374 protein-coding genes, 3 tRNA genes, 1 other RNA gene, 5 pseudogenes, 4 riboswitches and 1 other annotated feature (1 of these 388 only partly in view) are annotated in these 431,794 nt (G+C 53.9%); of the genes and pseudogenes, 188 read left to right on the top strand and 195 right to left on the bottom strand.

The features are described from left to right. Positions 1-579 carry the 3' portion of a protein-serine/threonine phosphatase gene (gene pphA, locus OGX81_RS19185; RefSeq protein ID WP_047464032.1) on the top strand. Its footprint begins 84 nt before the window's first position, so the window shows 579 of its 663 coding nt (coding positions 85-663); its start codon lies off the left edge, out of view; its stop codon occupies positions 577-579. On the opposite strand, the gene OGX81_RS19190 is transcribed toward pphA, so the two are convergent. The 5 genes from OGX81_RS19190 to yebS all read right to left on the bottom strand — a co-directional run bounded on the left by OGX81_RS19190 (position 580) and on the right by yebS (position 6,628). Next, positions 580-771, bottom strand: coding sequence for a YdfD/YebW family protein (locus tag OGX81_RS19190; RefSeq protein ID WP_012132031.1), 192 nt, complete (start codon positions 769-771; stop codon positions 580-582). A gap of 102 nt (positions 772-873) precedes the next feature. After that, entirely contained in the window at positions 874-1,110 is a 237-nt protein-coding gene (locus OGX81_RS19195) for a YebV family protein (protein WP_024130262.1), read from the bottom strand. A 116-nt stretch (positions 1,111-1,226) separates the two neighbouring features. Continuing rightward, positions 1,227-2,666, bottom strand: a complete 1,440-nt coding sequence (gene rsmF / locus OGX81_RS19200) for a 16S rRNA (cytosine(1407)-C(5))-methyltransferase RsmF (protein ID WP_104868548.1) — start codon at positions 2,664-2,666, stop codon at positions 1,227-1,229. Between the two features lie 76 nt (positions 2,667-2,742). After that, positions 2,743-5,376, bottom strand: a complete 2,634-nt coding sequence (locus OGX81_RS19205; protein ID WP_286487632.1) for a PqiB family protein — start codon at positions 5,374-5,376, stop codon at positions 2,743-2,745. Beyond that, the gene (gene yebS / locus OGX81_RS19210; protein WP_024130263.1) at positions 5,345-6,628 is read right to left on the bottom strand and encodes a membrane integrity lipid transport subunit YebS; all 1,284 of its coding nucleotides are present in this window, start codon (positions 6,626-6,628) and stop codon (positions 5,345-5,347) included. Before yebS ends, OGX81_RS19205 begins: the two co-directional genes overlap by 32 nt. Positions 6,629-6,757: 129 nt before the next feature. Here yebS and msrC point away from each other — a divergent pair, with 129 nt between their 5' ends. From msrC to htpX, 4 genes are all read left to right on the top strand, one after another. Continuing rightward, positions 6,758-7,255 (top strand): free L-methionine (R)-S-oxide reductase MsrC, encoded by a 498-nt coding sequence (gene msrC / locus OGX81_RS19215; protein ID WP_012132036.1) that lies wholly within the window; start codon positions 6,758-6,760, stop codon positions 7,253-7,255. A 97-nt stretch (positions 7,256-7,352) separates the two neighbouring features. Next, positions 7,353-8,039 carry an RNA chaperone ProQ gene (gene proQ, locus OGX81_RS19220; RefSeq protein ID WP_012132037.1) on the top strand — a complete coding sequence of 229 codons (687 nt, stop codon included), beginning with the start codon at positions 7,353-7,355 and terminating at the stop codon, positions 8,037-8,039. A gap of 19 nt (positions 8,040-8,058) precedes the next feature. Beyond that, entirely contained in the window at positions 8,059-10,107 is a 2,049-nt protein-coding gene (gene prc, locus OGX81_RS19225) for a carboxy terminal-processing peptidase (RefSeq protein WP_012132038.1), read from the top strand. Between the two features lie 191 nt (positions 10,108-10,298). Then, a complete protein-coding gene (htpX, locus tag OGX81_RS19230) occupies positions 10,299-11,180 on the top strand; it encodes a protease HtpX (protein WP_104868550.1) in 882 nt (293 codons plus the stop codon). A gap of 50 nt (positions 11,181-11,230) precedes the next feature. Here the strand turns inward: htpX and OGX81_RS19235 are convergent, their stop codons facing one another. After that, positions 11,231-12,604 (bottom strand): MFS transporter, encoded by a 1,374-nt coding sequence (locus OGX81_RS19235; protein WP_047463223.1) that lies wholly within the window; start codon positions 12,602-12,604, stop codon positions 11,231-11,233. A 177-nt stretch (positions 12,605-12,781) separates the two neighbouring features. Here OGX81_RS19235 and kdgR point away from each other — a divergent pair, with 177 nt between their 5' ends. Further along, positions 12,782-13,573 (top strand): DNA-binding transcriptional regulator KdgR, encoded by a 792-nt coding sequence (gene kdgR, locus OGX81_RS19240; protein WP_012132042.1) that lies wholly within the window; start codon positions 12,782-12,784, stop codon positions 13,571-13,573. Between the two features lie 170 nt (positions 13,574-13,743). Here kdgR and OGX81_RS19245 read toward each other — a convergent pair whose 3' ends face one another. Continuing rightward, positions 13,744-13,983, bottom strand: coding sequence for a YobH family protein (locus tag OGX81_RS19245; RefSeq protein WP_024130264.1), 240 nt, complete (start codon positions 13,981-13,983; stop codon positions 13,744-13,746). Between the two features lie 158 nt (positions 13,984-14,141). Between OGX81_RS19245 and mgrB the strand changes: the two genes are divergently transcribed. The 6 genes from mgrB to rlmA all read left to right on the top strand — a co-directional run bounded on the left by mgrB (position 14,142) and on the right by rlmA (position 18,514). Beyond that, positions 14,142-14,285, top strand: a complete 144-nt coding sequence (gene mgrB / locus OGX81_RS19250) for a PhoP/PhoQ regulatory lipoprotein MgrB (RefSeq protein WP_024130265.1) — start codon at positions 14,142-14,144, stop codon at positions 14,283-14,285. 74 nt (positions 14,286-14,359) lie between these two features. Further along, positions 14,360-14,647, top strand: coding sequence for a YebO family protein (locus OGX81_RS19255; protein ID WP_012132046.1), 288 nt, complete (start codon positions 14,360-14,362; stop codon positions 14,645-14,647). Between the two features lie 663 nt (positions 14,648-15,310). Further along, positions 15,311-15,454 (top strand): DUF2627 domain-containing protein, encoded by a 144-nt coding sequence (locus OGX81_RS19260; RefSeq protein ID WP_001537930.1) that lies wholly within the window; start codon positions 15,311-15,313, stop codon positions 15,452-15,454. 12 nt (positions 15,455-15,466) lie between these two features. After that, the gene (gene cspE / locus OGX81_RS19265; RefSeq protein ID WP_001062678.1) at positions 15,467-15,676 is read left to right on the top strand and encodes a transcription antiterminator/RNA stability regulator CspE; all 210 of its coding nucleotides are present in this window, start codon (positions 15,467-15,469) and stop codon (positions 15,674-15,676) included. A gap of 219 nt (positions 15,677-15,895) precedes the next feature. After that, a complete protein-coding gene (gene ftsI2 / locus OGX81_RS19270; RefSeq protein WP_104868551.1) occupies positions 15,896-17,641 on the top strand; it encodes a peptidoglycan DD-transpeptidase FtsI2/PBP3(PARA) in 1,746 nt (581 codons plus the stop codon). A 63-nt stretch (positions 17,642-17,704) separates the two neighbouring features. After that, on the top strand, positions 17,705-18,514 hold the full coding sequence (gene rlmA, locus OGX81_RS19275) for a 23S rRNA (guanine(745)-N(1))-methyltransferase (RefSeq protein ID WP_049010382.1): 810 nt from the start codon (positions 17,705-17,707) through the stop codon (positions 18,512-18,514). Here the strand turns inward: rlmA and mntP are convergent. From mntP to manX, 5 genes are all read right to left on the bottom strand, one after another. Beyond that, positions 18,511-19,077 (bottom strand): manganese efflux pump MntP, encoded by a 567-nt coding sequence (gene mntP / locus OGX81_RS19280; protein WP_012132050.1) that lies wholly within the window; start codon positions 19,075-19,077, stop codon positions 18,511-18,513. The two genes, rlmA and mntP, sit on opposite strands and share 4 nt — an antisense overlap. Before the next feature lie 421 nt (positions 19,078-19,498). Continuing rightward, positions 19,499-19,957, bottom strand: a complete 459-nt coding sequence (locus OGX81_RS19285; RefSeq protein ID WP_012132052.1) for a DUF986 family protein — start codon at positions 19,955-19,957, stop codon at positions 19,499-19,501. Positions 19,958-20,012: 55 nt separating this feature from the next. After that, positions 20,013-20,864: a PTS mannose transporter subunit IID gene (gene manZ, locus OGX81_RS19290; protein ID WP_012132053.1), complete on the bottom strand. Its 852-nt coding sequence runs from the start codon at positions 20,862-20,864 to the stop codon at positions 20,013-20,015. A 12-nt stretch (positions 20,865-20,876) separates the two neighbouring features. After that, positions 20,877-21,677: a PTS mannose transporter subunit IIC gene (gene manY, locus OGX81_RS19295; protein ID WP_012132054.1), complete on the bottom strand. Its 801-nt coding sequence runs from the start codon at positions 21,675-21,677 to the stop codon at positions 20,877-20,879. A 58-nt stretch (positions 21,678-21,735) separates the two neighbouring features. Further along, positions 21,736-22,701, bottom strand: coding sequence for a PTS mannose transporter subunit IIAB (gene manX / locus OGX81_RS19300; RefSeq protein WP_104868552.1), 966 nt, complete (start codon positions 22,699-22,701; stop codon positions 21,736-21,738). A gap of 315 nt (positions 22,702-23,016) precedes the next feature. Between manX and OGX81_RS22165 the strand changes: the two genes are divergently transcribed. Beyond that, positions 23,017-23,157, top strand: a complete 141-nt coding sequence (locus OGX81_RS22165; RefSeq protein WP_371320444.1) for a protein YoaL — start codon at positions 23,017-23,019, stop codon at positions 23,155-23,157. Further along, positions 23,145-24,704 (top strand): CNNM family cation transport protein YoaE, encoded by a 1,560-nt coding sequence (yoaE, locus tag OGX81_RS19305; protein WP_047463233.1) that lies wholly within the window; start codon positions 23,145-23,147, stop codon positions 24,702-24,704. Before OGX81_RS22165 ends, yoaE begins: the two co-directional genes overlap by 13 nt. Positions 24,705-24,730: 26 nt before the next feature. Here yoaE and pdeD read toward each other — a convergent pair whose 3' ends face one another. The 4 genes from pdeD to pabB all read right to left on the bottom strand — a co-directional run bounded on the left by pdeD (position 24,731) and on the right by pabB (position 29,961). Further along, positions 24,731-26,329 carry a cyclic di-3',5'-guanosine monophosphate phosphodiesterase PdeD gene (pdeD, locus tag OGX81_RS19310; RefSeq protein WP_104868553.1) on the bottom strand — a complete coding sequence of 533 codons (1,599 nt, stop codon included), beginning with the start codon at positions 26,327-26,329 and terminating at the stop codon, positions 24,731-24,733. Between the two features lie 139 nt (positions 26,330-26,468). Beyond that, positions 26,469-27,833, bottom strand: coding sequence for an L-serine ammonia-lyase (sdaA, locus tag OGX81_RS19315; RefSeq protein ID WP_104868554.1), 1,365 nt, complete (start codon positions 27,831-27,833; stop codon positions 26,469-26,471). Positions 27,834-28,017: 184 nt separating this feature from the next. Continuing rightward, positions 28,018-28,596, bottom strand: a complete 579-nt coding sequence (locus OGX81_RS19320) for a CoA pyrophosphatase (protein ID WP_047463238.1) — start codon at positions 28,594-28,596, stop codon at positions 28,018-28,020. 3 nt (positions 28,597-28,599) lie between these two features. Further along, on the bottom strand, positions 28,600-29,961 hold the full coding sequence (gene pabB, locus OGX81_RS19325; protein WP_104868555.1) for an aminodeoxychorismate synthase component 1: 1,362 nt from the start codon (positions 29,959-29,961) through the stop codon (positions 28,600-28,602). 72 nt (positions 29,962-30,033) lie between these two features. Between pabB and OGX81_RS19330 the strand changes: the two genes are divergently transcribed. Next, entirely contained in the window at positions 30,034-30,213 is a 180-nt protein-coding gene (locus tag OGX81_RS19330) for a YoaH family protein (RefSeq protein ID WP_012132063.1), read from the top strand. A 7-nt stretch (positions 30,214-30,220) separates the two neighbouring features. Here OGX81_RS19330 and OGX81_RS19335 read toward each other — a convergent pair whose 3' ends face one another. Continuing rightward, the gene (locus OGX81_RS19335) at positions 30,221-30,565 is read right to left on the bottom strand and encodes a RidA family protein (RefSeq protein ID WP_012132064.1); all 345 of its coding nucleotides are present in this window, start codon (positions 30,563-30,565) and stop codon (positions 30,221-30,223) included. A 129-nt stretch (positions 30,566-30,694) separates the two neighbouring features. Here OGX81_RS19335 and yoaA point away from each other — a divergent pair, with 129 nt between their 5' ends. The 5 genes from yoaA to rnd all read left to right on the top strand — a co-directional run bounded on the left by yoaA (position 30,695) and on the right by rnd (position 37,126). Continuing rightward, positions 30,695-32,605 carry a DNA repair helicase YoaA gene (yoaA, locus tag OGX81_RS19340; protein WP_104868556.1) on the top strand — a complete coding sequence of 637 codons (1,911 nt, stop codon included), beginning with the start codon at positions 30,695-30,697 and terminating at the stop codon, positions 32,603-32,605. Positions 32,606-32,662: 57 nt separating this feature from the next. Further along, entirely contained in the window at positions 32,663-33,358 is a 696-nt protein-coding gene (tsaB, locus tag OGX81_RS19345) for a tRNA (adenosine(37)-N6)-threonylcarbamoyltransferase complex dimerization subunit type 1 TsaB (RefSeq protein WP_047463242.1), read from the top strand. Between the two features lie 99 nt (positions 33,359-33,457). Further along, positions 33,458-34,039, top strand: a complete 582-nt coding sequence (locus tag OGX81_RS19350) for a Slp family lipoprotein (RefSeq protein WP_047463245.1) — start codon at positions 33,458-33,460, stop codon at positions 34,037-34,039. A gap of 204 nt (positions 34,040-34,243) precedes the next feature. Next, the gene (gene fadD, locus OGX81_RS19355; RefSeq protein WP_080750364.1) at positions 34,244-35,929 is read left to right on the top strand and encodes a long-chain-fatty-acid--CoA ligase FadD; all 1,686 of its coding nucleotides are present in this window, start codon (positions 34,244-34,246) and stop codon (positions 35,927-35,929) included. 69 nt (positions 35,930-35,998) lie between these two features. Beyond that, complete coding sequence (gene rnd, locus OGX81_RS19360; protein ID WP_104868557.1) at positions 35,999-37,126, top strand: ribonuclease D; 1,128 nt, start codon at positions 35,999-36,001, stop codon at positions 37,124-37,126. A gap of 34 nt (positions 37,127-37,160) precedes the next feature. Here rnd and OGX81_RS19365 read toward each other — a convergent pair whose 3' ends face one another. Next, positions 37,161-38,243 carry a tartrate dehydrogenase gene (locus OGX81_RS19365; protein ID WP_104868558.1) on the bottom strand — a complete coding sequence of 361 codons (1,083 nt, stop codon included), beginning with the start codon at positions 38,241-38,243 and terminating at the stop codon, positions 37,161-37,163. Positions 38,244-38,346: 103 nt separating this feature from the next. Here OGX81_RS19365 and OGX81_RS19370 point away from each other — a divergent pair, with 103 nt between their 5' ends. Next, entirely contained in the window at positions 38,347-39,264 is a 918-nt protein-coding gene (locus OGX81_RS19370; RefSeq protein WP_012132072.1) for a LysR substrate-binding domain-containing protein, read from the top strand. Between the two features lie 88 nt (positions 39,265-39,352). On the opposite strand, the gene minE is transcribed toward OGX81_RS19370, so the two are convergent. From minE to minC, 3 genes are read right to left on the bottom strand one after another with little or no spacing between them, the layout of a single operon-like run. Beyond that, positions 39,353-39,619, bottom strand: coding sequence for a cell division topological specificity factor MinE (gene minE, locus OGX81_RS19375; protein WP_003859937.1), 267 nt, complete (start codon positions 39,617-39,619; stop codon positions 39,353-39,355). Between the two features lie 3 nt (positions 39,620-39,622). Further along, on the bottom strand, positions 39,623-40,435 hold the full coding sequence (gene minD, locus OGX81_RS19380; RefSeq protein ID WP_047463261.1) for a septum site-determining protein MinD: 813 nt from the start codon (positions 40,433-40,435) through the stop codon (positions 39,623-39,625). Positions 40,436-40,458: 23 nt separating this feature from the next. Then, positions 40,459-41,166: a septum site-determining protein MinC gene (minC, locus tag OGX81_RS19385; RefSeq protein WP_104868559.1), complete on the bottom strand. Its 708-nt coding sequence runs from the start codon at positions 41,164-41,166 to the stop codon at positions 40,459-40,461. A gap of 125 nt (positions 41,167-41,291) precedes the next feature. Between minC and OGX81_RS19390 the strand changes: the two genes are divergently transcribed. The 3 genes from OGX81_RS19390 to ycgN all read left to right on the top strand — a co-directional run bounded on the left by OGX81_RS19390 (position 41,292) and on the right by ycgN (position 42,854). Further along, on the top strand, positions 41,292-41,585 hold the full coding sequence (locus OGX81_RS19390) for a YcgL domain-containing protein (protein WP_024130270.1): 294 nt from the start codon (positions 41,292-41,294) through the stop codon (positions 41,583-41,585). Positions 41,586-41,655: 70 nt separating this feature from the next. Beyond that, complete coding sequence (locus OGX81_RS19395; RefSeq protein ID WP_049008376.1) at positions 41,656-42,315, top strand: fumarylacetoacetate hydrolase family protein; 660 nt, start codon at positions 41,656-41,658, stop codon at positions 42,313-42,315. A gap of 92 nt (positions 42,316-42,407) precedes the next feature. Then, positions 42,408-42,854 carry a cysteine cluster protein YcgN gene (ycgN, locus tag OGX81_RS19400; RefSeq protein ID WP_047464034.1) on the top strand — a complete coding sequence of 149 codons (447 nt, stop codon included), beginning with the start codon at positions 42,408-42,410 and terminating at the stop codon, positions 42,852-42,854. 26 nt (positions 42,855-42,880) lie between these two features. On the opposite strand, the gene OGX81_RS19405 is transcribed toward ycgN, so the two are convergent. The 3 genes from OGX81_RS19405 to nhaB all read right to left on the bottom strand — a co-directional run bounded on the left by OGX81_RS19405 (position 42,881) and on the right by nhaB (position 45,548). After that, a complete protein-coding gene (locus tag OGX81_RS19405) occupies positions 42,881-43,222 on the bottom strand; it encodes a TehB family protein (RefSeq protein ID WP_047463267.1) in 342 nt (113 codons plus the stop codon). Positions 43,223-43,331: 109 nt separating this feature from the next. Then, a complete protein-coding gene (gene dsbB, locus OGX81_RS19410) occupies positions 43,332-43,862 on the bottom strand; it encodes a disulfide bond formation protein DsbB (RefSeq protein WP_024130271.1) in 531 nt (176 codons plus the stop codon). Positions 43,863-44,003: 141 nt separating this feature from the next. Further along, the gene (gene nhaB, locus OGX81_RS19415; RefSeq protein ID WP_012132080.1) at positions 44,004-45,548 is read right to left on the bottom strand and encodes a Na(+)/H(+) antiporter NhaB; all 1,545 of its coding nucleotides are present in this window, start codon (positions 45,546-45,548) and stop codon (positions 44,004-44,006) included. A gap of 222 nt (positions 45,549-45,770) precedes the next feature. Here nhaB and fadR point away from each other — a divergent pair, with 222 nt between their 5' ends. Beyond that, a complete protein-coding gene (gene fadR, locus OGX81_RS19420) occupies positions 45,771-46,490 on the top strand; it encodes a fatty acid metabolism transcriptional regulator FadR (RefSeq protein ID WP_047463273.1) in 720 nt (239 codons plus the stop codon). Positions 46,491-46,586: 96 nt separating this feature from the next. On the opposite strand, the gene OGX81_RS19425 is transcribed toward fadR, so the two are convergent. Then, positions 46,587-48,119, bottom strand: a complete 1,533-nt coding sequence (locus OGX81_RS19425) for a SpoVR family protein (protein WP_024130273.1) — start codon at positions 48,117-48,119, stop codon at positions 46,587-46,589. A gap of 322 nt (positions 48,120-48,441) precedes the next feature. On the opposite strand from OGX81_RS19425, the gene OGX81_RS19430 reads away from it, so the two are divergent. The 3 genes and pseudogenes from OGX81_RS19430 to OGX81_RS22170 form a co-directional block, all read left to right on the top strand. Beyond that, the gene (locus OGX81_RS19430) at positions 48,442-49,740 is read left to right on the top strand and encodes a D-amino acid dehydrogenase (protein ID WP_104868560.1); all 1,299 of its coding nucleotides are present in this window, start codon (positions 48,442-48,444) and stop codon (positions 49,738-49,740) included. A 12-nt stretch (positions 49,741-49,752) separates the two neighbouring features. Next, the gene (gene dadX, locus OGX81_RS19435) at positions 49,753-50,823 is read left to right on the top strand and encodes a catabolic alanine racemase DadX (protein WP_104868561.1); all 1,071 of its coding nucleotides are present in this window, start codon (positions 49,753-49,755) and stop codon (positions 50,821-50,823) included. Between the two features lie 27 nt (positions 50,824-50,850). Then, positions 50,851-50,991 (top strand): annotated as a pseudogene (locus OGX81_RS22170) (hypothetical protein); the annotation flags it as partial. Here the strand turns inward: OGX81_RS22170 and OGX81_RS19440 are convergent. Continuing rightward, positions 50,929-52,662: a potassium/proton antiporter gene (locus tag OGX81_RS19440; RefSeq protein WP_104868562.1), complete on the bottom strand. Its 1,734-nt coding sequence runs from the start codon at positions 52,660-52,662 to the stop codon at positions 50,929-50,931. The pseudogene OGX81_RS22170 and the gene OGX81_RS19440 overlap by 63 nt on opposite strands. A 96-nt stretch (positions 52,663-52,758) precedes the next feature. After that, entirely contained in the window at positions 52,759-53,673 is a 915-nt protein-coding gene (gene ldcA / locus OGX81_RS19445; protein ID WP_104868563.1) for a muramoyltetrapeptide carboxypeptidase, read from the bottom strand. A 100-nt stretch (positions 53,674-53,773) separates the two neighbouring features. On the opposite strand from ldcA, the gene emtA reads away from it, so the two are divergent. Beyond that, positions 53,774-54,385 carry a membrane-bound lytic murein transglycosylase EmtA gene (emtA, locus tag OGX81_RS19450; protein WP_012132090.1) on the top strand — a complete coding sequence of 204 codons (612 nt, stop codon included), beginning with the start codon at positions 53,774-53,776 and terminating at the stop codon, positions 54,383-54,385. A 12-nt stretch (positions 54,386-54,397) separates the two neighbouring features. Here emtA and ycgR read toward each other — a convergent pair whose 3' ends face one another. After that, positions 54,398-55,132 carry a flagellar brake protein YcgR gene (gene ycgR / locus OGX81_RS19455; RefSeq protein ID WP_049009576.1) on the bottom strand — a complete coding sequence of 245 codons (735 nt, stop codon included), beginning with the start codon at positions 55,130-55,132 and terminating at the stop codon, positions 54,398-54,400. Positions 55,133-55,335: 203 nt separating this feature from the next. Between ycgR and OGX81_RS19460 the strand changes: the two genes are divergently transcribed. Both OGX81_RS19460 and OGX81_RS19465 read left to right on the top strand, forming a co-directional pair. Continuing rightward, complete coding sequence (locus OGX81_RS19460) at positions 55,336-55,590, top strand: GlsB/YeaQ/YmgE family stress response membrane protein (RefSeq protein WP_012132092.1); 255 nt, start codon at positions 55,336-55,338, stop codon at positions 55,588-55,590. A 276-nt stretch (positions 55,591-55,866) separates the two neighbouring features. Further along, a complete protein-coding gene (locus OGX81_RS19465) occupies positions 55,867-57,981 on the top strand; it encodes a TonB-dependent siderophore receptor (RefSeq protein ID WP_104868565.1) in 2,115 nt (704 codons plus the stop codon). 55 nt (positions 57,982-58,036) lie between these two features. Here OGX81_RS19465 and OGX81_RS19470 read toward each other — a convergent pair whose 3' ends face one another. From OGX81_RS19470 to OGX81_RS19525, 12 genes are all read right to left on the bottom strand, one after another. Beyond that, entirely contained in the window at positions 58,037-60,007 is a 1,971-nt protein-coding gene (locus OGX81_RS19470) for a TonB-dependent receptor plug domain-containing protein (protein WP_104868566.1), read from the bottom strand. Between the two features lie 23 nt (positions 60,008-60,030). After that, positions 60,031-60,888 (bottom strand): ModD protein, encoded by an 858-nt coding sequence (gene modD / locus OGX81_RS19475; protein WP_110123732.1) that lies wholly within the window; start codon positions 60,886-60,888, stop codon positions 60,031-60,033. Beyond that, the gene (locus OGX81_RS19480) at positions 60,885-61,697 is read right to left on the bottom strand and encodes a class I SAM-dependent methyltransferase (RefSeq protein ID WP_104868568.1); all 813 of its coding nucleotides are present in this window, start codon (positions 61,695-61,697) and stop codon (positions 60,885-60,887) included. The genes modD and OGX81_RS19480 overlap by 4 nt, the downstream gene beginning before the upstream one ends. Before the next feature lie 9 nt (positions 61,698-61,706). Beyond that, on the bottom strand, positions 61,707-62,465 hold the full coding sequence (locus OGX81_RS19485) for an ABC transporter ATP-binding protein (protein ID WP_047463303.1): 759 nt from the start codon (positions 62,463-62,465) through the stop codon (positions 61,707-61,709). Continuing rightward, positions 62,462-63,421, bottom strand: coding sequence for a FecCD family ABC transporter permease (locus OGX81_RS19490; protein ID WP_369701201.1), 960 nt, complete (start codon positions 63,419-63,421; stop codon positions 62,462-62,464). The genes OGX81_RS19485 and OGX81_RS19490 overlap by 4 nt, the downstream gene beginning before the upstream one ends. Before the next feature lie 26 nt (positions 63,422-63,447). Further along, entirely contained in the window at positions 63,448-64,470 is a 1,023-nt protein-coding gene (locus tag OGX81_RS19495) for an ABC transporter substrate-binding protein (protein WP_101744130.1), read from the bottom strand. A gap of 203 nt (positions 64,471-64,673) precedes the next feature. After that, on the bottom strand, positions 64,674-66,386 hold the full coding sequence (locus OGX81_RS19500) for an alpha,alpha-trehalase (protein ID WP_104868570.1): 1,713 nt from the start codon (positions 66,384-66,386) through the stop codon (positions 64,674-64,676). A 187-nt stretch (positions 66,387-66,573) separates the two neighbouring features. Further along, positions 66,574-68,007 carry a dihydroxyacetone kinase phosphoryl donor subunit DhaM gene (dhaM, locus tag OGX81_RS19505; protein ID WP_104868571.1) on the bottom strand — a complete coding sequence of 478 codons (1,434 nt, stop codon included), beginning with the start codon at positions 68,005-68,007 and terminating at the stop codon, positions 66,574-66,576. 10 nt (positions 68,008-68,017) lie between these two features. Further along, positions 68,018-68,650 (bottom strand): dihydroxyacetone kinase subunit DhaL, encoded by a 633-nt coding sequence (gene dhaL, locus OGX81_RS19510; protein WP_012132103.1) that lies wholly within the window; start codon positions 68,648-68,650, stop codon positions 68,018-68,020. Positions 68,651-68,661: 11 nt separating this feature from the next. Further along, positions 68,662-69,732 (bottom strand): dihydroxyacetone kinase subunit DhaK, encoded by a 1,071-nt coding sequence (dhaK, locus tag OGX81_RS19515; protein WP_047463312.1) that lies wholly within the window; start codon positions 69,730-69,732, stop codon positions 68,662-68,664. A gap of 241 nt (positions 69,733-69,973) precedes the next feature. After that, positions 69,974-70,606 (bottom strand): winged helix-turn-helix transcriptional regulator, encoded by a 633-nt coding sequence (locus OGX81_RS19520; protein ID WP_012132105.1) that lies wholly within the window; start codon positions 70,604-70,606, stop codon positions 69,974-69,976. Between the two features lie 72 nt (positions 70,607-70,678). Beyond that, entirely contained in the window at positions 70,679-71,341 is a 663-nt protein-coding gene (locus OGX81_RS19525) for a winged helix-turn-helix transcriptional regulator (RefSeq protein WP_024130277.1), read from the bottom strand. 377 nt (positions 71,342-71,718) lie between these two features. Here OGX81_RS19525 and OGX81_RS19530 point away from each other — a divergent pair, with 377 nt between their 5' ends. The 6 genes from OGX81_RS19530 to OGX81_RS19555 are packed head-to-tail and all read left to right on the top strand — an operon-like array spanning position 71,719 to position 77,662. Continuing rightward, positions 71,719-72,249 carry a fimbrial protein gene (locus OGX81_RS19530; protein WP_024130278.1) on the top strand — a complete coding sequence of 177 codons (531 nt, stop codon included), beginning with the start codon at positions 71,719-71,721 and terminating at the stop codon, positions 72,247-72,249. A gap of 51 nt (positions 72,250-72,300) precedes the next feature. After that, on the top strand, positions 72,301-72,978 hold the full coding sequence (locus OGX81_RS19535) for a fimbrial biogenesis chaperone (protein ID WP_012132110.1): 678 nt from the start codon (positions 72,301-72,303) through the stop codon (positions 72,976-72,978). A 25-nt stretch (positions 72,979-73,003) separates the two neighbouring features. Further along, entirely contained in the window at positions 73,004-75,490 is a 2,487-nt protein-coding gene (locus OGX81_RS19540; protein WP_104868573.1) for a fimbria/pilus outer membrane usher protein, read from the top strand. Between the two features lie 29 nt (positions 75,491-75,519). Continuing rightward, positions 75,520-76,452, top strand: a complete 933-nt coding sequence (locus tag OGX81_RS19545) for a fimbrial protein (RefSeq protein WP_104868574.1) — start codon at positions 75,520-75,522, stop codon at positions 76,450-76,452. Between the two features lie 14 nt (positions 76,453-76,466). Continuing rightward, on the top strand, positions 76,467-76,985 hold the full coding sequence (locus OGX81_RS19550; RefSeq protein ID WP_104868575.1) for a fimbrial protein: 519 nt from the start codon (positions 76,467-76,469) through the stop codon (positions 76,983-76,985). Positions 76,986-77,008: 23 nt separating this feature from the next. After that, on the top strand, positions 77,009-77,662 hold the full coding sequence (locus OGX81_RS19555) for a helix-turn-helix transcriptional regulator (RefSeq protein WP_104868576.1): 654 nt from the start codon (positions 77,009-77,011) through the stop codon (positions 77,660-77,662). A 31-nt stretch (positions 77,663-77,693) separates the two neighbouring features. Here OGX81_RS19555 and OGX81_RS19560 read toward each other — a convergent pair whose 3' ends face one another. Together OGX81_RS19560 and OGX81_RS19565 are read right to left on the bottom strand one after the other, a co-directional pair. Next, complete coding sequence (locus OGX81_RS19560) at positions 77,694-78,596, bottom strand: LysR family transcriptional regulator (protein ID WP_024130280.1); 903 nt, start codon at positions 78,594-78,596, stop codon at positions 77,694-77,696. Positions 78,597-78,797: 201 nt separating this feature from the next. After that, entirely contained in the window at positions 78,798-81,086 is a 2,289-nt protein-coding gene (locus tag OGX81_RS19565) for an FdhF/YdeP family oxidoreductase (protein ID WP_012132117.1), read from the bottom strand. Between the two features lie 560 nt (positions 81,087-81,646). On the opposite strand from OGX81_RS19565, the gene OGX81_RS19570 reads away from it, so the two are divergent. From OGX81_RS19570 to moaA, 4 genes are all read left to right on the top strand, one after another. Further along, positions 81,647-83,053 carry a cytochrome ubiquinol oxidase subunit I gene (locus tag OGX81_RS19570; protein ID WP_047463330.1) on the top strand — a complete coding sequence of 469 codons (1,407 nt, stop codon included), beginning with the start codon at positions 81,647-81,649 and terminating at the stop codon, positions 83,051-83,053. Position 83,054: 1 nt separating this feature from the next. Next, positions 83,055-84,065 carry a cytochrome d ubiquinol oxidase subunit II gene (gene cydB, locus OGX81_RS19575; RefSeq protein ID WP_104868577.1) on the top strand — a complete coding sequence of 337 codons (1,011 nt, stop codon included), beginning with the start codon at positions 83,055-83,057 and terminating at the stop codon, positions 84,063-84,065. Further along, entirely contained in the window at positions 84,065-84,238 is a 174-nt protein-coding gene (locus OGX81_RS19580) for a DUF2474 domain-containing protein (protein ID WP_012132122.1), read from the top strand. The genes cydB and OGX81_RS19580 overlap by 1 nt, the downstream gene beginning before the upstream one ends. Before the next feature lie 73 nt (positions 84,239-84,311). Further along, positions 84,312-85,298, top strand: coding sequence for a GTP 3',8-cyclase MoaA (gene moaA, locus OGX81_RS19585; RefSeq protein WP_104868578.1), 987 nt, complete (start codon positions 84,312-84,314; stop codon positions 85,296-85,298). A gap of 12 nt (positions 85,299-85,310) precedes the next feature. On the opposite strand, the gene OGX81_RS19590 is transcribed toward moaA, so the two are convergent. After that, a complete protein-coding gene (locus OGX81_RS19590) occupies positions 85,311-86,228 on the bottom strand; it encodes a bestrophin family protein (RefSeq protein WP_024130281.1) in 918 nt (305 codons plus the stop codon). 325 nt (positions 86,229-86,553) lie between these two features. Here OGX81_RS19590 and OGX81_RS19595 point away from each other — a divergent pair, with 325 nt between their 5' ends. Then, positions 86,554-87,633 carry a saccharopine dehydrogenase family protein gene (locus OGX81_RS19595; protein WP_104868579.1) on the top strand — a complete coding sequence of 360 codons (1,080 nt, stop codon included), beginning with the start codon at positions 86,554-86,556 and terminating at the stop codon, positions 87,631-87,633. Between the two features lie 40 nt (positions 87,634-87,673). Here OGX81_RS19595 and OGX81_RS19600 read toward each other — a convergent pair whose 3' ends face one another. Together OGX81_RS19600 and OGX81_RS19605 are read right to left on the bottom strand one after the other, a co-directional pair. Further along, positions 87,674-88,651: an NAD(P)H-quinone oxidoreductase gene (locus OGX81_RS19600; protein ID WP_104868580.1), complete on the bottom strand. Its 978-nt coding sequence runs from the start codon at positions 88,649-88,651 to the stop codon at positions 87,674-87,676. A gap of 56 nt (positions 88,652-88,707) precedes the next feature. Further along, positions 88,708-89,661, bottom strand: coding sequence for an NAD-dependent epimerase/dehydratase family protein (locus OGX81_RS19605; RefSeq protein ID WP_104868581.1), 954 nt, complete (start codon positions 89,659-89,661; stop codon positions 88,708-88,710). 249 nt (positions 89,662-89,910) lie between these two features. Here OGX81_RS19605 and OGX81_RS19610 point away from each other — a divergent pair, with 249 nt between their 5' ends. The 4 genes from OGX81_RS19610 to OGX81_RS19625 all read left to right on the top strand — a co-directional run bounded on the left by OGX81_RS19610 (position 89,911) and on the right by OGX81_RS19625 (position 93,991). After that, positions 89,911-90,702, top strand: a complete 792-nt coding sequence (locus OGX81_RS19610) for a PhzF family phenazine biosynthesis protein (protein WP_104868582.1) — start codon at positions 89,911-89,913, stop codon at positions 90,700-90,702. A 232-nt stretch (positions 90,703-90,934) separates the two neighbouring features. Further along, on the top strand, positions 90,935-91,969 hold the full coding sequence (locus OGX81_RS19615; protein ID WP_197982111.1) for a LacI family DNA-binding transcriptional regulator: 1,035 nt from the start codon (positions 90,935-90,937) through the stop codon (positions 91,967-91,969). A 98-nt stretch (positions 91,970-92,067) separates the two neighbouring features. Further along, the gene (locus OGX81_RS19620; RefSeq protein WP_104868583.1) at positions 92,068-92,478 is read left to right on the top strand and encodes a GFA family protein; all 411 of its coding nucleotides are present in this window, start codon (positions 92,068-92,070) and stop codon (positions 92,476-92,478) included. Between the two features lie 136 nt (positions 92,479-92,614). Continuing rightward, a complete protein-coding gene (locus tag OGX81_RS19625) occupies positions 92,615-93,991 on the top strand; it encodes an NAD-dependent succinate-semialdehyde dehydrogenase (protein ID WP_104868584.1) in 1,377 nt (458 codons plus the stop codon). A 124-nt stretch (positions 93,992-94,115) separates the two neighbouring features. Here the strand turns inward: OGX81_RS19625 and OGX81_RS19630 are convergent, their stop codons facing one another. The 9 genes from OGX81_RS19630 to ybtA all read right to left on the bottom strand — a co-directional run bounded on the left by OGX81_RS19630 (position 94,116) and on the right by ybtA (position 119,190). Beyond that, the gene (locus OGX81_RS19630) at positions 94,116-95,129 is read right to left on the bottom strand and encodes a zinc-dependent alcohol dehydrogenase family protein (RefSeq protein WP_071258497.1); all 1,014 of its coding nucleotides are present in this window, start codon (positions 95,127-95,129) and stop codon (positions 94,116-94,118) included. A 65-nt stretch (positions 95,130-95,194) separates the two neighbouring features. Further along, positions 95,195-96,310, bottom strand: coding sequence for a zinc-binding dehydrogenase (locus OGX81_RS19635; RefSeq protein WP_104868585.1), 1,116 nt, complete (start codon positions 96,308-96,310; stop codon positions 95,195-95,197). 413 nt (positions 96,311-96,723) lie between these two features. Then, a complete protein-coding gene (gene fyuA / locus OGX81_RS19640; protein ID WP_000784549.1) occupies positions 96,724-98,745 on the bottom strand; it encodes a siderophore yersiniabactin receptor FyuA in 2,022 nt (673 codons plus the stop codon). 130 nt (positions 98,746-98,875) lie between these two features. Next, a complete protein-coding gene (ybtE, locus tag OGX81_RS19645; RefSeq protein ID WP_104868586.1) occupies positions 98,876-100,453 on the bottom strand; it encodes a yersiniabactin biosynthesis salycil-AMP ligase YbtE in 1,578 nt (525 codons plus the stop codon). Between the two features lie 3 nt (positions 100,454-100,456). Further along, positions 100,457-101,260: a yersiniabactin biosynthesis thioesterase YbtT gene (gene ybtT / locus OGX81_RS19650; protein WP_104868587.1), complete on the bottom strand. Its 804-nt coding sequence runs from the start codon at positions 101,258-101,260 to the stop codon at positions 100,457-100,459. Then, positions 101,257-102,357: a yersiniabactin biosynthesis oxidoreductase YbtU gene (ybtU, locus tag OGX81_RS19655; protein ID WP_104868588.1), complete on the bottom strand. Its 1,101-nt coding sequence runs from the start codon at positions 102,355-102,357 to the stop codon at positions 101,257-101,259. The genes ybtT and ybtU overlap by 4 nt, the downstream gene beginning before the upstream one ends. Next, complete coding sequence (gene irp1, locus OGX81_RS19660; protein ID WP_104868589.1) at positions 102,354-111,845, bottom strand: yersiniabactin polyketide synthase HMWP1; 9,492 nt, start codon at positions 111,843-111,845, stop codon at positions 102,354-102,356. Before irp1 ends, ybtU begins: the two co-directional genes overlap by 4 nt. A gap of 87 nt (positions 111,846-111,932) precedes the next feature. Then, the gene (gene irp2 / locus OGX81_RS19665) at positions 111,933-118,040 is read right to left on the bottom strand and encodes a yersiniabactin non-ribosomal peptide synthetase HMWP2 (protein ID WP_104868590.1); all 6,108 of its coding nucleotides are present in this window, start codon (positions 118,038-118,040) and stop codon (positions 111,933-111,935) included. 190 nt (positions 118,041-118,230) lie between these two features. Beyond that, complete coding sequence (gene ybtA, locus OGX81_RS19670; protein ID WP_104868591.1) at positions 118,231-119,190, bottom strand: yersiniabactin transcriptional regulator YbtA; 960 nt, start codon at positions 119,188-119,190, stop codon at positions 118,231-118,233. 256 nt (positions 119,191-119,446) lie between these two features. Between ybtA and ybtP the strand changes: the two genes are divergently transcribed. From ybtP to ybtS, 4 genes are read left to right on the top strand one after another with little or no spacing between them, the layout of a single operon-like run. Next, the gene (ybtP, locus tag OGX81_RS19675; RefSeq protein WP_181397038.1) at positions 119,447-121,159 is read left to right on the top strand and encodes a yersiniabactin ABC transporter ATP-binding/permease protein YbtP; all 1,713 of its coding nucleotides are present in this window, start codon (positions 119,447-119,449) and stop codon (positions 121,157-121,159) included. Next, positions 121,146-122,948: a yersiniabactin ABC transporter ATP-binding/permease protein YbtQ gene (gene ybtQ, locus OGX81_RS19680; protein ID WP_104868593.1), complete on the top strand. Its 1,803-nt coding sequence runs from the start codon at positions 121,146-121,148 to the stop codon at positions 122,946-122,948. Before ybtP ends, ybtQ begins: the two co-directional genes overlap by 14 nt. Then, on the top strand, positions 122,941-124,221 hold the full coding sequence (ybtX, locus tag OGX81_RS19685) for a yersiniabactin-associated zinc MFS transporter YbtX (RefSeq protein ID WP_104868594.1): 1,281 nt from the start codon (positions 122,941-122,943) through the stop codon (positions 124,219-124,221). The genes ybtQ and ybtX overlap by 8 nt, the downstream gene beginning before the upstream one ends. Before the next feature lie 27 nt (positions 124,222-124,248). Further along, positions 124,249-125,565 (top strand): yersiniabactin biosynthesis salicylate synthase Irp9/YbtS, encoded by a 1,317-nt coding sequence (gene ybtS / locus OGX81_RS19690; protein ID WP_104868595.1) that lies wholly within the window; start codon positions 124,249-124,251, stop codon positions 125,563-125,565. Positions 125,566-125,863: 298 nt separating this feature from the next. On the opposite strand, the gene OGX81_RS19695 is transcribed toward ybtS, so the two are convergent. Further along, positions 125,864-126,781 (bottom strand): hypothetical protein, encoded by a 918-nt coding sequence (locus OGX81_RS19695; protein WP_071258468.1) that lies wholly within the window; start codon positions 126,779-126,781, stop codon positions 125,864-125,866. Positions 126,782-127,138: 357 nt separating this feature from the next. Here OGX81_RS19695 and OGX81_RS19700 point away from each other — a divergent pair, with 357 nt between their 5' ends. Next, a complete protein-coding gene (locus tag OGX81_RS19700; protein ID WP_104868596.1) occupies positions 127,139-128,119 on the top strand; it encodes a Shedu immune nuclease family protein in 981 nt (326 codons plus the stop codon). A 259-nt stretch (positions 128,120-128,378) separates the two neighbouring features. Here OGX81_RS19700 and ychF read toward each other — a convergent pair whose 3' ends face one another. Together ychF and pth are read right to left on the bottom strand one after the other, a co-directional pair. Next, on the bottom strand, positions 128,379-129,470 hold the full coding sequence (ychF, locus tag OGX81_RS19705; protein ID WP_012132142.1) for a redox-regulated ATPase YchF: 1,092 nt from the start codon (positions 129,468-129,470) through the stop codon (positions 128,379-128,381). A gap of 116 nt (positions 129,471-129,586) precedes the next feature. Next, complete coding sequence (pth, locus tag OGX81_RS19710) at positions 129,587-130,171, bottom strand: aminoacyl-tRNA hydrolase (protein WP_012132143.1); 585 nt, start codon at positions 130,169-130,171, stop codon at positions 129,587-129,589. Positions 130,172-130,446: 275 nt separating this feature from the next. On the opposite strand from pth, the gene ychH reads away from it, so the two are divergent. Continuing rightward, positions 130,447-130,725 carry a stress-induced protein YchH gene (gene ychH / locus OGX81_RS19715; RefSeq protein ID WP_012132144.1) on the top strand — a complete coding sequence of 93 codons (279 nt, stop codon included), beginning with the start codon at positions 130,447-130,449 and terminating at the stop codon, positions 130,723-130,725. A 51-nt stretch (positions 130,726-130,776) separates the two neighbouring features. Here ychH and OGX81_RS19720 read toward each other — a convergent pair whose 3' ends face one another. The 12 genes from OGX81_RS19720 to lolB all read right to left on the bottom strand — a co-directional run bounded on the left by OGX81_RS19720 (position 130,777) and on the right by lolB (position 142,488). Continuing rightward, complete coding sequence (locus OGX81_RS19720; RefSeq protein ID WP_104868597.1) at positions 130,777-131,595, bottom strand: cytochrome c1; 819 nt, start codon at positions 131,593-131,595, stop codon at positions 130,777-130,779. Between the two features lie 5 nt (positions 131,596-131,600). After that, positions 131,601-132,773, bottom strand: a complete 1,173-nt coding sequence (locus OGX81_RS19725) for a cytochrome b (protein ID WP_104868598.1) — start codon at positions 132,771-132,773, stop codon at positions 131,601-131,603. Position 132,774: 1 nt separating this feature from the next. Beyond that, the gene (gene petA / locus OGX81_RS19730) at positions 132,775-133,326 is read right to left on the bottom strand and encodes a ubiquinol-cytochrome c reductase iron-sulfur subunit (RefSeq protein ID WP_012132147.1); all 552 of its coding nucleotides are present in this window, start codon (positions 133,324-133,326) and stop codon (positions 132,775-132,777) included. A 31-nt stretch (positions 133,327-133,357) separates the two neighbouring features. Continuing rightward, positions 133,358-133,798 (bottom strand): pseudoazurin, encoded by a 441-nt coding sequence (locus tag OGX81_RS19735; RefSeq protein WP_012132148.1) that lies wholly within the window; start codon positions 133,796-133,798, stop codon positions 133,358-133,360. An 18-nt stretch (positions 133,799-133,816) separates the two neighbouring features. Next, a complete protein-coding gene (locus OGX81_RS19740; protein ID WP_012132149.1) occupies positions 133,817-134,638 on the bottom strand; it encodes an ABC transporter ATP-binding protein in 822 nt (273 codons plus the stop codon). Further along, positions 134,635-135,699: a FecCD family ABC transporter permease gene (locus OGX81_RS19745; protein ID WP_024130289.1), complete on the bottom strand. Its 1,065-nt coding sequence runs from the start codon at positions 135,697-135,699 to the stop codon at positions 134,635-134,637. The genes OGX81_RS19740 and OGX81_RS19745 overlap by 4 nt, the downstream gene beginning before the upstream one ends. Positions 135,700-135,765: 66 nt before the next feature. Continuing rightward, the gene (locus tag OGX81_RS19750; RefSeq protein ID WP_024130290.1) at positions 135,766-136,815 is read right to left on the bottom strand and encodes an ABC transporter substrate-binding protein; all 1,050 of its coding nucleotides are present in this window, start codon (positions 136,813-136,815) and stop codon (positions 135,766-135,768) included. 199 nt (positions 136,816-137,014) lie between these two features. Continuing rightward, a riboswitch (cobalamin riboswitch) is annotated at positions 137,015-137,240 on the bottom strand. 200 nt (positions 137,241-137,440) lie between these two features. Further along, entirely contained in the window at positions 137,441-138,001 is a 561-nt protein-coding gene (locus tag OGX81_RS19755) for a GNAT family N-acetyltransferase (RefSeq protein ID WP_012132153.1), read from the bottom strand. A 113-nt stretch (positions 138,002-138,114) separates the two neighbouring features. Beyond that, on the bottom strand, positions 138,115-139,794 hold the full coding sequence (gene dauA, locus OGX81_RS19760) for a C4-dicarboxylic acid transporter DauA (RefSeq protein ID WP_024130291.1): 1,680 nt from the start codon (positions 139,792-139,794) through the stop codon (positions 138,115-138,117). A gap of 124 nt (positions 139,795-139,918) precedes the next feature. Next, positions 139,919-140,866 (bottom strand): ribose-phosphate diphosphokinase, encoded by a 948-nt coding sequence (gene prs / locus OGX81_RS19765; RefSeq protein ID WP_001518537.1) that lies wholly within the window; start codon positions 140,864-140,866, stop codon positions 139,919-139,921. A 150-nt stretch (positions 140,867-141,016) separates the two neighbouring features. Continuing rightward, a complete protein-coding gene (ispE, locus tag OGX81_RS19770; RefSeq protein ID WP_012132155.1) occupies positions 141,017-141,868 on the bottom strand; it encodes a 4-(cytidine 5'-diphospho)-2-C-methyl-D-erythritol kinase in 852 nt (283 codons plus the stop codon). Then, the gene (gene lolB, locus OGX81_RS19775) at positions 141,865-142,488 is read right to left on the bottom strand and encodes a lipoprotein insertase outer membrane protein LolB (RefSeq protein WP_012132156.1); all 624 of its coding nucleotides are present in this window, start codon (positions 142,486-142,488) and stop codon (positions 141,865-141,867) included. Before lolB ends, ispE begins: the two co-directional genes overlap by 4 nt. A 262-nt stretch (positions 142,489-142,750) precedes the next feature. Between lolB and hemA the strand changes: the two genes are divergently transcribed. Genes hemA through kdsA form a run of 6 tightly spaced genes read left to right on the top strand, consistent with a single transcriptional unit; the run spans position 142,751 to position 148,055 of the window. Further along, positions 142,751-144,007, top strand: a complete 1,257-nt coding sequence (hemA, locus tag OGX81_RS19780; RefSeq protein ID WP_012132157.1) for a glutamyl-tRNA reductase — start codon at positions 142,751-142,753, stop codon at positions 144,005-144,007. 40 nt (positions 144,008-144,047) lie between these two features. Next, positions 144,048-145,130 carry a peptide chain release factor 1 gene (gene prfA, locus OGX81_RS19785; protein WP_012132158.1) on the top strand — a complete coding sequence of 361 codons (1,083 nt, stop codon included), beginning with the start codon at positions 144,048-144,050 and terminating at the stop codon, positions 145,128-145,130. After that, positions 145,130-145,963, top strand: coding sequence for a peptide chain release factor N(5)-glutamine methyltransferase (gene prmC, locus OGX81_RS19790; protein ID WP_104868599.1), 834 nt, complete (start codon positions 145,130-145,132; stop codon positions 145,961-145,963). The genes prfA and prmC overlap by 1 nt, the downstream gene beginning before the upstream one ends. Further along, entirely contained in the window at positions 145,960-146,352 is a 393-nt protein-coding gene (sirB2, locus tag OGX81_RS19795) for an invasion regulator SirB2 (protein ID WP_012132160.1), read from the top strand. Before prmC ends, sirB2 begins: the two co-directional genes overlap by 4 nt. Before the next feature lie 3 nt (positions 146,353-146,355). Next, a complete protein-coding gene (gene sirB1, locus OGX81_RS19800) occupies positions 146,356-147,165 on the top strand; it encodes an invasion regulator SirB1 (RefSeq protein ID WP_012132161.1) in 810 nt (269 codons plus the stop codon). A 35-nt stretch (positions 147,166-147,200) separates the two neighbouring features. Continuing rightward, positions 147,201-148,055, top strand: a complete 855-nt coding sequence (kdsA, locus tag OGX81_RS19805; protein ID WP_012132162.1) for a 3-deoxy-8-phosphooctulonate synthase — start codon at positions 147,201-147,203, stop codon at positions 148,053-148,055. Positions 148,056-148,160: 105 nt separating this feature from the next. On the opposite strand, the gene chaA is transcribed toward kdsA, so the two are convergent. Beyond that, positions 148,161-149,261 carry a sodium-potassium/proton antiporter ChaA gene (chaA, locus tag OGX81_RS19810; protein WP_012132163.1) on the bottom strand — a complete coding sequence of 367 codons (1,101 nt, stop codon included), beginning with the start codon at positions 149,259-149,261 and terminating at the stop codon, positions 148,161-148,163. 271 nt (positions 149,262-149,532) lie between these two features. On the opposite strand from chaA, the gene chaB reads away from it, so the two are divergent. Both chaB and OGX81_RS19820 read left to right on the top strand, forming a co-directional pair. After that, the gene (gene chaB / locus OGX81_RS19815; RefSeq protein ID WP_012132165.1) at positions 149,533-149,763 is read left to right on the top strand and encodes a putative cation transport regulator ChaB; all 231 of its coding nucleotides are present in this window, start codon (positions 149,533-149,535) and stop codon (positions 149,761-149,763) included. Between the two features lie 168 nt (positions 149,764-149,931). Beyond that, complete coding sequence (locus OGX81_RS19820; RefSeq protein WP_048902386.1) at positions 149,932-150,627, top strand: gamma-glutamylcyclotransferase; 696 nt, start codon at positions 149,932-149,934, stop codon at positions 150,625-150,627. Positions 150,628-150,657: 30 nt separating this feature from the next. On the opposite strand, the gene OGX81_RS19825 is transcribed toward OGX81_RS19820, so the two are convergent. The 3 genes from OGX81_RS19825 to OGX81_RS19835 all read right to left on the bottom strand — a co-directional run bounded on the left by OGX81_RS19825 (position 150,658) and on the right by OGX81_RS19835 (position 153,412). Further along, complete coding sequence (locus OGX81_RS19825) at positions 150,658-150,903, bottom strand: DUF1883 domain-containing protein (protein ID WP_012132167.1); 246 nt, start codon at positions 150,901-150,903, stop codon at positions 150,658-150,660. A 210-nt stretch (positions 150,904-151,113) separates the two neighbouring features. Next, positions 151,114-152,898, bottom strand: coding sequence for a methyl-accepting chemotaxis protein (locus OGX81_RS19830; protein WP_012132170.1), 1,785 nt, complete (start codon positions 152,896-152,898; stop codon positions 151,114-151,116). 160 nt (positions 152,899-153,058) lie between these two features. Next, positions 153,059-153,412 (bottom strand): DsrE/DsrF/TusD sulfur relay family protein, encoded by a 354-nt coding sequence (locus tag OGX81_RS19835; protein ID WP_012132171.1) that lies wholly within the window; start codon positions 153,410-153,412, stop codon positions 153,059-153,061. Between the two features lie 73 nt (positions 153,413-153,485). On the opposite strand from OGX81_RS19835, the gene nasR reads away from it, so the two are divergent. From nasR to OGX81_RS19870, 7 genes are all read left to right on the top strand, one after another. Next, entirely contained in the window at positions 153,486-154,682 is a 1,197-nt protein-coding gene (gene nasR / locus OGX81_RS19840; RefSeq protein WP_012132172.1) for a nitrate regulatory protein NasR, read from the top strand. Between the two features lie 240 nt (positions 154,683-154,922). Then, the gene (locus OGX81_RS19845) at positions 154,923-156,182 is read left to right on the top strand and encodes a CmpA/NrtA family ABC transporter substrate-binding protein (RefSeq protein WP_104868600.1); all 1,260 of its coding nucleotides are present in this window, start codon (positions 154,923-154,925) and stop codon (positions 156,180-156,182) included. A gap of 1 nt (position 156,183) precedes the next feature. Then, the gene (ntrB, locus tag OGX81_RS19850) at positions 156,184-157,065 is read left to right on the top strand and encodes a nitrate ABC transporter permease (protein ID WP_012132174.1); all 882 of its coding nucleotides are present in this window, start codon (positions 156,184-156,186) and stop codon (positions 157,063-157,065) included. A gap of 10 nt (positions 157,066-157,075) precedes the next feature. Further along, positions 157,076-157,864 (top strand): ABC transporter ATP-binding protein, encoded by a 789-nt coding sequence (locus tag OGX81_RS19855; RefSeq protein WP_012132175.1) that lies wholly within the window; start codon positions 157,076-157,078, stop codon positions 157,862-157,864. A 9-nt stretch (positions 157,865-157,873) separates the two neighbouring features. Further along, positions 157,874-161,941 (top strand): nitrite reductase large subunit NirB, encoded by a 4,068-nt coding sequence (gene nirB / locus OGX81_RS19860; protein ID WP_104868601.1) that lies wholly within the window; start codon positions 157,874-157,876, stop codon positions 161,939-161,941. Beyond that, entirely contained in the window at positions 161,938-164,550 is a 2,613-nt protein-coding gene (locus OGX81_RS19865) for a nitrate reductase (protein ID WP_012132177.1), read from the top strand. The genes nirB and OGX81_RS19865 overlap by 4 nt, the downstream gene beginning before the upstream one ends. 94 nt (positions 164,551-164,644) lie before the next feature. Continuing rightward, complete coding sequence (locus tag OGX81_RS19870; RefSeq protein WP_024130295.1) at positions 164,645-166,051, top strand: YchO/YchP family invasin; 1,407 nt, start codon at positions 164,645-164,647, stop codon at positions 166,049-166,051. Here OGX81_RS19870 and narL read toward each other — a convergent pair whose 3' ends face one another. Continuing rightward, positions 166,052-166,702, bottom strand: coding sequence for a two-component system response regulator NarL (narL, locus tag OGX81_RS19875; RefSeq protein ID WP_104868602.1), 651 nt, complete (start codon positions 166,700-166,702; stop codon positions 166,052-166,054). Then, entirely contained in the window at positions 166,695-168,491 is a 1,797-nt protein-coding gene (gene narX, locus OGX81_RS19880) for a nitrate/nitrite two-component system sensor histidine kinase NarX (RefSeq protein ID WP_049010662.1), read from the bottom strand. Before narX ends, narL begins: the two co-directional genes overlap by 8 nt. A 359-nt stretch (positions 168,492-168,850) precedes the next feature. On the opposite strand from narX, the gene OGX81_RS19885 reads away from it, so the two are divergent. From OGX81_RS19885 to narI (OGX81_RS19905), 5 genes are all read left to right on the top strand, one after another. Next, positions 168,851-170,242: a NarK family nitrate/nitrite MFS transporter gene (locus OGX81_RS19885; RefSeq protein ID WP_024130296.1), complete on the top strand. Its 1,392-nt coding sequence runs from the start codon at positions 168,851-168,853 to the stop codon at positions 170,240-170,242. Between the two features lie 393 nt (positions 170,243-170,635). Further along, positions 170,636-174,379, top strand: a complete 3,744-nt coding sequence (locus OGX81_RS19890; protein WP_012132184.1) for a nitrate reductase subunit alpha — start codon at positions 170,636-170,638, stop codon at positions 174,377-174,379. After that, positions 174,376-175,911 (top strand): nitrate reductase subunit beta, encoded by a 1,536-nt coding sequence (narH, locus tag OGX81_RS19895; protein ID WP_012132185.1) that lies wholly within the window; start codon positions 174,376-174,378, stop codon positions 175,909-175,911. Before OGX81_RS19890 ends, narH (OGX81_RS19895) begins: the two co-directional genes overlap by 4 nt. Continuing rightward, the gene (gene narJ / locus OGX81_RS19900; RefSeq protein WP_286487633.1) at positions 175,908-176,618 is read left to right on the top strand and encodes a nitrate reductase molybdenum cofactor assembly chaperone; all 711 of its coding nucleotides are present in this window, start codon (positions 175,908-175,910) and stop codon (positions 176,616-176,618) included. Before narH (OGX81_RS19895) ends, narJ begins: the two co-directional genes overlap by 4 nt. After that, positions 176,618-177,295 (top strand): respiratory nitrate reductase subunit gamma, encoded by a 678-nt coding sequence (gene narI / locus OGX81_RS19905; protein WP_012132187.1) that lies wholly within the window; start codon positions 176,618-176,620, stop codon positions 177,293-177,295. The genes narJ and narI (OGX81_RS19905) overlap by 1 nt, the downstream gene beginning before the upstream one ends. A gap of 199 nt (positions 177,296-177,494) precedes the next feature. Here the strand turns inward: narI (OGX81_RS19905) and OGX81_RS19910 are convergent. The 5 genes from OGX81_RS19910 to OGX81_RS19930 form a co-directional block, all read right to left on the bottom strand. Continuing rightward, a non-coding RNA gene (locus OGX81_RS19910) (RtT sRNA) lies at positions 177,495-177,626 on the bottom strand. A 46-nt stretch (positions 177,627-177,672) separates the two neighbouring features. Next, positions 177,673-177,757: transfer RNA gene (locus OGX81_RS19915), tRNA-Tyr, on the bottom strand. A 36-nt stretch (positions 177,758-177,793) separates the two neighbouring features. Next, positions 177,794-177,878: transfer RNA gene (locus OGX81_RS19920), tRNA-Tyr, on the bottom strand. Between the two features lie 158 nt (positions 177,879-178,036). Then, on the bottom strand, positions 178,037-178,879 hold the full coding sequence (gene purU / locus OGX81_RS19925) for a formyltetrahydrofolate deformylase (RefSeq protein WP_104868603.1): 843 nt from the start codon (positions 178,877-178,879) through the stop codon (positions 178,037-178,039). A 52-nt stretch (positions 178,880-178,931) separates the two neighbouring features. Next, a complete protein-coding gene (locus tag OGX81_RS19930; protein ID WP_104869127.1) occupies positions 178,932-179,387 on the bottom strand; it encodes a YchJ family protein in 456 nt (151 codons plus the stop codon). A gap of 111 nt (positions 179,388-179,498) precedes the next feature. Between OGX81_RS19930 and rssA the strand changes: the two genes are divergently transcribed. From rssA to galU, 3 genes are all read left to right on the top strand, one after another. After that, the gene (gene rssA, locus OGX81_RS19935) at positions 179,499-180,404 is read left to right on the top strand and encodes a patatin-like phospholipase RssA (protein WP_012132192.1); all 906 of its coding nucleotides are present in this window, start codon (positions 179,499-179,501) and stop codon (positions 180,402-180,404) included. A gap of 90 nt (positions 180,405-180,494) precedes the next feature. Then, positions 180,495-181,508: a two-component system response regulator RssB gene (rssB, locus tag OGX81_RS19940; RefSeq protein ID WP_104868604.1), complete on the top strand. Its 1,014-nt coding sequence runs from the start codon at positions 180,495-180,497 to the stop codon at positions 181,506-181,508. Between the two features lie 201 nt (positions 181,509-181,709). Then, positions 181,710-182,618, top strand: coding sequence for a UTP--glucose-1-phosphate uridylyltransferase GalU (galU, locus tag OGX81_RS19945; protein WP_012132194.1), 909 nt, complete (start codon positions 181,710-181,712; stop codon positions 182,616-182,618). 127 nt (positions 182,619-182,745) lie between these two features. On the opposite strand, the gene hns is transcribed toward galU, so the two are convergent. Then, a complete protein-coding gene (gene hns / locus OGX81_RS19950) occupies positions 182,746-183,159 on the bottom strand; it encodes a histone-like nucleoid-structuring protein H-NS (RefSeq protein ID WP_012132196.1) in 414 nt (137 codons plus the stop codon). Positions 183,160-183,700: 541 nt separating this feature from the next. On the opposite strand from hns, the gene tdk reads away from it, so the two are divergent. After that, positions 183,701-184,318: a thymidine kinase gene (gene tdk / locus OGX81_RS19955; RefSeq protein ID WP_049011365.1), complete on the top strand. Its 618-nt coding sequence runs from the start codon at positions 183,701-183,703 to the stop codon at positions 184,316-184,318. 166 nt (positions 184,319-184,484) lie between these two features. Here tdk and adhE read toward each other — a convergent pair whose 3' ends face one another. Next, positions 184,485-187,160, bottom strand: a complete 2,676-nt coding sequence (gene adhE / locus OGX81_RS19960) for a bifunctional acetaldehyde-CoA/alcohol dehydrogenase (RefSeq protein ID WP_049011363.1) — start codon at positions 187,158-187,160, stop codon at positions 184,485-184,487. A 477-nt stretch (positions 187,161-187,637) separates the two neighbouring features. Here adhE and OGX81_RS19965 point away from each other — a divergent pair, with 477 nt between their 5' ends. The 6 genes and pseudogenes from OGX81_RS19965 to oppF all read left to right on the top strand — a co-directional run bounded on the left by OGX81_RS19965 (position 187,638) and on the right by oppF (position 194,681). After that, positions 187,638-188,285, top strand: coding sequence for a YchE family NAAT transporter (locus OGX81_RS19965; RefSeq protein ID WP_024130298.1), 648 nt, complete (start codon positions 187,638-187,640; stop codon positions 188,283-188,285). Positions 188,286-189,056: 771 nt separating this feature from the next. After that, positions 189,057-190,688: pseudogene (gene oppA / locus OGX81_RS19970) on the top strand (oligopeptide ABC transporter substrate-binding protein OppA). A 123-nt stretch (positions 190,689-190,811) separates the two neighbouring features. Continuing rightward, positions 190,812-191,732, top strand: a complete 921-nt coding sequence (gene oppB, locus OGX81_RS19975; RefSeq protein ID WP_012132201.1) for an oligopeptide ABC transporter permease OppB — start codon at positions 190,812-190,814, stop codon at positions 191,730-191,732. Positions 191,733-191,746: 14 nt separating this feature from the next. Continuing rightward, entirely contained in the window at positions 191,747-192,655 is a 909-nt protein-coding gene (gene oppC / locus OGX81_RS19980; protein ID WP_012132202.1) for an oligopeptide ABC transporter permease OppC, read from the top strand. An 11-nt stretch (positions 192,656-192,666) separates the two neighbouring features. Then, positions 192,667-193,680, top strand: a complete 1,014-nt coding sequence (gene oppD / locus OGX81_RS19985; RefSeq protein ID WP_012132203.1) for a murein tripeptide/oligopeptide ABC transporter ATP-binding protein OppD — start codon at positions 192,667-192,669, stop codon at positions 193,678-193,680. Continuing rightward, positions 193,677-194,681 carry a murein tripeptide/oligopeptide ABC transporter ATP-binding protein OppF gene (oppF, locus tag OGX81_RS19990; protein WP_012132204.1) on the top strand — a complete coding sequence of 335 codons (1,005 nt, stop codon included), beginning with the start codon at positions 193,677-193,679 and terminating at the stop codon, positions 194,679-194,681. The genes oppD and oppF overlap by 4 nt, the downstream gene beginning before the upstream one ends. A 64-nt stretch (positions 194,682-194,745) precedes the next feature. Here oppF and OGX81_RS19995 read toward each other — a convergent pair whose 3' ends face one another. After that, positions 194,746-195,075, bottom strand: coding sequence for an HI1450 family dsDNA-mimic protein (locus OGX81_RS19995; RefSeq protein WP_012132205.1), 330 nt, complete (start codon positions 195,073-195,075; stop codon positions 194,746-194,748). A 34-nt stretch (positions 195,076-195,109) separates the two neighbouring features. Further along, positions 195,110-196,570 (bottom strand): cardiolipin synthase, encoded by a 1,461-nt coding sequence (gene cls / locus OGX81_RS20000; RefSeq protein ID WP_012132206.1) that lies wholly within the window; start codon positions 196,568-196,570, stop codon positions 195,110-195,112. A gap of 142 nt (positions 196,571-196,712) precedes the next feature. Here cls and OGX81_RS20005 point away from each other — a divergent pair, with 142 nt between their 5' ends. Beyond that, positions 196,713-196,886, top strand: coding sequence for a YciY family protein (locus OGX81_RS20005; RefSeq protein ID WP_012132207.1), 174 nt, complete (start codon positions 196,713-196,715; stop codon positions 196,884-196,886). Positions 196,887-196,935: 49 nt separating this feature from the next. Here OGX81_RS20005 and OGX81_RS20010 read toward each other — a convergent pair whose 3' ends face one another. Then, positions 196,936-197,232, bottom strand: coding sequence for a YciI family protein (locus OGX81_RS20010; protein ID WP_012132208.1), 297 nt, complete (start codon positions 197,230-197,232; stop codon positions 196,936-196,938). Positions 197,233-197,456: 224 nt separating this feature from the next. Here OGX81_RS20010 and tonB point away from each other — a divergent pair, with 224 nt between their 5' ends. Next, complete coding sequence (gene tonB / locus OGX81_RS20015; RefSeq protein ID WP_071259038.1) at positions 197,457-198,167, top strand: TonB system transport protein TonB; 711 nt, start codon at positions 197,457-197,459, stop codon at positions 198,165-198,167. A gap of 57 nt (positions 198,168-198,224) precedes the next feature. Here the strand turns inward: tonB and yciA are convergent, their stop codons facing one another. From yciA to OGX81_RS20035, 4 genes and pseudogenes are all read right to left on the bottom strand, one after another. Next, positions 198,225-198,626: an acyl-CoA thioester hydrolase YciA gene (gene yciA, locus OGX81_RS20020; protein WP_012132210.1), complete on the bottom strand. Its 402-nt coding sequence runs from the start codon at positions 198,624-198,626 to the stop codon at positions 198,225-198,227. Positions 198,627-198,756: 130 nt separating this feature from the next. Then, positions 198,757-199,296, bottom strand: a complete 540-nt coding sequence (locus OGX81_RS20025) for a septation protein A (RefSeq protein WP_012132211.1) — start codon at positions 199,294-199,296, stop codon at positions 198,757-198,759. 55 nt (positions 199,297-199,351) lie between these two features. Continuing rightward, entirely contained in the window at positions 199,352-200,095 is a 744-nt protein-coding gene (locus OGX81_RS20030) for a YciC family protein (protein ID WP_012132212.1), read from the bottom strand. A 25-nt stretch (positions 200,096-200,120) separates the two neighbouring features. After that, a pseudogene (locus OGX81_RS20035) lies at positions 200,121-200,210 on the bottom strand (YkgJ family cysteine cluster protein); the annotation flags it as partial. Between the two features lie 250 nt (positions 200,211-200,460). Between OGX81_RS20035 and ompW the strand changes: the two are divergent. The 3 genes from ompW to OGX81_RS20050 all read left to right on the top strand — a co-directional run bounded on the left by ompW (position 200,461) and on the right by OGX81_RS20050 (position 203,044). Continuing rightward, positions 200,461-201,099 carry an outer membrane protein OmpW gene (gene ompW / locus OGX81_RS20040; RefSeq protein WP_012132213.1) on the top strand — a complete coding sequence of 213 codons (639 nt, stop codon included), beginning with the start codon at positions 200,461-200,463 and terminating at the stop codon, positions 201,097-201,099. A gap of 125 nt (positions 201,100-201,224) precedes the next feature. Continuing rightward, positions 201,225-201,500 carry a hypothetical protein gene (locus OGX81_RS20045; protein ID WP_104868605.1) on the top strand — a complete coding sequence of 92 codons (276 nt, stop codon included), beginning with the start codon at positions 201,225-201,227 and terminating at the stop codon, positions 201,498-201,500. 74 nt (positions 201,501-201,574) lie between these two features. Then, positions 201,575-203,044: a GGDEF domain-containing protein gene (locus OGX81_RS20050; RefSeq protein ID WP_104868606.1), complete on the top strand. Its 1,470-nt coding sequence runs from the start codon at positions 201,575-201,577 to the stop codon at positions 203,042-203,044. Between the two features lie 51 nt (positions 203,045-203,095). Here OGX81_RS20050 and trpA read toward each other — a convergent pair whose 3' ends face one another. From trpA to trpL, 6 genes are all read right to left on the bottom strand, one after another. Further along, positions 203,096-203,902 carry a tryptophan synthase subunit alpha gene (gene trpA, locus OGX81_RS20055; RefSeq protein ID WP_049009727.1) on the bottom strand — a complete coding sequence of 269 codons (807 nt, stop codon included), beginning with the start codon at positions 203,900-203,902 and terminating at the stop codon, positions 203,096-203,098. Then, a complete protein-coding gene (trpB, locus tag OGX81_RS20060; RefSeq protein WP_012132217.1) occupies positions 203,902-205,095 on the bottom strand; it encodes a tryptophan synthase subunit beta in 1,194 nt (397 codons plus the stop codon). The genes trpA and trpB overlap by 1 nt, the downstream gene beginning before the upstream one ends. Before the next feature lie 10 nt (positions 205,096-205,105). Further along, positions 205,106-206,464 carry a bifunctional indole-3-glycerol-phosphate synthase TrpC/phosphoribosylanthranilate isomerase TrpF gene (gene trpCF, locus OGX81_RS20065; RefSeq protein ID WP_286487638.1) on the bottom strand — a complete coding sequence of 453 codons (1,359 nt, stop codon included), beginning with the start codon at positions 206,462-206,464 and terminating at the stop codon, positions 205,106-205,108. Positions 206,465-206,467: 3 nt separating this feature from the next. Beyond that, on the bottom strand, positions 206,468-208,063 hold the full coding sequence (trpD, locus tag OGX81_RS20070) for a bifunctional anthranilate synthase glutamate amidotransferase component TrpG/anthranilate phosphoribosyltransferase TrpD (protein ID WP_104868607.1): 1,596 nt from the start codon (positions 208,061-208,063) through the stop codon (positions 206,468-206,470). Next, entirely contained in the window at positions 208,063-209,625 is a 1,563-nt protein-coding gene (locus OGX81_RS20075; protein WP_104868608.1) for an anthranilate synthase component 1, read from the bottom strand. Before OGX81_RS20075 ends, trpD begins: the two co-directional genes overlap by 1 nt. 23 nt (positions 209,626-209,648) lie before the next feature. Continuing rightward, positions 209,649-209,743, bottom strand: a sequence feature (Trp leader region). Next, a complete protein-coding gene (trpL, locus tag OGX81_RS20080; RefSeq protein WP_012905981.1) occupies positions 209,720-209,764 on the bottom strand; it encodes a trp operon leader peptide in 45 nt (14 codons plus the stop codon). It overlaps the preceding feature by 24 nt. 135 nt (positions 209,765-209,899) lie before the next feature. Between trpL and rnm the strand changes: the two are divergent. The 3 genes and pseudogenes from rnm (at position 209,900) to rluB (ending at position 212,373) form a co-directional block, all read left to right on the top strand. Next, positions 209,900-210,780, top strand: a pseudogene (gene rnm, locus OGX81_RS20085) (RNase RNM). Beyond that, entirely contained in the window at positions 210,777-211,397 is a 621-nt protein-coding gene (locus tag OGX81_RS20090) for an L-threonylcarbamoyladenylate synthase (protein ID WP_012132222.1), read from the top strand. Before rnm ends, OGX81_RS20090 begins: the two are co-directional and overlap by 4 nt. A gap of 100 nt (positions 211,398-211,497) precedes the next feature. Beyond that, positions 211,498-212,373 (top strand): 23S rRNA pseudouridine(2605) synthase RluB, encoded by an 876-nt coding sequence (rluB, locus tag OGX81_RS20095; RefSeq protein ID WP_012132223.1) that lies wholly within the window; start codon positions 211,498-211,500, stop codon positions 212,371-212,373. Positions 212,374-212,464: 91 nt separating this feature from the next. On the opposite strand, the gene cobO is transcribed toward rluB, so the two are convergent. Next, positions 212,465-213,055: a cob(I)yrinic acid a,c-diamide adenosyltransferase gene (gene cobO, locus OGX81_RS20100; RefSeq protein ID WP_104868609.1), complete on the bottom strand. Its 591-nt coding sequence runs from the start codon at positions 213,053-213,055 to the stop codon at positions 212,465-212,467. Then, positions 213,052-213,813 carry a YciK family oxidoreductase gene (locus OGX81_RS20105; protein ID WP_047463540.1) on the bottom strand — a complete coding sequence of 254 codons (762 nt, stop codon included), beginning with the start codon at positions 213,811-213,813 and terminating at the stop codon, positions 213,052-213,054. The genes cobO and OGX81_RS20105 overlap by 4 nt, the downstream gene beginning before the upstream one ends. A 237-nt stretch (positions 213,814-214,050) precedes the next feature. On the opposite strand from OGX81_RS20105, the gene sohB reads away from it, so the two are divergent. Further along, entirely contained in the window at positions 214,051-215,097 is a 1,047-nt protein-coding gene (gene sohB / locus OGX81_RS20110; protein ID WP_104868610.1) for a protease SohB, read from the top strand. A gap of 254 nt (positions 215,098-215,351) precedes the next feature. Here sohB and OGX81_RS20115 read toward each other — a convergent pair whose 3' ends face one another. Next, entirely contained in the window at positions 215,352-215,603 is a 252-nt protein-coding gene (locus OGX81_RS20115) for a YciN family protein (protein ID WP_003020616.1), read from the bottom strand. A 400-nt stretch (positions 215,604-216,003) separates the two neighbouring features. Here OGX81_RS20115 and topA point away from each other — a divergent pair, with 400 nt between their 5' ends. From topA to acnA, 6 genes are all read left to right on the top strand, one after another. Further along, the gene (topA, locus tag OGX81_RS20120) at positions 216,004-218,601 is read left to right on the top strand and encodes a type I DNA topoisomerase (RefSeq protein ID WP_071258408.1); all 2,598 of its coding nucleotides are present in this window, start codon (positions 216,004-216,006) and stop codon (positions 218,599-218,601) included. 211 nt (positions 218,602-218,812) lie between these two features. Continuing rightward, positions 218,813-219,787 carry an HTH-type transcriptional regulator CysB gene (gene cysB, locus OGX81_RS20125; RefSeq protein WP_012132231.1) on the top strand — a complete coding sequence of 325 codons (975 nt, stop codon included), beginning with the start codon at positions 218,813-218,815 and terminating at the stop codon, positions 219,785-219,787. 303 nt (positions 219,788-220,090) lie between these two features. Continuing rightward, positions 220,091-220,252, top strand: coding sequence for a YmiA family putative membrane protein (locus OGX81_RS20130; RefSeq protein ID WP_012132233.1), 162 nt, complete (start codon positions 220,091-220,093; stop codon positions 220,250-220,252). A 3-nt stretch (positions 220,253-220,255) separates the two neighbouring features. Then, on the top strand, positions 220,256-220,426 hold the full coding sequence (locus OGX81_RS20135) for a YciX family protein (RefSeq protein WP_096753854.1): 171 nt from the start codon (positions 220,256-220,258) through the stop codon (positions 220,424-220,426). Positions 220,427-220,556: 130 nt separating this feature from the next. Beyond that, positions 220,557-220,652, top strand: a complete 96-nt coding sequence (gene ymiC, locus OGX81_RS20140; RefSeq protein WP_223849120.1) for a small membrane protein YmiC — start codon at positions 220,557-220,559, stop codon at positions 220,650-220,652. Positions 220,653-220,837: 185 nt separating this feature from the next. Next, a complete protein-coding gene (acnA, locus tag OGX81_RS20145; protein WP_104868611.1) occupies positions 220,838-223,513 on the top strand; it encodes an aconitate hydratase AcnA in 2,676 nt (891 codons plus the stop codon). A gap of 54 nt (positions 223,514-223,567) precedes the next feature. On the opposite strand, the gene ribA is transcribed toward acnA, so the two are convergent. Beyond that, complete coding sequence (ribA, locus tag OGX81_RS20150; RefSeq protein ID WP_012132238.1) at positions 223,568-224,158, bottom strand: GTP cyclohydrolase II; 591 nt, start codon at positions 224,156-224,158, stop codon at positions 223,568-223,570. Between the two features lie 187 nt (positions 224,159-224,345). On the opposite strand from ribA, the gene pgpB reads away from it, so the two are divergent. The 5 genes from pgpB to yciH all read left to right on the top strand — a co-directional run bounded on the left by pgpB (position 224,346) and on the right by yciH (position 227,998). Beyond that, positions 224,346-225,110: a phosphatidylglycerophosphatase B gene (gene pgpB, locus OGX81_RS20155; protein WP_012132240.1), complete on the top strand. Its 765-nt coding sequence runs from the start codon at positions 224,346-224,348 to the stop codon at positions 225,108-225,110. Between the two features lie 150 nt (positions 225,111-225,260). Further along, positions 225,261-225,569, top strand: a complete 309-nt coding sequence (gene lapA / locus OGX81_RS20160; RefSeq protein WP_047463550.1) for a lipopolysaccharide assembly protein LapA — start codon at positions 225,261-225,263, stop codon at positions 225,567-225,569. Between the two features lie 6 nt (positions 225,570-225,575). Continuing rightward, positions 225,576-226,745, top strand: a complete 1,170-nt coding sequence (gene lapB, locus OGX81_RS20165) for a lipopolysaccharide assembly protein LapB (protein ID WP_012132243.1) — start codon at positions 225,576-225,578, stop codon at positions 226,743-226,745. Between the two features lie 189 nt (positions 226,746-226,934). Beyond that, on the top strand, positions 226,935-227,672 hold the full coding sequence (gene pyrF / locus OGX81_RS20170; RefSeq protein WP_104869129.1) for an orotidine-5'-phosphate decarboxylase: 738 nt from the start codon (positions 226,935-226,937) through the stop codon (positions 227,670-227,672). Next, on the top strand, positions 227,672-227,998 hold the full coding sequence (yciH, locus tag OGX81_RS20175; protein ID WP_012132245.1) for a stress response translation initiation inhibitor YciH: 327 nt from the start codon (positions 227,672-227,674) through the stop codon (positions 227,996-227,998). Before pyrF ends, yciH begins: the two co-directional genes overlap by 1 nt. A 112-nt stretch (positions 227,999-228,110) precedes the next feature. Here yciH and osmB read toward each other — a convergent pair whose 3' ends face one another. From osmB to fabI, 7 genes are all read right to left on the bottom strand, one after another. Beyond that, positions 228,111-228,329: an osmotically-inducible lipoprotein OsmB gene (osmB, locus tag OGX81_RS20180; RefSeq protein WP_012132246.1), complete on the bottom strand. Its 219-nt coding sequence runs from the start codon at positions 228,327-228,329 to the stop codon at positions 228,111-228,113. A 279-nt stretch (positions 228,330-228,608) separates the two neighbouring features. After that, positions 228,609-229,361: a DNA-binding transcriptional regulator YciT gene (yciT, locus tag OGX81_RS20185; RefSeq protein ID WP_024130303.1), complete on the bottom strand. Its 753-nt coding sequence runs from the start codon at positions 229,359-229,361 to the stop codon at positions 228,609-228,611. Positions 229,362-229,449: 88 nt separating this feature from the next. Next, positions 229,450-229,632, bottom strand: coding sequence for a YciZ family protein (locus OGX81_RS20190; RefSeq protein ID WP_024130304.1), 183 nt, complete (start codon positions 229,630-229,632; stop codon positions 229,450-229,452). A gap of 183 nt (positions 229,633-229,815) precedes the next feature. Next, positions 229,816-231,807, bottom strand: coding sequence for a cyclic di-GMP phosphodiesterase (gene pdeR, locus OGX81_RS20195; RefSeq protein WP_110123692.1), 1,992 nt, complete (start codon positions 231,805-231,807; stop codon positions 229,816-229,818). 248 nt (positions 231,808-232,055) lie between these two features. After that, a complete protein-coding gene (locus tag OGX81_RS20200) occupies positions 232,056-233,990 on the bottom strand; it encodes an exoribonuclease II (RefSeq protein WP_110123691.1) in 1,935 nt (644 codons plus the stop codon). Positions 233,991-234,078: 88 nt separating this feature from the next. Continuing rightward, positions 234,079-235,236, bottom strand: a complete 1,158-nt coding sequence (locus OGX81_RS20205) for a carboxymuconolactone decarboxylase family protein (protein ID WP_104868613.1) — start codon at positions 235,234-235,236, stop codon at positions 234,079-234,081. 243 nt (positions 235,237-235,479) lie between these two features. Continuing rightward, the gene (gene fabI, locus OGX81_RS20210) at positions 235,480-236,268 is read right to left on the bottom strand and encodes an enoyl-ACP reductase FabI (RefSeq protein ID WP_024130306.1); all 789 of its coding nucleotides are present in this window, start codon (positions 236,266-236,268) and stop codon (positions 235,480-235,482) included. A gap of 477 nt (positions 236,269-236,745) precedes the next feature. On the opposite strand from fabI, the gene OGX81_RS20215 reads away from it, so the two are divergent. Beyond that, positions 236,746-236,821: transfer RNA gene (locus OGX81_RS20215), tRNA-Thr, on the top strand. Positions 236,822-236,930: 109 nt separating this feature from the next. Here the strand turns inward: OGX81_RS20215 and OGX81_RS20220 are convergent. The 8 genes from OGX81_RS20220 to pspF all read right to left on the bottom strand — a co-directional run bounded on the left by OGX81_RS20220 (position 236,931) and on the right by pspF (position 244,964). Then, positions 236,931-237,764 carry an SdiA-regulated domain-containing protein gene (locus OGX81_RS20220; protein WP_012132255.1) on the bottom strand — a complete coding sequence of 278 codons (834 nt, stop codon included), beginning with the start codon at positions 237,762-237,764 and terminating at the stop codon, positions 236,931-236,933. 85 nt (positions 237,765-237,849) lie between these two features. Beyond that, positions 237,850-238,656 (bottom strand): peptide ABC transporter ATP-binding protein SapF, encoded by an 807-nt coding sequence (sapF, locus tag OGX81_RS20225; RefSeq protein WP_012132256.1) that lies wholly within the window; start codon positions 238,654-238,656, stop codon positions 237,850-237,852. A 1-nt stretch (position 238,657) separates the two neighbouring features. After that, positions 238,658-239,650, bottom strand: a complete 993-nt coding sequence (gene sapD, locus OGX81_RS20230) for a peptide ABC transporter ATP-binding protein SapD (protein WP_012132257.1) — start codon at positions 239,648-239,650, stop codon at positions 238,658-238,660. After that, the gene (sapC, locus tag OGX81_RS20235) at positions 239,650-240,540 is read right to left on the bottom strand and encodes a peptide ABC transporter permease SapC (protein ID WP_104868614.1); all 891 of its coding nucleotides are present in this window, start codon (positions 240,538-240,540) and stop codon (positions 239,650-239,652) included. The genes sapD and sapC overlap by 1 nt, the downstream gene beginning before the upstream one ends. Continuing rightward, positions 240,527-241,492: a peptide ABC transporter permease SapB gene (gene sapB / locus OGX81_RS20240; RefSeq protein WP_047463560.1), complete on the bottom strand. Its 966-nt coding sequence runs from the start codon at positions 241,490-241,492 to the stop codon at positions 240,527-240,529. Before sapB ends, sapC begins: the two co-directional genes overlap by 14 nt. Beyond that, the gene (gene sapA / locus OGX81_RS20245; protein ID WP_058669216.1) at positions 241,489-243,132 is read right to left on the bottom strand and encodes an ABC transporter substrate-binding protein SapA; all 1,644 of its coding nucleotides are present in this window, start codon (positions 243,130-243,132) and stop codon (positions 241,489-241,491) included. Before sapA ends, sapB begins: the two co-directional genes overlap by 4 nt. Positions 243,133-243,310: 178 nt before the next feature. Then, the gene (locus OGX81_RS20250; protein ID WP_080975402.1) at positions 243,311-243,811 is read right to left on the bottom strand and encodes a DUF3828 domain-containing protein; all 501 of its coding nucleotides are present in this window, start codon (positions 243,809-243,811) and stop codon (positions 243,311-243,313) included. A gap of 178 nt (positions 243,812-243,989) precedes the next feature. Beyond that, positions 243,990-244,964, bottom strand: coding sequence for a phage shock protein operon transcriptional activator (gene pspF, locus OGX81_RS20255; RefSeq protein ID WP_012132264.1), 975 nt, complete (start codon positions 244,962-244,964; stop codon positions 243,990-243,992). A gap of 172 nt (positions 244,965-245,136) precedes the next feature. Between pspF and pspA the strand changes: the two genes are divergently transcribed. The 7 genes from pspA (at position 245,137) to tyrR (ending at position 251,034) form a co-directional block, all read left to right on the top strand. Beyond that, on the top strand, positions 245,137-245,805 hold the full coding sequence (gene pspA / locus OGX81_RS20260) for a phage shock protein PspA (RefSeq protein ID WP_104868615.1): 669 nt from the start codon (positions 245,137-245,139) through the stop codon (positions 245,803-245,805). 54 nt (positions 245,806-245,859) lie between these two features. Then, on the top strand, positions 245,860-246,084 hold the full coding sequence (gene pspB / locus OGX81_RS20265; protein ID WP_012132266.1) for an envelope stress response membrane protein PspB: 225 nt from the start codon (positions 245,860-245,862) through the stop codon (positions 246,082-246,084). Then, complete coding sequence (gene pspC, locus OGX81_RS20270) at positions 246,084-246,443, top strand: envelope stress response membrane protein PspC (protein WP_012132267.1); 360 nt, start codon at positions 246,084-246,086, stop codon at positions 246,441-246,443. The genes pspB and pspC overlap by 1 nt, the downstream gene beginning before the upstream one ends. A 10-nt stretch (positions 246,444-246,453) precedes the next feature. Then, on the top strand, positions 246,454-246,675 hold the full coding sequence (gene pspD / locus OGX81_RS20275) for a phage shock protein PspD (RefSeq protein WP_012132268.1): 222 nt from the start codon (positions 246,454-246,456) through the stop codon (positions 246,673-246,675). Between the two features lie 213 nt (positions 246,676-246,888). Beyond that, a complete protein-coding gene (locus tag OGX81_RS20280) occupies positions 246,889-248,286 on the top strand; it encodes a YcjX family GTP-binding protein (protein WP_058669435.1) in 1,398 nt (465 codons plus the stop codon). Further along, on the top strand, positions 248,283-249,344 hold the full coding sequence (locus tag OGX81_RS20285) for a YcjF family protein (protein ID WP_012132270.1): 1,062 nt from the start codon (positions 248,283-248,285) through the stop codon (positions 249,342-249,344). Before OGX81_RS20280 ends, OGX81_RS20285 begins: the two co-directional genes overlap by 4 nt. A 148-nt stretch (positions 249,345-249,492) precedes the next feature. Beyond that, the gene (gene tyrR / locus OGX81_RS20290) at positions 249,493-251,034 is read left to right on the top strand and encodes a transcriptional regulator TyrR (RefSeq protein WP_104868616.1); all 1,542 of its coding nucleotides are present in this window, start codon (positions 249,493-249,495) and stop codon (positions 251,032-251,034) included. Between the two features lie 58 nt (positions 251,035-251,092). On the opposite strand, the gene tpx is transcribed toward tyrR, so the two are convergent. Beyond that, complete coding sequence (gene tpx / locus OGX81_RS20295; protein ID WP_012132276.1) at positions 251,093-251,599, bottom strand: thiol peroxidase; 507 nt, start codon at positions 251,597-251,599, stop codon at positions 251,093-251,095. 135 nt (positions 251,600-251,734) lie between these two features. On the opposite strand from tpx, the gene ycjG reads away from it, so the two are divergent. Then, a complete protein-coding gene (gene ycjG, locus OGX81_RS20300) occupies positions 251,735-252,700 on the top strand; it encodes an L-Ala-D/L-Glu epimerase (protein WP_104868617.1) in 966 nt (321 codons plus the stop codon). On the opposite strand, the gene mpaA is transcribed toward ycjG, so the two are convergent. Further along, positions 252,675-253,403, bottom strand: a complete 729-nt coding sequence (gene mpaA, locus OGX81_RS20305; RefSeq protein WP_104868618.1) for a murein tripeptide amidase MpaA — start codon at positions 253,401-253,403, stop codon at positions 252,675-252,677. The two genes, ycjG and mpaA, sit on opposite strands and share 26 nt — an antisense overlap. 228 nt (positions 253,404-253,631) lie before the next feature. On the opposite strand from mpaA, the gene OGX81_RS20310 reads away from it, so the two are divergent. After that, positions 253,632-255,251: a peptide ABC transporter substrate-binding protein gene (locus OGX81_RS20310; protein ID WP_012132280.1), complete on the top strand. Its 1,620-nt coding sequence runs from the start codon at positions 253,632-253,634 to the stop codon at positions 255,249-255,251. Between the two features lie 42 nt (positions 255,252-255,293). Here the strand turns inward: OGX81_RS20310 and OGX81_RS20315 are convergent, their stop codons facing one another. Then, positions 255,294-256,325 (bottom strand): mechanosensitive ion channel family protein, encoded by a 1,032-nt coding sequence (locus OGX81_RS20315; RefSeq protein WP_104868619.1) that lies wholly within the window; start codon positions 256,323-256,325, stop codon positions 255,294-255,296. Between the two features lie 236 nt (positions 256,326-256,561). Between OGX81_RS20315 and OGX81_RS20320 the strand changes: the two genes are divergently transcribed. Next, the gene (locus tag OGX81_RS20320; RefSeq protein WP_012132282.1) at positions 256,562-256,822 is read left to right on the top strand and encodes a DUF2534 family protein; all 261 of its coding nucleotides are present in this window, start codon (positions 256,562-256,564) and stop codon (positions 256,820-256,822) included. 56 nt (positions 256,823-256,878) lie between these two features. Here OGX81_RS20320 and uspE read toward each other — a convergent pair whose 3' ends face one another. From uspE to ogt, 4 genes are all read right to left on the bottom strand, one after another. Then, positions 256,879-257,829, bottom strand: coding sequence for a universal stress protein UspE (gene uspE / locus OGX81_RS20325; protein ID WP_012132283.1), 951 nt, complete (start codon positions 257,827-257,829; stop codon positions 256,879-256,881). A gap of 259 nt (positions 257,830-258,088) precedes the next feature. Continuing rightward, positions 258,089-258,292, bottom strand: a complete 204-nt coding sequence (ydfZ, locus tag OGX81_RS20330) for a putative selenium delivery protein YdfZ (protein ID WP_024130312.1) — start codon at positions 258,290-258,292, stop codon at positions 258,089-258,091. A 507-nt stretch (positions 258,293-258,799) separates the two neighbouring features. Further along, positions 258,800-259,552, bottom strand: coding sequence for a fumarate/nitrate reduction transcriptional regulator Fnr (gene fnr, locus OGX81_RS20335; protein ID WP_003020397.1), 753 nt, complete (start codon positions 259,550-259,552; stop codon positions 258,800-258,802). Between the two features lie 194 nt (positions 259,553-259,746). Continuing rightward, a complete protein-coding gene (gene ogt, locus OGX81_RS20340) occupies positions 259,747-260,262 on the bottom strand; it encodes a methylated-DNA--[protein]-cysteine S-methyltransferase (protein WP_012132287.1) in 516 nt (171 codons plus the stop codon). 521 nt (positions 260,263-260,783) lie between these two features. On the opposite strand from ogt, the gene smrA reads away from it, so the two are divergent. Further along, on the top strand, positions 260,784-261,347 hold the full coding sequence (gene smrA, locus OGX81_RS20345; RefSeq protein ID WP_012132289.1) for a DNA endonuclease SmrA: 564 nt from the start codon (positions 260,784-260,786) through the stop codon (positions 261,345-261,347). A 40-nt stretch (positions 261,348-261,387) separates the two neighbouring features. On the opposite strand, the gene OGX81_RS20350 is transcribed toward smrA, so the two are convergent. Beyond that, positions 261,388-262,620: a sensor domain-containing diguanylate cyclase gene (locus OGX81_RS20350; protein WP_104868621.1), complete on the bottom strand. Its 1,233-nt coding sequence runs from the start codon at positions 262,618-262,620 to the stop codon at positions 261,388-261,390. A 537-nt stretch (positions 262,621-263,157) separates the two neighbouring features. On the opposite strand from OGX81_RS20350, the gene zntB reads away from it, so the two are divergent. The 3 genes from zntB to dbpA all read left to right on the top strand — a co-directional run bounded on the left by zntB (position 263,158) and on the right by dbpA (position 266,002). Beyond that, a complete protein-coding gene (gene zntB / locus OGX81_RS20355) occupies positions 263,158-264,141 on the top strand; it encodes a zinc transporter ZntB (protein ID WP_012132292.1) in 984 nt (327 codons plus the stop codon). Between the two features lie 275 nt (positions 264,142-264,416). Further along, positions 264,417-264,599 (top strand): proline-rich small protein YnaL, encoded by a 183-nt coding sequence (ynaL, locus tag OGX81_RS20360; RefSeq protein ID WP_072025335.1) that lies wholly within the window; start codon positions 264,417-264,419, stop codon positions 264,597-264,599. Positions 264,600-264,628: 29 nt separating this feature from the next. Then, complete coding sequence (gene dbpA, locus OGX81_RS20365) at positions 264,629-266,002, top strand: ATP-dependent RNA helicase DbpA (RefSeq protein WP_104868622.1); 1,374 nt, start codon at positions 264,629-264,631, stop codon at positions 266,000-266,002. Between the two features lie 95 nt (positions 266,003-266,097). On the opposite strand, the gene ttcA is transcribed toward dbpA, so the two are convergent. The 5 genes from ttcA to nifJ form a co-directional block, all read right to left on the bottom strand. After that, complete coding sequence (gene ttcA / locus OGX81_RS20370) at positions 266,098-267,033, bottom strand: tRNA 2-thiocytidine(32) synthetase TtcA (protein ID WP_104868623.1); 936 nt, start codon at positions 267,031-267,033, stop codon at positions 266,098-266,100. Between the two features lie 220 nt (positions 267,034-267,253). Beyond that, positions 267,254-267,688 carry a universal stress protein UspF gene (uspF, locus tag OGX81_RS20375; protein ID WP_012132296.1) on the bottom strand — a complete coding sequence of 145 codons (435 nt, stop codon included), beginning with the start codon at positions 267,686-267,688 and terminating at the stop codon, positions 267,254-267,256. A gap of 75 nt (positions 267,689-267,763) precedes the next feature. Further along, positions 267,764-267,982 carry a KTSC domain-containing protein gene (locus tag OGX81_RS20380; RefSeq protein ID WP_012132297.1) on the bottom strand — a complete coding sequence of 73 codons (219 nt, stop codon included), beginning with the start codon at positions 267,980-267,982 and terminating at the stop codon, positions 267,764-267,766. 141 nt (positions 267,983-268,123) lie between these two features. Next, positions 268,124-269,248 (bottom strand): porin OmpC, encoded by a 1,125-nt coding sequence (ompC, locus tag OGX81_RS20385; RefSeq protein ID WP_104868624.1) that lies wholly within the window; start codon positions 269,246-269,248, stop codon positions 268,124-268,126. Between the two features lie 364 nt (positions 269,249-269,612). Then, entirely contained in the window at positions 269,613-273,137 is a 3,525-nt protein-coding gene (gene nifJ, locus OGX81_RS20390) for a pyruvate:ferredoxin (flavodoxin) oxidoreductase (protein WP_104868625.1), read from the bottom strand. Between the two features lie 275 nt (positions 273,138-273,412). Here nifJ and OGX81_RS20395 point away from each other — a divergent pair, with 275 nt between their 5' ends. Continuing rightward, complete coding sequence (locus OGX81_RS20395) at positions 273,413-273,679, top strand: putative hemolysin (RefSeq protein ID WP_012132302.1); 267 nt, start codon at positions 273,413-273,415, stop codon at positions 273,677-273,679. Here the strand turns inward: OGX81_RS20395 and hslJ are convergent. Both hslJ and ldhA read right to left on the bottom strand, forming a co-directional pair. After that, positions 273,676-274,098, bottom strand: coding sequence for a heat shock protein HslJ (gene hslJ / locus OGX81_RS20400; protein WP_012132303.1), 423 nt, complete (start codon positions 274,096-274,098; stop codon positions 273,676-273,678). The genes OGX81_RS20395 and hslJ overlap by 4 nt on opposite strands. Before the next feature lie 113 nt (positions 274,099-274,211). Next, positions 274,212-275,201, bottom strand: coding sequence for a D-lactate dehydrogenase (gene ldhA / locus OGX81_RS20405; protein ID WP_012132304.1), 990 nt, complete (start codon positions 275,199-275,201; stop codon positions 274,212-274,214). A gap of 1,458 nt (positions 275,202-276,659) precedes the next feature. Here ldhA and OGX81_RS20410 point away from each other — a divergent pair. The 7 genes from OGX81_RS20410 (at position 276,660) to OGX81_RS20440 (ending at position 283,254) form a co-directional block, all read left to right on the top strand. After that, positions 276,660-277,772, top strand: a complete 1,113-nt coding sequence (locus OGX81_RS20410) for a YadA-like family protein (RefSeq protein WP_104868626.1) — start codon at positions 276,660-276,662, stop codon at positions 277,770-277,772. Positions 277,773-277,820: 48 nt separating this feature from the next. After that, positions 277,821-278,282, top strand: coding sequence for a helix-turn-helix transcriptional regulator (locus tag OGX81_RS20415; protein ID WP_104868627.1), 462 nt, complete (start codon positions 277,821-277,823; stop codon positions 278,280-278,282). 47 nt (positions 278,283-278,329) lie between these two features. Beyond that, the gene (locus OGX81_RS20420) at positions 278,330-278,773 is read left to right on the top strand and encodes a DUF417 family protein (RefSeq protein ID WP_012132309.1); all 444 of its coding nucleotides are present in this window, start codon (positions 278,330-278,332) and stop codon (positions 278,771-278,773) included. Positions 278,774-279,117: 344 nt separating this feature from the next. Then, positions 279,118-281,757 carry a YdbH family protein gene (locus OGX81_RS20425; RefSeq protein ID WP_104868628.1) on the top strand — a complete coding sequence of 880 codons (2,640 nt, stop codon included), beginning with the start codon at positions 279,118-279,120 and terminating at the stop codon, positions 281,755-281,757. Next, entirely contained in the window at positions 281,754-281,936 is a 183-nt protein-coding gene (locus OGX81_RS20430) for a YnbE family lipoprotein (RefSeq protein ID WP_012132311.1), read from the top strand. Before OGX81_RS20425 ends, OGX81_RS20430 begins: the two co-directional genes overlap by 4 nt. Before the next feature lie 7 nt (positions 281,937-281,943). Then, complete coding sequence (locus tag OGX81_RS20435; RefSeq protein ID WP_024130313.1) at positions 281,944-282,267, top strand: YdbL family probable chaperone protein; 324 nt, start codon at positions 281,944-281,946, stop codon at positions 282,265-282,267. A 117-nt stretch (positions 282,268-282,384) separates the two neighbouring features. Beyond that, the gene (locus OGX81_RS20440) at positions 282,385-283,254 is read left to right on the top strand and encodes an aldo/keto reductase family oxidoreductase (RefSeq protein WP_012132313.1); all 870 of its coding nucleotides are present in this window, start codon (positions 282,385-282,387) and stop codon (positions 283,252-283,254) included. A 72-nt stretch (positions 283,255-283,326) separates the two neighbouring features. Here OGX81_RS20440 and azoR read toward each other — a convergent pair whose 3' ends face one another. Beyond that, positions 283,327-283,932 (bottom strand): FMN-dependent NADH-azoreductase, encoded by a 606-nt coding sequence (gene azoR, locus OGX81_RS20445; RefSeq protein WP_049011899.1) that lies wholly within the window; start codon positions 283,930-283,932, stop codon positions 283,327-283,329. A 201-nt stretch (positions 283,933-284,133) separates the two neighbouring features. On the opposite strand from azoR, the gene hrpA reads away from it, so the two are divergent. Beyond that, the gene (gene hrpA / locus OGX81_RS20450; protein ID WP_047463604.1) at positions 284,134-288,036 is read left to right on the top strand and encodes an ATP-dependent RNA helicase HrpA; all 3,903 of its coding nucleotides are present in this window, start codon (positions 284,134-284,136) and stop codon (positions 288,034-288,036) included. Between the two features lie 8 nt (positions 288,037-288,044). Here the strand turns inward: hrpA and OGX81_RS20455 are convergent, their stop codons facing one another. Beyond that, a complete protein-coding gene (locus OGX81_RS20455) occupies positions 288,045-288,950 on the bottom strand; it encodes a LysR family transcriptional regulator (RefSeq protein ID WP_104868629.1) in 906 nt (301 codons plus the stop codon). Between the two features lie 128 nt (positions 288,951-289,078). On the opposite strand from OGX81_RS20455, the gene OGX81_RS20460 reads away from it, so the two are divergent. Beyond that, the gene (locus OGX81_RS20460) at positions 289,079-289,714 is read left to right on the top strand and encodes a LysE family translocator (RefSeq protein WP_104869131.1); all 636 of its coding nucleotides are present in this window, start codon (positions 289,079-289,081) and stop codon (positions 289,712-289,714) included. A 2-nt stretch (positions 289,715-289,716) separates the two neighbouring features. Here OGX81_RS20460 and OGX81_RS20465 read toward each other — a convergent pair whose 3' ends face one another. From OGX81_RS20465 to OGX81_RS20475, 3 genes are read right to left on the bottom strand one after another with little or no spacing between them, the layout of a single operon-like run. Beyond that, the gene (locus OGX81_RS20465; protein WP_104868630.1) at positions 289,717-291,093 is read right to left on the bottom strand and encodes an efflux transporter outer membrane subunit; all 1,377 of its coding nucleotides are present in this window, start codon (positions 291,091-291,093) and stop codon (positions 289,717-289,719) included. Next, entirely contained in the window at positions 291,090-292,172 is a 1,083-nt protein-coding gene (locus OGX81_RS20470) for an HlyD family secretion protein (protein WP_104868631.1), read from the bottom strand. The genes OGX81_RS20465 and OGX81_RS20470 overlap by 4 nt, the downstream gene beginning before the upstream one ends. A gap of 41 nt (positions 292,173-292,213) precedes the next feature. Next, positions 292,214-293,866: an MFS transporter gene (locus OGX81_RS20475; RefSeq protein ID WP_373561833.1), complete on the bottom strand. Its 1,653-nt coding sequence runs from the start codon at positions 293,864-293,866 to the stop codon at positions 292,214-292,216. A gap of 270 nt (positions 293,867-294,136) precedes the next feature. On the opposite strand from OGX81_RS20475, the gene OGX81_RS20480 reads away from it, so the two are divergent. Both OGX81_RS20480 and aldA read left to right on the top strand, forming a co-directional pair. Next, positions 294,137-294,937: a YdcF family protein gene (locus OGX81_RS20480; RefSeq protein WP_104868632.1), complete on the top strand. Its 801-nt coding sequence runs from the start codon at positions 294,137-294,139 to the stop codon at positions 294,935-294,937. A gap of 204 nt (positions 294,938-295,141) precedes the next feature. Beyond that, positions 295,142-296,581 carry an aldehyde dehydrogenase gene (gene aldA / locus OGX81_RS20485; protein ID WP_104868633.1) on the top strand — a complete coding sequence of 480 codons (1,440 nt, stop codon included), beginning with the start codon at positions 295,142-295,144 and terminating at the stop codon, positions 296,579-296,581. Between the two features lie 39 nt (positions 296,582-296,620). Here the strand turns inward: aldA and OGX81_RS20490 are convergent, their stop codons facing one another. Together OGX81_RS20490 and gap are read right to left on the bottom strand one after the other, a co-directional pair. After that, positions 296,621-297,547: an alpha/beta hydrolase gene (locus OGX81_RS20490; RefSeq protein ID WP_104868634.1), complete on the bottom strand. Its 927-nt coding sequence runs from the start codon at positions 297,545-297,547 to the stop codon at positions 296,621-296,623. Positions 297,548-297,679: 132 nt separating this feature from the next. After that, a complete protein-coding gene (gene gap / locus OGX81_RS20495) occupies positions 297,680-298,681 on the bottom strand; it encodes a type I glyceraldehyde-3-phosphate dehydrogenase (RefSeq protein ID WP_104868635.1) in 1,002 nt (333 codons plus the stop codon). 190 nt (positions 298,682-298,871) lie between these two features. On the opposite strand from gap, the gene cybB reads away from it, so the two are divergent. The 4 genes from cybB to OGX81_RS20515 all read left to right on the top strand — a co-directional run bounded on the left by cybB (position 298,872) and on the right by OGX81_RS20515 (position 302,890). Then, positions 298,872-299,402: a cytochrome b561 gene (gene cybB, locus OGX81_RS20500; RefSeq protein WP_012132327.1), complete on the top strand. Its 531-nt coding sequence runs from the start codon at positions 298,872-298,874 to the stop codon at positions 299,400-299,402. 203 nt (positions 299,403-299,605) lie between these two features. Further along, positions 299,606-299,881 (top strand): metal/formaldehyde-sensitive transcriptional repressor, encoded by a 276-nt coding sequence (locus OGX81_RS20505; RefSeq protein WP_012132328.1) that lies wholly within the window; start codon positions 299,606-299,608, stop codon positions 299,879-299,881. Between the two features lie 32 nt (positions 299,882-299,913). Continuing rightward, positions 299,914-301,032, top strand: coding sequence for an S-(hydroxymethyl)glutathione dehydrogenase/class III alcohol dehydrogenase (locus OGX81_RS20510; protein ID WP_012132329.1), 1,119 nt, complete (start codon positions 299,914-299,916; stop codon positions 301,030-301,032). A 169-nt stretch (positions 301,033-301,201) separates the two neighbouring features. After that, positions 301,202-302,890 (top strand): methyl-accepting chemotaxis protein, encoded by a 1,689-nt coding sequence (locus OGX81_RS20515; protein ID WP_012132330.1) that lies wholly within the window; start codon positions 301,202-301,204, stop codon positions 302,888-302,890. 62 nt (positions 302,891-302,952) lie between these two features. Here the strand turns inward: OGX81_RS20515 and OGX81_RS20520 are convergent, their stop codons facing one another. Next, entirely contained in the window at positions 302,953-303,876 is a 924-nt protein-coding gene (locus OGX81_RS20520; protein WP_012132331.1) for a LysR substrate-binding domain-containing protein, read from the bottom strand. Positions 303,877-304,106: 230 nt separating this feature from the next. Beyond that, positions 304,107-304,179, top strand: a riboswitch (Fluoride riboswitch). Between the two features lie 75 nt (positions 304,180-304,254). Here OGX81_RS20520 and OGX81_RS20525 point away from each other — a divergent pair. The 6 genes from OGX81_RS20525 to rimL all read left to right on the top strand — a co-directional run bounded on the left by OGX81_RS20525 (position 304,255) and on the right by rimL (position 311,122). After that, positions 304,255-305,157, top strand: coding sequence for a DHHA2 domain-containing protein (locus OGX81_RS20525; RefSeq protein WP_012132332.1), 903 nt, complete (start codon positions 304,255-304,257; stop codon positions 305,155-305,157). Positions 305,158-305,238: 81 nt separating this feature from the next. Continuing rightward, complete coding sequence (gene hglS, locus OGX81_RS20530) at positions 305,239-306,582, top strand: 2-oxoadipate dioxygenase/decarboxylase HglS (protein ID WP_104868636.1); 1,344 nt, start codon at positions 305,239-305,241, stop codon at positions 306,580-306,582. A gap of 41 nt (positions 306,583-306,623) precedes the next feature. Next, entirely contained in the window at positions 306,624-308,132 is a 1,509-nt protein-coding gene (locus tag OGX81_RS20535; RefSeq protein WP_047463628.1) for a carboxylesterase/lipase family protein, read from the top strand. Between the two features lie 244 nt (positions 308,133-308,376). Next, the gene (locus OGX81_RS20540) at positions 308,377-310,032 is read left to right on the top strand and encodes a glucan biosynthesis protein D (protein ID WP_104868637.1); all 1,656 of its coding nucleotides are present in this window, start codon (positions 308,377-308,379) and stop codon (positions 310,030-310,032) included. Between the two features lie 178 nt (positions 310,033-310,210). Next, complete coding sequence (locus tag OGX81_RS20545; RefSeq protein WP_012132337.1) at positions 310,211-310,435, top strand: HP1242/YdcH family protein; 225 nt, start codon at positions 310,211-310,213, stop codon at positions 310,433-310,435. Between the two features lie 141 nt (positions 310,436-310,576). Then, positions 310,577-311,122 (top strand): 50S ribosomal protein L7/L12-serine acetyltransferase, encoded by a 546-nt coding sequence (gene rimL, locus OGX81_RS20550; RefSeq protein WP_012132338.1) that lies wholly within the window; start codon positions 310,577-310,579, stop codon positions 311,120-311,122. Here the strand turns inward: rimL and ydcK are convergent. Further along, positions 311,114-312,094 carry a YdcK family protein gene (gene ydcK, locus OGX81_RS20555; protein ID WP_104868638.1) on the bottom strand — a complete coding sequence of 327 codons (981 nt, stop codon included), beginning with the start codon at positions 312,092-312,094 and terminating at the stop codon, positions 311,114-311,116. The two genes, rimL and ydcK, sit on opposite strands and share 9 nt — an antisense overlap. 112 nt (positions 312,095-312,206) lie before the next feature. On the opposite strand from ydcK, the gene tehA reads away from it, so the two are divergent. The 3 genes from tehA (at position 312,207) to OGX81_RS20570 (ending at position 314,624) form a co-directional block, all read left to right on the top strand. Further along, positions 312,207-313,208 (top strand): dicarboxylate transporter/tellurite-resistance protein TehA, encoded by a 1,002-nt coding sequence (gene tehA / locus OGX81_RS20560; protein WP_058669188.1) that lies wholly within the window; start codon positions 312,207-312,209, stop codon positions 313,206-313,208. Beyond that, entirely contained in the window at positions 313,208-313,804 is a 597-nt protein-coding gene (gene tehB, locus OGX81_RS20565; RefSeq protein WP_012132341.1) for a tellurite resistance methyltransferase TehB, read from the top strand. The genes tehA and tehB overlap by 1 nt, the downstream gene beginning before the upstream one ends. Positions 313,805-313,955: 151 nt before the next feature. Next, complete coding sequence (locus OGX81_RS20570) at positions 313,956-314,624, top strand: DUF3313 domain-containing protein (protein ID WP_047463635.1); 669 nt, start codon at positions 313,956-313,958, stop codon at positions 314,622-314,624. A gap of 32 nt (positions 314,625-314,656) precedes the next feature. Here OGX81_RS20570 and OGX81_RS20575 read toward each other — a convergent pair whose 3' ends face one another. Then, on the bottom strand, positions 314,657-315,565 hold the full coding sequence (locus tag OGX81_RS20575; protein ID WP_187305306.1) for a DMT family transporter: 909 nt from the start codon (positions 315,563-315,565) through the stop codon (positions 314,657-314,659). A 193-nt stretch (positions 315,566-315,758) separates the two neighbouring features. On the opposite strand from OGX81_RS20575, the gene OGX81_RS20580 reads away from it, so the two are divergent. Next, complete coding sequence (locus tag OGX81_RS20580; protein WP_012132344.1) at positions 315,759-316,634, top strand: AraC family transcriptional regulator; 876 nt, start codon at positions 315,759-315,761, stop codon at positions 316,632-316,634. Here OGX81_RS20580 and OGX81_RS20585 read toward each other — a convergent pair. Next, entirely contained in the window at positions 316,611-317,777 is a 1,167-nt protein-coding gene (locus OGX81_RS20585; RefSeq protein WP_104868640.1) for a benzoate/H(+) symporter BenE family transporter, read from the bottom strand. The two genes, OGX81_RS20580 and OGX81_RS20585, sit on opposite strands and share 24 nt — an antisense overlap. A gap of 92 nt (positions 317,778-317,869) precedes the next feature. Here OGX81_RS20585 and OGX81_RS20590 point away from each other — a divergent pair, with 92 nt between their 5' ends. The 6 genes from OGX81_RS20590 (at position 317,870) to patD (ending at position 324,512) form a co-directional block, all read left to right on the top strand. Next, a complete protein-coding gene (locus OGX81_RS20590; protein WP_104868641.1) occupies positions 317,870-318,406 on the top strand; it encodes a helix-turn-helix domain-containing protein in 537 nt (178 codons plus the stop codon). 78 nt (positions 318,407-318,484) lie between these two features. Further along, positions 318,485-320,446, top strand: a complete 1,962-nt coding sequence (locus OGX81_RS20595) for a peptidase U32 family protein (protein ID WP_104869133.1) — start codon at positions 318,485-318,487, stop codon at positions 320,444-320,446. Positions 320,447-320,667: 221 nt separating this feature from the next. Beyond that, positions 320,668-320,844: a type II toxin-antitoxin system HicA family toxin gene (locus OGX81_RS20600; protein ID WP_071818852.1), complete on the top strand. Its 177-nt coding sequence runs from the start codon at positions 320,668-320,670 to the stop codon at positions 320,842-320,844. Positions 320,845-320,890: 46 nt separating this feature from the next. After that, positions 320,891-321,307 carry a type II toxin-antitoxin system HicB family antitoxin gene (locus OGX81_RS20605; protein WP_146209171.1) on the top strand — a complete coding sequence of 139 codons (417 nt, stop codon included), beginning with the start codon at positions 320,891-320,893 and terminating at the stop codon, positions 321,305-321,307. 50 nt (positions 321,308-321,357) lie between these two features. After that, positions 321,358-322,767, top strand: a complete 1,410-nt coding sequence (locus OGX81_RS20610; protein ID WP_104868643.1) for an aminotransferase-like domain-containing protein — start codon at positions 321,358-321,360, stop codon at positions 322,765-322,767. Positions 322,768-323,087: 320 nt separating this feature from the next. Beyond that, positions 323,088-324,512 (top strand): aminobutyraldehyde dehydrogenase, encoded by a 1,425-nt coding sequence (patD, locus tag OGX81_RS20615; protein WP_104868644.1) that lies wholly within the window; start codon positions 323,088-323,090, stop codon positions 324,510-324,512. Positions 324,513-324,610: 98 nt separating this feature from the next. On the opposite strand, the gene yncL is transcribed toward patD, so the two are convergent. Further along, a complete protein-coding gene (gene yncL, locus OGX81_RS20620; RefSeq protein WP_071818853.1) occupies positions 324,611-324,706 on the bottom strand; it encodes a stress response membrane protein YncL in 96 nt (31 codons plus the stop codon). Between the two features lie 191 nt (positions 324,707-324,897). Here yncL and OGX81_RS20625 point away from each other — a divergent pair, with 191 nt between their 5' ends. Continuing rightward, entirely contained in the window at positions 324,898-325,071 is a 174-nt protein-coding gene (locus tag OGX81_RS20625) for a GhoT/OrtT family toxin (RefSeq protein WP_047464087.1), read from the top strand. 65 nt (positions 325,072-325,136) lie between these two features. On the opposite strand, the gene OGX81_RS20630 is transcribed toward OGX81_RS20625, so the two are convergent. From OGX81_RS20630 to OGX81_RS20640, 3 genes are read right to left on the bottom strand one after another with little or no spacing between them, the layout of a single operon-like run. After that, positions 325,137-327,305 (bottom strand): virulence factor SrfC family protein, encoded by a 2,169-nt coding sequence (locus tag OGX81_RS20630; protein ID WP_104868645.1) that lies wholly within the window; start codon positions 327,303-327,305, stop codon positions 325,137-325,139. Beyond that, complete coding sequence (locus OGX81_RS20635) at positions 327,302-330,283, bottom strand: virulence factor SrfB (RefSeq protein ID WP_104869134.1); 2,982 nt, start codon at positions 330,281-330,283, stop codon at positions 327,302-327,304. Before OGX81_RS20635 ends, OGX81_RS20630 begins: the two co-directional genes overlap by 4 nt. A 4-nt stretch (positions 330,284-330,287) precedes the next feature. Beyond that, positions 330,288-331,613: an SrfA family protein gene (locus tag OGX81_RS20640; RefSeq protein WP_104868646.1), complete on the bottom strand. Its 1,326-nt coding sequence runs from the start codon at positions 331,611-331,613 to the stop codon at positions 330,288-330,290. A 282-nt stretch (positions 331,614-331,895) separates the two neighbouring features. Between OGX81_RS20640 and OGX81_RS20645 the strand changes: the two genes are divergently transcribed. Next, positions 331,896-333,494, top strand: coding sequence for an ABC transporter substrate-binding protein (locus OGX81_RS20645; protein WP_104868647.1), 1,599 nt, complete (start codon positions 331,896-331,898; stop codon positions 333,492-333,494). A gap of 17 nt (positions 333,495-333,511) precedes the next feature. Continuing rightward, positions 333,512-333,745: a YdcY family protein gene (locus tag OGX81_RS20650; protein WP_104868648.1), complete on the top strand. Its 234-nt coding sequence runs from the start codon at positions 333,512-333,514 to the stop codon at positions 333,743-333,745. Positions 333,746-333,827: 82 nt separating this feature from the next. Here the strand turns inward: OGX81_RS20650 and OGX81_RS20655 are convergent, their stop codons facing one another. Continuing rightward, positions 333,828-334,277 carry a DMT family transporter gene (locus tag OGX81_RS20655; protein ID WP_104868649.1) on the bottom strand — a complete coding sequence of 150 codons (450 nt, stop codon included), beginning with the start codon at positions 334,275-334,277 and terminating at the stop codon, positions 333,828-333,830. Further along, positions 334,274-334,792, bottom strand: a complete 519-nt coding sequence (locus tag OGX81_RS20660) for a GNAT family N-acetyltransferase (protein ID WP_071258341.1) — start codon at positions 334,790-334,792, stop codon at positions 334,274-334,276. Before OGX81_RS20660 ends, OGX81_RS20655 begins: the two co-directional genes overlap by 4 nt. A gap of 37 nt (positions 334,793-334,829) precedes the next feature. Between OGX81_RS20660 and OGX81_RS20665 the strand changes: the two genes are divergently transcribed. Continuing rightward, positions 334,830-335,405, top strand: a complete 576-nt coding sequence (locus tag OGX81_RS20665) for a helix-turn-helix domain-containing protein (RefSeq protein WP_286487634.1) — start codon at positions 334,830-334,832, stop codon at positions 335,403-335,405. 48 nt (positions 335,406-335,453) lie between these two features. After that, positions 335,454-336,491, top strand: coding sequence for an NADPH-dependent curcumin/dihydrocurcumin reductase (gene curA / locus OGX81_RS20670; protein ID WP_104868651.1), 1,038 nt, complete (start codon positions 335,454-335,456; stop codon positions 336,489-336,491). A 75-nt stretch (positions 336,492-336,566) separates the two neighbouring features. Here the strand turns inward: curA and pqqU are convergent, their stop codons facing one another. Further along, entirely contained in the window at positions 336,567-338,690 is a 2,124-nt protein-coding gene (gene pqqU / locus OGX81_RS20675) for a TonB-dependent receptor PqqU (protein ID WP_104868652.1), read from the bottom strand. Positions 338,691-338,955: 265 nt separating this feature from the next. Here pqqU and yncE point away from each other — a divergent pair, with 265 nt between their 5' ends. Beyond that, on the top strand, positions 338,956-340,017 hold the full coding sequence (gene yncE, locus OGX81_RS20680) for a 7-bladed beta-propeller protein YncE (RefSeq protein ID WP_049009875.1): 1,062 nt from the start codon (positions 338,956-338,958) through the stop codon (positions 340,015-340,017). Between the two features lie 104 nt (positions 340,018-340,121). Here the strand turns inward: yncE and ansP are convergent, their stop codons facing one another. After that, positions 340,122-341,621 (bottom strand): L-asparagine permease, encoded by a 1,500-nt coding sequence (gene ansP, locus OGX81_RS20685; RefSeq protein WP_104868653.1) that lies wholly within the window; start codon positions 341,619-341,621, stop codon positions 340,122-340,124. 296 nt (positions 341,622-341,917) lie between these two features. Here ansP and OGX81_RS20690 point away from each other — a divergent pair, with 296 nt between their 5' ends. Further along, complete coding sequence (locus tag OGX81_RS20690) at positions 341,918-342,535, top strand: glutathione S-transferase family protein (protein WP_104868654.1); 618 nt, start codon at positions 341,918-341,920, stop codon at positions 342,533-342,535. A 108-nt stretch (positions 342,536-342,643) separates the two neighbouring features. Beyond that, positions 342,644-342,871, top strand: coding sequence for a tautomerase PptA (pptA, locus tag OGX81_RS20695; protein ID WP_049009881.1), 228 nt, complete (start codon positions 342,644-342,646; stop codon positions 342,869-342,871). A 5-nt stretch (positions 342,872-342,876) separates the two neighbouring features. Here pptA and OGX81_RS20700 read toward each other — a convergent pair whose 3' ends face one another. Together OGX81_RS20700 and OGX81_RS20705 are read right to left on the bottom strand one after the other, a co-directional pair. Beyond that, entirely contained in the window at positions 342,877-343,926 is a 1,050-nt protein-coding gene (locus OGX81_RS20700) for a GGDEF domain-containing protein (protein WP_181397034.1), read from the bottom strand. Positions 343,927-344,033: 107 nt separating this feature from the next. Then, positions 344,034-344,603, bottom strand: coding sequence for a flavin reductase family protein (locus tag OGX81_RS20705; protein WP_104868656.1), 570 nt, complete (start codon positions 344,601-344,603; stop codon positions 344,034-344,036). A gap of 129 nt (positions 344,604-344,732) precedes the next feature. Between OGX81_RS20705 and OGX81_RS20710 the strand changes: the two genes are divergently transcribed. Together OGX81_RS20710 and nhoA are read left to right on the top strand one after the other, a co-directional pair. Beyond that, complete coding sequence (locus tag OGX81_RS20710; RefSeq protein ID WP_130028597.1) at positions 344,733-345,119, top strand: hypothetical protein; 387 nt, start codon at positions 344,733-344,735, stop codon at positions 345,117-345,119. A 104-nt stretch (positions 345,120-345,223) separates the two neighbouring features. Then, positions 345,224-346,069, top strand: coding sequence for an N-hydroxyarylamine O-acetyltransferase (gene nhoA / locus OGX81_RS20715; protein WP_104868658.1), 846 nt, complete (start codon positions 345,224-345,226; stop codon positions 346,067-346,069). A 94-nt stretch (positions 346,070-346,163) separates the two neighbouring features. On the opposite strand, the gene narI (OGX81_RS20720) is transcribed toward nhoA, so the two are convergent. From narI (OGX81_RS20720) to OGX81_RS20745, 6 genes are all read right to left on the bottom strand, one after another. Then, complete coding sequence (gene narI, locus OGX81_RS20720; RefSeq protein WP_012132374.1) at positions 346,164-346,844, bottom strand: respiratory nitrate reductase subunit gamma; 681 nt, start codon at positions 346,842-346,844, stop codon at positions 346,164-346,166. After that, positions 346,841-347,536 (bottom strand): nitrate reductase molybdenum cofactor assembly chaperone, encoded by a 696-nt coding sequence (gene narW / locus OGX81_RS20725; RefSeq protein ID WP_012132375.1) that lies wholly within the window; start codon positions 347,534-347,536, stop codon positions 346,841-346,843. Before narW ends, narI (OGX81_RS20720) begins: the two co-directional genes overlap by 4 nt. Beyond that, positions 347,536-349,080, bottom strand: a complete 1,545-nt coding sequence (gene narH, locus OGX81_RS20730) for a nitrate reductase subunit beta (RefSeq protein ID WP_012132376.1) — start codon at positions 349,078-349,080, stop codon at positions 347,536-347,538. Before narH (OGX81_RS20730) ends, narW begins: the two co-directional genes overlap by 1 nt. Further along, positions 349,077-352,817, bottom strand: coding sequence for a nitrate reductase subunit alpha (locus OGX81_RS20735; protein ID WP_104868659.1), 3,741 nt, complete (start codon positions 352,815-352,817; stop codon positions 349,077-349,079). Before OGX81_RS20735 ends, narH (OGX81_RS20730) begins: the two co-directional genes overlap by 4 nt. A 124-nt stretch (positions 352,818-352,941) precedes the next feature. Then, on the bottom strand, positions 352,942-354,336 hold the full coding sequence (locus OGX81_RS20740) for a NarK family nitrate/nitrite MFS transporter (protein ID WP_104868660.1): 1,395 nt from the start codon (positions 354,334-354,336) through the stop codon (positions 352,942-352,944). Between the two features lie 215 nt (positions 354,337-354,551). Then, on the bottom strand, positions 354,552-355,130 hold the full coding sequence (locus OGX81_RS20745) for a TetR family transcriptional regulator (RefSeq protein WP_058669179.1): 579 nt from the start codon (positions 355,128-355,130) through the stop codon (positions 354,552-354,554). Positions 355,131-355,249: 119 nt separating this feature from the next. On the opposite strand from OGX81_RS20745, the gene OGX81_RS20750 reads away from it, so the two are divergent. After that, a complete protein-coding gene (locus OGX81_RS20750) occupies positions 355,250-356,737 on the top strand; it encodes an MFS transporter (RefSeq protein ID WP_104868661.1) in 1,488 nt (495 codons plus the stop codon). Position 356,738: 1 nt separating this feature from the next. Here OGX81_RS20750 and OGX81_RS20755 read toward each other — a convergent pair whose 3' ends face one another. The 3 genes from OGX81_RS20755 to yddG form a co-directional block, all read right to left on the bottom strand. Continuing rightward, positions 356,739-357,179 (bottom strand): GFA family protein, encoded by a 441-nt coding sequence (locus OGX81_RS20755; protein ID WP_024130326.1) that lies wholly within the window; start codon positions 357,177-357,179, stop codon positions 356,739-356,741. Between the two features lie 80 nt (positions 357,180-357,259). Then, on the bottom strand, positions 357,260-358,360 hold the full coding sequence (gene ompC, locus OGX81_RS20760) for a porin OmpC (RefSeq protein WP_047463657.1): 1,101 nt from the start codon (positions 358,358-358,360) through the stop codon (positions 357,260-357,262). A gap of 568 nt (positions 358,361-358,928) precedes the next feature. Continuing rightward, a complete protein-coding gene (gene yddG / locus OGX81_RS20765) occupies positions 358,929-359,810 on the bottom strand; it encodes an aromatic amino acid efflux DMT transporter YddG (RefSeq protein ID WP_104868662.1) in 882 nt (293 codons plus the stop codon). 234 nt (positions 359,811-360,044) lie between these two features. On the opposite strand from yddG, the gene fdnG reads away from it, so the two are divergent. From fdnG to fdnI, 3 genes are read left to right on the top strand one after another with little or no spacing between them, the layout of a single operon-like run. Beyond that, positions 360,045-363,092, top strand: a complete 3,048-nt coding sequence (gene fdnG, locus OGX81_RS20770; protein WP_158661219.1) for a formate dehydrogenase-N subunit alpha — start codon at positions 360,045-360,047, stop codon at positions 363,090-363,092. Positions 363,093-363,105: 13 nt separating this feature from the next. Then, a complete protein-coding gene (gene fdxH / locus OGX81_RS20775; RefSeq protein ID WP_012132387.1) occupies positions 363,106-363,990 on the top strand; it encodes a formate dehydrogenase subunit beta in 885 nt (294 codons plus the stop codon). Beyond that, positions 363,983-364,639, top strand: a complete 657-nt coding sequence (gene fdnI / locus OGX81_RS20780) for a formate dehydrogenase-N subunit gamma (RefSeq protein WP_012132388.1) — start codon at positions 363,983-363,985, stop codon at positions 364,637-364,639. Before fdxH ends, fdnI begins: the two co-directional genes overlap by 8 nt. A gap of 137 nt (positions 364,640-364,776) precedes the next feature. On the opposite strand, the gene maeA is transcribed toward fdnI, so the two are convergent. Both maeA and sra read right to left on the bottom strand, forming a co-directional pair. Continuing rightward, positions 364,777-366,474, bottom strand: a complete 1,698-nt coding sequence (maeA, locus tag OGX81_RS20785) for a malate dehydrogenase (RefSeq protein ID WP_012132390.1) — start codon at positions 366,472-366,474, stop codon at positions 364,777-364,779. A 173-nt stretch (positions 366,475-366,647) separates the two neighbouring features. Beyond that, on the bottom strand, positions 366,648-366,791 hold the full coding sequence (gene sra / locus OGX81_RS20790) for a stationary-phase-induced ribosome-associated protein (protein WP_024130331.1): 144 nt from the start codon (positions 366,789-366,791) through the stop codon (positions 366,648-366,650). A 169-nt stretch (positions 366,792-366,960) separates the two neighbouring features. On the opposite strand from sra, the gene osmC reads away from it, so the two are divergent. Further along, positions 366,961-367,392 carry a peroxiredoxin OsmC gene (gene osmC / locus OGX81_RS20795; RefSeq protein WP_012132392.1) on the top strand — a complete coding sequence of 144 codons (432 nt, stop codon included), beginning with the start codon at positions 366,961-366,963 and terminating at the stop codon, positions 367,390-367,392. Between the two features lie 102 nt (positions 367,393-367,494). Here osmC and OGX81_RS20800 read toward each other — a convergent pair whose 3' ends face one another. The 7 genes from OGX81_RS20800 to OGX81_RS20830 are packed head-to-tail and all read right to left on the bottom strand — an operon-like array spanning position 367,495 to position 374,428. Beyond that, the gene (locus tag OGX81_RS20800; RefSeq protein WP_104868664.1) at positions 367,495-368,439 is read right to left on the bottom strand and encodes an oligopeptide/dipeptide ABC transporter ATP-binding protein; all 945 of its coding nucleotides are present in this window, start codon (positions 368,437-368,439) and stop codon (positions 367,495-367,497) included. Then, positions 368,432-369,418: an ABC transporter ATP-binding protein gene (locus OGX81_RS20805; protein WP_104868665.1), complete on the bottom strand. Its 987-nt coding sequence runs from the start codon at positions 369,416-369,418 to the stop codon at positions 368,432-368,434. Before OGX81_RS20805 ends, OGX81_RS20800 begins: the two co-directional genes overlap by 8 nt. Continuing rightward, entirely contained in the window at positions 369,415-370,311 is an 897-nt protein-coding gene (ddpC, locus tag OGX81_RS20810) for a D,D-dipeptide ABC transporter permease (protein WP_012132395.1), read from the bottom strand. Before ddpC ends, OGX81_RS20805 begins: the two co-directional genes overlap by 4 nt. Then, complete coding sequence (locus OGX81_RS20815; RefSeq protein WP_012132396.1) at positions 370,308-371,330, bottom strand: ABC transporter permease; 1,023 nt, start codon at positions 371,328-371,330, stop codon at positions 370,308-370,310. The genes ddpC and OGX81_RS20815 overlap by 4 nt, the downstream gene beginning before the upstream one ends. Positions 371,331-371,374: 44 nt before the next feature. Beyond that, a complete protein-coding gene (locus OGX81_RS20820; protein WP_104868666.1) occupies positions 371,375-372,937 on the bottom strand; it encodes an ABC transporter substrate-binding protein in 1,563 nt (520 codons plus the stop codon). A gap of 16 nt (positions 372,938-372,953) precedes the next feature. After that, entirely contained in the window at positions 372,954-373,541 is a 588-nt protein-coding gene (gene ddpX / locus OGX81_RS20825) for a D-alanyl-D-alanine dipeptidase (protein WP_012132398.1), read from the bottom strand. 14 nt (positions 373,542-373,555) lie between these two features. Further along, positions 373,556-374,428: a MurR/RpiR family transcriptional regulator gene (locus OGX81_RS20830; protein ID WP_104868667.1), complete on the bottom strand. Its 873-nt coding sequence runs from the start codon at positions 374,426-374,428 to the stop codon at positions 373,556-373,558. A 726-nt stretch (positions 374,429-375,154) separates the two neighbouring features. On the opposite strand from OGX81_RS20830, the gene OGX81_RS20835 reads away from it, so the two are divergent. The 3 genes from OGX81_RS20835 to OGX81_RS20845 all read left to right on the top strand — a co-directional run bounded on the left by OGX81_RS20835 (position 375,155) and on the right by OGX81_RS20845 (position 378,879). Next, complete coding sequence (locus OGX81_RS20835) at positions 375,155-377,098, top strand: methyl-accepting chemotaxis protein (RefSeq protein WP_104868668.1); 1,944 nt, start codon at positions 375,155-375,157, stop codon at positions 377,096-377,098. 205 nt (positions 377,099-377,303) lie between these two features. Continuing rightward, positions 377,304-377,618, top strand: a complete 315-nt coding sequence (locus OGX81_RS20840) for a helix-turn-helix domain-containing protein (protein WP_047463672.1) — start codon at positions 377,304-377,306, stop codon at positions 377,616-377,618. Then, the gene (locus OGX81_RS20845; RefSeq protein WP_104868669.1) at positions 377,611-378,879 is read left to right on the top strand and encodes a type II toxin-antitoxin system HipA family toxin; all 1,269 of its coding nucleotides are present in this window, start codon (positions 377,611-377,613) and stop codon (positions 378,877-378,879) included. The genes OGX81_RS20840 and OGX81_RS20845 overlap by 8 nt, the downstream gene beginning before the upstream one ends. Before the next feature lie 40 nt (positions 378,880-378,919). Here the strand turns inward: OGX81_RS20845 and OGX81_RS20850 are convergent, their stop codons facing one another. After that, on the bottom strand, positions 378,920-380,242 hold the full coding sequence (locus OGX81_RS20850; RefSeq protein WP_049011696.1) for a glycoside hydrolase family 10-like protein: 1,323 nt from the start codon (positions 380,240-380,242) through the stop codon (positions 378,920-378,922). 75 nt (positions 380,243-380,317) lie between these two features. Next, positions 380,318-380,380: riboswitch (Fluoride riboswitch) on the top strand. A gap of 50 nt (positions 380,381-380,430) precedes the next feature. On the opposite strand from OGX81_RS20850, the gene OGX81_RS20855 reads away from it, so the two are divergent. Beyond that, positions 380,431-381,990, top strand: coding sequence for a MutS-related protein (locus OGX81_RS20855; RefSeq protein WP_104868670.1), 1,560 nt, complete (start codon positions 380,431-380,433; stop codon positions 381,988-381,990). After that, positions 381,987-383,522 carry a MutS-related protein gene (locus tag OGX81_RS20860; RefSeq protein ID WP_104868671.1) on the top strand — a complete coding sequence of 512 codons (1,536 nt, stop codon included), beginning with the start codon at positions 381,987-381,989 and terminating at the stop codon, positions 383,520-383,522. Before OGX81_RS20855 ends, OGX81_RS20860 begins: the two co-directional genes overlap by 4 nt. On the opposite strand, the gene eno is transcribed toward OGX81_RS20860, so the two are convergent. Together eno and OGX81_RS20870 are read right to left on the bottom strand one after the other, a co-directional pair. Beyond that, the gene (gene eno, locus OGX81_RS20865; protein WP_012132408.1) at positions 383,519-384,805 is read right to left on the bottom strand and encodes a phosphopyruvate hydratase; all 1,287 of its coding nucleotides are present in this window, start codon (positions 384,803-384,805) and stop codon (positions 383,519-383,521) included. The genes OGX81_RS20860 and eno overlap by 4 nt on opposite strands. Before the next feature lie 15 nt (positions 384,806-384,820). Then, a complete protein-coding gene (locus tag OGX81_RS20870) occupies positions 384,821-385,249 on the bottom strand; it encodes a universal stress protein (protein WP_012132409.1) in 429 nt (142 codons plus the stop codon). Between the two features lie 236 nt (positions 385,250-385,485). After that, a riboswitch (Fluoride riboswitch) is annotated at positions 385,486-385,560 on the bottom strand. A gap of 202 nt (positions 385,561-385,762) precedes the next feature. Between OGX81_RS20870 and OGX81_RS20875 the strand changes: the two genes are divergently transcribed. After that, positions 385,763-386,542, top strand: a complete 780-nt coding sequence (locus tag OGX81_RS20875; protein WP_104868672.1) for an HAD-IIB family hydrolase — start codon at positions 385,763-385,765, stop codon at positions 386,540-386,542. A gap of 341 nt (positions 386,543-386,883) precedes the next feature. Here the strand turns inward: OGX81_RS20875 and OGX81_RS20880 are convergent, their stop codons facing one another. Next, on the bottom strand, positions 386,884-387,396 hold the full coding sequence (locus tag OGX81_RS20880; RefSeq protein WP_101744396.1) for a GNAT family N-acetyltransferase: 513 nt from the start codon (positions 387,394-387,396) through the stop codon (positions 386,884-386,886). 243 nt (positions 387,397-387,639) lie between these two features. Between OGX81_RS20880 and OGX81_RS20885 the strand changes: the two genes are divergently transcribed. After that, complete coding sequence (locus OGX81_RS20885; RefSeq protein WP_012132412.1) at positions 387,640-388,353, top strand: GNAT family N-acetyltransferase; 714 nt, start codon at positions 387,640-387,642, stop codon at positions 388,351-388,353. 35 nt (positions 388,354-388,388) lie between these two features. Here OGX81_RS20885 and OGX81_RS20890 read toward each other — a convergent pair whose 3' ends face one another. Continuing rightward, positions 388,389-388,910 carry a GNAT family N-acetyltransferase gene (locus OGX81_RS20890; RefSeq protein WP_058669102.1) on the bottom strand — a complete coding sequence of 174 codons (522 nt, stop codon included), beginning with the start codon at positions 388,908-388,910 and terminating at the stop codon, positions 388,389-388,391. A 323-nt stretch (positions 388,911-389,233) separates the two neighbouring features. Here OGX81_RS20890 and OGX81_RS20895 point away from each other — a divergent pair, with 323 nt between their 5' ends. Continuing rightward, complete coding sequence (locus OGX81_RS20895) at positions 389,234-389,560, top strand: GFA family protein (protein WP_024130336.1); 327 nt, start codon at positions 389,234-389,236, stop codon at positions 389,558-389,560. A gap of 160 nt (positions 389,561-389,720) precedes the next feature. On the opposite strand, the gene OGX81_RS20900 is transcribed toward OGX81_RS20895, so the two are convergent. From OGX81_RS20900 to sad, 5 genes are all read right to left on the bottom strand, one after another. Next, positions 389,721-391,172: a tagaturonate reductase gene (locus tag OGX81_RS20900; RefSeq protein ID WP_286487635.1), complete on the bottom strand. Its 1,452-nt coding sequence runs from the start codon at positions 391,170-391,172 to the stop codon at positions 389,721-389,723. Positions 391,173-391,321: 149 nt separating this feature from the next. Continuing rightward, positions 391,322-391,681: a DUF4186 domain-containing protein gene (locus OGX81_RS20905; RefSeq protein WP_049010515.1), complete on the bottom strand. Its 360-nt coding sequence runs from the start codon at positions 391,679-391,681 to the stop codon at positions 391,322-391,324. Further along, complete coding sequence (gene glsB, locus OGX81_RS20910) at positions 391,681-392,607, bottom strand: glutaminase B (protein WP_104868674.1); 927 nt, start codon at positions 392,605-392,607, stop codon at positions 391,681-391,683. The genes OGX81_RS20905 and glsB overlap by 1 nt, the downstream gene beginning before the upstream one ends. A 63-nt stretch (positions 392,608-392,670) precedes the next feature. Beyond that, a complete protein-coding gene (locus OGX81_RS20915) occupies positions 392,671-394,260 on the bottom strand; it encodes a methyl-accepting chemotaxis protein (protein ID WP_047457125.1) in 1,590 nt (529 codons plus the stop codon). Between the two features lie 102 nt (positions 394,261-394,362). Further along, on the bottom strand, positions 394,363-395,751 hold the full coding sequence (gene sad, locus OGX81_RS20920; RefSeq protein WP_104868675.1) for a succinate-semialdehyde dehydrogenase: 1,389 nt from the start codon (positions 395,749-395,751) through the stop codon (positions 394,363-394,365). A gap of 104 nt (positions 395,752-395,855) precedes the next feature. Here sad and ptrR point away from each other — a divergent pair, with 104 nt between their 5' ends. The 3 genes from ptrR to OGX81_RS20935 all read left to right on the top strand — a co-directional run bounded on the left by ptrR (position 395,856) and on the right by OGX81_RS20935 (position 399,106). Beyond that, positions 395,856-396,722, top strand: coding sequence for a putrescine utilization regulator PtrR (ptrR, locus tag OGX81_RS20925; protein ID WP_047457132.1), 867 nt, complete (start codon positions 395,856-395,858; stop codon positions 396,720-396,722). Positions 396,723-396,803: 81 nt separating this feature from the next. After that, entirely contained in the window at positions 396,804-397,748 is a 945-nt protein-coding gene (locus OGX81_RS20930; RefSeq protein WP_104868676.1) for an L-lactate dehydrogenase, read from the top strand. Positions 397,749-397,912: 164 nt separating this feature from the next. Next, entirely contained in the window at positions 397,913-399,106 is a 1,194-nt protein-coding gene (locus OGX81_RS20935; protein ID WP_012132421.1) for a sugar transporter, read from the top strand. A gap of 659 nt (positions 399,107-399,765) precedes the next feature. Here OGX81_RS20935 and OGX81_RS20940 read toward each other — a convergent pair. Beyond that, positions 399,766-400,431, bottom strand: coding sequence for a MarC family NAAT transporter (locus OGX81_RS20940; protein WP_012132423.1), 666 nt, complete (start codon positions 400,429-400,431; stop codon positions 399,766-399,768). A 250-nt stretch (positions 400,432-400,681) separates the two neighbouring features. Here OGX81_RS20940 and marR point away from each other — a divergent pair, with 250 nt between their 5' ends. The 3 genes from marR to marB are packed head-to-tail and all read left to right on the top strand — an operon-like array spanning position 400,682 to position 401,767. Then, entirely contained in the window at positions 400,682-401,116 is a 435-nt protein-coding gene (gene marR, locus OGX81_RS20945) for a multiple antibiotic resistance transcriptional regulator MarR (protein WP_012132424.1), read from the top strand. An 18-nt stretch (positions 401,117-401,134) separates the two neighbouring features. Beyond that, positions 401,135-401,518: an MDR efflux pump AcrAB transcriptional activator MarA gene (gene marA / locus OGX81_RS20950; protein WP_024130339.1), complete on the top strand. Its 384-nt coding sequence runs from the start codon at positions 401,135-401,137 to the stop codon at positions 401,516-401,518. 30 nt (positions 401,519-401,548) lie between these two features. Continuing rightward, the gene (gene marB, locus OGX81_RS20955; RefSeq protein WP_058669098.1) at positions 401,549-401,767 is read left to right on the top strand and encodes a multiple antibiotic resistance protein MarB; all 219 of its coding nucleotides are present in this window, start codon (positions 401,549-401,551) and stop codon (positions 401,765-401,767) included. A gap of 32 nt (positions 401,768-401,799) precedes the next feature. Here marB and eamA read toward each other — a convergent pair whose 3' ends face one another. Continuing rightward, positions 401,800-402,699, bottom strand: coding sequence for an O-acetylserine/cysteine exporter (gene eamA, locus OGX81_RS20960; protein ID WP_104868677.1), 900 nt, complete (start codon positions 402,697-402,699; stop codon positions 401,800-401,802). 195 nt (positions 402,700-402,894) lie between these two features. Between eamA and ydeE the strand changes: the two genes are divergently transcribed. Further along, complete coding sequence (ydeE, locus tag OGX81_RS20965; protein ID WP_104868678.1) at positions 402,895-404,082, top strand: efflux MFS transporter YdeE; 1,188 nt, start codon at positions 402,895-402,897, stop codon at positions 404,080-404,082. Positions 404,083-404,128: 46 nt separating this feature from the next. On the opposite strand, the gene urtE is transcribed toward ydeE, so the two are convergent. From urtE to OGX81_RS20995, 6 genes are all read right to left on the bottom strand, one after another. After that, on the bottom strand, positions 404,129-404,827 hold the full coding sequence (gene urtE / locus OGX81_RS20970) for an urea ABC transporter ATP-binding subunit UrtE (RefSeq protein ID WP_012132431.1): 699 nt from the start codon (positions 404,825-404,827) through the stop codon (positions 404,129-404,131). 9 nt (positions 404,828-404,836) lie between these two features. Next, entirely contained in the window at positions 404,837-405,634 is a 798-nt protein-coding gene (gene urtD / locus OGX81_RS20975; protein ID WP_024130341.1) for an urea ABC transporter ATP-binding protein UrtD, read from the bottom strand. Continuing rightward, positions 405,634-406,707, bottom strand: a complete 1,074-nt coding sequence (gene urtC / locus OGX81_RS20980; RefSeq protein ID WP_104868679.1) for an urea ABC transporter permease subunit UrtC — start codon at positions 406,705-406,707, stop codon at positions 405,634-405,636. The genes urtD and urtC overlap by 1 nt, the downstream gene beginning before the upstream one ends. Beyond that, a complete protein-coding gene (gene urtB, locus OGX81_RS20985) occupies positions 406,707-408,281 on the bottom strand; it encodes an urea ABC transporter permease subunit UrtB (RefSeq protein WP_104868680.1) in 1,575 nt (524 codons plus the stop codon). Before urtB ends, urtC begins: the two co-directional genes overlap by 1 nt. Before the next feature lie 44 nt (positions 408,282-408,325). Continuing rightward, positions 408,326-409,597, bottom strand: a complete 1,272-nt coding sequence (urtA, locus tag OGX81_RS20990; protein WP_104868681.1) for an urea ABC transporter substrate-binding protein — start codon at positions 409,595-409,597, stop codon at positions 408,326-408,328. Between the two features lie 263 nt (positions 409,598-409,860). Beyond that, positions 409,861-410,964 (bottom strand): cobalamin-independent methionine synthase II family protein, encoded by a 1,104-nt coding sequence (locus OGX81_RS20995; RefSeq protein ID WP_104868682.1) that lies wholly within the window; start codon positions 410,962-410,964, stop codon positions 409,861-409,863. Positions 410,965-411,293: 329 nt separating this feature from the next. Between OGX81_RS20995 and mgtS the strand changes: the two genes are divergently transcribed. Further along, positions 411,294-411,389: a protein MgtS gene (gene mgtS / locus OGX81_RS21000; RefSeq protein WP_000901362.1), complete on the top strand. Its 96-nt coding sequence runs from the start codon at positions 411,294-411,296 to the stop codon at positions 411,387-411,389. 332 nt (positions 411,390-411,721) lie between these two features. Here mgtS and OGX81_RS21005 read toward each other — a convergent pair whose 3' ends face one another. From OGX81_RS21005 to dcp, 3 genes are all read right to left on the bottom strand, one after another. Next, complete coding sequence (locus OGX81_RS21005; RefSeq protein ID WP_024130343.1) at positions 411,722-412,612, bottom strand: diguanylate cyclase; 891 nt, start codon at positions 412,610-412,612, stop codon at positions 411,722-411,724. A 182-nt stretch (positions 412,613-412,794) separates the two neighbouring features. Then, on the bottom strand, positions 412,795-413,973 hold the full coding sequence (locus OGX81_RS21010; protein ID WP_012132439.1) for a serine hydrolase domain-containing protein: 1,179 nt from the start codon (positions 413,971-413,973) through the stop codon (positions 412,795-412,797). A 200-nt stretch (positions 413,974-414,173) separates the two neighbouring features. Beyond that, a complete protein-coding gene (dcp, locus tag OGX81_RS21015; protein WP_104868683.1) occupies positions 414,174-416,219 on the bottom strand; it encodes a peptidyl-dipeptidase Dcp in 2,046 nt (681 codons plus the stop codon). A 137-nt stretch (positions 416,220-416,356) separates the two neighbouring features. Between dcp and ydfG the strand changes: the two genes are divergently transcribed. After that, positions 416,357-417,103, top strand: a complete 747-nt coding sequence (ydfG, locus tag OGX81_RS21020; protein WP_024130344.1) for a bifunctional NADP-dependent 3-hydroxy acid dehydrogenase/3-hydroxypropionate dehydrogenase YdfG — start codon at positions 416,357-416,359, stop codon at positions 417,101-417,103. A gap of 87 nt (positions 417,104-417,190) precedes the next feature. After that, positions 417,191-417,877 (top strand): GntR family transcriptional regulator, encoded by a 687-nt coding sequence (locus OGX81_RS21025; protein ID WP_012132443.1) that lies wholly within the window; start codon positions 417,191-417,193, stop codon positions 417,875-417,877. A 107-nt stretch (positions 417,878-417,984) separates the two neighbouring features. Here OGX81_RS21025 and OGX81_RS21030 read toward each other — a convergent pair whose 3' ends face one another. The 5 genes from OGX81_RS21030 to OGX81_RS21050 form a co-directional block, all read right to left on the bottom strand. Then, positions 417,985-419,457, bottom strand: coding sequence for a mannitol dehydrogenase family protein (locus tag OGX81_RS21030; RefSeq protein WP_104868684.1), 1,473 nt, complete (start codon positions 419,455-419,457; stop codon positions 417,985-417,987). A 175-nt stretch (positions 419,458-419,632) separates the two neighbouring features. Beyond that, the gene (locus OGX81_RS21035) at positions 419,633-421,012 is read right to left on the bottom strand and encodes an MFS transporter (protein WP_012132446.1); all 1,380 of its coding nucleotides are present in this window, start codon (positions 421,010-421,012) and stop codon (positions 419,633-419,635) included. Positions 421,013-421,065: 53 nt separating this feature from the next. After that, a complete protein-coding gene (locus tag OGX81_RS21040; protein ID WP_104868685.1) occupies positions 421,066-422,085 on the bottom strand; it encodes a Zn-dependent oxidoreductase in 1,020 nt (339 codons plus the stop codon). 13 nt (positions 422,086-422,098) lie between these two features. Next, positions 422,099-423,313: a starvation-sensing protein RspA gene (rspA, locus tag OGX81_RS21045; protein ID WP_012132448.1), complete on the bottom strand. Its 1,215-nt coding sequence runs from the start codon at positions 423,311-423,313 to the stop codon at positions 422,099-422,101. Between the two features lie 109 nt (positions 423,314-423,422). Next, positions 423,423-423,749 (bottom strand): YnfA family protein, encoded by a 327-nt coding sequence (locus tag OGX81_RS21050; protein WP_024130346.1) that lies wholly within the window; start codon positions 423,747-423,749, stop codon positions 423,423-423,425. A gap of 145 nt (positions 423,750-423,894) precedes the next feature. Between OGX81_RS21050 and OGX81_RS21055 the strand changes: the two genes are divergently transcribed. Both OGX81_RS21055 and speG read left to right on the top strand, forming a co-directional pair. Next, a complete protein-coding gene (locus tag OGX81_RS21055; protein ID WP_012132450.1) occupies positions 423,895-424,236 on the top strand; it encodes a DUF1283 family protein in 342 nt (113 codons plus the stop codon). Positions 424,237-424,270: 34 nt separating this feature from the next. Continuing rightward, the gene (speG, locus tag OGX81_RS21060; RefSeq protein ID WP_049011020.1) at positions 424,271-424,831 is read left to right on the top strand and encodes a spermidine N1-acetyltransferase; all 561 of its coding nucleotides are present in this window, start codon (positions 424,271-424,273) and stop codon (positions 424,829-424,831) included. A gap of 4 nt (positions 424,832-424,835) precedes the next feature. On the opposite strand, the gene OGX81_RS21065 is transcribed toward speG, so the two are convergent. Next, on the bottom strand, positions 424,836-425,570 hold the full coding sequence (locus OGX81_RS21065; protein WP_024130347.1) for a YnfC family lipoprotein: 735 nt from the start codon (positions 425,568-425,570) through the stop codon (positions 424,836-424,838). 103 nt (positions 425,571-425,673) lie between these two features. Between OGX81_RS21065 and OGX81_RS21070 the strand changes: the two genes are divergently transcribed. The 4 genes and pseudogenes from OGX81_RS21070 to OGX81_RS21085 form a co-directional block, all read left to right on the top strand. Further along, positions 425,674-425,982, top strand: coding sequence for a DUF1161 domain-containing protein (locus OGX81_RS21070; protein WP_104868686.1), 309 nt, complete (start codon positions 425,674-425,676; stop codon positions 425,980-425,982). Between the two features lie 171 nt (positions 425,983-426,153). Next, positions 426,154-428,592: pseudogene (gene ynfE / locus OGX81_RS21075) on the top strand (selenate/tellurate reductase subunit YnfE). 142 nt (positions 428,593-428,734) lie between these two features. After that, on the top strand, positions 428,735-431,170 hold the full coding sequence (ynfF, locus tag OGX81_RS21080) for a selenate/tellurate reductase subunit YnfF (RefSeq protein WP_104868688.1): 2,436 nt from the start codon (positions 428,735-428,737) through the stop codon (positions 431,168-431,170). A 10-nt stretch (positions 431,171-431,180) separates the two neighbouring features. Further along, positions 431,181-431,794: dimethylsulfoxide reductase iron-sulfur subunit DmsB (locus tag OGX81_RS21085; protein WP_104868689.1), on the top strand; the 614-nt coding region annotated here is incomplete at its 3' end.

The raw sequence follows: 431,794 nt of genomic DNA on the forward strand, positions 1-431,794 counted from the left end.
TTTTCGCAGTTGATGGAGAAACTACGACAGTGTCGGTTTGATCCGTGGCAGGATCTGCTGGTGTCGGTGGGGGATGTGATCGACCGTGGGCCTGACAGCTTGCGGTGTCTGGAACTTCTGCACAAACGGTGGGTGGTCGCCGTCAGAGGGAATCACGAGCAGATGGCGTTAGACGCGCTGGCCGCCTCGCAGTTGTCGTTATGGTTTATGAACGGCGGCGACTGGTATGCCGCATTGTCGGCAAACCAGCAGCGCCTGGCGAGAAAAGCGCTCGACGACTGTCAGCGTTTACCCTGGATTCTGGAATTACACTGCCAGAACGGCATGCATGTTGTGGCGCATGCTGATTATCCGCATCAGGTCTATGCCTGGCAAAAAGAGGTGGATTTACACCAGGTGCTATGGCGTCGTTCCCGGTTGAGCGAGCGGCATGCGGGTCAGGGAAACGGCATTGCCGGAGCCGATCACTTCTGGTTTGGTCATACGCCGCTGCGTCATCGCGTTGATATCGATAATTTGCACTATATTGATACCGGCGCGGTATTTGGCGGGGAACTAACGTTGGTTCAACTTCAGTAATTAAAAATCACTGTACTGGCGAGCAGGTAGCCAGAAGCCGTCAATAAAGTCTTCGACCGGAAAACAACCGCCGTGACGAATCCGCTGGTCGTCCATCGAATACAGGCACTGCTGCTCAGTATTGTAGATATCCACCACAATGTCCTCACAGCCGCCGTCCAGGTAGCAAACAAAAAGTACCAGTGCGAACATTCCATCCTCAAATTGTCCTGCCGTATCGATAGTGTAGGAGAGGTTGTCGCAAGGGGGAAAGGGCGAAATAAATAACCCGTCTGGCGACGGGTTCTTTTTGAGTCAGGCAAGACGCATGACCCAGGCATCGGACTTACGATCGTAACGGGTGCGGAATAGAACAGAGTGCTCTCCGTTTAAAATGGCGGGAATGCTGGTTTCATCATCCCAGGCATCCAGTTGCATACATAAATCTGGGTCGGATTTACAGGGAATGCTTAACGTTCGGTCCCCCGGCGATTCGCCATGTAACTCGGCATCGTCGATTTCAAAAGCGCCAATGCGCACACTGGTTTTCATCATCGTGCTCTCCGTTAGTTCGCTGATTGTGGTACGACCAGTTTGATCGCCCAAATTTCAGCGTAGCCAACTTCAGCAAAAGCGCCAGTAAAAAAGTGCGCTATTTTTGACCGCTTTCAGTCGCTACCGGTAAAGAGTTTGCCATCGCGAACCAGTTCGCGTGGGTAACTGTTCTTCAACCGGGAACCAATCCGTTTCGCCAGACCAATGGGCTGATGCTGGAACGTGACCAGCACATCATCGGCAGACGGCGCGGTTTGCGGGTAGACATCCCGCCCCCGATACCACTCTTCCGCCTCCTGATGAGACAGCTCGAATGCGTTGGCATGATGTGGATCGGCGAGGGCGATCACCGCTTCATGCTGCCAGCGATAACCTTTATTATGGCTTTCCGCCAGTTTTATGCCCAGGCGGGAAAAGCGGACTTTTCCGATCAGCGCTTCAATCTCTGCCGGGAATAACCACACCTCTTTATCTCGCTGCCAGAGGTGCAGGTTTTCTCCCCACTGAAGTCCACTGGCGTTAGCCGCCTGAGTGATTTGCGTCGCCTCACGCCCCTTCATCGGCGCGAACGGAAACTTGCCGACCTTATAGCCAGGCGCGGGAAGCGGGGGAATGGCTGCGGTTTTACGCAAACGGGCGACAAAGAAACCTTCGCAGTCGTAAATCTGCGGGAAAACGTGTAAAAAACCCTCTGCCGTCAGCGCGCGCTCCGCCTCCGGGAACAGATCGCCTAAAGGCAAAAATTCAACCGCTTCCGGGTAGGTCTCTTTCAGCCACAAGCAGACGGACTCATTCTCCTCGTGATTTAGCGTGCAGGTGGAGTAGACCAGCGTACCGCCAGGGCGCAGCGCGTGAAATGCGCTGTCGATTAGTTCCCGCTGTGTGGCGGCAATATCCAGGTTGCTTTCGACAGACCAGTTTTTAAGCGCGTCGGGATCTTTGCGCACCACGCCTTCACCTGAACAGGGCGCGTCCAGCAAGATAGCGTCGAATGTCTCCGGGAGCGCGGCACCGAAGACGCGGCCATCAAAATGGGTCAGGGTAACATTACTGATCCCACAGCGGCTGATGTTGGCGTGCAGCACTTTGACCCGGCTGGCGGAGAATTCATTCGCCAGAATGGCGCCCTGATTATTCATCCGCGCGGCGATCTGGGTGGTTTTCGAACCCGGCGCGGCAGCAACATCCATAATACGTTCCGGCGTATTCCCTTCAGCAAACAGCGCGGCGACCGGCAACATTGAGCTGGCTTCCTGAATATAAAACAGGCCGCTCAGATGTTCGGCGGTGCTGCCCAGCGGTAACGATTCGTCATCATCGCGTTCGATCCAGAAACCTTCCTCGCACCAGGGAACAGGCGTCAGCGACCAGCCATAGGGTGCCGTCAGGGCAAGAAAGTCGGTCACAGAAATTTTTAGCGTATTCACGCGAATGCTGCGACGTAACGGGCGCTGGCAGGCGGCGAGGAAATCGTCAAAAGAGAGTGTCGAAGGCATTGCTTCGCGCATTTGCGTCAGAAAGGCATCAGGGAAATAAACAGCGTGTTGAGCCACTTGGGTACCACCGGCAATAAAACAGGCGCGCAGTGTAGCATAAATGCTCCGGCGCGAGCACGCCGGAGCGGGGGAGTTAACGTGGCAGAGCGGTGCCCCATTCGCGCCACTCTTTCGGTTCGCTTTCCAGCAGCAGGAAGTGTTTACCCGCCTGTGCTTTCGGCGCCAGCGGCGTCCCTGGCGGGGTTGCAAACGCGATGCCGCCGCGAATGAATTGATTGAAGGTGCCGGTTTTCACCACGCCGCCGGTCAGGCCAAAGTCCAGACTGTAGCCGGAGGCCAGCCAGAAGACGGAGTTATTACGCACCAGATGCTGATAACGCTGGCTGATGCGCATGGCAATCATCACGCGGTCAGACAGCGAACCCAGCGTCATGCCCGTTACCGTGCCCACTTCGATACCTCTGAACAGCACTGGCGTGCCGATGTTCAGCGAACCTGCCTCAGGAGCCTCCACGACGATGCTCAGACCATCGAGATAGCGCGAGTCGGAAATGGTTGCTTCCTGCAATTCGAAATCACGACGCGGATTGCCGCGTCCGGGCTCCACGTTAATGTAGGGCTGCAAAATCGTATCGAGATGCTCAACGCCCGCGGCGGAGATTTGCGGCGTGATCACCGAGAAACGCGTACCGCTTCGGGCAAAGGTCTGGACATACTCCGGGTAGAGCACCGCTTTCGCCTGAACCTCATTGCGCGCGGTAATCAGCTCCAGCGTCTGGATCTGGCCGATGTCGATGCCGAGATAACGAATCGGCATACCCGCCGCGAGTTTACCGGCGTCAAAGGCGTGCAGGGTGATTTGCCCACCCACCGCGCGGGCGGCAGTTTCCGAGGCGTAGAGTATTCGTTTGTCGCCTTTACGCTGGCTGGCGCTTGCGCCGCTCAGGTTATCGAAACTGATAGCGCCTTTCAGCGCACGCGACAGGGGAGAGGCCTGCACGGTCAGGCCGCTGCCGTTAAGCTGTACCTTCGCCCCGCCTTCCGCCCAGAATACGCTGTTGCTGGTTAACAGGTTGCGGTATTCCGGTTTGATATGCAGATCGATATCAAAGGCGTTAGCGCGTGGGCGCACGGTGATCACTTCACCTACCTCAAACTTACGGTACAGCACCACTGACCCCGTTTGTACATCCGGGAGCGTTTCAGCAGTGAGGCTCACCGTGGTCGTGGGGAGGTCGCTGAGGCTGTTTTCCACGGCCTTTTCCAGATTGGCGTACAGCGGGTAGCTGGATTTCATTTCGCCTTTTGTGCCGGGCAAAATACGAATGCCGCCGCTCACCCACTCGCTGGCGCTGGCGCCGAGAAACTCCACGCCGTCGAGACCGACTTTGATATCCACGCGACTGTTGACGACAAATTTGCTGTCACCCTGAATCAGGGCGCGATGTTGCGGATCGATAGCCACCGTGAACGCAACGCCTTTACTGGATAACTTACGTTCAATGACCTGGCCCACCTGCACGCCATGCAGAACCAGCGGTTGACCGGCGTCGATACCGTAGTTTTCCGGGGCGGTCAGGGTTAACGTCAGCGCATTTGGTTCATGGAGCAGGGCTTCTTCGCCAGGCACCACGACGAATTCACTGCGCGGTTCGCCTTCGCCTGGCACCAGTTCAAACGTTTTGCCGGTCAAAAGCGAACTGATACTGGCATCGCTCAGCGACAGCTTTGGACTGCGCAGCTCAATACGCGTCTTATCACGCAGGAGTGTTACCACGCTGGGGTCAACCGTCATTTCGCCCGTGACTTTCCCGCCGGGGTTGAGCGTTAATTTGGTGAGTTCGCCCACTTCAAGCCCCTGATACATCAGCGGCGTGGAGTCGGCTTTCAGGCCGTCGCCGCTGGGAAGTTCAAGTTTGACGATGACGCCGCGTTGGCTATGGGCTAAATCTTCATAGAGGCCAAATGCGTCATCTGCGGTTGCAGGCTGCGAATCGTCGGGCGAGTCAAACGCGATTGCGCCATTTACCAGCGCTGCCAGGCTCTCCAGCTTCACCTTCGCGCCGCTAAGGCTGACATCCGCATTGACGCCGGAGACATTCCAGAAACGGCTGCCTTTTTTCACCAGGCTGGTGAAGCGACGCTCAATCAGTACGTCAATGGTGACGCCCTGTTTGTTGGGATTGATGGCATAGTCATATACCCGACCCACCGGAATTTTGCGGAAATAGACCAGCGACCCGCTGTTAAGAGAGCCAAGGTCAGGCGCGTGAAGATGGATCATCAGGTCGCCGTTGTCCAGACGGTATTTCGGCTGGGTATCAAGCGCGACAAAGTGATCTTTCTCGGCTCCTTTGCCGGGCATCATGCCGATATAGTTCCCGCCGACCAGCGCGTCCAGACCCGAAACGCCCGCCAGCGACGCTTTTGGCGTCACCAGCCAGAACTGGGTCTCCTCGCGCAAGGCATCTTTCATGTTTGACTTAATGCTGACGCGCACTTCTATCTTGCGCAGGTCTTTACTCAGGCTGATGTCCTGCACCGTACCCACTTCAACGCCCTGATAGCGCACAGGCGTCCGCCCCGGAACAATGCCATCCGCCGACATAAAGTCGATCGTCACGGTGTTGCCGCGATCTTCATAACTTCCCCAAATCAGCCAGCCTGCGATCATCAATGCGATAAACGGCAGCAGCCAGAAAGGGGAAATACGACGTTTTGTTTTTATCTGCGCTTCAGTCGGCGAAGCAGGCGTTTCCTGACTCATGTGCATCCCAAAGTAAGCGGCTATCCAGCCATTCCACTGCAAGAATAGTCAATATTACCGCTGCGCCGAAATAAAACGCAGCCGGTCCCATAGTAAAAGCGAGTATCTGATCGCGATTAATCAGCGACATCGTTAACGAAATAACAAAGAGATCCAGCATGGACCAACGGCCGATCCAGGTCACCATCCGCAGCAGCAGGATGCGCGTACGCAGCCCTTGCTCACATTTGAAATGGATGCTGAGCAGCAGTGTAAACATCACAATAACTTTGGTAAATGGCACCAGAATACTGGCGATAAAGACCACGGCCGCCACGGCGATATTGCTGTTCGCCAGCGACATAATGCCCGATAAAATCGTGTCCTCCTGACGCCCGCCATTCACGTAAATAATGGATATCGGCATCAGGTTTGCGGGCAGCAGCAGGACGACAGAGGCCAGCAGCGCCGCCCAGCATTTCTGTATGCTCTGATTTCTGCGCAGGCGTAGCGGGATATGGCAACGGGGGCAACGTCCCCGTGAGTCAGGATAACCGGTGAAGTGGCATCCGAGACAGACGCGAAGTTTTTCGTCCGGGCGTCGGGCGGGGCGTTGTGGGTAAAAGCGCTCCCAGAGTTGCTCCACATTGAGATGCGACAGCGTCAGAATACTGAGGATCACCAGCGCCACAAAGGCGTAAAGCCCCAGGCCGGGTTGCAGGAAGGCGTAATCCTGCACTTTGATCGAGGCGACCCCGATACCGACCAGATAAATGTCGAGCATCACCCACTCTTTGAGCCTCTCCAGCATCAGCAATACCGGACGCAGATTCATGCCGAGAATATTACCGAACCATAGATAAGCGATGGCGGTGACCAGAATTAACGGCGCGCCCGCCACGCAGAAGAGCACCATGGCGGCCGTAAGCGGATCGCCTTGCCTGGTCATCTGCCAGATGCCCTGCATCACATTGGCGTCAATACGCACCCCTAACAGCCAGATACGCAATAGCGGCTCGCCCCAGGCAAAGGGCATCAGCAGCAGCATCGTAACGGCCAGCGCCGCCAGACGCGTCAGTGACCAGTCGCGTCCATCGCGAATTTTGGCCTGGCAACGCGGGCAATATGCGCTCTGGTGCGATTGCATTTTCGGCAGGCTAAACAGCATGTCGCATTGGGGGCAGCGCTGATAATGGGCGCGGGGCAACGCTTCACTGATAGACCAGACCGTTATTCTCTTTGTTGGCGTGAGTCGCGGGGTGTTCAGGGCCATGTATCGTGAATCAAAGTGTTAGATTAATGTAATCTTAACTCATGACGGGAATGATCTTGAGCATTAACGCATTTAATGCTTATTTTAATAGGCTGTAGTTTTAGAGTAAGACAACTAAGTGACTATATAATGAGCAAAACAGAGCTATACGCGGATCTTAACCGCGACTTTCAGGCAGTAATGGCAGGTGAAACCAGTTTTCTCGCTACCCTGGCAAATACCAGCGCGCTGCTGTTTGAGCGCCTTTCGGGCGTCAACTGGGCGGGGTTCTATCTGCTGGAAAACGACACGCTGGTGCTGGGGCCGTTCCAGGGGAAACTCGCCTGTGTGCGGATCCCGGTTGGACGCGGCGTCTGTGGTACGGCGGTCGCGCAGAACCAGGTGCAGCGCATCGAGGACGTTCATGCGTTTGACGGACACATCGCCTGCGATAGCGCCAGCAATGCTGAAATTGTGCTGCCTCTGACGGTAGACAATCAGATAATCGGCGTGCTGGACATTGATAGCACGGTATTTGGCCGCTTTACCGAAGAGGATGAGCAAGGCCTGCGTGAGCTTGTCGCGCGGCTTGAAACCGTGCTTGCAACGACGGATTACAAAAAATTCTTTGCGACCGTTGCAGGATAATCAACGGATAACGTAGCAATTACTGATGGCGTCATTATAATGACGCCTGTTCATGCCTGCGGCTTGTTGGCTACGTCCGTTGTAATCAGGAAATTTCATGGAAAATCAACCTAAGTTGAATAGCAGTAAAGAAGTTATCGCGTTTCTGGCCGAACGTTTTCCACAGTGTTTTAGTGCGGAAGGCGAAGCGCGCCCGCTGAAAATTGGCATTTTTCAGGATCTGGTAGAGCGTGTTGAGGGCGAAATGAACCTCAGCAAGACACAACTTCGTTCCGCTTTACGTCTTTATACTTCAAGCTGGCGTTACCTGTACGGCGTTAAGCCGGGCGCAACGCGTGTCGATCTCGACGGCAACCCTTGCGGTGAGCTGGATGAGCAGCACGTTGAACATGCGCGTAAGCAGCTTGAAGAAGCGAAAGCACGCGTCCAGGCGCAACGTGCGGAACAGCAGGCGAAAAAACGCGAAGCTGCCGCTGCGGCAGGCGAAAAAGAAGACGCTCCGCGCCGTGAGCGTAAACCGCGTCCTGCGCCACGTCGTAAAGAGACGACTCCGCGTACTCCTCGCGCTGAAAAACCGGCGGCTAAAGCACCACGCGCACCACGCGAAGAACAGCATACCCCGGTGTCTGATATTTCAGCGCTGACGGTAGGGCAGTCACTGAAGGTGAAAGCAGGCAACAATGCGATGGATGCCACCGTATTAGAAGTCACCAAAGATGGCGTCCGTGTGCAGCTGAATTCGGGTATGTCTTTGATTGTACGCGCAGAACACCTGGTGTTCTGAAACGGAGGCCAGGCCTGGCATGAACACTTTTTTTAGGCTTACCGCGTTAGCTGGCTTGCTTGCAATAGCAGGCCAGTCCTTCGCCGTCGATGACATTACGCGCGCCGATCAAATTCCCGTTCTGAAGGAAGAAACGCAGCATGCGACCGTGAGTGAGCGCGTGACTTCGCGTTTTACACGTTCCCACTATCGTCAGTTCAATCTGGATCAGGCGTTTTCGGCAAAGATTTTCGATCGCTATCTTAATCTGCTCGACTACAGCCACAATGTGCTGCTGGCGAGTGATGTGGAGCAGTTTGCGAAAAGCAAAACTGTCCTCGGCGATGAGCTGCGTACAGGTAAACTGGATGTCTTCTATGACCTCTATAACCTGGCGCAAAAACGCCGTTTCGAACGTTATCAGTACGCGTTAAGCGTGCTGGAACGCCCGATGGATTTCACCGGTAACGACACGTTTAACCTTGACCGCAGCAAAGCGCCCTGGCCGAAAAATGAGGCTGAGCTGAACGCGTTGTGGGATGGCAAGGTGAAATTCGACGAACTTAGCCTGAAGCTGACGGGCAAGAACGATAAAGAAATTCGCGAAACGCTGACGCGTCGTTACAAATCTGCGATTCGCCGTCTGGCGCAAACCAACAGTGAAGACGTGTTCTCACTGGCGATGACCGCATTTGCGCGCGAAATCGACCCGCATACCAACTACCTTTCTCCGCGAAATACCGAACAGTTCAATACTGAAATGAGCCTGTCTCTGGAAGGTATTGGCGCGGTTCTGCAAATGGACGATGACTACACGGTCATCAACTCGATGGTTGCCGGCGGCCCGGCGGCGAAAAGCAAGGCGATAAGCGTAGGCGATCGCATTGTAGGCGTAGGCCAGACGGGGAAAGGAATGGTTGATGTGATCGGCTGGCGTCTTGATGACGTGGTGGCGCTGATCAAAGGGCCAAAAGGCAGCAAAGTTCGTCTTGAAATTCTGCCTGCCGGTAAGGGCACGAAAACGCGAACCATTACGCTGACGCGCGAACGCATTCGTCTTGAAGACCGCGCTGTTAAAATGACGGTGAAAACGGTCGGTAAAGAGAAAGTCGGCGTGCTGGATATTCCGGGGTTCTATGTGGGGCTGACGGATGACGTCAAAGTCCAGCTACAGAAACTGGAAAAACAGAACGTGAGCAGCATTGTTATCGATCTGCGCACCAACGGCGGCGGCGCGCTGACCGAAGCGGTTTCGCTGTCCGGTCTGTTTATCCCGTCTGGCCCGGTTGTTCAGGTTCGTGACAACAACGGTAAAGTGCGTGAAGACGCCGATACCGATGGCGTGGTGTATTACAAAGGCCCGCTGGTGGTACTGGTCGATCGCTTCAGCGCATCCGCGTCGGAGATTTTTGCCGCGGCGATGCAGGATTACGGGCGCGCATTGATTGTCGGTGAACCGACTTTCGGTAAAGGCACCGTACAGCAGTACCGCTCTCTGAACCGTATTTATGATCAGATGCTGCGTCCTGAATGGCCTGCGCTGGGCTCCGTGCAGTACACCATTCAGAAATTCTACCGTGTTAACGGCGGCAGCACGCAGCGTAAAGGCGTCACGCCGGATATCGTCATGCCGACGGGGAATGAAGAGACGGAAACCGGCGAGAAGTTTGAAGACAACGCCTTGCCGTGGGACAGCATTGATGCGGCAACGTACGTGAAGTCAGATGATTTAACGCCGTTTGGCCCGGAACTGCTGAAAGAGCATAACGCGCGCATCGCGAACGATCCTGAGTTCCAGTACATCCTGAAGGACATTGCCCGTTTTAACGCGATGAAAGATAAGCGCAATATCGCCTCTCTCAATTTCGCCCAGCGCGAAAAAGAGAATAACGAAGACGATGCTCTGCGTCTGGCGCGTATCAACGATCGGTTTAAACGTGAAGGCAAGCCGCTTCTGAAGAAACTGGACGATCTGCCGAAGGATTATAAAGAGCCGGATCCGTATCTGGATGAAACGGTACGGATAGCGCTGGATCTGGCGCATCTTGAGAAAGAGAAGCCCGCGGAGCAACCCGCAACCAGCAAATAGCGTCAAGCAGGCACAAGAAATTGTGCCTGTTTTTTTAACAAGCGCATTAAGCCGTCAGTCTTATGCAACAAAATGTAAAGTTGTGTCTTTCTGGTGACTTACAGCCCGCAGATGCTTGAAAATAGCCACAAGACCCATACGATGTGGGTATCGCATAGTGCGTTTTGTTAAGTTGAGGTTAAAAGAAAATTATGATGCGAATCGCGCTCTTCCTGCTGACGAACCTGGCCGTGATGGTCGTTTTCGGGCTGGTGCTGAGCCTGACAGGGATACAGTCAAGCAGCGTACAAGGCTTGCTGATTATGGCGCTGCTGTTTGGTTTTGGTGGTTCCTTCATTTCGCTGCTGATGTCCAAATGGATGGCGTTAAAGTCCGTGGGTGGGGAAGTCATTGAGCAACCGCGTAATGAAAGAGAACGCTGGCTGATGAACACGGTGTCGACGCAGGCGCGTCAGGCCGGAATCGCTATGCCGCAGGTGGCTATCTATCATGCGCCGGATATCAACGCGTTTGCGACCGGCGCGCGCCGTGATGCGTCGCTGGTTGCGGTGAGCACCGGCTTGCTGCAAAACATGAGCCCGGATGAAGCCGAAGCCGTTATCGCGCATGAGATCAGCCACATCGCTAACGGCGATATGGTCACCATGACGCTGATTCAGGGGGTTGTGAACACCTTTGTGATCTTCATCTCGCGTATTATCGCGCAGATCGCCGCGGGCTTCCTTGGTGGAAACCGTGATGAGGGTGAAAGCAGCAACGGCAACCCAATGATCTATTTCGCGGTGGCGATGGTTCTTGAACTGGTGTTCGGGATACTGGCAAGCATTATCACCATGTGGTTCTCACGTCACCGTGAATTCCATGCGGACGCCGGTTCTGCGAAGCTTGTCGGACGTGAAAAGATGATTGCCGCGTTGCAGCGCCTGAAAACCAGCTATGAGCCGCAGGAAGCCAACAGCATGATGGCGTTCTGCATCAACGGCAAGTCGAAGTCACTGAGCGAGTTGTTCATGACTCACCCGCCGCTGGATAAGCGTATTGAAGCGCTGCGTAGCGGCGAGTACCTGAAGTAAGGCGGTATGCCTAGCATTCTAAAAAAGCGCATCAGATGATGCGCTTTTTTTTACGCTACGGAGCGGGGTTGAGTGATGCGCAAACCGCTGATAATGGCGGCTACGGTCGCCAGGATGCCCGCCGTCATCAGGGAAATATGCGTACCGTTGTCCGCAAACTGATTCAACATGAGCGCAACCAGCGCCGCGCCGGTACTCTGGCCCAGAAGACGCGCCGTGCCCAGCATCCCGCTGGCCCCTCCGCTGCGATCGCGTGGCGCGGAGGTGATAATCGTGTGGTTATTGGGCGACTGGAATAAGCCAAAACCGGCTCCGCAAAGGATCATCGGCCAGATGATACTGATATCTGACGGCGAGGCTGGCAGCAGCATCAGCGCAAAAAGTCCTGTGGCCATAATTATCAGTCCTGACGCGCCCAGCAGCCCGGCATGAACCCGTTCAATTAAATAGCCCGCCAGCGGCGCCATCACCATTGTCGCCAGCGGCCAGGGCGTCAGCAATAACCCGGTCTCGACTTCGCTACGCCCCAATACCGTTTGCAGATAGAAGGGAAGGGAAACCATCGCCAGCATCTGCGCGCAGAAAGAGCAAATACTGGTGCAGATCGACAGAGAAAAGAGCGGAATACGCAGTAAGTCAATCGGTAACAAAGGCACCGGTAGTGAGAGCTGGCGGCGAATGAAGAAGAAACCGACGACAAGCATAACCGCCAGTTCTGCGCCAATCAGCGTTAAAGGTTGCCCCTGTGCGAATCCGCTGAGAGCGGTGATCAGCAAGCCGAAGGTTAAGGCGTTCATCACTGCGCTGGGCAAGTCGAAGCGCGGTTTGGCGCTGCGAGCGCTGTTTGGGGGTAAGAAACGCATAGCCAACAGCAATGCGATAATGCCTAACGGAACGTTAATCAGGAACAGCCATTTCCATGACGCTATCGACAGGATTGCTGCCGCAATGGTCGGCCCCGCAGCCGATGACACCGCGACGATGAAGGAGTTGATGCCCATTCCGCGCCCAAGGTGGCGTTGCGGATAGATAAGTCGGATCAGCGCCGTGTTCACGCTCATCAGCGCGGCGCCGCCAAACCCCTGCGCGACGCGCGCAAGCGTCAGCATTTCCAGGGAGTCCGACAGCGCGCAGAACAGTGACGAAAACAGGAAAATGACCAGGCCGTATTTATAGATGCGTCGATAGCCGAACATGTCTCCCAGAAATGAGAGCGATAAGAGAGAAACCACGATCGCGATTTGGTAGGCGTTAACAACCCAGATCGATCGGGCGGCGGACGCCTGGAGATCGGTTGCAATGGTAGGGAGCGCGACATTCGCGATTGCGCCATCCAGCACGGCCATCGAGATACCAATAATGATGGTTAAAATGGCGCCGTAACGCTGGGGTAATGGCAGGCCATCGGCCTGGATTTTGTCCATAGAGAGTCAATATCTTTCGGGGGATTATGATCAGAGTAATGATTTTAGCATTGATATCGCGGGGTTATGTCGCAGATTTGTAACTAAGTAAGCAAAGATGGATTGCGACCGCCATGACGTGAAATTATAATAAAAACCGGTTCTGATTTTTATAAAACACTCGCAATGAGGTGATAAATGGCTATCGCAGATCTGGATAAACAACCTGATTCTGTTTCTTCTGTGCTGAAGGTTTTTGGCATTCTGCAAGCGCTGGGTGAAGAGCGCGAAATAGGGATCACCGAGCTGTCGCAACGTGTCATGATGTCAAAAAGCACCGTTTATCGCTTTTTACAAACGATGAAAACGCTGGGTTATGTCGCGCAGGAAGGTGAATCTGAAAAATATTCGCTGACCCTGAAATTGTTTGAGCTGGGCGCCCGTGCGTTGCAAAACGTTGATCTGATCCGTAGCGCTGATATTCAGATGCGTGAAATTTCCCGTCTGACCAAAGAGACAATTCACCTCGGTGCGCTGGATGAAGACAGCATTGTCTACATTCATAAAATCGACTCCATGTACAATTTGCGCATGTATTCCCGCATTGGCCGCCGTAACCCGCTGTACAGCACCGCAATCGGTAAAGTGCTGCTGGCATGGCGCGACCGCGATGAAGTCAAACAGATACTGGATGGCGTGGAGTACAAACGTAGCACCGCGCGCACGATTACCAGCACCGAGGCGTTACTGCCGATGCTGGATCAGGTGCGCGAGCAAGGGTACGGCGAAGATAACGAAGAGCAGGAAGAAGGCCTGCGCTGCATTGGCGTGCCGGTGTTCGACCGTTTTGGCGTGGTGATCGCCGGTCTGAGCATTTCGTTCCCGACGCTGCGTTTCTCCGAAGAACGTCTGCATGAGTATGTCGCTATGCTGCACACGGCAGCGCGTAAAATCTCTGAGCAGATGGGTTACAACGACTATCCATTCTGAGGTGAGCGCGCCCTGAGCCGTTCAGAAGCCAGCCGGTAGAAGATACCTGCTGGCTTTTTTATTGCCCTGAAAGGGGGCAGGAGAGTGGTTTCTCCCGCCAGAAAACGCATTAAAAAGGCATAACCACGTTATGCCTGATATTTATGCAGATGAATGGATGTGATGCCAGATTAGCCGTTATCGACCACCACGGCGCTTTTTCTGAATACAGGACAGTCTGACAGACCAATGATGCCACTGTCAGTATGGACATATTGCGCTGTACTGGTGCCGCGAGCGGTCAGATATTGACATTGCAGACCCAGACCGGCGGCGTTCTCCTTGCTGCCAATCAGAACCCCATAGCCACTGAGCAATAAACCAATCCATACCAGAGCAATCAAAACAATCGCGCGAATGATCAAACGCATTACTACCTCTTTTCTTTTTTTGGTTAGAATAAGGGTAGCCTGAACGCCCACTGAAACAAGTGTATCATTCCTAAAAGTATATAATGTCGCTCCAGTTAGTTCCGGTTTAGATAACGCGTGGTAATTTGATGGCATAAGATGTGGATGCGGAGAGCGGAGTGAAAAAGTTTCGGTGGGTAATCCTGATTATTGTTGCGTTGGTATGTCTGCTGCTGTGGGCGCAGGTGTTCAACATAATGTGCGATCAGGATGTACAATTTTTCAACGGAATTTGTGCCATCAATAAATTTATCCCCTGGTGATAGCATTTTTACAACAGTTGATTACCTTCCCGTGTAGCAGTGGTAAAATACGGCGTCTACATTGAGGTGGTAACATGAACGAAGTTCTGAATTCTGGCGTACTGACTTTTACGTCTTTGATTGTATCGGTGGTGGTTCTGATTGTCGGGCTGGTCCTGTGGTTTTTTGTGAACCGGGCAAGTTCAAGAACAAATGAGCAGATTGAGCTGCTTGAAGCGCTGCTGGATCAGCAAAAGCGGCAAAATGCCTTGCTACGCCGTCTGTGCGAAGCTAACGAGCCTGAAAAAGTCGCTGAGGCCGAGTCTGAAGCGAAACCTCAGGAAGAGGATGACGATATCATCCGTCTGGTCGCTGAACGGTAACGACAAGCAGAGACAGGATGCGCGTCTGCCAGCCATTCCTTCAGGCAGGCCCATCCTGTTTTCATTAATGTAACCCTGTGTATACCAGGTCTGTTATTTCATTGATCATTTAATGCTTTAACTTAATCTCTCCTTAAATATATTTATCCATACGCTAATAATGTGATTATGTCGCTTTTGTGATAGCGATCGTTTTTATTAATAGCGAAACGTTTCTCTCACTTTTTTTGTGCGTTGTCATCATTCTTTCATTATTTTGGTGCACAACCAAAGCACGTATTGGCTATCAGTGAAACGGATGAAAAATGGTCGAATACTTCGCATTTTTAAACAATATTGGTTTTTTTGCGTTGTGACAATTTATGCATTACAAAGCATAAAAAGTGATATCTGTTTACCGTATCGATAAGATCAACGCATGACCTGGAACAACCGAAGTTATTGAGCTATGGTAGAAAAGCCGCTGTACGGGCGTAAGCCTGTCGAAAGGCGCCTGGAGAAGCGAGAATATATCGTCGGGAACTGTGCCGCATAACTGTGCAGTTGATCTTTGATATCTCTCTGGATTTGTGCGACTGATCGAGACACGTTTAAAAATGGCTTGCCATAATTAACGTTGTATGTGATAACACGTTTTGGGTTAAACGAGGTACAGTTCTGTTTATGTGTGGCATTTTCAGTAAAGAAGTCCTGAGTAAACACGTTGACGTTGAATACCGCTTCTCTGCCGAACCTTATATTAGTGCCTCAAGCAGTAATGTCTCAGTTTTATCTATGTTATGCCTGCGGGCGAAGAAAACACTCTAAGGAATTTTGCAAATGGCAAAGATTAAAGGTCAAGTTAAGTGGTTCAACGAGTCTAAAGGTTTTGGCTTCATTACTCCGGCTGATGGCAGCAAAGATGTGTTCGTACACTTCTCCGCTATCCAGGGTAACGGCTTCAAAACCCTGGCTGAAGGCCAGAACGTTGAGTTCGAAATTCAGGACGGCCAGAAAGGTCCGGCTGCTGTTAACGTAACAGCTATCTGATCGACACCACTGATTTGAAGCGCCAAGGCGCATCAACCTCAGATATAAAGCCTCGCCAGTGCGGGGCTTTTTAATTCAGGTTCCTTCAAAATATTTCTGAATACACTCCTGTTAGCGCTTTGTTGCAAAGCCGCGATGTTCGTAGCATTGTTTTTCCCGCTTTCCCTCGTCAATTCCCGTTAAATCAATCACCTGAAAAACGACCTTGCTGGAGACCAGGTGAAAAAGAAAAGCGACGGCGCCGTGCGTAATTTTGCTCCCATCCGTTTTGTTCTGCTGTGCGTGGCGATTTTGCTGAGCATGGGGTTATTGCTGGGACGCGTGGCGTGGTTACAGATCATCACGCCGACAAATCTGGTTAAACAAGAGGACAGGCGTTCGTTACGTGAGGTCACCACGGCGTCGCCACGCGGCATGATTACCGACAGAGAAGGGCGTCCGTTAGCCGTTAGCGTGCCGGTCAATGCGGTCTGGGCCGACCCGAAGACGATCGTCAGTAAAGGCGGCGTGGGGTATAACCAACGCTGGCAGGCGCTGGCGCAGACGCTGCATCTTTCACTGACTACGCTGGCTGAGCGGGTAAACAGCAATCCTGCCGGGCGGTTTATCTATCTGGCGCGCCAGATTTCGCCGCAGCAGGCCGAATGGATCGATAAGCTCAATCTTCCTGGCATTAACCTGCGTGAAGAGTCCCGGCGTTTTTATCCGGCAGGGCATGTGGCGGCTAACCTGATTGGCTTTACCAACATTGACGGGCAGGGGATTGAGGGGATTGAGAAAAGTTTTAATGCCCAACTGACGGGGAAACCTGGTTCCCGCCTTGTTCGCAAAGATAAGTTTGGTCATGTCATCGAGAACATAACCGAAACAAATCCTGTGCCGGCGCATGAGCTTCAGCTCAGTATTGATGAACGTCTACAGACTGTGACGGAGGATGCGCTGGATAACGCCGTCACCTGGAACAAAGCGGAGTCCGGCGCGGCGGTACTGGTCAACATCGCGACGGGGGAAATTTTGTCGATGGCGAGCTTCCCGGACTTTAATCCGAATAACCGGGAAGGCGCCGTGCTGGATGATTTTCGCAACCGTGCCATCAGCGATACCTTTGAACCGGGTTCTACGGTCAAGCCGCTGGTGATCATGACGGCGCTTCAGCAGGGCATTGTCCAGCCCGACAGCGTGATTGATACGCATCCGTTTAATCTTGACGGCCACCGGATTCGTGACGTGGGGTATTACCCGGAGCTGAGTTTGACCGGAATCCTGCAAAAATCGAGTGATACCGGCGTGTCGCGTCTCTCGCTCGCTATGCCGGTTCAACGACTGCTGGATACGTATAAAGGCTTTGGCTTTGGGCAGTCTACGGGACTGGGACTCACCGGGGAGAGCAGCGGCTTACTGCCGCAGCGTCGTTACTGGAGCGATCTGGATCGGGCGACGTTTGCCTTCGGGTATGGTCTGATGGTGACGCCGCTCCAGCTGGCGCACGTATATGCCACCATCGGCAGTTTTGGTATCTACCGACCGCTTTCCATTACGCGTATCGATCCGCCCGTTGTGGGGACGCGTGTGATGCCCGCCGAACTGGTGCATCAGGTTGAGCATATGATGGAGAGCGTCGCGCTCCCCGGCGGGGGAGGAACCAAAGCCGCAGTCAGAGATTATCGCGTGGCGGTAAAAACCGGTACGGCGAAGAAAATCGGCGATGACGGTAAGTATGTTGATAAATACGTGGCCTATACGGCGGGCGTGGCTCCGGCCAGCGATCCGCAGTTTGCGCTGGTGGTTGTGATTAACAATCCGCAAAACGGATCTTACTATGGCGGCGCGGTGTCGGCGCCGGTGTTCAGCCAGATTATGGGCGATGTTCTGCGCCTGGAAAACGTTAAACCGGACGGTATGCCCGCCGACTCCGACCACCTGTTAGTGATGCACGGCAACCGCCTGTCGTCCCCCTCGCTGTAAGTTATTTTCCCGGGGCGCAATTCGCGTTACACTTGCGCCCTAAAATTACCGGCCGGAGTTGTCATGTCGTTTTCTTGTCCCCTTTGTCATCAGCCACTTGCGCAGGTGAAAAACAGTTTTATCTGCCCACAACGGCATCAGTTTGATGTGGCGAAAGAGGGATACGTCAACCTGTTGCCCGTGCAGCATAAACGGTCACGGGACCCGGGCGACAGCGCCGAAATGATGCAGGCGCGTCGGGCATTCCTTGATGCCGGGCATTATCAGCCGTTGCGCGATGCCATCGTCAGGATACTTGCCGAACGGCTGGACGAGAATGCAACGTCGATTCTGGATATCGGCTGCGGTGAAGGGTATTACACGCATGCCTTCGCCGAAACGCTGGCGTCAGGCACCACATTTGGTCTGGATGTCGCGAAAGTCGCCATTAAAGCGGCGGCGAAACGTTATCCGCAGGTGACGTTTTGTGTGGCGTCAAGCCATCGTCTGCCTTTCGCCGACGCCTCTATGGATGCGATTGTCAGGATTTATGCACCCTGTAAGGCTGAAGAGTTAGCGCGAGTGGTAAAACCGGGGGGGTGGGTAATTACCGTTACGCCGGGGCCGCGCCATCTGATGGCGCTAAAAGGGCTGATCTATGATGAAGTGCGCTTACATGCCCCGCATACTGAGCAGCTTGAAGGGTTTACGTTGCAGCAAAGCATGGCGTTAGGGTATGAGATGCGGTTGAGTGGTAATGAGGCCGTTGCGTTGCTCCAGATGACGCCTTTCGCCTGGCGTGCAAAACCTGACGTATGGGAGCGGCTGGCGGCTTGCCAGCAGTTTGATTGCCAGACGGATTTCAGCCTTCACATCTGGCAACGCGAGCGTTAACCGTGGAAGTGTGTCCAGAGGATCTGGGCGCCGATACCGATAAGTACAGCCCCGCCAAGAATTTCCGCCCGTTTGCCGAGCAGCGGGCCGATAAAGCGCCCCACCATGATGCCTAGCGTGGACATGATTAACGTGGCACAGCCGATAGCCAGCGCGGTCGCAATAATGTTCACTTGCAAGAACGCCAGACCGACGCCAACGGCCATCGCATCCAGGCTGGTGGCGATAGCGGTAGTGACCAGCAGCCAAAAACTGTGGCGGCGTAACGGCTCGTCATCTTCGTCATTACCGCCACGAACGCCTTCGATAATCATACGAATCCCCAGAAACACCAGCAGGATGAACGCAACCCAGTGATTCCATTCCAGTACGAATTTACTGGCCAGCATACCCAGCCCCCAGCCGATCAGCGGGGTGAGCGTTTCAACCGCGCCGAAAATAAGGCCGGTGCGCAGGGCTTCGGAGAATTTAGGTTTGTGTAGCGTGGCGCCTTTACCAATCGATGCCGCGAAAGCATCCATTGACATGCCGAAAGCGAGAAGAACAGTTGCGGTGATATTCATAACAGCGTCCTGACCGGGGTTCCATAAAACACATCACTGCCCCCAGCGAACATGCATACCTGAACATGGCGTTCATAAGCTATGCATAGCAGTTGATGTGCATATGGTCTCGCCTGACTGAAAATAGAGTGATATCAGTCCGTACGCGCCACGTTTTTCAACGAGTATGTTGACACGTACATTTCCTGAGTCTGGAAATCGGCTACTCCCCAAATGACGGCGCAACATTAACATATTTTGAGAATATAAAACAACAATGGAGAAATATTATTTGACTTCTAATTGAAAACGATTTTCATTTAGGTTTAATTATCAATAAAACGTTAAAATAAATAACAAATCAGGCGGGATGAATATAGCCTTAGCTATGTTTTTTTGTTCGCGAATATACTTAAAATATAGTTCAGGCTATATCTGTAACTCATTGAGATGAAACAAGAAGTTTATATATTCTTTCCAGATCGTCGATATTTCGTACGCGAATAAGCAGGCGCCGTTGTTCTAATTGCATCACCAGTACGCCATCTTCCGATAAATTCATCTCTTTAATACGGTTATATTCTATCCAGACATTGGCGAAGAAAAAACCTTTCTGTTTGAAGATGATCCTGGGGGCGCGAACCCAAAAAATATAAAACCCCATCAGCGCCAGTGCACATAATAACCATGTGGTAATTTGCGCGCCGTGACTGGTAACGTTGTTGTAGATAAGAATGGCGACCAGGCCGACGAAGATAACGCTATCAACACGACCACGACGCAGCAGAGGCACTGCAAGCAGAGTGGGGCCGTTACGGCGGGGCATGATGAACTGATCGTAAATGGCGTAAGCCAGTAACGCGACAATAAAAAGAACCAGCACCAGGTCCGTGACAGTCATTAATCCTCCAGATAAAAAAACCGGGGCCAAAGGGCCCCGGTAGTGTACAACAGAATTACAGACCCAGCAGGCCGCACGCGTAACCGGCGATACCGATGACGAAGAAGCCAACGATGATCCACAGCGGGTTCACTTTCTTACGCAACAGCCACATGCAGGCGAAGGTCAGCAGCAGCGGAACCAGACCCGGCATCAACTGATCGAGAATGGTCTGCACGGTGGTGACGTTTTCTTTACCCGTCTGGTCAGTGATGCGTGATACCACCAGCGGAATATTGACGTGCGTCCACTTGTTAACCAGCGCTCCCATGACAAACAGGCCGAGGATTGACGCCCCCTCAGTCAGTTTTTGCAGGAAGCCGCCGCCCATATCCTTAACGATATCGACGCCTTTACGGTAGCCGTAAGCCACGCCGTAGTAACGGGTCGCCAGACGCACCAGGTTAAACAGAATAAAGAACAGCAACGGCCCCAGCAGGCTGCCGCTCATCGCGATACCCGCGCCCAGCGCGGCGAATACCGGACGAACCGTACCCCAGAAGATCGGGTCGCCCACACCTGCCAGTGGCCCCATCAGACCAACTTTGATACCGTTGATGGCACCATCGTCGATCTCCGCGCCGTTGGCGCGCTGTTCTTCCATCGCCAGCGTAACGCCCAGTACCGGAGCAGCAACGTAAGGATGGGTGTTGAAGAACTCCAGGTGACGTCTGATCGCCTGTTTACGCGCGTCGTTGTTTTCCGGGTACAGGCGTTTGATCGCCGGCACCATGGAGAAGCAGAAGCCCAGCGCCTGCATACGTTCGAAGTTCCATGACCCCTGGAACAGGTTAGAACGGATGAACACGCCACGAATATCACTCGGAGTGAGTTTTTTCTCAGTGGTAGTTTTAGTCATATCAACCATTTCGTTCACCTGTTAGTCCAGTTCGTTATCGAGATCGTTGTTACCAGCAGCCTGAGCTGGCGCACCGGCTACGCGGTTATATTTCGGGCTCAGTTGGATGTAGAGGATGGCCATTACCGCGCCAATTACGCCCAGAGCAACCAGGTTGAAGTTAGTGAATGCCGCAGTGACGAAGCCGAGGTAGAAGAACGGCATCAGATAGCCCGCACGCATCATGTTGATGACCATTGCGTAACCGACAACCACGATCATGCCGCCGGCGATGTTCAGACCGCTGGTCACGACTTCCGGGATCGCATTCAGCATGCCCTGAACTTCGCTGGTGCCGACAGAAATCGCCACGATAACCGCCGGAATCGCGATACGCATTGCCTGTAGGAACAGGGAGGATACGTGGATCCAGGACAGTGCCGTCAGGTTGCCGCTATCGGCCGCTTTATCCGCCGCGTGCTGGAATGCCACGGTGATGGTACGTACGATGATGGTCAGCACCTGACCTGCGGCCGCCAGTGGAATCGCCAGCGCGATACCTGCGCCAATGCCTTGATGACCGGCGATAACCAGCACGGTTGAAATAATGGAAGCCAGCGCGGCATCAGGCGCAACGGCAGCACCGATGTTCATCCAGCCAAGCGCGATCATTTCCAGGGTACCACCGATGATAATACCGGTTTTCATGTCCCCAAGAACGGCACCGATTAGCGTACAGGCCACCAATGGACGGTGGAACTGAAATTCATCAAGTACCGACTCCATACCCGCGATACATGCGACGATGAACACCAGCACAATCTGAAGAGTGGTAATCTCCATTGTACTTCTCCTATTGCTATACAGACTTAAGTGTGAATGCTAATTAAATGCCGGGTGGTTATTTCGCCACTTTGGCAATCAAATCCATCATTTTCAGTTTCTGATCGGTGGAAACTTTACGAACCTCAAGCTCGATACCGCGTTCGTTGAGCTTTTTAAAGGCGTCGATATCGGTCTCGTCGACGGAAACGGCGTTATTAACCTGCGTTTTACCCTGACGGAAAGCCATACCGCCAATGTTTACGGAAGTCACTTTCACGCCGCCTTCAACGATACGTTCCACATCGGTAGGGTTGGTGAACAGCAGCATCACACGTTCGCCTGCGTATTTCGGGTTGTTGTAGACACGAATCATCTTGGCAACGTCTACCACATGCGCCGTTACGCCCGGAGGTGCCACCTGTGTTAACAACGTTTTACGTACGGTGTCCGCCGCCACTTCATCACTCACGACGATGATGCGGGTGACGTTGGTCTCTTTGGTCCAGCGGGTGGCGACCTGGCCGTGAATCAAACGGTCATCGATACGGGCGAGACCGATTACCATGTAATCGTTGGGTCCCATTGGTTTAGCGGGCGCCGCCGCTTTTGGCGCAGCAACCGGCGCCGGAGCGGCTTTTTCAACCGGTTTCGCTTTCAGCGCTTTCACGCCTTCACGACCGGTTTCTACCGCCAGAGCGACTAATTCGTCAAAGCTCGGATTGTCATCGCGGGCCATGAACATTTCCACCAGCATCGGAATATTGACGCCAGCAATGACTTCATAGTGCTCTTTGTCGACGACAATACGGCTGGCAGCATTAAATGGACTGCCTCCCCATGTATCAACGAGAAACAGCACGCCTTTGCTGGTATCGAGTTTTGCCAACTGAGCGTTGTACTTTTCAATCAGCGTTTCGGCATTTTCGCCTGGAACGAAATCGATCCAGCCGACGTTTTCCTGCTCGCCTAACAGCATTTCTGCTGTTTTAAGTAACTGCTCTGCAGCCCAACCATGTGTGCCTATAACAATAGCAATGGTCACTTGCTACCTCCTTTATTATCGTTAACACATCAACGTGACAGATGTATTTTGAATCGCCGTCCGCACTCGAATCGATTCAGATAAGGGTTATAATGAAAAAACAGTTATTTCCGGGAATTATTTTAGATAGCGAAAAAAATATTTTATGTGATGAAGATCCGCAATTTAGCTTTCACATCAGAGAAATTTCGTAGTGTAAAATATCCCTGTAACATCTCATTGCAAAGGAAGGTAAATCTTTGCCAAAAAGACATTGTCTCTGTTATGTTTAGCTTCCGTTTAATTAGTAAGGAGTATAGGGCAGTAGCCCGCCGTATGGATCGTCACCGACGTCATTTCACTTTGAGGCCGTATCAGGCCTGTCTGTCTGGCTCTTTTGGCCGCAACCTTAATTCGCATATTGCTTTCTCGCCTGTTCGCTATTCCTTAAGCAGGAGCTTGTCATGGAATTCTTAATGGACCCCTCAATCTGGGCGGGTTTGCTCACGCTTGTTATCCTCGAAATTGTTCTGGGTATTGATAACCTGGTCTTTATCGCGATTCTGGCTGACAAGCTGCCGCCAAAGCAGCGTGATAAGGCGCGTCTTATCGGTTTGTCGCTGGCGCTGGTGATGCGTCTGGTCCTGCTGTCCATCATTTCGTGGATGGTGACCTTAACGAAACCACTCTTTACCGTCTGGGATCTCACCTTCTCAGGGCGCGATCTGATCATGCTCATCGGGGGTCTCTTCCTCCTGTTTAAGGCCACGACGGAGCTGCATGAGCGCCTGGAAAACCGCGAGCATGACTCGGGGCACGGCAAAGGCTATGCGAGTTTCTGGGTCGTGGTAACGCAGATCGTTATCCTTGATGCCGTCTTCTCCCTTGACGCGGTGATTACCGCCGTGGGTATGGTTAACCATCTGCCAGTGATGATGGCTGCCGTGGTGATTGCGATGGCGGTGATGCTGCTGGCGTCTAAGCCGCTTACCCGTTTCGTCAACCAGCATCCGACGGTTGTAGTGCTCTGTCTGAGCTTCCTGTTGATGATCGGTCTGAGCCTGGTGGCGGAAGGTTTTGGCTTCCATATTCCGAAAGGGTATCTGTACGCTGCTATCGGTTTCTCAATCGTCATCGAATTGTTCAACCAGATTGCGCGTCGTAACTTTATTCGCCATCAGTCAACGTTACCGCTGCGTGCACGCACCGCAGACGCCATCCTGCGACTGATGGGCGGTAAACGTCAGGCGAGCGCGCAGCACGAGTCTGACAGCCCGGCGACGGTGCCTGTACCTGAAGGCGCGTTTGCTGAAGAAGAGCGTTATATGATCAACGGCGTGCTGACCCTGGCGTCCCGTTCGCTACGCGGCATCATGACGCCTCGCGGTGAAATCAGTTGGGTGGATGCTGACCTGAGCGTGGATGAAATCCGCGAACAGTTACTCTCTTCTCCGCACAGCCTGTTCCCGGTGTGTCGCGGCGAACTGGATGAGATTATCGGTATTGTTCGCGCGAAAGAACTGCTGGTGGCGCTGGAAGAGGGCGTGGATGTGGCCGCGATTGCTTCGGAATCACCAGCGATTGTCGTCCCGGAAACGCTGGACCCGATTAATCTGCTGGGCGTCCTGCGTCGCGCTCGCGGCAGCTTCGTCATCGTCACCAACGAGTTTGGCGTCGTGCAGGGGCTGGTTACGCCGCTGGACGTGCTGGAAGCGATTGCCGGTGAGTTCCCGGATGCCGACGAAACGCCTGAGATCATTACCGAAGCGGGCGGCTGGCTGGTGAAGGGGGGAACGGATCTGCATGCCCTGCAACAGGCGCTGGATGTCGATAACCTGGTGAACGACGAGGAAGATATCGCCACCGTCGCAGGATTGGTTATCGCCGTAAACGGTCATATCCCGCAGGTGGGCGATGTTATCGACGTTGCGCCGCTTCATATCACGATTGTCGAAGCGAACGACTACCGTGTTGATTTGGTTCGTATTGTTAAAGAACAACCTGCTCACCACGAAGACGAATAAGCGCCGTTCCCCGGTAAGAGCGGGATCTAACGAAACGGCATAACGGGCGTCATGTGTCCGTTATGCCGGGCGGGCGGCGGTGCGCTACCCGCCAGCCACTGAGGAAAATCGTGAAGCGGCATAGGCCTTGCGAACAGAAATCCCTGTAACGTCTGAACGCCGTGTCCCCGCAAATATTGCGCCTGCTCTCGCGTTTCAACGCCTTCCGCTACCAGTTCAATATTCAGCCTTTGCCCCAGCGCGATGATGATATCGGTCACCGTGGAGTTCACCGCATCAGTACCGATCGCCGCGGTAAATGATTTGTCGATCTTCAGCACGTCCGGGCGCAATTTCTCCAGCCATGACAGCGAGCTGTTGCCGGTGCCAAAGTCATCAATGGCGAGCTTCACCCCTTTGCGGTGAAGTTCACGCATCAGCCGATAATCGACGTCCAGTAAGGCATCCCGTTCCGTCAGCTCAAGCACAAGTTGCTGAACAGGATGGGCGCTGAACCAGTAATGATTGAGATCTTTTAATAGCATGCCATGACGAAAATGGCTGGCCGCAACGTTGATGCCGATATGGAACTGGCTGTTCATCGGGAAGAAATGCCGCTGCCGAATAGTTTCCGCAATGACATAACGGGTAAGGGGGGCGATCAGGTTGTGTTCTTCGGCGATAGGAATAAAAACATCGGGAGAAATCCATCCCTGTCGCGGGTTATTCCAGCGCAGCAGGATCTCAACCCCCACGCATTGCTGCGTACGGGCATTTAACAGCGGCTGGCAAAACAGTTCAAATTCACGGGCGGCAAGGGCGAGATTGATCTCCCATGAAAAACTCATTCTGCTGGCCGTTGCCAGCCAGGCAAGGTATCCCACCAGTAAACTCAGCATCACCGCCAGCGGCAGCTGCGTCGGCAGGTGGCGTAGCGCCAGCTCGCCAGCGCCGGGCCCCGTCACGCTGATGGTGAAGGGGAAGTGCTGGGATGCGCGCTGATAACGTTTTTCACCGTTCAGGGCGGGTAGCGCCTCCACCACCCCCTGACCATAGAGTAAGTGGCGGTTGCCGACCGTCAGGCTTGCGCTGGCGATCTGCGGCTGTTGCGGTTCAAGCAGCATCATCGCCAGAAGATCAATATTGACGATCTCAAAGAGCCCGTTTTTGCCATCAGGCGATGACGGATACCACTGAATCAGAATCGGGCTGTCTTTGAGCAGGGACTGATCGGTAGACAGCAGCAACAGGTTATTCGGCGCGGGCAGATCGGGTTGTAGCTGGTGAATCGGCACGTTGCGTGAGCCAAAGATACTGGAGCAGTAGAGAATACCGTTCTGAACCAGACCAATGGAACGCACGGTTTGCAGTCTGGCGACCTGCTTACGCAGGGGAAAATGCGCGGCCGGGCAGGGTTGTCCTACCAGGGGCAGCAGGAGATCGCGCCCGGCCTGTAGAGGGCGGAGCACTTCATCCAGCGTCTCTACGGCGTGAGCGGCGAATGTTTCGGTGCGATGCTGATTTATATTTCGCTCCGAAATAAATCGGATACTCAATGTGAGGATAAGCGTGATCAGCGCACAGACCGTGCAGACGATGAAACGATTGCGGCGATAATTTTTAATGATCCGTTGTGCTGTTTGCATGCGGGCCGCCTGATAAGCCGTTGGTCACAAAAGCCAATTGCAACACAGCAAGTGTAGTGGGGAAATTTACCGCAGACGAGATTGATGAGAAAAATTCGCCCATCAGTGGGAGATGGGCGAAGTGGCAGGCTATGTTTTGTTAATCACACTGGACTTTAATCGCCAGTCCGCCGCGTGATGTTTCGCGGTACTTCGCGTTCATGTCCTTGCCGGTTTCGTACATGGTCTCAATGACTTTATCTAGCGAGACGCGCGGTGCGCTGGTACGGCGCATTGCCATACGCGCCGCGTTGATCGCTTTTACCGAAGCAATCGCGTTACGCTCGATACACGGCACCTGAACCTGACCGGCAACCGGGTCACAGGTCAGCCCCAGGTTGTGCTCCATGCCGATTTCCGCGGCGACGCACACCTGCTCCGGGCTGGCCCCAAGCAGCTCCGCCAGTCCTGCCGCCGCCATTGAGCAGGCGACGCCGACTTCTCCCTGGCAGCCGACTTCGGCGCCGGAAATCGAGGCGTTCATCTTGTACAGCGCGCCGATAGCGCCAGCGGCCAGGAAGTAACGGGTGTAGATATCCGGGCTGACGGGTTCAATGAAGTGGTCATAGTAAGCCAGCACCGCAGGCACGATCCCGCAAGCGCCGTTGGTCGGCGCCGTAACGACACGCCCGCCCGCGGCGTTTTCTTCGTTCACCGCCAGCGCAAACATATTGACCCAATCAATGACGTTCATCGGGTCGCTGGACAGTTTGTCGCTGGAAACCAGCATGCGACGCAGTGCGGAAGCACGACGCGGAACGCGCAGCGGCCCCGGCAGAACCCCTTCGGTATTCATCCCGCGATCGATACACGCCTGCATGGTCTGCCAGACGTTGGCGAAATACTCTTCGATTTCCTTTTTGCTGTGCAGCGCCAGTTCGTTCTGCATCACCATCCCGGAGAGCGACAGACCGGTGCTGTTGCAATATTCCAGCATTTCGGTCGCCGATTTAAACGGATAAGGGACGCTGACCTCATTGGCGGCGTCCTGACCAAAATGCTCTTCATCGACAATAAAGCCGCCGCCGATGGAATAATACGTTTTGCTATAAATGACGGTTTCGCCATTGTACGCGTGGATCTGCATTCCATTTTCATGCAATGGCAGGTTGCCATTGTGAAAACGCATCCCGTTATCCTGGGGAAAATCCACTTCGTGCTGGCCCTGCGCCAGTAACAGGCGACCGCGCGCTTCAACGTCGCGAATAAAATCAGGGATGCTGTCAATATCCACGGTGGCAGGTTCGTTACCCGCCAGACCCATAATAATGGCGATATCGGTGTGGTGACCTTTACCCGTGAGCGACAGTGAACCATACACGTCGACGGCGACACGGGTAACGCTATCCAGTAATCCTTTTTCGACCAGGTCATCGACGAACTGTTTACCCGCCTTCATAGGCCCTACAGTATGGGAGGATGAGGGACCAATCCCCACCTTAAACATGTCGAATAGACTAATCACGATAATACTCCTGACAGGGTGACCGGGCTTCCCGGTTACGATGTAATAACTGCGCATAGTGTAAGAGGGAACGCGGCGATCGGCTTAACTATTCACATGAATTAAACTAATGGATAACCACGTATTTACTAATGTTGGGACGGGAATCTCAAGTTGTGTTCTGCGCGTGTAAAGATAAGTATAGTCAGGGTCTCACGCCAATTTGCAGCGCCAGCTCACGAATTATTCCGGCGGTCATTCCCCAGACGAAATAATGCTCATACCACGAAAGCCATACGCGATGTGAATCGCCGCGTCGATAAATATCCAGCGGATGATAACGCCCCAGACGCAGGGCTTCTGAAAGCGGCATCTCAAAGACAGAGGCCACCTCATCTTCGCTGGCGTGATAATGCAGATTCGGGGGAATAATGCCGACCACCGGCGTAACCTGAAAACCCGTGACGCTGTCTACGGGCGGCAGCACGCCAATCACTTCGACGGATTCCGGCGGGATTGCCACCTCTTCCTGCGCTTCACGCAGCGCAGCGGCAATCAGCGACGCATCGCTGCTGTCAACGGCGCCGCCGGGGAACGCGACCTGACCGGCGTGTTTGCGCAGGCGTGCTGAACGCTGAGTCAGCAATAGACCCGGCCGGGCGCGGCGAACCACCGGGATCAGCACGGCAGCCTGACGATGGTTTAACGTCTCACCATTCACCTGCGGGCGCAAAAGTTGAAAGCGTGATAAAAAATCATCAAGGGTCAGGCTGCTGTTTTCCACGACTCAGTTCTCCAGTTGCTGCAAAATTCGATTCACTTTATCAAACGTCTCCTGATATTCCGCGTCCTCCTGGCTGTCCGCTACGATGCCGCCGCCCGCAGAGCAATAGAGATGCCCGTCTACAGCGGTAAGCGTGCGGATCGTGATGCTGGTGTCCATGTTGCCGCAAAAACTCAGGTAGCCGATGCTGCCGCACCAGGCGTTGCGCCTGTGCGGCTCCAGCGCGTCAATGATCTCCATCGCCCGGACTTTTGGCGCGCCGGTAATCGAACCGCCAGGAAAAGCGGCGCGCAGCAGATCGGTGGCATGTAAATTATCGGGCAAACGGGCGGTAATGGTACTGACAAGATGATGTACCGCCGGGAAGGGTTCAACCACAAACAGCTCGGGAACCTTGACCGACCCCGGAACGGCAACGCGGCCGACGTCGTTACGCATCAAATCGACAATCATCAGGTTTTCTGCGCGGTCTTTTGCCGACATCGCGAGCGTTAGCGCCTGCTGGCGATCCGCCTGCGGGTCGTCCAGCCGGGGAAGGGTGCCTTTGATTGGGCGAGTCTGAATGTGCCCCTCTTCGGACTGAATAAAGCGCTCGGGAGAAAGGCTCAGAATCGCACCGTCCTCCAGGCGCAAAAACGCGCTGAACGGGGCGCGGTTAGCGTGATTAAGCCGCACGAAGGCCAGCCATTCGTCTCCCTGATAGTCAGCCTGAAAACGCTGGGCGAGGTTAACCTGATAACAGTCGCCGCTGTGCAGCCAGCTCTGCACCTGGCGGAATTTTTCACCGTACTGCGCGCGGGTCATGTTTGATTGCCATGCGGAGGTCAACGCGAAGGGCTTTCGCACCGGCACCTGCTGGCGCGCCAGCCACTCAAGGCGAGCGTGAACATCGGTATGGCTCAGCAGAGAGACGGTCTGTCTGCGATGATCGACGATTAAGGCCCAGTCGTAAATGCCGATCGCCATATCCGGCAGGGTGATATCGCGCTGTGCGAGCGTGGGCAGGGATTCAAAACGGCGGCCAAGGTCGTAACCTAACAGCCCCAGCGCGCCGCCCTGAAACGGCAGATTGGGGTCATATGGCGGCTGGATGCCCGCAGACGCCAGCGCCGCCTGCAACACGGTCATGGGATCGTCAGAGGTCGTGGTCGTGCCATGCTTATCGCGCACGCGGGTCTCTTCGCCGTGTGTCGACAGCGTTGCCACGGGGTCGGCCACCAGAATATCAAAACGATTATGCGGATGTTCAGCATGACCGGAATGCAGCAGCATGGCCCAGGGCTGATGGCTCAGCGGGGCAAAATAGTACTCGGCGGCGTCCGGGCGCCACGGTAAAATAATAACAGCGGGTGATAATGTCTTCATCGGTCCTGGTCTACTGGCTATGTGCCGGGTAGCATGAAATAATTAGCGCAGACAATTTAGCAGGAGTTAACAATGTTTGCAGGTTTACCTTCACTCAGCCACGAGCAGCAACAAAAAGCGGTAGAGCGCATTCAGGAACTGATGTCGCAAGGAATGAGCAGCGGACAGGCAATCGCGCAGGTGGCGGATGAACTGCGCGCCACCCATACCGGCGAGCGGATCGTGGCGCGTTTTGAGGATGAGGACGAATAACGTCGCGTTACACTGCGGCGATAATCTTGATCTCAACTCTGTATTTCGGGTTCATTAGTCCGGCTTGCACCGTGCAACGTACCGGCGCGTGACCGGCAACGACCCACGCGTCCCAGGCTTTGTTCATGGCGGCAAAATCGCTTTTATCGGCCAGGAAAATAGTGGCATCAAGAATACGTGACTTACGGGTGCCCTGTTTTTCCAGCGCCGCATCAATTTGCGCCAGCGTGTTGGCGGTCTGTTCAAACGCATCGGCGTCGAGGTTTTCCGGTACACCGGTGTAATAAAGCGTGTTGTTATGGATTACTACATCAGACCAACGATCTTCGGCATCAATACGTATGATAGTCATAAATCATTCCTCGTTAACTTTCCGTTCGACGCGGCAAGACTGCCATAATGTTGCGTTGCCGTCACCTCTTCAACTGGCGTAAGCGACGGCGTCCTGACATAATCCCTGTTCAAATCAACAGGGGGTAGTGTGACGGACGATTTTGCAGCAGACGGTCAGTTGGCTAAAGCGATACCGGGATTTAAACCGCGCGAACCACAGCGGCAGATGGCCGTTGCCGTCACGCATGCTATTGAAAAATCACAACCGCTTGTTGTCGAAGCCGGGACGGGGACAGGCAAAACCTATGCCTACCTCGCGCCGGCGTTACGCGCCGGAAAAAAAGTGATCATCTCGACGGGATCGAAAGCGTTGCAGGATCAGCTCTACAGTCGCGATCTTCCCACCGTCTCAAACGCCCTCAAATTCACCGGTAAACTGGCGCTGTTGAAAGGACGCTCTAACTATCTTTGTCTGGAACGTCTCGAACAGCAAGCGCTGGCGGGCGGCGATTTGCCGGTACAAATTTTAAGCGATGTGATTTTGCTGCGTTCGTGGTCGAATCAGACCGAAGACGGCGACATCAGTACCTGCGTCAGCGTAGCGGAAGACTCGCAGGCGTGGCCACTGGTCACCAGCACCAATGACAACTGTCTGGGCAGCGACTGCCCGCTGTATAAAGACTGTTTTGTGGTTAAAGCGCGTAAAAAGGCGATGGACGCCGATGTGGTTATCGTCAACCACCATCTTTTCCTCGCGGATATGGTGGTCAAAGAGAGTGGGTTTGGCGAACTGATCCCGGAGGCGGAGGTGATGATCTTCGATGAGGCCCACCAGCTTCCTGATATCGCCAGCCAGTATTTCGGCCAGTCGCTCTCCAGCCGACAGCTTCTCGACCTGGCGAAAGATTTTACCATCGCCTACCGCACGGAATTGAAAGATACCCAGCAGTTGCAGAAATGCGCCGACCGACTGGCGCAGAGTGCGCAGGATTTTCGCCTGCAACTGGGCGAGCCGGGCTATCGCGGAAATTTACGTGAGCTGCTGGCCGACCAACGGGTACAGCGCGCGCTATTGCTGCTCGACGATACGCTTGAGCTTTGCTACGACGTGGCAAAACTGTCTCTGGGGCGTTCCGCATTGCTGGATGCCGCTTTCGAGCGTGCGACCTTGTATCGCGCGCGGCTGAAACGCTTAAAAGAGATCAACCAGCCAGGGTACAGCTACTGGTACGAATGCACGTCGCGCCATTTCACGCTGGCGCTCACTCCGCTTACGGTCGCGGATAAATTCAAAGAGGTGATGGCGCAGAAACCCGGCAGTTGGATTTTTACCTCTGCCACGCTGTCGGTGAACGACGATCTCCATCACTTTACGGCGCGGCTGGGCATTGAACAGGCCGAATCGATGCTGTTGCCCAGTCCGTTCGACTATACCCGCCAGGCGCTGTTGTGCGTGCCGCGTAACCTGCCGCAGACCAACCAGCCGGGCTCTGCCCGACAGCTGGCGGCAATGTTAAGACCGATCATCGAAGCCAACAATGGCCGCTGCTTTATGCTGTGTACGTCGCATGCCATGATGCGCGATCTGGCGGAACAGTTCCGCGCCACCATGACGCTGCCCGTCCTGTTGCAGGGCGAAACCAGCAAAGGTCAACTGCTGCAACAGTTCGTCAGCGCCGGTAATGCGCTACTGGTCGCAACCAGCAGCTTCTGGGAAGGGGTGGATGTGCGCGGCGATACGCTGTCGCTGGTGATTATCGATAAATTACCTTTTACCTCTCCTGACGATCCCTTGCTGAAAGCGCGGATGGAGGATTGTCGTCTGCGCGGCGGCGATCCGTTTGATGAAGTGCAGCTACCCGACGCGGTCATCACGCTGAAACAAGGGGTGGGGCGTCTGATTCGCGATTCTGACGATCGTGGGGTGTTGGTGATTTGTGATAACCGGCTGGTGATGCGACCGTATGGCGCCACCTTCCTGGCGAGCCTGCCGCCCACGCCGCGCACCCGGGACATCGCCCGCGCCGTCAGATTTCTCGCCATACCAACGGCCGAGTAATTTGTTACGGAGTATGGTAAGATGCGCGCCATTTTATTGATTTAAGCACGAAGACCCATGCGAATTCTGGCTATCGATACCGCCACAGAAGCGTGTTCCGTTGCCCTGTGGAATGACGGTAATATCAACGCTCATTTTGAGCTTTGCCCACGAGAACATACCCAACGTATTTTGCCGATGGTGCAGGATATCCTGGCCGCCAACAGCATTACGCTTACCGATATCGACGCGCTGGCGTTTGGTCGCGGCCCCGGCAGTTTTACCGGCGTGCGTATTGGCATTGGCATTGCGCAGGGGCTGGCGCTGGGCGCGAACCTGCCGATGACTGGCGTTTCAACGCTGGCGACAATGGCGCAGGGCGCCTGGCGTAAAAGCGGCGCGACGCGCGTGCTGGCGGCGATTGACGCACGTATGGGCGAAGTCTACTGGGCGGAATACCAGCGTGATGAAAATGGCGTCTGGCACGGGGAAGAGACCGAGGCCGTGTTAAATCCCGGGCTGGTTAGCGAACGGTTGAAGCAGCTTTCCGGGGAGTGGGCTACTGTTGGCACAGGCTGGCCTGCATGGCCTGATCTGGGTAAAGACAGCGGTCTGGCTTTGCGCGATGGCGACGTTCTGCTTCCGGCGGCGGAGGATATGCTGCCTCTCGCCAGTCAGATGCTGGCAGCGGGGAAAACCGTCGCGGTTGAACAGGCCGAACCGGTTTATTTACGTAACAACGTCGCGTGGAAGAAACTTCCGGGCAAAGAATGAATCTCAGTATTATCACCCTGAATAATTTGAACGTAGCTGTTACACACAGGCAGTTTGAAGTATGACGAGAATATGTGCTGAGAAAAAAGGAGTCGCACTATGGCGGTTCAACAACAGGTAATGAAAGGAATTCTGGCGGGAGTGGTCGCGTTAACGCTGAGTGGCTGCGTTACCGTCCCGGATGCCATCAAAGGTTCCAGTCCCACGCCGCAGCAGGATCTGGTGCGGGTTATGAATGCGCCGCAGCTGTACGTCGGCCAGGAAGCGCGTTTTGGCGGTAAAGTGGTGGATGTGCAAAACCAGCAGGGAAAAACGCGGCTGGAAATCGCCAGCGTGCCGCTTGATAACGGCGCGCGTCCGATCCTCGGAGAGGCTTCGCGAGGGCGGATTTATGCCGACGTGAACGGCTTCCTTGACCCGGTAGACTTCCGTGGGCAACTGGTGACGGTCGTCGGGCCGATTACCGGCACGGTGGACGGTAAGGTCGGCAGTACGCCGTATAAGTTTATGCTGATGCAGGCAACGGGCTATAAACGCTGGCACCTTACTCAGCAGATCGTCATGCCGCCGCAGCCGATCGATCCCTGGTTCTACGGTGGACGAGGCTGGCCGTACGGCTATGGCGGTTGGGGATGGTATAACCCAGGCCCCGCACAGGTTCAAACGATCGTAACTGAATAACCCCTTGTTTTATCAGTAAAAGAAACAGCGGCTGGTCCGCTGTTTCTGCATTAATACGGACATAAGAAAAATAAATAGTGACGCGCTTCGCAACCTTTTCGTTGAGTGATTAATAAACTGGTACGCTGAGTTAATATTATGTTAACGACTTGTTTATTAACTGGGGTTGCGATGACGACGAACACTCATTTTAGAGGTGATGCTTTGAAGAAGGTTTGGCTTAACCGATATCCCGCTGATGTCCCGGCGGAGATCAATCCTGACCGTTATCAATCCCTGGTTGAATTATTTGAACATGCCGTCGTGCGTTACGCCGACCAGCCTGCGTTCGTCAATATGGGGGAGGTGATGACCTTCCGCAAACTGGAAGAGCGCAGCCGGGCATTCGCGGCCTATTTGCAGGAAGGGCTGGGCCTCAAAAAAGGCGACCGCGTCGCGCTAATGATGCCGAATCTGCTGCAATACCCGGTCGCGCTGTTTGGTATTTTGCGCGCCGGGATGATCGTCGTGAATGTCAACCCGCTGTATACGCCGCGTGAGCTTGAGCATCAGCTCAATGACAGCGGGGCGGCGGCTATCGTGATCGTCTCTAACTTTGCCCACACGCTGGAAAAAGTGGTCGATAAAACGTCCGTACAGCACGTAATTCTGACGCGCATGGGCGACCAGCTTTCTACTGCGAAAGGTACGCTGGTTAACTTTGTCGTGAAATACATTAAGCGTCTGGTGCCGAAATATCACCTGCCGGACGCGATCTCTTTTCGCCGCGCGCTACACGCAGGTTATCGGATGCAGTACGTGAAGCCTGAGCTGGTCACCGAAGATCTGGCGTTCCTGCAATACACGGGCGGTACAACCGGCGTAGCGAAAGGCGCGATGCTGACGCACCGCAACATGCTGGCAAACTTGGAGCAGGTAAAAGGCACCTACGGGCCGTTGCTGCATGAGGGGAAAGAGCTGGTGGTGACGGCGTTGCCGCTGTATCACATTTTCGCGTTGACCATGAACTGCCTGCTGTTTATTGAATTGGGCGGGCAAAACCTGCTCATCACTAACCCGCGCGACATTCCGGGCATGGTGAAAGAGCTGGCGAAATATCCGTTTACCGCGATGACCGGCGTTAACACCCTGTTTAACGCCTTGCTGAACAACAAAGAATTCCAGCAACTGGACTTCTCTACGCTGCACCTTTCTGCTGGCGGCGGTATGCCGGTACAGCATGCGGTTGCAGAACGCTGGGTGAAACTGACCGGACAATATTTGCTTGAAGGCTACGGTCTGACCGAGTGTGCGCCGTTGGTCAGCGTGAACCCGCATGATATCGATTATCACAGCGGCAGTATCGGGCTGCCCGTTCCCTCTACCGATGTAAAACTGGTGGATGACGAAGGCAACGAGGTGCCGACAGGCGAGCCTGGCGAGCTGTGTGTGAAGGGGCCGCAGGTGATGCTGGGATACTGGCAGCGCCCGGACGCGACGGATGAAATCGTCAAAGACGGCTGGCTTTACACGGGGGATATCGCGGTGATTGATGACGAAGGGTTCTTGCGCATCGTCGATCGCAAAAAAGATATGATTCTGGTTTCCGGCTTTAACGTCTATCCTAATGAAATTGAAGACGTGGTGATGCAGCATCCTGGCGTTCAGGAAGTGGCGGCAGTCGGCGTACCTTCGGGCAGCAGCGGTGAAAGCGTGAAAATCTTTGTCGTGAAGAAAGACCCGGCGTTGACCGATGAGGCATTGATTACCTTCTGTCGTCGCCAGTTGACGGGGTATAAAGTGCCGAAGCTGGTGGAGTTTCGCGACGAACTGCCTAAATCGAACGTCGGAAAAATTTTACGACGAGAATTACGTGACGAAGCGCGTGGCAAAGTAGACAATAAAGCCTGAGCTTTAAGCAAGTCGCCAGACGCCGGTTAAGCCGGCGTTTTTTTTGGCGCAAACTAAAGAGAATATGATTTGAATTACCAAATGATCACTACGGACGACGCGCTGGCGACGTTATGTGAAGCGGTTCGGGCATTTCCGGCGATTGCTCTTGATACGGAGTTTGTCCGTACGCGCACCTATTACCCGCAACTTGGGCTTATCCAGCTGTTTGATGGCGAGCATGTCGCCCTGATTGATCCTCACGGCATTACCGACTGGTCGCCTCTGCGCGCCGTGTTGCGTGATACCGCGATAACCAAATTTTTGCATGCGGGCAGCGAAGATCTGGAGGTTTTTCTCAACACCTTCGGAGAGTTGCCGCAACCGCTGATCGACACGCAGATCCTTGCCGCATTTTGCGGTCGCCCCTTGTCCTGGGGTTTTGCCGCGATGGTCGAGGAGTTTACGGGTGTCGCGCTGGATAAAAGCGAGTCCCGTACCGACTGGCTGGCAAGACCGTTAACCGAACGTCAGTGCGAGTATGCGGCGGCGGACGTCTGGTATTTGTTACCGATCACCAAAAAACTGATGGTCGAAACCGAAGCATCCGGCTGGCTGCCTGCGGCGCTGGATGAGTGCCGTCTGATGCAGCAGCGTCGTCAGGAAATTCTGGCGCCGGAAGAGGCCTGGCGTGACATCACCAATGCGTGGCAGTTGCGTACCCGTCAACTGGCCTGCCTGCAACTGCTGGCTGACTGGCGGCTGCGCAAGGCGCGTGAGCGCGATCTGGCGGTCAACTTTGTGGTGCGCGAAGAGCACCTGTGGGCGGTGGCGCGCTATATGCCGGGGAGTCTGGGCGAACTGGACAGCCTGGGGCTTTCTGGCAGCGAAATTCGTTTTCACGGTAAGACGCTGATCGCGTTAGTGGAGAAGGCGCAGGCGCTGCCGGAAGAGACGCTGCCGGAACCCTTGCTGAACCTGATGGATATGCCAGACTATCGCAAGGCGTTTAAAGCCATCAAAGCGCTGGTGGCAGACGTTAGCGCGGCGCACAACGTCAGTGCGGAATTGCTGGCGTCGCGTCGGCAAATCAACCAGTTGCTTAACTGGCACTGGAAGTTAAAACCGCAGGCCACGCAGCCGGAACTCATCTCCGGCTGGCGTGCGGAACTGATGGCGGAAAAACTGCGGAATCTGTTGCAGGAATATCCGCTGTAATACGGATGATGGCTGCTATCCGGCCGCTCCGTCATTAGCGCAGCGCCTGACAGATAGCCTCCGCCATCTGCCGAGTGGAGGCGGCGCCTTTCAGATCCGGTGTTTTCGGGCCGTCGGCGATAACTTGCTCAATGGCCGCGAGAATACCGTCATGTGCCTCCCGGTAGCGCGTATCGCCATTGCCGAGGAAATCCAGCATCATGGCGCCCGCCCAGATGGTGGCAACAGGGTTGGCGATATTCTTGCCGTATATATCCGGCGCAGAGCCGTGTACCGGTTCAAACAGCGATGGGAATGTGCGTTCCGGGTTCAGGTTTGCGGAAGGCGCAATGCCGATGGTGCCGGTACAGGCCGGGCCAAGATCGGACAGAATATCGCCAAACAGATTTGAGGCGACAACCACGTCAAAGCGCTCCGGCTGCATGACAAAGCGGGCGCACAGAATGTCGATATGCTGCTTATCCCAACGAATCTCCGGGTAGTGCTGCGCCATGGCTTCAACGCGTTCATCCCAGAAAGGCATACTGATGGCCAGGCCGTTGGATTTGGTGGCGGACGTCAGCGTTTTGCGCGGTCGGCTTTGCGCCAGCTCAAAGGCGTAGCGCAGAATGCGATCCACTCCGCGCCGGGTAAATACCGACTCCTGAATCACCACTTCGTGCTCGGTTCCGGCATTAACGCGCCCGCCCAGCGAGGAGTATTCCCCTTCGGTGTTCTCGCGCACGACGTAGAAATCAATATCTCCCGCTTTTTTTCCGGCCAGCGGGCAGGGAACGCCGGGAAACAGACGTACCGGACGCAGGTTAACGTACTGGTCAAATTCGCGACGGAATTTCAGCAGCGATCCCCACAATGAAACATGGTCCGGGACGGTATCCGGCCAGCCGACGGCGCCGAAATAGATCGCATCAAACGATTTTAGCTGCGCATGCCAGTCGTCAGGCATCATCGTACCGTGATGTGCATAATATTCGCAGCTGGCCCACTCAATCGGCTCAAAGCTGAGCGAGAGATCCCAGCGTTCAGCGGCGGTCTGCAATACGCGAATACCTTCAGGCAGGACTTCTTTACCAATACCGTCTCCGGGAATAGCGGCAATACGACAGGTTTTCTTCATACCAGCTCTCACTTATCAGCAGTCAAAATTGACTTACCCCTTATCCTATAATTGACTGATTGAGAGTTAATCCTTCCAACTGGTGAAACATAAAACACAGATCATGAATAATCTGCCTCTCCTGAATGATTTACGCGTCTTTATGCGGGTTGCCCGGCGTGCGGGTTTTAGCGCGGTTGCGGAAGAACTGGGCGTTTCGCCGGCGTTTATCAGCAAACGGGTGGCGTTGCTGGAGCAGACGCTGAACGTGGTGCTGCTCCACCGAACGACCCGGCGGGTGACGATCACGGAAGAGGGCGAGCGTATTTACGAATGGGCGCAGCGCATTTTGCAGGATGTGGATCAGATGATGGATGAGCTGTCTGACGTGCGGCAAGTCCCACAAGGTATGCTGCGTATTATCAGCAGTTTTGGCTTCGGTCGGCGGATTGTTGCGCCAGCGCTGTCGGCGCTGGCGAAGCAGTATCCACAGTTGGAGTTGCGGTTTGACGTTGAGGACCGGCTGGTAGATCTGGTGAATGAAGGGGTCGATCTTGATATTCGTATTGGTGATGAGATTGCCTCTAATTTAATCGCGCATAAGCTTGGAACCAATTACCGTATTTTATGCGCATCACCGGCGTTTCTGGAGCAGCACGGCACGCCGAAGCAGCTCAGCGATCTGGCAGCCTTTCCGTGTCTGGTGATTAAAGAGCGTGACCATCCCTTTGGAATCTGGCAGTTACGCACAAAAGAACGGGAATATTCGATTAAAGTGACAGGGTCACTGTCCTCCAACCACGGTGAGATTGTGCATCAATGGTGTCTGGACGGGCAGGGCATTGCGTTGCGGTCGTGGTGGGATGTCTGCGATAACATTGCCAGCGGCCATCTGGTGCAGGTTCTGCCGGAATATTATCAGCCTGCTAATATCTGGGCGGTCTCCGCTTCCCGTCTTTCCTCGTCGGCAAAAATTCGCATTACGGTTGAATTTCTGCGCCGCTATTTTCAGGAGCGTTACCCGAAGTTCAGCCTGGAATAAGCACCGCCGCGTTACTGTTTATGGCACAGCAGCAAATAAAAGGCAGAATACTCTGCCTTTTTATCGCGTTGCGTTATCCGAAAAGAGATTATCTGGACTCTTCGGCTTCCGGTAATGTCACGTTAAGCTCGAGAATTGAAATATCGCCGTCTTTTTGCTCAAGCTGTACGGTGACCATTTCTGGATCAATTTGCACATACTTGCAGATGACTTCGAGAATATCTTTTCTCAACTGCGGTAAATAATGCGGCTCGGCGTCGCTGCGACGGCGCTCCGCAACAATGATTTGCAGTCGCTCTTTAGCGATGTTGGCTGTACTCTTTTTCCGCGAGAGAAAAAAATCCAGTAATGCCATAACTTATCCTCCGAACAGGCGTTTGAGGAAACCTTTCTTCTCTTCTTCAATGAAGCGGAAAGGACGTTCTTCTCCCAACAGACGTTCTACGGTATCTGCATAGGCTTTACCCGCATCAGCAGTGATGTCGAGAATAACCGGCTCTCCCTGGTTGGATGCGCGCAGGACTGACTGATCTTCCGGGATAACCCCCACGAGTTTGATGCGCAGGATTTCCAGCACGTCTTCCATACTGAGCATATCGCCTCTGTTAACGCGGCCTGGGTTGTAACGCGTCAGCAGCAGATGCTCTTTAATCGGGTCTTCGCCGTTTTCAGCACGACGGGATTTTGACGCCAGAATGCCCAGAATACGGTCAGAGTCACGTACTGAGGAGACTTCCGGGTTCGTAGTGATAATCGCTTCATCGGCAAAATAGAGCGCCATCAGCGCGCCGGTTTCAATGCCCGCCGGAGAGTCGCAGACGATAAAGTCGAAATCCATTGTCTTCAGGTCATCGAGAACTTTTGCTACGCCCTCACGGGTCAGCGCGTCTTTATCGCGGGTTTGCGATGCCGGAAGAATAAAGAGATTCTCAGTGCGCTTATCTTTGATTAACGCCTGGTTTAGCGTCGCATCGCCCTGAATCACGTTCACGAAATCGTAAACGACACGACGCTCACATCCCATGATCAGGTCGAGGTTACGCAGACCGATATCGAAATCGATAACGACAGTTTTCTTTCCCTTCTGGGCCAAACCAGTAGCGATGGCCGCGCTGGAGGTGGTCTTGCCAACGCCCCCTTTACCCGAAGTAACTACAATAATGCGTGCCATAGAAATTCCTTGTTAAAAAGGGATCAATTCAACGGTTGAACTGCCAAAGCGTTATCTGCTAACCGCAGACGCGCCGCTTTGCCATAAAATTCTGCCGGGATTTTATCACTCAGCCAATAAACACCTGCGATAGACACCAGTTCTGCCGTCAGATGGGTACAAAAAATTTGCGCTTCCCGATCGCCGCTGGCGCCTGCCAGCGCACGGCCCCGCATCATGCCATAAACGTGGATATTACCGTCTGCGATTAACTCTGCGCCAGCGCTGACGTGACTTGTAACAATTAGATCACATTGTGGAGCATAAATGCGCTGACCGGAACGAACCGGTACGTCAATTAATCGCGTTTTTGTGATGGGGGTAACATTTTGCGGCGGCGCGCTCGGCGCCGGGACTTCGACCGGGGCGGAACGAGCGACTTTCTCTTTACCTTCAGTCAGTAAAGGAAGACCCATCTCGTCAATTTCCGCTTTTAGCGACGCGTCTTTGCAGCCGCTAACGCCGATAATACGCAGACCGGTAGACGTCACCACCTCTTGCAGCGCAGGCCAGTTTACTGGACTTTCAAGGCCGCTGACGTTAATGACCACGGGAGCATGTTTTAAAAAAGCAGGTGCCTGAGCGATTTTGTCTTCCAACGCCTGACGAATAACCTTGGGTTCAGCTTCGTGCAAATGAACCACTGATAAGGTGAAGCTACTGCCTTTAAGCTCGATTGGCGTGTTTGACATCCTGGCCTTACTCAATTTGCTATTTATCATCCCCAATGCGGGGCGATATTCCGAAGACTAGAAGGCATGTTATAGTCAGTATTATATTGAGGCAAGTCACCATCCCGTTAATTCAGAGTAAAAGTATGTTTTGTGTGATCTATCGAAGTAGCAAACGCGACCAGACCTATTTATACGTCGAAAAAAAAGACGATTTCTCACGGGTTCCTGAAGACCTGATGAAGGGATTCGGGCAGCCAACGCTGGCAATGATTCTGCCGTTGGATGGGCGTAAGAAATTAGTGAATGCCGACCTGGAGAAAGTAAAACAAGCGTTAACCGACCAGGGGTATTATTTACAACTGCCGCCACCGCCGGAAGATTTACTCAAACAACATCTTTCTGCGCCGGGCGAAAATAAACCAGACGCTAAAAGTTAAACTGTATCCGGCAACGCGAATGCCCTGCCGATGCAGTTCCTGAAATCCACGATTACGTTAGGGGAAAATAATGTATCAACATCACAACTGGCAAGGTGCTCTGCTTGATTACCCGGTAAGTAAAGTGGTTTGTGTAGGCAGTAACTACGCAAAGCATATTAAGGAGATGGGTAGCGCAACGCCGGATGAACCCGTTCTTTTTATTAAACCGGAAACGGCGCTGTGCGATCTGCGCCAGCCGCTGGCGATTCCGACGGACATGGGCGCCGTTCACCATGAAGTCGAACTGGCGATATTGATTGGCTCGACTCTGCGCCAGGCGACGGAAGACCATGTCCGCAAGGCGATTGCCGGTTATGGCGTGGCGCTCGATCTGACGCTGCGGGATATTCAGGGCAAAATGAAAAAAGCCGGTCAGCCCTGGGAAAAAGCAAAAGGGTTTGATAATTCCTGCCCGCTGTCAGGTTTTATTCCGGTTTCGGAGTTTCATGGCGATCCGCAAAATACCGCGCTCGGGTTGAAAGTGAACGGCGAAATCCGTCAGCAAGGCTCGACGGCGGAGATGATCCACCACATCGTGCCGCTCGTCGCCTACATGAGCCGTTTCTTCACGCTCAAAGCGGGAGACGTGATCCTGACCGGCACACCGGAAGGCGTTGGCCCGTTGCAAAGCGGCGACGAGCTGGAAGTCAGTTTTAACGGTCAAACGCTGACGACGCGCGTCCTGTAATCTCTGCTTGCCGCCTTTTCGGGCGGCAAAACTTGCATCAGCGTGCCAGACTGGTTATAAGGTGCAGCTTTACAGCAATGGCGGATACCCTGATGAGCGACATACCTTTCTGGCAAAGTAAAACCCTGGATGACATGACCGATGCCGAGTGGGAGTCGTTGTGTGATGGATGCGGCCAGTGTTGCCTGCACAAACTGATGGATGAAGACACCGACGAAATCTATTTCACCAACGTGGCGTGTCGCCAGTTGAATATCAAAACCTGCCAGTGTCGTAACTATGAACGTCGGTTCGAGTACGAGCCAGACTGCATTAAACTCACCCGCGATAATCTGCCTACCTTTGAATGGTTGCCGATGACCTGCGCCTATCGCTTGTTAGCGGAAGGAAAGGGGCTGCCGGGCTGGCATCCGTTGTTGACCGGGTCGAAAGCGGCGATGCACGGCGAGCGTATTTCTGTGCGCCATATTGCGGTGAAAGAATCTGAAGTGCGGGACTGGCAGGATCACATCTTAAACAAACCTTCATGGGCGGACTGAACCGCCCATTGTTCAGCAAGCGTTAATTACGCTTTTTTCGCCTGATACATTTCATCGCCGTGGTTGTCGTCTTCAACCCAGAAATTGATATTGAATTGCGCATCGTCGCTTAATTCGATGCGGTGCCAGTATTGCGGCGGGCTGGTCGCAAACTGACCGGCGTTAATGACCACTTTGAGTTCAGGTTCTTTGGCATCTTCGTTAGCGAAACCGTAGTAAGTGACCGTGCCTTCCATCACGCAGAGTTGCCCAAAGACACCCGCAGCGGTGTTATGGTGGGAGAGCAGTGCGGCTGGCACATTCTCTTTGGTGAAGAAGGGAGTGGAACGTTTAATTTTCCAGTTTGCCGGGATGCGTAAATGGGACATAAGGCGTCTCCTTGTGGGGGCATCTATAAGATGTATTTAATATACATCTTATAGATGCCCGGAAGCAACGCCGTCAGGCGAAAAAAAACGCTCCCGAAGGAGCGTTCTGTTATCGGCTAAAGAGATCGCGTCTTTTCGGCTTAAACGGTTGAGCAATCAACACCAGGATCGCGATCGCCAGATACGCCGCAAAAATCCCCAACAGCCACTGCGGCATCTCCAGGGTTAAAAACGACCACTGACGCTCGGCGCAGTCGCCGGAAGCCAGGAAGACCTGCGGCAGCCATTTATCCAGCGGCAGCCACGTCGGGAAGCGCGCAGCAAAATCACAGGTCATGAACGGCGAAGGATGAAGCTGGATCATCGTGTGTTCATAAGCCAACTGCAACCCGCGCCAGGCGCTGTAAATCCAGATCGCTATCGCCACATAACGCAGCGGCGTTTTAGGGGCGACAGCGCCAACCAGACCCGCGCCCATCACGCCGAATAACGCGCTACGTTCGTAAATACATAGCACGCAAGGTTTGAGCAGCATGACGTGCTGGAACCACAGCGCTACCATTTCGAGCGCAAAGGCAGTTAACGCCATCAGTAACCACGCGCCCCGACCCCGTGAGCACTGGTTTAAAAATCGCAACATAATTATTTCCCTGCAACATGCGTAGACACCGCAGTGTAAACCAATTCAATTTATGCGCCAGTAGTGGGAAATGAAATAAAGTATAATCGGATAATTATCATGCAAAAAGTCAAACCGGGCAGTGATTTGCCCGGTTTGATGTTATGAGAATGTAGCTAACCAGCCAGATTGCGTCATCCACTCCGTGATGGGGGTGAGGGTAAACTCGACGCAGAGTAAACCAACGAGGGTGAGCACCAGCGTGTATGGCAACGCCATCCAGACCATACGGCCATAAGAGAGACGAATCAGCGGCGCCAGCGCAGAGGTGAGCAGGAACAAAAATGCCGCCTGGCCGTTTGGCGTCGCCACGGACGGCAAATTGGTGCCGGTGTTGATCGCTACCGCCAGCAGTTCGTACTGTTTCATGCTGATTGCGCCGCTTTCCATAGCCGCTTTGGCCTCATTGATGTAAATCGTCCCGACGAACACGTTATCGGAAATGGACGACAGCAGGCCATTGAAGAGGTAGAACAGCGTTAACTGCGCATGTTCGGAAGCCTGTAAAACGAACTGGATGATCGGGGCGAAAAGATGCTGATCGATAATGACCGCCACGATGGAGAAGAAAACCGTCAACAGCGCGGTAAACGGCAAGGACTCAGTAAATGCTTTGCCAATCGCGTGTTCATCGGTGACGCCGGTGAGTGACGTGGCCAGAATAATGACCGACAGGCCAATCAAGCCCACTTCCGCCAGATGCAGCGCCAGCGCCGTCACCAGCCAGACGCCGATAATCGCCTGCACAAACAGATTGAGTTTGTCCTGGCGTGTACGACGTTGACGGCTTTGATCGTCGAACTCCTGCAAAATATGACGCACTTTCTCCGGCAGCGTTTCACCATAGCCAAACCAGCGCAGTTTCTCGACCAGCACGCAGGTGAACAGCCCGCAAATTAGCACCGGAACCGTCACCGGCGACATGCGCAGGAAGAAATCGCCGAAATGCCAGCCCGCCGCTTTGGCGATAATCAGGTTCTGCGGTTCGCCAACCATCGTCATGACGCCGCCCAGCGCGGTGCCTACGCCCGCATGCATCATCAGGCTGCGCAAGAAACCGCGAAACTGCTCCAGCACCGCTTTACTGTTCTGGTCGAGGTGATCGTCATCCTGGAGATCGTTCTCTTCGCCGCGCGCAGAGGCGACGCGATGATAAATGCCATAAAAGCCGACCGCGACGCTGATGACCACCGCGACAACGGTCAGGGCATCAAGGAAAGCGGACAGGAAGGCGGCAGCCATACAAAATGCGAGCGACAGCAGCATCTTGGAACGAATGCTAAGCAGCAGGCGGGTAAAAATGAACAGCAGCAACTGCTTCATAAAGTAGATGCCTGCGACCATGAACATCAGCAGCAGCAGCACTTCGAGGTTGGCGGCAACCTCTTCGCGCACATGCGCTGCGCTGGTCATCCCAATGATGACCGCTTCAATCGCCAGTAATCCGCCTGGCAGCAGGGGATAGCACTTCAGCGCCATCGCCAGCGTGAAAATAAATTCAGCGACCAGCAGCCAGCCCGCTACAAACGGATTGATGAAGAAAATCAGTGGATTAGCAATTAAAAAAGCGATTAATGCAAGTTTATACCAGTCAGGCGACTGGCCCAGAAAGTTGCGCCAGAATGCGCGACCCCAGGAGAGCTCCATGGCAGTTTCCCTTACCTGTAAATGTGAGAATCATGTTTTTATGTTTAGGCGCAAAGCTTAGCGGCCAGGGTAAAAGCAGGCAAGTCCTTAACGTGATGGCGCGGCGTTATCCAGAAAATGAAGCCTTGATCCCCTTTTTCTTCATCCTGTCCGCTATCAGCCATGAAACCCGTCTGGTATGATGAGTGTAACTATGTTTTGCTGTGTAATGGAAATCTCACTATGGTCATTAAGGCGCAGAGCCCGGCGGGTTTCGCGGAAGAGTACATCATTGAAAGTATCTGGAATAACCGCTTCCCACCTGGCACTATTTTGCCTGCCGAACGTGAACTCTCCGAACTTATCGGAGTGACGCGCACCACGTTACGCGAAGTATTGCAGCGCCTGGCGCGAGACGGCTGGTTGACGATTCAACACGGCAAACCGACAAAGGTGAACAATTTCTGGGAAACGTCCGGGCTGAATATTCTTGAAACGCTCGCGCGTCTTGATCATGAAAGCGTGCCGCAACTGATTGATAATCTGCTGTCGGTGCGAACCAATATCTCCACGATTTTTATCCGCACCGCGTTTCGTCAACATCCTGATAAGGCGCAGGAGGTACTGGCGACGGCGAATGAAGTGGCCGACCACGCCGATGCGTTCGCGGACTTGGATTACAACATTTTCCGCGGTCTGGCGTTTGCCTCCGGTAATCCGATTTACGGTCTGATCCTGAACGGGATGAAAGGGCTGTATACCCGCATTGGCCGTCACTATTTCGCCAACCCGGAAGCCCGGAGCCTGGCGCTCGGTTTCTACCATAAGCTGTCATCGCTTTGCGAACAGGGCGCGCATGACCAGGTGTACGAAACGGTACGCCGTTACGGTCATGACAGCGGTGAGATTTGGCATCGTATGCAGAAGAATTTGCCCGGCGATTTGGCCATTCAGGGCCGCTAATCGTTATACGCCGGATGGCGCTTTGCTTATCCGGCCTACGGTGGTGTGCTGTTTGTAGGCCGGATAAGGTGTTTACACCGCCATCCGGCAATTAAACTACAGGCTGTTCATTCTCGGCGGGCACCGCTCCAGCAGCTCAACGCTGCCATCCTCATTCTGCTGCTCCAGCATGACATCAAACCCCCACAGGCGATGCACATGTTTCAGCACCTCTTTACGTCCCTTGTCCAGCGGTGCGCGGTTGTGAGGAATATAACGTAGCGTCAAAGAGCGATCGCCGCGTAAATCCACATTCCAGATCTGAATATTCGGCTCCAGATTGCTCAGGTTGTACTGTGACGAAAGCCGATTGCGGATCTCGCGATAACCTTCCTCATTGTGAATGGCCGAAATTTCCAGATAGTTGTGCCGGTCGTCGTCCAGCACGGTAAAGAAACGGAAATCACGCATCACTTTCGGCGACAGGAACTGGCTGATAAAGCTCTCGTCTTTAAAATCACGCATCGCGAAATGCAGGGTTTCCAGCCAGTCTGAACCGGCGATATCCGGGAACCAGTATTTGTCTTCTTCCGTTGGCGACTGGCAAATGCGTTTGATGTCCTGGAACATCGCGAAGCCAAGCGCATAAGGGTTAATTCCGCTATACCACGGGCTGTTGTACGGCGGCTGGAACACCACATTGGTGTGGCTGTGTAAAAACTCCAGCATAAAGCGTTCGGTCACTTTACCTTCATCGTAAAGATGATTCAGGATGGTGTAGTGCCAGAACGTCGCCCAGCCTTCGTTCATCACCTGCGTCTGTTTTTGCGGATAGAAATACTGGCTGACCTTGCGCACGATGCGCAGGATCTCGCGCTGCCATGACTCCAGCAACGGCGCGTTCTTTTCCATAAAGTAGAGCAGGTTTTCCTGCGGTTCAGACGGGTAACGCCGCGTTTCGGCGACGGCTTTCTCTTCCTCTTTCTTCGGCAGAGTACGCCACAGCATATTCACCTGGCTTTGCAGATACTCTTCGCGACTTTTCTGCCGGGCTTTCTCCTCCTGCAACGAAATTTTTTGCGGGCGTTTGTAGCGATCGACGCCATAGTTCATCAGCGCATGGCAGGAATCCAGCAGCTTTTCAACTTCATCCACGCCATAGCGTTCTTCGCATTCGGTAATGTAATTACGGGCAAAGATCAGGTAATCGACAATCGAACTGGCGTCGGTCCAACTGCGGAACAGGTAGTTATTCTTGAAGAAAGAGTTATGCCCATAGCACGCGTGCGCCATCACCAGCGCCTGCATAGTAATGGTGTTCTCTTCCATCAGATAAGCGATACACGGGTTGGAGTTAATGACGATTTCATAGGCCAGCCCTTGCTGACCATGCTTATACAGGCGCTCGGTTTCAATGAATTTTTTGCCAAACGACCAGTGAGGATAGTTGATCGGCATCCCGACGCTGGAATAGGCATCCATCATCTGCTCAGAGGTGATCACCTCGATTTGGTGCGGATAGGTATCCAGTTTGTAGAGTTTCGCGACGCGGTCAATCTCCGCCAGATAGACATCCAGCAGATCAAACGTCCAGTCGGGTCCATCGCTCAAACGTGTGCTGTCCTTGTTCATGGAATCAATCGTAGCCATTCGCGCACCCTCATTGTTGGCGGCACTCTCTGTCTGGAGCACCTCATTTCAAGCATAGAACACCGTGTTAAAAAACGTGCTGATGAAGAAAATTTTTCTTTGCGATTTCGCAGCGCCGGCACGCCAGAAACTGGCATGGCTGCGATATTTTATGCTGGATAAAAATGACGCACAGCAGGAGATGCCAAAGCAGAGAGATCCCTGACAACAGAGGCAGATGTGAGGTGCGTCACCATAAAAAAGCTATATGTTGAATAATATTTTCAACTGAGTTATCAAGATGTAATTAGAAGATTGTTCTTTTACTGTTAACGGAGTGGCTATGCGAGTTGTCATACTGGGAAGTGGCGTCGTTGGCGTAACCAGCGCCTGGTATCTGTGTCAGGCTGGGCATGATGTCACCGTCATCGATCGTGAACCTGGCCCGGCGCTGGAAACCAGCGCGGCGAACGCCGGACAAATTTCTCCGGGCTATGCCGCGCCGTGGGCGGCGCCGGGTGTGCCGCTGAAGGCCATCAAGTGGATGTTCCAGCGCCATGCGCCGCTGGCTGTTCGCCTGGACGGGACGCAGTTTCAGTTGAAGTGGATGTGGCAAATGTTGCGTAACTGCGACACCCGCCATTACATGGAGAACAAAGGGCGCATGGTGCGTCTGGCGGAGTACAGCCGTGATTGCCTGAAAGCGCTGCGCGCCTCAACCGGCATTCAGTATGAAGGGCGTCAGGGCGGAACATTGCAGTTATTCCGTACCGCGCAACAGTATGAGAACGCCACCCGCGATATCGCCGTTCTGGAAGATGCCGGCGTACCGTATCAGCTACTGGAATCCAGCCGCCTGGCGGAGGTTGAACCTGCGCTGGTGGAAGTGGCGCACAAACTGACCGGCGGCCTGCGTTTGCCCAATGATGAAACCGGAGATTGCCAGCTGTTCACTCAGCGCCTGGCGCAGATGGCGGAACAGGCGGGCGTGACGTTTCGCTTCAACACGCCGGTGGAAAAACTGCTGTACGAAGGTGAACAAATTTACGGCGTGAAGTGCGGGGATGACATCATCAAAGCCGATGCTTACGTGATGGCGTTTGGCTCTTACTCGACGGCGATGCTCAAAGGGATCGTCGATATTCCGGTCTATCCGCTTAAAGGTTATTCGCTGACGATTCCGGTCGCACAGGACGATGGCGCGCCAGTTTCGACTATCCTTGATGAAACCTACAAAATTGCCATTACCCGTTTTGATAAGCGTATTCGCGTGGGGGGAATGGCGGAAATTGTTGGCTTTAACACTGAATTATTACAACCGCGTCGTGAAACGCTGGAGATGGTCGTACGCGATCTCTTCCCGCGCGGAGGGCATGTGGAACAAGCCACGTTCTGGACCGGGCTGCGGCCAATGACCCCGGATGGTACGCCGGTGATCGGACGGACGCGCTTCAAAAACCTGTGGCTGAATACCGGGCATGGGACGCTGGGCTGGACAATGGCCTGCGGTTCAGGGCAATTACTGAGCGATATTCTTTCAGGTCGTACACCTGCTATTCCTTATGACGACCTGAGCGTAGCGCGGTACAGCCCTGGCTTTACGCCGTCACGACCCCGGCATCTTCATGGCGCGCATAACTAATAAGGAAGCGAGATGACCCGCCCTATACTGGCCAGCCTTGACCTGCAGGCGATGAAACAAAATCTTGGCATTGTGCGCCAGGCCGCCCCGGACGCTCGCGTCTGGTCGGTGGTGAAAGCCAATGCCTACGGACATGGTATCGAGCGTATCTGGACGGCGTTGGGGGCGACCGACGGCTTTGCCATGCTCAATCTCGAAGAGGCGATTACGCTGCGAGAGCGGGGATGGAAAGGGCCGATCTTAATGCTGGAAGGGTTCTTCCATGCCGACGAGCTGGCCATATATGACACATACCGTCTGACGACCTGCATACACAGCAACTGGCAGCTCAAAGTGTTGCAAAACGCGCGCCTGAACGCGCCGCTGGATGTTTATCTCAAAGTGAATAGCGGCATGAACCGGCTGGGTTTTTTACCCGAGCGGGTACAGACTGTCTGGCAGCAACTGCGGGCGCTGCCGAATGTGGGCGAAATGACGTTAATGTCGCATTTTGCCGATGCTGAGCACCCGGAAGGGATCGACCAGGCGATGACGAAAATCGCCCATGCGACGGAAGGGCTTGAATGCCGTCGCTCGCTGTCGAATTCAGCGGCTACGCTGTGGCATCCTGAAGCCCATTTCGACTGGGTGCGACCCGGAATTATTCTGTATGGCGCATCGCCGTCAGGGCAGTGGCGGGATATCGCCAATACCGGGCTGAAACCGGTTATGACCCTGAGTAGCCAGATTATTGGCGTACAGACGCTGAAAGCGGGCGATCGGGTCGGATATGGCGGACGCTATACCACTACCCAGGAGCAGCGCATCGGGATTGTGGCGGTGGGCTACGCGGATGGTTATCCCCGTCATGCGCCAAACGGCACGCCAGTGCTGGTGGACGGTGTGCGTACCGGAACGGTTGGCACCGTGTCGATGGATATGCTGGCGGTGGATCTGACGCCGTGTCCGCAGGCGGGTATCGGTACGTCTGTGGAACTGTGGGGGAAAGAGATCAAGATTGATGATGTCGCCTCTGCGGCGGGAACGGTGGGGTATGAACTGATGTGCGCGCTGGCGCCGCGTGTTCCGGTTGTGACGGCGTAACTTTTTTGTGGTGCCGTAGGATGGCGCCTGTGCTTATCCGGCCTACAGAGGGCAGAGTGTAGGCCGGATAAGGCGTGTCAACGCCGCCATCCGGCAGCGTCTCCATTATTCCATTTCATCCCCCGCGACGCGAACCCCGACCTTACGCACGGCGTTGTCTTCTTTCTCTGCGACCGTCCAGATCATGCCGGCAAACTCCACCTGGTCGCCCACAACCGGCGCAGCGCCCAGCAACTGCTGCACGATTTCCCCCAGCGTCTGCTGTTTATCGCGATATTCCGTTCCCTCGTCCAGACCGTAAATCAGGGCGACGTCAGCAAATTTCGCATTGGCTTCGAGAATAAAATCGCCGAAAAAACGCTGATCCAGCGCGACCGGCGGCGACTGGCTGAACAGTTTGCCCAGCGCCGGAAGGTCGCGCTCACGTCCGATAACGCACAGAACGTCGCCTTCGCGTAAACGGGTGCTTCCGGTCGGATGGAACAGCACGTTGTCGCGGAACAGGGCGGCGATGCGGGTCTCCTGCGGCATGTGCAGATCGCGCAGTGCGGCGCCGACGCACCACTTATCTTCACTCAACTGGTAGACAAACTGCTCCCAGGGGTTTTCCGGGTGAATATCCAGCCCGATACGCGAAACCGGCCAGCCGACGGGAGGCACCACCACTTTGGCTTTTTTGGCCGCCCAGGTCAGGGACGTTCCCTGGAACAGCAGCGATATCAGCACTACAAAGAATGCGACATTAAAAAACAGTCGGGCATTCTCCAGCCCGGCCATCATCGGGAAAACCGCCAGGATGATAGGCACGGCGCCACGCAGCCCCACCCAACTGATGAAGATCCGCTCACGCAGATTAAAGCCCCGAAACGGCAGCAGGCCCGCGAAAACGGAGAGTGGGCGAGCCACCAGAATCATCCAGACTGACAGCACCAGCGCCGGAATGGCGATAGGCAGCAGATCGGATGGCGTAACGAGCAGTCCCAGCACGAGGAACATGGCGATTTGCGCCAGCCAGGCCAGGCCGTCAAAGTTTTGCAGGATGCCAAACCGGTTGCGGATAGGGCGGTTGCCCAGCAGGAATCCACACAGGTAAACGGCCAGAATGCCGCTGCCTTCCAGCGCGGTGGTTACGGCGAAAACGAGAATTCCCCCGCTCAGCGCCAGCAGCGGATATAACCCGGTGGGCAAGGCAATCCGGTTAATCATTTGCTGAAGCAGATATCCGCCGCCTAGCCCCAGCATGATCCCCAGTCCAAACTGCTGGATGATATCGAGCACGAAAAGCCAGCTCAGGCCGGTTTCATGTTTCTGAATCATCTCTATCAGCGTGATGGTCAGGAAAACCGCCATCGGGTCGTTACTCCCGGATTCGATTTCCAGCGTCGAACCGACGCGTTCGTTAAGCCCTTTACCACCCAGCAGAGAAAAAACGGCAGCCGCATCCGTTGAACCGACAATGGCGCCAATCAGCAACCCTTCGATGAGATTCAAATGAAAGAGCCAGGCGGCCATCATGCCGGTGAGACCGGAGGTAATCAGTACCCCTACCGTCGCGAGCGAGAGCGCCGGGCCCAGGGCGACGCGAAAGGAGCTGGCCTGGGTACGCATCCCGCCATCCAGCAGAATAATTGCCAGCGCGAGGTTACTCACCATGTACGCGAAAGGATAATTGTCAAACGGGATACCGCCAACGCCATCAACACCCGCGAGCATGCCAATCGCGAGAAAGATAACCAGAATAGGGATGCCAAGACGAGATGAGAATGAACTTAATAAGATACTACAGGTTACGAGGACTGAACCCAAAATGAAAAGACTAATAATGGCTGCGGCATCCAACGTTATGTTACTCCTGAATTACGCTGTTTCTAATAATAAACCCTAACATAATAACGACAGAAACAGCGTTTTACTTAGCCCAGGTGACGGCTTTTTTTATGATTTGAGGACAGGATGGCCGGAGAGTGTGAGTTGGCTGCCATTTTCGCCATTTTTTAGCACCGCGTGGGCACCGAGCGGCAGCGTAACGGTGCGTTGCTCATGACCAAAATCCAGACCGGTCACGACGGGGATGGAGAGACGGGAACGCAGAAACGCGTAAACCGCGTCAAGATCGTAACCGGCATCGTAATCATTCGGCGCGCTACCGCTGAAACTGCCCAATATCAGCGCGTTCTGCCGGGCCAGAATCCCCGCGTGATACAGTTGCAGAAGCATTCGCTCAACGCGGAAAGGATGCTCGTTAATATCCTCCAGCACCAGTACGCCATTTTCAATGGCGGGCATCCACGGGGTGCCGATAAGGGAGATCAGCATGGCCAGATTGCCGCCCCACAGCGTGCCTTCCGTTTCACATGTCGGGCCGTTACCTTGCCACTCCACCGTGAACTGCGCGTTGCACAAGGCCCGCCAGAAATGGCGCTCGGTGAAGGTGTTCATCTCCTCCGCGCCGAAATTCGCCGCCAGCATGGGGCCGCTAAACGTTATCACCTTGCCCAGCGCCAGCAGGGCGGACTGAATCACCGTAAAATCGCTGTGGCCGCAGATCAGCAGCGGGTTCGCCTGTTGCCGTGCGATGAGCGCCTGCCAGTCAATGCTCTCCAGCAGACGACTGGCGCCGTAACCGCCGCGAACCGGCATCACAATGGTATCGGGCGTCGTCAGGCGGGCGAGGCCGTTAACATCGACCAGACGCTCGGCGTCTGAACCGGCAAAACGCTGGTCACGGCGGCCAATGACGGCGGCGTTATCCACCTGGTGGCCGGATTCGATAAGCCGTTGTACGCCGCGTAAAGCCGCTTGCTGATTGATGCAGTAACCCGATGGGGCGATTAAGTGAAACAGGGACATGGCAATTCCTTGCTGACATCTAAAACCAAATGTATATCATGCCGATTGAGCATGTCGTTGTCACTCGCAGCGGCGAATTCCGGCTATAAGGATAGATGACGTGAAATTGAGATGGTTTGCTTTTTTGGTTGTATTGCTGGCGGGCTGTAGTTCAAAGCAGGATTACAAGAATCCGCCCTGGAACGCCGAAGTCCCGGTTAAACGGGCAATGCAGTGGATGCCGATAAGTGAAAAAGCCGGGGAAGCCTGGGGCGTCAGCCCGCGTCTGATTACCGCGATCATCGCGATTGAATCGGGCGGTAATCCGACGGTGGTCAGTAAATCCGGGGCGGTTGGGTTAATGCAACTGAAGGCCTCGACGTCCGGGCGCGATGTTTATCGTCATATGGGCTGGAGCGGCGAACCGTCGACCAGCGAACTGAAAAACCCGGAGCGGAATATCTCGATGGGGACGGCGTACCTGAGTATTCTGGAACACGGGTCGCTGGCCGGTATTAACGATCCGCAGGTGATGCAGTACGCGCTGGTGGTCTCTTATGCCAATGGCGCGGGCGCGCTGCTGCGCACGTTCTCTTCCGATCGCAAAAAAGCGATTGAGAAAATCAACGATCTGAGTGCGGATGAGTTTTTCGAGCACGTTGCCAAAAATCATCCTGCGCCACAGGCGCCGCGTTATATCTGGAAACTCCAGCAAGCGCTGGATGCGATGTAACCCACACGGGGGTTATTCACGCACCTTATTGGATTTTTCCCGCGCTTCCCGTTCAAGAGAGAAAATAATCCGCTGTAATTCCCGCTCCACCGCCGGGCTGACGTTGAGAAAACGAAAGCTCAGGCGGGGAGTGGTAATCGTCTCATTTTTACCGTCAATCACTCTGCGTTCGCTGATGGAAATAAGCTGGGCGTCAAAGTGGAAAACGCCCCATTGCCCCATGTTCAGCTCAAGTTGCGAAAAGCGCATGCCTTCGGTTAATCCGGCGGGTTTTGTCGCTTCCAGCAATGCGCCCATGCCGCCCAGCGAGAGATCGAACAAGCGAAAACGTAGCGTGTTGTCGTCCGGCATTTTCGCCTGACAGTAGTAGGGGGGATGCAAAGGCGCGGAAATACGGAAATACTCCCGGCGCTGAACGAACCACAGCTCGGGCGGCAGCGCGGTAATAAATGCCGGAAGCTGCTGGTATTCGCCGCGGGTGAGCTGATCCAGCGTGAACTCCACTTTCGCGCCCTGCGTTTCTGCGGTAATGGTTATCTGTCTGGCGCGCTGAACGGCGATGTTTTCATAGTCCTGGCTGCCGAAATCCATCACCAGTTTTTCCGCGTTAACGTCCAGAATCTTACTGATGAACTGCCCCCCGGCCCAGGAGATGCGTAGCGGCACCTGGCTCTTGTTTAAATCTTTGAGTACGCCTAATACCGCCAACGGGTTTTGCTTCAGGAACTGCTCACTGTAGTGACTCACGCGTAATGACTCCTGGATGCCTGACAGATTATCGTTTGGTTATCGGCATGGCATGACGGAACTTAAGACAAATGGGTGAAATTTTTATCAACGCCAGCGCATAACGTCGCAGGATGAAAAGCATGGCCGGTTGATTTGCCTATACTTAAGGGACTGGCGCAAGAATGTCTTGCGTATGCTTTCACTGGAAAGAGGGCCTGAATATGGGAATTATTGCCTGGATTATTTTTGGTCTGATTGCAGGTGTTATCGCTAAGCTGATTATGCCGGGTCGCGATGGCGGTGGTTTTATACTGACCTGTATTCTCGGTATCGTTGGTGCGGTTGTCGGCGGCTGGCTGGCAACCATGTTTGGTATCGGCGGTAGCATCAGCGGGTTCAATCTTCACAGTTTCCTGGTGGCCGTCGTCGGGGCGATTGTTGTGCTCGGCGTTTTTCGCCTTCTGCGGCGCAATTAAATGAACAGAGCGGATGTGGGGATGAGTGCGTAAATCGGCGACACGCTACCCAGGCGTGTTTTCCGTTCACTTGATGCCCATTATCGCTCTGGCGCATTATCAGTCGTGAACGTGTCAGGGGAGGCGTCTTCCCGGCACGTTTACGGGGATTCAACAGACGTCAGAACAATCTGTATTCCTGAGCAACGCCTGGCCGGATTAACGGCGAAAGCTGGCTTGATTTGTGAATAAAAATGAGAATAATTGTCATTCCATTTTACATATAATAATTTGTTCATGAAAACAACTCATCGTTTCACATTACGCGCGCTCTCTGGATGTATCACCTTAGCCCTGACGGTCCCGTCTTATGCTGAAGAGGCAAAAGAGTCGACCATTGTGGTCACCGCCGCCGGGCAGGAGAGCCTTCTTCCGGCCTGGACCAACAGCGCCACCAAATCCGCCGTGCCGGAAAGCAAAACGCCGCAGGTGATCAACACCATCGACAGGCAGGAGATTGAGCAACGCCACGCCAACTCGGTGAATGAAATTCTGCGCTACGCGCCGGGCGTGTCAACGGAAGTTCGCGGTAATACCTCCTATATGAGTGAATATAAGATTCGCGGTTTTACGGTGGATCAGGAGTATTACAACGGCCTGCAACTGCCGTACAACGTGACCGGGAATACCAAAGCGCGTATTGATCCGCTGCTGATTGAAAGCGTGGATATTCTGAAAGGCCCGGCCTCGGTGCTGTACGGCAATGGATCGCCGGGTGGACTGGTAAACATCCAGAGTAAAAAACCGCAGGCGGAACAGAAAACGGAAGTGGGCTTCAACACCGGCACCCGTAATCTGAAAGAGGGTTATCTGGATTCAACCGGGCAAATCAGCGACAGCGACTGGAACTACCGTTTACTCGGCAAAGCGACGGAAGGGGATGATCAACCGCATACCTCCCGCTATGAAAACTATCTGGTTGCCCCGTCCGTTACCTGGCAACCGGACAACAAAACGCGTCTGACGATTGATGCGCTGGCGCAGAATACACCGTCGCTGTCGCCTTCCAACCCGCTGCCCATTTCTTATCTGCGTTCAGAGTATGCGGGGCGTCGTGATTTTGCCGGAGATGAGTGGAGCGGCTTTAAGCAGCGTCAATGGATGCTGGGTTACAGCTTTGAACACCAGTTTGACAGCGGCTGGGGCTTCAATCAGAAAGCGCGCTACTTTGATGTGGATACCCACCAGCGCAGCGTCTACTCCACCGGAAATACGGGGAATCCGGTCTGGGAGTTGAACCGGTTTGCCTACACGACCGATGAAGATCTGAAAAGTTTTAACATCGACAACCAGGTTACGAAAACGGTAGTGTCAGGCGACTGGCAGCACCATCTGCTGGCAGGCTTCGATTACCAGAAGCTCGACAGCCATTACTTCTACCGCTATGCCAGCAGCACGCCGGGGATCAACATGCGCCACCCGAACTATCGTCAGATTCATACCGACGATTTAGGGCTGAGTACTGCGCAGAATAACCGTCTCTCTTATCAGCAGAATGGTTATTATCTTCAGGATCAGATTGCGTTTGGCGGCCTGAACCTGCTGGCGAGCGTGCGTTACGATGACTATCGTTCCGCCACGACCGACTATCTGCAAAACGGCGATAAAACCTGGATTTCACAGGATCGCGTCACCAAACGTTTCGGTGCGTTATATGCGTTTGAAAATGGGATCTCTCCATTTATCAGCTATTCCGAAGGCTTTAAGCCGATCTCGCCGCAAGGGACTCTGACCTCGAAAGAGGTGAAGCCGACCACCAGCAAGCAGGTTGAGGGCGGGGTGAAATACCTGCTGGCGGAATACGCGACCACCTTTACCGCATCGGTGTTTAATATCCGCCAGAAAAATGTGCTTTCCGCCACGCCGACCTGGGATTACCGCCAGACCGGCGAGATTGAGTCAAAAGGGGCCGAACTGTCGATTGTCAGCCGTCCGGCGGATAACGTCACGCTGATCGCCAACTATGCCTATACCCATGCGATCAACACGGAAGATGAGACGTATGAAGGCAAACGTCCGACTCAGGTGCCGGAAAACGCGTTTAACCTGTGGGGCGATTACACCTTTGATAATACGCCGCTGCGCGGGCTGAACGTTGGCGCGGGCGTCCGTTATACCGGGCCGATGGAGATCTCGCCAGCTAACGACAAAGGCAAACTCGGCGGCACGACGCAGTATGATATGGCCGTCTCTTACCGTCTGGGGGAGGCGATCCCATCGTTGAGCGGGGTGACGCTGAAGGCCAGCGCGCAGAATATTACCAACAAAGAGACGTTTAGCTGTTACGACGACAACAACTGCTGGATTGGCCGCGACCGCACCGTTCAGGTTGGCGCCAGCTACAGCTTCTGATAGCAACCCGGCCTGCAATTGCGCAGGCCGGGTTCGTTTTCATTCGGCGGAACAATCAGAACTTATATTCCACCCCGGCCCAGAAATTACGGCCTTCCTCGATAAACCCTTCGCTGTAGGCATACTTCGTATCGAACAGGTTGTTCACGGACGCGTTGACGCTAAAACCGTAGCCCACCGCATAATCCGCGCGGATATGGGTAATGGCAAATCCGCCCGCTTTCTGTGAACCGTCTGAATTGCTGTAGCTGGAGGAACGCGCCTCTTCTGACAGCGTAATACTCAGCGGTTCCCACGGCTTGAGCGTCATCCATGCGGTGAGCGTCTGCGTTGGCAAATCGGTGATTTCACCGATTTCATCACGCTTGACGTCCGCGTGGATCAGCCCGTAGCTCAGCCCGACATCCAGCATTTCAGACACATTGCCTTTGATTCCGGCATCCAGACCGGTGTAATCCACCCGGCCGCTATTGCGGTTCTGGATCGTATCGGCATCAATATTGTGCGACAGGATTGCGTCGGTCACGCGGTTATAGTACACGCTGACCTCGAATCCCCAGTCGCGGGTCAGCGAACCGTTCCAGGTCAGATCCACGCTACGGGCGCGTTCGGGTTTTAACTGCGGGTTGACGATGGCCACCTGGTTATACGCCGGTTTCGACGTGGTATACCGCTCTTTGAGCGTCGGGAAACGCGTCCGGTCAGAGTAAGAGAGCGCCAGCGTGTCCTCGTTTGCGAAGTGGTATTTGGTCATGATCTGCCAGTTAAACGCCGACTGGTTGTTGTCGTCGTAGTGGGTTACGCTGCCGTCTTTTTCGTGTTTCATCCCTTCCAGACTGTCACGCCAGTCATAGCTAATACCGGCCACGACATCCACGTTATCGGCGGCGGCCCACTGGTATTCGCTGGCTAACGACCAGGTACAGTCTTCATAGCGATCGTATGCCGCATGCGGCGCGCCTTTTTCACGGTGGACGTCATCTTTCCAGTTAACGGCGAACGAGAGCAGATCGTTTTCACGCATTTCGGCGGCGAGTTGTAACCCTGCGCCATCGCTGTAATCAGAATAGTGGCTATAGCTGCCTTTCTTGTTTTTCAGGTCGGCAAGGGAGTTGTACATCATCAGCGTGTTTTCAAAGGTGTCGCGATAAAGCCGGCTTTTCAGCGTGAAGCGATCGCCCAGATGCGTGGTGCCCTGATAGTAATAACTCTCTTTATCGTATTGCGGCCACTGCCAGTAGCGCGACTTCTGGCTGCTGGTGCCTGCGTATGGCGGGTTGTCCTTTTCACCGTCCTGGTTGATATAGGTCAGGGTGTACTCGTCATTTTCGCGCGGCGTGAAGCCCAGCTTAACAATGCCCCGTTTATCATCTGCCGACGAGTTGATCATCTTCCCGTTGCTGCCTGCAATGGCGTTGTCCACCCCGTGCGGCAGACCCAGGAAATCCTGCTTCAACTGGCTACCGCTGACTTGCAGATAACCCAGCTCATTACTGGCGCCAAACGAGGCGTGCATATCGTGGGCATTATCTTTGCTCCGGCTCCATCCCTGGCGATAACCGATGCTCCCTTCGAGAGGTTTTGTCGGTTTTTTGGTGGTGATGTTGATCGCGCCACCCATCTGGTTAGGGCCTTGCAACAGCGATGAGTAGCCTTTGGACACCTCAACGGAGGCAATGTCCGAGGTGAGGAAGCGCCCTAAGTCGAGGTTGCCGTCGTAAGGGATGTAAACCGGCACGCCGTCGAAAAAGATCGGAACCTGGCGGCTGTCAAAACCGCGAACTTTGACCTGCTGTTCGTTGCGGTTGCCTGATTTTTGCAACGCCACGCCGGGGATGACGCTTAATGCCTGCGCCACATTCTGCTTATCCAGATCCTGCATGGTTTGTTGACCAAGCACCGTGGTGGTCGCCGCAGAGGCGGGGCTCGACCAGACGGTCATGGTGTCGCTTTCTTGCCCAGCAAACGCATTATGCGCAAAAGCTACCGATAATGCCGTGTAAAGACAACTCTGAGTGAATTTCATTGTTTTTATACCATTTATCAATGTTATATGTCACTTTCGTCCGGGTTCAGGATGACGTTGATATCCATCGGTGGTGCGTAGTACGGTGCGGATGTAATAAAGAGCCTGATACCACAGTCGAGATAACTCGCCAGAGTGGCGAGGTTGATGCCGCCAGTCAGCGCCAGCGTGCAATGGGGGGCCAGTGAAGGCGCCGCCCGGGCCACCTCCGCCGCCTGATGTGGGGTAAATTTGTCGAGTTGCAAAACGTCGGGGCCTGCGCGGAGCGCTTCAAGGGCTTCCTCTGGGGTGTCTGCTTCGACGACGATCTTTTTTTCCGGGGCATGACGGCGCAACTGCGAAATGGCCCCGGCCCAGTCGTTACCGGGGGCGAGAAAGCGGCGGTGATTTGCAAACAGCAGCACGGTTTCCGCGCACCCGGCGCGGTGAATGATTCCGCCTGCGGCGAGCACCGCCTGTGCGGCTAACAGCCGGGTGCCGGGAATGGCTTTACGCGTGCAGGCTATTTGCCCGTCGGGGTAACGGCTATGCAGGATGTGAAGCATGCTGTCGAGATAGTGTGAAACGCCGCAGCTCCACTCCAGTACGTTTTGTACGGCCTTCCAGCCCTGGTGCAGCGCCGCCGCATTCCCGCTGACGCTGATCAATCGTTGACCGGCTGCGGCGCGCTCACCGTCGTTCATCTGCTCCAGGACGGTCAGCCCCAGCGACTGCAACATTTGTCTGGCCACGGCAATGCCGCTCACGCAGCCGCCCTGGCGATGGCGGAAGGTCATGCGGCCTGGCAGATTGCCGATGCCCAGAGCGCGCGTGGTCAGGTCGCCTCCCTGAATATCCTCCAGCAGCAATGCGTCCGTTTGTGCGTGTGAGAAGTAGATCATTTCAGCGCCTTTTGTGGAATGCTGTCCCACCAGATCAGCGCCCAGTCCCGGCTGGCCGGGGCAAGGGCGCTGGCATCCTGCTGTTGATACCAGCGGTACAGACGCTCACGCTCTTCATCGCTGATGTCGCCCATGCTCCAGCGAACGTTTTCAGCAAAGCGTTCCCAGGTGTTGTTGTCCTGCTGGCAGTTCTGCCCACGGATAAAATCGACATGGGCGCAGATCCCCATCTGGTACAGGACATTGAGGGCATAAATATAGTTAGGCAGCTCGATAACCTCGCGACCCAACGCGCGCTGGATAGTGGGGGAAACAAAAGAGGAACTGACCAGGTGCGTGGTATAGACGCGCAGCCGCGCCTGGTTGTTGAGTTTTGTCATCGCCTGGCGCATATCCGCAACGAGCGTTGAGCGGGAGGCCACGGCGATATCGCAGCGCGGAAGATCGCTCCAGTCCTCTTCCCAGGCGCGTTGCACCCAGTGAACATGGGTTGCCCGTTGCTCTGTCGCACGACGGGCGGCAACGCGCAGCATTCCGGGGCTGTAATCCACGCCGCAGATATGCGGTATTTTGCCCGCTAACGCCAGCGAGACGGTGCCCGGGCCGCAGCCCATATCAAACAGCGAGTTCACGCCCTGCAAATCCATTTTTTCCATCAGCTGTTGCAGGTAGGTGTCCGTCGGCGACGCGCAGTTTTCTGCCATTTTCTCTGCCCGTTTATCCCAATGGTCGGGCGTTTTTTCCGTTCGTTTCGCCTGCAATAGCTGCTGGCGGTAGAGGTCTGCAAAATCAATGTCATCAATGAGCATGGCTGTCCCTTATTGCTGATCGCCAAAAAGATGGCGGTGGATTTGTGTGGGCGAGACCCGATAAAGCGCGGCCAGATTGTCGGCAGCGAGCTGGCGCTCTGGCGCGCCTTGCGATACCTGGCCGTCGGACTCCACGCGTACGACGCTGTCGGCTATCGCCCTGGCATGGAGCGGATGATGGGTTGACATCAGTAGCGCCATCCCCGTTTTTTTCAGTGTCACCAGCGTGTCGAGCAGGCGGATCTGGTGACCAAAGTCGAGGCTGGAGGCGGGTTCATCCAGCAGTAGCAGGCGAGGGCGTTGCGCCAGAGCGCGGGCGATCAGCACCAGTTGACGCTCTCCGCCGCTCAGGGTGTTCCAGCGTCGGTGCGCCAGATGGACGATTTCAAGCGCGGCGAGCTGCTGCTGGGCAATTTCTCGCTCCCTGGCGCCGGGAACGGCGAATGCCGCCATTTTCGGCGTCAGCCCCATCATCACCATATCCAGAGCAGTGAAGGCGAACGCGCCGTCGTGCGCCTGTGGCACCCAGGCAATGGCGCTGGCGCGCTCCCGGTCTGAAAAACGCTGCACCGCCACGCCATCAAGCAGGATGTCGCCGCTGATCAAGGGGAGAACGCCAAGAATGGTGCGCATCAGCGTGGTCTTGCCGCTGCCGTTTGCGCCGAGTAAACAGCAAATTTCTCCCGCCGGTACGGTAAAAGAGACGTCGCGCAAAACCGGGCGTCGGGCGTATCCCAGGTTGGCGTGGTGAACCGTCAGTCGTGTCATTGGCGTCCTCCACGCAGCAGAAGCAGCAAAAAGAAAGGAGCGCCGATAAATGCGGTGAGGATACCCAGTGGAATCTCCGTACTGCTGATTGCGCGCGCGAGCGTGTCGGTCAGCAGCAGTAAAATGGCGCCGGCGCCCATTGAGACAGGAAGCAACTGTTGGTGGTTATTGCCGGTGAGCAACCTGCCGATATGCGGCACGACTAAGCCTATCCAGCCGATAATCCCGGCAATCGCCACCGTGCTGGCGGTGATGAGCGTCGCGCAGACAATCAGCGCGAGCCGAAGGCGGGTAACGTTGATGCCCAGGGAACGGGCTTCATCATCTGAAAGCGTCAGTAAATTCATACGCCAGCGCAGTAGCAGCAAAGGGATGGCGCCGAACAGAATCAGCGGTGCCGAGAAGCAAAGATCATGCAGCGTGATGGTAGAGAGCCCGCCGAGTAACCAGAAGGTTATGGAAGGCAACTGGGTATAGGGATCGGCCAGCGTTTTTATCAGGGAAATTCCCGCGCCGCACAGCGTACCGAGCGCGATACCCACCAGCACAAGGGTTAATACGGGGTCGTGACGCGTCACCCGGCGGGTAATCAGCCAGACGCCAGCAACTACCAGCAGACCGCCGCCGAACGCGTAGAGCTGGATAAACAAAATCGGCAGGCCCAGTAAAATCGCCGTACATGCGCCTAAACCCGCTCCGGCGGCAACGCCGAGAATATCCGGGGAGACCAGCGGGTTGCGAAACATCCCCTGATACGTCGTGCCCGCGCCCGCCAGCGCAGCGCCCAGCAGCAGCGCGGCGAGAATGCGGGGGAGGCGGATCTGCCAGAACACGATTTGATCCTGTGTCGGCACCGTGTCATGGCTGAAGATCATCGCTAGCACCTGCCGGGCATCGAGGTGATAAGCGCCCGATACAGTGGCAAAGGCAATACAGAGAAGGGCAATCCCCAGCATCAGGACTGAAAGGGTGGTCGTTCTCATCAGATGATCGCCCACTGTTGATACTGTTCGTCAGTCAGCGACGTATGCCAGAACAGGCGCGCATAACGCACCATATCGTCTTTAAAATGTTGATTAACGTTCGGGTCCAGCCAGGCATGCAACCGGCGCAGCCCGAGTAAACGGTTAATGCCCGGCGGCGCATCCAGCCAGCCAAACGGCAGACCGCTCAGGAAAAGAATGCGCTTGTCCGCAACCGCCTTAACGCCTTGCCAGACGGGGTCGTGACGCAGGTAGTGCGCCGTGGCGGCATCCTGTACCAGAATGATGTCGGGTTGCCAGGTGAGTAAGTTTTCCATAGAGACCTGGGCCAGTCCGCTTCGTCCGGGGATTCGCGCTACGTTGTGTAATCCCAGCAACTCTGCCGCTTCCGTATGCAGCGATCCCTGTAATCCTGTCTCCAGACCTCGGGCGCCCCGCGCCGCATAAAAACGAATACCGGCAGCAGGCGTGTGGGAAAACGCGAGCGCTTGCGCAATGAAGCGCTGAGCCAGCGCCGACTGAGCGGCAGTACGCGCCTCCATTCCCAGCGCTTGTCCTGCGGCTTGCAGTTGTTCCGGCGTTTGCCGCAGTTCACCGTTAATCAGCAGCCACGGAATCCGGGTCTGAGCGCTGACCTGGCGCGCCTGCGAAAGCCAGGTTTCATCGGCGTTGCCGCAATCCACTACCAGATCGGGATGCAGGGCCAGCAGTCCTTCCAGAGACAACGTGCTGGCGCGCCCCGCCAGCCTGCCCAGTTTGGGCAACGCCCGAATGGACTCGGGGAAGGGAATCGCCGCCTGGCGCGAGAAATCAAAAGAGGAGAAACCCACCAGCTTTTCCGGCGCGACGGCCAGCAGTAACACATCGGCGGGCGCACCGGCGCTCACCACGCGGCGAATAATATTGCCTTCCGGCGGGCGGCCAATAGCAAACGTCAGCGGTGTCTGCGCAATGCCAGGGAGGTGGCGAAACAGCAGCGCAGAGGCCATTGCCTGAGCGAATCTCCGTCTTGTGAGCGGCATTGTTTTCATCCTGAAATGGTTAAAAAATCGCTATATGTTTACATATATAACGTTAAAAAACTTGTTCAGTATCAAATTCTCACCGATGAAAAGGGGCTCTAACCCTTAAGAGCTATGAGGGGCAGAGATGAACGCGCGGCATTGCCAGGAAGAAAAATCCGCGACGGCGCGCGGATTTTTGTCAGCATGATGGTCGGGTTACATTACGGCGTGGTTTCAACCTGTTTTTGCGGCGCAGGCTGGGAAGCGCCTGGCGCTGCGGGGCGAGTGGCCGGTACGCTGTCGCACGGTTTCTCTTTTGGACAGATCAGGTCGAGCATTTTTAACGTCACGCCGTTGGTCCAGCCGAAACCATCCTGAAGAGGGTATTCTCCACCGCCGCCGCCGGTTCCCGTACTGCTGACGTCATATTTCTCAACCAGCTTTTGTTCGCGGTCGTAGGTATGCTGAACGTTGGTGAGGAAGCGCCAGGTGACATCCATCGCGACGTTGTCCTGCCCGTAATTCTGCAACCCCTCGGTCGCCACCCACTGTAACGGCGCCCAGCCATTGGGGGCGTCCCATTGCTGCCCGCTTTTCACCGAGGTGGTGGAAAGTCCGCCAGGCTGCAACAGGTGCGCCTGGGTCGCGGCAGCCACTTTGCTGGCGCGATCTTTCGCCGCCGCGTTGACATACAGCGGGAACAGCGTGGCCGCCGTCAGTTGGTTACGCACCTTTTTGCTCTTCAGATCGTAGTCGGCATACCAGCCTTCCTGATTGTTCCACAGGTGCGTTTCAATGCCTTTCTGACGGGCGCCGGCGAGCGCTTCATACTGGTTCGCGTTGGCGTCATCGCCTGCCGCTTTGCTGGCGCGCGCCAGCATTTTCTCCAGTTTATACAGCAGGGCGTTGAGATCGACAGGGACGATGCTGGTGGTGCGAATGGTGCTCAGCTGATTCGGGTCGTCCATCCAGCGCGAGCTGAAATCCCAGCCCGATGCGGCGGCAGATCGCAGGTCGCGATAAATCTCGGTTGCCGGGCGGTTCGGGTTGCTCTTCGCGGTGGTGATATCTTCCATCCACGACTCCGGTCGCGGCGTGTCCCGGTCATCCCAGTAGCGGTTCAGGACGGTGCCGTCATCCAGTTTCACCACGCGCTTATTCTGCTCGCCGGGCTGGAGATTCTCCACGCCCTCCATCCAGTAGGCATACTCTTTTTGCAGCTGTGGCAGGTATTTTTTCAGGGCGTCGTCGCCCTCATGCTGCGCCAGCAATTCCACCATAAATGCGAAGAAAGGCGGCTGCGAGCGGCTCAGATAGTAGGTACGGTTGCCGTTGGGGATATGCCCCCAGGAGTCCAGTTCATAGCCGAAATTCGCCACCATATCGGCGACCTTATCCCAGTGATCGCTTTCGGCAAGTCCCAGCATGGTAAAATAGCTATCCCAATAATAGACTTCCCGGAAACGTCCGCCAGGCACCACATACGGTTCCGGCAGCGGCAATAACGAATCCCATTTTCCGGCGCTCTCCGTTGTGCGGGTCAACACGGGCCACAGGCCGTCAATATGTTCACGCAGCGACTGCCCTTCCGGCGGAACGTATTTTTCCCCTTCTTTGGGCAGCGTAAAGTTCACATCAACAAAGTGACGCAAATCGAAGCCTGACTGGTTTCGTTGCATCCGGTAATCCGCGAGGATCATCAGCGGATCGCTGTTAGGCACGGCATCGGCGAACGTTTTCTGGTCGGGGAACAGTTTGGCGCTCTGCACGTCATTAAACAGCGGCCCCAGCAGAATATCCGGGGGCTGCGGAGGACTGGCTGGCTGTTCCTCAGCGTGCGCCGAGAGCGACGCGAATGTCAGCAGGGTGCTTGCAACGGTCAGTTTTATGGCGAAAGAGAGCGTGCCGGAATGGCGAAGCGCAGGTGTTATCATCAATATTCTCCTTAACGGCGTGCCGCAGTCAGCGGCATGAACCATGACAAAACCTTAGTCCAGGATTGTCATGTGCGCGTGATCGAACCGCTATTTTGGGAACTGGTAAACATTTCCCGTTATCGCCGGTTGAAGCGTGGGAATGCGACAGCGCGCCCTCAGAAGAGGACGCGCGATGGGAGAGCGGTCAGTCAGAAAAGAGAATGCGCTGTGCCGCGAGATCCAGCGTAATCGACTCGCCGGTGCTCAGGGCATATACCGCTTCCCCTTGCTGACAAAGCCAGCCGATCCCCATTTCACGGGCGATGATTGCCGAATGTGATTCATTGCTGCCTGCGCTCAGGCAGATCCCTTTAACCGTCTGTGGGTCGAACTGCAACACGGTGGACGGGAAGATATTTTCCGCCGCCACGATAGTCGGGCGCGTGAATACCGGCAAGCGCGCGTTTATTCCGCTCAGGTGCCTCAGCGTCCGATGGAGAATATCGTCGATATCGATATAGCGGGCCTGCAAATAGGCGTCGTCGAGCTGTCGGTACTGATCGCGGAGATCGTCCAGCACGCTGCGCCACGCCGTTTCCGCCCGACACGATTTATCACGCATCACCTCACACGCCATCTCGTACAGCTCGGGGTCATCCAGCAGCGTGTGATGCCCGGAAAAAATCGCCGCCAGATCGGCGGAGTATTTCTCTTCCGCCAGCGTGGTCAGCGCGTTGAGATCGTCCAGCGTCTGACGAATCGCCGTTTGCAGGCGCTGCTGCTCTTCCGGCAAATTGACGGTCGTCGGATTTGCGACGTCCGGTGCAGCGGGAGAATAGCAGAACACCACGCCGGAGACCTGCGCGGGGAGCTGACGCGCCGTGCTGCTGGCAGGCGTCTCCTCCACGGACTCGCCAAAGTTTTCCGCCGCCAGCTGTTTGAACGCCGCCAGCGCCTCGTCGGCCTGTTCTCCTTTGGCGATCAGGCGCAGAGTATCGTTGCAGCGCACCTGTAATAACGCTATCTGATTCAGGCTGTCCGGCGTCACGCATTTGCCATTTTTCTCCAGCAGCATGTCGGCCCGAAACCCCGACAACGTGGAGACCAGGCGCGATGCCGGACGAACATGCAGCCCGTTTGGATTTTTCACCACAACAGAAATGGAGTGGGCGTCGTTATCCTGAAATGCTGGTTTTGTGGCGACGCCCCCGGTTTGAGTGGGTGACGGTAAACCCAGTTGTTCACGCTTGGCATCCAGCGCGCTCATGGCGTCATTGATGACTTTATCAATACCGGCGCCCATTGCCGCGCTGACCGTCGCCGCCAGCGTGCCTTCTACCAGCGGCGCCGCGCATAAGCGGACTTTCGTCGCAATCGCCGGGTCGAGCAAATCCAGGGCGGTTTCGGCGCTCAATAATGCGCTGCCCATATCCATCATGACCAGGATATGGTCCGCATCAGCCACGGATTCGATGGCTTCCATCACCTTGAGCGGATCGGTGCCAATCGGATTTTGTGGGTCGTCGATACCGGCTGCAATCGCGAGTTTACAACCATCGCCGATTAACATCTGCCGGGCTAACTGCCCGACGCCTTCACCCAGCAGTGCGCTGTGCGAAACAATGACCAGGTTTACCATCGCGTTATCCTTACTCTTTTGCCGCTGCCGCCAGCATTTGCATCATGAACATCACGGAGGTTGCGCCCGGGTCCTGATGGCCGATGCTGCGCTCGCCAAGATAGCTGGCGCGCCCTTTGCGGGCCTGCATGGTGATGGTGCTCTGCGCCGCCGCTTCGGCCTGGGCGCTGGCGGCATCCAGCGCCGCCTGCACCGACAGGTGCTGTTCGCATGACTGGCGCAGCGACTCCACAACCGGCCCCCAGACGTCACACATGGTTTTATCGCCAGGCTCTGCTTTACCACGGCTGGTCACGCCTTCCGCGCCTTCCCGCATCATCTGGTACAGCTCGTCGAGCGTCAGGCTCTGGTGCGCCTGTGTCACCTGGGCGGCGCGAATGAAGAACGTGCCGAACAGCGGGCCACTGGCGCCGCCGACGCTGGAGAGCAGCACCATCCCTGTGTTCTTCAGGATGAAGCCGATGTCTTTATCCGCAATCGCGGGTAATTTTTCGACGACTTTACTGAAGCCGCGATGCATATTCAGCCCGTGGTCGGCGTCGCCAATCTCTCTGTCCAGACCCGTCAGATAATCACTCTCTTTGGTGAAAATCTCACCGCAGCGATAGAGCCAGTTAACAATGTGTGTTCTGTTGAGTGACATACATAATCTCCTTATTTGCCCCAGTTGAGCGCAGGCGTGTGAACCGGCGCATCCCAGAGCGCGAGCGTTTCATCATCCACTTTTAACAGGGTGATGGAAAAGCCGGTCATATCCAGAGAGGTGCAGTAAGAGCCGATCAGGTTGCGTTCAATGGTAATGCCGGTTTCCTGACAGCGGCTTTCAAGCCGGTTATAGACGCCGAACAGTTCAGACAGCGGCGTGGCGCCGAGGTTGTTGACCAGTGCAATGACGCGATCGCCACGCTGCAACGGCTGTTTGCTCTGCTTATCTTCCTGCCAGCTTCCCTGATGATGATCCCAGTGACGCAGCGTGCGGCTGTATGCGCCGTTTTCCAGCAGCGTGTCAAACATTTCATCGACAGTTTGATCGAGAGAAGAGAAGGGGCGACGGTCAATGCCGGGTTCGCCGTGAATTCCCACGCCAAACTCCATTTCGTTATCCTGCAATGTGAAGGACGGTTTACCCGCCGCAGGCACGGTACAGGCATTGAGCGCGATGCCGATTGAATGCCCCTGATTATTCAGCTTACGGCCAAGCTCCGCGCAGGCTTCCAGCGTGTCACCGCGTTCTGCGGCCGCGCCCACCAGTTTTTCAATTAATACCGTATTGGCGACGCCGCGACGACCGGCGGTATAAAGGCTGTCTTTGACCGCTACATCATCATCCACCACGACGGTGGTGACTTTTACGCCGCTGTCGTGCAGCAGTTCCGTGGCGGTTTCAAAATTCAGGATGTCGCCGGTGTAATTTTTAATGATCAGTAAGACGCCTTCGCCGCCGTCAATGTGCATGGCGCACTCAAACATTTTGTCTGGCGTCGGCGAGGTAAAAATTTCGCCCGGGCAGGCGCCGGAGAGCATGCCTGGCCCAATATAGCCGCAGTGCATGGGCTCATGCCCGCTGCCGCCGCCGGAAAGCAGCGCCACTTTTCCTGCCACTGGCGCATCTGACCGGGTAACGTAGACCGGGTCCTGATGCAGCGTCAGCGTCGGGTACGCTTTTGCCAGACCAGCGAGTTGCTCGTTCAGTACCTCTTCTACACGGTTAATCAGCTTTTTCATTATTTTGCTCCGCATCTTCTGCTGTAGGGGTATCGGTTGTGTACCATGACACGGCTACCACTCACTGCCGATAACCTTATTGTGCAACAGTGAGCGGAAAAGAAAATTCGGCCATAACATGTTTCATCAACGGAACATTTATGCTTAATCATGTTTCATTATGGAACGCAAAGGCGAGGTAATCGTCAGAATTGCGATCCCGACCAACGAATGCCGCCGCTTTAAGCGTAAAAACGGGGGGTTAGAAACGAGAAGGGAGGTGATTAATTGCGATTAATTTGCCCTGTTCCAGTTCGATATAGCCGCCTTTTTTTAGCGCTGACAGCATCTTCATCACGCTGCTGCGCGAAAGGCGGGTACGTTCAAGAATATACTGGTAGGCCGCCATCTGAGAACGGATGCTTTCCGGCTCTTGGCTTAGCGCCTGCAACTGGTAGCACAGCAGATCGTAAGCGGTCGGCGCTGTCGCCATTTCATTCTGGATAAACAATTTATTGGTGACGATGATCATATGCTTTGCCATGATCTCCCACAGGTGCTTGCGCTCAATGGTTTCCATCACGTCATCGAGGGGAATTGTCGCCGCTTCGCACTCTTCGAGCGCGCGAATCAGCAGTTTATCCGACAGGGCGCTGGTGAACCCCAGGGATACCGGGGCAGAAGCTATCCCCAGCAACAGACTATTTTCGATGTTCTCAATGCTTACGACGCCCGTGCGGAAAAACAGGCACTGGTGCTCGCCCCCCTGGACGAAGACAAAGCGACTTCCGCGAGGATACCGTTTGAAATCCTGTTCTGACGTGAGTGCGTTGAGCAGCGCAATTGCGTAGGGCGAAGGCTGCTTCAGTTGATTAAAGGAAGAATCCAGGGGCATGGTAGGTGTTATCCGGTCACTGTCGTTGTCATTCTATTTTAGTGGCTCTGCGTTAATGCGTGTTGAACATAGCTAGTATTTCAGGGGAATATTCTGCTGAATTTGCTTCAGAACACCGCGATCGGTCACGATGTAGCCGCCTTTTTTTAAATCGGCCAGTATCTTCATCACGCTGCTGCGCGACAGGAATGTTCTTGACTGAATATAATTTGCGGCAGTTATATTTTGTCTGAATTCATTAGACTCACGCATTAATTCATACAGCTGAGCGCGAATAATATCATAGGATGTCGGCGCTGAAATGCGCGTACAGTGGTCGTACACCCGACCGGCGGTGTAGATAAGCACCTTCGCCAGACTTTCCCAAAGATTCTCATTTGCTATAACGTCGTTAACTTTCTCCAGCGGAATAAAGGCGATCTCAGAGCACTCCTCACTGCGCATCAGCAAATATTCAGCATCAACCAGTTGATTGCTGAGGCCAAAAATAAAGGGGGCGACTTCTGAGTTAAGCATGAAGCCGTCCCGAGCTCTGAAAACCCCGATGGTTCCCTTCAGCAATAAATAACATTGATGTGGTCTATTATTTTCGTTGTTAATAATTTGTCTGCATTTTGTTTCTCGTGTGTTTGCGTGTGGCTTCAGGTGCGCAATCAGTTTTTCTACATGTTCAATTGGCTTCAGAGGCAGAGCCTTATACATACTTGATTCAATAGCTATTTTGGTTTCAGGCATGATCCGTCCTCCCATATAATAGTCTCTGTAATAGCGTAACGTCTTGCTTGAGCTAATAATTATGGTGACAGACTAAAAATAAGTGAATCCAGAACAAGGTGTAAAATTACACCAAAAAATCACTTGAGCAAATATGTGCATTTATATGAAAATTTAAATTAAGGAGAACTTAATTGACATCGCGCCTTGATTCAGGATTCAAACCGCTGACGTGATGCGGCCCGGAATGCTGAAGGGGAAATCGCATGTTATTTATCTCCTTGTCTTTACGATGATAGCCAAAAATAAGCGTTTCCCGGCAGCCCATTTCCAGAGCAGAAAATGTATGGACATTATGTCGTAACGCGATAAATAAACAGGTGTTAAGGATAGCGATGATGAAAAAAAATATGATAGCGATGGCGCTTTCCGCTGCGGCCATTTTGTCAATATCACATGCGATAGCGTATGACGGCACGGTCAAATTTGTGGGTCAGGTTCTTGATACCGCCTGTACCGTAGATATTGGCGCCAATAATACGATGACCGTTGATATGGGAAGTGTCTATAAAACAGCGTTTACCAACGCAGGGGATGAAGCGTCAACGACCAAATTTACCTTGCGTCTGATTAACTGCCCCTCTTCCGTCACGTCCGCGCGGGTGAAATTTGATGGCGTTAATCATTCGGGTAATACCGATCTGTTGGCGCTGTCCGCCGATCCCGGTTCGGCAAGTGGGGTGGCCATTCGACTGATGACGGCAGACAGAGCGCCTTTAGGCCTTAATCAGATCAATGGCTATTCCTATTCACTATTAGATATGGTTGACAACCAACTGGATTTCTACGCCGCCTATGTCGCCACCAGCGTGCCTGTTGTGCCGGGCGTCGTGAATGCCGTAGCAAACTTCACCGTTAACTATAACTGACGAGCATATGTTGTTTGGGGGGCCGATAACCGGCCCTCTCAGAGGTTTATCATGAAAGTATTACGTGTTTGCGCCACCGCGTTGGCGCTGTTTGTTATCGGCGTTTCCAGTGTGAATGCTGGTGTTTCCATTGGCGGAACAAGGGTTATTTACGATGGCGGTAAAAAAGAAGCGTCATTAAGCGTCAGTAATCCCGATAATATTCCGTATTTAATTCAGTCGTGGATCGAAACGCAAAATGACGGTAAGGGCAAAGCTCCTTTTATTATTACACCGCCGCTTTACCGGCTTGATAACGGGCAGCAAAACGTAATGCGTATTATTCGGGCGGGAAATCTGCCTGAGGATAAAGAGTCCCTGTTTTGGCTGAATATTAAATCGATACCGTCGGCCCAACGTAAAGATAATACGTTACAGATTGCGGTTAAAACACGAATAAAACTGATTTATCGGCCTGCGTTGCTGAGCAAGTCAACGCCTGAAGCGCAGCTCGGAAAGTTAAGCTGGAGCCGGAGCGGGGCGTTTATTCAGGTAAATAACCCCACGCCTTATTACGTTAATTTCAATGAAATTACCGTATCCGGTAAGAAAGTTGACAATGTAACGTTTGTGGCGCCGGGGAGTACCGCCCGTTTTGCACTGCCTTCGGGCGGAAATGGCGGAAGCGTGAAATTCAGGATTATTAATGATTACGGTGGAATCAGCGAGGAGTACAGCGGTTCTGTTTAAGTAGCGACGGGTCGGGATTACGTTAATGATGATAGCCAAATATATAATTAATCCGTATCCGGCCAGGCTTGTATTGTTTATCTCCCTGGGAATATTCAGCGTGCTGAATGAGGTTCTGGGTCGGGATTACTTTAATCCGGCGCTACTGGAGCATATATCATCCGGTAGCGAGAATATCGATCTTTCTGGTTTTGAAATGGGAGGGCAGGCACAGGGCACTTACCATGTCGATATTATCCTCAACGGGCAGTTTCTGGACACGCAGGATATCGCATTCAATAAAACACCAACGCCTTCTGGTGAGGATGTGCTTGAGCCCTGCCTGTCGGGGGAAATGTTGCAACGCTATGGCGTTAACATCGCGCAGTATCCGGGTGTGCAGGGCAAAGGGGATTGCGCCGATTTGTCCGCTATTCCACAGGCTTCAAGTGAGTTCCAGTTTTCGACGCAAAAGCTGTTGTTAAGTATTCCGCAGGCGGCGTTATCTGCCAGAGCGCGGGGGGATGTCGCGCCGGAACTCTGGGATGAAGGCATTACCGCCGCGATGCTTAACTACAGTCTGAGCGGTGATAACAGTAATAGTCAGTACGCTAATTTGCGCCCCGGAATAAATATCGGCCCGTGGCGTTTGCGCAATTACACCACCTGGCGGCGCAGCGGTCAGGGCGATGAGGACTGGGATTCGATTTATACCTATGTCCAGCGCAATATCGTCCCGCTGAAAGCGCAACTGGTGCTGGGAGACAGCGCCTCTCCTGCGGATGTTTTTGACAGCATACCGTTTCGTGGCGGCCAACTTGCGTCGGATGACGATATGCTGCCCGATTCGCTGAAGGGGTATGCGCCCGTGGTGCGCGGTATTGCCCGCACCAATGCGCAGATCGTCATCCGGCAAAATGGCTACCAAATCTACCAAAGTTACGTGGCCCCTGGCGCGTTTGACATTACCGACATGTTCCCCACGGGAGGCGCCGGCGATCTGGAGGTCACGGTTAAAGAGGCGGATGGCAGTGAGCAGCACTTCACCGTCCCGTTCGCATCATTACCGGTGTTACAGCGTGAAGGCCGGTTCAAATATGCGTTAACCGGCGGGCGCTATCGCTCCAGCGACAGTCGTGTGGAACAAACCGATTTCGGCCAGGGAACCGCGATTTATGGTTTGCCGGGCGGTTTCACGCTTTATGGCGGCGTCCAGACTTCCCGTAACTATCGGGCGATAGCGTCCGGCGTCGGTAAAAATCTGGGAACGATTGGCGCGCTTTCTGCCGACGTAATCCAGTCATGGGCGCAACCCGCTGATGGCAGCAAGACTCAGGGGCAATCCTGGCGTGTGCGCTATAGCAAAAATAGCGTCGCGACAGGAACAAACTTTTCGATTGCGGGTTACCGATATTCAACGCGTGGTTACTACGGTATGCAGGACACTTTCGATACGTATGGCGGTAGTTCCGGGCAGATAACGAAACGACGTAACCGTATGGAAGCCAACGTCAACCAGTCCCTGGGCGCAGGCGGCGGATCGTTGGCGTTAAGCGCGGTACAGGAGGATTACTGGCATACCGGAAAACCGATGCAGTCGTGGAGCGTGGGGTATCACAATGCCTGGAACGGCGTGAGCTATAGCATCGCCTGGACGTTGAGTAAAAACGGCAGCGGCGATCGTTATGATAAAGACCAACAGCTGGCGCTGAATATCAGCATTCCGTTGGATCGCTTTATGAGCAATACCTGGGCCAGTTATGGCATGAATGCCAGCAGCGGGAATGGCGCGACTCATAGCGCAGGGCTGAGTGGAACGGCGCTGGCTGGTAACGCGCTGAACTGGAATATTCAGCAAGGTTACGGCACGGATGACGTGGGGTATACCGGTAGTCTGAGCGCGGATTATAAGGGTACTTACGCCGATGTTAGCGGGGGGTATCGTTACGATCGCCACTCGCAGCGCGTGAATTACGCTCTCGCGGGGGGCGTGCTGGCATATGCCGATGGCGTAACGTTCTCTCAGCCTCTGGGGGAAACCAACGTGCTGATTGGCGCGCCTGGCGCATCGGGGGTCGGGATTAAAAATCAGAGCGGCGTACGAACTGATTTTCGTGGCTACACCGTTTCCGCCAATGTTTCACCGTATCGCAAAAATGATATCGGCCTGGATACGGCATCCGTTGCGGACGATGTTGAACTGGCGCTTACCAACAAAACCGTTGTGCCAACCCGTGGCGCGGTCGTGAGGGCAGACTATGTCGCTAATGTTGGGCAGCGCGTGCTGTTGACGTTGACCAGGCCCCACGGTTCGACGGTGCCATTTGGGGCGATGGTGACGTTAAAAGGCGTGCAAGAACAACAATTTATTGTTGGTGACGAGGGGCAGGTCTATTTAAGCGGCATGCCGCCGGAAGGGACGCTGAATGTGGTCTGGGGACGTGACGGCGAGCAGCGCTGCACGGCAAATTATTCATTAACCGCAGCAGAGAACTACAGCGGCGTTAGCGTGACCGGCTCTCTTTGCCGCTAAGTGGGCTTACCTCGCGTGAGAATCTGACAATGAAACGAACTTATCTCTTATTCAGTTTACTGATGCTTTTTTCAGGGCTCAGCGTTGCCGATGACTGTACCGTGAATACGACATTATTTAATACCGTCTCAATGGGGAATATTGTCGTGCAGCGAGATGCGCCGGTAGGGGCAGAAATCGCCCGCGCCAGGGTCTCCGGGTATGCCAAACTGTTGGTCACGGCGCCTGGCGGTGCCGTCTATTGCAACGGCGCTTATGCGATCAATTACCTGTCAGCGACGCCTTCGCCGATAAATCATGTTTACAACACCAATCTGAAGGGGGTGGGAATCAGGCTATCCATTCCCGCAGGGGATTTTGTGCTGCCGTCAAATGGCGCCAGCTATATCTATAACCTCGGTAACTATGACGTGATGCTGATTAAAACAGCAACGATCCAATCGGGATATTTGACGCCGGGAGTGGTTGCACAGGGATGGTTTGGTACGCCGGATCATTCTTTTATGCAGATTTCAATGGGCGCCGATACCCAGGTGACGGCGCTCGCATGTTCGTTTTCCAGCCAGATTCTTAATTTTCAGCTCGGTGATATTAATGCCGCCGAGTTCACCGGCCAGCCCGGAGCCGTGCTGTCGCACAGCGATACGCAAAATCTGGGGCTGAACTGCGATCCGGGGGCGAATATCAATGTTGAACTGGCGGGAACGCAAAACCCTGATGCGCCGGCTGACGCCAGCGTTCTGGCGCTGACCGGGCAGGGTAGCCCCGAAACGGCAGGCGGCGTGGGAGTCCAGATAGTTTATAACGATGTGCCGCTGCAACTGAATAACCGCATCGTATTGAAAAAATCCGCAGGCGGGCAGGAGACATTTCCGCTGGTGGCGCGTTATTACCAGACGAAAAGCCAGGTGAAGCCGGGCAGCGCGAATGCCACCGCCACGTTGAATATTACCTACCAATAACCCAAGGAAAAAGTATGCCTGGAAGAAAACGCTGGCTGCTGGCCCTGATGCTGCTTACTGGTCAGGTATGGGGTCAGGGCGATCCGATCGCATTAAACATCAAAGGGAATGTGAAAGCCGCGCCGTGTCAGGTGAGCAGCGACAGCATTACTAAAACCGTTGATTTAACGGCAGGGAGTCCGGTAACGGCTTCATCAATGTATACCGTAGGGTCAACGACGCCGTGGGTCAGTTTTGATTTCAGCATTGAACATTGCCCGGAAGGCACAACCGGCGTGATGATTCAGTTTAACGGCAACGCTGATGACATGCATCGCGATGATATGTATCGCAATCTGGGTACCGCTACCCCTGTCGCGATACAGTTGCAGGCGGCGGACGGTCGACCGCTGGGCGACGGTCAGGTTCTGACCAGTGAAATTGTCGCACAGCGTTATACCTGGAATTTACGCGCCCGGCTCTACAGTGAACAAGGGCAGGTCTCACCGGGAACCATTGATTCGGTTGTGACGGTTTCATTGAGCTATCAGTAATTATTACCCGGAGCCGCGTATACATGAATATTGTCATCAGATGTCAGGATCGTTTTTATCAATACGGATTGCGCGCGTTATTGTGCGAAATATTTCCACCGAACCTGAATCGGACCACGCTCACCTTTAACGACTATGACTACGCAAACGCCGCCTGTGCCGATATCTTAATTCTGATGCTGCACCCCGGTGAACAGTATATTTGTCATGCTGAAATGCGATTTCGTGCGCCACGCCTGATGATTGGCCTGGTGGATAAAAAACATATTCCCGCGCGAGGAGAAATTCCCTCCTGTATAGAAAACATCGTGTTTATTCCGCTCAATGCAAGCGTCAGTAAGATCAGTAGAGTGATTAAGCAGCATTGGTTTTCTTTACAGCAGGCAAAAACGCCCCATGCCGTACACCACTGCGGGTATTGCCCGCATAAGACGCTTACCGGGCAACAAAACCAGCTCGCTGCCTTTCTTTATGCGGGGATGACGTCAAAGCAGATTGCTTACAAAATGGCGATCGGTCAGAAAACGGTGCTGGCGCATCGAAACGCGTTAATGACGAAATTCCGCTTAAGAACCGATCGTGAATTATTACTGTTTTTAAATGCGGTAAAGGAAAAAAACCGGTACAGAAACGGCATGTGCGAATCCTGCAATGATGACGATGGATGGCTTGTGTAAGCAATCCACGCAAAGGCGCGGATTGCGGGTATTACGAATGCTGTGGGTTGTGGGCGGCGTAGATGTCGCGCGCGTCCGTAAAGCAGCGCAGCGCGAGCGAGGAAACCGGCGCTTGCTTACGCATGATCAGGCCGACAGGGGCTTCAATGTTGGAATTGACGACCGGCGTAATATGGAAATTACTGTTTAAATTCTCCAGCCCATTATTGAGCGGCATAATGGCGCAACATATGCCACGCTGCACGGCCTGAATAATCTGGAATGTCGAATCGCTTTCGAAAATATGCTTAGGCGAGATTCCGGCTGATTTAAAACTCATATCCATGTGCTCTCTGTAATGCATACCTTTGGTCAGAAAACCCAGCGGGAAATTAATGAGATCGTTCCAGGAGAGGCTCTCATTTTCTATTTTGAAATGGCGCGTGTCGTGCAGCAGACCCATCCGGGTTTTCGCTAACGGGATAACATCAAACGGACTGACATCAATGTTATTCAGATAACATATTCCCAGCTCCAGCTGGTTGCTGTTTACGCCTTCGGCAATTTGCTCCGAGGTCATGGAATAGAGACTAAATTGCAGTTCCGGGTATTTGGGGGTTAATTCGCGAATAAACAGCATAGGATCGACGCTGGCGAGCGGCACCATACCCAGACGGAGCACGCCGACAACCTGTCCTTTGCAGAGCGCGGCTTCGGCCTGTAAGCCATCGTGCGCGGCCAGCAGGGATTTTGCCCATGCCAGAATACGTTCGCCTTCCGGGGTAAAGCCTTCAAAGCGTTGCCCGCGAACGATAAGCACCAGACCAAGCTCCTCCTCCAGATTGCGAATGCGCATGGAGAGGGTGGGTTGCGTGATATTACACTGCGATGCGGCCTTACCAAAGTGACGGGTCTGATCCAGCGCGATTAAATATTTGAGTTGTTTTATGTCCATCATTCATCTCTTCGGCAGACGGTCTGTTGGGGGCAAAGAAGAGGCTCCGGCAGCCGTTTGCGCTACGACATGGGTTCACATTATTGCATAAATGTATAAATTTTGTAACCGAATTGCGGCATAACAATACCGTTTCTGCGCGTCAGTGGCTGAAAAATAAATCCCCTTATTCAGCAGAACGCCATGAATAAGGGGCGAATTTTACAGCGCGCGAATTTCTTTTGAACGCAAGGTGATATTTACCGGTACGGATTTATAAGAAGGCGTACCGCTCTCTTTATCAATATAATTGAGCGGAACCAGAACATTGGCCTCGGGATAATAGGCGCCGACAGAACCTGCCGCAATGCTGTAGGCCACGACGGTGATATCTTCCAGGCAGAGATCGCTGTCAGGCAGGGCCGTTCGGATATCGACGCGATCGCCATGTTCAAGCCCTAACTGCTCCATATCGCCTTCGTTCATAAAGATAATGTCACGACGGCCAAATACGCCGCGATAACGATCGTCCATCGCGTAAATGGTGGTGTTGTACTGATCGTGACTTCGCAGGGTAATCAGACGCAGCGTATTTTCACCTTCGCCGGTCACGTTCTCGTTAACGCCGTGGAATACGGAGAACATAGCTTTGCCCGTCGATGTCGGCCAGACGCGTTCGGTCGGCGGCAGCGGCATACGGAAACCGCCAGGCACCCGGATACGATCGTTGTAATTGTCGAAACCGGGAATGGTTTGTTCAATCAGTTCGCGGATGAGATCGTAATCAGCAACCAGCTCCATCCAGCCGATTTTGCTGTTTGTCAGCGTGGCTTTCGCCATTCCGGCAATAATGGCTGGTTCCGAACGCAATAACGGCGACGCCGGTTTCAGTTTGCCGGAGGAGGCATGCACCATCGACATAGAATCTTCTACCGTGATGGATTGTCTGCCGGTGCGCTGAATATCCAGTTCGGTGCGCCCGAGGCAGGGGAAGATGAACGTCTCTTTCCCGACCAGCAGATGCGTTCGGTTCAGTTTGGTGCCGATGTGGACGCTCAAGTCCAGCCCGTGCATTGCCGGGAACCCCTGTTCGTGATCGGGCATTGCCACGGCAAAGTTACCGCCCAGGCAGATCAGCGCCCTGGCGCGCCCGTCGATCATGGCCTGCGTCGCCTGTACGGCGTCGTGTCCGTGTTTCGACGGGGGAACAAACCCGAAAACGTCGCTCAACCGTTCGAGGAATTCTGGCGCCGGTTTCTCGGTAATGCCGACGGTGCGGTTCCCCTGAACGTTGGAGTGTCCGCGAAGCGGGCAAATACCTGCGCCGGGTTTGCCAATATTGCCGCGCATTAACAGCAGGTCGGCAATCAGACGCACGTTCGCCGTCCCTTTGTTATGCTGGGTAATGCCCATGCCGTAGGTGATGATGGTGGCGTTGGACCTGGCGTAGGCTTCCGCGACTTTTTCCAGTTGCTCACGGTTTAAACCTGATTCGCGCTCAATGGATTCCCAGGAGGTTGCGGCAATATCTGCGGCAAAATCGTCAAAGCCCAGCGTATGGGCGGCGATAAACTCGCGATCCAGAACATCGCCACGCTCGGCTTCCAGCTGCAACACATGTTTGGCAATGCCTTTCAGCGCGGCGGCATCACCGCCAGCCCTGACCTGGAAATAGGTTGAGGCAATGTCGGTTGAGCTGTAGGTCGCCATTTCGATGATGCTCTGCGGGTCGGCAAAGCGTTCCAGCGCTCTTTCACGCAGCGGGTTAAAGACGATAATCGGCACGTCGCGGCGTGCAAGCTCGTGCAGCGTCCCCATCATACGGGGATGGTTTGTCCCTGGGTTATGGCCGATAGCGATCACCAGTTCCGTCTTTTCAAAATCATCCAGCGATACGGTTCCTTTACCGATGCCAATTGAGCGCGGCAGACCTACGCTGGTGGCTTCGTGGCACATATTGGAACAGTCGGGAAAATTGTTGCTGCCGTATTCGCGCGCAAAAAGCTGGAACAGATATGCCGCTTCGTTGGAGGCGCGACCGGACGTGTAAAATTCCACCTGTTCAGGGGAGAGACCGCGAAGCACTTCGCCGATGCGGGCAAAGGCCTGTTCCCATTCGACAGGGCGAAATGTGTCGCTTTCTTTGTGATAGGCCAGCGGATGAGTCAGGCGACCATACCCTTCAAGTTCGAAATCTGTTTTCTTCAGCAGCGCGCTGACGGTATTTTTGGCCAGAAACGCCGGTGTGACACGCTTGCTTGTTGCTTCCCACGTGACGGCCTTCGCACCGTTTTCGCAAAACTGAAACGTTGATTTATGTTCTTTATCCGGCCATGCGCATCCTGGGCAGTCAAAGCCGTCTGGCTGATTTGTGCGTAACAGGGTAACGGGTGCTTCAAGCGCGTCCATTTGTGTACGAACGGCAATGGCCGTTGCTTTTAACGCGCCCCAGCCGCCAGCAGGACCGTCATAGTGTCTGACTCCGGGAACTGAACGTCTTTTCTTATTCATATGAACTCCTGACTATTCTGGTCACATTGGCATCCTGAAATAGCTACATAACAGGTAGGGTTATTCCAGTGTATTTAACAATTACGTTTAGCGGCTGCGCGTTATATAAATAAAAGCCAGCCGGACAAATATCCATTTGAAAAGCCATTAACCTTATTTAAAAAATGGGTAATGGTGATGGTTAATAAATACAAACAGTTGTCTCTACCCGGGAGATAACAGCAACATCTTTTATTATTCGTTATATAAAACTTTATATAACAGATGGTGGAACCCAGTTAATTCGCGGGGTTTGCCCGGATTATGTGGCGTCTGCGCTGTCGATTTAAAGAAATTATAACAGGATTTTATCATTATCATAATAAATGTTATCTATCACTTATTAAATTTAACCTATTTGAACTTTTTGAATAATTGTTTGAGACTAATTAAACACGCCGAAAATTATTAGATTCACCTGCTCTGAAATATTCAGAAAATCCTATTAATCAAAGAAAAAGGCTGGAAATGAAAGCGTTGTACAAAATAAATCAGTCAATGTCGACTCCGTGGGGGGAATTATGTTTGGAATAGATGCTTTTCACCTTGCGAGGATACAATTTGCCTTTACCGTATCTTTTCACATTCTTTTTCCCGCAATAACAATTGGCCTGGCAAGTTTTCTCGCCGTCCTTGAAGGGCTATGGCTCAAAACCAAAAATGAAACGTATCGCGACCTTTATCATTTTTGGTCAAAGATCTTTGCCGTCAATTTTGGGATGGGGGTGGTCTCAGGCCTGGTCATGGCTTACCAGTTCGGGACTAACTGGAGCGGCTTTTCACAATTTGCCGGAAGTATCACCGGTCCGTTGCTGACGTATGAAGTTCTGACGGCATTCTTCCTTGAGGCGGGCTTTCTGGGCGTGATGCTGTTCGGCTGGAAGCGCGTCGGGCCGGGGCTACATTTCTTCGCGACCTGTATGGTTGCGCTGGGAACCTTGTTTTCAACGTTCTGGATCCTCTCTTCCAATAGCTGGATGCAAACGCCGCAGGGTTACGCGATTGAGAACGGCGTTGTCGTGCCGGTGGACTGGATGGCCATCGTCTTTAACCCGTCGTTCCCGTACCGTTTATTGCATATGTCCACGGCGGCGTTTCTGGCGAGCGCGTTCTTCGTCGGCGCGTCGGCGGCCTGGCATTTGCTGAAAGGAAACGACACGCCCGCGATCAGAAAGATGTTTTCGATGGCGTTGTGGATGGCGCTGTTTGTCGCACCGGTTCAGGCGGTGATTGGCGATGCGCACGGTCTCAATACGCTGGAACATCAGCCGGCGAAAATTGCGGCGATTGAAGGGCACTGGGAAAACCCGCCAGGCGAAGCCACGCCGTTGGTTCTGTTTGGCGTACCGGATATGGACGCGGAAAAAACGAAGTACAGCCTTGAAATCCCTTATCTGGGAAGCCTGATTCTGACGCACAGCCTCGACAAACAAGTGCCCGCGCTGAAGTCGTTCCCGAAAGAGGATCGCCCGAACTCAACCATCATTTTCTGGTCGTTCAGGATAATGGCGGGGCTGGGGATGCTGATGATCCTGACCGGGGTGGCGAGCGCGTGGCTGCGCTGGCGTGGCCGGTTGTATCAGTGTCGTCCTTTCCTGTGGTTCGTATTCTGCATGGGGCCATCAGGATTAATCGCTATTCTGGCGGGCTGGTTTACCACCGAGATTGGCCGCCAGCCGTGGGTGGTCTACGGTTTGCAGCGCACGCGTGATGCTGTTTCCGCACACGGCGACATGCACATGTCCGTCAGCCTGCTGGCGTTCATCCTCGTCTATTCGTCCGTCTTTGGGGTGGGCTACCTCTACCTGGTGCGGCTGATCAAAAAGGGGCCAGTGCGCGAACATGCGCATGATATCGCTCAGGGGGGTACGCCAGCGCGTCCGTTATCGGCGGTGAGCGAACCCATGAACACACGCAGGGGAGAATAAAATGGGCATCGACCTGTCAATAATCTGGTTCGTCATCATTGTCTTCGCAACGTTGATGTACATCGTGATGGACGGCTTTGATCTGGGGATCGGCATTCTTTTTCCGTTCAATAAGAACGAGAAAGAGCGCGACATGATGATGAATACCGTGGCCCCCGTCTGGGATGGCAATGAAACCTGGATGGTGCTGGGCGGCGCGGCGTTATATGGCGCGTTTCCGTTGGCTTATGCGGTGATTGTCGATGCGCTCAGCGTGCCGTTAACCGCCATGCTGCTGGGGCTGATTTTCCGGGGCGTGGCGTTTGAATTTCGCTTTAAAGCGACGCCGGAACACCGCCCGCTTTGGGATAAAGCCTTTATCGGCGGTTCTGTGCTGGCAACCTTCAGCCAGGGCGTCGCCGTGGGAACGCTGGTTAACGGCTTGCAGGTAACCGGACGGGCGTTCAGCGGCTCGACGATGGACTGGCTGGCGCCTTTCCCGCTGTTCTGCGGCGTGGGGCTGGTGGTGGCCTATGCGTTACTGGGCTGCACCTGGCTTATCATGAAAACGGAAGGCCCGCTGCACCGAAGCATGTCGGAGAAGGCGATTATCCTGACGCTGCTGCTGCTGGCGATCATCGTCATTATCAGCCTGTGGACGCCGTTGACGCATCCGGCGATTGCTCAACGCTGGTTCAGCCTGCCAGAGATCATCTGGTTTGCGCCTGTCCCGCTGTTAGTGCTGGTTTGCTGCTGGGGAATTGTGCGTTCCGCCTATAACCGCAAAGCGAGCTATGGGCCGTTTATGCTGACCCTTGGACTGATTTTCCTGGGATTCAGCGGGCTGGGCATCAGCATCTGGCCCAATATCATTCCGCCGTCGACCTCTATCTGGCAGGCCGCGTCACCGCCGCAAAGCCAGGGCTTTATGCTGGTGGGGGGGCTACTGATTATCCCGGTAATTCTGATGTACACCTGCTGGAGTTACTACGTCTTTCGCGGAAAAATTAATCCTGATGAGGGGTATCATTAATGGCTTCACTATCAGACACAGAGCACGCTAAACCTGCGGATACCGCCCCACGCGTCTGGTGGAAAAGGGTGGGCTGGATGGTCATCATCTGGGCGGCAAGCGTTATGGCGCTGGCCGTCGTCGCATCCGGGTTTAAGCTGCTGATGCTGGCGGCGGGGATGAAAACCCACTAACACGTCTTACTTCCTGTCTCAGGCCACATCAGCGTGATGTGGCCTGCCTGTTCGTTGTCTCCCGAGGTTATCTATGCAACCGCTTATGGACTCATGGCAGCGTAAATTCACCTATTTACGTCTGTCCGTTACCGATGTGTGCAATTTTCGTTGTACCTACTGTCTGCCGGACGGGTACAAACCCGGCGGCGTGAGCAACAAGTCATTCTTGTCGGTGGATGAAGTTCGCCGCGTCACTCGCGCGTTCTCCGCGCTGGGTACGGAAAAAGTCCGTCTTACCGGCGGGGAACCCTCCTTGCGCCGCGACTTTATCGATATTATCGCGGCGGTGCGTGAAAATGCGGCGATTCGCCAGATTGCGATAACGACCAATGGCTATCGCCTGGCGCGTGACGTCGCACGCTGGCGTGAGGCCGGATTAACCGCCATCAACGTCAGCGTGGACAGTCTGGACGCTCGCCAGTTTTATGCCATCACCGGGCAGGATAAATTTCAGGACGTGATGAACGGTATTGATGCGGCGTTTGCCGCCGGTTTTGAAAAGGTCAAGGTGAATACGGTTCTGATGCGCGATGTGAATCATCATCAACTGGACACGTTTCTGGCCTGGATTAAGCCTCGTCGCATTCAGTTGCGCTTTATCGAACTGATGGAAACGGGTGAGGGCAGCGAGCTGTTTCAACGCCATCATATTTCGGGCGTGGTGCTGCGTGATGAACTGCTGCGACGCGGCTGGGTGCGCCAGATTCGCCAGCGCAGCGATGGCCCGGCACAGGTCTTTTGCCACCCGGACTTTGCAGGCGAAATTGGCCTGATCATGCCCTATGAAAAAACGTTCTGCGCCAGTTGCAACCGGCTGCGCGTCTCTTCCATCGGCAAACTGCATTTATGTCTTTTTGGTGATGGCGGGGTCGACTTACGAGACGTGCTGCAAGACGATACGCAGCAGGATGCCCTTAAGATGCGTATTGCCGATGCGCTGACGCATAAAAAACAGACGCATTTTTTACATCAGGGGAACACCGGCATTACGCAAAACCTGTCGTACATTGGTGGGTAGCGGGCAATGGACTCAGGTCAGATTGAAGTAGCGATCGGGCTGATGCGGCTCCGGCAGGGGCTGTTGCCCGGTCATCTCTTTCAGATTGCGCTCAATGGTGTTGCAAATCGCGTTGAGCGGTAAATCGTTAGCCGATGTGCCAAAGGGATCTTCAAGTTCTTCCGCCAGGGAATCCCAGGATAAAAAGGTATAGGAAATAAAAACGGACACGAATGGCGTCATGTAATGCAGGTCGCCAACCAGCGCAAAAGGAAGAAGGGTACAAAAAAGATAAACGGTTCGCTGGAGTATTAATGTATAAGCAAACGGCACCGGGGTATTTGCAATTCGTTCACAGCCGCCAATAACGTGGGCGATTTCATCTATTTTATTATCGATGAGGCCAAATGTAATATCGCTCAGCTTGCCTTGTTCACGCAATGCTGCCATTTCATCGCCGATCAATAATAATATCCGGTTGGTTTTCATCGGGCTGAACATGACCTGGGTAAGAATATGTCGGGGCAGAATTCGGTACATATCATATCCGGCGTCGGTTTTACGTAATTCATGTTTCAGGCTCCAGCAAAGGGCAATCAGATAACCTGAAATTCTTTTATGTAGCTCAACGTCATTCGGCAACAAATTTTTTAACTGACGGATGATGGAACGCTCGGCAATCAGTAAGGTTCCCCACAGTCCCCGTGCCTCAACGAAACGGCTGTAGCTGGCGCTGTTGCGAAAGCCAAGAAAGATAGCGATTGCGATCCCCAGCAGGCTAAAAGGGGCAACGGTTAAGTGGATGCCCAGTTGCTCATACCATTGATAAATGATAATTGCGATAGCTGACATGACAAGGTTTAAAAATAACCGAAATGTTATTTTTGACAATACCGAGCCATGCCAATCAAATAATCGAAAAAACCAATGTTGCTCTGGTCTGATAATCATGACTGACGATTTCTCTGAAGATGTAATGAGAAGGATTCAACGAAGGGTGAATGCGATAGAAACTATTTTAATCGTTATCTTGCCGTCTGACAATCAATGGCGAATAAAAATAAGGCGGAATAAAAGTAATGGTATTGGCTTTATCATTCGCTGGTGAATTTAATCATTACGTTATGCCTCCTGGCTCAGATTTGAACTGTCACCGTTATGGCACAACCAATGTACATGCAACGTGAAGTATGACGGGTATATTGACCTTGAAGTTAACTTTAAGGTTATGCTGTGACGTAAGCCGGGCAATTTATTTATTAAAGGGGTTAATGCAATGAATGAGCAACATTCCCATCCAGAATTTCCGCGCTGGATGATCTATGGCGCGAACGGTTACACCGGAGAAATGATTGCCCGTGAGGCCGTACGGCGAGGATTCAGGCCAGTTCTGGCGGGGCGCAGGCAAGAAACGGTAGACTCTTTGGCTCGCAATCTCGGGCTTGAGGCTCACGCCTTCGCCCTTGATAACCCGGCTGAACTGCTCAGACAGCTTGAAGGGTGTGCTCTGGTATTAAATTGTGCGGGGCCGTTCTCCGCCACTGCGGCGCCTTTGATGGAGGCCTGCCTGCAAACCCGAACTCATTATCTTGATATTACAGGGGAGATAGACGTGTTCGAGGCGGCACAACTGCTGAATACCCGTGCCCGGGATGCCGGTGTTGTATTGTGCCCCGGCGTCGGGTTTGACGTTATTCCTACGGACTGCGTGGCGGCCGCCCTGAAGGAGGCCCTGCCGGATGCGATCCGCCTTAACCTGGGATTCGATTCACGCTCTGTTTTTTCTCCGGGTACGGCGAAAACGGCGATCGAGGGGCTGGCGCAGGGCGGAAAAATTCGGCGAGGAGGGAAGATCATTACCGTGCCGCTTGCTTATGAAGTTCGCCGTATTGACTTCGGCGATGGCGAGAAGGACGCGATGACAATCCCCTGGGGGGACGTGTCCACGGCGTATTACACGACAGGTATTCCAGACATTCAGGTCTTTGTGCCGGGTTCGACGCGCATGATTTCCCAGGCCCGGAGAGCAAACTACATCAGACCATTGCTGCGACTGGCATGGGTGCAGAAGCTCCTCAAGGCTTATATATCCCGAACGGTGAAAGGTCCCGGAGAAATGAAACGTGAACAGACGCCCTCTTTTGTGTGGGGAGAGGCCATCAACGCCCGTGGCGACAAAAAAACTGCCCGTATCCGTACACCGAATGGTTATACCCTGACCATTATGGGGTCGTTAGCGGTGGTTGAGCACCTGATGATGAACCGGATTGCAGGAGGGGCCTACACGCCGGCAACGTTAATGGGCGCAAATCTGATAACCCGGTTACCAGGGGCTGGCCCGCTGAGGATTGTATAATTGTGCAGGGCGGGACAGGGGATGCTCCCGCCCTTTGCGCTTATTCAAGGGTAAGGATAACTTTACCGATATGAGTTCCGGCATCCAGTAATGTATGTGCCTGACGGACATCCTCAAATTTAACTGTCTGGTGAATGACGGGTTTACACTTTCCGGCTTCGATTAAAGGCCATACTTTTTGTATGAGCTGTTGGGCGATTTCTTCCTTTTCAGCAGCGTCCCGGCTCCTCATCGTTGAACCGGTTACCACCGCTCTTTTAAGGATCAGTTCCTGGATATCGAATTCCTTAACCATCCTGCCCCCCATAAATCCAATCAGTACGAGCCGACCATCCTTTTTAAGAAGGCGAAGGTTCTTGTTAAAATAAGCGGCGCCGACAATATCAAGAATAACATCAACGCCTTTTCCGTCGGTTCTGCTGCGGATTTCTTCTTCAAAATCATGGGTTTTGTAGTTAATGATTTCCCCATATTGTTGCAGGAACGGAATTTTATCGTCACTTCCGACGGTGCTGAACGCTTTAATATTCATGGCATTACACAACGCCAGCGCGGTCGTCCCTATGCCGCTTGCGCCACCGTGGATCAAAACAACATCCTCTTTTCTCACTTTTCCCAACGAAAAAAGATTGGCCCATACCGTAAAGAATGTTTCCGGAAGCGCTGCTGCTTCTGTAAAACTTAAATTTTGTGGGACAGGCAATACCTGACCTGCCGGAACGGCGCAAAATTCTGCATATCCCCCGCCATTGGTGAGCGCACAGACGCGATCGCCAACTGAAAAGTGAGCAACGTTTTTCCCGATTGAGTGTACGATACCCGCGACTTCCAGCCCGGGAACCGGCGTAACACCCTCTGGCATGGGATATTTTCCCTCTCTCTGCATAATATCCGGGCGATTCACGCCAGCCGCTTTAACTGAGATCAGGACATCGTTCTCGCCACATTCCGGCATTTTTCCCTGGCTTACCTTCAGAACTTCAGGGCCGCCAGCTTCTGTTATCTCAATGAGTTTCATCTGATTCTACCTGTTTAATGTCAGGGGTTGATTAGCGATACCACCTGCGTGGTTGTTTATTTGTCTTTCTTTACGGTGAGCGACGCTTTCCATTCACGGTAAAGGGTTTCCAGTCCCTGACGGTACGTTGTTATCTGAAAGTCCGGGAATCGCCGCTTAAATTTTGATGAATCAAACAGGTTATCATGTTGATAGCGGGGCAGGAGTTCCCGGAGTTCCCGTGGGCCTTTGGAAAAGATACCGGCGGCGAACAAGGCGAATTTGCTCAGGACAGACCATGACGTTTCTTTCCCGAACACGTTACAGGCCAGAGAAACGAACTGCGCATAGGTGAGCCGTTCATCGCAACAGGGCAGGTGCCACGTCTGACCGAAGGCATCAGGGGTGTTGCCAAGACGCGCTAAAGCCCGACTGGCATCGGGGGTCCATATGAGCGTACGTAACGTGTCGTCACGCAATGGCACGCGTGGTTTTTTCCCTGCTTTAAGTCTGTCTAAAATTAAGGCATTGGTAAAACTCTGGGTTTTTCCCGGCCCATAAAACTCGGGCGCGCGCCCGATAAGCACAGGGATGTCGCCCCGGCGCATCTCCTCCAGCACCCTGTTTGCCATCAGGGCCCGAACCCGTCCTTTGCGCCCTGACGGCAGGAACGGCGTTTCCTCGGTCTGCAATCTGCTGTCCTGTGGGTACATATAAGTATTGTCAAAATAAACAAAACTTGCCCCCACTGTCCGACACGCGTTCAGCGCGTTTTGCAGCATTATCGGAAACTGCTGTTCCCAGAGGTCGGCATCCGGCGGCAGACCCGCCGCAAAATAGACAATGCGGCTTCCTTTAACTGCTTCCAGTGTCTGACGGGCATCCAGTAAATCAGCGGGCATAAGGCTATCGCTGTCATTTACCTTCTGTGGATTACGGCTTACAAGCCTCAGTTCAGCACTGTAAGAATGCGTTAACTCGCGAGCAAGTTCCCGGGCAATCTGTCCGCTTGCCCCCAGAATCGTTTGCATCTCACTTCCTCTTCGACAATTTCAGACGAGTGTCCCGGCCCATTGGCCTTTTTCAAAGTATAAGTTTAAAGTTCACTTGAAGGTCAATGGGGTGTTGCGACGTTGTTTAAATGTCGTCTGGTATTGGGATACACCGCCAGCAACGGAATGGCGCCGAAGCCGAACATCAAGCGATGAAAAATACGAGATTGCGCGTTGTCGAGGCATGGTAGAGTGTGGGGGCTCAAAGAACGATTCGAGGTTTGCGCTATGCAACAAATTGATTTTTACATGGTTGATGCCTTTAGCACGGCTACTTTTGGCGGCAATGCCGCAGCCGTGTGTCCGCTCATCGAGTGGTTGCCCGATGAGACATTATTGAAAATGTCTAAACAGCATAACCAGTCAGAAACGGCTTTTTTTGTCCCAAATGAAAACGGCTTCGAGTTGCGCTGGTTTACCACTCAGGGGGAAATAAATCTGTGTGGGCATGCCACACTTGCTGCTGCGCACGTCATCTTTGAACATCTTGATTACCCGGGCGCGACTATCCATTTTGATACCCGGTTTGTTGGCCCATTGACAGTAGCACGCAGCGGCGAGTGGTTGACGCTTGATTTTCCTGCCTGGGAAACCGAGCCTGTCGTGCCGCCGTCCTTATTGCTGGAAACGTTGGGCATCACAGAATGCAAAGAAGTGCGCGTGGCGCGTGATTACATGGTCGTGCTGGATAATCAACGGCAGGTAGAAGCGCTACGCCCGAACATTAATGCCATGCTCCCTCTGGGGAAAATGGTTTGCATAACCGCGCCCGGCGAAGAGAAATACGATTTTGTCAGCCGTTTCTTTTGCCCGGGAGAAGCCGTGGCGGAAGACCCCGTTACAGGTTCAGCACATAGCATGCTAATTCCGTACTGGGCTGAAAAACTGAAAAAAACACAAATGCTGGCGCACCAGGGCGCCGAACGTGGCGGGGATTTACGCTGCCAGCGAGTGGGGGATCGAGTCCACATCGGCGGACAGGCAACAACTTATCTGCTGGGTAAGGTACTGTTGCGCTAGAACGTCCAGAATGCGGTTCGGAATGGGCTTTCCGGTAAAAAGGTCTGCTGTACGATTATGGCAGACCTGACGGCGCTTTAGACTGACTGCGTTGTACCAGGAGGGGACATTGCTAATGTCCGCACGGTACTAATGATGTGGGGACAGGGCATCCTGATAGTTTTAAAAAAGCCAATCTGTTATATTTAATCGAAATCGTTTTCGATAAATCAATCAATTCTGGTGGCATGGGATGAAGCAAAGGATCAATATCGTAAAACTGGCACAGCACCTCGGGTTGTCCGTCTCTACGGTATCCAAGGCGCTGAATGGCCGGGAGGATGTGAGTAAAGCCACGAAGCAACGCGTGCTTGCCGCCGCGTCTGAACTGGGCTTCTCGCCCGATCCGGCGGGACGGCGTTTGCGCAGCGGAACGTCGGAAACCATCGGGTTTGTGCTTTCGTATCCTCAGGCCCACTTTGCACAACCTTTTTTTCTCGATCTAATGGCCGGAATCGACCAGGAACTGGAAAAAACGCCTTATCAGTTGGTTATTGTCACCGGAAGAAGCATTGAATCGGAGATAGACAGCTTCAGACGCCTGGTTGAACAACAGCGTGTTGATGCGGTGATGTTTGGCAGAACGCGTAAAGAGGATGCCAGAATCCAGTTTTTGCAGGATCGCAGCGTGCCATTTGCCACTCTCGGACGAAGTGAAACGGGCAATCCTTTCCCGTTCGTTGATATTGACCGCACTGTTGCCGGGCGAAACGGCACCGCGCGCTTTATCGGCCTGGGGCACCGCCGCATCGGGCTTCTCAATACTCCAGACTACCTCATGCTCAGCCACCACTTGCGGGCAGGCTACATGGCGGCGCTGGATGCCGCAAATCTGTCTTTTGATCCTGCTCTGATCGTTGACGGGGAGCTGTCCGAAACAGGCGGATTAGCGGGTGCCAGAAAGCTGCTGGCGATGAAAAATCCGCCAACGGCGATCATGTGCGGCCACGATTTGATTGCCAGCGGCGCGATGCAGGCCATTGTGGAAACCGGAAAGCGCCCCGGTACCGATGTGGCAATTATTGGCTGCGACAACCACCCGCTCGGACCTTACCTGAATCCGCCGTTAACCACCTTTTCCGCGCCAACCCAGGAAGCGGGCCAGCGAATGGTCCAGTTGCTTCTGGCGCACATGAACGGTAAACCGGTCGAAACACTACAGGAGGTGTGGTCGCCCGAGCTGATCCTGCGCTCCTCGCACGGTAGTGAATTTTTCCAGAAAGCATAACCTGCCAATTTCCCTGCCTTGACGGCCACACGCGGTCAGGGTATTGTCTATTTAATTATCGAAAACGTTTTCGATAAAATTAACAAAGGAGAAAGAACATGACGTTGGTGGAAGGAGGATGCCTGTGTGGTGCCGTCCGCTACAGAATGAAAACACCGCCCCGCTCGGTGGTGGTTTGTCATTGTACCCATTGTCAGAAAGCGAGCGGAAGTGCATTCTCGGTTAACCTTCTGGTGGAAAAAAGTGATTATGAACAGCAGGGAGTAACGGCATGCTTTACCGATACAGGCGACAGCGGACTGCCGTCACACCGCCACTTTTGCCGGGAATGCGGCTCGCCAGTGGTAACCGAAGCGACAAATATGCCCGGCATGTTACTGGTTAAGGCCGGCACGCTCGATAACCCTGGAGAGTTTTCCCCGCAGGCCGAAATTTATACCCGGTATGCTGTTAAATGGCACGCGCCGATCGCGGGTTGTGTACGGTTCGTTCAGGCCCCTGTTGCCTGAACACGATAACTTTATTTTTAATTCTTTACGAAAACGTTTTCGTTAAATATAAAACGGACAGGGGAAAATGATGTGGTTTGCCCAGGCTTGCCGTTCCCCTATATTTTCTCTTATGCATTTATGATCAGGAGCCTTTATGAGCTTTCAAAGTATTAACCCGGCAACAGGTGAATTACTCAAAACTTTCCCGTTGCAGACCGATGCTGAGGTCTTTTCCGCTCTGGAAAAAGCCGACACGCTTTATCGCGACGACTGGCGTTTACGGTCTGTGGCTGAGCGTGCTGCGATTGTCGGCAAGGCGGCAAAAATCCTGCGTGAGAAACGCGATGAGTATGTGACCTACCCGACGCTTGAAATGGGGAAAGTGATGCGCTTTGGCTATATGGAAATTGATTTAGTCGCGGATATTCTCGACTACTATGCCACCAACGGTGAGCGTCTGCTCGCGGCACAGGCTATTCCAGGCGAGCCAGGCGCGACGTTACTCTCCGAACCTATCGGGGTTATCCTGGCGATCGAACCCTGGAACTTCCCTTATTACCAGCTGGTGCGCGTGGCGGCGCCGCAGCTCATCGCCGGTAATGTCGTTATGCTCAAACACGCGGAAAACGTCCCGCAGTGTGCACTGGCGTTCGCACGGTTGTTTGAGGAAGCGGGCGCGCCGGAAGGGGCGTACACCAACCTGTTTTGCAGTATCGATCAGATTGCCAGCCTGATTGACGACTTCCGGGTGCGCGGGGTCGCGCTGACGGGCAGCGAGCGGGCGGGAACGTCCGTTGGCGAACGTGCCGGGAGAAATCTGAAGAAGGTCATTCTTGAGCTGGGCGGTAGCGATCCGGCGATTATTATGCCTGGCGCGCCGCTGGATCATGCTGTAGAGCAGGTTGTGATGGGGCGTACCTGGAACTCGGGGCAGGGTTGCGTCAATATTAAGCGCGTCATTGTGATTGGCCGTGAGCGTGGCGAACGCATGCTGGAGGCGCTCAAAGAGAAGTTTGCGGCAATCAACGTTGGCGATCCTGAGGATGCGTCGACGCTGCTCGGCCCGCTGGTAAGCGAACGTGCGTTGCAGGGGTTGCTGAAACAGATTGAAGAGGCGAAAGCGGCAGGGGCAAACATTGTTTTTGGTGGCAACAGAGTCGACCGTCCGGGTTTCTATCTTGAACCGACCATTATTACGGATATTACTGAGGCTAACCCACTCTATACTCAGGAAGCCTTTGGACCGGTACTCTCTTTTTATGTTGTCGACAGCGAAGAAGAGGCGATTCGTCTGGCAAACGCGACGCCTTACGGCCTGGGCGGTTACGTCTTTGATGCTGATACGAAAAACGCGCAGCGCATTGCGTCGCATATTGACTCCGGGATGGTTTACATCAACTCCTGTTTTGCTGACTCTCCGGGCCTGCCGTTTGGCGGTGTGAAAAACTCCGGTTTCGGGCGCGAGTTATCGGAAATCGGGATGGGGGAATTCCTGAACCGAAAATTAATCCGGGTAACGGAAATCGAATAATAATAAAGCCACCTGAGATACAGGTGGCTTTATTTGTCTATGGAAATAATTTGGGAATCAGCGTGCCCAAATCAGCAAAGTGCAGATAAGCTGATTCGCAACCTCCTTTTACGAAGGCTCAACCTCAAATCACGACAACAATTTTCCCGATTTGCTGACCTTTTTCCATATAGCGGTGTGCATTGGCGATTTCGGAAAGCGGGAAGGTGCGGTCGATGCGCGGTTTCAGCTGCCCGCTCTCCAGCTTCTCGAAAATGTAGCGTTCCGCGTTTTTGAGCGCGACCGGGTCGCCGGTAATTGAGAACATGGTATAGCCCATCATTTTGAATGGTTTACCCTGCGCTCCCTGACCCCAGGATTCATAAATCGGGAACGGTGTCGGTTCCGGCGCAAGGTTACCGTAAATCATGATCAGGCCATCTTTGGCCGTCGCGCGCGCCAGTTCGGCCAGACCGGAACCAGCTACGCTATCAAAAATGATCCGCGCGCCAGCGCCTTGGGTGATTTCCATAATTCGGGTTGCAACGTCTTCTTCGCTAGTCACGATAACGTGATCCGCCCCGGCAGCAAGCAGTTCATCCCGTTTGTCGGCGCCGCGCGTGGTCGCGATGACAATCCCACCCTCTGCTTTAACAATCTGAATTGCCGCGATCCCAATGGAGCTGGTTGCTGCTGTCAGCACGACGTAATCGCCCTTGGTGACATGGCCGTTATGCACCAGCGCCCCGTAGGTTGTGATGTACTGCATCCAGATACTTGTTCCTTCCTCGAATGATAAGCGCTCAGGATACGCGGCGAGCGCCTCGGCGGGCACGATAGCGACTTCGCCATACACGCCGTATTGATTAAGTGGGAAAGCGGGAACTGTGGAGCGGATTTTCCCGATAAGCCCGGTATCCACGCCCGAGCCAACCGCCTCGACAATCCCGGAGGCTTCATAACCAATGTTTGATGGTAGAGTAGGTTCCAGGAAATATTGCCCTTCGCGGAACATCACCTCGGCGCGGTTCAGCCCAATGGCTTTTACCCGCAGGCGAACTTCACCCGGACCTGGTTCTGGTAGAGTGAGCTCATCGATACGTAAAACATCTGCGCTTCCTTTTTCGTGGAACCGGATAATTTTCACTAAATTTGTCATGCGGATTCTCCATGCCTCATGAGAAGGCTTATTCTGGTTAAAGTGGGTTTTTCGCAGGTGGGCATTCAGCCCACTCGCGGATCAATCAGGAATTTTTCGCCCGTCGCTTTGCGTTCAAGCGCGCGTAAGACATCAGGATCAAGCAGATCGGCCAGGCCGATGGTCCGTGTGTAGTGGCTGGCGAAGGTGGTTGTCAGTTCATCGACGATCCGCTGGCGCAGTTGCTGAAGAACCGCCGGGGAAACCGTGTTGAGATAGTTAAACAGCAGCCATCCCGATATACTCCAGGCATAGCCGAGCCCGCCACGATCGAGGATTGTCGGGGCACTGTCCAGCCCGCCATAGATATACAGTTGCTTAAAGAGAGTGGAACCGTAGCGGCTATAGGCTGCGGTTTTGCGGGCGGCAGCGCGCTCCATAGCATTTATAATTTCAATACCCAGTTTGCCGCCGCCGATGGCATCAAAAACAACGGTCGCGCCGGTCTCTTCAATCGCATCGGTCAACCGGGCAGCAAAATCAGGCTCTTTGCTGTTGAGCACATAAGTCGCACCCAGTTCGCGCAGGATTTTTTCCTGCTCAGTGGTGCGCACGATATTGATTAACGGAATACCATCGGCCAGACAGATGCGCTGTAGCATCTGACCAAGATTCGATGCCGCTGCGGTATGAACAAGCGCTTTATGGCCTTCCCGAAGTGCCGTCTCCACAAAACCGAGTGCGGTGAGTGGATTAATAAAAATAGAGGCGCCATCGGCTGCTTCCACGCCCTCGGGCAGCACAATCAGATTGTGCATATCTGTCCTGCGGTAATCGGCGTACATACCACCACCGGACATCCCGACACGTTTACCGATAAAGGCTTGTGCATTTTTCCCTGCGGCCACGACGGTACCCGCGCCTTCGTTTCCAACAGGCATGGGTTGTCCCAGGCGGCCAGCGATAGCCGCCAGACGTTCTGATGGGACAGTCATCGTGACACGGCTGTCGAATTCCCGAATATCAGATAGATTCGCGGGGCCTAACAGCATGCCGCTGTCGCTGGGGTTAACCGGGGTCGCCTCGATCCTGACGATCACCTCATCGTCGCCCGGTTCGGTCAGTTCGACCTGCTCCAGAGACAGCACAAGTTCACCGCTTTTATCAATCGTCGAGCGTATTGCACGTCCACTCCAGCTCATACTCATCTCCTGCCGTTATTTATCGAAAACGTTTTCGTAAAGAGTGTACACTTAAATTTAAGTACAAGTGTAGTTTTTAGTCACCATAAGCGCACATTTAAGGAAATCGTTTTCGAAACAAGGAAAAGACATTGCCTGGTTTTACTGAGTAATCAGGTTTAGCTTGAATGGGTAAAGATCAATTGTTATTTGCATCGCAAATGAGGGGGCGATAGACGGGATGTTCCAGGGATAACACCTTCCAATACTACCTTTTCAGGCGAAGATTTCTGTACACCCATAGCATCCTCTTAAACGTACATCATAGACAAAGAGGCAGGGGGGATGTGGCAATTGATAACCTGGGCGGAGCTGCCCTGGGCGGGATAAGCGCATCAGGGATGCCGTCAAGGCATCCCTGCTTGTTTAAAGGATCAGAAGAAATCAATTCGCGTATTGATACCGACGGTGCGACCCATATTGACCTGCGCGACGGCGCTGCTGCCGTTCATGTAGCCATAGGTACGGTAACGACGGTCGAACAGGTTATCGACATAGACGGAAATGTTCATCCGTTCAGTCGCCTGCCAGCCCAGGCTGCTGTCCAGGGTGGCATAGGTACCTTGCCGCAACTGGTTGTCGCCATCGAAATAATGCGGCCCGACCAGATTAACCGCCAGTCGGGGCATCAGTGCGCCATAGCGCGTATCAATCACGCCGTTCACGCTGCTTCCCGCGCCATAACGTGGTACGAACGGCACCCGGTTACCGTGATACAACTCACTGTCATTGGTGAATTCGGAACGGATCACGTTGCCATTGATATCCCATGACCAGCCTGGCGCAAACCGCCACTTCGCTTCAAGCTCAACGCCGGTGGCGTCGGCTTTACCCGCATTGCTTAATGTCTGCATCCCGACCGGGCCAGAGTAAAGCTGCATGTCTTTGGTGTGGGTATAAAACGTCGCGGCTTGCAGCGTGACGTCAGCGGTTTCGTAGCGGGTGCCAAGTTCATAGTTGATGGATTTCTCGGCGACGAACGGTTTGGCATCAAGACCCGCAGTAGGCACGATGTTGTACCCGGAAGGTTTATATCCCTGGGCTACACGGGTATACACTCTCCAGTCGTCGGTCAACATATAGCCTGCGGATAGCTGTCCGAGCACCTGATCGTCATTGCTCTTACCCTGGTCGCCAAACGGATTACCGAGCATGCTGCCGTGATATTGTGTACTGGATTTATCATGCGAGAAGCGCACGCCGCCGCCGATATCAAAACGATCGGTTAAATGCCAGGTCAGGTCACTGTATGCGGCCAGCGTTTCAGCGGTGGTATAGCCGGTACTGCTTAAATAAGGCATTGTCGGCATGTCGTAGGCTGAATTTAACTTCTCGCGGGTGTTCTGCCGGTACAGCCCAAACACCATATCAACGGTACGCGCATCGCCCAGGGTTGCGGCGCGCAGCTCCTGCACATCCTGATTCCAGCGCTGAGGCATATTGACGATTAACGAACCGGAAGGGAAGGTGCGCGAATAATGCTGCTGCTGCCAGGCGCTGATCAGGTTGAAAACCCAGTCATCGGTGGTGTATTTCCCACTCAGGGTCTGGCTGTCAGTGCAGCGCCGCATGTACGGGTCTGGTGAACCATCGCTAATCGACAGCTTACGGCCCTTAATATCATTCCATCCCACATAGGCGTCCTGGGTGGCGCGGGTGCATTCGCGTGAGGCGGCAAAGCCCATTTCCCAGGGCTGGTCGTCTGGGGCGAGACGCAGTTTCACATTCCCTATGCTGGCGCGGGTGCCGCCTAAGTCATCGCTTCCCGTCGCGGGGTTAATCATGTCGCCGTCATCAACCTGGCGTAACAGGGTGACGCTGCCGTACAGCAGGCCATCCTGAATGGGGCCGCTCAGGTTGAACTTACTTCGATAACTGTCGCGGCTACTGACGCCGCCTTCAATATAGCCGCGCGGCGTGCTGTCCGGCTGCTGGGTGACGATGTTGATGATCCCGCCCTGAGCGCTTTTGCCATATAACGTTCCCTGTGGGCCTCGCAGCAACTCCACGCTTTGCACATCGGTAAGCGCCTGGATGGTGTTGGTGGAAAGCTGAGGGACGCCATCGACATACAGGGTGACGGCGGGGTTATAGAAGTCCTGCGCCGAAGAGACGCCGCGTAGCGAGATCGTCGAAAAAAGCATGTTTCCGCTATTTTCAATATTAAGCCCGGGCAACACTCTGGGGAGTTTGTCGCTGGCGGTAACGCCGGCGTCGCTTAACTCCGGCGCGCTGACAACGGTAGACGAGACATTGTTGGCTGATGCCGAGCGGGAAGATTGTTTACTGGCGGTAACCACCAGCGTGCTTTCGTCTTGCTGTGAAGTCTGGGCATTAGCAATGGCGGGGAGCAATAATCCCCCCAAGGCCAGAGGATAAAGCCGTGTCATTTTCATTGTTGTGAGTCCCTGTAAGACGGCGAAACGCCAAAAATACCGACAATGGTGAATTGAAAATGATAACTATTTCTAATAGTGGTGCTACCCGAAACGGGTTTATTTCAACCTGTTTCGGGTCGGTTTGCGCTTATTGGGCTGAATGGCGATAACGGTCGACGGCGAGAGCCGTCAGGCGTTTTTTGTCTATCTTGCCGACGGCGGTGAGTGGCCAGTGGTCCAGAAACTCGATTTGGTCAGGAATTTTCCACGCGCTGAGCCCCATACGGGTCAGTTGTTGACGCAACTGTTGATAGTCAGTTGGCACCTGCTGCGCGATGATAAACGCGCAGATCCGCTCGCCAAGCAGCGTGTCCGGCGCGGCGACCACCGCGCAATCTTGCACTTCCGCTAAACGCAGCAGTGCCGATTCCACTTCAGCAGCGGCTATTTTTTCTCCGGCGCGGTTGATCTGCTCTTTTATGCGCCCCTCAACGTGCAGGTTCCCCGCCTCATCCAGCCTGACATTGTCGCCTGTGCGGTAAAACCCTTGCGCGGTAAAGGCCTGCGCGTTGTGAGCAGGGGCGCGGTAATAGCCAGAAATGGTATAAGGGCCGCGCGTTAATAATTGCCCGGTTTCGCCCGGCGCGACGTCGTTCTCGTCTTGATCAACGATGCGGATTTCATCCAGAGGGGACAACGGGCGCCCCTGGCTGTGGAGAATGGTGGTATGCGGATCGTCCAGCCGGGTAAAACAGAGCAGGCCTTCCGCCATACCGAAGACCTGTTGCAGGGTACAGTCAAAGGTGGCGATAACCTGCTCAGCAAGCGTCGGGTCGAGCCGGGCGCCGCCTGCCTGAATGACGCGCAGCGACGAAAGGTCGCTGTCTTCCCACTCCCTGGCCTGCACCCATAATTGCGCCAGCGCCGGAACCAGGGCGACGTGAGTCACGCCTTCCTGCGCGATTAAAGGCATCACCTCATCACAGCTGGCGCTGTCGGTCAGCACCACTTTTCCGCCGCAGGCAAGCGTTCCCAGAATGCCGGGGCAGGCCAGCGGAAAGTTATGCGCCACCGGGAGGACGGCGAGATATACGCTCTGTTGGCTGATGCCGCACAGTTCAGCAGAAGCGCTGAAGTTATAGCTATAGTCGGCATGTCGGCGCGGGATGAGTTTGGACGTGCCGGTTGTGCCGCCTGAGAGCAACAACAACGCGGTGGCGGAAACATCAGGCTGCGGCCACGCCTGCCGCTCACCGTGAAGGGAGAAGAGCGGCGTAAAATCGTCGCTCACGGTCTCTCCTGCGACCAGGACATGACGCAAGCAGGCGTGTTTGTGCGCCATCTGTCGGGCCAGCTCTGCGTGGTTTTCCCCGTGAATAACGTAAGCGACGGGTTGCGCCAGCTCAATCAGCGCGTCGATATCCAGCGCCCGTTGCGAGGGCATCGCCAGCACGGGGATAACGCCCAGTCTTAACAAGGCGAACAGTAGGGTAACAAACGCGTTGTCGTTGGGAAGCTGCACAATCACATGTTCCCCCGAACGCAAACCCAGTGATGACAGACCTGCGGCAAGTTCGTCGACCCGTGCATCAAGCGCGCTGTAGGTTAACGATCCCTTTGCATCAACGACGGCAATTCGCGAGGCATAACGGGCCGCCCAGTGGCGCAACTGTTCGGCAATGGGTAAGGGATACTGCTCAATCAGAGATTCAAAGGAAGAGTTCATGCGTCACCTTTCTGAAGTGCTGGGCTGTTTTTGCAAAGCGGTCATTGCAGAAAATGCGTGGGGAAAATGGCGGACAATCTGCGTAAAAAAGGACCGGGCTTGTTGAATGGGATAGAAATGATCGCCGTCAATCACCACCGGGCCTGTAACGTGGCTCAGCCACTGACGCCAGGCATCGACCTGCTGCCAGGAGGCTTCGCGATCGTGGCTGCCGCACAATAACAGCGCAGGCGTGCGCAGCGGCGGACAGACGTCGGGCGAGTCGTAGTGATAGCTCTCGGTGGCGTAAAAATCAGCGCGCAGAAGAGGAAGAAACAGCGACATTAATTCCTGGTTTTCCCGCAGTTCAGGAGAACATCCGCCAATGTCTATCAGTTCAGCGATAAAGTCGGCATCATCGCGATGGCTGAGCTGGCGTTCAGAATGCAGATGCGGGGCATGGCACCCGGAAATAATCAGTCCTTGCGGCGCATGCCCCCGTTGCTCCAGAAGTCGGCAGGTTTCAAACGCCACCTGCGCTCCCATGCTGTGCCCGGCGAGTAAAAGCGGCGTGTCAGGCGATACGGACGCTTCCAGTTCGTTCGCCAGCAGTGCCGCCAGTTGTGTAATGCTTCTGAGCGGTTCCAGATGGCGAAGGCGATCGCGCCCCGGCCAGGTCACCAGAGAAAGCGCGCTGTTCGCCATTTGATTGTCTCGCCAGTGGCGAAACGCGCTACTGCTGCCGCCAGCGAAAGGGCACATGACCAGATGCGCAGTATTGCCGTTCCGGGCGGGCCATAGCGGGATGCACATTGCAGATTGCGTCACAGCGCCTCCTTATCATCATCGTTGTAGAAACCGGCTAACCGGTCGTGGTGCGGCGGCGTCAGGCGTCTGATCTCCGCATTGCCGGTCTTACGTAAAATCTGCTGCCATAAACGTGATAACGCGATCTGATGTACGCTTTGGCAGGCCGCTGGTGGATGTTCGCCCGCCAGATGGCTGCGCAACTGGTGTAGCAACCAGTTGACGCCCTCCGGCCCGACGGTTTCGCAGCAGTCGCGCCAGCTCAGAGGCGCCGCGCTGCGCGTCAGACCCGGCGGATCGCGCAGGATCTCCGGTCTGCGGTAGAGACTGTGGGCGTTCTCCTGATGGTCTGCGACAAACAGGCTGGATGACCAGATGATGGGGCCGTAGCTCGCCTCCAGCGAAAGATGACCTTCCGGCCAGCCCAGCAGCAGGCGGTGCATAATAAGGCTATGCATATCTGGATCGTCAGGATCGAGATAGCGCTGAAGCAGCAGACAGGCTTCTCCCTCCGGCCAGAAGAGTCTCAGACAGTGAAAATCGCTAAAGCTGCCGACCACGTCGCACTCCACGGCGGCGGCATCAACGCCCAGAGCCAGCAACAACAAATCCAGCGTGGAGTAGAGCAACTGTCGGCTGGTGGTGGCGTGGACTACCAGCGGCGTCTTAGCCAGGCAGCGACGCAGCTGCTGCGCATCGCGAAGCCATGTGCGTCCCGCGCGCGTATGCGGATAAAACGTGTTTACCCAATAGCAGCAGCCCTGTTCCTGCGCCAGCGTTTGTAAGGAACTGATGTCATCCGGGTGGAGGGGATGCTCCTGAATAACGTGTACGCCGCGCGCCAGAAAGTGTCTGGCAAGCTGCGTACCGGTTCCTCCGGCGACGGTCGAACGCACGACAATACAGGCGATATCCGGCATCCTGGTTATCTGTTCCGGCGAGGTATACAGCGGAATGCCAAACGCATGGGCCAGCTCTCTTGAGCGGGCGCTTCCCTGCGCCAGCAGGCCGACCAGTTCCAGCCCCTCCGGGGGCTGCATAAAGGCATTCAGGTACATTTCGCCAAATTTGGCGCCCACAATCAGTACGCGTTGTTTTGGGGAGGCGGACGGCATCATAACGTGTTCTCCGGTTGCGTTGAGGTTGCGCAAAGCCAGCGCGTAATGTGTTGCGCACAAGCCTGAACGTGGGGGGCTTCCATCATGATTTGCCAGTGGCTGGCTTCAATCACAGCGTCGTCGGCGTTGTTTATCCAGCCCTGCCACTCGGTTTCTGCTGGCGTCCAGCGCGCGGGTCTCCCGGCGGCATACACCATGAGACAGGGGACCGGAACGCTTTCGCCCGGCGTATGCTCAGTCAGTAAACGCAGCAGATGCGCGATGTTGTCGAGCCACGTTTCTGCCGCTTGCAGCGTCAGGTTTTGCGACACCATACCGGCCGTTTTAGCGAGGCTGATAAAGTCGGCAAGCTGGCTGTCGGGCGTCTGCTGGTCGAAATGTTCGGGCAGTGCCAGAGGCGTTTGTCCTTCGGCTAACAGGCGCAGCAGGGTCGCCCGGTTTTCGCAACAGAAATCCTGTCGGCACACGGGATCGATTAACACCATCCGAACCTGCTCGCCTTTGGCGTACAGGCGCTGTGCGGCGCCCGCCGCAAGAAACGCGCCATACGACCAACCCGCCAGCACATAAGGGCCGTGAGGCTGCTGACGACGGATGCACCCGACATACTCATCGATCATCTGGTCGAGCGTGGCAAAGCGCTGCGGCGATTTTGCTTGCAGGCCGAAAACGCGCCTGTTCAACGCGCTGGCGAGCGGCAGCCAGGCGCTGATATCGCCGTCTGAAGCGTGGAAGACAAACAGGGTTTCCTCACCGTCGCCCTGGCAAAGGGGTATCGGGTTGTCCTCTCCTGACGTAGCCGCCTGTAGATGGGCGCAGAAGTCGCTCAGCGTCGAATGGCTGAACAGATCCTGAAGGTTAGCCCTGGCAATCCCTCTCCGGTTTAGCTGCGCGACCATCCTTGTCGCCATCAGGCTGTCGCCGCCCAGTTCGAAAAAGTCGTGATGCCTTGCCACGGGGCGAGACAGCAGCGATTGCCAGAGTTCAGCCACCTGTTTTTCCAGCGCCGGATTCCCCCCGGCAACTGGCGTGGATTTGGCTGGCTCAATCAGCGCATCAGACGGGGCATGCAGCGGCGTAAATAACGCTTCTCTTTGCCGGATCTGTAAAACGGGCAGACCGGTGCCAAAGCGCTGCTGTAAATAGCGGCTCACGGCTTCTTTATCCGGGCGATTTACGCCAGGCGAACGCGCCACCAGCAGATGCTGGCGCAGCGGCGACGATTCCTGCGCGGGCCACGCCAGCTCGTTTGCAAACCCGGCCTGAACGAGAACCTCCTGCCATGCGGAGCGGGAGAGCATCGGTTTCTCATCCCGGCGGCGGAAATCGCGGTATCCGCTTAATCCCTCAATAAAGCCCACGCTCGCCAGCTGGAATACGCTGTTTCGCTCCGTCGCTTCAACGATCAGCAAACGTCCGCCGGCTTTCAGCAACAGTTTTAATCTGCGCAACGTCTGGACGACATGGCTGGCGTCGTGGAGCACATTGACGGCAACGATCAGGTCGTAACCCGCCTCCGGGTGGGCGGTGAAATCCAGCGGCTGGTTGATGTCGAACAGGGCATAAGACACCTGCGATTCATCATGGAAACGGGCTCTGGCGTCATTGAGGAACTGCGCGGAGACGTCCGTGAAGTGGTACGACTGCCGCGTGTTCCGCGTGGCCTTCAGCACCGGCGCGGTAGTGGCTGCGGTTCCGGCGCCAACCTCCAGAATCCGTTCTGCGCTGCACAAGGCGGCAATCTGCGCGGTATAGCGATTCAGACAGGCGCTGGCGGGGTTGTCGCGATACAGCGCGTCGGTAACGCGATGCTGCTCGTTGAACAGCAATTCCAGCGGAGAACGCTGCCCGGAGAAGAGGGCGTCGTGCCGGGCGATGCAGGTTTCCAGATACTGCGCCAGCGCCTGGCTCCATTGGCTTTGCGGGCACGCTTCCTGAGGCTCAGGAATCTCGCTGAGCGGAATGCGGCAGCGCCAGCTTTCACCTTCGCGGATTAACCACTCTCTTTCCGTCAGACACTGTAGCCACTGGCGCAGCAGACGCTGGTGAGACGCTTGCGCGGACAGCGCCTGTACTATTGCGCTAAAGCGATGGGCGATCTCCGGCGTGGTAAACAGGCCGTGACGATTTAGCGTGGCCGCGATCCCCTGTAGCGCACGCGCCTCCAGCCAGCGCCAGGTCGCCTCCAGCTCATCAAGCTGCGCCTGCTCAGGCAACGGCAGCGCCAGTTGGGTAAGTTCGTGCTCATCAGGCGTCGCCGCTGATGGCGACGGATCGTCGGCCATCACGATATCCAGCGTCAACGCGCCTTGTTCGGTCATTTCCGCTCTGGTCTGCCGGATGCCGGGGTATTCGAGCGTCGCCTGCTCAATATCTCGCAGGTCGTAGTCCGTCTGTGCGTTCAGCGGCCAGCGTCGGCGGGGAATGTGCCCGGCGATGCCGCTGGCGAGAGTCTTCAGGCTTTCAGGGGCGGCGATGACGGCTTGCAGGATGGCGCAATAGTCATTAAACATCGCCTCGGCAGCGCCGGGTTCCAGCACGTTGTCCATGCAGTACCAGCTAAACATCAACTCGCCGTCGCTCTCCATGACCTGATGATCCAGCCAGACCTGCGGCGTTTGCGTGAACACATAGCAGGGTTCGCCGAACAGATGGCTCATCGCCTGATCGATAGTCATGCCTTCCAGCGTCATCCCCAGCATACTGGTAAACACCACCGGCATTAGCGGTTGACGTTGTGACCCGCGCAGGCGGCCCAGCTCACGGATCACCTCAACACCGTTCATTTCACTGTGCGCCATGTTTTGCCAGAGGCGCTGTTGGGTCTGTTGCATCTGCTCTTGCAACGTCACCGGCGTTGAGAAGTTAAAATCAACCAGCGTGACGGAGGTAAAATCACCAATCAACTGGTTGATTTGCGGATGGATCGGCTGGCGATTGAAGAACGTCAGGTTCAGCGTAAATGCCGTGGTGCGGCTCCAGCGCTCAAGGGTGGCGGCAAACAGCGTGAGCAGTGCGGCAGACGGTGTGACGCCTTGCTGCTGCCAGCGCTGTTTCACGGCCTGCCATTCTGTCTTGCCGATCGTCGATTTGAAGGTGGTGAAGTGTGGCGTTTCCGGGGGTGTCTCAACCACCGGCAGCTCTGGCGCTAAGGGCAGTTGCGGCAGTTTTTCCTGCCAGTAATCCCAGGCATCGTGCCATGCCGATGTCTGTCGGCGCGCCTGTTCAGCCATCACATAATCACGGAAGGTAATAGCGAGCGGCGCCAGCGTTTCACCGCGCCAGACCTGCGCCAGATCGTCCATCATGACTTTAAAACTCTGCACATCGAACTGCAAAAGGTCGAGGTTCATGTGCAGGCGGTAATGGCAATCGTCGATTTCGCTGACCACCAGCTCAAAAAGAGGCCACTGGTCGGCAGGCAAAACGCGATAGCTCAGTTCATGCCGCCGTTTTTCCAGCGCGATGCGCTGTTCTTCCGGGGAAAGCGCGCGCAGATCGTTACGCTGGATGTGATACTCCGGCGTTGTCGCCAGGACTCGCTGCTGCCCGTCGGCATCAACCACCATGCGCAACATATCGTGGCGTGCGATGAGCTGGTTCCATGCGTTCTCCAGTATGGCGAGATCGAACTCATCGTGGCGTTTATCCCACTCAAACAGAACGTGACAGGCGACGCCGCCATAGCCAATGAGGTGGGTTCGCCCCAGCCAGTAGGCGTGCTGAATGGGCGTCAAAGGGAAGGGCGCATAACGCTCGTCGGCGTCGTGCCGCAACACTTCCGGCTGCGAAGCGGCAGGCGCCGCCTCTGGCTTAGAACAGATAAGCTGCGTGAGTCCATGAGGAGACAGATCCTGCCACGCCCGTTCCGCATTGATGCGTACGCCCAGGTAGTGCTGAATATCGCTACTGAGTTCAAGGAAGAGCAGCGAGTCCATGCCGAGTTGCAACAGATCCTGGTTTGGGCACAGTGACGCCGGATCGCTCAGCCTTAGCTGAACCGCAATCCGCTTTTTCAGCCATGCCATCACCGCCGTTTCATCGCTCAGGCTGCCGTTAAAGGCGTTGTCATCAGCAGGAGGAATGACAGGCGTTGCGGCTTTTTCTGTGGCGCTGATGTTAAACAGAGCCTGTTGTAACGGGGGCATTTTGTCGGTAAAAACGCGCATCGCCAGTCGCCACGGAGCAGCGCGCATCACCGCCTGTTCCAGGTGCCAGCAGCCTTCGGCATCGCTTAACGCGCCCATACCACGGCTGGCGAGCGTCGCCAGCATTTCCGGCGTGGCCGCCCGACCGCTTTCTCCCCATGCGCCCCAGGCGACAGAGAGCGTTTTCGGCGCATCAAGGGTGGAAAACTGCTGGGCCAGCCCGTCCAGATAGCCGCAGGCCAGCGCATGGGCGCTCTGACCCGGCGCGCCGAGGGTGGCGGCAGCGGAAGAGTAGAGAATAAGATAGCGTCCGTCGTGGTTGCGCAGGGTTTGCAACAGCTGGCTTGCCGCCTGCGCTTTTACCGCAAAAACGGTGGCCAGCTGGTGGTCGTCAAGCTCCTGCAAGGGCGCGTCAGCCAATACGCCAGCGGCATGAATCGCTCCGGCAATGCCGCCGTTGGCCGCCAGATCGTCAAGAACCGTGGCCAGTTGCCCGGCATCGCCCACATCACAACGGCAGACGCGCGTCTGCCCGCCCTCCACATCGCGTAGCCATGACTCATCCACGCGCGGCGCCAGCAGGGCGATGCGTCGCGCCCCTTTTTCTCTGAGCCAGTTCACGGCAAGGCGGCCTAATCCGCCAAACGCTCCGGTCACCAGATGCCAGCGGTTATCGCCGGTAAATACGTTTGCCGGTAATTCGGCGGCGCATCCCGTATTGAGCGCCAGTGAAGGGAGCCAGAGGGTGTTACCCCGCGCGGCGAGCCAGCGCTGTGATAGTGAGACTGCGCTCAACCCTTGATGCAGCGTTTCCCACGGGGTGTTTTCGGCGAGATCGATGGCGGCAATCAACCGTTCCGGCTGTTCGTTGGCCGCGACGCGAAGCAAGGCCCATAGCGCGTGATGGGACGCAGAGAGTGCTTCATTTTCCTCGACTCGCCACGCGCGGCGAGTAACCACAATCAATCCGGCTGCGCTGGCGGTGAGCGCAGCCATCACTTTCTCCGCTAAGGCCAGCGTATCCTCGCTCTCCTCAACAATCATCAGTCGCGAAGAGGCGTGCGGATCGTGAATGATGCCGCATTGCGCCAGCTCGTCGCTGCGCGCAAGCGTACCGGCGCTGAAGCTGAAGGTAAGCGGATGGTCAACGCTGGCGACGTTGAGGGGCGTCCAGAGCCATTGATAATGCGTCTGCGGCGCAGGAAGAGGCGCGGCGGGCGATAGCGGCAGCCACTCGCCAGCAGGATGACGGGCTTCAACGTGCATCTGACCGCGGGAAAAGGCTTCGTTTTGCCAGCTTAAGCGAACCTCCCCCAGCCACTCCGGGGCGGCGACGAGGGGCGGTTCCACAGGCAGAGCGTCGCCATGACGCTGTGAGAGCAGACGCCAGGCCTCCTGCCAGCGGGCGTTAAACCGTTCGGGCTGACCTGCGCAATCAGACCAGTCGGCGAGATAATCACCGTTATCCGTCAGCGCCTGCCCCAACACGGGTTCTGATGGCGCGGTGAATGTTACGGCGCTAACCGCCTGACCGGGCAGCGTGGCGAGAATGATATGTTCGCTCATCCCGGCGGTCGGGCTGCCATCCTGCGGTAGCCACGCCACTTTGCTGAATCCGGCGTGGCGGCACTGTTGCTGCCACTGAGCGGTGGTGAGGAATAACTCACCTTCGCGGGCGTCGAGATCCTGTAGCGGAAGAACCAGCGGGCCGAAAACGAAGTCAAACAGACGCATTGGCTGGGTGATTTCGCGCATCAGCAGGCGCCCGCCCGGCTTGAGCAGGGGGCGCAGATTATCGAGCGTGCGACCAATATGGCGGGTGGCGTGAATCACGTTCGCCGCCACAATGAGATCGTAAGACTGTGCCTGGAAACCCTGAGACTGCGCCTCTTTTTCGAGATCCAGCTCGCTATACTTCACAAAATCATAGTCGGCGAATTTCTGCTGGGCGCGGCGGGTGAACAGCGCTGAGATATCGGTGAAGTGGTACTCCAGCGCCGGAACGCCGTTGAGTTCCGGCAGCAGCCACGCGGTGGTGCCGCCGGTGCCGCCGCCAACTTCAAGAATACGTAACGGCTGGCGGGGCTGACGCGTCTGGACAATGCCGCGTAATACCCCGGCGGCGATTTGGTTGAAATAGCGGCCAAAGCTGAATTCCTGATACAGCACTTCCACGCCGTCGGAGGCGCTTTGCGGGAAGATAATCGCCACCGGTTCTTCCGCGCCGCTCATCATGTCATATAACCGATCGCCGGCACGGGCGATGGTGTCGGGAATAGCCTGAAAACCTTCACAATAACCGGCAAGTTCCGTCAGCAGTGATTCCCGCTGTTGATGTTCAATGGGGCGGGCGCGAGCGTATCGCCCGTCGGTGCAGCGGTAATCGCCGTCGACCACGCAGTTATTCAGCAGGCGCTGGAGTAGCTGCTGGTAGCGGGGCAGCAGACGTCCACGGCGCATGATGGTCATGGCGTCCACGCCGTTCTCAATGGCATCGCCGGTACAGCGTTGTACCAGTTGATCGACGTAGATGGCGTGCAGGCGCGTGGCGCACTGTTTAAGCGCTTCCAGGCGGGGGAGATCGAGCGCTGTCGCGGCGCGACTCGCCACCTCCAGCCCGGCAGACAGCGCTGCGTCGGCAGGCTCGCAGGCCGGGGAGACGCGCTCTTTCCAGTAACGCTCAGTATCAAACGGATAACATGGCGCAGCGATACGTTGTCCATCGCCCGCCAGCAGGTCGGCCCACGGTAGGGCGACGCCGGCAGCGTAAAGCTGGAGCAGGGCCTGATTGAGGACATCGCCCGCCTCTTTGTTACGCCGGGCGCTGGCTATCCAGTATGCGTTATCGCGGTATTCGCGCTGCCCGGAAGCAACCAACTGGGCATCGGGCCCCATCTCCAGAAAAACGCGGGCGCCGAGCTGATGCGCTATCTGAATACTCTGGATAAAACGCACCGGCTGGCGCATGTGTCGGCGCCAGTAATCCGCCTGGTTGAGCGTTGACTCATCAATGACGTCGGCGGTGAGCGTGGAAATAATCGGTATTTGCCCCGGCTCTGCGTGCAGCCCCGCGCAGGCGTCCTGGAACCGATCGAGTATCGGCTCCAGTAAAGCGGAGTGCGCCGCGCCGGTTACGCTCAGGCGACGATAGTTAATATCATGCTGCGAGAGCGTGGCGCAAAATACCGCGAGACGGGCTTCCGGCCCGGAAAATACCGTATGTTGCGTACCGTTGTTGGCGGCGAGATCCAGCTCAAACTGGCGAGCCAGCGGCATCAGCGTGTCTTCGTCTGCAAATACCGCCACCATCGCGCCGCTTGCGCACTGCTGCATTAGCGCGCCGCGCCGACAAACCAGTGGCATGACCTGTTCAATCGTATAGTGTCCGCAGACGACGGCAGCGGCAAATTCACCGACGGAATGCCCAATGGCGAAGTCTGGCTTCAGTCCTTCAGCGCGCCAGTGCGCCGCCATCGCGATTTCAAACGCGACAATCGCTGGCTGCGCCCAGGCCATATTGTCCAGCTGCGCCGAATCGGGGTTAAACATCGCTTCGCGCAGTGACGGCGTGAGCATTTCGCTACAGGCGGAAAAACAGCGATCCAGCGTGTCGGCAAACGCCGTTGAGTGCTGGTACATCGTTTGACCCATAGTGCGCCAGTGCGAGCCCTGGCCGGTAAACAGCCACACCTGCTTGCCGCTGGCGCCGTGGCCGCTGTAAACCAGCGCCCCCGATTTCTCACCGGCCCAGGCGCTGAGCGCCGCAGCGGTTTCACGGTTTAATGGCGCCGCCAGGCGGAAGGGAAGATCGAGACGGCGCGCGTGCAGGGCCGTGAAGGCCAGATTGCTGGCATCCGTATTCTCCCTCAGCGCCCCGGCATAATCCGTCGCCAGCCGCCGCAACGCGCTGTCGCTGGCGGCGCTGAGTAGCAGCGCGGTACTTTTTCTGCCGCCATCCGTATTGGGGAGGCGCGCGTTGAGCGCGTCGGGCAGCGAGGCGACGATCATATGGCAGTTGGTGCCGCCAATACCAAAGGAGGAGACGCCCGCATAGCGCATTTCGTCCTGCCACGCCTGCGCCGACACCGGTATGGTAAAGGGACTCTCTTCAAGCTTCAGCGCCGGGTTGGGGGTGTGAAAATTCAGTAAGGGGGGGATTTGCCCGCGGCTGACTGCCAGAACGGTTTTCAGCAGTCCGGCAATGCCCGCCGCGGTATCCAGATGCCCCATATTACTTTTCACGGAACCGAGCGCACAGCGCTGATCCTGCGGGCGAGGCGCATAGACGTTGCGTAACGCTTCAATTTCAATCGCGTCGCCCAGCGGTGTGCCGGTGCCGTGGGTTTCAATGTAACCTACCTGCCTGTCGTCGATGGCCGCCAGCATTAACGCCTCTTCGATGACCGCCTGTTGCCCTGCGACGGAAGGGGCGGTATAGCCGACCTTTCTGTTGCCGTCGTTGTTGACCGCGCTGGAGAGGATCACCGAGATAATCGGATCGCCTGACAGCAGCGCGTCTCTCAGGCGACGCAGCACCACGCAGCCGAGACCGTTACCGGCCCAGGTGCCCTCAGCCGAGGCGTCAAAGGGACGACAGTGACCATCAGGAGAGAAAATCATTCCGGGCTGGTAGCGGTAGCCCGCCTGCTGGGGGAAAGAGAGCGCCACGCCGCCGGCAACCGCCATATCGGATTCGCCTGCGCGCAGGCTTTCACAGGCCAGATGCACGGCAACCAGCGAGCTGGAACAGGCGGTCTGTACCGATAACGCCGGGCCGTGCAGGTTGAGTTTGTACGCGGCGCGGGTGGCAATATAGTCTTTATCATTGCCCATCAGAGATTGCAGACCTTTTACCTGCGCGACTTCTGTCACGTTCAATGCTTCGCGACCGGGGTAGGTACTCATCCGGGAAGAGGCGAAAACGCCGGTCTTATGGGGGACGGCGCCGGGGGCATAACCGGCATGTTCCAGCGCATGCCAGACCGCCTGCAAAAACAGGCGCTGCTGCGGGTCCATCGACTCCGCTTCCTGTCGCGAATAGCCAAACAGGGTGGCGTCGAAGCAGTCGGCGTTGTCTAACACCGTACCGATATTGACATAATGAGGATCGTCAATGATGGAGGCATCCAGACCGACGGCCAGAAGCTCTTCGCGTGTAAAGCGCCGGCTGCATTCACGACCTTCCAGCAGGTTTTGCCAGAACGTTTCGCCATCCGGCGATTCAGGAAAATGGCAGGCGTAGCCGATAACCGCGACAGGTTCGCAGTCCGGGTAGTGTTGAGCGATCGATGCATCAATGGAATCTGCTGTCGGCGCAGAAGAGAAGCGCAAGTTATCCATAATCGGTCCCGTTTCCTAAGATTCACAAAGTCAATGGAACGCCAGGCGTCCGCGATGGCGTTCCGGGGAAAATCAGTTTGCTTCGCGCTATATCCGCCGCTGACGACGGCGAACAGGGCGAGGACGTGTTGTTTTCTCCACCGTGGCGACGCCGGCCAGATAATCGGCCAGGGCGGCAGGAGAAGGGTGGGTGAAGAGGTCAAGCAACGTCAGGGTGGAAAATTCGTGACGTTGTAACAAAACGTGCAGTTGCACCAGATTCAGCGACGTTGCGCCCGCCTCAAAGAAGTTTTCTGCGGGTGTGACAGACTCGCCAACCACCTCGCGGAAGGCGTCGCAAATCAGGCTGACGGTGCTCTCGTCCGCCGAAATGTGTGGCTGAGAGTGCTCAGGGCATACGCGCGGTGGGCGCTCTGCGCATTGCCCTGCGTGTTTAACGGGAGGCACCAGCGCGGCGAGCGGCAGTTGCCAGCCGCTTTCATCCTCGGCCATTCGGTTTAGCAATGCGCAATACTGTTCAAACTGGCGCTCCACCTGCCCGGCAGGAAACAGCGCGGCGACAAAATCCCAGTTAAAGCGCAGTTCGCCTTCGGATTCATAAACCTGGTGATCGAGCCAGACCTGCGGCGTCTGGGAGATGCCCCAGACCGGTTTGAGCAGATTACGCCGGGCGAGGAAGTTATCCTGCTCAAAGCCCAGCGCGCTGGTAAAGACGACGGGCATCGGAACGGCAGGCACGTTTTGCCGTTGCGCCAGTTGACGCATCACGCGGATGGCCGACACATCGCGGTGGTTGAGGTTCTGGCTCAGCCGCTGCTGTAGTGACTGCGCGCTGTGCAGCCAGCTTTCGCCGGGATGCCAGCTCAGCAGCATCAGCGAGGTGAAATCGCCCAGAATCTGGTTGATTTGCGGGTGCAGCGGTCGCCTGTCGAAAAGCGTAAGGTTAAGCGTGAACTCAGGCTGCGCACTCCATGCAGAGAGAACCGTTGACCACACCGACAACAGCACGGCCGACGGGGTGAGATGGGCGTCAGCCGCCCGTTTTTTCAGCCGATGCCAGCGCGTGCTGTCCAGCGCGCCGTTCAGGCGGGCGAAGCGAGGTGTTTCAACTTCCTGAGGCAAGCAGCGCAACGGCAACGCAGGCGCCGGAGGAATATCATCAAGCTGCGCCTGCCACCATGCCAGAGAATCTGGATTGGGCGACTGTAGCGAGGGTTGTTGCAGATAATCCCTGAAGGTGACGGGCAGCGGCGGAAGCAACTGTTGCGGGTAGCGGTAGCCGTGCTCCAGCTCCGCCAGCAGGATCTGCATGCTCAGACCGTCAAGCAACAGGTTATCCAGACACAGCCACAGGCGGGCGGGCATCCCGTCCACGTATCCGACCTGGAGATCGAATACCGGCCACACTTCGGGGTTGAGTACCTGATGCGCCAGTTTTTCGCGTACCCGCAACGCCTCTTCAGGCGTATGGAGGGTGTGTGCGGGTATCACCCAGGGGGGCGTCTGTTCGAGCACCTGTTGCTGTCCATCACGCACGACGGCGCGCAGCATATCGTGGCGGGCGATTAATCGGTTCCAGACCGTCTCCAGCCGGGTGAGATCCAGATCGGCAATTTCAAATTCAACAAAGAAATGTGAGCCGACGCCGCCCAGGGCAAAGCCCGGCTGACGCCCCACCAGGTAAGCCTGCTGCACGTCGGTAAGCGCAAAGGGCTGGTAGCGATCTTCAGGGGAGTGGACGAATGGTTGTTCGACCGGGACGTCGGTTTTCCGCAGCGTGGCGGCAAAATCCGCTAGCCGGGGATGATTAAACAGGTCGCTTAATTGCGCTTCATAACCTGCCTGATGAAGTTGCCCGGTCAGACGGGTCGCCAGCAGGCTATCGCCGCCTTGCTGGAAGAAGTCGGTTTCTCTGGTGACATTGCCAGTCGATAAGAGTTGCTGCCAGAGGGCGGCAACCTGTTTTTCAATGTCGCCCTGGGGTAAATCCGCTTCGGCCGGGTTTTCCGCTTCAGGGGTATGACGACGCTTCAGCGCCTGATAGTCAATCTTCCCGTTAGCCGTCAGCGGTAAGGCGTCGAGGAAGACGATCCGTTGCGGCACCATCCACCCCGGCAGACGCCCGGCGAGGGCGGCCTGAAGTTGCCGGGGATCGCGGCGCACCTGCCTGTCAGGACATTGTACGAGGAAACGTTGTAACCCCGCGACCTCATCGCCATGCTGACAGTTGAAGGCGGCTGCGCTAAATAATGCCGCCCAGTCGGCGCTGTTATGCAGCAAGGCCTCCGGCTGCCCATCGGTTAACAGAAGCGTGCTGAGCAATGCGGACGGCGTTAACTGGCGAAACTCCATCACGTAGAGCAGCGCGCCGGGAACGGCAAGCTGTTGTAATGTCGCAAGGAGCCCGGGATCTTCCGGCAGCAGACGATGCAGGGCGTTATTAAGCCAGATAATGTCCGCCGAGTGAGCGTGCGCCGCCAGCGTGTCTGCATTCCAGAGGGACAGACGGGCGCCAGGCCAGGGGGCAAGCCTCTGCCGGGCGCTCAGCAGCATCTCCTGGCTCTGCTCAAGCCCGACATACTCAATCTGTCCGGCGTTGAGCTGTGCTAACAGCGATTCTGCGGCGCGGCCAGTGCGGGTTCCCACCTCAAGCAGGCGTACCGGGCGCTGTAAGCGCTGTGCAAGCTGTTGGCAAATTGTCGCCAGTTCCTGAATATACGGGGCGCTGGCCGGATGGTTGAAGGCCAGGCTTTCCGGCGACCACTGCGCGTCGTTCAGTAACGACAGTTCGTCGCGGGCGCCGCGAAGAATTTGCGATAAGGTTAAGTCATGTCCGCTGAAATGCGGGTGCTCATCCTCGCGTTCTTCACCAGCGCAGACCTGATAACCTTCAGCAGCGGGCTTCAGTCGCCGTTGCGTCACCAGAAATGCTAACCAGCGTTCCACCACGGCCTGCCAGCGCGGCTGGATAGCGAGTGAGTTCATCAGGGGGAGAGGATCGGCGCCAGCGGTGTGACCCGGCTTTAGTTTTAACAGGCGATGCTGAAGGAAATCGGCTACCTGTTCTGCGGAGATCTCTGGCGAGATGGCGCAACAGGGCAACGTTCCCGCAAGCGTGTGCCACGCCTGCGGCAGTGCCGGGTTCCGATGATCGGTAACGCAAAAAGCCTCGCCCTGAGGAACAACGTATGCCGCCAGCGTTTTTTCTTTTTCGCCGATCGCCAGAACGGTTGCTTGTTTCACCCCTGCCAGCTGGCTGAGCGCGCTTTCGATTTCGCCCAGCTCGATGCGATATCCTCCGACTTTGACCTGCTTGTCGCGACGACCGAGGAACTCGATTGTGCCGTCTGGCCAGTAGCAGCCGAGATCGCCGGTGCGATACCAGCGCTCGTCCGGGAGCGTCAAAAATTGCTGCTCGCTGCGCAGGGGGTCGTTGAAATAGCCTTCCGCGACCCCGATGCCGCCAATCCATAATTCGCCCGGCACCCAGTCAGGGCAGTCCCGGCCCCGTTCATCCACCACCCGGTAGCGTTGGTTGGCTAGCGGAAAACCGTAAGGGATGGAGCGCCAGTGGGCAGGGACGTCGTGAATTTCGCAGGCGTTAGACCAGATAGACGCCTCGGTGGCGCCGCCCATCGCGATAAATTGTCCTTGTGGACGGAAGGCCCGATAACGGGCGGGGAGGTCAAGCCCGATCCAGTCGCCGGAAAGCATCACTGCGCGCAGGTTTTCCGGCGTGGCGTCGGCGAAACCTTCACACCAGGTCAGCAGCATATCGAACAGCGCCGGGACGCTGTTCCAGAGCGTGACCTGATGGCGCTGGATCAGCTCACACCATGCGTGAGGATCGCGCCGTTGATTTTCCATCACCATCACCAGCGCGCCGCCCGCACGCAGTACGCCAAAAATGTCGTAAACCGATAAATCAAAATGCAGGGCGGAGAGGGTCAGCACCCTGTCATGCGGGCCAACCTGATAGCGGGTATTGATATCGCAACAGGTGTTAAGCGCTCCCCGGTGAGAAATGACTACCCCTTTCGGCGTACCGGTAGAGCCGGAGGTGTAGATAATGTAGGCCGGTTGCGTGGGGGCGCGTACCACCGGGTTGACGATCGGCTCCGCCTCAATGGCCTGCTGCCAGGCAAGGACGGGAATATCGTCTGACCAGGCGCTGGCGTCGTGCTGGCAAATGAGCACCAGCCGGACGCTGGCGTCAGCGTAGATTTTCTCGCGCCGTGCGGCAGGCTGGTCCAGCGAAACCGGAACGTAAACCGCCCCGGCCAGCAGGACGGCCAGAACCGCAACAAGTTGTCCTGCGCCTTTCGACATCGTGATAGCCACATTATCGCCGGGCTGAACCCCGCACTCGATTAACCTGCCCGCGCAACGGCGGGCATAGTCTGTCAGCTCATGATAATTCCACTGATAACGCATGTCCGTTACCGCCAGCGCCTGCGGCTGTTGCAGAGCGATACGGAAAATGCCTTCATGCAGCAAGCCTTCGGGAATGGGGGCGCCGGTGGCGTTGACCCGTTCGCGTATCGCGCGCTGGCTGGCGGGCATCATATCTGCGAACGGCTTTTGCCAGGCGCTTTCGTCATCGCAGAGTTGGTTAATCAACTGGCAGTAGGCGTCGAACAATGTTTCGACTAACGCCGGAGGGAACAGCGCGTCGTTGCTGTCCCATTGTAGCCAGACCTCGCCGTGATGCTCGAACGCCAGATGATCTATCCAGACCTGCGGCGTTTGCGAGATGCCCCATTCCGGCTCGCCCAACGGCGATTCTGCGCGGCTGCTGTAGAGGGAACGCCCCAGATTGCTGGTAAATACCACCGGGGCGCCGTGGGGGTAGCGCTGCTGGCGTTTGAGTTCACGGAGTAGCTCGACGCCGGACCAGTGGCGATGCTCCCAGTCCTCCGTAAACGTGAGCTGGTTTTTACGCGCCAGGTTGCTGACGGTATCGCCATCGCAGGCGGTATCCAGCAGAAGAATATTGGTGAAGTCGGCAAGCATTGCGCCAACCGCCGGGTGCAGCGGCTGGCGGTCGAATAAGGTGATGTTAAGCAGCAGACGCGTCAGGCCGCCCCAGCGAGCCAGCACGGCAGAAAAACAGGTCGCCAGCGCCATTGTTGGCGTCACGCCATATTCGCCGGCCCGGTTGCTAAAGGCGTGCCAGCGTGTTGCCGGGACAATCATGCGGCGTCGGGTATTACGGACTTCACGTAGCGTGGCGGGTTCGCAGACCAGCGGCAAGACGGGCGCGGGGGGAAGCGTCGATGCTTTCGCCAGCCAGTAAGCGCGCGCGTCGTCTCTCAGTGGTTGATTGATCTTCTGCTGGTGCAGCAAATACGAGCGGAAATCATAGCGGGTGTCGATAGCCGACAGCGATTCTCCGGCCAGCAGGGCGTTAAGCTCATCGAAGAAAAGCGTAAAGCTGGAGGCATCCATAATCAGCAGGTCAATATTGACATGGAGGCGGTGGCGATTGTCCGGCAAGAGCGTCAGCTGAAAATCAAACGTTTCGCCGATTTCCACGCGTAAAAGACGGTGGCTCAGGCGCTGGCGCAGTGCGTCCAGATAGGCTTGGCGGCTTTCAGCGTCGTTATGGCGTAAATCATGAACGGTGACGCCATTCCAGTAAGGTTGCGGTAGCCAGACCTGCTGCCCGTCGGGGCGAAAGGCGATATGCAGCATTGGGTGGCGTTGCAGCAAGGTCGTGATGGCCTGCTCCAGCTGCGACGCCGTCAGACAATGGCCTTCAAACTCCTGATACAGGTGGCAACCCACGCCGCCAAGCGTCTGCCCCGGCATGCGGCCCGTCAGGTAGGCGTGCTGTACCGGCGTCAATGGGAAGGGGGTACTTTCGGTCATGTTCGGCCAGGATGATTCGTCGGGCAGAGTTTCTTCTTCCGCGTTCTCCGGCGACCGGCTGAGCATTAACTGGTTCCATGCCGCCAGCGTGGGGGCGGCATACAGCTCGCGAAGGGTAAGGCGATAGCCATTTTTACGAAACCAGTGTAACCATCTCATCAATCTTATTGAATCCAGGCCGGCCTGGATCAGATTGCTCTCTTCATGTAACTGCTGCGGCGTTAAATTCAGTTCCTGTATGAGCCGCTCGCGTAATTGTTGGTAATCAGCCGCGTGGCGGTTGTCCGGTAACAGCGAATCCTGAGATGGTGCGCCAGAAATCATTCTTCCTCCTGATGGCACGTCTTACCGAAAAGCATTGCTCATATGAGAATAATAATTATTAACAATTGGATGCTACCCGAAACGGGTTTATTTATGCCCGTTTCGGGTTGGTAACAGGCGGAAAGAACAGAGGCCCGGATGGGGTATCCGGGCCTCTGTCAGGGAGGAATTTAGGGGGGCGCGACCCCGGTTACATCACGCGTTTAAAGGTCGAAGGGGTTACGCCAAACTGTTTCTGGAAGGCGGCAGAAAAATGGCTGGCGTTGGCATAGCCCAGATCGGCCGCCACCGTCATGACGGAAGTATTGCCGTTGGCCAGGCGTCTTCTGGCTTCCTGCATTCGTTCAGCCTGAAACAGGCCATAGACGCTGTTGTTGAACAGAACGCGGAAGCCTCGCTTAATTTTGAGAACGCTCAGACCGGACTCTCTGGCCAGCTCCGCGACGCCCGGTGCTTGCGTCAGATCAGCCAGCAGCAGATCCTTCGCCCGCAGCAGTTTCTGACGTTCCATCGGGTTTAAGTGGCAGGAGAGGCAACTGGCGTCTTCGCGATGTTCATCCAGCACCAGACTGAGCATGACCAGACTTTGCCCCTGCAACCATAGCGTCGACGGCTTTTGTTCATGACTGAAGCCGCCGTGCATGCGCATCAGCGCGTGACGCAAGGCCTGAGCCGTTAAGTGGGTTTCAGCATTACAACGCTGCTGCTGGCAACAGCAGTGGGAGTCGATCTTATTCTTAATGACCGCGCTAATATCCGGCACCCACAGCGCGAGGGTTTCAGGGCTGAAGGAGAGGGTAATGCTCTCGAATCGGCCACAATAGGAGGCGCTGCCACGGCAGTCTGGCGTATGGGTAATGTAATGGCGATTGCGCGCAAGCTCCCAGTCGGTGTGGCGCCTGAGTCCCTGAATCGCAAAGCGCGATGTGCCTTCCAGGATGCACGAGAAGTTAATCCTGCCCAGATCGTCGTGTAGCTGCAACGTCTCAGGCCGCGCAAAATGGCCCCTCCAGAGCAAAATATCCATACCTTCCTGCAACGAACAGCGCAGCAGTTCACACTGAGCAGGAATATTGCCATCGTTTGCAGGTTTCCCGACCACCAACTGGTGAATAGAGATTTCAGATTGCGTTTGCGGTGACTCCGTCATGACCTGGTTATCTCCCTGTGGCTTAGACCAATGCGGGTATAAATAGAACCGAATGGGGTAGATGAGTTATTGATAATGGTTATTATTCACATTAATTCTCAGAACGCCACCCTGAATTGTCGTTTTTGGCGTCCGTAAAAATTCATCAGGAAATTCAGTTACTCCCATGTCATCTCAATCATCCAATACTGAATCGCTGTCCCGATTTCCTCTCTGGCAGGTGATTACACCGGTTCGCAGGAAGGTTATTTTAGCTATGGCGCTGGCGGGGCTGGCGGCATTAACCAGCCTGGGGGCGCTCCTTTTTCTGGCGTGGAGCCTGCGTGACATTCGCGCGACGCCTGACGCTATTCCGGCCTGGCCGCTGGGCGGCGTGATCGGCTGCGTGGTCTTAACTTTTGTTCTGCGCTTACAGGCGTTCAACACCTCTCATTACGCGGCTTTTCATCTGGAGAACATTCTGCGCAGCAGGTTAGCCCGTAAAGCATTGCAGCTTCCGCCTGGCGTGTTACAGCAAATGGGCAGCGGGTCAGTGGCGAAAGTGATGCTGGATGACGTGAAGTCGTTACATATTTTTGTGGCCGACAGCACGCCGCTCTATGCCCGCGCGATCATCATGCCGCTGGCGACAATCGTTATCTTGTTCTGGCTGGACTGGCGGCTGGCAATCGCGACGCTGGGGGTACTGGCGTTTGGCTCGGTTGTTCTCGTGCTCGCCCGCCAGCGTTCGGAAGATATGGCTCAGCGTTATCATAAGGCGCGCGAGCAGGTCAGTGCGGCGGTTATTGAGTTCGTGCAGGCCATGCCCGTGGTGAGAACGTTTGATAGCGGCAGCACCAGTTTTTTGCGCTATCAACGCGCCCTTGAAGAGTGGGTCGATGTGCTCAAAACCTGGTATCGCAAAGCCGGTTTTTCAGCGCGTTTTTCCTTCTCGATTCTGAATCCTCTCCCGACCCTGTTTGTCCTGATCTGGTCGGGATACGGCCTGTTGCACTATGGCGGTCTCGATTTTATCGCGTGGGTGGCCGTTTTACTGCTGGGCAGCGGAATGGCCGAAGCCGTAATGCCAATGATGATGCTCAATAACCTGGTCGCGCAAACGCGTTTAAGCATTCAGCGTATTTATCAGGTTCTCGCGATGCCGGAGTTATCGCTGCCGCTGTCTGACCAGCAGCCGCAAGAGGCGAGCATTACCTTTGAGCAGGTGAGCTTTCATTATCCGCAAGCGCGTACTGGCGCCGCGTTGCAGGAGGTGAGCTTTCATGTGCCTGCCGGGCAAATTGTGGCGCTGGTCGGGCCAAGCGGCGCCGGAAAAAGCACCGTGGCGCGCTTGCTGCTGCGCTACGCCGACCCGGACAAAGGCCATATCCGTATTGGCGGCGTGGATCTGCGCGATATGCAGACGGACACCCTGATGAAGCAACTCTCGTTTGTGTTTCAGGACAACTTCCTTTTTGCCGACACGATAGCCAATAACATTCGTCTGGGCGCGCCGGATACGCCGCTGGAGGCGGTAATAGCGGCGGCCAGAGTGGCGCAGGCTCATGATTTTATTAGCGCGCTGCCAGAAGGTTACAACACGCGAGTCGGGGAACGCGGGGTATTTCTCTCCGGCGGCCAGCGGCAGCGCATCACTATCGCCAGGGCGCTTTTGCAGGATCGCCCCATCCTGGTGCTCGATGAGGCGACGGCGTTTGCTGACCCGGAAAACGAAGCGGCGCTTATCAAGGCGCTCGCGGCGGCCATGCGCGGCCGGACGGTCATCATGGTCGCGCATCGTCTTTCAATGGTGACTCAGGCCGATGTGATATTGCTGTTTTCCGACGGACAGCTCAGGGAAATAGGGAACCATACGCAACTGTTGGCGCAGGGTGGCCTGTATCAACGGCTCTGGCAACACTATCAGCAGGCGCAGCATTGGGTGCCGGGTGGAACACAGGAAGAGGTGGTGGAAAATGAAAGACAATAATCCTGCGGATAACCTGGCCTGGCGCGTCATCTGGCGCCAGCTTATCTCCAGCGTTGGCAGTCAGGCCAGGATGCTGAGGCGCAGTATGCTGGCGCTGTTGCTGGCGGCATTCATGCAGGGGATCGCCTTTGCCTGTCTTTATCCGATCATTGATGCGCTGTTACGGGGAGACGCGCCGCAACTTCTTAACTGGGCTGTGGCCTTCAGCGTTGCCACGATTGTGACGCTGGCGCTACGCTGGTATGGCCTGGGCTTTGAATACCGTGGTCATCTGGCGCAGGCCACCCATGAGTTGCGCCTGCGACTTGGCGAGCAGTTACGCCGCGTGCCGCTGGAGAAGCTCCAGCGCGGCAGGGCGGGCGAAATGAACGCCTTGCTGCTGGGCAGCGTGGATGAAAACCTTAATTATGTTATTGCGATAGCCAATATTTTGCTGCTCACCATTGTCACGCCGCTGACGGCGTCTCTGGCGACATTGTGGATAGACTGGCGGCTGGGGCTGGTGATGTTGCTGATCTTCCCTCTGCTGGTGCCGTTTTATTACTGGCGCCGCCCGGCGATGCGGCGACAAATGCAGACGCTGGGAGAAGCGCACCAGCGTCTGAGCGGCGATATCGTTGAATTTGCTCAGGGGATGATGGTATTGCGCACCTGCGGCAGCGATGCCGATAAAAGCCGGGCGCTGCTGGCGCATTTCAATGCGCTGGAAAACTTACAGACCCGCACTCACCGCCAGGGCGCTGGCGCGACGATGCTGATCGCCAGCGTCGTGGAGTTGGGCCTACAGGTGGTGGTGTTATCCGGGATCGTCTGGGTGGTGACGGGCACTCTGAACCTCGCCTTTTTGATTGCCGCCGTCGCGATGATTATGCGCTTCGCAGAACCGATGGCGATGTTTATCAGCTACACCTCGGTTGTGGAACTGATCGCCAGCGCCCTGCAACGGATTGAGCAGTTTATGGCGATAGCACCGCTTCCCGTCGCAGAGCAAAGCGAGATGCCGGAACGTTACGATATCCGCTTTGACAACGTCAGCTATCGCTACGAAGAAGGCGACGGTCACGCGCTTAATCATGTTTCTTTGACGTTCCCGGCAGCCAGTATGAGCGCGCTGGTGGGTGCCTCCGGCGCAGGCAAAACCACGGTCACTAAACTGTTAATGCGCTATGCCGATCCGCAGCAAGGGCAGATTTCTATTGGCGGCGTCGATATTCGCCGCCTGACGCCGGAACAGCTCAATAGCCTGATTTCTGTTGTTTTCCAGGATGTCTGGCTGTTTGATGACACGCTGCTGGCGAATATCCGTATCGCGCGCCCACAGGCGACGCGACAGGAGGTGGAAGAGGCCGCCCGCGCGGCGCAGTGCCTTGAGTTTATTTCCCGTCTTCCGCAAGGCTGGCTGACGCCAATGGGAGAGATGGGCGGCCAGCTATCGGGCGGCGAGCGCCAGCGGATTTCCATTGCCAGAGCGTTATTGAAAAACGCGCCGGTCGTCATTCTCGATGAACCGACCGCCGCGCTGGATATTGAAAGCGAGCTGGCGGTGCAAAAAGCGATCGATAACCTGGTTCACAACCGGACGGTGATTATCATCGCTCACCGTTTATCCACCATCGCCGGGGCCGGAAACATTCTGGTGATGGAAGAGGGACAGGTGGTTGAGCAGGGTACTCATGCGCAATTGCTCTCACATCATGGACGTTATCAGACGCTGTGGCAGGCGCAAATGGCCGCGCGCGTGTGGCGCGACGACGGGGTTTCCGCGTCTGGAGAGTGGGTGCATGAGTGATGTTCAGTCGAATGTGAAACCGCTGACGTTGACGGCCGGGCGGGTGATTTTTGCTATTGCCGGCATCTATGTGACGCAGAGCCTGGTATCGGCGCTGTCTATGCAGTCCTTACCCGCGCTGGTGCGCGCTGCTGGCGGATCGCTGGCGCTTGCCGGTGCGACAACTCTGTTCATGCTGCCCTGGGCGCTGAAGTTTATTTGGGCGCCGTGGATCGAACGCTGGCGGCTTCCGCCCGGTAGCCCGGAACGCCGTTCCCGGATGTTAATCCTGCGTGGTCAGGTCGCGTTAGCGGCGATCCTGATGATTGCCGCAGCGATTGGCTGGTTTGGGCGAGAAGGGGGATTTCCCGATACGCAAATCGTCGCGTTATTTGTTCTGTTTATGGTGGCAGGCACGGTCGCCTCCACCATTGATATCGCCAGCGACGGCTTTTGCGTCGATCAACTGACCCGCGCGGGTTACGGCTGGGGAAACAGCGTGCAGGTTGGCGGCAGCTATCTGGGAATGATGTGCGGTGGCGGGGTGTTTCTGATGCTGTCGGCAGCATCCGGCTGGCCTGTCGCCATGCTGATGATGGCGGTGCTGATTATGGCGCTGTCATTCCCGCTGTGGCGCATTACGGAGCCGACGCGAACAGCGACTATCCCGCATGTTCCGGCGTTAAGTTATGCGCTAAGGAGGAAACAGGCGCGCCTGGGCTTACTGCTGGTATTGATGCTGAATTCAGGCATGCGGTTTGTGCTGCCTCTTCTGGCGCCGCTGTTATTGGATCATGGGTTAAGCATGTCCGCGTTGGGCGCGCTGTTTAGCGGCGGCAATATTGCAGCGGGCATAGCAGGAACGCTGGCCGGTGGATTGCTGATGAAATACACCTCACCCGGCAGAGCGCTGTTGACGGCTTATGGCGTCCAGGGGATCGCGCTGCTGGCGGTGGTGGTGACGCTCATGATGGCGCCGGGTCATCTGCTGCTGACGATTCTCCAGTGTCTGGTCATTGTCCAGTCCATTTCGCTGGCCTGCGCGCTGGTCTGTCTTTACGCCACGCTGATGTCGCTTTCATCGCCTTTGCAGGCCGGTGTCGACTTCACCCTCTTTCAATGTACTGACGCGGCAATCGCCATTCTGGCAGGCGTTATCGGTGGCGTTGTTGCTCAACATTTTGGCTATGCTGCCTGCTTCCTGTTTGCCGGGGCATTCACGTTGCTGGCGGCGTGGGTTGCTTATATCCGGCTGCATTCGGCAAGAGAACTGATGACAAGCGCAATTGATTGATCCGGGAATAACACAGAGAGGTAAGGGATGAAAATCAGTGAATTTCTACACCTGGCGTTACCAGAGGAACAATGGCTGCCGACGATTTCTGGCGTTTTACGCCAGTTCGCAGAAGAAGAGTGTTATGTCTATGAGCGCCAACCCTGTTGGTATTTAGGCAAAGGGTGCCAGGCACGGCTGCACATTAATGCCGACGGAACGCAGGCGACATTTATTGATGATGCCGGGGAGCAAAAATGGGCGGTGGATTCCATTGCCGACTGCGCGCGTCGTTTTATGGCACATCCTCAGGTGAAAGGACGTCGGGTTTATGGACAGGTTGGGTTCAACTTTGCGGCGCATGCGCGGGGGATTGCCTTTAACGCCGGGGAGTGGCCGCTGCTGACGTTAACCGTTCCCCGTGAAGAACTTATTTTTGAAAAGGGAAATGTCACCGTTTATGCGGACTCCGCCGACGGGTGCCGACGTTTGTGCGAGTGGGTAAAAGAGGCCAGTACAACGACGCAGAACGCACCACTGGCGGTGGATACCGCCCTCAATGGCGAGGCGTATAAACAACAGGTTGCGCGCGCCGTTGCGGAGATCCGCCGTGGCGAGTATGTCAAAGTGATTGTCTCGCGCGCCATTCCCCTGCCATCGCGGATTGATATGCCCGCCACGCTGTTATACGGGCGGCAGGCAAATACACCTGTGCGGTCGTTTATGTTCCGTCAGGAAGGACGCGAAGCGCTGGGCTTTAGCCCGGAACTGGTGATGTCAGTGACGGGCAATAAAGTGGTCACTGAACCGCTTGCGGGCACCCGCGATCGCATGGGAAACCCGGAGCATAATAAGGCGAAAGAGGCAGAACTGCTGCACGACAGTAAAGAGGTGCTTGAGCATATCCTTTCGGTCAAAGAAGCTATTGCTGAACTGGAGGCCGTTTGCCAGCCGGGCAGCGTGGTGGTTGAAGATTTAATGTCGGTTCGCCAGCGCGGCAGCGTTCAGCATCTGGGGTCTGGCGTGAGCGGTCAGCTTGCGGAAAACAAGGATGCCTGGGATGCGTTTACCGTGCTGTTTCCGTCGATTACCGCCTCAGGTATCCCTAAAAATGCTGCTCTGAACGCGATTATGCAAATTGAGAAGACGCCGCGAGAGCTTTATTCCGGCGCAATCCTGCTGCTGGACGATACGCGCTTTGATGCGGCGCTAGTTCTGCGTTCCGTATTTCAGGACAGCCTGCGCAGCTGGATACAGGCGGGGGCGGGAATCATCGCGCAATCTATGCCGGAACGCGAACTGACGGAAACCCGGGAGAAATTAGCGAGCATTGCGCCCTATTTAATAGCGGCAGAGCAGGGGTAGTCGGGTGAGATTGCCCGTTAGTCAGCGGCTGGTTATTAATGTGAAGTGCAGCGTTATGAAAAAAATCCACGCTTTTGCGTGGATTTTTGTTATTCGTGAAAGGTGTCTCTTTCACGAAGATACGTTATGGGTCAAAAGCTCAGATCCCTAAAAACCACAATTCCCTTGAGCGAATATTTAACCATGCCAACATTGAAGGGAGTTCGCTAACCATTATCAACGGGGATGGCCGGATATCTTAGATTGACTCATACTCGGTTCTGAATTCTCTGTTAGCGTTGATAATTTGTAGTTTCCATTATCCGTAAAAATAACTAGATAGTTCGACCGGGAACTGCTTTCCCAGAGTAATGACCTGGGTAAGGTTAGCTGCTTCATTTAGCTCTCCCGCAAGCATTCGAAAGCTATTATCAAAGCGATGTATCTTAGCTGCTGTCAAACCATATCGCTTCTCGCAGGTTTTAACAAACTCTTTTATCCCGACTAACAGTTTTTCGCTGACGGGTTTTATTTCCAGATGACTTTCTGAAGAATCATCAATTTCAAAGGAAAATTGATGGGCTGCCTCATTTCTTAAATTTTTCAAAAGCCAGACTATATTAATAAGTTTCATTTTAAGTAGCTTGTTCTTTCTGCAAAATACTATTTTTTCATTAAATGTCATTTCATCAATGGACCCGGTTACTGACAGTCCACTATTAATTATTATTTTGTACAACATTCCTTCTACATATGTAGCATGAGAAATTATATCTGAGCGGCATTCGAAATGATCAATACCAGCATGATGAGGGCGTGTTTTTATTTTGTTAAATTCGTCACCAATCGAGTTTCCCGGCAGTGTGATGCGGATGAAATGAGGGAATTGCAGGTTATCGAGATTGAGTTTCTCTCTCAAATTTAGCTGAAAAGAAAGCCCGTAATGTTCAGAATATTGTGCTATAGCAAAGTTATTTGTAATAACATCCCAAAATCGTGAAAAAGGATATTTTAGAATTAATTTAGTACCGCTGTCATCGTTTTTATAAATCGTGTCGCCATCAATCGAGGTCCAGTAAAGCCGTTCGACCAAGAGAAAAACTTCTTCGGGTAAAAGAGGGCAGGATGCAACGACTTCTTCTGTGCCAGAGAATGTTGCCTGAAAGAGCGTCTCGATGTGGCCTGGCCTGGAGTCATCTATATAACCCTTAAGGTAATAATTTCCTGGAATCCCCATAGGACCCTCACTTGCATAGTGCTTCTTAATGATTCGGATTAGATATATCTTACCTGTGTTACTTGGTTGATCAACTTTTTCCTATTGGTCAATGATGAGTAAAGCTTCCGTTCATGAACACCCATTTCGGGCAGATTTATGTTTAGTGCAAAGGGCAATGATGAGTCGACAGCGGCTGAGCGCGGCTGGCGACCAGATGTTGTCGCTCGTTGCGGAGAATCTTCACTCAAAAACGGTGAGTGGAAATCTACTGACAAAATCGTATGATGCAGGTAAAGATACTCGAATATGCTGTACGCATCTGCAAGATGCGCGTCAGGATAAATAAAATACACTGCTAAAGTTGAGGTTGTGCTAATGGAATTTGAGGCGGAAAAAGTAACCTTTAAGAGAAAGATAAGACGTCATCTCTCCGCTAGCGTGAAGCGGCAGGTAGCTATATTGAGCGGCTATCGATGCTCGTTTCCAGGTTGTGATCAAAACCTCATGCTTCAGGACTCATCATTTATTGGGGAAATAGCTTCGATTGAAGCCATTCACTCTCACGGGCCAAGACACAACCCTTCTACAAATGCAGACCAACTACTTCAAACAGAAAACTATCTTCTGTTGTGCCCGAATCATCATGCGATTATTGACAGGCAGCCGGAAATATATTCGGCTGAGTGGCTAAGAAAGGCCAGGAAAGAACATTTAAATAAAATATCAGAAATAGTGTCTGCCTCTAAGTGTGTAGCAGAGGTCAAGCTGGATGAGCAGGTCGAAATCTCTTTAGAGGAAGCAATAGGTGTCTGGAAAGTAAATCGTGAAAATGCATCCGAGGAATTCTGGCAAACTCTTCTACAAAAATGTCCTGCTGTATTATCACAGATATTTCCACAAAGTATGTTTCAGTTAGGCAGTAAATGCTATGTTGGTGGAAAATCAATAAACAATTCGGGTGGTAATCTTGTCGACTTTATCTACGCAAGCAGGCTGACTGGAAATATAGTATTGGTCGAAATAAAGACCCCAAAGACGATATTACTGGGGAGAAGATATAGAACTAATGCCTATTCAATTAGCGAAGAACTATCTGGGGCGTTTGTTCAGGTGTTAAATTATAAAGACCAATTAATGAAGGAATATTTCAAACTAAGTGAAGGTAACGGAGGTGATTCATTTTCGGCATTCAATCCTAAATGCTTAATTGTTATTGGTACACTTGAGTCGGAGCTTAAAAATAATAGTCAATACAAATCATTTGAGCTATTCAGAAATAGTATGACAAACGTTGAGATTGTCACTTATGACGAGCTATTTCAAAAGGCTCAAGACATTCTGGATATGATCAAATAACATGTAATATCGTTTTTAGCCGACTTCCGCCTGTCATTGCGGACAAGAAGCCTCATACAAAGGATAATTTATAACTACAACCACTTAAGGCGTCTACAAAATGGGTGGCTATTCAGATTATACCACCGCTATACTCAGTTCCGATCGCGCTTCCATGATATCAACGGATACGCTTTAAATAAAAAATCCACGCAATTGCGTGGATTTTATGGGTTTTTGTGGACTTTACGAGGTTTATTGAAACCTCATAAGGCAACAATTAGACGTTGAACAAGAAGTTCATCACATCGCCGTCTTTAACGATGTAGTCTTTGCCTTCCGCACGCATCTTACCGGCTTCTTTCGCGCCTTGTTCACCTTTGTACGTGATGAAGTCGTCGAAAGCGATGGTCTGTGCACGAATAAAGCCTTTCTCAAAATCGGTGTGAATTTTACCCGCAGCCTGCGGTGCGGTTGCGCCGACAGGAATCGTCCACGCGCGTACTTCTTTCACACCAGCGGTAAAATAAGTTTGCAGATTCAGCAGCTTGTAGCCAGCGCGAATTACGCGGTTGAGACCCGGTTCTTCAATACCCAGCTCAGCCATAAACTCGTCACGGTCAGCATCGTCGAGTTCTGCGATGTCGGCCTCGATAGCGGCACAAACCGGAACCACGACAGAGCCTTCTGCATCGGCAATGGCGCGAACCTGATCCAGGTACGGGTTATTTTCGAAGCCATCTTCGTTGACGTTAGCGATATACATGGTCGGCTTCAGCGTCAGGAAGCTCAGATAGCGGATCGCCGCTTTATCTTCGTCTGTCAGATCCAGTGAGCGCAGCATGCCGGCGTTTTCCAGGTGCGGCAGGCATTTTTCCAGCGCGGCCAGCTCAGCTTTCGCGTCCTTATCGCCGCCTTTGGCTTTCTTCTGCACGCGGTGAATGGCGCGTTCACAGGTATCAAGGTCGGACAGCGCCAGCTCGGTGTTGATAACGTCAATATCTTCCGCCGGGTTTACTTTCCCCGCAACGTGGATGATGTTGTCGTTTTCAAAGCAGCGTACTACGTGACCAATCGCTTCGGTTTCACGGATGTTTGTCAGGAACTGGTTACCCAGGCCTTCGCCTTTCGACGCGCCTTTTACCAGACCGGCAATGTCGACGAACTCCATGGTGGTAGGGAGAATGCGCTGCGGCTTGACAATCTCAGCCAGTTTGTCCAGACGCGGATCGGGCATCGGCACTACACCGGTATTTGGCTCGATGGTGCAGAACGGGAAGTTTGCCGCTTCAATACCGGCTTTAGTCAGGGCGTTGAACAGGGTGGATTTCCCGACGTTGGGCAAACCAACGATACCGCATTTGAATCCCATGATTTAAATCACCTTAATATCTTGATAATCAACCTGTTGCAGAAAACAGATTGTAGAAAAGTAAACAACTTTGCCTATTATACACAGCGCGCGGCAAAAATGCCGCACATCACTGCTTATTGTGCTTTAAAGGCATGTAATCGGTTCGTCGCTTTGGTTAACCCTTCTTTGAACCAGACTTCAGTACAACGTGCCGCTTCGTCAATGGCGTCGTCAATTAACTTTTGTTCCGACACTGGCGGTTTACCCAGAACAAAACCGACAACTTTATTTTTATCGCCCGGATGACCAATTCCGACACGTAAGCGATGAAAGTTAGGGTTATTACCCAGTTTGTTGATGATATCTTTCAGGCCATTATGACCACCGTGTCCGCCGCCTAACTTAAATTTCGCGACGCCAGGGGGGAGATCCAGTTCGTCGTGGGCAACCAGAATCTCATCGGGCATGATGCGGTAAAAACTGGCCATCGCGCCGACGGCTTTACCGCTCAGATTCATAAACGTGGTCGGCACCAGCAGGCGAACATCTTCCCCTTCGAGGGTCACTCTGGAGGTGTAACCGAAGAATTTCGGCTCTTCACGCAGAGGCGCGCGTAGTCGCTCTGCCAGTAAATCGACGTACCATGCGCCCGCATTATGGCGTGTCGCCGCGTATTCTGCGCCGGGGTTCGCCAGGCCGACAATCAATTTAATCGTCACGTTTTTTGTCCTGAGTGTGTCCATAACTGGCGCGTAGTTTACTGTCTGCGGCCGCGCTTGACAAAAAACAGCGTGGATTGTGCCGGAAGCTGAATAATTGCCTGTTTGAACTATTGGAAAGTCAAGCTGTTCAGAGGGTTATTTGTAAAGTTTTGTTGAATAACAGGTTGTAATTGTGATCGCCCACGCACTCATAAAGCACAGTGTTGTCTATACTTTACACATAAGGATTAGGGGTATTCCCTGAAACAACCCAAAAGTTCCGGAGGTGACATATGAAACGCAAAAACGCTTCGTTACTCGGTAACGTGCTCATGGGGTTGGGGTTAGTGGTCATGGTGGTTGGTGTTGGTTATTCTATTTTAAACCAGTTACCGCAGTTTAACCTGCCACAATTTTTTGCACATGGTGCGGTGCTGAGCATCTTTGTTGGTGCCATTCTCTGGCTGGCAGGCGCCCGCGTAGGTGGGCATGAGCAGGTGAGCGATCGTTACTGGTGGGTTCGCCACTACGACAAACGCTGCCGCCGTAACGACAATCGCCGTCACAGCTAAGGTATCGCGTCGGTTGAAGACCAGTCAGCGTTGGACTGACTGGTCATTGTCTTAACCACTCTCACTCGTTTTTTCTGACGAGCGTCTCTTTAATCGGCGCAAAATCAGCAGCAATGCCAGCATAATGACCAGATAACTCATTACGTAATGGCCCTGATGCTTTCGCTGTTCAAGCGCCGGATCGGCAGCCCATGCCAGAAAAGCCGTAACGTCCCGCGCGTACTGCTCTTCGGTTTCTGGTATATCGTCCTTTTCTGACCAGTTGATCTCCCCATCAGACAACGGCTTCGGCATGTTAATTATGCCGCCGGGAGCGTATCGGTTTGCCTTCATTTCCGGGTCGTCAGGCAGATAACCTGTCAACAAGGCATAGACGTAATCCGCCCCCTGATCGGTATAGGGCAAGAAGGCATCGAACAGAAATTGCGGGAACCCCCGGTCGTACGTTCTGGCGCGAACGATATAGGTTAAATCGACGGGAAGGGCGCCATTATTAAGATATCTTGCTTCCTGATCGTTAAGGTAGGGCGAGACAAACGTATCATTGAGATTACCTTCCCGCTCGCCAGTTTGACCATCATCCTGAATGTCGGGAAAGACGTAGCCGCTGGCAAGACGCTTTGCCTCTGTGAGCGAGAGTTCGGGCCCGCCTGGCTTTGTCAGGGTGCGAAAATTAAGATGAACCATCCCGTGGCAGGCGCGGCATTTCTCTTCGTAGACCTGTAAACCGCGCTGCAGTTGTTCTTTATCATAGTGGCCCGTTATGCCGCTAAAACTCCACGCCTGGCGAGGTGGCGTCTCTTGCGCACAGACAGCGCTGGCGCCCAGAATGCACAGCCATAAAACGCTATATCTCACTAATCCCTTCATGGCGGTTAATCCTGCTTTTCCAGAAAACGTCGGCAGGGCAGTACGATGACAAACCATCCGAAGTAAACCAGCGTTGAAAGTTGCGATGCCGCGCGTATCCAGCCCTCTTCATTACTGAAACCGTCAGGCAGGTCGGGGCCGACCAGCGCTTTTGAACCCAGCCATCCTAAAAAGAATGCATTAGCAACCCAGAGCCAAAAACCACATTTAACGAGCTTGCTGTAATTGCGAAAGCGGGCACGTGAAGTGTCGAGCCAGGGGAGAAAATAAAAAATCAGCACTGAAGCACACATGGCGGCTATCCCGAGAAGTTCGTTTGGGAAGCAGCGCAAAATGGAAAAGAACGGCAAAAAATACCACTCAGGCGCCACGACAGCGGGCGTTACGGTGGGATCTGCCGGGATAAAATTGTCGGCGCTGCTGAGATAGTGCGGGGCAAAGAATAAAAACCAGGCGAACAGCATCATGAAAAGAGTGAGCTTGATGGCATCACTGTCGGTGATTTTATAATCGAAAAACAGTTTCCGGGACTCGCTCTGCGTAAATGTCTTTTTCATTGCCTGCGCAAATGCGGACTGTACGGTGCGGATATGCCATATCGTTCCCCCGACAATGACGAAGGGAATAATAAAATGAAGCACATAAAACCGGCCTAATGTGGGGGTTCCTGGAGCATACCCGCCGACTAAAAACGAATACAACGTATCTCCCACCCACGGGATCGCACGAGTGAATCCGGTAATAACGGTGGCGGCCCAGTAGCTTTTTTGCCCCCAAATCAGGCTATATCCCAGAAATGCGGTGATCATCAGTAACACGTATAACGTCACGCTTATCATCCACATTTTGAGATAAGGCTTTCGGTACACGTTGTAATACATGGCGCGGAAGATGTGCAGGTAACAGGCGAAGAAAAATAGCGATGCGCCAATAGAATGCGCGTTGCGCACCAGTTCGCCGTGTCTCACGGATCGCATAATATGAATGATTGAATCAAAGGCCAGCCCTTCCGTGGGTACATAAAACATCGCCAGAACGAGACCAGAAAGGATTTGTACTCCGAGCATCACCAGCAGAATGATCCCGACGGCAAAAACCCAGACGCCTGCGACCGTACGAGGGAAGGGAATACGCCACACTCGTTCTCGTCGGGGTATGGATAGATGTTCTGCCGCCATTTCAGACTTCCTTCGCGCCGATACGCACAGTCAGGCCATCGGGATGAAACGCGTAATCGGGGATTGCGAGATTCGCCGTAGCGGGCCCCCGCGTGACGCGCCCTGAAGTGTCAAACTCCGAGCCATGACAAGGGCATACCCAGCCTTGTCCTCCGGGTTTGGCATTGGGCACACAGCCTGCGTGGGGGCAGTAACCTTGAATGACCAGCCACTGCGGATACTCTGTCTTGATACGTTCGCCGTCAGCCTGCGGATCGATAAAACGATGGACATCCGCCTGCTGCGCTGAGCGAATTTCCTCCGGGGTACGGTGATGAATAAGGATAAGTTTTCCCTGCCAGACTCTTTTCACCGTCTGGCCGACGGCAACCCCGGCGAGAGAGACATCGACAGGTTCGTTTTCTGCTACGGTTTTATCATCCGGCCCCAGTGCGGAGATGAGCGGCCAGACGGCGGCGGTGACACCCGCAGCCCCGACAAATTTTGTGAGTTTACACAGGCATTCTCGCCGCTGTACCTGAACATCTTCATTGCCCTGTTTTTTATCCGCCACCGTGCGCCCCCACCATTTTCGCGTATCTGGATTACTGTTTCTCAATGCGTGTATAAATGTCCTGGAAACGCTTATCCGCGATCCCCGGCGCCTTAAAGGTTCGATAGCTGTCAGGCAGGGTTGCATCACCCACTTTAATGAGCATCACCATCCCTTGCGCGTAATGCGGGGTGCATTTAATACCGTAAAATCCAGGTTTGTCGTACTTGACCTCAATTTCCTCATCAATCTTGCCGACAAATCCGGGGTAGCCTGCTGGCGAAAGCTCTGCGATTGACGCAGCGTTATGGCTCTTATGCTTGCGAATAAACTTCACGGTGTCGCCTGGCTGAATCGCCAGATAATCAGGTTCATATACCATCGGGCCGCCCGCGCCTCTGTTTTTCATCAGCACTTCGTGGGTCTGAGCGAAAGCCGTGGTGGTCAGCGCTAACAGACATAACATGCTCAGGCTTTGCTTAATCAATTTCATGGGTTCTCCCTTAGGTGTTTATTCCGGTCGTTGGTAGCGGATGAAGCAACTCAATCCATCCGGCGCCTGCTCAACGATGGCATTAATGCCAAACCACTGGCTGAGGTTTTCAGGCGTAAAAATGGTTGCAGGGCTGCCCTGCATTGCCAGTTGACCCGCTTTCATTACGAGAATGCGGTCGCAGAACATGGCGGCATGGTTCAGGTCGTGCAGAGCCGCAATGACGGTGAGCTTCTGGCGTTTCACCAGATTAAGCAGGCCTATCTGATGTTGAATGTCGAGATGGTTCGTGGGTTCATCCATCAGCAGCACTTTCGGCTGCTGCGCCAGGGCCCGGGCGATATGCAAACGCTGTTTTTCCCCGCCAGAAAAGGTATTCCAGCAGCGATTTTGTACGCGCTGTAGATCTACCTTCTCCAGCATGGTCTGGACAATATCGTCATCTTGTTTAGACCAGGGCGAGAGCAGACTCAACCACGGGGTGCGCCCCAGAGAGACAGCCTGCAATGCGGTGAGACGTTCACTGGTTTCCGCTTGTTGTTCCACCAGCGCCACTTTTTGCGCTAAATGGCGGCGTGAGTAATGGCGAATATTTTTATTCTCCAGCGTTACGCTGCCTGACGAGGGTTTCAGTAAACCGGCAAGCAATGAGATCAGTGATGTTTTGCCTGAGCCATTGGGGCCGATAATGCCGACAAACTCACCGGGCGCGACGTGAAAAGAGACGTCGCTGACGATGGCTTTGCCTTTCACTTCCCAGTACAGTTGCTGCGCCTGCACCAGGCTTCGGACTGTTGCAGAAGGATAGCGTGGAGCGGTGAGAGCAGAATTTACCGTCATTTTGTCTGGTTTCCTCTGATCAAAATGATGGAAAACGCAGGTGCGCCTACAAGCGCCGTAATCACCCCGATGGGTAACACCTGCCCGGGAAGTAATGTTCTGGAGATTACGTCGGCGATAATGAGAAAAATGGCGCCGATCATGGCGCTGACCGGCAGCAATCGATGGTGTTGATTACCCACCAGCAGGCGGGCGGCATGGGGGATCACCAGGCCGACAAAACCAATCGCCCCGACAATGGAGACCATAATTGCCGTCATACCGGTAACGGCGGCAATCAGGACTCCGCGCGTGCGTTTTACCGGGATGCCAAGTGACGCTGCGGACTCTGCGCCAAACGAAAACGCATCCAGATGACGGGCGTAACAAAAACATAACGCCACACCGACCAGCGCGGTAGGGACGGCCAAAACGACATCTGGCCAGCGAACGCCGCTCAGATTGCCCAGCAGCCAGAACATAATCCCACGAGCCTGTTCTGCATTCGCTGAGCGAGTGATGATTAGCGAGGTGAGGGCATTAAATAACTGTGAACTGGCGATCCCGGCCAGGATGATTTGCGTGGTGGCGCTTCCCTGTCTCCCCCCGGCGGCGATCGCCAGTAACGCCACGAAAAGAAAAGCCGTTAACGCCCCAATAAAAGCCCCGAGCGACATGCTGACGATCCCAGCGCCAAGCCCTGTTAAGGCGATCAGAACAGCGCCGGTCGAGGCGCCGGCAGAGATCCCCAGTAGATAAGGCTCTGCCAGCGCGTTTCGTAGCAATGACTGCAATACGACGCCGGAAACCGCCAGACACGCGCCACAACAGGCAGAAACCAACGCCCGCGTCAGGCGATAGTTCCAGATAATGCCCGCATCCAGCGCATCAACGGCATAGCGCGTATCAAAGAACTGGTTAGAAAGCGTATGGATAACATGCTGCCAGGGGATAAACGTCTCGCCAATGGAGATCCCCGCCAATAGAACGCAGCACATCAGCACGCTGACCCAAAGGGCGTGTCCCCCGATTCTTATCGTTAACTGGCCGACAGCGCGACGCGTCCTGCGAGTTTCGCTCATCATCTACCTGCAATTCTGAATACCAGAGGCGCGCTATGCCCGGTAAGACATAGCGCGACATAAAGATTATTGAGCCGTTTTCGGATGTGCCAGACCGTATTCAACCAACGCATCTGCGAGTTTCTCGACGCCATCTATCGTTCTGATGCCGGCGTTCATTGTTTGCACATCCACCACCGGCAGATGGTTCTCCTTCACGGCGGGGATGAGTTTAGTCACGGGGTCGGACTTGAGATATTCCAGTTTGACCTGCCAGTCATCTGCCGGGAAACGACGACGGCTCATTTCACCGAGAACAATGACGGACGGGCTGGCTTTCGCGATGGTTTCCCAGCCAACGGTTGGCCACTCTTCAGCAGAATCAATCACATTTTTCACCCCCAGCGTCTGGGCGATCCATGCGGCAGGGCCAAATTTCCCGGCCACATAGGGGTCCAGTTGCAGATCGGCGCTGGAAAACCAGAATACGGCGGAGACGTTTTTATCCATTCCGGCAATTTTGTCTTTGGCGGCAGCTTCACGGGCCTTCAGACTGGCGATCAATTCATCGCCTTTGTCCTGCACGTCAAAAATTTTCGCCAGATCGGAGACTTCCTGATAAACCATAGCAATATCAAACATGCCTTTACGTACACCGTCGCCACCGTCTTCGTTGTCTTTAGCGCAGTCCGCAGGCGCGGTATATACCGGCACGTTCAACTCGCTAAACTGCTCGTAAGAGGCGACGGTTCCGGCAGGCCCAATTTGCCATTCAAACTGACTGGCGACCAAATCCGGTTTTTTGGCAATAATGCCTTCAAAGCTGGGGATGTTCTGCGCAATCACGGCCACTTTTTCATTTGCCGCTTTGTAAGCATCCGGGACGGGGCCGAACCACAGCGATGTGCCGACAACGCGCTCGGCCAGTCCCAGGGAATAAAGAATTTCAGTGCTGTTTTGCCCGACCGTGGCAACGCGTTCCGGGGCTTTATTGAAGGTAATATCACGGCCGCAGTTTTTAATCGTCAACGGATAGACTGTTTTTGCCGCATGAGTCAATCCTGATGTGAATAATAACGCTGCGCCAGCCACAGCCAGAAGGTATTTTTTATGAGGTAAAGTAAAGTCTGCGTACATTGTTATCGTCCTGTACATGCCAGAATCTGAACGTCTGGTCATGGTTTATTTGGTTCCATATATCGGGACAGGTACATGACGATAGATGACATTGAATGATGAAATTATGAGAATGCAAAATCTCAGCAGGAATAGGCTCATCAATTCATAATGGTATTTATGCCAAATAAATCATCCCATGGACCATCCCGTCCACTCAATGTGTACAACCCTGACAGCAGGTCTCCTGGCTCACGGTAATCAGAATATCGGCCTTCCCATAAAGCAAATCTTTACAGTGACCGGTGGTTACAATAACCACACGCAGATATTCGGTATCCGCCTACAGTTGCGGGGGCAGCTATGGAATGAGATTAAAATAATCCGCACCATATTCCTTTCAAAACAACGGCTGTGTTATGAATACTGTCACTGGCGACTGTATCGGCAATCAATAACCTCGTCAACCGTATGAAAAAAGAACAAAAACATCATACTTTATGGTGATTTTTATATTAATTAATTTAAATTCAAATGGTTGTGTTTTTGTTGGAGTGGTGATTATTGCAACCGCAAGTAATAACGGAAAGGCAAATGAGAATTGATTGACGTTGATCAATTAATCGCGATGAGAAAGAAGGCGTTATTATAAACAGTGAATGTTATCAATATTGTCGCTGGTAACAATATATTTACACGGTTTTTCCATATGCACGATCTGCCACTCGTCGCCCACATCCATGAAGACGTTAAACAGATTTCGCCGCCAGAATTGATACCCGCCGGGTAAAAAATGATGGGTGTGCAAATATAATATTTTATAGTGTTGCTGCTCGCAAAATTGTTCAGCCAGCGAGACCAGTTGGCTGCCAATACCTTGCCTGCGATAATGCTGATCGACATAGCAGCGACAAATCTCAGCTGTCTCCGGTAAATTATAACGACCGTGCAACATCTCTATTCTGTCATCGTACTGACATATCGCCAGCGTCCCAATTATCTGCTGTTGTTCATTCCAGACGCCGAACAATTGGTTTCTTTCCCGCTCAAGATAATTTCCCTGGAGGTCGAATACGTCGTCACTCGCAGTGGGTAATGCTCTTCCGGCATTAAAATAAAGATTAAGATGCCGAATAATAAAGGACTGTACGGCAGGAATATCGTCCCGCGTTATTTCACGAAAAACAAACGGAGAGGTTGGTTTCATATCGGTTATCGCTAACAAATATCAGGAAAACGATAATAACAAGCCAGACGCAGAAAACCAGTTTTCAATAAGAAAACTTGCCGGTCTGTTGAGATACAGACCGGCAGTCGGGATTAGATATCCGCCAGCGCGGCATCTTTGTTCGGGAAGAATGCCAGACGACCCGGAATGGGTTTGATACCGGCGCGGGCCATGGTACGCAGCGGCTGGAATTCCACGTTACTGACGCGCAGTTCACAACCTTCCGGCAAACGCTTCACAAAGCGCTGGAAGGCGTCCAGACCACCGGCATCCAGTACCGGAACGGCGTCCCACTTCAGCACCACAATGCGTTTACCCTCAATGCGTGATTCGAGGTCGGTAAATAACCCTTCCGCGGCGGCGAAAAAGAGCGGCCCGATAACGCGTAATACCAGCACATCATCGGGAACCGTGATGTTTACCGCCGCGAGGCGCGTCATACGGGCAATACGGCGCATAAACAGCAGGGAAGCCAGGACAATCCCGACGCTGATCGCAATCACCATATCGAAGAGCACCGTCAGCGACATACACATCATCATCACGATGATGTCATCTTTGGGCGCATGTCGCAGTAAATCGACCACCTTGTGGGCTTCACTCATGTTCCACGCAACCATCAGCAGCAGCGCGGCCATGGCGGAAAGCGGCAGCCATGACAACAGGGGAGCCAACGCGAGGAGGGCGAGGATGACCAGAATTGCGTGGATAACGGCGGAAATGGGCGAGGTCGCGCCTGCGCGCACGTTTGCCGCAGAACGGGCGATCGCCGCCGTCGCGGTGATCCCGCCAAAGAACGGCGCCACGATATTCCCCAGCCCCTGGCCGATCAGTTCGCTGTTTGCTTTGTGTTTGGTGCCCGTCATGCCGTCGAGCACGACCGCGCACAGCAGGGATTCAATCGCCCCCAGCATCGCCATCGAGAAAGCGGCTGGCAATAACGCCCGCAATGAATCCCAGCTTAGCGTGAAATCTGAATCCGGGAGATTCCACGGCAGCACCAGCTGCGGCAGCAGCTGAGGAATGCCGTTGCCCTGCGAACCATCGGCCAGCACATAGTGGAACTGTGAACCAATCGTCGCCACATGGCCACCCAGCAGATTAACCACGGCCATAACGGCGCAGCCCGCCAGCAGCGCCGGAAGATGGCCCGGCAGACGAATCCCCAGACGCGGCCAGAAAATCAGCATACCGAGTGTCACCACGCCAATAGCGGCATCGCCCGGATTAATGGTCGGCAACGCCATAACCAGCGCCCCGACTTTTTGTAGGTAATGCTCCGGCACATGGGCCATTTGCAGACCGAGAAAATCTTTAATCTGCATTGTCCCGATGGTGATGCCGATCCCTGATGTAAAACCTAACGTGACCGATACGGGAATGTATTCGATCAGACGGCCAAAACGCGCGAGGCCGAAGAGGATCAGGAACACCCCGGACATGAGGGTGGCGACCAGCAGACCTGCCAGCCCGAATTGTTGCGATACCGGGTAGAGAATAACGACAAATGCGGCGGTCGGGCCGGAGACGCTGAAGCGTGACCCGCCGGTTAAGGCAATAACAATCCCCGCCACAGCGGACGTATAAAGACCGTACTGCGGTGCAACACCACTGCCAATTGCCAGCGCCATCGCCAGCGGGATAGCGATGATCCCGACGGTTACCCCGGCAATCACATCACGGGTGAACCGTGAGGCGGTATATTTTTCTTTCCAGCAAGCGTCGATGAGGGCGCGGAAAGGCATCACATGTGAGGAAAATATTCTGTTCACAATAATGTTTCATCCATGAGCGCATCATCTGTCAACTAAATGGCAGGTGAAGGAGGCATTGGTCATACAAATAAGAGTTACAGACAAAAAAACCCGCCGCAGCGGGTTTTTTAGCCGGGTTCGATTAGTGTTCGAACATAGCTGAAATGGATTCTTCGTTGCTGATACGACGAATCGCTTCGGCCAGCATACCCGACAGTGTCAACGTGCGCACGTTCGGCAGTGCTTTAATTTCGTCGGTCAGTGGAATGGTGTCACAGACAACGACTTCATCAATCACCGAATTGCGCAGGTTGTTTGCCGCATTGCCTGAGAAAATCGGGTGAGTCGCGTAGGCGAATACGCGTTTGGCACCACGTTCTTTCAGTGCTTCTGCTGCTTTGCACAGCGTACCACCGGTATCGATCATATCATCAACCAGTACGCAGTCGCGGCCGGCAACGTCACCGATGATGTGCATCACCTGAGAAACGTTAGCGCGCGGACGACGTTTGTCGATGATCGCCATATCGGTATCGTTCAGCAGCTTAGCGATAGCGCGGGCACGCACAACGCCACCGATATCTGGAGAAACCACAATCGGGTTATCCAGGTTCAGTTGCAGCATATCTTCTAACAGAATTGGGCTACCGAATACGTTATCAACCGGAACGTCAAAGAAGCCCTGGATCTGTTCAGCATGCAGGTCAACGGTGAGAACGCGGTCAACGCCAACGCTGGACAGGAAGTCAGCGACGACTTTTGCGGTAATCGGTACACGAGCGGAACGTACACGACGGTCCTGACGCGCATAGCCAAAGTAAGGGATAACGGCGGTGATACGGCCTGCGGAAGCACGGCGCAGCGCATCGACCATAACAACCAATTCCATCAGGTTGTCGTTAGTAGGGGCACAAGTGGACTGGATGATGAAAATATCACCACCGCGTACATTTTCGTTAATTTGTACGCTGACTTCGCCGTCGCTAAAGCGACCTACAGCGGCGTCGCCGAGAGAAGTGTACAGGCGGTTGGCAATACGTTGTGCTAGTTCCGGGGTGGCGTTACCAGCAAAAAGCTTCATATCAGGCACGAGAAGAACCTCAGGCATGCGTCCATTGGTGGATAGAATCTGCCGAAAACTGTGCGGGCCAGGCAATATCCTATCCAGGCGGTGTATTAAAGAGCGCGATGCAACGTCTGGAACAGGGTGACGTTGTCACCGAAACTCAGCTTGCCCGGCTTAAAGCATGGCTTTTTGCAATGGAGAGAGGTTGACACCCTTCGCCACAAACGCATTGAGCCATTCCGGGGCTTGCTTAAGCACCTGACGAGCAGCGGATTCTGTATCGAATTCAGCAAAGACACAGGCCCCTGTACCAGTCAGGCGCGACGGCGCGTATTCTAACAGCCAGGAAAGCGCCGCATCAACCTCGCGAAAACGTTTTCTTGCGATAACCTCGCAATCATTGCCGAATTCACATTTTAATAACGTTTCTATTGACCTTTTTGGCGTGTTGCGCGGTAATTCGGGGTCCTTGAAAATAACCGGCGTGGGGATGCTTACCCCAGGGTGGGCCACCAGATACCACTTCTCCGGCGGGTCTACCGGCGTCAGGATTTCACCCACGCCCTCGGCGAAGGCCGCATGTCCACGGACAAACACCGGGACGTCCGCGCCCAGCGTTAAGCCTGTTTCCGCCAGTTCATCGACCGATAATCCGCACTGCCAGAGATGATTCAGCGCCACCAGAACGGTCGCCGCATTGGACGAGCCGCCACCCAGACCGCCGCCCATGGGCAAACGTTTCTCGATGCTGATATCCGCGCCGCTGCCTGCGGGCAAACGCCCGTGGGCGGACGCTGTCTTCATCAGCAACCGCGCCGCGCGGACGATCAGATTGTCGTCATTTTCGACGCCCTCGACAGGCGTCAAAAGATGAATTTCGCCGTCGCCGCGTGGCGTAATGCCGATCGTGTCGCCGTAATCAAGAAACTGGAACAGCGTTTGCAATGTGTGATAACCGTCCGCACGCTGTCCGGTGATGTATAAAAACAGATTCAGTTTTGCCGGAGATGGCCAGTGGGTCATCATTTTACAATCCAGTTATCCATCTTCAGTTTGATGCGCTGACTGCCGTCAGAGAGTTCCATATTTGCCGGCATGGCGGGCTGCGTTTTACTGTCGTATCCGCTGTATACCACTTTCCAGTTTTTACCGTCCTGGTGGTAGTTCACTTCGCTCAGGCGGTACTGGTCGTCGAGGGTGTAATCGGTGGCGTCGCCCGGCAGACCGAGGATCCACTGGCGTAAGCTGTTAAGCGGAATGGGCATTCCGGTCAGCTTGCCGATCATCTCTTCGGCGTCGTCGGCGGTGTAACGCTGCCCTTTATTATCGACCAGTTGCACATTGCCCGGCTGGGCGTTCAGCTCCAGTTCGGTACTGCCCAGCGGATTGGTCAACAGCAGACGGTAGCGATCCTGACCGGTTTGCTGCCAGAAGAAGCGGGCATACACTTTCTGATCGTCGGAGATATAAGCAAACGCGCCACGCGTCTGATACTGATTCAACTTGCGCACGTCCTGCTGATGCTGACGCCACTGAGGGGAGTCGGGACTTTTGCCAGGACCTTTCGGCGCATTGATCGTACAGGCGGTGAGGACCAGGCTAGCCAGCGGGAGCAGGCGGATCAGGCGAAAATCAGGCAGGGTCATAGTGATGACGAATCCTTGTAATACGGTGCGATAATTGCCTGATGGCGCTATGCTTATCAGGCCGACAAACTGAACCCGTCGGTTGGTTGCAGTTATAACCCTTAATGCTAGCGCTGACCGGGTACATCGTCTACGTTCACGTTATCTTAATTTAAACAGTAAGCTATTACTCCAAAAGGAGGCTGTCTCTTTTATTGACCACGAGCATCCTGTATGATGCACCCAGTCTAACCTTATCAACGCTGGTACTATTCCCGCACACATGACCCTTTTAGCGCTCGGTATTAACCATAAAACGGCACCTGTATCGCTGCGAGAACGCGTAACGTTTTCGCCAGATACGCTCGATCAGGCGTTGGACAGCCTGCTTGCGCAGCCGATGGTGCAGGGCGGTGTGGTGTTGTCGACGTGCAACCGCACGGAGCTGTATCTCAGCGTTGAAGAACAGGATAACCTGCAAGAGGCGCTGATTCGTTGGTTATGTGATTACCATAATCTCAATGAAGACGACCTGCGCAATAGCCTCTACTGGCACCAGGACAACGACGCCGTCAGCCACCTGATGCGCGTCGCCAGCGGGCTGGACTCGCTGGTGCTGGGCGAACCGCAAATTCTCGGTCAGGTGAAAAAAGCGTTTGCGGATTCGCAAAAAGGCCATCTGCATGCCAGCGCGCTGGAACGCATGTTCCAGAAATCGTTTTCCGTCGCCAAACGCGTACGCACCGAAACAGACATCGGCGCCAGCGCCGTGTCCGTTGCTTTTGCTGCCTGTACGCTGGCGCGTCAAATTTTCGAATCCCTCTCCACGGTGACGGTGTTGCTGGTCGGGGCGGGTGAAACCATTGAACTGGTCGCGCGCCATCTGCGTGAACATAAAGTACAAAAAATGATCATCGCCAACCGCACCCGCGAACGCGCGCAAGTGCTGGCAGATGAAGTGGGAGCTGAGGTTATTTCGTTGAGCGACATCGACGAACGTCTGCGGGAAGCCGATATTATTATCAGCTCAACCGCCAGTCCGCTGCCGATTATCGGCAAAGGGATGGTGGAGCGCGCATTAAAAAGCCGTCGTAACCAGCCGATGCTGTTGGTGGACATTGCCGTGCCGCGCGACGTGGAGCCGGAAGTCGGTAAACTGGCGAATGCCTATCTGTACAGCGTTGATGACCTGCAAAGCATCATTTCGCATAACCTGGCGCAGCGTAAAGCGGCGGCAGTGGAGGCCGAAACGATTGTCGCGCAGGAAGCCAGCGAATTTATGGCCTGGCTGCGCTCGCAAAGCGCCAGCGAGACCATCCGCGAATACCGTAGTCAATCAGAGCACGTACGCGATGAACTGACAGTTAAAGCGTTGGCAGCCCTTGAACAGGGCGGCGACGCGCAAGCCATTTTGCAGGATCTGGCATGGAAACTGACCAACCGCCTGATCCATGCGCCAACTAAATCTCTTCAACAGGCCGCCCGTGACGGGGATGACGAACGCCTGAATATTCTGCGCGACAGCCTCGGGCTGGAGTAGCAGCACACCAATCTATTTTTTACAGGGTGCATTTACGCCTATGAAGCCTTCTATCGTTGCCAAACTGGAAGCCCTGCACGAACGCCATGAAGAAGTTCAGGCGCTGTTGGGTGATGCGGGAACCATCGCAGACCAGGAACGCTTTCGCGCGCTGTCGCGTGAGTATGCGCAATTAAGCGATGTTTCTCGCTGTTTTACGGACTGGCAACAGGTTCAGGATGATATCGAAACGGCACAGATGATGCTCGACGATCCTGAAATGCGCGAGATGGCGCAGGATGAACTGCGCGAAGCCAAAGAAAAAGGTGAACAACTGGAGCAACAGTTGCAGGTTCTGCTGCTGCCAAAAGATCCCGATGACGAACGTAACGCTTTCCTCGAAGTGCGCGCCGGAACGGGCGGCGATGAAGCCGCGCTGTTCGCAGGCGATCTGTTCCGCATGTACAGCCGTTACGCGGAAGCGCGTCGCTGGCGGGTAGAGATCATGAGCGCCAGTGAAGGCGAGCATGGCGGCTATAAAGAGATCATCGCCAAAATCAGCGGCGATGGCGTTTACGGGCGACTCAAGTTTGAGTCCGGCGGCCATCGCGTTCAGCGCGTCCCGGCGACCGAATCGCAGGGGCGTATCCACACGTCCGCCTGTACCGTCGCCGTTATGCCGGAACTGCCGGAGGCCGAACTGCCGGATATTAACCCGGCTGATTTACGTATCGACACCTTCCGCTCTTCGGGCGCGGGCGGTCAGCACGTTAACACCACCGACTCTGCAATTCGTATTACGCACTTACCGACCGGTATCGTGGTGGAGTGCCAGGACGAACGTTCACAGCATAAAAACAAAGCGAAGGCGCTGTCGGTGCTTGGGGCGCGCATCCACGCCGCAGAAACGGCGAAGCGTCAGCAGGCTGAAGCCTCAACCCGGCGTAACCTGTTAGGCAGCGGCGACCGCAGCGATCGCAACCGTACCTATAACTTCCCGCAGGGTCGCGTGACGGATCATCGTATTAACCTGACCCTCTACCGTCTGGATGAGGCGATGGAGGGGAAACTGGACATGCTCATTGAGCCGATTGTTCAGGAACATCAGGCCGACCAACTGGCGGCGTTGTCCGAGCAGGAATAATGGATTACCAGCACTGGTTGCGTGAGGCGATAAGCCGCTTACAGGAGAGTGAAAGCCCCCGACGTGATGCCGAGATTTTGCTGGGCCACGTTACCGGTAAGGCGCGCACCTTTATTCTGGCATTTGGCGAAACGGCGCTGACCGACACGCAGCGTGAGCAACTGGCGCAGTTGCTGGCGCGTCGTCAGCGCGGCGAACCGGTCGCACACCTGACTGGCATGCGCGAGTTCTGGTCACTGCCGCTGTTTGTCTCGCCCGCCACGCTGATTCCGCGCCCGGACACCGAATGTCTGGTCGAACAGGCGCTGGCACGTCTGCCTGATTCGCCGTGTCGGATTCTCGACCTCGGCACCGGAACCGGCGCGATTGCGCTGGCGCTGGCGACAGAGCGACCGGACTGCGAGGTCACGGCGGTAGACCGTATGCCGGACGCCGTGGCGCTGGCTGGCCGTAATGCGCAACATCTGGCGATTCACAATGTTCGCATACTGCAAAGCGACTGGTTCGCGGCGTTGCCGGGGCAGCAATTTGACATGATCGTCAGCAACCCTCCATATATTGATGCGCATGACCCCCATCTCGCACAGGGCGATGTGCGTTTTGAACCGCTGTCGGCGCTGGTCGCAGACGATAACGGCATGGCGGATATCACGCACATTATCGCGCAGGCGCGCCATGCGCTGGCGCCGGGGGGGTATCTGTTGCTGGAGCACGGCTGGCAGCAAGGAGTGGCGGTCAGAACCGCGTTGGCGCAGGCAGGGTACGTTCAGGTTGAGACCTGCCGTGATTATGGCGACAACGAACGAATCACGCTTGGGCGGATCGCGCCATGAATACATTTACGCTGCTGCTGGGCATCCATCTGACCAGCGTTACGCTTTCCGTTAGCCTGTTCGTGCTGCGTTTCTGGTGGCGCTATACCCGCCATGCGCTGGCATCCGCACGCTGGACGCGGGTTGTCCCGCCGATTATTGACACCGTTTTGCTGCTTAGCGGAGCGGGATTGATCATAAAAACGCACATCCTGCCATTCACCGAACAGGGGACATGGCTGACTGAGAAGTTGTTTGGCGTTATCATCTACATCGTTTTGGGTTTTATTGCGCTTGATTATCGTCAGGCGCGCAGTCAGCAGGCGCGCGTTATCGCCTTCCCGCTGGCGCTGGTGGTGCTGTACATCATCATTAAACTCGCCACCACAAAAATACCGTTACTGGGGTAAGTCATGAGGTCGTTAGCTGATTTCGAATTTAATAAAGCGCCACTGTGCGATGGGATGATCCTGGCATCGGAATCGATCCGCCTGGATTTTCCGACGCAAGCGGTCTATGACGAACTGGAACGTCTGGCCAGTCTGGCGCATGAAGAAATTAGCCAGCTCCTGTCTCAGGATGAGCAACTGGAAAAATTGCTGGCACTTTTTTATGGCGAGTGGGGGTTCAGAGATACCCACGGCGTCTACCGTCTTTCTGATGCATTGTGGCTCGATCAGGTTCTGAAAAACCGCCAGGGGAGCGCGGTATCGTTAGGCGCAATCTTATTGTGGCTGGCTCACCGGCTGGGTCTCCCATTGGTGCCGGTCATTTTCCCGACCCAGTTGATTCTGCGTATTGAATCGCTGGAGGGGGAAATGTGGCTGATCAACCCATTTAACGGCGAAACGCTCGATGAGCATACGCTGGAAGTCTGGCTGAAGGGCAATATTAGCCCGGTCGCTGAACTGTTTAACGAAGATCTGGATGAGGCGGATAACGCTGAGGTCATTCGCAAATTGCTGGATACGCTGAAATCTTCCTTGATGGAAGAGCGGCAAATGGAACTGGCGTTGCGCGCCAGCGAAGCGTTACTGCAATTTAACCCGGAAGACCCTTACGAGATCCGCGACCGGGGGCTGATTTATGCGCAACTGGAGTGTGAACATGTTGCGTTGACGGATTTAAGTTATTTTGTTGAACAGTGTCCAGAAGACCCGATCAGCGAAATGATTCGTGCGCAGATTAATACCATTGCGCACAAGCAAATTGTTTTGCATTAATTAATCGACATTTTACCCATGGTTAAGGCGATCTTATGAAACAAAAAGTGGTTAGCATTGGCGACATCAACGTGGCAAATGACCTGCCATTCGTGCTGTTTGGCGGTATGAACGTGCTGGAATCACGCGATCTGGCGATGCGTATCTGTGAACACTACGTAACCGTGACCCAGAAGCTGGGTATTCCTTATGTGTTCAAAGCCTCTTTTGATAAAGCCAACCGTTCCTCTATTCACTCTTACCGTGGCCCGGGTCTGGAAGAAGGGATGAAGATTTTCCAGGAACTGAAACAAACGTTTGGCGTGAAAGTGATCACCGACGTTCATGAAGCCAGTCAGGCGCAGCCTGTCGCCGACGTGGTGGATGTCATTCAGCTTCCGGCATTCCTCGCTCGCCAGACCGACCTGGTGGAAGCGATGGCAAAAACCGGCGCGGTCATTAACGTGAAAAAACCGCAGTTCGTCAGCCCCGGTCAGATGGGCAATATCGTGGACAAATTCCACGAAGGCGGCAACGATAAAGTGATCCTGTGCGATCGCGGTGCGAACTTCGGCTACGACAACCTGGTTGTTGATATGCTGGGCTTTAGCGTGATGAAGAAAGTTTCCGGTAACTCGCCTGTTATTTTCGACGTCACCCATGCGTTGCAGTGCCGCGACCCGTTTGGCGCCGCGTCCGGCGGTCGTCGCGCGCAGGTTACCGAACTGGCGCGCGCCGGTATGGCGGTAGGTCTGGCCGGTTTGTTCATTGAAGCGCACCCGGACCCGGAGCATGCGAAATGTGACGGTCCGTCCGCGCTGCCGTTAGCGAAGCTGGAACCGTTCCTGAAACAAATTAAAGCGATTGACGATCTGGTGAAAAGCTTCGGCGAGCTGGATACCGAACACTAAGCGGGGATGATGTGTGCCGGAGGGCGTCTGACGCCGTATCCGGCCTACAATAAACGCGGTTTCGTAAGCCCGGAAAGCGTAAACGCTACCGGGCTTTTTTGTCCGTCAGGCAAAAATGGTCATCAGGTAAGCGATAAACAGAGCCAGATGCGCCGCGCCGTTCAACACATTGGTTCGCCCGGTCGAGAAAGAAATGTGGCACAGCACCAGCGAGGCCACCATTACCACCATCTCCGGGGCGCCCAAACCGAAGAGCAGGTCATTTCCGGTAGCCCATGCAATCAGCGTCACCACCGGTACGGTCAGGGAGATGGTTGCCAGTACCGAACCAAAGAACAGGTTCATGGCTCGCTGTACCTGGTTATTCAACACCGCTTTCAGCGCGCCCAGCCCTTCAGGGGAGAGGATCAGCAAGGCCACGAGGAAACCGGTAAATGCCACTGGCGCATTCAGTTCGGTTAACAGTGTCTCCAGCGGATTGGCGTTCATTTTCGTCACGGCGATAACGGCAATCAGATGTACGATCAGCCATACAGCGTGCCAGATGTTGCTGTGCGCGGACGGTTTGCCGTGGTGCGGGTCATCGTCATCACTTTCATCTTCATGCTCGTAAACGAATAAACTCTGGTGCGTTTTCGTCTGAATCAGCAGGAAAACGCCGTACATCGCGGCGGAAATAAGCGCCACTAACAGCGCCTGAGCCGTAGTAAAATTCGCCCCTGGCAACGCCATAGGGAAGACCAGCACGATAATCGCCAGCGGAAACAGGGCAATTAAATACTGTTTAATGCCAAACAGGTTCATATATTGCGTGGCGAATTTACGACCGCCAAGCAGCAGAGAAAAACCGACCAGTCCGCCAGTTACAATCATGATGATTGAATAGAGCGTATCGCGCATCAGTGTTGGCGCGGCGTCGCCGGTGGCCATCAATGCGGAAATTAAACTCACTTCCAGAATAACGACAGAAAGACTTAAGATAAGGGAACCGTAAGGTTCGCCGAGTCGGTGCGCTAATACATCCGCATGGCGGACAACGCTGAAAGCGCTGCTTAAAATACCAATAAGGGCAAGTATATTAATACCGATGACCACTGGTAGTGACTGACTGCTTCCCCATAAGAACAGCACCACCAGTGCCAGAACCGGGAAAATAAGCGAGGTCTCCTTGTGGCGGGTTTTCACCGCCTCATGTGCGTGTGTCATTATGATTCTCCATCTCCGCAGGTGTTTTTAATTATAAATGTATTAAAGATTGTAAAAAATAACAGAAATCGCGGCTTCATCATTGTGTTTTTACGTAATTTTACGGCATGGGCTATTTTTCCCCGCAGAGTGAATAAAAAAGTACGTCTTGTTTAGAGAGTATATGAATAACAGTGGGTTAGTGACAAATAAAAAGTAAAATAGCACCCGACTGGCGAGACAAAACATTGTTGACCACACTAAAGGTTTACAGCAAAAAGAGGAGTCAGCAATGCCTTATAAAACGAAAAGCGATTTGCCGGAAAGCGTTCAGAATGTGCTGCCTGCGCACGCGCAGGATATCTATAAAGAGGCGTTTAATAGCGCCTGGGAACAATATAAAGATAAAGCGGACAGACGTGACGACGCCAGCCGGGAGGAGACCGCGCATAAGGTTGCCTGGGCTGCCGTCAAAAATGATTACCAAAAAGGGGATGATGATAAGTGGCATAAAAAGCGCTGATCGTCTTCATACCAGACCAGGCAAATGATGCGCGTTGAGCGTCTGTTGCCTTGCAAGCGGCGATTGAATTGCATATTGTCCTGTTAGTGGTTTCAAAATGAGCAGTTAAAATGCCCGGAAGGCGTCAAAAAAGTGTTGCAGGGAAGTTTGCAGTGGCGGAGGTGTAAGGTGTTAACGCGTGATTTTTTACTGAATGCCGATTGTAAAACGGCGTTTGGCGCTATTGAAGAATCACTACTTTGGTCAGCAGAACAACGGGCCGCTTCACTGGCGGCGACGCTTGCCTGTAGGCCCGATGATGGGCCGGTGTGGATCTTCGGTTATGGATCGTTGATGTGGAATCCGGTGTTAGAATTTGACGAGTCCTGTACCGGTACGCTGGTCGGCTGGCACCGGGCGTTTTGTCTGCGTCTGACGGCAGGGCGTGGAACGGCGTGCCAGCCCGGACGGATGCTGGCGCTGAAAGAGGGCGGGCGAACTACTGGCGTGGCTTATAAACTGCCGGAGAACGCGCTGGAGCAGGAGCTGACGCTGCTGTGGAAGCGGGAAATGATTACCGGCTGCTATCTTCCCACCTGGTGCCAGCTGGCGCTGGATGATGGCCGGACGGTCAATGCGCTGGTGTTTATTATGGACCCGCGACACCCGCTGTATGAGTCGGATACTCGCGCTCAGATTATCGCGCCGCTGATCGCTGCCGCCAGTGGGCCGTTGGGCACCAACGCGCAATATCTGTTCTCGCTGGAACAGGAGCTTGCCAGACTGGGGATGCGGGACGATTGTCTGAACGATCTGGTGGCGAAAGTCAGAGGCTTGTTAGGCGAGAATCAGCCGGAAAGGGGATTCAACCCCGGATTTGCCTGAGCGTTGCCCCTGAATCCAGGGGCAAAAACATCAGGCTGCGATATAACTGATGGAGTGTTCCAGTGACTGGCTGTGGCTGTCGATCAGCACGTTCCAGACACCGGTGTACGGTACGGTCAGCCAGGCATTATCACGGTTCTGCACGCTTAAAATATCGGTCTGCGTGTCTTTGACGTGTTTTTTCTCGCTCATTAAATGGATGTGGCAGCGTTCAGAACAACGCACTATCACCGTATCCCCACCAAACAATTTCAAACTTGCTTTCACTAATGCCATTTTTCACCCCGTTCTTGAAAACAACGTACTCCCTTGCGGAAGTGCTGCGTGATGTTGTTCACATTTCACTCACTGCATAACACCAAAGGGTGAGCTCACGGATGCTGATTTTGATCAAAAAATGGCATAACCATTAAACAAAAATGACAAAATGCCTGAAAATCATTGAAAGGGCGTGGTAACTTTCGACAAAAACACGCCCTTATAAGATTAAATTCGGAAATGCCCGGCAGTTTCAGCCAGCTCGCCTGCCTGGCTCTGCAAGGCGCCTGCGGCGGCGGCAGACTGCACCACCAGTTCAGCGTTCTGTTGCACCATGCGATCAAGGTGGTTCACGGAGTGATTTATTTCCTGAATGCCTTTCATCTGTTCACTGGTGGCGATGCTGATTTCATGCATGATGCCGGAGACATGGCCGATGCTGGACAGGATCTCCTGCATACTTTCTCCGGCCAGATGAACATAACGTGAACCTGTCGCGACGCTGGTAGTTGTGGAGTCGATCAGAGATTTAATCTCTTTTGCCGCCTGTGCGCTGCGGCTGGCAAGGTTGCGCACTTCACCCGCGACAACGGCAAACCCGCGGCCTTGCTCTCCCGCCCGGGCGGCTTCGACCGAAGCATTCAGCGCCAGAATATTGGTCTGGAACGCAATGCCGTCGATCACGCTGGTGATATCGCCGATTTTCGCCGATGCCCCTTCAATAGATTGCATTGTCGTGATTGCCTGCGAGACCACATCGCCGCCGCGCGTGGCGGCCTGTGAGGCTTTTTGCGCCTGATCGTTGGCTTCGGCGGCAGATTCCGTGGACTGGGCGACCGATGCGGTGATTTGCTCAACGGCGCTGGCGGTTTCACGCAGGCTGGAGGCGGCCTGCTCGGTACGGCCTGAAAGGTCGCGGTTACCGGCGGCAATCTCCTGCGCGGCCATTTTCACCGAGGCGCTGGCATCGCGTAGCTGTACCATCACCACGGACAACTTATCGCTAAAACCGTTAAACGCCCTGGCGATTTGCGCGACCTCGTCTGTGCCGCTGTCCGGCAAACGCTGAGACAAATCGTTCGTCCCGTTGGCAATGGCATGCATCGCGTCGCGGATCGTGGACAGACGCTTCATCAGGCGAGCCACCAGAAGGTGCATCACTGCGCCGCCCGCGAGAACCAACAGCAGCAGAGACAGGGTGGACGCCTTCAGCAGCGCCAGCATACCGGAGGTCGCCTCTTTTTCGTCTAACGCCACGACCAGCCACCAGTGGGTTCCTTGCACCGGCGTCGCCAGCAGCGTTTTACTGCTCTCGCCGATCAGCGCCTGAACAGGGTGTCCGCTTTTTACCTGATTGAAATCCACGCCGCTGACGACCTGCGCGAAAGGTTTCATCGTCAGCGCCGGATCGTTGGCGGCGATGAGCGTTCCGTTTTGGTCGAGCAACATACCGCTGCTGGCGGGCGTCGGTCGAATACCGTGTACATTCGCTACGACGGCATCCATCGCGACATCACCGGCGACCACCGCTTTCAGTTCGCCATTCTCTTTCACCGGAACGGCGAACGTTACCACCAGCTTGCCGGTTCCGGCATCAACATAGGGGGCCGTAACGACGGCAGCGTCAGCGCTGACAACCTGTTGATACCAGGGACGTGACGTCGGATCAAAATCTGGCGGTATGCCTGCCGGGTCGGAGAATTTTGCTGTTTTGCTGGCATACCCGACATAAATATTCGTAAAGCCGCCGCCCAGCGCCATTTGACGAAATACCGGCACCGGATCGTCGGTTAGCGCCGCCTGCTGCAACGAGGAAATCATATTCATTTTACCGCTAACCCAGTCGGCAATCGCCAGACTGTGGCTGGCGCTGGTACTGGTGAGCGTATCCTGCTGCGCTTGTCGGTTATCGAGACGCGTTACCTGAAGGTTAATCAGCGTGTTAAGGAGGAGGGCGACAACCAGACATCCCGTTGTCGCCGCAATAATACGGGCGCGAATTGAGCTGAACATAGTATTTCCTTCAGTGTGGTATTGGAAATCCTATCGGCTACCGGGCGGCGAATCTTGAGGCTGCAACCGCGTCCATAAGAAAATAGTATCAGCAGGGCTAAACGCGCGTTAAGCGCTAATGAAGGTGCGCGGAAACCAGGGGCAATTCCCGCGCCAGGGATCAGAAGGTCAGAACTTTATCCGCCGCCAGCGTCCACTGGGCCAGTTCGACCAGCGTACCGACTTCCACGCCGTCAATGAGCGGCAATGTGGTGATTCCCCGCCCGTCGGTACAGGTTTTACACAGTTTCACCGGGACGTCCTGCGCGGTCAGGATCTCCAGCATTTGCTGGATATTGTAACCTTCCGCAGGCTTCTGTCCGCGTAATCCTGCGGTGACGGCATCCGACATTAAAAATAAACGCAGGTCGAGGTCGCCGGCCTGTTCACGTAGCGCAATGGCCAGACGCAGGCTGTTAAATAACGCTTCGCTACCGTATGCCGCACCGTTTGCGACGATCACTATCTTTTGCATTTTGACTCCTGTTGTCAGGGGGGCATGGATATTGCTTGTAGTACGGGTAGACCTGTTACCCGGGAGAGCAACGATGATGACGAATATGGAAAGCCGCCCCGGCGCCACCCAATGGTTTCATTATGCGCGCCAGCTTGAGAATACGCAGCTTCGCCAACTGGCGCAGTCAGGGAAGCTGGTGTCCCGGATTAGCCATCTGGTGCATATGCTACAGTGCGAACGCGGCGCATCCAACATCTGGTTGTGTTCCGCAGGGCAACTTTATGGGCCGGAGATACGCGCCAGCCGCGCGCTGGTGGACGAAGAACACGCCCGGTTGCAGTCCCTGTTGCAGGAGATGAGGCCGATGGCGAACAGCGCGCTCTGTCATCGCATCGCCGGGGCTGTCTGGTGTCTGGAGCAGTTGCCGCAGCTGCGCGAAGCGGTCAGTGGACGGCATAGCGATGCGCCACAGGCGATGGATCAGTACAGCCGCACGCTGCGCCACCTGCTAAGCATTGTGCCGCAGCTTAACGACAACATCGACCATCCCCACATCGCCGGAGGGATGGTCGCGCTGTACAGCTTTATGCAGGGTAAGGAGCTGGTGGGGCAGGAGCGGGCGCTGGGGGCGATAGGGTTTACGCAAGGGGCGTTCAGCCACGAGATGCGACAGGAGCTGGTGGATCGCATTGACGGACAGCAGCTCTGCTTTGACACCTTTATATCGCTGGCGTCTCCGACGGTGGTTCACGCATTTCGCCAGCAGTGCGAAGCGGAAGCCGCTATCGAACAGTGGCGCCGCCTGGCCTGTACGCGCCAGCCTGCGCCCGATAAGGGCGAAAGCGCTTTACGCTGGTTCACGCTCCAGACGCAACGGCTGGAGCAACTGCGCAGCATCGAGGAGATGCTGATCGCCGAGTTAATGTCTGCGGTGGAGCGCCGTCTGGCGCAGGATGAGACAACGTTGCCGCTCGCCAGCTGGCTGGATGATGCCACCGACGATACGTTCTCATTGCGCCGGGATAAGCAGTTGCTGCTGGTTGTGCGGCAACAGGCGCGGGAGCTGGAGCAGCTTAGCGGGCAACTGGCGTCACTACAGGATGCGCTGGAGGAGCGAAAGGTTATTGATAAGGCCAAATATGTGCTGATGCATCACCAGAATCTGTCTGAAGAGCAGGCCTGGCAGTCGCTGCGCAAAATGGCGATGGATAAGAACCAGCGGATGGTGGACATCGCGCGTGCGCTGCTCACGGTGAAATCGCTCTGGCAGGTGACAACCAAAGGGTAGCTGCACAACGGCTGGGCATCGTGTGCCAGATTCGGGTGCAAGCGCGTTCGCGTACCGCCTGAAAAGCGGCGGAATAGGGGCATGTTGATGTTGGCATCTGAATTGCAGGACTGAAATGGTAAAAGAGTTCTGAAAACAGTTTAGCGGCAAACCAACGACGGTTTGCGCGCGTTTGGGATAAAGGCGTCCTGCAATGCTTCGGCATTGCCGGGCGCTTTTTTTTTGCAATGGGGAGCATGTATGGGTGACAGGTCTGTTTCATTGACGCGACGTCGATTATTGCAGGCAGGGGCCGCGATGGGCGGGGCGCTGCTGGTACCCGGTTTGATGCAGTCCGTGTGGGCGGCAGGGTCGGACAAACCCGAACTTGAAACCGTCAGAGTAGGTTTTATTCCGCTCACTGACTGCGCGCCGCTGATCATCGCCGCGTTGAAAGGGTTTGATAAGAAATACGGCATTACCCTTGTGCCGACCAAAGAGGCCAGTTGGGCGGCGGTGCGCGACAAACTCGTTTCCGGCGAACTGGACGCGGCGCATGTGCTGTATGGCCTGCTCTATGGTCTTGAGCTTGGTATTGCCAGTAAGCCGCAGCCGATGGCGAACCTGATGACGCTAAATCAGAACGGGCAGGCAATCACGCTGTCGACGGCGCTTCAGGAGAAAGGCATTACCGACGCTGGCGGATTGAAAAACATGATCGCCGGACAAGCGCCCGGCACTTACACCTTTGCGCATACCTTTCCGACCGGAACGCATGCGATGTGGCTCTATTACTGGCTGGCTAGCGCGGGGATTAACCCGTTCTCTGATGTCCGAATGGTCGTCGTGCCGCCGCCGCAAATGGTGATGAACATGCGTATTGGCAACATGGTGGGCTTTTGCGTCGGTGAACCGTGGAATGCCCGTGCGATTAATGATCGCATTGGTTTTACTGCCGCAACCTCGCAGGCCATCTGGCCCGATCACCCGGAAAAAATCCTGGGAACGCGCCGTGACTGGGTTGAACAGCATCCAAACACCGCCAGAGCGCTGGTCAGCGCGGTACTGGAGGCGGCGCGCTGGATCGACGCCTCAGTGGAAAACCGACGCGAAACCGCACAAATACTGGCCCGTCGCGCCTGGCTTAACACCAAAGAGCAGTACCTGACCGGACGTATGTTGGGCGAGTACGACAACGGCGCAGGGCATCGCTGGCAGGACGCGCACGCCATTCGTTTTTATCACGATGCGGAAGTGAGTTTTCCGTGGCATTCCGACGGGATGTGGTTCCTGACGCAGTTTCGTCGCTGGGGGCTGCTCAAGGACGCGCCGGATTATAACGCCATCGCCGCCCGGATTAACCGCACGGACATCTGGCGGGACGCCGCCGCAGCGGTAGGCGGCATCACGCCGCCTTCTCAGCTGTTACGCACCAGCACCCTCATAGATGGTTCCGTATGGACCGGGCGGGACCCCGAACGTTACGCCAACAGTTTCACTCTCCATCATCAAGGGGCCTGACATGAAAACAGTACAAAACGCGCAAAGACGCATCCCTGAACCCGCCGCCGGTGAAGTGATTACGCTGCCGCCCGTTACGGTGCGCAGGCGTAATCCGCCGCTGTCGCATCTGATGCGAACACTGGCGCAGCGGACCGTTCCCGCATTGCTGGGGCTGGCGCTGCTGGTGGTGGGCTGGCAACTGGCGGCCATTAACAGCAAAGGCTTCCCGACGCCGCTCAGCACCCTTGATTCCGCGCTGACGCTGTTTGCCGACCCGTTTTATAACGGTGGGCCTAATGATATGGGGATTGGCTGGAATGTGCTGGCGTCGCTACAGCGTGTGGCGATTGGTTTTGGGCTGGCGGCGCTGGTGGGTATCCCGCTTGGCTTCCTGATCGGCCGGTTCACCTTTTTCTCGCGCATGTTTACCCCGCTGATCGCGCTGCTGCGACCGGTCAGCCCGCTGGCCTGGTTGCCAATTGGCTTGCTGCTGTTTCAGAAAGCGGAACCGGCATCAAGCTGGACTATTTTTATCTGCTCTATCTGGCCGATGGTGATCAACACCGCCGAAGGCGTGCGCCGCATCCCACAGGATTACCTTAACGTTGCCCGTGTCCTGCAACTCCCGGAATGGACGGTGATGCGCCGTATTCTCTTTCCGGCGGTTCTGCCTGCGGTGCTGACCGGCGTACGCCTGTCTATCGGCATCGCCTGGCTGGTGATTGTGGCGGCGGAAATGCTCACCGGCGGTCTCGGCATTGGCTTTTGGATCTGGAACGAGTGGAACAACCTCAATGTGGAAAACATTCTCATCGCTATCGTCATCATCGGCGTGGTTGGCCTGCTGCTGGAGCAGGGCTTAATGCTGGTGGCGCGTCGTTTTAGCTGGCAGGAAAAATAAGGGGAACACCATGAAACCGTTAATTCAGGTACAGGCCGTCAGTCAGCGTTTTTCTACCGCCAGCGGCGAATTTCTGGCGTTGCAAAACGTCTCTTTCGACATTCATGAAGGTGAAACCGTCAGCCTTATTGGGCATTCCGGCTGCGGGAAATCGACGCTGTTGAATCTGATTGCCGGAATTACGCTCCCTACCGACGGGGGGCTTATTTGCGACAACCGGGAAATCGCCGGGCCGGGGCCGGAAAGAGCTGTGGTCTTTCAGAATCACTCGCTGCTGCCGTGGCTGACCTGCTTCGATAACGTTGCGCTGGCGGTTGATCGGGTCTTTCGCCGCACGATGGGGAAAACAGAGCGTCGGGAATGGATTGAACACAATCTTGAACGGGTGCAAATGGGGCACGCCATGCACAAGCATCCGGGAGAAGTGTCCGGGGGGATGAAGCAGCGCGTCGGCATCGCCCGGGCGCTGGCGATGAAACCCAAAGTGCTGCTGATGGATGAACCGTTTGGCGCGCTGGACGCCCTGACGCGCGCGCACTTGCAGGACACGGTGATGCAAATCCAGCAGTCGCTCAATACCACCATTGTGCTGATTACCCACGATGTGGATGAAGCGGTGCTGCTCTCCGATCGCGTGCTGATGATGACCAACGGCCCGGCGGCGACGGTAGGCGACATTTTGCCCGTCACGCTTCCTCGCCCGCGTAATCGCGTGCAGCTGGCTGACGACAGCCGATACCACCAGCTGCGCCAGCAGATTCTTCACTTCCTCTACGAAAAGCAGCCGAAGGCGGCGTAGGGAGGCGGTATGACGCAGCGACTGGTCATTATCGGCAATGGAATGGCTGCCACCCGTCTGGTGGAGGCGCTGTTGGCGCAGGCGCCGCAGGCCTTCACGATAACCGTGGTGGGGGAAGAACCGCAGCATGCGTATAACCGCATTCAGCTTTCGCCCGTACTGGGCGGCGAAAAGCGCTTTGCGCAGACGCTGCTGCATCCGCCTGAGTGGTATCAGCGCCACGGCGTCACGGTGCTGACGGGGGAAACCGTCATCGCCGTTGACGCGATAGCGCGTACCGCCACCGCCACCGGTCGAACGCTGGCGTGGGATGCGCTGGTGTTTGCCACCGGCTCGGTTCCGTTTATTCCGCCGATCCCCGGCGCTAATTTACCCCATGTGCATGCTTTTCGCACGATTAACGATGTGGACAGCATCCTGCATGGCTGCGGGCCGGTTGCCGTGCTGGGCGGCGGTGTGCTTGGCGTCGAGGCGGCTGCCGCGCTGCGACTAAAAGGTGACAATGTCACGTTAATTCATCGCGGCAATCGGTTCATGGAGCAACAGCTTGATGAGCAGGCCGGGGAACTGCTGGCGGAACACCTTAACGCACGCGGGATTGACTGCGTGCTGTCGTCCGGTATCGACAGGATTACGCCTGATGACGTCACGTTGACGAACGGTTGCGTGCTGTCTGCAACGCGCGTGGTGATTGCCACTGGCGTAAAACCCAATACGGCGCTGGCGCAGGCAAGCGGGGTGCTCTGTCAGCGTGGAATTGTGGTGGACGGGCAACTGCGCACGGCGGTGGCGGGGATCAGCGCGATAGGCGAGTGCTGTGAAATCGACGGGCAGACCTGGGGGCTGGTCGCGCCCTGTCTGGCGCACGCGGAGGTGCTGGCGGCCCGCCTGGCGGGAACCCCCGGCGCTGATTTTCACTGGCAGGACAGCGGTACGCGTCTGAAGGTGACGGGTATCGATCTGTTCAGCGCCGGGGAGGTAAACGCCACGGCGGGTGATGACCTGCTGCGCACATTTGACCCGCTGAGCGGCCATTACCGTCGTCTGCTGATCCGCAATGGACGGTTACAGGGGGTGCTGCTGATGGGCGATTGCCGCAGCGCCGCGCCGTTGACTGATTTGCTGGCGCAGGCTGCGTCGGCGAATCCTGACTGGTTATTCGACAGATTTGATACGCAGCCTGCGGCTGCAGGACAGGTGACTATGACAAAACCCACGTTGGCTGTTGTTGGACACGGTATGGTTGGCCACCATTTTCTTGAGCAATGCGTTAGCCGCAATTTGCATCTTGACTATCAGATTGTGGTCTTTGGCGAAGAGCGTTATGCCGCCTATGACCGCGTTCATCTGTCGGAGTATTTCGCCGGGCGCAGCGCAGAATCGCTCTCGCTGGTGGAAGGCGATTTTTTTGCCCGCCACGGTATTGAGCTGCGGTTGTCGCAATGCGTTACGGCGATCGATCGGGATGCCCGCGTTATTCGCACCGCCAGCGGACATGAAACGCACTGGGATAAACTGGTGCTGGCAACCGGATCATATCCCTTTGTTCCGCCGGTGAAAGGCGGTGATTCAGCGGCGTGTTTCGTCTATCGCACGCTGGACGATCTGGATGCGATTGCCGCGAAGGCAAAACACTCTCGCCGTGGGGTGGTGATTGGCGGCGGGCTGTTGGGGCTGGAGGCGGCGAACGCCTTGCGGCAATTAGGGCTGGAGACGCATGTTGTCGAGTTCGCGCCATCGTTAATGGCGGTTCAGCTTGATAACGCTGGCGCGGCGATGCTGCGCGAAAAAATCGAGGCGCTGGGCGTGAGCGTGCATACCTCGAAATCCACTGCGGAAATTGACTCCACCCCGCAAGGGTTACAGTTGGTGTTTACGGATGGTGAACGTCTGGAGACGGATATGGTGGTGTTTTCTGCCGGTATTCGCCCGCAGGATGCGCTGGCACGCGGCGCCGGACTTCATGTCGGAGAACGCGGCGGGGTGTGTATTGATAATCAATGTCTGACCTCTGACGCGGATGTTTTTGCCATTGGTGAATGTGCGCTCTGGGACGGCAGGGTGTTCGGGCTGGTTGCGCCGGGCTACCAGATGGCGCGCGTGGCGGCAGCGCAGTTGGCCGGTGAAGATGCGGCGTTCAGCGGGGCGGATATGAGCACCAAACTCAAATTGCTGGGAGTGGATGTGGCCTCGTTCGGCGATGCGCAGGGGCGCACGCCAGGCGCGCAAAGCTATCAGTGGACGCATGGCCCGGAGCAAATCTACAAAAAAATTGTGGTCAGCGCGGACGGCAAGACGCTGCTGGGCGGCGTGCTGGTGGGGGATGCGGCGGATTACGCCACGTTATTGCAAATGATGCTTAACGGTATGGCGCTGCCCGGACAGCCGGAATCGCTGATTTTACCTGCTTTGGCGGGCAGCGCGCCGAAAGCGTTGGGCGTTGCGGCATTACCGGACAGCGCGCAAATATGCTCTTGTCATAACGTCAGCAAGGCGGACATTTGCCAGGCGGTCAGCGCGGGCGCAACGGAGATGGGCGCAATCAAGCAGTGCACCAAAGCGGCAACCGGCTGCGGTGGGTGCAGCGCGCTGGTGAAACAGGTGATGGAGTTCCAACTGGCGGCACAGGGCGTGGAGGTTAAAAAGGATATCTGCGAACACTTTGCGTACTCGCGACAGGAGATTTACCACCTGGTGCGGGTGAACCGCATCCACACCTTTGAGCAACTGATTAGCCGCTATGGTCGCGGGCATGGTTGTGAGATTTGCAAACCGCTGGTGGGCTCGGTGCTGGCCTCCTGCTGGAATGAGTATCTGCTAAAACCTGCGCATCTGCCGTTGCAGGACACCAACGATCGTTATTTTGCCAATATCCAGAAAGACGGTTCGTATTCCGTCGTACCGCGCATGGCGGCTGGCGAGGTAACGCCGGATGGGCTGATCGCCATTGGCGAAATCGCCAAACGTTATCAGCTCTACAGCAAAATTACCGGCGGGCAGCGTATCGACTTGTTTGGCGCGCGCCTCGAACAGCTGCCGGATATCTGGCGCGATCTGGTTGCCGCCGGTTTTGAAACCGGGCACGCCTACGGGAAGTCGTTGCGCACGGTGAAATCCTGCGTCGGGTCAACCTGGTGTCGCTATGGCGTTCAGGATTCAACCGGTCTGGCCGTCACGCTGGAGAACCGCTACAAGGGACTGCGCGCCCCGCACAAAATCAAAATGGCGGTCTCCGGCTGTACCCGCGAGTGTGCCGAAGCGCAGGGGAAAGACGTTGGCGTGATCGCCACCGATAAGGGCTGGAACCTGTATGTCTGCGGAAACGGCGGTATGAAGCCACGTCATGCGGATCTGTTCGCCAGCGATCTGGATGACGCCACGCTGATTAAATTCGTGGATCGCTTCCTGATGTTCTATATCCGTACCGCCGATCGCCTGCAACGCACCAGCACCTGGATGGATAATCTTGAAGGGGGCATCGACTATCTGCGTGAGGTGGTTATACACGACAGCCTGGGTATCGGCGACGAGCTTGAACAAGAGATGGCGCGGATTGTGGAAACATACCAGTGTGAATGGCAAACCACGCTGAACGATCCGCAGCGTCTGGCGCTGTTCCGCTCTAGCGTGAACGGCGACGAACCGGATGAAGCCGTAGCACGCCAGATGCTACGTGGGCAACCGCAGCTGGCGAAACCGGCGGCGCCAGCGAGAACCATCCTGCCGACAAAACCCTGGCAGGAGGTTTGTCAACTGGAGGAGATCCCCGAGCAGGCGGGCATTGGCGCCCGTTTAGGCAACCTGCAAATTGCGCTGTTCCGCTTTGGTCAGACGATTTACGCCCTTGATAACCATGAACCCGGCAGCGACGCAAACGTGCTTTCCCGGGGAATTCTGGGGGATGCCGGCGGTGAGCCCGTTGTCATTTCGCCGCTCTACAAACAGCGTATTCGCCTGCGCGATGGTCGGCAGTATGACAGCGGTGAGCCCGTTGTGCGCGCCTGGCCGGTGAAAGTCGAAGCGGGCAAGGTATGGGTCGGGAATCAGGCACTACTGCTGCGCGCGGAGGCGTCATGAATGAAACCCGGACAACGTGCCCTTACTGCGGCGTCGGCTGTGGAGTGATCGCCCGCGTCAGCGAACAGGGCGTCACGGTTCAGGGCGATCCCGATCACCCGGCCAATTTTGGGCGACTGTGTGTGAAAGGCGCCGCGCTGGGGGAAACCACCGGCCTGACCGGACGGTTATTACATCCGCAGGTTAACGGTGAAACGGTAAGCTGGCAGCAGGCGCTGAACACGGCGGGCGAGCGCCTGCGCAGTATCATCGCGCAATATGGCCCTGCGTCGGTGGCTTTCTACGCCTCGGGACAACTGCTGACGGAAGACTACTATGCGGCGAATAAGCTGATGAAGGGATTCATCGGTGCGGCCAATATCGATACCAATTCGCGCCTGTGCATGTCGTCAGCCGTTACGGGCTACAAACGCGCGTTTGGCGCGGATGTGGTGCCATGCAGCTACGAAGATATAGAGCGCAGCGATCTGGTGATTCTGGTCGGCTCGAACGCGGCGTGGACGCATCCGGTGCTCTATCAGCGCCTGGTGCAGGCGCGAAAAGAGAACCCGTCCATGAAAGTGGTGGTGATTGATCCCCGGCGCACCGCCACCTGTGATATTGCGGATATGCACCTTGCCCTGACGCCCGGCAGCGATGGCGGGCTGTTTGTCGGGCTGCTGCACGCCATCGCGACAAGCGGCGAATATGACGTCGATTTTGATGATGCGCAGGCGGCGTTTGCCCGCGCCAGCCGCTGGCCTGTTGAGCGAGTCGCGCAATTTTGTGGTCTGGAACCCGCGGAAATCCGCCGGTTTTATGATGGCTTTCTGACCGCGCCGCGCGCAATCACCCTTTACACGATGGGGATTAACCAGTCCGCCAGCGGCAGTGATAAATGTAACGCGATCATTAATGTACACCTTGCCAGCGGTAAATACGGGCGGGAAGGCTGCGGGCCTTTTTCGCTGACCGGACAGCCAAATGCGATGGGAGGGCGTGAAGTCGGCGGGCTGGCGACACAGCTGGCGGCGCACATGAATTTTGAGCCGCAGGATCTGTCGCGGGTTGCCCGTTTCTGGGGCACGGAGCGGCTGGCGCAGACGCCAGGGCTGATGGCGGTGGATCTGTTCGACGCTATCGCGCGCGGCGAGGTGAAGGCGGTGTGGATCATGGGCACGAATCCGGCGGTATCGCTGCCGGACACTCATGCCGTCTGTCAGGCGCTGTCTGCCTGCCCGTTGGTCATTGTCTCGGAGGTGGTGGCCGATACCGATACCAGTCGACTGGCGCATATCCGGTTTCCGGCGCTGGCCTGGGGGGAGAAAAACGGCACCGTCACCAACTCTGAACGGCGCATCTCGCGTCAGCGCGCATTTTTAACCGCCCCCGGCGAGGCCAGAGCAGACTGGTGGATTGTCGCGCAGATGGCAAAACAACTTGGCTTTGGCGAGGCATTCGCCTGGCAGGATGCGTGGGATGTCTTTCGGGAACACGCTGCGCTGTCGGGGTTTGAGAATGACGGCGACCGCGCGTTTGATATTGGCGCGCTGGCGGATCTGAACCGCGCGGCGTGGGATGAAATGGCGCCTGTCCGCTGGCCAGTCAGCCGTCACCACGGAGCGCTGGACCTGGCTCGCGGCTGGCATCGCAATAAGCGTCTGCGGCTGGTGCCCGTTGAACCGGAGGGCATGAGAACGCGCTGTGACGCGCTCTATCCGCTTATTTTAAACAGCGGTCGCCTGCGCGATCAGTGGCACACCATGACCCGAACCGGAACGGTGGTTCGGCTTATGCAGCACATTAGCGAACCGATTGTTGAGGTTTCACCGTCCGATGCCGCCCGTTTCCACCTGGTGGATGGCGCATTTGGCCGTATCAGCTCTTCGCGTGGGGTAATGGTCGCCAGAGTGGTGATTCAGGCCGGCTTGCGGGAAGGGACGGCGTTTACGCCGATGCACTGGAATAATCGCTTTGCCCGGCAGGGAAGGGTGAATGCGCTGGTCGCGCCCGTCTGCGATCCTCAATCAGGGCAGCCGGAGAGTAAACAAACGGCGGTACGCATCACGCCGTGGCAGCCGCGCTGGCAGGGGGAGCTGTTCATCCGCGAAGAGATAACCTTTCCTCCTTTTGTTCACTGGTGGCGTAAAGCGGCGGAAGGCGTGGCGCGTTTCACTCTCGCAAGCGATCGTGACGATCGCGACTGGTTGCTGGCGATGTGCCGCGAACAGCACTGGCAATTGCAGACCGCGCAGACGCCGCAGGGGCTGAATATTCTGGCCTGGCAGGCGGGACAATTAATGCTGGGGTTCTGGTCAGATGCGATAAAACCCGAAACAGACGATGCGGCGGTGATTGCCGCGTTCCGCCATCCGCCGGAAAACGCCCCTGAACGGCATGGCCTGTTGAGTGGCAAACCGGGCGGCGGGATGCCCGACCAGGGACGCATTATCTGTAGCTGCTTTAGCGTGGGGGAGTGTGCTATTCAGCAGGCTATCGCACAAGGGTGCGACTCCGTTCAGGCGCTGGGCAAAACATTACGCTGCGGCACCAACTGCGGCTCATGTGTACCGGAGCTGAAAGCGCTGCTGGCGCAAACGGCATCCGCCGGAAGCCTGGGATTCTCCTGAAAATGCGATAAAGGGCTGCAAAACGCGGATGGAAACGTTATGGTTTTAGTTAAGTGTGAGATTTCATTCGTTTAATGTAAAAGCAGCTGACAATTTGAGCCGTATTGTTTATCGCCCTCTTTCCCTTTGCATACTCTTGCTGCTGGCAGGCGGTACTGCCAGCGCGCAATCCTCGTTTATTCAACAGGCGGAAAATCCCTTCGATAACAACCAGGATGGTTTGCCTGATTTGGGCATGACGCCTGAGTCACACGAAGGTGAAAAACAGTTTGCTGAGATGGTGAAAGCCTTTGGCGAAGCGAGCATGACCGACAATGGGCTGGATACCGGCGAGCAGGCGCGTCAGTTTGCGTTTGGCCAGGTGCGGGACGCCGTGAGTGAACAGGTGAATCATCAACTGGAGTCCTGGCTTTCGCCCTGGGGGAATGCGAGTGTCGATCTCAGGATTGATAACGAAGGGAGCTTTACCGGTAGTCGTGGGGGCTGGTTTATTCCCTGGCAGGACAACACGCGGTATCTGACCTGGAGTCAACTCGGGCTGACTCAGCAGGACGATGGCCTGGTCAGTAATGTCGGCATCGGCCAACGCTGGGCGCGCGACGGCTGGCTGTTAGGGTACAACACTTTTTATGACAACCTGCTGGATGAAAATCTGCAACGGGCAGGATTTGGCGCGGAAGCGTGGGGCGAATACCTGCGATTATCCGCCAATTACTACCAGCCTTTCGCTTCCTGGCATGAACAGACCACCGCCTTAGAGCAGCGTATGGCGCGCGGCTACGATGTTACTGCGCAGATGCGTATGCCGTTTTATCAACACCTCAACACCAGCGTCAGCGTGGAACAGTATTTCGGCGAACGGGTGGATCTGTTCGACTCAGGCACGGGATACCATAATCCGGTAGCGGTAAAACTAGGGCTTAATTACACGCCGGTGCCGCTGGTGACGGTGACGGCGCAACATAAACAGGGCGAGAGCGGGGTGAGCCAGAATAATCTGGGGTTGAACCTGAACTACCGTTTTGGCGTGCCGCTGAACAAACAGCTGTCGGCCAGCGAGGTGGCGGAGAGTCAGTCGTTGCGCGGCAGTCGCTATGACAACCCACAGCGCAATAATCTCCCGACGATGGAGTACCGTCAGCGTAAAACGCTCACTGTTTTTCTGGCGACGCCGCCGTGGGATCTCCAGCCTGGCGAGACGGTGCCGCTGAAGGTGCAGATTCGCAGTCGGCATGGCGTTCGTCATGTAACATGGCAGGGCGATACGCAGGCGCTGAGTCTGACGGCAGGAGCGAAGGCGGACAGCGCAGAGGGCTGGACCATTATCATGCCGGCCTGGGACAGCAGCGAAGGGGCGACAAATCGCTGGCGGCTGTCGGTCGTTGTTGAAGATGAGCAGGGCCAGCGTGTCTCCTCCAATGAGATCACGCTATCACTGACTGAACCGTTTATGGCGATGCCCGATAACGATCCGCGCTGGAAGCTGCTCCCGGAGGAGTAATCAGAAGATGCGTTCCTGATGCACCCATACCGCCGCTTCGACGCGTGACTTCAGCTTCATCTTCTTCAGCATATGTTTCACATGCACTTTGACCGTACTCTCGGTGATATCCAGGCGGCGGGCGATCATTTTATTCGGCAGCCCCTGGGCGATCAGCTTCAGGATATCGCGTTCGCGCGGCGTCAGTTGGGTCACGTCGCGGTCAGAGGTCGCGCGGTTTGCCCGCAGGCTGGCGGCCAGAACCGGCGTTAACGCTTCGCTCAGCACCATTTCGCCAGCGGCCGCTTGCTGTAAGGCTTTCAGCAGATCTTCCGGCTCCATATCTTTTAACAGATAGCCGTCTGCGCCGCGCTTCAGCGCCGTCACCACGTCTTCTTCATGATTGGACACGCTGAATACCACGATACGGCCTGACAGTGATTTCTCACGCAGCTTATCCAGGGTTTCCAGACCGTTCATGCCCGGCATGTTCAGATCCAGCAGGATCAGATCGGGATCAAGAGACTCTGCCAGCTCAATACCCTGCTCGCCATTACTGGCTTCGCCGATCACTCTAATATCGGGCGCCATGCTGACAAGCTGTTTAACACCGGTCCGTAACATCGGATGATCGTCGATCAGCAGGATGGTAGCCGGTTCCTGATTACTCATGGGTATCTCCTTGGACTTCTGTGAAGTTTGTTTCGGGAATAAAGGTGACAGCAACTTCCGTACCGCCCGTCTCACGACGGCGTACACGACAATCGCCACGCAGGCTCTGCGCGCGGTCACGCATAATAATCATGCCATAATGGTTACTGCGCTCGGCGTTTTCTGGTACGCCGCAGCCGTTGTCTTTTACTGTCAGTTTGACCTGATTGCCATTTTGCACCACGGCGACGGCCACCTCATCGGCATGGGAATGCTTGAGGGCGTTACTTAACGCTTCGCGGGCAATTTGCAACAGGTGGATAGCCTGATGCGACGGCACCCGTCGCGGCGGGAGCTGATAATCCAGCTTCACCGTAAAACCAAATCGGGCGCTATATTCCTGACAGCTCGCCTCCAGCGCAGGCCGCAGGCCGGGTTCGGTCAACTGTAACCGGAAGGTGGTCAACAGTTCACGTAGCTGTACCCAGGAGGTATTCAGTTCGTTGCGGATCTGGCTGAGCAACTCGCGGCTGCTTTCCGGCAACGTCGCGCCCTGCATTTGCAGACAGCTGACCTGCATCTTCATGCAGGAGAGCGATTGTGCAATAGAATCATGAAGTTCGCGGGCAATGGTGGCACGCTCTTCCATCACAATCAACTGTTGCTGGCGTTCCTGATTTCTGTCCAGCGCCAGCGTAGCGGTCAATTGCTCGACTAGCGTATCAATCATCTGCTGCTGATCGTGACTCAGATGGCGCCCGTGCGGCAGCGTCGCCAGCAGAATGCCGTATTGCGTATGGGCATCGGTAAGTCGCCATTTCAGCGTGGTGCCGCCGTTGATCGCGGGCAGCGCGCCGCGCGGGCAGAGGTGGCACCCTTTGTCATCACAACTGCTGTCGGACTGGCAGGTGAACTCCTGATGATTATCTTCATCTTCCAGGTCATAAACCCGCAGTTCAATATCGTGCAGCAGCGTCAGGTTTTGCAGGCCGTTCAGCACCGGGGAGAGGCGCTCGCACAGCGGCACCTGGGAATGCAGGCGGCGGTTGGCCTGCCACAGGAATGAGAGGATCTGGTTTTTATGCTCCAGCCCGGCTGTCTTTTCCTGCACGCGTTGTTCCAGTACGGCGTAACTTTCGGCCAGCTCTTCTGACATGTTGTTGAGCGCTGAGCCTAACATCGCCATCTCATTGCGCCCGCTGATATGCGCCCGCTGGGTGAAGTCGCGCTGGCTGACGGCTCGCGCCATCGAAAGCAGTTGTTTCCACGGTTGCAGCAGGCGCGCTCGTAGCCAGATGATCGTAAAGACGAACAGCAGCGCCATAAAGATGGCCATTAACCGATGCACCATCACCACGCGCTCAATGCGCAGCTCGGTCGTGTGATCAAAGGCGGTGACTAACCGATCCAGACCGGTGACAAAACGCATAACATCGCCGGCAACGGCGTTTCTGTCCTGCGCGCGTTGCAGCCCTGGCGCCAGTTCCGTATGCCAGTAGTCCTGTAGCGCGCGAAGCTGCTCTTGTTGCCCGTCGCGTTCCGCAGCGCGGGTCAGTTCAGGGCTGAACGCCGTCTGTTTCATCTCATCCAGCAGCTTTTGGTCGTGGGCGCTCAGCGGCACTGCTGCCAGCAGACGATAGCTCTGCATACGCAGCGAACCGGCCTTGTTGATCGCATGGGCGCTGCCTTGTACGCCCTGAACCAGCCAGCCAGAGATAGCCATGCCCGCCACACCGATAGCGGTGGACAGGAGAACAATAAGCGCCAGTTGGTTGACCAGCGTGAGTGGAGAGAGACAACGTTTAAACATGTAGACTTCTTCCTTCAGGCTTCCTGCTCAGGAAACCTTAATGAATGACGATTCTGCCGGGATGCTCACCGAGGGGCGTTTCGACAGTGACGTTATTCTCAGCCATACCCTGGAGTATACCCATACCTATAACGAGTTACCTCTTAATTGCTGGTGGTGGGAGGGGATCGCGAAGCCGGGGGGTAGGGTTATACAGCACCGTGAAAAACCACATCTTTTTTGTCGACAAAGCCTACTCACTAAGGGGCATGATAATTTTTAGCCGCGAATAATGACGGCTTTTCCTTTGATTTATATCAACTTACCCCCGGCTGTAAACCCTAATGTGGCAGACATCGAATCGAGTAACAGAGGTGTCTATGAGTCACTCATCTGCCCCCGAAAGGGCATCTGGAGCTGTAATCACAGAATGGCGGCCGGAAGATCCCGCTTTCTGGGAACAGCGTGGTCATCGTGTTGCCAGCCGCAACCTGTGGATTTCCGTCCCCTGTTTGCTGCTGGCGTTTTGTGTATGGATGTTATTCAGCGCTGTCGCGGTGAATTTACCGAAGGTCGGTTTTAACTTCACCACCGATCAGCTGTTCATGCTGACCGCCTTGCCGTCTGTTTCTGGCGCATTACTGCGTGTGCCATACTCCTTTATGGTTCCTCTGTTTGGCGGCCGCCGCTGGACGGCGTTCAGCACCGGGATTCTGGTCATTCCTTGCGTATGGTTAGGTTTTGCCGTACAGGACACCTCCACGCCGTTTAGCACCTTTATTCTGATTTCTCTGCTGTGCGGTTTTGCCGGCGCGAACTTTGCTTCCAGCATGGCTAACATCAGCTTCTTCTTTCCAAAACAGAAACAGGGCGGTGCGCTGGGTCTGAACGGCGGTTTAGGCAACATGGGCGTGAGCGTTATGCAGCTGGTCGCGCCGCTGGTGGTCTCGTTGTCTGTCTTTGCCGTATTTGGCAGTCACGGTGTGGAACAGCCGGACGGTTCGCAGCTGTATCTGGCGAACGCCGCCTGGATTTGGGTGCCGTTCCTGGCCATTTTCACCCTGGCCGCCTGGTTCGGTATGAATGAGCTGGCGACCTCGAAGGCTTCGCTGAAAGATCAGTTGCCGGTACTTAAACGTGGGCACCTGTGGATGATGAGCCTGCTGTATCTGGCTACGTTCGGTTCATTCATCGGCTTCTCCGCCGGGTTTGCGATGCTGTCCAAAACGCAGTTCCCGGAAGTACAGATCCTGCATTATGCCTTCTTCGGGCCGTTAATCGGCGCGCTGGCCCGTTCTGCGGGCGGGGCAATTTCCGACCGTCTGGGCGGAACGCGCGTGACGCTGGTTAACTTTGTGCTGATGGCGATTTTCAGCGCCTTACTGTTCCTGACCTTGCCTTCTAACGGCCAGGGCGGCAGCTTTATCGCCTTCTTCGTTGTCTTCCTGGCGCTGTTCCTGACTGCCGGGCTGGGCAGTGGGTCTACTTTCCAGATGATCTCCGTTATTTTCCGTAAGCTGACGATGGACAGGGTTAAAGCGGAAGGGGGTTCTGAAGAGAAAGCGCTGCGTGAAGCCGCGACCGATACCGCAGCCGCATTGGGCTTTATCTCTGCGATTGGCGCAATCGGCGGTTTCTTTATTCCGAAAGCATTCGGGACATCTCTGGCATTAACCGGCTCACCGGTCGATGCGATGAAAGTGTTCCTGATTTTCTATATCGCCTGCGTAGTCATCACCTGGGCGGTATACGGACGTCATTCTAAAAAATAAAAAAGTAATTGTTTGATTATCCATTGCGCGGCGTTAGACCGCGCTTTTTTTTGCCTGTATTTAGTTACAACATACTTATTTATAAATAAACAACGCCGGTTTGTCAGAACGGCGTTCATTTATGCCTTGCAGGGGGCATACCCCTTAATACCCACTTATAAAGAATTTAACATTTACATAATGGATGAATTTAAAAATATTCATATTAATCAGTATGTTGAATGAATAAAAATCATCCTCCTTAAGGGGTATGTCAAAAAACACCCCCGATTTTCATCCCCGTCTGCCTTGATCGTTATCAATTCTGACGCCCTTTCAGAGCGTTACCTTCACAGCCAATCCAGCAATGTCGATTTATCAGAGAGCCGTCAGGCTCCAAACAGGAGAAACCCGATGAGTAAATTCCTGGACCGGTTTCGCTACTTCAAACAGAAGGGCGAAACCTTTGCCGATGGGCACGGCCAGCTTCTCGAAACAAACCGGGACTGGGAGGATGGATACCGCCAACGTTGGCAGCATGACAAAGTCGTGCGTTCAACCCACGGGGTAAACTGTACCGGCTCTTGCAGCTGGAAAATTTATGTGAAAAACGGTCTGGTCACCTGGGAAACCCAGCAGACAGACTACCCGCGCACCCGCCCGGATATGCCGAACCATGAACCTCGCGGCTGCCCGCGCGGTGCGAGCTACTCCTGGTATCTCTACAGCGCAAACCGCCTGAAATATCCGCTGATGCGTAAGCGCCTGATGAAAATGTGGCGTGATGCGAAAAAACTGCACAGCGATCCGGTAGAAGCCTGGGCTTCCATCATCGAAGACGCCGATAAAGCAAAAAGCTTCAAACAAGCGCGTGGTCGTGGTGGCTTCGTTCGTTCTTCCTGGCAGGAAGTGAACGAACTGATTGCGGCATCCAACGTTTATACCATTAAAAATTACGGTCCCGATCGCGTGGCGGGCTTCTCGCCGATTCCGGCAATGTCGATGGTCTCTTACGCATCCGGTGCTCGTTACCTGTCTCTGATCGGCGGGACTTGCCTGAGCTTCTACGACTGGTACTGCGACCTGCCGCCTGCGTCTCCGCAGACCTGGGGCGAGCAGACGGACGTACCGGAATCCGCTGACTGGTACAACTCCAGCTACATCATCGCCTGGGGCTCTAACGTTCCGCAGACCCGTACCCCGGATGCCCACTTCTTTACTGAAGTGCGTTACAAAGGCACCAAAACAGTTGCCGTTACGCCTGACTACGCTGAAATCGCCAAGCTGTGCGACCTGTGGCTGGCGCCGAAGCAGGGGACTGACGCCGCGATGGCGCTGGCGATGGGCCACGTCATGCTGCGTGAATTCCACCTTGATAACCCGAGCCAGTATTTCACCGATTACGTCCGTCGCTATACCGACATGCCGATGCTGGTGATGCTTGAAGAACGCGACGGTTACTATGCCGCTGGCCGTATGCTGCGCGCCGCCGATCTTATTGACGCGCTGGGGCAGGAAAACAACCCGGAATGGAAAACCGTTGCCATCAACACCCGCGGCGATATGGTTGCGCCGAACGGTTCTATTGGCTTCCGCTGGGGCGAGAAAGGCAAATGGAACCTCGAACAGCGTGACGGTACGTCAGGCGAAGAAACCGAACTGCAACTCAGCCTGCTGGGTAGCCAGGATGATATCGCAGAAGTGGGCTTCCCGTACTTTGGCGGTGAAGGCACTGAACACTTCAACAAAGTCGAGCTGCAAAACGTTCTGCTGCACAAGCTGCCGGTGAAACGCCTGCAACTGGCGGACGGAACCACCGCGCTGGTGACTACCGTTTACGATCTGACGATGGCGAACTATGGCCTGGAACGCGGTCTGAACGACGAAAACTGCGCAACCAGCTACGACGACATTAAAGCCTATACTCCGGCGTGGGCAGAGCAGATAACCGGCGTACCGCGTGCGCAAATCACCCGTATCGCCCGTGAATTTGCGGACAACGCCGATAAGACGCATGGTCGTTCAATGATCATCGTCGGCGCCGGCCTGAACCACTGGTATCACCTCGATATGAACTATCGTGGGCTTATCAACATGCTGGTGTTCTGCGGCTGTATCGGTCAGAGCGGCGGCGGCTGGGCGCACTATGTCGGCCAGGAAAAACTGCGTCCGCAGACTGGCTGGCAGCCGCTGGCGTTTGCTCTTGACTGGCAGCGTCCGGCGCGTCACATGAACAGCACCTCCTATTTCTATAACCACTCCAGCCAGTGGCGCTACGAGACGGTTACCGCGCAGGAACTGCTGTCGCCGATGGCGGATAAATCCCGCTACAGCGGTCATCTGATCGACTTCAACGTGCGTGCTGAACGCATGGGCTGGCTGCCGTCTGCGCCGCAGTTGGGCACCAACCCGCTGTACATCGCGCGTGAAGCGGAAAAAGCCGGAATGACGGCGGTGGATTACACCGTTAAATCGCTGAAAGAAGGCTCGATTCGTTTTGCGGCGGAGCAGCCGGAAAACGGGAAAAACCACCCGCGTAACCTGTTTATCTGGCGCTCGAACCTGCTGGGTTCATCCGGTAAAGGGCATGAGTACATGCTGAAGTACCTGCTGGGTACGGAAAACGGTATTCAGGGCAAAGATCTGGGTATGCAGGGCGGCGTGAAGCCGGAAGAAGTGGAATGGCAGGATAACGGTCTTGACGGCAAACTGGACCTGGTGGTGACGCTGGACTTCCGTCTGTCGAGCACCTGCCTGTACTCCGACATCGTGCTGCCGACCGCCACCTGGTATGAAAAAGACGACATGAATACCTCGGATATGCATCCGTTTATTCACCCGTTGTCTGCCGCCGTTGACCCGGCCTGGGAATCGAAAAGCGACTGGGAAATCTATAAAGGCATCGCGAAGAAATTCTCTGAAGTCTGCGTGGGACACCTTGGCAAAGAAACCGATGTGGTGACGCTGCCGATTCAGCACGACTCCGCTGCCGAACTGGCGCAGCCGCTGGACGTGAAAGACTGGAAAAAAGGCGAATGCGACCTGATCCCAGGTAAAACCGCGCCGCACATCATTCCGGTGGAACGCGACTACCCGGCGACGTATGAGCGCTTTACCTCTATCGGCCCGCTGATGGAGAAAATCGGCAACGGTGGCAAGGGTATCGCCTGGAACACTCAGAGCGAAATGGATTTGCTGCGTAAGCTCAATTACACCAAAGCTGAAGGCCCGGCAAAAGGCCAGCCGATGCTGAATACCGCGATTGATGCCGCCGAGATGATCCTCACGCTGGCGCCGGAAACTAACGGCCACGTAGCGGTGAAAGCCTGGGCGGCGCTGAGTGAGTTCACCGGTCGCGACCATACGCATCTGGCGACCAATAAAGAAGAAGAGAAAATCCGCTTCCGCGATATTCAGGCGCAGCCGCGTAAGATTATCTCCAGCCCGACCTGGTCTGGCCTGGAAGATGAACACGTCTCTTACAACGCCGGTTATACCAACGTTCACGAGCTGATTCCGTGGCGTACGCTGTCTGGCCGCCAGTCCCTGTATCAGGATCATCAGTGGATGCGTGACTTTGGCGAAAGCCTGCTGGTTTACCGTCCGCCAATCGACACGCGTTCAGTGAAAGCGGTGATGGGTGAGAAATCTAACGGCAACCCGGAAAAAGCGCTCAACTTCCTGACGCCGCACCAGAAGTGGGGTATCCACTCTACCTACAGCGACAACCTGCTGATGCTGACGCTGTCGCGCGGTGGGCCGATTGTCTGGATGAGCGAAACCGATGCCAAAGATCTGGGTATTGAAGATAACGACTGGATCGAGGTCTTTAACAGCAACGGTGCGCTGACGGCACGCGCGGTGGTAAGCCAGCGTGTTCCGGCCGGGATGACCATGATGTACCACGCGCAGGAACGTATCGTTAACCTGCCGGGTTCAGAAATTACCCAGCAGCGCGGCGGTATTCACAACTCGGTAACCCGTATCACGCCGAAGCCGACCCACATGATCGGCGGCTATGCGCAGCTGGCCTACGGCTTTAACTACTACGGTACGGTCGGTTCAAACCGCGATGAGTTTGTTGTGGTGCGTAAGATGAAGAACATTAACTGGTTGGATGGCGAAGGCAATGACCAGGTACAGGAGAGCGTAAAATGAAAATTCGTTCACAAGTCGGCATGGTGCTGAATCTCGATAAATGCATCGGCTGCCACACCTGTTCAGTGACCTGTAAAAACGTCTGGACCAGCCGTGAAGGTATGGAATACGCCTGGTTCAATAACGTGGAAAGTAAGCCTGGCGTCGGTTTCCCGAACGACTGGGAAAATCAGGAAAAATGGAAAGGCGGCTGGGTCCGTAAAATTAACGGCAAACTGCAACCTCGCATGGGCAACCGTGCGATGCTGCTGGGTAAAATCTTCGCTAACCCGCATCTGCCGGGCATTGATGATTACTACGAGCCGTTTGATTACGACTACCAGAACCTGCATACCGCGCCGGAAAGCAAGCATCAGCCGATTGCGCGCCCGCGCTCGCTGATCACCGGTCAGCGGATGAACAAAATCACCAGCGGTCCGAACTGGGAAGAAATTCTGGGCGGCGAATTTGAAAAACGCGCCAAAGACCAGAACTTCGAAAACATGCAGAAGGCGATGTACGGCCAGTTCGAAAACACCTTCATGATGTATCTGCCGCGTCTGTGCGAGCACTGCCTCAACCCGGCGTGCGTGGCGACCTGCCCGAGCGGCGCCATCTACAAGCGTGAAGAGGACGGCATCGTCCTGATTGATCAGGACAAATGCCGCGGCTGGCGTATGTGCATCACCGGTTGTCCGTACAAGAAGATCTATTTCAACTGGAAGAGCGGGAAGTCCGAGAAGTGTATTTTCTGCTATCCGCGTATTGAAGCGGGTCAACCGACCGTATGTTCCGAAACCTGCGTGGGTCGTATCCGTTACCTTGGCGTGCTGCTGTATGACGCCGATGCGATTGAAAGCGCAGCCAGCACGGAGAACGAGAAAGATCTGTATCAGCGCCAACTGGATGTGTTCCTCGATCCGAACGATCCGGCGGTCATTGAACAAGCGCTGAAAGACGGCGTTCCGCAGAGCGTTATCGATGCGGCGCAGCAGTCCCCGGTTTACAAAATGGCGATGGACTGGAAGCTGGCGCTGCCGCTGCACCCGGAATACCGTACGCTGCCGATGGTCTGGTACGTGCCGCCGCTGTCACCGATTCAGTCTGCGGCGGACGCCGGCGAACTGGGCAGCAACGGCATCCTGCCGGACGTGGAAAGCCTGCGTATCCCGGTTCAGTACCTGGCGAACCTGCTGACCGCAGGCGACACTCAGCCGGTACTGCTGGCGCTGAAACGTATGCTGGCGATGCGTCACTACAAACGTGCGGAAACCGTTGACGGTAAACTGGATACCCGCGCGCTGGAAGAGGTGGGTCTGAGCGAAGCGCAGGCGCAGGAAATGTACCGTTACCTGGCAATTGCGAACTATGAAGACCGTTTCGTTATCCCGAGCAGCCATCGTGAGCTGGCGCGTGAGGCGTTCCCGGAGAAAAGCGGTTGCGGCTTTACGTTCGGCGATGGTTGCCACGGTTCAGATACCAAATTCAACCTGTTCAACAGCCGCCGCATTGATGCCATCGATGTGAGCAGCAAAACGGAGCCGCACCAATGATTGAACTCGTCATTGTTTCGCGTCTGCTCGAGTACCCGGATGCTGCCTTATGGCAGCATCAACAGGAACTTTTCGATGCACTCGCGTCATCTGAAAACCTGGATAAAGAAGATGCTCAGAGTCTGGCGGTTTTCCTGCGCGATCTCACTGCGCAGGAGATGCTGGATGTACAGGCAAGCTACAGCGAACTGTTTGATCGCGGTCGCGCCACGTCGCTGTTGCTGTTTGAGCATGTTCATGGCGAATCCCGCGATCGCGGCCAGGCAATGGTCGACTTGATGGCGCAGTACGAGCAGCACGGCCTGCAACTCGACAGTCGTGAGTTGCCTGACCATCTGCCGCTGTATCTGGAGTATCTGGCGCAGTTGCCGAAAAACGACGCGCTTGGCGGCTTGCAGGACATCGCGCCGATTCTGGCGTTGCTGGGCGCACGTCTGCAACAGCGGGAAAGTCGCTATGCGGTGCTGTTCGATCTGCTGCTGAAGCTGGCTAATACCGTTATCGACAGCGACAAAGTGGCAGATAAAATTGCGGATGAAGTCCGTGACGATACCCCGCAAGCACTGGATGCCGTCTGGGAAGAAGAACAGGTGAAATTCTTTGCTGAGCAGGGTTGCGGCGAGTCGGAGATTTCCGCTCACCAGCGTCGTTTTGCCGGGGCTGTCGCTCCGCAATATTTGAATATCACCACCGGAGGACAGCAATAATGCACTTCCTGAATATGTTCTTCTTTGATATCTATCCGTACATTGCCGGGTCAGTGTTCCTGATTGGCAGCTGGCTGCGCTATGACTACGGTCAGTACACCTGGCGTGCGGCTTCCAGCCAGATGCTGGATCGCAAAGGGATGAACCTGGCTTCGAACCTGTTCCACTTCGGTATTCTGGGGATCTTCGCGGGTCACTTCCTGGGGATGCTGACGCCGCACTGGATGTACGAAGCGTTCCTGCCGATTGAAGTGAAGCAGAAAATGGCGATGATTGCCGGCGGCGCCTGTGGCGTGATGACGCTGGTTGGTGGCGTACTGCTGCTCAAACGCCGTCTGTTCAGCCCACGCGTGCGTGCAACGACCACGGGAGCGGATATTTTGATCCTTTCTCTGCTGGTGATTCAGTGCGCGCTGGGACTGCTGACTATTCCGTTCTCTGCGCAACATATGGACGGTAGCGAAATGATGAAACTGGTGGGATGGGCACAATCTGTGGTGACGTTCCACGGCGGCGCGTCTGAGCATTTAGAGGGCGTAGCGTTCATTTTCCGCCTGCACCTGGTGCTGGGGATGACGTTGTTCCTGCTGTTCCCGTTCTCGCGCCTGGTTCACATCTGGAGCGCGCCGGTCGAGTACCTGACGCGTAAATACCAGGTCGTGCGTGCCCGTCGCTGATACAGCTTTGCGTGCGGCTAAACCCTGCTTCGGCAGGGTTTTTTTATGCCTGTCTGCCGGATGGCGGCTGCGCCTTATCCGGCCTACGATCGGACATAACATGTGGTTATGTGATCATGTAGGCCCGGTAAACGGAGTGCCACCGGGCAAAATATGGAGTACAGGAATTTAATTTGGCTGGGGTGCAACAGATAAATAATGGTGGTGGGGGAAGGATGACTCGGCGCGTTGCGCCTCGCCCTTCGGGTCGTTGCCTTCGGCAACGCTTTCTCGCTTCCGCTCGAATCGAACCTTAGTCGAAGCTTCTCATCCTTCCCCGTGAGGACAGAATATAGGGCAAGGTTATTAAAAGTAGTTTGTGTGCTTTCAGGAAGTAATGGTGGTGGGGGAAGGATTCGAACCTTCGAAGTCGATGACGGCAGATTTACAGTCTGCTCCCTTTGGCCACTCGGGAACCCCACCAGGGGTAATTCAAATTGTAGAGGTCTTGCGAAGAGATGGTGGTGGGGGAAGGATTCGAACCTTCGAAGTCGATGACGGCAGATTTACAGTCTGCTCCCTTTGGCCGCTCGGGAACCCCACCACGGGGTAATGCTTTGTACTGGCCTGCTTCCTGTTGGGAAACGGGGCGCATCATATCAAATGACACGCCGCTGTAAAGCATTCCTTTGCTTAAAATGAACTGTTTGCGTACTTTTCATCCGTAACGGAGTAAAGCTAATCAATTCATATCGTTGACGATTACAGAATGATGGTGCGATTCCCGTAAACAAACACACGCTGGGCCAGCACCTTATACAATGCGCGGCTTAAAACATTCTTTTCAACATCACGCCCTGCACGCATCATATCCTCAGCCGTATAGGTGTGATCGACATGAATTACGTCCTGCATAATGATCGGGCCTTCGTCCAGATTATCGTTCACGTAGTGCGCAGTAGCGCCGATAATTTTCACGCCACGCTCATAAGCCTGATGGTAAGGACGTGCGCCAATAAAAGCCGGCAGGAACGAATGGTGAATATTGATAATCTTATTCGGGAAGCGGGAAACGAATTCCGGCGTCAGGACGCGCATATACTTAGCCAGCACGACATAATCAGGCTGGTGCGCATCAATGGCGTCCGCCATCTGTTTATCGTGCTCGTCGCGCGTTAACCCTTCGTGGCTGACCAGTTCGAAAGGAATATCAAAACGTTCAACCAGAGGTCGCAGGGTTTCGTGGTTGCCGATTACGGCGGAAATCTCAACGTCGAGCCCGCCATAGTTGGCTTTCATTAACAGATCGCCCAGACAATGCGCTTCTTTGGTGACCAGAATGACGATGCGGCGACGCCCGGCAGGATTCAACTCGCGCACCGAACCTTCCGGTAATGCGCTGTCGAGATCGGCAAGCAGCGTGACATCATTAAAAATGCCTTCCAGCTCTGTGCGCATAAAGAAGCGCCCGGTCCGGTGGTCAACAAATTCGTTGTTTTGCACGATATTGAGTTCGTGCTTGTAGCAGATATTTGTAATACGCGCGATGAGGCCCTTCTGATCGGGGCAGATAGTACGCAGAACTTTTCGTTGTAGTGAGTGCATTACCGGGTAAATCCTGTTTAATGTGTTTGCTGTATCAGCACTGTCAGGCGTTTTAGCCGCAGCACTTTTTAAATTTTTTGCCGGACCCGCAGGGGCAGGGATCGTTTCGACCAAACTGGGGGCACGTACCGTCAATATAGTACCACTGACCGTTTTCTTTTAAGAAACGCGAACGTTCAATAATCGCGCCGGGTGTTCCCTGTTCGATAAAACGGGCCACAAAACTGACATACCCTGTGTTTTCCGCGTCTGACCCGCTCTCTTCAAAAATGGTCAACCCAAGCCACTCAGTATGGGCGAACCCCGCGACAATATCGTCCCGAAAGGCGGTTGCACCACAGGCGGGATGCCAGGTTCTAATCAGGTAATTTGCGTCTTTCATCACAAAAGCGCAGTAGCGAGAACGCATGAGATGTGACGGATCGGGTGCAACTCGCTCACCGGACACAATAGGGCCGCAACATAGGCTATACTCGACAGCGCTACCGCAGGGACAAAGCTGAGACACAATCATCTCCCTGGATAAAAAAAACGGCGTACAAACGCCAGGGTAGCGCTATGTTAACCGAGTGGTGACGATGTTGCTACGTCTGGAAGCCAGGGGAAGTTTTTACGTACGATGAGAAAAATTAAAATAGGGCTGGCGCTAGGTTCCGGCGCCGCAAGAGGATGGTCGCATATTGGTGTCATCAAAGCCCTGAAACACATGGGCATTGATATCGATATCGTGGCGGGATGTTCAATTGGTTCGCTGGTTGGCGCCGCATACGCCTGCAATAAACTGCCCGCGCTTGAACAGTGGGTGTGTTCGTTCAGTTACTGGGATGTCCTGCGCCTGATGGATCTCTCCTGGCGCAGAGGAGGGTTGCTGCGCGGCGAGCGCGTCTTCAATCAGTACCGGAACGTTATGCCGGTACTGGATTTTGAACAATGCACCCGACGTTTTGGTACGGTGGCGACCAACCTGAGTACAGGGCGAGAATTGTGGTTTACCGAAGGCGACCTGCACCTTGCGGTTCGCGCGTCTTGCAGTATGCCAGGCCTGATGTCTCCGGTGGCGCATAACGGCTACTGGCTGGTGGATGGCGCCGTCGTTAACCCTGTTCCTGTCTCTCTGACGCGTGCGATGGGCGCCGATATTGTTATTGCGGTCGACCTTCAGCACGATGCGCACCTCATGCAGCAAGATCTTTTGTCTTTGAATGTCAGCAATGATAACGACGAGAGTGATGATTCGCTCTCCTGGCATGCGCGTTTGAAAGAGCGCCTCAGCAGCATGACTTCACGCCGTGCGGTCACCGCGCCAACGGCGATGGAGATTATGACAACGTCCATTCAGGTGCTGGAAAACCGCCTTAAACGCAACCGAATGGCAGGCGACCCGCCGGATATTCTGATTCAACCGTTCTGTCCGCAAATATCCACGTTGGACTTCCACCGTGCCAGTGCCGCTATTGCTGCGGGACAACTGGCGGTAGAGAAAAAGATGGACGAACTTTTGCCTTTGGTGCGTACCGACGTTTAACGCACCTTTTATACACACTTAAGCAAATTCTGACAGGCGCGAGCGGCAATAGCATGCCACTATTTACTAAAGCCAGTCAGGGGAGAAAACATGACGCAGCCATTGGTCGGAAAACAGATTCTTATTGTGGAGGACGAGCCTGTATTTCGCTCGCTTCTGGATTCGTGGTTTTCCTCTTTGGGAGCGACAACGGCACTGGCGGGCGATGGTCTTGACGCCCTGGAATTACTGGGAAGTTTTACGCCTGATCTGATGATCTGCGATCTTGCGATGCCAAGGATGAACGGTCTCAAACTGGTAGAGCATTTACGTAATCGGGGCGATCAGACCCCCATTCTGGTTATCTCGGCGACAGAAAATATGGCAGATATCGCCAAAGCGCTGCGACTGGGCGTTGAGGACGTCCTGCTAAAGCCAGTGAAAGATCTCAATCGTCTGCGGGAAACCGTCTTCGCCTGCCTCTATCCCAATATGTTTAACTCTCGGGTTGAAGAAGAAGAACGCCTGTTTCGGGACTGGGATGCGATGGTTGATAACCCGGTGGCGGCAGCAAAGCTGTTGCAGGAGTTGCAACCTCCGGTTCAGCAGGTTATCTCGCATTGCCGAATCAATTACCGCCAACTTGTTGCGGCAGACAAACCCGGTCTGGTGCTGGATATTGCGCCGCTGTCTGATAACGATCTCGCTTTTTATTGCCTCGACGTGACGCGGGCAGGGGATAATGGCGTACTGGCCGCGTTATTACTGCGGGCGCTATTTAATGGCTTATTACAGGAACAGCTCGCTCATCAGAATCAGCGTTTGCCGGAACTGGGGGCGTTATTGAAACAGGTCAATCATCTGCTTCGGCAGGCGAATTTGCCGGGGCAGTTTCCGCTATTAGTGGGTTATTACCACAGCGGTCTTAAAAATTTGATACTGGTTTCAGCAGGCCTGAATGCGACGTTAAATACCGGTTCTCACCAGGTACAGATCAGTAATGGCGTTCCGCTGGGCACGTTGGGCAATACCTACCTGAACCAATTAAGCCAACGCTGCGGGTCATGGCAGTGCCAAATTTGGGGCGCGGGTGGGCGTTTGCGTCTTATGTTGTCTGCGGAATGAGCAAATGAAAAGGCAAAGTGAAATTGATTTACCCGCCTTTCTCTGTGGGTGCTACTATCAGCGCCAGATTATACGTATTTGTCTTAATTATACTAACACGCGTCCTTTTCGGAACTGAGGCTTGTACCAGTGCTGATATACTCGGATGCGATACAGATTGATGAACACGTTCAATACATGAACAGTCCAGGAGATTTTTAAATGGCTGCCCTAAATTCGAAAGTCAAAAAAGCCGTTATCCCGGTCGCGGGATTAGGAACCAGGATGTTACCGGCGACGAAAGCGATCCCGAAAGAGATGCTGCCGCTGGTTGATAAGCCATTAATTCAGTATGTCGTGAATGAATGTATTGCTGCGGGCATCACTGAAATTGTGCTGGTGACGCACTCTTCCAAAAACTCGATCGAAAACCATTTCGATACCAGTTTCGAGCTGGAAGCCATGCTGGAAAAACGTGTTAAGCGTCAGCTGCTGGAAGAGGTGCAATCTATTTGCCCTCCGCACGTAACGATTATGCAGGTGCGTCAGGGGCTGGCGAAAGGCCTGGGTCATGCCGTATTGTGCGCGCATCCTGTTGTTGGTAATGAGCCCGTCGCGGTGATTCTGCCGGACGTTATTCTGGATGAATACGAATCCGATCTGTCTCAGGATAACCTTGCTGAAATGATTCGTCGTTTTGACGAAACCGGCTGTAGCCAGATTATGGTTGAGCCTGTTGAAGATGTTACCGCATACGGCGTTGTTGATTGCAAGGGCGCGGCGCTGGCACCGGGCGAAAGCGTGCCGATGGTTGGCGTTGTAGAGAAGCCGAAAGCGGATGTCGCGCCGTCTAATCTCGCGGTAGTTGGCCGTTATGTCCTGAGCGCGGACATCTGGCCTCTGCTGGCGAAAACCCCTCCGGGAGCGGGCGACGAAATTCAGCTGACCGACGCGATTGATATGCTGATCGAAAAAGAAACGGTCGAAGCCTACCATATGAAGGGCAAAAGCCACGACTGCGGTAATAAATTAGGTTACATGCAGGCGTTCGTTGAATATGGCATCCGTCATAATTCTCTGGGCGCTGAATTTAAAGCATGGCTTGAAGACGAGCTGGGTATTAAGAAGTAAGCGGTATAATCTGAAAGGCGCGGCGCTGTTTAACAGCGCCGTTTTTTTTGCCCTGAACAGACGAGGTATGAGGGAAGGGCAAAAAAAATCCCGCCACTGGCGGGATTTTAAGCAAACATATTCCGAATTATCCCTTGATCAGGAAATCGTCCAGTTGTTTACCTTGTTCTTCCATCGCTTTTTTGATCACTGCTGGTGTACGACCCTGGCCAGTCCAGGTTTTCGTTTCACCGTTTTCATCAACGTAGCTATATTTAGCCGGACGAGCAGCGCGTTTAGCTTTAGTGCCAGATTTAACGGCAGCCATGCTATTCAGCAGTTCGTTCGGATCAATACCGTCGGCAATCAGCATTTCACGATATTGTTGCAGTTTACGGGTACGCTCTTCAACTTCAGCTGCGGCGGCGCTTTCTTCTTCGCGACGCTCGTTAACAACAACTTCTAATTTTTCCAGCATTTCTTCAAGCGTTTCCAGGGTACATTCTCTTGCCTGTGCACGAAGAGTACGGATGTTGTTCAGAATTTTAAGTGCTTCGCTCATTGTAGTAATCTCAAACTTATATTGGGGGTGGTTTGTTGAGCTAATAATAGAGCGATAAATTCAGATGTGCAATAGCCTGGAATGTAAGGAATTCAAAATTGCTCTTTATTAAGTACAGATATTAATTATCCCATCTTAAATTTTTCTTGAAGAACCGCACAAAAAAGAGCTTATTGGCAACGAGGTTACTCATGGCATAACGTTAAAATTCCAGGATTTTAGTCACATTTTATCAGGGTGGAATAGGCTGTCATTGCAGTAATTTCAACCTTTTGTATTAGTTTCCCTTACGGGAAAGTCCTAATACGTTGCCACATTTATGAGGAAGCGTAACAATAAGTATGAGCGCCCGGTTATGCGATGAGATGATAAGCAGCATTGATGAATATCTTAGGCACAATTTGTGAAGGAATGTGTATAACCGAACGATGTTTGCTCAATTCTTTATACTGGAGGCGTGACGAGGCGCCCCCGACATGCCGGTAAATTATGATACAATCCCGCCCAATCTTTATTTCAGCCAGGTGAGGGCCTGCTGCCAATGGCACAGCTATATTTCTACTATTCGGCAATGAATGCGGGTAAGTCGACTGCATTGCTGCAATCTTCATACAATTATCAGGAACGCGGGATGCGTACCGTTGTATATACAGCGGAAATTGATGACCGCTTCGGCGCCGGTAAAGTCAGTTCGCGTATCGGTCTCTCCTCGCCAGCAAAATTGTTTAACCAAAATTCATCGTTGTTTGAAGAGATTCGCGCCGAGAATGCGCAACAGACAATACATTGCGTTCTGGTTGATGAGTGTCAGTTTTTGACTCGCCAGCAGGTGTACGAATTATCTGAGGTTGTTGACCAACTGGATATTCCGGTGTTGTGTTACGGGTTGCGTACTGATTTTCGTGGCGAGTTATTTGGCGGCAGCCAATACTTACTCGCGTGGTCAGATAAACTCGTCGAATTAAAGACAATCTGTTTCTGTGGCCGTAAGGCAAGCATGGTATTGCGTCTTGATCAGTCTGGCAGACCTTATAATGAAGGGGAGCAGGTTGTGATTGGTGGGAACGAGCGTTATGTCTCCGTATGCCGCAAGCATTACAAAGAAGCCCTTGCCGAAGGCTCCCTGACGTCGATTCAGGAGAAACACCGCCACGCGTGATTGCGTGCGTTCTGTAGGCCTGATAAGGCGCTTGCGCTGCCATCAGGCAACCCCTCTACAACATTACGCAGAACCTGTAGGCCTGATAAGGCGCTTGTGCCGCCATCAGGCAAAAAAAAGCCCCCGAAGACGGGGGCTTTTTCAGAATGTCGCCTGGGCTAACGAATTAAGCAGATTTCTTCGCTTTCTTGTCAGCTTTCGGTGCGGTAGCTTCTTTCTTCGCAGCAACTTCACCTTCAGTGAATTCACGGCCGTAGTAGGTATCCAGCAGAATCTGTTTCAGCTCGGAGATCAGCGGGTAACGCGGGTTAGCGCCGGTGCACTGGTCATCGAATGCATCTTCAGACAGCTTGTCTACATGAGCCAGGAAGTCAGCTTCCTGCACGCCAGCTTCACGGATAGACTTAGGAATACCCAGCTCCGCTTTCACGCTTTCCAGCCATGCCAGCAGTTTCTCGATCTTAGCGGCAGTACGGTCGCCCGGTGCGCTCAGACCCAGATGGTCGGCGATTTCTGCATAGCGACGGCGAGCCTGCGGACGGTCATACTGGCTGAACGCAGTCTGCTTGGTCGGGTTGTCGTTCGCGTTGTAACGGATAACGTTACAAATCAGCAGGGCGTTTGCCAGACCGTGCGGAATGTGGAACTGAGAACCCAGTTTATGCGCCATAGAGTGGCACACACCCAGGAAGGCGTTTGCAAACGCGATACCGGCGATAGTCGCTGCACTGTGAACGCGTTCACGCGCTACCGGGTTTTTAGACCCTTCGTGGTAGGACGCTGGCAGATTTTCTTTCAGCAGTTTCAGTGCCTGCAAAGCCTGACCGTCAGAGAACTCAGATGCCAGTACGGAAACGTAGGCTTCCAGTGCGTGAGTGACCGCATCCAGACCACCGAACGCACACAGGGACTTCGGCATGTCCATAACCAGGTTCGCATCGACAATCGCCATATCCGGCGTCAGCGCATAGTCTGCCAGCGGATATTTCTGACCGGTCGCATCGTCGGTAACAACAGCAAACGGCGTTACTTCAGAACCGGTACCGGAAGTGGTAGTGATTGCGACCATTTTCGCTTTCACGCCCATTTTCGGGAACTTGTAGATACGTTTACGGATGTCCATAAAGCGCAGCGCCAGTTCTTCGAAGTGGGTTTCAGGATGTTCGTACATGACCCACATGATTTTCGCCGCATCCATCGGGGAGCCGCCGCCCAGCGCGATGATCACGTCTGGTTTGAAGGAGTTCGCCAGCTCTGCGCCTTTACGAACGATAGTCAGCGTCGGATCAGCTTCAACTTCAAAGAAGACTTCAGTTTCAACGCCAGCCGCTTTCAGCACGGAGGTGATCTGGTCAGCATAGCCATTGTTGAACAGGAAACGGTCGGTCACGATGAGCGCACGTTTGTGGCCATCAGTAATCACTTCATCCAGCGCGATTGGCAGAGAGCCACGGCGGAAGTAGATAGATTTCGGAAGTTTGTGCCACAACATGTTTTCAGCTCGCTTAGCAACGGTTTTCTTGTTGATCAGGTGTTTCGGACCAACGTTTTCAGAGATGGAGTTACCACCCCAGGAACCACAACCCAGAGTCAGGGAAGGTGCGAGTTTGAAGTTATACAGGTCGCCGATACCACCCTGAGAAGCCGGGGTGTTAATCAGGATACGCGCGGTTTTCATCATCTGACCGAAGTAAGCAACGCGTTCTGGCTGGTTGTCCTGGTCGGTGTACAGACAGGAGGTATGACCGATACCGCCCATTGCAACCAGTTTTTCTGCTTTATCAACAGCGTCTTCGAAGTCTTTAGCGCGATACATTGCCAGCGTCGGAGACAGCTTTTCGTGAGCGAACGGTTCGCTATCATCAACAGCCGTTACTTCGCCGATCAGAATCTTAGTGGTTTCTGGTACGGTGAAGCCAGCCAGTTCAGCAATTTTATATGCCGGTTGACCAACGATAGCCGCGTTCAGCGCGCCATTTTTCAGGATAACGTCCTGAACGGCTTTCAGCTCTTTGCCTTGCAGCAGGTAGCCGCCGTGGCTGGCGAAACGTTCGCGAACTGCGTCATAAACGGAGTCAACAACAACAACGGACTGTTCAGATGCACAGATTACGCCGTTATCGAAGGTTTTGGACATCAGTACGGAAGCCACAGCACGTTTGATATCTGCTGTTTCGTCGATAACAACCGGCGTGTTACCTGCACCAACGCCGATAGCCGGTTTACCAGAGCTGTATGCAGCTTTAACCATGCCCGGACCGCCTGTCGCCAGGATCAGGTTGATATCAGGGTGGTGCATCAGCGCGTTAGACAGTTCAACGGAAGGTTGATCGATCCAGCCAATCAGGTCTTTCGGCGCGCCCGCAGCGATAGCCGCCTGCAAAACGATGTCAGCCGCTTTGTTCGTTGCATCTTTGGCACGCGGATGCGGAGAGAAGATGATTGCGTTACGCGTCTTCAGGCTAATCAGAGACTTAAAGATCGCAGTAGACGTCGGGTTAGTGGTCGGTACGATACCGCAGATGATACCAATCGGTTCAGCAATGGTGATAGTTCCGAAGGTATCGTCTTCAGACAACACACCACAGGTTTTTTCATCTTTATAGGCGTTATAGATGTATTCGGAGGCGAAGTGGTTTTTAATCACTTTATCTTCGATGATACCCATGCCGGATTCGGCAACGGCCATCTTAGCGAGGGGAATTCGAGCATCTGCGGCAGCCAGAGCGGCGGCGCGGAAGATTTTGTCAACCTGTTCTTGAGTGAAACTGGCATATTCACGCTGGGCTTTTTTCACACGCTCTACGAGTGCGTTAAGTTCAGCGACATTAGTAACAGCCATAATGCTCTCCTGATAATGTTAAACTTTTTTAGTAAATCATCTGCTCGATACGAGAGTATAGACAGATTGACGAAAGTTTGTATAACAGTCTGAAAATCAAACGGTTACTTAACGTCCATTTCGCTCTGATTTACTAAAAGAGCTTAAGCGATAGCGTTATCTAACTCTAACGCGTTACCTCCAGGTGGCGTAAGCAAGGTTACTCACTTCTGAGTAGTAATTGCGTGATCCAGATCAAATTTAAGCAAAGCTGACACCTTTCAGCAGCCCATTTAAGCCATTTCCGCCAAGTGTTAATAAATAGTGGTGATGAATAGAGGTGAAGTTAGCATAATCTACACATATTTATAACACCGAGAAATAGTCGTAATTTCAAGCAGTCAGGAGGTGAAATATGCTGACAAAAGGCGTATCTTCAGCGCGTTTTTCACCATTTTTATCGACATCATTTATCCGGCCAACGTTTCGGAGCTAACCGTGACCCAAACGCTTTTTGATTTTCCTGTTTATTCCAAGTTTTTCATAGGGTTATTTGCGCTGGTAAACCCGGTAGGGATTATCCCCGTCTTTATCAGCATGACCAGCTACCAGACGGCAGCGGCGCGCAACAAAACAAATCTCACGGCAAACCTGTCGGTAGCCATCATTTTGTGGATTTCGCTCTTTCTCGGAGATGGCATTTTGCAACTCTTCGGCATTTCGATCGATTCGTTCAGAATTGCCGGTGGGATTCTGGTGGTGACGATCGCGATGTCGATGATCAGCGGGAAGCTGGGTGAAGATAAGCAAAACAAACAGGAAAAATCAGAGACCGCCATTCGCGAAAGTATTGGCGTGGTTCCGCTGGCCTTACCATTAATGGCAGGGCCGGGGGCCATTAGTTCGACGATTGTGTGGGGAACGCGTTACCACACCATTATGCATTTAATCGGCTTCTCTGTGGCCATCGCTCTGTTTGCGTTCTGTTGTTGGGGGGTGTTCCGCATGGCGCCCTGGCTGGTGCGTTTATTGGGGCAAACGGGCATCAACGTCATTACGCGTATTATGGGCTTGTTGCTGATGGCGTTGGGCATTGAATTCATTGTTACGGGGATTAAAGCGATTTTCCCCGGTTTACTGAATTAACGACTCTGACCGATAAAACGGAGCCGCTTCAGGCTCCGTTTCTTTTTCATTATCAGTAAATCTTCTCACTAAAGTTGAAATTCAGCGTTGAAATAATAAAAGATGCTGATAATGTTTATGCCTCTTTGTTATTGATTCTATTATAAATTATTCTAATAACACTCACGCCTGCCGTTATGCCGCCTGTTATTTTCTTAACATCATACTCTGGGGCTTGATGAAGGATTATCGAAATGTTATTAGTTATTTCAACGCTCTCTCAGATGAATGTGCTAAATAATAACCAATTGTTAAATTTATGTGCATTTTTGCCTGACGGCAGCAACAGAACGAGGTCAGACTGTGGGTGAGTAGTTAACGTATTGACTGGGCAAATAATTTTTCCTAAACGTCTCTTTTGGAGATGTCTTTCTGGTCAAAAATTTTTCCGTAAAAGAGAATTAGTTAACAAATCTGTAAAATGTATTGGCGGTTAAGAAACGCATTTGGTACTTTCCGGCCAGATATTTTGCAGAAGATTTTGCGGTGATGAGAATTATTTTCAATAAGCTTCTTGCACCAGACAGAATAAATGTCCGTCTCTGACAGGGGAGGCGGATACGGAATCGACGTAAGGCGATCGTACGAATCGTCAGAATAAATAAAGTCGGTGATAGCAAAGCAGTAAACGACCTGGCAGCAGCAAAATCTCCAGTGCTGTACAGGACCCTAACGGGATTAAACAGGCTGGTTAAGAAAACCAGTAATTATAATGAGTGGAGTACAAACACAATGTCCAACATCACAAAAAAAAGTTTGCTGGCGGCGGGGATTTTAACTGCGCTAATCGGCGGGAATGTCGCAATGGCCGCAGATGTCCCGGCGGGTGTTCAGCTGTCTGACAAGCAGACGCTGGTTCGCAATAATGGTTCTGAAGTTCAGTCTCTCGACCCACATAAAATTGAGGGTGTCCCGGAGTCAAACGTCAGCCGCGACCTGTTTGAAGGTTTACTGATCAGCGACGTTGAAGGCCACCCGTCACCGGGCGTCGCTGAAAAGTGGGAAAATAAAGATTTTAAAGTCTGGACATTCCATCTGCGTAAAAACGCAAAATGGTCAGACGGCACGCCTGTTACCGCGCACGATTTTGTATATAGCTGGCAGCGCCTGGCGAATCCGAATACCGCATCACCGTATGCCAGCTATTTGCAATACGGGCACATCGCGAATATCGATGACATTATTGCGGGCAAAAAACCGGCGACCGATCTCGGCGTAAAAGCCATCGACGATAATACGTTCGAAGTGACGCTGAGCGAACCGGTGCCTTATTTCTACAAACTGTTGGTTCACCCGTCCGTTTCTCCGGTTCCTAAAGCGGCTGTGGAAAAATTTGGCGAGAAATGGACCCAACCTGCGAATATCGTGACCAACGGCGCGTATAAACTCAAAAACTGGGTCGTCAACGAGCGGATTGTTCTGGAACGTAATACCCAGTACTGGGATAACGATAAAACGGTTATCAACCAGGTGACTTATCTGCCAATCTCTTCTGAAGTGACGGATGTGAACCGCTATCGCAGCGGTGAAATCGACATGACCTATAACAACATGCCGATTGAGTTATTCCAGAAGCTGAAAAAAGAGATCCCAAATGAAGTGCGCGTTGACCCGTATCTGTGCACTTACTATTACGAAATTAATAACCAGAAAGCGCCGTTTAACGACGTGCGCGTTCGCACCGCGCTGAAACTGGCGATGGATCGCGACATTATCGTTAATAAAGTGAAGAACTAGGGCGATTTGCCAGCCTACAGCTACACCCCTCCGTATACCGATGGCGCGAAACTGGTTGAGCCTGAGTGGTTCACATGGTCACAGGAAAAACGTAACGAAGAAGCGAAAAAACTGCTGGCGGAAGCCGGTTATACCGCCGATAAGCCGTTAACGTTTGACCTGCTGTACAACACCTCCGATCTGCATAAAAAACTGGCGATCGCGGTCGCATCAATCTGGAAGAAAAACCTGGGCGCCAACGTGAAGCTGGAAAACCAGGAGTGGAAAACCTTCCTTGATACCCGTCATCAGGGGACGTTTGATGTCGCGCGTGCGGGCTGGTGCGCAGACTACAATGAACCGACGTCCTTCCTGAACACCATGCTGTCCGACAGCTCAAACAACACCGCTCACTATAAGAGCCCGGAGTTTGACAAGCTGATTGCCGATACGCTGAAAGTGACCGACGAAGCACAACGCACCGAGTTGTATGCCAAAGCGGAACAGCAGCTTGATAAAGATTCTGCGATTGTGCCGCTCTATTACTATGTGAACGCGCGTCTGGTGAAACCGTGGGTAGGCGGCTATACCGGTAAAGACCCGATGGATAATATCTACGTTAAGAACTTGTATATTATCAAGCATTAATGGCAAAGCGTGGGGCAAATGTGTTTTGCCCCACAGTGTCTTATTTTCATCGCACTATAAACATCTCTCTTTCAGTGCGTCTGAATGACGAGATGTAAAGGCACACGCCAGAAGGTACGGGCAATGTTAAAATTTATTTTACGTCGCTGTCTGGAAGCGATTCCGACGCTTTTTATACTTATTACGATTTCGTTCTTTATGATGCGTCTCGCACCGGGAAGCCCTTTCACCGGAGAGCGCGCATTACCGCCGGAAGTGCTGGCGAATATCGAAGCGAAATACCATCTTAATGATCCCATCATGACGCAGTACTTCAGCTATCTGAAACAACTGGCGCATGGCGATTTTGGGCCTTCGTTTAAATATAAGGACTATACGGTCAACGATCTGGTGGCATCGAGTTTCCCGGTTTCGGCGAAGCTGGGTGCAGCCGCCTTTTTCCTTGCCGTTATTATTGGCGTGAGCGCGGGCGTGATTGCGGCGCTGAAACAAAATACGCGCTGGGATTATACGGTGATGGGGGTGGCAATGACCGGGGTCGTGATTCCCAGTTTCGTGGTCGCCCCCTTATTAGTCATGATATTTGCCATCACCTTAAAATGGCTGCCCGGCGGCGGCTGGAATGGCGGGGCGCTGAAATTTATGATTTTGCCGATGGTCGCGCTGTCGCTCGCCTATATCGCCAGTATCGCCCGTATTACCCGTGGCTCCATGATTGAAGTGTTGCACTCCAACTTTATCCGTACCGCGCGCGCAAAAGGTTTGCCGATGCGCCGGATTATCTTCCGTCATGCCTTAAAACCGGCGTTGTTACCCGTACTGTCTTATATGGGCCCGGCCTTTGTCGGTATCATTACGGGTTCAATGGTTATCGAGACGATTTATGGTTTGCCGGGGATCGGGCAACTTTTCGTGAATGGGGCGCTGAACCGTGACTATTCGCTGGTGCTGAGTCTGACCATTCTCGTCGGTACGCTCACCATTCTGTTTAATGCGATTGTCGATGTGCTGTACGCCGTTATCGACCCGAAAATTCGTTACTGATACTGGAGCTCGCTATGATGTTAAGTAAGAAAAACAGCGAGACGCTGGAGAATTTCAGTGAGAAGCTGGAGGTTGAAGGGCGCAGCCTGTGGCAGGATGCTCGCCGTCGTTTTATGCATAACCGCGCGGCGGTGGCCAGCCTTGTCGTTCTGGTCATTATCGCGCTGTTTGTCACACTGGCGCCGATGCTGTCGCAGTTCACCTATTTCGATACCGACTGGGGCATGATGTCCAGCGCGCCGGATATGGAGTCGGGCCACTATTTTGGTACGGACTCCTCCGGGCGCGATCTGCTGGTTCGTGTGGCGATAGGCGGGCGAATCTCGCTGATGGTCGGCATTGCTGCCGCGCTGGTGGCGGTGGTTGTCGGTACGCTGTACGGGTCGCTGTCCGGCTATCTTGGCGGCAAAATTGACTCCGTAATGATGCGTCTGCTGGAAATCCTCAACTCCTTTCCGTTTATGTTCTTCGTCATTTTGCTGGTGACCTTCTTCGGCCAAAACATCCTGCTGATTTTTGTGGCGATCGGGATGGTCTCCTGGCTGGATATGGCGCGTATCGTTCGCGGGCAGACGTTAAGCCTGAAACGCAAAGAGTTTATCGAAGCGGCGCAGGTTGGCGGGGTTTCAACGGTCAGCATTGTTGTGCGTCATATTGTGCCGAACGTGCTGGGCGTGGTGGTGGTTTATGCATCGCTGCTGGTGCCGAGCATGATCCTGTTTGAATCCTTCCTCAGCTTTCTGGGTTTAGGGACGCAGGAGCCGCTGAGTAGTTGGGGCGCATTGTTGAGCGATGGCGCGAACTCTATGGAGGTCTCACCCTGGTTGCTGCTGTTCCCGGCGTGTTTTCTCGTTGTGACCTTATTCTGTTTTAACTTTATCGGCGATGGCCTGCGTGACGCCCTCGACCCGAAAGATCGTTAAGGAGTGCAGCCATGAGCGTAATTGAAACCTCAACCGCGCCACTCGCGCAACAACGGGCTAACGCACTGCTGGACGTGAAAGATCTTCGCGTGACGTTTAGTACACCCGACGGCGATGTGACGGCCGTAAACGACCTGAACTTTACGCTGCGTGCCGGGGAGACCTTAGGCATTGTCGGCGAGTCAGGTTCAGGCAAATCGCAAACGGCGTTTGCGTTGATGGGGCTACTGGCGGCGAATGGCCGCATTGGTGGTTCTGCGACGTTTAACGGCCGCGAAATTCTCAACCTGCCGGAGCGTGAACTCAACAGGCTACGCGCTGAACAAATCTCAATGATTTTTCAGGACCCAATGACCTCTCTTAACCCGTATATGCGGGTTGGCGAGCAGTTAATGGAAGTGCTGATGCTGCATAAAGGTATGAGCAAGGCTGAAGCGTTTGAAGAGTCTGTCAGAATGCTGGACGCGGTGAAAATGCCGGAAGCGCGGAAACGGATGAAGATGTATCCGCATGAGTTTTCCGGCGGGATGCGCCAGCGTGTGATGATTGCGATGGCGCTGCTGTGTCGGCCGAAATTACTGATTGCGGATGAACCGACAACCGCGCTGGACGTGACCGTTCAGGCGCAGATCATGACGCTGCTTAATGAACTGAAACGCGAATTTAACACGGCGATTATCATGATTACGCACGACCTTGGCGTCGTGGCCGGTATTTGCGATAAGGTGCTGGTGATGTACGCCGGTCGTACGATGGAATACGGCAAGGCGCGCGACGTCTTTTACCAGCCTGTTCATCCGTATTCCATCGGTTTGCTTAATGCGGTTCCGCGTCTGGATGCCGAAGGGGAAACGATGTTGACCATTCCGGGCAACCCGCCGAATTTGCTGCGCTTGCCTAAAGGGTGTCCATTCCAGCCGCGTTGCCCGTATGCGATGGAGATTTGCAGTTCAACTCCACCCCTGGAGGAGTTCAGTCCGGGGCGTTTGCGCGCCTGCTTTAAACCGGTGGAGGAGCTGGTATGAATGCTGTGACCCAGGAGAGAAAAGTGCTCCTCGAAATTGCCGATCTCAAAGTGCATTTCGATATCAAAGATGGCAAACAGTGGTTCTGGCAGCCGGCGAAAACCCTGAAAGCGGTCGATGGCGTTACGCTGCGATTGTATGAAGGTGAAACGCTGGGGGTGGTTGGGGAATCCGGCTGCGGTAAATCAACCTTTGCGCGGGCGATTATTGGTCTGGTGAAAGCAACCGATGGCCGCGTGGCGTGGTTAGGGAAAGATCTGCTGGGGATGAAACCTGATGAATGGCGGGACGTACGCAGCGATATTCAGATGATTTTCCAGGACCCGCTGGCGTCATTGAACCCACGCATGACCATTGGAGAAATCATCGCTGAACCATTACGCACTTATCATCCAAAATTGCCGCGCCAGGAAGTGCGCGATCGGGTGAAAGCGATGATGATGAAGGTGGGGCTGCTGCCGAATCTGATTAACCGTTACCCGCATGAGTTTTCTGGCGGGCAGTGCCAGCGTATTGGTATCGCGCGTGCTCTGATCCTGGAGCCGAAGCTGATTATTTGCGATGAGCCGGTTTCGGCGCTGGACGTATCGATTCAGGCGCAGGTGGTGAATCTGCTGCAACAGCTACAGCGTGAAATGGGATTATCGCTGATCTTCATCGCTCACGATCTGGCGGTGGTGAAGCATATTTCCGATCGTGTGCTGGTGATGTACCTGGGTCATGCGGTGGAATTGGGAACCTACGATGAGGTGTATCATAATCCGCTGCACCCTTATACCAAAGCGCTGATGTCCGCCGTGCCGATTCCCGACCCCGATCTGGAAAAGAACAAGACGATTCAGTTGCTGGAAGGGGAATTACCGTCACCCATCAATCCGCCGTCGGGGTGTGTTTTCCGCACGCGTTGCCCGATTGCCGGGCCGGAGTGTGCGAAAACCCGACCGGTGCTGGAGGGCAGTTTCAGGCATGCGGTTTCCTGCCTGAAGGTGGACCCGCTATAAATTTAAGGGCTGACATGATGTCAGCCCTTTTTTTTGGCATCAGCCCGATCGCTCGACGTCTTTCTTATTCACGCCAAAGGATATGGCAAAGTTTGTGATCTTTTTCGCGGCATAACAGCACGCGGGCAAAAATATCGTTAATTTCACCGTCTTCGCTATCCGCCAGGCCAATCACGACTTCGGCAAAAAAGTCAGGGTTGAGGTCAAAATCAACGTGTTCCTGCCAGTCTTCTGACGGATCGAATAACTCCGCGCCGCCGCGCTCTTCGAACTGTAAATTGAACAGAATAATATCTGCCGGATCGAGATTATCTGCCGCCAGTTCGAGAAAAATATCATAAGCCTGCTCAAGCGTTTCATCTTCAGTCAGGCGATTGTTCAGATCCATTTCCATAATGACTACCCGTTTACCGTCTCTTGGGCACGTTTTACAGCAACGGACTGAAGAAGTAAAACAGTCGCTCAGTAATCCGCTGCCATAATGGCCGTTTTACCCACAGGCGGGCATCAAGCAGGCGAGAACGTGAAATATAATCATCCTGAACCGCAGCCAGATCGCCGCCGAATCCGGCGTCGTCAATTACCAGCGTGATTTCAAAATTTAACCACAGGCTGCGCATATCCAGGTTCACGGTGCCAACCAGACTCAGCTCGCCATCCACCAGCACGCTCTTGGTGTGCAATAATCCACCTTCAAACTGATAGATTTTGACTCCGGCGGCCAGCAGTTCAGTGAAAAAGGCGCGGCTGGCCCAACCGACCAGCATGGAGTCATTTTTACGCGGCAGGATGATGCTGACATCCACGCCGCGCTGCGCCGCCGTGCAGATCGCGTGCAGTAAATCGTCGCTGGGGACGAAATAGGGCGTTGTCATGATCAGATATTCACGAGCGGAATAGGCTGCCGTCAGCAGCGCCTGGTGAATCAGATCTTCCGGGAAGCCGGGTCCTGAGGCGATAGTATGAATGGTGTGTCCGCTGGCCTGTTCAAACGGCATGATATTGACGTCTGGAGGCGGCGGCAGGATGCGTTTACCCGTTTCGATTTCCCAGTCGCAGGAGTAGACAATCCCCATCGCGGTCGCTACCGGGCCTTCCATTCTTGCCATCAGATCAACCCATTGTCCCACGCCGGCGTCCTGTTTGAAGAAACGCGGATCGACCATATTCATGCTGCCGGTATAGGCGATGTAGTTATCAATCATCACCATCTTGCGGTGCTGGCGCAAATCCATACGGCGCAGAAAGACACGCATCAGATTGACCTTCAGCGCCTCAACCACTTCAATTCCGGCGTTACGCATCATGGCCGCCCACGGGCTGCGGAAAAAGGCCACGCTCCCGGCGGAGTCCAGCATCAGACGGCAATGAATGCCGCGTCGCGCCGCCGCCATCAGCGACTCTGCAACCTGATCCGCCATGCCGCCGGGCTGCCAGATGTAGAACACCATCTCAATGTTATGGCGCGCCAGTTGAATGTCGCGGATAAGCGCCTGCATCACATCGTCAGAGTCGGTCAGCAGTTGCAGCTGATTGCCTTTAACGCCAGCGATTCCCTGGCGTCGTTCACACAGCTTAAACAGTGACGAAGCGACGCTGCTGTTCTCTTCGGCGAAAATGTGTTTACAGGCTTTGAGGTCGTTCAGCCACTTAGCGGTGGACGGCCACATTGCTCTGGCGCGTTCGGCGCGGCGTTTCCCTAAATGCAGCTCGCCGAATGATAAATAAGCAATAATCCCTACCAGCGGCAGAATATAGATGATTAAGAGCCAGGCCATCGCGGAGGGAACGGCGCGTCGTTTCATTAAAATACGTAACGTCACACCGGCAATAAGTATCCAGTACCCCAGAATGACCAGCCAACTCACCACTGTGTAGAAGGTTGTCATAAATTTAAAAATCCTTTTGAAAGCGTATTGTTAAGAGTTTACGCATCAGGCTTCATCTGGCAAATAAAAACACCGGAAAAGCGCTGGTCTGCTCCTGACGAGAGGGTATAATGCCTGCTCTGGCACTGTAAGAGTAGTTAACATGAAGCGTAGTAGAACGGAAGTGGGACGCTGGCGCATGCAACGTCAGGCTAGCCGCCGTAAAGCGCGTTGGCTTGAAGGACAATCGCGTCGTAATATGCGTATCCACTCAATCAGAAAATGCATTCTCAATCATCAACGTAACACGTTATTGTTTGCGATTCACAGCATCTGATACAACCAGGGCACCGTATTCGGTGCCCATGAATGCAGCCCCGCCTGATTTAAAAGACTTTTTTATACGGTTTTACAGAGACTTGCGCATACACGCCCGCAGCCACATACGGGTCTGCGTCTGCCCAGGACTGCGCTTCTTCCAGCGATTCGAATTGTGCAATCACGGTTGAGCCGGTAAACCCGGCGGCACCGGGATCGTTGCTGTCGACGGCTGGCATAGGGCCTGCGGTCAACAGTCGGCCCTCATCATGGAGCAGTTGCAGGCGCGCCAGATGGGCAGGGCGGACGGAAAGACGTTTTTCAAGAGAATCGGCGATATCCTGAGCGTAAATGACATACAGCACGGGTAGAGCTCCTTAATCGGTAAAAGTCGTTAATTACGTTATTGGAAAGGTCTTTCAACTGCAACGCAAAGATAACGACTTTGTTAAGACCGTGCATAACACAGGGACTTTTTGCGGTAATATTGCGTTTTAAATGCGGCTTACCGTGATGTCTTATTGAATATGATTGCTATTTGCATTTAAAATCGAGACCTGGTTTTTTAACTGAAACGATTATGACTTCAATGACCCTTGATTTACCTCGTCGCTTTCCCTGGCCGACGTTACTTTCCGTTGGCATTCATGGTGCTGTAGTGGCGGGTCTGCTGTATACCTCGGTACATCAGGTTATTGAACTGCCTGCGCCCGCGCAGCCGATCTCAATCACAATGGTCGCGCCTGCCGATCTTGAACCACCACAGGCGGTTCAGCCGCCGCCGGAACCCGTCGTCGAACCTGAGCCGGAACCTGTTCCTGAGCCGCCAAAAGAGGCGCCGGTGGTGATTGAGAAGCCGAAACCTAAGCCGAAGCCAAAACCTAAACCGGTGAAAAAGGTTCAGGAGCAGCCTAAACGTGATGTTAAGCCTGCTGAACCGCGCCCGGCCGCACCGTTTGAAAATACGGCGCCGTCACGTCCGACAACGAATACCGCAGCGGCAACCAGCAAACCGGCCGTCAGTGTTCCTGCGGGGCCTCGCGCATTGAGCCGCAACCAGCCGCAGTATCCGGCACGAGCGCAAGCGTTGCGTATTGAAGGCCGCGTGAAAGTGAAATTCGACGTCACCTCGGACGGGCGAGTGGAGAATGTTCAGGTGCTTTCCGCTCAGCCGGCGAACATGTTTGAGCGTGAAGTGAAAAACGCGATGCGCAGATGGCGCTATGAAGCAGGGAAACCGGGGTCGGGCTTAGTGGTTAATATCATCTTCCGTCTGAACGGCACCACGCAGATCGAGTAATCGCGATCCCCTTAAATCGTAGAGCGGATAAGGCGGCGCACCGCCTTATCCGGTAATTCATGCCTGAACCGGCAGCGGGCGAGGTTTACCGTCACTGTCTACCGCCACATAGATGAACAGCGCCTCGGTTGCTTTATAACGCTGACCGATTGGCTCTGACGCCACCTTTTTCACCCACACTTCAATATTAATGCTGACAGACGTTGTGCCGCGCTTAACGCAGCGGGCATAACAGCATACGACGTCGCCTACGGCGACAGGGCGCAGAAAACTCATTCCCTCAACGCGCACGGTCACTACGCGACCATGAGCAATTTCTTTAGCCTGAATCGCGCCGCCAATATCCATTTGAGACATGAGCCAGCCGCCAAAAATATCGCCGTTAGCATTGGTATCGGCGGGCATGGCCAGCGTGCGTAAAACCAGTTCGCCCTGAGGAGCGTTATTTGTTGTTGTCATTGTAGAACCGACTGTGAAGAAAGATTTCAGGCGCGAATGCTACTATGATTTGCGCAGGGAGAACAGAGGGGAAACGCGCGCCAGGCTGGCGTGAAGGGGATGCCAGACCAGACGGTCTGGCAAACAGAACTCAGGATTTATCTTCCTGCGGCAGATGGCGGTAAATGTAGACTCCGCTCAGAAGGGTAAAAATCAGCGTCAGCGCAGTTAAACCGAACACTTTGAAGTTGACCCAGATGTTTTGCGGCAGCCAAAACGCGATGTAGATATTGGCGAGCCCGCAGAGGATGAAAAATACGGCCCATGCCAGGTTCAGCTTAGACCAGACCGGCTGCGGCAACGTCAGTTCTTTCCCTAACATGCGTTGAATCAGCGGCTTTTTCATGACCCACTGGCTTATCAGCAGCGCACCGGCAAACAGGCCGTAAATCACCGTCACCTTCCACTTAATAAACTCATCGTTGTGGAAGAAAATGGTCAGGCCGCCGAACACGGCAACCAGAACGAAAGTGATCAACGCCATCTTTTCGACCTTGCGATAGCGAACCCAACTGTAGATCAACACAATGGCTGTCGCGACAATCAGGGCGGAGGTCGCCGCATAGATGTCGTACAGCTTATAAAAAGCAAAAAAGACAACCAGCGGTAAAAAATCAAGAAACTGCTTCATTCTTCGATTCCGTAATCAAAAGTTTTGGGCAAACTGGCCCTTAACACGTTCAGGGTTATTGGCGAATCAACATATACAGGCGGAACAAATAGATGAGCAATATGGCGGAAATCAAATTGCTCAGCGTATTCGCCAACACTGCGCCAACATTCGGCGTCAGCGCTGCAAAGCTGGGGGCAAACAGCAGCAAGAGCGTTTTCGCCAGTAACCAGCCGATCACCGCCGGAGCGACCAGTCGCATATTAGACCACGCCAGACGCATACTGTTGCGCATGGCGGCAAATACGCCCATCTTGTCCTGAACCAGCATCACCGGCGCAAGCGCCAGCAGAATCGCCATCAAAATCCCCGGTACGACAATCAGCATAATACCGATTTGCACTAACAGGGTAGTCAGAAAAATCAGGACAAACAATTTAGGTAAAACCGGCGCGCTGGCACCGATAGCACGTAATGCGCTGACCCGATGACCGGCGGAAATCAGCTGGATCATCAGCAAAACGCCCCCAGCCAGGATCGCATTGCCAATGAGTCCTGAAAATGTTGATGCCGCTGAAGCCCGTAATAATATTTGCTGCTGTTCCGGCGTCATGTTCTGCACCAGATCGAACAGGCCGACGCTACCGGTCAGATGATCTCCTTCACTGAGTTGCGCGATTTGGGCATCGCTGGGGGAAAAGGCATGACCTAAAACCACCGTAATAAATGCGCACAGCAACGAAACCAGCAAGATGGTTACAAATTGATTACGGAAAAAGTTCCCCGTGTCACGGTAAACGGACTTCGCCGTGATAGACATGCACTCTCCTTGAGTTTTGCAGGTGTTAATTTGCGGGCAATTGTACCCTGGATAACTCTACAGTGGCAGCATCACGGGGTGTATGGAAAAGCATATCTTTGTAAAGCGCGGGTAATTTTGGCTGCGAAAGCGCCAGCCGTCCTCTCTTTTACAATCCATCCGCCTGGTTGAAAAAAGCCATTTATCACTAAAATTCGGAAAATTTGATTCAAACGGCTTTAACCAGGATTTTAGATGCAAGTTCTAAATTAATCTGGATCAATAAAGGTTAAATTACAGGGCCTAATGTGATCTGTATTGGATCACTTATTACTCCATTGTAGGTATATTCGTGACGCATTTATAACCATAACGATGGAGCGGATATGAAAAAGTTAACAGTGGCAGCCCTGGCAGTAAGTACTCTTCTCTCTGGTAGTGCGCTTGCGCATGAGAGCGGTGAGTTTTTTATCCGTGCGGGCTCGGCGACCGTGAGACCGACGGAAGGGGCAGGCGGAACGCTGGGGAGTCTGAACGGTTTTGATGTCAGTAACAATACGCAACTCGGTTTGACTTTTACTTATATGGCAACCGACAACATTGGTATTGAACTGCTGGCGGCGACGCCGTTCCGCCATAAAATTGGGACAGGGGATACCGGTGATATCGCTACCGTGCGTCACCTGCCGCCGACATTAATGGCGCAGTGGTACTTTGGCGACGCCAGTAGCAAACTGCGCCCTTATATTGGCGCAGGTGTAAACTACACCACCTTCTTTGACGAAGGTTTCAACAACAATGGTAAAGAGACAGGGTTGTCCGATCTGAGTCTGAAGGATTCCTGGGGAATGGCCGGGCAGGTGGGTATGGATTACCTGATTAACCGGGACTGGTTAATTAACATGTCGGTCTGGTATATGGATATCGATACTACCGCAAGCTATAAACTCGGTGGTGCCCAGCAGCATGACAGCGTCCGCCTCGACCCGTGGGTATTTATGTTCTCTGCCGGTTATCGTTTCTGAGTTTATGTGACCCATCTAAAAAGCGGGCTGTCATACAGCCCGCTTTTTATATTCTGCTGATTTCAACATCATACCTCTCCCTGAGATGCTATCTTTGAAACAAGCCTGTTTTGAGAGCATTGACGATGATAGTAACTCAAGCCCTTCTGCAACAAAAAATCGCGACCCTGGAATCGATAGTCAGAGATGAAGAGACTGAGTTCACTTTACAGGCGCTGCGTATGCTGCTGGATGCAATGCATAAGATTGATTCGCTGGAAGAGAATATTACTACGCCCGTCCGTTTACCTTATTGCAGTTCGAGTCCGGTTTGTGAGATTGAAGCCGGGTACGCCGCTGGCGTCAGTGACTGCCGTGAGGCTATTCGCAGGGCGGGATACCCGATTGAAGGAGATGATTAATCACTGAAAACTGTACTGTATCAGCAAAATCTACTAACGTATTCGGCCCCGCGATTCAGGCTTAAGGTGCCTCAGTGAAGATTGTTCAGGACAGCCTAAGAAATAGCCAGGCGTTGTTGATGTCAGCGCTTATCACTTTACTTTTTACTTCACTGTATCTCTTTATTATTTACGAACAACGACAGGCCGTTGTGAATGAAGGGATGAGTCGTCTGCAAACGCGGATGATGGATATTTTCAACGATAACGAACTCATCGCCGATGCGACAGGGGTTCGCTATCACCAGATCAAAAATGCCGGGCAGTGCGGCAACCTCTCAAGGTTTTCCCCCAGAGATGCGGATTCATGGGGTATCAATGCCGACCGGGCGCGGATCCATTCCGCAACGGGCACTATTGTTTCCCGTCAGCCCAATATTAACGCTTTATGTATGTTTGCGGCGGCGGAGTTTATTCGGGATCGGATGAACACCCTTAATCCGGGGGATTATGCCGCGCATCGCTACATTATCGCCAAAGATGCCAGCTATTTTTATTGGTTCACGCCAGCAGATGCAAAACCCTTCTATTTTAGCGACTCTAAAATGGCGGGCGATATCACCGACTTTTTCTTACCGCCCGTGGGCTTTTATACGCGTCTGCTGCAAAAGAATGTCAAATCCAAGTCGCTCAGTTCAACGGACTTTTATACGGACAAAATCACGAATGAAAAAGCGTACAGCGTAGTCAGTTATATTTACGATCTTTCTGGAAAAGAGATCTCCGATCATATCGTTGCGTATCTGGTGTATGACCATTCTAAACCTGAGCTACAGGAGGCGCTGACGGAGGCCTTTGAACATCATATTCCACCCGGCCTTAATGTGGCTCTGGTGCATACGCCCACGCAGGAAAATCTCTGCCTGAGCGGTGATTGCCAGCCTGTCGCCGGGGAGTCCATCCGTGCAATGTCTGCAAAATATGCGTTCCATTCCTCGCTCTCTCTGCATCGGTTCGTCAGATACGACACGCAGGCCGGGATTGCGATTCTGCTGGCGCCATTCTTTTTTATCCTGATCTTCCTCGGCTTAAAATTCTGGCTGAACGCGAGCGACCTGAAGGTGTATATCGACTCGCTGACGGGCTGCTTTAACCGCAAGATCCTTGATATTGTGAAGCGCAGGGATTTAACGCGCAGCTGCGTGGTGCTGCTGGATTGTAATAAGTTTAAAGCCATCAACGACACCTGGGGGCATGTGGCGGGAGACCGGGCGTTGCAAATCATCGCCAACAGAATGCTCTCTAACACCCGCACCAGTCATGACCTGGTGATTCGTACCGGCGGCGATGAGTTCGTTATTTTGCTTTACCGTGCGCAGATTGGTGACGCGATAGCCATCGCGGAGCGGATAACCGGCCAGATAAATGATTATGCATTTATGGTTGATGGTCATGTTGTACCGCTGTCGGTGTCATGGGGCGTCGCAGAAGTAACCCGCGATCTGGATACGGCTATTCAGCATGCGGATAACGAAATGTACAAAATGAAGCAGGTGAGGGAATGACGGGATTGGCCCGATAAGCATGGCATTATCGGGCCTGTTGCCTGCGCAATATTATGCGCGGGTCGCGGCTTTCATTGCCGTGACAAACGCTTTCAGCTCGGTCAGCATCTGCCCGGGGTTTGCGACGTTTTTCTCAATGAGCTTAACGATCGCTGACCCGGAAATCGCCCCGGCGGCGCCGGCTTCAATGGCACCTGTAACCTGTTCCGGGGAAGAGATGCCAAAGCCCTGCAACGGGGGCGCGGCGTTATACTCTTTCAGTTTTTCCACCAGATGATGCAGCGGTAATGCGGCGCGGTTTTCTGCGCCCGTCACGCCTGCCCGCGAAAGCAGATAGGTATAACCGCGTCCATAAGAGGCTATCTGGCGCAACAGATCGTCATCGGCATTGGGCGGGCAGATGAAAATCGGCGCCACGTTGTAGCGTAATGCCGCCTGACGGAAGGGCGCAGACTCCTCAACAGGCACATCCGCCACCAGTACGGAATCCACGCCGACTTTCTCGCACTGCGCGTAAAATTCGTCGATCCCTTTGCTGAACACCAGGTTGGCGTACATCAGCAGACCAATCGGAATCGTCGGGTGTTTCTGACGAATCAGCGCCAGCATCTCAAAGCATTGCGTAGGCGTTACGCCTGCGGCAAACGCGCGCAGCGTGGCTTCCTGGATGGTCGGCCCGTCTGCCAGCGGATCGGAGAACGGAATGCCGAGTTCAAGGGCGTCGGCGCCGGCTTCAATCAGCGTATCAATAATGTTCAGTGACTGTTCAACGGAAGGATCGCCCAGGGTCACGAAGGGGACAAATGCGCCTTCCTTGCGATCCTTCAGCTGTGCAAACAGGTTTTCATAGCGTTCCATCAGATTTCCCCTCGCGCTTTCAGAATATCGTGTACGGTGAAAATGTCTTTGTCGCCGCGACCGGAAAGGTTAACGACCAGCAATTGTTCTTTTTCTGGATTTTCACGCATCATTTTCAGGGCGTGAGCCAGGGCGTGGGACGACTCCAGCGCCGGGATAATCCCTTCATGCAGACAGAGCGTTTTAAAGGCTTCCAGCGCTTCGTCATCGGTGATCGACACATAATCGGCGCGACCAATGCTGTTCAGATACGCGTGCTGCGGCCCAACGGACGGGAAATCCAGCCCGGCGGAAATGGAGTAGGACTCTTCAATTTGCCCTTCTTCGGTTTGCATCATCGGCGCTTTCATGCCGAAATAGATGCCTACGCGGCCGTGCTTCAGCGGCGCGCCGTGCTCGCCTGTTTCAATCCCGTGGCCGCCAGGTTCGACGCCAATCAAACCCACGCTGGTTTCGTTGATGAAGTCCGCAAACATGCCGATTGCGTTGGAGCCGCCGCCCACGCAGGCAATCACGGCATCCGGCAGACGACCTTCTTTTTCGAGGATTTGCGCTTTCGTCTCTTCCCCGATCATGCGCTGAAATTCACGGACGATGGTCGGAAACGGGTGCGGGCCTGCCGCAGTTCCGAGCATATAGTGCGCGGATTCATAGCTGCCGGACCAGTCGCGAAGCGCTTCGTTGCAGGCGTCTTTCAGGGTGGCGGAGCCGCTGTGTACAGGGATCACTTCCGCGCCCATCAGTCGCATACGAAAGACGTTTGGCGACTGACGCTCGACGTCTTTTGCGCCCATATAGATACGGCATTTCAGACCGAGCAGGGCGCTGGCGAGCGCGGAAGCCACGCCATGCTGACCTGCGCCCGTTTCGGCGATAATCTCTGTTTTACCCATGCGTTTCGCCAGCAGCGCCTGACCCAGTACCTGGTTTGTTTTGTGCGCGCCGCCGTGCAGTAAATCTTCACGCTTCAGATACAGCGTGGTTTTGGTGCCGGCGGTGATATTCTGGCATTTGGTCAGCGCGGTTGGACGGCCTGCATAGTTCTTCAGCAGATCGGCAAACTGGGCCTGAAACTGCGGATCTTTCTGCGCGCTGACGAACGCTTCTTCCAGCTGGCGCAGGGCAGGCATCAGAATCTGCGGGACATACATGCCGCCAAATTCACCAAAGTAGGGATTGAGTAATGTTGTCATGTTTTCTTCCTTAATATGCGCGCAGTGTCTGAAAGACCGAGGCCAGAAGGTGTGCATCTTTGATGCCCGGCTGTGACTCTACACCAGAATTAAAATCGAGACCGGCACAGCCGGTTTTTGCCGCTTCCACGCAGTTGTCTGCGCCTAATCCGCCCGCCAGCAATACGTTGTCCAGCGTTTCACCGTTCAATAACGACCAGTCAAAACGTTGGCCGCTGCCGCCCTGACCGTTATCGAGAACGTACTTATCAACGTGCTGGTAATCACGAGCTGGCAGTGCGTCGCCCACGCTAAGCGCTTTCCAGATTTGTACCTGTTCCGGTAATGCGGCGCGCAGAGCATCGACATAAGCCTGGTCTTCACTGCCATGCAGTTGCACGGCCTTGAGCGACAAGGTGGTCGCTTTTTCACATACCTCGGTGATAGCGGTATTGCGGAATACGCCGACATATTGCAGGGGGGCGGCGGCTATCACCTCGCGCGCCTGGTCGAGATTTACGACGCGAGGCGACGAGGGAACAAAAATCAGCCCGCCATAAATGGCGCCAGCTTCGTAAGCGGCTTTTGCATCCTGCCCGCGCGTCAGGCCGCAGACTTTGTTCTCGCCAAGCAGCACGCGACGCACGGCGGCGTGCAGATCGGCATGGGACATCAACGCAGAACCGATCAGGAAACCGTTAGCGAAGTGGCTTAGCTCGCGCACCTGTGCATAGGTATTAATCCCGGACTCGCTGATCACGGTCACGCCGTGCCCCAGTTTCGGCGCAAGCTGACGGGTACGGTTAAGGTCAATCGACAGATCGCGCAGGTCGCGGTTATTAATGCCGACGACTTTCGCACCCAGTGCGATGGCGCGCTCCAGTTCTTCTTCGTTACTGACTTCCGTCAGCACGCCCATTTTCAGACTGTGGGCGACGGCGGAAAGCTGGCGATATTGCTCGTCGTCCAGTACGGAGAGCATCAGCAGACAGGCATCGGCCTGGTAGTAACGCGCCAGATAGATTTGGTAAGGATCGATGATGAAGTCCTTACACAGAACCGGCTGCGGCGCGATACGGCTGACAACAGTGAGAAAGTCAAAACTCCCCTGGAAATATTTCTCATCGGTCAGAACGGAAATCGCCGACGCGTAATGTTTATAAACACCGGCAATCTGCGCGGGGTCGAAGTCATCACGAATCACCCCTTTGGAGGGGGACGCTTTTTTACACTCCAGAATAAATGCGGTACGCGTGCCTTGCAGCGCATCATAGAAATGGCGGGCACTTGGCTGAACCTCATTCTGGAAACTGGCTAACGGTTGTTGTTGTTTACGGGCTTCTACCCAGATCGCCTTATCCGCGACGATTTTCGTTAAAACGGTTTGCATCATTTACCCTCTTGCCGCCAGTGCGGTAACCCGGTCATAAGCTGCGCCACTGCGCAGTACATCAATCACAGTTTGCGCATTGGCCTTTAAATCTTCCTTACCATGCAGGCGCATTAACATGGCGACATTCGCAGCGACAGCGGCCTCGTGAGCGACTTCACCTTTACCTTGTAACAAGCGGGTGAGAATGTCACGGTTTTCTTCCGGCGTGCCGCCTGCCAGCTGTTCCTGGTGATACGGGGTGAGGCCGAAGTCTTCCGCCGTGAGCTGGTAGCTCTTGATTTCACCATCGTGCAGTTCAGCCACAATGGTTGGCGCATGCAGCGACACTTCATCCATACCGCCGCTGTGAACCACCGCCGCACGCTGATAACCCAGTACCCGCAGAGTTTCGGCAATGGGCAGTACCAGCTCCGGGCTGTAGACGCCAATCAGCGCCAGTGGCGGGTGAGCCGGGTTGATCAGCGGCCCCAGCACATTGAACAAGGTGCGGGTTTTAAGCTGCTGGCGAACCGGCATCGCATGACGGAAACCCGTATGGTATTTCGGTGCGAACAGGAAGCAGACGCCCAGGTCGTCCAGCGCCTGACGCGATTTATCGGCGTTCATATCCAGATTGATACCGAATGCCGCCAACAGATCGGACGAACCGGATTTACTGGAGACGCTGCGGTTGCCATGTTTGGCCACCTTCAGTCCACAGGCCGCCGCCACAAAGGCGCTGGCGGTGGAGATATTGATGCTGTTGCTGCCATCACCGCCGGTGCCGACAATATCGGCAAACAGATAGTCCGGGCGCGGGAACGGCGCGGCATTTTCCAGCAGCGCGGTAGCGGCGCCAGCGATTTCATTCGGATGTTCGCCACGCACTTTCATACTGACCAGCGCCGCCGCCAGTTGTTCTGGCTTCAGTTCGCCACGAACCACGGCAGAGAAAAGCTGGTGGCTTTCCTGCTGGGTCATGGTTTGCGCCTGGTACAATTTTTCCAGAATCGGTTGCAGCGTATTGGTCGGCTCCAGTTTTTGTTGCGCCCAGGCCAGCGTTTGTTCCAGCAACAGCGCACCTTGCGTAGTAAGAATGGACTCCGGGTGGAACTGAAAACCACAGACGCGATCCGTGTCGTGACGTACCGCCATCACCATGCCGTTAAAATGGGCGTTAATCGTCAGCCCCGCAGGCACGTTGCTGCCCACCAGAGAGTGATAACGAGCAACCGGCAGCGGGTTCACCAGACCGGCAAACATCGCCTGTCCGTCATGTTCAATGCTCGACGCTTTGCCGTGGAGAATCTCGCCCGCCTGACCGACGTAGCCACCGTAGGCTTCAACAATCGCCTGGTGTCCGAGGCAGATGCCGATAATGGGCAGCTTGCCACGCAAACGGGTCAACAACTCCGGCATACAACCGGCTTCGCTGGGGACGCCTGGTCCAGGGGAAAGCATCAGCACCGGGTTTTTCATCGTCGCAAGACGGTCGATTAAGGTCTGCGCCGGGATATGGTTACGGTAAATCACCACATTGTGGCCGTTGGCCCGTAGCTGATCTGCCAGGTTGTAAGTAAAAGAGTCGATGTTATCGAGCAGCAGAATGTCAGCCATTAGAAAATCTCCTGTGCATGGTGCGCGGTGGCAATAGCACGCAGAACCGCGCGCGCTTTATTACGGGTTTCGTCGGCTTCAGACTGCGGAACAGAATCCAGCACGATTCCGGCACCGGCCTGCACGGTGGCGATGCCGTCTTCCACCAGAGCAGAGCGAATCACAATGCAGGTATCGAGATCGCCATGCGCGGTGAAGTAGCCCACCGCACCGCCATAACTGCCGCGACGACGCCCTTCGGCACCGGCGATAAGCTGCATGGCGCGAACTTTTGGCGCGCCACTCAGCGTGCCCATATTCATACAGGCGCGGTAAGCATGCAGCACATCCAGATCGCTGCGTAATTCACCCACCACGCGGGACACCAGGTGCATAACGAACGAATAACGATCGACTTTCGTCAGGTCGGCAACGTAGCGGCTGCCGGGAGTACAAATGCGCGCCAGATCATTACGCGCCAGATCGACCAGCATCAGGTGTTCAGACAGCTCTTTATGGTCGGTGCGCATCTCCAGCTCAATGCGGCTGTCGAGATCGCGATCCAGCGAGCCGTCGGCACGGCGACCGCGCGGGCGCGTGCCGGCGATGGGGTAGATCTCAATCTGGCGACTGGTCGCGTCGTACTTCAGCGAGCTTTCCGGGGAGGCGCCAAACAGGGTGAAATCGTTATCCTGCATAAAGAACATGTATGGACTTGGGTTGCTCTTTTTCAGTACGTAATAGGCCGCCAGCGGTGACGGGCAGGGTAATGAGAAGCGGCGGGAAGGCACCACCTGGAAAATCTCTCCTGCGCGAATCGCTTTCTGCATGGTACGCACAACGGCGCCAAACTCTTCGTCGCTCTGGCTGCATTCGCAGCGCATTTGCGGCACTGGTGTAACGGGCAACGGCGGCGCGGGTTCGGTTAATTGCTGCGTCAGCTGCACGAGGCGCGCCGTCAGACGCTGTTTTTCCGCTTCATTATCGGTAAAGAGGCTTGCCTGAATACGGGTGCTTTTCTTCTGATGGTCAATCACCATCAGCGTTTCCGCAAGATAGAAGCAGTAATCCGGGCAGCGATTACCGGCTTCCAGTTGCGGTAACGCTTCAAATCCCGCCACCAGGTCATAGGCAAACAAACCGCCGAAAAACATGGCTTCGCGCTCTTCAGCAGGCACATTCACCAGGTTCTGCAACAGACGGAATGCGTCAAATACCGACAGCGAACACAGACGCGCATCCTCATCTAACAGCGAGCTTACTGCGGGAAAGCGCAGCTTCCGGTTGCCGGGCTGCGCTGTATTTTCAACGCCTGCGGGCAGCGCGGCATCCAGCAGCGGGAGCAGGGATGCACCGTTATCCGTTAACGCTTCGATAGTGACAGTGTCACCCAAAGCGGTAATGCGCAGCGCACTATCGACCAATAGCAGGCTTTTCAGATCATTTTTACTGTCGATATCAGCGGATTCCAGCAGCAGCGTTGCCGGGCGGTCGCCACAAACCTGATGGAACAACGCCGTCGGGTTCTCACGGTAGGCGGCATTGCAGGAAAGCAATTCGAGTGTTGGTTTTTGTATTTGCATCGTTATTCTCATTCATTCTGTTCAAAAAAAAGCCCGCTCATCTGGCGGGCCGGGTATCTGGTTGCTTATTGCAGACGTCATACACTGCCCGAAATCAGGAAGTGCGCCACCAACCGTGCAGTACGAATGTTGCTTTCATCTCAGATACCTTCTTCATGTGAACTTGCGTACTAGTTAACTAGTTCGATGAAATAAAGTCAACACCTGATTTCAGTATATTTGCCGGAACCGTTATGATGTTTGTGAAAGAACATTTATTAAGACGGGAGCCGCCTTGAGCGACACGAATTACGCAGTGATTTACGACCTGCACAGTCATACAACGGCGTCCGATGGTCGGTTAACGCCAGAAGCGTTAGTACATCGTGCGGTAGAGATGCGAGTCGGCACACTGGCGATCACCGATCATGACACCACAGCCGCTATTCCGGCGGCAAGAGAAGAAATTTCACGTTCCGGGCTTGCCCTGAACCTGATTCCTGGCGTGGAAATTTCAACTGTCTGGGAAAATCATGAGATCCATATTGTGGGTCTGAATATCGACATTGCGCATCCGGCGATGTGTGCGTTCCTGGCGGAACAAACCGAACGTCGTCAGCAGCGTGCGCGTCTGATTGCCGAGCGTCTGGAGAAAGCGCATATTCCTGGGGCGTGGGAAGGCGCTTTGCGGCTTGCCGACGGTGGGGCCGTGACGCGCGGGCATTTCGCCCGTTTTCTGGTGGAGTGCGGCAAAGCCGGGAGCATTGCCGATGTTTTTAAAAAATACCTTGCGCGTGGGAAAACCGGATACGTTCCGCCACAGTGGTGTACAATAGAACAAGCTATTGATGTGATTCATCATTCTGGCGGTAAGGCAGTATTGGCCCATCCAGGCCGCTACGACCTTAGCGCTAAGTGGCTGAAAAGGTTGATTGCGTATTTTGCGCTGCATCGCGGTGATGCGATGGAAGTGGCGCAATGCCAGCAGTCGCCCAATGAGCGAACCCAACTGGCGACCTATGCGCGCCAGCACCATTTATGGGCATCACAAGGCTCTGATTTTCATCAGCCGTGCCCGTGGATTGAACTGGGTCGCAAGCTCTGGCTGCCAGCAGGCGTCGAAGGCGTATGGCAGCTGTGGGAAGAGCCACAAACACCACAGTGAGGGAAGTATGAGCCAGTTTTTTTATATTCATCCTGAAAACCCGCAACAACGGCTGATCAATCAGGCGGTTGAAATTGTGCGTAAAGGTGGGGTGATTGTTTATCCAACCGATTCCGGCTATGCGCTGGGTTGTAAAATCGAAGATAAAGGGGCGATGGAGCGCATCTGCCGCATTCGCCACCTGCCGGACGGGCATAACTTCACGCTGATGTGTCGGGATCTGTCTGAGTTATCGACCTATTCGTTTGTCGATAACGTTGCTTTTCGCTTAATTAAAAACAATACGCCGGGCAACTACACTTTTATCCTGAAGGGAACGAAAGACGTGCCGCGCCGCCTGTTACAGGAAAAACGGAAAACAATCGGTCTGCGCGTGCCGTCGAACCCGATCGCGCTGGCACTGCTGGAAGCGCTGGGCGAACCGATGCTCTCCACCTCGCTGATGCTGCCCGGCAGCGAATTTACCGAGTCCGACCCGGAAGAGATCAAAGACCGCCTGGAAAAACAGGTCGATTTGATCATTCACGGCGGTTACCTCGGCCAGCAACCGACCACGGTGATTGATTTAACCGATGATTCTCCGGTTGTCTTGCGCGAAGGCGTTGGTGACGTTAAACCTTTCTTATAAGGGCGCAACTCTGTATACTACGCGGCCTTAAAATGGCGCTGTAAAGCGCCGTTGATTCTCCTGTTCGACGCCTGTGAAGGCGACACCTGAAGGAAGCTCTATGAGCGAAAAGTTACAAAAAGTGCTGGCTCGCGCTGGCCACGGTTCTCGCCGTGAAATTGAATCCATTATTGAAGCAGGCCGTGTAAGCGTTGACGGCAAAATCGCCACGCTTGGCGATCGCGTTGAAATCACGCCGGGTCTGAAAATCCGTATCGACGGTCATCTGATCTCGGTGAAAGAGTCTGCGGAACAAATTTGTCGCGTTCTGGCCTATTACAAACCAGAAGGTGAGCTGTGCACCCGTAACGACCCGGAAGGTCGTCCTACCGTTTTTGATCGCTTACCGAAACTGCGCGGCGCACGCTGGATTGCCGTAGGTCGTCTGGATGTGAATACCTGTGGTTTGCTGTTGTTCACGACGGATGGCGAACTGGCGAACCGTCTGATGCACCCGAGTCGTGAAGTTGAGCGTGAATACGCCGTGCGCGTATTTGGTCAGGTTGATGACGCCAAGCTGCGTGACCTGAGTCGTGGCGTTCAACTGGAAGATGGCCCGGCGGCATTTAAAACCATCAAATTCAGCGGTGGTGAAGGTATTAACCAGTGGTACAACGTCACGCTGACCGAAGGGCGTAACCGTGAGGTGCGTCGTCTGTGGGAAGCGGTTGGCGTGCAGGTTAGCCGACTGATCCGCGTGCGCTATGGTGATATTCCATTGCCGAAAGGGCTGCCGCGCGGTGGCTGGACTGAACTGGATCTGGCGCAGACCAACTATCTGCGTGAACTGGTGCAACTGGCGCCGGAAACCACCTCCAAAGTGGCCGTGGAGAAAGACCGACGTCGTATGAAGGCGAACCAGATTCGCCGTGCGGTGAAGCGTCACAGCCAGGTTGGCGGCGGTCGTCGTTCAGGCGGTCGTAACAACAACGGTTGATGCTGAATGCCCGGTGGCGCTTACGCTTACCGGGCCTACGTTTTGGCCGTAGGCCGGATAAAGCGTTTACGCCGTCATCCGGCACCGTTTCCTAATAATCAATTCCCATCTGGGCCTTCACGCCCGCTTCAAAAGCATGTTTGACCGGACGCAGCTCGCTGACCGTGTCGGCCAGTTCCAGAATATCGCGATGACAACCGCGACCGGTAATAATCACCGTCTGATTCTGCGGACGGGCATTTAAGGCATTGATGACCTCTTCAAGCGGCAGATAGTCATACGCCACCATGTAGGTCAGTTCATCCAGCACGACCATATCCAACGTTGGGTCCGCCAGCATACGTTTGCCATGTTCCCAGACAGCCATACAGGCTGCGGTGTCGGTTTCGCGATTTTGCGTTTCCCAGGTGAACCCGGTCGCCATCACCTGAAATTCCACGCCGTGGGGCTCCAGCAGATTGCGCTCGCCGTTAGGCCATGTGCCTTTAATGAACTGCACCACGCCCACTTTTTTACCGTGGCCGACGGCGCGCGTTGCGGTGCCGAATGCCGCCGTGGTTTTGCCTTTACCGTTGCCGGTAAACACGATGATGACGCCGCGTTCGTCCTGCGCCGCCGCAACGCGGGCGTCGACCCGGTCTTTCACACGCTGCTGGCGTTGTTGATAGCGTTCTTCAGTCATTGGGCGATTCCTGGTTTACGGCCCGGCTGGGCATCAAAAGTCATACCGGTTTTACGGCGGCTGTCGTCGCCCATCAGCCACAAATAGAGGGGCATGATATCGGCGGGCGTTTTTAACTTCTGCGGATCTTCCGTAGGGAAGGCGCTGGCGCGCATACTCGTGCGCGTGCCGCCTGGGTTGATGCAATTTACACGTAAGGGGTGGTTCTGGTATTCGTCCGCCAGTACCTGCATCATGCCTTCGGTGGCGAATTTAGAGGTGGCGTAAGCGCCCCAGTTGGCGCGTCCCTGACGACCGACGCTTGATGAGGTAAAGACCAGCGAACCGGCGTCGGATTTAAGTAATAAAGGAAGCAGTGCCTGAGTCAGCATGAATGTCGCATTGACGTTAACCTGCATAACATCCTGCCAGACGTGCGGATTTTGTTCGCTCATTGGGCAGATATCGCCCAATAACCCGGCGTTATGCAGAACGCCATCCAGTCGTGGATAGTGCGCTGCAATCCGCTGGCCTAACTGGTGGCACTCTTCAGCGGTGCAGGTCAGTAGATCCAGCGTAAACCACTGTGGCAATGCGCCTGTATCTTCGGCGACAGTCTGTGCGACCTGACGCAGTTTTTCTTCATTTCGACCCAGCAAAATGACGTTTGCGCCGTAGCGCGCATAGGTGAGCGCGGCTTCGCGGCCAATGCCATCACTGGCGCCAGTGACCAGAATAATGCGATTTTGCAGTAGATCTTGTTTAGGTTGGTAATGCACGGCTACTCCTCGGCGACGCGTTGGGTCACCCTGCCAGTTGTCTTATCTTCTCTTTAACTTTTCGGCTTTATGCCTGAAAGCCCGCGTCATTTCAATCAGTCAACGGCGATAACGCCGAAAAATGAACACTTTGTCATACTTTTCACCCAGTAACCGCAACGCAGGATCAAACGAGACGGGCTAACACGCCTGTTGTACACTGAGCCAAAATAGCGTTGTTTAACCAAGGTGGGACTCGTGGAATTGTTGTCTGAATATGGGTTGTTTTTGGCAAAAATCGTCACTGTCGTGGTGGCAATCGCCGTCATTGTGATGCTGATCGTGAATGCTGCCCAGCGTAAACGCCAGCGTGGGGAGCTGCGGGTAACGAATCTCAGCGAACAATATAAAGAGATGAAGGACGATCTGGCGACGGCGCTGATGGACGGTCATCAACAAAAACTCTGGCATAAAGCGCAGAAAAAGAAGCAGAAGCTGGAGGCAAAAGCGGCGAAAGCGAAAGCAAAGCAGGGGGGAAATGCCGCGACGGAGAAACCTCGTGCCTGGGTGCTGGATTTTAAAGGCAGTATGGATGCCCACGAAGTCAGCGCGCTGCGTGAGGAGGTGACGGCGGTGTTAGCGGCGTTTAAACCGCAGGATCAGGTGGTCGTGCGTCTGGAAAGCCCCGGCGGCGTTGTGCATGGCTATGGCCTGGCGGCTTCGCAATTGCAGCGTCTGCGCGATAAGCAGATCCCGTTGACGGTAACGGTGGACAAAGTCGCCGCCAGCGGCGGTTACATGATGGCCTGTGTGGCCGACAAAATTGTTTCGGCGCCGTTTGCGATTGTCGGCTCTATTGGCGTTGTGGCGCAAATCCCTAACTTTAATCGCTTTTTGAAAGGGAAGGATATCGATATTGAGCTGCACACGGCGGGCCAGTATAAGCGCACGCTGACGCTGCTTGGTGAGAACACGGAGGAAGGGCGCCAGAAATTCCGTGAAGATCTGAATGAAACCCATCACCTGTTTAAGCATTTTGTGCAGCAGATGCGTCCTGTGCTGGATATCGAACAGGTGGCCACAGGCGAGCACTGGTATGGCCAACAGGCGCTGGAGAAAGGTCTGGTGGACGAAATCAACACCAGTGATGACGTTATTCTCCGCTTGATGGACGGTTATGAGGTGTTCAACGTTCGCTTTATGCAGCGCAAGAAATTGATGGATCGGTTTACGGGTAGCGCCGCAGAAAGCGCCGATCGTTTGTTGCTACGCTGGTGGCAGCGCGGACAAAAACCGCTGATGTAAAATTGTCATTGCCCGGTGGCGCTAACGCTTACCGGGCCTACGGACTGTTTTGTAGGCCGGATAAGGCGCAGCCGCCATCCGGCAAACAGCCCGGTGGCGCTAACGCTTACCGGGCCTGCGGACTGTTTTGTAGGCCGGATAAGGCGCAGCCGCCATCCGGCAAACAGCCCGGTGGCGCTAACGCTTACCGGGCCTACGGAGTGTTTTGTAGGCCGGATAAGGCGTAGCCGCCATCCGGCAAAACCTTTCCTGCGTTAATCGATCAGGTGATACTTCTCAGAAAGCACATGCGCCAGATGTTTAAACATATTAAACACGGCGGTGCTTTTTGGCGTCGGTAAACCTTGCTCGTCTAAAAAGTAATCGCCGCTGAAGACCAGCACGCCGTTTCGCTGCGTCACACCGGTGGCGACAATCCCCGCCAGCGTGTCCTCATGCTCACGAATGATTTTGTTGGCTTCAATCAGCAGTGTTTCACGATCGATAGGTTGGGTGTCTTTATGCATTATTTACTCCTTAAACAAGGACATTAGTCTACGCCGGGCGCTGCTTATGGGCAAATATTCCCTGATAAACACGAAGGTCTTGTAAAGGTGCTGTTACTGGCGAGATTTGTTTTTGCATGCTAATAAAGTTGCGTAACGAATTTTATCAGGTACAGTGTGACGCTTTCGTCAATCTGGCAACAGATTTGCTTGACATTCGACCAAAATTCCGTCGTGCTATAGCGCTTGTGTGCTAAAAAGCCTGTTAACTCAGTCACCTGAGGATCACGTTTCGCGCACCGAGTCAGTACAAGGGGTTGATATCCGCCGACACAGAGACCATATCGGTGTCTCGTCGCCAGTGGAAGGTGAATCAACGTGCGACGCATTCCAGGAAGAATCAATTTAGGTAAAGGTGAATATGGGTAAAGCTCTTGTCATCGTTGAGTCCCCGGCAAAAGCCAAAACGATCAACAAGTATCTGGGTAATGATTACGTGGTTAAGTCCAGCGTCGGTCATATCCGTGATTTGCCGACCAGTGGCTCAGCAGCTAAAAAGAGCGCCGACTCTACCTCCACCAAAACGGCTAAAAAGCCCAAAAAGGATGAACGTGGCGCTCTCGTCAACCGAATGGGGGTTGACCCTTGGCATAACTGGGATGCGCAGTATGAAGTGCTGCCCGGTAAAGAGAAGGTCGTCTCTGAACTGAAACAATTGGCTGAAAAAGCCGACCACATCTATCTCGCAACCGACCTTGACCGCGAAGGGGAAGCCATTGCCTGGCACCTGCGGGAAGTAATCGGGGGTGATGACACGCGCTATAGCCGCGTGGTGTTTAACGAAATAACCAAAAACGCGATTCGCCAGGCGTTTGATAAGCCAGGCGAACTGAATATCGACCGTGTTAACGCGCAGCAGGCGCGCCGCTTTATGGACCGCGTTGTGGGCTATATGGTGTCGCCATTGCTGTGGAAAAAAATTGCGCGAGGCCTGTCGGCAGGCCGCGTACAGTCCGTTGCCGTGCGTCTGGTTGTTGAGCGCGAACGTGACATCAAAGCGTTCGTACCGGAAGAGTTCTGGGAAGTGAACGCCAGCACGACAACGCCTTCTGGCGATGCCTTGCCGCTCGACGTTACGCACCAGAATGATAAACCGTTCCGTCCGGTTAACCGCGAGCAAACGCTGGCGGCGGTCAGCCTGCTGGAAAAAGCGCGTTACAGCGTACTGGAGCGTGAAGATAAACCGACCAGCAGCAAGCCTGGCGCGCCGTTTATCACGTCGACGCTGCAACAGGCGGCGAGCACGCGTCTGGGCTTTGGCGTGAAAAAAACCATGATGATGGCGCAGCGCTTGTACGAAGCGGGCTACATCACCTACATGCGTACTGACTCCACCAACCTGAGCCAGGATGCGGTAAACATGGTTCGCGGTTATATCAGCGATAGCTTCGGCAAGAAATACCTGCCGGAGAGCCCGAACCAGTACGCCAGCAAAGAAAATTCACAGGAAGCGCACGAAGCGATCCGTCCTTCTGATGTCGCGGTGATGGCCGAAGCGCTGAAGGATATGGAAGCGGATGCGCAGAAACTGTATCAGCTGATCTGGCGTCAGTTTGTCGCCTGTCAGATGACGCCAGCCCAGTACGATTCCACCACGCTGACGGTCGGTGCGGGTGATTTCCGCCTGAAAGCGCGTGGCCGCATTCTGCGTTTCGACGGCTGGACGAAAGTCATGCCTGCGCTGCGTAAAGGCGATGAAGACCGGACGTTGCCTGCGGTGAATAAAGGCGATGTGTTGACGCTGGTTGAACTGACCCCGGCGCAGCACTTCACCAAACCACCGGCGCGCTTCAGTGAAGCATCGCTGGTTAAAGAGCTGGAAAAACGCGGTATTGGTCGTCCATCCACCTATGCGTCGATCATCTCGACCATTCAGGATCGCGGTTATGTCCGCGTGGAAAACCGTCGCTTCTATGCTGAAAAAATGGGTGAGATTGTCACCGATCGACTGGAAGAAAACTTCCGCGAGCTGATGAACTACGATTTCACCGCCCAGATGGAAGACAGCCTCGACAAGGTGGCCAGCCACGAAGCCGAGTGGAAAAACGTGCTTGATAACTTCTTCAGCGATTTTACTCAGCAGCTTGATAAAGCGGAGAAAGATCCTGAAGAGGGCGGCATGCGCCCTAACCAGATGGTGCTGACCAGCATTGACTGCCCGACATGCGGGCGCAAGATGGGGATTCGCACCGCCAGCACCGGCGTGTTCCTGGGATGTTCCGGCTATGCGCTGCCGCCGAAAGAGCGCTGCAAAACCACCATCAACCTGGTGCCGGAAAATGAAGTGCTGAACGTACTGGAAGGCGATGATGCGGAAACCAACGCCTTGCGTGCAAAACGTCGTTGCCAGAAGTGCGGCACCGCAATGGACAGCTACCTGATCGATCCGAAACGCAAGCTGCATGTCTGCGGTAATAACCCGACCTGCGACGGTTACGAAATCGAAGAGGGCGAGTTCCGCATTAAAGGTTATGACGGCCCGATCGTTGAGTGCGAAAAATGTGGCTCTGAAATGCACCTGAAGATGGGGCGTTTTGGTAAGTACATGGCCTGTACTAACGACGAATGTAAAAATACCCGTAAGATTCTGCGTAACGGTGAAGTCGCGCCGCCGAAAGAAGATCCGGTGCCGTTGCCGGAACTGCCGTGCGAGAAATCGGACGCGTATTTTGTGCTGCGTGACGGCGCCGCAGGGATCTTCCTCGCGGCGAATACCTTCCCGAAATCGCGTGAAACGCGTGCGCCGTTAGTGGAAGAGTTGTACCGCTTCCGCGACCGTCTGCCGGAAAAACTGCGTTATCTGGCCGATGCGCCGCAGCAGGACCCGGAAGGCAATAAGACGCTGGTGCGTTTTAGCCGTAAGACGAAACAGCAGTATGTTGCCGCTGAAAAAGACGGGAAAGCGACGGGATGGTCCGCATTCTTCGTTGATGGCAAGTGGGTAGAAGGTAAGAAATAACAGTCACCTGGCTGAATTTCACTTAAGAGGGTCGCGCAAGCGGCCCTTTTTTATTCCGGGCTTATTATTTTTTCTTCGCATCTATACAGCTCTGATATAAATGATATAGTGGTTATAGTTAACGACTTTTTTATTATTAAATCGTATTAGCAGCGCGTGACGTGCTGCTTATCAAACGATGACATGACGGCGCTAATCTGGATGGTTTAACATGAAATTACAGCAGCTTCGCTACATTGTTGAGGTGGTTAATCACAACCTTAATGTCTCTTCCACCGCCGAAGGGCTTTACACCTCCCAGCCGGGCATCAGTAAGCAAGTTCGTATGCTGGAAGATGAGCTTGGCATCCAGATTTTCGCGCGCAGCGGTAAACACCTGACGCAAGTGACGCCAGCCGGGCAGGAAATTATTCGCATTGCGCGCGAAGTGTTGTCCAAAGTCGATGCCATCAAGTCCGTGGCGGGCGAACACACCTGGCCGGATAAAGGTTCTCTGTATATTGCCACCACGCACACTCAGGCGCGCTATGCGCTGCCAAATGTGATCAAGGGCTTTATTGAGCGCTATCCTCGCGTTTCATTGCATATGCATCAGGGGTCGCCCACGCAAATCGCGGAAGCGGTTTCGAAAGGGAATGCCGACTTCGCTATCGCCACCGAAGCGCTGCACCTGTATGACGATCTGGTGATGCTGCCATGCTACCACTGGAATCGCTCTATCGTCGTCACGCCAGAGCACCCGCTGGCCGCTAAATCATCGGTGACGATTGAGGAACTGGCACAGTATCCGCTGGTGACCTACACCTTTGGCTTTACCGGGCGCTCCGAGCTGGATACCGCGTTTAATCGCGCCGGGCTGACGCCGCGTATTGTCTTTACGGCAACCGATGCGGACGTGATAAAAACATACGTCCGACTTGGCCTGGGGGTAGGGGTGATTGCCAGCATGGCCGTCGATCCGATTTCCGACCCAGACCTGGTGCGTGTCGATGCGCATGATATTTTCAGCCATAGCACCACGAAAATTGGTTTTCGCCGCAGCACGTTTTTACGCAGCTATATGTACGACTTTATTCAACGCTTTGCGCCGCATCTGACGCGCGATGTTGTGGATACCGCCGTGGCCTTGCGTTCTAACGAAGAAATCGAAGCCATGTTTAACGATATTAAATTACCGGAAAAGTAATCACGCGCGTGAGTTTTCAGGTATCTCCAGACATGAGGAGATACCTGAATAACCACTAAATTTATGGATTATGGTTTTCGTTTTTTCTGCGATCATATTACCTGCATCGTATTCATGGAAAAGCGCCAGTAAAGTAGTTTCGAATTACCCGCCTCGCAAATTCCGCCTTTCAAATATTTATTTCCGGTCAAAAGATTGATTTATTCATGGGAAACGATTCGTAAATTCACTGGATTTTTGACTAAAGTTTCTTTAGGATTTGTCTCATCTGATGATTAATTGTACCGATTGTTTGGTGCTGAAATGATAAGTGATGCCGATTGTATGAGGTTAGCAATGCCTTCTGGAAACCAGGAACCCCGCAGGGACCCCGAGCTTAAACGCAAAGCATGGCTGGCGGTATTCCTCGGCTCTGCGCTGTTCTGGGTTGTGATTGCGCTGGTTATCTGGCAAGTGTGGGGGTAAGTCATGGTTTCGCAGGAACATCAGCAACCCTCAACGCCAGCACGTCAGCCTCGTGATAGCGTGAAGGAAGCGCGGAGCGAATGTGTGACGAATATTCCAGAATCCTGGAAACTCACACAACAGCAACAGGCATTTATTGATTCATTCGCTGAAGATGAGCAACAGAAACAATAATTGGCGATTTTTTTAATCATCATTTCCAGTACAGGTCATTAACATCCCGTACTGTATTTTCTTATACACCACAGCAATAAGCGCTGAGTAAATCTCAGCATAAAGTATTAAACAAATGTCGGTGTAGCCTATGCAAACTGTGAATCTTAAATATTGGTCATGGATTGGGGCGTTCTCAGTATCGCTCTTGTTCTGGGCTCAACTTATCTGGATTGTCTCTTTCTGATCGTATGCCGGTAAATGCCCGATGGCGCAACGTCATCGGGCCTGCGCATGCCGATTCCCGTCCGTAAGGTTTCTCCTCTTTTATCAATTCGGGTTGTTATCAAAACGTTACATTCTGTTTGTGTTATCTTTAATACTAACCCTGAGGAGAGTCAGGGTATCCAACCCTGTTATTAAGGAGGAGCTATGTCGTCAACCCTACGAGAAGCCAGTAAGGACACGTTGCAGGCCAAAGACAAAACCTATCATTACTACAGTCTGCCCCTGGCTGCCAAAAAACTGGGCGATATTACCCGCTTGCCCAAGTCGCTAAAAGTTCTGCTTGAAAACCTGCTGCGCTGGCAGGACGGCGACTCTGTTACCGAAGAAGATATTCAGGCGTTAGCCGGGTGGCTGAAAAAAGCCCATGCCGACCGCGAAATTGCCTATCGACCCGCCCGTGTATTAATGCAGGATTTTACCGGTGTCCCGGCGGTGGTGGATCTGGCCGCCATGCGCGAAGCGGTCAAACGCCTCGGCGGGGATACTGCGAAAGTGAATCCGCTATCCCCGGTAGACCTTGTTATTGACCACTCGGTAACGGTCGATCGCTTTGGCGATGATGACGCTTTCGAAGAGAACGTGCGTCTGGAAATGGAACGCAACCACGAGCGCTATGTGTTCCTGAAATGGGGGCAACAGGCTTTTAGTCGCTTCAGCGTGGTGCCGCCAGGAACCGGGATCTGCCACCAGGTGAACCTGGAGTACCTTGGCAAGGCCGTCTGGAGCGAATTGCAGGCGGGAGAATGGGTTGCATACCCGGACACGCTGGTCGGCACCGACTCCCACACCACGATGATTAACGGCCTTGGCGTGCTGGGATGGGGCGTCGGGGGGATTGAAGCGGAAGCCGCGATGCTGGGCCAGCCGGTCTCAATGCTCATTCCCGATGTTGTTGGCTTCAAGTTGACCGGTAAGCTGCGTGAAGGTATCACCGCGACCGACCTGGTGCTGACCGTGACCCAGATGCTGCGTAAACACGGCGTCGTTGGTAAATTCGTTGAATTCTACGGCGACGGTCTGGACTCCTTGCCACTGGCCGATCGCGCGACGATAGCAAACATGTCGCCGGAATATGGCGCGACCTGCGGCTTCTTCCCGATTGACGGCATCACCCTCGAATATATGCGTTTAAGCGGCCGTAGCGAGGAGCAGGTTGAGCTGGTCGAAACCTATGCCAAAGCGCAGGGGATGTGGCGAAACCCTGGCGATGAACCTGTTTTCACCAGTTCGCTGGAACTGGATATGGGGGATGTCGAGGCGAGCCTTGCCGGGCCGAAGCGCCCGCAGGATCGGGTTGCGCTGGCGGATGTGCCGAAAGCCTTCGCCGCGAGCACGGAGCTGGAACTGAACACCGCGCAAAAAGACCGGCAGCCAATCGATTATGTTATGAACGGCCATCAATACCAGCTCCCGGACGGCGCTGTCGTGATTGCGGCTATCACCTCCTGTACCAATACTTCAAACCCCAGCGTGCTGATGGCCGCCGGTTTGCTGGCGAAAAAAGCGGTAACGCTGGGACTGAAACGGCAGCCGTGGGTGAAAGCTTCGCTGGCGCCGGGATCGAAAGTGGTCTCGGATTACCTGGCGCAGGCGAAACTCACGCCTTATCTTGATGAGCTTGGCTTTAATCTGGTGGGGTATGGGTGCACCACCTGTATTGGTAACTCCGGCCCACTGCCGGAGCCTATCGAAACGGCAATCAAAAAAGGCGACTTGACGGTAGGCGCGGTACTTTCCGGCAACCGTAACTTTGAAGGCCGAATCCATCCGCTGGTGAAAACCAACTGGCTGGCGTCGCCGCCGCTGGTTGTCGCCTATGCGCTGGCGGGCAATATGAATATTAACCTGGCGAAAGAGCCGCTGGGCCACGATCGCAAAGGCGACCCGGTTTATCTGAAGGATATCTGGCCTTCCGCGCGGGAGATCGCCCGCGCCGTTGAGCTGGTGTCGTCAGAAATGTTCCACAAAGAGTATGCCGAGGTTTTTGAAGGGACGCCGGAATGGAAAGCGATCAATGTTGATCGCTCAGACACCTATGGCTGGCAGGATGACTCCACCTATATCCGCTTGTCGCCGTTCTTTGACGAAATGCAGGTTCAACCCGATCCGGTGGAGGATATTCATGGCGCCCGTATTCTGGCCATGCTGGGGGATTCCGTCACCACTGACCACATCTCCCCGGCGGGCAGCATAAAGGCGGACAGCCCGGCAGGGCGCTATTTGCAGAATCATGGCGTTGAGCGTCGGGACTTCAACTCCTACGGTTCGCGCCGTGGAAACCATGAAGTGATGATGCGCGGTACGTTCGCGAATATTCGTATCCGCAACGAAATGGTTCCCGGCGTTGAAGGAGGAATGACCCGACATTTGCCGGGGACGGAGGTGATCTCCATCTATGATGCAGCGATGCTGTATCAGCAAGAGAAAACGCCGCTGGCGGTGATTGCGGGTAAAGAGTACGGTTCCGGTTCCAGCCGTGACTGGGCGGCCAAAGGCCCGCGTTTGCTGGGTATTCGCGTCGTGATTGCCGAGTCGTTTGAACGTATTCACCGTTCAAACCTGATTGGTATGGGGATTCTACCGCTGGAGTTCCCGCAGGGCGTTACGCGTAAAACGCTTGGGTTAACCGGTGAGGAGACAATTGATATTGCCAGTCTGCAAAACCTGAAGCCTGGCGCCGCCATTCCGGTGACGTTAACCAAAGTGGATGGCAGCACAGAGGTGATTTCGTGCCGGTGCCGTATCGATACCGCAACTGAATTAACCTACTACCAGAATGACGGCATTCTGCATTATGTGATTCGTAATATGTTGCATTAAGACATAAAAAAGGCCTGATGGCGCGGTGCTCATCAGGCCTTTAATAGCAAAAATTTATTTACCCAATAAATGCCCCATCTTAGCGGCTTTGGTATCCAGATAGTGTTCGTTATTTGGGTTACGGCCAACAATCAGCGGTACGCGCTCAACAATATTGATACCTGCTTCCGTCAGAATTTCGACTTTCTTCGGGTTATTGGTCAGCAGACGGACTTCATCGACGCCCAGCAGTTTAAACATATCGGCGCACAGGGTGAAATCACGCTCATCGGCGGCAAACCCCAGCTGATGGTTGGCTTCCACGGTATCGTAGCCCTGATCCTGTAACGCGTAGGCGCGAATCTTATTGAGCAGGCCAATATTACGTCCTTCCTGACGGTGGTAGAGCAGAATACCGCGACCTTCTTCCGCGATATGCGTCAGCGCCGCCTCTAACTGAAAACCACAATCGCAGCGCAGACTAAACAATGCGTCGCCGGTCAGACATTCTGAATGGACGCGAGCCAGGACAGGGGTTTGACCAGAGATATCGCCATAAACCAGCGCGACGTGGTCGTGTCCGGTTGCCAGTTCTTCAAATCCCACCATCAGGAAATCGCCCCATGGGGTTGGCAGTTTGGCTTCTGCCACTCGTTTAAGCTGCATGTATTTCTCCAGATAATGCTGGTGTCATCGCCAATTGGCTTCTGTATGTTTCTATTTTGCCATAAGGCGGCGGACTTCACCTAATCGCTGCCGTGCGATCGCTTTTGGAATGGCACAAATTTGTCAATTTTCCGGCACGCCAGGTTTTCAGTTATGATTGTGGCACTTATCGACGAAAGGAGAGGTCATGCTTTCGATTGCGAAGCGCACAACCGTAGGCGCTGCTCTGTTGCTTGTGATGCCGGTTAGCGTATGGATTTCAGGCTGGAACTGGCAACCCGGACACTCGGTCTGGTGGTTAAAATCCTTATACTGGGTGACAGAAACGGTGACGCAGCCGTGGGGAATTATTACGCATGTGCTTCTGTGCGCCTGGTTTCTTTGGTGCCTGAGATTTCGCCTGAAAGCCGCAATGATGCTTTTTGCTATTCTGGCCGGTGCGATCCTGCTGGGGCAGGGGGTAAAATCGCTGGTGAAGGAGCGGGTGCAGGAACCCCGACCTTTTGTTATTTGGCTGGAAAAAACGCACCATATTCCCGTTGATGAGTTCTACACTTTAAAACGTAAAGAACGCGGGCACTTAGTCAAAGAACAACTGTCCGGGCAGCAGGATATTCCGGCTTTTCTGCGTCAACACTGGCAAAAAGAGACCGGATTCGCGTTTCCTTCCGGGCATACCCTGTTTGCCGCAAGTTGGGCGTTGTTGGCGGTAGGACTATTATGGCCGCGCAGGCGTACCCTTACGATTGCGATTTTGTTAGTCTGGGCGACAAGTGTTATGGGCAGTCGCCTGTTGTTGGGTATGCATTGGCCGCGTGATTTAGTTGTCGCGACGTTGATATCCTGGCTTCTGGTGACGCTGGCGACCTGGCTTGCTCAGCGCATTTGCGGGCCGCTTACGCCACCCGTTGAAGAGGCTCGCGAGATAGCGCAGCGGGAGCAAGAACGTTGACGGTGGTTGATTTTCCGTAATTTGCCCTTAAATCATGAGTGGACAGAACGCTTTTCCGTTTCGCGCGCGTCGCGAAAATGGTAATTTAAAGGGCTGAATGCGGTAAGTTGAACACGATTTATTCGCTCAAACCACATAACGGGAAGTAATGTGAAATATTTACTCATTTTCTTACTGGTGTTGGCGATTTTTGTTATTTCGGTGACATTGGGTGCGCAGAACGATCAACAGGTAACGTTTAATTACCTGCTGGCTCAAGGGGAGTACCGTATTTCTACGTTGCTTGCCGTTTTATTTGCCGCAGGCTTTGCTATTGGTTGGCTAATTTGCGGCCTGTTCTGGCTGCGTGTTCGCGTCTCCCTGGTGCGTGCCGAACGTAAAATCAAACGACTGGAAAACCAGCTTTCGCCTGCGACCGACGTTGCGGTATCTGCCGATTCGTCGGTTGTGAAGGAATAATCATTTATGCTGGAGTTGTTGTTTCTGCTTTTACCTGTAGCGGCAGCCTATGGCTGGTATATGGGTCGCAGAAGTGCGCAACAAACAAAACAGGACGAAGCTAACCGTCTTTCTCGCGACTATGTGGCGGGGGTTAACTTCCTCCTGAGTAACCAACAGGATAAAGCGGTGGATCTGTTCCTCGACATGCTGAAAGAGGATACCGGCACCGTTGAGGCTCATCTCACTCTTGGAAACCTGTTTCGCTCTCGCGGTGAAGTAGACCGCGCCATCCGCATCCACCAGACCTTAATGGAAAGCGCGTCGCTGACTTATGAGCAGCGTCTGCTGGCTGTGCAGCAATTGGGGCGTGATTACATGGCGGCCGGGTTGTATGACCGGGCGGAAGATATGTTCAACCAGCTCACGGATGAAACGGATTTCCGCGTAGGAGCGTTGCAACAGCTGTTGCAAATTTATCAGGCGACCAGCGACTGGCAGAAAGCGATTGATGTGGCAGAGCGGCTGGTGAAGCTCGGCAAAGATAAGCAGCGCATTGAGATCGCACATTTCTATTGTGAACTGGCGCTGCAACAGATGGGCTGCGATGATATGGATCGCGCCATGACGTTGCTGAAAAAAGGCGCCGCCGCAGACAAAAACAGCGCCCGTGTTTCTATCATGATGGGCCGTGTGTTTATGGCAAAGGGGGAATACGCCAAAGCGGTGGAGAGCTTACAGCGGGTTATCTCCCAGGATAAAGAGCTGGTCAGTGAAACGCTGGAGATGTTGCAGACGTGCTATCAGCAGCTTGGTAAAAATGATGAATGGGCGGAGTTCTTACGTCGGGCTGTGGAAGAAAACACCGGCGCCGCCGCTGAGTTGATGCTTGCCGATATTCTGGAAGCGCGGGAAGGGCACGACACTGCGCAGGTCTATATCACTCGCCAGTTACAGCGCCATCCGACCATGCGGGTGTTTCATAAGCTGATGGATTATCACCTCAATGAGGCAGAAGAAGGGCGCGCAAAAGAGAGCCTGATGGTGCTGCGTGATATGGTCGGTGAGCAGGTGCGCAGCAAACCGCGTTATCGCTGCCAGAAGTGTGGGTTTACCGCCTATACCATGTACTGGCATTGTCCTTCCTGCCGGGCGTGGTCGACGATTAAACCTATTCGCGGCCTCGACGGGCAGTAGTTTTAAAAAAGTCTGCATTTTAGTTACAACATACTGTTGGTTTTTACCTGTCCCTCACGCTGACATCCGGGCAATATCGCCTCGCAGGGGTACAATCGCGCCTGTTCATTTTGCCCTTGCGCAGGTAGAATGCACGCCGTTTACCCATTTCGCGCCGCACCCGGTGCCCATCATCAAGAAGGTCTGGTCATGACGTTTACTGCTTCATCTTCTTCCCGCGCTGTTACCGATTCTCCTGTCGTTGTTGCTCTGGATTACAATAATCGTGATAACGCGCTGGCTTTCGTCGACAGAATCGACCCGTGTGATTGCCGCCTGAAAGTCGGCAAAGAGATGTTCACGCTGTTCGGCCCGCAGTTGGTTCGTGATTTGCAGCAGCGCGGCTTCGATATCTTTCTTGACCTGAAATTTCATGATATTCCAAATACCACGGCACATGCCGTTGCGGCGGCGGCAGATCTGGGCGTATGGATGGTTAACGTCCATGCGTCAGGTGGGGCTAGGATGATGACCGCAGCGCGCGAAGCCTTACTGCCGCTGGGTAAGGATGCGCCATTGCTGATTGCGGTGACGGTACTGACCAGCATGGAAGCCAGCGATCTGGCGGATCTTGGCGTGACGTTGTCACCGGCTGAGCATGCGGAACGTCTGGCGCGCCTGACGCAAAATTGCGGGCTGGATGGTGTGGTCTGCTCGGCGCAGGAAGCGGTGCGCTTTAAGCAGGAATTTGGCGCAGAGTTTAAGCTGGTAACGCCGGGTATCCGTCCTCAGGGGTCTGACGCTGGCGATCAGCGCCGCATCATGACGCCGGAACAGGCGCTGGCGGCGGGCGTGGACTATATGGTTATAGGACGACCGGTTACGCAGTCTGCTGACCCTGCGCAAACCCTGAAGGCCATTAATGCATCACTGAAACGGGGAGCCTGATGAACAATTCTGACAGCCGTCTGGTCTATTCCACGGAAACGGGCCGGATTGACGAACCGAAAGCGGCGGTTGAACGCCCAAAGGGGGATGGTATCGTCCGTATTCAGCGCCAGACCAGCGGGCGGAAAGGTAAGGGTGTGTGCCTCGTTACCGGCATTGATATGGATGATGCTGAACTGACCAAACTGGCCGCTGAGCTGAAGAAAAAATGCGGCTGCGGTGGGGCGGTTAAAGAGGGAATAATTGAAATTCAGGGCGATAAGCGCGATCTGATTAAATCATTACTGGAAGCCAAAGGAATGAAAGTTAAACTGGCTGGCGGCTAATGAAAAAAGCCACGGTAGTTATTTATCGTGGCTTTAAATTTCACTGTGTATATTTAGAGTAAAGACCTGTAAAGAATTATCGTATTATTATTTCGAGCCGGTCGACCGTAGATTATTTACCTACCTGATGGCCGATAACACCACCTACCGCAGCCCCGCCAAGTGTACCCAGCGTGCTACCATCAGTTAAAATGGCACCGCCCAACGCCCCAGCCCCTGCACCGATCGCAGTGTTACGGTCACGTTTAGACCAATTAGAGCAAGCGCTCAGAGACATCGCCAGGGTAATTGCCAGAACAGCGGCGGTCATTTTTTTGCTCGTCATAAACATAATACTTTCTCCTGAATAATTGATTCACGGAAGTAAGTTCTCTTTAATTATAGCTAAAATGATGTTCATTAAAGCCATTAAAGAGACTGTCCGCAAAACCTTGTTGCGCAGGGGTAACAGCTTAAAATCACGCAGGTGATAGTCACTTCCTGTTATATCGCTAATATAAATTTTACGACTTTACCCTGTTAATAACAGGTAAATAGTCTTAATTAGATTGTCGGAAAAATCTCAGAGGGGAGAGATGATTTGCCATACGGCAAATCATCTGCAATGCGCTCAGGCGCGAGGTTCGATGATGTTCACCGTCAGCCCGGTGCGTTCCAGTTGCATTTGATGGTCCGCACTTATTCTGGAATCGGTGATAACGCGGCTAAAACGTGTCAACGGCCCCAGCGTATAAGGATGTACTGCGCCGAATTTAGAGCTGTCCGTCAGAACAATGGCTTCAGAGCCTTTTTCCAGTACGGCGTTAACCACATCCGATCGCATCATGTCCCGTCCGGTAAAACCGGTATCCGGCTGCCAGCCATCGATACCGATGAAGGCCTTACTGAAGTGAACCTGCTGGATAAACTGGCGGGTCAATGGCCCGACCATACTTTCACTTTTTTTCTGGTAGATTCCGCCAAGGAGGATCACTTCGCACGGCGTCTCTTTGAGCAAGTGAGCGATATAGCTACTCACCGTAATAATGGTGACATCCTTTTGTTCCGCTAACGTTCTGGCCAGCAGGGCATTGCTGCTGCCGTTTTCAATAAATACGGATTCGCCGGGGCTGACCAGTGACGCGGCAAATTCAGCCAGTTCGCGTTTGAGCGTGTAATTGGTCATCATGCGCGTTTCGACGTCATCGCTGTCCAGCGAGACGGCAAAACCATGCGCACGGCGCAGATAGCTCTGTTTTTCCAGGGTGTTAAGATCCTGTCGGATCGTGACTTCAGAGACGCCGGTGATTTTTGCCAGCTCAGCCACGCTCATCTGGCCTTTATCAATGACCATTTGCAAAATTGATTGTTGTCGGGAATTCATAATTTTAATTTTTATAACGGTATCAGTACCGGGGAGTATAAGGGATGCTGCGTTTCCTGAGTCAGGTGCCACGAAAAGCTCGCGTCACTTAGATCTCCCACGGAGCCCGGGGTTTCGTCGAGGAGGCGTCGGTATCTTCTTTCACCTGACTTAACAACTCCGCTTTAAGAATTTCAAGGTTGTGGATGGCAGAGTGGTAATCGCCAGCAACAAGGATATCCAGCACGGTATCAATGCGTTCGGCAACACGTTGGGCGTCGATATCAGACATGGTTATCATCCTTACGTCAAAAATGTATGAATTTCATGATGCAGAAAATAATGCCAAAAGAGAAGGGGAAAAACAGGATTCGCCAAAACCATTGGGTAATATTATATATTCTGTTATTACATGCAGATAAGTTTGTTACCAGAGGTCTCTTACCCTGTCCCGAACGCCTGTTTTTTGCCCATCTCAGCGCATCTTTTTATTCAGATAACGTTTATACCAGCGTTCAAAAGCGGCGGCGGGCATGGGTTTGGCAAACAGGAAACCCTGGCGCTCGTTGACACCATTCTTGGTTAAAAACGCATCTTCTTTTGCGCTTTCGACGCCTTCCGCAATCACCTGTAGATTTAACGCCTGCGCTACGGCGACGATCGCGCGTACTAACGATTGCGAAACCGACCGCTTATGAATGTCTCTGACAAACGTCTGATCCAGCTTGACCGCATCAATGGGGAAGCGGGCAAGCTGAGAAAGCGACGAATAGCCGGTGCCAAAATCGTCCAGATGTATCTGTGCGCCAAGCTGGCTGAATTGCTGGATGACGGTCAGCGCCAGCTCTTCGTTTTCAATCAAACAGCTTTCTGTCAGTTCGACATCAATCGGGCAATATTCGAAGTTCAGTTCATGAAGCACCTGCTTCAGGTCGGTAAAAATAGTTTGATCCGCGAGCTGGCGGGCGGATACGTTCACCGCGACGCGAAGGTTGATGCCTTTGCTGCGCCATTTGGCGACCTGCCGTACAACATCCATCATCACCCATCGCCCCAGCGGGACAATCAGCCCAGACTCTTCGGCGTAGGAGATAAACTCCAGCGGGGGAATTAACCCGCGTTCCGGTGATTGCCAGCGCACCAGCGCTTCGAGGCTGCGGACTTCGCCGCGCCAGGTCATCTTCGGCTGGTAGTGGATCAGGAGCTGATCGTTTTCCAACGCTTTGCGCAGATTGGTGTCCAGCCAAAGATACTCAAAGACGCGCTGGTTCATCTCGGGAGAGAACACGCAAAACTGTCCACGTCCGCCTTCTTTCGCGGTGTACATTGCGGTATCCGCATTACGAATCACGCTTTCGCTGTCATGCCCGTGCTGCGGCGCAAGGGCGATACCGATAGAACAGCCGGTATACACCTCGATAAGGCCAATGCGAAAGGGTTGACGCAAGCGTGTGAGAATTCGCGATGCCATGGCCTCCAGCGACCCTTGCGAAGTCTGCGTGGCGAGAACGATAAACTCATCGCCGCCGAGGCGGGCCAGCAGTTGATTCTCCTCAAGGCAACTCAGGATCGCCAGCGAGACGGCCTGTAACAGCTGGTCTCCAAACATATGCCCGTAGGCGTCGTTCACCCTTTTGAAGTTGTCCAGGTCCAGATAGACGATACCAACCTGATTGTCGCCCGCGTTTTCAATGGCATTGTTAATCAGCTCATGAATGGCATTCCGGTTAGGCAGCCCGGTGATTGTGTCCGTATTCGCCAGTACGCGTAAACGCTCCTGCGTACGCCGCTCCTCGGTAATGTCGGTGCCTGAACAGATTAAAAAGATTTCGTTCTTACCGCTGCCGCTATGGACAAATTTATTCCGAAACAGAAACAGGCGCTGGCCTTTGCGGGTCTTTACCCAGCGTTCGATCTCATAAGAGTTGCCGTTGCGGAAAAAACCGCTGATGTTGCGCCTGGAGGCCGCGGCTTCGCGCCGGCTCATAAATAATTTGAAGACGCTTTGCCCAATGACGTCATGCTCTTTTAACCCGGTGTATTCTTCGCAAAGACGGTTAAAACGCTGGATATTCCCGCGGCTGTCAAGGATTACGATCGCTGAGTTGGCCTCTGATACCACCTGCTCGGCAAAGGAGAGTCCCAGAACGGCCTCCTGCGTATCTGAAGGCGCATCATGCCAGACCGATACGTTTCCTGCCCATTCGCGCTTGTTGATTTTTCGCCCGACAAGTTGCACGGGAACGGCATTATGTTCACCGGGAAGGGTGAGTAACAGGCTTGACGTGATGACGGTCATCTCCCGGATGCGGTCAGCCTGCTCGGAAGATAACGCAACGGTCTGGTCAGCGTCGGCAGCCTCAGTCGCGGATAAACGCAGGGTGTCGCAGTCATCCGATAAACGCCAGTAAGGGCTATGGGTTCCCAAATCGCTAAACAATGAAACAGGCTCCAGAACGTCTTTCATGATGCTTACCATCCCGTTTAAAGCGCATACAGCCTCAGGAGAAAGGTTAGCCATGATTCGTACGAGGTAATTATGGCTGAACATATTGTTTTACTTATGTATTTATATGTAATCCAGATTCAGAAAAAAGCATAGCGAGCGGATAAAAATAATTCTGAACGGATGAGTGAAGTGTAGCGTGCGGTGGGTGGGGCGGGCAGAAAAAAAACGGCCTTTCCGGTTAAAGAAAGGCCGCTACATCAAAAACGTCAGGCGACAGGCCGGGCGATAATGCTACGGGTTTCCATGCGAACTTCCGCGATCGTTACATCGATCACATCCGTCACTTTGTATACCGTTTCACCTTTGATCTGCACGGTGCCGCTTTCCTGGCTGCAAACCAGCTCGTCACGTACGGCATGCAGGAACGGCGCCGGGATAAAGGCCATTGCGCCATTATCGACCAGGCGAACGCGCATCCCGCCGCGGCTGATATCAACGATTTCCGCCGCAAAGCGTGTTTCTGTACCGGCTTTATCATTCAGGAAGCGCGCATATAACCAGTCTCCGACGTCACGTTCCGCCATACGGTTCAGGCGGCGGCGTTCAGCCATCTGCTGCGTTGTCTCTTCCTGCGGACGCGCGATGGTTTCGCCTTTGATGACGGCTTTCAGCAGGCGGTGGTTAATCATGTCGCCGTATTTACGAATCGGAGAGGTCCAGGTCGCATACGCTTCCAGACCCAGTCCGAAGTGAGGGCCCGGTTCGGTGCTGATCTCTGCGAATGACTGGAAGCGACGAATACGGCTGTCCAGGAAACCGGACGGTTGGGCATCCAGCTCGCGGCGCAGTTTGCAGAAACCTTCCAGGGTTAATACGTCTCCTGCGTCAACGTGCAGGCCATGCGTTTTCAACAACGCTGCCAGCGCGTCGGCGTTGGCCGGGTCAAAGCCCATATGAACGTTGTAAATACCAAAGCCCAGTTTGTCGCGCAGCACGCGGGCGGCGCAAATGTTCGCCGCGATCATGGACTCTTCCACAATGCGGTTCGCAATGCGGCGAGGTTCCGCGACGATATCCAGCACTTCGCCTTTCTCTCCAAGAATAAAGCGATAGTCCGGGCGATCTTTGAACACCAGCGCATGGTTGTGACGCCATTCGCCACGGCTCAGGCAAATGCGCTGGAGCAGGCGGATCTGTTGGGCGATAGCGTCACTTTCAGGCTGCCAGCTGCCGGTATTTTCCAGCCAGTCGGAGACATTGTCGTAGGCCAGTTTGGCTTTCGACTTGATCGTGGCCGCAAAGAAGGTGATGTCATCTTCAATAGTGCCGTCGGCGGCAATGGTCATGCGGCAGGCCAGTGCCGGACGAACTTCCTGCGCGCGCAGGGAACAGAGGTCGTCAGACAGTTCGCGCGGCAACATCGGGATGTTGAAGCCCGGCAGATAGTTGGTAAACGCCCGGATTTTTGCGATGCTATCCAGCTTGCTGCCTTCCGCAATCCACGCGGTCGGGTCAGCAATCGCAACCGTCAGTTGCAGCTTACCTTCGCCCAACTCTTGCGCATAAAGGGCGTCATCCATGTCTTCGGTGCTGGCGCTGTCGATAGTGACAAAATCCAGCTCGGTCAGATCCTGGCGTACCAGACCTTCATCAAGCATTTCTGTCGCCGCGCCGTTCGGCGCTTCTTTTTCGAGATTATGGCGAGCCAGCGTGACCCACCACGGTACGAAGTGGTCGTCGGCGAAGGTGATAAACTGGGTTAACTCGGCGTAGAAAGAGCGGTCGCCTTTCAGCGGATGACGGCGCATTTCAGCAACGGCCCAGTCACCCTCTTTAAATTCGTGTTCCACGCCACGGGCGGCACGGCATGGGATAGCGTCTTTCAGCAACGGATGATCCGGTACGATGGACAGACGATCGTTTTTACCCTGGATTTTGCCCACGAAGCGGGTCAGGAACGGCTCGATCAGTTCTTCTGGCTCGGCGGACTCGCGTTCTTTTTCCGTATGGATCACCGCGACAATGCGGTCGCCGTGCATGACTTTTTTCATCTGCGGCGGCGGGATGAAATAACTTTTTTGTGCATCGACTTCCAGGAAGCCAAAGCCTTTTTCCGTGGCTTTTACCACCCCTTCAGCACGCGGCGTCTGGGAATGTAGTTGCTGTTTAAGCTGCGCTAGCAGCGGGTTGTCCTGAAACATAATTGTCTATTTTCGTGGCCAAAAGAGCGGCTGACAGTTTTACGCGATTCTGCCTGGCGCAGCAAGCGCTCTTTCAGTAAAGGCGCGGTTAATGTGTTTCGCCCAACGCGATTTTTAAACGGTTCAACCAACCGCACAATCCGCACCAGCCCAGCAAGTTGACGGCCTGTTCCAGTGACGCCCCCTGTTCGAGTAACGGCGTGAATTGCGCAGCGCTAAAACGATCGGGCGCCCTGGTCAGCCATTGTATCGCTTGCGTGACAGGACGCTCAACCGGATGTTGGCTTTCCCAGTGCTGTATCTCCCGTTCACCCCGGCGGAACACCGAAATGGTCTCTGCCCATTCGCCCGCATGGCGCGACTGTTCATTAAAACAGGCGACGCTGCCATTGATGCGTGACGTGAGCAGCGTGGCGAGCGGGAGCGACGCCGGTGGCGCATCCGTACGCAGGGCGCTGGTGAGCAGTGTGCCAAGTAAAGAAAGCAGGGCGGGTTCGTGAACCAGGACTGGCGCGAGCGTCAGCAGTTCTGCAACCGGCTGATGGTGAGACAGGCACTCCAGCTGTTCGGCGCTGGCGTAACGTATTTCCACGCCTTCCTGAGCCGGGTGCCATTGCGCGTCCTTTTCCTGGAAAAGCTGCGCATCGGCGAATTGCTGTATATCCAGACCCGGCACCCAGCGGACGGGGTGTCCATGATAAGCCTGGAATATCGCCACGACGCGCGCCTGAAAACCCACAAAACCAATAATCTGGTTTATCAGAATGATGTCGCAGGTCGTCAGACCCACATCGTCAAGGTGCTGGCGGTCGCGGGCATTAATGACTGCAGGGGAACTGGCCAGTTGACGCGCGTATTGCGTGATTTGCGCCAGTCGGTGGTTACTCTCCCGGGAAGAGTCCGGGCCGGGAAGCGGGGTCAGTCGCGCGGCGTAATGGTTACAGAGCCGCTGTACGCCATAGACCTGGGCAACGGTCAATGCGGTACTCATCCGTTCATAGGCGCTGAACGTGTGGAGACGATTCTGTGTGACGCGCTCGGGAAAGAGGCGTTGAGCAAGTTGACGGGCAGGGTGCAACCAGGACTGAAAGGGTAAAAGCACGTCTTCGGCGATCGCTAAATCCAGCAGAAAACTGTCCTCGACGTTCGCGGCTTCCGGCACCAGCGGGAGAACCTCTTGCGGATAAGTGCTGGACTGGGTTTCATGATACCAGTGGCTTTTGCCTTCAATTCGGCGTTGTTCCATGGGCGTTCCTTGGTCTAAAAGTGGCGACCCGGACACGTCGTCGTCGAATCACGCCGGATCGTTTTCGCTGCATTATCCTGGCGTAAGCAAGAGAGGGGATAAAAGATTGTTAGGTGATAATAAATATCAGAATGATATATACCGCGATGCGACAGCGCGCGAAGAATGGAAGGGGGTGAAAGGCGTCATCAGAGAAGGGAATAATGGGCGACGCTGCGCCGCCCATTGCGGGAAGTGAAACGATTATTTCAGTTCCAGTTCGTTCATGGCTGCGATGCTGAAACCGCCGTCGACGTGAACGACTTCACCGGAGATACCGGCAGACAGATCGGAGCACAGGAAGGCGGCAGAGTTGCCCACATCTTCAATGGTAACGGTGCGGCGAATCGGCGTAACCGCTTCGCAATGCGACAGCATTTTACGGAAATCTTTGATGCCGGACGCGGCCAGAGTACGGATCGGACCTGCGGAGATTGCGTTAACACGAACGCCTTCCGGGCCCATCGCGTTAGCCATGTAACGCACGTTTGCTTCCAGAGACGCTTTTGCCAGACCCATGACGTTGTAGTTCGGGATTGCGCGCTCAGCACCCAGATAAGACAGGGTCAGCAGGGCGGAACCCGGATTCAGCATGGTACGGCAAGCTTTTGCCATCGCCACAAAGCTGTAAGAGCTGATGTCGTGCGCGATTTTAAAGCCTTCACGGGTAACGGCATTCACATAGTCGCCATCCAGCTGATCGCCAGGCGCGAAGCCGATAGAGTGAACGAAACCGTCGAATTTCGGCCAGACTTTACCCAGTTCGGCAAACATAGCGTCGATGCTGGCATCTTCAGCTACATCACACTGCAACACGATGCTGGAATCCAGTTGAGCGGCAAACTCTTCCACGCGGCCTTTCAGTTTGTCGTTCTGGTAGGTGAACGCCAGTTCAGCTCCTTCGCGGCGCATCGCCTGAGCGATACCGTAGGCGATGGACAATTTGCTGGCAACACCCGTTACCAGAATGCGCTTACCGGAAAGAAAACCCATAGCTTTAATCCTTATAGTCATTACTTATTTTTTGCTTTTAATATCAATAAATTAAAAGCAACATTTCAAAGTTATTCGAAATTAGCTCGAAATTATATCCCACTCACAGCCCTTTGTGTCACGATATTTTTCCGTCATTTCCCGTGACTTAGCTCCGGGGCGGCGCAGGACGAGCCTGTTTACTTTCGATATTTTCCTGCATCCGTCCAGTATATCACTCGCTATCAGGTTCGCCTCATCCAACCAGCACGAGCGGGTGACGCGCTGCGAATATAAGGGATAAATACATTTGGACGAATCATAATGGTTGCATGACTAATTCTACTTATGTATTATTCGCAGCCGGTTCGTTATGACGCGTAAGTGCGTGATAACTCACAAGAACCGTCAAACCGCCATTAGCTCATCTGGAAGAGCGAACGACATTTATTGTGGGTGTTGTAGGGAACGGGGTTCGAGGCCTCGATGGCGGCCCAGGCCGACTTAGCTCAGTAGGTAGAGCAACTGACTTGTAATCAGTAGGTCACCAGTTCGATTCCGGTAGTCGGCACCATTTCAAACGTTTCCAGTGTTTTCTGACTTCATAAAAGCCCGCGTATCGCCGTTTCTTCTCTCCCGTCAAAACCGCGCTTCAACGGGAAAGAAGAGTCTGAACTTACGGTTTACCTGCCAGTCGAGACCTTTTCAAATCGATAAAACAGGTTCGGCTCACTCATAATATAAATGTTGCCGGCCTTATCCATCGACACGCCTTCAGGTTGCGGGATATCTTCCTCAAGACCATTTTCGCCCTGCGTTAATGACATCCGGCGCAGCACATTGCCGTTCAGGTCTATCTCTGTCAGGCTGCGTGACTCATCAGATAAGATCAGCAGATGTTCACCGTGGATGTGAAGGGCGGAGATATCGTCTACGTCCAGATTTTTAATCAGATCATCCAGCGGGACGATCTCAGAAAAATGAGTAAGGCCGCCGTCGCTTTGGGTTCGGTACAGCATGACCGGTTTACGTTCTTTGGCGAAATAGAGTTCATTTCGTCCGGCCATCCAGGCAATGCCTTCGATTCCCCGGTTGCGCGCGTTCTCAAACAGGTCTGTTTCTATTTTTCTCACTGACCTGATGTCCAGATCCTGGCTGAGCTGGTAAACATACATCGCGGAGTCTGCTTCATCGACCAGTAAGTATGTCCCGTTACCCGCGTATTCGATTGATTCAGCATCTTTAATCCGATCTGCGATGCTTTTTCTGGCGAGTATTTCTCCATTTTTAGACAGTTTGAGGATGGTGGCGGGTCTGTTGAGGGTGGCGACAAAAACATCTTCTTCGGGCACGTAGCTCAGGGAGGATAAATTGTCGATCCCGGACAACGGTTTTTTGAAGTCCAGAGTGTAGCCGAATGCCGGTTCAGTCTGGTTGTCAGCGCGAGTGAATGCGAAAGCAGACGCCAGTAGCACAGCCAGCGCCAGACACAGGATCAGCCAGGAATATTTTCTCATGGGCGCTCCTGCATCCGAGGCTCGCGGTGGATGGCCAAATGGCCGTTAATTGATTCAGACAACAACATCATAACGCTCCTTCAGACTAGCGATCTTTTCGCCAGGCGTCGGCGGTGAGGGCTTCGCCGAAGTGTCCTGCGATCAAACGGCGGGTGAGTTCATGTAACGGAGAGGCGAGAACATCAGCAGTGCTGCCGCGTTCGACCACTTCGCCCTGATGCATGACCAGCACCTGATCGCTGATGTGTTTCATCATCCCCAGATGCTGAGTGACGTAGATATACGAAATCCCCTGTTTTTCCTGGAGTTCCAGCATCAGGTTGATGAGCTGCGAGCGCATCGACATATCGAGCGAAGCCAGCGCTTCGTCGGCGATGATCACCTTCGGGCGTAAAATCAGGGCGCGGGCTAATCCCAGACGCTGTTTCTGCCCTGGCGCCAGCATGTGCGGATAATAGCTGACGTGGTCAGGGAGAAGTCCGACCATCCGCATGGTTTCAATAATCTGCTTACGTCGCTGCTCCGGTTCCAGATCGGTGTTCAACCGCAGCGGGAAATCCAGAATCTGCGAGATGCGCTGTCGCGGATTGAGTGACGTTGACGGGTCCTGAAAAATCATGCGGATGCGCTGGCTGCGAAACGAGTAGTCGCCGTATTTCAGCGGATGATCGTCAATCAGCAGTTCACCGCTGGTCGGCGCGATCATTCCTGCCAGCATTTTCGCCAGCGTGGATTTGCCGGAGCCATTCTCGCCAATAATGGCGAGCGTCTGGCGTTCGCGTAAGGTGAAGCTGAGCGGCTTTACCGCCTCGACGGTCTGACGCCGGAACCATCCTGTACGGTAGCGGAAGGTTTTACTCAGGTTACGCACTTCGAGCAGAGTTTCCACCATGTCACTCTTTCTCCATATTCAGCGGAAAATGACAGGCGTAGAGATGATTCTTCGCCCCGGTCAGACGCGGGGTTTCAATGCATTCTCGTTGAGCATACGGGCAACGCGGCCCCAGACGACAACCTATCGGTAATTGTTCCAGCAGCGGGATTGCCCCTGGCATGGTATTCAGGCGGCTTTTATGCGGCATGGCGCTGCCAAAATCCGGTATCGCGCGGATGAGCGCCTGAGTATAAGGGTGGTGAGGCGTAGCCACCAGATCCTTACTGGGCGCAGTTTCAACCGTCTGCCCGCAATACAGAACGTTGATTTTGTCTGCCCACTGGCTGAGCATTTGCAGGTCATGGCTGATCAGCAAAATAGTGGTATTGCTGTTCTGGTTCAGGCGCGTCAGCAGGCGGAAAATCTGCGCCTGGGTGGTGGGTTCCATCGCGTTGGTCGGTTCGTCGGCAATCAGCAAGCGCGGTTGATTGGCGAGCGCAATGGCGATCATGACTTTCTGACATTCGCCATCCGTCAGCTCATACGGAAAACTGCGCATCGCGTCTTTGTGATCTTTAATGCCGACCCGGTGCAACAGTTCAATGGCACGGCGTTTTCGCCAGCCAATACGCTGCCACCAGCGACCTTTATAGGTCCAGGCGGGAATATTCTGCATCAGTTGACGGCCAATGCGCTCCGAAGGATCAAGGCACGACTGCGGTTCCTGAAAGATCATCGACACGTTATGGCCGACCAGTTTGCGGCGCTCGCGCGCGGAAAGACGCAGCAGGTCGATATCGTCAAAGCGCATACGGTCGGCGGTGACGCGCCAGTTGTCTTTCGCCACACCGCAAATGGCTTTCGCAATCAGGCTTTTCCCGGAGCCGGATTCGCCGACCAGTCCACGAATTTCCCCTTCATTTAACGTCATGCTGACCCGATCTACGGCTTTAACCCAGTCTTCGCCGGTTTTAAATTCAATGGTCAGGTTGCGGATATCCAGTAACGGCATTATTCCACCCCCGCGATAATCGCGCGCCGGATGCCGTCGCCAAGCAGGTTCACCAGCAGAACGCTGATCATAATTGCCGCGCCAGGTAACATCACCGTCCACGGCGCGACATATATCAACTCCAGCGCGTCGCCAAGCATGGCGCCCCATTCAGGAGAAGGGAGTTGCGCGCCGAGGTCGAGAAAACCGAGCGCGGCGATATCGAGGATCGCCATCGACAACGCGCGGGTGATTTCGGTAATCAGACCGGCGGTAATATTGGGCAGAATGGCAAACCAGAGAATATTGAGCGTGGTGGCGCCATCGAGGCGCGCGGCGATCACATACTCTTTTTCCAGCTCGTCATGCACCATGCTGTAGACCGAGCGCACCATACGCGGCAGCAGTGCGAGCCAGACGGCAAACATTGCGTGACTCAGATGCGGCCCGGCAAAGGCAACAACGATAATCGCCAACAGCAACGACGGAATAGAGAGCAGGGTGTCCAGAATATGGTTGAGTACGGCGGAGCGTAAACCGTGTGTAGCCCCGGCGACAACGCCCAGAATCAGGCCGCACAGCGTTGCCGCCAGCGTGACGATAAACGCGCCGCCGACGGTGGGCGCCGCGCCGCTCAGCAGGCGACTTAAAACGTCACGCCCCAGATCGTCCGTGCCCAGAAAAAACGAGACTTCGCCATAGCGCGACCAGGACGGCGGCAACAACTGGTAGCCGAGGAACTGCTGATCGATGCCGTAGGGAGCAAACCAGTTGCCAAAAATACACAGCACCACCAGACCTGCGCAGCCGTAAAGACCGACCATCGCAGAAGCGTCGCCATAAAATTTGCGCCAGGCAGTGCGCAGCGTTCCCGGTGGGCGCTTTTCGCTGTACACACTATCGTAAGGCATACCATTCCTTATGTTTCAGAGGGTTAGCCATAGCACCCAAAATATCAGAGATCACGTTGACGATAATCACTAGCGAACCAACCACCATTACGCCTGCGGAAATAGCGGCGTAGTCCTGCTGGCGGATAGCGTTGATCAACCAGCGTCCCAGCCCCGGCCAGCTAAAAACCATCTCGGTGATCATCGCCAGCGTCAGCATGGTGGAAAACTGCAAGCCGAGACGCGGGATCACCGGCGGCAGCGCGTTGTGCAGCACATGCCGACGCAGAATCGTCAGCCGTGACAGACCGCGCGTCGCCGCTGCCTTCACGTAATTCTGGTCATACACTTCAATAGTGCTGATGCGCATCAGACGAATCACTTCCGTGGTGGGGGCGACGGCCAGCGTCAGCACCGGCAATACCATGTGGCGCACTGCGCTCATCACCATCTCATCGCGCCAGGGCGAGTCGGAAATCCAGGCATCAATAATGGCGAAACCGGTGACCGGCTTCACTTCGTAAAGCAGATCAAAACGACCTGATACCGGCAGCCAGCCGAGCGTGAGCGAGAAAAACAGCGTCAACAGCAGCGCCAGCCAGAAGACCGGAATCGAAAATCCCACTAAGGCGAGGGCGCTGATGAAACGGTCTGGCCATTTATTCCGCGTTACGCCTGCCAGCATCCCCACCGGGATTCCGACCATCAGGGCAAAGCCGAAAGCGAGAATGCACAGCTCCATCGTGGCGGGAAAAACCTCTTTGAGCTGTTCGGAGATCAGCTGGCCGTTAATGCTGGAAACGCCAAAATCCCAGTGGATCAGGCTGTTAAACCAGAAAACCCAGGCGTTCCACAACGATGCGCCCTGTAATGGCGCATGGGGCGTGAAATAGCTCAGGCTAAAGCCGATAAAGGTCAGAAAGAACAGCGTGACCAACAGCAGCAGAAACCGACGCAGGGTGAAAATAATCATGGTTTTTTCACCTCATCTTCTTTTTCCCGCGAAACACCGGCAAACGAGGCGTTACCAAAGGGACTTAAAACCAGCCCTTTAATATCATAGCGATAAGCCTGTAAACGCAGCGAGGAGGCGAGCGGCAGTATCGGCAGCTCTTTTGCCAGAATATTTTGCGCTTCATCATACGCGTCAATACGCGCCGCAAGCTGCTGGGACGAGAGCGCTTTTCGCAGAATGCCGTCAAACTCAGGATGGCACCAGTGTGCAAAGTTGGTTTGTGAGTTAATGGCGGCGCAGCTCAGCAACGGCCTGAAGAAACTGTCTGGATCGTTACTGTCGGTTGCCCAACCGGACAACGTCAGATCATGGTTCATGTCCATCAACCGCGCCTCCTGGAAACGACCTTCTACCGGAACAATCACCACTTTTACGCCGACCTGCGCCATATCCGCCTGGATCAGCTCGGCGGTTTTCAGCGGGCTGGGGTTCCAGGCCTGGGAACTGGTCGGCACCCACAGCTGTAGCGTTAAGTTTTCCAGCCCCAGCGCTTTCAACTGCTCGCGGGATTTAGCCGGATTGTATTCTGTAATTTTAGCCTCGTTGTCATAGGCCCACGAGGCGCGCGGCAAAATAGAGGCGGCGGTTTCCGCTGTACCGTAGTAGATCGACTGCATCAGCCGCTGGTTGTTGATCGACAACGCCAGCGCATGGCGTACGGCGGGATTATTCAGCGGCGGCTTATCGGTATTAAAGGCCAGGTAGGCGATGTTCATACCGGGGCGCAGCGTCAAACGCAAGCGCGGATCGTCGCGCAGAATCGTGAGCTGACTGGCGGCGGGCCAGGCCAGCACATCGCATTCGCCGGTGAGCAATTTCGATAAACGGCCTGTGCCGCCGGAGCCTAAGTCAACCACCACCTGCGGCATCAGCGGTTTACCACGCCAGAATCCCTCATGACGTTGCAGACGAATATATTGTCCGGCGCGATATTCCGAGAGCTGGAACGGGCCGGTGCCGACCGGCTGGCGGTCAATCAGTTCCGGGTGATCCTGCTTTGTCAGCTGCGCCGCATATTCCGCTGACATGACCGACGCATAGTGCGTCGCCAGATGCCATAAGAAGGAGGCGTCTGGTTGGGTCAGGCGAAATTCGACGATATTGTTGTCCAGCTTACGCACGCTCTTTACGTTATCGGCAAACTGCAAACTGTCGAAATAGGGAAAGCTGCCGCCGTTAACGTTATGCCAGGGATGTTTGCGATCAAAAATGCGCTCGAAGGTAAACACCACGTCATCCGCGTTCAGCTTGCGGGTAGGGGTGAACCAGGCGGTCTTCTGGAAAGAGACGTTGCGACGCAGGTGGAAACGGTAGGTCGCGCCGTTGTCCAGCACTTCCCAGCTTTCTGCCAGTTCCGGTACCAGACGATAAGTATAAGGGTCCACATCCAGCAGTCTGTCATACAGCTGAGCGGCAAGCGTATCAACGATCAGGCCACTGCTCGCTTTTTGTGGATTGAAGGTGTTGACCTGCCCACTGACGCAATAGACAAAGCCGCTGTCGCGAATATCAGCATGCGTAGTCGGTTCAGGCGCAGCCGCAGCCTGACCACTCAGGAGTCCAGCCATCACGATCAGAGACGATAAAACCAGGCGCATAATTTTTAAGGTTTTTAGATTCGATTTGCAAAGTGTATCGCACTTCGGCCCGCCAGGTAAAAATGACTGCGGACAACTGGCGTAAATGTACACAATTGCGATGAAGGAATCGTCATACTGGTTGAATAAACACCAAAGGAAATGCCCGTTCGGTTAAGTTACGGGCTTTGATACATGATTACTTCAGGCTTACGTTTCGCAATATTTTCTGGCCTGCGACAGATTGTACTTTCCAGGTACCGTTTTCTTTCACCATGCAGTCTATTACTGTGTGTTTCTGTTCAGCGCCGAAAGAGACATAGACCTGTGTACATACGGGATCTAAGTCTGATGAGACGATCTCTATTTGCTGCCAGTCATCGTCAAAATCCTGGGCTTTGATGAACATATCAGAATCGGGTACATCTTCGGAGTCTGGGTCTGCTGTATTTGAGGTCTTTAACGCAGCAATGGTGTTTGCTGTAACGTAGGGCTGGAGTCCCTCATAATCAGCCAGTGGATTTTTCTCCTGTATTAACTGGGATATGTACCAGCGATTAAATGTTAAAGCTGTAGCTTCGGGTCCGCCGGGAGACAACGCCGCAAAAGCAGAAGAGCTGATTAACAAGCCAGCCAGGCTCGCACCCATCATAGCGTGTCTGCGTGCGTATTCTACGGCTGCGTGTTTATCCCAATTCATGGCATTTCCCTTGTATGCAAAATCGTTGGGTATAACATTACGCTGGAAATTCAATCACCTTTGTAATTATTTTTATTATGTTATTAACCAATATCGAAATTAATTATAAAGAAAACCTAATTAATTCACTTAACATATTACCCCCACAGAATGAGAACAACTGTCCCGGGCATGAGCGCTAAATCTGATGTTTTTTGAGCAATGCGCGCAACTGGTGGTAGGTCAGACCCAGCAATTCTGCTGCCCGTTTTTGATTAAATTTCGCCTGTTGCAGGCTGATTTGCAGAAAGTCTTTCTCCTGCTGTTGCTGAAATTCGCGTAAATCCAGCGGCAATGATGGCGCAGAAACGGGCGTTTCCGGCGGCGTCGGTTCGGGAATGTCACGCTTAAACGGATCGATGATAATTTCATCTAACGGATAATCGCTGCTGCCATGCCGATAAACCGAACGCTCAACCACGTTTTTCAGCTCACGAATATTTCCCGGCCAGCGGTACTGAAGCAGGGTTTCTCTCGCCCGCGCGGTAAAACCCGGGAAGAGGGGCAGATGAATCTCACGGCACATCTGAATGGCAAAGTGTTCGGCCATTAACATGATGTCGCTTTGACGCTGGCGTAAAGGGGGAAGCTGCACGACGTCGAAAGCGAGCCGGTCCAGCAGATCGGCGCGAAATGTCCCTTCGCTCACCATTTGCGGCAAATCGGCATTTGTCGCGCAGACCAGACGCACATTAACCTGCAACGGCTGGCTGCCGCCGACGCGCTCCAGCTCGCCGTATTCGATCACCCGCAGCAGTTTTTCCTGAACCAGCATGGGAGCGGTCGCCAGCTCATCCAAAAAGAGCGTACCGCCATCGGCGCGTTCAAAGCGCCCGGGATGACGTTTTTGCGCGCCGGTAAATGCGCCTGCTTCATGACCAAATAACTCGGAGTCGAGCAGGTTTTCATTGAGCGCGGCGCAGTTAAGGGAGATGAACGGCCCTTGCCAGCGCGTTGAGAGAAAATGCAGTCGGTTGGCGATCAGCTCTTTCCCTGTTCCGCGTTCGCCAATGATAAGCACGGGTTTATCCAGCGGCGCCAGATGGGAAACCTGCTCCAGCACTTCAAGAAAGCTGTTGGCTTCGCCGAGAAGGTTATCTTTGTATTCTGCCATGATGAGATTCACCACTTGTTAGTGTTATTCACCACTTTAGCCTATTTCTCTCGTGAGGTAAAATCGTACATTGTTTTAATAATCAATAGATTAAAAAGTTGGCACGCAGATTGTATTAACCCTGTAGCAGGGCATAGCCCGATATCAGAACATACCGTGTGAGGATTGAATTATGGGTATTTTTTCTCGTTTTGCCGACATCGTGAACGCCAACATTAATGCGCTGCTGGAAAAAGCGGAAGATCCGCAAAAGCTGGTGCGCCTGATGATTCAGGAAATGGAAGATACGCTGGTGGAAGTCCGTTCTAATTCCGCGCGCGCGCTGGCAGAAAAGAAACAGTTATCCCGTCGCATTGAGCAGGCCGCCGCGCAACAGGCGGAGTGGCAGGAGAAAGCCGAGCTGGCGCTGCGTAAAGATAAAGAGGATCTGGCGCGCGCCGCGCTGATTGAGAAACAAAAACTGACGGATTTGATCGCCACCCTCGATCAGGAAGCGGCACTGGTTGACGACACGCTGGTGCGGATGAAGAAAGAGATTGGCGAGCTGGAAAATAAACTCAGTGAAACCCGTGCCCGTCAGCAGACATTGACGTTGCGCCACCAGGCGGCAAGCTCTTCCCGTGATGTCCGTCGTCAACTGGACAGCGGCAAACTGGATGAGGCTATGGCGCGTTTTGAATCGTTTGAACGCCGTATCGATCAGATGGAGGCGGAAGCGGAAAGCCAAAACTTTGGCAAGCAGAGAACCCTGGATCAGCAGTTTGCCGATCTGAAAGCAGATGATGAAATCAGCGAACAACTGGCGCAGTTGAAAGCCAAAATGAAGCAAGATAACCAATAATAATATCTGGCGGCGCCCGAACGCGCCGCCGCTCATCACCTGTAAGGAGCACTCATGAGCGCGTTATTTCTGGCCATACCGTTAACCATTTTCGTGCTGTTCGTGTTACCGATTTGGTTATGGCTGCATTACAGCAACCGTTCCGGTCGGGGCGAACTGTCGCAAAGCGAACAGCAACGTTTAATGCAGCTAACCGACGAAGCGCAACGCATGCGCGAGCGTATTCAGGCGCTGGAAGCCATTCTTGACGCCGAACATCCGAACTGGAGGGATCGCTAATGGGAGGAATTAACCTGAACAAGAAATTATGGCGTATGCCGCAGCAGGGGATGGTGCGAGGGGTGTGTGCCGGTATCGCGCAGTACCTTGATGTACCGGTGAAACTGGTGCGTATCCTGGTGGTGTTATCGATCTTCTTTGGTCTGGCATTTTTCACCCTGGTGGCTTACATCATTCTCTCTTTTGTACTGGACCCGATGCCGGACAGCATGGCAACGGGCGAGCAACAGCCTTCCAGCGGTGAACTGTTAGATGCGGTGGATCGTGAACTGGCCGCTGGCGAAAAACGTTTACGCGAAATGGAGCGCTATGTGACCTCTGATACCTTCACGTTACGCAGCCGCTTCCGTCAATTGTAAGAGGACAGAGATGAATACTCGCTGGCAACGCGCCGGGCAAAAGGTGAAGCCGGGCTTTAAACTTGCAGGGAAGCTGGTTCTCCTGACCGCGTTACGCTACGGTCCCGCAGGCGTAGCGGGGTGGGCGGTGAAATCCGTGGCCCGGCGCCCGCTGAAGATGTTGCTGGCGTTGGCGCTTGAGCCTTTACTGAGCCGGGCAGCGGCTAAATTATCCCGGCGTTATGGGCGATGAGAGGACGCGGGAAATATTTTCTTAAGGCTATGTGTACAGGATGATGAAATCCTGATCATCAGTAAGAACGATAACAGGTGTACTTTTCTGCTTGTGGCGGCGTAAACGGCGTCGCCATAAATACCTCAGAGAGTTGATAATTAATAATCAGCCCCTATCTTTATTTCCTGCTCGTTATACTTTTATGGACTCTTCAGGCACAACAGGATGGCGATGAAGCGACTCAAAAACGAACTTAACTCGCTGGTTAATCGCGGTGTAGACAGGCATTTACGTCTGGCCGTTACTGGACTTAGCCGCAGTGGGAAAACCGCGTTTATCACTGCGATGGTTAACCAACTGCTCAACATCCATGCCGGATCGCGACTGCCGCTGCTAAGCGCGGTGCGTGAGGAGCGTTTGCTGGGCGTGAAACGCGTTCCACAACGTGATTTTGGTATTCCTCGTTTTACCTACGATGAAGGGCTGGCCCAGCTTTATGGCCAGCCGCCTGCCTGGCCGACGCCAACGCGCGGCGTGAGCGAAATCCGTCTCGCGTTACGCTACAAATCCAATGATTCTTTGCTGCGCCATTTTAAAGACACCTCGACGTTATACCTGGAGATTGTCGATTATCCCGGCGAATGGCTGCTCGACTTGCCGATGCTGGCGCAGGATTACCTGAGCTGGTCCCGGCAAATGACCGGCTTACTGCAAGGGCAGCGGGGCGAATGGTCGGCCAAATGGCGTCAGCTATGCCAGGGGCTGGACCCGCTGGCGCCTGCTGATGAAAATCGCCTGGCGGAGATCGCCGCGGCCTGGACGGCGTATCTGCACCAATGTAAACAGCAGGGGCTGCACTTTATTCAGCCTGGCCGCTTTGTGCTGCCGGGCGATATGGCGGGCGCGCCTGCGTTGCAGTTTTTCCCGTGGCCGGATGTGGATGCGCATGGCGAATCGATACTGGCGCAGGCGGACAAACACACCAACGCCGGAATGTTGCGTGAACGCTTTAATTACTACTGTGAAAAAGTGGTGAAAGGGTTCTATAAAAACCATTTCCTGCGGTTTGATCGCCAGATTGTACTGGTGGATTGCCTGCAACCGTTGAACAGCGGGCCGCAGGCGTTCAACGATATGCGTCTGGCGCTGACGCAATTGATGCAGAGTTTCCACTATGGCCAGCGAACGCTATTTCGCCGACTCTTTTCCCCGGTGATTGATAAACTGCTGTTTGCGGCGACCAAGGCAGACCATGTGACTGTCGATCAACATGCCAATATGGTCTCTTTGCTCCAGCAACTGATTCAGGATGCCTGGCAAAACGCGGCGTTTGAAGGCATCAGCATGGATTGTCTGGGACTGGCGTCCGTACAGGCGACGACCAGTGGATTGATCGACGTGAATGGTGAAAAGATCCCGGCCTTACGCGGTAACCGTTTAAGCGATGGAACGCCGTTAACGGTATACCCCGGCGAAGTGCCCGCACGTCTGCCGGGACAAGCGTTCTGGGACAGTCAGGGTTTCCAGTTTGAAGCGTTTCGCCCACAGGTGATGGATGTGGACAAACCATTGCCGCACATTCGTCTGGATGCCGCGCTGGAATTTTTAATAGGAGACAAATTGCGATGAGCGAACCGTTAAAACCGCGTATCGATTTCGCAGGTCCACTGGAGGTGGAGCAAAACCAGACGCTTAAAACGCAACAGACCTTCAGCGAGACGCAGGCGCAGACTTTTGCCCCCGCGCAGGTGGATGAACCTCTGGAAGACGAGGGACAGGCGGAAGCGGTCATTGATGCCGCACTGCGCCCGAAACGCAGTTTGTGGCGCAAGATGGTGATGGGGGGACTGGCGTTGTTTGGCGTCAGCGTTGTGGGCCAGGGCGTGCAATGGACCATGAACGCATGGCAAACCCAGGACTGGGTGGCGCTGGGCGGTTGTGCCGCCGGGGCGTTGATCATTGGCGCAGGCGTTGGCTCGGTCGCGACAGAATGGCGTCGGTTATGGCGATTACGCCAGCGGGCGCATGAACGGGATGAAGCGCGCGACCTGTTGCACAGCCACGGTACGGGAAAGGGCCGTGCGTTTTGCGAAAAGCTGGCGCAGCAGGCCGGTATCGATCAGTCTCACCCGGCGTTGCAGCGCTGGTATGCTTCGATTCACGAAACGCAAAACGATCGGGAAGTGGTCAGCTTATACGCTCAACTGGTGCAACCGGTGCTGGATGCCCAGGCGCGACGTGAAATCAGCCGTTCGGCCGCCGAATCCACGTTAATGATCGCCGTCAGCCCGCTGGCGTTGGTGGATATGGCATTTATCGCCTGGCGAAATTTGCGGCTGATCAATCGCATTGCGACGCTGTATGGCATTGAACTGGGGTATTACAGCCGCCTGCGCCTGTTTCGTCTGGTGTTGCTCAATATTGCGTTTGCGGGCGCCAGCGAGCTGGTGCGTGAAGTCGGGATGGACTGGATGTCGCAGGATCTGGCGGCGCGTTTGTCTGCCCGTGCGGCGCAGGGTATTGGCGCCGGGCTGTTAACCGCTCGTCTGGGCATTAAAGCGATGGAACTGTGTCGTCCCTTACCGTGGATCGACGATGATAAGCCGCGTCTGGGGGATTTTCGTCGCCAGCTTATCGTTCAGGTCAAAGAGACCTTGCAGAAAAGCAAAACCCCGCGCGAAAACTGATCGCTGGAAGGGCGCTGACCGTATAACTTTACGGCCCGGCGCCCAATTTTCCGTCATGCTGTCAATAATTGTTGACAGAATCCTTCCTGCTAATCGAATACTGGCTTATCATCTATCTAATAGCTCATTGTTTTAGGTGAAAGTTCCCATGCGTCTGGAAGTCTTTTGTGAAGACCGTCTTGGTCTGACCCGCGAGTTACTCGATTTGCTGGTGCTTCGTAGCATTGATTTACGCGGTATTGAGATTGACCCCATCGGGCGAATTTACCTTAATTTTGCTGAACTGGAGTTTACCAACTTCAGCAGCCTGATGGCGGAGATCCGCCGCATTTCCGGCGTGACCGATGTCCGTACGGTGCCGTGGATGCCGTCTGAACGCGAGCATCTGGCGCTGAGCGCACTGCTCGAAGCGTTGCCGGAACCCGTCCTCTCTCTGGATATGAAAAGTAAAATAGAGATGGCGAACCCCGCGAGCTGTCAGCTTTTCGCACAAAATCAGGAGCGTATGCGCAATCACACTGCCGCGCAGTTGATCAACGGCTTCAACTTCCAGCGTTGGCTGGAGAGCAACCCGCAGGTCTCTCACAACGAGCATGTGGTGATTAATGGGCAGAACTTCCTGATGGAGATTACCCCGGTTCATTCGCAAGGGGAAAATGACGAGTACATGCTCACGGGCGCTGTCGTTATGTTACGTTCCACCATCCGAATGGGGCGTCAGTTGCAGAATTTGACGACTCAGGATTTGAGCGCGTTTAGCCAGATTATCGCCGTCAGCGCGAAAATGAAGCATGTCGTAGAGCAGGCTCGTAAGCTGGCTACGCTGAGCGCGCCACTGCTGATTACCGGCGATACCGGAACCGGTAAAGATCTCTTCGCCCATGCCTGTCACTTGGCAAGCCCGCGTGCGGCAAAACCGTATCTGGCATTGAACTGCGCCTCCATTCCTGAAGATGCGGTTGAAAGCGAACTGTTTGGTCATGCGCCGGAAGGTAAAAAAGGCTTCTTTGAACAGGCTAACGGGGGTTCGGTGCTGCTGGATGAGATTGGTGAGATGTCGCCACGCATGCAGACCAAATTGCTGCGTTTTCTTAACGACGGCACCTTCCGACGCGTTGGCGAGGATCATGAGGTTCACGTTGATGTCCGGGTGATCTGCGCCACGCAGAAGAATCTGGTGGAACTGGTGCAAAAAGGGCTGTTCCGCGAGGATCTCTACTACCGTCTGAATGTGCTGACGCTCAATCTGCCACCGCTGCGTGATTGCCCGCAGGATATCATGCCGCTCACTGAACTTTTCGTGGCGCGTTTTGCCGATGAGCAGGGGGTGCCGCGTCCGAAACTCTCTGCCGATCTCAGCACCGTATTAATCCGTTATGGCTGGCCGGGCAACGTGCGCCAGCTTAAAAACGCCATCTACCGGGCGCTGACGCAGCTTGAAGGGTACGAACTACGTCCGCAGGATATCTTGCTGCCGGATTACGACGCCACGACCGTTGCCGTTGGTGAAGATGCGATGGAAGGCTCGCTGGATGAGATCACCAGCCGTTTTGAACGTTCCGTGCTGACGCAACTTTATCGCAATTATCCGAGCACGCGCAAACTGGCGAAACGCCTGGGCGTCTCACATACCGCGATTGCCAATAAATTACGTGAATACGGTTTGAATCAGAAGAAAAGCGAAGAGTAGAAACGACACAAGTATTAGAAGCCCGATGAGCGTTGCGCCATCGGGCTTTTTTACCGTCTTACGCTTTCAGCACGTCCAGCGCAGCAGCATAGTCAGGTTCGTTGGTGATTTCGTTCACCAGCTGGCTGAAAATGACGTTGTCGTTTTCATCAATGACCACCACGGCACGCGCCGCCAGACCTTTCAGCGGGCCTTCAGTGATTTCAACGCCGTAGTCTTTCAGGAAGTCAGGATTACGCAGAGTGGAAAGGGTAATGACGTTGCTCAGACCTTCCGCGCCGCAGAAACGAGACTGGGCGAACGGCAGATCCGCAGAAACGCACAGTACGACGGTGTTGTCGATTTCTGTCGCCAGTTGGTTAAACTTACGTACCGATGCCGCACAAACGCCGGTATCAATACTTGGGAAAATATTCAGCACCTTGCGCTTGCCTGCAAACTGAGCCAGTGTGACGTCAGACAGATCTTTTGCCACGAGGGTAAAAGCCTGTGCTTTGCTACCAGCTTGAGGAATGGTGTTGGCGACGGCGACTGGATTGCCCTGAAAATGAACGGTTTGTGACATGGTTATCTTCCTGTTTACATATAGTTAACGTCGTGGCTAGTTTATGCCATCAGCAGTTAACACGGCAAACGCTATTTGTGTTTAATCCACCGCCACGCATCTGCAACGTGAAAAACGGCGAGAAAAGGAGAACCAATGAGATCTGTTAAGGTGTATGAGGAGGCCTGGCCGCTGCACACGCCCTTTGTGATTGCCCGGGGAAGTCGTACCGAAGCGCATGTTGTGGTAGTGGAGCTGGAGGAAGAGGGCGTAAAAGGCGTAGGGGAATGTACGCCTTATCCACGTTATGGCGAAAGCGATGCCTCGGTGCTGGCGCAGATCATGAGTATCGCGCCGCAACTGGAACAGGAGCTGACCCGCGAAGCACTACAAAAATTGCTGCCTGCCGGCGCGGCCAGAAATGCGGTCGATTGCGCGTTGTGGGATCTGAGCGCTCGCCAGCAGCAGCAAACGCTGGCGGAGTTTGTGGCCGTTGAATTGCCCGCTACGCTGACAACAGCACAGACTGTCGTGATCGGTACGCCTGAACAGATGGCGGCCAGCGCGGCGGCACTGTGGGAAAAAGGGGCGAAACTGCTCAAAATTAAGCTGGACGATCGCCTGATCAGTGAACGAATGGTCGCGATTCGCTCCGTCGTGCCTGATGCGACGCTAATTGTGGATGCAAACGAGTCCTGGCGTACAGAGGGGCTGGCGGCGCGATGCCAGCTGCTGGCGGATTTAGGCGTCGCGATGCTGGAACAACCGTTACCTGCGCAGGATGACGCCGCGCTGGAAAATTTTGTTCATCCGCTCCCTATCTGCGCGGATGAAAGTTGCCATACCCGCAGCAGTCTGAAGGCGTTACAGGGGCGCTACGATATGGTCAATATCAAACTGGATAAAACCGGTGGTCTGACGGAAGCGCTGGCGCTGGCCGCCGAAGCCAGAGAACAGGGTTTTGGGCTGATGCTGGGATGTATGCTGTGTACCTCCAGGGCCATTAGCGCAGCGTTGCCGCTGGCCCCACAGGTGCGTTTTGCTGACCTCGATGGCCCCACCTGGCTGGCGGTGGATGTCGAGCCCGCTTTACGGTTTACGACCGGGCAACTTCATCTTTAGGGTGCCAGCGCAGCAGAGTAGACATCGCCATCAGATACTTTTCGCTGGCCTCATCGGATGAGATCGGCGGGAACTCTGCGGTAATACAGTGCAGATTGAGGTCGGCGCACCAGCTTCCAAACGAACCGGGCGTTTCGTAACCTACGCTGGAGACCAGCGGCAGCGCAAATGCCCGGGCCAGCCATTCGCCTAACTCGCTATGTCTGGGATCTTCAATACAGGCGAGAGGATCGTGAAAGGAGACCACCCAGGCAGGATGCACCCGGTGTATCAGTTGACACAGCGCCTGGGTTTCGGGTTCAGACCCCGGATGTTCGCCGGTAAGCAGCACCACATCGCGCTCCTCGGCGCTGCTGTTCCAGCGATAAACCGTCTCACCCGCTTTCCAGTTCGCCGCCGGAAAATTACGGTTCAAATCGACGCCATTGGCATTGGCGCGCAGACCAAGCTGGCAACCGTCCGGGTTCACCGCCAGCACCACATGATGACGGCGGAGTGAAGGATTCAGCGTACGCAGCGCACACGAGAGCGTCACCACCGACGCGTTCTCATCGCCGTGCGTTCCGGCCAGAATCAGGCCGCTTTCGCGATCGGCTGCCGGGGCCGGAAACCAGATCAACGGCGCTCCCAGCAATGAACGCCCATAATGTTCGGTTCCTGGCGGAAATGCGCCGCGCTCGGCACGAGGACGGGTAACGGTCATAAGTGTCTCTGAATGCTGTTGTTATTACTCGCAGTGTTGTGCAAATTGTCCAGATAATCAAATCGTTTTCACGCGTTGTGCGCGCTATGCAATATCCTCCATCTGGCTTCCTGGAAGCGGATGCGTATATCGGGTTAATATCAACTTTCTGTAGGAAGACGTTTGCATTTCCTTCATGCGAAACAAATAATTACGCAGTCATCTAACTTCATCATTTAAGGGCATCTTATGAAGCACTCTGTTTCAGTTACCTGTTGTGCGCTGTTGATTAGCAGCGTCTCCCTGACACACGCTGCGGATGTTCCCGGCGGAACGGTACTGGCAGAGAAGCAAGAACTGGTCCGCCATATTAAAGATGAACCGGCGTCGTTAGATCCGGCAAAAGCGGTTGGGCTGCCGGAGATTCAGGTCATTCGCGATTTGTTTGAAGGTCTGGTGAATCAGAATGAGAAAGGGGAAATCATTCCTGGCGTCGCTACGCGCTGGAAAACCAATGATAACCGGATCTGGACGTTTACCCTGCGCAATAACGCAAAGTGGTCGGACGGCACTCCGGTGACCGCGCAGGATTTTGTCTACAGCTGGCAACGTCTGGTTGATCCGAAAACCCTGTCACCGTTTGCCTGGTTTGCCGCCCTTGCTGGCATTAATAACGCCCAGGCGATTATTGATGGTAAAGCGTCGCCGGATACGCTTGGGGTTAGCGCCGTGGACGCCCGCACGCTAAAAATACAGCTGGATAAACCGCTGCCGTGGTTCGTTAACCTGACCGCCAACTTTGCTTTTTACCCGGTACAGAAAGCTAATGTAGAAAGCGGTAAAGACTGGACGAAGCCCGGAAACCTGATCGGTAATGGCGCCTATGTGTTGAATGATCGCGTGGTTAACGAGAAACTGGTGGTGGTGCCTAATACCCATTACTGGGACAATGCGAAGACGGTGCTGCAAAAAGTGACTTTCCTGCCGATTAATCAGGAGTCGTCAGCGACTAAACGTTATCTGGCTGGCGATATCGATATCACCGAATCTTTCCCGAAAAATCTGTATCAGAAGTTGCTGAAGGATATACCGGGGCAGGTTTATACGCCGCCGCAGTTGGGCACCTATTATTATGCGTTTAACACCCAAAAAGGCCCGACGGCGGATTCCCGCGTTCGTCTGGCGCTGAGCATGACGATTGATCGCCGCATCATGGCGGAAAAAGTGTTAGGAACCGGGGAGAAACCGGCCTGGCGTTTCACCCCGGACGTGACGGCAGGCTTTACTCCCGATCCTTCGCCATTTGAACAAATGAGCCAGGAAGAACTCAATGCTCAGGCGAAAACGTTATTGCTTGCGGCTGGCTATGGCCCGCAGAAACCGCTCAAATTGACGCTGTTATATAACACATCTGAAAATCATCAGAAAATCGCGATTGCGGTCGCCTCGATGTGGAAAAAAAATCTGGGCGTAGAGGTGAAGCTGCAAAACCAGGAATGGAAAACCTATATCGACAGCCGCAACACCGGTAATTTTGATGTTATCCGCGCCTCCTGGGTGGGGGACTACAATGAACCGTCTACTTTCCTGTCATTGTTAACCTCGACCCATACGGGCAATATCTCGCGCTTCAATAACCCGGCCTACGATAAAATCATGACGCAGGCGACAGTAGAAAATACGGCGAAGGCGCGCAATGCGGACTATAACGCGGCAGAGAAAATCCTGATGGAACAGGCGCCGATTGCGCCGATTTACCAGTATACCAACGGACGTTTGATCAAACCGTGGCTGAAAGGTTATCCCATTAATAACCCGGAAGACGTGGCGTATAGTCGGACAATGTATATTGTGAAGCACGACAAATAATATGCAGCAGTGAGCGAAAAGACGCGGAATACCGCGTCTTTTTTAATTTGCGGATTGCGGTGACGCGACGTTATCCAGATAAAGCGTCTGGCTTGGAAACGCAAAATCTGCGCCGTTCGCCTGAACAATGTCGATAATCTTCAGGTAAACATCCTGCTGAACCGCAAGCCAGGCTTCCCATTCGGTGGTTTTGCTAAAGCAATAGACCATGATATTCAGTGATGATTCGCCGAATTCATTGAAATAGACCAGCAGCGTCTGGCGCTGATCGATATCAGGGTGGTTTTGCAGCATCGTTCTGACCGCATCAACAATAACGCCTGTTTTACTGGCATCCTGATACCGTAACCCGATCACCGTTTTAATGCGTCGGTTGGTCATCCTGCCGGGATTCTCCACGCTAATGGCGGAGAAAATCGAATTCGGCACATATAAAGGGCGGTGGTCGAAGGTGTTAATTTTGGTCATTCGCCAGCCGATTTCAGTCACGGTGCCTTCAATATTTCTGTCCGGGGAACGAACCCAGTCGCCAATGCTAAAGGGGCGATCAAAATAGAGCATAATCCCCGAGAAAAAGTTGCTCAGAATGTCCTTACCTGCCATCCCAACAGCGATGCCGCCAATGCCGCCAAAAGTCAGCAACCCGGACAGACTCATGCCAAAGTGTTCGCCATAGAGTAAAACGATGGCGATAATAATGGTGATCTTAATAATGCGAGACAGGATCTTCGCACTGGTGACGTCTCTGCCTTTACCGATCTGTGATTTTTCAAAGCGGTTGATGAGTAAAAACAGTTTTATTGTCAGAATTAGCGCAATCAGAGATGTGCAGATAAAATCGACGGCATTTGGAGAGATGAATTTCAGATCGTAGTTTTCAATAACATTATTGGCGATACTGCCCAGCGTGCCGATGATAAGGGCATAAACGAAGAACTGTACGGCATGAAATATAAATCCTTTTCTTCTTTTCTCGCCACGACGAAACACAATACTCATCAGAAGTAAGGCGGCGCCACTGCCAAAAATTATTGCCAGATTAAACGCGTTTTTGAAAAAAAATTCTGCAATCATTTTGGTCTGTCACTACCCCGTATGGTTGATATAACGCTAAAAGATTCTGAGGTGCAGATATTTTATCCGCTTCGAATGCGCTGGTCATTGATCAAAAAGAATAAGACGTAGCGCATTTTCAGACAGGGACGCGCGATGTGAATATTATGTCACGACTTGTGTGGCAGACAACGGGGGATTGTCATGGTATTGTTACGCGCAAGTAACAGAGCTTTCATCTGCAAAAGGACGATACCATGATCATGACAAAGCTGAAGACAGCAAAGGGGAAGAAATTTCTGTTGGGCCTGCTGGCGGTGTTTATTATTGCGGCATCAGTGGTTACGCGGGCGACTATCGGCGGCGTGATCGAACAGTATGATATTCCGTTGTCCGAGTGGACAACCTCGATGTATTTCATTCAGTCATCAATGATTTGCGTCTACAGTCTGGTTTTCACCATTCTGCTGGCCATTCCGCTGGGGATCTATTTCCTCGGTGGTGAGGACAAACAGTAACGTGAGTGAGCGGCTTCGCCGGGTAGGCATAAGCGCTACCCGGCACGAAAATAGGCTTAATCGTCTTCTTCGTCGTCCAGTTCGACCGGTGTCTGATACTGATCGGGTTTAATGACAAGCAGATCGCAGCGCAAATGGTCGATAACCTGTTCCGCCGTATTGCCCAGGAAGGCCGCAGATATCCCGGTACGACCAACCGTACCCAGTACAACAATACCCGCCTGTAGGTGCTCGGCTAAATCCGGGATAACCTCTTCAGGCAACCCTTTTTCAACATGCGTCACTTTCTCATCAATGCTGAATTTCTGACGTAGCGCCTTCATCGCCAGCAAATGCTGACCGCGAATCGCGTCGTTGTAAACGCTCGGATCAAATTCAGGCAGTTCGATTGCGATATTGATGGGCGTCACGGGGTAGGCGCCAACCAGATGGACTTCGGTGTGGTTCACCTGTTCTGCGAGTTGCAGCGTTTCTTTGACCAGCTTTTCATTCAGCGCATTGTGATAAGGTTCTTCGCTTGCCAGGTTCACGGCCACCAGCGCTTTACCGCCTTCAGGCCACGGTTGGTCCTTGACCATCCATACCGGGCTTGGGCATTTACGCAACAAATGCCAGTCAGTCGGCGTAAAGATTACCGCTTCCAGGCGGTCATGCTGGTGCGCCATTTTGAGCACCAGATCGTGATCGTCGCTGATCACTTCCTGGATAATGGCTTCAAAGGGACGGTTGTGCCAGACCACTTTTATCTCAACGGGAACACCTGCTTCGATGTAGTATTTCGCTTGTTCGCGTATCCAGGCTGTTCGCTGGCTGATGACGCCCTGACGCATCGCGGTACGCTCATCAGGCGAGAGCAGGGTAGTCATTTCATAGGAAAAATCATAGATCGGCAAAAAGGCTTTAATTTTGCCACCAATCCGTTGATGCAAATAAACAGCGCGTCGTAATGCGGGTTGATCGTCCTGGTTTGGGTCGATGACCACCAGCATATTTTGATACATAGCCATACAGGGTCTCCTTACAACTGTCACCGCAGTTTGTAATTAAAAGAGTAACCCATATATGTTGAATGAAACAGGGGGGAACCTTCTGCCAGATCAATAAATCAGGAAAATTTGCTGTTCTATAGGGCAGTGTATTGAATGTAAACAATTTCTATCAGTAAAATCAGACTTCCGGGGCATACCTGGGGTAAATAGCGGCTTAGTAGAGTCTGTAATTAAATCTGTTTGATTCATGAATGCCGCCATAGCGGCATTCTTATCGTTAGTGGGAACCAAGACGGATCAGTTCAACGGGTTCGAACTGGCCTTCACAGCCTTCCACTTCGACGGTTTTGTTGCGGCGTAACTGGGCTGGAGTTAACCCGTTAGAATGTATGGCAACGATTTTACCCGTTCTGCCCGTCCCATTAATCATAACCCGACTGCCATTAGTAATAGGATTATGGTTACGATCATAAGTGATCATGGTTCTTTCTCCTCTTAATATCTGGGTATCAAAAAATCCGCTTAACAATCCGGGCCGCAGTCCAGAAGCGAACGTAATATAAATACACCTTTGTCATAATCTTTTTTTGTTTTTGATCAATGTCACACTTTTTCTATACCCACCAAACCGCTGTTTTCGGGGGGAGTTAAATCAATAATCATTGTAAATGACAAGGTGTTAGAGTTGCCGCAGTTGCGTCGTATGCAAGAACGCAACTGCGGCCAGCTGGCGATCGTTCGATAGTGCGAATATAGAACGGTTGCCAGCCGCTGCGGATTGTACTTTTCCGGCATGATGAATCAATGTGGTTAATCCGAAAACGGCCTGGCAGGGCGTAAACCATGCCAGTGGTGTCCAACTGGAGTGATGGCTATGTATTTGAGATTTCTTTAGCTTATTGACGTGGTGTGATTCCTTCTGTCAAACCAATAAATCAGGAAAATTTAATGATTTAACAGAAGGATAACTGACTTACTTGAGGAAAGATTAAGCAACGTTGCGAGTATGACCAGCAAGCACTGCGAGCGCATCGCTGTTTTCGATGGTGATGTATTTACCTTTCACCGCCAGCATACCGCTTTTCTGGAAACGACCCAGCAGACGGCTGATCGTTTCGACCGTTAAGCCAAGGTAGTTACCGATATCGCCACGGGTCATCGTCAGGCGGAATTCACGCGGAGAGAAACCGCGCTGGGCAAAACGACGGGACAGATTGTAGATAAAGGCTGCCAGACGTTCTTCCGCATTTTTCTTCGACAGTAACAGGATCATATCCTGATCGCCTTTGATCTCGCCGCTCATCAGACGCATCATCTGTTGACGTAGGTTAGGCATCTTACCGGAGAGATCGTCCAGAGTCTCAAACGGGATTTCACATACCATTGAGGTTTCCAGCGCCTGGGCAAAGCTCGGGTGGTGCCCGCTGCCAATCGCGTCAAAGCCGACCAGGTCGCCTGCTAAATGAAAACCAGTGATTTGCTCGTCGCCCTGCTCGGTAATGGTGTAGCTTTTAATCGTACCGGAGCGGATAGCATAGAGCGATTTCAGTTCATCACCTGCTTTAAACAGCGTTTGCCCTTTCTGAATAGGCTTTTTACGCTCGATGATATTATCAAGCTGATCAAGCTCATGTTCGTTAAGTGTGAACGGGATGCAAAGCTGGCTGATACTGCAATCCTGGCAATGGATAGCACAACCGCCAGACTGAATGCGCCGTATAATTCGCTTTTCCGGGATCATAGGTCTGCTCAAGCCGTAATTGATATTTGTCAATTTTAACATCTTTTTGGTGAGCACGTAAGCCTGAGCTACTCCCAATAGAGGATAATTCAGGCATAAGCAGGAGAAATATTTATATCCCTTTGAAAATCCATGCTTTATAAGTGGTTACTTTACATCAAAGTGTGACGGGTAAGGCACAAAATGCCTGGTTTCTACAGCAGCAGATACCCTTCATGGCGTAATAACCACTCTTTTCTCTGCACGCCGCCAGCATATCCCGTCATTGTCCCGTTGCGTCCGATCACGCGATGGCAGGGTACAACGATACTGACCGGGTTAGATCCGTTAGCGGCGCCTACGGCGCGAGCGGCTCCCGGACGGCCTAATTTTTCGGCAAGTTGACCATAATGCATAACCTGACCGCAGGGGATGGTGCGCAGCGCCTGCCATACTTCCCGCTGAAAAGGCGTTCCCCCGGTGGCGGTCTCCAGCGTATCAATGATGCTGAGATTTCCCTCAAAATACGCGGTGAGCTTATCGCTCAGGCCACCCGGATTTTTGGCGGCGATGCGCTCGTATCCCTCTGAACGATAATGTATGTCCAGTAGCTGTTCCATACGGTCGCTGTGTTGCTCCCATTCGACGGCGCGCAGGCGGAATTGCTCATCGCAAATCACCCATAACGGCCCCAGCGGGGTCGCGATATTGTCTTCAAGTAATCTCAGCATCCGTTATCTCTCATTGCAGGCGGGATAATTCCCGGACTTATCAGCAGGTCAACAAGATACCATGCGACCAATATCCGCAACCATACCCCTAAAAAGATAAGCGGGCATAATACGTTTAGCGTCATTGTTTGTTGAAAAAGCGAACAAATAAAGATGCTGAAAAAATGAAGCACGGCAGGAGAATAAAAAACAGGGACTGTCGACATCCGCCAGCCCCTAAAATCTACACAGCAGTGCTTCCTTAACCTTTTCCCGACCTGGTTTTCCCTCAGCGGGTAATAAAGTTATAACGGCTATAAAAGAGATATTCCACTTTCAGGGCATAATTGATTTTACAAAAGCCCCGCTGAAATTGTCGGTTAACGCAGGATAAAACGTGGCTTTACCGGGGATGAAATAGTGAGATGCGCATAGCCAGATAATTGAGCCAGTGTCGTTTATTGGAAATAACTGTAAACCGTTGTCGGTATAATAGCGCGCGGTTATGATAGTGCCTGTCTTAACGCGCTGGAGGAGGAATCATGAACCTTGACGACAAAACGCTGTTTCTTGACGCCATGGAGGATGTCCAACCGTTGAAACGTTGCGCTGATGTACACTGGCAGCCCACACGCAATTCACGGGCGCCGCAGCGTATCGATACGCTCCAGCTCGACAATTTTCTTACCACCGGGTTTCTGGATATTCTTCCTTTGGGCGAACCGCTGGAATTTCGCCGGGAAGGGTTGCAGCAGGGCGTGCTCGACAAACTGCGTTCGGGAAAATACAGCCAGCAGGCGAGTCTCAATTTGCTTCGTCAGCCGGTTGAGGAATGTCGCAAGATGCTGTTTAGCTTCATTTGCCAGGCGCGTCAGGATGGTTTACGCAACGTGCTGATCATTCATGGCAAAGGGCGGGAAGATAACGCGCATGCCAATATTGTGCGCAGTTATGTGGCGCGTTGGCTGACGGAATTTGACGACGTTCAGGCTTACTGTACGGCGCTGCCTCATCATGGCGGCAGCGGAGCGTGTTATGTTGCGTTGCGTAAAACGGCGCAGGCAAAGCAGGAAAACTGGGAGCGTCACGCGAAACGCAGCCGTTAAGGGCGTTCACAGGCTACTTACGGGCAGCCTGTGACGTTTATTACGCCGCCAGCACCCGATTTCTGCCGTCGTTTTTGGCTTTGTACAGGGCATCGTCCACCCGCTTAAATAATTCATCAATACTTTCATTCGATTCGTGCCGTGCGACGCCGATGCTGACGGTAAAACGGGGCAGGCCAGGAATACAGACTTTCGCCACGGCGGCGCGTATTGATTCTGCAAGATTAAGCGCAACCTCCAGCGAGGTTCGCGGCAGCAGCAAGACAAATTCTTCACCGCCCCAGCGAAAGACCAGGTCGCCTTTACGTGCGCAGGCTTCCAGCGTTCGCGACAGAGCGCACAGCACTTCATCGCCTTTCAAATGACCGTATAAATCGTTAATGCTTTTGAAGCGATCGGTATCGATTAGTAGCAGGCTGTAATCCATTGTCATCGACAGATGGGGAGTATGGTTTTGCTCAGTAAGAAGATAAAATTGCCTGCGGTTCAGTAAGCCGGTCAGCGCATCATGCAGGGCAGCGCGTTCCAGCTCCTGTTCCAGCCGTTTTTGCTCGGTAATGTCATGAATGATGCATAACATGAGCTTATCGCCGTAAATCTCAAGGGGACCCGCATAGGTTTGTACGTGCCGGGTGGTGCCGTCAGAGAGTTTATGGACGAAGTTTAAGGGCTTATGACCGCCGGGCAGACGGGCAATCTCATGCATAACAGGTAAGATCTGGCGGCCTAATACGTTGATTTCCCATGTATGTTTCTGGCACATCGCTTCATGGCTGTAGCCATAGAAATTGAGTGCGGCCAGATTGGCATCGACGATCAAACCGTCCCGCGAAGGGTCTATCAACAGCATCGGCGCGGAGTTCGTCAGGAAAAAACGGGCGTAAAACCCTTGTTTTTTACGCTGATAGTTTGCCGAACGGCTGGCCTTGAGACCTTGCGCCGTGGGTGTCTCTATGCCTTCAAAAATAATAACGTCTCCCTGCGTCGACAGGGTTTTAACCGAGAGGCGGCAGGTTAAGGCGATTTCTTTACCATCACGACAGACCGTCAGAATTTCAACAATATCGTGATGGTGGTGTAAATCAGCAACGTACATGCGCAGTTCATTTTGCGCATACGTTGAAAATATCCCCTTTCTGAGACGGCTGAAAGTCTGTTCCTGTGTCAGTTCGCGTGCGGCGGTATTAGCGAAAACTAACTCTTCTGTGTGTGGTAAAACAATCCAGACAGGAAAACTTAATAAATCCAGAGCATTGAGTTCGTGAGCAATCATCGATAATCCCGTTATCTTCACATGCTGTGTTGCCGGTTTATTGGTGAATGGCTTTTTTATTAACAGCTTACAGTGATATGGAGCGTTTTTTCACAAATCGGGAGACAACAATAGACGTGCAGATAAATCTAGCAGGGAACCAGGACAAATCCACGAATGATAAGTTTTTTTTCAATGGTCGATATAAGTGTGAACGAGTAAAAAGGAAGAAAGGTTGATGGCGACTTATATAAACATTACTCAGGCTAATCATTCTGAAAGAGGTTAACCCTTTCCCGTACGACATATTAAAGCTGATGATGCAACACAAGGTTATCGATCTACAGACTAAAATTCATAAATTTCGATTAAGTAAATTATCATCCGTTGAACACCCCATATTGTCTCGTACAACACATTTGCGCCGGTGATGCCGGTGCCTTTCCTGCCATATCGTACTTTTCTGAATCATTTCAGCGCAATGGGATAATGAGGTATTGCTTAACATACGCCGAAGGCTAGACTAACGAAAAAGCGTTGAATGAATGTGGAGGCGTTGTGGAAGCCATCAAGGGATCGGAAGTCAATGTGCCGGATGCCGTTTTTGCCTGGCTACTGGATGGTCGCGGCGGCATTAAACCGCTTGAAAATGACGATATTATCGACAGCCAGCATCCCTGCTGGTTGCATCTCAATTATACCCACCCTGACAGCGCGCAGTGGCTGGCGTCGACGCCTTTGTTACCGAATTCTGTACGCGATGCGCTGGCTGGCGAGAGTTCGCGCCCACGCGTCAGTCGGATGGGGGAAGGCACGCTGATCACCTTACGCTGCATCAACGGCAGTACCGATGAACGCCCTGACCAGCTAGTGGCGATGCGTGTATATATGGATGAACGTTTTATCGTCTCAACGCGACAGCGAAAAGTTCTGGCGCTTGATGAGGTGGTTAGCGACTTGCAGGAAGGGACTGGCCCGTCCGATTGCGGCGGCTGGCTGGTCGACGTGTGTGACGCCCTGACGGATCACGCCAGCGAATTTATCGAGCAATTACACGATAAAATTATCGACCTGGAAGACAATCTGCTCGATCAGCAGATCCCGCCGCGTGGATTCCTGGCGTTACTGCGTAAACAACTGATTGTGATGCGTCGATACATGGCGCCTCAGCGTGATGTTTATGCGCGACTGGCAAGCGAGCGTCTGGCCTGGATGAATGATGATCAGCGGCGTCGAATGCAGGATATCGCGGATCGTCTGGGAAGGGGGCTGGATGAGATCGACGCGTGTATTGCGCGCACGGGCGTGATGGCCGATGAAATCGCGCAAGTCATGCAGGAGTCCTTAGCGCGCAGAACCTATACGATGTCGCTGATGGCGATGGTCTTTCTGCCCAGCACATTTTTAACCGGATTGTTCGGCGTGAATCTCGGGGGAATTCCGGGCGGCGCATGGCATTTTGGATTTTCTATGTTCTGTATTCTGTTAGTTGTCCTGATTGGTGGTGTTACCTTATGGTTGCATCGTAGTAAATGGTTGTAACAACAACGCTTTTCATCGTCCTTTGAGCAGAAAAACGCCGCATAATTTGAGCGAAGTCAATAAACAATCTACCCATTCGGGGCAATATCTCTCTCGCAGGTGAATGCAACGTCAAGCGATGGGCGTTGCGCTCCATATTGTCTTACTTCCTTTTTTGAATTACTGCATAGCACAATTGATTCGTACGACGCCGACTTAGATTAGTCGGCTTTTTTTTGCCTGCGGGATATCAGCGTCTACCCTAAAAGAGTCAATCTGTATGACCGGAGGGTAATATGACCAGCCTGTTCACGTTGTTGCAAATGCAAACGCGCCAGTCGGATTCCGTACCAACCGATCCGGTGCCGATTCCCGATCCTATCCCGCGCCCACAACCTATGCCAGATCCGCCGCCGGATGAAGAACCGATTAAATTGTCGCATCAAGAGCGGAGATCTGCGAGGATACGCGCCTGCTGACTGTGTGTCTTTTACCGCGAGATTAAATTGTGACCGCTTTTTCTACTCTGAATGTCCTGCCTGCCGCCCAACTCGAGAATCTTAACGAGTTGGGTTATCTTGAGATGACGCCTGTCCAGGCCGCTGCGTTACCGGCGATCCTGGCCGGAAAAGATGTGCGCGTGCAGGCAAAAACCGGCAGCGGAAAAACGGCTGCATTTGGTCTCGGGCTTTTACAGCATATTGATGCCAGTCTGTTCCAGACCCAGTCGCTGGTGCTTTGTCCTACGCGCGAACTGGCCGATCAGGTGGCAGGGGAGCTGCGTCGTCTGGCGCGTTTTCTGCCTAATACCAAAATCCTGACGTTGTGCGGCGGGCAACCTTTCGGCGCGCAGCGAGACTCTCTCCAGCATGCGCCGCACATTATTGTCGCGACGCCGGGTCGCCTGCTTGACCATCTGCAAAAAGGCACCGTTTCTCTGGATGCCCTGCAAACGCTGGTGATGGATGAAGCCGACAGGATGCTGGATATGGGCTTTAGCGACGCTATTGACGAGGTGATTCGCTTTGCGCCGTCACGCCGTCAGACTCTGCTGTTTTCCGCCACCTGGCCTGAGGCCATCGCGGCGATCAGCGGTCGGGTTCAGCAAAATCCACTGACGATTGAAATTGATTCGGTGGACGCGCTGCCATCTATCGAGCAGCAGTTTTTTGAAACATCTTCGCAGGGGAAAATCCCGCTGCTGCAAAAGCTGCTGAGCCAGCATCAGCCTGCGTCATGCGTTGTTTTCTGTAATACCAAAAAAGATTGTCAGGCGGTTTGTGATGCACTCAATTCTGTCGGGCAGAGCGCATTATCGCTGCATGGCGACCTTGAGCAGCGCGATCGTGACCAGACGCTGGTTCGTTTTGCTAACGGTAGCGCACGCGTACTGGTAGCGACGGACGTCGCCGCGCGTGGGCTGGATATCAAGTCGCTGGAGCTGGTCGTAAACTTCGAACTGGCGTGGGACCCGGAGGTTCACGTACACCGTATTGGTCGTACCGCCCGTGCAGGCAACAGCGGTCTGGCGATCAGTTTTTGCGCGCCGGAAGAGGCGCAGCGCGCCAATATCCTGTCTGAAATGTTGCAGCTTAAACTGAACTGGCTGACGCCGCCGGGCAACGTTCCGGTTGCACCGCTGGAAGCTGAAATGGCGACGCTGTGCATTGATGGCGGTAAAAAGGCAAAAATGCGCCCGGGCGACGTGCTGGGAGCATTAACGGGAGATATTGGTCTGGATAGCGCTGATATTGGCAAAATTACCGTACATCCGGCCCATGTCTATGTGGCGGTTCGCCAGCCTGTGGCGCAGAAAGCCTGGAAGCAATTGCAGAACGGAAAGATAAAAGGGAAGAACTGTCGGGTTCGTTTATTGAAATAAATGCCCGTTGGCGCTCCGCTTATCCGGCCTACAGGTGCTTATGCGCATCGTAGGCCGGATAAGACGTTTACGTCGCCATCCGGCTGAGTCAGAAATTACTTCACTTCCACGACGTTCAGACGCAGTTCATCCAGTTGGTTATCGTCTTCCTCTGGCTGCCAGCCTGCGGGTTGCAGAGGGATCTCTTCGCGGTCAAAGGCTAAATCACCACCGTCTACTACGTCGGAATTATGATTAATGCCTTTGAAATCAAAAAGATTAATGTCGCTCAGATGAGAAGGCACCACGTTCTGCATCGCGCTGAACATGGTTTCAATACGCCCTGGATAACGCTTATCCCAGTCGCGCAGCATGTCGGCGATGACCTGGCGTTGCAGGTTTGGCTGCGACCCGCACAGGTTGCACGGAATAATAGGGAACGCTTTGGCTTCTGAAAAACGCTCAATATCTTTCTCGCGGCAGTAGGCCAGCGGGCGGATAACGATGTGTTTGCCATCATCGCTCATCAGCTTCGGCGGCATCCCTTTCATTTTCCCGCCGTAGAACATGTTCAGGAATAACGTTTGCAGGATATCGTCGCGGTGGTGGCCTAACGCAATTTTGGTCGCACCCAGTTCTGTTGCGGTGCGGTAGAGAATACCGCGGCGCAGTCGGGAGCACAGAGAGCAGGTCGTTTTGCCTTCAGGAATTTTCTCTTTAACGATCCCATAGGTGTTTTCTTCAACGATCTTATACTCTACGCCCAGGTTCTCAAGATATTCCGGCAGAATGTGTTCGGGAAAACCCGGTTGCTTCTGGTCAAGGTTAACGGCGACCAGTGAAAAGTTGACGGGTGCGCTTTGCTGCAAATTACGCAGAATTTCCAGCATGGTATAGCTGTCTTTCCCACCGGAAAGGCACACCATGATGCGATCGCCTTCTTCGATCATATTGAAGTCAGCAATCGCTTCGCCCACGTTACGACGCAGACGCTTTTGTAATTTGTTCAGGTTGTACTGTTCTTTCTTGCTAATATCTTGATTTTGCGACATTTAATAGAGGCTCAATTCATTGTGTGGCATCAGAAAAGTATGCATCACGCCGGAAAGACCGGCAAAAGAAATCTGATATAAAAACTGTGGCGTGTATGGTACGGATTGGCGAGAAGAATGTCAGCACATTTATACCCGTTATACCTCAGGTTGCAGGTAAGCGCGTGCAGGGTTGAAAAGTGGATATGAAAAGCCCGCAACGGCGTGCGGGCTGATCCGTTTAGCGAACCACCAGGACGGAACATTCGGCATGGCGTACGACCGCTGCGGCGTTGGAGCCCAGCAGATACGTGGTGATGTCCGGGCGGTGAGAAGCAATAATCACCATGTCTGCCGGTAATTTTTTAGCCATTTCCAGAATTTTATCTTTCGGAGAACCCTCCGCGATATGAATCTGTACTCTGTCGGCAGGAATACTGAACTTCTTGATAATCTCTTCCAGTTGAGATTTTGCTTCGGCTTTCAGATCGTCCATAGCCGGTAACTCTGCTGAGTAGGCCAGGCCTAAAGAGGCGTAATAGGGCAGTGACGGAATAACGGTCAGGAAATGGACCTCTGCGTCATCTATTTTTGCCTCGGCTTCAACATGGGTGATAACGCGTTGAGTTAATTCTGAATCTGAAATATCGATGGGCACAAGAATCGTTCTGCTCATAAAACCTCCTGTTTAAGTATCCGATTAAAGTTTAACCCTTAATGGCACTTTATGTACAATGACAGGAGTCACATTTTAGCGTGAGTTTGGTTTCTGCTCTGGAAATTTCCCTTTGATCACGCCGTCATAAAAGCGGCCTTTAGAAACCACGACAAGAAAATCACGAAAAATACGCGACGGGACGCCGAGATATTGCAGAGTACCGGTTCGATGAAAACGAATTTCCAGCGTGCTGGAGGTTTCGTCATAGCCGACGGATGCAATACGGGATGATTTAACGGGATGATGGTTCATTGCCGGCGTCCTCTACAGCAGATCTTTATGCAATATATCATCTATCAATGGAGAGTTTTAGCGCAACAAATATATTGTTTTAGTATAGATAAAACACTGTTGTTATGAGAAAAGCCCGCCGTTGCCAGCGGGCTGACGGACTTAGAACTGGTAAACCATACCCAGAGCAACGACGTCGTCGGTAGACATATCGTTGCGAGTGTAGAAGCTGTCATCTTCATCCAGCAGGTTGATTTTGTAATCAACATAAGTGGAGAAGTTTTTGTTGAAGTAGTAGGTCGCGCCTACGTCAGCATATTTAACCAGGTCTTTATCTTCACCGCCGGCCAGATCCTTACCTTTAGACATCAGGAAAGATACGGCAGGACGCAGACCGAAGTCGAACTGGTACTGCGCTGTAACTTCAAAGTTCTGGGTTTTGTTGGCAATGGTGTTATCACTGCCGTTTGAGCCACCGTAAGGAGTCATATTACGGGTTTCAGAATACATGGTCGCCAGATAGATGTTGTTAGCGTCATATTTCAGGCCAGCAGTCCACGCATCTGCTTTATCACCGCCAGCAGTAGAGTGATTTGCTTGCTGATTCGTTCGGTCGGAAGTGGTATATGCCGCACCGAAGCTGACGCCCATACCCAGATCGTAAGTTGAGGAGATACCGAAGCCGTCACCGTTGGAGTTTTTCACATCGCGGTCGCCGCCGTTGCCCGTACCTTCCTGCTCGTTGGTAACCTGGTTTTCATTCGCACCCTGATATTGCAGCGCAAAGCTCAGACCATCCACCAGACCGAAGAAGTCGGTATTACGGTAGGTTGCTACGCCGTTAGCACGGCCGGTCATGAAGTTGTCTGCTTTGGTATAAGAGTCGCCGCCGAATTCTGGCAGCATATCGGTCCAGCCTTCCACGTCGTACAGTACGCCGTAGTTACGGCCGTAGTCGAATGAACCATAGTCACCGACTTTAATACCTGCGAATGCCAGACGAGTCCAGGAGTCACCTTTATCACCTTCGGTACCGTTAGCCTGAACCTGATATTCCCACTGGCCGTAACCCGTGATCATATCGTTAACCTGAGTTTCACCTTTGAAACCCATACGCATGTATGTTTGATCGCCGTCAGAATTTGCGTCATCAGAGAAATAATGCAGACCGTCTACTTTGCCATAGAGATCTAATTTATTGCCGTCTTTATTATAAACTTCAGCGGCGTGGGCCGCGCCTGCTGCTAACAGGGCAGGGATTACGAGAGCCAGTACTTTTCTTTTCATTGAAATAACCCTTTAGTTTTTTTATTTACCTGTGACTCCCCATAAGGGAAGTGAAATCATGCTAAAGGAGAAGTTCCGTAAAGAGATAAATATGAATTGTTACGTCTTAAGTAAAATCTTAATTAAATAATTCTACAGAAATGATGATAATTGACATGAATGTTTTTTAATAAAACATATAAAATAAAAATTATACAATTTAATTTTGTTGCGATATTCTGCGCGGGTTATATGCCTTTATTGTCACATTTTGCTTTTTTCGTTGGGCCATTGCGATAAGTACTGATCTTCCAGCGAATGAATTGACAAGCCCGAACCAAGGTTCGGGCTTTTTTTCGTCCTGACGAATACTCAAACAGCCGTATTATTCAGCACCGCTCTTTTCCGCTTTGCCTGCCAGTTGAGCAAGGAAGTCATAGCGTTTTTGCAGATCCGCCGTCGCATCCTTCCAGAGCTGTTCAGCAACGTCTGGCTGCTGTGCATTCAGGCGGCGGAAGCGTTGCTCGTTGAGCAGCGTCTCTGCCAGCGCGTCTGACGGTGGACGGGAGTCCAGCGCCAGCGGCAGTTTACCCTCATCGGCGCGACGCGGGTCAAAGCGGTACAGCGGCCAGAAGCCGGTAGCCGTTAACTGACGCATCTGATCGTGGCTCAGCGCCAGGTCGTAGCCGTGTTCTTCACATGGGCTGTAGGCAATGATCAGCGATGGCCCCGGATACGCTTCCGCTTCCTGGATTGCTTTCACCGTCTGGTTTAACTGCGCGCCCAGCGAGATCTGCGCGACATACACATGACCGTACATCATCATGCTCACACCCAGATCCTTACGCGCTTTGCGCTTGCCGTGTTCGCCAAACTTCGTGACCGCGCCAAGTGGCGTCGCCTTCGACGCCTGTCCGCCGGTATTGGAATAACACTGCGTGTCCAGAACCAGAATATTGACGTTCTCGGTCAGGCTCAGCACATGATCCAGACCGCCAAAGCCAATATCGTAGGCCCAGCCGTCACCGCCAATCAGCCAGATTGATTTCTCAATCAGCGCATCGGCATCGGTTAACAGTTCATGCGCGCCGTCGACATCTTTCAGATGCTGGCGTAATGCGGCGACCTGTTCACGACGAACTTCCGGCGTCGCTTCGGCGTGCAATGCGTCGTTTAAATCCGTTGGGATGCGATCGGCGAACTGTTCCAGCAGGCGCATGACGCGCACACGATGTTGATCAACCGTCAGGCGAAAGCCCAGACCGAATTCGGCGTTATCTTCAAACAGCGAGTTCGCCCATGCGGGGCCGCGACCGTTGGCATCGGTGGTGTAAGGCGTTGAAGGCAGATTACCGCCATAAATAGAAGAACAGCCGGTCGCGTTGGCAATTAACATGCGGTCGCCATACAGCTGGGTCAGCAGCTTGATATACGGAGTTTCACCACAACCGGAGCAGGCGCCGGAGTATTCGAACAGCGGCGTGATCAGTTGAGAGGTGCGAATATCAATACGTTCCAGCTTGCTCTTGTCGATTTCCGGCAGATTGAGGAAGAAGTCATAATTCACTTTTTCTTCTTCGACATGCTCAAGGCGAGACATCATGTTGATGGCCTTGATTTCAGGGTTCTGGCGGTCTTTCGCCGGGCAAACTTCAACACACAGGTTACAACCCGTGCAGTCTTCCGGCGCCACCTGCAATACGTATTTTTGACCACGCATATCGCGTGATTTCACATCCAGCGAGTGCAGACTGGCCGGGGCGTTCTCCATTGCTTCCGGCGAAACCACTTTAGCGCGGATCGCCGAGTGCGGGCAGGCGGCGACACAGTGGTTACACTGGGTACACAGCTCTTCTTTCCAGATAGGGATCTCTTCGGCGATGTTGCGTTTTTCCCAACGGGTCGTCCCCATCGGCCAGGTGCCGTCTGGCGGCAACGCCGAAACGGGCAGGGCGTCACCAAGCCCGGCGAGCATGGCGGCTGTAACCGTTTTAACGAAATCGGGCGCTGCGTCAGACACCACCGGAGGACGATTTGCGCTGTGCGGGTCCACCGCCTGCAACGGAACTTCTGTTACCGATTCGCGCGCCAGCGCCAGCGCCTGCCAGTTACGCTCAACCAGCTCCTGGCCTTTACTGCTGTAGCTTTTCGCTATCGCCCCCTGCAATTCCGCCAGCGCGCTATCGCCAGGCAGAATCTGCGTCAGGTGGAAGAAGGCCATCTGCATCACGGTATTAATACGTGCCGCCAGTCCGCATTCGCGGGCGATTTTAGCCGCGTTAATCACAAAGAACCGCGCTTTTTTCTGGTTCAGCACCGCCTGAACTTCCTGCGGCAGACGTGCCCAGACTTCATCTGCGTTGTACGGCGTATTGAGCAGGAAAATACCGCCTGGTTTCAGACGTTCCGCCATCTGATACTTATCAATAAACTGCAACTGGTGGCAGCCGACAAAATCAGCCTGCGCCACCAGGTAAGCGGAACGAATCGGCTGCTCGCTGACGCGCAGGTGAGAGACCGTCAGCCCGCCAGCTTTCTTCGAGTCATAGACGAAGTAACCCTGTGCATACCACGGCGTGGAGTTACCAATAATCTTGATGTTGTTTTTGGTTGCAGAAACGCTGCCGTCGCTGCCCAGACCGTAAAATAGTGCTTCCAGTTTCGCTGTACCGGGCAGGGTGTTTTCCGGCAGGGGCAGAGACAGATTAGTGACATCATCATAGATGCCAACCGTGAAGCGGGATTTGGGTCTGGCGCTCGCCAGTTCGTTGAAAACAGCCAGCACGCAATCGGGGCCAAACTCTTTTGAGGAGAGACCATAGCGCCCGCCGATCACCCGCGGTAAGGTTTCTCTCTCGCCGCTGTTGAATGCCTCCGCCAGCGCGGTCATCGCATCCAGATACAGCGGTTCGGCCTGCGCGCCAGGCTCTTTGGTGCGATCCAGTACGGCGACGGTACGTACGGTTTCCGGCAGCGCCTGTAATAAATGTTTCGCTGAGAACGGACGGAACAGACGGACTTTCAGTACGCCCACTTTTTCGCCGCGCGCCAGTAGCTCGTCCACCACTTCCTCACAGGTGCCGATTGCGGAACCCATCAGAATAATGACGCGTTCCGCCTGCGGATGGCCATAGTATTCAAACGGCTTGTACTGGCGACCGGTGGCCCCGGCGAAATCATTCATTGCCTGTTCAACGTGGTCATAAACCGCGTTGTACCACGGGTTCGTGGCTTCACGGGACTGGAAGTAGGTATCCGGGTTGGCAGACGTGCCGCGAATCACCGGATGTTCAGGATTGAGCGCGCGGGAGCGGTGCGCGTCAATTTCAGCCTGCGGCATCAGTTTCAGAATGGTGTCATCCGCCAGCGGCACAATTTTATTGATTTCATGCGAGGTGCGGAAACCATCAAAGAAATGAATAAATGGCACGCGGCTTTTCAGCGTGGCAATCTGCGAAATGAGCGCGAAATCCTGCGCTTCCTGAACGCTACCGGCGCTCAGCATGGCGCAGCCGGTCTGGCGAACCGCCATCACATCAGAGTGATCGCCAAAAATAGACAAGGCATGAGTAGCAATGGTGCGTGCGGCGACGTGGAGTACAAACGGCGTGAGCTGTCCCGCCAGTTTGTACAACGTTGGGATCATCAGCAGCAGGCCCTGAGATGAGGTAAATGAGGTCGAGAGTGCGCCGGTCTGTAATGCCCCGTGAACGGTGGCGATGGCGCCGCCTTCCGACTGCATTTCTACGACGCGAGGGGTATCGCCCCAGACGTTCTTAAGCCCGTTTCCGGCCCAGGCATCCGCCTGCTCAGCCATTGTCGAACTGGGCGTAATTGGGTAGATGGCGATAACTTCGCTGGTACGGAATGCGACCGAAGCAACCGCGCCATTACCGTCAATAGTGATCATATGACACCCTTACATTGCACAAAAAGAGGGACTCGCGAAACATCGGCGGGCCCTGATAGTTATCTCTCTATTTTAGCAAACCCCGATCTCTACCATTTTCGCTTTTGTGTCCCTGGAATAGAGGGAATGAATGATTTGATCAAAGAGAGGGCAAAAAAATTGCTAAAAAATGTCCATGAACCGCATAAATGGGCAGTTTGCCTCTCGACGACGCAGGGCAGCCTGCCTATTATTTATGGCGGTGTCGTTTTGGCTAACGTTCAGAGGGGAGAGAGATGCGCGCAGCGTTTTTAGTGGGGTGTGCCGCGTTATTATTGTCGGCCTGTAGTAATGAGCCTGTTCAGCAGGCGACGGCAGCGCATGTTGCGCCGGGGTTAAAGGCGGCAATGTCCAGTTCCGGGGAAGCTAACTGCGCCATGATTGGCGGGTCGCTCTCTGTTGCCCGTCAGCTTGACGGATCGGCGATTGGCATGTGCGCATTACCCAACGGCAAACGCTGTAGTGAACAGTCGCTCGCCGCTGGAAGCTGCGGCAGCTATTAATGCACTAAATCAGCCAGTCGGAACATCAGCGTTTGTTCTGCGGTCGCCAGCGTCAACTGGTTAGCCGTTAAGTCGACCTGCGCGCCTTGTTTGAGCATCGCGCTAATGGTGTGATCCAGTTCATTTAACTGCGGGTCGGCGCACATCATACGCGTCATCGCCATGTCTTTGACTTTCAGCTCGCCATCAGACAGCTTGCCCTGGCCACTGAAGCGGTTGCACATGCGGCCGGAAACCGTCATTTTTTCACCGAAGCTTAACTCCGGGGCGTTCTTACCCGCAGCGACTGGTTTTCCGTTTACACTCTCCAGAACAAAACGGTGATGCTGTAGCTGATCACGGTTAACGGAGACTTTTCCATTGCTGACGCAGCCTGCCATAAGCATGCTGAGTGCAACCAGTGCGACGATCTTCTTCATTAAAACTCTCTACATTTGCTGACGGGAAATCATTCATAATTGTAATGATATAGCCTGGTATATCATCGGGGATTATCTGAAAGTGCTCCCCTGAACGCAGGGGAGCAGAAGGGTCAGAACAGGGCGTTCGGGCAGGTTTCACCTTTTGAGAGCTGTTCCAGATTTTGCAGAGTGGTTTCCGAGATGCTGGTCAACGCTTCCGCAGTCAGGAAAGCCTGGTGCCCGGTGAATAGCACGTTATGGCAGGCAGACAGACGACGGAATACGTCATCCTGAATCACATCGTTGGACTTGTCCTCAAAGAACAGATCGCGTTCGTTTTCATAGACGTCCATCCCCAGTGAACCAATCTTCTGGTTTTTCAACGCTTCAATTGCCGCCTGCGAATCAATCAACGCCCCACGACTGGTGTTGATCACCATCACCCCATTTTTCATCTGATCGAACGCGGCATGATTAAGCAAATGGTAGTTTTCAGCTGTCAGCGGGCAATGCAGAGAAATGACATCAGATTCCGCAAACAGCGTCGGCAGATCGACATACTCCACGCCAAGCTCCAGCGCGGCGGCGCTTGGGTAAGGATCAAACGCCAGCAGTCGCATACCAAAACCTTTCAGAATACGCAGCGCGGCGACGCCGATCTTGCCCGTCCCGATCACGCCAGCCGTTTTACCGTGCATGGTAAAACCGGTCAGACCTTCCAGTGAAAAGTTTGCATCACGGGTACGTTGATAAGCGCGATGAATGCGACGGTTCAGCGTCATCATCATACCAATCGCATGTTCGGCGACGGCTTCAGGAGAATAGGCCGGGACGCGCACGACTTGCAGACCCAGCTCTTTTGCGGCGTCCAGATCGACGTTATTGAAGCCAGCGCAACGCAGCGCAATGTATTTTACGCCGTGCTTTTTCAGCTCTTCCAGAACCGGGCGGCTGCCGTCGTCGTTAACGAAGATGCATACCGCCTCGCAACCGTTGGCGGTTTTTGCCGTTTTTTCAGTCAGCAGAAAGTCAAAAAATTCAAGTTCAAAACCAAAGGACTCGTTAACATGTTGCAGGTACTTCTTGTCGTACTGCTTTGTACTGTAAACAGCGAGTTTCATAAGACTTTCTCCAGCGATGGTGGAATAACATTGAATCAATTAAAATTATCTTACAAAATTTAAAAAATAATTGATAGGCGTGACCATGACATAATGAATAATTTTAGAACATCTCTTCTTAAGGCACCTATCATACTAAAATTAAACAACTTTCTTTAACACATATTTCCCTTTCGGTCATTCTGAACCCACGCCTTATCAGTGGGCCAGTTACTCTTCCACAGACTGACGTATCCTTTCTGTAGCGAATCAGTCTGACAGACGTTCGTAACGTCGAACAACCGACAGACATAACCTGCAAACCATCACTTTCATACGAAATCACCTATCGCTTCAATTGATTGACAAAAATTAATAATTGCTCCGCCCATCGCTCCATTCCATGATGAATTTCATGAACTTTTTCATTTGCTGTGATATTTATCACATTTCTGTAAATTTCACCAATTGTCCTGTCTGGTGTGACCAGCAGTAATTTCCCTTTTATTTTTTGCACTTATTTAAACAGGCGTTGATATGCTCCTGTTATCCCGTTTATCAAGGGATTGTCAAAGGATTCCAAATAAGCATAATTTAACCAAGAAATTAGTTTTGTTATTTTAACTGGAATCTTCGTGATTTTTATTAACACGTTCAATACAAACGAGAGTGGAGGGATGATATTGCCTTAACTTAATACATACTATTAACAACACAGCATGTTAAATCCTGTCTTATCCGGCGAAGTTAAGTTGGAGGTGTTATTATGACTGCGCGCAGTATCGTAGCGACTTTTTAATGGAATAAAAATGTACGCGATGAATCTGTCGATGAATAAGCCTGGAACAGTAAGCAAGATAACCTTATTGAATAAACCAATTTCAATAACTGAAAATGCCTGCTCTACATGTAGTCTACTGGAGCAGCTTCACAGGTATCCTTCAGCTACTGTCGTAATATATGGGCGGCCGTCTTTATTTTTGAGTTTCTGGCTGCATGTTCGGGAATGTTACCCGTGCGCAGCATTGATATTTAAGCATGGCTATTTTTTGCCTGTGGATGAGACCATTGCTGAGTTTTTTAACTACTTCACTATTGAAGGGAGAAGCGGTGTAAAACACCACGATAAAACAATACAGCGTGTAATTTATTTTCTTCCTCCTGTTTTACTAAGGAAAGAATCTGTTCAGGATACAGCATATCTTACGGATACAGTACCTTTACTTAATGAAATAACACATGCGCGACTTTCTTCCGGGAGGTTATCGAAGCTGTCTAAAAGTGTTCTTGCACTAATACTTTCTGGCTTCAGTCGAGAGATGATAGCAATTAATTTAAAAGTTGGAATCAGGCAAGTCTGGTTGATTGAAAACTTCCTACGCAAAAGATGGCGAATTCCAGATTGTTGTTCTCTGGTTGAGTCTGTTTATTTCTGCAATAGATAAAAATTGTTCCTAATTTTAATTTAAGGGTGTTTACATGCATAAGAATGTTATGGCCTCTATGTTAGGTGTGGTTTTGTTCGGTGCTCTAAGCAATATCAGTTGGGCAGCGGACCAGAGTGAAGATCTCAACGCAACAGTCACTAAACGTGAGCTATATACCCAACTGGCTACATTAGCTCAATCCCTTTCTCAAAAAGGGGGCGTTTCTAAAGATGAGCTGACCAAATATATAGATAATCATGTAAAAGCTACAAATGACAGAACGAGAGAGTATATTAAAGCTACAGATAAAAGTACGAGAGAGTATGTTGATAATGCTATTAGTGCTCGGGATATCTTGCAGAGTGTTTATACTGATGTTTTAGCGGAGCATATTGATGCTCAAAATCGCTCGCTGGCTTCACAGCAGGACGCAATAAATACGGTGAAACAGGACGTGACCGTAAGCGTTGGGAAGGTTAATAAAGAACTGGATGAACAAAAGGATGTTCTGCGCGGCGAAATCGGCCAGGCCAAAGCTGATGCAATTGCACAGGCTGACAATAATGCGAAAGTCGTGCGTGGCGAGCTTAAGCAGCAGGGTGACTCCCTGCGTGGTGAAATCGGCAGCGCCAAAAGGGATGCCTACGCACGGGCCGACAGTAATGCAAAAGCCGTGCGTGGCGAGCTTAAGCAGCAGGGTGATTCCCTGCGCGGCGAAATCGGCAGTGTCAAAAGGGATGCTTACGCGCGTATAGACAACAATACGGAAGCTGTTCGTGGCGAGCTTTCTCAGACCAGCAAATATTTATCTGGAAAAATCAATGCTAACCAGTCTGCGGTCAGTAAGAATAGTCGCCGTTTAGATCTTCATGAATCCTGGCAAAAAATGGCGGCAGACAGAATGAATGGTCTGCAAAAACAGATATCTAACAACCGCAAAGAAATTCGTGAAAGTGCAGCTCAGAATGCGGCGCTTGCAGGTTTATTCCAGCCTTATAGCGTGGGTAAATTTAATGCTACTGCGGCATTGGGAGGATATTCAGATAAGCAGGCAGTAGCCGTTGGGATCGGCTACCGCTTTACAGACAATGTTGCAGGTAAAATGGCGGTTGCGGCCGGTGGAGATTCCGTTTCATGGAACACGGGTATTAGTCTGGAGTTCTGATTAAAGCTTACAGCAGGGGGTATTTTACTTTCTGCTCATGGAGCAATAATGAAAGTTATCATCGCGACGCATGATTTTTATTTTCAGCAAGGCGCTGAAGTATTATTCAACTCGTGTGAGGCACTTGGTGTTGAACATTTTAACAGCGAAAGAGAAACGTATTTTATTATCTGTGATAATGAGTTCGCCGGACTCATGAGCATACTTTTCTACGGGTATGATTTTTACCTTGCCTGCAAGTCAGAGCCTTGCAATATGAAGCATGGATCTTGTTTGAATGATCAAGGTAAATCATTAACATATAATGAAAGAATTATCGCTTTCCTTTTATACTATAAACACTTTAGTGTAGAGCAAATCGCCAGGGTGAGAGGTCGAAGTAAGAAAACAGTATATTCGCATATTTACAATATCAAGAAAAAAATCGGCTTAAAAAATGGAATGCACCTGCCATTTAAAAGTAACGGCATTGATCGGAATGCTTTTTTTGAACTGATATTTCTCATTTGAGATAAAATCTGACTGGCATCTCATTATTATCTTCCCGGAGAATATGAATGAAGAATTTCATTAATCGATTTATTCGCTCAGATTACGATATCGTCATTCTTCGCCTGAGCGTTATCGGTGTATTTATGTTGTTTGGTACTTATAAATGGTTTGATTTTGAAGTTATGGCCCTGGAGCCTCTGATTTCATCAACATGGCTCAATATTCTGTATTTGATTTTTGGTGTCCACGGGGGAAGTTATTTCCTTGGCGTTATGGAAACCATTACATTTCTTGCGTTGATCATTGGCTTCGCCCGACCTGGTGTTGGCATATCTGGCGATCTCATTGTTATCACTACAGGAGTAACGACTCTGAGCCTGCTGCCACAACTGGGGAAAATTGACAGCTTCATTATCAAGGATGTTCTCTTGATTGGTGCTGGCGCAGTTTTGCTGAAATATGACCTTACCCGGTATCTGGCATTCAGGAATGGAACATACCGGGTATAAACGCTGCTACAGGATGGCAGGAATGTGAGCCCAGGCAGAGGATCTGCAAATGGTCAGTCCTCTGCGCCTCTGTTTTCCGTAATAAATCAGGAGGCTGAGTTAATTCAGTACAAAATGTTTGCCTGACTGCGGATGTGCGCCATCACGGTGAGATGGCAGAAAGAACGGATACTAACGCTCTGTTATATCATCAACTTTATCATTTCTAAGACGGCCTCAAAATTGTTGGGTCGCGGCAGAACATCTATCCTTAGTGAGGGCGACGCCTTCAACTGAGCGCCCAAACATGCCACAATACGGGCCTTACCGGCTTAATTTTTGCTAAATCAGGATATTAACTACCCATGAAGGGTAAATACAAAGCCGTTCTCGCGCTACTTTTATTATTGATCCTTATACCGTTAACGCTGCTCATGACGCTTGGCCTGTGGCTTCCTACGCTGGCGGGCATCTGGTTACCGGTTGGTACGCGTATCGCGCTGGATGAAAGCCCGAAACTTACGCGCCACGGCCTGCATATCCCGGAGCTGCGTTATCTGGTGGAGGACTGCCCGTTAGCGCGCATGAGCGGCACGGAACTCACCCATCCCAGCCGCTGGCAGCTGAATATCGGTACGCTTGAACTGGACTCCGCCTGTCTGGCAAAACTTCCTGAATCTGAACCATCGCCCGCGGCGCCGCGCACGCTCGCAGAATGGCAGTCTATGCTGCCTGATACCTGGGTTAATATCGACCGGCTTATTCTTTCTCCCTGGCAGGAATGGCAGGGGAAATTGTCGCTTTCGCTGACGCCAGCCCTCCAACAGATTCGTTATCAGGGCGAGAAGGTCAACTTTCAGGGGCAGCTACACGGGCAAAACTTCACCGTCAGCCAACTGGAGGTGAGCGCCTTCGAAAATCAGCCCCCTGTAAAACTGGAAGGGGAATTTACGCTGCCTCTGGTGCCGGACGGGCTGCCGGTGAACGGACACGCCGTCGCAACGCTGAGCCTGCCGCAGGAACCGTCGCTGGTGGATGCGGAACTGGAGTGGCGGGACAACGCCGGACAGCTGATCGTCATGGCGCGCGGTAACCCGGAGCCGCTGCTCGATCTCCCCTGGCAGGTTACTCGCCAGCAACTTGCCATCAGCGATGGACGCTGGAACTGGCCGTATCAGGGCTTTCCGCTGAGCGGACGTCTGGGGATCAACATTGATAACTGGCAGGCAGGTCTTGAAAATGCGGTGATAAGTGGCCGGTTGAATGTTCTGACGCAAGGCGATGCGGGTAAAGGCAATGCGGTGCTGACGATTGGGCCAGGCAAGCTGAGTATGGATAACAGCGACATGCCCTTGCGTTTAACCGGTGAAGCGAAACAGGACGATCTGATTTTTTATGCAGTACTGCCGACACAGCTCACCGGCAGTCTGGCCGATCCACAACTGACCTTTGAACCCGGCGCGCTGTTGCGTTCTCGTGGCCGGGTGATTGACTCTCTGGATATTGACGAAATTCGCTGGCCGCTGGCTGGCGTAAAAGTTACCCAACGCGGAGTTGATGGCCGATTACAGGCAATTTTACGCGCGCACGAAAATAAGATGGGCGACTTTGTCCTGCATCTTGATGGGCTGGCGAATGATTTTCTTCCCGATGCGGGGCGCTGGCAGTGGCGCTACTGGGGCGAGGGCAGCTTCACCCCGATGAACGCCAGTTGGGATGTCGCCGGGAAAGGAGAATGGCACGATAACACCATCACGCTTACCGACCTGTCCACCGGGTTCGATCAACTGCAATACGGCACGATGACGGTGGCGTCTCCGCGCCTGGTGCTGGATAAACCGATCGTGTGGGTTCGTGATGCCGGGAACCCGACCTTCAGCGGCGCGTTATCGCTGGATGCGGGCAATACCGTGTTCACCGGCGGCAGCGTCTTACCGCCGTCAACGCTCAAATTCAGCGTTGAAGGAACGGACCCAACGGTATTCCAGTTCAAAGGCGACCTGCACGCCGGGGCGATTGGGCCAGTGCGGGTAAATGGGCGCTGGGACGGCATTCGTTTACGCGGGCAGGCCTGGTGGCCAAAACAGTCGGTTACGGTCTTCCAGCCCTTGCTGCCTCCTGACTGGAAAATGAATTTGCGCGCAGGCGAACTGTACGCGCAGGTGGCTTTTTCCGCCGCAGAGGATCAGGGGTTCGAAGCGGGTGGACACGGCGTACTGAAAGGCGGTAGCGCCTGGATGCCGGACAACCAAATCAACGGCGTCGATTTTGTGTTGCCGTTCCGTTTCAGTCAGGGCGCCTGGCAACTGGGAACGCGCGGGCCGGTGTCATTACGCATCGCAGAGGTGGTAAACCAGGTCACCGCGAAAAATATCACGGCCGATCTCCAGGGAAGTTATCCGTGGAGCGAAGAGAATCCTTTATTGCTGAGTGACGTGAGCGTGGATGTGCTGGGCGGCAAAATCATCATGAAACAGCTGCGTATGCCACAGCACGATCCGGCACTGCTGCGGGTGCAAAATGTCTCTTCCAGCGAACTGATCAGCGCGGTGAATCCCAAACAATTTGCGATGTCCGGCCCGGTTAGCGGCGCGCTTCCGCTGTGGCTGAGCAATGAAAAATGGATCATTAAAGACGGCTGGTTAACCAATCCAGGCCCGATGACGCTGCGTATCGATAAAGATACCGCCGATGCGGTCGTCAAAGACAATATGGCGGCAGGCGCGGCAATCAACTGGTTACGCTATATGGAGATTGCCCGTTCGTGGACGAAAATTAATCTGGACAATCTGGGTGTGCTGACCATGCAGGCGACGGTCACGGGTAAAAGCCATGTGGACGGTAAAGTCGGCACGGTTAACCTGAACTATACCCATGAAGAAAATGTCTTTACGCTCTGGCGCAGTTTGCGTTTTGGCGACAACTTACAGGCATGGCTTGAACAAAACACCGCGTTGCCGGAAACCCGTTGCCCGGAAGGCAAGGAATGTGAGGAACAACAATGAAAACGATGATTGCCATGCTGGCGCTCTTCTTACTGGCTGGCTGTACGCCGCGTATTGAAGTTGCAGCGCCGAAGGAACCGATCACCATCAATATGAACGTCAAAATTGAGCATGAAATTCATATCAAGGTTGATAAGGACGTGGAAAGTTTATTGAAGTCACGCAGTGATTTGTTCTGAGGTCATGATGAAAAAACAGCTTAGAGCGACCGTTCTTATCCTGAGTTTATTGAGCTGCAACGCCATCGCGTTGACCCTGAGCGAAGCGAGAACGCAAGGGCGAGTGGGGGAAACGCTTAATGGTTATCTGGTGGCGCTGGCAACCGATCCAGAAACGCGCTCGCTCGTCAGCGAGATTAATAAAGAGCGTAGCGCCAGTTATCAACAGCTGGCGAAAAGCCATCAGATTCCGGTGGATGAGGTGGCGAAAATGGCCGGACAAAAGCTGGTCGACCGTGCAAAACCGGGTGAGTATGTGCAGGGCATTAACGGTAAGTGGCTGAAAAAGTAACTGGCAACAGTGCGTAGCTTCTGCGTATTTTCTGTTTTGTATGATAAAGCGCGATAATTTGCAGGGTAAGTTTCTATACTGTCTGCTCTGAAGCGATATTCAGCAAGAGGGGCAGTTATGGCAAGTCACGGTAATTCAGCGACGTTTTCTCTCGGTTCCCGGCAGGTAAAACGGCTGGGCTATGGGGCAATGCAACTGGCAGGACCTGGTGTATTTGGCCCGCCGAGAGATCGTCACGTCGCGCTGACGGTGCTTCGGGAGGCGATTTCGCTGGGTGTGAATCACATTGATACCAGCGATTTTTACGGCCCGCATGTTACGAACCAAATCATTCGAGAAGCGCTGCATCCGTATCCTGACGATCTGGCGATCGTTACCAAAATTGGCGCCCGTCGCGGGGAAGATGCGTCGTGGTTGCCCGCTTTCTCGCCTGCGGAACTGAAGCAGGCGGTTCACGATAATCTGCGTAATCTCGGACTTGATGTGCTGGATGTGGTCAACCTGCGCGTTATGTTCGGCGACGGTCATGGCCCGCATGAAGGATCTATCGAAGAGAGTTTTAGCGTGCTGGCAGAACTTCAGCAGCAGGGGCTGGTGAAGCATATCGGTCTGAGCAATGTCACTGCGAAACAGGTGGCTGAGGCGAGGAAGATTGCCGAAATTGTTTGCGTGCAGAATGAGTACAACATTGCCCATCGCCAGGATGACGCACTCATTGACGCGCTGGCGGGCGAGGGTATCGCTTATGTGCCGTTCTTCCCGCTGGGCGGGTTTACGCCGTTGCAGTCATCAACGCTCTCCGACGTTGCCGCCAGCCTGAATGCGACGCCAATGCAGGTAGCGCTGGCATGGTTGCTGCAACGTTCAGCCAATATCCTGTTAATTCCGGGAACGTCGTCAGTGACGCATTTGCGTGAAAATATGGCGGCAGGGGATTTGCAACTTTCGGATGAGGTTCTTGCGGTGCTGAATGGCATGAATGCCTGATGGAGGTTATCCGGCCTGCGGGAGGATGACACCCCTTGCAGGCCGGATGAGGCAAATTAGCGATGAAAAATCTTATGCAGCAACAACGCTGTCAATCGCCGCTTTGGCATCAGACTGCGCTTTGGCCGCAACTTCCGGGCCGTAAGCAATCCCTTCAGCAAACACGAAGTTCACGTCGGTGATACCAATAAAGCCCAGGAAGACTTTCAGGTACGGCGCGATCAGGTCAGTCGGCGTATCTTTGTGGATACCACCACGGCTGGAGAGAATCACCGCACGTTTACCAGTCACCAGACCTTCCGGCCCTTTCTCGGTGTAACGGAAGGTGACGCCCGCGCGGGCAACCAGGTCAAAATAGTTTTTCAACTGAGTCGGGATGTTGAAGTTGTACATCGGCGCCGCAATGACGATCACATCGTGCGCTTGCAGTTCCGCGATCAGCTCGTCGGACAGCGACAGCGCGTCCTGTTGACGCGGAGTCAGCGGAGCGTCGCTCGGGCGCAGGGCACCCACCAGTTCGCCATCCAGTACCGGAACAGGATTCGCGGCCAGGTCGCGCACGGTGATCGCATCCGCAGGATGCTTTTCGCGCCACTGTTCAACAAAATAATCAGACAACTGACCAGACTGAGAGTACCCTGCCAGAATACTGGATTTAAGAACTAATACTTTGCTCATGGGTGTTTCCTTTTATGTGTTTGAATGGGGTGAGCCCCGTTGCTTGTTGACACTCTATTCACAATCCTGTCGCAGAGATAGCGCAATATATCGAATCCTATGTTCGAAATTATTGAACAACACACGAAAAGCGCCGATGTGGTACTCTATACCAATCATTAAAAAGAGATTTTACCCGGCAGAGCACTGCCCTCTAATGCTATGACAGAACAACAGAAAATCACCTTCGCCGCACTTCAGCAACAGCTGGATACGCTGATGCTGCGTGACAGGCAGCGCTTTGCCCGCCGCCTGCATGGCGTGAAGAAGGTTAAAAAACCTGATGCACAACAGGCCATTCTCCTGGAGATGGCGAAAGAGATTGAACAGGCAGCAGGTAAAATTGTGCTGCGCGAAGCCGCCAGACCGGAAATAACGTATCCAGAAAATCTGCCTGTCAGCCAGAAAAAACAGGCCATCCTGGAGGCCGTTCGCGACCACCAGGTGGTGATTGTGGCGGGGGAGACCGGCTCGGGTAAAACCACGCAGCTGCCGAAAATTTGTATGGAGCTGGGGCGCGGTATTAAAGGGCTGATCGGCCATACGCAGCCGCGTCGTCTGGCGGCGCGTACCGTTGCCAACCGTATTGCCGAAGAGTTGCAAACGGAACCGGGCGGCTGCATCGGTTATAAAGTCCGTTTCAGCGATCACGTCAGCGACAACACGATGGTTAAGCTGATGACGGACGGTATCCTGCTGGCGGAAATCCAGCAGGACAGGCTGCTGATGCAGTACGACACCATCATCATTGATGAAGCGCACGAGCGCAGCCTGAATATCGATTTTCTGCTTGGCTACCTGAAAGAGCTGTTGCCGCGTCGCCCGGATCTGAAAATCATCATCACCTCCGCGACCATCGACCCGGAGCGCTTCTCGCGTCATTTTAACAATGCGCCGATCATTGAAGTTTCCGGCAGAACGTACCCGGTTGAAGTGCGCTATCGTCCGATTGTCGAAGAAGCGGACGATACCGAGCGCGATCAGCTTCAGGCGATTTTTGACGCGGTGGATGAACTGGGGCGTGAAAGTCCCGGCGATATCCTGATCTTTATGAGCGGCGAACGCGAAATTCGTGATACCGCCGATGCGCTCAATAAACTCAATTTGCGCCATACCGAAGTATTGCCGCTGTATGCACGCCTCTCTAACAGCGAGCAGAACCGCGTGTTCCAGTCGCACAGCGGACGTCGCATCGTGCTGGCGACTAACGTGGCGGAAACCTCGCTGACCGTACCGGGCATTAAGTACGTTATCGATCCCGGCACTGCGCGCATCAGTCGCTACAGCTACCGTACCAAAGTGCAGCGGCTGCCGATTGAACCGGTTTCACAGGCTTCCGCTAACCAGCGTAAAGGCCGCTGTGGCCGTGTGTCGGAAGGGATCTGCATCCGTCTGTATTCGGAAGATGACTTCCTGTCGCGCCCGGAATTTACCGACCCGGAGATTCTGCGTACCAACCTGGCTTCGGTTATTTTGCAAATGACGGCGCTGGGGCTGGGCGATATCGCCGCATTCCCGTTTGTTGAAGCGCCGGATAAACGCAACATTCAGGACGGCGTGCGTCTGCTGGAAGAGCTTGGGGCGATTACGACCGATGAGCAGCAAACGGCTTATAAACTGACGCCTTCAGGACGCCAGTTGTCGCAGCTGCCGGTAGACCCGCGTCTGGCGCGGATGGTGCTGGAAGCGCAGAAACACGGCTGCGTGCGTGAGGCGATGATCATCACCTCCGCGCTGTCTATTCAGGACCCGCGTGAGCGCCCGATGGATAAACAGCAGGCGTCCGATGAGAAGCACCGTCGTTTCCACGATAAAGAGTCTGACTTCCTCGCCTTTGTGAATCTGTGGAATTACCTCGGCGAGCAGCAGAAAGCGCTGTCGTCGAACCAGTTCCGCCGCTTGTGTCGCACTGATTACCTGAACTATCTGCGCGTGCGCGAATGGCAGGATATCTACACCCAATTGCGCCAGGTGGTGAAAGAGCTGGGTATTCCGGTAAACAGCGAACCGGCGCAATACCGTGAAGTGCATATCGCGCTGCTGACCGGGCTGCTGTCGCATATCGGGATGAAAGATGCCGACAAGCAGGAGTATACCGGCGCGCGCAACGCCCGTTTCTCCATCTTCCCAGGTTCCGGTTTGTTCAAGAAGCCGCCGAAGTGGGCGATGGTCGCAGAACTGGTGGAAACCAGCCGCCTGTGGGGGCGCATTGCGGCGCGCATCGATCCCGAGTGGGTGGAACCGGTTGCCCAGCATCTGATTAAGCGTTCTTACAGCGAACCGCACTGGGAACGGGCGCAGGGCGCGGTGATGGCGACGGAGAAAGTGACCGTGTACGGTCTGCCGATAGTGGCCGCGCGTAAGGTGAATTACAGCCAGATCGACCCGGCGCTGTGTCGCGAGTTGTTTATTCGTCATGCGCTGGTAGAGGGCGACTGGCAGACGCGCCACGCCTTCTTCCGCGACAACCTGAAACTGCGTGCGGAAGTGGAAGAGCTGGAGCACAAATCGCGTCGCCGCGACATTCTGGTCGATGATGAGACGCTGTTTGAGTTCTACGACCAGCGCATCAGTCATGACGTGATCTCCGCGCGCCACTTCGACAACTGGTGGAAAAAAGTCAGCCGTGAAACGCCGGATCTGCTCAACTTTGAAAAGAGTATGCTCATCAAAGAGGGCGCGGAAAAAATCAGCAAGCTGGATTACCCGAACTTCTGGCACCAGGGAAATCTTAAGCTGCGGCTGAGCTATCAGTTTGAACCGGGCGCCGACGCCGACGGCGTCACTGTCCATATCCCGCTTCCGTTGTTAAACCAGGTGGAAGAGTCCGGGTTTGAATGGCAAATTCCAGGTCTGCGCCGAGAGCTGGTGATTGCGCTGATTAAATCGCTGCCGAAACCGGTACGGCGGAACTTTGTTCCGGCGCCGAACTATGCCGAAGCGTTTTTAGGTCGCGTAACGCCGCTGGAGCTACCGTTGCTGGATGCGCTGGAGCGTGAATTGCGGCGGATGACCGGCGTGACGGTAGATCGCGAAGACTGGCACTGGGATCAGGTGCCCGATCATCTGAAGATCACCTTCCGCGTGGTGGATGACAAAAACAAGAAGTTGCAGGAAGGGCGCGCTTTGCAGGGGCTGAAAGAGGCGCTGAAAGGGAAAGTCCAGGAAACACTCTCGGCGGTGGCAGATGACGGCATCGAGCAGAGTGGGCTGCACATCTGGAGTTTCGGTCAGCTGCCGGAAAGCTATGAGCAGAAACGCGGCAATTACAAAGTGAAGGCGTGGCCTGCGCTGGTAGATGAGCGTGATAGCGTCGCCATCAGGCTGTTCGACAATCCGCTGGAGCAGCAACAGGCAATGTGGTGCGGTTTACGCCGCTTGCTGCTGCTGAATATTCCGTCGCCGATTAAGTATCTGCACGAAAAACTGCCGAACAAAGCCAAGCTCGGTCTGTACTTTAACCCGTATGGCAAAGTGCTGGAGTTGATTGACGACTGCATCTCCTGCGGCGTGGATAAGCTGATCGACGCCAATGGCGGCCCGGTATGGACGGAAGAGGCTTTTGCCGCGCTGCATGAGAAGGTGCGCGCTGAGCTGAACGACACCGTTGTCGATATCGCGAAGCAGGTCGAGCAGATCCTGACCGCCGTGTTCACGATCAACAAACGTCTGAAAGGACGCGTGGATATGACGATGGCGCTGGGGCTGTCTGATATCAAAGCGCAAATGGGCGGGCTGGTGTATCGCGGTTTTGTCACCGGCAACGGCTTTAAGCGCCTCGGCGATACGCTGCGCTATTTGCAGGCGATTGAAAAACGGCTGGAGAAACTGGCGGTTGACCCGCACCGTGACAGGGCGCAGATGCTGAAAATCGAAAGCGTGCAGCAGGCCTGGCAGCAGTGGATTAATAAGCTGCCGCCAGCCCGCCGTGATGACGACGACGTCAAAGAAATCCGCTGGATGATTGAGGAGCTGCGCGTCAGCTACTTTGCACAACAGCTCGGCACGCCGTACCCGATCTCCGATAAGCGCATTTTACAGGCGATGGAGCAAATCAGCCTGTAGCTCCATGCTCAGCTCAGGCAGGAGATACCTTCGGGTATCTCCTGCGGGGCGGCGCGCTTTAGCCTGTCATAAAGCAGCGCAATGTCTTTTTCGAATGCCGTATCTTGCGGCCAGACCAGATAGTAGCCTTCTCCGGTTGCCACCGCTTCATTGAACGGAAGGGTGAGCAGACCGCTTTTTACCGCCTCCAGACTGAGCAGCAGATCGCCCACGGAGACGCCATGCCCCCTTATCGCCGCCTGATTTCCCTGTTCCAGCGTGTCGAACACTTTTCCCCGGCGGGTATTCAGCCCGTTAAATTTACCGCTGCGCGCCAGCCATCGCGTCCAGTCGCGCCGGTCTGGCGAAGGGTGAATAAGCTCGCAGTCGGCAATGTTTTCTCGTACCTGTTCAAGCAGCGCGGGGGCGCATATCGGGATCAGCCACTCTTTAAAAAGCAGCCTGCTTTGCGTGCCGGGACCAAAATGACCGTTGCCTAACAGGATGGCGCAGTGAAAGGGTTCGCGATTGAAATCCACCGTATCGGTGTCCATCCAGACGCTGGAAAGCTCCACGTTAAGCGAGGGCTCCTGCTGATGTACGCTGTTCAGCACGTCCAGCAACCAGCCCATTGTCAGGGTTGAGGGCGCCTTTAAGCGCAGACCGTGCTGCTGGTTGCGAAACGCGGAGCAGGCGTTTTCCAGCGTCCAAAAGCCTGTGGCCAGCTGCTCCGCCAGCGCGCGTCCCGCTTCCGTTACCTCAACCTGCGGGCCGTTGCGGTGAAACAGCGAGCAGTCAAACGTTGTCTCCAGGGTACGGATATGTCTGCTGACCGCACCCGGAGTGACGTTCAGCGCGTCAGCGGCTTTGCTGAATGATCCGAGGCGGGCGGCGGCTTCAAAAGCGCGCAGGGCATACAGTGGCGGCAGAGTCATGGCGATACGCTATTGTGAGTTTTACTCACATTAAATAGCAGTTTTATTCGTTTTTCAAACGTCATCGCCCGCTGAATAATGCCGGGAGTTTCCGGGCCTGTGTGCGTTATGAAGGAGAAAAGGCGTTGATTAATCTGACATTGCTGAGTGCGTATAGTTTATCGGTTTTACTGTTGCTGGTCACGCCCGGCCCGGTGGTTGCGCTGGTAACTGGAACGGCGGCCCGGCACGGCGCGCGTAAAGCCTTTGCGACGGTGATCGGAACGAACAGCGCCTCTCTGGTGCTGATTATCCTGGCGGCGCTGATGCTGGCTGGAGTGGTGTCGATCTCCGGTTTGTTTCTGTCTTTGCTGGGGATCGCAGGGTCGTTGTATATCGGCTACGGCGCGTTAATCAGCCTGCGGGCGGGGAATCCACAGGCAAATGCGCAAGAAAACACGGTCGCTGCGGACGACGGCGGGGTGATCCGGGGATTTATTACCGGCATTTCAAATCCGAAAGACATCCTTTTCTTTGTCGCTTTCTTCCCTCAGTTTATTGCGGTGACGCAGAACTTCGCCGCCAGCATTATGACGCTGACGGTGGTGTGGATCATTTTTGATTTTGCTGTTTTATCGCTGTACATCCTGCTCATCAATAACTGGTTGTCACCGCATCACAGCAGGCGTATTGGGCTGGCGTCATCGCTGTTTTTGCTGGTGGTATCGCTGTCTGGCCTGGTCTATAACGTCCGCGAAATCATTCACCACTTGCCGTACGGATGACGTCAGACTGACCAGCCGCCGCCCAGCGCTTTGTAGAGATCAATCTGCGCCAGCAGCAGATTGTTTTTCACCTGCACCACATTGGTTTGCACTGAGAACAGCGTGCGCTGGGCGTCCAGTACATCCAGATAAGACGAATAGCCATTGCGATAGCGATTCTGGGCGATGCGCAATGTTTCCTGCGCCACATCCTGCTGCGCCTGTAATTCACTGAGTTGTTCCTGATAGCGGGTGATGGCGTCGAGGCTATCGTTTACCTCTCTGAAGGCGTTACGCACGGTTTTTTCATAACTGTACAGCGCCTGATTACGCTGGGACTGGGAAATATCAACCTGCGCATTCAATGCCTGACGGTTAAGCAGAGGGGCGAGAATGCTGCCGCCGATACTCCATAAGCGGAGCGGGTCGTCAAGCAGACCGGGGAGAGTGCGATCCTGCACCGATCCGGTCGCCGTCAGGTTGATCGACGGCAGCAGGCTGGCGCGAGAGGCGGCAAGCGTCGCATCAGCCGCAATAAGCTGTCTCTCGGCCTGCACAACATCAGGACGGCGGTTGAGCAACGAAGAGGGCAACTGTGACGGCAACGTTAAGGGCGTCAGCGCATCAAAACGGTCGCTACGGGCCAGGCGCGTCGGGTTGCTGCCCAGCAGAAGACTCAGCGCGTTTTCCTGTTGTGCGATTTGGTGCTCAAGCAGGGGAATTTGCGCGCGCGTAGAGCGAAGCTCAGAATCCGACTGCATCAATTCCAGGCGCGAGCTGTAGCCTGTTTCATATTGCCGTTTTGCCAGATTCCAGGCTTCTTCACGCGATTTCAGCGTCGATTTTGTCACGTTGAGCTGCTCATCCAGCGCCAGCAGCGTGACATAACCGGACGCAACGGACGAGGCAACGGTCAGATCGGCGGCGGCGGCCGCCGCTTTTTGCGCCGCCAGCGAGGCCTGCGCCGCACTGGCGGTGCTGCGATTAACGCCCCAGATATCGACATCGTAGCTTGCCGTCAGGCTGCCCTTATACAACGTACTGTAGATCGGAAGTCCGGTTGCCGCAGACTGCGTTCGCGCCCGCGCTCCGCTAACGCCCGCATCCAGCGAGGGGAACAGGCTGCCTTCGGCGGCATAGACCCTGGCCTGGTATTCATTTACCCGTTCGCGGGCAATCAGCACGTCACTGTTATTTTGCAGAGCCTGATCGACATAACGATTCAGATGACTGTCGTGAAAATTTCTCCACCATACCTGTTCTGTTGCGCTGGCGGGGCCGGTGGCGGTTCGCCAGGCGGCGGGGATTTGCAAAGACGGTTTTGCGGGTGCCACATCAACCGACTGACAGCCACTGAGCAGCAGGGCGAACAGCAAAGCGGCAACGGGACGGCGCGTCATTGTTTCGCCTCCCGGGTATCGATATGTACCTGCACCGACATGCCCGGACGCAATCGCGCAATCTCCTCCGGTTTACCCAGTACCTCCACCCGAACCGGAATGCGCTGGGCGATTTTGACAAAGTTGCCGGTCGCGTTATCCGGCGTAATGGCGCTGAACTCCACGCCGGTTGCCGGAGAAATGCTCTCCACCCGGCCTTCATAAGCCCGATCATTCAGCGCATCGACAGTAAACCGTACCGGCTGACCCACGCGCAGCTCCGCCAGTTGCGTCTCTTTAATATTGGCGATAACCCAGTGCTGCGGCGGCACCAGCGTGGTGAGGTGCGTTCCGGCGGTGACATACGCGCCGAGGCGGACGGCAATCTGCCCAAGCTGGCCGTCGCGCGGCGCGACAATGCGGGTATTTTGCAGATCGATCTGCGCCAGCTCTAACGCTGCGCGGGCATTCTCAACGTCGGCTTCCAGCGCTCCCCGGTTGACGATCACTGTTTGTAAATCCTGTCGTGACATCTCCAGCGTGGCTTTCGCCTGGTCGATATCCGCGCTGCCTTGCGCGGCGCTGGCCAGCGCCGCATCGCGTTCACGAATCGACAGCGAACCGTCGGCGGTGAGATCTTTCACGCGTTTCAAATCTGCCTGGGTTTTCAGACTTTGCGCTTTGGCGTTCTTCAGTACCGCTTCATTGCGCGCAATCACGGCTTCGGCGCTTTTACGCTGTTGCAGGTTGTTATTTAACGCGGCGATTTTCATGGCCAACTGCGCTTCGCCCTGATGGACACGCTGGCGATAAATACGGTCGTCGATCTGCATCAGCAGTTCGCCTTTTTTCACCTGCACAAAGTCCTGCACATTCACCTGCGTGATATATCCATTCACCTGCGGGCTAATAAAGGTGGTTTGCCCACGCACATAGGCGTTATCCGTAAATTGCGTATGGCGGGTAAACGGCGGTAATTGCCAGGCGTAGAGGATCACCAGAACCCCGACGAGGCCAATGGCGGCAGCGGCAAAAATTGACACCACACGGAGATTGTTTCGGGTATTTGCCTGCTCTTTGGCGGCATCCTGCTGACTCATAGCGGCTCCTGAGGTAAAGCGATAAACATAATTTTCATCTGTTACTTGGTTCCGGTGGCTTTTTTCAGCGCCATCCGGGCGGTAATACGCAGTCGCAGCAAGCGCCATAAAATCCAGATTAGCGTAGCGGCGGCAATGCTGGCCGTCAGTAAATAAGTATCGTTATAGGCGAGGATATTTGCCTCAAGCGACGTAACGGTTTGTAGCTGGGCGATCGCCTGGGTGTTCAGCAATGCGCTGTCGCCAATCAGGCTTTTGTACATCTGGCTGTACATCTGTAGACGCTCATTCACCAGCGGATTTAGCGTGGTGAGCTGATCGGCCAGCAGGCTGGAGTGATATTTTTCACGCCAGGTCTGGAACGTGCCGAGAATGGCGGAGCCCAGCAGACCGCCGATGTTCTGACTCATCCCAAATAAGACGGAAAAACTGACCAGATTGCGCGGATCGGCGATGACGCCGCCGATACCCGCCAGCATTGCCGGGGCAAGGAAGAACGCGCTGCCAAAGCCGAGTAAGAATTGGCTGACCATTAACTGGTCGGGGCGCGTCAGGTTTGTGGAGTGGCTGTCGAGCAGCGAGGCGATGATCATCAATGCCAGCGACGTAATCACGGGCCAGGCCAGTCTCGTCGGTTTAATCGTCAGGCAACTGGTGATGATGCCGCACACAATGCCAGCGAAAATTGACCAGGCCAGATGCGTCATTTGCTCATTCTGTAAGCCAGCGTATTGCAGCCAGCCAATTACGCCGGTGTTTTGCTCCGCCAGCACAATGCGGATCAACAGCATAATCAGCCCCAGGCGGAGAATACTGCCGCTGGAGAGCCAGCGCGTATTCAACAGCGGATTGCTGCGGTTATGCTCGAACACAATTGCGCTGATGATGAGTACCGTCGCCAGCGCCAGAGACCAGCCAATCCAGGGCGCTTCAAACCACCAGTCCAGTCGCCCCAGCGACAGCACGGCACAGACCAGCGCCATGCCGGGCGCGAGCAGAATAAAAGTAATAAAGTCTTTCTTTTCAAAAACCTTACGTCTGTCGCCGGGAGGCAGTTTTAAGGCGATGACGCAGCCCAGCGAAACCAGCGCCAGTCCCAGCTCAAAGAAGTACAGGCCGCGCCACTCATCCAGTTGTAGCAGTTCGGTAGAGAACAACCGGGCGAGGGGAATAGCCAGCGACGACCCGGTAATACCGATCGTTAACGCTTTCAGACGGTGTTTCGCAGGCCAGGCCTGTATCTGATAATAAATACCCAGCGAACTGAGCGCGGCGGCGACCATACCGTGCGCCGCGCGTACCATTAGCGCGGAACTCAGATCGTTGACGAAGAGGTGAAAGAAGGTGACCAGCACATACAGCACCAGAAAACCTTCGGTAAATGCCCGCAGACCAAACTGCTGGCGAAATTTCACCAGCAGCAGGTTAATTGAGACATTGGTCATGACATAAACGGCAGGCAGCCAGGCGATCTCCGTCGACCAGGCGGCAAAGGTGCCCTGTAAATTTTGCAGATTCGCGGTCACGACCGCGTTCCCGAGTGCGCCGGTCAGACACACCAGCAGGCCGACCACGCCGTAGGCGATGCGTTTCGGCGTGCTGTGAATGGGAGTCGAAGGTGAGCCTAACAGCGCGGGCTTTTCGTGAGGCTGCCACTCGCGAGGAGCATAAGGATCGCGTTGGGGCAGGCGCATAACGTCGTATACCTTTGTATTATTTTAATGGTTAGCGGGCTAATGATTCTACGTCTGACGTAAACCATAATTCAAGTGAATATGAAAACGCCCGGTAAATCAAATATTCATTGCCGTTAAGCCGGGATTTTCGCTCATTGAACGTTGTTTGACATCAACGCTTTATCTCACCCTCGCACCACAGGATAATCAGCGGATCGTCTTTCGGAGTGATCTGGTACTCACCAGAAGCCACTCCGGTACTCTGCAAGGAACACAGGAGGAAGAACCATGAGAATGAGACCGTTTCCGGCATTATCCAGTGCAACGCTGGAAGCAGCGAACACGCTGGGGCATTGGCTGGCCCAAAATGACTTCTCTGGTGACGCGCCGTATCAGGCTGACTGCGTTGTGCTGGCGGGGAATGCCGTCATCCCGGTGATAGACGCCGCCTGCAACATAGCGAAAGCGCAGCAGATCCCGCTGTTGATCAGCGGCGGTATCGGCCATTCCACCACGTTTCTCTATGCCGCCATCGCCGGGCACCCGAGCTACAACACCATACGCACCACCGGGCGTACGGAAGCCAAAATCCTCGCGGATATCGCTCATCAGTTCTGGCAGATCCCGACGGAGAACATTTGGCCAGAAGACAAGTCAACAAACTGCGGTGAGAACGCGCAGTTCAGCTGCGCCCTGATTGGTCAGGTATCGGCGCCCATTAACACCGCCATTATCGTACAGGACCCGACAATGCAACGCCGGACGATGGCGACGTTCCGCCGCGTCACCTGCGACGATCCCGATTCGCCCCGCTGGTTGAGCTATCCGGGTATTGTCCCGACGCTGTGCCAGCACGATGACGGCGTGGATTTTGCCGGAGAACAGAAGGGGTTGTGGTCCGTGGATCGCTATCTCTCCCTGATTGCGGGAGAGCTTCCGCGTTTACGGGATGATGAAACCGGCTACGGGCCGCGTGGCCGCGACTTTATTGTGCACGTTGATATTCCCGCTGACGTTGAGGCGGCGTGGCAGACGCTGCAAAATGACGCTGACCTGATTGAGACCATGAACAGTCGTTCGTTGCGTTAATGTTACTTTCTTGCCCGTTTGCGGAAATTTACGCTCAAACGGGCAAACTCTCTCCCCGATATCGCCCCTCTGACAGAACCTTCCTGGCTGCTTTTATGAAGCACGTCACAAAACCAGCACCGCAGACGGCTCTGAGAACATGTGATTGTTATTACTTAACAATGATTTTACTTGTTAAAAACAATTCAATTACAGGAGCAGCGCATGTCCGCACCCGTACAACACCCGATGTATATCAATGGTCAATTTGTTAGCTGGCAGGGAGACGCATGGATTGATGTGGTGAATCCTGCCACCGAAGAACTGCTCTCCCGTATTCCTGATGGCGGCGCGCAAGAGGCGCGTCAGGCCATTGACGCCGCTGCGCGCGCTCAGCCGGAATGGGAGGCGCTGCCTGCGATTGAACGCGCGGGGTGGCTGAGAAAGATCGCGGCAGGGATTCGTGAGCGGGCAGAAGAGATCAGTGCGCTGATTGTCGCGGAAGGCGGAAAAATCCAGCAGCTGGCGCAGGTGGAAGTCGCGTTCACCGCTGACTACATCGAATATATGGCCGAGTGGGCGCGCCGTTATGAAGGCGAGATCCTGCAAAGCGACCGCCCCGGAGAAAATATTCTGGTCTTTAAACGCGCGCTGGGCGTCACCACCGGGATTCTGCCGTGGAACTTTCCGTTCTTTTTGATTGCCCGTAAGCTCGCTCCGGCGTTGTTGACCGGGAATACCATCGTCATTAAACCCAGCGAATTTACGCCAAACAATGCCATTGCTTTCGCGCAGATCGTGCATGACATCGGCTTACCGAAAGGCGTATTCAACCTGGTGCTGGGACGCGGTGAAACAGTTGGGCAGGAGCTGGCGGGGAACCCGAAAGTCGCGATGGTAAGCATGACCGGCAGCGTGGTCGCCGGCGAGAAAATTATGGCGGCGGCAGCGAAAAACATCACTAAAGTTTGCCTGGAACTGGGCGGGAAAGCCCCGGCAATCGTGATGGACGATGCGGATCTTGAACTGGCCGTGAAAGCGATTGTGGATTCCAGAGTGATCAACACCGGGCAGGTCTGTAACTGTGCTGAGCGCGTTTATGTGCAAAAAGGGATTTACGATCGCTTTGTGAATCGTCTGGGCGAGGCGATGAAAGCGGTTCAGTTTGGCGATCCGGCACAGCGTGATGACATCGCAATGGGGCCGCTGATTAACGCTGCCGCGCTGGAGCGGGTAGAGCAGAAAGTGGCGCGCGCCGTACAGGAGGGCGCTCGCGTGGCGTTGGGCGGCAAGGCCGTGGAGGGCAAAGGTTATTATTATCCACCGACGCTGCTGCTGGACGTTCGCCAGGAGATGACCATCATGCATGAGGAGACATTTGGCCCCGTGCTGCCGGTTGTGGCGTTTAATACGCTGGAAGAGGCGCTGGAGATGGCGAACGACAGCGATTACGGTCTGACATCGTCTGTATATACGCAAAACCTGAATGTTGCGATGAAGGCGATCGGCGGGCTGAAATTCGGCGAGACCTACATCAATCGCGAAAACTTTGAGGCGATGCAGGGATTCCATGCTGGCTGGCGCAAGTCAGGTATTGGCGGGGCGGATGGCAAACACGGTCTGAACGAGTATCTGCAAACGCAGGTGGTCTATTTGCAGTCCTGATGTAGCAGGCCGGGGTTTTCCCCGGCCTGCTAATGGCGGTCACACTTTGGTCGCAATCCAGTTCATCATCAGTTCCGGCCAGACCGCGACCGGCAATCCCTGCGTATCACGAATGCCAAACCCGTGTTTTCCTCGCTCAAACAGATGCATTTCCACCGCTACGCCAGAACGGCGCAGCGCGTTAAAAAATACCAGGCTGTTTTCCACCTTTACCGCCGGATCGTTGATGGCATGCAGCAGAAATGTGGGCGGCGTATCGGCATCCACGCGTTCCTCAAGCGAGTAGTGGCGAATCTGTTCATCGTCAGGTTCCGCACCCATCAGCTCAAGGCGTGAGCCGGGATGATGAATGTCGTCACGCATGGTGATGACCGGATAGACCAGCGCCATAAAAGCAGGGCGGGCGTTGATTTCATCCAGGCTGTCGATGGGGGGACAGGCGGGTTCAGCAAAGCGCGTTCCCAGACTGGCGGCGACATGCGCACCGGCAGAAAAACCCAGCACTCCGATGCGTTCCGGGTCGATCTTCCACGCTTGCGCATTGGCGCGAAGATAGCGCATCGCGCGCTGCACATCCGCCAGCGGCGCGTTTGCCCCCTCATCATGGCCATCTCCGGGCATCCGGTAGGTCATCACGAACAGGGTATAACCACGCGCATTAAAAAAGGGTGCCAGCGCGCTGCCTTCTTTGTCCAGCACGACGCGCCGGTAGGAACCGCCTGGCGTCACGAGAAGCCCCACGCCGTTGGGTTTATCTGGCGCGTAAACGGTGATTTCAGGAGATCGGACGCCCGTGACGGCGCGATCGAAGATGGATGTACCGGTATGCCGCGGTTCTGGCGTAAAAACAGCATCGCTGTTTTTCGCTCCGGGGGCTTCGCCATCAGGCCAGAGGGTAAATGTGGCTGAGCGGGAGACGGCTTGCGCCATCATTTCTTCTAAGGTTTCGCGGCTGAATACGTCCATGACTGTGCTCACTCAGTGATAAACGTTATCTATAACACAGTTAATCCATTGAAAATCGGAAGGGATTCACATCGTCTTGAATGACCAGATAAATGGTGAAAACGGCGGAGGAACAATGCCTCCGCCAGAAGGTCAGAGTTTGGCAAATTTATCCAGCGTGCGAATAAGTTGGGTCACAAAACCGTACTCGTTATCGTACCAGGCGACGGTTTTCACCAGTTGCAGATCGCCCACTGTGCTGATTTCAGTTTGCGTGGCATCGAACACCGAACCGAAATGTGAGCCGATGATATCGGAAGAGACGATCTCTTCATCGGTATAGCCGAACGACGGATTATGGGTTGTCGCTTTCTTCAGCACCGCGTTGATCTCTTCCGCAGTGACTTTTTTCTCCAGAATCGAGACCAGTTCGGTTACAGAGCCGGTTTTCACCGGAACGCGCTGAGCATGGCCTTTAAGTTTTCCGCTCAGTTCAGGAATCACCAGACCAATGGCCTTCGCCGCGCCGGTGGTGTGGGGGATGATGTTTTCCGCCGCCGCCCGCGAAGCGCGCAGATCCTTCCCGCGCGGCCCGTCGACCAGCGACTGGGTTCCGGTGTAGGCGTGAATTGTGGTCATAGTGCCAACCTGAATGCCAAAGTTGTCATTCAGCGCTTTCGCCATCGGCGCCAGGCAGTTGGTGGTGCAGGATGCGACAGAAACAATCTGGTCGCTGGCATCCAGCGTGTCGTCATTCACGTTGAAGACAATGGTTTTCATATCGCCAGCCGGGGCGGAAATCAGCACTTTTTTAGCGCCAGCGTCGAGGTGCGCTTTGGACTTCTCGGCTGAGGTATAGAAGCCGGTGCACTCGACAATGATCCCGGCGCCAGTGGTTTTCCACGGAATATTTTTAGCCTCTTTTTCTGCGTAAACCGCAATTTTTTTGCCGTCCACAATCAGCGCGTCTTCGGTGAAATCCACACTCCAGGGGAATACGCCGTAGTTTGAGTCATATTTCAACAGATACGCGAGGATTTTAGGGGAGGTCAGGTCATTGATGGCGACAACATCAATGTCGCTTTTCACTTCCAGCAGACGACGTAACACCAGACGACCGATACGACCAAAGCCGTTAATGCCAATTTTACTCATGGTTTTCTCCTGTCAGGATGCAACGGTACGACACATTTTTTCCCTACCAGGCATAGTCCAGTCAGGCGTCCAGGGCAATAACAGATTTTGCGGCTAAGCGTAACTGGTTGAAATTGGGTGAACAAAAGTTAATGAATTTTTAACAAAAGCTCGCTATGTTGACGCTTTATTTTTTTACTCAGGACGTGTTATGAGCAATAAGTACACAAGCCTGCAAATTGGCATCCACTGGCTGGTCTTTTTACTGGTTATTGTGACCTACTGTGCAATGGAGTTGAGGGGATTTGCGCCCCGCAGCTATCGTCCGTGGATCAATATGGTTCATGTCTCGTGCGGGATGACAATCCTGGTGTTGATGGTGACGCGTCTGCTGGTCAGACTGAAATACCCGGCGCCGCCCATTGTGCCAAAACCAAAGCCGATGGTGACCGGAATGGCGCATCTTGGGCATCTGGTGATCTATCTGCTGTTTATTGTCTTGCCGATTATTGGCCTGGTGATGATGTATAACCGGGGCAATCCCTGGGTTGCGTTCGGCCTGGTGATGCCGCATGCGTCAGACGCTAATTTTGAGGTGGTGGATATGCTGAAAACCTGGCATATCACGCTGGCGAAACTGGGGTATTTTGTCATTGGCTTGCATGCCGCCGCGGCGCTGATGCATCACTACGTCTGGAAAGACAATACGCTGTTGCGCATGATGCCGCGCAAACGTTCCTGACTCTTCTCACCACCCCGCGCAATGCGGGGTTTCTTTTAGAAAACACCTGCGTGTAACCAGACCCGTGACGCAGGTGAAGAAAACGGGTCTACATCGGAAGCGGGCAGTATAGCCATTTGTCATACAAATAGCGAGATGCTGCTGTTGGTTTTACAGCCACATAACAAATCTGATAGTATACCCCCCTATAGTATGGAGGGCGTATGCCGCATTCACCTGAAGATAAAAAACGTATTCTCACTCGGGTTCGCCGTATCCGCGGGCAGGTTGACGCGCTGGAACGGGCGCTGGAGTCAGGAGAACCTTGCCTGGCGATCCTGCAACAGATTGCCGCCGTTCGCGGTGCATCTAACGGGCTGATGGGAGAGATGGTTGAGATTCACCTGAAAGATGAACTGGTCAGCGGCGACACCACGCCGGATCAACGCGCCGTGCGCATGGCTGAAATCGGCCACCTTCTGCGCGCTTATCTAAAATAAACAGATCACCTCACAATAATGGGAAGAGACAAATGAAATCACGTGCAGCAGTTGCATTTGGCCCCGGCCAGCCGTTAAAGATTGTTGAAATTGACGTCGCGCCGCCGCAAAAAGGCGAAGTGCTGGTCAAAATTACCCATACCGGCGTTTGCCATACGGATGCGTTTACGCTCTCCGGCGACGACCCGGAAGGCGTGTTCCCGGCGGTGCTGGGTCACGAAGGCGGTGGCGTGGTGGTCGACGTTGGCGAAGGCGTCACCAGTCTGAAGCCTGGCGATCATGTTATTCCGCTGTACACCGCAGAATGCGGCGAGTGTAAGTTCTGTAAATCCGGCAAAACCAACCTGTGTCAGGCGGTGCGCGCCACGCAGGGTAAAGGGTTGATGCCGGATGGCACCACCCGTTTTTCTTACAACGGCGAACCTGTCTATCACTATATGGGCACCAGCACATTCAGTGAATATACCGTTTGTGCTGAAATTTCTCTGGCGAAAGTCAATCCGCAGGCGCCGCTGGATAAAGTCTGTCTGCTGGGGTGCGGCGTCACCACAGGGATTGGCGCGGTACACAACACAGCAAAAGTAAAAGAAGGGGATAGCGTTGCGGTCTTTGGCCTGGGCGGTATCGGCCTGGCGGTGATTCAGGGAGCGGTGCAGGCGAAAGCCGGGCGTATTCTGGCGGTTGACACCAACCCGGAGAAATTCAAACTGGCGGAAGAAATGGGCGCGACCGATTTCATTAACCCGAATGACTATGACAAACCCATCCAGGATGTGATTGTTGAGCTGACCGATGGCGGCGTCGATTTCAGTTTTGAATGTATCGGTAACGTCAATGTGATGCGCGCAGCGCTGGAGTGCTGCCACAAAGGCTGGGGCGAGAGCATCATCATCGGCGTGGCTGGCGCAGGCCAGGAAATTAAAACCCGTCCGTTCCAGCTTGTTACCGGGCGCGTCTGGCGCGGTTCCGCTTTTGGCGGTGTGAAAGGGCGTAGCCAACTGCCAGGCATGGTGGAAGAGGCGATGGCGGGGAAAATTCGTCTGGACCCGTTCATTACCCATCGCTTGCCGCTTGATCAAATCAACGATGCCTTTGATTTAATGCATCAGGGCAAGTCCATTCGCACCGTTATCCATTTCGGTGATAACTGATTCACATGCCAGCGGGTCTGCCGCTGGCACTTTCCTGAATTTTCAGGAATAAATGTTGTGAAAATGTGACAAACATTCCGATTTTCACCGTAAGCAAACTTCCTGGAATGCCGATGACTATCTAACGGGCGTGTTTTATACGCAATAACCTACAAGAGAGTCGACGGTCATGGACAACACATCAACGATGCAAGCACCGCATAAGCTGGGTTTTCTGCATCATATTCGGCTGGTTCCGCTGTTTTCCTCCATTCTCGGTGGCATCCTTCTTCTGTTCGCACTCAGTTCCGGGCTGGCGGGGTACTTCCTGCTACAGGCAGATCGTGACCAGCGGGATGTGACGGACGAAATTCAGGTGCGGATGGGCTTATCCAACAGTTCTAACCATCTGCGTACCGCGCGTATCAATATGATCCATGCAGGCGCGGCGAGCCGCATTGCTGAAATGGATGACATGAAAGCCAATATCGCTGAGGCGGAGAAGCGGATTAAGCAGTCGCAGGAAGGCTTTAACGTCTTTATGGCGCGGGCGGTAAAAACACCGGCGGACGAAGCGCTGGATGCGGAGCTGAATACCCGCTTCAAAGCCTATATTGATGGCCTGCAACCTATGTTGAAATACGCCAGAAACGGCATGTTCGAGGCGATTATCAACCATGAAAACGAACAGGCCAGACCGCTCGATACCGCGTATAACACCGTATTGCTCAAGGCGATTGAGCTACGCACGGCGCGCGCGAATCAGCTTAGCGACCAGGCGCATCAGCGCAGCCAACTGGGATTGATGTTCATGATTGGGGCGTTCGCGCTGGCGCTGGTGCTTACGCTACTGACGTTTATCGCGCTCCGCCGGACGGTAATCAACCCTCTGCAACGTGCTGCGCAGCGTATTGAACAGATTGCCGCAGGCGATCTCACCATGCCGGATGATCCAACCGGACGCAGCGAAATCGGTCGCTTAAGCCGCCATCTCCAGAAGATGCAGTCCTCTCTGGGGCAAACGGTGGGAACGGTACGTCAGGGGGCGGAAGAGATTTATCGCGGCACCAGTGAGATTTCCGCCGGCAATACCGATTTGTCATCGCGTACGGAAGAGCAGGCCGCAGCAATTGAACAGACCGCAGCCAGCATGGAAGAGCTCACGGCCACGGTGAAACAAAATGCGGACAACGCGCACCATGCCAGCAAACTGGCGGAAGACGCCTCCGGCAAAGCCAGTCACGGCGGTCAGATGGTGTCTGGCGTCGTGAAAACAATGGGCAACATCTCCAATAGTTCGAAGAAAATTTCCGAGATCACCGCCGTCATCAACAGCATCGCTTTCCAGACCAATATCCTGGCGCTTAACGCGGCGGTCGAAGCGGCGCGAGCGGGTGAACAAGGGCGCGGTTTCGCCGTGGTCGCCAGTGAAGTGCGCACGCTGGCAAGCCGCAGTGCGCAGGCGGCGAAGGAAATTGAAGGGCTGATCAGCGAATCGGTCAGACTGATTGACCAGGGCTCCGGGGAAGTCGTCGCAGCAGGCAACACCATGAATGATATTGTCGATGCCGTGCGACGCGTAACGGACATTATGCTGGAGATCGCCGCAGCCTCTGATGAGCAGAGCCGTGGGATTGTGCAGGTGAGCCAGGCGATTTCCGAGATGGATAAGGTCACGCAGCAAAACGCCTCGCTGGTCGAAGAGGCCTCTGCCGCCGCCGCGTCTCTGGAAGAGCAGGCCGCTCGCTTAACCGAAGCGGTCGGGGCGTTTCGTTTGCAGGGGGGAAGTGCGATTAAACGCGCGCCGTCTGTGGACGTCGTCGCCAGTTCATCACCGCAGCCGGTAACAACCAGTGGTGATAACTGGGAAACGTTTTAAGCCTTAATATTGCCGGGTAACGACGCTAACGCGTCTTATCCGGCATTTATTTGAGGGCGCATTCAGTGCGGCATGGATTTACGGATAGCGGCGATCAGCGCCTGTGCGCCGGGAGAAAGCGGCGTGTCCACGCGGGTGAGGATGCCAATCGGTTCGCCAGCGCCCAGGGTGGGAATCGGCAGTGATACCAGCGTAGCCTGGCGCAGATCTTCTTTCACCGCGCCTGAAGGGACAAACCAGACGTAGTCATAATCAACGGTAAGCTGGCGAGACAGCGAGGCCGACAGCGTTTCGATGCAGCCAACGGGCATTTTGCAGCCCTGACTTTGTAGCAGACCTTCCGCATTCTGCCGGGGAGCGGTGCCTTTGGGCGACACGACCACTGGCCATTCCATCACACGGCTTAAGGTGACGGTTTCCTGTAATAGTGGGTGATTAGGGCGCACAACCAGCTTCAGCGACTCCAGAAACAGCAGCTCGTAATTCAGACCGCTCATCAATTCCGGGTCGGACATCCGGCCAATACCGAGGTCGATTTCCCCCGTTTTTAAGCCAGCGAGCAGCATCGGGTTATTCATGGTGGCGACCTGTAACGTCGTCTCTTTTTGCTGCTTATGGAACTGACCAATAACGGCCGGAAGGATACCCAACGCGGCGGTGGGCAATGCGCCAATGCGCACCACATCATTATTGAGGCTTTCTTTGCGATTCAACGCCTGGCCCGCGGTATTAAGCGCATCAAGCACTTTTACCGCATGGGTGAGGAACTGTTCGCCGGGCAACGTTAACTGCGCGCCGAGGCGACCGCGCTCAAAAAGGCGGGTTCCGGTCAGTTGCTCCAGCTCGTTAAGCGTTTTAGAGAGTGCAGGTTGACTCAGGTTAAGGGTTTCAGCCGCGCGCCCCAGTGTTCCTTGTTGGGCGACAGCTACAAAAGTATGAAGATGGCGCAAACGGATGCGCTGACTAAACAAGCTATTTTTTTCCATAAGCGATGTTAAAAACAGAGCGGTGCCGGTGACAAGTAAAGTTATTGGTTTTTGATAACCTGATAGCAAAATATTATTAACATCTAACTCATTTCTTTTACAAGAAGTTTGTTTTGCTTATGTTTTGTACGATTCACAGTGATGTGAGAATAATGACAATGCGTGGCGCAGAAAGCGACAGGTCATAACGTGAGTTCATACTTGAAAGAGACATCAAGCGGGTTCACAATCCTGTGCAGGGTGATGGCGTTCCACCTTATTCCAACCGCCTCGTTTCAGTAGGCTGATGACGCCTGATATGACTCTTTATCACCAGGAGCGTGTCGGGCTGGTCAATACTCTTCCGGTTCCTCATGCTTTTTCCAACAGGAAACAACAATGATATATGTAATTGGTCACCTCAATCCTGATAGCGATGCTATCTGTACGGCCATGATGACGGCGCGCTGGCTGACGTTACGCGGGCAGGAGGCAGTGGCGTTCCGCACGGGGGAAGCCAACCGTGAGACGCAGTTTATTTTTGCGCAGGCGGGGTTGCCCATTCCTGAACGATTAAGCGTTCCGCTCACCGATCGGGACGTCTGGCTGGTTGATTTTACCGAACCAGCCCAGGGGCCGGATTCTTTAGCGCAGAGTAACGTTGTTGGCATTATTGACCATCACCGCTTAGGCGGGTTGATCACCCGACTGCCGCCGGAAGTGTGGGTAAAACCTGTTGGCAGTAGCGCAACATTACTGTGGCAACTGATGACGGATGCCATTCGAAAACAGCTTTCACCCGCAGAAGCGACGTTATTACTGGGCGCCGTCCTGAGTGACACTGTCACGCTTCGTTCGCCGACAACGACCCCGGATGACCGCCTTGCGGTGGAATCGCTCAGCCAGCTCGCCGGTTTGTCTCTTGAACGCTTTAGCCGCGATCTTCTGTACGCGAAAACCAGCGTGGAAGGGATGAACGCCAGCCAGCTTCTTCAGAAGGACATGAAAACCTTTACTGTCCACGGGCAGCGGGTTTGCGTGGCGCAGCTTGAGCTGTATGCGCTGGAACAGGTTGATGCGATGATGGACGACCTGCGTGAGGAAATGGCGCGCTATGCCGCCGGGGCAGATGCGGCGCTGGTTGTTCTGATGCTCACGGATATCAATCTCGGTTATTCCCGCCTCTGGTTTGCCGGAGATGCCCAGCCGGATGTCCCGCACCCCTGCGAGGTGGAAGGGATGCTGAGCCGTAAGAAACAGATGCTCCCCTGGCTGGAACATCACCTGAATCCGCACAGGTGAGATCACACTTTGTAAATTCTTCCCACCAGAGTGAACGGCGTTTTCTACACTCCAGGTAATATTCACTGGAGGCATGACATTATGGCGAACACCATCGCGGCTGATGAGATTCGGGAACACTTTTCGCAGGCAATGTCAGCAATGTACCAGCAGGAAGTTCCACAGTACGGTACATTGCTGGAACTTGTCGCTGATGTGAATCTGACGGTACTGGAAAATAATCCCACGCTGCATGAAAAGCTGGCCAACGCGGATGAGCTGGCGCGGCTGAACGTTGAACGGCATGGTGCGATTCGGGTGGGTACGGCGCAGGAGCTTTCCACCTTGCGCCGAATGTTTGCGATTATGGGGATGTATCCCGTCAGTTATTACGACCTTTCTCAGGCGGGCGTTCCCGTTCATTCCACCGCCTTTCGCCCCATTGACGATGCGTCGCTTTCCCGCAACCCGTTTCGCGTCTTCACCTCGCTATTACGGCTGGAGTTAATTGAGAATGCGACGCTGCGCCAACGCGCGGCGGATATTCTGGCGAAGCGCGATATCTTTACGCCGCGCTGTCGCGAACTTCTGGACATCTTTGATGCGCAGGGCAATTTTACCGGGGCGCAGGCGCGGGAGTTTGTGCAGGAGGCGCTGGAGACTTTCCGCTGGCACCGGCACGCCACGGTGGACAGGGAAACGTATCAGGCATTACATAATGAACACCGTCTGATTGCTGACGTGGTGTGTTTTCCGGGGTGCCACATTAACCACCTGACGCCGCGCACGCTGGATATCGACAAAGTGCAGTTGATGATGCCGGAATGCGGTATCGAACCCAAGATCCTGATTGAAGGGCCGCCGCGCCGTGAGGTGCCGATTCTGTTACGCCAGACCAGTTTCAAGGCGCTGGAAGAGTCGGTGCTGTTTGCCGGTGAAACGGAGGGCAGCCATACGGCACGTTTTGGTGAGATTGAACAGCGCGGCGTGGCGCTGACGCCTGAAGGACGGCGGTTGTACGATGCGTTACTGCATAAGGCGGGGACGGGCAAAGATAATCTTACGCATCAGCTGCATTTGCAGGCGGTCTTTAACGCTTTCCCGGACAGCGAATTTTTACTGCGCCAGCAGGGGCTCGCCTGGTTTCGCTACCGGTTAACGCCTGCTGGTGAATCGCACCGCCAGTCTATTCATCCGGGTGACGACCCACAGCCGCTGATTGAACGCGGTTGGGTGGTGGCACAACCCATTACCTATGAAGATTTTCTGCCGGTAAGCGCGGCCGGAATATTCCAGTCTAACCTGGGTAACGAAACCCAGGCGCGCAGCCACGGCAATGCCAGCCGCGACGCCTTTGAGCAGGCGTTGGGGTGCCCGGTATATGATGAGTTTGCGCTTTATCAGGCGGCGGAAGAACGCAGTAAACGGCGTTGCGGACTGCTCTGATCGCGGTATGCTGTCGGGATGTGAAGGAAAAGGAATGCGTCATGTTGAATCCCTCCATCCCGCTTGTCGAAACGCAACAGGGAAATGTCATGGGTGTTGTGCAAAACGACATCCACATCTGGCGCGGTATACCGTATGCCGCGCCGCCTACGGGTCAGCTCCGCTGGCGGGCGCCACAGCCTGCCGCACCCTGGCAGGGCGAACGCCCTGCGAATACATTTTCATGCGCCAGCTGGCAGGATATTGAATATTGTCGCGAGCTTGGCGGGGGCGATCCGGGGCGTTTTTCCGAGGATTGCCTGTATCTGAACATCTGGGCGCCCGCGATGCGCCCGCAGCCGTTGCCGGTGATGGTCTGGCTGCATGGCGGCGGCTACACCATCGGCGCGGGAGGATTACCGCCTTACGACGGTTGTGCGCTGGCGAAGCGCGATGTCGTGGTAGTCACGCTCAATTATCGTCTTGGTCACCTGGGATTTTTTGCTCATCCGGCCCTTGATGACGAGGACGGCGAATGCGTACATAACTTCGCCTTGCTCGATCAGATCGCGGCGCTACGCTGGGTGCAGGACAATATTGCCGCTTTCGGCGGCGATGCGCAGAATGTGACGCTGTTCGGCGAGTCCGCTGGCGCGCGTAGCGTCCTGTCGTTGATGGCGTCCCCACGGGCAAAGGGCCTGTTCCATAAAGCTATTATTCAGAGTGGTTATACGTTACCGGATACGCCGCGCGAGGTCGCGCTGCAAAAGGGCATCGAACTGGCGGCGCATTTTAATTTGCCGAACGCTACTGCTGAACAGTTGCGGGCGCTACCGGCGGAGGCATTCTGGCCGCTGGGCGCACCGTTGAAAATCGCGCCGACGCCGATTTCCGGCGATGCGGTATTGCCACAGCCGATGATGGAGACCTTCTTTGCCGGAAAGCAGCACCCAATGCCGGTTCTGGTTGGCTCCAACAGCGACGAAGCGAGCGTGATGGCAGTGTTTGGCGTTGATCTCGCCGGGCAGATCGCGAAATTGCGGCGCGAACGCCGACTGGGGTTAGGGCTGATCAGGCTGCTCTATCCCGGCGTGAAAGGCGATGAAGAACTGGGGCGTCAGGTCTGCCGCGATATGGCGTTCACCACGTTGGGTTATGTGGTGATGCAGGCGCAGCAGCGGGTAGGTGAACCGTGCTGGCGATACTGGTTTGACTATGTCGCGGAAACTGAACACACAACCTACGCCAACGGCGCCTGGCACGGAAATGAAGTGCCGTATGTCTTTGATACGCTGACGCTGGCGGAACCCGCGCGCAATTACGTGAATGACAACGATCTGGCGTTTGCCCGGCATATCGCCGATTACTGGGTTAATTTCGCCCGTCACGCCAGCCGGACCTGCGATGTTCTGCATGGTCCGGTGCGCTGGCCCGCCAGCGTTCAGGGGCGGGATCGCTTGTTACGCATCGGACTGAATAAATTTGCCGGTTTTAAAGTAGAGAACCGCTTTATGGGCGCGCGGATGGCGCTGTTCAAACGGGTGATGAAACATCACGTCAGTCTGGAATAATGGCGAGATGTCCGGCAGGTTGCGCTTTTCATAACCTGAAAGCACGCCCATCTGTATTTACACGGTATTCAGTCTGTTCTTATCGACATAAAATATTTTGGCTTTTGTACAGATTATCGACAGCCAACAATTGGATTATTAATGAATTTTGTCTAGAGTGAGCGGTCAGAAACGTTGCACTTCTTGCCGCTGATAGAGACCAGCGCGGGACCATTCACACGACCAGAAGGACTCACTTTCAGGTATGGATCGTAGACGATTTATTAAAGGTTCAATGGCAATGGCCGCCGTGTGCGGTACGAGCGGTATTGCTTCACTCTTTTCCCGCGCCGCTTTCGCGGCAGAGTCTGATATTGCAGATGGTCAAACCGTCCGTTTTGACTTTTCCGTTCTGCAATCAATGGCGAACGATTTAGCGCAAAAGCCGTGGGGCGGTGAACCCCGGGCGTTACCCAATACGCTGGCGAATCTGACGCCGCAGGCCTACAACAGCATTCAGTACGATGCGGCGCACTCTCTGTGGAACAACATCGAAGGTCGCGAGCTGGATGTGCAATTTTTCCACGTAGGAATGGGCTTTCGTCGTCGCGTGCGTATGTTCTCGCTTGATGCCAGCACGCATCAGGCGCGCGAAATTCATTTCCGCCCGGAACTGTTCAAATACAATGACGCCGGTGTCGATACCCGTCAACTGGAAGGGCAGACTGACCTTGGCTTCGCGGGCTTTCGCGCCTTTAAAGCGCCTGAACTGGCGCGTCGCGACATCGTCTCCTTCCTGGGGGCAAGCTACTTCCGCGCGGTGGATGACACTTATCAGTACGGGCTGTCCGCGCGAGGCCTGGCGATAGACACCTATACCGACAGCAAAGAAGAGTTCCCGGACTTCACCGCATTCTGGTTTGAGACGGCGAAACCGGGCGACACCACGTTTACCGTGTATGCGCTGCTGGATAGCCCAAGCGTCACTGGCGCCTATAAATTTGTGATCCACTGTGAAGAGAGTCAGGTGATCATGGATGTGGAAAACCACATTTATGCGCGTAAAGACATCAAGCAGCTGGGTATCGCGCCAATGACCAGCATGTTCAGCTGCGGCAACAATGAACGCCGGATGTGCGACACTATTCATCCGCAAATTCACGACTCTGACCGCCTGGCCATGTGGCTGGGCAATGGCGAATGGATCTGCCGTCCGCTGAATAACCCGCAGAAATTGCAGTTCAACGCCTATCTCGACAATAACCCGAAAGGGTTCGGCCTGCTGCAACTTGACCGTGACTTTTCCCACTATCAGGACATCATGGGCTGGTATAACAAACGCCCAAGCCTGTGGGTGGAGCCGCGTAACAAATGGGGGAAAGGGTCTATCGGCCTGATGGAAATCCCGACGACCGGTGAAACGCTCGATAACGTGGTGTGCTTCTGGCAGCCGGAAAAAGCGATCAAAGCGGGCGATGATCTGGCATTCAAATACCGTCTTTACTGGAGCGCGCAACCGCCGGTTCGCTCGCCGTTGGCGCGCGTGATGGCGACCCGTACCGGTATGGGCGGTTTCCCCGAAGGGTGGGCGCCGGGTGAACACTACCCGGAAAAATGGGCGCGCCGCTTTGCCATTGATTTTGTCGGCGGCGACCTGAAAGCCGCTGCGCCGAAGGGGATCGAGCCTGTCATTACGCTGTCTAACGGCGAAGCGAAACAGATTGAGATCCTCTACGTCGAACCGTTCGATGGTTATCGCATCCAGTTTGACTGGTATCCGACGTCAGATTCGACCGACCCGGTGGATATGCGTATGTTCCTGCGCTGCCAGGGGGACGCCATTAGCGAAACCTGGCTGTATCAGTATTTCCCGCCGGCGCCGGATAAGCGTCGCTACGTTGATGACCGCGTGATGCGGTAATCCGCTCTGCTGCCCCGAGCCGCCACACTGCTGGCGGCTCTTTTCTCCCGACGATTCCCGGCGCATTTTCTGCTCATTATTTAAACTCGATCCCGTTCGCATTATTCCTTATGTCAAATGCGTAAGCTGACGGTGTGTACTTCAGTACACGTTTTACAGCCACTAACAGGGAGTGCGTATGTTTCCAGAATACAGAGATCTGATTTCACGACTGAAAACCGAGAATCCTCGCTTTCTTTCCTTGTTCGAAAAACACAACACCCTTGATCATGAGATTGCCCGGCTGGAAGGTTCTGACGGCAGGGGATACAGTTTGGATATTGTTCGTCTGAAGAAAGAGAAACTCCATCTGAAGGAGGATCTGCTCAGAATATTGCAGAAAGAAAGTTTGAATGAGAGCTGATTCGTTGTAGGCACTGCGCAGTCTTTGTCCTGCTTAAAAGGGTTTCCTGACAGACAAGGAAGCCCTTCCTGTTTTCAGGTATGCGGGCAAGTCTGTGATAAGCTAATAAATCCTGCTGTTGTCACCGTAAAGGATGGAGAAATGGCCGAAGTCATCACGATCAGCGAAACACTGGAACTGCGAGCGGTGGAAGAGTGCCATGTTACGCCGTTACATCAACTGGTGCTTAAAAACAAAGACTGGCTACAGGCATCGCTAAACTGGCCGCAGTTTGTCGCCAGCGAAGACGATACGCGCAAAAATGTGCAGGGTAATATGATGTTGCACCAGCGCGGCTACGCCAAAATGTTCCTTATCTTTCAGGAAGAGGAGGTGGTGGGCGTCATCTCGTTTAATCTGATAGAGCCGTTGAATAAAACCGCCTATATCGGTTACTGGCTGGATGAATCTCACCAGCGGCAGGGCATTATGTCGCGCGCGCTTCAGGCGTTTATCGGCCATTATGCCGGGCGCGGCGAGCTTCGACGCTTTGTGATTAAATGTCGGGTTGCGAACCAGGCGAGCAACCAGGTGGCGCGCCGCAATGGTTTTGAACTGGAGGGATGCCTGAAACAAGCGGAGTTTCTCAACGGGGAGTATCACGACGTCAACCTGTACGCCCGCATTATCGAGAACGCCTCAGAGTAACCCTGCCAACGGTGTTCGTGTAATATGCTGTTCACCGTTAACCACTTTTGGGCCACGCAGATGGATGCTGTCGCCATCAAAGGTTTCGATCGTCGCCCGATCGGTGATTTCCACATGATGCTCAATCAGCACGTCCCCCAGAATGCGGGCATGGCCTTCGATCAGGATATGATCGTCAAGCAGGACAGGGCCGCCGCGTAGTTCGGCATGACCACCGACCAGAACGTGATGTTTCAATACGCAGTTACCTTCAACCGTCGCGTGCTCCGCCACCTGAGCACTGTAACGCAACGTAGGGATGGCATCTTCCTCCGTTCCCGCAATAACGCGGGCGTGACCGTACACTTTGGCACAGTCGCAAAGCCAGACGTTATTCTCTTCATTTCCTTCGACGATCGCGAAATCAAACACTTCCGCGCGGTGTTCAATAAACGCCTGGGTGACTATCGCATCGCCGTAGATTTGCGCCTGATGCACAATGCGCGAGCTGCTGACGGTGGCGCGATCGTAGATTTGCAGCGTCAGGTCGCTTTCCTGAGTTAGGCCTTTTGCGGCGATAATCTCCGAATGGTGCAGAATACGAGCGTCGCCAGACAGATGACATTCACCGCGAACGAGCGAATTCTGCACGGTGACGTTGTTGCTTATCCGGGCGCCGTGACTGATCTCGGCCAGATCAATCCAGACGTTATCACCGATTTGCGCGCGATCTCTGATGATGCAGGCCTGGGTGATGCGGGCGTTGCCTGAAATCATCGCCCCGGCGAATGCGAGGGCATTCTCGTCGTAAATCCAGCAGTGTCCTTCTTGCGCCAGCACGCTTTCGTCGTCTACCCAGCCGCCAGCGGTTCCGGCTTTGACGTCGTTAAAGTCGGTAAGGGCAATGAGCTGGCGCAGCAGGACGCTTTTCTTGTGGCCGTTATCCTGATAACTAAAGGCACGCGATTCTTCACTCAGGTGATATTTGCTCATGGGGAATTTCCCTTTGCTCGCTTAAGATAACCGTAGCAAATTTTTCAGCACTGGCTAAACAGGGCGAAATTCCATAAAATGCATTTAAAATATACTTTATAAATTAAACAAAATGAGTAAGAACAAGCAGAGCGACCGGGTGCTTAATCTTCCGGCTGGCTATTTTGGGATGGTACTGGGCACCATTGGCATGGGCTTCGCGTGGCGCTATGCCAGCCATATCTGGCCCGTCAGTCACTGGATTGGCGATGGCCTGGTGATCCTGGCAATGATCATCTGGAGCTTGCTGACGCTTGCCTTTCTTAACCGTCTGCTGCGTTTTCCACAGAGCGTACTGGCGGAGGTACGGCATCCGGTAAAGAGCAGTTTTGTCAGCCTTTTTCCTGCGACCACGATGCTGGTGGCGATTGGTTTTGTCCCCTGGTGTCGTGGGTTAGCCGTGGGATTGTTCAGCATTGGCGTCGTGGTGCAACTGGCTTATGCCGCATGGCAAACGGCGGGACTCTGGCGCGGTTCGCATCCTGAAGAGGCGACAACGCCGGGGCTGTATCTGCCGACGGTAGCGAATAACTTTATTAGCGCGATGGCCTGCGGCGCGTTGGGTTACAACGACGCCGGGCTGGTCTTTTTAGGGGCTGGCGTATTCTCGTGGCTGAGTCTGGAACCCGTTATTTTGCAACGTTTGCGCAGTTCCGGTGAATTACCGGCGGTGCTGCGCACATCGCTGGGCATTCAGTTGGCTCCGGCGTTAGTGGCCTGTAGCGCCTGGCTGAGCGTCAACGGCGGAGAAGGCGATACGCTGGCGAAAATGCTGTTTGGCTATGGCTTGCTGCAATTGCTTTTCATGCTGCGCCTGATGCCGTGGTATCTGTCGCAGCCGTTTAATGCCTCTTTCTGGAGCTTCTCGTTCGGCGTTTCAGCGCTGGCGACGACAGGGCTGCATTTAGGGCACGCCAGCGCGTCGGGATTTTTTCATACGCTGGCGATTCCGTTGTTTATTTTTACCAATTTTATCATAGCGTTATTGCTCGTACGCACGTTTGCGCTGCTGATGCAGGGGAAACTTCTCGTGCGCACAGAACGCGCCGCATTACTGAAATCTGAGGATAACTAATGACCCTTCGTGACGAAAATTACTTTACTGAAAAATACGATTTAACCCGCACGCACTCCGACGTCGTTGAGGCGGCAAAGGTGGTCGCGCCGGGTAAAACGTTGGATCTGGGCTGCGGAAATGGCCGTAATAGCCTCTATCTGGCGGCGAACGGCTATGACGTTACCGCCTGGGATAAGAATCCGATGAGCATCGCCAACGTTGAGCGCATCAAAGCGGCGGAAGGGCTGGAAAACCTGCAAGCAAAGGTGGTTGACCTTAACGCGTTAAGCTTCGAAGGCGACTACGATTTTATTCTCTCAACGGTCGTGATGATGTTCCTGGAAGCGAAAACCATTCCGGGGCTGATTGCCAATATGCAGCGCTGCACCAAACCGGGCGGGCATAACCTGATTGTGGCGGCAATGGATACGGAAGATTTCCCCTGCACCGTGGGTTTCCCGTTTGCGTTTAAAGAAGGGGAACTGCGCCGTTACTACGAAGGCTGGGAATTGCTGAAATACAACGAGGATGTGGGTGAACTTCACCGCACGGACGCCAACGGCAACCGCATCAAACTGCGTTTTGCGACGCTGCTGGCGCGTAAAAGCGCATAACGCAATTTTATGATAGCGTTGCAGGCCTGATACGGCCTGCAACTCGCCGTGTTGAATTTGTGCTGGCGATACCATTTATAGTCCATCCAGATTAGTTTCCTTTTGCTACTATTCCAATTGCATATCTGCAAAAACAAAAGGGATAGTTTCCATGCGTACTCATACTTTATTTAAAGTTGCAGTGCTTTCTGGCTTATTGGCTTTATCTGGCTGTGCGTCAAAAATCACTCAGCCGGATAAATATTCTGGGTTCTTAAAAGATTATTCAGGGCTGAAAGAAACAACCTCCGCAACGGGAAAACCGGTGCTCCGTTGGGTTGACTCCAGCTTTGATGAGTCTAAATATGACAGCATCGTCTGGAACCCGATAACCTACTATCCGGTGCCGAAACCCACAACGCAGGTCGGGCAGCAGGTTCTGGATAAATTACGAAGCTATACCGATACCCAACTGAAAACGGCCATTGAGAAACGTAAACCTCTGGTGACGACCCCAGGGCCGCGTAGCCTGATTTTCCGCGGCGCGATAACCGGCGTTGATACCAGCAAAGAGGGGCTGCAATTCTATGAAGTGGTGCCGGTCGCCCTGGTGGTTGCGGGTACGCAGATGGCGACAGGCCATCGCACAATGGATACGCATCTTTACTTTGAAGGCGAGCTGATTGATGCCGCCACCAATAAACCGGTGGTGAAAGTGGTTCGTCAGGGCGAGGGTAAAGACCTGAGCAACGAAAATACGCCGATGGCGTTTGAAACGTTGAAAGAAGTGATTGATGACATGGCGACTGATGCCACCATGTTTGATGTCGGTAAAAAATAAGTTCACGCGCCATCTTCGGATGGCGCGTTTTTTTATACCGCCCGGCGACGGTAAATTAATTTACTCATTAACGCCTCTGGACGCGTGAACATCACCAGATTGCCAACCAGGATCAGCACTAATCCAACAACGGCATTCATTTGCCAGACGTAACCTTCGTAGAGTGTGGATATTGTCAGCGCCACCAGAGGAAACAGCAGCGTACTGTAGGCCGCGTTGCCAGGGCCGATGCGTCCCACCAGAGTAAAATACGCGCCAAACGCGATAACGGAACCGAATATTGCCAGATACAGCAGGGCGCCGAGGTAGCTCAACGTCCATTGCGGCGTGAAGTTATCGCCGCGTATACAGGCAATGGCGGCGATCAGCAGCGTGCCGTACAGCATCGCCCAGCTGTTGGTGGTCATGACTTCCAGACCTTTTCTCTGATGGCGCATGCTGATCATATTGCCCAAAGAGAAGCCAAACGTTCCCAGCGCGCTCAGACCAATCCCCAGTAACAGCGAGTGGTTCCAGCCGCTGTTGGCCAGATCCTGCCAGAACAACGTGATAATGCCCGTTAATCCCAGACCGGCAGCGTAATAAAAGCGTAGCGGCGGTTTATGTCCGAAGAACACAAAGCTGTTAACCGCATTGAACAGTACGGCCATTGAGAAAATGACGGACTCCAGCCCCGTGTTGATCCAGGCGGCGGCGCTATAAAAACACCAGAAATTAAAGCAGAAGACGCATCCGCCCTGTAACAGGCAAAACAGGTGGTCGCGCCCGGATAATTTTCGTAATTTCCCGCTCGCCAGCAGGATGAGCATCATTAACGCGCTGGCGACGGCAAACCGCCAGAAAATGGACACGGGCGCCGATACCGGGCCTTGTTGCAGATAAATCGCAATCCAGGTGGTTCCCCAAATGACAACCACCAGACAGTATAATAATGCGTTCATAACACTCTCTTCTTTATCTTTATTATCCGAAGAAGGAATGTGACATGTAAAAAATGCGCGCGCTTGCACCGGTTTGCGGATGACTTGCAAAATCTTGCGCTTTTTTGCCGCTGTCTGAGCGGTGAGGGCTGGAAACGGGTCGTGGCTGTTATAGACTGAGATTCTACTTATTACTGCTTTGTGATGTGATGGTATGTCTCAGTCTTATGATGCCTTTGAAAATTTACGCAAACATAATGCCGTGCTGCATGACTCGGTTGCGTTGCATTCGGGTGTCCAGCTGGCGGCATGGTCAAATAAACGTGACAACATTACGCAATATTGCGATCACCATACTCTCAGCCTGTATGTCGCTGACGGCTACGAGAGCTACCACAAAACGCCGGGCGGCTGGAAGAATGGTGGGGGGCCGGATCGCTTCTGTCTGATGCCAAAAGAGAGTGAGTCCGTCTGGGACATTCGCGACGACCTGTCGTTTGTCCATCTCTACTGTACAGATGCCCATCTGCGGGATGTTGGGGAAAAGGTCTGGGATAAAAGCCCGTACAGCTTTACCCTGGATGAGCGCACCTTTGGCAACGATCCGGGAATAACGGCGGTTTATCGCCAGTTCCTGCTGGGAAATGACTGGCAGCAACCAGCGAATCATATGACGCTCAGCGCCGCCTCGTCACTGCTGTTGACGCATCTGGTGCAGCATTACAGTAACGTGCAGTGGCGTCTCCCGACGGTTACTGGCGGGTTGGCGCCCGCCACGCTGCGCAATGTGCTGGCGTACATTGAAGCGCATCTTGCTGAGCCGCTGACGCTAAGCGATCTGGCGCGCGAGGCGGCATTGAGCGAATTTCATTTCGCCAGAATGTTTCGCCAGTCGATGAACATGGCGCCGCACCAGTACGTGATGCAGCGGCGTATGGCGCTGGCACAGCAATGGGTCTGCCATTCAACCCGTTCGCTGTCAGAGATCGCGATGGCCTGCGGATTCAGTTCAGCGAGCCATTTCAGCAATCGCTTTAAGCAGGTGACCGGTAAGACGCCGTCGCAGTTACGCGCGGCGAGCAAACGATAGCACCCCGTAGCAGACGCCTCCGACTACCAGTCCCCAAAACGCAGAGCCAATGCCCAGCAGCGTCAACCCGCTTGCAGTGACGAGAAAGGTCACGATAGCGGCATCACGCTCCGTTTCATTAAGCAATGCCTGGTACAGACTACCGCTGATTGTTCCCAGCAGCGCCAGCCCGGCCAGCATCTGAATCCAGCTTACGGGCAGGGCGGCCATCAGAGCGGTAACGGAACCGCCAAACAATCCCGCCAGCAGATAGAACCCACCTGCGACAGCCGCAGCCAGCCAGCGACGCCCGGCGTCCGGGTGCGCTTCGGGACTCTGGCAAATGGCGGCGGTAATAGCGGCAATGCATATGGAGTAGACGCCAAAGGGAGATAAAACCAGCGCCAGCAGCCCTGTAAATACGATCAGCGGCGAAACCGGAAGGGAGTAACCGGAGGCTTTCATCGTGGCGATACCGGGCGCGTTTTGTGACGCCATTGTCACCAGAAACAGTGGAATGGCGACGCCGAGGCTATGAGCAAGCGAAAAATGGGGCGCGATAAACACCGGTAACACCGGGGAGAGGGTTATGCCATGCGTGACAATGTCACCTTTCTTGCCCGCAACCAGAATACCGACAACCATTGCGGCGATAACAGCATAGCGCGGCGCCAGCACTTTCAGCGCTAACCACGCCAGCAGCATACTGCCGCACAGAAACAGCTCGCCATCCAGATGACCGAACGCCTGCAAACCAAAACGCAATAAAATACCGGCCAGCATCGCGGCGGCAAGAGAATGCGGAATCACCTGCATTAAGCGGGCAAACAACCCGGTTACGCCGCACAGAACGATTAACGCATTTGCGACAATAAATACGCCGATGGCCTCCGCAAGCGTGAGCCCCTGCAAGCCGGTAACCAGTAACGCGGCGCCGGGCGTTGACCATGCCGTCAGTACCGGAGCACGATACCATAGGGTTAACGCCAGCGTACTGACGCCCATCGCGATGCCAAGCGCCGTCATCCATCCGGCAATTTGTCCGGTTGATGCGCCGGCGGCAATCGCGGCTTGCCAGATGATTGCCGCTGAGCTTGCATAGCCGACCAGGACCGCAACGAAACCAGACAACACGGTTGGCAGAGGAAGTGAAAATGACCGCATGATTGCCCCTTGTGCGTTATAACGGTCACAAACTGTAGCATTGTGCGCTATAGCGCACAAGTGATAGACTGCGGCTTTACCGGAGGAGAAAAATGGACAACCTGACCCATTATCTGGCGACGACGCTGAAGGCGCTGCGCCAACAGCGAGAATGGAGTCTGTCGCGTCTGGCGGAAGCGACAGGGGTTTCAAAAGCAATGCTCGGCCAGATAGAGCGCAACGAATCCAGCCCGACGGTATCCACATTATGGAAGATTGCCACCGGTTTGAATGTCCCGTTTTCAACGTTTATCTCCCCGCCGGAAGCGGAGGATCTCCCGACCTTCGACCCGCAGCAACAGGCAATGGTGATCACGCCGCTGTTTCCGTGGGACCCGCAGCTCCGTTTTGACCATTTTTCAATATTGATGGCCCCGGGCGCGCTTAGCGAATCGACGCCGCATGAGACAGGCGTCATCGAACATGTGGTGGTGATTCAGGGAACGCTGGATATGTGTATTGCCGGGGAATGGCGCACGCTCAAATCCGGCGAAGGCGTGCGTTTTGCGGGCGATGCCGCCCATGCGTATCGTAATAGCAGCGACCAGACGGTTCACTTTCACTCCTTGATCCATTACCCACATAGTTAGACGGGAAAAGTATTCCGAAACGTCGCGCTTCTGACTACAATAGCCGCCATTTTGCTGTTATTGGATGATATTAACCGTATGCGCCAGCAACCTCATCACCTTGAACTGTTAAGTCCGGCACGCGATACCGTCATTGCTCGTGAAGCGATCTTACATGGCGCCGATGCTGTTTACATCGGCGGGCCGGGCTTCGGCGCGCGGCATAATGCCAGTAACAGCCTGAAAGATATCGCGGAACTGGTGCCTTTTGCGCATCGCTATGGCGCGAAGATCTTTGTGACGTTAAACACCATTCTGCATGATGATGAGCTTGAGCCCGCGCAACGGCTGATTACCGATCTGTACCAGACCGGCGTCGATGCGCTGATTGTGCAGGATATGGGCATCCTGGAACTGGACATCCCTCCCATTGAACTGCATGCCAGTACGCAGTGTGATATCCGCAGCGTTGAAAAGGCGAAATTCCTTGCCGACGTCGGTTTCACCCAGATTGTGCTGGCGCGCGAACTGAGTCTGAGCCAGATCCAGTCGATTCATCAGGCCACCGACGCCACTATTGAGTTTTTCATCCACGGCGCGCTGTGCGTGGCTTATTCCGGGCAGTGCTATATCTCTCATGCGCAGACCGGTCGCAGCGCTAACCGTGGCGACTGTTCCCAGGCCTGTCGCCTGCCGTACACCTTAAAAGACGATCAGGGGCGGGTGGTCTCGTACGAAAAACACCTGTTGTCGATGAAAGATAATGACCAGACGGCCAATCTGGGCGCGTTGATCGATGCCGGCGTGCGTTCCTTCAAAATTGAAGGACGCTACAAAGACATGAGCTATGTGAAGAACATCACGGCGCACTATCGCCAGATGCTGGATGCGATTATCGAGGAGCGTGGCGACCTGGCGCGGGCTTCCGCCGGTCGTACTGAGCACTTTTTTATTCCTTCTACGGATAAAACCTTCCATCGCGGTAGTACCGACTATTTTGTTAACGCCCGTAAAGGGGATATCGGCGCGTTCGATTCGCCAAAATTTATCGGTTTGCCGGTAGGCGAAGTCGTCAAAGTGGCAAAAGATCACCTGGACGTTGAGGTGACGGAACCGTTATCCAACGGCGATGGCCTGAATGTGCTGATCAAACGTGAAGTGGTGGGATTTCGCGCCAATACGGTGGAGAAGACGGGGCAGAACCGTTATCGCGTCTGGCCAAATGAAATGCCGTCCGACCTGCATAAAGTGCGCCCGCATCATCCGCTGAACCGTAATCTCGACCACAACTGGCAGCAGGCGTTAACCAAAACCTCCAGCGAACGCCGGGTGGCGGTGGATATCGCGTTAGGCGGCTGGCAGGAACAGCTAATTCTGACGCTGACCAGCGAAGAGGGCGTGAGCGTCACCCATACGCTGGAGGGACAGTTTGACGAGGCGAACAACGCCGAAAAAGCGTTGAACAACCTGAAAGAAGGCGTGGCGAAGCTGGGACAGACGATGTACTACGCACGTAGCGTTGAGGTGAATCTCCCCGGCGCACTGTTCGTGCCGAACAGTTTACTCAACCAGTTCCGTCGCGAAGCGGCAGAAATGCTGGATGCGGCGCGTCTGGCGAACTATCAACGCGGCAGCCGTAAGCCGGTGGCGCAACCAGCCCCGGTCTACCCGGAAACGCATTTGAGCTTCCTGGCTAACGTCTACAATCACAAAGCGCGCGCGTTTTATCATCGCTACGGCGTTCAACTGATCGACGCGGCGTATGAGGCGCACCAGGAGAAGGGCGATGTGCCAGTGATGATCACCAAACATTGTTTGCGCTTTGCCTTTAACCTGTGCCCGAAACAGGCGAAAGGGAATATCAAAAGCTGGAAAGCAACGCCGATGCAACTGGTACACGGCGATGAAGTATTGACGCTGAAGTTTGATTGCCGTCCGTGCGAAATGCACGTTATCGGCAAGATCAAAAATCATATTCTGAAAATGCCCTTGCCCGGCAGCGTTGTCGCCTCCGTAAGCCCGGAAGATCTGATGAAAACGCTGCCAAAACGTAAAAGCTAAGTCAGCGGCTGGCCGGGAACGCTGAGCGTCACCCGGCCACGCCTGATGTACCTTAAACCCCCTCTCACCATAGTTAACCTTCCCGCAAAACTGGAACCGGCTTTCCGGTTTTTGAGTGTTAATCAGCCAAAAGCCATTTCGGGGTGTATAACATTCAAAAAAAGAGAAAAGGTAAACAAAAATGTTTACCTTATGGTTATAATACATGGCAGGGAGGCGCGGTGAAGCAGAGCGAGTTCAGACGCTGGCTTGAATCTCAGGGAGTCGATGTAACAAATGGAACGAATCATTTGAAGTTGAGATATCACGACAAACGAAGCGTCATGCCCAGACATCCTGGTGATGAAATTAAAGACACCCTGCGTAAAGCAATACTAAAGCAGCTTGGTTTGAATTAATCATCAGATATATAAGGTTGATCACATGAGAGCGTTACCAGAAACTATGCGTTATCCCGTCAATCTCATTCCCGCAGAAGAAGGGGGTTATGTTGTGTCGTTCCCGGACATTCCAGAGGCGTTAACACAAGGTGACACCCGCCATGAGTCTCTCGAAGCCGCGCAGGGCGCATTAGTCACCGCCTTTGAATTTTATTTTGAAGATAACCAGCCAATTCCTTTACCTTCAATGGTTGATGCAGCTGATGATTATGTGGAGATTCCTCTAAGCATTGCGTCTAAAGTCCTTTTGTTGAATGCGTTCCTTGAATCAAAAATCACGCAGCAGGAGCTGGCGAGGCGCATTGGCAGACCCAAGCAGGAAATTACCCGACTATTCGACTTAAAACACGCAACGAAAATCGATGCTGTGCAGATTGCGGCCAGAGCATTGGGCAAAGAGTTATCGCTGACTATGCTTTAGCTTTTCCGGTTGTTCCAGCAGGCTTACATATTGTGTGAAATAAAAAAACGATGAAGAAATATCAGCGACTGGCGGAACAAATTTGCGATCAAATCGCCTCCGGCGTGTGGCAGCCTGGCGATCGATTACCCTCCTTGCGTGAGCAGGTGGTCAGCAGCGGCATGAGTTTTATGACCGTAGGACATGCGTATCAGTTGCTGGAAAGCCAGGGGCGCATTATTGCGCGTCCGCAGTCGGGTTATTACGTGGCGGCGCGCCCGGTGCGCCAGCCTGCGATGCCGCCCGTGCAGGTAATGCGCGATGAATCCGTTGATATTAATACCTATATTTTCGAAATGTTGCAGGCCAGCCGGGATGCGTCGGTGATGCCGTTCGCCTCTGCCTTTCCAGACCCGCGTCTGTTTCCGTTGCAGCAGCTTAACCGTTCCCTGGCGCAGGTCAGTAAAACCGCCACGGCCATGAGCGTGATTGAGAACCTGCCGCCGGGGAACAGCGAGCTACGCCATGCCATCGCCCGACGCTATGCGCAGCAGGGAATTACCGTCTCTCCTGATGAAATCGTCATTACCGCCGGGGCGCTGGAAGCCCTGAACCTCAGCCTTCAGGCGGTTACCGAACCGGGTGACTGGGTTATTGTGGAGAATCCCTGCTTTTATGGCGCGTTACAGGCGCTGGAGCGACTCCGCCTGAAGGCGCTTTCGGTCGCCACGGATGTAAAAGAGGGGATCGATTTAGCGGCGCTGGAACAGGCATTACAGGAGTATCCGGTGAAGGCGTGCTGGCTGATGACCAATAGCCAAAACCCGCTCGGCTTCACCCTTAGCCCGGAGAAAAAAGCGCGGCTGGTCGCGTTACTGGAGCAGTACAACGTCGTGCTGATTGAAGATGACGTGTACAGCGAGCTCTATTTTGGCCGCGACAAACCGCTACCTGCCAAAGCCTGGGATCGCCGCGACAAAATATTGCATTGCTCGTCATTCTCGAAATGTCTGGTTCCCGGTTTTCGTATCGGTTGGGTTGCAGCGGGAAAGTACGCCAGACAAATTCAGCGGCTACAGCTGATGAGTACGCTATCCACCAGTTCACCAATGCAGCTTGCTCTGGTCGATTATCTTTCGACACGCCGCTATGACGCGCATTTGCGTCGTCTGCGCCGCCAGTTGGCGGAGCGAAAACAGCAGGCCTGGCAAACGCTGCTGCGCCATCTGCCCGCTGAGGTGAAGATTCACCACAATGACAGCGGCTATTTTCTCTGGCTGGAACTGCCCGAATCTCTTGATGCCGGGGAACTCAGTGCGCAGGCTCTGGCGCATCAGATCAGTATCGCCCCCGGTAAAATGTTTTCGACCTCAGATACCTGGTCGCATTTTTTCCGGTTTAATACCGCATGGGGGTGGGGAGAAAGAGAGGAGCAGGCGGTATCTCAACTGGGGAAACTTATTCGCGATATGCTGAAATAAAATACGCGTTGCCATCTTTTTGTTTTAGCCAAAATAGAGAAAACGTATCGATTATCAGGGCAGAACGTTATTTATCGCTGACTCGCCATAGGAAATATCAATACCCCCCGTCTTTTCCATCCTCAGCCTAACTCCTTGTCTATACTCCGAAAGATGGAACATGTGCGCCGCGTGGAGCGGCGTAATGCGCGTCAGCTCACAACCTGATTAAAATTCCTTATCCCAACAGGTGCGCGGCAGACGCGCCGACTATTTTTAGGAAAGGACATATATTTACGGCAAGGCTGCCGCTCAATATTTTGCGACAGGAGTAAAGATGTATGCCACATCAATTACTGATTAACGGCGAGCTGGTCAGCGGTGAAGGTGAAAAACAGCCCGTCTACAACCCGGCGACGGGCGAGGTGATTCTGGAGATTGCAGAGGCGTCGCCCGCACAGGTAGACGCCGCCGTTCGCGCCGCAGACCGGGCGTTCGCGGAATGGGGGCAAACCACGCCAAAAGCCAGAGCGGAGCTGCTGTTAACGCTGGCGGACGTGATTGAGGAAAATGCGCAGACATTCGCCGAACTGGAGTCGCAAAACTGCGGGAAGCCGCTGCATTGCGCGCTCAATGATGAGATCCCGGCGATTGTCGATGTATTTCGCTTCTTTGCCGGCGCCGCACGCTGTCTGAACGGCCTGGCGGCGGGGGAGTATCTGGAAGGGCATACCTCGATGATCCGCCGCGATCCGGTTGGGGTCGTCGCCTCGATCGCGCCGTGGAACTATCCGCTGATGATGGCGGCCTGGAAACTGGCGCCAGCGCTGGCGGCGGGTAACTGCGTGGTGATAAAACCGTCTGAAATCACGCCGCTGACGGCATTGAAGCTGGCGGAGTTTGCGAAGGATATTTTCCCGCCAGGCGTGCTTAACGTGCTGTTCGGGCGGGGCAAGACGGTTGGCGATCCGCTCACCGGGCATGAAAAAGTACGGATGGTCTCCCTGACCGGCTCGATTGCGACGGGCGAGCACATTATTCAACATACCGCACCCTCCATTAAGCGCACGCACATGGAATTAGGCGGTAAGGCTCCGGTGATTGTCTTTGATGATGCCGATCTGGATGCCGTTGTCGAAGGTGTGCGAACGTTCGGTTTCTACAATGCCGGGCAGGATTGTACGGCGGCCTGTCGTATCTATGCGCAAAAAGGGATCTATGACGCGCTGGTTGAGAAACTCGGCGCGGCGGTCTCCAGCCTGAAAACCGGTTCGCCAAACGACGAATCGACTGAGCTTGGGCCGCTCAGCTCGCAGGCGCACCTTGAGCGAGTGACAAAAGCGGTGGAAGAGGCGAAAGCGCTCGGACATATCAACGTGGTGACCGGCGGCCAGAAACTGGACAGCGCAGGATACTATTTTGCGCCAACGCTGCTGGCCGGCGCAAAACAGGAGGACGCCATCGTGCAGCGAGAAGTGTTCGGCCCGGTTGTCAGCATGACGGTGTTTGATGATGAAGAGCAGGTGCTGGCGTGGGCAAATGATACTCAGTACGGGCTGGCATCATCCGTCTGGACGAAAGATGTGGGCCGAGCGCATCGCCTGAGCGCGCGATTGCAGTATGGCTGCACCTGGGTTAATACGCATTTCATGTTGGTGAGCGAGATGCCGCACGGTGGGCAAAAACGCTCGGGTTACGGCAAGGATATGTCACTTTATGGGCTGGAAGACTATACGGTTATCCGCCACATAATGGTTAAACATTAAGGATAATTTACCGTTCCGGCGCGGCATGGGAAGATCGTAAATCGATGGCAGAGAGGAGGAACGCTCTCTGCCAGTATGCGCAGCAAGCACTCAGTACATCAGGCAAACCAGCCGAATCTCAATGAGATAAGGCCAAAAAGTCCAATAGCAGCAAAGACATTTATCAGCACCACGGTTTTACTGGAAACATTCATTTTTGCCACCTTTCGTTATGACCCCTTTGTGTATAGTACGGGTTCAGGCAATCCGCAATAAGACAAAATATGAACATGGTGGATGGTGCAGCTATTTCAGCGTTTTGCTGAATAGTACGGATAAAACTTGATGTACGTCAAAAAAAAGAGCATATTGCGCGCGTTTTTCCCCTCTGGTTCGGATGCCCGAAATGTCGCTCTACCAAAAAATGTTGGTTTTTTACGCAGTGATGGCGGCGATTGCCTGCCTGATTACCTGGTTTCTTTCCCACGATAAAAAACGTATCCGCTTTCTGAGCGCCGTTCTCGTGGGCGCAACCTGGCCGATGAGTCTGCCCGTCGCATTGTTATTTTCGTTGTTTTGATGAGATGAAGATGGCCGGATGGCGGCGCGAGCGCCTTATCCGGCTTACGATGTTGCGTAGCGCCATCAGGCATTGAGCATGAGCAGCGCCATCAGCCGTTTTTTGTCGGCGTCGGACACATCCTGCGGATGCTGATACCCCTTATTTTCATTTGCCCGGGTATAGAGCGCGACCAGCCAGTCATACACATAGCGACTGGCGGCATGTACCGGCTGTTCATCCAGTTGGGTGAGCCGGGCCATCGGTTGCAGGCGAGGCGCGCTGAAGATCGCCGATCCTTTCTGGAACCGGCTGGCGGGTCTGGCGTCCTCCGCCACATTTTCGTAGCCAAGCCAGGCGATAAAGTTACCGATCCCGGCATGCAGCTGCGCGCCGCAAACCTCTTCACGCTGCATAATCTGCTGTAACTGCTGAGGCACATTAAGCCGATAGCTGGCGGTAATCAGAATATCCACGACCAGCCTGAGCGTATGCGACTCCAGACCTAAACGACGGGCGTTGCTCTCATTTCGGCTCCACTGGCGCACATGGTTAATCCACATTTTGTGGGCCAGATACCCTGTCTCTTTGTTTTCTGCCGGGCGGGGAGCGTCTGGCTCATCCGCAAACAGATCGATCGCTTCATTAAACAGGCCGCTGACCTGCTCCTCGCGCGGCTGCTGGATACGCAAAAGCGACTCAAAATGGTGTATCGGCGGCAGAAGCCCGTCGAGCAACTCGCCATGCCGGGCGGCCTGCCCCTGAAGCTGGCGAATAACGGATTCCGTCGCCTTACTGCCGCTGTCTTCCGGGGTGATATGGCTCAACAGCAGGTCATGAAGCCGTTGTTGATGCTGCTCACACAGGGAGGCCAGCCGCGCCTGGCGCTGTAACGGCGATGTCGCCTGTGACAGCCATTCCACCAGACGCTGCAAGCTGTGTTTATCCAGCGCCTGAAGGGTGCCCCAGTGAAGGCCGGGTTTCCCCATTAACTGCTGCACGGCTTCATCAAGATTCTGCTGCGTTGTGAAACGCGCATCCTGCGGCGTAATGGCCCAGACCACGCCCGGTAGCGCGGCGTCGCGCAGCGGTTGTGTATCGTTCACCCAGCCCAGCAGCGTGCGGGCGGCAGCGGGCGTGTGCGACCGGGCGGAGGTGGCATTGCAAATGACCAGCACATCGGGCTGCAAATGTTGGCGATAATGTTCCAGCATCCAGCCGAGTTTTGCCCGCCAGAGTGGATGCGGGTGCGCATCCGGCGCCAGCGGAATATCCAGCAGATCGACATTATCCAGCGCCGTGTTTTCAACGCTAAGCACCAGTTCACGCGTCAGCAAAGCCAGTGAATCCAGAGAGAGGCTCACCGCATTGAGTAACTGATGGTGCTCGACAGGATGTACAACGACGTCGCTCTGCGCGTCGTTGCCGGATAACGCGCCCTGGGTCAGAAAACTTTCTGCCGGAAGGCCAAAATGATCGACCAGCAGACTCAACGGCGCCGCTAACTCTTGCGCATGGCCGGTCTGTTGCAGCGTACGCGCCAGCGTTAGCCACTGTTGCGTTAATTCAGGCTGTTCGCCCCAGAGTAATGCCCAGGCGCTGGCGCGGGTCGTCAGATCCACCGAGGGCAGCAGGGAGGCGAACTGATGCCAGAGCGCATCGTCGATTTGCTGTTGCCCGACAGGAACGCAGGCGCGCCAGAAACGGGCAATGGCCGCGACGTCCTCTGCGGTCACGCCCTGAACCGGCTGACGCTGACGCAGCGCCTGCCACTTTTCTAACCGCGTCTCAATAATGGATTTTTCGACCTGCCGGTTATCGGGCGAGGCGCTGGCCCAGGCGATAAACAGTTGTACCAGTTCAGCTTCACTGATGAGCCGCAAACGCAGCGGCCATTCGCTATCAACCGCCGCGTTTTCATCCTGCGTAAAACGGATCGCCATATTGGCTGGCGCATGGCCTGGGTTGATATGGGTAAAATAGTCAAAGCAGCGATCCGGCGTGGCGATGTTCAGTTTTCCCTCACCGTTACCGCACAGCGCGCCAAGCAGATGCGCTTTTGAGGATTGTGAATGGCCATACAAACCGATGCTGCCTCTTGCCTGTTGCGCGGCATTCAGCGCCGATTCACCGGCGGCGGCGAGTGTGAGCTGCGCCAGCAGGGCGTCCGCTTCATCATCCAGGCGTACTGCGTGCTGACGTGTATGGTTAACCCACGCAATGGCGGCCTGTGTGGTGTTTAACGTCTTGCTCATTTCAGGTACACGCTCCCGCTGTCGATCCAGTAGTGGCTGCCGCTATGACGACGGTCGGCCAGGGTATTCAGTTTTAAGGTCAGGGCATTCGCGGCGACGGGCGTTCCATCCTGTAGCCAGGCGTCACCCAGCACAAACGATTCCGGCCCCATCTCTTTGTTCCCGCCGCGCAGTTGCAGCCGGACATTGAGAACGCCATCACCGGCGATGGTTTTCGCCAGCTCTGCTGAGTTAATGCTCAGGGTATAGAGTGGGGTCGCAGGCCAGCGGCTGTTCGCCAGTTGGCGGAAACCGAGCGTCACATTGCCGCGAAGTGGGAAGTGCAGACGGGTATCCAGCTTCGCGCCGGGTTTATCGAGATCGATCTCCTGATACCAGACGTTTTCATCGCGCAAGGTATTGACCGTGTTATCCAGAACGCCGAGATAGCGTACGGTGGAATAGGCGCCGATATCGGCGGCTTTAAAGTTAAAGCGCGGCAGCCGTAAATCCAGCGCCAGGCTGCACAGCATCGCCCCCACGGCGGCGGTTGATTTCGGGTTGCCAATCCGCCCCTGTTGGCTGAAGGGATACCATTCATGGACGCGATACTTGTCCATCCAGACGATGCGGTTAACGGGAACCGGCTGTAAATGGCGGATCAGCGCCTGCACGCCGGGCAGGCAGGTTGGTCTGCCCGTCACCAGCAGAATGTCGCAGCGGTAATGAGAAATCGCTTCGCAAACGGCATGCAGCGGCGAGGTCAGGGTAAACTGACCGGCCAGTAGTGCCTCCTGTAAGTGGCTGAACTGCACCTGCAACGGCACGCTCAGCAGATCGAACGTCGGCGAGCCTGAAGGCAGCGCATGGTCGATCGCCTGCTGGATGTAATTCATCACGTTGCGCGTAGGGCGTTGAGTCAGCAGTTCGCCGAAGGTCGCGTGTAGACCCGCCAGCGAATCGTTAACATCGCTCTGTTCCCAGGCGGCCAGTACGGCGTGCCCCAGCGGCATAAACAGCTGTAGCGCCGTTTGTTGACGCAAAATCGCCTGCGTATCAATGCGGCCTGAATCTCCAAACAGCGTTGCCAGCAGGGCGGCGGCATCCGTCACGCCGGCCTGCTGCAAGCGGGTTTGCAGCGCAGGCAATATGCATTTCTGGATGACGTCCAGCAGCATGTCATCGCCCGCGACTTTAAACCCTTCACGGAACAGTAAGTGCGGGGTGATCTTGACGTTCGCGCCGACGCCGTCATCAAGCTGGTAGTGGACGACCGCCATATCCGTCGTGCCGCCGCCAATGTCGATAGACGCCACGCGTAGCGCCCGACCTTTGGTTTCGCCCGGTTCCGGCAAACGGTCCGGGCGAGCCAGGGCGTTGAAGAACGTCTCCGTGCGCCCGGCGTAATGGGAAATCGCTTCGTTATACAGCCATACCAGCTGTCCGCAGCTGGCTTCGTCCCATTCCATCTGAATGTCCGGCACCGGAACAACGCTCTTTTCCTGCTGTTTACGGGAGGAAAAATCCTCATCCTGCGGATGCCAGCCCATCGCTTTCCATACCAGTGCGATGGCTTCGAACATACGCTGGCGGAAAATTTCGCGTTCCTGTTTCGGCATTGCCGATGGCAGGGTCAGAATCAGCGTGCGCAACTGACGCGGCGACGCCGGAAAACCGAGGCGTAACCGCGTCGCCACGCTGTTCATTTGCCCCAGCGCCTGCGACAGAATTTCGCACAGCATGTGCGTCATCAGCGTGCTGCGGCTGTACTGCGGCGAAAAGACCGGCAACCGGTCATCGGGCGGCAGGCTGAATAACGGTTGTCCGTCGTCATTCATCAGATTCATCAGCGGGAAGGCGGTGGCGAGCGGTTCTCGCTGCGTTTTGCTGTTCATCTGGCTGAAGCGCCAGTCCTGTAAAACCGGGGTTTCGTCCCACAAATAACGACGCGGGCTGGAGATCCCGCTGCTGCCTTCCGTTCCCAGACGCTGCATAGCCAGTTTGCGGGCTTCGTCGCCCACGCGCACAATCGATGGCCAGATAAAGGCGTCGTCGCGGCCGCTTTCAACCGAAAAATGCTGTTTGCCGAAACGCGCTTCAGAGAACTCCAGTCGGCTGGTGAACAGCGGATCGTTAAGACATTGCGGCTCACTTAAGGAGCGTACCTGTAATTCCGCCGTCTGGCGCAAACCGTCATTGGCGTCGCCGTGATCTTCAATCAATACGCCGCAGGTATGGGTATTGCCGACGTCCAGAATCAGAACCACCGGAATCGCAGGCGTGCTGAGCGTGTGGGTGACCAGCTTCACCTCTGGTACGGAAAGCTGTTCCCCCAGTAACGTCATCAGATTCAACCAGTGCGCCTGGTACTCAAAGTTACGCAGCGCCTGCTGAATCTCCTGCTCGGAGCGGTTCTCCTCCTGGGTGACGTGGTGAAGGAAGGATTCACGCAGCCAGCCGTCAATCCACGTCTGGTCAAGAAAATCGGCAATTTCATCATCGCGCCAGGCCAGCGCGAACCGCGTGCCATTGAGCAGGTCGTTTTCGTTAGGCGCCAGCGCCGCCGGCGCGTTCTCGCTTAACTGGCTGTCCAGCGCCACGGTAATGCGGTGCGTATGACCCGCGCTGTCGGGTTCAGGCAGCTTACGCACCTGTACGCGCGCCCAGTTGTCGGGGCCTTCCACAAACGTACGGGGAGGGTTAAAGCGCAGGAAAGGGAGCGGCAACCAGACGCCATCCAGCACATCCAGCGAATAGTGCAACATCTGGGTGCTTTCCGGTTTGACCACTTCAGGTTGCCCCCCCGTGCGCCCCGGTACCGTATAGCGCCCGTTGGTCAGATCAAAGTCGAGCCGGAGCAGGGGGCCGTTCGCCGTTTTACGCACGAAACGACCAAGATGGGCAGACTCCTGCGGCGTCAGGCCGAAGTCGAGGAATTGTACGCCGCTGTTTGCGATGAGCGTTACGCTCTGTTTGTAATCACACAGATTCACCAACATAAAATCAGGCACCTATCTTTTTGATCGTCAACGGGACTTCTGCATGGGCGTCATAACGCGCTGAGCAAGCCGCAACGTCATTCGTGCTGGCTTTACAGGTGATTTCCGGCATCGGGTAGCGCGAACCATCGGTGCAACGTGCGTGACCACGACTCTTGATCATCAGCTCTCCGGTCTGATGCAGGCCGGAGAAAATGTCCGCCCGGCAGACGATGTTGTCGCCGTGTACCACCCGGGCGGTGCCTTTGTTGTTCTGGATCTGGTAACGCAGCGAAGGCGCTTTTCCGCTGACCGGATCTTTAACGTCAATCAGTACGCGCCAGTTTCCATTCAAAAAGCGCGTGACTCCCGCTTTCATCTGACCGGCATCCATCACCAGCGCATCTTTGGGGATGGCGGCGATCACCACCGGTTCATCTGCGGGCTTCGCTTTTTTCACTGGCGGAATCACTTCCGCCTGATGCAGCGGCAGTTGGGCAATCATCTTCGGCAACGGTTTACTGTCCACTTTCGCGGCGACAACCGGCGTACTGACCGTCGTGGCGGCGGGGGCAGACGGTTTCCATAACAGCGGCGCCGCAACGGCGGCAACAATCACGGCGGCAACCGGCAGACTCCATAGCGGCAGACGCGAAGAGGGCTTCACGGGAGCGGTTGGAGATGGCGAAGGCGCTTGCGGTTCGCTGACAACAACAGGGGCGACCGGTTCAGGTTCGGGTTCCTGGGGGCGTTCAATCATCACCGGCGTCAGTAATGGCTCATCGGAACGGGCAAACGTCACCTCTGGCAACGGCTCATCTTCCACCTCCTGCTCGGGTTCAGCGGCAGGTGGCAGGACGGGCGGAACATCAATGGCGCGCAGGCAGTCAAGTACGTCCTCACGGGTGTTTTCATTAAGATTCACAAACCCCCAGAAGGTGATGACCGGTTTGCCATCAACCAGAAAAACGTGGTTTTCCCCAGGGAACTGAACCGCTTTTTCCAGCAGGGAACCGAACAGCTGCAACGAAGTTTTCCCGGATTGCAGACTTTTGCGGCTCAGCGCCGCCGCGTTTTCCAGCGTGCTGCTCAGGTAGCGCAGCGCCCGAAATCGCGCTTCTTCCTCTGCGGCCTTCCATGCGATGGCTTTTCCCTCGACCGGGGAATACCAGTCGACGCGATCGCCGCTGTCATTAATTTGCGGGATCGCCAGACAATCCACCATTGCCTGCTGTTTACGCAGACGAAGCGTTTCACGAATTTGCAATGCGGAATCAAATACGGCCTGACCGCCGCCGCCCACGGCCTGATAGTCGTCCAGATTGCCGCTACGTAAGAGAGTTTTTGCCACGTTGTTGTCCCTTAGACTTCTTCACGCATCTACTTTACGGATTACAAAGACAAGCAAACGGCGGAAGAGAGGCAAAAAGGGGCTAATTTTCATGGCATAGCGCCGGGGGAAAAATCTTGACGTTTTCAAAAAGACTTAAGGGAAATTATTTCACGCCGCAGGACGCATTCATCAGCGATGAATACCAGAACGGAATAACCTGAGAGTGATTCGTTATTTGTCAGCTTTTGTAAGCTATGCTCATATGACACTCTTTATAATCAAATGAAAAGGCTTATAACGATGTCTACAGGGAAAACGTTGCTCGCGCTGGCGCTCAGCGCACTTTTACCGGCAGGGGTGGCATTTGCGGCCAATACCGATACCATCATCTACTGTTCTGAAGCCTCACCCGAATCGTTTAACCCGCAAATCGCCAGCTCCGGCCCGTCATTCGTGGCCAGTTCGCAGGTGCTGTACAACCGACTGATCAATTTCGATCCGGTAAAAAATACGCCGGTGCCGTCGCTGGCGACCGACTGGACGATTTCCCCGGACGGGAAAACATACACGTTTACGCTGCGTCAGGGTGTGAAATTCAACAGCAATAAATTCTTTAAACCGACGCGCGATTTTAATGCCGATGACGTTATTTTCTCGGTGCTGCGCCAGAAGGATGCGGATCATCCGTACCATAATGTGTCGCAGGGCAGCTACGAATACTTCAATGATGTCGGCCTCGATAAGTTGATTAAAGAGGTAAAAAAGGTCGACGATTATCACGTCCAGTTTGTGTTGAACGAACCCAATGCGGCATTCCTCGCTGACTGGGGCATGGATTTCGCCTCCATTCTCTCCGCAGAGTATGCCGATGCGATGCTGAAAAAAGGCACACCGGAAAACGTCGATAACTGGCCTGTCGGCACTGGCCCTTACGTACTGCAACACTACAAGCAGGATTCACAGATTCGCTACCTGGCAAACCCGAACTACTGGGATGGCGAAGTGCCGACCAGACATCTTATTTTCTCGATTACGCCTAACGCCCAGACGCGCCTGGCAAAACTGCAAACCAACGAGTGCCAGATTATTCCGGCGCCATCCCCCGTACAGTTTGACGAGATTAAAAAGAATAACGCGTTAACGCTGCATTCGGTCGATGCGCTGAACGTCGGCTATCTGGCCTTTAATACCGAAAAAAAACCGTTTGATAACGTACTGGTGCGCCAGGCGTTAAATTACGCCACTGATAAAAAAGCCATTATCAACGCGGTGTTCCTCGGTTCCGGTACGGTGGCGAAATCGCCCATCCCGCCAAATATGATGGGCTTTAATAACAACCTGAAGGATTACGACTACGATCCGCAAAAAGCCAAAGATTTGCTGAAGCAGGCGGGGCTGGAGAAGGGGTTTGAGGCAACGCTCTGGTCGATGCCGGTGCAACGCCCTTATAACCCCAATTCCCGGCGCATTGCGGAAATGATCCAGAGCGACTGGGCAAAAGTCGGCGTGACGGCGAAAATCGTCTCTTACGAATGGGGAGAGTATCTGTCCGGGATGCGTAAAGGCGAGCACGATACCGCGCTGTTCGGCTGGATGTCTGACAATGGCGATCCAGATAACTTTGCCGATGTGCTGCTGGGCTGCAATAGCATAAAAACCGGCTCAAATGCCGCGCGCTGGTGCGATAAAGGGTATGATGATCTCGTCCAGAAAGCGAAACGGGTGAGCAAGCCGGAAGAACGTGCGCAGCTCTACCAGCAGGCGCAGGATATTTTCTATCAGCAAGCGCCGTGGATCGCGCTGGCAAACGGCAAAACGTTCTACGCCACACGCAGCAACGTAACCGGATACAGCGTAAGCCTGATGGGCAGTGATTTTTCAAAAGCTAAATTGAATTGATGGTTTAAGGAGAGTTTATGTCGCACCTGGAAGAGGTCACTGCGCGCGTAGATGCCGCTATCAAAGAGAGCGTCATTACCCATATGAACGAACTGCTGATCGCGCTGAGCGATGACGCCGAACTGAGCCGGGAAGATCGTTACACCCAGCAACAGCGGCTACGGACGGCGATTGCGCATCACGGTCGTCAGTACAAGGAAGATATGGAAGCGCGTCGCGAACAGCTTACCAAAGGTGGTAGCATTCTCTGACGTTGATAAGCACGGCCTGTGAGGGATGTACAGGCCGGATAAAGCGTTTACGCCGCGACGCCGCTATCCGGCGAAGCGGCAGTTAAAACTGGCGTCTGGCGACCAGCCACGCGCCGATCACCAACAACACCGCGCCGCAAACCGGGCCTGCCAGCGCACGTAACGGCACGCCATGACTTCTCAAAATGTCCAATACCAGGCCGCCAATAAGCTGGCTGGCAACCAGAACCGCGATAGTTGTCGCTGCGCCAACGTACTGATACCCGCTAATACTGGCGAAAACGAAAAACGATCCGAGCAAGCCGGGAATCAACGTCCACCAGCGCACGCTGGAAACCAGCTCGCTAAACCCCGCCGCGCCTTGTTTAAACCACAAAATGCTGACAAACAGGACAATCCCGACCAGCGAATTCAGCAGCATAGCGATGAGAATCGTTGATGAGTTCTGTGTAATGCGCACCATAAGCGTGTTTTGCACAACCAGCCCAATACCGGCGGCAATCAGAAAGGCGAGGGTCAGCGTCTGGTTCATCCGCGCGCATCCGGGTCGCGGCGATCGTCAAGCTGAAGCTGCATAAACGTCAGATCCAGCCAGCGGCCGAATTTGGTGCCAACCTGCGGCATTTGGGCGGTAATGCTGAACCCCAGCGTTTCGTGCAGATGCAGCGATGCCTGATTTTGCGACTCGATTCCGGCGACCATCACATGCTTGCCACATGCGCGCGCTTCCTCGATCAGACGGCTGAGAAGCGCCCGTCCGAGGCCTTTCCCCTGATGATCCGGGTGGACATATACGGAATGTTCGACCGTATGGCGGAAACCGTCAAAGTTACGCCAGTCGCCAAAGGAGGCATACCCGGTGACGACGCCATTCTCTTCACTGACCAGAACCGGATAGCCTGATAGCTGACGCGCATCAAACCATGCGATGCGGTTATCCACATCGACCGTTTGATCGTTCCAGATTGCCGCCGTGTGCAATACCGCGTGATTGTAGATTTCGGCGATGGCGGCGCAGTCTTCTTTGCCAGCAAATCGAATAGACATGTTGAACCTCAGTTGTTGTTCACTATAGTATTACGATATGAATACTATCGAAGACAGCATAAATCAACGGATCAGTGCAAGAATTCGCATTGAGCGTGAATCGCGGGGCTGGTCGCTGACGGAGCTTGCCGAGCGGGCAGGCGTATCGCGCGCCATGATCCACAAAATCGAACGCGGAGAGAGCAGCCCGACGGCCACGCTGCTGGGGCGGCTTTCCGGGGCGTTTGGCATCAGCATGTCGACGCTGATCGCGCGGGCAGAAATGCAGGAGGGCAAGCTGCTGCGTTTTGCCGATCAACCCGTCTGGCACGACCCGCAGACGCACTACCTGCGCCGCCACGTTTCACCGCGCAGCGACCTGCCCATCGATCTCGTACAAATCTCGCTTCCGGCGGGGAGTGACGTACCGATGCCTGCGGCATCCTACGCGCTGGCAAGACAGCTTATCTGGCTACAGCAGGGAAAGCTGGTCTTTGTCGAAGGCGGGGTTCGCCATGAGATGAAAGCGGGCGACTGCCTGGAGCTGGGGCCGCCAAACGACTGCCGTTTTATCAATGAGACGCAGGAAACATGCGTTTACCTGGTTGTGCGCTTAAACCACGCGGGTAATTAATGTTCGGCTACTATTGAGGGATTCATGCCACAAGCAGAGGAGAACATCATGGGCCAACAAGCATACCGTAATCGTCGTTGGGTTCTGGCTTCGCGCCCGCATGGCGCGCCGGTTGAGAGCAACTTCCGCATGGAAGAGGACGACGTGGCGACGCCCGGTGAAGGGCAAGTGCTGTTACGTACAATTTTCCTGTCCCTCGATCCCTACATGCGCGGAAGAATGAGCGACGAACCGTCCTACTCACCGCCAGTGGAGATCGACGGCGTGATGGTTGGCGGAACGGTCAGCCGGGTCGTGGAGTCCAGTCACCCTGATTACCATCCGGGAGAATGGGTATTAAGTTACAGCGGCTGGCAGGATTATGATATTTCCGACGGGAAAGGGCTGGTGAAACTCGGTGACAACCCTGAGCATCCGTCATGGGCGCTGGGCGTGCTGGGGATGCCGGGCTTTACCGCCTATATGGGACTGCTGGATATCGGCCAGCCCAAAGCAGGGGAAACGCTGGTCGTTGCTGCCGCCACCGGGCCGGTCGGCGCAACCGTCGGGCAAATAGGCAAACTGAAGGGCTGTCATGTGGTGGGTGTCGCAGGCGGCGCAGAAAAATGCCGCTACGCGACCGAGATTCTCGGTTTTGACATATGCCTCGATCACCACGCGGCGGATTTTGCGGAACAACTGGCGAAAGCCTGCCCGCAGGGGATTGATGTGTATTATGAAAATGTCGGCGGCAAGGTGTTTGATGCGGTTCTGCCGCTGTTGAATACTTCGGCACGTATCCCGTTGTGTGGTCTGGTGAGCGGATATAACGCCACAAAACTCCCCGACGGACCTGACCGGCTGCCACTATTAATGGCGACGCTGTTAAAAAAACGCATCCGCCTGCAAGGGTTTATTATTGGTCAGGACTACGGGCACCGGATTCATGAGTTTCAGCAGGAGATGGGGCGTTGGGTCAAAGAAGGGAAGATCCACTACCGCGAACAGATCACCGACGGACTGGAAAAAGCGCCGGAGGCGTTTATCGGTCTGCTGACCGGGAAGAACTTCGGCAAGGTCGTGATTCGCCTGGCGGATGATGCCTGAGAATTGACGCTGCATGACATTAAAAAATAGCGGGGCGATTCCCCGCTATTTTTTTAGCTTTTTTAGCTCTGGTGCTTACTCAAAACGCCATGCCAGATTGACGCCAACGCCGTAGTTTCTCCCCGGCGCCGGTTCGTAATAGCGTCCGTTTGATTCGTTGACGATCACCGAACCGACATACTCTTTATCAAACAGGTTATCGACCCGGCCAAACACATCGACCGTTAAGTTGCTGTAGTTAAACTTATACCCGGTGTTCAGACCAACCACGGTATACGAGGGCGCTTTTGCCGTGTTGTGATCGTCTGCCATGATGTCCCCCATATAGCGGGCATCGGTGCCGGCATACCAGCCTTCATCCGGTACATATCCCAGAGAGGCGAACCCCATATTACGCGCAATGCCCGGCATGCGGTTACCGTTGCAATCGCCACTTTTGCAGACGTTGCTGCGGTAGGTCGCATCCAGCCAGGTCCAGGAGGCGTTTACCCGCCAGTTACCGGCGAAACGCTGATCCCATGATAATTCCGCGCCCTGACGGCGGGTTTTACCGGCGTTTTTATATGTGGTGCGCCCACCGCCGCTGGTAGCGACGACAATTTCATCATCCGTATCCGTCTGGAAGAGCGCCGCCGTCAGTAAACCATCGCCAATACGCGTTTTACTGCCAATTTCCACCGTGTCATTGGTGGCGGGTTTCAGGCCGAAGTTCAGGCCGCTTTGTCCGTCCGGGCGATAGGAGAGTTCATTGATGGTCGGCGTTTCAAAACCGCGCCCTGCGGCCAGATAAACGTTCCACGCATCGGTGAACGCATACTTGAGCGCCCCGGCAGGGAGCCATTGATGGTAGCTGGCCTCGCCGCTGTCATTTCTGTTTCCAGGCGTAACGTAATGATCGTTAGAGTCAAACCAGACTGAGCTGTACCGCACGCCGGCATCAAGCGAAAGTTTTTCGGTCAGTTGCCACTGCGTTTGCAGGTAGGGATCGGCGTTCCACATCAGGTTGCGCTCATTACGACGCAAATCGCCTTTCACGCCAAACTGCGGCACGCCGTTATTCAGGCGGTAGTTCTCGTAACCCTTGCGATTTTCGCTCATATTTTCATAGTTCAGGCCGGTGGTGAACGTCACAGGTACGCCCAGCTCGCCCCGGTGCGTCCAGCGGGTGTCGATACCCTGATAATGACGCTGAAGCACGATTACGCCGCCTGCATGCGCGGGGTTATCCCGCTGCGGCGCCATCGGTATGGACTGGTATTGTGTGGTTTCACGTTCACCGGCATACATCATCACGCTCAGATCGTCGTGTTCGCTGAGCTGACGCTCATAGCGCAGGCCTGCCTGAGTCTGCTTGATGGTTTTTCGCGTGTTGAACTGTTCGGCACGCGGCGACTGCTGCGGGTTGGCTTTCCATTCGGATTCGGTCAGGCCGCCGGGGTCGTTCGCGTGAATGTCTACGCTATTGAAAATCAGGCTTAACTTACTGGCATCGTCCAGACGCACCCCCAGTTTTGCGTTAGCCAGATTCTTTTGCGCGCTGCTGCGATCGCGAAAACCGTGGGTGGTGAATCGGGTCGTGGAGACGGTGTAATCCACGTCACCCGCCTGCGTTCCGTCACCCATCGCCCCCGTGGCTTTCATGCCATAGCGCCAGCTCCCGAAACTGCCGTAATAGCTGCTGGCTTCAATCGTCGGCGGCTGGCGTCCGGTTTCCGTCGTCACGTTCATCACGCCGCCGGAAGAGTTGCCGTACAGCGCGGAGAAGGGGCCGCGCAGCACTTCCACATTCTGGACGCTGCTCAGATCGATATTGGACGTCTGCCCTTGTCCGTCCGGCATGGTGGCCGGGATGCCGTCAACATACAGACGAATACCGCGAATGCCGTACGCAGAGCGGGAGCCAAATCCGCGAATTGACAACTGTAAATCCTGCGCATAGTTCTGACGGTTTTGCACCTGCAAACCGGGCACGCCATTTAAGGATTCAGACAGGTTAATACGCGGCGTCGCCAGTCGCATATCTTCCCCTTCAACCACGGTGACGGCGGCGGGCGTGTCCAGTTCAGACACCGTTTGCGGCGTCGCGCTAACAATCATCGTTTGTTCATCTTCAGCCGTGGCCGCCTGGCTCACCGGCGAGAAAACGAAAGGGAATAAAAGGGCGGGAAATGCGGCCTGACGAGCGGTAATGATCTTCATGAAAAAAAACCAATCACGAGTAAACGTGCCAAATGAAATTTAATGAATACTTTAATTACTTTGTAAATATATGAAAAATTTAATAGCACGATGCGTTAATGGAACATGAAAAAATTAAAGAAATTGTAGACTGCCTGCAAAGAAACGCTCCACTTTGCACTAAATAATGATTACTATTCGCATCTACATACAGCGAGTGGGACATGGATTCACTCGCCGAAGCCATGTGAAGCAGCTACAAACGTGTTTATCAAAGGGAGTCGTCATGCATTTACGTCATCTGTTTTCGCCGCGCCTGCGTGGTTCTTTACTGTTAGGTTCACTGCTGGTCGCGTCTTCATTTAGCACGCAGGCGGCAGAAGAAATGCTGCGTAAAGCCGTCGGCAAGGGCGCTTATGAAATGGCCTATAGCCAGCAGGAAAATGCGCTGTGGCTGGCTACTTCGCAAAGCCGCAAAACGGACAAAGGTGGGGTAGTTTATCGCCTCGACCCGGTTACCCTTGAGGTGACGCAGGCCATCCATAACGATCTCAAACCGTTTGGCGCGACCATCAACAACGCGACGCAAACGCTGTGGTTTGGTAACACCGTAAACAGTGCGCTGACGGCAATCGATGCCAAAACAGGTGATGTAAAAGGGCGTCTGGTGCTGGATGAGCGCAAGCGTTCCGAAGATGTCCGTCCGCTGCAACCACGCGAACTGGTCAGCGATGATGCGACCAACACCGTATATATCAGCGGCATTGGTAAAGAGAGCGTGATTTGGGTGGTTGACGGTGAAAAAATCGCCCTGAAAACGACCATTCAGAATACCGGTAAAATGAGCACGGGTCTGGCCATTGACAGTAAAGCGAAGCGTCTTTACACCACTAACGCAGACGGCGAGTTCATCACCATCGATACTGCGGACAACAAGATCCTGAGCCGCAAGACATTGCTGGATGACGGGAAAGAGCACTTCTTTATCAACCTGAGCCTCGACACCGCAGGCCATCGCGCTTTCATCACCGACTCCAAAGCGGCTGAAGTTCTGGTGGTAGATACCCGTAATGGCAATGTGCTGGCAAAAGTAGCCGCGCCGGAATCACTGGCCGTGCTGTTCAACCCGACCCGCAACGAAGCCTATGTGACGCACCGCCAGGCCGGTAAAGTGAGCGTGATTGACGCGAAAAGCTATAAGGTCGTGAAAACTTACGACACGCCGACATTCCCGAATAGCCTGGCGCTGTCTGCGGACGGGCAAACGCTGTTCGTGAGCGTGAAGCAGAAATCAACCCGTGAGCAGGAAGCCACTCAGCCAGATGATGTTATCCGCATCGCGCTGTAACGGTGAAATAACGCTGTAAGCATTAAGTAAAAAGGAGGGGCTTGCCCCTCCTTTTTACTGCGTAACAACATCCCGATAAACGTCACGCCACCGGGCTGCCAGTGTTAACTCGCCGTCTCTTCTCGTAATACCATGTCCTGTTTATTCTCTTCCTGCGGCACAACCGGCGCGGTACGGTGAATTTCCGCCACGCGGTTGCGCACGCCAAACCAGCCAGCGACCAGCAGAATGGCAATCAGCGGAAGTGAAGCGATGGTATAGGTGCCGTTAGGGTAATCAAACGCCATCAGCACCAGAACGCTCAGCAGGAACAGCAGGGTGAGCCAGGAGGTAAACGGCGCGCCCGGTAACTTAAAGCTGACGTCTGCCGCTTTGCCTTCTTTAATCGCCTTACGCAAACGCATCTGGCACACCACGATGAAGCCCCAGGAGGCGATAATACCCAGCGATGCGAAGTTAAGGACAATTTCGAAAACCTGAGAAGGCACCAGATAGTTGAGCAACACCCCGATGACATACACGCCCAGCGTCGCCAGAATACCGGCGTACGGCACCTGCTGACGGCTCATTTTCGCCATAAATTTCGGCGCGGAACCGCCCATCGACATCGAACGTAAAATACGGCCGGTGCAGTACAGGCCTGAATTCAGACTGGAGAGGGCCGCCGTCAACACCACAATGTTCATAATGCTGCCGATGTAAGGCACGCCCAGTTTTGAGAAGAAGGTCACGAAGGGGCTCTGACCGGCCTGATACGCGTTCCACGGCAGCAGCAACACCAGCAGGACAACGGAACCAACATAGAACAGGCCAATACGCCAGATCACGCTGTTGATCGCTTTTGGCACCATCGTTTGCGGATCTTTGCACTCTCCGGCCGCCGTACCAACAAGCTCAATCGACGCGAAGGCGAAGACAACGCCCTGAACCAGCACCAGAGCAGGCAACAGGCCATGCGGGAAGAACCCGCCGTTATCGGTGATCAGATGGAAGCCTGTTGTGTTGCCATCCAGCGGTTTGCCGCTTCCTAAAAAGATTGTGCCGACAACCAGAAACAGGACAATCGCCAGCACTTTTACCAGCGCGAACCAGAACTCCATCTCGGCGAACCACTTCACGCCAATCATGTTCATTGTGCCCACGATCGCCAGCGCGCCCAGGGCAAACACCCATTGCGGAACGTCGCCGAATGCGCCCCAGTAGTGCATATACAGCGCTACTGCGGTGATATCGACGATCCCGGTCATCGCCCAGTTGATGAAGTACATCCAGCCTGCGACGTATGCCGCTTTCTCGCCTAAAAATTCACGGGCGTAGGAGACGAAGCTGCCACTGGAAGGGCGATGCAAAACCAGCTCGCCGAGCGCGCGAAGAATAAAGAATGAGAAAATACCGCATACCAGATAAACCAGCGCCAGGGCAGGGCCAGCCATTTGCAGTCGTGCGCCAGCCCCTAAAAACAATCCGGTGCCAATTGCGCCGCCAATGGCAATCATTTGTACCTGTCGGTTGCCCATCGCCTTGTGATAACCCTCTTCATGGGCGTTCAACCAGCGTCGTTTCGCGGCATGTTGTTCAAGCGCGTTTGTATTGTGTGTTTTCATTGTGTTACCTGTTGACCTGTCGGACAGAAGAGATACTTTTTGTGCCGCACCTTTTGCTAACCAAACGATTGCCTGGCTAACGCTGAAACGGTTTTTCCCATCATTCTGTGGTAGGGATAAAACCATCGGCGGAGCATCCTACCTGCAATTGTTAAACGACGCAAAACATACCCGGAAACGCAGCGTTAAGACGTCGTGCTTTTACGTGTGGTCAGCTCAGCCGCGCTGTAGTCACGATTCAGCCAGTAGCACGGTGAATCAACTACACTTAGCGTTTTACACGTTGTGGAGGCCGCATGATCAAAGTTTATGGCGTACCCGGCTGGGGCTCGGCAATTAGCGAAGTCATGCTGACTCTGGCGGAGATTCCGTATCAATTTATCGATGTGAAGGGGTTTGATGCCGAGGGGCCGCAGCGGGATCTGCTCCAGAAGCTCAACCCGCTGTGCCAGATTCCAACGCTGGCGCTGGAAAACGGAGAAATCATGACGGAGAGCGCCGCCATTGCGCTGATGATCCTCGATCGCCGTCCCGATCTCGCGCCGCCGGTCGGACACGCCGAGCGTCAGCAGTTCCAGCGTTTGTTAATCTGGCTGGTAGCGAACGTTTATCCCACATTCACGTATGCTGATTACCCTGAACGCTGGGTGCAAAATGCCCCGGAGCAGTTGAAGAAAAGCTGCCTTGAATACCGTAAGGCGCTGTATATATGGCTCAACGATCGGCTGATAGCGGAACCCTACGCCTTTGGCGGGCAGCTAACGCTACTGGACTGTTATCTGTGCGTGATGCGCACCTGGGGGCCGGGCCATGACTGGTTTCAGGACAACACCCCGAACATTAGCGCGATTGCCGATGCGGTCTGCCAGCATCCACCGCTCCAGACGGTGCTGAAAAATAACGACATCATTTAGCACGGGCGATGCCGATGATGGCCGTTAGCGCGCATTAACGGACACACCGTTCGCCGTTCCTGTGATAACGTGATATTCACTCAGACAATAAAAGAACAGGAACCTGCTATGCCGCACATTGATATTAAGTGTTTTCCTCGCGAACTGAATGACGAAGAGAAGGCCGCCCTGGCTGCGGAGATTACCGACGTCATTATTCGCCATCTGCAAAGTAAAGACAGCTCGGTAAGCATTGCGCTCAGTCAGGTTCAGCCGGATGCCTGGAAAACCGTCTGGGACGCGGAAATCGCCCCGCAGATGGACTCGCTGATTAAAAAACCTGGCTACAGCATGTAACGCTGTCAGCGCGCCCAACGATTCCGTCCGGCCTCTTTGGCCCGGTACAGCGCAGCATCGGCATCCGCTATCGTCTGTTCAGCGGTTTTGCCTTTCTCTGAGCAGGCGATACCCTGACTTACCGTGACGCTGTCACTTACCGTTGACGCCGGGTGAGGGATCGCCGCCGCTTCCAGCGCTTGTTGTATTCTCGCCGCCACGCGCTCTGCATCTTGCAACGTCGCGTCAAACAAAATAACAGCGAACTCTTCGCCGCCATAGCGGGCGACCACATCTTCCGGGCTACGCACCGACTGAGCGAGTATATCCGCGACCTGACTCAGGCAGGCATCGCCGGCCGGGTGCCCGTAGGCGTCGTTATAGCGTTTAAAAAAATCGACATCGAGCATGATCAGCGCAAACGCATTTTGCTGTGCCGTTGCGCTATGCAGCAGTTTTTCCATTGCGCGCCGGTTTGCCGTACCGGTGAGCGCGTCGCGATGCGCAAGGTTATCCAGGCGCGAAATAAGCAGGTTGTTGTGTTGATTCTGTCGCCAGGCTTCATCAAACCAGCGAATCAGCATAAAACGGCCGCCCAGCAAAATAAGCGAGAAAATGCCCCAGATCACCGTGAAATGAATATTCACTTTCTGATTCAAAACAACGCTGGCGACGGGGACGGTCAGCCATAGCGGGAGCAGAAAAGCGAGTACGCTCGGCGTATGAAAATAGAGTGCGATCACGGCGCTGAGTAATAACACCGCGCAGAGAGGATAGGCGAACGTTAATTGCCAGTGGCTGATGAAATAATAACTGCACCAGGACCAGAACAGGCTAAGGGTGATTAATAATCCCTGCGTCAGCCAGGATTGCCGCCGGGAGGTAATCAACAGCAGGGCACAGACCAGCATAATGCCGATAACGGCGTCATCAATAGTGCGGACAATACGCATCTCTGCCAGATAGCGCGCGTGGGTATCGTGGAATAACGCGTCACGAAAAAAGATCATCAGCGCAAAACTGATATTCACAAAAGCAAACCACGGCAGGCTGAGAGCCATTCCTCGTCTCACCATATCCTCGCGAGTGGTCCAGATGGTATGTTTCGCTTTTCTGTTATCCTGAGCCATAGCGTTATCTGAAGAGTGGATGATAAACGGGGATGCCGGAGGGCATTTCGCCTTCAGCCCGCGGTAATTTTTTTGCCCGAGGTAACGAAGGTTCCCGCGCCTAAATGATGCAGAGTATTCAGTTTATCGTCATCAAACTGCCAGCGGCCTTCAATAAAAACACGTTCATCCGCCGCCGCCGAAACCACTTCGCCAAAAAGCGTGTCATATTTTTCCTGTGCCGACGTTGCGGGCAGCAGTCGGCATTCCATCCAGGCGAGGCATTTCTCTTCGATCATGGGTAAACCGAGCACCGGGCCTTTTACCACCGGGATGCCATAGCAGTTGAATTTATCTTCTTCGCGGCCAGAGACGCTGCCTACCGCATACGTCCAGTTCGTTGCCGCTACGCCGGGAATCACGATGCCAAACATACCGCTGCGTTCTATAAGCTCGCGCGACCAGGTGGTTTTATCCAGCACAATGGCAAGACGGGGAGGCTCAAACTCGACGGGCATAGACCACGCCACCGCCATGACATTCCGCCGCTCCGTGCGATCGTCCCGGCTGGTGATCAGAACCGTCGGGCCGTGATTTAACAGACGGCTGGCATGATGTAGCTCTACAGGACGAAAACGACTCATAGGTATGCCTCGTTCAGGGGGATTATCGTCTTAGCGTAACGACACCAAAATAACGTTCACATTGGCTATACGCACAACGAGTGTTATTGTGCGTGATAACGTCATAGATACGAAAAATTAAGTAAATATATGCTTTTTTTGATTTTCGCAGCCTCATTATATTTGTTGTCTACGCTCTCCGCCTCTGCTGCTACAGGTATGAACCTGATGTGCCATATTCGCGGTGCCGTACGCATATCTTTTTTTGATTATGGTTTAACAACAATGAAGTGGAAAGATCGTTTTCAGGTAGGGGCAGGAGGCGTAAGGAAAAAACGTATTGGCGATCACGCCTTTCGACTGGTTACGTTTCAGAATGGCGACGATTTTGTCTACGATCGGCAGCATAATATTTATCTGATCTTTATTCAGGGAACGACACTCTACGATAAATGCCGACTGGAAGGGACATTTGATTATCCGGTTACGCACATTCCGTCATATCAAAGGCCAAAAATCACTCATACTCCAGATTGAGAACCGCATCCGTGACATATTACGTCAGGCGGCGGGGTAACAGATTGCCGCCATCAGCGTAGAATCAGCTTTTTTGCGTGAACCCCTACAGACAGGAATGCCTTATGACGTCTTTTTTGACCGTCTATTTTGCCCGCATAAATTGGTCGGGCGCTGCCGAAGCTAATCTTGACACTTTACGAGCGCTGCATTTGCAGCATAACAGCACCATTCCGTTTGAAAATCTGGATGTCTTACTGCCGCGCGAAATTCAGCTCGACGATCTGTCGCTGGAGGAAAAATTGCTGACCGCCCGTCGCGGCGGCTATTGCTTCGAACAAAATGGGCTGTTTGAACGTGCTTTATGGGAGACAGGCTTTACCGTGCGCAGCCTGCTGGGGCGCGTCGTACTGACAAACCCGACCAGCTTGCCGCCACGTACGCACCGGCTGTTACTGGTCGAACTGCAAGGCGAGCCGTGGATTGCAGACGTCGGATTTGGCGGGCAGACATTGACCGCGCCCATCCGTTTGCAGGCAGAATGTGAACAACAGACGCCGCATGGCAAATACCGTTTGCGACAAGAGGGGAATAACTGGATTTTGCAGTTCCGCCATCACGATCACTGGCAGTCGATGTATTGCTTCGATCTGGGGGTTCAGCAGCAGAGCGATTACGTGATGGGCAACTTCTGGTCAGCGCACTGGCCGCAGTCGCATTTTCGCCATCACCTGTTGATGTGCCGCCATTTACCGGATGGCGGTAAGCTGACGCTGACCAATTTCCATTTCACCCATTATCAGGAAGGCCATGCGATAGAACAGCGTAATGTGCCGGATGTGGCGTCGCTTTACGCGCTATTGCAGGAGCAGTTTGGGCTGGGAGTCGATGATGCGAAGCACGGGTTTACCGAGGCGGAATTAGCGGCCGTCATGGCGGCGTTTGATACCCACCCGGAGGCAGGGAAATAACGTTTTGCGCCGGATGGCGGCTTACGCCTTATCCGGCCTACAGGGAGTATTTTGTAGGCCCGGTAAGCGTCGCGCCACCGGGCATGGGGTCAGGTCAGCGACGTGAGCGGACAATCTGGTAGCGGCGAGTGAAATACTCAAACGGCGCGCTCCAGACATGCACCAGACGCGTGAACGGGAAAATCAGGAAGATGGTCATTCCCAACACCAGATGCGCGCGGAAAATTGGCGCCACGCCGTCCAGATGCGCCGAAGCGCCGCCCTGGAACGTCACAACCGCCTGCGCCCAACCGACCAGTTTCAGCATCTCGCTTCCGTCCGGGTGTTGCGCGGAGAACGGTATTGTCGTCAGCCCGAGGATGCACTGGATCAGCAGGATACAGAGGATCAAAATATCCGCCGTGGATGAGCTGGCGCGCACGCGCTGATTAAACAGGCGCCGAATCAGCAGACCTGCGCCGCCGACCAGCGTCAGCACACCACAGACCCCGCCAAGAATCATCGCCATTTGCTGTTTCACCGCAATGGGCAGGAACCAGGCGTACATCCAGTGGGGCGTTAACATACCGAACAGATGGCCGAAGAAGATCCCCAGGATGCCGATATGGAACAGGTTTGACCATAGCACCATGCCGCGTTTGTCCAGCATCTGGCTGGACGAGGCGCGCCAGGTGTATTGCCCGTAGTCATAGCGCAACCAACTGCCGAGAATAAACACCGTGCCGCAGAGGTAGGGGTAGATGTCGTAAAAAAAGACGTTCAGGTACTGTATCATTTCGGGCCTCCCGCGCTGACGTCGACATACTGTGGCGCCACGTCCTGGCTAAAGCGTCGTTGATAGTGTTGTAACGGAGAACTGTCACAGGCGGTGGCGTTATCTTCGATAAACTTCACCTGTTCCTCTTCCCAGACGGCATCCAGCGCCTGACGGGTATCGTCACGCGCCTCGCCGCCGATCTGCTGCGTGACGCTGTCACTTGAAAGTGGACTGCCCGCCAGCGACAGCAGGGCGTCAAACAGCTGATACCACGGCGTTTCCCGTTGTTTTAAACGCCCGCCCAGCAGCGCGAGGATCGGCGCGATGTTCTGCAATCCCTCCCGCGCTTCTGCTTCCGGCAGCACGCTCAAATACTCCAGATAGAGCGGCAGATGGTCGGGTAACTCGCGGCAGTCAAGTTGCAGTCCCACCTTTTCATACTGGGCCAGCAGATCGACCATTGCCTGGCCCCGATCGCGCGATTCCGCATGAACGTGTTCAAACAGCAACAGCGACGTCGCGCGCCCGCGATCAAAGACTTCGCACCACTGCGCCTGCTTATCCAGCAGCGGGGCGTTTAACAGCTCAGTGGTGAAGTCGGTGAGCATTGGCGCGTCATGGCGAATAAGCGCGATGGCGTCGTCACGGCACTCCCACAACAGCTCATCCGGGTACTCCATCAGCAAGCCGATAATCTTGAGGATCTGCATTATTCGCCCTCCGCCTTATCGCGTACTTCGGTGATGTTGATGGCGTCAATGCGGCTGCTGTTAAACAGGTTAAATTTGGTGTCGGAACCGTGGCAGCCATCGCCGAAGGTGAAGCCGCAGCCGTTACGCTCAGGGAAGGCGTCACGCGCCATTTCACGGTGGCTGGTTGGGATCACGAAACGGTCTTCGTAGTTGGCGATCGCCAGGTAGCGATACATCTCTTCCACCTGTTCCACACTTAAGCCGACTTCCTCAATAGCGCGGGTGTCCGTAACGCCTTCCACCGTCTGCGAACGCATATAGTGGCGCATCGCCATCATCCGTTTCAGGGCGCGCAGCACCGGGCCGGTATCGCCTGCGCTCAGCATATTGGCAAGGTACTGCACCGGAATACGCAGGCTTTCGATCGCCGGAAGCACACCTTCGGTTTGCGGCAGGCCGCCAGCATCGGCATAAGACTGAATTGGCGACAGCGGTGGCACGTACCAGACCATCGGCAGGGTGCGGTATTCCGGGTGTAACGGCAGCGCCAGCTTCCAGTCCATCGCCATTTTGTAGACCGGGGAACGCTGAGCGGCCTCAATCACGTTTTGCGGAATACCCTGTTTCAGCGCTTCTTCAATCACCGCTGGATCGTTCGGGTCAAGGAACACGTCGCACTGACGCTCATAGAGATCGGTTTCGTGTTCGGTGCTGGCCGCTTCTTCAATGCGGTCCGCGTCATACAGCAACACGCCGAGATAGCGAATACGGCCAACACAGGTTTCCGAGCAGACGGTCGGCTGACCGGATTCGATACGCGGATAACAGAAAATACATTTTTCTGATTTGCCGCTTTTCCAGTTGAAGTAGATTTTTTTGTACGGACAACCGCTGATGCACAGACGCCAGCCGCGACATTTATCCTGGTCGATCAGCACAATGCCATCTTCTTCACGCTTATAAATCGCGCCGCTCGGGCAGGTCGCCACACAGCTCGGGTTCAGGCAGTGCTCGCACAGACGCGGCAGATACATCATGAAGGTGTTTTCGAACTGGCCGTACATCTCCTTTTGCATCTTCTCGAAGTTACGATCGCGGGCACGTTTTGAAAATTCGCCACCGAGCAATTCTTCCCAGTTTGGCCCCCAGACAATTTTGTCCATCCTTTTGCCGTCAATCAGCGAACGCGGGCGGGCGGTGGGCTGGTTTTTGCTCTCCGGCGCGCTATGCAGATGCTGATAATCGTAGGTAAACGGTTCGTAGTAATCATCGATTTGCGGGATCACCGGGTTGGCGAAGATTTTGGTGATAACGCCCATCTTGCCGCCCAGACGCGGTCTTATCTTGCCGTTGACATCGCGAACCCAGCCGCCTTGCCACTCCTCCTGATCTTCCCAGTTTTTCGGATAGCCGATACCGGGTTTTGTCTCAACGTTGTTAAACCACGCGTACTCCATACCTTCACGCCCGGTCCAGACGTTTTTACAGGTGACGGAGCAGGTGTGGCAGCCGATGCACTTATCAAGGTTGAGAACCATGCCTACCTGTGAGCGTATTTTCATTTTTTCGCCTCCTGTACCTGATCCCGACCTTCATCATCCAGCCAGTTAATATTTTTCATTTTTCTAATCATGATGAACTCGTCGCGGTTCGATCCGACCGTACCGTAGTAGTTAAAGCTGTAGGCCAGTTGCGCATAGCCGCCGATCATATGGGTCGGTTTCGGGCAGACGCGCGTAACGGAGTTGTGAATCCCGCCGCGCATCCCTGTGACTTCAGAACCCGGGATATTCATGATGCGTTCCTGAGCGTGGTACATCATGGTCATACCCGGCGGCACGCGCTGGCTGACCACCGCACGCGCGGTGAGGGCGCCGTTGGCGTTGAAGGCCTCGATCCAGTCGTTATCCTCAATGCCCAGCTCACGGGCATCGGTTTCACTGATCCAGACAATCGGCCCGCCGCGCGACAGCGTCAGCATGAGCAGGTTTTCGCTATAGGTGGAGTGAATGCCCCATTTCTGGTGTGGCGTGAGGAAGTTCAGCGCTTTTTCCGGGAAACCGTTCGGCGGGATTTCGCGCATTTCGCTGACGCTACGGGTGTCAATCGGCGGACGGTAGGCCACCAGACTTTCCCCGAAGGCGCGCATCCAGGCGTGATCCTGATAGAGCTGCTGACGACCGGACAGCGTGCGCCACGGGATCAGCTCATGAACGTTGGTGTACCCGGCATTGTAAGAGACATGCTCGCTTTCAAGACCGGACCAGGTCGGGCTGGAGATAATTTTGCGCGGCTGGGCCTGAATATCCCGGAAGCGGATTTTCTCGTCTTCTTTGTTCAGCGCCAGATGAGTATGATCGCGCCCGGTAATCGCGCCCAGCGCCTCCCAGGCTTTGACCGCCACCTGGCCGTTGGTTTCCGGCGCCAGCGCAAGGATGACTTCAGAGGCGTCCAGCGCGGTGTCAATCAGCGGGCGACCTTTCGCCGGGCCTTCACGTTTGGTGTAATTGAGTTTACCGAGGAAATCGACTTCGTTTTCCGTATTCCAGGAAATGCCTTTCCCGCCGTTGCCCAGCGTATCCATCAACGGGCCGAGGGAGGTGAACCGTTCATACGTCGCCGGATAGTCGCGTTCCACCACCGCGATGTTCGGCGCGGTTTTACCGGGGATCAGATCGCATTCGCCTTTGCGCCAGTCGAGAATATCAAACGGCTGCGCCAGCTCCGCCGGGGAGTCATGCTGTAGCGGTTGCAGCACCACATCGGTTTCTTTGCCAAGATGCCCCACGCAGACGTCGGAGAACACTTTGGCGATCCCTTTGTAGATTTCCCAGTCGCTTTTCGATTCCCACGCCGGGTCAACGGCAGCAGACAGCGGATGAATAAACGGATGCATATCCGAGGTATTCATGTCGTCTTTTTCATACCAGGTGGCGGTCGGCAGCACAATATCCGAGAACAGGCAGGTGCTGGACATACGGAAATCCAGCGTCACCAGCAGGTCGAGTTTGCCTTCAATGGCGGCCGTTTGCCACTCCACATCTTCCGGTTTGACGCCATCACTGGACCCCAGCGCCTCTCCCTGAATGCCGCTTTCGGTGCCCAGCAGGTATTTGAGCATGTATTCATGCCCCTTGCCGGATGAACCCAGCAAATTCGAGCGCCAGACGAAGAGGTTGCGCGGGTGGTTTTTACCGCTGTCCGGCTGCTCGCAGGCAAAACGAATATCCCCCGATTTCAGCGCCTGTACGGTGTAATCGGCAGGGGATAATCCGGCCTGTTCCGCTTTGCTTTTCAGCGTGAGCGGGTTGAGATTGAGCTGAGGCGCGGAGGGCAGCCAGCCCATACGTTCAGCTCGCACGTTGAAATCAATTAAATGGCCGGTAAAGCGTGAGGAATCAGCCAGCGGCGACAGCAGTTCCTGCGCGGTCAGTTTTTCATAACGCCACTGGCTGGCGTGATTATAGAAAAACGACGTGCTGTTCATCTGACGCGGCGGGCGGTTCCAGTCCAGCGCAAACGCCAGCGGCAGCCAGCCGGTTTGTGGGCGTAACTTTTCCTGCCCCACGTAGTGCGCCCAGCCGCCGCCGCTTTGCCCCACGCAGCCGCAGAATACGAGGATGTTAATCATCCCGCGATAGTTCATATCCATGTGATACCAGTGGTTCACACCGGCACCGAGGATGATCATGGAACGGCCATGCGTTTTATGCGCGGTATCGGCAAATTCCCTGGCGATCGTTTCGATGTGACGACGCGGTACGCCGGTAATCTGTTCGCCCCAGGCGGGAGTGTAGGCCTTAATTTCCGCGTAATCTTTGGCGCTGTGATCGTCATCCAGACCACGGTCCAGGCCATAATTCGCCAGCACCAGGTCGTAGACGCTGACGACCGGGCAGAGGCTGCCATCGGCCAGGGTAAGATGCTTCACCGGCAACTGGCGCACCAGAACCGGTTCTTGCTTCACGCTGCGAAAATGCGGATTCTCATTACCGCCAAAGTAAGGGAACGCCACGCCAGCGACATCATCATGCTGGCCCAGCAAGGAGAGGGTCAGTTCCGTTTCGTTGCCTGCCGCCAGCGGCTCAAGATTCCACTTGCCTTGCTCGCCCCAGCGAAAGCCGATGGAACCGTTCGGCACTACCAGTTCACCCGCGCGGTTATAAGCGACGGTTTTCCATTCCGGGTTATTGGTTTCACCCAGCCCGTCGACCAGATCGGACGCCCGCATCATGCGACCCGGCACATAGCTGCCGTCTTCGCGCGCTTCAAGCATGACCAGCATCGGCATGTCGGTATAGCGGCGACAGTAATTCAGGAAATAGTCGCTGGGGTTATCGAGATGAAACTCTTTGAGGATGACGTGGCCCATTGCCATCGCCAGCGCGCTGTCAGTACCTTGCTTCGGCGCCAGCCACTGGTCGCACAGCTTGGCGACTTCTGAGTAGTCCGGCGTAATGGCAATCGTCTTGGTGCCTTTGTAACGCACTTCTGTGAAGAAGTGCGCGTCCGGCGTGCGCGTTTGCGGCACGTTAGAGCCCCAGGCGATGATATAGCTGGAGTTGTACCAGTCTGCGGATTCCGGGACATCGGTTTGCTCGCCCCACGTCATCGGCGATGCGGGCGGCAGATCGCAGTACCAGTCATAGAAACTCAGGCAGGTTCCGCCGAGCAACGAGAGATAACGGGTTCCGGCGGCGTAGGAGACCATCGACATCGCCGGAATCGGCGAGAACCCGGCGACACGGTCAGGGCCATAGTTTTTGACGGTCCAGACGTTGGCCGCCGCGATCAGCTGATTAAGTTCTTTCCAGTTAGAACGAATAAACCCACCGCGTCCGCGTACCTGCTTGTAGCTTTGGCACTTTTGCGGATCGTTCATGATCGACTCCCACGCCAGTACCGGATCAGGCTGGCGGGAAAGGGCGTCACGCCACAGTTCAATCAGGCGTTTACGCACCAGCGGATACTTCAGGCGGTTAGCGCTATAGAGATACCAGGAATAGCTGGCGCCGCGTGGGCAGCCGCGCGGTTCATGATTAGGCAGATCCGGGCGGGTTCGGGGGTAGTCCGTCTGCTGCGTTTCCCAGGTCACCAGACCATTTTTAACGTAGATTTTCCAGCTACAGGAGCCGGTGCAGTTCACGCCATGCGTGGAGCGCACGATTTTATCGAACTGCCAGCGCTGACGATAACTGTCCTCCCAGTCCCGGTTGGTGTGCATCACCTGACCGTGACCGTCCGCAAAAGTGTCGCCTTTTTGCTTAAAATAGCGAAAGCGATCCAACAGTTTACTCATGACATTTCTCCTGCTCCATAATGTGTCAGGCGGTCTTGTAGGCCGGATAAGGCGCTGCGTGATTGCCTGATGGCGACGCCCGGCGTCTTATCCGGCCTACGTCCGAACCTGTGATGAATATGTTTTATTTTTTTGTTGCTGCCGGTTTACGGCGACCATAAACCAGCCAGGTCACCAGTACGCAAACGATGTAAAACACCAGAAAGATTTTCATGGCGCCAACCGGCGAGCCGGTCAACGCCAGAGAAGAACCAAAAGCTTTAGGGATAAAGAAACCGCCGACTGCGCCAATCGCAGAGATAAAACCGAGGGCGGCGGCCGTATCGGTCACGGCTTCACGCTGGGCCTGCGCATCTGAGCCGCCGCGCAGTTTCACCCTGTAGATCGTGATCTGGCGGAAAATGACCGCAATCATCTGGAAGGTCGAGCCGCTTCCCAGGCCCGCCGTCAGGAAAAGTCCCATAAACACCAGATAGAAGGCGATAAAACTTCCTGAGCCGGAGCCCGGTAATGTCAGAAACAGCAGGGCGGTAAACAGCGCCATGAAAACGAAGTTAATCAGCGTGACGCGAACGCCGCCGAACTTGTCAGAAATAACGCCGCCCGCAGAACGCGCAAGCGCGCCGATAAACGGGCCAAAGAAGGCCAGTTGCAGAATATTGACGTCGGGAAACTGGGTTTTCGCCAGCATAGCGAATCCTGCGGAGAAACCGATAAAAGAACCGAAGGTGGCGAGATAGAGCAGGCTGAGCAGCCAGAGGTGAAAGCGTTTCAGCACCGGCAGTTGAGACGCGACAGAGGCTTTCGAACTGGCGATATCATTCATCCCGGTCCAGGCTGCTAGGGTCGCGATAAGCAATAACGGCACCCAGATCCACGCGGCGTTCGTCAGCGAAAGCAGCGAGCCATCGGGCTGCGGCACGCCCTGTACGCCCAGAAAAGTGAACATGGGCAGGAAAATCACCAGCGGGGCGACAAGTTGCATCACGCTGACGCCAAGGTTGCCTAAACCGCCGTTCACGCCGAGGGCGCTACCTTGCTTTGCTTTCGGGAAGAAAAAGCTGATGTTGCCCATACTGGAGGCAAAGTTAGCGCCAGCAAAACCGCACAGCAGCGCAATGATAATAAATACTCCAAAAGGGGTGGATGTATTTTGCACCGCAAAACCGAGCCAGATACAGGGAATAATCAGAATAAATGTGCTAAAAATCGTCCAGCGACGCCCGCCAAATATAGGTACCATAAAGGAGTAGGGCACGCGTAATATAGCCCCGGACAGCGAAGGTAAAGCGGTTAATAAAAAGAGCTGGTCAGTGGTGAAATTAAAACCAATTTTATTCAAATTAACGGCGACGGCACTAAATAACATCCAGACGCAGAATGCGAGCAATAAACAAGCCACTGATATCCAAAGATTTCTTCGGGCAATGTGTTTACCTTTGTTTTCCCAGAAAGCGGGTTGTTCTGGCCTCCAGTCACTCAAAAGATAACGATTATTTTTCTCATTTTGTAGCGCCATATTGCCCTCACACGCACACGTCGTTCATGAAAAAAAAGAAATAAGTCCAGGAAGGGCGCGCGGGCCCTTTTTAGAATTTATTGAAGACTTTTAAGAATATTGATTGAAAGGATAGATAAAAAAGCGAGACCACGAGGAGTGAAGGGCGGTTAATAAGTTGCTTAAGTGTTACCAAATGTAAATACAAAAGATGCATTGTTAACTAACGTATAACATCAGCGAAATAACTCCAGCGTAATCATGCGGTCCAGATGCTGCTGGTAGGCAGGGTCGGTCATTTCAGGCATACCGAGGGCGTACATGCCGTCCAGTCCGCAGGCTAATGCGATTAATCGCCAGGCGACATCAGCGGCGGCTGAGGCCAATGAAAATTCACCCGCTTCCTGACCGCCTTCAATGATGGCGGTTGTTTCTTCATGCCACATTTGCATGGTCAGCAGGTAGGCGCTTTTAATTTCCGGGTCGTTATCCGCCAGGATCTGCGCTTCCCGCCAGAGTTTAATGTAGGGCTCTAATCCGCCATCGTCACTCCCCAGCATGGCGTGCAGCCGCATGCGCCAGGTGCAGTGCTCGGGCACCAGGCTGGCATCCAGCAAGGTGCGAATCAGACGAACGAATACCTGAGATTTAAGCTCGCCCGAACTGCTGAAATGGTGGTGGAGTTGTCCGGTCGCGACGCCGGCTTCCTGCGCGATTCGCCTTACCGTCATGCCGCTCAATCCCTCTTCCAGCGCGACGCGCATTGCCGCTTGCAGGATCACTTCACGGCGCTCATCCCGATTCAGATAACTCATGGCTTTCTCCCATTTTCGCAGTTGGCGCAGTGTAACAAAAAGCTGGACATGCGTTCAACTTTCCGTAGGATCGCGAGAGTTGAACATGTGTTCAGTTTTTTGCTTTCAAAGGACGTTTTATGTTTCGTCAGTGGTTAACGTTAATGATTATTGTACTGGTCTACATCCCTGTTGCGATTGATGCAACGGTGCTGCACGTTGCCGCACCCACGCTGAGCATGACGTTGGGCGCCAGTGGCAACGAGCTGTTGTGGATCATTGACATTTATTCTCTGGTGATGGCAGGGATGGTATTGCCGATGGGCGCGCTGGGCGATCGAATCGGCTTTAAACGCCTGCTGTTGCTGGGGGGAGGCTTATTCGGTCTTGCGTCGCTGGCGGCAGCGTTCGCCCACAGCGCCAGTTGGCTGATTGCTACCCGCGCGATTCTGGCTATCGGCGCGGCGATGATTGTTCCGGCGACGCTGGCCGGTATCCGCGCCACGTTTTCTGAGGCCCGTCACCGTAATATGGCGCTTGGCGTCTGGGCGGCCGTAGGGTCGGGCGGCGCCGCGTTCGGCCCGCTGGTCGGCGGTATGTTACTGGAGCACTTTTACTGGGGATCGGTCTTTCTGATCAATGTGCCCATTGTCCTGGTAGTGATGGCGTTAACGGCGCGCTTTGTGCCTCGCCAGTCCGGTCGCCGCGATCAGCCATTGAACTTTAGCCATGCGGTCATGCTGATTATCGCCATCCTGCTGCTGGTATACAGCGCGAAAACCGCGCTGAAAGGGCAACTGGCCAGCGGCGTTATCGCCCTGACGCTGATGATCGGCGCGCTGTTGTTGGGCATATTTATCCGCACGCAGCTCGCGGCAGCGCGCCCGATGATCGATATGCGTCTGTTTACGCATCGCATCATTCTGAGCGGCGTTGTGATGGCGATGACGGCGATGATCACGCTGGTCGGCTTCGAGTTGCTGATGGCGCAGGAGCTTCAGTTTGTTCATGGCTTAACGCCGTATGAAGCAGGGCTGTTTATGCTGCCGGTGATGCTCGCAAGTGGATTCAGCGGCCCCCTTGCCGGGATGCTGGTTTCACGACTGGGATTGCGAACAGTGGCGACTGGCGGCATGGCGCTAAGCGCGCTGAGCTTTTATGGTCTGGCAATGACGGATTTCAGCACGCAGCAATGGCAGGCCTGGTGCCTGATGGCGCTGCTGGGTTTTAGCGCCGCCAGCGCGTTGCTCGCCTCTACTGCCGCCATTATGGCCGCTGCGCCCGCAGAAAAAGCGGCGGCGGCCGGGGCGATAGAAACCATGGCCTATGAACTGGGCGCCGGGCTTGGCATTGCAATCTTTGGCTTGTTGTTAAGCCGCAGCTTTTCCGCATCTATCCTGCTTCCTTCCGGCCTGAACGCAGAGGAAATCGAACGCGCATCGTCGTCAATGGGAGAAGCGGTGCAGCTGGCGGATACGCTCTCGCCTTCACTTGGTGAGGCGATACTGGACGCCGCCAGACAGGCGTTTACCTGGTCGCACAGCGTGGCGCTGAGCAGTGCCGGAAGCATGTTAATTCTGTTAGCAGTAGGGATGTGGTTTAGTCTGGCAAAAGTAAAACGCGGCTAACCTAATGTGCTAATTGACAGGGGTAATCCATCGCTTCGATCTCTTTACCGCTCAGGCGAGCGTATTGCCCCGTCAACCGCCAGAACGCAGGTTGCGTTTCGGTATAGATTTCGGCTGCCAGGATCAGACGACGCCGTTCATCTTCGGTTAATTCCAACAGCGTCCAGGGCATAAAATAGCGGTCGCTTTCCGTCAGCCGGAACCACAGCGGACACCCACAACCTGAACAGAAGTAGCGTTCGCCACGCAAAGAAGAAGAGAAGTGAGAGGGCTCTGGTGAATGGGGAGCCATAAGCGGACGACCGCAGGCTTCCAGGTACATCGCAATACCACCAGACCATTTTTGACACAGCGTGCAGTGACAGGCATAAACATCGAGCATTTCAACGTCAACGGTGAAATGACTCTGCCCACAGAGGCAACGTCCTGTGAACGTTTGCACGGCATACTCCTTATGACCGGATCAACATCTGGAGAAAAGCCAGCCCATCATGGGCTGGCTTATGTTCAAATCAGGAAAGATTAGAACTGGTAGGTCAGACCAACAGCAACGATGTTGTCAGTGCTAACGCCAGCTGCTTCGGTGAAGCGGCTGTCGTCAACCAGGTTGATTTTGTAATCAACGTAGGTAGACATGTTTTTGTTGAAGTAGTAGGTCGCGCCCACATCGATGTACTCAACCAGATCCTGGTCACCCCAGCTACCGATGTCTTTACCTTTGGATTTCAGGTAAGCGATGGACGGACGCAGACCGAAGTCGAACTGGTACTGAGCAACAGCTTCGAAGTTCTGCGCTTTGTTCGCAATGTGATCGCTGCCGTAAGCAGTCATATTGCGGGTTTCAGAGTAGGTGGTCGCCAGGTAGATGTTGTTCGCATCGTATTTCAGACCAGCAGCCCAAACTTCTGCGTTTTTACCGCCTGCGTTCAGTTCGTTCGCAGCAGAATTCACCTGCGCGTCAGTACGGTCAGATTTTGCATAAGATGCACCCACGCCGAAACCGTCGAACTCATAGGTAGAGGAGATACCGAAACCGTCGCCATTCGCTTTAGTGATGTCAGCGCCGTAGATTTTATCGCTGTTACTACGTTCGTTTTTACCCTGATACTGAGCAGCGAAGTTCAGACCTTCAACCAGACCGAAGAAGTCGGTGTTACGGTAGGTTGCAACGCCGGTAGTACGGCCAGTCATGAACACATCGCTCTGGGTCCAGGTATCGCCACCGAACTCAGGCAGAACGTCAGTCCATGCGCCGATGTCGTAAACGACGCCGTAGTTACGGCCGTAGTCCAGAGAACCGAACTGATCAAATTTCAGACCAGCGAACGCCAGACGCGTTTTGTTGCCTTTGGTGCCGTTGGACTCGTCGTTGTTGCCTTTGAATTCATATTCCCACTGGCCGAAACCGGTCAGTTGGTCATTGATCTGAGTTTCGCCTTTGAAGCCCAGACGCGCATAAGTTTTATCGCCATCATCACCCTTGTCGTCAGAGAAATAATGAAGAGCGGTTACTTTACCGTACAGGTCCAGTTTGTTGCCGTCTTTGTTATATACCTCAGCTGCGTTTACCGCACCTGCTGCCAACAGGGTAGTCACTGCCACTGCAACTAATTTAAGTTTCATTTTAATTAATCCTTATAATTTTCTTAGCGTGTTTCCTAAACCATTTCTAAACGAGGCCGCTTGTCAATGGCAGACTATTTTTAATAGACGTCGTGGTACTAATTCAATAATAAGTTTCATAAGATTACAAATTATTTGAAGTTGTGTGATCCAGATCTACATAATAGATCTCATGGTATTAATTTTAGATGGGTATATCCTGAGATAATATATTTTCAAAAGGAATTGTTTTGCGGGTGATGGTTTTATTGTCTCTAGTCACGCTTGCTGACTATATACGAAAATACAGTTACAAATGAACATAAAATGCTTTATTTTATCAATTGAATATCATAATTTTAACAAAAACAAAACAAGTGATGAAGTATTATACACTCCGTTCGCCATTCATCAGCAACAACAAATTTTCATTTAAATAACTATATGGCAAGAAGCCAGAAAAAAAGCAAATAAGAATTTTCGAAGAAATAACGCCGATCGCAATATTCATTTAACCGAAATTAATACAGCAGGAAGAGAGTCGGGGCAGCCACAGAACTCGAAAGATAATCCGCCCCAACCACTGACTTCAGGCGCGACGCGTCGCTAACCAACAAAGCAGGGAACCCGCACACACCATAACCGCACCTTGCCAGAATGAAAATGACAGCGGCGCGCTTAACAGGACAGCGGCCAGCGCAGATGACAGCACCGGGGTAAAATAGGACCCCACAGCCATAATCGTGACGTTGCCATGCAAAATACCCACGTTCCATGCTGCATAAGCAAATCCTAACGTCAGGGCAGCAGAAAACAGTTTGATAACGACAGGCGTGCTAAAAATCATCTCCGGCTGCGGCGTCAGAAAATAATGTACCCATAAACTTGCAGCAGTGAGGAGGACAAATATCGTAATGCCATTAAACCCTCTGGCATATTTGTTAGTGACGGTACAGTAGGTTGCCCAGATAAATGCGCCGAGAAAAGCGAGAAAATAGCTTAATGGGCTGGTTGCAATATTGCTGATAATTTCATCAACATGGAGTCCATGTTCACCGCCTAAAACCCAACAGACGCCGGTTAACGCGACAATTAATCCAGGAACAACCAGCCAGGTTGTTTTTTGTCCATTGAACAAAATAGCAAAAAGAATCGTCAGGCTGGGCCATAAATAGTTGACCATGCCGACTTCAATCGCCTGGTGACGCGTTGCTGCATATCCCAGCGAGAGCGCCAGACATATTTCATAACTGACAAACAGTACGCTGCCAGCGATTAAATAACGAACAGGAAAACGACGAATATTGGGGAACCCAACGGTAAAAATGAGCAATAATCCGCTTAGCGAATAAATAGCGGCGGCGCCGCCAACAGGCCCAAGTCCTTCACTTACCCCACGAATAAGCCCGACCATCGTGCTCCAGAGTACGATGGCAATAAGTCCAATTAACGTTGCTTTTTGTGTCGTCATTCTCTCCGTTTATCCCCATTCCTGGTCAAAAAAATATCGCTGAAATTTATAGCACTTTTACACCTTCCCGCGCTAATTCATTGTCTTTCTGATACTCCTTTGGTGGTATATAAACTCGACAAAAAGAACTATTTAGTAGCGGAACCGATTCGTTATTGATTTGACGCAAAAAAGTTATGGATATTGCTGTTAGTTTCCTCGCGAAGTTACATCCCTGGAAAAAAGAGGAAAGCAATGGACGTCAGCCGCAGACAATTTTTTAAAATCTGCGCGGGCGGTATGGCGGGAACAACAGTCGCTGCTCTGGGTTTTGCACCCAAAATGGCACTGGCTCAAGCGCGAAATTATAAGCTGTTACGCGCTAAAGAGATCCGAAACACCTGCACATACTGTTCCGTAGGTTGCGGGCTATTAATGTATAGCCTGGGCGATGGAGCAAAAAACGCAAAAGAAGCAATTTATCACATCGAAGGGGACCCGGATCATCCGGTCAGCCGTGGCGCATTGTGTCCGAAGGGCGCAGGTTTGCTGGATTATGTACACAGTGAAAACCGCTTGCGTTACCCGGAGTATCGCGCGCCCGGTTCAGATAAATGGCAACGCATTAGCTGGGATGACGCGTTCACCCGCATCGCAAAGCTGATGAAAGCCGACCGTGACGCCAACTTTATTGAAAAGAACGAACAGGGCGTAACGGTAAACCGCTGGCTTTCCACGGGGATGCTTTGCGCCTCCGCCGCCAGTAACGAAACAGGCATGTTGACGCAGAAGTTCGCGCGTTCCCTCGGCATGCTGGCAGTAGACAACCAGGCACGCGTCTGACACGGACCAACGGTAGCAAGTCTTGCTCCAACATTTGGTCGCGGTGCGATGACCAACCACTGGGTTGATATCAAAAACGCCAACGTCGTTATGGTGATGGGCGGTAACGCCGCTGAAGCACATCCGGTGGGATTCCGCTGGGCGATAGAAGCGAAAAACAACAACGACGCCACGCTGATTGTCGTCGATCCACGTTTTACACGTACAGCCTCGGTCGCGGATATTTACGCGCCTATTCGTTCCGGTACGGACATTACCTTCCTGTCCGGCGTACTGCTGTATCTGATTGAAAACAATAAAATCAATGCCGAATACGTTAAGCATTACACCAACGCCAGCCTGCTGGTGCGGGACGATTTTGCTTTCGATGATGGTCTGTTTAGCGGCTACGACGCCAAAAAACGCCAGTATGACAAGTCATCCTGGAACTATCAGTTCGACGAAAACGGCTATGCAAAACGTGATGAGACGCTGAGCCATCCGCGCTGCGTATGGAATCTGCTGAAACAACACGTTTCCCGCTATACACCGGATGTTGTCGAAAACATCTGCGGTACGCCAAAGGCCGATTTCCTGAAAGTGTGTGAAGTGCTGGCCTCCACCAGCGCTGCCGATCGTACCACTACCTTCCTGTACGCGCTGGGCTGGACGCAACATACCGTTGGCGCGCAGAACATCCGTACGATGGCGATGATCCAGTTGCTGCTCGGCAACATGGGGATGGCAGGCGGTGGCGTCAACGCCTTACGCGGCCACTCTAACATCCAGGGGTTAACGGATTTAGGTCTGCTTTCCACCAGCCTGAGCGGTTATCTGACCCTGCCGTCTGAGAAGCAGGCGGATCTGCAAACCTATCTGAGCGCAAACACGCCGAAAGCCACGCTGGCTGACCAGGTGAACTACTGGGGCAACTATCCGAAGTTCTTCGTCAGTCTGATGAAATCATTCTACGGCGATGCGGCGCAGAAAGAGAATGACTGGGGCTTTGAATGGCTGCCGAAGTGGGATCAGGCCTACGACGTCATTAAATACTTCAACATGATGGATAGCGGTAAAGTGACCGGCTACATCTGTCAGGGCTTTAACCCGGTTGCGTCCTTCCCGGACAAAAACAAAGTGGTGCAGTCGCTGAGCAAGCTGAAGTACATGGTGGTCATTGACCCGCTGGTGACGGAAACCTCCACGTTCTGGCAGAACCACGGCGAGTCTAACGACGTCGATCCGGCGTCGATCCAGACTGAAGTCTTCCGTCTGCCGTCAACCTGTTTTGCCGAAGAAGATGGCTCTATCGCCAACTCTGGCCGCTGGTTGCAGTGGCACTGGAAAGGTCAGGATGCGCCGGGCGAAGCCCGCAACGACGGCCAAATTCTGGCCGGTATTTACCACCGTCTGCGCGAGATGTATCGCAGCGAAGGGGGTAAAGGCGTTGAACCGCTGCTGAAGATGAGCTGGGACTACAAACAGCCGGATCATCCTGAGTCTGAAGAGATTGCGAAAGAGAACAACGGCTACGCGCTGGAAGATCTCTATGACGCCAACGGCGTCCTGCTGGCGAAGAAAGGCCAGTTGCTGAGCAGTTTTGCCCAGTTACGCGATGACGGAACGACGTCGTCCTCCTGCTGGATTTATACCGGCAGCTGGACCGAACAGGGCAACCAGATGGCTAACCGTGACAACGCCGACCCGTCAGGTCTCGGCAATACGTTGGGTTGGGCATGGGCATGGCCGCTGAACCGCCGCGTACTGTATAACCGCGCCTCGGCAGATCCACAGGGTAAACCGTGGGACCCGAAACGGATGCTGATCCAGTGGAACGGATCGAAGTGGACGGGGAACGATATCCCGGACTTCAACACCGCCGCACCGGGTAGCGCAACCGGGCCGTTTATCATGCAGCCGGAAGGGCTGGGACGTCTGTTCGCTATCGATAAGCTGGCGGAAGGGCCGTTCCCGGAACACTACGAGCCGATGGAAACGCCGCTGGGCACCAACCCGCTGCACCCGAACGTGATCTCCAGCCCGGTCGTTCGTCTGTACGAAGAAGATGCGCAGCGTATGGGCAAGAAAGATCAGTTCCCGTATGTCGGTACAACCTATCGTCTGACCGAACATTTCCACACCTGGACCAAGCACGCACTGCTGAACGCGATTGCTCAGCCAGAGCAGTTTGTGGAAATCAGCGAAAACCTGGCGGCCTCGAAAGGGATTGCCAACGGCGACGCAGTGAAAGTCAGCAGCAAACGTGGATTCATCCGGGCGGTTGCCGTGGTGACCCGACGTCTGCAAACGCTGAACGTCAATGGTCAGCAGGTTGAAACCGTGGGTATTCCGCTGCACTGGGGCTTTGAAGGGGTTGCGCGGAAAGGCTATATCGCGAACACCCTGACGCCAAATGTCGGTGATTCCAACTCGCAAACGCCGGAATATAAAGCGTTTTTAGTTAACATCGAGAAGGCGTAAGGGAGGCGAACATATGTCTTTGGAAACGCAGGACATCATCAAACGGTCTGCAACAAACCCGATCACGCCGCCTCCCCAGGCGCGTGATTATAAAGCGGAAGTCGCAAAACTGATCGACGTCTCCTCCTGCGTAGGCTGTAAAGCCTGCCAGGTGGCTTGTTCCGAGTGGAATGACATTCGTGACGAGGTGGGTCATTGCGTCGGGGTGTATGACAACCCGGCCGATCTCAGCGCGAAATCCTGGACGGTGATGCGTTTTAGCGAAACCGAACAGAACGGCAAGCTGGAATGGCTGATTCGTAAAGACGGCTGTATGCACTGTGAAGATCCGGGCTGCCTGAAAGCATGCCCGTCTGCCGGCGCGATCATCCAGTACGCTAACGGGATTGTTGATTTCCAGTCCGAACATTGTATTGGCTGTGGCTACTGCATCGCCGGGTGTCCATTTAATGTTCCGCGCCTCAATAAAGAGGACAACCGCGTCTATAAATGTACGCTGTGTGTGGATCGCGTCAGTATCGGTCAGGAACCGGCTTGTGTGAAAACTTGCCCGACCGGGGCAATCCATTTCGGCACCAAGAAAGAGATGCTGGAGATGGGGGAGCAGCGCGTGGAGAAACTCAAAGCGCGCGGTTTCGAACATGCCGGTGTTTACAACCCACAAGGTGTGGGCGGTACGCACGTCATGTACGTTCTGCATCACGCGAACCAGCCGGAGCTGTATCACGGCTTACCGAAAGATCCACAGATCGATACCTCTATCAACTTGTGGAAAGGGGCGCTGAAACCTCTGGCTGCCGCCGGGTTTATCGCCACCTTCGCCGGGCTTATCTATCACTATATTGGTATTGGCCCGAACAAGGAAGTGGACGATGAAGAGGAGGACCATCATGAGTAAGTCGAAAATGATTGTGCGCACGAAATTTATCGATCGCGCCTGTCACTGGACGGTGGTGATTTGCTTCTTCCTGGTGTCGCTGTCGGGAATTGCGTTTTTCTTCCCGACGCTGCAATGGCTGACGCAAACCTTCGGGACGCCGCAGATGGGGCGTATTTTGCACCCGTTCTTCGGCGTAGCGATTTTTGTCGCACTGATGTTCATGTTTGTGCGCTTTGTACACCACAACATCCCGGACAAGAAAGATCTTCCGTGGCTGAAAAATATTGTGGAAGTTCTGAAGGGCAATGAACACAAAGTCGCCGATGTCGGTAAGTACAATGCCGGGCAGAAAATGATGTTCTGGTCGATCATGAGCATGATTTTCGTGCTGCTGGTGACGGGCGTGATTATCTGGCGTCCGTACTTTGCGCAGTTCTTCCCGATGCAGGTCGTGCGTTACAGCCTGCTGATCCATGCGGCGGCAGGCATCATCCTGATGCACGCCATCCTCATCCATATGTATATGGCATTCTGGGTGAAAGGATCGATTAAAGGGATGATCGAAGGTAAAGTGAGTCGCCGCTGGGCGAAGAAACACCACCCGCGCTGGTATCGCGACGTCGAGAAGGTCGAAGCGAAAAAGGAAAGCAAAGAGGGATTACAATAACCCGCTTTCAAAAGACAAAAGCGCTACGTCTGTAGCGCTTTTTTTTTGCCAACAGAATGCCGGATGGCGCTGCGCTTATCCGGCCGACAACCGTATAAAACACAGGCCCGGTAAGCGTAGCGCCACCGGGCAAACACTCAGATAGAGGTACGGCGGTAATCGCGGTATTCCGCTTGCCAGAAATTCTCGTCGATGGCTTGCTGTAGCGCTTCTGCGGACGTTTTTACCGCCACGCCCTGTTGCTGCGCCATTTTACCCACGGCAAAGGCAATCGCTCGCGACACGGTCTGAATATCTTTCAGCTCCGGCAATACCAGACCTTCGCCGTTGAGCACCAGCGGAGAGTATTTCGCCAGCGTTTCGCTTGCCGACATCAGCATTTCGTCGGTAATACGCGACGCGCCGGACGCAATCACGCCCAGGCCGATCCCCGGGAAGATGTAGGCGTTATTACATTGCGCAATAGGGTAAATTTTATCTTTCCAGGCCACCGGCGCGAAAGGACTGCCGGTCGCGACCAGCGCATTGCCTTCGGTCCAGGCGATGATGTCCTGAGGCGTGGCTTCAACGCGGGACGTCGGGTTAGACAGCGGCATCACGATCGGACGTGGGCAGTGCTTGTGCATCTCGCGAATGATCTCTTCAGTAAAGAGTCCGGTTTGCCCCGACACGCCGATCAGAATGTCCGGCTTCACGTTGCGCACGACATCAAGCAGGGAGAGCACTTCGCTTTCGCTGTCCCAGTGTTGCAGGTTCTCGCGTTTTTGCACCAGCTTCGTCTGGAATGAGAGCAGGTTAGGCATCTGGTCCGTCAACAGACCAAAGCGATCCACCATAAACACTTTCTGGCGAGCGGCTTCTTCGCTGAGCCCTTCGCGTTGGGTCTGCGCGATGATCTGTTCAGCGATCCCGCAACCGGCAGAACCTGCGCCAAGGAAGACGATTTTCTGCTCGCTCAACTGGCTGCCCGCCGCACGGCTGGCGGCAATCAGAGTACCGACGGTCACGGCTGCCGTTCCCTGAATATCATCGTTGAAAGAGCAGATTTCATCGCGATAGCGATTAAGCAGCGGCATCGCGTTTTTCTGCGCGAAATCTTCGAATTGCAGCAAGACGTCCGGCCAGCGCTGTTTCACCGCCTGAATAAACTCATCGACGAATTCATAGTATTCGTCATCGGTGATGCGCGGGTTACGCCAGCCCATATAGAGCGGATCGTTCAGCAACTGCTGATTGTTGGTGCCGACGTCCAGTACCACCGGCAGGGTATAGGCCGGGCTGATGCCGCCACAGGCGGTGTACAGCGACAGTTTACCGATTGGAATCCCCATTCCGCCAATGCCCTGGTCGCCAAGACCGAGGATGCGTTCCCCGTCCGTCACCACAATCACTTTGATATTGTGGTTAGGCACGTTTTGCAGGATATCGTCCATGTTGTGGCGGTTCTGATAAGAGATGAACACGCCGCGCGCGCGACGGTAGATCTCAGAGAAGCGCTCACAGGCGGCGCCCACCGTTGGGGTATAGATAACCGGCATCATCTCATCGAGATGGTTTTGCACCAGTCGGTAGAACAGGGTTTCGTTGGTATCCTGAATGTTGCGCAGATAGATATGTTTATCGATTTCCGTTTTGAATCCCTGATACTGGATCCAGGCGCGCTCCGCCTGTTCTTCAATCGATTCGACCACTTCCGGCAGTAACCCCAGCAGGTTGAAGTTACGGCGTTCTTCTATACTGAAAGCGCTTCCTTTATTCAGGAGAGGAAATTCCAGCAGCACAGGGCCAGCGTAAGGAATATAAAGGGAACGCTGTTTCTTGATTTTGGTTTCCATGTCACTCACTCTTTTTCGAATATCCGTTCCTGGTGCTGTTTTATGGGCGTACTTAGGTTTTCACCAGGGCGTCGGGCAAAGAGTATAAAGCATTGTGAATGAATCCAGGCTTTTGTAAGCAAAAACACCATTGCGGTTGCAATGGTGTTTATCGTCATATCAGAACAGGGCGCTTACTTTTGGCTGTCAGCGTGACGTTTTCTGCCAGTAGGGTTGTTGACCACGCTGACTTTGTCGCCTTCGGTCACGAGCTTGCGTTGGTTGGAAATTTTATGGTCCAGTCCAAGAATATGACGGGCCTGACGGTTCGATTTCATTTTAACTCCTCAATCCTGTTGCTAGTTTTAAGGACAAATTCGCAATTGCGAAAGAAACGTAACCCCTTAGGTTGCTGGTACAGCATAGCAGGTTTTCCCCGGAAGGCGACCGAACGCGTGTAACAGAGTTGGTCTATACTTTCTGTTTTGAGCCAACAGGAGAGCAAGAATGACAATCCATAAGAAAGGTCAGGCACACTGGGAAGGCGATATTAAAGGTGGAAAAGGTACGGTATCGACCGAAAGCGGCGTGTTGAATCAACAACCCTATGGCTTTAATACACGCTTTGAAGGCGTAAAAGGAACCAACCCGGAAGAGTTGATCGGCGCGGCCCACGCGGCCTGTTTCTCGATGGCGCTTTCGCTGATGCTGGGCGAAGCGGGTTTTACCCCATCGTCAATTGACACGACAGCCGATGTCTCACTGGATAAAGTCGACGCGGGTTTTGCGATCACGAAAATTGCGTTGCACAGTGAAGTGGCCGTACCCGGCATTGATGCGTCCACCTTTGACGGCATTATTCAGAAAGCGAAAGCCGGGTGCCCGGTTTCGCAGGTGCTGAAAGCAGAAATCACGCTGGATTATCAGTTGACGTCATAACGGCATCAATCTCGACGGCCCGGTGATTGAGCGTCGGGTCGGCTCCACAAAACATTCTGTAGGCCCGGTAAGCGACAGCGCCACCGGGCGATTGTCTGGCTCTTACTCCACCGCTCGCCAGCAGCGAACGTCGCTCTCCGATCCCCGCGTCAATAATGCCTGCGGTTTTTCACAGCCACGGGTTGCCAGCGGACAGCGATCGCGAAAATAACACCCTTGCGGCAGGTGGCGGTTCCCCGGTAATTCCGTTTTGCGCAACACCAGGTCTTCGGCCAGCGGCGCACCCGTTTTCGGCACGGAATCCAGCAACAGCCGGGTATAGGGATGCGCAGGCGTGGTCAACACCTGTTGCGCGTCGCCCAGTTCAACAATTTGCCCGAGATACATCACCGCCACCCGATCGCTCATGTACCGCACAACCGACACGTTGTGTGAAATCAGCACATACGTCAGTTTACGGCGCGTCTGTAGCGCAACCAGCAGATTCAGGATCTGCGCCTGCACGGAGATATCCAGCGCGGAAGTCGGTTCATCAAGCACGATAACGTCCGGCTCTGACGATAAGGCGCGGGCAATGGCGATGCGCTGGCGTTGTCCGCCGGAAAACGCATGGGGAAGCCTGTCGAGGTACTCAGGCCGGATGCCAACCTGTAAGGCCAGTTCCTCCGCCAGCGTCCGCCGTTCACGTTCGCTGTTATGCTTCTGGAGCCAGACGGGCTCGGTGATAATCCGCCAGACGGGTAATCGGGGGTCCAGCGAAGAGAGCGGGTCCTGAAAGACCATCTGCATCCCGCTGTTGGCGCCGGTGCGCGCAACGCCAGGCCGCGAGCACTCGCCGTGGCTGGGTTTTAACATTCCCATCAGCAGTTGCGCCAGCGTACTTTTCCCGCAGCCGGATTCCCCCACGATGCCAAGCGTTTCTCCCTGGCAAATCTGCAAATCCATACCGTTCAGGGCATGAACGCGCTCCGTCACCCGACCCAACCAGTTTTTACGGGCGGGGAAGGTGATATGGACATCCCGTAACGAGAGCAATATGTCAGACATGCGTCATCTCCTGTTGTGGATACCAGCAGGCGGATTGTTGTTCAGGTTCGCCATGATTCTCCAGCGCCGGGACGGCCTCGCACAGCGTCCCGGCGGCAAAACAGCGTTCGCGGAAGGCGCATCCGGTTGGCAGACAGGTCAGGTTAGGCACCGTCCCTGGAATCGCGGGCAGCGGCGCGCGAGGTTCGCCGTGTTCCGGCGCGCATTTCAACAAACCAATGGAATAGGGATGCGTGGGGCGGCGAATAACCGTCTGCGTGGGGCCGCTCTCAATCACGCTTCCGGCGTACATGACATACAGCCGATCGCACAACTGCGATACCACCGCCATATCATGACTGATAAACAGCACCGCAGTACCGCTGGCTCGCGCTTTTAGTTTCAGCAAACGCAGAACCTGTAGCTGCACCGTGACGTCCAGCGCGGTAGTGGGTTCGTCGGCAATAATCAGCTCCGGCTCGCAGGAGAATGCCAGCGCGATCATCACCCGCTGGCGCATCCCGCCGGAAAGCTCAAACGGAAATCGCGCCATAACCTGCGCCGCATCGGGAATTTGCATCTCTTCCAGCAGGGCGATGGCTTTCTCCCGCGCCGCCAGGCGGCTCACCGCCTGATGATGGCGAATGACTTCCACCATTTGTTGCCCAATGCGCCGGGTGGGATTCAGCGCCGTCATTGGCTCCTGGAAGATCATCGACACGCGCGCGCCGCGCCATTTACGCATCTGCTTTTCGCTGGCATTCAGCACATCCTCGCCCAGCAGCGATACGCGGCCCTGATGAATGTGATAGCTGCCTTCCGGCAGCAGCCGCATTGCCAGCATGGCGGTGACGGATTTACCTGACCCGGACTCGCCGACCACGCCGACGATTTCGCCCCGGTCGATACGCAACGATACGTGGTTAAGGGCGTGAACATCGGCTTTGTAACCCGGAAAGCTCAGGTGTAAATCCTCAATTTCCAGCACGGGTTGGGTCATGACTGTTTTCCTCCGGCTTTAGGGTCAAGCAGATCGCGAATACCATCGCCAAACAGGTTAAACCCGACAGCGGTAATCAGGATCGCCGCCCCAGGAAAGGCGCAATACCACCACTGGTCGAGGACATAGTTACGACCAATAGCCACCATTGCGCCCCATTCAGCGGAGGGCTGTTGTGCGCCAAGGCCAATAAAGCCCAGCGTGGCGGCCATCAGGATCGCACTGCCAATATCCAGCGACGCCTGCACGATAAGCGGCGGCAGCGAATTACGTAAGATATGCCAGCTGATAAGGTGCCAGCGAGAAGCGCCATACGTTCGGGCAGCCTGTACATAGGTAAACTGGCGCACGACCAGCGTTTGCCCTCGCGCCAGGCGCACATAAAAAGGAATACGGACAATGGCGATCGCCATCATGGCGTTAAACAGGCTCGGCCCCAGCGCGGCGGCCAGCGCCATCGTCAGCACCAGCGAAGGAATCGACAGCATAATATCCATCAGGCGCATAATAATGGCGTCGGCGCGCCCGCCCATGACGCCGGACAGACAGCCAAGCAAGGAGCCGATTCCACCGGCAATCCCTACGACGACCAGCCCGGCGACAATGGATTGCTGGCTGCCGACCAGTACGCGGCTGAACAGATCGCGTCCCACTTCGTCAGTGCCGAACCAGTGCGTCGCAGAGGGCGCAAGCAGGCGCGCGGTCAAATCGATGGCATTAGGATCGTAAGGCGTTATCCAGGGCGACAGCACCATCAGTAGCAACATCAGGATGATAATCACGCCGCCAGTCAGCGTCAGCGGGCTGCTTTTCATCAGCCAGAAGAGTTTTGCCCAGTCGATCCGGCGGCGGGCGGTCTGCGACGGGGCGGGCGTCTCTTGCGTTAACATCATTCAGCACCTCCGCGACCGATTCGGGGATCGATCCACAAATAGAGTAAATCGACGACCAGGTTTACCAGCACATAAGCCAAAGAGACCACTACGGCGAATCCCATCACCGCCGGAAAATCCAGCGCCTGAATAGAGGTGACCACCCAGGCCCCCATTCCCGGCCAGGCAAAGACCGTCTCGGTAAGCACGGCGCCATACAGCAAATCGCCCAGCGCCAGCCCCAGAACGGTAATCGACGGAATCAGGGCGTTAGGTAAGGCATAGCAGAGCACGATGTACCAGCCAGGCAGACCGCTGGCACGCGCGGTGCGAATGTAGTCCTCGCTGAGTTGCTCCAGCATGGCGGAACGAATCTGACGGGCGACAATTCCCAGGTGGACAAACGCCAGAGTCAGCGCCGGTAAAATAAGGTGTTGTAACGCGTTGAAAAAGACCTCGCCATTTCCCTCCAGCAGCGCGTCAATCAGGTAGAACCCGGTAACGTGGGCGGGCGGGTCCAGCCAGTCATCAAGCCTTCCGCCGCCGGGCAGAATTTGCAGATGTCCGTAAAACAGAACAATAACGCCCAGCCCCAGCCAGAACGCCGGGGTGGAGATGCCGGTTATCGCCATCAGCCGCACCAGATGGTCCAGCCAGCGGTTTCGCCATACGGCGGATAAAATCCCCAGCGGGATCCCGATCACCAACGCCAGCAGCAGGGAACAGAAGGCCAGTTCAAGCGTGGCGGGGAAAAACACGCGCAACTCTTCCATTACCGGGCGGCCAGTGCGTATAGACGTGCCCAGATCACCGTGAAAAACGTCGCTGACATAGCGAAAAAATTGCACATACAGCGGCTGATCCAGCCCCAGCTGCTGGCGAATGTTTTCGACAATCTCATCGCTGGCGCGATCGCCGGCCAGCAGTCGCGCAGGGTCGCCAGGAATCAGGTGAGAAATAATAAACGTAATTACGCAAACACCGGCGACCACCAGAATAAGTCCCCAGCATCGCTGGCGTAAAATGCTCCAGAACGTCATAGGCTTCCCCTTGCGGAGCCATAACGGCCCCGCATCAACGTGGCTTATTTACTCATGGCGCCAATATTAAAGACCTGTTCCAGCATGGGGTTGAAGACAAAGCCTTTGACCTCTTTGTTCATCGCCAGTTGGTAGTTTTTCTGGAAGAGATAGACGTAGGCGGCCTCATCAATCACGATGGTTTGCGCCTGCTGGTAATCCTTCGTTCTGGCCGCCTGATCGGTGGTGGTCAGCGCGCTGCGCAGAAGTTTATCGACCCCGGCGTTTTCATAAAACGAACGGTTACCCGGTAGGCCTTTCTTATCAGACTCAAACCAGTAGTTCATGAACATGTACGGGTCGGCGAAGTCCGGGCTCCAGTTGCCGATGGCAATGTCGTAATCACCTTTGCCGATCCGGTCGCGCATGGTGGCATTCGCCAGTTTTTCCAGCTTCACCTTAATGCCCAGCTTGCTGAGGCTGGCCTGCGTGGAAAGCGCAATCGGCTCCCAGTTTGGATCGTTATCAGAGTAGAGGAAGCTCAGGCTGTCGGGCTTGGTCGCGACTTGCTCCCAGGCGGCTTTAGCTTTCGCTTCATCAAAACTGTACTGCATCGCCTTCGCGTCATAGCCCCACATACCTTCAGGAATCGGGCCGCGCATCTGCTTGCCGTTACCGCTGAGGATACCCGTCACCATGCCCTGATAGTCCGTTGACCATGAAATGGCCCGGCGCAAATCCACCTGATTCAGCGGCGCTTTACTGTTGTTCAGATAGAGATAAGTCACGCGCAGCGAAGGGTAATCCGCCACGTTGACTTTCCCTTCCTGTTTTAACGCGTTGAGCTGGTCTACCGGGAGAGCATCGGCAATGTCGATGTCTCCCCGCGACAATTGCAGGCGGCGGGAAGCGCTCTCACCAATAATTTTTACCGACACGCGCTTAAAGGCAGGTTTGGCTCCCGCATAATGCGGATTCGGCACCAGAATCAGCTGCTGTCCTTTCTGCCAGCTTTTCAGCATAAACGGGCCGGAACCTGCGGTGTTCTGCGCCAGAAAACCGCGCGCATCATCTGCGGCATGTTCTTTCAGAACCGCCGGGTTAATAATGGAGGCGCCGTCATTCGCCAGCGTGTACAGGAAGGGCGCAAACGGCTGGCTCAGCGTAAATTTCACCGTATAGTCATCGACGGCTTCGACTTTCAAATCTTTTGGAAAGGCTTCTGCCGGGCCTTGCCCAATTTTCAGCAGACGCGCAAAAGATTGTTGCACCGCATCTGCCGTAACGGGCGAGCCATCAGCGAATCGGGCATCTTTATTAAGGGTAAACGTCCACTCTTTCTGATCGTCTGAGGCCTTCCAGTCGCTCGCCAGATCGCCTTCAACCTCCGTCGAACCTTTACCTCCCTCGGTTTTGTACTGCACAAGGCGTTGATAAGACGGGTAGGTCACCGTCCAGTCGTTGTTATCAATAGTGACGGCAGGATCAAGCGTTTGCGGATCGGCCGCTTTACCAATCACCAGCATATCTTTGGGTACAGCCGCCTGAGCGGCGGGCAGGGCAACAGCCAGTGCCACGGCAATCAGGGCGGGACGAAACAGCGAAGTTAAAGCGTATGTTGTCTTCATGACCGTGCTCCATCATTTACAGGGAGGGTTGTGTTGTTGTGCGTGATGCCGGGAAACAGGCAATGCAGTCGTCGAGCAAGGGGTAGCTGGCCGCGTCCGGCAATTCAAAATGCCACCATTCACTGGTGATGCCGACAAAACCACCGCCAAACATAATAGCGTTCAATAACAATCGATTACGTTGCGCTGCGGGTGGAACAGAAGGGTGATACGAGTGCGAGCGATCGTGCATTTCATCAAAACCGGCCCCCATATCAAGCACGTTGCCATGCTCATCCATCAGAGTGACGTCAATTGCCGTACCACGGCTATGGTTTGAACCGATGGCTACATCCACCACGTATTGCGGATCGGGACAGACATGCCACAGAACCGACTGCGCCTGCTGCGGACGATAGGCGTCGTATACCACCAGAGACAGCCCTGCCAGCTGCGCGATGCTGATACTTTTCGCCAGCGCGGTGACAGCATCCGTATGCAACAGGCAACGGGCCTCCCGGTAAATGGGCGCGCCGGTGAGGTTATCGGCGGTGGCGTATTTGAGATCGATATGCAGCGAGGGGAAAATCACTGACAGATCGACCAGTTCAGGGGTTTCTGACATAGCACGTTTCCTGTTTATTGTTCGAATTGACCAAACTCTTGTTGCAGCTGGCGATTGGTTCGCAGCCGTTCAGCAAGCGTATCGCCCAGTTGATCCACCACGCCTGACAGCAATAAGTTGAACAGGCAGCTCACGGGGGCGAGTGAATCCCAGAAGTGCCCGGTGTCGGTTTTTACCTGCAATAAGTCGATGGCGTAGTCTCTGGCCCACGGACACCAGACATCGGTGATTAACGCCAGCGGAATGCGCCGCTCGCTGGCAACGCGACAATACTGACGGGCAGCGGCGGAATAGGCGCGGGTATCCGTGATCACCACATATGGCCGTGCGAACCCGGAATTCAACGACTCAACCCAGCTCCCGGATAGCCCTTCGGAATAACTGACTTTGGGCCGCAGGTATTCCAGGTGGCTGAAAAAGGCGTTAGCAATGCCGCGCGTGGACTGAATCCCCAGAACATACACGGCCTCCGCATGCGCCAGTTGCTGAGCGATTCGCAAGAACGTTTCACTTTGCGCCAGCTGATAGACGTGGGTGATGGCATCAATTTCCAGCGACAGCGACTGACGCGCTCTGTCGGGCAGCCGCTGCTGCTGTTGCTGTTGCCAGGAGTCAAGGCGTTCATTCATCCCCCAGGGCTGATAGGGCACGGATGGCAGTTCCCGCAGGCTGGCCTTGGCGTCCTCAAGATTACGAAAACCAAGCTTCCGTAAATAACGTCCCACCGTGATGCCGCTGGTGCCTGTCGCTCTGGCGATACCGTCTGCCGTTTCAAACGGTATCTGCGCCGCGTGCGCTAACAGCCAGCCTGCAACGCGCTTTTCGCTGGGCGTATGCTGGCTAAAACTCTTCTCAATTCGGGCAAATAACTCAGGTTTTGATGTCATTACCGTCTCGCTGTTAGTGAGCTGTCAGAGAGCGTTCCGCTGTTACTGAATTAACAATGCAGGACGCATGCCAACCTGGAAACCACGGCATCGCCGTCTTTTTTGTTAAATTAAAGTGATATTTAATTAACGAATGATCAACATTCGTGCAGATTAGTTCACTTTTGGTGCAGCGATCGTCAGAGAGGGCATGAATGTGTCGAATCCGTCGCAGGGATCACATTGTGATGCCAGAAATTGCAGGGTCAAAAATGACAAGCGCCAGCGTGGATAGCAGAAAAATATAAAAGCGCGAAACACATTATTTATCGGCGGAAAGAACGGTGTATTATTTTTGTAGATTTAATAAATATTCATCAGGCAAGTAATCTGTTCATTTTACGCATTAAAATACAACGCGATATTAATTATTCTTTTATAACAGACAGGTTTGTAGCAACGTATGAAGGCAGGCGAAGCGTAAAACCCTCTGACTTATGAAGTGCGGCACAACCAGGAGAACACAAGGCCTGGCGCGTAAGTGATTAAAACAACGCATTAAAAATAATATTCAAAATAAACTTATCACGCTATTTAAATCATCTGAAAGTGCAGGATTTTGTTATTAGTGACAACGTCACATTTAAGAGCGTGTTAATATTTCTTAACGAACCATAAAACCGCATAAAGATATAAATTTGTGTGCCGATACTGAATAAAAGAGAGTCGTTTACATAAGGGGTTTGTATGGTCTGGTATCCATCACGTATTTCCACCCGTCTGACGATTGGGGGGATTGCGCTGCTTGCAGTGACCACGCTGGTTATTGTTGCCATTATGCTCTGGCGCGGTCAGCCGCGCGTTGTTGAGATCAACTCCGCCCTGATAGAGGAGACAGGGCAAGGACTGACTCGCCAGTTAGGTACTGTTTTATCGCGTATTGAAGGTGAAACGGTTAGCCTGTCGCGCCTTGCCGAAGTGCTGCCAAACGACGAATCGCTATACCAGCATGTCGTTCCGCATCTTATTGGCGAACAGAATGATTCCATCATTACCGGCGGCGGCATCTGGCCGGAGCCGGATGCCTTTACGCCCGGCATTGAGCGACGCAGTTTCTTCTGGGCGCGTGATGCAGAAGGGAAATTGATCTTTTCCGACGACTACAACGTTGCCGGAGGAAGCGGTTATCATAACGAAAGCTGGTATCTCCAGGCGAAAGGGCACTCACAGAACAATTGCGTCTGGTCTGATGTTTACCAGGATACGATTTCCGGGGTTAACATGGTGACCTGTAGCATTCCTTATCAACTGGCAGGGAAATTTGCCGGCGTCGCCACAACCGATATCCGACTGGATAACGTCGCCACCTTTATGCAACAGCAGGGGAACAGCACAGGCGGTTACGCCTTTGTGGTGGATAAACAGGGGCAAATCCTCTATTTCCCGCAGGCCGATCACGCGCAGTTTAAAACGTTTACTGACCTGGTCAAAGCCTCTGACTGGCTCGCCCCGGTAGCCGGATCGCTGAAAACGCTGAATGCCTCGGCCGATGTCGCCACCATTCCCCTTGCACACGACGGCATACTGGACGGGCCTTCCCGGGTGATGCTTTTCCCGATGGCGGATACCGGGTGGATCGTTGGGCTGGTGACGCCTGAAGAACGCGTTGTCGGACTGGCAAAAGTGATGATGAAGGATGTACTGGAAGTGCTAATTCCGATCATGGCCATTCTGCTGGTGGGTTCCTGGCTGGTGGTGCGCCGTCTTATCTCTCGTCTGGACGATACGCGTCGCGCGCTGGATGATATCGCCCAGGGCGAAGGCGACCTGACTCGCCGCCTGGACGTCCGGGGTAAAGATGAGATTTCCGATATTGCTCAGGCCTTTAACCTCTTTGTGGACAAAATATCCGCGATCCTGATTACCGTTCGCAGCAGTAGCGTGGTGGTTGCGAATAACGCCGTCAGTCTGGCTGACAGTAATATGGAGTTATCCTCCCGCGTAACGCAGCAGGCTGCCGCGCTGGAGGAAAGCGCGTCGGCGATGGAGCAATTAAATGCGACCGTTCATCAAAATACCGGGAATACACAGTTAGCCGATGAGCTTTCCGAAAACACGGCGCAAACGGCTAACCGCTGTGGCGATGTCATGCAGGGCGTGATTTCCACGATGGATAACGTCAGCGCGTCGTCCGGCCGGATGGTGGAAATTGTCGCCGTTATCGACAGCATCGCGTTTCAGACCAACATTCTCGCGCTGAATGCGGCGGTGGAAGCCGCACGAGCGGGTGATGCCGGTCGCGGATTTGCCGTCGTCGCCTCTGAAGTGCGCACGCTGGCACAGCGCAGCGCCACCGCCGCACAGGAGATCAAAGCGTTAATCGATGAATCGGTCTCACACGTAGACAGTAGCAGTCAGCAGATCCATAACGCCGGGGATCGTCTTGGTGAGTTGGTCGGCAACGTGCGTCAGGTCAGACAATTGATGGGTGAAATTCGCGTGGCGGGTGAAGAACAGCGTAAAGGTGTCTCTGAGGTTACGCTGGCAGTAACCGAAATGGACAGTACGGTTCAGCAGAACGCGTCGCTGATTGATGATGCCGCTGCGCGAACCCAGGTCCTGAAAGAAGAGGCTGAACAACTGGCGCTGCTGGTCTCTTCATTCAGATTGCCTGAACCCACCGCGGCATAATTTTTCTCTCTCCCTCACAGAACGTCTGCAAATTGCAGACGTTCTGCTTGCGTCAGTCAGATAACTAAATCCATTATTTAGTGTTTTATCTCCATGAATAGGCAATAACTCCATTATATAGTGGTTTATGCTTTTTGCCTTCGTTGCACATTAACTCTATAATATTGTGTATTACGTCAGAAATATTGCGATAAGGGACACTATGATGGATTTAACCCTTAGTTCTCCAGCCGAGATTGTTACGCTGCTGTGCGACCGGTTACGCAAAGAACGCCTGGCAAAACAGATGACTCAGGCTGACGTGGCCGCCCGGGCGGGAGTTGGCGTCAATACGGTTTCAAACCTTGAAGCAGGCAAAAATGTGGGCTTCGAGAATCTGGTCAGAGTGGCGGTGGTATTAGGTTATGGCGACGCGTTGAAAGCGCTGTTCAAGCCCAAAATTGATAGCCTGGATGATATCTTACGTTATGAGAAGAGCGCGACGCGTCAGCGGGTGAAGAGGAAAAATAGCGATGCCTGAGCAGATAGACGTCTTCTATGAAGGATGGGGGGAACGATGGCTCTGGGGCAAGCTGGTCTCATCAACGGCATTGACCGGTCGGCCAGTCATCGCCTTTGAATACAGTGACGAGGCCGTTCGCAAAGGTTTTGAGCTATCCCGCTTAACATTACCGCTTGAGGGGCCGCGATTACGCAGGGACTTTCCGGCTCATCAATTACATCTTCCGGGGCCGGTTTACGACGCTCTGCCTGATGGCTGGGGAATGCTGCTGATGGATCGCTTATTCAAACGCAGAGGACTCAATGCCGCCCGAATTGGCCCCCTGGAGCGGCTTACCTGGGTGGGCGGCAACGCAATGGGGGCAATGACATTCCAGCCGGTACAGGCTGAGGCCGAACTTACCTCGCAAGAAGAGATCCCTCTGGTGCAGCTGGCCGCAGAGGTGCAGGAGGTTCTGAGCGGAGAAGGCGGGGAGTTCCTGCAAAAATTATTGCAAATGGGCGGTTCACCACAGGGGGCACGGCCAAAAGCATTACTCTACCGTGACACTGTCACGTCAAAATTCACAACCTCGCCGTTAGCAGGCGCGGAAAGCTGGCTGGTCAAATTCCCGGCCAGACAGGAACATGCCGAGGTCTGCGCCATCGAAGCCGTCTATTCAGCGTGTCTGCGCAAATGCGGCATCCAGACGCCTGACGTTACGTATTTCGCCTTGCCGGAAGGGCAAGCGGCATTCGCCACCCGCCGTTTTGATCGTGAACAAGGGATGCGCGTGCCCATGCAAAGTCTGGCCGCCTTCACTGGCGCGAATTACCAGACGCCTGGTTCGCTCGACTACCGAAGTTTTTTACGTGCGACGCAAATATGCACCAACGATATTCGGGAAAAAGCGCTTGCCTTCGAACGAGTGGTCTTTAATGTCGCGTTCAACAACCGGGACGATCATCCTAAGAACTTCGCTTATCTGATGTCCGCAGATGGGCAATGGACCCTGGCGCCCGCCTATGATGTGACCTATTGCGATGGTCCTGGCGGCTATCATCAGATGGATGTGATGGGTGAAGCTCTGGATATTGAAAGAAAGCATCTTCAGGCGCTGGGTGAACAGGAAGCCGAATTGCCAGCCCCCAGAGTCGCGGAGATCATCGCGACTATTTGCGACGTTGCGGCGACGTTCAGCGCAATTGCTACCGACCTCTACCCGGGGCAAATCACGGGCGACACGCTGAACTATATCCAAAAGCAAATTGATGGGAATATCAGCCGCCTGAAGGGATGACGGCTGAGTCAGTCTCACGGAACAAGAGGGCGTGGGGAGGTTAGCTTCCCCACCGGCTTTTCAGATAGTTCACCGCTTGCTGGGTTTGCGGTCGATCAAGATAGCTTTCTCTGAACAGGATTGTGCCTTTGATTTGTGAGACGGATTCATTCAGATCCAGTTGCTTCTTAAGCTCCGGGACGCCGCCATTAATCATCCAGTCCGGCTCATTCTTTGACGGTTCGCCGACTTTATACAACGCCACGCCAATATAGAGATGGGTATTCGTGGGTTTCACCACATCCGCCCACCATTTCGCCAGCACATCATAACGGGCCGCGTCACGCGCAAAGGGCCAGTAGAGCTGCGGCGCAATGTAATCCAGTAATCCCAGTTGCACCCAGCGGCGAGTATCGGCATAGGATTCATCATACGCCGCCGCGCCCCTCGTATCCGAACCTGCCGGATCATGCGAGCGGTTACGCCATACGCCTGCGGGGCTGACGCCAAATTCAACATCCGGTTTCAGGTTTTTGACCGTGCGGGACACCTGCTCAATCAGCAGTTGCGTATTGTGTCGCCGCCAGTCCGCTTTTGAGGCAAACGCCTGACCATATCGGGCAAAGGTGGAATTGTCGTTAAGCGTGGAGCCTGGCGTTTCGGTATAGAAATAGTCATCAAACTGTACGCCATCGATGGGATAACGTGTGACCACTTCCGCCACGATACTGGTGATCCAGTCCCGGACGTCAGGAATGCCGGGATCAAGAACAAAACGGTCTCCAGAGATGCGCACCCAGTCGCGATGCAGCACAAACACGCTCGCCGGATTTGACGTCACCGTCGCGTTTAACTGCGCCACCGTTGCCGGTTTGGTGTTTACTGATACGCGGTAGGGGTTAAACCAGGCGTGTACTTTCATTCCCCGCTTATGCGCTTCATCAAGCATAAACTGTAGCGGATCGTAGCCCGGATCTTCACCAATCTTTCCGGTCAGCATATCTGACCACGGTAAAATTTTTGACGGCCAGAGCGCCGTTCCATCCGGCTTGACCTGGAAAAACACGGTATTGATTCCCAGACTTTTTAGTTTATCCAGCTTTTCGATCAACGCGTTCTGTTGTTGACGCACCCGAACCGCCGCATTACTCGTATTCACGGAACTGACCGGAGGCCAGTCAAGGCGCGAAACGGTTGCCAGCCAGATACCACGAACCGGCTGCTGATTTTTCTGGGATGGGGCTGGCGTCGCGGAAGAAGGGGGCGTAACCAGCGAAACGGGAGGTTTTGAGGCGCAACTGGCAAGTAAAAACGCGGTGGCGACAAGCGTAGCCCGTTTTTTTACTTTGCTGACAAGACGAGCGTGACGAGAGCTGATGATCATATTTGCCAATTTTCCGTTTGGTTAATCCAAAAAATCTTACACGAGATCTGGCTAATTACAGAGTTCATTGCTACGTTTTTTACAGGAGATGGCATTCCTCCTCATAACCGCCCTCTGGCTGATGATGCCTGCACATTCTGGACGTTGCCCCGCGTGGACAAGTCAACGTGTATTGTGTAGGAGTCATTATGCGCCGTACCTCAACAACATCGCTGCAATTTATTACCGTTTTGTATGCCTCTGGTCGTCGTCATACACCCCCTTCGGGCGATCGTGCTCCTGCATATTTTGTCGATCTGAATCTTGATAAAATCGTCGATCGCATTGTTCAGGGACGGGAAGAGTACGGCATCAGCGCTTTCTTTTATTCACCACTTGAATGTCTGGAGGATATCCTCTATCGACAGGAAATTATTCAGGATGTGACAATACACGCGCTCTATAAGGCGCTAATGGCATATTCCGCAGAGATGAAGAATATCAGGGAGATTTCAGAAGAAAAAACAAACCGGTTTTACTTCTATCAACAGCGGCGCTGGGAGCTTGAGTGCATTTTGTTGTATTGCCAGGCCGTTACGGCGCTGTATGAGCGTATAGCGCCGCTGTCTTTGTCTTCCGACGGTATGATTAATTTCAGGCATTATCTTCGTCAGTATATCGAGAGTGAAAATTTTACCGGGTTATATTCAACCGCCACTATGATAAGAAAAAGTCTGGAGGCGGTTCAGTACGTCCTGAAAATTAAAGGCGACACCATTATTGTTGAACAGTATCACCACGAGAAAAACTATAGCGATGAGATCCTCGATGTGTTCTCAAAGTTTAAGCAGCATGATGTGAATGTCGAGGTGGAGAGTAGACATCACAGCTTCGGGATGAACCATATTGAAGCACAAGTTCTGGATTGTGTTGCCAGACTATTTCCCACCGAGTTTCATCAACTTGATGTGTTTATAGATGCCAACAAACGCTACAGAGATAACACGCTGGATCTTTTTGAACGTGAAGTGCAGTTTTATCTGGCTGTTGTGGAATACATTGAAAAATTTCGGCAGAAAGGGCTGCCATTTTGTATCCCGGAGGTACAACGAGATGAAAAGGCTATTTCGGCTGTTGCGGCTTTCGATCTCGCGCTTGCAGAGGTCATCCTTGAGAAAAAGGAGAAGGTTGTCTGCAATGATTTCAGCTTCCAGGAGCATGAACGTATTTTCGTCATATCGGGCCCCAACCAGGGCGGGAAAACCACCTTTGCCCGCATGATAGGGCAACTGCATTTTCTTGCCTTGCTGGGCATTTATGTCCCTGCCAGGCAGGCAAAGCTCTTTCTGACAGACACTATTTTTACGCATTTTGAGAAAAGCGAAAATATTTATAACCTTCGGGGAAAACTGTATGACGACCTGGTGAGAATAAAAGCGATCCTTGATGCTGCCACATCACACAGTTTGATTATCATGAATGAGATTTTTACGTCAACCACATCGCGGGACGCCATTTATCTGGGAACACGGGTAATCAAGAAAATAGTCATGCTCGATGCGCTTTGTGTCTGCGTAACGTTTATCGACGAGCTTACGGCATTAGATCCGTCCATCGTCAGCTTAATGAGTACGGTTGAGCATAATAATGCGGCATTAAGAACCTATAAAATCACCAGGAAACCGGCCGATGGTATCGCATGGTCAACGACGCTGGTGATAAAGCATGGGCTGACATATGAGCAGATAAAAAAGAGGTTAAACGGATGAACGCGTATCTGATGTATAAAGATAACGATTTTATCGTTGACGATAATATTCCAGAGAACATCAAATTTGCCATGAAAGATCTGGAGCTGGCGGTGTTGTTTCATGCGTTGTCTGATGGGGATGATTTTCTTTATTCCGTCGTCAGGAAGGCATGTTCTGTGCTGCTATCAGGCATTCCTGACATTGAGTACAGGCAGGCTATTCTGCGGGATTGCCTGTATAACGAGGACGTTATCAGAACATTCTATAATGTGGTGGTTGAATGTCTGCAAATGGAAAAGGAGAAACTTCACTACGGCGTTTTTGGTCATTATCCTTCCGCTGTGCTGCATCAGTCTCTCTCGTTTACCCAATTCCTGATGACCTATTTACAGAAAATAAAAATTATCGCACAAGAAAACATCCATCACGTTGAATCTCCGGGGATGGTCCGTCTTTTCTCGATGCTTGTTCAGGAGTTAAATGATGATTATATGAGCACTATTGAAAGACATCTGAAGCAGATGACTTTCAAAAAAGGCGTATTAATCAGCGCGCGATTAGGGCAGGGTAATCAGGGCAAGGACTATGTACTCAGGCGGCCCAATCCCCCGCAAAAAGGATGGTTCCGGCGTCTTTGGACAAAAAGGCCAGCGCATTACACCGTACAGCTAGCCGCGCGTGATGAAAATGGCTTCAGGGCATTAAGCGACTTAAAGGATGAAGGGCTCGTATTGATCGCCAACGCAATGGCGCAATCCACCGAGCATTTGCTTAATTTTCTAAAGTCACTGCGCACTGAATTAGGATTTTATATTTCATGCCTTAATCTTGCGCGGGCCTTAAACAAACGCAATATTCCACTGTGCTTTCCTGTCCCGATATATCAAAGAGAACGCCATCATGTGTTTGAGGCACTCTTTGATCCCTGCCTTGCACTGACATCGGATCGGGAAATCGTTAGCAACACATTAAGAACGGATAATAAAAATACTTTTATCATCACTGGCGCAAACCAGGGAGGGAAATCCACGTTTTTACGCAGTATCGGGCTGGCGCAGATAATGATGCAGACGGGGATGTTCGTTTCTGCTGAATGTTATAGCGCAGATCTTTGTCGGCAGATATTCACGCATTACAAATGTGAAGAAGACAGCCATATGGTCAGCGGAAAGCTGGATGAAGAGCTCCGACGAATGAGTGACATTGTTGATGCTCTACAACGTGATGACCTGGTGCTGTTTAACGAATCGTTCTCTGCGACAAACAGTCGGGAAGGGGCCGAAATCATCAGAGGCGTGGTAACCGCACTGGCAGAAAGCAACGTGAAGCTCTTTTTTGTTACACATACTGCGGAATTTGCATGTTCGTTTTATCAGGAGGATCGCCAGGACACGGTATACTTGTGCGCCGAACGACGCGACGATGGAGAAAGGACATACAAAATAGCAGAAGGCGTGCCTCTGGATATCAGTTATGGCGAAGATTTGTACCGGGATGTTTTTGATGCCTCTCCCGTATACCGGAATACGGGAGAGGTTTCAGAGCGTTAACCTTTTCTGAAGGCAGATTTACCGGCAAAAACAGCGGCATCGCCAAGTTCATCTTCAATACGCATTAGCTGATTGTATTTTTCGATGCGTTCTCCACGGCTTGGCGCTCCCGTTTTGAGGTGTCCGGCGCGTAAGCCTACCGTCATATCAGCAATGAAACTGTCTATTGTTTCTCCGCTACGGTGTGAGATAAAGCTGCCCCAGTGATGATCATGACACAATTGAACCGCTTCAATTGTCTCGCTTAACGTACCAATCTGGTTCAATTTGATCAGTGCGGCATTCGCCAGATTTTCATCAATTCCTCGCTGGATATATTTTACGTTAGTCACAAAAAGATCGTCACCCACCAGTTCAATCTTATTGCCAAGCGTATCACTCAGAATTCGCCAGCCAGCCCAGTCATCTTCAGCCAGGCCATCTTCAATCAGAACAATGGGGAATTCGTTGACCAGCCGCTCATAATAGCGCGTCATCTCTTCCGCACTGAATTGCGCATTTTCGCTGCGCAGGGTGTATTTTCCATCTGAATAAAATTCGCTGGATGCAGGGTCCATGCAAATAACAATATCCTCGCCGGGTTTATAACCGGCTTTTTCGATCGCTTCGACAATCAATTCCAGCGGTTGCCGGTTTGACGAGACGGCTGGCGCGAATCCACCTTCATCGCCCACACCAGTAGACAAACCTTTCTCCAGTAAGACCTGACGTAAATTCTGATACACCTCGCTACCCCAGCGAATGGCTTCCCGAACAGAGCTTGCGCCCCAGGGGGCAATCATGAACTCCTGAAAATCGGCGCCTTGCCAGCGAGCGTGAACGCCGCCATTGATGATATTCATACAAGGAACCGGGAGGAGGTTAGCGCCAACGCCGCCGAGGTAACGATACAGCGGAATGTTTGATAGCTGCGCGGCCAGACGCGCCACGGCAAGCGATACCCCGAGAATAGCATTGGCCCCAAGACGACTTTTATTTTCCGTACCATCAAGAGTTATCAGGCGGTTATCGATATCTTTCTGGCGGCGGACATCATATCCCCGCAGCGCATTATCGATCTCAGTATTGATACTCTGAACCGCGCCCAATACACCTTTGCCGCCAAAACGCGACTTATCTCCATCACGGCGCTCAATGGCTTCGCGCGAACCGGTACTGGCACCGGAAGGGACTGACGCGCGCGCAACACCGCCGCCGATGGCGGAGACTTCGACCTCAACGGTCGGATTACCTCGGGAGTCCAGAATTTCTCTTGCGATCACACGTTCAATTTCATAGCTCATAGAAATGACCTTATTTTATGGAGTGGATATATGTTTAATCAGCACATCAACCGAGAGATGATTGATGAACTCAAAAGAGAACGAGGAAAAAACCCCAAACAGGCGATTCTTATGACCCAGCATGACCAGGTCGATATCCTCATGTTGGATAACCGCTTCAACGTCTTTGAAACGTTGAATGCTGATAATTGATTTCACTTGCACATGAATACTGCTGGATTCCGCCAGGCGACTGAGCATCGCTTTGGCCTCGATCACTTCATGTGATTGCCGATCCCGGGTTAAAGCATCACTCGTGTAATCCAGCTCCCGGTAATCAGAACTGATATGCCCGAGGGTGATCTGAGTCCCCATTTCTTTTGCCAGACGTTCAGCATGGTGCAGCAACAGCACACCATCGATTTCATTCTGGACCAGTAATAATGCGTGTTTGTACATATGCATACGCCACCTCTCAAGTAATGAGAAACGTTCAGCATCGCAAATGAACAATGTGTTGCAGACGGGCCGATGGACATAACAAGAGCCAGTGAGCGCTACGTTGTTGCTGATGTTGTGATAGTCAAAGGCATGGATAACATCTTTCTTTTCAAAAAGATGAGATTCAGGAAGTAATGAAGTGGTTGTTTTACTATTCATAGCGATACCCGACATACATGCCTAAGAAAAACAGCAACAGTTGTATATCAGGCGTCATCATCCGATTCGAGCGAACCGGCGGTTGGGAAAGGTGGAACACCATCACCTTGTGAACTAAGCGTATAGCAGGTTCAGGCGGAAATCAATGAGAAGTAAATCTGTTGCGCATGGATCGCGAAGAAGGAGAGGGTAGTCAACGAAATCTGCGGCGTAAATAACGCAATAAAAATTATAACTTAGTACGATTTTGACTTTAACAATTCCATAAGTCGTTTAATTATAGACAGTTACTGTATCTACAAGTCTTCGAGTGTGCTTATGAAAGAGATCTGTTCCGCAGATTCGTCAACATTTAAACATGTGCGTTTTGTTCTCACAGACATGGATGAAACGCTGACTTACAAGGGGCGCCTTGCGGCTGAAACCTATCTGGCGCTGGAACGGTTGCAGAACGCGGGAGTAAAGGTGATACCGGTCACAGCCGCGCCCGCAGGCTGGTGCGACCAGATGGCACGGATGTGGCCAGTTGATGGCGTCATTGGTGAAAATGGCGGTGTGTTTTTCAGAAGGCGAAATGACGGTCATGGCATTGAGCGTTTCTTCTGGCACGGCACAGAAAAATATCCTGACGTCGCTGAGCGCCTGACGCAAATTGGGGAACAGATAAAAAGGGAAATTCCTGCCGCTCATTTTGCCGACGATCAACCTTTCAGGATGACGTCCATTGCCTTTGCTAAACCGCCAGAAACCCATCAGTGTTCATTAATACTTAACGCATTGACGCAAGCAGGCGCTACAACCACCGTAAACAATCTCTGGATTCTTGGCTGGTCTGGAGAATATAACAAGTTATCTATGGCCCGACGAGTGCTCAGGGATTTTTACGATCTCGACATTGATGCCGAACGTTCTGCCGTATTGTATAGCGGCGACTCGACGAATGATGCGCCGATGTTTTCATTCTTTGAACATACGGTTGGAGTGAGCACGGTATCAGATTACCTTGATCAAATCCCGAAACCTCCGCAGTGGATTACCCGTGGCCCGGGAGGTGCTGGTTTTGTGGAAATTGCAGATGCGGTTATTGCCGCCAGGTAATGAGAAACGCAGGTCCGGTCACTGTGGCCGGATGCGTGCGCTACGTGAAATCTGACGCAGGATAACCGCCAACAGTTTGCAGAATTCACACAGGACACGATGGAAGGTATGCATAAAAAGGCGAGGGATGCGTTATGAGTCAAGGGAGTAAGCCTGTATTGGGCGTCATAAATTCAATTTAACATAATATACATTATGCGCACCAAAGGGGATAAAGGGAAAATCTGTGGTTTTGTAGTCATCCTTGTGCTGGCCGCTATAGTCTCTGAATCACTTTCTCCAGCACGACTCTCCGTTGATTCTGGGGCTCTGTTTCACAGCTCCGGCACTTCCCGCGATGTCTAAATACATTTTCCGAATACATGTAACACGCTTTTTTGCTTAGGCGTTGTGAATTCCTCATCCGCCAGATGCTGCATCCCCAGGGATTCATAAAACCGACGCCCGCTGTCGTTACCCTTAAGAACCTGCAACCAGAAAAAATGCTGCTCCTTATGCCTTGCTATCTCGATAGCTTTTTCGAAAAGAATTCGGCCATATCCTTTACCGGTTTCTCCGGGTGCAAAATACAGTTTGTTTAAGAGCGCTCCTGAGTGATTACCACCGCTAACTGGACGGTCCCAGCTTATCTTTGCAAAACCTACTGGCTTATCGCTTTCCGCAATGAGCCAGGTGACTGACGGATCATTTAAACTATTTTCAAGTTGGTCCGGCGCGTACTCACTGTCAATAAATTGTCGAAGCTCTACAGGACAATCCCATAACTCTTTGAAATGATGGTAATAACTTGACTTCCCCAGCGTTTGCAATGTCAGGGTATCGGCAGGTACAGCATAACGTATGGTCAAGTTCATACACTCTCCTGAAACGACTTAAATTTAAGTTAACGCACAACATAATGCTGAATATGATATTTATCACAAAGCGCTCAGAAGTGCTGTAGCAAGATTAAAATATGCTATGGTTAATATATAATGTTTTCATCGGGTACATCCATCAGTTGTTGTTAACATACTAAGGAACCTGTCGCTTACTCACATAAACATACCGATATTACTCGTTTAAATCCTTGTCGTTATTATTTTAAGGAGAAGAGTATGAAAGAGCTTAATATCTTCGGTCAATATGTAGGCAGACATCTTGAGGGTAACCTTGATTTTATTTTACCTGACACGCGCCAGTTGTCAGGCCGTTACTGTCACTTACAACCCCTTGCGACTTACCACTGTGATGATCTTTATCAGGGCTGGCATAGCATAGAAGACCCACGGGACTGGACTTATCTTCCTGATGAACGCCCCGAGACAAGGCAAGCAACCTTTGACTATATCAAACGCATCATCAGTCAGGGCGGAATTTCATATTATGCCATAATAGAAAATAAATCCGCGAAAGCCCGAGGCACCCTCGCCCTTTTTAATATAGACAAGAATAATGGCGTTGCGGAAATCGGATATGTACATCTCACGCCAGCGATAAAACGTACCTTTTTAAGCACGGAAGCAATTTATCTTTTACTGATGTATGTTTTTGATGTGCTTAAATATCGTCGTTGTGAGTGGCAAACAGACACGCTTAATCATGCTGGAATGAATGCTGCTGAAAGAATTGGGTTTCGGAAAGAAGGCATCTTACGTGATAAGCAAATCATAAAATCAAGAAGCGTGGATATCGCAACATATTCAATTATTAGCGCCGAGTGGCCGAAGATATCCAGTGCGATATCTGTCTGGCTAAGAACGGAAAATCTCGACGAACGTGGACATCAGATCCACCCTTTACGGCACTACCTGGCGGAGCCTGAAGTGTAATCTGGAATACGGGGCCGTGACGACGGCCCATGCTTTTATTTATCCCATAAGCATTCAAGTTTTAAACACTCAGCGCCTTTGTATAAGCATTCATCATAAATACGGTAGCCCACATGCTCAGCAACACGAATGGACGGAATGTTATTCTTTGCAATAAGACAAATTGTTTTCGAAGGTGAAAACGAATGGACAAACCACTGATGCGCAGCGACGGCGGCTTCCTTTGCTACACCAGCCCCCTGAGCTGAACGTGAAATAACCCATGATGCCTCGACACAGTTCTCAAAGTTTTCATCAATGCCACGATGAAAATTAGCCAGTCCTGTTTCGCCTAAAAACGTGCCGTCAGACTTTTGAAAAATAGAAAATATACCGTAACCAAAAACAGACCAATGCCCGATGTTTCTCAACAAACGGTTCCATGCCTCTTCTGGCGTAAAGCCTGGGGCATTAACCAGATGAAATATTTTAGGGTCTGAATACATCGGATACCATACATCATAATCTGTGATGGCTTGAGGGCGCAGAATGAATCTTTCCGTGACGATAGCAGACATTATTTTCCACTCATTATGCTTACGTTGCTTCTATTGTAACTGAGTTATCCACTCATTCCGTCCAAAACTTTCTGTGGATAACGCGTTGGCGTTAATCCCGTGTGTTGACGGAAAAACGCAACAAATGCGCTGTCGCTGGCAAATTCCAATAGACAGATAGACACGGTTTTCCAGCCATTGAGATATCTGTTTAGCCTCCGTTGTAACACAGATCCCGCTTTGTCATTATGATCCTGCGTCTGTTCTCCTTTCTGCCATTCATCACTGGTTGAGTGTGGGATCATCTGATAGTGTCGGGAAATGAATGTTTAACGGAAATGACGATGAGCAAAGTCTATACTGGCGGCTGTCTGTGCGGTTTTATCCGTTTTTCGGCAGTAGCGCCGAAAAATCCACATACCTGTTCCTGCTCGATTTGCCAAAAACATACAGGTGCATATTCGGTCAGTTGGGTTGAGTTCGACGCTCAGGATGTGACGTGGACAGGACAAGGAGACAAGCCTGCGGTCTGGCGCTCTTCGGATATCTCCAGTCGGGCATTTTGTTCTCACTGCGGAAGTTCAGTAGGCGCAATTGATGATGCGCCTACCGTTGCGTTGTTAACTGGCGTATTTGACGAGCCTCAGGATGAAGATCTTCATGCGCATTAAGCGCATCGCCCTCACCCTGTCTACCTGTTTCGCCAGCCCTTCCTTTTCTGCCTGACGGGTAAACGCACGGAAGTTTCAGACAGCGATTAATTTCCCCCTCAAAAGTATGTTGTAACTAAATAACATGAAAACAAAACCCGGCCGCAGCCGGGTCAGATGATTAGCACAGCGGTTTTACCGCTTCACGCATCCCTTTCGTCAGGATTGCATCCAGGTCGGTCGTGACCTGTTCGACCAGACCTGCAACGTGCGTCAGATCCTGCTCCCAATGCGCGTCCACGGCCAGCACGGTATGAACCAAATCCTGTGTGCTGATAAGACCGTCGCTATGTTGATGCCACAACTGTTGATAGCGCTCAATCCAGTGCGCATCATCCTGGAGCGGATACGTCTCGCCGCGACGTTCACCACGATAAAATGCGGTCAGCGCCGCAAGCGCAAACGTCAGGCGCGCCGGTAAAACGCCGCTGACCTGCTGCTCTGCCAGTAGCTGCGGTAAAATACGGGTGCGAAACTTAGTCATGCCATTTAACGCAATCGACAACAACTGGTGTTTAATATACGGATTCTGGAAACGCCCTGTCACCGCACTGGCGAACGACATTAGCTCGTCGCGAGGTAAGTCCAGCACCGGAATAATCTCTTCATAGATGGCTTTTTCAACAAAGGCGCAAATGTCGCGGTCATTCATGGCTTCACCAACGGTATCCAGCCCGGCCTGGAACGCAACGGGCACCAGCGCCGTATGCGCACCATTCAGGATCGCGACCTTACGCTCTTTGTACGGCTTGATGTCATCAACAATCAGCACGTTGAGCGGATACTTATCAAGACGCAGCTCAGACGCTACCTTTTTGGGCCCCTGAATCACAAACAGATAAAAATGTTCCGCAGTATCGAGAAAAGCATCGTGATAGCCAAGTTCCGCTTCAAGTTGCGTCACTTCATCACGCGGATATCCGGTCACGATCCGGTCAACCAGCGTGGAGCAAAAGGTGTTCGCCTGATCCAGCCACTGCACAAACGCAGCGGACAAGTTCCACTCCTGAGCGTAACGCAGAACCAGCTCGCGCAACGCCTCGCCATTGTAATCAATCAGTTCACAAGGAATGATGATCCATCCTTTATCAAGCGCGCCGTCAAAACAGGTATAACGTTCAAACAGCAGTCGCGTCAGCTTCGCGGGGTAGCTGACCGCGGGCGCGTCATCAAATGCGTCACCGGCATGGTAGCTAATACCGGCTTCTGTGGTATTAGAGAAAACAAAACGCATGTCCGGGTTATGCGCCAGTTTCAGGAATTCATCGTAATCCTCATAGACGCTGATTTCACGGTTAACAGAACGGATCAAACGCGCGTCGCTAACCGCCTCGCCCTTTTCATTCAAACCACGAATAATCGTGGTATAGAGCCCGTCCTGGGTACTCAATGACGGCGGAAACGTGCTTTCGATAGGGCGAACAATGACCACTCCGGCGTTCAAATCGGTATGTTCATTCAGCAGATCAACTTGCCAGTCAACAAAGGCGCGCAGGAAGTTTCCCTCACCAAACTGAATGATGCGCTCAGGATAGCAGGCACCGGGAAAATCGCGACGGTTTAGAGTTTTCACAATGGGTTCCCTTCTTAATTAGTCATACAACCTGTTTGAATTGGTAGAACAGGTTAGCAAACTTTATGATATTGAAACCCTGTTTTGATCAAGTAGTCACGATTAATCAAAACTGTTTTATGCTTTAACATCTCTCACGACGCGGAGATTTACGGCTGATTCATCTGGATAACCAGCCAGTGGTGAATGACGGCAACAACATACTGCTGCTGTTCTTCACTCAGCGATTCTCCCTGGGGAATGTTGTGCCATTTCGCCAGACAACCACGGCAGCAGGTCGCCGTCGCGTGTTGGGCAATAAATACGGGGTGGCCGCGCATCGGCGTTTGTTTACCATCGTTGCGCGGAAAAGCCGGGGCCAGCCGCTTAGCAATAAACTCAGCGGCATGTTGATCAATAACCTGCGCGCCTTTATCCCAGCAATACTGCCTTTCTTTTGCGCCAAGACGAAACCGCGCGCGAAATGGCGAACGTGACAGGCGAGAAAAAAGTGGATCAAGCGCGTTCATCAGTAAACCGAACGCCCTAATTGTTGGGTGAGTTGTTCGAGTACCGCAATACCCGCCAGGGAGTTGCCCGCCGGGTCCAGTTCAGGGCTCCATACCGCAATCGCCATTTCGTGCGGGACAATCGCCACAATCCCGCCGCCGACGCCTGACTTGGCAGGTAATCCTACTCGCCAGGCAAATTCGCCTGCGTTCTGGTACATTCCACTGGTCGCCATCAGCGCGTTGATTTGTCGGGCCTGCATCGGCGTGACAACCGGTTCATCAAGGTGAAACGCCTGCCCCTGTCTGGCCAGAAAAACAAATGTACGCGCCAGTTCTGCACAGCTCATTTTCAACGCGCAGTAGTGAAAGTAATTTTGCAAAACGGTAGTGACATCATGCTGGAAATTACCAAATGACTTCATCAGCCAGGCAATAGCGGCATTGCGTGCGGAGTGCTCAAATTCAGAACGGGCGACCGTGACGTCATACGCAATATCCGACACACCACTAAGCGCCCGAACCACTTCCAGCATACGCTGGCGCGGCGCGCTCAGTCGCCCTTGTAGCATATCGCAGACCACCAGCGCGCCGGCATTAATGAACGGGTTACGCGGTATCCCTTGCTCCAGTTCCAGTTGCACCAGTGAATTGAATGGCGACCCGGAGGGATCTTTTCCGACACGTTGCCAGATTTCCTCTTCCGGGTAGTGACGCATCGCCACCACCAGACTCAGCACCTTTGAAATGGATTGTATTGAGAAGCGTTCCTGCGCATCGCCAGCCTGATAGTATTGCCCGTCAACGGTGCAAATGGCGATCCCCAGTTTTGACCCATCGACAGAAGCCAGCGCAGGGATGTAATCAGCCACTTTCCCCTGTCCAATCAACGGGCGCACCTGCTGAAGGATGGTCTCTAAAATTGAATTGTCCATGGCCCTGGCCACAATGTGCTCCTTGCTCGCAGGTCTGAAAAGGCCTGCGAGTATAACAGAGCTGAATGTGCGGCGTCAGGCAGAAAGACGAAATCGCGCCACCGCGTTCAGAAGCTGATGAGATTCATGATGCAGTTGCAGCGATGACGCCGATGCGGTATTCACCAGGCTGCTGGTCTCTTGCGCCGCACGGTTAAGCGCCTGTAGCTGCCCCGTCATCTGGTGGATGCTGTCCCCCTGACTTAACGTGGCGCCAGAGATGTCATTCAACAGTATGCCCAGATTGTCTACTAACGAAATCACCTGCTGTAAATTTTCTTCCAGCCGGTTAACCGCATGTGAACCCTCCTCGATTCCCTGCAAGGAGTGGTGGATAAGTTCCTGTATGTTCTGCGTGGACTGACTGCTTTTACGGGCCAGCAGCCCCACTTCTTTTGCCACCACGGCAAATCCGCGACCTTGTTCTCCGGCATGGGCCGCTTCGATAGCCGCGTTCAGCGCCAGGATATTGGTCTGGAACGCGACGCTGTCAATCAGAGAGATGATCCCGCGCATTTCTGACGATCGCTCAACAATCGCCTGCATCGAACGGTTAACAGTTTCCATCATACGATCGCCGCCAGCCGCTACCTGACGCGCCTCGGCTGCACGTTGATTAGCCAGTCTGGCAAAGCCGCTATTGTCCTCGACATGCGTTTCCAGAAACGAGATATGCGAGGTGACACTACTTAACTCTTCGCTCTGTTTCGCCGATTGCTGATAAAGCTGTTTGTTGCTCTGCGCAAGCTGATCGATGTTGCCGACCATTGCGGTGGTGGCATCGCTCACCTGCTGCACCAGCTGCCTCAGCCCCTGTTGCATCGCATCAATGCGTGAACTAAGTTGCGCGACCTCGCGGTTAAACCCGCTCACCTTCGGCATTGGTTCGGACAGATCGCCTGCGGCCAGAATATTAATATGGGCGATCAGGCGGCGCAGCGGAGAAATAACCCAGCGAGACATGCCGCTCCAGACCAGCAGGGCAATCACCACCAGCACAAACGGGATGAACAAAAAGAGGTGCTGCAACCCTTCCAGGCTGGCAATCAGCTGCTGCCTGCCACCCTCTGTCTGACGCCCACTCTCTTGCTGAAAGCGGGCATAGTTTTCATTGAAATCTGTCTGAAACGCCTGAACAGGAACAGCAAAGAACGCGTCGATGGCGTTAGTCTGGCTCAGACCATCCGCCTGTTCCTGAATACCGCTATAAAAACGCTGATAACTCTCAATCAGGCCGTCGTCTTTATGAGGGGCCATTGCAAGCCAGGCATCCCAGGCCGTTTTTGACTCTACCAGCGCCTGCTGAGCTTCATCCATCAACGGGCGCCAGCTGCCTTCTGATCCCGTTGCGGCATCCTGCATAAAGTAAACGCCCGCCCGGTTCAGCAGATCGCTTGCGGACAACAGCGCTACCCTCGCCTCATCCACCTTCGTTTGTTGCAGCAGTGCCTGCTGGTTACGTTGTTCGTTACGCTGAGCGTCTCGCACGGAAAACGACAGCATCAGGGATGACGCAACCTGCAAAATAGAAAACAGCGCGATAATGCAAAATATTCCCGTTAACAGACCAAACTGGCGGGGAGTGAAACGACGAATTAAGCCTCGAAAAATTTGCGTTAAGTTCATGATATTCTTCTGTATCAATGCGTTATGCGCGAGTGTACGGAGAGAAAATGACAGAACTATTGCAGTAATGTGACATGGCGCCTCAAGAAGACGCCGGAATGATCACAGACGGTTTTTCCAGACAGTTTGTACGTTGCAAAACTCATGCAGGCCAAAATGGGAGAGCTCGCGACCAAAGCCGCTTTTCTTCACGCCGCCAAATGCCACACGCGGATCGCTGGCGCTGTATCCATTGATAAACACCCCGCCGCATTCCAGGCGCGATGCCATCTCCTGAGCCAGTGCATCACGCGCAGTGAACAGCGTCGCCGACAACCCAAAGTCGCTGTCATTGGCCAGTTGCAGGGCATGTTCAGTATTCTTCGCCACGGTAATCGCCGCCACGGGTCCAAACAACTCCTGACGAAACGCCGTCATCTCAGGCGTCACATCGCCCAGCACCGTCACGGCATAATAGTTGCTTTCCCCGGCGAGCTTTTCACCGCCCAGTAATAAACGCGCGCCTTCTGCTATTGATGCCTCCACTTGCTGATGCAGCTCATCCCGTAGATCAAAACGCGCCATAGGACCGAGATCGTTCTCTTCCGCCAGCGGATCGCCCATTTTCAGTGCGCTGGCGGCGGCAACAAACCGTTCAGTAAATTCCCCGGCAATCCCCTCTTCAACAATAAAGCGCTTCGCCGCCGCGCATACCTGCCCGGTATTTTGATAGCGACCGGCGACAGCGGCTTTAACAGCCAGATCCAGATCGGCATCGTTAAGAACGATAAACGGATCGGAACCGCCCAGTTCAAGCACGCATTTTTTCAGCGCAGCCCCGGCCTGCGCACCAATCGCGGCCCCGGCACGCACGCTGCCCGTTACCGTCACGGCGGCAATACGGGGATCGTTAATCATCTGGCTAACGCCGTCGTTACTGGCATTTACCCAGCCATAAACGCCCGCCGGAATATCGGCATCGGCGAAGATCTGCGCAATACGTTCAGCGCAACCGATCACATTCGGCGCATGTTTTAGTAAATAGCCGTTACCCGCCAGCAGGATGGGAATCGCCCCACGTAATACCTGCCAGAGCGGAAAGTTCCACGGCATGACCGCCAGTATTGTCCCCAGCGGACGATATGCAATCACCGCCTGCTGATTTTCCACCAGCGTCGGTTCCGGGTTAAGCATCGCGGGGCCATGTTCTGCATACCAGTCACAGAGCGCCGCAGATTTCGCCACCTCGGCGCGCGCCTGCCGGATCGGTTTTCCCATCTCACGGGAAATACTGTGCGCCATCTCTTCTGTACGGTTACGCAGCGCTTGCCCGATATCGCGAAGTTTCTGCGCCCGGTATGCCACCGTCGTGCGTTTCCATTCCTCAAATCCACGGGCAGCCAGAGTAAGTGCATTTTCAATATCATCAGCGCTGGCCCACGGCATCATCGCCAGCGTTTCACCGGTTGTCGGGTCCACGGAAATCGCATGTGTAGCAGGTGTCATCGTCATCGGTTTGTCTCTCTACGTTGCGGGATATGCCTGCATAATGGGCGCATTTACTCTTTCTGAAAAATGAATAATATTAAGCACTGCGTTCACAAAAAGAGAAAACTATGGATCTGACTCAGCTGGAAATGTTCAATGCCGTGGCCGAAACCGGCAGTATTACGCAGGCGGCGGCGAAGGTGCATCGCGTCCCGTCGAACCTCACTACGCGAATCCGCCAGCTTGAGGCCGATCTTGGCGTGGATCTGTTTATTCGTGAAAGTCAGCGGCTGCGCCTTTCTCCCGCCGGACATAACTTTCTGCGCTACAGCCAGCAGATCCTGGCGCTGGTTGATGAAGCGCGAATGGTGGTCGCCGGTGATGAACCTCAGGGACTGTTTTCACTCGGCGCGCTGGAAAGCACCGCTGCGGTACGCATCCCGGCCACGCTTGCCGGGTACAATCAGCGTTACCCCAAAATCCAGTTCGCCCTCTCTACCGGGCCTTCCGGGACAATGCTCGAAGGCGTTCTGGAAGGCAGACTTAACGCAGCGTTTGTTGATGGCCCGATTACTCATCCGGGTCTTGAAGGTATGCCGGTATACCGTGAAGAGATGATGATTGTCGCCCCTCATGGGCATTCCCCCGTACGGCGGGCAAAAGACGTGAATGGCAGCAATATCTACGCCTTTCGCGCAAACTGCTCTTATCGCCGTCACTTTGAAAGCTGGTTTCATGCCGATCGCGCGATGCCCGGCACCATTCATGAAATGGAGTCGTACCACGGCATGCTGGCGTGCGTTATCGCCGGAGCGGGCATCGCGCTGATCCCTCGTACCATGCTGGAAAGTATGCCCGGGCATCATCAGGTTGAAGCCTGGCCGTTGAGCGAAGAGTGGCGATGGCTGGACACCTGGCTTGTGTGGCGTCGCGGGGCAATGACCCGTCAACTGGACGCGTTTATCGCCCTGCTGAATCCGTCCTCGCAGCCATAGCATTATCCTATGGGTTTGGGGCTACGCCTGCCGGGAGAAGCGTTTTATACTGCGCAAGACGAAAACGGATATGGAACAGTCATGAACACCAAAGCGCGTAAAGTGATGATCATTGGGGCAGGTAATGTTGGCGCATCAGCAGCTCACGCTCTGCTCAATCAGAATATTTGTGAAGAACTGATTCTGGTCGATTTGAACAGAGATCGTTCGGAAGGCCATGCTTTGGATCTCGCCGACGCAGCGGCCTACATGCCGGGGATGATGACCATTTCCACCCGGGAGGCGCGTGAATGCGCCGATGTCGATATCGCCGTGATTACCGTTTCCGGCGGCGCATTAAAACCAGGGCAAACACGGCTTGATGAGCTGAACAACACTGCGCGGATTGTACAAAAGATCGTGCCGGAAATGATGGATGGCGGCTTTAACGGCATCTTTCTTATCGCCACCAATCCTTGCGATATCATTACCTGGCAGGTATGGACGCTATCAGGCCTGCCGCGCAGCCAGGTAATCGGCACTGGCGTCTGGCTGGACACCACCCGTTTGCGGCGCGCGCTGGCGCAGGAACTGGATATCGGCGCGCAAAGCATCGATGCCTTTATTCTGGGAGAGCATGGCGATACGCAATTCCCGGTCTGGTCCCACTCCTCCGTCTACGGTTCTCCGATTGCGGACGTTTATCAACGTCGTACGGGTAAAATCCTGGACGTCGAGGCGATGGCGGAAAAAGTGCGCAAACATGGGTTTGAAATCTATAACCGCAAAGGCTGCACTGAATATGGTATTGCCGGAACCATTGCGGAAATTTGCCGGAACGTCTTCACCGGAAGCCATCGGGCGCTGGCCATCTCCTGCGTACTGGAGGGGGAATACGGCGTTGACGGCGTCGCCATCGGCGTACCGGCGGTGCTGACTCAAAGCGGTGTTCAACAAATTATCGAATTACAGTTAGCCGATGATGAGCTGGCGAAATTCAGATACTCCGCCGAAGTCATCAAAGCGAATATCGCAAAACTCCCCTGAATACGGTGTCCGGGATGATTTCCATACCCGGACGCCATTTCGTTTGTTTCATCAATCGGCTCACCAACGATAATGAGACATACATCACAAAATGATTGTATTTTCGCCAGCAAACGTTTTAAGATCGTGACCTCGCCTTTTCGCAACTAACCCGATTTACTCTTATGACAACAAACACTGTTTCCCGCAAGGTCGCGTGGCTACGGGTAGTTACGCTTGCTATTGCCGCTTTTATTTTCAATACCACAGAGTTTGTCCCTGTTGGCTTACTGTCGGACATCGCCCGGAGTTTTGCTATGCCGACCGCGCAGGTCGGGATTATGCTGACGATCTATGCCTGGGTTGTGGCGCTGATGTCGTTGCCCTTTATGTTGCTGACCAGCCAGGTTGAGCGGCGTAAATTGCTAATCTGCCTGTTTGTTCTCTTCATTGCCAGCCATGTGCTCTCCTTCCTGGCATGGAATTTTACCGTGCTGGTGATCAGCCGCATCGGGATCGCGTTTGCACACGCCGTCTTCTGGTCTATTACCGCTTCGCTGGCCATTCGCCTTGCGCCGCCAGGCAAACGTGCGCAGGCACTGAGTCTGATCGCCACCGGAACCGCGCTGGCGATGGTACTGGGGCTGCCTATCGGGCGTATCGTTGGTCAATACTTCGGCTGGCGAACAACGTTCTTCGCCATTGGTATAGGGGCGTTAATCACGCTGGTATGCCTGATCAAACTGCTGCCGAAATTGCCCAGCGAACATTCTGGGTCACTAAAAAGTCTGCCGCTGCTGTTCCGTCGCCCGGCGCTAATGAGTATTTATTTACTGACGGTCGTGGTGGTCACCGCACACTATACGGCATACAGCTATATTGAACCGTTTGTACAAACGGTGGCGGGTCTGAGCGCAAACTTTGCCACGGTATTACTGCTGATCCTCGGCGGCGCCGGGATTATCGGCAGCGTGGTATTCGGCAAACTGGGTAATCAGTACGCCTCGCCGCTTATCAGCATTGCCATTATGCTGCTGGTGATTTGCCTGATGCTCCTGCTGCCCGCAGCAGACAGCGAAAGCCATCTTGCCGTGCTGAGTATTTTCTGGGGCATCGCCATTATGGTGATAGGCCTGGGGATGCAGGTGAAAGTCCTGGCGCTGGCGCCGGACGCCACCGATGTGGCAATGGCGCTGTTCTCAGGCATTTTTAATATTGGCATTGGGGCTGGCGCATTGGTGGGGAATCAGGTGAGTTTACACTGGTCGATGTCCACTATTGGCTACGTTGGCGCAGTGCCAGCCCTGGCGGCGCTGGTGTGGTCGATCATTATCTTTCGCCGCTGGCCTGTTTCACTGGAAGAACAGCCGCAGCATTGAAGTAAAGCCCCAATAAAATGACTTTTTTATAAAGGGCCAGAGCAGGTAAGTTCTGGCCCTTTACTCGTTTCTTATCAATGTTACTTAATGAACGATAAGATCAGTTGCAATGATGCAACGATGAACTCAAGAACCACAATAATCGTGCTTAAGATATTCACCACGCTTTCTTCCTCTTAAAGAGGAATGCGATTACTCCGGCTTAGCCTCTCCTTGCCCGTCCACCGAAGATCAAGTGTGTTAAGTTTGGTTTATCGCATTCCTGGCCCAGGCGCTCGCAGATACCACCCCGTAAGCCAGGACTTAGAAACTTTTTCTGCACAGGAGCAAAAGCCAGTAAAACGATAATCAACACACCTGTGCAGTATAACTCTCCCCGAAAAACGCATCAACACAATGATTTTTATACATTAATTCACATGGCGTATATAAAAACATAAATAATTCAGCACCGAATATAAGACGGCTTAGCGATGTAATCATTAACGGTTAGATTTGTATGATGGCCTGATGTGGCGTAAGATAATGCGCGTGTTAAGTTTGGTTTATCGCACTTTTTATAAGTGCTGAAGCCTTTCCTGAATCAATGACTGGCTTCAAAAATAAAAACCACCGCTACCAACGGTGGTTTTTATTTTTTTCAGGGCAACACATGTCACTTAATGGTAAGTCTTAATAATTTCCAGCACGCCGTTAATGATAAACTGCACGCCCATACAGACCAGTAAGAAGCCCATCAGCCGGGAAATAGCTTCAATTCCCCCCTTGCCGACCAGGCGCATAATCGCCCCTGAGCTGCGCAGAGAACCCCACAGAATCACTGACACCGCCAGAAAAATAAGCGGTGGCGCCACCAGAATAACCCAGCCGGGAAAATCGACGCCGTGACGTACGGTAGAGGCCGAACTGATGATCATCGCGATCGTCCCCGGCCCTGCGGTGCTCGGCATCGCCAGCGGAACAAAAGCGATATTGGCGGAAGGCTCATCCTCCAGCTCTTCTGACTTGCTTTTCGCCTCCGGCGATTCGTGCGCCTTCTGCTGCGGGAACAACATCCGAAAGCCGATAAAGGCGACAATCAGCCCACCCGCAATGCGCAAACCGGGGATGGAAATTCCAAAGGTGTTCATCACCAGTTGACCGGCGTAATACGCAACCATCATGATGGCGAACACATACACGGAGGCCATCAGCGACTGACGGTTACGCTCCGCGCTGTTCATATTACCGGCCAGGCCTAAAAACAACGCCACCGTGGTTAGCGGGTTCGCCAAAGGCAGCAGGACAACCAGCCCAAGCCCTATCGCTTTAAACAAATCCATCATAATGCCATCTCTTCCCCATCAAGCTCGTTGTAAGCGGCAAGTATAAAGGGAAAACGCGGCGTTTCGCCATTAAGCATTCATTATGCCGAATAAGCATAACCAGTAATTATTATTAATAAATTACCCCGTGATGCAGCCCCTGCACTGACGCGTTTTAGCAAATCGTGGCATCCCCTTATTCATTCGATTGACTTATATTTGCCTGGGCAATAGTATCTGCCGTGACTAACTACTTGCCGGGGCAACCATTGTGAAAAGCACCAGTGACCTATTCAACGAAATCATCCCGCTGGGTCGCTTGATCTACATGGTCAATCAGAAAAAAGATCGTCTGTTGAACGACTATCTGTCGCCGCTGGATATCACCGCATCGCAGTTTAAGGTGCTCTGTTCTATCCGTTGCGCGGTATGCATTACCCCGGTCGAGCTGAAGAAAGTGCTGTCTGTCGATCTCGGCGCATTGACGCGCATGCTTGATCGGCTGGTCTGTAAAGGCTGGATCGAAAGACTGCCAAATCCACATGACAAACGCGGCGTGCTGGTGAAGCTCACCGAACACGGCGCGGCAATTTGTGAGCAATGTCATCAGTTAGTAGGACAAGACCTGCACCAGGAACTAACAAAAAACTTAACGGCGGATGAAGTGGCAACACTTGAGCTTTTGCTTAAGAAAATCCTGCCGTAAACAGAAAGAGGTATGACGATGTCCAGACGCAATACTGACGCTATTACCATTCATAGCATTTTGGACTGGATCGAAGATAACCTGGAATCGCCGCTCTCACTGGAAAAAGTGTCAGAGCGTTCAGGTTACTCCAAATGGCACCTGCAACGGATGTTTAAAAAAGAGACCGGTCACTCATTAGGCCAGTACATCCGCAGTCGCAAAATGACTGAAATAGCCCAGAAATTAAAAGAAAGTAACGAACCGATCCTGTACCTGGCGGAACGTTATGGCTTTGAGTCACAGCAGACGCTGACCCGGACATTTAAAAACTATTTCGACGTTCCACCGCATAAGTACCGTATTACCAATATGCATGGCGAATCCCGGTATTTGCATCCACTCAACCATTGTAATTGCTAATCGCCTGTTAATGACGTAATCGAGGAAATCATGAAATCTCTGTCTTCCGCAATGCTGGCTGTGCTGTTTGTCGTCTCTGGCCCAAGCATTGCGGAGCAAACCGCACAACCTGGAACACAAAATGATCGCGATGCGATGGTCATGCCGTCTGCGCATGATCAGTCGCCATTCGATTTCAATCATATGGGTGCGGGAAGCGATAAATCCGACGAATTAGGCGTGCCGTATTACAACGGACACAGCCTGTAATTCGTTTTTGCCCCGCCACTGCGGGGCTTTTTTTATCCCCTTACCTGCGCCGTTTTGCGCAGCCGAAAACCAAACACGTTGATGTACAAACCCGCCATAATCAGCACCGCGCCAAGAAACTGTAACCCGGTAAGCGTCTCATTAAGCAACACGGCCGCGCTGGCCAACCCCACGACCGGCACCAGCAAAGACAGCGGCGCCACGCGCCAGGTTTCATAGCGTCCGAGCAACGTTCCCCAGATCCCGTAACCGACAATCGTGGCGACAAACGCCAGATACACCAGCGATAAAATCGTCGTCATATCAATCGCGATCAGGCTCTGAACCATCTGCGCAGAACCGTCCAGAATCAAAGAGGCCAGAAAGAAAGGAATAATCGGGATCAGCGCACTCCAGACCACCAGCGACATCACCGCCGGGCGACTGGCATGTTGCATGATCTTCTTATTGAAAATATTCCCGCACGCCCAGCAGAACGCCGCCGCCAGCGTTAACATAAACCCGAGCATCGCAATATGTTGCCCATTGAGGCTGGCTTCTATCAGCAGCAGAACGCCAAACACCGCCAGCGCGATACCGGCCACCTGTTTGCCCTGCAAGCGCTCGCCGAACGCAAACGCGCCCAGTACGATGGTAAAAAACGCCTGCGCCTGTAGCACCAGTGACGCCAGCCCGGCAGGCATTCCGAATTTAATCGCACAAAAGAGAAACGCGAATTGACCAAAACTGATGGTCAGGCCGTAGCCGAGTAACAGCGACAGCGGGATTTTCGGGCGCGCAACGAAGAAGATGGCCGGAAACGCGACCAGCAAAAAACGTAATCCCGCCAGCATCAGCGGCGGCATATTGTGCAGCCCGACTTTGATGACGACAAAGTTAAGCCCCCACACCACCACGACCAGTAACGCCAATAACCCGTCTTTACGCGACATACCACGGCCCCTGCAAATATTAAATTTTTGTAAACAAGTTAAGTTAACGGAAATCATCGCCCCGGAACAGATCATTAATTCAGGTAGGGCGGGACGAGCACTTTCGAACAACATCCCGGGTATACATCACACTTTTGCCGTGCTATTGCTTTAAATCACCAATAAATATAATGAAACGCATTGTCGGGCAGGAAAATGAACACAACGCTGAGACGCTCCACCCTCGCTTTACTCGCCTCATCACTGTTATTGACCATTGGGCGCGGCGCCACGCTTCCGTTCATGACGATCTATCTTAACCGCCAGTACGATCTGAGCGTCGATCTGATCGGCTATGCCATGACGGTAGCGTTAACCATCGGCGTGATTTTCAGCCTGGGTTTCGGCATCCTCGCGGATAAGTTCGATAAAAAGCGCTATATGCTTCTGGCAATTTCGGCGTTCTTGCTGGGCTTTATCGCCATCCCCCTGGTACACAGCGTCACGCTGGTGGTGCTGCTTTTCGCCCTGATAAACTGCGCCTACTCCGTCTTTGCCACCGTGTTGAAAGCCTGGTTTGCCGACAATCTTTCCGCCACAACCAGGAGCAAAATATTTTCCCTCAACTATACCGTGCTCAATATTGGCTGGACCGTCGGGCCGCCGCTTGGCACCCTGCTGGTCATGCAAAGCATCAACCTGCCGTTCTGGCTTGCAGCCATTTGCTCTGCTTTCCCGCTGGTGTTTATCCAGACCTGGGTGAAGCGCACAGAGACGCCCGTTGAAGGAACAACGGCGTCAGTCTGGTCGCCATCGGTGCTGTTACGCGATAAAGCCCTGCTCTGGTTTACCCTGTCGGCCTTCCTGGCGTCATTTGTTAGCGGCGCGTTCGCTTCATGTATTTCCCAGTATGTCATGGTCGTCGCGAACGGTAATTTTGCCGAAAAAGTGGTGGCTGTCGTACTCCCCGTCAACGCGGCGATTGTTGTCAGCCTGCAATATGCCGTAGGCCGTCGGTTAACGACCGCAAATATCAGACCCTCGATGGCGGCCGGCACAATCTGTTTCGTGGCTGGGCTGGTTGGTTTTATGATTTCAGGAAACAGCCTGCTGCTCTGGGGGCTCTCTGCCGCCGTATTTACCATTGGCGAGGTTATTTACGCCCCGGGCGAATATATGCTGATCGATAACATTGCTCCGGCGGGGATGAAAGCAAGCTACTTCTCAGCGCAGTCGCTTGGCTGGCTCGGCGCGGCGGTCAACCCGCTGGTCAGCGGCGTGATCCTCACCACCTTGCCCGCCTGGACCCTGTTTGCGGTGCTGATCGTCGCGATTATTCTTGCCTGGGCGCTGATGCTAAAAGGGATGCGGGCCAGACCCTGGGGGCAGCCCGCAATGTGCTGACGGCACGCCAGACTGTGCCGGATAACGTCCGGTACAGTCCCGGAACTCAGATCGCGACCAGACCGCGGACGCCCTCCGCTTCCATATTCTCGCCCCTGCCGCTCTGAATAATGCTTCCCCGCGACATCAATAAGTAGTGATCCGCCAGTTGGGCGGCAAAATCATAGAACTGCTCCACCAGCAAAATCGCCATATCCCCCTGACGCGCCAGATGTGAAATCACCTGCCCAATCTCTTTGATCACCGACGGCTGTATCCCTTCGGTCGGTTCATCCAGAATTAACAGCTGAGGACGGCAGGCCAGCGCCCGGCCAATTGCCAGCTGCTGCTGTTGCCCCCCGGAGAGATCGCCCCCTCGCCGGTGCTTCATCTCTTTAAGCACCGGAAAAAGCGCGTAAATATCATCCGGCACCTGTTTTGCATCGCGGGCGGAAAAACGCGACAGCCCCAACAGCAGGTTTTCCTCTACCGTCAGGCGAGGAAAAATCTCCCGCCCTTGCGGCACATAGGCGACACCGGCCCGCACGCGCTGATGCGGTTTACGCTGGGTGATGTTCTTCCCCTGCCAGATCACATTGCCGGTGCGTGCCGGGATTAACCCCATCAGACACTTCAGTAAGGTGGTTTTTCCCACGCCGTTACGCCCAAGCAAACAGGTTACTTCGCCAATGCGGGCCTCAAAACTTACCCCGCGCAGGATATGACTGCCGCCGTAATATTGATTCAGTTCATTCACCTGTAACATCCGTCCTCCCTATCGCCCGAGGTAAACTTCAATAACCTGTTCATTGGCCTGGACGTCGCGCAGGCTCCCTTCCGCCAGCACGCGCCCCTGATGCAAAACGGTAACATGGTCGGCAATGGTTTCGACAAACCCCATGTCATGCTCCACCACCATCAGCGAGTGTTTCCCCGCCAGAGTGCGAAACAGCTCAGCGGTATACTCCGTTTCCGCGTCCGTCATCCCCGCCGCAGGTTCATCCAGCAACAGCAGGTGCGGCTCCTGTACCAGCAGCATACCGATTTCCAGAAACTGCTTTTGTCCGTGCGAAAGCAGCCCGGCGCGACGCCCACGCTCCGCGCCCAGGCGCAATAGCCCGAGCATCTCGTCAATGCGATCCCGCTGCTCGCCCGAGAGGCGCGCTCTTAACGTGGCCCAGACGGATTTATCCTCTTTCATCGCCAGTTCCAGATTCTCCTCCACCGTCAGGGCCTCAAACACGGTCGGTTTCTGAAATTTACGCCCAATGCCCTGGCGGGCAATCGCAATAGGATCGAGCGAAGTTAAGTCCGTGGACTGATCGTAAATCGCGCGTCCGCTTTGCGGCCGGGTTTTACCGGTAATCACATCCATTAAGGTGGTTTTTCCGGCGCCATTAGGGCCAATAACGCAGCGCAATTCCCCTACGCCAATGTTCAGGGTTAAATCCGTCAGCGCCTGGAAGCCGTCAAAATTGACGTTGATCCCTTCCAGTTGCAGAACCGGGTCTGTTTGATCGCGAAAACGATCCCCCGGCAACTGGCGGGTAAAAAGTCCGTCATCCGGTTGCATCATTTTTCTCCTTTGCGAAACAGACCAATGACGCCGCGCGGTAAAAACAGCGTAACGCCAATAAAGATCAGGCCGAGAAACAGCTGCCAGTACTCCGGCATAATCACCGTAAACAGACTTTTAGCGCCGTTCACCAGCACTGCGCCAAACACCGGGCCAATTAAGGTGCCGCGCCCGCCCAGCGCGACCCAGATAGCCGCTTCAATAGAGTTGGTCGGCGACATTTCGCTGGGGTTAATGATGCCGACCTGAGGAACGTACAGGGCGCCCGCCAGACCGCACAGAACAGCGGAGAGCGTCCATACCAGCAGTTTGAAGCCACGTGGATCGTACCCACAAAACATCAGGCGATTTTCCGCATCGCGCACGGCGGTCAGAACGCGGCCAAACTTACTGCGCGCAAGGAGATACCCCAGCCACAGCGCCAGCACCAGTAATATGACGGTCGCGAGAAACAGCGCAACGCGCGTGGAGGTCGCCGCAACAGGAAAGCTCAGCAACGTGGTAAACCCCGTAAACCCATTATTGCCGCCAAACCCAGTTTCGTTACGGAAAAACAGCAGCATGCCTGCGAACGTCAGCGCCTGGGTCATAATGGAAAAATAGACGCCTTTGATTTTTGAGCGAAAGGCAAAATAGCCGAACACCAGCGCCAACAGTCCCGGAACCAGCACGACCAGCAGCATCGCCCAGGCGAAGTGCTGCGTTCCCCACCAGAACCACGGTAATTCACTCCAGGAGAGGAAAGACATAAACGCGGGAAGTCCGTCGCCAGAGGCCTGACGCATCAGATACATTCCCATCGCATACCCGCCCAGCGCGAAGAAAATACCGTGCCCCAGCGACAGCATTCCGGCATAACCCCACACCAGATCCAGCGCCACAGCGACAATGGCGTAACAGAGGATCTTCCCGGCCAGCGTTAACACCCAGACCGGAACAGCCAGCGGGTGTTCCGCAGGCAGCAGCGCCAGAAAAGGCAGAATCAGCAGCACCGCCAGCAGGCAAAGGCCAAAAACCCGGACAGTACGCGGCGCTCTACGCGCCAGTGTTAATGTCATTGGCATGGTCATTAATCAATAACCCTCCCTTTCAGCGCAAACAATCCCTGAGGCCGTTTCTGGATAAACAGAACGATCGCAATCAGAATGACGATTTTGCCCAGCACCGCGCCCATTTGCGGTTCCAGAATCTTATTGAAGATACCCAACCCAAATGCGGCGGCCACGCTCCCCGCCAGTTGTCCGACGCCACCGAGCACCACCACTAAAAATGAATCAATAATGTATCCCTGACCCAGTTCCGGCCCGACGTTGCCCAGTTGCGACAAGGCCACGCCGCCCAATCCAGCGATCCCCGACCCGAGGCCAAACGCCAGCATGTCCACGCGCCCCGTCGGCACGCCGCAACACGCCGCCATACTGCGGTTCTGCGTTACCGCGCGAACGCGCATCCCGAGGCGGGTTTTATTCAGCAATAGCCAGGTGAAAAACAGCACCAGCATGGCGAACCCCAGCACCACGATACGGTTCCAGGGCAACGTCAGGTTGGCATAGACCTGCACCCCGCCAGAAAGCCACGCAGGGTTGGCAACCTCCAGGTTTTGCGCGCCAAAGGTCATGCGTACCAGTTGGATCAGCATCAGGCTAATCCCCCAGGTCGCCAGCAGCGTTTCGAGAGGACGACCATAAAGATGGCGAATAATGCCGCGCTCCAGCGCCATTCCAGTTCCGGCAGCGATCAGGAAGGCAACCGGCAACGCCACAACGGGATAAAACGCCAGCCACTGTGGCATGAACTGCCCCATAAACTGCTGAACCATCCATGTGCTGTACGCGCCAAGCATCAGCATTTCACCGTGCGCCATATTGATTACGCCCAGTAATCCATAGGTGATCGCCAGCCCCAGGGCCGCCAGCAGCAGAATCGATCCCAGCGACAGCCCCATAAATGCCTGCCCCAGGAGATCGCCAATCACCATCCGCTGCGCGATTGCGTTCAGGCTTTCTGTCGCGGCCTCGCGAACACGCGCATCCGGTTCATGTTCAGCATCCGTAAAGGGTTGCAGGCGTGATTGCGTTTCCGGGTCGCCCGACTGCCCCAGTAAGACAATCGCCTGACGCCGGACGTCAGCGGAAGGACTCACCAGTTGCAGGTTAGCCTGCGCAATCTCCAGACGTGATGTCACTTCGCTTTCCGTTTCCTGCGCCAGCCGCTGCTGTAAAAGCGGCAGCATCGCGGGCGTGGCCTCCCGCTGTAACAGGCTGGCGGCAGCGGCTCTTTCCGTGACATTGTCACTTAATAGTTGATGCGTGGCTAACGCCCCGCTGACCAGATTTCGCAGACGGTTAGTCAGACGAACCTTTTTCAGTTCGCCATCGGGCGCGGCGACAGCGCCGAGCGGCAGAACCTGCGTACCCTGTCGAATGAAAGCGTGCTTTGCGCTATCAGTCAGCACATTCTCACGCGCTAATGCGTTCAACAAAGGCAAACGCTGCACCTCAGGCGTGATGGCCCATTGTTCTAATAACGTCGCCTGTTGCGCCCGGCTGGCGCCAACAAACACATCGGCATCGGTTGCCTGCACGATCCACGGCACCAGCCACGTCATTAGCAACACACCCCGAATAAAGCGCATGGCTTTCATGAAAGTGTTCTCCAGAATGTGCCCTCCCGCAGGAGGGCAAAAGATCAGTTGCTGGCGGTTTTAACAGGCTGGTCTGATTTTTTATCGTTACCGGCGATAAACGGGCTCCAGGGCTGGGCGCGAACCGGTTCGTCGGTTTGCCATACCACATTGAACTGGCCGTTATCTTCAATTTCGCCAATCATGACGGGTTTATGCAGATGGTGGTTGGTGGCGTCCATCGTCAGGGTGAAGCCAGACGGCGCAGCGAAGGATTGCCCCGCCATCGCCTCGCGGACTTTATCGACGTCGGTCGTACCGGCTTTTTCTACTGCCTGCGCCCACATATGCAGGCCCACATAGGTCGCTTCCATCGGATCGTTGGTCACGACGGTGTCGGCATTCGGCAGCTTATGCGCTTTGGCGTATGCCCGGTAATCCGCAACGAATTTCTGGTTAGTGGGGTTGTCGACAGATTCAAAATAGTTCCACGCCGCCAGGTTGCCCACCAGCGGTCTGGTATCGATACCGCGCAACTCCTCTTCACCGACCGAGAATGCCACGACCGGCACGTCTGTCGCTTTTATCCCCTGATTCGCCAGCTCTTTGTAGAACGGAACATTTGAGTCGCCGTTAATGGTGGAGACCACCGCCGTTTTGCCGCCCGCAGAGAATTTTTTGATATTGGCGACGATAGTCTGGTAATCGCTGTGTCCGAACGGGGTATACACCTCTTCAATATCTTTATCCTCGATGCCTTTGGCATGCAGCCAGGCGCGAAGGATCTTATTGGTGGTACGAGGATAGACATAATCGGTTCCCAGCAGGAAAAAGCGTTTCGCGCTGCCGCCGTCTTCACTCATCAGATACTCGACAGCCGGAATAGCCTGCTGATTTGGCGCTGCGCCGGTATAGAAAACATTCGGCGATAACTCTTCCCCTTCGTATTGCACAGGGTAAAACAGCAGCCCATTTAACTCTTCAAATACCGGCAACACCGATTTACGCGATACCGACGTCCAGCAGCCAAACACGACCGCGACTTTATCCTGGCTCAGCAGCTGACGCGATTTCTCTGCAAACAACGGCCAGTTTGAGGCCGGGTCAACCACCACCGGTTCCAGCTTTTTGCCCAGCACGCCGCCTTTAGCATTGATCTCATCAATCGTCATCAACGCCATATCTTTAAGCGGGGTTTCCGAAATGGCCATCGTGCCGGATAGCGAATGCATGATGCCGACCTTAATCGTATCGGCCGCCTGAACGCTAAAGCTCAGCCCCATCGCAACCACCGAGGCGGACAGTGCAAAGGCTTTTAATAATGTACGACGCTGCATAGTTTCACTCCTGAAATTAAGCTTGCTGGAAGTCCCGGTGCAACCGGACGGGCAAATGGTGCAAATTAAGGATGTTCAGAAGTGATAAGGCAAAATCGATGCCAGATTTTTAAATGTCTATAAATATCAATTTATTAACCGACAACGGGGCTGAAACAAGAAAATCGGAAACCACAAGGCGGGAAATACAACGAGGAAAATGATCCAGAATGAAACAGCGTTGCATTACGAATGTGCAACGCTGTGTAACAAAGAGAGGCAACTTACCAGACCTGACTGGCGATTTCGGTGATGAGGCGTACTTTGCCCCATTGTTGGGCTTCCGTCAGCGTATTCCCCTCTTCCGTGGAGGCAAATCCGCACTGTGGGCTAAGGCAGATCTGCTCTTTTGCGACATAGCGCTCTGCCTCCTGCAAGCGGGCTTTCACCCCTTCCGGGTTTTCCAGCTCGCCGTTTTTCGTGGTCACCAGTCCCAGAACCACCTGCTGACGTCCGGGCCGAACAAAGCGCAGCGGCGCGAAATCACCGGAGCGATCGTTATCATATTCCAGGAAAAACGCATCAACGTTCACCGTGCCGAACAACACTTCCGCCACCGGTTCATAGCCCCCTTCAGAGATCCACGTCGAACGGAAATTTCCCCTGCAAACATGCAGCCCGACCGTCAGATCGGCTGGTTTATCCTCCAGCGCACGGTTAATCACGCGGGCATAAATCTGCGCCAGCTCGTCAGGATCGTCACCCCACTCACGAATCTGCTGACGTTGCTGGTCGGAGCACAAGTAAGCCCAGACGGTGTCATCCAATTGCAGATAACGACAGCCAGCTTCATAAAAAGCATGAATCGCATCGCGCCAGGTGGTAGCCAAATCATCGAAATAAGCATCCAGATGCGGATAAACGGTAGCATCGATATCTTTGCGCCCGCCACGGAAATGCAGCACGCTGGGGGATGGAATGGTCATTTTGGGCTCGGCTGCACCGCTAATGCTTTTCAGATAGCGGAAGTCTTCCAGCATAGGGTGATCGCCAAACCCCAGTTTTCCGGTAACGCGCACGCCGTGCGCTTTTGTCTGCACGCCATTAAACTGGATCCCCTTCTCAGCGTCATAGCGTTCAACGCCTTGCAGTCCATCGAAGAAATCAAAATGCCACCAGGCGCGGCGAAACTCGCCATCCGTGACAACATGCAGCCCGCAGGCACACTGCTGTTCCACAACGGTGCGGATAGCGTCATCTTCCACCGCACGCAATTGTTGCGCCGTTATTTCACCGCGTGCAAATTGCAAACGAGCTTGTTTGATCGTGTCCGGGCGTAAAAAACTGCCGACGATGTCTGCGCGAAACGGGGCCTGTTGTTTTTGCATGTGATCTCCTCATTCACCCGGCATTAGTTGCCTGACGTGATAATTTATTATTTGAAGTTTAGACTTCTGGATGGCTATGCGTCTAAAAATGACATGCAACCTGCTCACTGACAACCGAGAAAAATTCATCACCCTTGAAATAAATTCACATTGCCTCATCGTTTTGTGACGCTTTTTCATAGTCTGAAATCCCGTACCGGAAAAATCCTGACGTTAACGTTGAAATAATCACCTAATTCAGCATTTGTTTAGATTTAATCTGCTACTATGGGTGCTCATGAGGTGAATTAAGGTAAGAGAGGAAACACACAAATAAAAGGAGGCATTATATGCTGGGTAATATGAACATTTTCATGGCCGTTCTGGGAATTATTTTATTTTCTGGTTTTCTGGCCGCGTATTTCAGCCATAAATGGGATGATTAATGAACGGAGATAGCTCCTCACCGACAAGGCCCCTTGTAGCGTAACTGCACAAGGGGCCATTTTTTTACCCGCCCGGCAGACAGACAGACAAAAAAAACCGCCGGATAAACCAGCGGTGAATGCTTGCATGGATAGATTTGTGTTTTTACCTTATGCGTTATCAGGCAATTCCCTGCGCAGATAACGGATCGTTTACCATCCTGACACAGACAATATCAATGAAGGTTAAACAACATAGAACTAAACCAGCAAAACGTTTCGCGCTTCCATCCCTTTGCACACTTATGTCAGTGAATAACCGGTTATGTAAAGAGCGTGTCGTTCGGCTCATGTTACACACGCGTGATTTGCTGATCTTTGTCCATAAACATGCAGCGATTCCTTCCGGTTTGTTTACCACGGTACATTGCCCTGTCTGCGCGTCCGATGACGACATCCAGCGGTTCTCCCTGCTGCGCCTGGGTAATGCCCGCAGTTACCGTTATCGAAAGTTCTCCGTCAGGGTAGTTAATCGGATTATCCGCCACTAGCTGGCAGATACGTAACCCTGCCCGACAGGCCTGTTCATCCGTTTTTGTACGGATGATAATCACAAACTCCTCCCCGCCATAGCGGTAAGGCGTTTCATCGTAACGCGTCCAGACGGATAAATTCGACGCCAGGGTGCGCAACACGCTATCACCGACCAGATGACCATAGTTGTCATTGACCAATTTAAAGCGGTCAATATCAAAAAGCAGCAAATATAAATTAAGCGGTTGTGCATCAATAAGCTGACGATCGAAAGATTCATCAAGGACTCTGCGCCCGGGTAATCCGGTTAATATATCCATATTACTGCGAATATTGAGCAGATATATTTTGTAGTCCATCACCGCCGAGGTAAATGCTAATAACGCTTCCTGAAAACGGTCAAAATGGTGATCTTCTGAACGTTTTTCCGCGATCGCCCGCAGTAATTCCCGACCTCGTGTATGCATGTGTTCATGAGCAATAATAATCTTGATAACAAAGCCCTTTTCTTCAGGTTCGTGTACCGGATGATTATTTAGCCATTGGCTGAACTGACACAGACAGTGAGAGTTGATATCGAAAATATCGGGTTGATTGACATCGCCAGACACTGTGCAACGAAACATTTTCACCAGCCACTGATAGTGGGCATCAATAGACTGGTTCAGATCTAACAAGATGGTATCGATTTCTATCGTTTTTTTAATCATTGCCACTCCTTGGGCATACATCCTTGATGTACCGTAGTCTAGCGGTACAAAAGCAAATTTATGTCAATTTATTAATAGAAGGCCGAGCCAGGAAATGGAGAATCTATAACGCTATGATTTTAAAGTAGTAATAAAGGAAAAAAGTGAATAATCCTGGAATATTTGCAATGCACTTAACATCTTTAATCGCCCTTCCCCTGCTGCGCCAGGCGAGTCAGGATCGTCTGACCGATATAATTACTCCAGTTGAAACTATTTTGCAAAACCACTACCGCGTTGCGATTTCTTTTATCAAACCCAATATAGCTGGAATACCCACCAATATATCCGACCTGATAGGTGATCTTTTGCGCAGAAAACTCATCACTCACCCACGCAATATTCGCTGCTTCTTTCTGTCGATAATAATAAGTCTGTGTGGCTTCAGCAAAAGCCTGATCGATAGCCGAAACGGTTGTGGATGTAAAATGCGCGCGGGCATAATTAGCCAGATCGCGGGCGCTACTGTATAAACTGGCCGCCCCCATCATATTTTTGTTAAAAACCCAATCTGGCGTCAGATGGCCACGGGTAATGAGCTTAGGCTGATCGCCAGCATGGCCCAGCGCTCTTCGCGGGTATGCCTTCAATAAGGTGGGCGTATAACTGCTGTTTGTCATCGCCAGCGGTTCAAATATCATGCGTTGCGCCAGCGCCTGGATCGGCTCTCCCGTTCTGCGCTGCAAAATATACCCCAGGATGGCGTAGCCGATGTTGGAATACTGCGGAACGCGCGCGTCCGGCGCAGTAAAATCACTGAGATAACCCAGCACGGCGTCGCTGTCCAGCTGCGTATAAAAGTTCTCGCCGTTACTGAAATAGCGCATTAAGTTTTCCAGCGTCAGCAAATCCATAGGCTGCCGGGGTAAACCGGAAGTGTGAGTCACCAACTGGAGGAGCGTAATATTTTTAGCGTCAGGGCTTAAAGGCGTATTCTGTGGAAGCAACGTTTCCAGTGTATCCGTCCAGTTAAACACCCCTTCATCCACCAGCATCGTCGTCACTTCTGCCGTCACGCCTTTACTCAGCGAGCCTAAAGCGAACAGCGTATCTGGCGTGATGGGATAACGATTTTTATCATCGGTTATCCCGTAACTGTGAAATTCTGCCGGGCCATTATTCTGAATAACAGCAACAACGACGCCAGTCACCTCTTTTTCCCGCATATATTGCCGAATCATCGGATCAATACCGCGTCCGTAGTATCCCACCACAACTTGCGCGCTTTTTTGCGCAGGCATATCCAGCTGTGAAAGCGTGCTGTTGCCACACCCGATGAGCGCAAATAAGGATACGCAGAGCATCTGGTGTTTAATTTTCATTGTTCGCATCAGTTCTGATTCACAGACACAACAGGGTTTTTCTCAAACAAAGAGAAAAGCGGAAGAGAATACGAACACATGAAAACAGGGGCCCCGGATAAAAAGAAGCCCGCATTGTACACCAGTATCCCGGCAGCTTACTTAATATTGACAAAAAATCAGAGCGTTGCCTGATAAACATTCAGGCAGCGCCCTTGCGCTTAGCGGTCTAAACCCCGGTGTTTTAACATGGGCACGATACGCGGTTCATGACCCCGCCACGCCGGGTAGAGACGTTCCAGATCCGTACTGTTGCCGCGTGACAAGATGGCATCACGGAAACGCTGTCCGTTCTCACGCGTTAACCCTCCCTGTTCAACAAACCACTGGTAGCCGTCGTCCGCCAGCATTTGCGTCCACAAATAGGCGTAATAACCTGCCGCATACCCGCCACCGAAGATATGGGCGAAATAGCTGCTCCGGTAGCGCGGCGGCACTGCCGGAAGATCGAGTTCTTCCGCCGCCAGCGCCTGCTGTTCAAAGAGATCGACCGACTGCGATGCCGAAAAGGTTTCAAGACTGTGCCAGCGCATATCCAGCAATGCGGCGCTGAGCAGTTCCGTCATGTCATAGCCTTTGTTAAACAGGCTTGCCCGCCGCATTTTTTCCTGCAACGCTTCAGGCATTTTTTCACCCGTCCCGACGTGGCGCGCATAGCGTTCGAACACCTGCGGATGACTCGCCCAGTGCTCATTAATCTGCGAAGGAAATTCGACAAAATCGCGCGGGGTGTTCGTCCCCGACAGCGTCGCATAGCGCTGTGTCGCAAACAGGCCGTGCAGCGTATGACCAAATTCATGGAACAAGGTGATCACATCATCCCAAAGCAGCAATGCGGGCTGCCCTGCCGCTGGCTTCTGGTAATTACAGACGTTGTAGATAACCGGTCTGGTTTCGTTAAGCGTGGATTGTTCAATAAAATTGCCCATCCATGCGCCGCCGCTTTTTGACTCGCGGGCAAAGAAATCACCATAAAACAACGCCAGGCCGACGCCATCATGATCGAAAATTTCCCAGACGCGCACATCAGGATGGTAAACCGGGATATCAAAGCGCTCGATAAACTTAATGCCGAACAGCTGGTTTGCCGTCCAGAACACGCCGTCGTTCAGTACCGTATCTAACGCAAAGTAAGGTTTGAGCTGCGCTTCATCCAGCGCGTATTTTCCACGGCGTACCTGCTCAGCATAGTACGCCCAGTCCCACGCCTGGGTCGTGAATCCTCCCTGCTCATCATCGATCACTTTCTGGATCTCAGCCTGCTCATCCAGCGCGCGCTGACGCGCGGCCGGAACAATGGCGCGCATAAAAGCGAGCGCCGCGTCAGGCGTTTTCGCCATCTGATCGGCGGTTTTCCAGGCGGCATAACTGGCAAACCCGAGTAATGTTGCCTGCCGGGTACGGATGTCCACCAGATGCTGAACAATCGCACGCGTGTCGTTGGCGTCGTTCTTTTCCGCACGAGTCCATGCGGCGTTGAACAGATTTTCACGGGTCTGGCGATCGCGTAAAACGGCCAGTGTAGGTTGTTGTGTGGTATTGAGAAGCGGAATAAGCCAGCGATCCGCCAGCCCTTTTTCCCTGGCTGCATCAGCGGCAAGAGCGACCTCCTCCTGACTCAATCCGTCCAGTTGATGGCGATAATCAACCACCATCCCACCGGATTTATTCGCCGCCAACAGCCGCTGATTAAACTGGCTGGTCAGCGTGGCGGATTCGGTGTTCAGGCTCCTGAGCTGCGCTTTATCGTCATCGCCAAGCTGCGCGCCGGAAAGTACAAAACGCTGGTGGATAACCTCCACAAGACGCAACGACTCGGCATCCAGCGCCAGCGTCTCCCGCTGTCGCCAGACCGCATCCACACGCGCAAAGAGCGTACTGTTGAGATAAATATCATTTGCCAACGCCGCCAGTTCAGCGGAAAAGGCTTCATCAAGGCGCTGTAATTCGTCATTGGTATGCGCCGCTGTCATGGCGAAAAACACGCTTGTCACACGGGTGAGCAAGGCGCCGCTTTGCTCCAGCGCCAGATACGTGTTCTCAAAATCAGGCGCTTGCGGGTTTTGGACAATCGCATCAATTTCAGCGCGCTTTTGCCGCATCCCTTCGTCAAACGCCGGGCGGTAATGGCGGTCTTCAATCAGATCAAAACGCGGGGCCTGGTAAGGCAATACGCTCTGGCTAAAGAATGGATTCGTTAACGACATTTTTCACTCCTGCAAACGATTTGTTCATTAGAGTAGGTCTCCCTTGAAATGACCGCAATCCCATTAACGAGGATTACCCCTGAACAGAGATGGCGTGCTATGGTAATACAACACAAAAAGCGTTGAGGAACAGTGAGATGATCGTTTTAGTCACCGGTGCGACCGCAGGTTTCGGCGAATGCATTACACGTCGTTTTATTGAGAATGGACACAAAGTGATTGCCACTGGCCGTCGCCAGGAACGCCTGCAAGAACTGAAAGATGAGCTGGGCGACAATCTGTTTATCGCTCGTTTAGATGTGCGTAACCGTGCATCCATTGAAGATATGCTGGCGTCATTACCCGCAGAGTGGCGCAACATTGATGTGCTGGTCAACAACGCCGGGCTGGCGTTGGGGCTTGAACCCGCGCATAAAGCCAGCGTGGAAGACTGGGAAACCATGATCGACACGAACAACAAAGGTCTTATTTACATGACCCGCGCGGTTCTGCCAGGCATGGTGGAGCGCAATCGCGGCCACATCATCAATATTGGCTCTACCGCAGGTAGCTGGCCATACGCGGGTGGCAACGTATATGGCGCAACCAAAGCGTTTGTGCGCCAGTTCAGTCTGAATCTGCGCACGGATTTACACGGTACGGCAGTACGCGTTACCGATATTGAACCCGGTCTGGTCGGCGGCACGGAGTTTTCTAACGTCCGCTTTAAAGGCGATGACGACAAAGCGGGTAAAACCTACGAGAACACAACCGCGCTCACGCCGGATGATGTCACAGAAGCGGTATGGTGGGTCGCTAATCTGCCTGCGCATGTGAACATTAATACGCTGGAAATGATGCCGGTTACGCAGTCTTTTGCCGGACTGAGCGTTCATCGGGGTTAATTTTTATACCCGGCCCGCGGGCCGGGTATAGATAGTGACAAAAAAGTGGTAGAGTACTCTGGTTAACTCTCTAAAAAGTAAGAACGAATGACCGTCGAAACCCAACTCAATCCTACGCAGCCTGTAAATCAGCAAATTTACCGCATTCTCCGACGTGACATCGTGCACTGTCTGATTGCGCCAGGCACACCGCTTTCCGAGAAAGAGGTTTCCGTGCGCTTTAACGTGTCGCGCCAGCCTGTACGTGAAGCGTTTATTAAGCTGGCGGAAAACGGTTTGATTCAAATCCGCCCTCAGCGCGGCAGCTATGTGAATAAGATTTCATTATCGCAGGTGCAGAATGGGTGCTTTGTTCGACAGGCCATTGAATGTGCGGTCGTTCGTCGCGCGGCGTTGATGATCACCGACAGCCAGTGCTATCAGCTGGAGCAGAACCTTCACCAGCAGCGGATCGCCATTGACCGCAAGCAGCTCAACGATTTCTTCCAGCTTGATGATGAATTTCACCAGAAACTGGCATTAATTGCCGATTGCCAGCTGGCGTGGGATACGGTTGAAAATATTAAAGCCACCATCGACCGCGTGCGTTATATGAGTCTGGATCATGTGTCGCCGCCTGAAATGTTGCTGCGCCAGCATCATGATATTTTTGCCGCCCTGGAAAAGCATGACGCCGACGCGGTGGAACGCGCAATGACTGTGCATCTACAGGAGATTGGCGAGTCCGTTCAGCTTATCCGCCAGGAAAACAGCGACTGGTTCAGCGAAGAGTAATCCCGCTGACAAACAAGCCGGATGGCGGCGTAACCGCCTTATCCGGCCTACAATAGTCAATGATGTTGAACGTTGCAGGCCTTATCCGGCCTACAACCATGCAGAGATTACGCTGATGCGATATTCGCCGCATATTTTGCAACGGTTGCTTTCGCACCGTTGGCAAGCAGCGACAGATACGCTTCTTTCACCTTATTCGTAAACAGCTCAACGTGCGGCAATTCATTACCAAAAATCGCATCAATGGCCAGCAGCGCCTGAACGCGACTTTCCCCTTCTTCACTGCCCTGAACCGCTTGCTGAATAACCGGCAGCAGCGGATCGCTAATTTCAATCGGATTCCCTTGCTCATCAACGCCGCCAACGTAACGCATCCAGCCCGCCACGCCTAAGGCCAGCAGGTCGAAATGGCTGTTATGCGCGATATGCCAGCGAACGGAGTCCAGCATACGCTGCGGCAGTTTCTGGCTACCGTCCATCGCAATTTGCCAGGTACGGTGACGCAACGCCGGGTTGCTGTAGCGCGCGATCAGCAAATCGGCATAACGCTTCAGATCCACCCCCTTCACTTTCAGCGTCGGCGCCTGTTCCTGCAACATCAACGCATGCGCGGCCAGGCGGTAATTCTCATCTTCCATGCAGTCATTAATGTGCTGATAGCCCGCCAGATACCCGAGGTACGCCAGGAATGAGTGACTGCCATTAAGCATACGCAGTTTCATCTCTTCGAACGGGATAACATCTGCCACCAGTTCAGCGCCCGCTTTTTCCCATTCAGGGCGACCCGCGACAAAATTATCCTCAATCACCCACTGACGGAACGGTTCACACGCCACACCCGCAGGGTCGCGTACGCCGGTTAACTGTTCGATCTTATCCAGCGTGTCAGCCGTCACCGCCGGTACAATACGATCAACCATCGTGGACGGGAACGTCACATGTTGCTCAATCCACGCGGCCAGCTCTGCATCTACCGCACGGGCATAGGCAGTAACCACATTGCGCATGACGTGTCCATTTTCAGGCATGTTATCGCAGGACATCACGGTAAATGGCGCCAGGCCAGCCGCTTTACGACGCGCCAGCGCTTCCACCACCACGCCAGGCGCGGATTTCGGCTGCTGCGGGTTTTGCAGATCGGCGGCGATCATCGGGTGATCCAGCATCAACTGACCAGTCGCCGGAGAGTGGCAGTACCCTTTTTCTGTAATCGTCAGGGAAACAATCGCCACCTGCGGCTCGCACATGGCGGCCAGGACGGTTTCCAGACCGTCAACCTGCGCGTGCAGCGCGTTTTTTACCACCCCAACAACCCTTGCGGTCCAGGCATCCGCTGACATTTCCGCCACGGTATACAGGTTGTCTTGCTGTTTCAGGTCGGCAATCTGCTGCTCGCCGCCAATCAGGTTGACTTCACAGTATCCCCAGTCGCTGTTGTGTTCCGCCGCGAGGATATCCGCGTAGACACCCTGATGCGCGCGATGGAATGCGCCAAAGCCCAAATGCACAATGCGAGGAACCAGTCTGGCGCGATCGTAATGAGGAAGCGAAGCCTTAGCCGTTAAGAGCTTGTTTTGCATGGTATGACCTATTGTATGAATGAATTCAGGACTGTCTCAGAGTAACGCCTGTAGGGTTGTATGATTTGATTTGAATTAAGCTTTTTGCAATTGGTATGACATCATTTTAAAGTTATGTGACAACATGACCGAAATTCAACATTCCCTGTCCATTCCGGTCATGCCCTGTGCGACGTTACCCTACCTGCGTTGCCGAACCCTGAACGCTACTTGCCGCCTTTAGGTCCGCTGCATCCTCCAGCACGCTCAGATCGCGATCTCTCACTTCCGGCATCAAAATCGCTGAAATTAAGCCGATAAGAGAATAGGCAATGATCATCGCTAATATAGGCAACCAGGAATCGGTCATATTACAGAAAATACCTGCCAGTACAGGACCAAATCCAACGGCGACTAAGCCACCGGCTTCTTTTGAAATCGCCATCCGGGTAAAGCGATTACGCGAACCAAACATCTCGGCCATCGTAATGTTTTCCAGCGCGAAGAGACCCAGCACGGCAAAGTTATGAATAACAATAAGCGCGGTCATAATCACGCCGGGGCTATAGGTTTTATCCACGATGATAGACAACATCGGGTACGCAAGAATAATCGCAGATATATTCAATAAAATATAAGGCAGGCGGCGACCATATTTATCAGATAACCATCCCAAAAGTGGAATAGTAATAAAACCAATGACAGAGCTAATCATTAACGCGTCGGTAGGAATCGCCTTATTGAATAATAACGTCTGCACTAAATATCCTGCAAGGAATGTCTGAATTAATCCAGAATTGCCCGCCTGACCGAAACGTAAACCGGTTGCCAGCCAGAAGGATTTACTGCTAAACATGGCACCCAATGTGTTTTCTGATGCGTTATTTAACGCTGGCGCATTTTCGCTTTCATTGACCTTTTCAAATACCGGGCTTTCTTTGAGGTTCATACGCAGCCAGATAGCGAAGATCATGACAACAACGCTCGCCAGGAATGGGATACGCCATCCCCAGGCCAGAAGCTGTTCTCTGTCAAGCGCAAAGAACATCACTGCCCAGATTGCCGTTGCGCTCAGCGTACCGCAGTTTGTTCCCATTGCGACAAGCGAGGAAATAATGCCGCGTTTCCCTTTAGGCGCATACTCAGCCAGCATCGTTCCTGCCCCGGAGATCTCCGCCCCGGCGCCTAACCCCTGAACAATACGTAACGTCACCAGTAAAACAGGCGCAAATATACCAATTTGCGCATAGGTCGGCAGAACCCCAATGAGGGTTGTACAAATCCCCATCATGGTGATAGTGATAAACAAGACCTTTTTACGCCCAATACTGTCGCCCATTTTGCCGAAAATAAACGCGCCGACAATACGTGCGATATATCCTGCGCCATAGGTTCCCATCGCCAGAATAAGCGCCATTGCGGCGGACTGTTCCGGGAAAAATATTTCATGGAAAACTAATGCAGCGCCCAGAGAATATAACTGGAAATCCATAAATTCAAGGGCGGTTCCCAGCCAACCGGATACGGCGGCTCTGATTAAATCTTTTGTTGACCGTTCATGTTTTTGTTGAGTCATATTGGCAATCTCTAAGAGGTAAGATGCGTACCACTCTCTCGCATTTATTAATATTATTCAGAGAATGTGAGTAAAACCTTGCAGCAGTGCCGTTGGTCTTTCTCAAACAATTCAATCGCGTCAGTGACATGGTGATAATTAAACGTATGCGTGACGAGTTTATCGGGATCGATCAGACCTTTTTCCAGCCAGCCAATAACGACCGGGAATTTATTCGCATTCAAACGGGACGAATAAATTGATAGCTCCTTGCCGGTAATCCCCTGCTGCACAATCTGGCAAGGATCGCTGGAGAACCCCATCAGTACAATGCGCGCGGCGGGCGACGCCAGCGAGATGGCTTCTTGTAAAATAGACGGATGACACGCCGCATCGACGATCAGCGTCGGTTTTAACCCTTTTTCGTCCAGGAAATCTTGCAGAGATTGCTGTCCATTATTGATAACCCAGTCGGCGCCGTTTTCTTTCGCCATCTCCAGTCGTTCATCAATACGATCGGCAACAATCACCTCTTTAACGTTATAAACGCCCTTCAGCGCCTGAACCGTCGTCAGTCCCATCGGCCCTGCGCCATAAATCAGCGCAATATCGTTCTCTGTCGGATTAACCTGCCCGGTAACGTTCGCCGCAATGGTGAAAGGTTCAACCATCACCGCGTGCTTATCAGCAATGGCATCCGGGATCGTAAACGCGTTTTTCGCCGGAACGACCGCATATTCACTAAATCCGCCGTCGCGGTGTACGCCCAGAACAACCAGCGAGGTACATACATTGGGCTTGCCTATTGAACAGGGATAGCAATGCCCGCAACTGATGACGGGATCGACCGATACGCGTTCCCCCACTCTGGCGTGGCTAACACCTTCGCCCACGGCGTCAATCACACCAAAAAATTCATGCCCGATAACACGCGGATACTTTGCAAAAGGATTATGTCCACGATAGATATGGCTATCAGAACCGCAGATCCCCGCCAGTTTCACTTTAACCCGAACGTCCCCGGCCGCAGGCTCAGGGATAGGACGCTCCGCTAAAACCAGCGTGTCAGGTTTTTCAATCACTATACTTTTCATGTCATATCACTCCTTACCAGTTCCACAACGTGCCATCTTCCAGACGGGCGACCGGCAAATACGCAGGGTCATACGGATATTTCGCCGCCAGTTTTTCATCAAACTCAATACCAAGACCCGGCTTGTCGCCTGGGTGCATATAGCCGTTATCGAACGTCCAGCTATGCGGGAAGACATCAAGCATTTGTTCGGAGTACCCCATGTATTCCTGGACGCCAAAGTTAGGCACCCACAGATCAAAGTGAAGCGCTGCGGCCATGCAAACCGGCGACAAATCAGAAGGCCCATGAGACCCCGTGCGCACCTGGTAAAGCGAGGCAAAATCCGCAATGCGGCGCATCCCCGTAATGCCGCCGGCATGGGTAATGGTGGTGCGGATATAGTCAATCAGTTGCTCTTCAATGAGCTGCTTGCAGTCCCAGATGCTGTTGAACACTTCCCCGACGGCAATCGGCGTCACCGTATGCTGACGAATCAGACGGAAGCATTCCTGGTTTTCCGCAGGCGTCGGGTCCTCCATCCAGAACAGACGATAATCCTCAACGCGCTTACCAAAACGAGCGGCTTCAATCGGCGTCAGGCGGTGGTGCATGTCGTGAAGCAAATGCTCTTCAAAACCAAATTCAGCACGTACGGCGTCAAACAGTTTCGGCGTGAAATCGAGGTATTTCTCGGTTGACCAGAGTTGCTCTTCCGGCCACTGGCCTTTCGTAGCGGGTTCGTAGGCCAGACCTTTGCCTTTAGACATGCCGTAGGTGGTTTTCATACCCGGCACGCCGCACTGTACGCGAATCGCTTTAAACCCCATCTCTTTGTGACGCGCATAATCTTCCAGCACATCATCAATGGTGTGACCCGTCGTGTGGCAATAGACCATCACGCCTTCGCGGGATGCGCCGCCCAGCAACTGATACAGCGGCATGTTGGCGGCTTTCGCTTTGATATCCCACAGCGCCATGTCAACGGCAGAAATAGCAGACATCGTGACCGGCCCGCGACGCCAGTAGGCGCCTTTATAAAAGAACTGCCAGATATCTTCGATACGGTGCGCATCGCGGCCAATAAGCTGCGGGCAAAGGTGATCTTTCAGATAGGATGCCACCGACAGCTCACGGCCATTCAGGGTAGCGTCGCCCAGGCCGGTGATACCGTCCTCGGTGGTGATTTTCAGCGTGACAAAGTTACGTCCCGGACATGTGACAAAAACTTCAGCCCCTACAATCTTCATTGTTGTTCCTTACATCTCTTCTGTGCGATGCAGGAAATTTACACACCTGAACTACTACCATACAAGTATAATGATCAAAAAATCGCTCATCGATCACAAAATAAGGCGCTTAAGCGCGCCCCCACCCGGCAACGATAATCAGCATTCCACAGAGTGCGATCAGTGCGCCTGACCAGTCATAAAGACTGAGTCTGACGCCGTCAACAAAGCGTAACCATAACAGCGCAGTACAGACATAGACCCCGCCATAAGCCGCATAGACGCGGCCGCTGGCGGCCGGGTGCAACGTCAGCAGCCAGACGAATAACGCCAGTGAGACTCCCGCCGGAACCAGCAGCCAGGCCGTTGCGCCCCGCTTCAACCATAGCCAGGGCAGAAAACAGCCCACGATTTCGCACAGTGCGGTCATGAAAAAAAGAAGTGTTGTTTTTAGCATCATCATCATTGCGTTACGTCAGGTTTAAGCATGATACGCCAGAATAGCGCCTTCGTATCCATACCCGCAGGATGGGTATGCCCTGCGCCAGGAATGGTGTAGAATTTAAACAAGTTTTATCCCTCTATCATGAAAGGAATTAACCATGAACAATACACTTAGCAAACGCCTGTGCCTGACGGCAATGCTTGCGCTGGGTGCTGTCGTGTATACCACCTCCGCATTCGCGAATACCAGCAAACTGATCATTGAATCTGGAGACAGCGCGCAAAGCCGCCAACACGCAGCCATGGAAAAGGAACAATGGAATGATACCCGCAGCCTGCGCCAGAAAGTGAACACGCGCACGGAGAAAGAGTGGGACAAAGCCGACGCCGCGTTTGATAACCGCGACAAGTGCGAGCAGAGCGCCAACCTTAACGCGTACTGGGAACCGAATACGCTGCGTTGCCTGGATCGTCGTACTGGCCGTACCGTTGCGCCATAACAGTGCGTTGAGCGACAGACGGTAAGGACACAAAATGACCCACGCCAACAGTGTTAAGTTGCGCCCGCTGGAGCGCGAAGATTTACGATTCGTCCACCAGCTTGATAACAACGCCAGCGTAATGCGTTACTGGTTTGAAGAGCCGTACGAAGCGTTTGTCGAGCTGTCTGACCTGTATGATAAGCACATTCATGACCAGAGCGAACGGCGCTTTGTCGTGGAGTGCAACGGCGAAAAAGCCGGTCTGGTCGAACTGGTAGAAATTAATCACGTTCACCGCCGGGCTGAATTTCAAATCATCATCTCGCCGGAATACCAGGGAAAAGGGCTGGCTTCGCGCGCAGCGAAGCTGGCGATGGACTACGGATTCACCGTACTCAACCTTTATAAGCTGTATCTGATCGTTGATAAAGAAAACGAAAAAGCCATTCACATTTACCGTAAGTTAGGTTTTATGGTTGAAGGTGAACTGATTCATGAGTTCTTTATCAATGGCCAATACCGCAACACCATTCGTATGTGCATTTTCCAGCAGCAATATCTGAACGATCACAAAACGCCAGGCTCAAGCCTGCTGAAGCCTACCGCACAGTAAGCCGCTACCCGGCTGTGTCAGACGCAGCCGGGTAATAATCAATCGTATTTTTAATGGTATAGCTCCGCGCAACGGCGGGTTCGACGCTTTCATCAACGATCACAAGCTGGCAGTTGATCGGATTGGCGTAATTATCATATTCACACGTCTGCTTCACATTGCCTAACGGGCGATCGTTCAGCAGGCTGACCGCCGTATAGTCGAGCTTTTTAAGCGGGTCCGCCGACGGTTTTGCATCAATAGATAACGTTTTGTCTTTACTGATGGTGGTCTTACCCAACGGATACCCTTCCGCATCATAGCGGTATTGTACCTTCGTCTCTCTTCCCGTTGCGGAAACAACAAAACCGTTATCGTCCGTATCCCAGACCACGCCTGCCGAGGGCAACTCCGCCAACTGGCATTTCCCCTGCAAGCGCACTCTTTTCTCCATCGTCTCGGCATCGCGGTAGTAGTTTGCATCCAGTACCAACGCCAACCCGGTATTGTTTTCCAGATCGTGCAGTTCCAGCGTATCAAAGCAGCCTTCCTGCGAAAGCGTTCCGCTGATGCGCTTCGTCACTTCCCCTTTGTCGTTCATCAACGTCTGGCTGAAATCTTTAACCGGGCCGCGCAACGGATCAAAATCGAACTCATTGGAAAAGCTGGCCATTTCCGGGGTAAAGGAGACCAGAACAGTGGCGTTATCACATCCAACAAGCAGCACACACAGAAAGCTCACCAGGGTCTGTTTCTTCACGTTATTCACCAGGATAAGGAGATGATTCTCAATCATATTAGCAAATACAGTTGTTTACACTAGAAATGCTAAGCTTTCATTATCGTGTTCATAAAAGGAGTGAATGATGAAAATCTCAGCAGGAATTGCAGCGTGTCTGCTCATCGTCGCCTCCCCGCAGGTACTGGCGGCGCCGGAGTCATGTGAAAGAGTCAAAAGCGACATCGAACAGCGCATCATTAACAATGGTGTGGCGGAGTCCAGTTTTACGTTAACTATTGTTCCTAATGACCAGGCGGATCAGCCCGATTCCCAGGTCGTAGGCCACTGTGCAAACGATACCCATAAAATTTTGTATACCCGCACCAGCAGCGGAAACGCTCCTGCCAGTGCCAGTCCTTCTCAGGACGGGCATGCTGTCGAACCTCAGTAACAGATAAGAGCCTGATATACCAGGCTCTTACTCCCTCTTAGAAAGATTCCCTCAATTTTGACATGGATTAATAACCCCTACCTATAAGGGGTTAAAATCACTCTTTCATTAGTATCCTATTAATTTCGTTATAAACATAATTATATAACGATAACTATAATGGAGTGAATTATGTCCGATGTTGAACAACAGGGAGGCATCAGCCGCAGGACGTTAGTGAAATCCACCGCGATAGGATCGCTGGCGCTCGCTGCCGGAGGGGTCTCCTTGCCTTTCGGGATGCGTACCGCTGCGGCTGCCGTGCAGCAGGCAATCCAGCCCGCTAAAGACAAAGTGGTCTGGGGAGCATGTTCGGTCAACTGCGGTAGCCGCTGCGCCCTGCGTCTCCACGTCAAAGATGATGAAGTCTGGTGGGTGGAAACCGATAACACCGGCGAAGATGTCTATGGCAATCACTAGGTGCGCGCCTGCCTGCGCGGACGTTCAATCCGTCGGCGAATTAACCATCCTGATCGCCTCAACTACCCGATGAAACGCACAGGCAAACGCGGCGAAGGAAAATTTGAGCGCATCAGTTGGGAAGAAGCGCTGGATACCATCAGCAACAGCCTGAAAAACACAGTCGATAAATACGGTAACGAGGCGGTGTACATTAACTACACCTCCGGTATCGTCGGCGGCAACATCACCCGCTCCTCGCCTTACGCCTCTCTGGTGGCCCGCCTGATGAACTGTTACGGCGGTTTTCTTAGCCACTATGGCACCTACAGCACCGCGCAAATCGCGGCGGCCATGCCCTACACCTATGGTTCGAACGAGGGTAACAGCACCTCCGATATCGAAAACACCAAACTGGTGGTGATGTTCGGTAATAACCCGGCAGAAACCCGTATGAGCGGCGGCGGAATTACCTGGTTCCTGGAACAGGCCAGGGAACGTTCAAATGCGCGCATGATCGTTATCGATCCACGCTATACCGATACCGCGGCAGGACGTGAAGACGAATGGATACCTATTCGTCCCGGCACCGATGCCGCGCTGGTCGCCGGACTGGCCTGGGTGCTCATCACCGAAGATCTTGTTGACCAGCCTTTCCTCGATAACTACTGCGTGGGTTACGACGAAAAAACGCTACCGGCCGATGCGCCAGCGAATGGCCACTATAAAGCCTATATTCTGGGCCAGGGCGAAGACGGCACGGCTAAAACGCCTGAGTGGGCGTCGCGCATTACCGGTATTCCGGCGGATCGCATCATTAAGCTCGCCAGAGAGATTGGCGCGGCTAAACCGGCCTGTATTTGTCAGGGATGGGGCCCGCAGCGTCAGGCGAACGGTGAACTCACCGCACGCGCGATTGCGATGCTGCCGATTCTGACGGGCAATGTCGGTATTCACGGCGGGAACAGCGGCGCGCGCGAATCCACCTACACCATCACCATTGAGCGCATGCCGTTACCGGAAAACCCGGTAAAAACGCAGATCTCCGTGTTTACCTGGACGGACGCCATTGCCCGCGGCCCGGAAATGACCGCCCTGCGCGACGGCGTGCGCGGTAAAGAAAAGCTGGATGTGCCGATCAAGTTCATCTGGAATTACGCGGGCAATACCATCACCAACCAGCATTCGGATATCAATAAAACACACGCGATCCTGCAAGACGAATCGAAGTGCGAAATGATCGTGGTCATCGACAACTTTATGACCTCTTCCGCGAAATACGCCGATATTCTGTTGCCGGACCTGATGACGGTCGAACAGGAAGACATCATTCCTAACGACTACGCGGGCAATATGGGTTATTTAATCTTCATCCAGCCCGCGACCGCCCCTAAATTCGAGCGTAAGCCCATTTACTGGATAATGAGCGAAGTCGCGAAGCGGCTGGGCCCGGACGTGCACCAGAGGTTTACCGAGGGGCGAACCCAGGAACAGTGGCTGCAATATCTGTACGCCAAAATGCTGGCTAAAGACCCAGAGTTACCGGGCTATGACGAGCTGAAAAAAATGGGGATCTACAAGCGTAAAGATCCCAACGGCCATTTCGTGGCCTATAAAAAATTCCGTGAAGACCCACAGGCAAACCCGCTGAAAACGCCGTCCGGCAAGATAGAAATTTACTCCAGCCGCCTGGCTAAAATCGCCCAAACCTGGGAGCTGGAAAAAGACGACGTCATCAGCCCGCTTCCCATTTATGCTTCAACGTTCGAAGGATGGGACGATCCTAAGCGCAGCGTATTCCCACTGCAACTCTTTGGTTTTCATTATAAATCACGCACGCACTCCTCTTATGGCAACATTGATGTTCTCAAATCCGCCTGCCGTCAGGAAGTCTGGATTAACCCCGTGGATGCGCAAAAACGCGGTATCGCCAACGGGGATATGGTGCGGGTATTTAACGATCGCGGCGAAGTACGCATTCCGGCGAAAGTTACGCCACGCATTCTCCCCGGCGTGAGCGCGATGGGCCAGGGCGCCTGGCACGATGCCGATATGTCAGGCGATCGCATCGATCATGGCGCCTGCATGAATACGTTAACGACGCAGCGCCCCTCTCCGCTGGCGAAAGGAAATCCGCAGCACACCAATCTGGTCGAAATCGAGAAAGTGTAACCCCCATCCCCTGAAACGATTACAGGCGTTTCGGGGGATGTGTTCGCACGTCCATCGGTCATGTGAACAAACCAACGTCCTGTAAAAACAAATTTTATAAATCGCGTTTCTTTTTTTTAATCAATAAGCAAAGTGAGTAACTATGAAAATCACCACGCCTGAGGCGCTCATGACGGCCACTATCAGCCGTCGTAGTCTGGTGAAAACATCCGCCATTAGTGGTCTCGCGCTCGCCAGTAGCGCCTTCACGCTTCCTTTCTCCCGAATCGCCCGCGCCGCTGACGGCCTTTCGCCTGCGCCAGTGGAAGAAAAAGCGGTCTGGAGTTCCTGTACCGTCAACTGCGGGAGTCGCTGTCTGCTACGGCTGCATGTGAAAGATGATGCGGTGTACTGGGTCGAGTCCGACACCACCGGCGATGACGTCTACGGCAATCATCAGGTGCGGGCCTGCCTGCGCGGACGCTCAATCCGTCGCCGTATGAATCACCCGGATCGCCTTAAATACCCGATGAAACGCGTCGGTAAACGCGGCGAAGGCAAATTTGAACGTATCAGCTGGGATGAAGCGCTGGATACCATTGGCGACAACCTGAAGCGTATTCTGAAAGACTACGGCAACGAAGCCGTACATGTGCTGTATGGCACCGGCGTGGATGGCGGGAACATCACGAACTCCAACGTGCCTTATCGTCTGATGAACTCATGCGGCGGTTATCTCAGCCGTTACGGCAGCTACAGTACCGCACAAATCAGCGCCGCAATGAGTTATATGTTCGGCACGAATGACGGTAACAGCCCAGATGACATCGCCAACAGTAAACTGGTGGTAATGTTCGGCAACAACCCGGCAGAAACGCGCATGAGCGGCGGCGGCGTGACCTACTATGTGGAACAGGCTCGCGAACGCTCCAACGCCAGAATGATCGTCATCGATCCGCGTTATAACGATACGGCGGCGGGTCGCGAAGATGAATGGCTCCCTATTCGTCCCGGTACTGATGCCGCTCTGGCGGCGGGGATCGCCTGGGTACTCATCACCGAAAATCTGATCGACAAGCCTTTCCTCGATAAATACTGCGTCGGTTACGACGAAACGACCTTACCCGCCAGCGCGCCGCGTAATGCGCACTATAAAGCCTATATTCTGGGCGATGGCCCGGACGGTATTGCCAAAACACCGGAATGGGCCGCACATATCACCAGTATCCCGGCGGAAAAAATCATCCAGCTGGCACGGGAAATCGGCTCGGCAAAACCGGCGTATATCTGTCAGGGCTGGGGGCCGCAGCGTCACTCCAATGGCGAACAGACTGCGCGCGCGATCGCCATGCTCTCTATCCTGACCGGCAACGTCGGGATCAACGGCGGCAACTCCGGCGTGCGTGAAGGCACCTGGGACCTCGGCGTAGAGTGGTTTTCTATGCTGGATAACCCGGTAAAAACGCAGATCTCCGTTTTTACCTGGACAGACGCCATCGATCATGGCGCGGAAATGACCGCCACACGCGACGGCGTGCGCGGTAAAGATAAGCTTGATGTCCCGATCAAATTTATGTGGTGCTACGCCAGCAATACGCTGATTAACCAGCATGGCAACATCGCCCACACCCATGACGTATTACAGGACGACAGCAAGTGCGAAATGATCGTCGGGATTGAGCACTTCATGACGGCGTCCGCCAAATACTGCGACATTCTGCTGCCGGACCTGATGCCAACGGAACAGGAAGATCTTATTTCGCACGAATCCGCAGGCAACATGGGTTATGTCATCCTGGGGCAACCGGCCACCTCACCAAAATTTGAAAGAAAGCCGATCTACTGGACGCTGAGCGAAATCGCCAGACGCCTCGGCCCGGATGTCTACCAGACATTTACGGAAGGCCGTACCCAGCACGAGTGGGTGAAATACCTGCATGCCAAAACCAAAGTGCGTAACCCGGAAATGCCGGACTACGAAGAGATGAAAACCACCGGCATCTTCAAGAAAAAATGCCCGGAGGAACACTATGTCGCCTTCCGTGCATTCCGCGAAGATCCTGCCTCCAGTCCGCTGAAAACGCCATCAGGGAAGATTGAAATCTACTCCGAGCGGCTGGCGACCATCGCCGACACCTGGGAGCTGGAAAACGATGAGATCGTTCATCCGCTGCCCGCCTATGCGCCAGGGTTTGATGGCTGGGACGATCCCATCCGAATAACCTATCCGCTGCAATTGACCGGCTTCCACTATAAAGCCCGCACCCACTCCAGCTACGGCAATATTGACGTGTTGCAGCAAGCGTGCCCGCAAGAGATCTGGATTAACCCCATTGACGCGAAAGCGCGCAACATCAAACAGGGCGACACGGTGCGCGTATTTAACAATAACGGGCAGATGCTGATCCCGGCAAAAGTCACGCCGCGCATTTTGCCGGGTGTTACCGCCATCGGGCAAGGCGCCTGGCTCAAGGCGGATATGTTTGGCGACCAGGTCGATCACGGCGGTTCCATCAACATTCTGACATCACATCGTCCTTCTCCGCTGGCGAAGGGGAACCCGTCTCACAGCAATCTCGTTCAGGTTGAGAAGGTATAAGGAGTAACCGATGACAACCCAATATGGATTTTTTATTGACTCCAGTCGTTGCACCGGTTGCAAAACCTGCGAACTGGCCTGCAAAGACTACAAAGATTTAACCCCGGACGTCAGCTTCCGCCGCATCTATGAATATGCGGGCGGCGACTGGCAGGAGGATAACGGCGTCTGGCACCAGAATGTCTTTGCCTACTATCTTTCCATTTCCTGCAACCACTGCGAAGACCCGGCCTGCACGAAAGTGTGCCCGAGCGGCGCGATGCACAAACGCGAGGACGGCTTTGTGGTGGTGGATGAGGACGTCTGCATCGGCTGTCGCTACTGCCATATGGCCTGCCCGTACGGTGCGCCGCAGTATAACGCCGCCAAAGGCCACATGACCAAATGCGACGGTTGTCATGACCGCGTTGCCGACGGCAAAAAGCCGATCTGCGTCGAGTCCTGCCCGCTGCGCGCGCTGGACTTTGGCCCGATAGAAGAGCTGCGGAAGAAACATGGCACGCTGGCGGCCGTTGCGCCGCTGCCGGGCACGCACTTCACCAGACCGAACATTGTGATTAAACCCAACGCCAACAGCCGCCCGACCGGGGATACCACGGGTTATCTGGCAAATCCGAAGGAGGT

The sequence above is a fragment of the Citrobacter sp. CK206 genome, from assembly GCF_030333125.1.
GTDB classification, from domain to species: domain Bacteria; phylum Pseudomonadota; class Gammaproteobacteria; order Enterobacterales; family Enterobacteriaceae; genus Citrobacter_B; species Citrobacter_B koseri.

Excerpts from the sequence above, each read along its gene's own strand:
- urtB (WP_104868680.1), bottom strand. The coding sequence starts at position 408,281 with ATGAAAGCCATGCGCTTTATTCGGGGTGTGTTGCTAATGACGTGGCTG.
- cybB (WP_012132327.1), top strand. The coding sequence starts at position 298,872 with ATGAGCAATAAGTACACAAGCCTGCAAATTGGCATCCACTGGCTGGTC.
- oppD (WP_012132203.1), top strand. The coding sequence starts at position 192,667 with ATGAGCGTAATTGAAACCTCAACCGCGCCACTCGCGCAACAACGGGCT.
- fabI (WP_024130306.1), bottom strand. The coding sequence starts at position 236,268 with ATGGGTTTTCTTTCCGGTAAGCGCATTCTGGTAACGGGTGTTGCCAGC.
- topA (WP_071258408.1), top strand. The coding sequence starts at position 216,004 with ATGGGTAAAGCTCTTGTCATCGTTGAGTCCCCGGCAAAAGCCAAAACG.
- OGX81_RS20135 (WP_096753854.1), top strand. The coding sequence starts at position 220,256 with ATGGTTTCGCAGGAACATCAGCAACCCTCAACGCCAGCACGTCAGCCT.
- OGX81_RS20470 (WP_104868631.1), bottom strand. The coding sequence starts at position 292,172 with ATGAGTCAGCAGGATGCCGCCAAAGAGCAGGCAAATACCCGAAACAAT.
- trpA (WP_049009727.1), bottom strand. The coding sequence starts at position 203,902 with ATGGAACGCTATGAAAACCTGTTTGCACAGCTGAAGGATCGCAAGGAA.
- OGX81_RS21050 (WP_024130346.1), bottom strand. The coding sequence starts at position 423,749 with ATGCTAAAAACAACACTTCTTTTTTTCATGACCGCACTGTGCGAAATC.
- rluB (WP_012132223.1), top strand. The coding sequence starts at position 211,498 with ATGAGCGAAAAGTTACAAAAAGTGCTGGCTCGCGCTGGCCACGGTTCT.
- OGX81_RS19735 (WP_012132148.1), bottom strand. The coding sequence starts at position 133,798 with ATGAAATTGATTAAGCAAAGCCTGAGCATGTTATGTCTGTTAGCGCTG.
- OGX81_RS19470 (WP_104868566.1), bottom strand. The coding sequence starts at position 60,007 with ATGAAATTCACTCAGAGTTGTCTTTACACGGCATTATCGGTAGCTTTT.
- OGX81_RS20465 (WP_104868630.1), bottom strand. The coding sequence starts at position 291,093 with ATGACGCGCCGTCCCGTTGCCGCTTTGCTGTTCGCCCTGCTGCTCAGT.
- OGX81_RS19560 (WP_024130280.1), bottom strand. The coding sequence starts at position 78,596 with ATGGACATAAAACAACTCAAATATTTAATCGCGCTGGATCAGACCCGT.
- OGX81_RS20220 (WP_012132255.1), bottom strand. The coding sequence starts at position 237,764 with ATGAGAAAATATTCCTGGCTGATCCTGTGTCTGGCGCTGGCTGTGCTA.
- eno (WP_012132408.1), bottom strand. The coding sequence starts at position 384,805 with ATGAGCTATGAAATTGAACGTGTGATCGCAAGAGAAATTCTGGACTCC.
- pspF (WP_012132264.1), bottom strand. The coding sequence starts at position 244,964 with ATGGCAGAATACAAAGATAACCTTCTCGGCGAAGCCAACAGCTTTCTT.
- pptA (WP_049009881.1), top strand. The coding sequence starts at position 342,644 with ATGCCGCACATTGATATTAAGTGTTTTCCTCGCGAACTGAATGACGAA.
- OGX81_RS19700 (WP_104868596.1), top strand. The coding sequence starts at position 127,139 with ATGGAATTTGAGGCGGAAAAAGTAACCTTTAAGAGAAAGATAAGACGT.
- OGX81_RS20395 (WP_012132302.1), top strand. The coding sequence starts at position 273,413 with ATGCGCGCAGCGTTTTTAGTGGGGTGTGCCGCGTTATTATTGTCGGCC.
- ybtU (WP_104868588.1), bottom strand. The coding sequence starts at position 102,357 with ATGATGCCGTCCGCCTCCCCAAAACAACGCGTACTGATTGTGGGCGCC.
- ychH (WP_012132144.1), top strand. The coding sequence starts at position 130,447 with ATGAAACGCAAAAACGCTTCGTTACTCGGTAACGTGCTCATGGGGTTG.
- OGX81_RS20830 (WP_104868667.1), bottom strand. The coding sequence starts at position 374,428 with ATGACATCAAAACCTGAGTTATTTGCCCGAATTGAGAAGAGTTTTAGC.
- OGX81_RS19330 (WP_012132063.1), top strand. The coding sequence starts at position 30,034 with ATGTTTGCAGGTTTACCTTCACTCAGCCACGAGCAGCAACAAAAAGCG.
- yciH (WP_012132245.1), top strand. The coding sequence starts at position 227,672 with ATGAACAATTCTGACAGCCGTCTGGTCTATTCCACGGAAACGGGCCGG.
- OGX81_RS19630 (WP_071258497.1), bottom strand. The coding sequence starts at position 95,129 with ATGACAAATTTAGTGAAAATTATCCGGTTCCACGAAAAAGGAAGCGCA.
- OGX81_RS19520 (WP_012132105.1), bottom strand. The coding sequence starts at position 70,606 with ATGCCCCTGGATTCTTCCTTTAATCAACTGAAGCAGCCTTCGCCCTAC.
- maeA (WP_012132390.1), bottom strand. The coding sequence starts at position 366,474 with ATGGAAACCAAAATCAAGAAACAGCGTTCCCTTTATATTCCTTACGCT.
- OGX81_RS20885 (WP_012132412.1), top strand. The coding sequence starts at position 387,640 with ATGAAAGAGCTTAATATCTTCGGTCAATATGTAGGCAGACATCTTGAG.
- adhE (WP_049011363.1), bottom strand. The coding sequence starts at position 187,160 with ATGGCTGTTACTAATGTCGCTGAACTTAACGCACTCGTAGAGCGTGTG.
- OGX81_RS20635 (WP_104869134.1), bottom strand. The coding sequence starts at position 330,283 with ATGTTGGTGAATCTGTGTGATTACAAACAGAGCGTAACGCTCATCGCA.
- fdxH (WP_012132387.1), top strand. The coding sequence starts at position 363,106 with ATGTCTTTGGAAACGCAGGACATCATCAAACGGTCTGCAACAAACCCG.
- ybtP (WP_181397038.1), top strand. The coding sequence starts at position 119,447 with ATGGCGCTGGCGGGGCTGGCGGCATTAACCAGCCTGGGGGCGCTCCTT.
- ldcA (WP_104868563.1), bottom strand. The coding sequence starts at position 53,673 with ATGTCCCTGTTTCACTTAATCGCCCCATCGGGTTACTGCATCAATCAG.
- yebS (WP_024130263.1), bottom strand. The coding sequence starts at position 6,628 with ATGGCCCTGAACACCCCGCGACTCACGCCAACAAAGAGAATAACGGTC.
- cspE (WP_001062678.1), top strand. The coding sequence starts at position 15,467 with ATGGCAAAGATTAAAGGTCAAGTTAAGTGGTTCAACGAGTCTAAAGGT.
- OGX81_RS20090 (WP_012132222.1), top strand. The coding sequence starts at position 210,777 with ATGAGCCAGTTTTTTTATATTCATCCTGAAAACCCGCAACAACGGCTG.
- gap (WP_104868635.1), bottom strand. The coding sequence starts at position 298,681 with ATGAGTAAAATTGGCATTAACGGCTTTGGTCGTATCGGTCGTCTGGTG.
- OGX81_RS19725 (WP_104868598.1), bottom strand. The coding sequence starts at position 132,773 with ATGGCGGCAGAACATCTATCCATACCCCGACGAGAACGAGTGTGGCGT.
- irp1 (WP_104868589.1), bottom strand. The coding sequence starts at position 111,845 with ATGGATAACTTGCGCTTCTCTTCTGCGCCGACAGCAGATTCCATTGAT.
- pgpB (WP_012132240.1), top strand. The coding sequence starts at position 224,346 with ATGCTTTCGATTGCGAAGCGCACAACCGTAGGCGCTGCTCTGTTGCTT.
- tdk (WP_049011365.1), top strand. The coding sequence starts at position 183,701 with ATGGCACAGCTATATTTCTACTATTCGGCAATGAATGCGGGTAAGTCG.
- OGX81_RS20660 (WP_071258341.1), bottom strand. The coding sequence starts at position 334,792 with ATGTCTATTCGATTTGCTGGCAAAGAAGACTGCGCCGCCATCGCCGAA.
- OGX81_RS19625 (WP_104868584.1), top strand. The coding sequence starts at position 92,615 with ATGAGCTTTCAAAGTATTAACCCGGCAACAGGTGAATTACTCAAAACT.
- dhaL (WP_012132103.1), bottom strand. The coding sequence starts at position 68,650 with ATGTCACTCAACAGAACACACATTGTTAACTGGCTCTATCGCTGCGGT.
- OGX81_RS20845 (WP_104868669.1), top strand. The coding sequence starts at position 377,611 with ATGCCTGAGCAGATAGACGTCTTCTATGAAGGATGGGGGGAACGATGG.
- OGX81_RS19720 (WP_104868597.1), bottom strand. The coding sequence starts at position 131,595 with ATGAAGGGATTAGTGAGATATAGCGTTTTATGGCTGTGCATTCTGGGC.
- OGX81_RS20705 (WP_104868656.1), bottom strand. The coding sequence starts at position 344,603 with ATGAGTCGTTTTCGTCCTGTAGAGCTACATCATGCCAGCCGTCTGTTA.
- lapB (WP_012132243.1), top strand. The coding sequence starts at position 225,576 with ATGCTGGAGTTGTTGTTTCTGCTTTTACCTGTAGCGGCAGCCTATGGC.
- hemA (WP_012132157.1), top strand. The coding sequence starts at position 142,751 with ATGACCCTTTTAGCGCTCGGTATTAACCATAAAACGGCACCTGTATCG.
- OGX81_RS20585 (WP_104868640.1), bottom strand. The coding sequence starts at position 317,777 with ATGCGGTCATTTTCACTTCCTCTGCCAACCGTGTTGTCTGGTTTCGTT.
- proQ (WP_012132037.1), top strand. The coding sequence starts at position 7,353 with ATGGAAAATCAACCTAAGTTGAATAGCAGTAAAGAAGTTATCGCGTTT.
- OGX81_RS19695 (WP_071258468.1), bottom strand. The coding sequence starts at position 126,781 with ATGGGGATTCCAGGAAATTATTACCTTAAGGGTTATATAGATGACTCC.
- nifJ (WP_104868625.1), bottom strand. The coding sequence starts at position 273,137 with ATGATCACTATTGACGGTAATGGCGCGGTTGCTTCGGTCGCATTCCGT.
- OGX81_RS20525 (WP_012132332.1), top strand. The coding sequence starts at position 304,255 with ATGATATATGTAATTGGTCACCTCAATCCTGATAGCGATGCTATCTGT.
- OGX81_RS19485 (WP_047463303.1), bottom strand. The coding sequence starts at position 62,465 with ATGACACGACTGACGGTTCACCACGCCAACCTGGGATACGCCCGACGC.
- azoR (WP_049011899.1), bottom strand. The coding sequence starts at position 283,932 with ATGAGCAAAGTATTAGTTCTTAAATCCAGTATTCTGGCAGGGTACTCT.
- OGX81_RS20030 (WP_012132212.1), bottom strand. The coding sequence starts at position 200,095 with ATGTCTATCACGGCGAAGTCCGTTTACCGTGACACGGGGAACTTTTTC.
- OGX81_RS19745 (WP_024130289.1), bottom strand. The coding sequence starts at position 135,699 with ATGAGCGAAACTCGCAGGACGCGTCGCGCTGTCGGCCAGTTAACGATA.
- OGX81_RS20380 (WP_012132297.1), bottom strand. The coding sequence starts at position 267,982 with ATGAACCATCATCCCGTTAAATCATCCCGTATTGCATCCGTCGGCTAT.
- OGX81_RS21055 (WP_012132450.1), top strand. The coding sequence starts at position 423,895 with ATGAACAATACACTTAGCAAACGCCTGTGCCTGACGGCAATGCTTGCG.
- osmC (WP_012132392.1), top strand. The coding sequence starts at position 366,961 with ATGACAATCCATAAGAAAGGTCAGGCACACTGGGAAGGCGATATTAAA.
- OGX81_RS20875 (WP_104868672.1), top strand. The coding sequence starts at position 385,763 with ATGAAAGAGATCTGTTCCGCAGATTCGTCAACATTTAAACATGTGCGT.
- pspA (WP_104868615.1), top strand. The coding sequence starts at position 245,137 with ATGGGTATTTTTTCTCGTTTTGCCGACATCGTGAACGCCAACATTAAT.
- minE (WP_003859937.1), bottom strand. The coding sequence starts at position 39,619 with ATGGCATTACTGGATTTTTTTCTCTCGCGGAAAAAGAGTACAGCCAAC.
- ribA (WP_012132238.1), bottom strand. The coding sequence starts at position 224,158 with ATGCAGCTTAAACGAGTGGCAGAAGCCAAACTGCCAACCCCATGGGGC.
- pspD (WP_012132268.1), top strand. The coding sequence starts at position 246,454 with ATGAATACTCGCTGGCAACGCGCCGGGCAAAAGGTGAAGCCGGGCTTT.
- OGX81_RS19550 (WP_104868575.1), top strand. The coding sequence starts at position 76,467 with ATGCCTGGAAGAAAACGCTGGCTGCTGGCCCTGATGCTGCTTACTGGT.
- OGX81_RS20880 (WP_101744396.1), bottom strand. The coding sequence starts at position 387,396 with ATGAACTTGACCATACGTTATGCTGTACCTGCCGATACCCTGACATTG.
- OGX81_RS20285 (WP_012132270.1), top strand. The coding sequence starts at position 248,283 with ATGAGCGAACCGTTAAAACCGCGTATCGATTTCGCAGGTCCACTGGAG.
- sra (WP_024130331.1), bottom strand. The coding sequence starts at position 366,791 with ATGAAATCGAACCGTCAGGCCCGTCATATTCTTGGACTGGACCATAAA.
- OGX81_RS20410 (WP_104868626.1), top strand. The coding sequence starts at position 276,660 with ATGCATAAGAATGTTATGGCCTCTATGTTAGGTGTGGTTTTGTTCGGT.
- ycjG (WP_104868617.1), top strand. The coding sequence starts at position 251,735 with ATGAGATCTGTTAAGGTGTATGAGGAGGCCTGGCCGCTGCACACGCCC.
- OGX81_RS19245 (WP_024130264.1), bottom strand. The coding sequence starts at position 13,983 with ATGCGTTTGATCATTCGCGCGATTGTTTTGATTGCTCTGGTATGGATT.
- mntP (WP_012132050.1), bottom strand. The coding sequence starts at position 19,077 with ATGAATATCACCGCAACTGTTCTTCTCGCTTTCGGCATGTCAATGGAT.
- sirB2 (WP_012132160.1), top strand. The coding sequence starts at position 145,960 with ATGAATACATTTACGCTGCTGCTGGGCATCCATCTGACCAGCGTTACG.
- OGX81_RS19600 (WP_104868580.1), bottom strand. The coding sequence starts at position 88,651 with ATGAAACTCATTGAGATAACAGAAGCTGGCGGCCCTGAAGTTCTGAAG.
- OGX81_RS20005 (WP_012132207.1), top strand. The coding sequence starts at position 196,713 with ATGAAGCGTAGTAGAACGGAAGTGGGACGCTGGCGCATGCAACGTCAG.
- OGX81_RS19750 (WP_024130290.1), bottom strand. The coding sequence starts at position 136,815 with ATGTACGCAGACTTTACTTTACCTCATAAAAAATACCTTCTGGCTGTG.
- OGX81_RS21010 (WP_012132439.1), bottom strand. The coding sequence starts at position 413,973 with ATGAAAATTAAACACCAGATGCTCTGCGTATCCTTATTTGCGCTCATC.
- dhaK (WP_047463312.1), bottom strand. The coding sequence starts at position 69,732 with ATGAAAAAGCTGATTAACCGTGTAGAAGAGGTACTGAACGAGCAACTC.
- OGX81_RS19235 (WP_047463223.1), bottom strand. The coding sequence starts at position 12,604 with ATGGACAAAATCCAGGCCGATGGCCTGCCATTACCCCAGCGTTACGGC.
- OGX81_RS19190 (WP_012132031.1), bottom strand. The coding sequence starts at position 771 with ATGTTCGCACTGGTACTTTTTGTTTGCTACCTGGACGGCGGCTGTGAG.
- rspA (WP_012132448.1), bottom strand. The coding sequence starts at position 423,313 with ATGAAGATTGTAGGGGCTGAAGTTTTTGTCACATGTCCGGGACGTAAC.
- nhaB (WP_012132080.1), bottom strand. The coding sequence starts at position 45,548 with ATGGAGCTCTCCTGGGGTCGCGCATTCTGGCGCAACTTTCTGGGCCAG.
- urtD (WP_024130341.1), bottom strand. The coding sequence starts at position 405,634 with ATGCAACCGGATGACGGACTTTTTACCCGCCAGTTGCCGGGGGATCGT.
- oppC (WP_012132202.1), top strand. The coding sequence starts at position 191,747 with ATGATGTTAAGTAAGAAAAACAGCGAGACGCTGGAGAATTTCAGTGAG.
- OGX81_RS19540 (WP_104868573.1), top strand. The coding sequence starts at position 73,004 with ATGATGATAGCCAAATATATAATTAATCCGTATCCGGCCAGGCTTGTA.
- acnA (WP_104868611.1), top strand. The coding sequence starts at position 220,838 with ATGTCGTCAACCCTACGAGAAGCCAGTAAGGACACGTTGCAGGCCAAA.
- OGX81_RS20860 (WP_104868671.1), top strand. The coding sequence starts at position 381,987 with ATGAACGCGTATCTGATGTATAAAGATAACGATTTTATCGTTGACGAT.
- OGX81_RS19205 (WP_286487632.1), bottom strand. The coding sequence starts at position 5,376 with ATGAGTCAGGAAACGCCTGCTTCGCCGACTGAAGCGCAGATAAAAACA.
- tsaB (WP_047463242.1), top strand. The coding sequence starts at position 32,663 with ATGCGAATTCTGGCTATCGATACCGCCACAGAAGCGTGTTCCGTTGCC.
- ntrB (WP_012132174.1), top strand. The coding sequence starts at position 156,184 with ATGAAAACAGTACAAAACGCGCAAAGACGCATCCCTGAACCCGCCGCC.
- OGX81_RS19545 (WP_104868574.1), top strand. The coding sequence starts at position 75,520 with ATGAAACGAACTTATCTCTTATTCAGTTTACTGATGCTTTTTTCAGGG.
- ogt (WP_012132287.1), bottom strand. The coding sequence starts at position 260,262 with ATGCTGAGATTACTTGAAGACAATATCGCGACCCCGCTGGGGCCGTTA.
- aldA (WP_104868633.1), top strand. The coding sequence starts at position 295,142 with ATGTCCGCACCCGTACAACACCCGATGTATATCAATGGTCAATTTGTT.
- OGX81_RS19365 (WP_104868558.1), bottom strand. The coding sequence starts at position 38,243 with ATGAAGAAAACCTGTCGTATTGCCGCTATTCCCGGAGACGGTATTGGT.
- pspB (WP_012132266.1), top strand. The coding sequence starts at position 245,860 with ATGAGCGCGTTATTTCTGGCCATACCGTTAACCATTTTCGTGCTGTTC.
- OGX81_RS19995 (WP_012132205.1), bottom strand. The coding sequence starts at position 195,075 with ATGGAAATGGATCTGAACAATCGCCTGACTGAAGATGAAACGCTTGAG.
- sapB (WP_047463560.1), bottom strand. The coding sequence starts at position 241,492 with ATGATTATTTTCACCCTGCGTCGGTTTCTGCTGCTGTTGGTCACGCTG.
- OGX81_RS19855 (WP_012132175.1), top strand. The coding sequence starts at position 157,076 with ATGAAACCGTTAATTCAGGTACAGGCCGTCAGTCAGCGTTTTTCTACC.
- pyrF (WP_104869129.1), top strand. The coding sequence starts at position 226,935 with ATGACGTTTACTGCTTCATCTTCTTCCCGCGCTGTTACCGATTCTCCT.
- OGX81_RS19825 (WP_012132167.1), bottom strand. The coding sequence starts at position 150,903 with ATGGCATTAGTGAAAGCAAGTTTGAAATTGTTTGGTGGGGATACGGTG.
- trpCF (WP_286487638.1), bottom strand. The coding sequence starts at position 206,464 with ATGCAAACCGTTTTAACGAAAATCGTCGCGGATAAGGCGATCTGGGTA.
- OGX81_RS19430 (WP_104868560.1), top strand. The coding sequence starts at position 48,442 with ATGCGAGTTGTCATACTGGGAAGTGGCGTCGTTGGCGTAACCAGCGCC.
- fnr (WP_003020397.1), bottom strand. The coding sequence starts at position 259,552 with ATGATCCCGGAAAAGCGAATTATACGGCGCATTCAGTCTGGCGGTTGT.
- OGX81_RS20205 (WP_104868613.1), bottom strand. The coding sequence starts at position 235,236 with ATGGAACAACGCCGAATTGAAGGCAAAAGCCACTGGTATCATGAAACC.
- OGX81_RS20580 (WP_012132344.1), top strand. The coding sequence starts at position 315,759 with ATGTCTCAGTCTTATGATGCCTTTGAAAATTTACGCAAACATAATGCC.
- OGX81_RS19390 (WP_024130270.1), top strand. The coding sequence starts at position 41,292 with ATGTTTTGTGTGATCTATCGAAGTAGCAAACGCGACCAGACCTATTTA.
- cysB (WP_012132231.1), top strand. The coding sequence starts at position 218,813 with ATGAAATTACAGCAGCTTCGCTACATTGTTGAGGTGGTTAATCACAAC.
- urtE (WP_012132431.1), bottom strand. The coding sequence starts at position 404,827 with ATGTTACAGGTGAATGAACTGAATCAATATTACGGCGGCAGTCATATC.
- ybtE (WP_104868586.1), bottom strand. The coding sequence starts at position 100,453 with ATGAACTCTTCCTTTGAATCTCTGATTGAGCAGTATCCCTTACCCATT.
- purU (WP_104868603.1), bottom strand. The coding sequence starts at position 178,879 with ATGCACTCACTACAACGAAAAGTTCTGCGTACTATCTGCCCCGATCAG.
- oppF (WP_012132204.1), top strand. The coding sequence starts at position 193,677 with ATGAATGCTGTGACCCAGGAGAGAAAAGTGCTCCTCGAAATTGCCGAT.
- OGX81_RS20895 (WP_024130336.1), top strand. The coding sequence starts at position 389,234 with ATGAGCAAAGTCTATACTGGCGGCTGTCTGTGCGGTTTTATCCGTTTT.
- OGX81_RS20480 (WP_104868632.1), top strand. The coding sequence starts at position 294,137 with ATGAGAATGAGACCGTTTCCGGCATTATCCAGTGCAACGCTGGAAGCA.
- fadR (WP_047463273.1), top strand. The coding sequence starts at position 45,771 with ATGGTCATTAAGGCGCAGAGCCCGGCGGGTTTCGCGGAAGAGTACATC.
- yciA (WP_012132210.1), bottom strand. The coding sequence starts at position 198,626 with ATGACAACAACAAATAACGCTCCTCAGGGCGAACTGGTTTTACGCACG.
- ydeE (WP_104868678.1), top strand. The coding sequence starts at position 402,895 with ATGAACACAACGCTGAGACGCTCCACCCTCGCTTTACTCGCCTCATCA.
- marA (WP_024130339.1), top strand. The coding sequence starts at position 401,135 with ATGTCCAGACGCAATACTGACGCTATTACCATTCATAGCATTTTGGAC.
- uspF (WP_012132296.1), bottom strand. The coding sequence starts at position 267,688 with ATGAGCAGAACGATTCTTGTGCCCATCGATATTTCAGATTCAGAATTA.
- marB (WP_058669098.1), top strand. The coding sequence starts at position 401,549 with ATGAAATCTCTGTCTTCCGCAATGCTGGCTGTGCTGTTTGTCGTCTCT.
- OGX81_RS20665 (WP_286487634.1), top strand. The coding sequence starts at position 334,830 with ATGAATACTATCGAAGACAGCATAAATCAACGGATCAGTGCAAGAATT.
- OGX81_RS20915 (WP_047457125.1), bottom strand. The coding sequence starts at position 394,260 with ATGAACTTAACGCAAATTTTTCGAGGCTTAATTCGTCGTTTCACTCCC.
- minC (WP_104868559.1), bottom strand. The coding sequence starts at position 41,166 with ATGTCAAACACGCCAATCGAGCTTAAAGGCAGTAGCTTCACCTTATCA.
- OGX81_RS20890 (WP_058669102.1), bottom strand. The coding sequence starts at position 388,910 with ATGTCTGCTATCGTCACGGAAAGATTCATTCTGCGCCCTCAAGCCATC.
- ptrR (WP_047457132.1), top strand. The coding sequence starts at position 395,856 with ATGGATCTGACTCAGCTGGAAATGTTCAATGCCGTGGCCGAAACCGGC.
- rimL (WP_012132338.1), top strand. The coding sequence starts at position 310,577 with ATGGCCGAAGTCATCACGATCAGCGAAACACTGGAACTGCGAGCGGTG.
- OGX81_RS20840 (WP_047463672.1), top strand. The coding sequence starts at position 377,304 with ATGGATTTAACCCTTAGTTCTCCAGCCGAGATTGTTACGCTGCTGTGC.
- dadX (WP_104868561.1), top strand. The coding sequence starts at position 49,753 with ATGACCCGCCCTATACTGGCCAGCCTTGACCTGCAGGCGATGAAACAA.
- ydfG (WP_024130344.1), top strand. The coding sequence starts at position 416,357 with ATGATCGTTTTAGTCACCGGTGCGACCGCAGGTTTCGGCGAATGCATT.
- hns (WP_012132196.1), bottom strand. The coding sequence starts at position 183,159 with ATGAGCGAAGCACTTAAAATTCTGAACAACATCCGTACTCTTCGTGCA.
- trpB (WP_012132217.1), bottom strand. The coding sequence starts at position 205,095 with ATGACAACATTACTCAATCCCTACTTTGGTGAATTTGGCGGCATGTAT.
- OGX81_RS20930 (WP_104868676.1), top strand. The coding sequence starts at position 396,804 with ATGAACACCAAAGCGCGTAAAGTGATGATCATTGGGGCAGGTAATGTT.
- OGX81_RS20315 (WP_104868619.1), bottom strand. The coding sequence starts at position 256,325 with ATGATTGCAGAATTTTTTTTCAAAAACGCGTTTAATCTGGCAATAATT.
- prfA (WP_012132158.1), top strand. The coding sequence starts at position 144,048 with ATGAAGCCTTCTATCGTTGCCAAACTGGAAGCCCTGCACGAACGCCAT.
- lolB (WP_012132156.1), bottom strand. The coding sequence starts at position 142,488 with ATGACCCTGCCTGATTTTCGCCTGATCCGCCTGCTCCCGCTGGCTAGC.
- OGX81_RS20905 (WP_049010515.1), bottom strand. The coding sequence starts at position 391,681 with ATGAACGCGCTTGATCCACTTTTTTCTCGCCTGTCACGTTCGCCATTT.
- OGX81_RS20515 (WP_012132330.1), top strand. The coding sequence starts at position 301,202 with ATGGACAACACATCAACGATGCAAGCACCGCATAAGCTGGGTTTTCTG.
- dsbB (WP_024130271.1), bottom strand. The coding sequence starts at position 43,862 with ATGTTGCGATTTTTAAACCAGTGCTCACGGGGTCGGGGCGCGTGGTTA.
- OGX81_RS19635 (WP_104868585.1), bottom strand. The coding sequence starts at position 96,310 with ATGAGCTGGAGTGGACGTGCAATACGCTCGACGATTGATAAAAGCGGT.
- OGX81_RS19590 (WP_024130281.1), bottom strand. The coding sequence starts at position 86,228 with ATGATTATCAGACCAGAGCAACATTGGTTTTTTCGATTATTTGATTGG.
- sirB1 (WP_012132161.1), top strand. The coding sequence starts at position 146,356 with ATGAGGTCGTTAGCTGATTTCGAATTTAATAAAGCGCCACTGTGCGAT.
- modD (WP_110123732.1), bottom strand. The coding sequence starts at position 60,888 with ATGATCTACTTCTCACACGCACAAACGGACGCATTGCTGCTGGAGGAT.
- OGX81_RS20200 (WP_110123691.1), bottom strand. The coding sequence starts at position 233,990 with ATGTTTCAGGACAACCCGCTGCTAGCGCAGCTTAAACAGCAACTACAT.
- OGX81_RS20320 (WP_012132282.1), top strand. The coding sequence starts at position 256,562 with ATGATCATGACAAAGCTGAAGACAGCAAAGGGGAAGAAATTTCTGTTG.
- OGX81_RS19195 (WP_024130262.1), bottom strand. The coding sequence starts at position 1,110 with ATGAAAACCAGTGTGCGCATTGGCGCTTTTGAAATCGACGATGCCGAG.
- OGX81_RS20545 (WP_012132337.1), top strand. The coding sequence starts at position 310,211 with ATGTTTCCAGAATACAGAGATCTGATTTCACGACTGAAAACCGAGAAT.
- ybtQ (WP_104868593.1), top strand. The coding sequence starts at position 121,146 with ATGAAAGACAATAATCCTGCGGATAACCTGGCCTGGCGCGTCATCTGG.
- OGX81_RS20745 (WP_058669179.1), bottom strand. The coding sequence starts at position 355,130 with ATGAGTTATCTGAATCGGGATGAGCGCCGTGAAGTGATCCTGCAAGCG.
- rlmA (WP_049010382.1), top strand. The coding sequence starts at position 17,705 with ATGTCGTTTTCTTGTCCCCTTTGTCATCAGCCACTTGCGCAGGTGAAA.
- OGX81_RS20250 (WP_080975402.1), bottom strand. The coding sequence starts at position 243,811 with ATGAATTGGGATAAACACGCAGCCGTAGAATACGCACGCAGACACGCT.
- OGX81_RS20590 (WP_104868641.1), top strand. The coding sequence starts at position 317,870 with ATGGACAACCTGACCCATTATCTGGCGACGACGCTGAAGGCGCTGCGC.
- ycgN (WP_047464034.1), top strand. The coding sequence starts at position 42,408 with ATGAGCGACATACCTTTCTGGCAAAGTAAAACCCTGGATGACATGACC.
- minD (WP_047463261.1), bottom strand. The coding sequence starts at position 40,435 with ATGGCACGCATTATTGTAGTTACTTCGGGTAAAGGGGGCGTTGGCAAG.
- mpaA (WP_104868618.1), bottom strand. The coding sequence starts at position 253,403 with ATGACCGTTACCCGTCCTCGTGCCGAGCGCGGCGCATTTCCGCCAGGA.
- OGX81_RS20440 (WP_012132313.1), top strand. The coding sequence starts at position 282,385 with ATGGCAAGTCACGGTAATTCAGCGACGTTTTCTCTCGGTTCCCGGCAG.
- ispE (WP_012132155.1), bottom strand. The coding sequence starts at position 141,868 with ATGATGACCCACTGGCCATCTCCGGCAAAACTGAATCTGTTTTTATAC.
- OGX81_RS19395 (WP_049008376.1), top strand. The coding sequence starts at position 41,656 with ATGTATCAACATCACAACTGGCAAGGTGCTCTGCTTGATTACCCGGTA.
- OGX81_RS21040 (WP_104868685.1), bottom strand. The coding sequence starts at position 422,085 with ATGAAAAGTATAGTGATTGAAAAACCTGACACGCTGGTTTTAGCGGAG.
- OGX81_RS20935 (WP_012132421.1), top strand. The coding sequence starts at position 397,913 with ATGACAACAAACACTGTTTCCCGCAAGGTCGCGTGGCTACGGGTAGTT.
- OGX81_RS20835 (WP_104868668.1), top strand. The coding sequence starts at position 375,155 with ATGGTCTGGTATCCATCACGTATTTCCACCCGTCTGACGATTGGGGGG.
- manY (WP_012132054.1), bottom strand. The coding sequence starts at position 21,677 with ATGGAGATTACCACTCTTCAGATTGTGCTGGTGTTCATCGTCGCATGT.
- ybtX (WP_104868594.1), top strand. The coding sequence starts at position 122,941 with ATGAGTGATGTTCAGTCGAATGTGAAACCGCTGACGTTGACGGCCGGG.
- ttcA (WP_104868623.1), bottom strand. The coding sequence starts at position 267,033 with ATGTCGCAAAATCAAGATATTAGCAAGAAAGAACAGTACAACCTGAAC.
- narW (WP_012132375.1), bottom strand. The coding sequence starts at position 347,536 with ATGCAGATCCTCAAGATTATCGGCTTGCTGATGGAGTACCCGGATGAG.
- OGX81_RS20505 (WP_012132328.1), top strand. The coding sequence starts at position 299,606 with ATGCCGCATTCACCTGAAGATAAAAAACGTATTCTCACTCGGGTTCGC.
- OGX81_RS20750 (WP_104868661.1), top strand. The coding sequence starts at position 355,250 with ATGTTTCGTCAGTGGTTAACGTTAATGATTATTGTACTGGTCTACATC.
- pspC (WP_012132267.1), top strand. The coding sequence starts at position 246,084 with ATGGGAGGAATTAACCTGAACAAGAAATTATGGCGTATGCCGCAGCAG.
- tehB (WP_012132341.1), top strand. The coding sequence starts at position 313,208 with ATGACCCTTCGTGACGAAAATTACTTTACTGAAAAATACGATTTAACC.
- OGX81_RS20655 (WP_104868649.1), bottom strand. The coding sequence starts at position 334,277 with ATGAACCAGACGCTGACCCTCGCCTTTCTGATTGCCGCCGGTATTGGG.
- hslJ (WP_012132303.1), bottom strand. The coding sequence starts at position 274,098 with ATGAAGAAGATCGTCGCACTGGTTGCACTCAGCATGCTTATGGCAGGC.
- narI (WP_012132187.1), top strand. The coding sequence starts at position 176,618 with ATGCACTTCCTGAATATGTTCTTCTTTGATATCTATCCGTACATTGCC.
- OGX81_RS20475 (WP_373561833.1), bottom strand. The coding sequence starts at position 293,866 with ATGCGCCTGCCCCAACGCGATCCTTATGCTCCTCGCGAGTGGCAGCCT.
- OGX81_RS21025 (WP_012132443.1), top strand. The coding sequence starts at position 417,191 with ATGACCGTCGAAACCCAACTCAATCCTACGCAGCCTGTAAATCAGCAA.
- OGX81_RS20850 (WP_049011696.1), bottom strand. The coding sequence starts at position 380,242 with ATGATCATCAGCTCTCGTCACGCTCGTCTTGTCAGCAAAGTAAAAAAA.
- OGX81_RS20595 (WP_104869133.1), top strand. The coding sequence starts at position 318,485 with ATGCGCCAGCAACCTCATCACCTTGAACTGTTAAGTCCGGCACGCGAT.
- OGX81_RS20540 (WP_104868637.1), top strand. The coding sequence starts at position 308,377 with ATGGATCGTAGACGATTTATTAAAGGTTCAATGGCAATGGCCGCCGTG.
- manZ (WP_012132053.1), bottom strand. The coding sequence starts at position 20,864 with ATGGTTGATATGACTAAAACTACCACTGAGAAAAAACTCACTCCGAGT.
- ddpX (WP_012132398.1), bottom strand. The coding sequence starts at position 373,541 with ATGTCAGAAACCCCTGAACTGGTCGATCTGTCAGTGATTTTCCCCTCG.
- hglS (WP_104868636.1), top strand. The coding sequence starts at position 305,239 with ATGGCGAACACCATCGCGGCTGATGAGATTCGGGAACACTTTTCGCAG.
- OGX81_RS19260 (WP_001537930.1), top strand. The coding sequence starts at position 15,311 with ATGTGTGGCATTTTCAGTAAAGAAGTCCTGAGTAAACACGTTGACGTT.
- OGX81_RS19740 (WP_012132149.1), bottom strand. The coding sequence starts at position 134,638 with ATGACGGTAAATTCTGCTCTCACCGCTCCACGCTATCCTTCTGCAACA.
- OGX81_RS20820 (WP_104868666.1), bottom strand. The coding sequence starts at position 372,937 with ATGAAGACAACATACGCTTTAACTTCGCTGTTTCGTCCCGCCCTGATT.
- ydcK (WP_104868638.1), bottom strand. The coding sequence starts at position 312,094 with ATGAGCAAATATCACCTGAGTGAAGAATCGCGTGCCTTTAGTTATCAG.
- pdeR (WP_110123692.1), bottom strand. The coding sequence starts at position 231,807 with ATGAAAGACGTTCTGGAGCCTGTTTCATTGTTTAGCGATTTGGGAACC.
- chaA (WP_012132163.1), bottom strand. The coding sequence starts at position 149,261 with ATGACACACGCACATGAGGCGGTGAAAACCCGCCACAAGGAGACCTCG.
- rssA (WP_012132192.1), top strand. The coding sequence starts at position 179,499 with ATGAGAAAAATTAAAATAGGGCTGGCGCTAGGTTCCGGCGCCGCAAGA.
- OGX81_RS20645 (WP_104868647.1), top strand. The coding sequence starts at position 331,896 with ATGTCTACAGGGAAAACGTTGCTCGCGCTGGCGCTCAGCGCACTTTTA.
- OGX81_RS20025 (WP_012132211.1), bottom strand. The coding sequence starts at position 199,296 with ATGAAGCAGTTTCTTGATTTTTTACCGCTGGTTGTCTTTTTTGCTTTT.
- smrA (WP_012132289.1), top strand. The coding sequence starts at position 260,784 with ATGAACCTTGACGACAAAACGCTGTTTCTTGACGCCATGGAGGATGTC.
- curA (WP_104868651.1), top strand. The coding sequence starts at position 335,454 with ATGGGCCAACAAGCATACCGTAATCGTCGTTGGGTTCTGGCTTCGCGC.
- OGX81_RS21005 (WP_024130343.1), bottom strand. The coding sequence starts at position 412,612 with ATGATTAAAAAAACGATAGAAATCGATACCATCTTGTTAGATCTGAAC.
- narX (WP_049010662.1), bottom strand. The coding sequence starts at position 168,491 with ATGTTTAAACGTTGTCTCTCTCCACTCACGCTGGTCAACCAACTGGCG.
- OGX81_RS19845 (WP_104868600.1), top strand. The coding sequence starts at position 154,923 with ATGGGTGACAGGTCTGTTTCATTGACGCGACGTCGATTATTGCAGGCA.
- OGX81_RS21030 (WP_104868684.1), bottom strand. The coding sequence starts at position 419,457 with ATGCAAAACAAGCTCTTAACGGCTAAGGCTTCGCTTCCTCATTACGAT.
- OGX81_RS19335 (WP_012132064.1), bottom strand. The coding sequence starts at position 30,565 with ATGACTATCATACGTATTGATGCCGAAGATCGTTGGTCTGATGTAGTA.
- narH (WP_012132185.1), top strand. The coding sequence starts at position 174,376 with ATGAAAATTCGTTCACAAGTCGGCATGGTGCTGAATCTCGATAAATGC.
- OGX81_RS20940 (WP_012132423.1), bottom strand. The coding sequence starts at position 400,431 with ATGATGGATTTGTTTAAAGCGATAGGGCTTGGGCTGGTTGTCCTGCTG.
- OGX81_RS19425 (WP_024130273.1), bottom strand. The coding sequence starts at position 48,119 with ATGGCTACGATTGATTCCATGAACAAGGACAGCACACGTTTGAGCGAT.
- OGX81_RS20535 (WP_047463628.1), top strand. The coding sequence starts at position 306,624 with ATGTTGAATCCCTCCATCCCGCTTGTCGAAACGCAACAGGGAAATGTC.
- ansP (WP_104868653.1), bottom strand. The coding sequence starts at position 341,621 with ATGAAAACACACAATACAAACGCGCTTGAACAACATGCCGCGAAACGA.
- moaA (WP_104868578.1), top strand. The coding sequence starts at position 84,312 with ATGCAACCGCTTATGGACTCATGGCAGCGTAAATTCACCTATTTACGT.
- pdeD (WP_104868553.1), bottom strand. The coding sequence starts at position 26,329 with ATGCAAACAGCACAACGGATCATTAAAAATTATCGCCGCAATCGTTTC.
- OGX81_RS20740 (WP_104868660.1), bottom strand. The coding sequence starts at position 354,336 with ATGGCGCTACAAAATGAGAAAAATAATCGTTATCTTTTGAGTGACTGG.
- urtA (WP_104868681.1), bottom strand. The coding sequence starts at position 409,597 with ATGCAGCGTCGTACATTATTAAAAGCCTTTGCACTGTCCGCCTCGGTG.
- trpD (WP_104868607.1), bottom strand. The coding sequence starts at position 208,063 with ATGGCTGACATTCTGCTGCTCGATAACATCGACTCTTTTACTTACAAC.
- OGX81_RS19370 (WP_012132072.1), top strand. The coding sequence starts at position 38,347 with ATGAATAATCTGCCTCTCCTGAATGATTTACGCGTCTTTATGCGGGTT.
- OGX81_RS19530 (WP_024130278.1), top strand. The coding sequence starts at position 71,719 with ATGAAAAAAAATATGATAGCGATGGCGCTTTCCGCTGCGGCCATTTTG.
- OGX81_RS20630 (WP_104868645.1), bottom strand. The coding sequence starts at position 327,305 with ATGAGCAAGACGTTAAACACCACACAGGCCGCCATTGCGTGGGTTAAC.
- OGX81_RS19830 (WP_012132170.1), bottom strand. The coding sequence starts at position 152,898 with ATGTTCAGCTCAATTCGCGCCCGTATTATTGCGGCGACAACGGGATGT.
- ydfZ (WP_024130312.1), bottom strand. The coding sequence starts at position 258,292 with ATGATCACTTATGATCGTAACCATAATCCTATTACTAATGGCAGTCGG.
- OGX81_RS19285 (WP_012132052.1), bottom strand. The coding sequence starts at position 19,957 with ATGACTGTCACGGACCTGGTGCTGGTTCTTTTTATTGTCGCGTTACTG.
- fdnI (WP_012132388.1), top strand. The coding sequence starts at position 363,983 with ATGAGTAAGTCGAAAATGATTGTGCGCACGAAATTTATCGATCGCGCC.
- ompW (WP_012132213.1), top strand. The coding sequence starts at position 200,461 with ATGAAAAAGTTAACAGTGGCAGCCCTGGCAGTAAGTACTCTTCTCTCT.
- OGX81_RS19465 (WP_104868565.1), top strand. The coding sequence starts at position 55,867 with ATGAAAACAACTCATCGTTTCACATTACGCGCGCTCTCTGGATGTATC.
- ybtS (WP_104868595.1), top strand. The coding sequence starts at position 124,249 with ATGAAAATCAGTGAATTTCTACACCTGGCGTTACCAGAGGAACAATGG.
- OGX81_RS20815 (WP_012132396.1), bottom strand. The coding sequence starts at position 371,330 with ATGACGTTCTGGAGCATTTTACGCCAGCGATGCTGGGGACTTATTCTG.
- OGX81_RS19480 (WP_104868568.1), bottom strand. The coding sequence starts at position 61,697 with ATGCTCATTGATGACATTGATTTTGCAGACCTCTACCGCCAGCAGCTA.
- ychF (WP_012132142.1), bottom strand. The coding sequence starts at position 129,470 with ATGGGATTCAAATGCGGTATCGTTGGTTTGCCCAACGTCGGGAAATCC.
- hrpA (WP_047463604.1), top strand. The coding sequence starts at position 284,134 with ATGACAGAACAACAGAAAATCACCTTCGCCGCACTTCAGCAACAGCTG.
- OGX81_RS20650 (WP_104868648.1), top strand. The coding sequence starts at position 333,512 with ATGTCGCACCTGGAAGAGGTCACTGCGCGCGTAGATGCCGCTATCAAA.
- dhaM (WP_104868571.1), bottom strand. The coding sequence starts at position 68,007 with ATGGTAAACCTGGTCATTGTTTCGCACAGCGCACTGCTGGGTGAAGGC.
- tyrR (WP_104868616.1), top strand. The coding sequence starts at position 249,493 with ATGCGTCTGGAAGTCTTTTGTGAAGACCGTCTTGGTCTGACCCGCGAG.
- OGX81_RS19495 (WP_101744130.1), bottom strand. The coding sequence starts at position 64,470 with ATGCCGCTCACAAGACGGAGATTCGCTCAGGCAATGGCCTCTGCGCTG.
- fyuA (WP_000784549.1), bottom strand. The coding sequence starts at position 98,745 with ATGAAAATGACACGGCTTTATCCTCTGGCCTTGGGGGGATTATTGCTC.
- OGX81_RS20455 (WP_104868629.1), bottom strand. The coding sequence starts at position 288,950 with ATGACTCTGCCGCCACTGTATGCCCTGCGCGCTTTTGAAGCCGCCGCC.
- OGX81_RS20520 (WP_012132331.1), bottom strand. The coding sequence starts at position 303,876 with ATGGAAAAAAATAGCTTGTTTAGTCAGCGCATCCGTTTGCGCCATCTT.
- yddG (WP_104868662.1), bottom strand. The coding sequence starts at position 359,810 with ATGACGACACAAAAAGCAACGTTAATTGGACTTATTGCCATCGTACTC.
- OGX81_RS19755 (WP_012132153.1), bottom strand. The coding sequence starts at position 138,001 with ATGAAACCAACCTCTCCGTTTGTTTTTCGTGAAATAACGCGGGACGAT.
- OGX81_RS19490 (WP_369701201.1), bottom strand. The coding sequence starts at position 63,421 with ATGCTGGGGATTGCCCTTCTCTGTATTGCCTTTGCCACTGTATCGGGC.
- OGX81_RS21035 (WP_012132446.1), bottom strand. The coding sequence starts at position 421,012 with ATGACTCAACAAAAACATGAACGGTCAACAAAAGATTTAATCAGAGCC.
- ynfF (WP_104868688.1), top strand. The coding sequence starts at position 428,735 with ATGAAAATCACCACGCCTGAGGCGCTCATGACGGCCACTATCAGCCGT.
- OGX81_RS19885 (WP_024130296.1), top strand. The coding sequence starts at position 168,851 with ATGAGTCACTCATCTGCCCCCGAAAGGGCATCTGGAGCTGTAATCACA.
- sapF (WP_012132256.1), bottom strand. The coding sequence starts at position 238,656 with ATGGTGGAAACTCTGCTCGAAGTGCGTAACCTGAGTAAAACCTTCCGC.
- urtC (WP_104868679.1), bottom strand. The coding sequence starts at position 406,707 with ATGACCATGCCAATGACATTAACACTGGCGCGTAGAGCGCCGCGTACT.
- OGX81_RS20995 (WP_104868682.1), bottom strand. The coding sequence starts at position 410,964 with ATGCAAAAACAACAGGCCCCGTTTCGCGCAGACATCGTCGGCAGTTTT.
- tonB (WP_071259038.1), top strand. The coding sequence starts at position 197,457 with ATGACCCTTGATTTACCTCGTCGCTTTCCCTGGCCGACGTTACTTTCC.
- OGX81_RS19565 (WP_012132117.1), bottom strand. The coding sequence starts at position 81,086 with ATGAATAAGAAAAGACGTTCAGTTCCCGGAGTCAGACACTATGACGGT.
- OGX81_RS20310 (WP_012132280.1), top strand. The coding sequence starts at position 253,632 with ATGAAGCACTCTGTTTCAGTTACCTGTTGTGCGCTGTTGATTAGCAGC.
- cobO (WP_104868609.1), bottom strand. The coding sequence starts at position 213,055 with ATGACTGAAGAACGCTATCAACAACGCCAGCAGCGTGTGAAAGACCGG.
- OGX81_RS20735 (WP_104868659.1), bottom strand. The coding sequence starts at position 352,817 with ATGAGTAAACTGTTGGATCGCTTTCGCTATTTTAAGCAAAAAGGCGAC.
- dcp (WP_104868683.1), bottom strand. The coding sequence starts at position 416,219 with ATGTCGTTAACGAATCCATTCTTTAGCCAGAGCGTATTGCCTTACCAG.
- OGX81_RS19500 (WP_104868570.1), bottom strand. The coding sequence starts at position 66,386 with ATGATAACACCTGCGCTTCGCCATTCCGGCACGCTCTCTTTCGCCATA.
- OGX81_RS20045 (WP_104868605.1), top strand. The coding sequence starts at position 201,225 with ATGATAGTAACTCAAGCCCTTCTGCAACAAAAAATCGCGACCCTGGAA.
- mgtS (WP_000901362.1), top strand. The coding sequence starts at position 411,294 with ATGCTGGGTAATATGAACATTTTCATGGCCGTTCTGGGAATTATTTTA.
- narL (WP_104868602.1), bottom strand. The coding sequence starts at position 166,702 with ATGAGTAATCAGGAACCGGCTACCATCCTGCTGATCGACGATCATCCG.
- OGX81_RS19835 (WP_012132171.1), bottom strand. The coding sequence starts at position 153,412 with ATGCAAAAGATAGTGATCGTCGCAAACGGTGCGGCATACGGTAGCGAA.
- kdsA (WP_012132162.1), top strand. The coding sequence starts at position 147,201 with ATGAAACAAAAAGTGGTTAGCATTGGCGACATCAACGTGGCAAATGAC.
- prmC (WP_104868599.1), top strand. The coding sequence starts at position 145,130 with ATGGATTACCAGCACTGGTTGCGTGAGGCGATAAGCCGCTTACAGGAG.
- sad (WP_104868675.1), bottom strand. The coding sequence starts at position 395,751 with ATGACGATGACACCTGCTACACATGCGATTTCCGTGGACCCGACAACC.
- cls (WP_012132206.1), bottom strand. The coding sequence starts at position 196,570 with ATGACAACCTTCTACACAGTGGTGAGTTGGCTGGTCATTCTGGGGTAC.
- narI (WP_012132374.1), bottom strand. The coding sequence starts at position 346,844 with ATGATACAGTACCTGAACGTCTTTTTTTACGACATCTACCCCTACCTC.
- speG (WP_049011020.1), top strand. The coding sequence starts at position 424,271 with ATGACCCACGCCAACAGTGTTAAGTTGCGCCCGCTGGAGCGCGAAGAT.
- narH (WP_012132376.1), bottom strand. The coding sequence starts at position 349,080 with ATGAAAATACGCTCACAGGTAGGCATGGTTCTCAACCTTGATAAGTGC.
- galU (WP_012132194.1), top strand. The coding sequence starts at position 181,710 with ATGGCTGCCCTAAATTCGAAAGTCAAAAAAGCCGTTATCCCGGTCGCG.
- OGX81_RS19570 (WP_047463330.1), top strand. The coding sequence starts at position 81,647 with ATGTTTGGAATAGATGCTTTTCACCTTGCGAGGATACAATTTGCCTTT.
- OGX81_RS19525 (WP_024130277.1), bottom strand. The coding sequence starts at position 71,341 with ATGCCTGAAACCAAAATAGCTATTGAATCAAGTATGTATAAGGCTCTG.
- OGX81_RS19460 (WP_012132092.1), top strand. The coding sequence starts at position 55,336 with ATGGGAATTATTGCCTGGATTATTTTTGGTCTGATTGCAGGTGTTATC.
- rssB (WP_104868604.1), top strand. The coding sequence starts at position 180,495 with ATGACGCAGCCATTGGTCGGAAAACAGATTCTTATTGTGGAGGACGAG.
- OGX81_RS19555 (WP_104868576.1), top strand. The coding sequence starts at position 77,009 with ATGAATATTGTCATCAGATGTCAGGATCGTTTTTATCAATACGGATTG.
- OGX81_RS20870 (WP_012132409.1), bottom strand. The coding sequence starts at position 385,249 with ATGCATATGTACAAACACGCATTATTACTGGTCCAGAATGAAATCGAT.
- OGX81_RS19620 (WP_104868583.1), top strand. The coding sequence starts at position 92,068 with ATGACGTTGGTGGAAGGAGGATGCCTGTGTGGTGCCGTCCGCTACAGA.
- oppB (WP_012132201.1), top strand. The coding sequence starts at position 190,812 with ATGTTAAAATTTATTTTACGTCGCTGTCTGGAAGCGATTCCGACGCTT.
- OGX81_RS20075 (WP_104868608.1), bottom strand. The coding sequence starts at position 209,625 with ATGCAAATACAAAAACCAACACTCGAATTGCTTTCCTGCAATGCCGCC.
- tpx (WP_012132276.1), bottom strand. The coding sequence starts at position 251,599 with ATGTCACAAACCGTTCATTTTCAGGGCAATCCAGTCGCCGTCGCCAAC.
- OGX81_RS20115 (WP_003020616.1), bottom strand. The coding sequence starts at position 215,603 with ATGCATAAAGACACCCAACCTATCGATCGTGAAACACTGCTGATTGAA.
- OGX81_RS20425 (WP_104868628.1), top strand. The coding sequence starts at position 279,118 with ATGAAGGGTAAATACAAAGCCGTTCTCGCGCTACTTTTATTATTGATC.
- OGX81_RS20690 (WP_104868654.1), top strand. The coding sequence starts at position 341,918 with ATGATCAAAGTTTATGGCGTACCCGGCTGGGGCTCGGCAATTAGCGAA.
- sapA (WP_058669216.1), bottom strand. The coding sequence starts at position 243,132 with ATGCGCCTGGTTTTATCGTCTCTGATCGTGATGGCTGGACTCCTGAGT.
- pqqU (WP_104868652.1), bottom strand. The coding sequence starts at position 338,690 with ATGAAGATCATTACCGCTCGTCAGGCCGCATTTCCCGCCCTTTTATTC.
- OGX81_RS19405 (WP_047463267.1), bottom strand. The coding sequence starts at position 43,222 with ATGTCCCATTTACGCATCCCGGCAAACTGGAAAATTAAACGTTCCACT.
- OGX81_RS20710 (WP_130028597.1), top strand. The coding sequence starts at position 344,733 with ATGCTTTTTTTGATTTTCGCAGCCTCATTATATTTGTTGTCTACGCTC.
- OGX81_RS19255 (WP_012132046.1), top strand. The coding sequence starts at position 14,360 with ATGAACGAAGTTCTGAATTCTGGCGTACTGACTTTTACGTCTTTGATT.
- OGX81_RS20625 (WP_047464087.1), top strand. The coding sequence starts at position 324,898 with ATGTCGCTCTACCAAAAAATGTTGGTTTTTTACGCAGTGATGGCGGCG.
- ddpC (WP_012132395.1), bottom strand. The coding sequence starts at position 370,311 with ATGATGTTAACGCAAGAGACGCCCGCCCCGTCGCAGACCGCCCGCCGC.
- ompC (WP_047463657.1), bottom strand. The coding sequence starts at position 358,360 with ATGAAACTTAAATTAGTTGCAGTGGCAGTGACTACCCTGTTGGCAGCA.
- OGX81_RS19890 (WP_012132184.1), top strand. The coding sequence starts at position 170,636 with ATGAGTAAATTCCTGGACCGGTTTCGCTACTTCAAACAGAAGGGCGAA.
- OGX81_RS20420 (WP_012132309.1), top strand. The coding sequence starts at position 278,330 with ATGAAGAATTTCATTAATCGATTTATTCGCTCAGATTACGATATCGTC.
- ynaL (WP_072025335.1), top strand. The coding sequence starts at position 264,417 with ATGACCAGCCTGTTCACGTTGTTGCAAATGCAAACGCGCCAGTCGGAT.
- OGX81_RS20190 (WP_024130304.1), bottom strand. The coding sequence starts at position 229,632 with ATGTCTGATATCGACGCCCAACGTGTTGCCGAACGCATTGATACCGTG.
- sapC (WP_104868614.1), bottom strand. The coding sequence starts at position 240,540 with ATGCCTTACGATAGTGTGTACAGCGAAAAGCGCCCACCGGGAACGCTG.
- OGX81_RS20800 (WP_104868664.1), bottom strand. The coding sequence starts at position 368,439 with ATGTCTGACATATTGCTCTCGTTACGGGATGTCCATATCACCTTCCCC.
- msrC (WP_012132036.1), top strand. The coding sequence starts at position 6,758 with ATGAGCAAAACAGAGCTATACGCGGATCTTAACCGCGACTTTCAGGCA.
- OGX81_RS19580 (WP_012132122.1), top strand. The coding sequence starts at position 84,065 with ATGGCTTCACTATCAGACACAGAGCACGCTAAACCTGCGGATACCGCC.
- OGX81_RS20605 (WP_146209171.1), top strand. The coding sequence starts at position 320,891 with ATGCGTTATCCCGTCAATCTCATTCCCGCAGAAGAAGGGGGTTATGTT.
- OGX81_RS20570 (WP_047463635.1), top strand. The coding sequence starts at position 313,956 with ATGCGTACTCATACTTTATTTAAAGTTGCAGTGCTTTCTGGCTTATTG.
- OGX81_RS20700 (WP_181397034.1), bottom strand. The coding sequence starts at position 343,926 with ATGGTGAGACGAGGAATGGCTCTCAGCCTGCCGTGGTTTGCTTTTGTG.
- ybtA (WP_104868591.1), bottom strand. The coding sequence starts at position 119,190 with ATGACGGAGTCACCGCAAACGCAATCTGAAATCTCTATTCACCAGTTG.
- OGX81_RS20805 (WP_104868665.1), bottom strand. The coding sequence starts at position 369,418 with ATGACCCAACCCGTGCTGGAAATTGAGGATTTACACCTGAGCTTTCCG.
- OGX81_RS19535 (WP_012132110.1), top strand. The coding sequence starts at position 72,301 with ATGAAAGTATTACGTGTTTGCGCCACCGCGTTGGCGCTGTTTGTTATC.
- OGX81_RS20610 (WP_104868643.1), top strand. The coding sequence starts at position 321,358 with ATGAAGAAATATCAGCGACTGGCGGAACAAATTTGCGATCAAATCGCC.
- eamA (WP_104868677.1), bottom strand. The coding sequence starts at position 402,699 with ATGTCGCGTAAAGACGGGTTATTGGCGTTACTGGTCGTGGTGGTGTGG.
- irp2 (WP_104868590.1), bottom strand. The coding sequence starts at position 118,040 with ATGATTTCTGGCGCACCATCTCAGGATTCGCTGTTACCGGACAACCGC.
- OGX81_RS20130 (WP_012132233.1), top strand. The coding sequence starts at position 220,091 with ATGATAAGTGATGCCGATTGTATGAGGTTAGCAATGCCTTCTGGAAAC.
- OGX81_RS20435 (WP_024130313.1), top strand. The coding sequence starts at position 281,944 with ATGAAAAAACAGCTTAGAGCGACCGTTCTTATCCTGAGTTTATTGAGC.
- OGX81_RS20575 (WP_187305306.1), bottom strand. The coding sequence starts at position 315,565 with ATGAACGCATTATTATACTGTCTGGTGGTTGTCATTTGGGGAACCACC.
- OGX81_RS19610 (WP_104868582.1), top strand. The coding sequence starts at position 89,911 with ATGCAACAAATTGATTTTTACATGGTTGATGCCTTTAGCACGGCTACT.
- osmB (WP_012132246.1), bottom strand. The coding sequence starts at position 228,329 with ATGTTTATGACGAGCAAAAAAATGACCGCCGCTGTTCTGGCAATTACC.
- tehA (WP_058669188.1), top strand. The coding sequence starts at position 312,207 with ATGAGTAAGAACAAGCAGAGCGACCGGGTGCTTAATCTTCCGGCTGGC.
- patD (WP_104868644.1), top strand. The coding sequence starts at position 323,088 with ATGCCACATCAATTACTGATTAACGGCGAGCTGGTCAGCGGTGAAGGT.
- ldhA (WP_012132304.1), bottom strand. The coding sequence starts at position 275,201 with ATGAAACTCGCTGTTTACAGTACAAAGCAGTACGACAAGAAGTACCTG.
- OGX81_RS20510 (WP_012132329.1), top strand. The coding sequence starts at position 299,914 with ATGAAATCACGTGCAGCAGTTGCATTTGGCCCCGGCCAGCCGTTAAAG.
- OGX81_RS20855 (WP_104868670.1), top strand. The coding sequence starts at position 380,431 with ATGCGCCGTACCTCAACAACATCGCTGCAATTTATTACCGTTTTGTAT.
- yncL (WP_071818853.1), bottom strand. The coding sequence starts at position 324,706 with ATGAATGTTTCCAGTAAAACCGTGGTGCTGATAAATGTCTTTGCTGCT.
- OGX81_RS20415 (WP_104868627.1), top strand. The coding sequence starts at position 277,821 with ATGAAAGTTATCATCGCGACGCATGATTTTTATTTTCAGCAAGGCGCT.
- pabB (WP_104868555.1), bottom strand. The coding sequence starts at position 29,961 with ATGAAGACATTATCACCCGCTGTTATTATTTTACCGTGGCGCCCGGAC.
- OGX81_RS21070 (WP_104868686.1), top strand. The coding sequence starts at position 425,674 with ATGATGAAAATCTCAGCAGGAATTGCAGCGTGTCTGCTCATCGTCGCC.
- OGX81_RS20490 (WP_104868634.1), bottom strand. The coding sequence starts at position 297,547 with ATGGACGTATTCAGCCGCGAAACCTTAGAAGAAATGATGGCGCAAGCC.
- nhoA (WP_104868658.1), top strand. The coding sequence starts at position 345,224 with ATGACGTCTTTTTTGACCGTCTATTTTGCCCGCATAAATTGGTCGGGC.
- sapD (WP_012132257.1), bottom strand. The coding sequence starts at position 239,650 with ATGCCGTTACTGGATATCCGCAACCTGACCATTGAATTTAAAACCGGC.
- yncE (WP_049009875.1), top strand. The coding sequence starts at position 338,956 with ATGCATTTACGTCATCTGTTTTCGCCGCGCCTGCGTGGTTCTTTACTG.
- kdgR (WP_012132042.1), top strand. The coding sequence starts at position 12,782 with ATGGCTATCGCAGATCTGGATAAACAACCTGATTCTGTTTCTTCTGTG.
- OGX81_RS20430 (WP_012132311.1), top strand. The coding sequence starts at position 281,754 with ATGAAAACGATGATTGCCATGCTGGCGCTCTTCTTACTGGCTGGCTGT.
- cydB (WP_104868577.1), top strand. The coding sequence starts at position 83,055 with ATGGGCATCGACCTGTCAATAATCTGGTTCGTCATCATTGTCTTCGCA.
- yoaE (WP_047463233.1), top strand. The coding sequence starts at position 23,145 with ATGGAATTCTTAATGGACCCCTCAATCTGGGCGGGTTTGCTCACGCTT.
- narJ (WP_286487633.1), top strand. The coding sequence starts at position 175,908 with ATGATTGAACTCGTCATTGTTTCGCGTCTGCTCGAGTACCCGGATGCT.
- OGX81_RS19350 (WP_047463245.1), top strand. The coding sequence starts at position 33,458 with ATGGCGGTTCAACAACAGGTAATGAAAGGAATTCTGGCGGGAGTGGTC.
- OGX81_RS20280 (WP_058669435.1), top strand. The coding sequence starts at position 246,889 with ATGAAGCGACTCAAAAACGAACTTAACTCGCTGGTTAATCGCGGTGTA.
- uspE (WP_012132283.1), bottom strand. The coding sequence starts at position 257,829 with ATGGCTATGTATCAAAATATGCTGGTGGTCATCGACCCAAACCAGGAC.
- nirB (WP_104868601.1), top strand. The coding sequence starts at position 157,874 with ATGACGCAGCGACTGGTCATTATCGGCAATGGAATGGCTGCCACCCGT.
- OGX81_RS20350 (WP_104868621.1), bottom strand. The coding sequence starts at position 262,620 with ATGATTGCTCACGAACTCAATGCTCTGGATTTATTAAGTTTTCCTGTC.
- OGX81_RS19865 (WP_012132177.1), top strand. The coding sequence starts at position 161,938 with ATGAATGAAACCCGGACAACGTGCCCTTACTGCGGCGTCGGCTGTGGA.
- OGX81_RS19615 (WP_197982111.1), top strand. The coding sequence starts at position 90,935 with ATGAAGCAAAGGATCAATATCGTAAAACTGGCACAGCACCTCGGGTTG.
- yciT (WP_024130303.1), bottom strand. The coding sequence starts at position 229,361 with ATGAATTCCCGACAACAATCAATTTTGCAAATGGTCATTGATAAAGGC.
- ymiC (WP_223849120.1), top strand. The coding sequence starts at position 220,557 with ATGCAAACTGTGAATCTTAAATATTGGTCATGGATTGGGGCGTTCTCA.
- prc (WP_012132038.1), top strand. The coding sequence starts at position 8,059 with ATGAACACTTTTTTTAGGCTTACCGCGTTAGCTGGCTTGCTTGCAATA.
- OGX81_RS19595 (WP_104868579.1), top strand. The coding sequence starts at position 86,554 with ATGAATGAGCAACATTCCCATCCAGAATTTCCGCGCTGGATGATCTAT.
- OGX81_RS19605 (WP_104868581.1), bottom strand. The coding sequence starts at position 89,661 with ATGCAAACGATTCTGGGGGCAAGCGGACAGATTGCCCGGGAACTTGCT.
- ompC (WP_104868624.1), bottom strand. The coding sequence starts at position 269,248 with ATGAAAAGAAAAGTACTGGCTCTCGTAATCCCTGCCCTGTTAGCAGCA.
- htpX (WP_104868550.1), top strand. The coding sequence starts at position 10,299 with ATGATGCGAATCGCGCTCTTCCTGCTGACGAACCTGGCCGTGATGGTC.
- chaB (WP_012132165.1), top strand. The coding sequence starts at position 149,533 with ATGCCTTATAAAACGAAAAGCGATTTGCCGGAAAGCGTTCAGAATGTG.
- OGX81_RS22165 (WP_371320444.1), top strand. The coding sequence starts at position 23,017 with ATGGATCGTCACCGACGTCATTTCACTTTGAGGCCGTATCAGGCCTGT.
- nasR (WP_012132172.1), top strand. The coding sequence starts at position 153,486 with ATGATGACGAATATGGAAAGCCGCCCCGGCGCCACCCAATGGTTTCAT.